Annotated in this window: 347 protein-coding genes and 14 pseudogenes (1 of these 361 running past the window's edge); 159 read left to right on the forward strand and 202 right to left on the reverse strand. The window is 72.1% G+C overall.

Annotated features, from left to right (window positions below):
- A protein-coding gene (locus tag D581_RS0106380) for a LysE/ArgO family amino acid transporter (RefSeq protein ID WP_018956393.1) crosses the window boundary here: on the reverse strand, positions 1-150 show its 5' end (the start). It extends 462 nt beyond the left edge of the window; only the first 150 of its 612 coding nucleotides appear in the window; the start codon lies at positions 148-150; its stop codon lies off the left edge, out of view.
- Between the two features lie 66 nt (positions 151-216).
- Here D581_RS0106380 and D581_RS0106385 point away from each other — a divergent pair, with 66 nt between their 5' ends.
- Together D581_RS0106385 and D581_RS0106390 are read left to right on the forward strand one after the other, a co-directional pair.
- Entirely contained in the window at positions 217-1,137 is a 921-nt protein-coding gene (locus tag D581_RS0106385) for a LysR family transcriptional regulator ArgP (protein WP_018956394.1), read from the forward strand.
- Positions 1,138-1,299: 162 nt separating this feature from the next.
- Positions 1,300-2,148, forward strand: coding sequence for an endo alpha-1,4 polygalactosaminidase (locus D581_RS0106390; protein ID WP_018956395.1), 849 nt, complete (start codon positions 1,300-1,302; stop codon positions 2,146-2,148).
- Positions 2,149-2,173: 25 nt separating this feature from the next.
- Here the strand turns inward: D581_RS0106390 and D581_RS0106395 are convergent, their stop codons facing one another.
- Entirely contained in the window at positions 2,174-2,971 is a 798-nt protein-coding gene (locus D581_RS0106395) for a VOC family protein (protein WP_018956396.1), read from the reverse strand.
- Between the two features lie 255 nt (positions 2,972-3,226).
- Here D581_RS0106395 and D581_RS0106400 point away from each other — a divergent pair, with 255 nt between their 5' ends.
- Positions 3,227-3,811, forward strand: a complete 585-nt coding sequence (locus D581_RS0106400; protein WP_018956397.1) for a DinB family protein — start codon at positions 3,227-3,229, stop codon at positions 3,809-3,811.
- 26 nt (positions 3,812-3,837) lie between these two features.
- Here D581_RS0106400 and D581_RS0106405 read toward each other — a convergent pair whose 3' ends face one another.
- From D581_RS0106405 to D581_RS0106445, 9 genes are all read right to left on the reverse strand, one after another.
- Positions 3,838-4,503 carry a lysophospholipid acyltransferase family protein gene (locus D581_RS0106405; protein ID WP_018956398.1) on the reverse strand — a complete coding sequence of 222 codons (666 nt, stop codon included), beginning with the start codon at positions 4,501-4,503 and terminating at the stop codon, positions 3,838-3,840.
- A 205-nt stretch (positions 4,504-4,708) separates the two neighbouring features.
- Positions 4,709-6,310, reverse strand: a complete 1,602-nt coding sequence (locus D581_RS0106410) for a glycoside hydrolase family 13 protein (protein ID WP_018956399.1) — start codon at positions 6,308-6,310, stop codon at positions 4,709-4,711.
- 163 nt (positions 6,311-6,473) lie between these two features.
- Positions 6,474-7,427: a carbohydrate ABC transporter permease gene (locus tag D581_RS0106415; protein WP_018956400.1), complete on the reverse strand. Its 954-nt coding sequence runs from the start codon at positions 7,425-7,427 to the stop codon at positions 6,474-6,476.
- A 17-nt stretch (positions 7,428-7,444) separates the two neighbouring features.
- The gene (locus tag D581_RS0106420; RefSeq protein ID WP_018956401.1) at positions 7,445-8,413 is read right to left on the reverse strand and encodes a carbohydrate ABC transporter permease; all 969 of its coding nucleotides are present in this window, start codon (positions 8,411-8,413) and stop codon (positions 7,445-7,447) included.
- A 7-nt stretch (positions 8,414-8,420) separates the two neighbouring features.
- Positions 8,421-9,773, reverse strand: a complete 1,353-nt coding sequence (locus D581_RS0106425) for an ABC transporter substrate-binding protein (RefSeq protein ID WP_018956402.1) — start codon at positions 9,771-9,773, stop codon at positions 8,421-8,423.
- Between the two features lie 764 nt (positions 9,774-10,537).
- Entirely contained in the window at positions 10,538-10,699 is a 162-nt protein-coding gene (locus tag D581_RS1000000141580) for a hypothetical protein (protein ID WP_018956403.1), read from the reverse strand.
- 172 nt (positions 10,700-10,871) lie between these two features.
- The gene (locus D581_RS0106435) at positions 10,872-11,411 is read right to left on the reverse strand and encodes a DUF6630 family protein (RefSeq protein ID WP_018956404.1); all 540 of its coding nucleotides are present in this window, start codon (positions 11,409-11,411) and stop codon (positions 10,872-10,874) included.
- Positions 11,412-11,502: 91 nt separating this feature from the next.
- Positions 11,503-11,718: a hypothetical protein gene (locus D581_RS0106440; RefSeq protein ID WP_018956405.1), complete on the reverse strand. Its 216-nt coding sequence runs from the start codon at positions 11,716-11,718 to the stop codon at positions 11,503-11,505.
- Entirely contained in the window at positions 11,715-12,425 is a 711-nt protein-coding gene (locus D581_RS0106445; RefSeq protein ID WP_018956406.1) for an alpha/beta fold hydrolase, read from the reverse strand. The genes D581_RS0106440 and D581_RS0106445 overlap by 4 nt, the downstream gene beginning before the upstream one ends.
- 245 nt (positions 12,426-12,670) lie before the next feature.
- On the opposite strand from D581_RS0106445, the gene D581_RS0106450 reads away from it, so the two are divergent.
- From D581_RS0106450 to D581_RS0106460, 3 genes are all read left to right on the forward strand, one after another.
- Positions 12,671-14,704, forward strand: a complete 2,034-nt coding sequence (locus D581_RS0106450; protein ID WP_018956407.1) for an NB-ARC domain-containing protein — start codon at positions 12,671-12,673, stop codon at positions 14,702-14,704.
- Between the two features lie 95 nt (positions 14,705-14,799).
- Positions 14,800-15,303, forward strand: a complete 504-nt coding sequence (locus D581_RS0106455) for a GNAT family N-acetyltransferase (RefSeq protein ID WP_018956408.1) — start codon at positions 14,800-14,802, stop codon at positions 15,301-15,303.
- A gap of 123 nt (positions 15,304-15,426) precedes the next feature.
- Positions 15,427-16,743, forward strand: coding sequence for a serine hydrolase domain-containing protein (locus D581_RS0106460; RefSeq protein ID WP_026290268.1), 1,317 nt, complete (start codon positions 15,427-15,429; stop codon positions 16,741-16,743).
- 61 nt (positions 16,744-16,804) lie between these two features.
- Here D581_RS0106460 and D581_RS0106465 read toward each other — a convergent pair whose 3' ends face one another.
- Positions 16,805-17,620, reverse strand: coding sequence for a PepSY domain-containing protein (locus tag D581_RS0106465; protein ID WP_018956410.1), 816 nt, complete (start codon positions 17,618-17,620; stop codon positions 16,805-16,807).
- 197 nt (positions 17,621-17,817) lie between these two features.
- Between D581_RS0106465 and D581_RS0106470 the strand changes: the two genes are divergently transcribed.
- The 6 genes from D581_RS0106470 to D581_RS0106495 all read left to right on the forward strand — a co-directional run bounded on the left by D581_RS0106470 (position 17,818) and on the right by D581_RS0106495 (position 22,935).
- Positions 17,818-18,066 (forward strand): DUF6296 family protein, encoded by a 249-nt coding sequence (locus D581_RS0106470; protein ID WP_026290269.1) that lies wholly within the window; start codon positions 17,818-17,820, stop codon positions 18,064-18,066.
- 184 nt (positions 18,067-18,250) lie between these two features.
- On the forward strand, positions 18,251-19,012 hold the full coding sequence (locus tag D581_RS0106475) for a DeoR/GlpR family DNA-binding transcription regulator (protein ID WP_018956412.1): 762 nt from the start codon (positions 18,251-18,253) through the stop codon (positions 19,010-19,012).
- The gene (gene pfkB / locus D581_RS0106480) at positions 19,009-19,956 is read left to right on the forward strand and encodes a 1-phosphofructokinase (protein WP_018956413.1); all 948 of its coding nucleotides are present in this window, start codon (positions 19,009-19,011) and stop codon (positions 19,954-19,956) included. The genes D581_RS0106475 and pfkB overlap by 4 nt, the downstream gene beginning before the upstream one ends.
- Before the next feature lie 141 nt (positions 19,957-20,097).
- Positions 20,098-22,119, forward strand: coding sequence for a fructose-specific PTS transporter subunit EIIC (locus D581_RS0106485; protein ID WP_018956414.1), 2,022 nt, complete (start codon positions 20,098-20,100; stop codon positions 22,117-22,119).
- A gap of 51 nt (positions 22,120-22,170) precedes the next feature.
- Positions 22,171-22,440, forward strand: a complete 270-nt coding sequence (locus tag D581_RS0106490; protein WP_018956415.1) for an HPr family phosphocarrier protein — start codon at positions 22,171-22,173, stop codon at positions 22,438-22,440.
- A 60-nt stretch (positions 22,441-22,500) separates the two neighbouring features.
- On the forward strand, positions 22,501-22,935 hold the full coding sequence (locus D581_RS0106495; protein WP_018956416.1) for a phosphatase domain-containing protein: 435 nt from the start codon (positions 22,501-22,503) through the stop codon (positions 22,933-22,935).
- A gap of 10 nt (positions 22,936-22,945) precedes the next feature.
- Here the strand turns inward: D581_RS0106495 and lepB are convergent, their stop codons facing one another.
- From lepB to D581_RS0106545, 10 genes are all read right to left on the reverse strand, one after another.
- Complete coding sequence (lepB, locus tag D581_RS0106500; protein ID WP_018956417.1) at positions 22,946-23,668, reverse strand: signal peptidase I; 723 nt, start codon at positions 23,666-23,668, stop codon at positions 22,946-22,948.
- A gap of 93 nt (positions 23,669-23,761) precedes the next feature.
- Positions 23,762-24,052, reverse strand: a complete 291-nt coding sequence (locus tag D581_RS0106505) for a hypothetical protein (protein WP_026290270.1) — start codon at positions 24,050-24,052, stop codon at positions 23,762-23,764.
- 123 nt (positions 24,053-24,175) lie between these two features.
- Positions 24,176-24,685: a mycothiol transferase gene (locus D581_RS0106510; RefSeq protein ID WP_018956419.1), complete on the reverse strand. Its 510-nt coding sequence runs from the start codon at positions 24,683-24,685 to the stop codon at positions 24,176-24,178.
- A 121-nt stretch (positions 24,686-24,806) separates the two neighbouring features.
- Complete coding sequence (locus D581_RS0106515) at positions 24,807-25,844, reverse strand: alpha/beta hydrolase (protein ID WP_018956420.1); 1,038 nt, start codon at positions 25,842-25,844, stop codon at positions 24,807-24,809.
- Positions 25,845-26,004: 160 nt separating this feature from the next.
- Complete coding sequence (locus tag D581_RS0106520) at positions 26,005-26,238, reverse strand: hypothetical protein (protein ID WP_018956421.1); 234 nt, start codon at positions 26,236-26,238, stop codon at positions 26,005-26,007.
- 6 nt (positions 26,239-26,244) lie between these two features.
- A complete protein-coding gene (locus D581_RS0106525) occupies positions 26,245-26,919 on the reverse strand; it encodes a TNT domain-containing protein (protein WP_018956422.1) in 675 nt (224 codons plus the stop codon).
- A gap of 187 nt (positions 26,920-27,106) precedes the next feature.
- On the reverse strand, positions 27,107-27,622 hold the full coding sequence (locus D581_RS0106530; RefSeq protein WP_018956423.1) for a lytic polysaccharide monooxygenase auxiliary activity family 9 protein: 516 nt from the start codon (positions 27,620-27,622) through the stop codon (positions 27,107-27,109).
- 270 nt (positions 27,623-27,892) lie between these two features.
- Positions 27,893-28,597 (reverse strand): DUF4230 domain-containing protein, encoded by a 705-nt coding sequence (locus D581_RS0106535; RefSeq protein ID WP_026290271.1) that lies wholly within the window; start codon positions 28,595-28,597, stop codon positions 27,893-27,895.
- A 133-nt stretch (positions 28,598-28,730) separates the two neighbouring features.
- On the reverse strand, positions 28,731-29,831 hold the full coding sequence (locus D581_RS0106540; RefSeq protein WP_018956425.1) for a winged helix DNA-binding domain-containing protein: 1,101 nt from the start codon (positions 29,829-29,831) through the stop codon (positions 28,731-28,733).
- Positions 29,832-29,898: 67 nt separating this feature from the next.
- On the reverse strand, positions 29,899-30,468 hold the full coding sequence (locus D581_RS0106545; RefSeq protein ID WP_018956426.1) for a DinB family protein: 570 nt from the start codon (positions 30,466-30,468) through the stop codon (positions 29,899-29,901).
- A gap of 100 nt (positions 30,469-30,568) precedes the next feature.
- Here D581_RS0106545 and D581_RS0106550 point away from each other — a divergent pair, with 100 nt between their 5' ends.
- The gene (locus D581_RS0106550; RefSeq protein WP_018956427.1) at positions 30,569-31,597 is read left to right on the forward strand and encodes a helix-turn-helix transcriptional regulator; all 1,029 of its coding nucleotides are present in this window, start codon (positions 30,569-30,571) and stop codon (positions 31,595-31,597) included.
- On the opposite strand, the gene D581_RS0106555 is transcribed toward D581_RS0106550, so the two are convergent.
- Both D581_RS0106555 and D581_RS0106560 read right to left on the reverse strand, forming a co-directional pair.
- Entirely contained in the window at positions 31,570-32,358 is a 789-nt protein-coding gene (locus D581_RS0106555; RefSeq protein ID WP_018956428.1) for a DUF4389 domain-containing protein, read from the reverse strand. The genes D581_RS0106550 and D581_RS0106555 overlap by 28 nt on opposite strands.
- A gap of 112 nt (positions 32,359-32,470) precedes the next feature.
- Positions 32,471-33,256, reverse strand: a complete 786-nt coding sequence (locus tag D581_RS0106560) for a VanZ family protein (protein ID WP_106434349.1) — start codon at positions 33,254-33,256, stop codon at positions 32,471-32,473.
- A gap of 99 nt (positions 33,257-33,355) precedes the next feature.
- On the opposite strand from D581_RS0106560, the gene D581_RS0106565 reads away from it, so the two are divergent.
- Entirely contained in the window at positions 33,356-33,856 is a 501-nt protein-coding gene (locus D581_RS0106565) for a tetratricopeptide repeat protein (RefSeq protein ID WP_018956430.1), read from the forward strand.
- Between the two features lie 403 nt (positions 33,857-34,259).
- Here the strand turns inward: D581_RS0106565 and D581_RS0106570 are convergent, their stop codons facing one another.
- Both D581_RS0106570 and rpmG read right to left on the reverse strand, forming a co-directional pair.
- Complete coding sequence (locus D581_RS0106570) at positions 34,260-34,520, reverse strand: type B 50S ribosomal protein L31 (RefSeq protein ID WP_018956431.1); 261 nt, start codon at positions 34,518-34,520, stop codon at positions 34,260-34,262.
- A 64-nt stretch (positions 34,521-34,584) separates the two neighbouring features.
- Positions 34,585-34,749 (reverse strand): 50S ribosomal protein L33, encoded by a 165-nt coding sequence (gene rpmG / locus D581_RS0106575; protein ID WP_018956432.1) that lies wholly within the window; start codon positions 34,747-34,749, stop codon positions 34,585-34,587.
- Positions 34,750-34,947: 198 nt separating this feature from the next.
- Here rpmG and D581_RS0106580 point away from each other — a divergent pair, with 198 nt between their 5' ends.
- Both D581_RS0106580 and D581_RS0106585 read left to right on the forward strand, forming a co-directional pair.
- The gene (locus D581_RS0106580) at positions 34,948-35,718 is read left to right on the forward strand and encodes a dienelactone hydrolase family protein (protein ID WP_018956433.1); all 771 of its coding nucleotides are present in this window, start codon (positions 34,948-34,950) and stop codon (positions 35,716-35,718) included.
- 265 nt (positions 35,719-35,983) lie between these two features.
- Positions 35,984-37,411 (forward strand): SpoIIE family protein phosphatase, encoded by a 1,428-nt coding sequence (locus tag D581_RS0106585; RefSeq protein WP_018956434.1) that lies wholly within the window; start codon positions 35,984-35,986, stop codon positions 37,409-37,411.
- A gap of 51 nt (positions 37,412-37,462) precedes the next feature.
- On the opposite strand, the gene D581_RS0106590 is transcribed toward D581_RS0106585, so the two are convergent.
- Positions 37,463-38,968: a DNA-binding protein NsdB gene (locus D581_RS0106590; RefSeq protein ID WP_018956435.1), complete on the reverse strand. Its 1,506-nt coding sequence runs from the start codon at positions 38,966-38,968 to the stop codon at positions 37,463-37,465.
- A gap of 231 nt (positions 38,969-39,199) precedes the next feature.
- Here D581_RS0106590 and D581_RS0106595 point away from each other — a divergent pair, with 231 nt between their 5' ends.
- The 3 genes from D581_RS0106595 to D581_RS0106605 all read left to right on the forward strand — a co-directional run bounded on the left by D581_RS0106595 (position 39,200) and on the right by D581_RS0106605 (position 44,019).
- Positions 39,200-40,336: an aminoglycoside phosphotransferase family protein gene (locus D581_RS0106595; RefSeq protein ID WP_026290272.1), complete on the forward strand. Its 1,137-nt coding sequence runs from the start codon at positions 39,200-39,202 to the stop codon at positions 40,334-40,336.
- Positions 40,337-40,937: 601 nt separating this feature from the next.
- A complete protein-coding gene (locus tag D581_RS0106600; protein WP_018956437.1) occupies positions 40,938-41,612 on the forward strand; it encodes a transglycosylase SLT domain-containing protein in 675 nt (224 codons plus the stop codon).
- Positions 41,613-41,805: 193 nt separating this feature from the next.
- Complete coding sequence (locus tag D581_RS0106605; protein ID WP_018956438.1) at positions 41,806-44,019, forward strand: terpene synthase family protein; 2,214 nt, start codon at positions 41,806-41,808, stop codon at positions 44,017-44,019.
- Between the two features lie 78 nt (positions 44,020-44,097).
- Here the strand turns inward: D581_RS0106605 and D581_RS0106610 are convergent, their stop codons facing one another.
- The 7 genes from D581_RS0106610 to D581_RS0106640 form a co-directional block, all read right to left on the reverse strand.
- Positions 44,098-44,655: a TetR/AcrR family transcriptional regulator gene (locus D581_RS0106610; protein WP_018956439.1), complete on the reverse strand. Its 558-nt coding sequence runs from the start codon at positions 44,653-44,655 to the stop codon at positions 44,098-44,100.
- Positions 44,656-44,711: 56 nt separating this feature from the next.
- Entirely contained in the window at positions 44,712-45,959 is a 1,248-nt protein-coding gene (locus tag D581_RS0106615) for an MFS transporter (protein ID WP_018956440.1), read from the reverse strand.
- Positions 45,960-46,172: 213 nt separating this feature from the next.
- The gene (locus D581_RS0106620) at positions 46,173-46,673 is read right to left on the reverse strand and encodes a hypothetical protein (protein ID WP_003971159.1); all 501 of its coding nucleotides are present in this window, start codon (positions 46,671-46,673) and stop codon (positions 46,173-46,175) included.
- A 76-nt stretch (positions 46,674-46,749) separates the two neighbouring features.
- Positions 46,750-47,916, reverse strand: coding sequence for a thiolase domain-containing protein (locus D581_RS0106625; RefSeq protein WP_018956441.1), 1,167 nt, complete (start codon positions 47,914-47,916; stop codon positions 46,750-46,752).
- On the reverse strand, positions 47,909-48,961 hold the full coding sequence (locus tag D581_RS0106630) for a thiolase domain-containing protein (RefSeq protein WP_018956442.1): 1,053 nt from the start codon (positions 48,959-48,961) through the stop codon (positions 47,909-47,911). Before D581_RS0106630 ends, D581_RS0106625 begins: the two co-directional genes overlap by 8 nt.
- Positions 48,962-49,918: an OB-fold nucleic acid binding domain-containing protein gene (locus D581_RS0106635; protein WP_018956443.1), complete on the reverse strand. Its 957-nt coding sequence runs from the start codon at positions 49,916-49,918 to the stop codon at positions 48,962-48,964.
- 56 nt (positions 49,919-49,974) lie between these two features.
- Complete coding sequence (locus D581_RS0106640) at positions 49,975-50,775, reverse strand: crotonase/enoyl-CoA hydratase family protein (protein ID WP_018956444.1); 801 nt, start codon at positions 50,773-50,775, stop codon at positions 49,975-49,977.
- A gap of 167 nt (positions 50,776-50,942) precedes the next feature.
- Here D581_RS0106640 and D581_RS0106645 point away from each other — a divergent pair, with 167 nt between their 5' ends.
- On the forward strand, positions 50,943-52,565 hold the full coding sequence (locus D581_RS0106645) for an acyl-CoA synthetase (protein ID WP_018956445.1): 1,623 nt from the start codon (positions 50,943-50,945) through the stop codon (positions 52,563-52,565).
- A gap of 202 nt (positions 52,566-52,767) precedes the next feature.
- Here the strand turns inward: D581_RS0106645 and D581_RS0106650 are convergent, their stop codons facing one another.
- A complete protein-coding gene (locus D581_RS0106650; protein ID WP_032752575.1) occupies positions 52,768-53,550 on the reverse strand; it encodes a phosphotransferase in 783 nt (260 codons plus the stop codon).
- 279 nt (positions 53,551-53,829) lie between these two features.
- A complete protein-coding gene (locus tag D581_RS0106655; protein WP_018956447.1) occupies positions 53,830-54,069 on the reverse strand; it encodes a hypothetical protein in 240 nt (79 codons plus the stop codon).
- A 482-nt stretch (positions 54,070-54,551) separates the two neighbouring features.
- Between D581_RS0106655 and D581_RS0106660 the strand changes: the two genes are divergently transcribed.
- The 4 genes from D581_RS0106660 to D581_RS0106675 are packed head-to-tail and all read left to right on the forward strand — an operon-like array spanning position 54,552 to position 59,387.
- Complete coding sequence (locus D581_RS0106660; RefSeq protein WP_026290274.1) at positions 54,552-55,829, forward strand: polyprenyl synthetase family protein; 1,278 nt, start codon at positions 54,552-54,554, stop codon at positions 55,827-55,829.
- Complete coding sequence (locus D581_RS0106665) at positions 55,826-57,349, forward strand: phytoene desaturase (RefSeq protein ID WP_018956449.1); 1,524 nt, start codon at positions 55,826-55,828, stop codon at positions 57,347-57,349. The genes D581_RS0106660 and D581_RS0106665 overlap by 4 nt, the downstream gene beginning before the upstream one ends.
- Positions 57,346-58,374: a phytoene/squalene synthase family protein gene (locus tag D581_RS0106670; RefSeq protein WP_018956450.1), complete on the forward strand. Its 1,029-nt coding sequence runs from the start codon at positions 57,346-57,348 to the stop codon at positions 58,372-58,374. Before D581_RS0106665 ends, D581_RS0106670 begins: the two co-directional genes overlap by 4 nt.
- Positions 58,371-59,387, forward strand: a complete 1,017-nt coding sequence (locus D581_RS0106675) for a DUF5914 domain-containing protein (protein ID WP_026290275.1) — start codon at positions 58,371-58,373, stop codon at positions 59,385-59,387. The genes D581_RS0106670 and D581_RS0106675 overlap by 4 nt, the downstream gene beginning before the upstream one ends.
- Before the next feature lie 40 nt (positions 59,388-59,427).
- Here the strand turns inward: D581_RS0106675 and D581_RS0106680 are convergent, their stop codons facing one another.
- From D581_RS0106680 to D581_RS0106705, 6 genes are all read right to left on the reverse strand, one after another.
- Positions 59,428-60,981: an FAD-dependent oxidoreductase gene (locus tag D581_RS0106680; RefSeq protein WP_018956452.1), complete on the reverse strand. Its 1,554-nt coding sequence runs from the start codon at positions 60,979-60,981 to the stop codon at positions 59,428-59,430.
- Positions 60,981-61,709: a class I SAM-dependent methyltransferase gene (locus D581_RS0106685; RefSeq protein ID WP_018956453.1), complete on the reverse strand. Its 729-nt coding sequence runs from the start codon at positions 61,707-61,709 to the stop codon at positions 60,981-60,983. Before D581_RS0106685 ends, D581_RS0106680 begins: the two co-directional genes overlap by 1 nt.
- On the reverse strand, positions 61,706-62,947 hold the full coding sequence (locus D581_RS0106690) for a lycopene cyclase family protein (protein ID WP_018956454.1): 1,242 nt from the start codon (positions 62,945-62,947) through the stop codon (positions 61,706-61,708). Before D581_RS0106690 ends, D581_RS0106685 begins: the two co-directional genes overlap by 4 nt.
- A 354-nt stretch (positions 62,948-63,301) precedes the next feature.
- Positions 63,302-65,452: a discoidin domain-containing protein gene (locus D581_RS0106695; RefSeq protein ID WP_026290277.1), complete on the reverse strand. Its 2,151-nt coding sequence runs from the start codon at positions 65,450-65,452 to the stop codon at positions 63,302-63,304.
- 169 nt (positions 65,453-65,621) lie between these two features.
- Positions 65,622-67,838 (reverse strand): discoidin domain-containing protein, encoded by a 2,217-nt coding sequence (locus D581_RS0106700; protein WP_026290278.1) that lies wholly within the window; start codon positions 67,836-67,838, stop codon positions 65,622-65,624.
- Positions 67,839-68,155: 317 nt separating this feature from the next.
- Positions 68,156-69,679: an alpha/beta fold hydrolase gene (locus D581_RS0106705; protein WP_018956456.1), complete on the reverse strand. Its 1,524-nt coding sequence runs from the start codon at positions 69,677-69,679 to the stop codon at positions 68,156-68,158.
- Positions 69,680-69,880: 201 nt separating this feature from the next.
- On the opposite strand from D581_RS0106705, the gene paaK reads away from it, so the two are divergent.
- From paaK to D581_RS01000000136940, 4 genes and pseudogenes are all read left to right on the forward strand, one after another.
- On the forward strand, positions 69,881-71,176 hold the full coding sequence (gene paaK / locus D581_RS0106710; RefSeq protein WP_018956457.1) for a phenylacetate--CoA ligase PaaK: 1,296 nt from the start codon (positions 69,881-69,883) through the stop codon (positions 71,174-71,176).
- Between the two features lie 4 nt (positions 71,177-71,180).
- A pseudogene (locus D581_RS1000000138520) lies at positions 71,181-71,628 on the forward strand (amino acid ABC transporter permease); the annotation flags it as partial.
- Positions 71,625-71,870: a hypothetical protein gene (locus tag D581_RS1000000141970; protein WP_469224718.1), complete on the forward strand. Its 246-nt coding sequence runs from the start codon at positions 71,625-71,627 to the stop codon at positions 71,868-71,870. The pseudogene D581_RS1000000138520 and the gene D581_RS1000000141970, both read left to right, overlap by 4 nt.
- Positions 71,756-72,046: pseudogene (locus D581_RS01000000136940) on the forward strand (ATP-binding cassette domain-containing protein); the annotation flags it as partial. The gene D581_RS1000000141970 and the pseudogene D581_RS01000000136940, both read left to right, overlap by 115 nt.
- 62 nt (positions 72,047-72,108) lie before the next feature.
- On the opposite strand, the gene D581_RS0106725 reads toward D581_RS01000000136940, so the two are convergent.
- A complete protein-coding gene (locus D581_RS0106725) occupies positions 72,109-73,623 on the reverse strand; it encodes an acyl-CoA synthetase (RefSeq protein WP_018956460.1) in 1,515 nt (504 codons plus the stop codon).
- A gap of 158 nt (positions 73,624-73,781) precedes the next feature.
- Between D581_RS0106725 and D581_RS0106730 the strand changes: the two genes are divergently transcribed.
- Positions 73,782-76,196: an acylase gene (locus D581_RS0106730; protein WP_018956461.1), complete on the forward strand. Its 2,415-nt coding sequence runs from the start codon at positions 73,782-73,784 to the stop codon at positions 76,194-76,196.
- Positions 76,197-76,439: 243 nt separating this feature from the next.
- On the opposite strand, the gene D581_RS0106735 is transcribed toward D581_RS0106730, so the two are convergent.
- Complete coding sequence (locus tag D581_RS0106735) at positions 76,440-77,990, reverse strand: acyl-CoA synthetase (RefSeq protein WP_018956462.1); 1,551 nt, start codon at positions 77,988-77,990, stop codon at positions 76,440-76,442.
- On the reverse strand, positions 77,987-79,096 hold the full coding sequence (locus tag D581_RS0106740; RefSeq protein WP_018956463.1) for an NAD(P)H-dependent flavin oxidoreductase: 1,110 nt from the start codon (positions 79,094-79,096) through the stop codon (positions 77,987-77,989). Before D581_RS0106740 ends, D581_RS0106735 begins: the two co-directional genes overlap by 4 nt.
- Before the next feature lie 225 nt (positions 79,097-79,321).
- Between D581_RS0106740 and D581_RS0106745 the strand changes: the two genes are divergently transcribed.
- The 4 genes and pseudogenes from D581_RS0106745 to D581_RS1000000139430 all read left to right on the forward strand — a co-directional run.
- The gene (locus D581_RS0106745; RefSeq protein WP_018956464.1) at positions 79,322-81,289 is read left to right on the forward strand and encodes a serine hydrolase; all 1,968 of its coding nucleotides are present in this window, start codon (positions 79,322-79,324) and stop codon (positions 81,287-81,289) included.
- Positions 81,290-81,410: 121 nt separating this feature from the next.
- Positions 81,411-82,055, forward strand: a complete 645-nt coding sequence (locus tag D581_RS0106750; protein WP_018956465.1) for a DUF1565 domain-containing protein — start codon at positions 81,411-81,413, stop codon at positions 82,053-82,055.
- Positions 82,052-83,203, forward strand: a complete 1,152-nt coding sequence (locus D581_RS0106755; protein ID WP_018956466.1) for an SGNH/GDSL hydrolase family protein — start codon at positions 82,052-82,054, stop codon at positions 83,201-83,203. The genes D581_RS0106750 and D581_RS0106755 overlap by 4 nt, the downstream gene beginning before the upstream one ends.
- A 61-nt stretch (positions 83,204-83,264) precedes the next feature.
- Positions 83,265-83,594, forward strand: a pseudogene (locus tag D581_RS1000000139430) (acetylxylan esterase); the annotation flags it as partial.
- 111 nt (positions 83,595-83,705) lie between these two features.
- Here D581_RS1000000139430 and D581_RS0106760 read toward each other — a convergent pair.
- Together D581_RS0106760 and D581_RS0106765 are read right to left on the reverse strand one after the other, a co-directional pair.
- Complete coding sequence (locus D581_RS0106760; RefSeq protein ID WP_018956467.1) at positions 83,706-85,919, reverse strand: serine/threonine-protein kinase; 2,214 nt, start codon at positions 85,917-85,919, stop codon at positions 83,706-83,708.
- A gap of 38 nt (positions 85,920-85,957) precedes the next feature.
- Complete coding sequence (locus D581_RS0106765) at positions 85,958-86,854, reverse strand: oxygenase MpaB family protein (RefSeq protein WP_018956468.1); 897 nt, start codon at positions 86,852-86,854, stop codon at positions 85,958-85,960.
- Positions 86,855-87,155: 301 nt separating this feature from the next.
- On the opposite strand from D581_RS0106765, the gene D581_RS0106770 reads away from it, so the two are divergent.
- The 4 genes from D581_RS0106770 (at position 87,156) to D581_RS0106785 (ending at position 91,582) form a co-directional block, all read left to right on the forward strand.
- Positions 87,156-87,986 carry a hypothetical protein gene (locus D581_RS0106770; RefSeq protein ID WP_018956469.1) on the forward strand — a complete coding sequence of 277 codons (831 nt, stop codon included), beginning with the start codon at positions 87,156-87,158 and terminating at the stop codon, positions 87,984-87,986.
- Positions 87,987-88,098: 112 nt separating this feature from the next.
- A complete protein-coding gene (locus D581_RS0106775) occupies positions 88,099-88,629 on the forward strand; it encodes a carboxymuconolactone decarboxylase family protein (protein WP_018956470.1) in 531 nt (176 codons plus the stop codon).
- Positions 88,630-88,710: 81 nt separating this feature from the next.
- A complete protein-coding gene (locus D581_RS0106780; RefSeq protein ID WP_018956471.1) occupies positions 88,711-89,985 on the forward strand; it encodes an MFS transporter in 1,275 nt (424 codons plus the stop codon).
- A gap of 163 nt (positions 89,986-90,148) precedes the next feature.
- Positions 90,149-91,582: an MFS transporter gene (locus D581_RS0106785; RefSeq protein WP_026290279.1), complete on the forward strand. Its 1,434-nt coding sequence runs from the start codon at positions 90,149-90,151 to the stop codon at positions 91,580-91,582.
- Between the two features lie 76 nt (positions 91,583-91,658).
- Here D581_RS0106785 and D581_RS0106790 read toward each other — a convergent pair whose 3' ends face one another.
- Entirely contained in the window at positions 91,659-92,414 is a 756-nt protein-coding gene (locus D581_RS0106790; protein ID WP_018956474.1) for an alpha/beta fold hydrolase, read from the reverse strand.
- Between the two features lie 175 nt (positions 92,415-92,589).
- Positions 92,590-94,080 carry a SulP family inorganic anion transporter gene (locus tag D581_RS0106795; protein ID WP_018956475.1) on the reverse strand — a complete coding sequence of 497 codons (1,491 nt, stop codon included), beginning with the start codon at positions 94,078-94,080 and terminating at the stop codon, positions 92,590-92,592.
- 462 nt (positions 94,081-94,542) lie between these two features.
- On the opposite strand from D581_RS0106795, the gene D581_RS0106800 reads away from it, so the two are divergent.
- The 3 genes from D581_RS0106800 (at position 94,543) to D581_RS0106810 (ending at position 97,008) form a co-directional block, all read left to right on the forward strand.
- Positions 94,543-94,947, forward strand: coding sequence for a MerR family transcriptional regulator (locus D581_RS0106800; protein WP_018956476.1), 405 nt, complete (start codon positions 94,543-94,545; stop codon positions 94,945-94,947).
- Positions 94,948-95,024: 77 nt separating this feature from the next.
- Positions 95,025-96,254: a hypothetical protein gene (locus D581_RS0106805; protein WP_018956477.1), complete on the forward strand. Its 1,230-nt coding sequence runs from the start codon at positions 95,025-95,027 to the stop codon at positions 96,252-96,254.
- Entirely contained in the window at positions 96,238-97,008 is a 771-nt protein-coding gene (locus tag D581_RS0106810; protein WP_018956478.1) for an alpha-ketoglutarate-dependent dioxygenase AlkB, read from the forward strand. The genes D581_RS0106805 and D581_RS0106810 overlap by 17 nt, the downstream gene beginning before the upstream one ends.
- 67 nt (positions 97,009-97,075) lie before the next feature.
- Here the strand turns inward: D581_RS0106810 and D581_RS1000000138920 are convergent, their stop codons facing one another.
- Positions 97,076-98,728, reverse strand: a complete 1,653-nt coding sequence (locus D581_RS1000000138920) for a hypothetical protein (RefSeq protein WP_158688581.1) — start codon at positions 98,726-98,728, stop codon at positions 97,076-97,078.
- Positions 98,729-98,947: 219 nt separating this feature from the next.
- On the opposite strand from D581_RS1000000138920, the gene D581_RS0106820 reads away from it, so the two are divergent.
- From D581_RS0106820 to D581_RS01000000136955, 3 genes are all read left to right on the forward strand, one after another.
- A complete protein-coding gene (locus D581_RS0106820; protein WP_018956480.1) occupies positions 98,948-100,033 on the forward strand; it encodes an NAD-dependent epimerase/dehydratase family protein in 1,086 nt (361 codons plus the stop codon).
- Between the two features lie 62 nt (positions 100,034-100,095).
- Positions 100,096-100,590, forward strand: a complete 495-nt coding sequence (locus D581_RS01000000136950) for an NUDIX domain-containing protein (RefSeq protein ID WP_018956481.1) — start codon at positions 100,096-100,098, stop codon at positions 100,588-100,590.
- Between the two features lie 5 nt (positions 100,591-100,595).
- A complete protein-coding gene (locus D581_RS01000000136955) occupies positions 100,596-101,591 on the forward strand; it encodes a mevalonate kinase family protein (protein WP_018956482.1) in 996 nt (331 codons plus the stop codon).
- A 110-nt stretch (positions 101,592-101,701) separates the two neighbouring features.
- Here the strand turns inward: D581_RS01000000136955 and D581_RS0106835 are convergent, their stop codons facing one another.
- From D581_RS0106835 to D581_RS0106850, 4 genes are all read right to left on the reverse strand, one after another.
- Positions 101,702-102,799, reverse strand: a complete 1,098-nt coding sequence (locus D581_RS0106835) for a radical SAM protein (protein ID WP_018956483.1) — start codon at positions 102,797-102,799, stop codon at positions 101,702-101,704.
- Positions 102,800-102,864: 65 nt separating this feature from the next.
- Positions 102,865-103,644, reverse strand: a complete 780-nt coding sequence (locus D581_RS0106840; RefSeq protein ID WP_018956484.1) for a carbohydrate ABC transporter permease — start codon at positions 103,642-103,644, stop codon at positions 102,865-102,867.
- A 65-nt stretch (positions 103,645-103,709) separates the two neighbouring features.
- Complete coding sequence (locus D581_RS0106845; protein ID WP_018956485.1) at positions 103,710-104,624, reverse strand: carbohydrate ABC transporter permease; 915 nt, start codon at positions 104,622-104,624, stop codon at positions 103,710-103,712.
- Entirely contained in the window at positions 104,614-105,912 is a 1,299-nt protein-coding gene (locus D581_RS0106850) for an extracellular solute-binding protein (RefSeq protein WP_051114550.1), read from the reverse strand. The genes D581_RS0106845 and D581_RS0106850 overlap by 11 nt, the downstream gene beginning before the upstream one ends.
- Before the next feature lie 314 nt (positions 105,913-106,226).
- Here D581_RS0106850 and D581_RS0106855 point away from each other — a divergent pair, with 314 nt between their 5' ends.
- Both D581_RS0106855 and D581_RS0106860 read left to right on the forward strand, forming a co-directional pair.
- On the forward strand, positions 106,227-107,390 hold the full coding sequence (locus tag D581_RS0106855) for a serine/threonine protein kinase (protein WP_078625689.1): 1,164 nt from the start codon (positions 106,227-106,229) through the stop codon (positions 107,388-107,390).
- Positions 107,391-107,399: 9 nt separating this feature from the next.
- Entirely contained in the window at positions 107,400-108,164 is a 765-nt protein-coding gene (locus D581_RS0106860) for an HAD family hydrolase (RefSeq protein ID WP_018956488.1), read from the forward strand.
- Here D581_RS0106860 and D581_RS01000000136960 read toward each other — a convergent pair.
- Positions 108,103-109,458, reverse strand: a complete 1,356-nt coding sequence (locus D581_RS01000000136960; RefSeq protein ID WP_486585811.1) for a N,N-dimethylformamidase beta subunit family domain-containing protein — start codon at positions 109,456-109,458, stop codon at positions 108,103-108,105. The two genes, D581_RS0106860 and D581_RS01000000136960, sit on opposite strands and share 62 nt — an antisense overlap.
- Positions 109,459-109,750: 292 nt before the next feature.
- Here D581_RS01000000136960 and D581_RS0106870 point away from each other — a divergent pair, with 292 nt between their 5' ends.
- Positions 109,751-110,626 (forward strand): class I SAM-dependent methyltransferase, encoded by an 876-nt coding sequence (locus D581_RS0106870; protein WP_051114551.1) that lies wholly within the window; start codon positions 109,751-109,753, stop codon positions 110,624-110,626.
- A 12-nt stretch (positions 110,627-110,638) separates the two neighbouring features.
- On the forward strand, positions 110,639-111,382 hold the full coding sequence (locus D581_RS0106875; RefSeq protein ID WP_018956492.1) for a GNAT family N-acetyltransferase: 744 nt from the start codon (positions 110,639-110,641) through the stop codon (positions 111,380-111,382).
- Here the strand turns inward: D581_RS0106875 and D581_RS0106880 are convergent.
- The 5 genes from D581_RS0106880 to D581_RS0106900 form a co-directional block, all read right to left on the reverse strand.
- Complete coding sequence (locus D581_RS0106880) at positions 111,366-112,472, reverse strand: hypothetical protein (protein ID WP_158688582.1); 1,107 nt, start codon at positions 112,470-112,472, stop codon at positions 111,366-111,368. The two genes, D581_RS0106875 and D581_RS0106880, sit on opposite strands and share 17 nt — an antisense overlap.
- A 93-nt stretch (positions 112,473-112,565) precedes the next feature.
- On the reverse strand, positions 112,566-112,868 hold the full coding sequence (locus tag D581_RS0106885; protein WP_018956494.1) for a hypothetical protein: 303 nt from the start codon (positions 112,866-112,868) through the stop codon (positions 112,566-112,568).
- Positions 112,869-113,050: 182 nt separating this feature from the next.
- Positions 113,051-114,229 (reverse strand): acyl-CoA dehydrogenase family protein, encoded by a 1,179-nt coding sequence (locus tag D581_RS0106890; RefSeq protein ID WP_018956495.1) that lies wholly within the window; start codon positions 114,227-114,229, stop codon positions 113,051-113,053.
- Between the two features lie 115 nt (positions 114,230-114,344).
- Positions 114,345-115,499, reverse strand: a complete 1,155-nt coding sequence (locus tag D581_RS0106895) for a methyltransferase (RefSeq protein ID WP_018956496.1) — start codon at positions 115,497-115,499, stop codon at positions 114,345-114,347.
- 127 nt (positions 115,500-115,626) lie between these two features.
- A complete protein-coding gene (locus D581_RS0106900; protein ID WP_018956497.1) occupies positions 115,627-115,839 on the reverse strand; it encodes a hypothetical protein in 213 nt (70 codons plus the stop codon).
- Positions 115,840-115,996: 157 nt separating this feature from the next.
- On the opposite strand from D581_RS0106900, the gene D581_RS0106905 reads away from it, so the two are divergent.
- A complete protein-coding gene (locus D581_RS0106905) occupies positions 115,997-116,551 on the forward strand; it encodes a GH25 family lysozyme (RefSeq protein ID WP_018956498.1) in 555 nt (184 codons plus the stop codon).
- Positions 116,552-116,815: 264 nt separating this feature from the next.
- Positions 116,816-117,634, forward strand: coding sequence for an endonuclease (locus D581_RS0106910; protein ID WP_018956499.1), 819 nt, complete (start codon positions 116,816-116,818; stop codon positions 117,632-117,634).
- A 23-nt stretch (positions 117,635-117,657) separates the two neighbouring features.
- Here D581_RS0106910 and glsA read toward each other — a convergent pair whose 3' ends face one another.
- Together glsA and D581_RS0106925 are read right to left on the reverse strand one after the other, a co-directional pair.
- The gene (gene glsA, locus D581_RS0106915) at positions 117,658-119,007 is read right to left on the reverse strand and encodes a glutaminase A (RefSeq protein WP_018956500.1); all 1,350 of its coding nucleotides are present in this window, start codon (positions 119,005-119,007) and stop codon (positions 117,658-117,660) included.
- Positions 119,008-119,180: 173 nt separating this feature from the next.
- The gene (locus tag D581_RS0106925; RefSeq protein WP_018956502.1) at positions 119,181-119,675 is read right to left on the reverse strand and encodes a DUF1269 domain-containing protein; all 495 of its coding nucleotides are present in this window, start codon (positions 119,673-119,675) and stop codon (positions 119,181-119,183) included.
- A gap of 119 nt (positions 119,676-119,794) precedes the next feature.
- On the opposite strand from D581_RS0106925, the gene D581_RS0106930 reads away from it, so the two are divergent.
- On the forward strand, positions 119,795-120,910 hold the full coding sequence (locus D581_RS0106930) for a baeRF3 domain-containing protein (protein ID WP_018956503.1): 1,116 nt from the start codon (positions 119,795-119,797) through the stop codon (positions 120,908-120,910).
- Positions 120,911-120,955: 45 nt separating this feature from the next.
- Here D581_RS0106930 and D581_RS0106935 read toward each other — a convergent pair whose 3' ends face one another.
- The 8 genes from D581_RS0106935 to D581_RS0106970 all read right to left on the reverse strand — a co-directional run bounded on the left by D581_RS0106935 (position 120,956) and on the right by D581_RS0106970 (position 130,845).
- Complete coding sequence (locus tag D581_RS0106935; protein WP_018956504.1) at positions 120,956-121,915, reverse strand: D-2-hydroxyacid dehydrogenase family protein; 960 nt, start codon at positions 121,913-121,915, stop codon at positions 120,956-120,958.
- A 100-nt stretch (positions 121,916-122,015) separates the two neighbouring features.
- On the reverse strand, positions 122,016-124,403 hold the full coding sequence (locus tag D581_RS0106940; RefSeq protein WP_018956505.1) for a phosphoketolase family protein: 2,388 nt from the start codon (positions 124,401-124,403) through the stop codon (positions 122,016-122,018).
- Positions 124,404-124,446: 43 nt separating this feature from the next.
- Complete coding sequence (locus D581_RS0106945; RefSeq protein WP_018956506.1) at positions 124,447-125,859, reverse strand: NADP-dependent succinic semialdehyde dehydrogenase; 1,413 nt, start codon at positions 125,857-125,859, stop codon at positions 124,447-124,449.
- A gap of 163 nt (positions 125,860-126,022) precedes the next feature.
- Positions 126,023-126,484, reverse strand: a complete 462-nt coding sequence (locus D581_RS0106950; RefSeq protein WP_018956507.1) for an ATP-binding protein — start codon at positions 126,482-126,484, stop codon at positions 126,023-126,025.
- A 174-nt stretch (positions 126,485-126,658) separates the two neighbouring features.
- Positions 126,659-128,758: a xanthine dehydrogenase family protein molybdopterin-binding subunit gene (locus D581_RS0106955; RefSeq protein ID WP_018956508.1), complete on the reverse strand. Its 2,100-nt coding sequence runs from the start codon at positions 128,756-128,758 to the stop codon at positions 126,659-126,661.
- A 68-nt stretch (positions 128,759-128,826) separates the two neighbouring features.
- Entirely contained in the window at positions 128,827-129,828 is a 1,002-nt protein-coding gene (locus D581_RS0106960; protein WP_018956509.1) for an FAD binding domain-containing protein, read from the reverse strand.
- Complete coding sequence (locus D581_RS0106965) at positions 129,825-130,394, reverse strand: 2Fe-2S iron-sulfur cluster-binding protein (protein WP_018956510.1); 570 nt, start codon at positions 130,392-130,394, stop codon at positions 129,825-129,827. The genes D581_RS0106960 and D581_RS0106965 overlap by 4 nt, the downstream gene beginning before the upstream one ends.
- A 61-nt stretch (positions 130,395-130,455) precedes the next feature.
- Positions 130,456-130,845 carry a hypothetical protein gene (locus tag D581_RS0106970; protein WP_018956511.1) on the reverse strand — a complete coding sequence of 130 codons (390 nt, stop codon included), beginning with the start codon at positions 130,843-130,845 and terminating at the stop codon, positions 130,456-130,458.
- A 229-nt stretch (positions 130,846-131,074) separates the two neighbouring features.
- Here D581_RS0106970 and D581_RS0106975 point away from each other — a divergent pair, with 229 nt between their 5' ends.
- The 3 genes and pseudogenes from D581_RS0106975 to D581_RS0106990 all read left to right on the forward strand — a co-directional run bounded on the left by D581_RS0106975 (position 131,075) and on the right by D581_RS0106990 (position 132,924).
- Entirely contained in the window at positions 131,075-131,416 is a 342-nt protein-coding gene (locus D581_RS0106975) for a DUF6479 family protein (RefSeq protein WP_018956512.1), read from the forward strand.
- 48 nt (positions 131,417-131,464) lie between these two features.
- Positions 131,465-132,016 (forward strand): annotated as a pseudogene (locus D581_RS1000000138525) (cation diffusion facilitator family transporter).
- A 98-nt stretch (positions 132,017-132,114) separates the two neighbouring features.
- Positions 132,115-132,924 carry a VOC family protein gene (locus D581_RS0106990; protein WP_018956515.1) on the forward strand — a complete coding sequence of 270 codons (810 nt, stop codon included), beginning with the start codon at positions 132,115-132,117 and terminating at the stop codon, positions 132,922-132,924.
- Between the two features lie 6 nt (positions 132,925-132,930).
- On the opposite strand, the gene D581_RS0106995 is transcribed toward D581_RS0106990, so the two are convergent.
- Entirely contained in the window at positions 132,931-133,491 is a 561-nt protein-coding gene (locus D581_RS0106995) for a DUF6328 family protein (protein WP_018956516.1), read from the reverse strand.
- A gap of 205 nt (positions 133,492-133,696) precedes the next feature.
- Here D581_RS0106995 and D581_RS0107000 point away from each other — a divergent pair, with 205 nt between their 5' ends.
- Positions 133,697-134,077, forward strand: coding sequence for a VOC family protein (locus D581_RS0107000; RefSeq protein WP_026290282.1), 381 nt, complete (start codon positions 133,697-133,699; stop codon positions 134,075-134,077).
- 79 nt (positions 134,078-134,156) lie between these two features.
- Here D581_RS0107000 and D581_RS0107005 read toward each other — a convergent pair whose 3' ends face one another.
- The gene (locus D581_RS0107005; RefSeq protein ID WP_018956518.1) at positions 134,157-134,654 is read right to left on the reverse strand and encodes a GNAT family N-acetyltransferase; all 498 of its coding nucleotides are present in this window, start codon (positions 134,652-134,654) and stop codon (positions 134,157-134,159) included.
- A 31-nt stretch (positions 134,655-134,685) separates the two neighbouring features.
- On the reverse strand, positions 134,686-135,090 hold the full coding sequence (locus tag D581_RS0107010; RefSeq protein ID WP_018956519.1) for a DnaJ family domain-containing protein: 405 nt from the start codon (positions 135,088-135,090) through the stop codon (positions 134,686-134,688).
- Between the two features lie 220 nt (positions 135,091-135,310).
- Here D581_RS0107010 and D581_RS0107015 point away from each other — a divergent pair, with 220 nt between their 5' ends.
- Positions 135,311-135,889, forward strand: coding sequence for a hypothetical protein (locus D581_RS0107015; RefSeq protein ID WP_018956520.1), 579 nt, complete (start codon positions 135,311-135,313; stop codon positions 135,887-135,889).
- A complete protein-coding gene (locus D581_RS0107020) occupies positions 135,886-136,422 on the forward strand; it encodes a hypothetical protein (RefSeq protein WP_018956521.1) in 537 nt (178 codons plus the stop codon). Before D581_RS0107015 ends, D581_RS0107020 begins: the two co-directional genes overlap by 4 nt.
- 100 nt (positions 136,423-136,522) lie before the next feature.
- Here the strand turns inward: D581_RS0107020 and D581_RS0107025 are convergent, their stop codons facing one another.
- Both D581_RS0107025 and D581_RS0107030 read right to left on the reverse strand, forming a co-directional pair.
- Entirely contained in the window at positions 136,523-137,320 is a 798-nt protein-coding gene (locus D581_RS0107025; protein WP_018956522.1) for a tyrosine-protein phosphatase, read from the reverse strand.
- A gap of 120 nt (positions 137,321-137,440) precedes the next feature.
- Entirely contained in the window at positions 137,441-137,959 is a 519-nt protein-coding gene (locus D581_RS0107030) for a DUF6325 family protein (RefSeq protein ID WP_018956523.1), read from the reverse strand.
- 267 nt (positions 137,960-138,226) lie between these two features.
- Between D581_RS0107030 and D581_RS0107035 the strand changes: the two genes are divergently transcribed.
- The 5 genes from D581_RS0107035 to D581_RS0107055 all read left to right on the forward strand — a co-directional run bounded on the left by D581_RS0107035 (position 138,227) and on the right by D581_RS0107055 (position 145,280).
- Complete coding sequence (locus D581_RS0107035) at positions 138,227-140,089, forward strand: methylmalonyl-CoA mutase subunit beta (protein ID WP_018956524.1); 1,863 nt, start codon at positions 138,227-138,229, stop codon at positions 140,087-140,089.
- Complete coding sequence (gene scpA / locus D581_RS0107040; RefSeq protein ID WP_018956525.1) at positions 140,089-142,314, forward strand: methylmalonyl-CoA mutase; 2,226 nt, start codon at positions 140,089-140,091, stop codon at positions 142,312-142,314. The genes D581_RS0107035 and scpA overlap by 1 nt, the downstream gene beginning before the upstream one ends.
- A gap of 12 nt (positions 142,315-142,326) precedes the next feature.
- Positions 142,327-143,364, forward strand: a complete 1,038-nt coding sequence (meaB, locus tag D581_RS0107045; protein WP_018956526.1) for a methylmalonyl Co-A mutase-associated GTPase MeaB — start codon at positions 142,327-142,329, stop codon at positions 143,362-143,364.
- Positions 143,365-143,475: 111 nt separating this feature from the next.
- Positions 143,476-143,964, forward strand: coding sequence for a MarR family winged helix-turn-helix transcriptional regulator (locus tag D581_RS0107050; RefSeq protein WP_032752576.1), 489 nt, complete (start codon positions 143,476-143,478; stop codon positions 143,962-143,964).
- A complete protein-coding gene (locus tag D581_RS0107055; RefSeq protein ID WP_018956528.1) occupies positions 143,961-145,280 on the forward strand; it encodes an MFS transporter in 1,320 nt (439 codons plus the stop codon). Before D581_RS0107050 ends, D581_RS0107055 begins: the two co-directional genes overlap by 4 nt.
- Positions 145,281-145,338: 58 nt before the next feature.
- Here D581_RS0107055 and D581_RS0107060 read toward each other — a convergent pair whose 3' ends face one another.
- Positions 145,339-146,130, reverse strand: a complete 792-nt coding sequence (locus D581_RS0107060; protein WP_018956529.1) for an ABC transporter ATP-binding protein — start codon at positions 146,128-146,130, stop codon at positions 145,339-145,341.
- A 148-nt stretch (positions 146,131-146,278) separates the two neighbouring features.
- On the opposite strand from D581_RS0107060, the gene D581_RS0107065 reads away from it, so the two are divergent.
- Complete coding sequence (locus D581_RS0107065; RefSeq protein ID WP_018956530.1) at positions 146,279-147,286, forward strand: ABC transporter substrate-binding protein; 1,008 nt, start codon at positions 146,279-146,281, stop codon at positions 147,284-147,286.
- A 107-nt stretch (positions 147,287-147,393) separates the two neighbouring features.
- On the opposite strand, the gene D581_RS0107070 is transcribed toward D581_RS0107065, so the two are convergent.
- Positions 147,394-148,629, reverse strand: a complete 1,236-nt coding sequence (locus tag D581_RS0107070; protein ID WP_018956531.1) for a M20 family metallopeptidase — start codon at positions 148,627-148,629, stop codon at positions 147,394-147,396.
- Positions 148,630-148,764: 135 nt separating this feature from the next.
- On the opposite strand from D581_RS0107070, the gene D581_RS0107075 reads away from it, so the two are divergent.
- From D581_RS0107075 to D581_RS0107085, 3 genes are read left to right on the forward strand one after another with little or no spacing between them, the layout of a single operon-like run.
- Positions 148,765-156,189: a non-ribosomal peptide synthetase gene (locus D581_RS0107075; protein ID WP_018956532.1), complete on the forward strand. Its 7,425-nt coding sequence runs from the start codon at positions 148,765-148,767 to the stop codon at positions 156,187-156,189.
- A gap of 5 nt (positions 156,190-156,194) precedes the next feature.
- Entirely contained in the window at positions 156,195-156,404 is a 210-nt protein-coding gene (locus D581_RS0107080) for an MbtH family protein (protein WP_018956533.1), read from the forward strand.
- The gene (locus D581_RS0107085) at positions 156,401-157,867 is read left to right on the forward strand and encodes a DHA2 family efflux MFS transporter permease subunit (RefSeq protein ID WP_018956534.1); all 1,467 of its coding nucleotides are present in this window, start codon (positions 156,401-156,403) and stop codon (positions 157,865-157,867) included. The genes D581_RS0107080 and D581_RS0107085 overlap by 4 nt, the downstream gene beginning before the upstream one ends.
- Positions 157,868-157,957: 90 nt before the next feature.
- Here the strand turns inward: D581_RS0107085 and fes are convergent, their stop codons facing one another.
- Both fes and fhuB read right to left on the reverse strand, forming a co-directional pair.
- The gene (fes, locus tag D581_RS0107090; RefSeq protein WP_018956535.1) at positions 157,958-159,241 is read right to left on the reverse strand and encodes an enterochelin esterase; all 1,284 of its coding nucleotides are present in this window, start codon (positions 159,239-159,241) and stop codon (positions 157,958-157,960) included.
- Positions 159,242-159,255: 14 nt separating this feature from the next.
- The gene (gene fhuB / locus D581_RS0107095) at positions 159,256-161,616 is read right to left on the reverse strand and encodes a Fe(3+)-hydroxamate ABC transporter permease FhuB (RefSeq protein ID WP_026290283.1); all 2,361 of its coding nucleotides are present in this window, start codon (positions 161,614-161,616) and stop codon (positions 159,256-159,258) included.
- A 99-nt stretch (positions 161,617-161,715) separates the two neighbouring features.
- Here fhuB and D581_RS0107100 point away from each other — a divergent pair, with 99 nt between their 5' ends.
- The 6 genes from D581_RS0107100 (at position 161,716) to rho (ending at position 167,937) form a co-directional block, all read left to right on the forward strand.
- On the forward strand, positions 161,716-162,546 hold the full coding sequence (locus D581_RS0107100) for a 2,3-dihydro-2,3-dihydroxybenzoate dehydrogenase (protein ID WP_018956537.1): 831 nt from the start codon (positions 161,716-161,718) through the stop codon (positions 162,544-162,546).
- 83 nt (positions 162,547-162,629) lie between these two features.
- The gene (dhbC, locus tag D581_RS0107105; RefSeq protein ID WP_018956538.1) at positions 162,630-163,835 is read left to right on the forward strand and encodes an isochorismate synthase DhbC; all 1,206 of its coding nucleotides are present in this window, start codon (positions 162,630-162,632) and stop codon (positions 163,833-163,835) included.
- Positions 163,832-165,469 (forward strand): (2,3-dihydroxybenzoyl)adenylate synthase, encoded by a 1,638-nt coding sequence (locus tag D581_RS0107110; protein WP_018956539.1) that lies wholly within the window; start codon positions 163,832-163,834, stop codon positions 165,467-165,469. The genes dhbC and D581_RS0107110 overlap by 4 nt, the downstream gene beginning before the upstream one ends.
- Before the next feature lie 29 nt (positions 165,470-165,498).
- The gene (locus D581_RS0107115; RefSeq protein ID WP_018956540.1) at positions 165,499-166,131 is read left to right on the forward strand and encodes an isochorismatase family protein; all 633 of its coding nucleotides are present in this window, start codon (positions 165,499-165,501) and stop codon (positions 166,129-166,131) included.
- On the forward strand, positions 166,128-166,367 hold the full coding sequence (locus D581_RS0107120) for a phosphopantetheine-binding protein (RefSeq protein WP_018956541.1): 240 nt from the start codon (positions 166,128-166,130) through the stop codon (positions 166,365-166,367). The genes D581_RS0107115 and D581_RS0107120 overlap by 4 nt, the downstream gene beginning before the upstream one ends.
- A gap of 430 nt (positions 166,368-166,797) precedes the next feature.
- Entirely contained in the window at positions 166,798-167,937 is a 1,140-nt protein-coding gene (gene rho / locus D581_RS0107125; RefSeq protein WP_018956542.1) for a transcription termination factor Rho, read from the forward strand.
- 43 nt (positions 167,938-167,980) lie between these two features.
- Here rho and pgm read toward each other — a convergent pair whose 3' ends face one another.
- Together pgm and D581_RS0107135 are read right to left on the reverse strand one after the other, a co-directional pair.
- Positions 167,981-169,624, reverse strand: coding sequence for a phosphoglucomutase (alpha-D-glucose-1,6-bisphosphate-dependent) (gene pgm / locus D581_RS0107130; RefSeq protein ID WP_018956543.1), 1,644 nt, complete (start codon positions 169,622-169,624; stop codon positions 167,981-167,983).
- Between the two features lie 216 nt (positions 169,625-169,840).
- Positions 169,841-170,908, reverse strand: a complete 1,068-nt coding sequence (locus D581_RS0107135; RefSeq protein WP_018956544.1) for a chitinase — start codon at positions 170,906-170,908, stop codon at positions 169,841-169,843.
- A gap of 127 nt (positions 170,909-171,035) precedes the next feature.
- Between D581_RS0107135 and D581_RS1000000139435 the strand changes: the two genes are divergently transcribed.
- Both D581_RS1000000139435 and D581_RS0107145 read left to right on the forward strand, forming a co-directional pair.
- Positions 171,036-171,197 (forward strand): hypothetical protein, encoded by a 162-nt coding sequence (locus tag D581_RS1000000139435; RefSeq protein ID WP_018956545.1) that lies wholly within the window; start codon positions 171,036-171,038, stop codon positions 171,195-171,197.
- 234 nt (positions 171,198-171,431) lie between these two features.
- Positions 171,432-173,168, forward strand: a complete 1,737-nt coding sequence (locus D581_RS0107145) for a hypothetical protein (RefSeq protein WP_032752577.1) — start codon at positions 171,432-171,434, stop codon at positions 173,166-173,168.
- A 34-nt stretch (positions 173,169-173,202) separates the two neighbouring features.
- Here D581_RS0107145 and D581_RS0107150 read toward each other — a convergent pair whose 3' ends face one another.
- Positions 173,203-175,395 carry an NB-ARC domain-containing protein gene (locus tag D581_RS0107150; protein ID WP_018956547.1) on the reverse strand — a complete coding sequence of 731 codons (2,193 nt, stop codon included), beginning with the start codon at positions 175,393-175,395 and terminating at the stop codon, positions 173,203-173,205.
- On the reverse strand, positions 175,392-175,850 hold the full coding sequence (locus D581_RS0107155) for a hypothetical protein (protein ID WP_018956548.1): 459 nt from the start codon (positions 175,848-175,850) through the stop codon (positions 175,392-175,394). The genes D581_RS0107150 and D581_RS0107155 overlap by 4 nt, the downstream gene beginning before the upstream one ends.
- Before the next feature lie 310 nt (positions 175,851-176,160).
- Here D581_RS0107155 and D581_RS0107160 point away from each other — a divergent pair, with 310 nt between their 5' ends.
- A complete protein-coding gene (locus D581_RS0107160) occupies positions 176,161-177,117 on the forward strand; it encodes a DUF3048 domain-containing protein (protein WP_026290286.1) in 957 nt (318 codons plus the stop codon).
- 79 nt (positions 177,118-177,196) lie between these two features.
- Here D581_RS0107160 and eno read toward each other — a convergent pair whose 3' ends face one another.
- Positions 177,197-178,501 (reverse strand): phosphopyruvate hydratase, encoded by a 1,305-nt coding sequence (gene eno / locus D581_RS0107165; protein ID WP_018956550.1) that lies wholly within the window; start codon positions 178,499-178,501, stop codon positions 177,197-177,199.
- A gap of 213 nt (positions 178,502-178,714) precedes the next feature.
- On the opposite strand from eno, the gene D581_RS0107170 reads away from it, so the two are divergent.
- From D581_RS0107170 to D581_RS1000000141975, 3 genes are all read left to right on the forward strand, one after another.
- Positions 178,715-179,137 (forward strand): MarR family winged helix-turn-helix transcriptional regulator, encoded by a 423-nt coding sequence (locus D581_RS0107170; protein WP_018956551.1) that lies wholly within the window; start codon positions 178,715-178,717, stop codon positions 179,135-179,137.
- 90 nt (positions 179,138-179,227) lie between these two features.
- Complete coding sequence (locus D581_RS0107175; protein ID WP_018956552.1) at positions 179,228-179,755, forward strand: DinB family protein; 528 nt, start codon at positions 179,228-179,230, stop codon at positions 179,753-179,755.
- Between the two features lie 204 nt (positions 179,756-179,959).
- The gene (locus D581_RS1000000141975) at positions 179,960-180,208 is read left to right on the forward strand and encodes a hypothetical protein (RefSeq protein ID WP_026290287.1); all 249 of its coding nucleotides are present in this window, start codon (positions 179,960-179,962) and stop codon (positions 180,206-180,208) included.
- 76 nt (positions 180,209-180,284) lie between these two features.
- Here the strand turns inward: D581_RS1000000141975 and D581_RS0107185 are convergent, their stop codons facing one another.
- The 9 genes and pseudogenes from D581_RS0107185 to D581_RS0107230 form a co-directional block, all read right to left on the reverse strand.
- Entirely contained in the window at positions 180,285-181,985 is a 1,701-nt protein-coding gene (locus D581_RS0107185; RefSeq protein ID WP_026290288.1) for an ABC transporter ATP-binding protein, read from the reverse strand.
- A gap of 5 nt (positions 181,986-181,990) precedes the next feature.
- Positions 181,991-182,551 (reverse strand): annotated as a pseudogene (locus tag D581_RS0107190) (phosphopantetheine-binding protein); the annotation flags it as partial.
- Positions 182,550-183,761 (reverse strand): annotated as a pseudogene (locus D581_RS1000000139445) (non-ribosomal peptide synthetase); the annotation flags it as partial. The pseudogenes D581_RS0107190 and D581_RS1000000139445, both read right to left, overlap by 2 nt.
- 2 nt (positions 183,762-183,763) lie before the next feature.
- Positions 183,764-185,479 carry an ABC transporter ATP-binding protein gene (locus tag D581_RS0107205; protein WP_469224760.1) on the reverse strand — a complete coding sequence of 572 codons (1,716 nt, stop codon included), beginning with the start codon at positions 185,477-185,479 and terminating at the stop codon, positions 183,764-183,766.
- A gap of 145 nt (positions 185,480-185,624) precedes the next feature.
- The gene (locus D581_RS0107210; protein ID WP_026290289.1) at positions 185,625-186,677 is read right to left on the reverse strand and encodes an iron-siderophore ABC transporter substrate-binding protein; all 1,053 of its coding nucleotides are present in this window, start codon (positions 186,675-186,677) and stop codon (positions 185,625-185,627) included.
- A gap of 136 nt (positions 186,678-186,813) precedes the next feature.
- The gene (locus tag D581_RS0107215) at positions 186,814-187,683 is read right to left on the reverse strand and encodes an ABC transporter ATP-binding protein (RefSeq protein WP_018956559.1); all 870 of its coding nucleotides are present in this window, start codon (positions 187,681-187,683) and stop codon (positions 186,814-186,816) included.
- A 37-nt stretch (positions 187,684-187,720) separates the two neighbouring features.
- Complete coding sequence (locus D581_RS0107220; RefSeq protein ID WP_026290290.1) at positions 187,721-188,782, reverse strand: iron ABC transporter permease; 1,062 nt, start codon at positions 188,780-188,782, stop codon at positions 187,721-187,723.
- A 38-nt stretch (positions 188,783-188,820) separates the two neighbouring features.
- Positions 188,821-189,879 (reverse strand): FecCD family ABC transporter permease, encoded by a 1,059-nt coding sequence (locus D581_RS0107225; RefSeq protein ID WP_018956561.1) that lies wholly within the window; start codon positions 189,877-189,879, stop codon positions 188,821-188,823.
- A 95-nt stretch (positions 189,880-189,974) separates the two neighbouring features.
- Entirely contained in the window at positions 189,975-191,339 is a 1,365-nt protein-coding gene (locus tag D581_RS0107230) for a lysine N(6)-hydroxylase/L-ornithine N(5)-oxygenase family protein (protein WP_018956562.1), read from the reverse strand.
- Between the two features lie 247 nt (positions 191,340-191,586).
- Between D581_RS0107230 and D581_RS0107235 the strand changes: the two genes are divergently transcribed.
- Positions 191,587-192,534: a methionyl-tRNA formyltransferase gene (locus tag D581_RS0107235; RefSeq protein ID WP_018956563.1), complete on the forward strand. Its 948-nt coding sequence runs from the start codon at positions 191,587-191,589 to the stop codon at positions 192,532-192,534.
- A gap of 30 nt (positions 192,535-192,564) precedes the next feature.
- On the opposite strand, the gene D581_RS0107240 is transcribed toward D581_RS0107235, so the two are convergent.
- A complete protein-coding gene (locus D581_RS0107240) occupies positions 192,565-193,164 on the reverse strand; it encodes a hypothetical protein (protein ID WP_018956564.1) in 600 nt (199 codons plus the stop codon).
- A gap of 129 nt (positions 193,165-193,293) precedes the next feature.
- Positions 193,294-193,824 (reverse strand): MarR family winged helix-turn-helix transcriptional regulator, encoded by a 531-nt coding sequence (locus tag D581_RS0107245; protein ID WP_026290291.1) that lies wholly within the window; start codon positions 193,822-193,824, stop codon positions 193,294-193,296.
- A gap of 156 nt (positions 193,825-193,980) precedes the next feature.
- On the opposite strand from D581_RS0107245, the gene D581_RS0107250 reads away from it, so the two are divergent.
- Positions 193,981-194,493 carry a nitroreductase family deazaflavin-dependent oxidoreductase gene (locus D581_RS0107250; RefSeq protein ID WP_018956566.1) on the forward strand — a complete coding sequence of 171 codons (513 nt, stop codon included), beginning with the start codon at positions 193,981-193,983 and terminating at the stop codon, positions 194,491-194,493.
- A gap of 87 nt (positions 194,494-194,580) precedes the next feature.
- The gene (locus D581_RS0107255) at positions 194,581-195,678 is read left to right on the forward strand and encodes an NAD-dependent epimerase/dehydratase family protein (RefSeq protein WP_018956567.1); all 1,098 of its coding nucleotides are present in this window, start codon (positions 194,581-194,583) and stop codon (positions 195,676-195,678) included.
- On the opposite strand, the pseudogene D581_RS1000000141980 reads toward D581_RS0107255, so the two are convergent.
- Positions 195,659-195,876 (reverse strand): annotated as a pseudogene (locus tag D581_RS1000000141980) (hypothetical protein); the annotation flags it as partial. The gene D581_RS0107255 and the pseudogene D581_RS1000000141980 sit on opposite strands and share 20 nt — an antisense overlap.
- Positions 195,877-195,901: 25 nt before the next feature.
- Complete coding sequence (locus tag D581_RS0107265) at positions 195,902-196,699, reverse strand: response regulator transcription factor (protein ID WP_018956568.1); 798 nt, start codon at positions 196,697-196,699, stop codon at positions 195,902-195,904.
- 118 nt (positions 196,700-196,817) lie between these two features.
- On the opposite strand from D581_RS0107265, the gene D581_RS01000000136975 reads away from it, so the two are divergent.
- The 3 genes from D581_RS01000000136975 to D581_RS0107280 are packed head-to-tail and all read left to right on the forward strand — an operon-like array spanning position 196,818 to position 199,107.
- Positions 196,818-197,585 (forward strand): glycosyltransferase family 2 protein, encoded by a 768-nt coding sequence (locus D581_RS01000000136975; protein ID WP_032752578.1) that lies wholly within the window; start codon positions 196,818-196,820, stop codon positions 197,583-197,585.
- Positions 197,582-198,229: a TIGR04282 family arsenosugar biosynthesis glycosyltransferase gene (locus D581_RS0107275; protein ID WP_018956570.1), complete on the forward strand. Its 648-nt coding sequence runs from the start codon at positions 197,582-197,584 to the stop codon at positions 198,227-198,229. The genes D581_RS01000000136975 and D581_RS0107275 overlap by 4 nt, the downstream gene beginning before the upstream one ends.
- Entirely contained in the window at positions 198,226-199,107 is an 882-nt protein-coding gene (locus tag D581_RS0107280; protein ID WP_018956571.1) for a class I SAM-dependent methyltransferase, read from the forward strand. The genes D581_RS0107275 and D581_RS0107280 overlap by 4 nt, the downstream gene beginning before the upstream one ends.
- Before the next feature lie 391 nt (positions 199,108-199,498).
- Here D581_RS0107280 and D581_RS0107290 read toward each other — a convergent pair whose 3' ends face one another.
- On the reverse strand, positions 199,499-200,770 hold the full coding sequence (locus tag D581_RS0107290) for a molybdopterin-dependent oxidoreductase (RefSeq protein ID WP_018956573.1): 1,272 nt from the start codon (positions 200,768-200,770) through the stop codon (positions 199,499-199,501).
- Positions 200,771-200,964: 194 nt separating this feature from the next.
- On the opposite strand from D581_RS0107290, the gene D581_RS0107295 reads away from it, so the two are divergent.
- On the forward strand, positions 200,965-202,398 hold the full coding sequence (locus tag D581_RS0107295; RefSeq protein WP_018956574.1) for a hypothetical protein: 1,434 nt from the start codon (positions 200,965-200,967) through the stop codon (positions 202,396-202,398).
- 28 nt (positions 202,399-202,426) lie between these two features.
- Here the strand turns inward: D581_RS0107295 and D581_RS0107300 are convergent, their stop codons facing one another.
- Positions 202,427-204,088: an ABC transporter permease gene (locus tag D581_RS0107300; RefSeq protein ID WP_018956575.1), complete on the reverse strand. Its 1,662-nt coding sequence runs from the start codon at positions 204,086-204,088 to the stop codon at positions 202,427-202,429.
- Complete coding sequence (locus D581_RS0107305) at positions 204,085-205,080, reverse strand: ABC transporter ATP-binding protein (RefSeq protein ID WP_018956576.1); 996 nt, start codon at positions 205,078-205,080, stop codon at positions 204,085-204,087. Before D581_RS0107305 ends, D581_RS0107300 begins: the two co-directional genes overlap by 4 nt.
- A 123-nt stretch (positions 205,081-205,203) precedes the next feature.
- On the opposite strand from D581_RS0107305, the gene D581_RS0107310 reads away from it, so the two are divergent.
- On the forward strand, positions 205,204-205,710 hold the full coding sequence (locus D581_RS0107310; RefSeq protein WP_026290292.1) for a GbsR/MarR family transcriptional regulator: 507 nt from the start codon (positions 205,204-205,206) through the stop codon (positions 205,708-205,710).
- Between the two features lie 34 nt (positions 205,711-205,744).
- Here the strand turns inward: D581_RS0107310 and D581_RS0107315 are convergent, their stop codons facing one another.
- From D581_RS0107315 to D581_RS0107330, 5 genes are all read right to left on the reverse strand, one after another.
- Complete coding sequence (locus D581_RS0107315; protein WP_486585812.1) at positions 205,745-206,623, reverse strand: aminoglycoside phosphotransferase family protein; 879 nt, start codon at positions 206,621-206,623, stop codon at positions 205,745-205,747.
- 131 nt (positions 206,624-206,754) lie between these two features.
- Positions 206,755-207,963, reverse strand: coding sequence for an alpha/beta hydrolase (locus D581_RS0107320; RefSeq protein WP_018956579.1), 1,209 nt, complete (start codon positions 207,961-207,963; stop codon positions 206,755-206,757).
- Between the two features lie 60 nt (positions 207,964-208,023).
- Positions 208,024-208,248: a hypothetical protein gene (locus tag D581_RS1000000141235; protein WP_158688583.1), complete on the reverse strand. Its 225-nt coding sequence runs from the start codon at positions 208,246-208,248 to the stop codon at positions 208,024-208,026.
- Positions 208,245-209,252: a DinB/UmuC family translesion DNA polymerase gene (locus D581_RS0107325; RefSeq protein ID WP_018956580.1), complete on the reverse strand. Its 1,008-nt coding sequence runs from the start codon at positions 209,250-209,252 to the stop codon at positions 208,245-208,247. Before D581_RS0107325 ends, D581_RS1000000141235 begins: the two co-directional genes overlap by 4 nt.
- Entirely contained in the window at positions 209,249-212,716 is a 3,468-nt protein-coding gene (locus D581_RS0107330) for a DNA polymerase III subunit alpha (RefSeq protein ID WP_018956581.1), read from the reverse strand. The genes D581_RS0107325 and D581_RS0107330 overlap by 4 nt, the downstream gene beginning before the upstream one ends.
- Positions 212,717-213,545: 829 nt before the next feature.
- Here D581_RS0107330 and D581_RS0107340 point away from each other — a divergent pair.
- The 7 genes from D581_RS0107340 (at position 213,546) to D581_RS0107370 (ending at position 223,510) form a co-directional block, all read left to right on the forward strand.
- Positions 213,546-214,394: a phytanoyl-CoA dioxygenase family protein gene (locus D581_RS0107340; protein ID WP_018956583.1), complete on the forward strand. Its 849-nt coding sequence runs from the start codon at positions 213,546-213,548 to the stop codon at positions 214,392-214,394.
- A gap of 20 nt (positions 214,395-214,414) precedes the next feature.
- Positions 214,415-214,975 carry a DUF6309 family protein gene (locus D581_RS0107345; RefSeq protein ID WP_486585813.1) on the forward strand — a complete coding sequence of 187 codons (561 nt, stop codon included), beginning with the start codon at positions 214,415-214,417 and terminating at the stop codon, positions 214,973-214,975.
- The gene (locus tag D581_RS01000000136985; RefSeq protein ID WP_018956585.1) at positions 214,972-219,567 is read left to right on the forward strand and encodes an AMP-binding protein; all 4,596 of its coding nucleotides are present in this window, start codon (positions 214,972-214,974) and stop codon (positions 219,565-219,567) included. Before D581_RS0107345 ends, D581_RS01000000136985 begins: the two co-directional genes overlap by 4 nt.
- 62 nt (positions 219,568-219,629) lie before the next feature.
- Entirely contained in the window at positions 219,630-220,898 is a 1,269-nt protein-coding gene (locus D581_RS0107355) for an aminotransferase class III-fold pyridoxal phosphate-dependent enzyme (protein ID WP_018956586.1), read from the forward strand.
- An 85-nt stretch (positions 220,899-220,983) separates the two neighbouring features.
- A complete protein-coding gene (locus D581_RS0107360; RefSeq protein WP_018956587.1) occupies positions 220,984-221,868 on the forward strand; it encodes a TauD/TfdA family dioxygenase in 885 nt (294 codons plus the stop codon).
- A complete protein-coding gene (locus D581_RS0107365; protein WP_018956588.1) occupies positions 221,865-222,623 on the forward strand; it encodes an SDR family oxidoreductase in 759 nt (252 codons plus the stop codon). The genes D581_RS0107360 and D581_RS0107365 overlap by 4 nt, the downstream gene beginning before the upstream one ends.
- A 116-nt stretch (positions 222,624-222,739) precedes the next feature.
- A complete protein-coding gene (locus tag D581_RS0107370) occupies positions 222,740-223,510 on the forward strand; it encodes a class I SAM-dependent methyltransferase (protein WP_018956589.1) in 771 nt (256 codons plus the stop codon).
- A gap of 205 nt (positions 223,511-223,715) precedes the next feature.
- On the opposite strand, the gene D581_RS0107375 is transcribed toward D581_RS0107370, so the two are convergent.
- The 11 genes from D581_RS0107375 to D581_RS0107425 form a co-directional block, all read right to left on the reverse strand.
- Positions 223,716-224,189 carry a hypothetical protein gene (locus D581_RS0107375; protein WP_018956590.1) on the reverse strand — a complete coding sequence of 158 codons (474 nt, stop codon included), beginning with the start codon at positions 224,187-224,189 and terminating at the stop codon, positions 223,716-223,718.
- Positions 224,190-224,238: 49 nt separating this feature from the next.
- Positions 224,239-224,685 carry a gas vesicle protein K gene (locus D581_RS0107380; protein WP_018956591.1) on the reverse strand — a complete coding sequence of 149 codons (447 nt, stop codon included), beginning with the start codon at positions 224,683-224,685 and terminating at the stop codon, positions 224,239-224,241.
- A gap of 28 nt (positions 224,686-224,713) precedes the next feature.
- Complete coding sequence (locus tag D581_RS0107385; RefSeq protein WP_018956592.1) at positions 224,714-224,926, reverse strand: gas vesicle protein; 213 nt, start codon at positions 224,924-224,926, stop codon at positions 224,714-224,716.
- Entirely contained in the window at positions 224,923-225,771 is an 849-nt protein-coding gene (locus D581_RS0107390) for a GvpL/GvpF family gas vesicle protein (RefSeq protein ID WP_018956593.1), read from the reverse strand. Before D581_RS0107390 ends, D581_RS0107385 begins: the two co-directional genes overlap by 4 nt.
- A complete protein-coding gene (locus D581_RS0107395; protein ID WP_018956594.1) occupies positions 225,768-226,199 on the reverse strand; it encodes a gas vesicle protein in 432 nt (143 codons plus the stop codon). Before D581_RS0107395 ends, D581_RS0107390 begins: the two co-directional genes overlap by 4 nt.
- A 53-nt stretch (positions 226,200-226,252) precedes the next feature.
- Positions 226,253-227,494 (reverse strand): SRPBCC family protein, encoded by a 1,242-nt coding sequence (locus tag D581_RS0107400; RefSeq protein ID WP_018956595.1) that lies wholly within the window; start codon positions 227,492-227,494, stop codon positions 226,253-226,255.
- On the reverse strand, positions 227,487-228,080 hold the full coding sequence (locus D581_RS0107405; protein ID WP_018956596.1) for a hypothetical protein: 594 nt from the start codon (positions 228,078-228,080) through the stop codon (positions 227,487-227,489). The genes D581_RS0107400 and D581_RS0107405 overlap by 8 nt, the downstream gene beginning before the upstream one ends.
- A 50-nt stretch (positions 228,081-228,130) precedes the next feature.
- A complete protein-coding gene (locus D581_RS0107410; protein ID WP_032752603.1) occupies positions 228,131-228,388 on the reverse strand; it encodes a gas vesicle protein GvpG in 258 nt (85 codons plus the stop codon).
- 53 nt (positions 228,389-228,441) lie between these two features.
- The gene (locus D581_RS0107415; protein ID WP_018956598.1) at positions 228,442-229,152 is read right to left on the reverse strand and encodes a GvpL/GvpF family gas vesicle protein; all 711 of its coding nucleotides are present in this window, start codon (positions 229,150-229,152) and stop codon (positions 228,442-228,444) included.
- Positions 229,153-229,154: 2 nt separating this feature from the next.
- Entirely contained in the window at positions 229,155-229,589 is a 435-nt protein-coding gene (locus D581_RS0107420) for a gas vesicle structural protein GvpA (RefSeq protein WP_018956599.1), read from the reverse strand.
- A 76-nt stretch (positions 229,590-229,665) separates the two neighbouring features.
- Complete coding sequence (locus D581_RS0107425) at positions 229,666-229,977, reverse strand: gas vesicle protein GvpO (protein ID WP_469224590.1); 312 nt, start codon at positions 229,975-229,977, stop codon at positions 229,666-229,668.
- Between the two features lie 278 nt (positions 229,978-230,255).
- On the opposite strand from D581_RS0107425, the gene D581_RS0107430 reads away from it, so the two are divergent.
- On the forward strand, positions 230,256-230,543 hold the full coding sequence (locus D581_RS0107430; protein ID WP_018956601.1) for a GlsB/YeaQ/YmgE family stress response membrane protein: 288 nt from the start codon (positions 230,256-230,258) through the stop codon (positions 230,541-230,543).
- Positions 230,544-230,652: 109 nt separating this feature from the next.
- Here the strand turns inward: D581_RS0107430 and D581_RS0107435 are convergent, their stop codons facing one another.
- The 4 genes from D581_RS0107435 to D581_RS0107450 all read right to left on the reverse strand — a co-directional run bounded on the left by D581_RS0107435 (position 230,653) and on the right by D581_RS0107450 (position 234,078).
- The gene (locus D581_RS0107435; protein WP_026290296.1) at positions 230,653-231,039 is read right to left on the reverse strand and encodes a VOC family protein; all 387 of its coding nucleotides are present in this window, start codon (positions 231,037-231,039) and stop codon (positions 230,653-230,655) included.
- A gap of 147 nt (positions 231,040-231,186) precedes the next feature.
- Entirely contained in the window at positions 231,187-232,149 is a 963-nt protein-coding gene (gene ligD / locus D581_RS0107440; RefSeq protein WP_018956603.1) for a non-homologous end-joining DNA ligase, read from the reverse strand.
- 20 nt (positions 232,150-232,169) lie between these two features.
- On the reverse strand, positions 232,170-233,162 hold the full coding sequence (gene ku, locus D581_RS0107445; protein WP_026290297.1) for a non-homologous end joining protein Ku: 993 nt from the start codon (positions 233,160-233,162) through the stop codon (positions 232,170-232,172).
- A 169-nt stretch (positions 233,163-233,331) separates the two neighbouring features.
- Positions 233,332-234,078, reverse strand: a complete 747-nt coding sequence (locus tag D581_RS0107450) for a phosphotransferase (protein ID WP_018956605.1) — start codon at positions 234,076-234,078, stop codon at positions 233,332-233,334.
- A 137-nt stretch (positions 234,079-234,215) separates the two neighbouring features.
- Between D581_RS0107450 and D581_RS0107455 the strand changes: the two genes are divergently transcribed.
- The 5 genes from D581_RS0107455 to D581_RS0107475 all read left to right on the forward strand — a co-directional run bounded on the left by D581_RS0107455 (position 234,216) and on the right by D581_RS0107475 (position 238,129).
- Positions 234,216-235,052, forward strand: a complete 837-nt coding sequence (locus tag D581_RS0107455; RefSeq protein WP_026290298.1) for a helix-turn-helix domain-containing protein — start codon at positions 234,216-234,218, stop codon at positions 235,050-235,052.
- 83 nt (positions 235,053-235,135) lie between these two features.
- Entirely contained in the window at positions 235,136-235,570 is a 435-nt protein-coding gene (locus tag D581_RS0107460; protein WP_032752604.1) for a cupin domain-containing protein, read from the forward strand.
- A 482-nt stretch (positions 235,571-236,052) separates the two neighbouring features.
- Positions 236,053-236,706, forward strand: coding sequence for a snapalysin (snpA, locus tag D581_RS0107465; protein ID WP_018956608.1), 654 nt, complete (start codon positions 236,053-236,055; stop codon positions 236,704-236,706).
- Between the two features lie 228 nt (positions 236,707-236,934).
- On the forward strand, positions 236,935-237,498 hold the full coding sequence (locus D581_RS0107470) for a hypothetical protein (RefSeq protein WP_486585814.1): 564 nt from the start codon (positions 236,935-236,937) through the stop codon (positions 237,496-237,498).
- A 325-nt stretch (positions 237,499-237,823) separates the two neighbouring features.
- A complete protein-coding gene (locus D581_RS0107475; protein ID WP_018956610.1) occupies positions 237,824-238,129 on the forward strand; it encodes an Rv3488 family transcriptional regulator in 306 nt (101 codons plus the stop codon).
- Between the two features lie 279 nt (positions 238,130-238,408).
- On the opposite strand, the gene D581_RS1000000141985 is transcribed toward D581_RS0107475, so the two are convergent.
- The 3 genes and pseudogenes from D581_RS1000000141985 to D581_RS1000000139455 all read right to left on the reverse strand — a co-directional run.
- Positions 238,409-238,633, reverse strand: a complete 225-nt coding sequence (locus tag D581_RS1000000141985) for a hypothetical protein (RefSeq protein ID WP_486585815.1) — start codon at positions 238,631-238,633, stop codon at positions 238,409-238,411.
- Between the two features lie 121 nt (positions 238,634-238,754).
- Complete coding sequence (locus tag D581_RS0107485) at positions 238,755-240,026, reverse strand: APC family permease (RefSeq protein WP_018956611.1); 1,272 nt, start codon at positions 240,024-240,026, stop codon at positions 238,755-238,757.
- Between the two features lie 281 nt (positions 240,027-240,307).
- A pseudogene (locus D581_RS1000000139455) lies at positions 240,308-240,541 on the reverse strand (transposase); the annotation flags it as partial.
- Positions 240,542-240,597: 56 nt separating this feature from the next.
- Here D581_RS1000000139455 and D581_RS0107490 point away from each other — a divergent pair.
- Positions 240,598-241,254 (forward strand): hypothetical protein, encoded by a 657-nt coding sequence (locus D581_RS0107490; protein ID WP_018956612.1) that lies wholly within the window; start codon positions 240,598-240,600, stop codon positions 241,252-241,254.
- Here the strand turns inward: D581_RS0107490 and D581_RS1000000139460 are convergent.
- Positions 241,163-241,522 (reverse strand): annotated as a pseudogene (locus tag D581_RS1000000139460) (transposase); the annotation flags it as partial. The gene D581_RS0107490 and the pseudogene D581_RS1000000139460 sit on opposite strands and share 92 nt — an antisense overlap.
- Positions 241,523-241,642: 120 nt before the next feature.
- On the opposite strand from D581_RS1000000139460, the gene D581_RS0107495 reads away from it, so the two are divergent.
- From D581_RS0107495 to D581_RS0107535, 9 genes are all read left to right on the forward strand, one after another.
- On the forward strand, positions 241,643-242,011 hold the full coding sequence (locus D581_RS0107495; RefSeq protein ID WP_018956613.1) for a BlaI/MecI/CopY family transcriptional regulator: 369 nt from the start codon (positions 241,643-241,645) through the stop codon (positions 242,009-242,011).
- Between the two features lie 464 nt (positions 242,012-242,475).
- The gene (locus D581_RS0107500; protein WP_018956614.1) at positions 242,476-242,832 is read left to right on the forward strand and encodes an NADH-quinone oxidoreductase subunit A; all 357 of its coding nucleotides are present in this window, start codon (positions 242,476-242,478) and stop codon (positions 242,830-242,832) included.
- Between the two features lie 155 nt (positions 242,833-242,987).
- The gene (locus D581_RS01000000136995; protein ID WP_486585816.1) at positions 242,988-244,193 is read left to right on the forward strand and encodes a hypothetical protein; all 1,206 of its coding nucleotides are present in this window, start codon (positions 242,988-242,990) and stop codon (positions 244,191-244,193) included.
- Positions 244,190-245,131: a complex I subunit 1 family protein gene (locus D581_RS0107510; protein WP_026290300.1), complete on the forward strand. Its 942-nt coding sequence runs from the start codon at positions 244,190-244,192 to the stop codon at positions 245,129-245,131. The genes D581_RS01000000136995 and D581_RS0107510 overlap by 4 nt, the downstream gene beginning before the upstream one ends.
- 19 nt (positions 245,132-245,150) lie before the next feature.
- Entirely contained in the window at positions 245,151-245,714 is a 564-nt protein-coding gene (locus D581_RS0107515; protein WP_020679183.1) for an NADH-quinone oxidoreductase subunit J, read from the forward strand.
- On the forward strand, positions 245,711-246,016 hold the full coding sequence (nuoK, locus tag D581_RS0107520; protein ID WP_018956618.1) for an NADH-quinone oxidoreductase subunit NuoK: 306 nt from the start codon (positions 245,711-245,713) through the stop codon (positions 246,014-246,016). The genes D581_RS0107515 and nuoK overlap by 4 nt, the downstream gene beginning before the upstream one ends.
- Entirely contained in the window at positions 246,013-247,887 is a 1,875-nt protein-coding gene (locus D581_RS0107525; protein WP_018956619.1) for a proton-conducting transporter transmembrane domain-containing protein, read from the forward strand. Before nuoK ends, D581_RS0107525 begins: the two co-directional genes overlap by 4 nt.
- Positions 247,888-247,891: 4 nt before the next feature.
- The gene (locus D581_RS0107530) at positions 247,892-249,397 is read left to right on the forward strand and encodes a complex I subunit 4 family protein (protein WP_018956620.1); all 1,506 of its coding nucleotides are present in this window, start codon (positions 247,892-247,894) and stop codon (positions 249,395-249,397) included.
- Positions 249,394-250,812 carry an NADH-quinone oxidoreductase subunit N gene (locus tag D581_RS0107535; protein WP_018956621.1) on the forward strand — a complete coding sequence of 473 codons (1,419 nt, stop codon included), beginning with the start codon at positions 249,394-249,396 and terminating at the stop codon, positions 250,810-250,812. Before D581_RS0107530 ends, D581_RS0107535 begins: the two co-directional genes overlap by 4 nt.
- Before the next feature lie 46 nt (positions 250,813-250,858).
- Here the strand turns inward: D581_RS0107535 and D581_RS1000000141990 are convergent.
- Positions 250,859-251,026, reverse strand: a pseudogene (locus D581_RS1000000141990) (C40 family peptidase); the annotation flags it as partial.
- Between the two features lie 252 nt (positions 251,027-251,278).
- Between D581_RS1000000141990 and dhaK the strand changes: the two are divergent.
- From dhaK to D581_RS0107555, 4 genes are all read left to right on the forward strand, one after another.
- Entirely contained in the window at positions 251,279-252,271 is a 993-nt protein-coding gene (gene dhaK, locus D581_RS0107540) for a dihydroxyacetone kinase subunit DhaK (protein ID WP_026290301.1), read from the forward strand.
- Between the two features lie 111 nt (positions 252,272-252,382).
- Positions 252,383-252,994 (forward strand): dihydroxyacetone kinase subunit DhaL, encoded by a 612-nt coding sequence (gene dhaL, locus D581_RS0107545; RefSeq protein WP_018956623.1) that lies wholly within the window; start codon positions 252,383-252,385, stop codon positions 252,992-252,994.
- On the forward strand, positions 252,991-253,401 hold the full coding sequence (locus tag D581_RS0107550) for a PTS sugar transporter subunit IIA domain-containing protein (RefSeq protein ID WP_018956624.1): 411 nt from the start codon (positions 252,991-252,993) through the stop codon (positions 253,399-253,401). Before dhaL ends, D581_RS0107550 begins: the two co-directional genes overlap by 4 nt.
- A 66-nt stretch (positions 253,402-253,467) precedes the next feature.
- Positions 253,468-253,971, forward strand: a complete 504-nt coding sequence (locus D581_RS0107555) for an NUDIX hydrolase (RefSeq protein WP_026290302.1) — start codon at positions 253,468-253,470, stop codon at positions 253,969-253,971.
- Here D581_RS0107555 and D581_RS0107560 read toward each other — a convergent pair.
- The 6 genes from D581_RS0107560 to D581_RS0107585 form a co-directional block, all read right to left on the reverse strand.
- Entirely contained in the window at positions 253,935-255,707 is a 1,773-nt protein-coding gene (locus D581_RS0107560; protein WP_018956626.1) for an ABC-F family ATP-binding cassette domain-containing protein, read from the reverse strand. The two genes, D581_RS0107555 and D581_RS0107560, sit on opposite strands and share 37 nt — an antisense overlap.
- Positions 255,708-256,192: 485 nt before the next feature.
- Complete coding sequence (locus D581_RS0107565; protein ID WP_018956627.1) at positions 256,193-257,233, reverse strand: NAD(P)-dependent alcohol dehydrogenase; 1,041 nt, start codon at positions 257,231-257,233, stop codon at positions 256,193-256,195.
- Between the two features lie 69 nt (positions 257,234-257,302).
- The gene (locus D581_RS0107570) at positions 257,303-258,103 is read right to left on the reverse strand and encodes a 3-oxoacyl-ACP reductase FabG (RefSeq protein ID WP_018956628.1); all 801 of its coding nucleotides are present in this window, start codon (positions 258,101-258,103) and stop codon (positions 257,303-257,305) included.
- A gap of 130 nt (positions 258,104-258,233) precedes the next feature.
- Positions 258,234-258,869 (reverse strand): TetR family transcriptional regulator, encoded by a 636-nt coding sequence (locus D581_RS0107575; protein ID WP_018956629.1) that lies wholly within the window; start codon positions 258,867-258,869, stop codon positions 258,234-258,236.
- Positions 258,870-258,957: 88 nt separating this feature from the next.
- The gene (locus D581_RS0107580) at positions 258,958-260,235 is read right to left on the reverse strand and encodes a PP2C family protein-serine/threonine phosphatase (RefSeq protein ID WP_018956630.1); all 1,278 of its coding nucleotides are present in this window, start codon (positions 260,233-260,235) and stop codon (positions 258,958-258,960) included.
- Positions 260,236-260,417: 182 nt separating this feature from the next.
- The gene (locus tag D581_RS0107585) at positions 260,418-261,179 is read right to left on the reverse strand and encodes a GNAT family N-acetyltransferase (protein ID WP_018956631.1); all 762 of its coding nucleotides are present in this window, start codon (positions 261,177-261,179) and stop codon (positions 260,418-260,420) included.
- Between the two features lie 628 nt (positions 261,180-261,807).
- Here D581_RS0107585 and D581_RS0107590 point away from each other — a divergent pair.
- The 5 genes from D581_RS0107590 to D581_RS0107610 all read left to right on the forward strand — a co-directional run bounded on the left by D581_RS0107590 (position 261,808) and on the right by D581_RS0107610 (position 266,421).
- A complete protein-coding gene (locus tag D581_RS0107590) occupies positions 261,808-262,689 on the forward strand; it encodes an RNA polymerase sigma factor SigF (protein WP_018956632.1) in 882 nt (293 codons plus the stop codon).
- A 163-nt stretch (positions 262,690-262,852) separates the two neighbouring features.
- Positions 262,853-263,779, forward strand: a complete 927-nt coding sequence (locus tag D581_RS0107595) for a TetR/AcrR family transcriptional regulator (protein ID WP_018956633.1) — start codon at positions 262,853-262,855, stop codon at positions 263,777-263,779.
- Positions 263,780-263,897: 118 nt separating this feature from the next.
- Entirely contained in the window at positions 263,898-264,791 is an 894-nt protein-coding gene (locus tag D581_RS0107600; RefSeq protein WP_018956634.1) for a beta-keto acid cleavage family enzyme, read from the forward strand.
- 92 nt (positions 264,792-264,883) lie between these two features.
- Positions 264,884-265,891 carry a 3-hydroxyacyl-CoA dehydrogenase NAD-binding domain-containing protein gene (locus D581_RS0107605; RefSeq protein WP_018956635.1) on the forward strand — a complete coding sequence of 336 codons (1,008 nt, stop codon included), beginning with the start codon at positions 264,884-264,886 and terminating at the stop codon, positions 265,889-265,891.
- The gene (locus D581_RS0107610; RefSeq protein ID WP_018956636.1) at positions 265,888-266,421 is read left to right on the forward strand and encodes a thioesterase family protein; all 534 of its coding nucleotides are present in this window, start codon (positions 265,888-265,890) and stop codon (positions 266,419-266,421) included. Before D581_RS0107605 ends, D581_RS0107610 begins: the two co-directional genes overlap by 4 nt.
- A 42-nt stretch (positions 266,422-266,463) precedes the next feature.
- Here D581_RS0107610 and D581_RS0107615 read toward each other — a convergent pair whose 3' ends face one another.
- On the reverse strand, positions 266,464-267,201 hold the full coding sequence (locus D581_RS0107615) for an adenosylcobinamide amidohydrolase (RefSeq protein WP_051114552.1): 738 nt from the start codon (positions 267,199-267,201) through the stop codon (positions 266,464-266,466).
- A 281-nt stretch (positions 267,202-267,482) separates the two neighbouring features.
- Between D581_RS0107615 and D581_RS0107620 the strand changes: the two genes are divergently transcribed.
- Positions 267,483-268,520, forward strand: coding sequence for a PRC and DUF2382 domain-containing protein (locus D581_RS0107620; RefSeq protein ID WP_018956638.1), 1,038 nt, complete (start codon positions 267,483-267,485; stop codon positions 268,518-268,520).
- A gap of 390 nt (positions 268,521-268,910) precedes the next feature.
- Here the strand turns inward: D581_RS0107620 and D581_RS0107625 are convergent, their stop codons facing one another.
- The 9 genes from D581_RS0107625 to D581_RS0107670 all read right to left on the reverse strand — a co-directional run bounded on the left by D581_RS0107625 (position 268,911) and on the right by D581_RS0107670 (position 279,263).
- Positions 268,911-270,134 (reverse strand): beta-ketoacyl-[acyl-carrier-protein] synthase family protein, encoded by a 1,224-nt coding sequence (locus D581_RS0107625; protein WP_018956639.1) that lies wholly within the window; start codon positions 270,132-270,134, stop codon positions 268,911-268,913.
- Positions 270,131-270,406, reverse strand: coding sequence for an acyl carrier protein (locus tag D581_RS0107630; protein WP_018956640.1), 276 nt, complete (start codon positions 270,404-270,406; stop codon positions 270,131-270,133). The genes D581_RS0107625 and D581_RS0107630 overlap by 4 nt, the downstream gene beginning before the upstream one ends.
- Positions 270,407-270,511: 105 nt before the next feature.
- Positions 270,512-272,521, reverse strand: coding sequence for an acyl-CoA dehydrogenase family protein (locus D581_RS0107635; RefSeq protein ID WP_018956641.1), 2,010 nt, complete (start codon positions 272,519-272,521; stop codon positions 270,512-270,514).
- Between the two features lie 73 nt (positions 272,522-272,594).
- Positions 272,595-273,851, reverse strand: a complete 1,257-nt coding sequence (locus D581_RS0107640; RefSeq protein WP_018956642.1) for a beta-ketoacyl-[acyl-carrier-protein] synthase family protein — start codon at positions 273,849-273,851, stop codon at positions 272,595-272,597.
- The gene (locus D581_RS0107645) at positions 273,835-274,944 is read right to left on the reverse strand and encodes a beta-ketoacyl-ACP synthase 3 (RefSeq protein WP_018956643.1); all 1,110 of its coding nucleotides are present in this window, start codon (positions 274,942-274,944) and stop codon (positions 273,835-273,837) included. The genes D581_RS0107640 and D581_RS0107645 overlap by 17 nt, the downstream gene beginning before the upstream one ends.
- Before the next feature lie 115 nt (positions 274,945-275,059).
- Positions 275,060-275,992, reverse strand: a complete 933-nt coding sequence (locus D581_RS0107650; protein WP_018956644.1) for a carbohydrate kinase family protein — start codon at positions 275,990-275,992, stop codon at positions 275,060-275,062.
- The gene (locus D581_RS0107655; protein WP_018956645.1) at positions 275,985-277,445 is read right to left on the reverse strand and encodes an MFS transporter; all 1,461 of its coding nucleotides are present in this window, start codon (positions 277,443-277,445) and stop codon (positions 275,985-275,987) included. The genes D581_RS0107650 and D581_RS0107655 overlap by 8 nt, the downstream gene beginning before the upstream one ends.
- On the reverse strand, positions 277,442-278,119 hold the full coding sequence (locus D581_RS0107660) for a winged helix-turn-helix domain-containing protein (protein WP_018956646.1): 678 nt from the start codon (positions 278,117-278,119) through the stop codon (positions 277,442-277,444). Before D581_RS0107660 ends, D581_RS0107655 begins: the two co-directional genes overlap by 4 nt.
- 271 nt (positions 278,120-278,390) lie before the next feature.
- Complete coding sequence (locus tag D581_RS0107670) at positions 278,391-279,263, reverse strand: ABC transporter substrate-binding protein (protein WP_018956648.1); 873 nt, start codon at positions 279,261-279,263, stop codon at positions 278,391-278,393.
- A gap of 225 nt (positions 279,264-279,488) precedes the next feature.
- Between D581_RS0107670 and D581_RS0107675 the strand changes: the two genes are divergently transcribed.
- Positions 279,489-280,337: a M12 family metallo-peptidase gene (locus D581_RS0107675; RefSeq protein ID WP_018956649.1), complete on the forward strand. Its 849-nt coding sequence runs from the start codon at positions 279,489-279,491 to the stop codon at positions 280,335-280,337.
- Positions 280,338-280,407: 70 nt separating this feature from the next.
- Here D581_RS0107675 and D581_RS0107680 read toward each other — a convergent pair whose 3' ends face one another.
- Positions 280,408-280,965 (reverse strand): TetR-like C-terminal domain-containing protein, encoded by a 558-nt coding sequence (locus D581_RS0107680; protein WP_032752608.1) that lies wholly within the window; start codon positions 280,963-280,965, stop codon positions 280,408-280,410.
- A 155-nt stretch (positions 280,966-281,120) separates the two neighbouring features.
- On the opposite strand from D581_RS0107680, the gene D581_RS0107685 reads away from it, so the two are divergent.
- On the forward strand, positions 281,121-282,131 hold the full coding sequence (locus D581_RS0107685) for a zinc-binding dehydrogenase (RefSeq protein ID WP_018956651.1): 1,011 nt from the start codon (positions 281,121-281,123) through the stop codon (positions 282,129-282,131).
- On the opposite strand, the gene D581_RS0107690 is transcribed toward D581_RS0107685, so the two are convergent.
- The 12 genes and pseudogenes from D581_RS0107690 to D581_RS0107750 all read right to left on the reverse strand — a co-directional run bounded on the left by D581_RS0107690 (position 282,109) and on the right by D581_RS0107750 (position 294,162).
- On the reverse strand, positions 282,109-283,038 hold the full coding sequence (locus D581_RS0107690) for a YihY/virulence factor BrkB family protein (protein ID WP_018956652.1): 930 nt from the start codon (positions 283,036-283,038) through the stop codon (positions 282,109-282,111). The two genes, D581_RS0107685 and D581_RS0107690, sit on opposite strands and share 23 nt — an antisense overlap.
- Positions 283,039-283,181: 143 nt before the next feature.
- Positions 283,182-283,499 carry a cupin domain-containing protein gene (locus D581_RS0107695; protein ID WP_018956653.1) on the reverse strand — a complete coding sequence of 106 codons (318 nt, stop codon included), beginning with the start codon at positions 283,497-283,499 and terminating at the stop codon, positions 283,182-283,184.
- A 44-nt stretch (positions 283,500-283,543) separates the two neighbouring features.
- A complete protein-coding gene (locus tag D581_RS0107700) occupies positions 283,544-284,551 on the reverse strand; it encodes a LacI family DNA-binding transcriptional regulator (RefSeq protein WP_026290308.1) in 1,008 nt (335 codons plus the stop codon).
- Positions 284,552-284,630: 79 nt separating this feature from the next.
- Positions 284,631-285,236 (reverse strand): annotated as a pseudogene (locus D581_RS1000000139465) (CARDB domain-containing protein); the annotation flags it as partial.
- A gap of 175 nt (positions 285,237-285,411) precedes the next feature.
- Positions 285,412-286,602: a S8 family peptidase gene (locus tag D581_RS0107715; RefSeq protein WP_018956657.1), complete on the reverse strand. Its 1,191-nt coding sequence runs from the start codon at positions 286,600-286,602 to the stop codon at positions 285,412-285,414.
- Positions 286,603-286,701: 99 nt separating this feature from the next.
- Positions 286,702-287,820: a type III polyketide synthase gene (locus D581_RS0107720; RefSeq protein WP_018956658.1), complete on the reverse strand. Its 1,119-nt coding sequence runs from the start codon at positions 287,818-287,820 to the stop codon at positions 286,702-286,704.
- Positions 287,821-287,854: 34 nt separating this feature from the next.
- A complete protein-coding gene (locus tag D581_RS0107725; protein ID WP_018956659.1) occupies positions 287,855-289,087 on the reverse strand; it encodes a cytochrome P450 in 1,233 nt (410 codons plus the stop codon).
- Positions 289,088-289,234: 147 nt separating this feature from the next.
- Positions 289,235-290,074 (reverse strand): ABC transporter ATP-binding protein, encoded by an 840-nt coding sequence (locus tag D581_RS0107730; protein WP_018956660.1) that lies wholly within the window; start codon positions 290,072-290,074, stop codon positions 289,235-289,237.
- Positions 290,071-291,123 carry an iron chelate uptake ABC transporter family permease subunit gene (locus D581_RS0107735; protein WP_018956661.1) on the reverse strand — a complete coding sequence of 351 codons (1,053 nt, stop codon included), beginning with the start codon at positions 291,121-291,123 and terminating at the stop codon, positions 290,071-290,073. The genes D581_RS0107730 and D581_RS0107735 overlap by 4 nt, the downstream gene beginning before the upstream one ends.
- Entirely contained in the window at positions 291,120-292,160 is a 1,041-nt protein-coding gene (locus D581_RS0107740; RefSeq protein ID WP_018956662.1) for a FecCD family ABC transporter permease, read from the reverse strand. Before D581_RS0107740 ends, D581_RS0107735 begins: the two co-directional genes overlap by 4 nt.
- Positions 292,157-293,188 (reverse strand): iron-siderophore ABC transporter substrate-binding protein, encoded by a 1,032-nt coding sequence (locus D581_RS0107745; protein ID WP_018956663.1) that lies wholly within the window; start codon positions 293,186-293,188, stop codon positions 292,157-292,159. The genes D581_RS0107740 and D581_RS0107745 overlap by 4 nt, the downstream gene beginning before the upstream one ends.
- Before the next feature lie 200 nt (positions 293,189-293,388).
- Positions 293,389-294,162 carry a helix-turn-helix transcriptional regulator gene (locus tag D581_RS0107750; RefSeq protein WP_018956664.1) on the reverse strand — a complete coding sequence of 258 codons (774 nt, stop codon included), beginning with the start codon at positions 294,160-294,162 and terminating at the stop codon, positions 293,389-293,391.
- 262 nt (positions 294,163-294,424) lie between these two features.
- On the opposite strand from D581_RS0107750, the gene D581_RS0107755 reads away from it, so the two are divergent.
- Together D581_RS0107755 and D581_RS0107760 are read left to right on the forward strand one after the other, a co-directional pair.
- The gene (locus tag D581_RS0107755; RefSeq protein WP_018956665.1) at positions 294,425-294,958 is read left to right on the forward strand and encodes an EF-hand domain-containing protein; all 534 of its coding nucleotides are present in this window, start codon (positions 294,425-294,427) and stop codon (positions 294,956-294,958) included.
- Between the two features lie 570 nt (positions 294,959-295,528).
- Positions 295,529-296,635, forward strand: coding sequence for a peptidoglycan DD-metalloendopeptidase family protein (locus D581_RS0107760; protein WP_018956666.1), 1,107 nt, complete (start codon positions 295,529-295,531; stop codon positions 296,633-296,635).
- A 217-nt stretch (positions 296,636-296,852) separates the two neighbouring features.
- On the opposite strand, the gene D581_RS1000000139470 is transcribed toward D581_RS0107760, so the two are convergent.
- A complete protein-coding gene (locus D581_RS1000000139470) occupies positions 296,853-297,509 on the reverse strand; it encodes an O-methyltransferase (RefSeq protein ID WP_469222335.1) in 657 nt (218 codons plus the stop codon).
- A gap of 391 nt (positions 297,510-297,900) precedes the next feature.
- Here D581_RS1000000139470 and D581_RS0107775 point away from each other — a divergent pair, with 391 nt between their 5' ends.
- Positions 297,901-298,428: a DinB family protein gene (locus D581_RS0107775; RefSeq protein ID WP_018956669.1), complete on the forward strand. Its 528-nt coding sequence runs from the start codon at positions 297,901-297,903 to the stop codon at positions 298,426-298,428.
- An 18-nt stretch (positions 298,429-298,446) separates the two neighbouring features.
- Positions 298,447-298,716, forward strand: a pseudogene (locus tag D581_RS1000000138925) (mycothiol transferase); the annotation flags it as partial.
- 97 nt (positions 298,717-298,813) lie between these two features.
- Here the strand turns inward: D581_RS1000000138925 and D581_RS0107785 are convergent.
- The 4 genes from D581_RS0107785 to D581_RS0107800 all read right to left on the reverse strand — a co-directional run bounded on the left by D581_RS0107785 (position 298,814) and on the right by D581_RS0107800 (position 302,341).
- The gene (locus D581_RS0107785; protein WP_026290310.1) at positions 298,814-299,506 is read right to left on the reverse strand and encodes a response regulator transcription factor; all 693 of its coding nucleotides are present in this window, start codon (positions 299,504-299,506) and stop codon (positions 298,814-298,816) included.
- Positions 299,503-300,729: a sensor histidine kinase gene (locus tag D581_RS0107790; RefSeq protein ID WP_018956672.1), complete on the reverse strand. Its 1,227-nt coding sequence runs from the start codon at positions 300,727-300,729 to the stop codon at positions 299,503-299,505. The genes D581_RS0107785 and D581_RS0107790 overlap by 4 nt, the downstream gene beginning before the upstream one ends.
- 28 nt (positions 300,730-300,757) lie before the next feature.
- Positions 300,758-301,636, reverse strand: a complete 879-nt coding sequence (locus tag D581_RS0107795) for a CPBP family intramembrane glutamic endopeptidase (RefSeq protein ID WP_018956673.1) — start codon at positions 301,634-301,636, stop codon at positions 300,758-300,760.
- A gap of 288 nt (positions 301,637-301,924) precedes the next feature.
- Positions 301,925-302,341 carry an acyl-CoA thioesterase gene (locus tag D581_RS0107800; protein ID WP_018956674.1) on the reverse strand — a complete coding sequence of 139 codons (417 nt, stop codon included), beginning with the start codon at positions 302,339-302,341 and terminating at the stop codon, positions 301,925-301,927.
- Between the two features lie 65 nt (positions 302,342-302,406).
- On the opposite strand from D581_RS0107800, the pseudogene D581_RS1000000139475 reads away from it, so the two are divergent.
- Positions 302,407-302,529, forward strand: a pseudogene (locus D581_RS1000000139475) (carbohydrate binding domain-containing protein); the annotation flags it as partial.
- A gap of 21 nt (positions 302,530-302,550) precedes the next feature.
- Here the strand turns inward: D581_RS1000000139475 and D581_RS0107810 are convergent.
- From D581_RS0107810 to D581_RS0107840, 7 genes are all read right to left on the reverse strand, one after another.
- Entirely contained in the window at positions 302,551-304,518 is a 1,968-nt protein-coding gene (locus D581_RS0107810; protein ID WP_018956676.1) for an elongation factor G, read from the reverse strand.
- Between the two features lie 136 nt (positions 304,519-304,654).
- Positions 304,655-305,722, reverse strand: a complete 1,068-nt coding sequence (locus tag D581_RS0107815; RefSeq protein WP_018956677.1) for an aldose epimerase family protein — start codon at positions 305,720-305,722, stop codon at positions 304,655-304,657.
- A 44-nt stretch (positions 305,723-305,766) separates the two neighbouring features.
- Positions 305,767-306,801, reverse strand: coding sequence for a LacI family DNA-binding transcriptional regulator (locus D581_RS0107820; RefSeq protein ID WP_018956678.1), 1,035 nt, complete (start codon positions 306,799-306,801; stop codon positions 305,767-305,769).
- A 124-nt stretch (positions 306,802-306,925) separates the two neighbouring features.
- A complete protein-coding gene (locus tag D581_RS0107825) occupies positions 306,926-307,975 on the reverse strand; it encodes an ABC transporter permease (protein WP_018956679.1) in 1,050 nt (349 codons plus the stop codon).
- Positions 307,972-308,949: an ABC transporter permease gene (locus tag D581_RS0107830; RefSeq protein WP_018956680.1), complete on the reverse strand. Its 978-nt coding sequence runs from the start codon at positions 308,947-308,949 to the stop codon at positions 307,972-307,974. Before D581_RS0107830 ends, D581_RS0107825 begins: the two co-directional genes overlap by 4 nt.
- On the reverse strand, positions 308,946-310,622 hold the full coding sequence (locus tag D581_RS0107835) for a sugar ABC transporter ATP-binding protein (RefSeq protein ID WP_026290311.1): 1,677 nt from the start codon (positions 310,620-310,622) through the stop codon (positions 308,946-308,948). Before D581_RS0107835 ends, D581_RS0107830 begins: the two co-directional genes overlap by 4 nt.
- A gap of 107 nt (positions 310,623-310,729) precedes the next feature.
- Complete coding sequence (locus tag D581_RS0107840; protein ID WP_018956682.1) at positions 310,730-311,812, reverse strand: ABC transporter substrate-binding protein; 1,083 nt, start codon at positions 311,810-311,812, stop codon at positions 310,730-310,732.
- Between the two features lie 636 nt (positions 311,813-312,448).
- On the opposite strand from D581_RS0107840, the gene D581_RS0107845 reads away from it, so the two are divergent.
- Entirely contained in the window at positions 312,449-314,893 is a 2,445-nt protein-coding gene (locus D581_RS0107845) for an RICIN domain-containing protein (protein WP_018956683.1), read from the forward strand.
- 133 nt (positions 314,894-315,026) lie between these two features.
- Entirely contained in the window at positions 315,027-315,200 is a 174-nt protein-coding gene (locus tag D581_RS1000000141245; protein ID WP_018956684.1) for a hypothetical protein, read from the forward strand.
- A gap of 142 nt (positions 315,201-315,342) precedes the next feature.
- Here D581_RS1000000141245 and D581_RS0107855 read toward each other — a convergent pair whose 3' ends face one another.
- The gene (locus tag D581_RS0107855) at positions 315,343-316,998 is read right to left on the reverse strand and encodes an alpha/beta hydrolase (protein ID WP_486585817.1); all 1,656 of its coding nucleotides are present in this window, start codon (positions 316,996-316,998) and stop codon (positions 315,343-315,345) included.
- Positions 316,999-317,216: 218 nt separating this feature from the next.
- Positions 317,217-320,585: a glycoside hydrolase family 2 gene (locus D581_RS0107860; RefSeq protein ID WP_018956686.1), complete on the reverse strand. Its 3,369-nt coding sequence runs from the start codon at positions 320,583-320,585 to the stop codon at positions 317,217-317,219.
- A 124-nt stretch (positions 320,586-320,709) separates the two neighbouring features.
- Between D581_RS0107860 and D581_RS0107865 the strand changes: the two genes are divergently transcribed.
- Both D581_RS0107865 and D581_RS0107870 read left to right on the forward strand, forming a co-directional pair.
- Positions 320,710-320,988, forward strand: coding sequence for a hypothetical protein (locus tag D581_RS0107865; protein ID WP_158688585.1), 279 nt, complete (start codon positions 320,710-320,712; stop codon positions 320,986-320,988).
- A 109-nt stretch (positions 320,989-321,097) separates the two neighbouring features.
- Positions 321,098-321,514 (forward strand): ATP-binding protein, encoded by a 417-nt coding sequence (locus D581_RS0107870; RefSeq protein WP_018956688.1) that lies wholly within the window; start codon positions 321,098-321,100, stop codon positions 321,512-321,514.
- 68 nt (positions 321,515-321,582) lie between these two features.
- On the opposite strand, the gene D581_RS0107875 is transcribed toward D581_RS0107870, so the two are convergent.
- The 7 genes from D581_RS0107875 to D581_RS0107905 all read right to left on the reverse strand — a co-directional run bounded on the left by D581_RS0107875 (position 321,583) and on the right by D581_RS0107905 (position 325,996).
- Positions 321,583-321,969, reverse strand: coding sequence for a YkvA family protein (locus tag D581_RS0107875; RefSeq protein ID WP_018956689.1), 387 nt, complete (start codon positions 321,967-321,969; stop codon positions 321,583-321,585).
- A gap of 84 nt (positions 321,970-322,053) precedes the next feature.
- Complete coding sequence (locus D581_RS0107880; protein ID WP_026290312.1) at positions 322,054-322,320, reverse strand: WhiB family transcriptional regulator; 267 nt, start codon at positions 322,318-322,320, stop codon at positions 322,054-322,056.
- A 96-nt stretch (positions 322,321-322,416) separates the two neighbouring features.
- Positions 322,417-322,953 carry a pyridoxamine 5'-phosphate oxidase family protein gene (locus tag D581_RS0107885; RefSeq protein ID WP_018956691.1) on the reverse strand — a complete coding sequence of 179 codons (537 nt, stop codon included), beginning with the start codon at positions 322,951-322,953 and terminating at the stop codon, positions 322,417-322,419.
- A 69-nt stretch (positions 322,954-323,022) separates the two neighbouring features.
- Positions 323,023-323,481, reverse strand: coding sequence for an SRPBCC family protein (locus D581_RS0107890; protein WP_018956692.1), 459 nt, complete (start codon positions 323,479-323,481; stop codon positions 323,023-323,025).
- On the reverse strand, positions 323,481-323,831 hold the full coding sequence (locus tag D581_RS0107895) for a metalloregulator ArsR/SmtB family transcription factor (protein WP_026290313.1): 351 nt from the start codon (positions 323,829-323,831) through the stop codon (positions 323,481-323,483). The genes D581_RS0107890 and D581_RS0107895 overlap by 1 nt, the downstream gene beginning before the upstream one ends.
- A gap of 169 nt (positions 323,832-324,000) precedes the next feature.
- Positions 324,001-325,104 (reverse strand): PP2C family protein-serine/threonine phosphatase, encoded by a 1,104-nt coding sequence (locus tag D581_RS0107900; protein ID WP_018956694.1) that lies wholly within the window; start codon positions 325,102-325,104, stop codon positions 324,001-324,003.
- 58 nt (positions 325,105-325,162) lie between these two features.
- Positions 325,163-325,996 carry a Scr1 family TA system antitoxin-like transcriptional regulator gene (locus D581_RS0107905; protein ID WP_026290314.1) on the reverse strand — a complete coding sequence of 278 codons (834 nt, stop codon included), beginning with the start codon at positions 325,994-325,996 and terminating at the stop codon, positions 325,163-325,165.
- 187 nt (positions 325,997-326,183) lie between these two features.
- Between D581_RS0107905 and D581_RS0107910 the strand changes: the two genes are divergently transcribed.
- Positions 326,184-326,594: an ATP-binding protein gene (locus tag D581_RS0107910; RefSeq protein ID WP_078625686.1), complete on the forward strand. Its 411-nt coding sequence runs from the start codon at positions 326,184-326,186 to the stop codon at positions 326,592-326,594.
- A 92-nt stretch (positions 326,595-326,686) separates the two neighbouring features.
- Here the strand turns inward: D581_RS0107910 and D581_RS0107915 are convergent, their stop codons facing one another.
- Positions 326,687-327,400 (reverse strand): ribonuclease H family protein, encoded by a 714-nt coding sequence (locus D581_RS0107915; protein WP_026290315.1) that lies wholly within the window; start codon positions 327,398-327,400, stop codon positions 326,687-326,689.
- Positions 327,401-327,606: 206 nt separating this feature from the next.
- Here D581_RS0107915 and D581_RS0107920 point away from each other — a divergent pair, with 206 nt between their 5' ends.
- Complete coding sequence (locus D581_RS0107920) at positions 327,607-329,505, forward strand: ABC transporter ATP-binding protein (protein WP_018956698.1); 1,899 nt, start codon at positions 327,607-327,609, stop codon at positions 329,503-329,505.
- Positions 329,506-329,556: 51 nt separating this feature from the next.
- Here the strand turns inward: D581_RS0107920 and D581_RS0107925 are convergent, their stop codons facing one another.
- Entirely contained in the window at positions 329,557-329,826 is a 270-nt protein-coding gene (locus tag D581_RS0107925) for a hypothetical protein (RefSeq protein ID WP_018956699.1), read from the reverse strand.
- Between the two features lie 150 nt (positions 329,827-329,976).
- On the opposite strand from D581_RS0107925, the gene D581_RS0107930 reads away from it, so the two are divergent.
- From D581_RS0107930 to D581_RS0107940, 3 genes are all read left to right on the forward strand, one after another.
- On the forward strand, positions 329,977-330,672 hold the full coding sequence (locus tag D581_RS0107930) for a class I SAM-dependent methyltransferase (protein ID WP_018956700.1): 696 nt from the start codon (positions 329,977-329,979) through the stop codon (positions 330,670-330,672).
- 316 nt (positions 330,673-330,988) lie between these two features.
- Positions 330,989-331,585 carry a carbonic anhydrase gene (locus D581_RS0107935; protein ID WP_018956701.1) on the forward strand — a complete coding sequence of 199 codons (597 nt, stop codon included), beginning with the start codon at positions 330,989-330,991 and terminating at the stop codon, positions 331,583-331,585.
- Positions 331,586-331,660: 75 nt separating this feature from the next.
- The gene (locus D581_RS0107940; RefSeq protein ID WP_018956702.1) at positions 331,661-333,130 is read left to right on the forward strand and encodes a SulP family inorganic anion transporter; all 1,470 of its coding nucleotides are present in this window, start codon (positions 331,661-331,663) and stop codon (positions 333,128-333,130) included.
- 87 nt (positions 333,131-333,217) lie between these two features.
- Here the strand turns inward: D581_RS0107940 and D581_RS0107945 are convergent, their stop codons facing one another.
- The 3 genes from D581_RS0107945 to D581_RS0107955 form a co-directional block, all read right to left on the reverse strand.
- Positions 333,218-333,655, reverse strand: a complete 438-nt coding sequence (locus D581_RS0107945; RefSeq protein WP_018956703.1) for a DUF2267 domain-containing protein — start codon at positions 333,653-333,655, stop codon at positions 333,218-333,220.
- Positions 333,656-333,758: 103 nt separating this feature from the next.
- Entirely contained in the window at positions 333,759-334,151 is a 393-nt protein-coding gene (locus tag D581_RS0107950) for a DUF2267 domain-containing protein (protein ID WP_026290316.1), read from the reverse strand.
- A gap of 103 nt (positions 334,152-334,254) precedes the next feature.
- The gene (locus tag D581_RS0107955) at positions 334,255-334,686 is read right to left on the reverse strand and encodes an Hsp20/alpha crystallin family protein (RefSeq protein ID WP_018956705.1); all 432 of its coding nucleotides are present in this window, start codon (positions 334,684-334,686) and stop codon (positions 334,255-334,257) included.
- Between the two features lie 139 nt (positions 334,687-334,825).
- Here D581_RS0107955 and D581_RS0107960 point away from each other — a divergent pair, with 139 nt between their 5' ends.
- Positions 334,826-335,509 (forward strand): hypothetical protein, encoded by a 684-nt coding sequence (locus tag D581_RS0107960; RefSeq protein WP_018956706.1) that lies wholly within the window; start codon positions 334,826-334,828, stop codon positions 335,507-335,509.
- Positions 335,510-335,599: 90 nt separating this feature from the next.
- Here the strand turns inward: D581_RS0107960 and D581_RS0107965 are convergent, their stop codons facing one another.
- Positions 335,600-336,385, reverse strand: a complete 786-nt coding sequence (locus D581_RS0107965; RefSeq protein ID WP_018956707.1) for an SAM-dependent methyltransferase — start codon at positions 336,383-336,385, stop codon at positions 335,600-335,602.
- Between the two features lie 434 nt (positions 336,386-336,819).
- Here D581_RS0107965 and D581_RS0107970 point away from each other — a divergent pair, with 434 nt between their 5' ends.
- Positions 336,820-338,880, forward strand: coding sequence for a neutral/alkaline ceramidase (locus tag D581_RS0107970; RefSeq protein ID WP_018956708.1), 2,061 nt, complete (start codon positions 336,820-336,822; stop codon positions 338,878-338,880).
- A 4-nt stretch (positions 338,881-338,884) separates the two neighbouring features.
- Here the strand turns inward: D581_RS0107970 and D581_RS0107975 are convergent, their stop codons facing one another.
- From D581_RS0107975 to D581_RS0107990, 4 genes are all read right to left on the reverse strand, one after another.
- On the reverse strand, positions 338,885-339,367 hold the full coding sequence (locus tag D581_RS0107975; protein WP_018956709.1) for an NUDIX hydrolase: 483 nt from the start codon (positions 339,365-339,367) through the stop codon (positions 338,885-338,887).
- 23 nt (positions 339,368-339,390) lie between these two features.
- The gene (gene lnt, locus D581_RS0107980; RefSeq protein ID WP_018956710.1) at positions 339,391-340,989 is read right to left on the reverse strand and encodes an apolipoprotein N-acyltransferase; all 1,599 of its coding nucleotides are present in this window, start codon (positions 340,987-340,989) and stop codon (positions 339,391-339,393) included.
- 195 nt (positions 340,990-341,184) lie between these two features.
- On the reverse strand, positions 341,185-341,748 hold the full coding sequence (locus tag D581_RS0107985; RefSeq protein ID WP_018956711.1) for a hypothetical protein: 564 nt from the start codon (positions 341,746-341,748) through the stop codon (positions 341,185-341,187).
- Positions 341,749-341,873: 125 nt separating this feature from the next.
- Positions 341,874-342,659, reverse strand: coding sequence for a glutamate racemase (locus D581_RS0107990; RefSeq protein ID WP_018956712.1), 786 nt, complete (start codon positions 342,657-342,659; stop codon positions 341,874-341,876).
- A 58-nt stretch (positions 342,660-342,717) separates the two neighbouring features.
- Here D581_RS0107990 and D581_RS0107995 point away from each other — a divergent pair, with 58 nt between their 5' ends.
- A complete protein-coding gene (locus tag D581_RS0107995) occupies positions 342,718-343,899 on the forward strand; it encodes a glycosyltransferase (protein WP_018956713.1) in 1,182 nt (393 codons plus the stop codon).
- Between the two features lie 43 nt (positions 343,900-343,942).
- On the opposite strand, the gene D581_RS0108000 is transcribed toward D581_RS0107995, so the two are convergent.
- From D581_RS0108000 to D581_RS0108025, 6 genes are all read right to left on the reverse strand, one after another.
- On the reverse strand, positions 343,943-345,298 hold the full coding sequence (locus D581_RS0108000) for a TerD domain-containing protein (RefSeq protein ID WP_051114553.1): 1,356 nt from the start codon (positions 345,296-345,298) through the stop codon (positions 343,943-343,945).
- 150 nt (positions 345,299-345,448) lie between these two features.
- The gene (locus tag D581_RS0108005; protein ID WP_018956715.1) at positions 345,449-346,984 is read right to left on the reverse strand and encodes a SulP family inorganic anion transporter; all 1,536 of its coding nucleotides are present in this window, start codon (positions 346,982-346,984) and stop codon (positions 345,449-345,451) included.
- 81 nt (positions 346,985-347,065) lie between these two features.
- Entirely contained in the window at positions 347,066-347,665 is a 600-nt protein-coding gene (locus D581_RS0108010; RefSeq protein WP_018956716.1) for a carbonic anhydrase, read from the reverse strand.
- A 369-nt stretch (positions 347,666-348,034) separates the two neighbouring features.
- Positions 348,035-348,694, reverse strand: coding sequence for a response regulator transcription factor (locus D581_RS0108015; RefSeq protein WP_026290318.1), 660 nt, complete (start codon positions 348,692-348,694; stop codon positions 348,035-348,037).
- Positions 348,624-350,123, reverse strand: coding sequence for a sensor histidine kinase (locus D581_RS0108020; protein WP_018956718.1), 1,500 nt, complete (start codon positions 350,121-350,123; stop codon positions 348,624-348,626). Before D581_RS0108020 ends, D581_RS0108015 begins: the two co-directional genes overlap by 71 nt.
- Entirely contained in the window at positions 350,123-350,566 is a 444-nt protein-coding gene (locus D581_RS0108025; protein ID WP_158688586.1) for a hypothetical protein, read from the reverse strand. Before D581_RS0108025 ends, D581_RS0108020 begins: the two co-directional genes overlap by 1 nt.
- Before the next feature lie 423 nt (positions 350,567-350,989).
- Here D581_RS0108025 and D581_RS1000000141590 point away from each other — a divergent pair, with 423 nt between their 5' ends.
- The 8 genes from D581_RS1000000141590 (at position 350,990) to D581_RS0108065 (ending at position 359,444) form a co-directional block, all read left to right on the forward strand.
- Positions 350,990-351,145, forward strand: a complete 156-nt coding sequence (locus D581_RS1000000141590) for a hypothetical protein (protein WP_018956719.1) — start codon at positions 350,990-350,992, stop codon at positions 351,143-351,145.
- Positions 351,146-351,275: 130 nt separating this feature from the next.
- Positions 351,276-352,517, forward strand: coding sequence for a hypothetical protein (locus D581_RS0108035; RefSeq protein ID WP_018956720.1), 1,242 nt, complete (start codon positions 351,276-351,278; stop codon positions 352,515-352,517).
- A 36-nt stretch (positions 352,518-352,553) separates the two neighbouring features.
- Positions 352,554-353,069 carry a hypothetical protein gene (locus D581_RS0108040; protein ID WP_018956721.1) on the forward strand — a complete coding sequence of 172 codons (516 nt, stop codon included), beginning with the start codon at positions 352,554-352,556 and terminating at the stop codon, positions 353,067-353,069.
- A 109-nt stretch (positions 353,070-353,178) separates the two neighbouring features.
- Positions 353,179-354,435 (forward strand): MFS transporter, encoded by a 1,257-nt coding sequence (locus D581_RS0108045; protein WP_020679184.1) that lies wholly within the window; start codon positions 353,179-353,181, stop codon positions 354,433-354,435.
- Positions 354,436-354,752: 317 nt separating this feature from the next.
- Positions 354,753-355,235, forward strand: coding sequence for a DUF6643 family protein (locus tag D581_RS0108050; protein ID WP_018956725.1), 483 nt, complete (start codon positions 354,753-354,755; stop codon positions 355,233-355,235).
- Positions 355,236-355,366: 131 nt separating this feature from the next.
- Positions 355,367-356,203 (forward strand): MOSC domain-containing protein, encoded by an 837-nt coding sequence (locus D581_RS0108055; protein WP_020679185.1) that lies wholly within the window; start codon positions 355,367-355,369, stop codon positions 356,201-356,203.
- A gap of 38 nt (positions 356,204-356,241) precedes the next feature.
- The gene (locus tag D581_RS0108060) at positions 356,242-356,847 is read left to right on the forward strand and encodes an Rv1733c family protein (protein WP_018956727.1); all 606 of its coding nucleotides are present in this window, start codon (positions 356,242-356,244) and stop codon (positions 356,845-356,847) included.
- A 167-nt stretch (positions 356,848-357,014) separates the two neighbouring features.
- Positions 357,015-359,444: a right-handed parallel beta-helix repeat-containing protein gene (locus D581_RS0108065; RefSeq protein WP_018956728.1), complete on the forward strand. Its 2,430-nt coding sequence runs from the start codon at positions 357,015-357,017 to the stop codon at positions 359,442-359,444.
- Here the strand turns inward: D581_RS0108065 and D581_RS0108070 are convergent.
- On the reverse strand, positions 359,411-361,903 hold the full coding sequence (locus D581_RS0108070; RefSeq protein WP_018956729.1) for a hypothetical protein: 2,493 nt from the start codon (positions 361,901-361,903) through the stop codon (positions 359,411-359,413). The genes D581_RS0108065 and D581_RS0108070 overlap by 34 nt on opposite strands.
- Before the next feature lie 264 nt (positions 361,904-362,167).
- Between D581_RS0108070 and D581_RS0108075 the strand changes: the two genes are divergently transcribed.
- The 4 genes from D581_RS0108075 to D581_RS0108090 all read left to right on the forward strand — a co-directional run bounded on the left by D581_RS0108075 (position 362,168) and on the right by D581_RS0108090 (position 365,838).
- Positions 362,168-363,028 carry a DeoR/GlpR family DNA-binding transcription regulator gene (locus D581_RS0108075; RefSeq protein ID WP_018956730.1) on the forward strand — a complete coding sequence of 287 codons (861 nt, stop codon included), beginning with the start codon at positions 362,168-362,170 and terminating at the stop codon, positions 363,026-363,028.
- Between the two features lie 63 nt (positions 363,029-363,091).
- Positions 363,092-363,538, forward strand: coding sequence for an SRPBCC family protein (locus D581_RS0108080; RefSeq protein WP_018956731.1), 447 nt, complete (start codon positions 363,092-363,094; stop codon positions 363,536-363,538).
- A 178-nt stretch (positions 363,539-363,716) separates the two neighbouring features.
- Complete coding sequence (locus D581_RS0108085) at positions 363,717-365,297, forward strand: SDR family oxidoreductase (RefSeq protein WP_026290321.1); 1,581 nt, start codon at positions 363,717-363,719, stop codon at positions 365,295-365,297.
- 61 nt (positions 365,298-365,358) lie between these two features.
- Positions 365,359-365,838: an SRPBCC family protein gene (locus D581_RS0108090; protein ID WP_018956733.1), complete on the forward strand. Its 480-nt coding sequence runs from the start codon at positions 365,359-365,361 to the stop codon at positions 365,836-365,838.
- 21 nt (positions 365,839-365,859) lie between these two features.
- On the opposite strand, the gene cds1 is transcribed toward D581_RS0108090, so the two are convergent.
- Positions 365,860-366,993 (reverse strand): L-cysteine desulfhydrase Cds1, encoded by a 1,134-nt coding sequence (cds1, locus tag D581_RS0108095; RefSeq protein WP_018956734.1) that lies wholly within the window; start codon positions 366,991-366,993, stop codon positions 365,860-365,862.
- Between the two features lie 235 nt (positions 366,994-367,228).
- Here cds1 and D581_RS0108100 point away from each other — a divergent pair, with 235 nt between their 5' ends.
- Both D581_RS0108100 and D581_RS0108105 read left to right on the forward strand, forming a co-directional pair.
- Positions 367,229-367,546 (forward strand): hypothetical protein, encoded by a 318-nt coding sequence (locus D581_RS0108100; RefSeq protein WP_026290322.1) that lies wholly within the window; start codon positions 367,229-367,231, stop codon positions 367,544-367,546.
- A gap of 255 nt (positions 367,547-367,801) precedes the next feature.
- Positions 367,802-368,320, forward strand: a complete 519-nt coding sequence (locus D581_RS0108105; protein ID WP_003970858.1) for an ATP-binding protein — start codon at positions 367,802-367,804, stop codon at positions 368,318-368,320.
- 86 nt (positions 368,321-368,406) lie between these two features.
- Here D581_RS0108105 and D581_RS0108110 read toward each other — a convergent pair whose 3' ends face one another.
- A complete protein-coding gene (locus D581_RS0108110) occupies positions 368,407-369,621 on the reverse strand; it encodes an ROK family protein (RefSeq protein ID WP_018956736.1) in 1,215 nt (404 codons plus the stop codon).
- Positions 369,622-369,860: 239 nt separating this feature from the next.
- On the opposite strand from D581_RS0108110, the gene D581_RS0108115 reads away from it, so the two are divergent.
- The 3 genes from D581_RS0108115 (at position 369,861) to D581_RS0108125 (ending at position 372,260) form a co-directional block, all read left to right on the forward strand.
- Positions 369,861-370,991, forward strand: coding sequence for an MFS transporter (locus D581_RS0108115; protein WP_018956737.1), 1,131 nt, complete (start codon positions 369,861-369,863; stop codon positions 370,989-370,991).
- Between the two features lie 114 nt (positions 370,992-371,105).
- A complete protein-coding gene (locus D581_RS0108120) occupies positions 371,106-371,471 on the forward strand; it encodes an SCO4225 family membrane protein (RefSeq protein ID WP_018956738.1) in 366 nt (121 codons plus the stop codon).
- Positions 371,472-371,504: 33 nt separating this feature from the next.
- Entirely contained in the window at positions 371,505-372,260 is a 756-nt protein-coding gene (locus D581_RS0108125; RefSeq protein ID WP_018956739.1) for a maleylpyruvate isomerase family mycothiol-dependent enzyme, read from the forward strand.
- A gap of 50 nt (positions 372,261-372,310) precedes the next feature.
- Here D581_RS0108125 and D581_RS1000000139480 read toward each other — a convergent pair.
- Together D581_RS1000000139480 and D581_RS0108135 are read right to left on the reverse strand one after the other, a co-directional pair.
- Positions 372,311-372,516: pseudogene (locus D581_RS1000000139480) on the reverse strand (response regulator transcription factor); the annotation flags it as partial.
- A gap of 51 nt (positions 372,517-372,567) precedes the next feature.
- The gene (locus tag D581_RS0108135) at positions 372,568-373,272 is read right to left on the reverse strand and encodes a TetR/AcrR family transcriptional regulator (protein ID WP_026290324.1); all 705 of its coding nucleotides are present in this window, start codon (positions 373,270-373,272) and stop codon (positions 372,568-372,570) included.
- A 128-nt stretch (positions 373,273-373,400) separates the two neighbouring features.
- On the opposite strand from D581_RS0108135, the gene D581_RS0108140 reads away from it, so the two are divergent.
- Entirely contained in the window at positions 373,401-373,859 is a 459-nt protein-coding gene (locus D581_RS0108140) for a nitroreductase family deazaflavin-dependent oxidoreductase (protein WP_018956742.1), read from the forward strand.
- A gap of 73 nt (positions 373,860-373,932) precedes the next feature.
- Here D581_RS0108140 and D581_RS0108145 read toward each other — a convergent pair whose 3' ends face one another.
- A complete protein-coding gene (locus tag D581_RS0108145) occupies positions 373,933-375,147 on the reverse strand; it encodes a geranylgeranyl reductase family protein (RefSeq protein ID WP_018956743.1) in 1,215 nt (404 codons plus the stop codon).
- A 195-nt stretch (positions 375,148-375,342) separates the two neighbouring features.
- On the opposite strand from D581_RS0108145, the gene D581_RS0108150 reads away from it, so the two are divergent.
- Positions 375,343-376,707 carry a dipeptidase gene (locus tag D581_RS0108150; RefSeq protein WP_018956744.1) on the forward strand — a complete coding sequence of 455 codons (1,365 nt, stop codon included), beginning with the start codon at positions 375,343-375,345 and terminating at the stop codon, positions 376,705-376,707.
- 108 nt (positions 376,708-376,815) lie between these two features.
- On the forward strand, positions 376,816-377,505 hold the full coding sequence (locus D581_RS0108155) for an MBL fold metallo-hydrolase (protein ID WP_018956745.1): 690 nt from the start codon (positions 376,816-376,818) through the stop codon (positions 377,503-377,505).
- Between the two features lie 18 nt (positions 377,506-377,523).
- On the opposite strand, the gene D581_RS0108160 is transcribed toward D581_RS0108155, so the two are convergent.
- The gene (locus D581_RS0108160) at positions 377,524-378,561 is read right to left on the reverse strand and encodes an NUDIX hydrolase (RefSeq protein WP_018956746.1); all 1,038 of its coding nucleotides are present in this window, start codon (positions 378,559-378,561) and stop codon (positions 377,524-377,526) included.
- A 228-nt stretch (positions 378,562-378,789) separates the two neighbouring features.
- A complete protein-coding gene (locus D581_RS0108165) occupies positions 378,790-379,797 on the reverse strand; it encodes an ROK family protein (protein WP_018956747.1) in 1,008 nt (335 codons plus the stop codon).
- 206 nt (positions 379,798-380,003) lie between these two features.
- Here D581_RS0108165 and D581_RS0108170 point away from each other — a divergent pair, with 206 nt between their 5' ends.
- Positions 380,004-381,032, forward strand: coding sequence for a LacI family DNA-binding transcriptional regulator (locus tag D581_RS0108170; protein ID WP_018956748.1), 1,029 nt, complete (start codon positions 380,004-380,006; stop codon positions 381,030-381,032).
- A 90-nt stretch (positions 381,033-381,122) separates the two neighbouring features.
- On the opposite strand, the gene D581_RS0108175 is transcribed toward D581_RS0108170, so the two are convergent.
- On the reverse strand, positions 381,123-381,956 hold the full coding sequence (locus tag D581_RS0108175; protein ID WP_018956749.1) for an alpha/beta fold hydrolase: 834 nt from the start codon (positions 381,954-381,956) through the stop codon (positions 381,123-381,125).
- Between the two features lie 99 nt (positions 381,957-382,055).
- On the opposite strand from D581_RS0108175, the gene D581_RS0108180 reads away from it, so the two are divergent.
- Complete coding sequence (locus tag D581_RS0108180) at positions 382,056-382,604, forward strand: CGNR zinc finger domain-containing protein (RefSeq protein ID WP_026290325.1); 549 nt, start codon at positions 382,056-382,058, stop codon at positions 382,602-382,604.
- Positions 382,605-382,801: 197 nt separating this feature from the next.
- Here the strand turns inward: D581_RS0108180 and D581_RS0108185 are convergent, their stop codons facing one another.
- Together D581_RS0108185 and D581_RS0108190 are read right to left on the reverse strand one after the other, a co-directional pair.
- Positions 382,802-384,100 carry a DUF6986 family protein gene (locus D581_RS0108185; protein WP_026290326.1) on the reverse strand — a complete coding sequence of 433 codons (1,299 nt, stop codon included), beginning with the start codon at positions 384,098-384,100 and terminating at the stop codon, positions 382,802-382,804.
- Positions 384,101-384,263: 163 nt separating this feature from the next.
- A partial coding sequence (locus D581_RS0108190) for an electron transfer flavoprotein subunit alpha/FixB family protein (protein WP_018956752.1) occupies positions 384,264-384,884 on the reverse strand: 621 nt, incomplete at its 5' end.

Genomic DNA, 384,884 nt, shown 5'->3' on the forward strand with positions numbered 1-384,884 from the left:
GTCGGACAGGGCGCAGATCCCGACCACCGCGAGCACGCCGTCACGGCGGACGCCCTGGCGCAGCACCAGCGCGTTCTGGGCTCCGATGGCGACGATGAGCGAGAGGCCGGTGCCGAAACCGGCGGCTGCGGTGGTCAGAGCGTTCGTCATGGGGCGACGCTACGGAGCGAGAAATCATGGTGTCCAGCTAAAGATTCTTACGTATCATTAGCATTCATGATGTCCGAGCTTCCTCTCGATCAGGTGCGGACCCTGCTGGCCGTGGTCGACGAGGGCACCTTCGACGCGGCGGCGAACGCCCTGCGCCTGACGCCGTCGGCGGTCAGCCAGCGGGTGAAGGCGCTGGAGCAGCGCACGGGCCGGGTACTGCTGATGCGTACGAAGCCGGTGCGGCCCACCGAGTCTGGTGAGGTGGTGGTGCGCTTCGCCCGCCAGCTCGCCCGGCTGGAGCACGACGCACAGGCGGCGCTCGGGTTGTCCGGGCCGGGCGAGCCGACGCTCCTGCCGATCGCGGTGAACTCCGATTCGCTGGCGACCTGGTTCCTGCCCGCCCTGCGGCGCGTGCCGGAGGAGCTGGGGCTCTGTTACGAGCTGCGCCGGGAGGACCAGGACCATACGGCCGCCCTGCTGCGGGAGGGGCTGGCGATGGCCGCGGTGACCTCGTCGCCGGAGGCGGTGACGGGCTGCTCGGTGCGCCGGCTGGGTCGCATGCGGTATCTGCCGGTGGCCAGTCCCGGTTTCGCCGACCGGTGGCTGGGGCGGCGGGAGGGCGCCGCGTTGCGCGAGCTGATCGGCGACGCCCCGGTGATCGGCTTCGACCGGCGCGACGATCTTCAGGACGCCTTCGTGCGCCGGCTCGTCCTCGACCCCCGGCCGAGCGCCCGGCGCCACCTGGTACCCACGTCGGAGGGGTTCGCGAACGCCGTGGCGTCGGGCATGGGCTGGGGCATGGTGCCCGAAGTCCAGGCGGAGCCGTTGCTGAGCGAGGGCCGGCTGGTGCGGCTCGCCCGGGACCACACCGTGGACGTCCCGCTGTACTGGCAGCAGTGGAAGCTCGAATCAGCTGCCCTGGCGGCCGTCGCCGAGGCGGTGGCGGCGGAAGCCGCCGAGGCACTCGACGGCGACTGGCCGGACTGAACGGCGCCCGGATCAGGGAGGTGCTGCTGTCGCTGAGCCCGAAGGAGTACGCGTCTCGCGCCCGTTCGGTCGCGGCGCGGCATCGGGCCGGCGCTCATTCGCTCATGACCGGCCGTCCATGATGTGAGGGCAGGTTCGAAAGCCCACGCAGGGGAGTCACGCATGTCCCAGCACGTCGTCCGTACGTTCCTCCGCCGCCGAAGCACGCTCGCCGGTCTGGCCGGCGGTGTCGCCGTCGCGACGGGAGCGGGACTGCTGCTGTCCAACGCCTTCGCCTCGGGAGCAGCGCCCGAGGTCGTGCCGCCCGGGGCCGACGTGACCTTCGACTACCAGATCGGCGGCGCGTACACCCCGCCGGCCGGGGTCGGGGCGGTCTCCCGCGACCGTGGCGACGAGCCGGCCGAGGGCCTGTACAACGTCTGTTACGTCAACGCCTTCCAGACCCAGCCCGACGCGCTGGACCGATGGGAGAAGGACAACCCCGATCTGCTGCTGCGCGACGGCGACGGCGGCCTGGTCAATGACGAGGAGTGGGGCGAGGCGCTGCTCGACACCTCGACCGCGGACAAGCGCACCCGGCTGGCGGACATCGTCGGGGGCTGGGTCGACGGCTGTGCGCAGTCCGGTTTCCAGGCGGTGGAGCCGGACAACCTGGACTCCTACGAACGGTCGGAAGGGCTGCTGACCCAGGCGCACAACGCGGCGTTCGCGAAGCTCCTGGCCGACCGGGCGCACGCCGCCGGGCTGGCGATCGGCCAGAAGAACACCACCGATCTGCTGGAGCAGCGGGAGACGATCGGGTTCGACTTCGCCGTCGCCGAGGAGTGCGGCCGGTACGACGAGTGCGACGCCTACGCCTCCGCGTACGACGACAGGGTGTTCGTCGTCGAGTACACCGACGACGACTACACGAAGGCCTGTTCGTCCGTGGGGGCGAAGGTCTCGGTGGTGCGCCGGGATCTCGACGTCCGGCCGGCCGGACAGCCGGGGTACGTGTTCCGCACCTGCTGAAGGGCGCTTTCGGGAACGGGCGGGCTCAGGGGGCGTCCGGCGGTTGGGCGCAGACGGTGAAGATGCCGCCGTGAGGGTCCCTGATCACCGCTTCGGTTCCGTCGGCGGGCGAGTCCACCATCGGTCCCACCGTGCCGCCCGCCGCGCGGGCCGCCGCGGTGGCCGCTTCCGGGTCCGCGACCGGGAACCGGACGTGCCAGCGCGGGCGCAGCCGGGGGTCGGGGGACGAGGCGTCACCGCCTCCGCGCAGCGTGGCCACGGTGCGGCCGCCCTGCCGTACGACGACCGCGTCCTGTTCGTACGCGTAGCCGACCTCGCAGCCGCCGGGTTCCTCGGAGGCCCAGCCGAACACCTCGGCATAGAAGATCGCGCAGTCGAAGGCGTGGCTCGTCCGCAGTTCGATGGAGGCGGGCGGATTGTCGCGGCCGAACGACCAGGGCGGGGTCCGGCCTTCCCAGAAGCCGAATCCGGCCCCTTCCCGGTCGGCGGCCACGGCCCCCCGCCCGGGGCCCAGCCGGATCGCGCCGACGGCGATGGTGCCGCCCCGTTCCCGGACCCGGGCCGCCGTGGCGTCCGCGTCATCGACGGCGAAGTACGGGGTCCAGGAGACGGCGTTGGGCAGACCAGGGGCGATCCGGGCGACCCCCGCGACCGGCAGGGCGTCGAGGTGGGCGACAGTGAAGCCCTCGCCGAGGGTGCCGGAGCGGAAGGTCCACCCGAGGACGGTCCCGTAGAAGTCCTGGGCGGCCCGCACGTCCGGGGTCATGAGACTGACCCAGCACGGGACGCCGTGCACCGGGGTGCTCTGCTCTGCCGCGGTCATCGGGATCCGTCTCCTCGTCCCCGGTGGTGAGCCGCCGGACGCGGACGCCGGTCCGGCGGGTGCGCCTGCTGGTCACCGGCCGCCGCAGGCCGGTGCGCTCCGTGGCGTCGGGCGTCCCTGGAACGGCACGCCTCCATACCTACGCCGCCGGGGTCGTCGCCGCCACCCGGGCCGCGTTCCGGAACGGTGCGGTGCGCACATCCGGACCGCCCTGGGCGGGGACCGCGTGTCAGTGCCCGGTGGCAGACTGCCCCCATGACCGACCCGCAGCCGAAGGCTGACCTCCAGCACTATCTGCAGTCCGCTCGCGACGCCCTGCTCTGGAAGCTCGAAGGGCTCTGCGAGTACGACGTCCGGCGCCCTCTGACGCCGACCGGCACCAATCTCCTCGGGCTGGTCAAGCACGCCGCCGGGGTGGAGCTGGGCTACTTCGGCGAGACGTTCCGCCGGCCGTTCGGCGAGACGCCGCCCGCCTTCGGGGACGGTGCCGAGGCGAACCAGGACATGTGGGCGGCCGCCGACGAGTCGCGCGAGGACATCCTCGCCCTCTACCGCCGGGTGGCGGAGCACGCGGACGCCACGATCGCCGAGCTGCCGCTCGACGCGGTCGGGCACGTCCGGTGGTGGCCCGGCGAGCGGAGCCGCGTGACGCTGCACCAGATCCTGATCCATGTGATCGCCGACCTCCAGCGGCACGTCGGCCACGCCGACATCGTCCGGGAGCTCGTCGACGGGACGGTCGGACTGCGGTCCGGCACCGACAACATGCCGCCGGGCGACCGCGCGTGGTGGGAGGAGTACCGGCAGCGCCTGGAGCAGGTGGCGCGGGAGGCCGGGTAGTCGCTCCTCCCCCGTTCCGTCGCCGTTCAGCGGCCGGCGAGCGCCGCGGGTTCGCCGAGGTGGTGCGCGGCGGTGCGCCAGGCCGCGGTGACGGCTTCGCGGGCCGTGGCGGTCGCCGCCTCGACATCCGGCGGGAGACACAGCGGGGCGCCGACGTGGACGTGGAGCCGGGGGCGGCGGGCCGGAGCGGTGAGGAGCCCGGAGATCTGCTTGACGCGGGGGCCCGAGGTCACCCGGCGGGCTCCCGCCTGGCCGAGCGGCACGACGGGCGCGCCGGACGCGTGCGCGAGACGGGCGAGGCCGCTGCGGAAGCTCTCCGGCGGAGCCTCCGCCGCGTCCGTGCGGCAGGGCAGCCGTCCTTCTCCGTAGATGAGCAGGTGACGGCCGTCCCCGAGCGCGACGGCCGCCGCGTCGAGGGCGGCCGCGGCCCGGTCGGTGTTCCGGTGCACGGGCACGTGGCCGCCGCGTTCCAGGAGCCGGCCGAGGACCGGTATGCGCCACAGCCCCGCGGTGGCCATGACGACGGGTTCGACGCCGAGGCGCAGCAGTGCGGCGAGGACGATGCCCGGGTCGGCCAGGGAGGTGTGGTTGGCGACGATGATGCTGCCGGCGGCCGGGGCCGTGGCGTGGTCGGACGTGACCGTGAGTCGTCCGAGCGAGGGGACGACGGCGGCGGCGATGCGGCTGAGCACGGTTCTCCCGGGGTTCGGCGGGCGGGGGCCGTCGTGGTGACGGCGGTGCGGGGTCCGCCTCTCCCGGCTTCGCCCGCCACACCCTCATCGTCCTGGCGGCCGGGGCGTGGGGCCTGAGTGCGGGTACTCAGGCCCCTGGTCGATCACCCCCACAATCGGGGCGTCCCGGGCTACCGGGACACCCCGGACCGTGTGCCGTACCGGTTCAGAGGGCCAGCCACACCGCCGTGTCCCGGGGGAGCCGGCCTCCGGCGTCCAGGGGGCCGCTGGTGAGGAGGACCTCGGTGTGGGTGGGGAGCCGGGCGGGTTCCTCGGCGAGGTTGACGGCGCAGACCAGGCCCTCGCCTCGGGTGAACATCAGGAGGCCGGGTTCCTCGTTCAGCCAGCGCAGCGGTTCGGTGTGCAGCGCGGTCAGGGTGCGCCGCAGCCGCAGGGCCTCGCGGTAGAGGGCCAGCATGGAGTGGGGGTCCTGTGCCTGGAGGTCGGCCGCGCGGCCCGGCCAGTCGGCGGGGAGCGGGAGCCAGGGTTCGACGGTGGAGCCGAAGCCGGCGAAGGGTTCGCCGGCCGCCCAGGGCAGCGGGGTGCGGCAGCCGTCGCGGCCGGGGGCCCGGCCCTGGGAGCGGAAGTACATGGGGTCCTGGATGCGGTCCAGCGGTACGTCGGCCTCGGGCAGGCCCAGTTCCTCGCCCTGGTAGAGGTAGACGGAGCCGGGCAGGGCGAGCGAGAGGAGGGCGGCGGCGCGGGCGCGGCGGGTGCCCAGATCCAGGTCGCTGGGGACGCCGAACGCCTTGGCCGTGAAGGCGAAGCCGCTGTCCTCGCGGCCGTAGCGGGTGACGGTGCGGGTGACGTCGTGGTTGCAGAGGACCCAGGTGGCGGGGGCTCCGACGGGGGCGTGTTCGGCGAGGGTCTCGTCGATGGCGCGGCGCAGCAGTGCGCCGTCCCAGGGACAGCTGAGGAAAGTGAAGTTGAAGGCGGTGTGCAGTTCGTCGGGGCGGAGGTAGCGGGCGAAGCGCTCGGAGTCGGGCAGCCACACCTCGCCGACGAAGATGCCGCCGAACGCGTCGGCGATGGCTCGCCAGCCCCGGTAGATGTCGTGCAGTTCGTCCCGGTCGATGTACGGGTGGGGCCCCGGGTGCCCGTCGAGGTCCGGGAGCGCCGGGTCCTTGGCGACGAGGGCGGCGGAGTCGATGCGCACCCCGGCGACGCCGCGTTCGAACCAGAAGCGCAGGACGTCCTCGTGCTCCTGGCGTACGGCCGGATGCGCCCAGTTGAGATCGGGCTGCTCGGTGGCGAAGAGGTGGAGGTACCACTCGCCGTCCTCGACACGGGTCCAGGGCACCCCGCCGAACTCGCTCTCCCAGTCGTTGGGGGGCAGTTCGCCGTGTTCGCCGCGGCCGGGCCGGAAGTGGAAGAGTTCCCGCTCCGCGCTGCCGGGGCCCGCCACCAGGGCGGCCCTGAACCAGACGTGCTGGTCGGAGACGTGGTTGGGAACGATGTCGATGATGGTCCTGATCCCCGCCTCGCGGGCTTCGGCGATGAGCTTCTCGGCTTCCGCGAGGTCTCCGAAGGAGGGGTCGATGGCCCGGTAGTCGGCCACGTCGTACCCGCCGTCCGCCATCGGGGAGAGATACCAGGGGGTGAACCACAGGGCGTCGACGCCGAGTTCGGCCAGGTAGGGCAGCCGGGACCGTACGCCCGTCAGATCGCCGGTGCCGTCGCCGTCGCCGTCGGCGAAGCTGCGGACGTAGACCTGGTAAATGACGGCCGAGCGCCACCAGTCGTCGGCGGCAAGCTGGCTGCCTTCCATAAGGCGGGTTCCTTTCGGGCGGGGCGCGGTGGCCGGCGGGGTGTGGGCCGGTCCGCGCGACAGGGGGCGGGAGGTTCTGACGCCGCCGCCCCGGAGCGGGGCGGGAAGGCCGGGGGCGGCGGCGGGTCCGGGTGGGCGGCACAGGCGGTGCCGTCCGGTGCGGTCAGCCTTTTGTGCTGCCGGCGCTGATTCCGGCGATGATGTGACGCTGGAAGACCAGGAACATGAGGACCATCGGGATGCTCGCGATGACCATGGCCCCGATCAGCACGGTCAGCGGGACGTTCTGCGAGAGCTGCACCAGTGCCACGCTGATCGGCTGCTTGTCGGTGTCGGAGAAGACCATCAGGGGCCAGAGGAAGTCCTGCCACACGGCGACCAGCGCGAAGATCGACACGACGCCGAGGACGGGTCTCGACAGGGGCAGGACGATGGACCACAGGGTGCGGAGCTTGCCCGCCCCGTCGATCTCGGCGGCTTCCAGGACGTCGCGCGGGATCTGGTCGAAGAACCGTTTGAGCAGGTAGAGGTTGAAGGCGTTCGCGACGGCCGGCAGCCAGATGGCCAGCGGGTCGTTCAGCAGGTTGACGTGGATCAGCGGCATGTCCGCGATGGTGAGGTACTTCGGTACGACGAGGGCCTGCACGGGGACCATGAGAGTGGCGAGGATTCCACCGAGGATGATGTTGCCGAAGGCGGGCTTGAGCTTGGACAGGGCGTAGGCGGCGGCCGTGCAGAAGACGATCTGGAGCACCCAGGCGCCGGTCGCCTGGACGACCGTGTTCCACAGGTGGGTCGGCAGCCGCATGAGGTCCCAGGCGTCGGTGTAGCCGCTCACCCGCCACTGCTCGGGGACGAGGGTGGGCGGGGTGCGCACCACTTCCTCGGGCGGTTTCATCGCGCCCGTGACCATCCAGTACACGGGGAAGAGGAACGCGAACGCGAAGAGCAGGACGACGAGGGTGAACACCGACCAGTAGGCGACCTTGCCGCGGCGTCCGGCGAGTGCCAGCGGCGAGATGACGGTACGTGAGGACCGCTCGGCCGGGGCATCGCCGGACTTCCTGGCGCGGACGGTGGGCGGTTTCTGTACCGGGGGCGGAGCTGTCTGTGTCATGGCGGGCGACGCTCCTCTCAGTCGGTGCGGGTGAGTCGCAGATACAGGGCGGAGAAGGCGCTGAGCACCAGCAGGAGCATCACGCTGAGGGCGGACGCGCCGCCGAAGTCGTTGTAGAGGAAGGCGTACTTGTAGATCAGGTAGAGCACCGTGACGGTGGAGTTCTCCGGGCCGCCGCCGGTGATGACGAAGGGTTCGGTGAACACCTGCATCGTCGCGATGACCTGGAGGAGCATCAGCATCAGGATGATGAAGCGGGTCTGCGGAATCGTGACGTGCCGGACGCGCTGCCAGACGGACGCGCCGTCCAGCTCGGCGGCCTCGTACAGCTCGCCGGGGATGCCCTGGAGGGCGGCGAGGTAGATGAGGACGGTGCCGCCCATGTTGGCCCAGGTGGCGACGGCGACGAGCGAGACGAGCGCGGTGTCGGCGCCGTTGGTCCAGTTCGACGTCGGCAGGTGGAGGAAGCCGAGCACCTCGTTGGCCAGGCCCGCGCCCGGATCGTAGAACCACTTCCACAGCAGGGCGCTGACCACCGGCGGGATCATCACGGGGAGGTAGACGACGACCCGGAAGAAGGCCTTGGCGTGCCGCAGTTCGTTGAGGACGAGGGCCATGACGAACGGGATGGCGAACCCGATGACCAGGGCGAGCACGGTGAAGGTGAGGGTGTTGCGCCAGGCGGCGGCGAACTCCGGGTCCTGGAAGACGCGGGAGAAGTTCGCGGTGCCGACCCATTCGGGGTCGGAGCCGGGGGTGTACTTCTGGAACGCGATGATCACCGACCGGACGGCCGGGTACCAGGAGAACAGGATGAAGCAGAGCAGGCCGCCGATCAGGAACCCGTAGGCGGTGGCCTGGTCGGCGATCTTCCTGCGCAGCGGGCCGAGGGGCCCGCGGCCCGCCCTGCTCGCGTCTCCCGGGGGAGGCGTCGTGCCTGCGGACCGCGGCCTCGCGGGCGGTGCGGGTCGGGACGTGGTCTTCATGGCTCTCTCAGCCCCGGGCCAGGATTCCGTCGATCTTGGACTGGGCGTCCTTCAGCAGGGCGTCGACGTCCGCGTCCTTCTTCGTCAGGACCGCCGAGACGGCGCCGTCGAGGACCGCGTAGATCTGCTGGCCGTGCTTGGGCTCCAGCTTCATGTCGAGCTGCTGGCCGCCGTCGATGAAGGCCTGGTAGTTCTCGACCGGGACGTTGGCGGACGCCTTCTTCAGCTCCTGGTCCTTGGCGTCGGTCGCGCCGGTGAACAGGCGCGGCTCGGGCAGACCGACCGGGGACTTGTCCTCGGCGGCGCGGGCGTAGTTGTTCATGTAGCCCTGGCCCGGGGTGAGGAAGGTCCACTCCAGCCACTTGAGGCCGGCCTTGATCTGCTCCGGGGTGGCCTTCTTGTTGAACATGTAGCCGTCGCCGCCCATGAGGGTGCCCTTGCCGCCGGGCATCGGGGCGAACGCGAGGTCCTCGTACGCGCCGCCGGCCTCCTTGACGATGCGCGGGACGTTGTCGGGGGCGGCCAGGTACATGCCGAGCTTGCCGGAGCCCATCATCTGGAGGGTGTCGTTGATGATGAGCAGCTGCTTGGCGCCCATGGAGTTGTCGCGCCAGCGCATGTCCTTGAGGTTCTGCAGGACGGCCTTGCCCTCGGGGGTGTCGACCGTGGCCTTCTTGCCGTCCTCGCTGACGACCGTGCCGCCCTGGGAGTAGATCGAGGCGGTGAAGTGCCAGCCGCCCTGGTTCTGGGCGCTGTACTCGGCGAAGCCGACGGTGCCGTCGCCGAGGGCGGCGATCCTCTTGGCCGCCGCCTGGACCTCTTCCCAGGTGGCCGGCGGCTTGTCCGGGTCGAGACCGGCCTTGACGAAGAGCGGCTTGCTGTAGAGCAGGCCCATGGAGTAGTTGGTGCGCGGGATGCCGTAGACCTTGCCGTCGACGGTGTAGGCGTCGCGCAGGGGCTGGGCTATGTCCTTGTACGCCTTGAGGTCCTTGACGTACTCGGTGATGTCCGCGGCCTGGTTGATGGAGACGACGCGCTCGGTGTCGGTGAAGTACGTGTAGAAGACGTCTTCCATCTGGCCGCCGGCCAGCTTCGCGTCGAAGGTCTTGGGGTCCTGGCAGGGGAAGGCGTCGTGCGCGGTGACGTCGATGCCGGGGTTCTGCTTCTCGAACGTCTTGACGTCCTCGTCGAACCGCTTGTGGTCGGTCTTCGCACTCGGCTGGGGCCAGCAGTTGACCGTGATGCGCGTCTTGCCGTCCGCGGCACTGTCGCTCTCGGAACTGCAGGCGGCCAGGCCGGTGATGGTCAGTGCGGTGGCGACGGCGGTGACGCAGGTACGACGAAGAACAGAGCTTCTCATCGGTGGACCCCTCTAGGGCAGGAGTGCGGGAAGCCCACAGCCCCGAGCTGTGCGGCGAGCCACACTCAACCACCGCCGACGAATGTCCGCAAGATGTCACGTTGATTTCGTAAATCTTTGACAGTCCTTGCCCGCTGCGGGCCCACCGACGGAAGAAACCATGGAGAACCATGGAGGCGGGACCCCGTGCGAGGGTCGAGCGGGGACCGCGGGCGCCGTGCGGGACCGAGGCAGGGGCGGCCGCCGCCCCCACGGAAGCGGCCGGGCGGCGGGAGCCTCGGGGCAAGGGAGGTGCGGCAGCCTGCGACGGGTGACGTACCGCGGGGCGCGCGACACCCGCAAGAGATACCCACGAGCGCGGACATCGGCGACAGAGCGTGGGCCACCATGGAAAACGGGCGAGAAACCGCCCGGTGGGCGGAGCCCGGCCGACGGCGCGCGCGGGGTCGGCGCTGCTGCCCGTCGCCCCTCGGCGGCCGGCTGGGAGCGCTCTCCACGCGCCTGCGTGGACCGCTCACCGAAGCACGGCCGCCGGGCGGTCGCGACGGGGTGGCCGGGGGCCGCGGCGGCATCGGGCGCGACGTCGGACGCCCGGCCTACCGCAGCCTCACCCGCTTTCACTGACGACGGCTGTTCAGCAAACCATCGCGTCACGAACGCAAGAATATGGCAATAGTTGCAGGACGTTTATCGTCCTGTGATGAACATGGCCGCCGCGAGGCGGCTGCGGCCGGGGGTGCCGGCCTGCGGAACCCGAGCGGCCCTCAACGTGCCGCGGCGGCCGTCCGCACCGTGCCGAAGTCGATGGCGCGGTCGGCCTCGCGCAGGACCTCCTCGGCCACTCTGCGTACTTCGGCGGGCACATCACCGTGCTCTTCCACGAGGCCGGCGTAGATCGGTGCTTCGGTGCTGTCTGCGGAACTCATACGATTTTTTTCCCGGTGGTCTGGTGCGAAAAGCCCCTGCCGGTCGGCGGAGGCGGGGGCGAGTGTACGTGGTGGGCGGCGGCGGCCGCGATTCCATTCCGGCGCGCGGACCCTGCGGCGTCTGCTGGACCAGCGCCCTGCCCGCGCCCCCGGGGGCGCGGGCGGAGCCCTGTCACCGTCTGCGGCGGTCGGCGCCGAGGTGCTGCACGGGAAAGCCCGCGCGGGCGGCGAGCGCGGTGAGCTCGTCGGCACGGGCCGCCCGCAGGCCCACCACCGGATAGCAGTCGGACTCGATGTCGAGGACGGCCAGCGCCGCACCGGTCTCCCGGTAGCGGCGTCCGCAGGCGTGCAGGAACTCCTCGGTCGGCAGGAGCGCCTCCTCGGCCTCGAAGAGCTCCCACGGATCCACGGATGGCCTCGATTCCAGCTTGCTCAGCTGGGCCCGGATCTCCTGCGTGTCCTCCTTCCAGTCGAACTCCGCGAGCAGACCGTGTGCGTCGAGCGCGTCGATGAGCGCGATCCAGGCGAGGGCGTCCACCGGCTCGTCGATGCCCCGCCCCTCCAGGCGGTCCCCGAAGGCGCGCACGTAGTCGCGCGGACTGTCGTGGGCGCGCAGCACCTCCTCGGCCACGGCGGGGCGCGCGGGGGCGAGCAGCCAGGCGATCTCGGCCAGGGCCGTGCGGATCGCGTCGGCGTCGTGCGGGTCGGACATGTCGTGCACTCCTCGAGGCGCAGGGCGGGCACCGGCAGGCAGGGCGCGGGCCGGGCCGGGGCGCGGGGCCGGGATGTGTTCTAGGCCAGTTCTAGGCCGTCTCCGCCGAGCGCCGCCGCCGGGCCTCGGGCAGGGGCCGGTGGCCCTCGGTCCACTCGTTGACCCAGCCGCAGCCCGAACAGGCGTACCGCCCGTCGAGACCCGCGATCAGGGTGCCGCAACGCGCGCATCCGATGTAGGTGATCTCCGGGTGCTCCGTGGCCGCTTCGTCCGGGGAGCGCCGCTCCGGGCGGGGTGAGGCCGTCATCGTCGGGCGTCCGTTCCCACGGTGTCCAGCAGGACGCGGGCGAGCTCGGCCGGCTGCGAGAACATCGGCCAGTGGCCGGTGTCCATCGTGACCAGCCGCCACCGCGCGCCCGCCAGCAGCTCCGTCACCCCAGGGCTCGGCTCGGGCCCGTCGAGCAGGCACTTGACGTACGTCGCGGGCAGCAGGCCCAGGGGACGGGCCAGAACGGCGGGATCGGTGAGCGTGGCGCCGGGGTGGGGGGTCGAGCCGTCGAGGAACCGGGCGAGCTGTTCCTCGGTGAGGCCCTGGCCCGCGCAGTCGGCGGCGGCCGGCGGCGGCCAGAAGCCCCCGTTGGCGGCGATGGCGGCCTCGACACCGGCCCGGCCGTCCGGCCAGCCGGAGACGAAGGACTCGCCGTCGGCCGGAACGCTGGAGTCGACGAACACGACGCGGGCGAGCCGGTCGCCGATCCGCTCGGCGGCCTGCCCGACCGGAATGCCCGCGTAGCTGTGGCCGACCAGCACCACGTCGCGCAGGTCCAGACGCTCGACCGCGTCGACGATGTCCTGGACGTGGGTCTGCTGACCGGCCGCCGCTTCCTGTCTGTCGGCGAGGCAGGAAAGGGTCAGCGGGTGGACCCCGTGACCGGCCGCGCGCAGGCCGGACTCCACGTCGCGCCACGCCCACGAGCCGAGCCAGGCCCCTGCCACCAGTACGAATTGCGTCATGCCAGCAACGTAGCGCAGGGGTACGACAGAGCCTCCCGGCCGCCGTTCCGTCCGCCGCCGTCCCGTCCGCCGCCGACGCTCCGCTGTCTTCGCAGCACCGGAACGGGGCGTCGGGGCACCGGCACACCATCCTCTTTTCGATCTAGGCCACTTACCGATCGAACAGGATTCATTGTCGGCCGTTTCTGACTGCTTTTCGCTATGAACGGAGGCGGTGGGCCGCGGCGAGGCAGGATGTCCCCGTGATGGGCAACCTCCCCGTCGTGACGACCAGCTTCGTCGGACGCGACAACGAACTGGTCAGCGTCGAACGGGCACTTCGAGAGCATCGGCTGGTCACACTCACCGGCCCCGGCGGGGTCGGCAAGAGCCGGCTCGCCCTGCGCACCGCCGAGCAAGCCCGGGAGCGCTACGCCGACGGTGTCTGGTGGGCCGGCCTCTCCCATCTGCATGACGAGCAACTGCTCGCCACCACGGTCTGCGACGGCGTCGGGCTGCTGGACCACAGCCCCCGCCGGCCCGTGGCCGCACTCGGTGAATGGCTGTCCGGTCGGCGGCTGCTCCTCGTTCTCGACTGCTGCGAGCGGATCGTCGGCCCCTGCGCGCGACTCGTGACCGAACTGCTCGCCTCGGCACCGGGGCTGACGGTCCTGACCACCAGCAGGGAGCCGTTGGGCGCGGCGGACGAGAAGTGCGTCGAGGTGCCCCCGCTCTCCGCGGGCGACGACGGTGACGAGGCCGTCCGGCTCTTCCACGATCGCGCGGCCGCCGTCGCCCCGGCCCTCTCGCTCGACGACCCCGGGAACGCGGCCGCCGTCGCCGAGATCTGCCGTCGGCTCGACGGCATACCGCTCGCCGTCGAACTCGCCTGCGCCCAGCTCCGCGAGAGCAGCGCGCAGGAGATCACCGGACGGCTGGCCTCCCGTATGGACGAGCTCACCGACGACACCGTCTGGCCCCGCCGCCACCGGGCCCTGCGCACCACCATCGGCTGGAGCCACGAGCTCTGCGCACCGCTGGAGCGGCTGTTGTGGGCACGGCTCTCCGTCTTCCGCGACGTCATCACCACCCCGGACGCGGAGGCGGTGTGCGCGGGCGGTCCGCTGGAGGCCGGGGCCATCGCCCCGGCCCTGGAACGTCTGGCCGACCAGTCCGTGCTCCGGCGGACCGGGGACGGCTACCGCATGCTGGACACGCTGCGTGAGTACGGGGCGATGTGGCTGGCCGAACTGGCGGAGGACGCGCTCCTCGCGGACCGGCACGCCCGGCACTTCGCCCATGTCGCCGTCCAGGCGTACGCGGGCTGGCTCGGGCCGTCGCAGGTCCTCTGGTACCATCGGATCGCCGCCACCCACGCGGACCTGTGCGCGGCCCTGGACCATCTGCTGGCCGAGGACCCGGAGATGGCGATGGAGATGGCCGGGTGCGCGGGACTCTTCTGGAGCTGCTGCGGCCATCTGCACCAGGCCCGTACGTATCTGGAGCGGGTGCTCGCCCTGCCGCTCTCCGCCGGCCCTCACCGGACCCGGGCGCTGTGGGCCCTGGGCATCACGCTGACCCTGCAGGGCGACCACGAGGCGGCACGCCGCACCGGCGAGGAGTGCCGGCACGCCGCACACCGCGACGGGGACCCGGAGGCGGTGCTGCTCGCGGCCCACTCCATGGGCTTCACGTACCTGATGATGGGGCGACCGCTCACCGCGTACGCCGTCAGCGACCGCGCGCTGAGCCACCACGACGGCGACCCCGCCGACGCCCCCTCCCAGCTGCGTTGCCGGGTGATACGGCTGTTCGCCCTGTCCGCGCTCGGCCGGCTCGACGAGGCGTACGAGGAAGCCATGCGGCTCCAGCGGATCAGCCTGCGGTTCGGCGAGCACTGGGCACGGGCGTACGCCGATCACCAACTCGCCCTCATCCACCTTCTCCAGGACCGCCCCCGTCATGCCGAGAGCCACGCGCGCGCGATGCTCGCGAGCAAACACGAACTGCACGACAGCCTCGGCATAGCGCTCGGCCTCGATCTGCTCGCCGGGTCCATCGCCGCCCAGGGGAACGGAGTGGCCGCGGCCCGTGCCTCCGGTACCGGACACACGTACTGGCGCATGATCGGCCACCCCCACCGGGGCACCCCGGAGCTCGGGGCGATCCGCGAGCAGTGGGAGCTCCGGGCCCGGCAGGCCGCGGGCGACTCGGCGTACGAGCGGGCCTACCGGCGCGCCTCGGCCGGCGACGCGGAACGCGGCCTGGCCCACGCCCTGGAGCGCGGACGTCCCGGATAGCCCGAGCCGCCCGGACGCCGGACACCGGATGCGGGATGCGGGATGCGGGTGCTGGGCACCGAACACCCCGACGGGACACCACTTAGCATCCCCGTATGACGTCCATCAACAGGCTCCGTCCCGACCACGCCGAGGCTCTGCTCTCCTTCGAGCGGGAGAACCGGGCCTACTTCGCTGCGTCCATTCCCGACCGGGGTGACGACTACTTCGCCGCGTTCGCCGAGCGGCACCGTGAGCTGCTCGCCGAGCAGGACGCGGGGCTGCTCCACTTCCACGTCATCGAGGACGACGACTGCGGCGTCCTGGGCCGGATCAACCTCGTCGAGGTGCGGGAGGGCTCGGCCGAGCTGGGCTATCGCATAGCGGAGAAGGCCGCGGGGCGCGGGCTGGCCACCTGGGCGGTCCAGCAGGTCTGCGTCCTGGCGGTCCGGGAGTACGGGCTCACCGCACTGCGCGCGGAGACGACGCTGGACAACACGGGATCGCGCGCGGTGCTGGCGCGCTCGGGGTTCGAGCCGCTGGAGGACGTCATGTTCGGCGACCGCCCCGGGCGGCGGTACGTCCTGGACCTGAGCGGGGGCGCTCCCCCGGCGCACTGAGCGGCACCGCTGAAGGAAGAGGGGGCCGGTAGCGGTCGGGTGACCGGCGCTGCCCGGCGTCGGCGGTGCGGCGGGGATCAGCCGGATGGTCCACCTCGGGGGCAAGCCTCGTCCGGCCGCCCGATGCTGGGGCTCGCGGGAGCGGACGCCTCCGCTCCGCCCGACGCCCACCGCCTTCAGGAGGCCCCCGTGCCCGTACCTCCTCGCCCTGATGCCCCGCTCCCCCGCCCCCGTAGTCGGTCCCGGCGGCGAAGAGCCGTCGTCGCGGCCCTGGCGGCCGCATCGCTCGCCGGCCTGATGCCGGGCCCGGCAGCCCACGCGGTCGGCGGTGACGGCGACGGCCCGCACGGGCCGGTCGACCCTGGACTGCGGCGGGGGCTCCAGGCGCTCGTGGACACTCCGGGAGGGCCGCCCGGGGCCATCGCCGTCCTCACGGCGGGCGGCCGGAGCGAGGTGTACCGGGCGGGTACGTCACAGCTCGGCACCGGGCGTCCGCCCAGGACCAACGACCACATGCGGATCGCCAGCACGGCGAAGGGCTTCAGCGGCTCGGTCGCCCTGCAACTGGCCGAGCGGGGTGCGCTCGGCCTGGACGACACGCTCGGCCGACGGCTGCCCCGGCTCCCCGCCGCCTGGCACCGGGTGACGCTCCGCCAGCTCCTCAACCACACCAGCGGGCTGCCCGACTACACCGAGGCCCCGGCCTTCATCGCCGAGCTGACGGCCGACCCACGCCGGCGCTTCGACTCGCGCCGCCTGCTGGACTACGTCGCCGGGGACCCGCTGAGGTTCGAGCCGGGCTCGGCGTACCACTATTCCAACTCCGACAACATCGCCGTGGCGCTGATGGCCGAGGCGGCTACGGGACAGCGGTACGAGAAGCTCCTCGCCGAGCTCGTGTACCGGCCGCTCGCCCTGCGAGACACCAGCCTCCCGCAGGGCTACCGGCTGCCCGAGCCCTATCTGCACGGCTACGCGGTGGACTCGCCGAACGCACCCGAGGACGTCAGCACGGTACTCGGCGCGTCGGGCGTGTGGGCGTCGGGCGGCATCGTCTCCACACCCCGGGACCTGGGAGCCTTCGTCCGCGGCTACGCCGGGGGGCTGGGCCTCGGCCCCGAGGTCCGCCGGCAGCAGCTTTCCTTCGTGGAAGGCAGCTCCGAACCGGCCGGCCCCGGGCGCAACAGGGCCGGTCTCGCGGTGTTCTCGTACACGACGCGCTGCGGCACCGTGTACGGCCACACCGGCAACTTCCCCGGCTACACGCAGTTCGCCGCGGGGACCAAGGACGGCAAGCGATCGCTGACCGTCTCCCTCACCTCCCAGGTGAACAGCTCGACGAACCCCCACCTGCTGGCCGGGCTCCGCGAGCTCCAGGAAGACTTCGTCTGCCGGCTGCTCGACCGCCGGAAGCCGGGAACCACGCACGAGAGGCCATAGAAAACGGAAGGGGTACGCCGGGCGTCCGGCGTACCCCTTCGCGGGTCAGGCGGGGCGGCGGTCAGTCGTTGTCGGTCTCCTCGCGGACGATCGTGTCGTTCTTGGCGTCCACGTCGAAGGTTGTCTTCTTCCAGTCCGAGCCGACCACGTCGACCTGCCAGACGACGCCGCCACCCTCGTTGTCGTCGAGGCCGACGGAGGTGACCGTCCCCTTCTTCTTCTCGGTGGCGACCTTGGCGGCCTGCTGCGGGGTCTGGGTGGCCTGGGCGAGCCGGTCGGCCGTCTGCTTCTTGTCGTCCGCGTCCTGATCGGCGTCGACCCGGGCCTCGATGACCTTGCCGTCGACCGCGTTGATCCGGACGGTGTGGACCGTGCCGTCCTTCTCCGCGACCTCCGCGACCCAGACCGGGCCCTCGGAGCCCGGGCTCGCGCTCGGGCTGGACGTGCCGGTTCCGCTCGGACTCGCGGTGCCGGTCGGGCTGGCCGAACCGGTCGGGCTGACCGAACCCGTGGGGCTGCCGGATCCCGTCGGGCTGGGGCTCTGGTCCTTGTCGTCGTCGTCCACACCCTCCAGGTCCAGATCGACCAGCTTGCCCCCGGCCACCTCGCCGGCGGCGGTGGTGGCGGCGTCGTCGAAGGTGACCTTCGTGGCGTCGAGCACCTTCTTCCGCTCCTGCTGGTCCTCGGTCAGCTGGGCACTGGCCGAGGGCGACGTCGTCTGCTTCTGCGGGACGACCTTCGCGGCTTCGGAGGTGGCCGCACTCGTCGCGCTGTCCGAGCTCTGACCGCATCCGGTCATCAGGACGGCCGTGGCGGCGGCCATGCCGAGGGCGCCGACCGTCTTGAGGGTGCGGGAACGGGAGGAGGCACTGTTCATTCGTCGAGGCTCAAGTCTCATGCACGCATGCCTAGCCCTTCGGGCCACGGGTCATGTTGTCCTACCGGGGAGTCACCCGATCGACCGGACGGGTCCGCCCGTTGGCCGTCGCTCCCCGGGCGGTGGGCGCCGGGGTGCGAAACAATGGCGGCAGGGCCGTATTCTCCGCGCCCGGCCCGGAGGCCGTCATGGATCACATGGTGCACACCGAGTGTTACGAACTCATCTTCCAGCTGTCCGGAGCCGCGGACGACGTGGTCCACGTGCGGCTCACCGACCGGCTGGGGGCCGGCGGGTTCCCGGTGTACGAGGACGAGACGGGGATCGTGCGCGCCGAGATCAGCGACCGGGGCGAAGTCCGCATGCTCGCCAGCGGTGGCCACCAGGTCCCCGGCACTCCCCTGCTGGCCCGCCCTCTGAACGAGGACGCACCCCGAACGCCGTGACCGAACCCGCAGGGCGGGGCGCACCGTGCACGGTGCGCCCCGCCCTGCGGTGCGCGCACGTCCGCGCGTGAGCTCACCCTTCCGTTCATGCCCGCCCATCGCCCGATTGTGTTTACATTCCCGCACCTCGGACGTAACCTGAGCTGAAACCACATACCCGGGCATGAAACGGAAAAGAAACCACATGTACGCACCGGAGCGTCAGCAGGAGATCCTCCGCCTCGCCCAGGAGAGCGGGCGGGTCGACGTGCTGTCCCTGGCCGAGGAGTTCCAGGTGACGGCCGAGACCGTCCGGCGCGACCTCAAGACCCTGGACCGGGCGGGGCTGCTGCGCCGGGTGCACGGCGGGGCGATCCCCGTCGGGCGGCTCGACTTCGAGCCCGACCTCGCCGAACGCGACGCCGTCGCCGCCGACGAGAAGGACCGCATCGCCCAGGCCGCCCTCGCCGAACTGCCCGCCGACGGCAATGTGATCGTGGACGCCGGGACGACGACCGCACGGCTCGCCGCCGCCGTACCGGTCGACGCGACGCTGACCGTGGTGACGCACGCCCTGTCGGTGGCCGCCCGTCTCGCCGACCACCCGGGCATCGCGCTGCATCTGGTGGGCGGCCGGGTCCGGCACCGCACCCGCGCGGCGGTCGACGCCTGGGCGCTGGGTTCGTACGCCGAGATCAACGCCGACGTGGTCTTCCTCGCCACCAACGGCTTCTCCCCCGACAGCGGCCTGACTACGCCCGACCTCGCCGAGGCCGCGGTGAAGCAGGCCGTGATCAAGGCGGCCCGCCGGGTCGTCCTGCTCGCCGACTCCGGCAAGTTCGGTCAGGAGCACTTCGCCCGCTTCGGCGATCTCACCGACGTGGACCTGCTCATCACCGACACGGGCCTCAGCCCCGACGACGCCCGCTCCATCGAGAGCCGGGGCACGGAAGTTGTACGCGCATGATCCTCACCGTCACCCCCAACCCCAGTCTGGACCGCACCTACGAGCTGCCCGGGCTGACCCGCGGCAGCGTGCTGCGTGCCACGGCGGACCGTGTCGATCCGGGCGGCAAGGGAGTCAACGTCTCCCGCGCGGTCGCGGCGGCGGGCCACCCCACCCTCGCCGTCGCCCCGATGGGCGGCCCGGAGGGCGCGCTGCTCACCCGGCTGCTCGGCGACCTGGGCATCGAGGCGGTCGGCGTGCCGATCGCCGGGAACACCCGGATCAACGTCACACTCGTCGAACCCGACGGCACCCTCACCAAAGTCAACGCGGCGGGCCCCGAGCTGAGTCCGGCCGAGGCGGAGGCAGTTCTGGAAGCGGTACGGGCCCACTCGGCCGCCGCCGACTGGGTCGCCTGCTGCGGAAGCCTGCCGCGCGGACTGCCGCCGCAGTGGTACGCGGAGCTGGTCGAGCGGAGCCACCGGGCCGGCGCGCGCATCGCGCTGGACACCTCCGGAGCGGCGCTGACCGCGGCCCTGGACCGGGGGCCGGACGTGATCAAGCCCAATGCCCAGGAGCTCGCCGAGGCCGTCGGCCGGACGCTCGCCACGGTGGGCGACGCGCTCAAGGCCGCCGAGGAGCTACGGGAGCGCGGGGCCGGGTCGGTGCTGGCGAGCCTGGGCGCCGACGGGCAGTTGCTCGTCGAGGCGTCGGGTGCGTACTTCGCCACCGCGCCGGTCGCCGCTGTGCGCAGCGATGTCGGCGCCGGGGACGCCTCCCTGGCCGGCTTCCTGGCAGCGGGCGGGCAGGGCCCGGAAGCGCTCGCCTCGGCCGTCGCCCACGGTGCCGCGGCCGTGCAGCTGGCCGGAAGCCTCATGCCCACCCCGGCCGACCTCGATCTGCCGTCGGTCGTGACGACCTCCGACGTGCCGCTGGACCGCGCGCTGACGGATCCCGCCCCATGACCCCCGTACCGCGATCACCGACCCCCGTACCGCCATCGCCGCCGCAGTACCCGCAACTCCCGTACGGACCCCACCCGTACGAGCCCGCCGCCCCGTCCCCCCGAGCCGCCGCACGGCGGTCCCCGAGCAAGGAGCACCGCGATGAGTGAGCTGATCACCGCGGAACTGGTCGACCTCGATCTGTCCGCCACGACGAAGGACGCCGCCGCGAGGTCGCTCGCCGAGCGAATGGTGGCCGCGCACCGCGTCACCGATCTCGAAGGCTTCCTGGCCGACGTCGCCGCCCGCGAGGCGCAGATGCCGACCGGCCTCGACGGCGGCATCGGCATCCCGCACTGCCGCAGCGAACACGTGAGCGCCCCGACGCTGGCCTTCGGACGCAGCGGGGCAGGCATCGACTTCGGGGCGGCCGACGGTCCGGCCGACCTGATCTTCCTCATCGCGGCCCCGGCCGGGGCCGACGACGACCACCTCACCATCCTGTCGGGCCTGGCCCGCAGGCTGATGGACGCGGAGTTCACCGCCGCCCTGCGCGCCGGAACGGATCCGCGGACGGTAGCCGCGCTGATCCGGGGCGAGGAGCCGCCGGAGGAGAACCAGGAGCAGGAACAGGAACAGGCGAAGACGGAGACGGAGACGAAAGCCTCAGTAGCCGCCGCGAGCGCCCCCTTCCGGATCGTCGCCGTCACCTCCTGCCCCACCGGCATCGCCCACACCTACATGGCGGCCGAGTCCCTGGCCGCGGCGGGCCGCGCCGAGGGGGTCGAGGTGAGCGTGGAGACCCAGGGTTCGGCCGGCTTCGAGAAACTGGACCCCGCCGTCGTCGCGGCGGCGGACGCCGTGATCTGGGCGCACGACGTGGAGGTCCGGGAGAAGTCGCGCTTCCGCGGCAAGCCGCTGGTCGACGTCGGGGTCAAGGCGGGCGTCAACCGGCCCGCCGAGCTGATCGCCGAGGCCCGCCGCAAGGCGGAGCGCGGGGAGATCGCCGCCGTGTCCGAGGACGGCGGAGGCGCGGACACCGGGGGCGTGAACGAATCCTCCGCGGACCACGCGCACTTCGGCGTCCGGCTCCGTACGTATCTGATGTCCGGCGTGAGCTACATGGTGCCGTTCGTCGCGGCGGGCGGTCTGCTGATCGCCCTGTCGTTCGCCATCGGCGGCTACGAGATAGCGAGCGCCAAGTCGGTCGCCGACCACTTCGTCTGGGGTGAGGCGGACAGCTGGGCCGCGCTGCTCAACCAGATCGGCTCGGCGGCCTTCGGGTTCCTGGTCCCGGTGCTGGCCGGGTACATCGCGTACGGGATGGCGGACCGGCCGGCGCTGGTGCCCGGGTTCGTCGGCGGGGCCATCGCGCTCACGGTGAACGCCGGATTCCTCGGAGGTCTGGTCGCCGGTCTGCTGGCCGGTGCAGTGGTGATGGCCATTCAGCGGGTCCCGGTCCACCCGACCCTGCGCGGCATCATGCCGGTCCTGGTGATCCCTCTGATCGCGTCGGCGACCGTCGGGTTCCTGATGTTCATCGTGGTCGGCAAGCCCATCGCCTCACTGCAGAACGCGCTCACGGACTGGCTGGACGGACTGTCGGGCTCCAACGCGGTGATCCTCGGCGTCGTCCTCGGGCTGATGATGTGCTTCGACATGGGCGGTCCGCTGAACAAGGTGGCGTACGCCTTCGCGGTCGGCGGTCTCGCCGACCCGACGCCGGGCAGCCTCAAGGTGATGGCCGCGGTCATGGCGGCCGGGATGGTGCCGCCGCTGGCGATGGCGCTGGCCACCACCGTACGCAAGCGGCTGTTCACGAGGACCGAGCAGGAGAACGGCCGGGCAGCCTGGGTGCTGGGCGCCTCGTTCATCACCGAGGGCGCGATCCCGTTCGCCGCCGCCGACCCGCTGCGGGTCATCCCGTCGGTGATGGCGGGCGGCGCGGTCACCGGCGCCCTGTCGATGGCCTTCGGCGCGACCCTGCGCGCTCCGCACGGCGGCGTCTTCGTCGTCCCGCTGATCGGCGAGCCGTTCCTCTATCTGCTCGCCATCGCCGCCGGGACGCTGGTGGCGACCGCGCTCGTCGTCCTGCTCAAGGGTGCGCGGAGGGCGGCGCCGGAGGCTGCCGGGGACGCGGGACCCGCGGGCCCCGACGGCTCCCGGGTCACCGTCGCCGCCTGAACTCCGCACACACACGCCCCTCCTGAACACCTCTTCCCTCAGGAGTGATCCATGCACCGGCAGACCGTCGCCATAGCCTCCCGCAGCGGGCTCCACGCCCGTCCGGCGTCCCTGTTCGTCCAGGCCGCCGCCCGTCAGCCGGTCAAGGTGACCATCGCCCGTGAGGGCCGCGACCCGGTCGATGCCCGCAGCATGCTGGCGGTGCTGGCCCTGGCCGCCCCGCACGGGGAGACCGTGGTGCTCAGCGCCGACGGCGACGGAGCGCGGGCGGCGGTCGAGGAACTGGCCGAGCTGCTCGCACGGGATCTCGACGCCACCTGATTCCCGGCCGACGGTGCGATCCGTACCACCGGCGACTGCCGGGTCGTTAGGTTGGGACACGTGATCGAGACGTGGAACGCCGCCGACCCGGCCGTCCTGGCCCTCCCCTCCGGACGGCTCGTACGCGGCCGGGGTCTGCGCAAGCCCTTGCCGGCAGGCCCCGAACCGGACTTCGCCGTCTATCTCCTCGGGCGTACCCCGCCTCCGGTCGCCTGGGAGTCCCGGTGGCTGCGGTGGCCGGACTTCCGGCTCCCGGCGGACCGGGCGGCGACCCGGGAACTCCTCCACGAGGTGTGGGAGCGGTCCGCCGGGACGCGGGTCGAGGTGGCGTGCGGCGGCGGAATGGGCCGCACTGGCACGGCGCTGGCCTGCCTCGCCGTCCTGGACGGGGTCCCCGCGGACGAGGCGGTGGCGTTCGTGCGCGCCGGCTATCACCCGCGGGCGGTGGAGACGCCCTGGCAGCGCCGCTACGTACGGAACTTCGCGCAGCGCTGAGGGACAGCCCTCAGCGAGTGGCGGAGCCTCGGGGCTTGTCGGGCACGTTGTCGAAGGTTCCCGGCACCGGCAGGATGCTCCAGCGGCCGACCGGCCAGGCGACGACCACGGCCCTGCCGACGACCTCGTCGACCGGGACCATCCCCTGGTTCGGGTCGTCCTGGTGGTAGCGGGAGTCCGCGGAGGCCTGGCGGTGGTCCCCCATCACCCAGACCTTACCTTCGGGCACGGTGACCTTGAACCGGCCGCCGTCCTCGTCGTCGCTGCAGGGGCTGTTGCCCGGGAAGACGTACGGCTCGTCCAGGGCGGCGCCGTTGACCTTCACCGGCCCGTCGCCCTCGCACTCCACGGTGTCGCCTCCGACGCCGATGACCCGCTTGATGAGGTCCTTCTCCTCGGCGGAGGGCATCACGCCGACGAAGCTCAGGACCTTCTGCACGGTGTTGGGCGGGTCCACGGGCACGCCCGCGAGCCAGTTGGACGGGTCGTGGAAGACGATCACCTCACCGCGCTCCGGCTCCGATCCGAACCAGGGCGTCAGCTTGTCCACGAGGACCCGGTCACCCCGCTGGAGGGTGCTCTGCATGGAGTCCGAGGGAATGGAGAAGGCCTGCACCAGAAACGTCTTGATGAGCAGCGCCAGCACCAGGGCGACACCGACGAGGAGCGGCAGCTCCACCCAGAACGGCCGGTTCTTCCGTGTCCTCGACCGCCGCGTGCCCGCCCGCCCCATGTGCACCGCTCCTCGCCCGTGTACCGCGTGCCCGTCCCTGGGGGAACGGATCCGGTGATCCACTCTATGGGGCGCGGAGAGCGGTGAGCGACGTCAGACGGGGCCCGCGCCGACCGGAGGGACCGTCGCGCCCTCGCCGGCGCGGACGGCTTCGACCACGCTCTGGTGGAAGGTGCGGCTCTCCTCCTCGGAGGGGCACGGCACGGGGCTGCCGGTGAGGGTGAACCAGTCCGAGGACCCGCTGTACTGCACGGCCACCGACGCCTGTCCGTCGGACCAGGTCGTATGCACCGTGAGGTCGCCGCTCAGGATGCCCGCTTCCTCGGTACGCACCCCACCGGTTCCCGCGAAGACACCACTGGTCGTCCAAGATGCCCAGCTCATGACGGTCACCTTTCGGACGATGGCAAGCCTGTCCAGCCGACTTCTTCCGAGTATGGCACCGCCCGTGGGACTACGCACGGGTGTGCGAGGGCCCGGTTCTGCCACTACTCCGGTCGCCGGTCCTCAGGCGCGTTCCAGCATCCCTCGGACAAAGGCGGCCTGGCCCGCGTGCTGGAGATCCTCGGCGATGACGCTGATCAGCCGGACACCGAGCGTCACCGGGGGCGACCAGCCCTCGTCGACGATCCGGTCGAGGGCGTGGCCCTCCAGCCCCGCGACGAAGTCCAGGGTCCGCTCGTGCACGGCGTCGAAGTAGCCGAGCAGGGAGTCGGCGGAGTCCACGCGGACGGCGGCGACCTCGTCGGTACTGTGCCCGTAGCCGGTCGCCGCCTCGTCGAACGGCAGTCCGAAGGTGTTCACCCAGCCTTCGGTGAGCCAGATCTGTCCGGTTCCGGCGGCGTCGGCGATGTGGTCGTCCTGGACGCGGGTGAGATGCCAGACCAGCCAGGAGATGGAGTTCGCCCCCGTGTCGACGCGGGCGTTGAGGTCGTCGGGCGTGAGTCCTTCGACCGCCGCGTGGACCGCTTCCCCGACCCGGTCGAACGCTTCGGCCAGCATGCCTGCGGTGTTCATGCGTCCACCTTCGCCGGAGGAGCCCGTTGCTCCCGGGTGCGACACACCGCCGGGTGGCGGTGTGTCGCCGCGCACTGCCCGCCGACGAGCGTGACGGGCACGGGCACGGGCCGGGCGTCGCTCAGCGCAGGCCGTGCAGCCAGTCGGTCAGCAGGCGGTTGACCTCGTCGGGGCGTTCCTGCTGGATCCAGTGGCCGCAGCCTTCGAGGATGTGGGCTGCGGACAGGCCGGGGAGGGTGCGCGGGTAGGCGTCGATGGCGTCGGACATCCAGGTGGTGGAGGCGTCGAGGGCGCCGCCGATGAAGATCGACGGCTGGGCGACGGGTGTTCCGTCCCAGGCGGCGAGGTCCTCCCAGTCCCGGTCGACGTTGCGGTAGCGGTTGAGGGCGCCGGTCAGACCGGTGCGTTCGAACTCCTCGGTGTAGACGTCGAGGTCCCGTTCGTCGAGCCAGCCGGGGAGCGGGCCGGCGGGGAAGCGGTCGGCCATCCGCGCGCCCGGAGGTACGAAGAAGAGGCCGGGGTGGTCCGCGGGGGCGGGGGTGTCTCCGGAGAGACCCGCGTAGAAGCCGGCGAGCCAGCCGCGTACGTCCGGTTCGATCTCCGCCTCGGCGCGGCCGGGGGTCTGGAAGTAGCTGACGTAGAACTCCTCCTCGCCTCCGATGCCCGCGAAGCCGTCGGTGGGGCGGGGGCCTCCCCGGGGCGTGTACGGGACGCTCAGCAGTGCGACCGCCGTGAAGACGTCCGGCCGGAGCAGGGCGCTGTTCGCTGCGATGGGCGAGCCCCAGTCGTGTCCGACGACCGTGGCGGTCTCCTCGCCGAGGGCGTGGACGACTGCGGTGTTGTCGGCGACATGGGCGAGCATGCGGTAGGCGTCGGTGGCGGCGGGTGCGGAGGAACGCCCGTAGCCGCGTACGTCGATGGCGACGGCCCGGTGCCCCGCCGCGGCCAGGGCGGGGAGCTGGTGGCGCCAGGAGTACCAGGACTCGGGGAAGCCGTGGACGAGGAGCACGAGGGGGCCCGTGCCCTGTTCGACGCAGTGGATCCGGCCGCCGGGGACGGCGACCGTCCGGTGCGTCGCGCCGGGCAGGAGGGCGGAGGGTCGGGCGGCACGGTCCGCGGAACGCGCGGACGGCGTGGGTACGGGGGTGGGCTCCGGCATGGCTCCTCCTCGGGCGCCCCGTGCGGGCGGGGCGGTCGTGTCGCTTCGGCGGGCGGCCGGGCCGGGGGCCCGGCCGCCCGGTCACGATCATTCGGCCGGTGCGACCGCCCGGACAAGGTTGTTTGCCGTTCCGGCAAAACAACGGCTGCGGGGGCCGGCTTCAGACGAGCAGGCTCAGCAGGTGCGCGCAGGCGGTGGCCTCGTCCGGGTGGCGGGCGACGACCTCGTATGTTCCATGCTCGAAGGCCCCGGTCTCCCAGCCTCCGCCCCCGCCCCGCCGGACGAAGAGGAAGTCCGGCGGGGTGGGAACGGGCTCGTGGACGCCTTCGATCCGGTAGTAGCCGCCGGGGATCCGTGCCTCGACGAGTGCGGCCTGCAAGGCCCGGCGGTCCATGGCGGGTTACGCGCCCGCGGGCGTCAGGTAGGCGTTGTCCAGCAGCCACTTCACATTGAGCCGCTGCCCCGCGCCCGGGTCGAGGAACACGGCGTCGAGCTTGATCTGCTGGCCGCCGCCGGGCTGCTCGAACCACGGGGCGATGCCGCCCTGCCAGACCCAGAAGGGCTTGGCGACCTTGTAGACCCGGTAGTCGCAAGGTGTGGCCGCGTCACGGGTGTTCAGGTTCTGCGGGGGCAGGGCACGCTCGGCGTAGGCGTCACCCGCCGGGGCGAGGTAGCCGCCGTACTCCGAGCCGAAGCGGTCCAGGCGCTGGCCGGCACGGAGCTTCACGGGCTCCTTGTCGATCTCGCCGTTCACCTCGGCGAAGCCGTCGTTGGGCGGGTACTTCCAGCTGCCGGTGTCCGCGGGCCCTTCCCAGTACTTCTTGAGGAAGTCCTTCGGCGTGAGGTCGCCGGTGCGCTGCCAGCCCTTCAGGAGCGGGCCGACCGGGGCGAGCCGCTTGTTCGGCAGCCACTTGGGACCGAGGCGGGCGTCGCCGCGGAACTCTCCGGTGCAGGGTTCGTGCCGCTCGGCGGCGGGCGCGGGCTGGGCGGGCCCCGGTGCGGCGCTCGCCGCCGGGGCGGAGATCAGTCCGGCGGTGATGCCGAGCGCGGCGAGTACGGTACGGATGCGGTTCATTCAGGAGTCCCCTCGAGCACTGATGATCAATCAGAACAGCTGACGTAGGGTAACCGCTCAACTACCCGATACTTCCGCGCCGTGCCGCTTTCCGGCCACCGCGAACAGCACCGCGCCCCGGCCGCGACGATGCGCGACCGGGGCGTGGACTGACGGAGGGGCGTGGAGCCCGACCGGTACGGCGCGCCTAGCTGACGTTGACGTCGATGCAGGCGTAGAAGGCGTTCGGGGTGTCCGCGACGTTCCAGACGGCGAGCACCTTCTGCTGGCCGGTCTTGTTGCCGAAGTCGACCCGGTGGGTCACGGTCGCGCCGGGCCGCGCGCCGCCGTCGTCGAATTCGGCGATCTTCTCGCCGCCCACGAAGTACTGCCAGGTGCTGGTCGAGTGGCGCGCGGTGAGCTTCCACTCGAACTGCTGGGAACGGTTCACCGGAGTGACCGACCAGCCCTTGGAGTCGTCGTCCAGCTCGGCGAAGCCGCTGTTTCCGCCACTGCAGCTGGCGAGCCCCTTGGGGCCCTCGACGCTCTGCGGCTCGTACTTGATCGCACCGCAGCTGACCGTGCCGGCGGCACACTGCGCCTGCCTGCTCGGCGGGTTGGAGATGTAACCGTGGGCACTGGCGGAGCTCGCCGGAAGGCTCAGGGCGAGGACCGGGGCGAGCATGGCGCCGACGGCGAGCGCTGTCTTCCTTTTCGCGTGCATGTTTCTCCTTCACAGGAGACCGCACCGCGCGGTGGCGGGCCGTGGGGGGCCCGGCTTCGGCGGCGAGGCCTCGCGAGTGTGGGGCCAAGAGGCGAAGGGCTGCAAGTCCCTTGCCGGACAAGCCTGATGAAGGTGTCCGGAAAGGCCTTGCACTTGGACTAGACCATACCCATCGACGCGTTCACGTCAAGGGTGGTGCGCGGTGGGCGGCCTCCCCTCCGAGCCGCGCGGGTGGCCGCGCTCGTCCCGCGCGGCCATCCGTTGACGCGATCACTCCTGGTCGTCGCCGTACCGGACCGTGACGCGGTCGAAGCCGAGGGAGCCGAGCAGCCCCTTCAGCATGTCGGCGGTGTTCTTCTCCGCGCGGACGGTCAGTTCGCTCTCCTTCGCCGCTTGTGAGATGTGGTGGACGGCGAGCTTGTTGACCGCCTGCTCACTGCCGGGATTGTCGGAGAAGAGGTCGCCCAGCCGGTCGAGGAGACCGCGCTGTTTGGACACCGCGTAGGAACGGTCGGGATCGAGGGCCGGCCTGCCCAGCACCGCGTGCGGCAGCCGGAGTTCGGCCGTGGTGCGGTCCTCGTTCACCACGACGCCGCTCCCGGTGACCTTGCCCAGGTCGACGGAGGCGCCGACGGTGCCCGCACCGACGAACAGGGTGCGGGTGCCGCGCAGGGCGTCGGGGACGAACTTCGCGTCCTTCTCCAGGTCGACGACGACCTGGAAGTTGCCCGAGGCGGCCTCGTACGCGCTCATGTCCTGGATCGACTTGAGCACGGCGGGGCCCGACCGGTCGTGGGTCTCCTCGCCGAAGAGGTCGTCGAGACCCGGCAGGAGGCTGAGCCGGCTGCCCGCGAACAGCAGGACCAGAACGGCCGCGGCGACGCCGAGGACCATCGGCCACCTGCGGGAGCGGCGGGTGTCGCGCTTTCTGTCGCCGTGCGGCGAGGGCTCTGTGGTTACGTCGCTGGACGTCATGCTCACCGTGTGACCCACGGCCGGTGCTTTCAGTCCGGCTGCTCCCGAATCCCGAGAGAACCACCGTACAAAATGGGCCTGTTCCGGTACGGCCGGGCAGACACGAGGGCGTCTGCCCGGCGGCCGGGCACGCTCAGCCCGGCGCGGGGGCCACCCGTACGCGATCGCTCCCGCCGTCGGTCAGGAAGGACGCCAGCTCCCTCCCCTGGTCGGCCACGGCATCGCGGTCGGCCCGGGAGAAGGCCCGCAGGGGTTCCACCGCGACCACCCCGTCGGTGACACGCCAGGTGGCCGCCACGCGGCCGTCGACCAGCACGACACGCTCGCCGGCGACCGAGAGGCCGCGGTGGGCGTCGTCGATGATCCGGCCGCGGTCCTGATAGCCGAGGATCGCGTTGTCGAAGGCCGGCAGGAACCGCACCGGAGCCGGAGTGTCCGGGTCCGGCCGCGGCGCGTCGGGCAGGTCGAGCAGCTCCCGTCCCCGCTCGTCGCGGAAGCGGACCAGCTCGTCGCGTACGGCGGCCACCGCGCCGGGCAGTCCGGCCAGGCCCGACCAGGCGCGCAGGTCGGCCGTCGCGGCGGGTCCGTGGGCGGCCAGATAGCGCCGGACCAGTACCTGGCCGACCGGGTCGGCGCCGTCGGGGGCGGGCGGGTCGACCGGGCGGCCCAGCCAGAAGGAGAGGGCGACGTTGCGCACCCCGCCCTTCGCTCGCCACAGCCCCCGGGGCGGCGCCTGCGCCATCGGGACGAGGGCGGCGACCACCATCTCGCCGAGGGGGCGGGAGCCCGGACCGGGCCAGCGCCCGGCGAGCGCCCGCACGATCTCCGCCGCGGTACGGGGTTCGCCGTCGGCCATCAACTCCCGGGCGTCCGCTGCGAGTGCGTCGAGGTCGACCCCTTTCAGCTCGTCGCGGTAGACCCCGAGCACGCGTTGGCGCAGCATCGCGTCGTGGCGGGCCCGCCAGGCGAGGACGTCGTCGGCGGTGACGAGGTGGACCGTGCGTCGCATCAGATGAGTGCGCACCACGCTCCGCCGGGTCAGCAGGTCCGAGAGAACCGCCGGATCGAAGGCGGTCAGCCGGGACCAGAGCCCGACGAAGGGCTCCTGCGGTTCCTGCGCCTGGAGGCCGCAGAGGTGGGCCACGGCGTCCACGACCGGCAGATCGGCCCGGTCGAGCAGCAACTGGCGGGCCAGCATGGCGCGGTTGAGCGCCCGGTTGTCGAGGACGGTCACCGTGTGGTCTCTCCTTCTCGGTCGCCCGACGCCGGTCTCCGCGCGCCCCCGCGCGGTGCGCCGGTGGTCAGGTCGCCTGCCGGCCGTCGAGCGTCTCGCGCAGGATATCCGCGTGCCCGGCGTGCTGGGCGGTCTCGGTGAGGACGTGGGTCAGCACCCGCCGTACGCTCCACTCGCCGCCGGGTTCGTTCCAGGGCGCCTCGGGGAGCGGCTGTGACGCCGAGAGGTCGGGCACCGCGAGGATGATCTCCTCGCTGCGGGCGGCGACCTGCTCGTAGGCGCCGAGGACCCCCGCCGTCGTCTCGCCGGGCAGCATCCGGAACTCCTTCTCCCGCTCGATCGCCCACTTCGGGTACTCAGCGGCGGTGCCGGCCGCCAGGTCGTCCCAGGTGACTCCTTCGGGCAGGGCGAAGGACATCGCCGACGGCCCCTCGGTCACGAAGTTCAGCCAGCTCTCCTCCATGGCCGTGACGTGCTTGACGAGGCCGCCCAGGCACAGCGCGCTGACGGTCGGGCGCTCACCGGCCTGCTCGTCGCCGAGGTCCTCCACCGTGCGGATCAGGGCGGCCCGCGCGGTGGCCAGGGCGGCGAGCAGGTCGGTGCGCTCGGGGTCGGGAGAGGTGGTGGCCGTGGTCATGGTGATCGGGTTCCTTCCGGTGTTCCTGTCGTGCGGTACGGGTCAACCCTCGCAAGGGAAGAGGCCAGGGTGTGGCCTCTTCTCGGGTCATACTGGCGTCATGCCGAAGACTTCAGCGCGACTGCTGGCGCTGCTCTCCCTGCTCCAGGCGCGCCGGGACTGGCCGGGTCCGTTGCTGGCCCAGCGGCTGGAGGTCAGCCCGCGCACGGTGCGGCGTGACGTCGACCGGCTGCGGGAGCTGGGCTATCCCATCGCGGCGTTCAAAGGCCCCGACGGCGGATACCGGCTGGACGCGGGCGCGCGGTTGCCGCCGTTGCTGTTCGACGACGACCAGGCCGTCGCGCTCGCCGTCGCGCTGCGGACGGCCGCCGCGACCGGTGCCGGGATCGGGGAGGCCGCGGCCCGCGCGCTCACCACCGTCCGGCAGGTCATGCCCGACCGGCTGCGCCACCGCGTCGACGCCCTGCGGGTCACCGCCGTCGAACGCACGGGAGGCCCGCCGCGACCGCAGGCCGATCCGCGGGTGCTCGTGGCGTTGAGCACCGCCGTGCACGCCCGCGAGGTGCTGCGCTTCGACCACTCCCCCGCGTACGCGCCGGCCGCCGCCGATGCCCCGCCCGCGGTGCGGCGGGTGGAGCCGCACCGGCTGGTCACCTGGGGCGGGCGCTGGTATCTCGTCGCCTGGGACCTGGATCGCGAGGACTGGCGGACCTTCCGCGCCGACCGGATCACCCCGCGCACTCCCACGGGTCCCCGGTTCACCCCGCGCGAGGTGCCCGGAGGCGATGTGGCGGCCTTCGTCGCCGCCCGGTTCCAGGGCTCCGACGCCCCGGGCGCGTGGCCCTGCCGCGGCGAGGTGATCCTCGACGCGCCGGCCTCCGCGGTGGCCGGCCACGTCCGCGACGGGATCGTCGAGGAGCACGGCCCGGACCGCTGTCGTGTGGTCCTGGGCGCCTGGTCGTGGGCGGGCCTCGCCGCCGGACTCGGCCGGTTCGACGTGGACATCGAGGTCGTCGGGCCCGACGCGCTCAGGGACGCCTTCGCTCGATTGGCCCGCCGCTATGCCGAGGCGGCGGAGGCCGGGGCGGGGCCCGCCGGCCCTCAGGAGCCGACGAGACGCGTGTCGTAGGTGTCGTCGGTCGTCGAGGCGGTCACGGACGAGGCGATGTGGCCCGCCAGGCCCAGCACCAGGAACAGCACCACGAGCCATTTCGCGGCGCTGCTCAGAACCAGCGGGCGGGTGGCGGAGCGCGACCGCTCCGGGGCCACCGCGAGGTCGTCGTCGCCGAACAGCCCCTTGGGGTAGGCGGGGGTGAGCATCATGACGTACGCGGAGAACCGCATCCGGTAGCGCAGGGTGGCCGCCGTCGCCTCGAACAGCGGCCGGGGCATCCGGCCGAGACACAGCGTGATCAGCCACCAGACGAAGGCCAGCGCCCACCACCCGTATACGGCGAAGCTCTGCACGATCGCCGCCGGGATCATCAGGAAGACACGGAACAGCACCGCGAGGCGGTTGAGCGAGGTGGGCCGCACCTCGATCCGCACCGGATAGCCGACCGGCGGGGTCAGGGCGAAGGGCGGGTAGCGGTCGATGAGAAGCATGTCGCTGGCCGAGACGCGCATGTCGTAGCCGAGGACGCCGGTCAGGAAGCGGAAGACGGGGTCCGGCAGCCGTCCCAGCACCAGTGCCGCGAACCAGCCCGCGATGACGGTGAAGAACGCCGCGATGTGCAGGACGAACAGCACGATGAAGTGCGGGACGAGCAGCAGCAGTCGCAGGAGGACGGTCAGCCGCCGCTGGCGGGCCGGTTCGACGATGTCCAGGACGGGCCGGAACTCGTCCGCGTCCGTTTCCTTGCGACCCGGGCTCCACCGGCCTTCGGCCATGGCGCTCCTCCTCGGCAGGGAATCCGTACGGCATCCGCGCGCAGGACGTGTCCTCACCGTGCGTCCGCCCCGGGCCGCCCGCAAACGGCCCGGCCCGAACGGGTGCCCGTGCTCAGCGGCCGCGGAGGCGGTCGAGCAGGGAGCGGACGGAGCGGGACCCGGTGGCGCTGCGGCCGGCGCCCGCCGGGCCGTCGGTCCTTCCGGCGCGGGAGTCGCGCTTCTTCGCCGGGGTCGCGGCCGCCGACTCCGGCCGGGCCCGTTGTCCGGTCTTGGTGGCCGCGGTCTTCGTGCCCGCGGTCTTCGTCGCCGCGGTCTTCGTCCGGCCCGCCCTGGTGCGCGTGGCGGGAGCCGGCGCGCGCACCGGCTCGGCCTCGGGCTTCTCCGCCGACGGGCCGCCGGGGGAGCCCAGGTCGTCGGTGTAGGTGTAGTAGCGGTGGCTGATCCGGCGGCCCAGCACGAAGTAGCCCAGCAGCGCGCCCGCCGTGTTGAGGATGACGTCGTCGATGTCGAAGGCGCGCCCCGCGACCAGGGCCCCCTGGATCAGTTCGACGAGGGCCATGGCGACGGCGGTCAGCAGCGTCGTCCGGATCATGCGCAGGCGGCGTGGCACGAAGAACGGCAGCAGGAGCCCGAACGGCACGCCGAGCAGCAGGTTTCCGCCCGCCTGTTTGACCGCGGCGAGGAAGGTGTAGTCCTCGGCGTACTGGCGCAGGGAGCGCCCGGGGCGGAGATTCGAGGTGACGAGGTCCGCAGAGGCCGGTGAGGGCGTGAGCGTCACCTTGGCCAGGAGGACGGAGAACGCCACCAGTCCCAGCAGCACCACCGTCAGGACCGCCCCGCGCACCAGCACACGTACCCATGTCCCCTGGCGTGTACGGGGATTCGCCTCTGCTGTCATGGCCGACGGGTGCCCCCGACCGGCCGGAACACACGCCGGACGGCCCCGTGGAGCGAAAATCTCACACGGCTGTCCATGCCCGCCTGCGACGATGTGCGCATGAGCGCACACAAGAAGAGGGACCTGCTGGAAGAGGCCGACCGGTTGCGTGCGGAGGGCCGGCCCGAGGAGGCGCGCGAACGGCTCCTCGCCCTGACCGCCGAGTACCCCGACGACGCGGAAGTGGCCTGCCGGACTGCGTGGATCCACGACGCGCTGGGGCTGGAGTCGGAGGCGGTGCCCTATTACGAGCGTGCTCTGGCCAATCCGGAGCTGGCCGCGGAGGATCGGAGGGGGTCGCTCCTGGGACTGGGCAGTACGTACCGGATCCTCGGGCGGTACGGACAGGCGGTGGAGACGCTGCGCCGGGGCGTCGAGGAGTTCCCGGACGACGGCTCGTTCCGGGCCTTCCTGGCGATGGCCCTGTACAACACCGACGAGCACCACGAGGCGATGCGGCTGTTGCTGGAGTTGACGGCCACGACCAGCAACGACCCGTACGTCCAGCAGTACCGGCGGGCGATCGAGCACTATGCGAAGGACCTCGACGAGACCGTGTGACCCGTACGGGGCCATGGCGGTCGTCCACGACGCGGAGACTCCTGGGGCCACGTCGGGCGCGGTGGTGATGGCCTCGGGTGTTCCGGTGCTGGAGACGGTCCCCGTACCGGGCGGGCCCGGCACGGGGAGGCAAAGGGGAAGCCCCGGCCGGATCGGGGGAATCCAGCCGGGGCGGCTTGAGTGCGGGCGTGAAGGACGGTCGCCTCTCGGCGGAGCGCTCCATGGGGCTCCGGCGGGACGATGTTCCCCATGGGCTACAGGTGAGGCCCGGGGATACGATCCCCCTCACTCCCACATATAGATGAACGATAAACCATCCTGGCCTGTTCCTGGGAACCCGCCCCCACGGATGTGATCCACGGCACGGATTCCCGGGCTTTCCCCCTGGTCAGAACGGTCTCGGTCAACTCGCGGACGTCTCGCCGGTGCCGTAGCGGCGCCGGAACTGTTCGACGCGGCCCGCCGTGTCGAGCTCCTGGCGGCCGCCGGTGTAGAACGGGTGGCTCGCCGACGAGGTCTCCACGTCGATGACGGGGTAGGTGTTGCCGTCCTCCCACGCCACGCGCTCGCCGGAGTCGGCGGTGGAGCGGGTCAGGAAGGCGACGTCGGCCGCGCGGTCGCGGAAGACCACCGGGCGGGACACGGGGTGGATGCGGGACTTCATGGATACGTTCCTTCCTCACCGTGGAAAGCGGTGACGTACAGCGGGACGGACTTCTTCCGGACGGTCAGCGGACCTCGCGGAACAGAACGTGCCGGCCGGCGGCGGAGTCGAACTTGCGGAGCTCCAGCCGGTCGGGGTTGTTACGGCGGCTCTTGCGCGTCACATAACTCCGGCCCGTTCCCACGGTGGACCGGAGGGTGACGACCGGCCTGGTCTCACTGCGTGCCATGGGCGCCTCCCTGTGCTTCCGCCGACCCCACACCCATACCGGGAATGGGATTCGTTTTCGTTCTGGTGGGGTAACGCGGGCCCCCCGCTCGGCATTCCCGACCCGCCGCGCACCGTGTTCCAGAGGGCTGCCCGCGCCGTTCTGCCAGCGGCAGAACACCAGCCGGACCGGGCCCGACGGTCGCTACAGTCCGGTCTCATGGAGACGGTGACGACGCGTACGGTCGAGTATCCGGCCGACGGTTTGACGATGATCGGGCACCTCGCGCTCCCGGCCGGTGTCGACCGCCGGCCCGCGGTGCTGCTCGGACCCGAGGGCACGGGGCTCAGCGACGTCGAGCGCCGCCGGGCCGACGCTCTCGCCGAACTGGGATATGTGGCGCTGGCCTTCGACCTTCACGGTGGGCGCTATCTGGGCGAGCCCGAGGAGATGCTGGCCCGTTGCCTGCCGCTGCTCGCCGATCCCGACCGGATGCGGGACATCGGCCATGCGGCGCTCGACGCGTTGCGCACCGAACCGCGGACCGACCCCGACCGGATCGCCGCCGTCGGCTACGGCACCGGGGGCGCCATAGGGCTGGAACTCGGGCGCGGCGGCGTCAGCCTGCGCGCGATCGGGACAGTCAACGCCACCACCACGGGCCGACCGGGCGAGTCGGCGCGCATTCGCTGCCCGGTGTGGGCCGGGGTCGGGTCGGAAGACCCCATCATGCCGCCCGCGCAACGGAGCGCGTTCACCGCCGAGATGCAGGCCGCGGGCGTCGACTGGCGGCTCACGGTCTACGGCGGCGCCTTGCACGCCTTCCACCACCCGCCGGTCGACCACCCCGTGGTCCCGGGCGTCGGCTTCCACCCGCAGCACGCGCAGCGAGCCTGGCGCGACATCGTCGAGCTGCTCGCCGAATGCCTGCCCGTGAGCTCTGGAGACGCGGGCGAGAGGGGTATTCGTTCAGCTCAGATGCCTCGCTGATCGCTGATCGCTGATCACTGATCGCCCGATCGTTGATCCTGTTGCCCTTGGCGCGCTCTTCAGCCACACCCGCCCCCACGGTCAACTCGCCTCAAACGCAAGCGTGTTCGGATTAGTCACCACCCCTGAGAGCCTCTGGCATATGCCAGAAGCAAGCACCCATCGAGTGTTGCCAAAGCTCTTACGGGCCGCCGCGGCCTGTGCGACAGTCGGTAGCGATCCACCCTTCAGAACCGGCTAGGCCGCGCCTGTATCGGAGTACGAGATGCCGTCCCCCCGCTCCGCGGACCGCCCCGCACCACAGCTTCCCGCGCATGACGCAGTCGAGGCCCTGATCCACCGCACGCGTCGGTTGCGCGGGGACGTGGACGCGGTACGGCGGGACGCCGTCCTGTTCGAAGAGGACGACCCCCAGCTGCGCTGGCAGCGTGCCCTGTGCGAGCTTGCCGTGCAGCACCTGGACAACCTCGACGAGCATCTGGGACAGCTCCGGGCGGGCCTGCCGGACCGGAGCCCCGACGACGCCCCCCGGCCTGTCGCGGTCCCGGACGACCCGGGCGCCGGTTCCCTGCTGAACCGGGTGGGCAGCGCCGAGTGGAACCTCCTCACCGACGAGTCCTGCTGGTCCGAGGAGCTGTACGAGATCTTCGGCAGGCCGCCCGGGTCCGCCCCCCTCTCCCTCGACGACCTGCCGTCCGTACTGCTGCCCGAGGACCAGCCGGTGCTGACCGCCATGGTGACGGGCTGTCTCGTCGACGGCCAGCCGATGGACGGCGAGTTCCGCATCGCGCGGCCCGACGGCCGCACACGCACTCTCCATATGACGGGCGAACCGATCCTGGACGCCGAGGGCTGCACCGCCTCCATGTGGGCGGTCCTGCGGGACGTGAGCGAGCTGCGGCGCAGCGAACAGGCCGTGAGCAGAAGCAGCGCGTCGGTGCGGCACGAGAACCACATCGAGCGCGCCGAGCACCGCATGGCCGTGGAGCTCCAGGAGGCCGTCCTCCCTCCGTGGCGCGGATCGCCGCAGCTCCCGACGCGGGGCCCCGGGGCGCTGGACGTCGCCGCGCACTACCTCCCTTCCGAGTCGAGCGACCTCATCGGCGGCGACTGGTACGACGCCATGGAGCTGCCGGACGGGCGCACCCTCCTCACCGTCGGCGACCTCACCGGGCACGGCATCCGCGCCACCTCGGCGATGGCGATGATGCTGGGAGCGCTGCGCGGCATGGCCGTCGCCGGCATCGAGCCGGGCGCGCTGATGAGGCACCTCAACCAGGTGATCGAAACGTCGATACAGCCCGCGCTGGGCAGCGCCCTGTGCTGCCGCTACGACCCCGACACCTCCGTTCTCTCCTGGGCGCAGGCCGGACACCCCGCACCGCTGCTCTTCCGCCACGGTTCGGGACGGCTCCTGCCCCCGCCGGACGGCATGCTGCTCGGCGCCGCGTCCAACGTCGTCTTCGAGCAGGACGAGGTACGGCTGTACCCCGGTGACGTGCTCGTACTGCACACCGACGGCCTGACGCGACGTGGCGACCGGGGTGCGGGCCCGGAGGCGTTACTCGCCCTCGCCCCCCGGTTCGCGGACGCCCGTACGGCACGGGAGTGCGTACGGAGCGTCGTCGAGGAGTTCGGCGGGGCCGAGCGTCTGGACGACGCGTGCGTGCTGGTCGCCCGCATCGGGGCCTGAGGGGGCGGGGGCGTATCAGGGCGTGACGGAGCGCGGAGTGGCGCCGCCGGCTCAGATCTGCGTGCCCTCGGCCTTGGCCTTCTTCTGGCTCGGCGGCATCGACAGCTCGATCTGCTCACGCAGATCCTGGATCCCCGCGTATCCGGCGAACTGCCCGGTGAGCCGGTACATTTCGCGGAGCCGGTCCCACGTGCGGTGCGAGGAGGTCTCCCCCATCGACACCAGCGCGAGCCGGGCGTACCGGTCGGCCTGTTCGGGGTCGTTGGCGATGAAACAGGCCGAGGCCAACGAGATGTAGTCGAAGATCTTCGACCTCTGGCGCCCGTTGACCCGCAGCTCCAGCGCCTGCTTGGCATGGCGCTGGGCGATGATCGCGGCCCCCTGGTCGTGCTCGGCCAGGGTGCGAAACGCCAGTGCCTGCATCCCGTGCATATCGGCCTCGTCGAACATCTGCATCCAACTGGGCGGCGGCACATCGCTCTTGTCCGAGGTGAAGAGCTCCTCGGCCTCGCCGAGGGTACGCCGCATGGCCTGCCCGCGGCCCATCGACGCCTGTGCCCAGGCCTCGATGGTGCGCAGCATCGCCTGCGTACGGGGCAGGGTCTCGTCGCCCGAGCCGGATTTGGCGAGCTTCATCAGGTCGAGCGCGTCGTCGGGGCGGCCCAGGTGCACCATCTGGCGTGCCGCCCGGGAGAGCGCCTCTCCGGCGCGCGGCCGGTCGCCGCCCTCGCGAGCCGCGTGGGCGGCGATGACGAAGTACTTCTGGGCGGTGGGTTCGAGGCCGACGTCGTGGGACATCCAGCCCGCCAGGACGGCGAGGTTGGCGGCGACGCCCCACAGGCGGCGCTGGAGGTGGTCGGGGTGGCGGTAGGCGAGCATGCCGCCCACCTCGTTGAGCTGACCCACGACCGCCTTGCGTTGGAGTCCGCCGCCCCGGGACGCGTCCCAGGCGCGGAACACCTCGACCGAATGCTCCAGGGCCTCGATCTCCTCGGAGCCGACCGGGGCGGCCTCGTACCGGTCGAGACCGGCGGGATCGGCGTGCAGGGGGTCGTTGGCGCGTGGCGCGTCGGCCGCCGAAGCGGGGGCGCTGTTCAGCCAGTCACGCATGGGGCCGGCGATGGTTGAGCCGGCGGTGAGCGCGGCACCCGCACCCGCACCCACCACCAAGCCACGTCGGTTGAGCATGAGGTCCATTCCCGTGAATTCGGTGAGGACCGCTGCCGTCCGTTCGGGCGCCCACGGCAGTTGATCGGGATCGTGTTCCGTCCCGGAGTCACGCCGCTTCCCCACACGCCCGCGTCGGCCGAACCCGAGGTCCTCGATGGTCACGACACGGCCGAGCCGCTCGGTGAACAGAGCCGCCAGCACTTCGGGCACGGGATCACGGGGGGACTCCCCCATGTCGATCCAGCGCCTGACCCGCGAGGTGTCGGTGGCCAGCTGCGGGTGGCCCATGGCCGCCGCCTGCCGGTTCACCATTCTCGCGAGTTCGCCCTTGGACCAGCCGGCCAGGCCGAACAGGTCAGAAAGGCGGGTGTTGGGTTCTCCGGTCACTTCAAGCCCCCAGGTTCTCGGCTGACTTGACACTAACCCCCTGTCAGATGCGCTGTGACTATTCGCCAGGGTTCGCCAGGGTCCGCCAGATGGTCTGCCACCCGCGCTCCGGTGTCAGGTAGGAAAGCGCCACCCCGCCCGGCAGCCCTAGGTACTCCCCAGGGTGCCGAACGGCCGTCGGCCGGGTTGGCGCACGTAACTTGTCGGCGCACGAAGGGATCTGTCTCGCCCATGTACACAGCATCGTCCTCCGTGTCCGCCCCGCCCCGTCCGCTCCGCCCGATGGGCGCGGGCGGCGGGCCCTATCTCGCTCCTCACGCCGGCGCACCGGCGCAGGGTCCGGGCCGGGCCCGACGGGCCGCGGGACCGGGCACCGGACCGCTCAGCGGAAGGATCGACCTGTCCGGGCCCCAGGGCGCGCAGGTAAGGATGGCCATCGCCTCCGTGCAGCGCATCTGCCCCGAGTTCAACCCGGTCCAGGTGCTGCGCCGCAGCGGCCGCTCGGTCCTGATCGTCGGAACGACCGGGCGGGCCACCGCCGTCGCGAAGTGTTTACTGGACCACTCGCCGGCGTGGACCGAGCGGTTCCGGCACGAAATAGCGGCATACCGCGCGTTCGTCCGGCACCGCCCCCCGGTTCGGGTGCCCCGGCTGATCGCGGCGGATCCGGAGAACTGCACGCTGGTGATCGAGCGGATGCCCGGTCGGGTCGCCGCCCTCACCCGGCACCCGGCGGAGGCTCCGCCGAGGGCCGACATCCGGGCCGCGCTCGGGGCGATCGCCCGGGTGAACGCCTGGCGGCCGCCGCCCGGACTGTTCGAGGCGCCGCTCGACTACGCGTCGCGGATCGCGCGCTACCACGAGCTCGGTCTGTTCACCGACCGTGACCTCGGCGATCTGCAGAAGCTGCTGCACGGTCTGGCCCACGCGGGCGGCAAGCAGGGCGTGGGGCAGTTCTGCCACGGGGACGCCCTGCTCTCCAACATTCTGCTGTCGCCGACCGGGCCGGTGCTCGTCGACTGGGAGCACGCCGGCTGGTATCTCCCGGGGTACGACCTGGCGACGCTGTGGGCGGTGCTGGGCGACGCCCCGGTGGCTCGACGTCAGATCAGCCAGCTGGCCCAGGCCAGGGGGCCGGCCGCGCGGGACGCGTTCCTGGTGAACCTGATGCTGGTGCTGACCCGCGAGATCCGCAACTACGAGACGGCGGTTCAGCGCACCATGCGCGAGGCGCCCGCGGCGGGGACCGGGGCCGACCGGCCCGGCGCGCTCTCCTCGGGCGAGGAGCAGCGGCTGCTGCTGCGCAGGCTGCACGACGACTGCGCCCTGGCGCGGCGGGCGGTGCGGGCCGCGGTCGGCACACGCTGAGGAGCAGACGGCGAAGCGGGGATACGGCCCGCCTCGCCGAGAACCGCGGTGACCTGACCACCGTGAAGAAGAAGCGCGCTGCGGGACCGGTGCCGACACACCGGTCCCGCAGCGCGCTGTCGTGCGTTTCCGGGCCCTTTTTCCGTCGCCCGACCTCGCCAGGTCTCGCCCTCTCCCGCCCGGTCGAGCTGACGCCGCCGCTCCCGGGTCGGCATCGGCCGAGGCCCCGTACGGCGGCGACGCGACCCCTTCCGTGCCGTATCTCCCCGTGACCGGGCGTTGACCCTGTGCCGCCCCGAGGCGCCCCCCGGGTGAGGCCCGCCACGAGACCCACGTCACCTACGGCCTCCAGTAGTAGGCGCGGGCCCTCGCGGACGGCGTAACGAACCGCCCATATGGCTCATAAATTGGCATCTCACGATGAAGAGTAGTAAAGGCGGTCATTGCTTCCTATGTCGGCGAGCGCTAACCATGGATCCCGGCAAGCACCGAGTTCGAGCCGGCGTCGATCGCCCTCCGGCGAACGCGGCCCGGACATCCCGGTTCCTGCCGACGCGGCGCGAAGGCCGCGAAGCCCGTCCCCCATAGGAAGAGCTCACGCATGCCCCGCATCTCCACCCTGCGCATCACCCGCTCGCACAAGATCGCCACCGCCGTGCTCGTCGCGGCCGGTTCCGTCAGCGCCATAGCCGCCACCGGCGGCCCGAGCGAAGCGCAGACCACGGCGGCCCGGTCCTCCATCTCCGTGGAGCCGGTCGCCGCCGCAGGTATCCCCACGGCGAAGGACGCGGCGGCCGAGAAGGCCGCTCAGGAGACCGCCGCCAAGGAAGCCGCCGCGAAGAAGGCAGCGGCCGCCCGCAAGGCGACCGCGGAGAAGGACGCCGCGGAGGCGCGCTCCGAGAAGCAGGCCGCCAACCGCTCCACCGAGCGCAAGGCCGTCGCGCCCAAGACGTTCGCGAACAACCTCGACGGCTGGATCCGCGAGTCGCTCGACATCATGAAGAAGAAGAACATCCCCGGCTCCTACGAGGGGCTGCACCGCAACATCATGCGCGAGTCCAGCGGCAACCCGAACGCCGTCAACGACTGGGACATCAACGCGCGGAACGGCATTCCCTCCAAGGGTCTCCTCCAGGTGATCCAGCCCACCTTCGACGCCTACCACGTCAAGGGCACCCCGAAGAAGCTCACCGACCCGGTCGCCAACATCACCGCCGCCGCCAACTACGCCGCGGACCGGTACGGCTCGATCGACAACGTCGACTCCGCCTACTGAGCGACAGACTCCCGAACGCCAGACTGGCGAACGTCCGACTGGCGAACGACCGCCTTCCGAGCACGCACCGGCGCCGCGATTATGTGACTATTCGCCGTCGTGCGTGCTCCGTATGGCCGAAGGGTAGTGCTGCGCGGACACCACCGGTCCGCGCGTTTCCCCGCGTGGAGGCTTCTGGAAAGGCCTGACGCACATGGCACAGCCCTTCTCACTGCCGGACTTCTATGTTCCGTATCCGGCGCGGCTCAACCCTCACGTGGAGGCCGCACGCACGCACACCCGGGCGTGGGCCCGCTCCATGGGGATGCTGGAGGGATCCGGCATCTGGGAGGAGAGGGACCTGGAGGCGCACGACTACGCCCTCCTGTGCGCCTACACCCACCCCGACTGCTCGACCGAGGCGCTCTCCCTGGTCACCGACTGGTACGTGTGGGTCTTCTTCTTCGACGACCACTTCCTGGAACTCTTCAAGCGCACGCCCGACCGGGAGGGCGGCAAGCGGTATCTGGACCGCCTGCCCGCCTTCATGCCGATGGAGCGCGGCGCCCCGACGCCGGATCCGGAGAATCCCGTCGAGGCGGGGCTGGCGGATCTGTGGGCGCGTACGGTGCCCTCGATGTCGGACGCCTGGCGGGCCCGGTTCGCGGAGGCGACGGAGAACCTCCTCAACGAGTCCCTGTGGGAGCTCGCCAACATCCACGAGGGCCGCATCGCGAACCCCGTCGAGTACATCGAGATGCGCCGCAAAGTGGGCGGCGCGCCCTGGTCGGCGGGTCTGGTGGAGTACGCGGCCAACGCCGAGGTGCCCGCTCCGGTCGCCGACGCCCGCCCGCTGCGGGTGCTGCGGGACGCGTTCTCCGACGGGGTGCATCTGCGCAACGACCTCTTCTCCTATCAGCGTGAGGTGGAGGACGAGGGGGAGAACAGCAACGGCGTGCTGGTGCTGGAGAAGTTCCTCGGCTGCTCCACGCAGGAGGCCGCCGACGCGGTCAACGATCTGCTGACCTCACGGCTCCAGCAGTTCGAGAACACCACGCTGACCGAACTCGGCCCGCTCTGCGCCGAGAAGGGCCTGGACCCGGCGCAGACCGCGGCCGTGCTGGCGTACGTCAAGGGGCTCCAGGACTGGCAGTCCGGCGGCCACGAGTGGCACATGCGCTCCAGCCGCTACATGAACGGCGGCGGCGCGGGCGAGGCCGTGGCCGGCTTCGGCATGTCCGCCGCCTCCATCAGGTTCACGCTCCGCTCGGAGACCGCGCGGGCCCGTAGCCAGAGCCATGTGCCATACCAGCACGTGGGCCCCTCGCTGCTGCCGGACTTCGACCTGCCGTTCGGGACGACGCTGAGCCCGCATCTGGAGGGGGCCCGGGTCCGGATCGTCGACTGGGCGCGGCGCATGGGCATCCTGGAGGCCCAGCCGGGCGTGCCGGGTTCGCACATCTGGGACGAGCGGCGGCTCGTCGCGATCGACCTGCCGCTGTGCGCGGCGGGGCTGGATCCGGACGCGACCCCGGACGAACTGGACCTGTCCTCGGGGTGGCTGGCCTGGGGTACGTACGGCGACGACTGGTTCCCCGTCGTGCACGGGCGGGCCCGGGACCTGGCGGGGGCGCGGCTGGCCAACGAGCGGCTGTCGCTGTTCATGCCGCTGGACGGCGGGGGAACGCCGGAACCGGTGAACGCCCTGGAGCGGAGTCTGGGCGACCTGTGGCGCAGGACTGCCGCTCCGATGGACCTGAGCGGGCGGCGCACCTTCCGGACGGCGATCGAGTCGATGACCGAGAGCTGGCTGTGGGAGCTGGCGAACCAGGCGCAGAACCGTATCCCCGATCCGGTGGACTACATCGAGATGCGGCGCGCCACGTTCGGCTCGGACCTGACGATGAGCCTGTGCCGGCTCGGGCACGGCAGGAAGGTCCCGGAGGAGGTCTACCGCAGTGGTCCGATGCGTTCCCTGGAGAACGCGGCGGCGGACTACGCGTGCCTGATGAACGACCTCTTCTCGTACCAGAAGGAGATCGAGTACGAGGGCGAGGTGCACAACGGCGTCCTGGTCGTGCAGAACTTCTTCGGCGTGGACTATCCGACGGGCGTGGCGATCGTGCACGACCTGATGAACTCCCGGCTGCGGCAGTTCCTGCATGTCGCCGAGGTCGAACTCCCGGTGCTGTACGACGACTTCGGCCTCGACGCCGAGGCCCGGGAGGTCCTCGCGGGCTATGTGCAGGAGCTCAAGCACTGGATCGCCGGGATCCTGATCTGGCACCGGGGCTGCCGCCGCTACCGTGAGGAGGACCTGCGGCAGGGCAACGACACACCCTGGCATCTGAGCGGCCCCACGGGTCTGGGCACCTCGGCAGCGCAGGTGACCCGGATGATGGCCCAACTCGCGGGCAGCCCGGCGTAGTTCTCCGGGACGCGGCCCGCCGTACGGAGGAACGGACGGCGGGCCGCGACCGGTGGCGGACGCGGACGGGGCGGGGGCTCAGAGCAGGACGTGCCGGAGCACCGCCTCGAACTCCGCCGCCGTCGGCGGGGTGTCGGTCAGCAGGCCCTGGAGCAGCAGGCCGTCGATGACGCCCTTGAGCGCCCGTACCCGGACCGGGTCGTCGGTGTAGCGGCGGCCGTACGCGGCGATGGCCTCCAGCCAGTGCCGGGTGGGGCCGCGGAGCTCCGGGCGGCGGGCCGCGAGCAGGTACAGCTCGTACTCCGCGAGTAGCCGTCCGGGGCCGTTGACGACCTTTGCCAGCAGCTCCGCGAGCGCGGTGATGCCCTCGGAGCCGCCGTCGGTCTCCTCGGCCAGCCGGAGCATGCGGTCCGCGTCCTGGTCCATGCAGCGGGTGAGCGCGCCGGTGAGCAGGTCGTCGATGCTCGTGAAGTGGTAGGCCGCGGCGGTGGCGGGCAGGCCCGCCTCGCGCGCGACCGCCCGGTGGCTGACGCCCGCGACTCCTTCGCGGGCGACCACCTGGAGTGTGGCCTCGATGAGTTCCTCCTTCCGTCGCTCGCCTTTCAGCAGGCGTCCGTCGGTCTGCGGTGCGTGCACGGTGTCTCCGGGCGTCGTGGTGGATGGGACGGCGGGTGTGCGGCGGCACGGGCCCGTCAGTGCGCGGGCCCGCCGGGGGCCCCGGCCGGTTCCCCGGCGTCGCGGTCGTGACGCTCCTCAAGGCTCCGCTCCAGCGGACGCCGGGCGCACAACGCCGTCAGCAGGGCGGCCGCGCCCGCGGCGACGGCGACGACGAATCCGCCGCCGGGACCGAAGCGGTCGACGATCGCTCCCGACACGGCGGCGCCGGACGCGACGCCCACACTGAGCCCGGTGATGGCCCAGGTCATGCCCTCGGTGAGTGCGGCGGGCGGCACCGTCCTCTCCACCAGCCCCATCACCACGATCATGGTAGGCGCGAAGAAGAGGCCCGGGAGGAAGACCGCGGCGGACAGCGAGACGATGTCCCCGACGAGCAGCAGGGGAAGGGTGGTGAGCGCCGTCCCGGCGGTGCCGATGACGAGCAGCCGTGGCAGCGGCGTCGTGAGCTTGAGCGTCCCGAAGACCAGCCCGGCGACGGCGGATCCCGCCGCGTAGACCGAGAGGACGATTCCCGCGCCGGCGGGTGAGCCCTGCTGTTCGGCGAACGAGACGCTCACGACGTCGACGGTGCCGACGATGGCGCCGCCGGCCGCGAGGGTGAGGGCCAGCAGGCGGAGCGCTCCGCCGCGGATCGCCGAGCCGCTTCGCGTCTGGCCGTCGGCCGGCCGGACCACGGGGGGCTCGGTGCGCTTCTGCGGGACGAACGTGAGGACGCCGAGTATCAGCAGGACCCCGGCGACCAGCGGCCCGGCCTCGGGGAACAGCGCGGTGCACAGGGCCACGGAGAGCGCGGGGCCCACGACGAAGGTGAGTTCGTCGACGACCGATTCGAGCGAGTAGGCGGCGTGCAGCCGGTCGGAGCCCTTGAGGGCATGGGTCCAGCGGGCACGCACCATCGCCGCCATGTTGGGCATCGCGCCGGCCACCGCCGCGCAGCCGAACAGGGTCCAGGCGGGGGCGTCGTACCGGGCGCAGAGCAGCAGCGCGCCGAGCGCGATCACGCTCAGTCCGGCGACGGGCGGCAGCACCCGGCTCTGGCCCCGTCGGTCGACCGCCCGGGAGACCCGCGGACCGCACAGGGCCATGGACAGGGTGAAGGTGGCGGAGACGGCTCCGGCGAGGCCGTAGTCACCGCGCATCTGCGACACCATCGCGATGATGCCGATGCCCGCCATGGACAGGGGCATACGGGCGACGAACCCGGCGGCGGAGAAGGCCCTCGATCCGGGCGTACGGAACAGGACGCCGTAGGGGTTGGCCATGCGCGGACCTCCGTGGGCAGACGTAGGGGCGACCCTTCGCGGTGAACGATCCATCAACTTGAACGATCGCTACAACTTGAACAATCGTTTCGTTTTCTACCCTAGCCCGCGCCCGGGCCGCCACCCACCCGGGCACGCGGAAGGGCCGGATACCCGCCCGGACAACGGAAAAGGCCGCCCGGACGCATCCGGGCGGCCTTTCGCAGGGACGTTTCAGCCCTGCTGGAACAGCTCTGCGGGCAGGGGCTTGAGCAGGGTGTACAGATCGTCGGTGATCGGCCGGTCCCAGCTGGCGATGGTCACGAGGACACCGTCGCTGCGGTCGAACTGGACACAGGCGATACGGCTCTCGGAGAGCTTGACGCGGCGGACGATGAGCAGGTTGTCGCCCTGCATGACGGGGACGTCCTCGGAGCTGACGACTTCGATCGGCTCGTCGTTCTCCAGGGCGAGGAGCAGTTGGGCCACCTCGAAGGGGACCTGGCCCTCCTCGGTCTCGCGGGCGGGCGAGCCTTCCGGCAGATTGCCGATGATCATCGCCGGGCCACGGCCGCCGTACAGGTCGTAGCGGAGGAAGACGCCCTGACAGCTGCCGTCGGGGGCGGGGAGCAGACCGGCGCCGAGGTTGCCGGGCCAGTCCCCGGGGTCCATGGCCAGGACGTCGAAGTCCGGGCCCGCGGGTGTTGCGGCGCTACGGCGGCGGAGGAAGGACATGCTGCCATGTTACGTGTCCCGGCTCACGTTGCGGAGCCGGGCCCGGGCCGCGCGGGACCGGGCCCGCCGCTCCCCCTCAGCCGGGCGGGGGCTCCGCTCCGACCAGCCACATGGCGAAGAACTGCGCCCCTCCGCCGTAGGCGTGGCCGAGCGCCCTGGTGGCCCCGTCGATCTGGTGCTCCCCGGCTCTCCCCCGCACCTGGAGGGCCGCCTCGGCGAAGCGGATCATGCCGGACGCGCCGATGGGATTGGTGGACAGCACACCGCCCGAAGGGTTGACCGGGAGGCCGCCGTCGAGTTCGGTGACGCCCGCCTCGGTGAGCTTCCACCCCTCGCCCTCCTCGGCGAAGCCGAGGTTCTCCAGCCACATCGGCTCGTACCAGGAGAACGGCACGTACATCTCGACGGCGTCGATCTCGCGGCGCGGGTCGGTGATCCGGGCCTGCCGGTAGACGTCGGCGGCACAGTCCTTGCCGGCCTGCGGGGAGACGAAGTCCTTGCCCGCGAAGAGGGTCGGTTCGCTGCGCATCGCCCCGCCGTGGATCCACGCGGGCGGGTGGGGCGAGCGGGCCGCGCCGTCGCGGTCGGTGAGGACCATGGCGCAGGCCCCGTCGGAGGAGGGGCAGGTCTCGGAGTAGCGGATGGGGTCCCAGAGCATGGGGGCGGCCCGGACCTTCTCCAGGGTGATGCCGTGGTCGTGGAGGTGCGCGTAGGGGTTCTTCAGCGCGTTGCGCCGGTCCTTGTAGGCGACGAGCGATCCGACCTCGTCGGGTGCTCCGGTGCGCCGCATGTAGGCCCGCACGTGCGGGGCGAAGAAACCGCCCGCGCCGGCCAGCAGCGGCTGTTGGAAGGGGACGGGCAGGGAGAGGCCCCACATGGCGTTGGACTCGGACTGCTTCTCGAAGGCGAGGGTGAGGACGGTGCGGTGCACGCGGGCGGCGACGAGGCCCGCGGCGACCAGGGCGGTGGAGCCGCCGACCGAGCCCGCCGTGTGGACACGGAGCATGGGCTTGCCGACGGCTCCGAGGGCGTCGGCGAGGTAGAGCTCCGGCATCATGACGCCCTCGAAGAAGTCGGGGGCCTTGCCGATCACGACGGCGTCGATGTCGCTCCAGGTGAGCCCGGCGTCCTCCAGCGCCCGGACGGCGGCCTCGCGGACCAGCCCGGCGATGGACACGTCGTGCCGGGCGGCGACGTGTTTGGTCTGGCCGATACCGACGACGGCGACGGGCTCCTTAGGCATGGGTGCTCTCCCCTTCCAGGACGGCGACCAGGTTCTGTTGCAGGCAGGGGCCGGAGGTGGCGTGCGCGAGCGCCCGGTCGGACTCGCCCCGGTGGATGCGGGCGGCGGCCTCGCCGAGGCGGATCAGTCCGGCGGCCATCACGGGGTTGGCGGCGAGCGCGCCGCCGGAGGGGTTGACGCGGACGTCGTCGCCGAGTCCCAGCGCCTTGCGCAGGACGACCTCCTGGGAGGTGAACGGGGCGTGCAACTCCGCGGTGTCGACGGGCCGTTCGAACGCTCCGGCGCGCTCTGCGGCGAGCCGGGCGGAGGGGGAGTCGGTGAGGTCGCGGACGCCGAGGCCGTGCGCCTCGATGCGGTGGTCGATGCCCCGGATCCAGGCGGGCCGCGCGCACAGGGCGCGGGCGGTGTCCCCGGCGGCGAGGACCACGGCGGCGGCCCCGTCGCCGATGGGCGGGCAGTCGCCGGTGCGCAGCGGCCGTACGAGGTAGTCGCCCGCGGGAACGTCGCCGGTGAGCTGGGCGTGCGGGTTGCCGACGGCGGCGGTGCGGTTGCGGGCGGCGACCTCGGCGAGGGCGGGTTCGTCGGTGGCGCCCGCGTCGATGAGGGCCTGCGCCTGGAGGGCGGCGAGCGCGACGGAGTCGGGCCAGAGCGGGGCGAGGTAGTAGGGGTCGAGCTGGCGGGTGAGGACGTCGCGGACCCGGCCGGGCGAGGACTTTCCGTAGGAGTAGACGAGCGCGGTGTCCGCCTCGCCGGTCTGGATCTTCACCCAGGCCTCGTACAGCGCCCAGGCCCCGTCCATCTCGACGTGGGACTCGGAGATGGGCGGATGCGCGCCGACGCCGTCGAGCGCCATCGTGAAGGAGAAGGCCCGCCCGGCGAGGTAGTCGGCGGAACCGGAGCAGGTGAACCCGATCTCGTTCGCCTTGAGGCCGGTCGCGCCGAGCACCTCGTGGAGGACGGGCATCAGCAACTCGACCTCGGAGAGCTCGTCGGTGCGCCGCCGGTGTGCGGTCTGGGCGAAGGCGACGATGGCGACGTCCCGCATCTACACCAGCTCCTTGTACGTGTCGTAGTCGGCGTCGGGCTCCCCGGTGGGCCGGTAGTGGTCCGGGTGACGGGCGCCCTCCTTCCAGACGGGCTCTACGCGCAGCCCCATGCGCACCTGGTCGTACGGGATTCCGGCGATGCGCCCGTGCAGGGCCAGGTCGGCGCCGTCGAGGGCGATGTGGGCGTAGACGTACGGGACTTCGAGATCGAGATTCGCCGTATGAGCGGCTTTGATGTTGACGACGCAGAACGTGGTGACCGTGCCGCGCGGGCCGACCTCGACCTGTTCGGCGGTGGCGACCCCGCAGGTGGGACAGGCTCCGCGCGGCGGGACGTACACCTTGCGGCAGGCGGGGCAGCGTTCGCCGACGGTGCGGTGGTCTTCGAGGGCGGCGAGGTAGGCGCTCTGGGCGCGGCCCGGGGTGTGGACGTAGTCGAGGCGGGCCGGGGTGACGATGCGGGTGACGGGGTCGGTGAACTCCCCGGTGTGCGGTACGGGTTCAAAGCCTCCGGGCTCGCTGTCGTACGGCTCGAAGCAGGCGATGTCGGTGATGGCTCCGGAGCGCGTCACGGCCCAGCGGATGCGGACGCGCATCCCGGTGCGCACGGCGTCCGGGCCCGGAGCATCGAGGGCGTGCAGGAGCGCGGTGCCGGCTCCGTCGAGGCGGACGAGCACCCAGGCGAAGGGCGCGCCGAGCGGCTGGCCGCGGCGTGGGTCCGGGTTCCAGGCCCAGGTGGTGACGGTGCCGGTGGGGGCGACCTCGACGAGGTCGCTGATCTCGTTGGCGGTGACGGGGTCGTACTCCACGGGCGGCACGAGCACCGTGCCGTCCTCCGTGCGGACGCCGAGGACGGTGCGTTCGCGCAGTCCGGTGAGGAAGGCGCTCTGGACGGGCCCGAGCGATCGGGTGAAGGGGAATTCGACCACCAGCGGGGCGCTGAGGACGTCGGACATGGCTGCTGCCTCCTTGCTGAGAGGGCTGAGGGCTTGTTGAGGAGCCGCGTCAGCGCTCAGGCGCGCCGGTAGACGGGCGGCCGCTTCTCGGCGAATGCGCGCGCACCCTCTTTGGCGTCCTCGGTGGCGAACACGGGCCAGCCGCGCTTGAGTTCGGCGGCCAGCGCCTCGGTCTCGGTCAACTCCGCGCCCTCGTAGACCGAGGCCTTGACGGCCTCGACGGCGAGCGGCCCGCAGGCGTTGACCTGTTCGGCGACGGCGAGGGCCTCCTCCAGCGCCGTTCCGTCGGGCACGACCCTGCCGATGAGCCCGATGGCGGCGGCCTCGTCGGCGGTGTACGCGCGGCCGGTGAGAAGCATTTCGAGGGCGTGGGTGCGGGGGATCTGACGGGGCAGCCGGACCGTGGAGCCGCCGATCGGGAAGAGGCCGCGGCGGACCTCGAAGAGCCCGAAGGTGGCTCCCGCTCCGGCGATGCGGATGTCGGTGCCCTGGAGGATCTCGGTACCGCCCGCGACGCAGGGGCCCTCCACTGCGGCGATCACCGGTTTGCGCGGGCGGTGGTGGCGCAGCATCGCCTTCCAGTGGAGATCCGGGTCGGCCGTCATCCGCTCCCGGTACTCCTCCCCCTCCATTCCGCCGCCCGCCAGGGCCTTGAGGTCCATGCCGGCGCAGAAGGCGCCGCCCGCCCCGGTCAGGACGACGGAGCGGACCGTGTCGTCCGCGTCGGCGGCGAGCCAGCCGTCGTACAGACCGACGAGCATCGGCAACGAGAGCGCGTTCCTGGCCTGTGGTCTGTTCAAGGTGAGCACCAGCGTGGCGCCGTCGCGCCGCACGGTGAGGTGTTCCGTACCGCCCATGACCGACTCCTGTTCTCGAGACCTGGAACAGGTTGCAGGAGGAGGGGACGCAGTTCAATAGATTCCTGACAGCTCGTCAGATTGTTTCCACGCCGCCCCTTCCCAGTTGTGCCGACCGGCGCTCTAATGACGGCCGAACCGCCAGTCACCCGGGGTCAGGAGGAACGGTGGAGTACAACCTTGCCGACCTGTTCGAATCGGTCGTCGACGCGGTGCCCGACCGCGAGGCGCTCCTGTACGTCGACCATCCCGGTACGGGCTCGGAGCGGCGGCTCACGTACGCGGAGCTGGACGCCGCCGCCAACCGGATCGCCCATCACCTGATCGACACGGGGATCCGGCCGGGCGAGCACCTGGGGCTGCACCTCTACAACGGGGTCGAATACCTTCAGACGGTCCTGGGAGCCCTCAAGGCGAGGATCGTTCCGGTGAACGTCAACTACCGTTACGTCGCAGATGAGCTGGTCTACCTTTACCGGGACGCGGACCTGGCGGCACTGGTCTTCGACGGCGAGTTCGACGAGCGGGTCGCGGCGGCCGCCCCGCAGGCCCCTGGCCTTCGCCACCTCGTCAGGGTGGGGCCCGCCCCCGCCGCTCCCCCGGCCGTGCCGGTCGTGCCGTTCGCCGAGGCGGAGGCGTCGGGCGCGGCCGGGCGCGGCTTCGCACCCCGCTCGGCCGACGACCAGTTCATCATCTACACGGGCGGCACGACCGGGATGCCGAAGGGCGTGATGTGGCGTCAGGAGGATCTGTTCTTCTCGGGCCTGGGCGGCGGCGCCCCGACCGGCGACCCGGTGAAGAGGCCGCAGGAGCTGGCGGAACGGGTCGCCGTGGGCGGCGGGGGGATCACCTTCTTCCCCACCCCGCCACTGATGCACGGGACCTCCACGCTGACCGCCTTCATCGGCTTCAATTTCGGCCAACGCGTCGTCGTGCACCGTAGGTTCTCTCCCGCCGAGGTGCTGCGGACGATCGAGAAGGAGAAGGTCACCAGTGTCTCGCTGGTCGGTGACGCGATGCTGCGACCGCTGATCGACTGCCTGAAGGGGCAGTCGCGCGGAACGGACTGCTCGTCGCTGTTCTCCGTCTCCAGCTCCGGGGCGATCATGTCGGACTCGGTACGGGCGGAGTTCCAGGCGCTCGTGCCGACCGTGATGCTGCTGAACAACTTCGGTTCCTCGGAGTCCGGTTTCAACGGCACGGCCACCGCCGACTCAGGACCGGAGAAGGGTTTCCGGGTGCAAGTCAACGCCCGTACGGCCGTGGTCGATCCGGTCACGTACGAGCCGGTGCCGCCGGGCGAGCCGGGCCGCATCGCCCAGTGCGGGCATGTGCCGCTCGGCTACTACAACGACCCGGCCAAGACCGCCGACACGTTCTTCCGCAGAGGCGAGGAGCGGTGGGTGCTGCTGGGCGACATGGCGACCGTGGACGCGGACGGCATCGTCACCGTGCTCGGCCGGGGCTCCCAGTGCATCAACACCGGGGGCGAGAAGGTCTATCCGGAGGAGGTCGAGCAGGCGCTCAAGTCCCATCCGGGCGTGTACGACGCGCTCGTCGCGGGCGTACCCGACGAACGCTGGGGCAACCGGGTCGCCGCCGTGGTCCAACTACGCGAGGAAGCACACACCTTGACCCTGGCCGAGATACAGGCGCACTGCCGGACCCGGCTCGCCGGCTACAAGATCCCCCGCGCGCTGGTGCTCGCCGACCGGATCCAGCGCTCGCCCAGCGGCAAGGCGGACTACCGCTGGGCGAAGGCGGTGGCGGCGGGGGCCGGCCAGGACTGAGGGTCACCCGGAGCCGAGGGGCCGCACCGCGGAGCGGGGGTGATCCGCTGGCCGGCGAGCTTCGGGGCGGCGCCGTGCCTGCCCCCGTCCTTTCGGTGCGGGACGGCGCCCGTGAGTCTGTGCTGGAGGCTGGTCCGGTGAACGCCCAGGTGAGCGGACGAGTTCGAGGCCCGGTCTCGACCTCAGACCATGAAGAACAAGCTCACCCTGCGAGCAGGGCGTGCAGCCACTGGTCTTCGCGTTGCTCGATGTATTCGGCGTCGTTTCGCCAGGCCTCACCGTGGCCTTCGGCCCACAGCCTTTCCCAGGGCTGGACACCTTGGGCTGCCTGGTCTCGCAGGAAGTCGTGCATGGAACGCGTACGGCGCCCCAACATAGGGACCAACCGACGACGTTCGGACTCATCGAGACCGTAGGTGTCGGCGAAGACTCGCAGTCGGCCGGCCGCGTCCGGGCGCTCCCAGTCCGGATGCGCGGACAGCGGAATGAACCCGTGCATGGCGTAGGCGACATCCCACAGGCGCGAGCCGGGACCTGCACCGTCCCAGTCGATGAAGGCCCACCGCGTCTCGTCCGCGACCACGAGGTTCCAGGGCGCCAGGTCGTTATGGGCGATAATGTCACTGCCCTCAGCAGAGATCGACGTCTGCCACCGCGCATCGGACGGCGGCGTGAAGTCCTGCACGGCATCGTGGAAGTCCCGGATCAGCCGTGCAACGCGAGCCAGTTGTCGAGCGGGGTCGACCAACGCGAACCGGTCGGGCCAGACCACGTCTCCCGGCATGAAGGTCAGGATCTCGCGCCCCTGATCGTCAATGCCCAGCGGACGAGGCGCCGCGCCGAATCCCACTTCGTGCAGGTGGGCAAGCAGGCCATGCACAGCGGGGGTCCATGGTCCGGCCGGACGGCGAACGGTGTCCCCGACGCGAACGACACCCTCGCTGACATTGCCACCGGACAAAGGCTGTTCATCATCGTGCCGCATCGAACCAGTGTGTCGGACCAGCTCGCCATGGTCACCCCGATAAGTAGGGCGCGCCGGAGTGGGGGGAGGTTCAGGAACAAGCTCAGCGGGAAGGTCTCCCGGCTCCGCCGGTTGCATCGACATCGGCACCCACCCCCTACGACAACGTCGGCCTTCAAGACCACAACCAGGTCTTGAAGGCCGACGTCACGCCGAGCCCCGAATTGACCAACAGCGTCCCCGTGGGCGGGCCCCCGCCCGTTCCGGAACAGCCGCGGCCGGGTGCGCCCGGCTGCCGGGTCAGCGGACGAAGTAGCCGCGCTCCGCGTCGAAGTAGGCCTTCTCGCCCTTGATGTAGGTGATCCCGTACGGGCCGCCGAGGTTACGGTACTCGCCGCTGGCCCAGCCACCCTCGATCTTCTCGTGACCGCCGCCGGCCGGGCCGTCCCAGCCGTTCGTTCCCTGCGCGGAAGCCGGTCCCGCGGCGACGAGCCCGGCCGCGGCGACGGCCGCCAGCGTGATCGCGATACGACGAATCATGGCATTCTCCTTCGTGTCATCGGTAGGTGCGGTGCGACCAACCTGGCCGATGAAACAACCGTTGGCATATGCGGCACGCGGGCGTCCCGACAAGGAGAACCTGTTCGGCCCCATCCGCGTGTCCCCCGTCGTGGGCGTTCTCCTCCCGGGCCCACAGGACACTCGCCCACATCGTCGAACGCCGCGGTCGCACCACCACAGGCTGAGAGGTCTGCTGACTGACGGGACGGGCCGGTGTGCGCCCGTCCCCGTGGGCCATTCGGGCGCGGTGGCCGCCGTCATGACGTGTCCGGGGTGTTTCTCCACCGGGAGTGCGCGGCCGACGTGATCGTCTCTGCATCAGTGCCTGCCTTCGCGCGGCGCGAACCTTCGACCGGCCGTGCACGAAGGCATGCGATCGGGGTACGCGCCTGGGCGGAGTGTCGAGTCGTTCGTCACCACCACTGATCTCGGAATCACCACTGATCTCGGAAAGGCGTGAGATGGACCGTCGCCAGCCTGCGAAACACTCGTTCGGCGATTCTTCGCGCCCGGCCCACAAGGTGGGCGGAGGCCGCCACCTCACCCCGTCGTGCGAGGACGCCCGGGTCGTGGATTCGGACGTGGTCGACGCGGTCCTGCGCACCGCACGGGCCGTGCTGGCGGACCGGATCGACGAGGCGGCGCGGAGCGACGCCTCCTTCTGCGAGGAATTGGCACGCCGGGTCGCCGACTTCACGCTGGAAGGCGGCAAGCGGATGCGGCCCCGCCTTCTGTGGTGGGGGATGCGCTCCTGCGGTGCGGCGGAGACCGCGGCCGCGCTGCGGCTCGGGGTGGCCTTGGAGCTGATCCAGAGCTGCGCGCTGATCCATGACGATGTGATGGACCGCTCGCGGCTCCGCCGGGGGAAGCCTGCCGTGCACATCGGGCTGGCGGAGCGCGCGGGTCTCTCGCCGGATTCCGGGCGGGGTTCCGTCTTCGGCACCTCGGCCGCCGTGCTGGCGGGTGATCTGGCCCTGGTCTGGGCCGACGACACGGTGGCGGAGACCGTACTGTCCGCCGTCCAGCGTCGTCGGATCGGAGCCCTGTGGCGGGCCATGCGGACCGAGATGGTCGCCGGGCAGTACCTGGATCTGCGGGGCCAGGTCAGCGGTGGGTCATCAGTGTCGCAGGCTCTGCGGACCGCCCGTCTCAAGAGTGCTTCGTACTCCGTCGAGCGGCCTCTGGCGATCGGTGCCGCCCTGGCGGGCGCCGATGACCGGACCACCGACGCTCTCCGCTCCGCCGGCCGGTGTGCCGGTATCGCCTTTCAGCTGCGGGACGATCTGCTCGGGGTCTTCGGCGACCCGGCACTGACCGGGAAGCCGTCCGGCGACGATATCCGCGAGGGCAAATCGACCTATCTGCTGGCTGTCGGCCGGAGGTGGGCCGAAGCGGCGGGCGACGAACAAGCGCTGGCGGTACTCGGCCGCGTCACCGGTCATGCCGCTCTCACCGAGGAGGATCTCGCGGACGTACGCGGCGTGCTCGAGGTGACGGGGGCGCGCGCCCATGTGGAGCGGAAGGCGGAGCGCCTCCGCGACCAAGCCGTACGTCGTCTGGGACAGGCCGTCGACGTGGACGCACACGGCGGCCGCCAGCTGCTCGGTCTGCTGCGCACCGTCTCCGGAGAGCGGGCCGCCCACTCCCCCACCACCGCCGGTGGGACGCACGGCGGCGCTACCGGGGCGGCAGGCGCCTCCCCGGTCCTGATCACGACCGAAGGAGGTCATGCCGGGTGATCACGGTCAAGGGGCCCGTCGACCATGTGGTGGTGGTCGGCGCCGGTCTGGCAGGACTGGCCGCCGCGCTGCACCTGCTGGGCGCGGGCCGTCGCGTGACGGTCGTCGAGCGGGAGGGCGTGCCCGGGGGCCGGGCCGGGCTCCTGGAGTCGGGAGGCTTCCGTATCGACACCGGGCCGACGGTGCTGACGATGCCGGATCTGGTGGAGGAGGCTTTCGCCGCGGTCGGGGAGCGGATGGCCGACCGGCTGGAGCTGGTCAGGCTGGCCCCCGCCTACCGGGCGCGGTTCGCCGACGGGTCCCAGCTCGACGTGCACACCGACGGTGCCGCGATGGAGGCCGCCGTCGAGGAGTTCGCGGGGGCCCGGCAGGCGGTCGGCTACCGGCGGCTGCGGATCTGGCTGGAGCGCCTCTACCGGGTGCAGATGCGCCGCTTCATCGACACCAACTTCGACTCACCGCTCCAGCTCGCCCATCCCGACCTGGCCCGCCTCGCGGCGCTCGGGGGTTTCGGCCGGCTCGACGCGCGGATCGGGCACTTCGTATCGGACGAACGGCTGCGCAGGGTGTTCTCCTTCCAGGCGCTGTACGCGGGCGTGCCGCCGGCACGGGCGCTGGCCGCGTACGCGGTGATCGCCTACATGGACACGGTGGCCGGTGTGTACTTTCCCCGGGGCGGCATGCACGCGTTGCCCCGGGCGATGGCGGACGCGGCCGCCGAAGCCGGGGCTTCCCTCCGTTACGGGCAGAGGGTGGCCCGGCTGGAGCGCTCGGGTGACCGGGTCACCGCTGTCGTCACCGACCAGGAGCGCATTCCGTGCGACGCGGTCGTCCTGACCCCCGATCTGCCCGTCAGCTACCGGCTGCTCGGCCGCAGCCCGCACCGGCCCCTGCCGCTGCGGCACTCGCCGTCCGCGGTGATCCTGCACGCGGGCACGGATCGCACCTGGCCGGACCTGGCGCACCACACCATCTCTTTCGGCGCGGCCTGGAAGAGCACCTTCCACGAACTCACCCGCACCGGGAAACTGATGTCGGACCCCTCGCTCCTCATCACCCGGCCCACCGCGACCGATGCCTCTCTAGCACCGCCGGGCAAGCACCTCCACTACGTGCTGGCTCCCTGCCCGAACACCGAGGTCGGGCCCGGCGTACGGGAGTGGGGGGAGCTGGGGCCGCGCTACCGGGACGAGTTGCTGGCGGAGCTGGAGCGCCGCGAGATGCCCGGTCTCGGCGCGGCGATCGAGGAGGAGGGGCTGGTCACGCCGGTCGACTGGACCGCGCGGGGGCATGCGGCGGGCACTCCCTTCTCCGTGGCCCACACCTTCCCCCAGACCGGCCCCTTCCGGCCGCGCAACCTGGTGCGGGGCACGGTCAACGCCGTCCTCGCCGGCTGCGGCACCACGCCCGGCGTCGGCGTGCCGACCGTCCTGATCTCCGGGAAGCTGGCGGCGGAGAGGATTACCGGCCCCCGCATCGCCCGGGCCCCTCGTTCTGCCCCGAGAGGTGCCAGCGCATGACCGACCACGAACTCGACGCAGCAGGCGTCCATGACCCCGCGCTGCGGGCCGCGTACGCCCGCTGCCGCGGCCTCAACGCACGGCACGGCAGGACCTACTTCCTCGCGACGCGGCTCCTTCCCGTCGGCCGGCGGCCGGCCGTCCACGCCCTGTACGGCTTCGCCCGCCGGGCCGACGACATCGTCGATGATCTCGACACCACAGCCACGCCGGGGGAGCGCGCCCGCGCCCTGCTCGACCTGGAAGCCCAGCTGGGGGCGGGGTTGCGGGGGGCCCGGGCCGCCGAGCCGGTGATCCGTGCCCTGGCCGACACGGCGGCCCGGTACGGCATCGACCATCGGCACTTCACCGACTTCCTGTCCTCCATGCGCAGCGACCTGACGGTCGGCGGGTACGCCTCGTACGAGGAACTCGGCAGGTACATGCACGGTTCGGCCGCGGTGATCGGCCTTCAGATGCTGCCGGTGCTCGGGACGGTGGTGGCGCGCGAGGAGGCGGCACCGCACGCGGCCGCGCTCGGTGTCGCCTTCCAGCTGACCAACTTCCTGCGGGACGTGGGCGAGGACCTGGACCGGGGCCGGCTCTATCTGCCGGCCGAGCTGCTGGCCGCGCACGGGGTGGACCGGGAACGCTTCGAGTGGAGCCGGAGCACGGGATTGCCGGACAGCCGGATCACCGAGGTACTGCGGGCCGCCGCGGCCCACAACCGGGCCGTCTACCGGACCGCCCTGCCCGGCATCGCGATGCTCGCCCCGGTGTCGCGGCCCTGCATCCGTACGGCGTTCGTGCTGTACAGCGGCATCCTCGACGCGATCGAGGCGGACGGGTACGCGGTCCTGCACCGCCGGGCGGTCGTCCCGCGCCGGCGACGGGCCGTCGTGGCGCTGGACGGGCTGGTGCGGGCGGTCGCCGTACGCACGGTGCGCCGGCGCCGAGCAGAGACGGTCGAGGCGGTCCGGTCCGACGGAGTGTCCCGGCTGCGGGCGGCCGGCGCCCCGGCCCCGGTGCGGGAGGAGGCCGTATGAGCCCGGCGGCAGGACGCCCACGACCCGGGCGCGTTCCCTTGCGGATGCGGCGCGCGCCCGTCCCGTGGGAGCGTCAGGCGCCCACGTGGCGCGAGGCGAAACCCTGGCTCGTCGCGGAGGCCCTGGAGCGTGCGCAGAGCAGGCCTTCCGGCAACTGGTACGTCATCGGCGCCTCGCGCGCCCTTCCCCCCGGGAAGGCCATCGGGGTCACGGTCGGCTCCACCGAAGTGGTGGCGTGGCGCGACGACGGGGGAAAGCTGCGCACCGGTCCGGGTGCGTGCCCCCATCTGGGGGCGCCCCTGCGCGACAGCCCCGTCCGCTGCGGCACGCTGGTCTGCCACTGGCACGGCCTCGTACTGGACGGCGAGCCGTTCGCCGGATGGGAGCCCTATCCCGCCTTCGACGACGGGGTCCTTCTCTGGGTGCGGCTCGACCGCATGGGGGGCGAGCCCCCTTCGGAACGTCCGTACCTACCGGGCCGGCCGAGGACGCGGGACGCCGTGGAGGCGGTCTACTCCGGCGTAGGGCGCTGCGAGCCGGAAGACGTGGTGGCCAACCGCCTCGATCCGTGGCACGGCGCGTGGTTCCACCCGTACTCCTTCGTGGACCTGACGGTGACGGGAACCCCCGCCGACGGCCCGGCGGACGACAACGGGTTCACCGTCGACGTGTCCTTCAAGGTGGCCGGGCGACTGGTGGTGCCGGTCCGGGCCCGGTTCACGGCGCCCGAGCCCCGTACGGTCGTCATGCACATCGTCGAGGGCGAGGGCGCGGGGTCCGTCGTGGAGACCCACGCCACACCCCTCGCTCCGGACGAGCAGGGCAAGCCCCGCACCGCCGTGACGGAGGCACTGGTCGCGGCGTCGGACCGTCGTGGATTCGCCGTGGCCCGGGCGGCCGCTCCGCTGCTGCGCCCCTTGATGCGTACCTCGGCCGGCCGGTTGTGGCGGGACGACCTGGCGTACGCGGAGAGGCGCTGGGAACTCCGCGAGAGAGGGATGTTCCCGGCCTGACCAGCGGCCTCCTTCAGTGGAGCTCCGCCCGGCCGCTCCGTCAGTCGGCCAGCGCGGCGAGCCGACGCAGAACGGCCGACCGCCCGGCGCGCGGGACGGTCCAGAGCGTCTGCCCCCGTACGCCCCAGCGTTCCAGCAGGGCGTTCGCGGCGAGGAATCCGCTGGTGGCCGCGCGTTCCATCAGGGCCACGGGCAGCTCGGTGCGGACCATGTCCCCGGCCACGGTGACCGTGGGGTCGGGGCTGCGCACGCCGGGCCGGTCCCAGTAGCCGCCCACGGGGAACATCGGGCAGTCCGCCCGCCATTCGTGGCGGGCGTCCAGGAGGCGGGCGCTCCGGGTCTCCGGATAGACGCGGTGCAGTTGTCTCAGCGCCTCGTCCTGTACGGCGGAACGGTCGGCGTCCGGTGCGACGGCGTACGCGTGCAGCTCGACGACCGAGCCCCTCGTGCGCCGGGCCCAGCGGGCGGCTTCTCCCTCCCAGCGGTCGAGGACGCTCACGTTGTCCAGCGGACCGTAGCCGCTGGTGCCCAGGAACCCGGGCCGGTCGTGCGCCACGGGCCGGTCGAGCCAGAGCCGTGAGACCAGGAACGGCGGGGCGGTGCGCAACCGTGCGATCCGTGCGCGCCAGTCGGTGTCGCCCAGTTCGGGGGACGCGGCGACGAGGCGGCGCAGGCCGCCGCTGTCCAGAGCCAGGACGAGGGCGTCGTACCGGGTGGTGCGGTCGTCCGTGGTGAGGTCGAGCCCGCCGCCGGGCAGGGGGCGGACCCGCCGGAGCGGTGTCCGTGTCCGTACGTCGACGCCGTGGATCTCCAGGTAGCGGTGCAGCGGTTCCCACAGGGCCCTGGGGAAGGGTTCGCCGGGCACGTCGAAGAGCAGGCCCTCGCTGGAGCCGAGGAAGTAGATGTGGAACATCAGAGCCAGTTCGGCGGCCGACAGTTCACGCGGGTCGGCGAAGAAGCTGCGGGAGAAGACCTCGAACGCCAGGTGGTGGGCGGCTTCCGGGAAGCGGATGCGGTGGAGGAAGTCGGTGGCGCTGGTCCCGTCGAGCCGTTCGTAGACCTCGGGCACCCGCACGTCCAGCAGCCCGACAGCCGCCCTCGGGTTGATCCGGACCAGGTCCCGCAGACCGAAGGTGGGGCTGAGGGCGACGAACCCCATGGCGCTGAGCGGAGGCGTGCGCGGCACCCGGGCGAAGCTGTCCCGCAGGCCGGAGCTGTGCCACAGCGGGTAGTCGGGCAGCCGGGTCAGGGAACCGAGCTCCGGGTCGACCCGACGCAGAAGTCCGCGCAGGTTGTAGTACTGCCGGAAGAACGCGTGGAACCCGCGGCTCATCGTCACCGCGGTGCCGTCGGTGAGCTCGGTGGGCCACCCCGACAGCCTCCCGCCCAGGCCTGGTTCGCGCTCGTAGAGGGTGACGCGTACGCCGCGTTCCGCGAGAAGGGTGGCCGCCGCGATCCCTGCGATGCCGCCTCCGACGACCGCCACCGCGGGAGCGTCCCCCGTGAACCGGGCGCGGCCGGCCGGTGCCGGCACGACTGCCGCCTGCCGGTCCCTGCCGTGCCGGTGTCCCCTGCCGCTGTCCCGCGCGAACATCACGCCCGTACCCCCGGGACGGCCGCGGTGCGACCGACGAAGGTGTGGGTGATGCCGGTCTGCCAGCCGGGCAGCGGGAGGACGCGTACGTCGGCGAAGCCGGCCCGGCGCAACCGCCGGGCGAACGCGGGAGCCGTGTCGAACCGGGTGACACTGTCCCGGAGGTGTCGGTACAGGTCGGCGTCCCCGGCGAGCCGGCCGGCGGGCTGGATGATCAGCGAGCAGACCGCGCTCCACACCGCACGGTGGACGGGGAACCCGCCGAGCATGTACTCGTGGACGGCGAGGCGGCCGCCCGGTACGAGCAGACCGCGCACCGTGTCGAGGGCCCCGTCGGGGTCGGTGACGTTGCGGAAGAGGTAGCCGGCGAACACCGCGTCGAAGGAACCGGCTTCCAGCCGTCCGGCCAGTTCCTCGACCGGGAGGTGCGCGAAGTCGACGCCCTGCGGCCAGCTCTTGGCCGTCGCGCGGTCCAGCATGCCCGTGGACGCGTCGACTCCGGTGATCCGGGCGCGCGGGGCGGCAGCGAGAAGCGCGGCCGTGGAAGCGCCCGTTCCGCACCCCAGGTCGAGCACGCGCAGTCCGCGTCCCTCCTCCGGCAGGCCCAGTCGGCGTGCGGAGCGGCGCAGATGCGCGTGGTAGCCGGGGCTGGCCGAGACGAGGCGGTCGTAGGCGGTGGAGCCGTGGTCGAAGGCCTCGGACAGCGCGTCACCGCGCAACAGGGTCATGGGGTGCTCCCTTCGGGGGCGGTCGGTGCGGGGGAAAACGGCGCCGCTGAGCGTTCACGCCGGGTCCTGAAGGGGAGTTCGAAGACGGTCCGCAGCATGGGGACCATCGGTGTCCGCAGGCCGATGAGCAGGTCCTCGTGCAGCTGCGACCGGCCGTCCATGAAGTTCAGCAGCCGCTCGCCTGGAACGCCGCGGAAGAGGCGGGTGAAGAAGTCCGCGCCGTCCACCCTGCCGCTGTCCAGGGCCCGCAGCAGCACGGCGTCCATCAGCCGCGCCCGGCGCCCGTACGGGGCGGGCATGTGCAGGGGGCGTCCGGAGCGCAACTGATCGGCGATGGCCCGGCTCTGTCGCTGCACGGCCGCGAAGGTGTAGCCGGTCGACGGGCGGGTCGCGCCTCCGGCGGTGCCGATGCGATACACCGAACGCCCCGGCTTGTGCGGGAAGCGGCCGTCCGTCATGGGGATGACACCGTGCTCCTGCGACGTGACCTGGAGCGGCCCGAGCCGCAGCACGTCGTGGGTGTAGTGGCGCAGGGCTCGCCGGTAGCCGTCGGTGTCCAGCGGGGCGGGGGAGAACTCGGTGTACTCGACCAGCGCGGTGTGCGGGTCCAGCGGCAGGACATAGCCGAACGAGAGGCCGCGAGCGGGCTGCGGCGTACGGAAGTCCATCAGGTCCGCGGTCCCGGGATCGAACGCGGGACGCTCGGTGCGGACGAACCAGCCGGTGAAATGCTGGAGCAGCGTCGTGCGAGCGGGGGGCAGGGGGTGGGACGGCCGGGAGTCGAAGACGAGACGGCCGCGGACAAGGACCCGTTCGCCGCGCGCGGTTCGGGTCAGGACCTCGCCGCCGGCACCGGACGGGTCGTCGCGTACGGCACTCGCGGTCGCCTCCATCCGGCACAGGTCCGGTGCACGGGACAACCGTTCCTCGACCAGTGCCTCGAAGGCGTCCGAGCGCAGCATCTTGTAGCGCAGCCGCGGGAGCCGGACCACGGTGGAGGCCCCGTCGGCCGCCCGGACCCGCAGCCGGGGCCAGGAAGCGGCCAGGACCGGATCGTAGGGCCCGCCCGGCGGCTCCCAGAAGCACCAGGTCCGCGGGGGCGCTCGCAGAGGCCCCGGCGGGGCGTCTACGAGGGCGACCGACAGAGGTACGTCGCTGCCCGGGGCGCAGAGGTGGTACGCCAGGCTCATACCGGCCGCGCCCGCGCCCACGATCACGACGTCGAAGTCAGCGGGCACGGCATTCCTCTCGGTCGGACGGGTGCGAACCTTCGCGGGGCGCGAGCGAAGCCGACGTCCTTCCCATCGAAACGCCGGGCGGGCCGGGTGCCAGGCGACCGTATCCCGCGGTGCCCTCCCTCACCCGGCACGCCCGGCCGCGCCCACCTGAGTGGCGGTAGGGCCTGGCCGGGGACGGCGGGCTTCGCTGCCCCCGGCCAGGTCTTCCACGGGCGATCGCGAGCACCTTGCCGTGCTGCGCCCGACACCCCGGCCCCGCACCACCCGCCTGACCGCCGACGCCGTGCTGAAACCTGCGTGGAATGAGTGGATGGGGGCCGCTCCACGCCGGAACGGCCCCCTGGACGGCCCCGATCAGCTGTAGACGCCGAACTCGTGCAGTGAGTAGCCCCAGCCCGTGCCGCGGGCGGTGAGCTGGAGCCGCACGTGGCGGGCCGTTTCGGTCAGGGCGATGGTGTCGATGTCACCGTTGCCGGTCGTCGTGGTGTGGACCGTGCGCCAAGCGTTGCCGTCGTCCGAGACCTGAACCTCGTAGGACTTGGCGTAGGCCGGGTCCCACACCAGTTGCAGGGTGCGGACGGGCACCCGTGCGCCGAGGTCGACCGCTATCCACTGGGGGTCGCTCCAGTCGCTGGCCCAGCGGGTGTCGGTCCTGCCGTCCGTGGCGCGCTCCGGCGGGCAGGGGCAGTCACCGTACGAGGCCTGGGAGCTGGAGGCCGTGGTGGCCTTGCCCAGGGCGACATTGGTGCCGGTCACCGGCGGGGCGACGACCTTGACCGACTTCGTTTCGATGCCGGCGTTGCCCTTTCCGTCCTCGGACTGGATGTAGACCTTCCACACGCCGAGCTTCTCGGGAGCGGTGACCGCGAACGTGCCGTCGCCCGTGGACCTGAACTGCGCCGGGACGAGCCGCTTGTCGCCGTTGGCGTAGTTGCCGCTGAGGAAGATCTTGTTGGTGAGCTGGTCGCCCTCGGGGTCGCGGATGCCCGCGCGGACGGTGAACTCCTTGCCCGCCGGGGCGGACCCGGCCGGCGTCACCGTCATGTCGGTGATGACCGGCGGCAGGTTGTCACCGGCGTTGGAGCCCGTGTAGGCCTTCTTCACCGAGTAGTACGACAGCCGCTTGAGGCCGTCGGGGATCAGGTTGAACCACACCCCGCCGAAGTCGTGCTCCAGGCCGTAGTGGAAGAGGGTCGCGCCCAGGGCCACTCCCCGGTGGCCGGTGACGCAGTCCCAGGACTTGGTGTAACCGTCGCGCTTCTGCACGTCGGTCGGCTCGTCGGGAGCGCCGTTGGCGTCGTCGGGCACCTCCCACTCACCCGCGGGGCCGCTCTCGGTGATGATGTAGGGCTTGGTGTAGCCCCCCTCCTCCCAGTCCTGCTGGACCCCGCACGTGTCGCCGTAGGCGTTCATCGAGTACAGGTCGAGGTCGGGTGCGTTGCGCTTGTAGTACGGCCAGGCGCCGGTCCACGCGTCGGTGGAGGTCACCGGGTGGTCGGCGTCGATGGAGTGGATCTTCTTGGCCGCGTCGTTGACGAACGTCGTGTAGGCGTTGCGCTGGGCTTCCAGCTCTGCGCCGCTGTAGCAGTTCTGGAGGCCGAGGACGGACTCGTTGCCGACGTTCCACATGAGGGTCGCGGGGTGGTTCTTGTAGGTCTCGACCCACTTGGCGATCTCGGTGAGCATGGTCGACTTGTACGCGGTGTCGGTGACGTAGTCGGCGCAGCCGCCGCTGCCGGGGCCGCCGCCGGGCTGGAGCCAGAAGCCGTTCATGACCCGCAGGCCGTTCGCGGCGGCCGCGTCGAGGAGCGGCTTGGTACTGGCGTCCGTGCCCCAGGTGCGGACGGTGTTGACACCCATCGACTTCAGGTCGGGCATGTACTTCGGAGCGTCCGCCATGGACGGGCCCCAGGTGAGGCCCTTGACGGTGTACGGCTGTCCGCCGACGGTGAGCTGCCACGCGCCCTGGGAGCCGGTGACCTTGACGGCCCCGCCGGGCGGGGGGCCGGTGGTGCCCTGGGAGCCGTAGACCTGGAACTCCCAGAGGGAGTAGCCGTATCCACCGGGGCGCGCGGTGCCGAGCATTCGGACGTAGCGGCCGGAGCCGGCGAGCGCGAGGTCGTCGGTGCCGCCGTCGCCGTCGGTGACCTTCTTCAGGGTGGTCCAGTCGGTGCCGTTGTCGCTGGCCTGGATCTCGTAGGCCTTGCCGTAGGCGCCCTCCCAGGTCAGTACGGCCCGGCTCAGGTCGGACCTCCTGCCGAGGTCGATCTGGATCCACTGGGGGTCGGACCACTGGCTGGACCAGCGGGTGCCGGTGAGGTCGCCGTCGACGGCCTGTGCGGCGGAGAGGCCGTCGCCCTCGTTCGAGGAGGCGGTGGCGGTCTTGCCCTGGGAGATCAGGGGATCGGCGGCGCGCGCCTCGGTCGGCGCGGCGATGAGCGTGAGGGAGGAGGCGAACAGCGCGCCGAGGGTCAGGGTGAGAGCGGGTCTGCGCAGGGACAGCATGGCGGCTCCTGAGAGGAGGACGGGGGGACGCGGACGGCCGCCGTCGGGGAGGACGGCGGCCGTCCGTGGGAGAGAGGGTCGCCGGGTGAACCCTCACCGTGGGCCCCGGGCCGGGGTCAGGCCCGGTCCGGGGGTCGTCCACTGCGGGTGGTTCACCGCGGGGGACGGGTCAGGGGAAGGAGACCAGGGTGGACGGCACGGTCGTGGTGCCGGCCGGGACCGTGGAGGCTCCGGTGTTGTTGATGACGTGGTTGTAGTGGCCCATTCCGCCGAGCGACACCACCAGCAGGCTGTGGAACCTCACGCCCGGCTTCACCGGGGCCTTGAAGCCGTGGTCCTGGCGGATGGTCGAATCGACGTTGTAGTTGCAGTAGCTGCCCATCGCCCAGCCCTCGTGGACGTCGACGGAGTCGTCGACTCGGTAGGCGGCGTAGCCCTTCGTGTCGCCGTTCTGGATGGCTGCCTGGTCGGGTGCGTCGTACGCCTTCTCGTTCTGGTAGAAGATCGTCCGGCCGCGCTCGCCGTACCACTCGACGTCGTACTTGTTGAAGTGTTCGACGAACAGGCCGGTGGCGAGCACGTCGTCGCCGTACACCCGGACCCCGTAGTCGGCGCGGTTGGTCTCCCAGCCGACGCCCTCGCCGTGGTCGGCGCGCCACACCCAGGTGTGGTCGATGATCACGTCGTCGCTGTGGACGGCGATGGAGATGGTGGCCTTGCCGGCGCCCGCGCCGCCGATGCGGACGTAGACGTCCTGGACGGTGGTGGGGTTGGCTGCGTGGTCCGCGGAGGAGTTCTGCGGACCGACCTCCAGCAGGGTCGGGGAGTTGACCGTGCCGGCGTCGATCAGGAAGCCGGCGAGCTTGACTCCGTCGACGTCGGCGACCTTCATCGCGGTGACGCCGCCGTCGGGGATGATCGTCGCGAGGCCGAGGCCGAGGACGACCGTGTCCGCGCGGTTGACGTTGATGGGCTGGTCTACGTGGTAGATGCCGGGGGTGAAGAGGAGGTTGAGGCCCTGGGACAGCGCCTGGTTGATGGTGGCCGCGGTCGCGCCCTCCTTGACGACGTAGAACTTGTCCAGGCCGATCGAGGTGCCCTGCGGGGTGCCGTTCCAGGAGACACCGCGGGCGTTGGTGCGCTTCTCGGGAACGAAGACCTTGTACGTGTTGCCGTCCAGGTAGAGGAACGGCTTCTCACGGGAGATCGGGGTGTTCTGCAGCGTGGTGTAGCGGGGCTCGGGGAACGAGTTGGCGGGTGCGCCTTCGACGCCCGAGAACGTCTGGTTCCAGACGGAGTTGGACCAGCCGCCGATCGAGCTGTCGCGGGTGTACCACTGCTGCTGCGAGTAGTTGCCGACCTGGCCGTCCACCTGGGAGTCGGCGATGTAGCCGCCGCTGGCCCAGCCGTAGCCGTTCGGGGCCAGGTTGAGCCCGCCCTTGACGTGCATGCGGCGGAAGGAGGCGGCCTGGGAGACGGCCCAGCGGTTGGTGCCGCTGACCGGGTTCACCGCCAGGTTCTCGGCCGAGCGCCAGAAGTTCTGCGTCGCGTTGCCGTTGAACCAGCCCGCGTCGACGGTCACGTCACCGTTGATGGTGGTGTCGTCGGGCTTGAGGCCGAGGCCGGAGATCGAGGTGTAGAAGCCGATCTCGGCGTTCAGGTTGTTGTACGTGCCGGGCTTGAAGAGGAACTGGTGCCGGCCGTTGCCGAAGTGCGCCGCCTCCTGCTCGTCGAAGACCTGGTCCAGTCTGGCCTGGATGTCGGGCGTGGAGGGGTCGAAGACGTGCACGTTCGGGCCGAGGTCGCCGCCGCCGGGAAGCTGCGGGCCGTCGGTGCCGCCGGACTCGCCGTAGACCTTGAACTCCCAGAGGGAGAACCCGTACTGGGTGCCGCGTTCGGTACCGTTCACGCGGACGTAGCGGGCTTCACCACTGATGTTCAGTTTGTCGGTGCCGCCGTCGCCGTTGGCGGTCTGGTAGGCGGTCGACCAGTCGGAGCCGTTGGCCGACAGCTCGACGCGGTAACCCTTGCCGTAGGCCGCTTCCCAGTCCAGGACGACCTGGCTCAGCTTCGTTCTCGCGCCGAGGTCGACGCGTATCCACTGCGGATCGGAGGCGGCGCTGGACCAACGGGTGGTGGCGTTCCCGTCGACGGCCGCCGTGGCCGGGGTGCCGTAGTTCTCCTCACTGGAGGCGGTGACCGGCTTGCCCTGGGACAGCAGGACGGGTGCGGCCTCGGCCCTCGCGGCGGGAACGATGGAAAGAAGGGTGGCGGCCAAGACGGTGACCATCCCGGCGACCACGCCGCGGGAGGCCGCTCTTGGGGTACGACGGTGGCCGGTGCTATGGGGCACCGTGACCGCTGGGGGTATGCCAACTCCGGGCATGCGGGGGCTCCTAGAGATCGAACAGAGAGATGAGAGAGCGCTCTCCCGGAACCTTGCCCGTCACGTCAGTCGCGGTCAAGAATCCTGACGCGACTTTCCTTTCGGCTTGTATTAAGTCCTTGTCTCTGCGGAGCCCCTGACGCCCGATCAGGCCGCGCACCAAGGAGGCGACCGGCCACCTGCGGAGTCGGACCGACAGGGAGGCGCCTGCCGGAACCGGAGACCAGTTCGTCGCATGGACCGAGGGTCGGCCGCACATTCGTGGGAAGCCGCTCAACGACCGCCGTCGCCGGTGGACTTGACCGCGGCCGACCGGGTCAGGCGAGCCCGAACGACCGGATCGCCGCGAGGAACTCCTCGGGCCGTTCCGTGTGGATCAGGTGCCCGGCGTCGATGGTGACCAGCCCGGCGCCCGGTATCGCCCGGACCACCTGCGCGAGATGCCCCTGGTCGATGTGGCTGGTGGGGCCGCCCCCGATGACGAGGGTGGGCGCGGTGATCTCCGGGAACCGTCTCCGGACGACCGGGTCGGGGTCGTTCAGCTGGACGTCGATGTCGGGGACGACGGGCCAGTCGAAGTCGAGCGCGCCCTCCGGGCGGACGGACGGCGGCCGGGGCGGGTCGAGCGGGTGGAGGGGCGGTGCGTCCTCGATGACCAGCCGCCCGATCAGGCCCGGTTCCCGCTGGGCCAGGAGGTAGGCGGCCACCCCGCCCATGGAGTGCCCGACGACGGTCGCGCCGGCCAGGTTGCGGGCCTCCAGGAAGGTGTGCAGGTCGTCGCGGAACATCTCGAAGGAGTAGCGGCCGGGCCAGTCGCTCAGCCCGTGGCCCCGGAAATCGAGGGCGTACACACGGTGGTCGGCGGCCAGGTCCTCCGCGATCCTGGTCCAGGTCACGCTGGAGCCCGCCCGGCCGTGCAGGAGGACGACGGGCGGGGACGGCTCCTCGCCCCACGCCCGGTACGCCAGCCGGACCCCGCCCGCCTGCACCGTACGGATGCCGGGGTCGAGGAAGGCTTCCACCGTACGGGCGAAGGCTCCCGGGTCGTCCAGCCACGGGAAGTGGCCGGCGCCCCGCTGGACGACGAACGCGGCGCCCGGGAAGAGCGCGGCGAGCTCCGTGGCCCGGTCCGGGCTCGGGTGGCCGTCGTACTCCCCGGCGAGAACGAGAACCGGCACGGTCAGGGCGCGCAGGGCGGCGGCGGTGGCGGCGGGGTCGTGAACCCCTTCAGCGCTGTAGTGGCCGCGCGCCGCCGCGTTGGTCTGCCCGGCGGAGGCCTCGGCGTGGGCGCGGGCCGTCGCGTCCCAGCGGCCGTAGGTGAGGGGCCGGACGGCGGGCCACAGCTCCGCGAACGGTCCGCCGGCGAGCAGCGCCTCCTGGGCGGCCCTGGCCTCGGCGTACCAGGGCTCGTCGCGCCGCAGCTCGGCGGCCTCGCGCAGGTCCTGGTCGCTGATCTCGATGCCCACGGCCCGGGTGCTGGGCGTGACGAGGGTCAGGGTGCGCAGCCGGTCCGGGTGGCGGGCCGCGTACAGCAGGGTCAGGTCGGCCCCGGCGGAATGCGCCAGTACGTCCATCCGGTCGAGGCCCAGGTGTTCGCGCAGCGCCTCCACGTCGTCCACGAGGCGGTCGCAGCGGTACGTCGACGGGTCCTCGGGCACACCGGAGTCGCCGCTGCCGCGGAGGTCCAGCAGGACGAGCTGCCGCCGGGCGGCGAGCCCGCCGAGGTCACCGAGATACGCGCTCGCCCGCATCGGCCCGCCGGGCAGGCAGATCAGCGGCGCTCCCTCCCCCACCAGGTGATAGGCGAGCGGGGTCGTGTCGTACGCGGAGAGGATCGGCATGCTCCCCATCCAAACAGGAAGCCGTGAGCGGGCGCGCCGGACTTCGCCGCGGGCTGATCGGGCGCGAACGCCGCGTACCTCTTGCCAGCACCCCCGGCCGCCTGAATTACTGCTCCCAGGAAGATCGACCGAATGATCGGTCGTCCCCTTGCGGCCCGTTTGTCAACGTGCTGGCCGCCCGTTTCGGAGGGAAGGGCCCTGATGACGGCCATGCTGGACGCGGCGGAACGGCTCGGCCGTGCCGAACTGGAGGCCCTGCAACTGGAGCGGCTCCGGTCCACGCTGCGCCACGCGTACGACAACGTCCCCTTCTACCGGAACGCCTTCGACAGCGCGGGGCTTCGGCCCGACGACTGCCGGGCGCTCGCCGATCTGGCCCGGTTCCCGTTCACCGTGAAGGCGGATCTGCGGGACAACTACCCGTTCGGGATGTTCGCGGTGCCGGAGCACGAGGTGCGCAGGATCCACGCCTCCAGCGGCACGACGGGGCGTCCGACGGTCGTCGGTTACACCGAACGGGACCTGGACACCTGGGCGGCCGTGGTGGCCCGTTCGATCCGGGCGGCGGGCGGGCGGCCCGGCCATAAGGTGCATGTGGCGTACGGATACGGGCTGTTCACCGGCGGGCTCGGGGCGCACTACGGAGCGGAGCGGCTCGGCTGCACGGTGATCCCCGCGTCCGGGGGCATGACCGCGCGCCAGGTCCGGTTGATCCAGGACTTCCGGCCCGAGATCATCATGATCACGCCGTCGTACATGCTGACGCTGCTCGACGAGTTCGAGCGGCAGGGCGTCGATCCGCGATCCACGTCGCTCAAGGTCGGGATCTTCGGCGCGGAGCCGTGGACCGAGGGGATGCGGCGGGAGATCGAGGACCGGTTCGCCATCGACGCGGTCGACATATACGGGCTCTCCGAGGTGATGGGCCCGGGGGTCGCGCAGGAGTGCGTGGAGACGAAGGACGGGCTGCACATCTGGGAGGACCACTTCTATCCGGAGGTCGTGGACCCGTTCACCGGTGAGCTGTTGCCGGACGGCGAGGAAGGGGAGCTGGTCTTCACCTCGCTGACCAAGGAGGCGATGCCGGTGATCCGCTATCGCACCCGGGATCTGACGCGACTGCTGCCGGGGACGGCGCGGACGTTCCGCCGGATGGAGAAGGTCACCGGCCGCAGCGACGACATGGTGATCCTGCGCGGGGTGAACCTCTTCCCCACCCAGATCGAGGAGATCGTGCTGCGTACGCCGGCCGTCGCCCCGCACTTCCAGCTGCGGCTGACCCGGCACGGGCGGCTGGACGCGCTGACAGTCTTCGCGGAGGCGCGGGCGGACGCGACGACCGACGAACGGGAGAAGGCTGCGCGAGCCATCGCGGCGGCGGTGAAGGACGGCATCGGGGTGTCGGTGAGCGTCGAGATCGTGGATCCGGAGACGCTGGAACGCTCGGTGGGCAAGATCCGGCGGATCGTGGATCTGCGGCAGTCCGGCACGGGCTGAGACAGTGCCCGCCCTGCGGCTGGAGGGGGTGACCACCGATCCGGTGCTGCTGGGCGGCGGCGCGCTGGTGCTGACTATTCGGCGTACGTCGCCGAGGTCTTCCGGGCCGGCATCGAATCCGTGCATCCCTCGCAGCGGGCGGCGGCGCGTTCTCTGGGGCTGAGCGGCGGGCAGACGCTCCGCTTCGTGGTGCTGCCGCAGGCGTGCGGCGGGTGGTGCCGCCGCTGCTGAACGACCTCGTGTCGCTCCAGAAGGACACCGGGCTCGTCTCCATCGCCGGGGCGGTGGACGCCGTGTACGCGGCGCAGATCATCGCGAGCAAGGACTTCAACTACACCCCGTACGTCGTCGCGGGTCTGGTCTTCGTGGCGTTGACCATCCCGATGACCCGGCTCACCGACTGGGTGACGGCCCGGATGGACCGGCGGCGGGCCCAGGGAGGGATCGTATGAGCGTGACACCGGCCCCGGAAGCAGCCTCTCCGGTACTGCGGGTGGAGGCGGTCCGCAAGTCGTTCGGGGCGTCGCCGGTGCTGCGGGACATCGACCTGGAGGTAGCCCCGCACACGGTGACCGCCCTGCGCTGGCGGTACGCCCCCGTCTGCTGCTCCTGGACGAGGTCACCGCCGCCCTGGATCCGGAACTGGTGGGCGAGGTGCTGGGTCTCGTACGGGAGGTGGAGGAGGACGGCATGACGATGGTCATCGCCACCCACGAGATGGCGTTCGCGCGCGAGGTCGCCGACCAGGTGTGCTTCCTGGACGCCGGGGTGGTGCTGGAACGCGGCACACCCGAGGAGGTGTTCGGCGCGCCCCGCCAGGAGCGTACCCAGCGGTTCCTGCGGCGGATCGTGGAGGCGGGGCGGCGGTAGCGGCCGGTTCGGGGATCGGATCGCCGGCTTCAGGAAGCGGCCGGTTCGGGAGAGCGCCGGTCTCAGGAAGGCCGGTCTTGGCCCAGCTCGTCCCGCAGTCGCCTCTTGAGGATCTTTCCGCTGGCGTTGCGCGGGAGCGACTCCACGAACACGACGCGCTTGGGCGCCTTGAAGGCGGTGAGCTTCTCGCGGGCGTGAGCGATGAGTTCGCTCTCGCCCGCCTCGCCGCGCAGGACGACGACGGCGGTGACGGCCTCGATCCAGCGGTCGTCGGGGAGGCCGATGACCGCGGTCTCGGCGACGGCGGGGTGCGTGTAGAGGGCGTCCTCCACCTGGCGGGAGGCGACCAGGACGCCGCCGGAGTTGATGACGTCCTTGACCCGGTCGACGACGGTGAGGAAGCCCTCGGCGTCGCGGACGGCGAGGTCGCCGGAGTGGAACCAGCCGTCGCGGAAGGCGTCCGCCGTCTCCTCGGGCTTGTCCCAGTAGCCGGAGCACAGTTGGGGCGAGCGGTAGACCACCTCGCCCGCGGTGCCGTCGGGGACGTCCTCGCCCTTCTCGTCGACGACCCGGGCCTCCACGAAGAGAACCGGCCGGCCGCAGGACTCCATCCGGCCCTCGTGCTCGTCGGGGCCCAGCACGGTGGCCAGGGGGCCGATCTCGCTCTGGCCGAAGCAGTTGAAGAAGGCCAGGTGCGGAAGGCGTCTCCGCAGTCGCTCAAGGACGGGCACGGGCATGATCGAGGCCCCGTAGAACGCCTTGCGCAGACCGGCGAGGTCGCGGGCGGCGAACTCCGGGTGATGGGCGAGGCCGATCCAGACCGTGGGCGGGGCGAACAGGCTGTCGGCCTCCCCCGCTTCCACGAGGTCGAAGATCGTGGCGGCGTCCGGCGTGTCCAGGATGGTGTTCTCCGCGCCGACCGCCAGATACGGCAGCAGGAACACGTGCATCTGGGCCGAGTGGTAGAGCGGCAGGGAGTGCACGGGCCGGTCTGCGGCGTCGAGGCCGAGCGCGGTGATCGCGCTGACGTACTCGTGGACCAGGGCCCCGTGCGTCATCATCGCCCCCTTGGGCAGGGCGGTGGTCCCGGAGGTGTACAGCAGCTGCACCAGGTCGTCGGAGGCGGGCGGGCGCTGCGGGGTGAAGACCCGTTCCGTCTCCAGGGCGTGGAGCAGGGAGCCGGGGGCGTCGCGCAGCGCGCGCACCGGGAGTCCGGCGGGGAGCCGCGCGGCGAGGTCCGGGTCGGTCAGGACGAGGGAGGAGCCGGACTGGTCGAGGAGGTAGGTCAGGTCGTCGCCGGTGAGGTTCTGGTTGACCGGTACGTGGACGAGACCTGCCCGTGCGCAGGCGAGGAAGCCGATCAGATAGGCGTCGGAGTTGTGCGCGTAGGCGGCCACCCGGTCGCCGGGGGCGAGAGCGTGCTCCTCGGTGAGGACGGCGGCGGCCGTGGAGACGGCGGAGTCCAGGGAGCGGTAGGTCCAGGCCCGGCCGGCGTACCGCACGGCGGTCCGGTCGGGGGTGCGCCGGGCGCTGCGGGTGAGGACGCCGTCGACTGTGCTGCTGCGTACACCTGTCATGGCGTGATCCTGTGCGTCCCGGCCCCCGGGGGTCAAGAGGCTGGATACCGACCAGACGGTTGACAGCTTCCGGGGCTCCCTGGCTGAGTGACGCTTGGCCGTCCGGGCGTTCCGGACCGGCCGCGCCCGTGCCGCCCGCACCGCTGGGAGGAAACACCTTGACGTTACGCAACCGTCTGAGACTGCTCGGGGTCGCCGGTCTCGCTCTGTTCACCGTGTCGGCGTCGCTGCCGCCGGCCGCCGCGTCCGGGGCGCAGGAGACGCGGCGCCCGTCCGGGGGCGGTCTCTCCGCCCTCATCCGGTACACGGAGTACGGCATTCCGCACATCGTGGCGAAGGACTACGCGCAGCTCGGCTTCGGCACCGGCTGGGCGCAGGCCGCCGACCAGGTGTGCACGCTGGCGGACGGCTTCCTCACGGTGCGCGGGGAGCGGTCGAGGTTCTTCGGCCCGGACGCCGCCACGGACTACTCCCTCTCCTCGGCGGCGACGAATCTCTCCAGCGACCTGTACTTCCGGGGCGTCCGGGGCAGCGGCACGGTGGAGAAGCTGCTCAAGGAGCCCACGCCCGCCGGTCCGAGCCGGGACGTCAAGGAGACGATGCGCGGGTTCGCCGCCGGGTACAACGCGTGGATCGCGCAGAACCGGATCACCGACCCGGCCTGCCGGGGCGCGTCCTGGGTGCGCCCCGTGACGGCGCTGGACGTGGCGGCGCGCGGCTACGCGCTGGCGGTGCTCGGCGGCCAGGGGCGCGTGATCGACGGCATCACGGCCGCGCGGCCGCCGACGGCCGCTCCCCCGGCGGCCGGGGTCACGCCCGAGGAGGCGGCGAGGGCGGCGGAACGGCTGCTGTCGACGCAGAACGCGGACATGGGGTCCAACGCGGTGGCCTTCGACGGCTCCACCACGGTGAACGGGCGCGGGCTGCTGCTCGGCAACCCGCACTACCCGTGGCAGGGGGGACGCCGCTTCTGGCAGGCGCAGCAGACGATCCCCGGCGAGCTGAACGTGTCGGGCGCGTCCCTGCTGGGCTCGACGACGATCTCGATCGGGCACAACGCCGATGTGGCGTGGAGCCATACGGTCGCCACGGGCGTCACCTTGAACCTGCATCAGCTCGAACTCGATCCGGCCGACCCGACCGCCTATCTGGTGGACGGCAGGCGGGAGCGGATGACGAAGCGGACGGTGAGCGTCCCGGTGAAGGGCGCGGCCGACGTGACCCGCACCCAGTGGTGGACCCGCTACGGGCCGGTGGTCACCTCGTTGGACGGGGAGCTGCCACTGCCGTGGACGGCGAGCACGGCGTACGCGCTGAACGATCCGAACGCGACGAACATGCGGATGGCGGACACCGGGCTGGGCTTCGGCAAGGCCCGTTCCACAGGTGATGTCGAGCGTGCGCTGCACCGGTCGCAGGGCATGCCGTGGGTGAACACGATCGCGGCGGATCGAGCGGGGCACTCGTTCTTCGCCCAGTCGCAGGTGCTGCCGAGGATCACGGACGAGCTGGCCGAGCGCTGCTCCACCCCGCTGGGCCGGGCGACCTATCCCGCCTCCGGTCTCGCGGTGCTGGACGGTTCGCGGACGGACTGCGCGCTGGGCAGCGACCCGGACGCGGTGCGGCCGGGGATCTTCGGCCCGGGCCGGATGCCGGTGCTCAAGGACCAGCCGTACGTGGAGAACTCCAACGACAGCGCGTGGCTGACGAACGCGGAGCGGCCGCTGACCGGGTACGAGCGGGTCTTCGGCACGATCGCCAAGCCCCGGTCGATGCGGACGCGCGGCGCGGTCGAGGACGTCGCGTCGATGGCGGACCGGGGCCGGCTCCGGGTCGGCGACCTTCAGCGGCAGCAGTTCGCCAACCGTGCGCCCGCCGGGGATCTGGCCGCCTCCGAGGCGGCCGAGTGGTGTGCGGCGCTGCCGGGCGGCACGGCCGTGGGCTCCGACGGGACTCCGGTCGACGTGTCGGCGGCCTGCCGGGTGTTGCGGCGCTGGGACCGGACCGTGGACAGCGACAGCCGGGGCGCGCTGCTCTTCGACCGGTTCTGGCGCAAGGCGTCGGCGGCGCGCGCCGCCGAACTGTGGAGGACGCCGTTCGATCCGGCCGACCCGGTGCGCACTCCGCGCGACCTGAACACGGCCGCGCCCGCCCTGGGCAGGGCCCTGGCGGACGCCGTGGCGGAGCTGCGGGCGGCGGACATCGCACTGGACGCGCCGCTGGGCGAGCACCAGTTCGTCGTACGGAACGGCAAGCGGCTCCCGATCGGCGGCGGGACGGAGTCGCTGGGCGTCTGGAACAAGACCGAGCCGCGGTGGAACGCGGCGGGAGGCGGCTACACGGAGGTGTCGTCGGGCTCCAGCTACATCCAGGCGGTCGGGTGGGACGACAGTCGCTGCCCGGTGGCCCCGACGCTGCTGACGTACTCCCAGTCGGAGAACCCGAAGTCACCGCATTTCAGCGACCAGACCCGGCTGTACGCGGGTGAGCGCTGGGTGACGTCCCGGTTCTGCGAGAAGGACATCGCCCGCTCGCCGGCTCTGCGGGTGGTGCGGGTGCACGAGCGGCGGTAGCGCGGTGGGCGGGTGGTGCGCCCGGCCGCCGTGCGAGGGGTGTCCGCCTCGGTCGCGGGCGCCCCTTCTCACCGACGTGTCGTGACCGTGCGCGCGACGCGTCACGCTCCGCTGAGCCGTCTGCCGCGAAGGCGGCGCTCGCTCATCGTCATCCGCCCGTACTGCCGTCCGGCGGGTGGGATGCGCTCGGTGCATACGGCACCGGGCCCGCGAGGGCGGGCGGGCCCTCGCGGACCCGTTGCTCTACAGGGGGCGTCGGCGCCCCTCCCAGTACGGTTCGCGCAGCCGCCGTTTGTAGAGCTTGCCGTTGGGGTCGCGGGGCATGGCGGCGATGAAGTCGAGGCTCCGGGGCCGTTTGTACCCGGCGAGCCGCTCCTCGCAGTGGGCGAGGATCGCGGCGGCGAGCGCCGGTGACGGCTCGTGGCCCTCGGCCGGTTCGACGACGGCCTTGACCTCCTCCCCGCGGTCGGCGTGGGGGATGCCGAAGGCGGCGGCGTCCGCGACGGCGGGGTGGGTGAGCAGGGCCGACTCGATCTCGGCGGGGTAGATGTTGACCCCGCCGGCGATGACCATGTCGATCTTGCGGTCGCGGAGGAAGAGGTAGCCGTCCGCGTCGAGCACGCCGAGGTCGCCGACGGTGAAGAAGTCGCCGATACGGTTCGTGCGGGTCTTCGTCTCGTCCTTGTGGTAGCTGAAGCCGCCGGTGCTCATCTTCATGTAGACGGTGCCCAGTTCGCCCGGCCCGAGCCGGTTGCCGTCGTCGTCGAAGACGGCCAGCTCGCTGATCGGCCAGGCCTTGCCGACGGTGCCCGGCTTCTTCAGCCAGTCCTCGGCGGTGGCGAACGCTCCCCCGCCCTCGCTCGCCGCGTAGTACTCCTCGACGCAGTGTCCCCACCAGTCGATCATGGCGCGTTTGACGTGGTCGGGGCAGGGGGCTGCCCCGTGGATGGCGTGCCGCATGGAGGAGACGTCGTAGCGGGCCCTCACCTCGTCGGGCAGCGCGAGCAGCCGGTGGAACTGGGTGGGGACCATGTGGGTGTGCGTGCAGCGGTGGGCGTCGACGAGGCGCAGCATCTCCTCGGGCGACCAGCCGTCCATCAGGACCAGCGGGTGGCCGATGTGGAGTGCCGCGCCCGCGAACTGGAGCACGGCGGTGTGGTACAGCGGTGAGCAGACCAGGTGCACGTTGTCGTCGAACGGGCGGATGCCGAAGATGCCGAGGAACCCGCCGAGATAGGTCTCCTCGGGGCGTTTGCCGGGCAGGGGGCGCCTGATGCCGCGCGGGCGGCCCGTGGTGCCCGAGGTGTAGTTCATGACCCAGCCGAGGGTGCGGTCCTCCGGCGGGGCCGCCGGGTGGCCTTCGAGGAGTTCGGCGTAGGGGCGGCAGCCGGGGACCGTGCCGACGCCGTAGCGGTGGGTCGCGGGCAGTTCCGCCTCGTCGGCGGCGGCCGTCGCGGTGGCCGCGAAGCGTTCATGGGCGATCAGGACACGGGCCCCCGAGTCGGCGACGATCCAGGCGATCTCGGGGCCGACGAGGTGGTGGTTGACCGGGACGAGGTAGAAGCCGGCCTGCGAGGCGGCGAGGTGGGCGGTGAGGAGTTCGACGCCGTTGGGCAGCACGACGGCGAAGGCGTCGCCCTCGCGCAGTCCGGCCGCGCGCAGTCCGTGGACCATGCGGTTGACGTCGGCGTGGAGCCGGCCCGCGCTCCACTCCTCGCCGTCGGGGGCGATCAGGACGGTGCGGTCGGGGTCGGCGGCGGCCTGGGCCCAGAAGCCGTTGGGCGGCTGGTTCACGTGGCACTCCTTCCGGCGATGCGGTTCATGCGGGTGACGGCCCGTTCGAAGCCACGGGTCAGGTCGTCGACGACGGCCCGAACACTGCGTTCGCTGGTCATCCGTCCGACGATCTGCCCGACGGGCGTGCCCAGCAGCTCGCCGACCTCGTACTTCTGGATCCGGGAGACGGCGTCGGCGACCAACAGCCCCTGGAGCGGCATGGGCAGGGTGCCGGGTCCGGCCGCGTCGTCCCAGGCGTCGGTCCACGCGGTACGGAGTTGGCGCGCGGGTTTCCCCGTGAGGGCGCGCGAGCGGACCGTGTCGCCGGAGCCGGCGGCCAGGAGCTTGGCGGTCAGGGCCGGGGAGTGCAGGTCGGCCTCCTCGGTGGTGAGCCAGAGGGAGCCGAGCCAGACGCCCTGCGCGCCGAGGGCGATCCCGGCGGCGGCCTGTTCGCCGCTGCCGATGCCTCCTGCGGCGAGCACGGCCAGGGGGGCGACGGCCTCGACGACTTCGGGGACCAGCACCATGGAGCCGATCTCGCCGGTGTGGCCGCCCGCTTCGTACCCCTGGGCGACGACGACGTCGATGCCCGCCTCCGCGTGCCGCCGGGCGTGCCGGGCGCTGCCGGCCAGGGCGGCGACGAGGACCCCGTGGTCGTGGGCCCGTTCGACGACGTCGGCGGGCGGGGAGCCGAGGGCGTTGGCGAGCAGTTTGATCGGGTAGTCGAAGGCCACGTCGAGCTGGTTCCGGGCGACCTCCTCCATCCAGCCGGTGATGCGCCAGCCGGACGCCTCCCCCGCCGCCAGTTCGGGCACGTCGTGGCGGGCCAGGAGCTCCCGCACGAACCCGCGGTGCTCGGCCGGGATCATCGCCTCGACGTCAGCCTCGGTGACGCCCTCGACCTTCTTGGCCGGCATGACGACGTCGAGGCCGTAGGGCTTGCCGTCTGCGAGGTCGTGCAGGCGGTCCAGGTCACGCGCGAGATCCTCGGGAGCGGTGTAACGCACCGCTCCGAGCACACCGAAGCCACCGGCTCTGGTGATGGCCGCGGCGACCTCGGGGAACGGCGTGAAGCCGAAGATGGCGTGCTCGATTCCCAGTTGGCGGCTCAGTTCCGTCTCCATGGGCGGCAGGATGCCGCAGCGGGGCGGCCGAGGGAAGACCTTTTCTGATGCAGCGTCAGATTCTTTGCGGACCGGGACGCACCCGGGAGGGCGGGGGTGACAGTAATCTCTGCGGCGGCAGGAACTTTCACTGCTCGGCGAGATTTCGGAAGTTACTTTCGCGTGGGCTCCGGCGCGGCGGGCACGGCCCGCCGACCGGACGCCGGACGCGGGAAGGAGTCGCGGATGACCGGGGACATGCGGGGCGAGGGACGGGCGGCGGACGGCCGGGACGCGCGAGGAGGCCCGGATTCGGCCGGGGGCCACGGCTCCACGACCGGCCCGCGTCCGGCCGGGGGCCGGGCCGCCGGCGCCCGCGCGGCCGGACGTGGCATCGCCCGGCGGCGGCTGGGCGGCGGGATACTGGCGCTGAGCGGCGCCCTCGCGCTGACGCCGATTCCGCTCGCGGGCGCGGCCGGCCGGAGCGGGCCGCGCGCGGGCACGGCGGACGCAGCTGCGGACACGGGAGCGGGCATGGAGTCAGGGGCGCACCGGCCCACCCTGCGGCGCGGGAGCGCCGCGCGCGCCGGGCTGCTCCAGGAGCCGCTGGACCAGCTCGTCCGGGACGCCGAGGCCTACCTCGCCGACTCCCCCGCCCACCCCTGGTACGCGGGCGCGGTCCTGCTCGCCGGGCGGGGCGGGACGGTGGCGCTGCACCGGCCGATCGGGAAGGCGGTGCGCTATGCCGCGTACGACGAGAAGACCGACACCGGGGTGGAGTTCCCGGCGGACCAGCAGATCGCGATGGCCGAGGACACCGTCTTCGACCTGGCCTCGATCTCCAAGCTGTTCACCTCGCTCCTGGCGGTCCAGCAGATCGAACGCGGGGCGCTGGAGCTGGAGGCGACGGTCGCCTCGTACCTCCCGGACTTCGCGGGCGGCGGCAAGCAGGACATCACCGTCCGTCAAGTGCTCACCCACACCTCGGGGTTCCGGTCCTGGATCCCGCTGTACGAGGAGCCGACCCGGGAGGGGAAGCTCCGGATGCTGTGGGCGGAGGTCCCGGCGAGCACCCCGGGCAGCGCGTACCTCTACTCCGACCTCAACCTGATCTCGCTGCAACTCATCCTGGAGAAGATCACCGGCCGCCCGCTCGACGCCCTGCTCCGCGAGGAGATCACCGCCCCGCTCGGGATGCACCGCACCCGCTACAACCCGCCCGCCTCCTGGAGGCCGAAGATCGCGGCGACCGAGGACGCCCGGCCCCCGTGGTCTGGGCTCGATCGCGGGCTGGTCTGGGGCGAGGTGCACGACGAGAACGCCTACAGCCTGGACGGGGTGGCGGGCCACGCCGGGGTGTTCTCCTGCGCCTGGGACCTCGCGATCCTCGCCCGGACCCTCCTCAACGGCGGGGTGTACGGTCGCTCCCGCGTCCTGTCCGAGGAGTCGGTCGACCTGCTGTTCACCGACTTCAACACCGCGTTCCCGGGCGACGAGCACGGCCTCGGCTTCGAGCTCTACCAGCACTGGTACATGGGGGCGATGGCGACCCCGCGCAGTGCGGGACACACCGGGTTCACCGGGACCAGCCTGGTGCTCGACCCGTCGACCGACGCCTTCCTCATCGTGCTGGGCAACTCCGTCCACCCAGTGCGGAGTTGGCGCTCGGGCAGTGCACCCCGGGTGGCGGCCGCCAACCAGCTGGCGCGGGCCGTTCCGGTCCGGCCCGAACGGGGGCGCACCGCCTGGTTCTCCGGGATGGCGAGCGCGTCCACCGCCACCCTCACGCTGCCCGCCCTGCGTCTGGCCTCCACACGGGCCCGGCTGGAGTGCGCGCTGTGGTGGGACACCGAACCGGCCGCCGACCATCTCTTCCTGGAAGCGTCGGCGGGTGGCCAGGACTGGCAGCCGGTGCCGTTCGCCACCGTACGTCCGGGACCGGGCCGCCGGCCGGACGCGCAGCCCCACCCGGCCGGCTCGGTCACCGGCTGGTCGGGGCGCGTCTGGCACCGTCTTGAGGCGGACCTGACGCCCTGGCGCGGCCGGGAGGTACGCCTGCGCTGGCGTTACACCACCGACCAGCGGTACGTGGGACGCGGCGCGTACGTGGACGGGCTGCGGGTCCGCGACGGCTTCCGCACGGTCTTCGACGCGGAACGGCCCCGGGACGCCGGCCGGATCGAGGCGACCGGCTGGGTGCCATCGGCGGACTGAGCCCACGCCCGGACGGGGAGGGGCGTCGGCGGCCGGCGCCCCTCGCAGCGCCGGGGCGGCCACGCCCTCACGTTCCGGTCCTGCTCGCCCTGTCCTTCGCCGATTACAGGAGGCCCACCCCATGACCCGACTTCCGCGCACCGCCCTGGCCGCCGCACTCGTCGGCGGCCTCGCCCCGCTCGTCGTGACCGCGCCGTCGGCCGCGGCCGAGGCGGCGACCGCGTACTACGTGTCGCCGTCCGGGAGCGACGCGAACTCCGGTACGTCTGCGGGCGCTCCGCTGGCCACGATCCAGAAGGCGGTGGATCTGGCCCCGTCGGGCGCGGTGGTGAACCTGGCCCCGGGCGCCTACCGGCAGCACGTGGTGACCGCTCGGGCCGGGGTCACCATCACCGGTCCGTCGAACGCCGTGGTGAAGGGCGCGGGCGACGCCCGGGTCATCCTCGGCACGGCCCCCGAGCAGCAGGGCTCCAACGGGGCTCCGGACGCGGGGGCGGACATCAGCTGGAACAACCGCATCCACCACAACACCACCGTCCACGACAACGTGGGCGCGGGCGTCCGGCTCGGCGGAGACACCGCGACGGACGGCACCGCGACCTCCGTCTACGGCAACACCATCACCGGCAACGCGGGCGGCGGCATCAAGTTCATGCGCACCCCGCAGGGCCCCGTCTGCTCCAACACCATGAGCGGCAACACCGGCGGCGACGCCGTGGGCACGTACGGCAGCTCCTACGACCCGACCGGTGTGTGCCCGAAGTGAGCGGCCGGGGGCCCGCGAGACGCGGGGTTCTGTACGCGGCGGCGGCAGCTGGGGCCGCGGCGGTCGCCGCCACGGCGACGGACGCGCGCGCGGCGGGGACGACCGGCCCCGCGCGTTCACGCTGGACGGCCTCCTGGGCCACCGCCCAGACCGCGCCGACCGCCGCCGACCCGGTGGCGTACGCCGGGCTGACCGACGGGGACTGCACGGCCGTGCTGCGGCTGTCGGCGGGCGGAGCGGTCCGGCTGCGGTACGCGAACACCTTCGGGACCGCGCCTGTGCTGGTCGGACCGGTGACCGCGGACGGCCGCCCGGTGACCTTCGCCGGGCGGAGCCAGGAGTGGCTGGCGGCGGGCGCGAGTCTGACCAGTGACCCCGTCGCGGGGCTGCGGGTGGCGGACGGGGCGCGGCTGGAGGTGCGGACCCGGGTCCCCGGCCCGACCGGTCCGCTCTCCTTCCACCGCAACACCCATGCCTGGCACACCGTCGACTGGGTGCGCACCCGGTCGGTCCTTCTGCTGACCGGGGTGGAGACCACCGGGGCGCGCGGCCCGGTGATCGCGGTGCTCGGCGACTCCATCGCGGAGGGCGTCGGCACGCCCGACGACGCCGATCTGCGGTGGCCCGACCAGTTGGCGCGGCGGCTGCCCGGTGCGGCCGTCGCCAACCTCGGCATCAGCGGCAACCGGCTGCTGCTCGACGACGTCCGCTTCGGGCCCGGCGGCCAGGCCCGCTTCGACCGCGACGTGCTCGGGCTGCCGGGACTGCGGACGGTCCTCGTCCACCTGGGCGTCAACGACCTCCAGCAGCCGCCGGGCCAGAGCGGTCCGGACCAGGTCCTGGCCGGCTACCGGCAGGTGGCGCTGCGCGCCCGGGGCGCCGGGCTGCGGGTCGTGGGCGCCACCATCACCCCGTTCGAGGGGTGGACCCGCTGGTCGCCCGAGCTGGACGCGGTCCGCGGGCACATCAACCGGGCCGTGCGCACCGGGCGGATCTTCGACGGTGTGGCCGACTTCGACGCCGCGCTGCGCGACCCGGCCCGCCCGTCCCGGATGCTCCCCGCCCACGACAGCGGCGACGGTCTGCATCCGGGCCCTTCCGGTCACGCGGCGATCGCCGCCGCCGTCGACCGCCGACACCTTCTGTGAGCCGACGTGAGCGCGACCCTCGACCTCACCCTGAAGTGGAGCTAGAGCCTTGCTGTTCGACATGCACAACGGCGGCCGGGGCATCCCGTACGCGTGGCCGACCTGGAGCGCGCTCGGCTACGCGCACCTGGTGATGGACAGCGGCGGCGGCAGGAACACCGCCGACACCCCGGACATCGGGCCCGAGGGCCACGGTTCGTCCTCGCCCGGTTTCCTGACCCGGGGCATCGAGGACCCCCACCGGCACTACTACCGGCGGCTCATCACCGACGCGGTCCGGGCCGTCGACGCGGCGAAGGCCCATGACGCGGTGGACGCCGGGCGGGTCGCCGTCCTGGGCGGCAGCCAGGGCGGTGGGCTCGCGCCGGCCGTCGCCGGGCTGCGGGACGACGTTGCGGGCGTCACCGGCCCGGGGCGGCCGTCGCCGCGCTGTGGCCGGGCCCCGCTGACGCCGGGCGGCGCCGCTGCCGGCGTCCCGGGCGATCTTGGGCGGGCGTGCGGGTCAGGTGCGGTGCGGTCCGGCGGCCTCCGCCGACCGTCCGAGCCGCTCCAGGCAGTGCGCCTCGTCGTCGCGGGCCGCCAGCGTCTGGGGATGGTCGGGGCCCAGCACCCGGGCGCGCGCCGCGGCGACCTCCCGGTACGCCGTCAGCGCCTCGCTCCACCGGCCGAGCCAGCCGAGCCCCGCGGCGACCTCCCGGCGGCTGATCACGGTGTCCGGGTGATCGGGTCCCAGGGTGCGTTCCCGGAGCGCGCAGACCTCACGCGCCTCGGCGAGCGCCTCCTCCCAACGGCCCGTCCGCCCCAGGTTGACCCCGAGGCCGTGGCGGGCGCGCAGCGTCTCGGGGTCGGCGGCGCCCGCGGTCCGCGTGCGGTCGGCGACCAGGGAGCGGTACAACTCCAGGGCCTCCGCGTCGCGGCCGAGCCGGCCGAGGCTGATGCCGGCCTCGTAGCGGGCGGCGAACGTGTCGGGGTGATCGGGCCCCAGGGTGCTCGCGCGGGCCCTGGCGACGTCCTGGAAGGTGTCCAGCGCCTCGGCCCAGCGGCCCAGCCTGCCCAGCGTGTACGCCACTTCGTAGCGGGTGGTGAGGGTGTCGGGGTGCGTCGGGCCGAGCAGCCGGGCGCGGGCGTCGGCGACCTCCCGGGCCAGCTGCCAGGACTCCTCGGGCCGCCCCAGCCTGCTGAGGTTGAACGCCATGTTGTGGCGGCAGCGCAGGGTGTCGGGGTGGTCGGGGCCCATGACGCGTTCGCGGACGGCGAGGACCTCTCCGTACACCTGGTGGGCCTCGGCGTGCCGGCCGAGCCGGCCCAGGGCGTGGGCGGTCGCCTGGCGGGCGGCGAGCGTCTGCGGGTGGTCGGCGCCCAGGGCGCGTTCGCGGCCCTCGGCGACCCGGGCGAACTCGCGCAGCCCCTCCTCGGCCCGGCCCGTGCGGCTGAGGGTGAGGCCGAGTTCGTAACGGCTGGCGAGGGTGTCGGGGTGGTCGGGGCCGAGGACGCGGCCACGCTGGGCGGCGACCTCCCGGTGCACCTCGCCCGCCTCCTCCCAGCGGCCCAGGCGGCCGAGGTCGATGCCAGCGCCGTGACGGCCGTCGAGCGTGGCGAGGAGATCGGGAACGGGGGGCCCGGCCGGCCCTGGGGCGGCGGGGCCGGAGTGCGGGGCGGTGGCGGAATGCGGGGTGCCGGTGGTCCACCGGCCCGTCAGCCCGGCGGCCGGGTCGGGTTGTTGGACGCCGGGGCCCGTCGCGCCGGTCGCCCGGTGTCCGGCGGTCATGGAGCGGGTCCAGGCGGGCAGGGCCCTCGTGCGCGGGGCCGGCGGCCGCCCGGCGCCGGACAGGGCGAGGGGTCCCGGTCCGAGCGCGGGCTGTTCCCCGGTCCGGCCGAGGACGATGCGGCGGCGCAGGTCGCCCGCGTCGACGGGCCGCTCCTCGGGGGCCTTGGCGAGCAGGTCGAGGACGACGCGGTCGAGGAAGCCCGGCAGGTCGGCACGGTGGGTGCGCAGCGGTTCCGGCGGGGTGTCGCGGTGTCCGACGAGCACGGCCCAGGCGTCGTCCTGGTCGAACGGCGGTACGCCGGTGGCGATTTCGTACAGGACGCAGCCCAGTGAGTAGAGGTCGCTGCGGTGGTCGACCTCCTTGCCGCTGATCTGCTCGGGCGACATGTAGTGCGGGGTGCCCATGGCGAGGCCGGTGGTGGTGAGGCGGGACGTCATGCCGATGTCGTGGCCGAGGCGCGCTATGCCGAAGTCGCAGATCTTCACCGTGCCGTCGGTCAGCCGCATGATGTTGGCGGGCTTGAGGTCGCGGTGGACGATGCCCTGCCGGTGGGTGTAGCCCAGGGCGTCGGCGACCTGTTCCGCGATGTCGACGACATGGTCGACGGGCAGCGGGTGCTGCTGGTTCTCCTCCAGCAGCTGGCTCAGGTTGTGCCCGTCGAGCAGCTCCATGACGAGGTAGAGCACGCCCTCGTGCTCGCCGAAGTCGTGCACGACGGTGACCCCCCGGTGCTGGAGGGAGGCGGCCACCCGGGCCTCGCGCCGGAAGCGTTCACGCAGGATGCGGGTGAACGCCCGGTCGTGCTGGGGGCCCATGGGTTTGAGGCATTTGACGGCGACCTGACGGCCCAGCGACTCGTCGCGGGCGCGCCACACCTCGCCCATGCCGCCGCGCCCGATCAGTTCGAGCAGTCGGTACCGGCTCTGGATCAGCCTGGTGTCCGCCATGTGCCGCTTCCCGCCCCCGTTGTTCCCCGCTGCTGGCGCTATGCCCTCCCCGGCCCGTCCAGTATGGCGGCCGGTCCGCGGAGTCGGTACGCGGCGGGGCGGCTGTCGGGCCCCAGCCGTGCCATCGCCCCGAGAATATGACCGGGCGGCAGCTGCCAGCGCACCCGGTCCGGGATCGCCCGCAGGACGGCGCCGGTGGCGCGCAGCCGCCGGTCGACGGTGGCCGGCGGCGGGGCGGGCCGGCCGTACAGCTCGTGGGCGTACGGGGGCAGGGACTGGTAGGCCAGCGCCGCCACCCGCCGCCACACCAGGGCGCGCGCCGGAACGAGCCAGGGGCGCACGGGCGGGCTGCGGAGGAAGTCGTCGACGTCGGCGGCCTCGGCTCCGGCGGCGAGTTCGGGGCGTACGCGGTCGAAGTAGGCGGCGAGCGCGGCGGTGGTGGCGGGCACCCGGTCCGGGTCGAGGCCGACGAGGCGGGCGCCGGTGCGGTGTTCGTCGATGTACCGGTCCGCCTGGGCGTCGGTGAGGGGGTAGCCGGAGCGGCGCTGGACCTGGAGGTAGGAGTCGGCCTCGGCGCAGTGCACCCAGAGCAGCAGTTCCGGTTCGTCGACGCCGTACGTCTCCCCGGTGTCCGGGTCGGTGGCCTCGATCATGCGGTGGATCCGGCGGACCCGGGCGCCCGCCCGTTCGGCGGCGTCGGTGGTGCCGTAGGTGATGGTGCCGACGAAGGACGCCGTACGCATGAGCCGGCCCCAGGCGTCCCGGCGGAAGTCGGAGTTCTGGGTGACACCGCGCACGGCGCGCGGGTGGAGTGCCTGGAGGTAGAGGGCGCGGATGCCCGCGATCCACATCATCGGGTCGCCGTGCAGCTGCCAGGTGACCGACCGGGGCCCGAAGAGGCCGGGGTCGGGTCGCGGCGGGGAGACCTCGTTCATCCGCGGGTACCTCCGGCTCGGCGGTGCACGGGGCGGCGCCGGTCCGCGCACGGACCGGGGCCGGGGCCGGGATCGATGGTACGTCGGGGAGGGGCGTCTCCGGCAGGGCGGGGCGGACGGTGGCTCGGCCCCGTGCTCGGTGGCCGAGCGGTTCGCGGTCCGTGCGGGGTCATGTTCAGCGCGCCCACGAGGTCATGTTCAGCGCGCCCACTGGAATACCCCCCAGGGGTATGCTGTTATGGCGGATGTCCCCAGGACGGAAAAGAAGACCCCGAAGGCACATCACACACGTGGAGTCACGATGAACAACCATTCCGGCCACGACATGACCGCCCACGGCGGTGCCCGTCCCGGTGGGCTGTCGGTCTCCGAGAACGGGTACACCCTCGAACTCGACTCGACGGTCTTTTCGGCCGGGGTACGGACGGTCGCCTTCCGGGTGACCGGTCCGGACGGACGGCCGGTGACCGAATTCACGCCCAAGCACGAGAAGAAGCTGCACTTCATCGCCGTCCGGCGCGACACGACCGGCTTCCAGCACGTGCACCCGGTGATGGACGGGAAGGGCACCTGGAGCGTCGACCTGACCCTGGAGCCGGGAGACTGGAGGTTCTTCGCCGACATCCACCCGGTCGGCCACGGCGGAACCATGACGCTGGGCATCGACGCCTCGGTCGCCGGGCCGTACGCCCCACAGCCGATTCCCGGGGGCTCGCGCAGCGCCCACGTCGGCGAGTACACCGTCACCCTCGACGGCGAGCTCCTGCCCGGCACGGCGAGCGACCTGACGCTCACCGTCAGCCGGAACGGCCGGCCGGTCACCGATCTGCAGCCCTACCTGGGGGCGTACGGGCACCTGGTGGCGCTGCGGGTCGGCGACCTGGGCTATCTCCACGTCCATCCGGACGGCGAGCCCGGTGACGGCGTCACCGAGCCGGGGCCCGGGATCACCTTCATGGCCGCGGCGCCGACGGGCGGCGTCTACCGCCTCTACCTGGACTTCCAGCACGAGGACGTCGTCCGGACGGCCGAGTTCACGGTACGGACCACCGCGACCGCCCCCGGCCCGGACGCGGCGCCCCGGGCGGCGTCCGAGCAGTCGGGCCAGCACGGCGGCCACGCACACCACTGACCGGCCGCGGGAACGTCACCGGCCGGCCGGGCCGCACAGCCCGCCGAGGGGCGCTCGATCCGTCGAGCGCCCCGCCACCCTCCACCACAGCCTCCCCTTCGGAAGGACCACCATGCCCCGCCTGACCCGACTCACCCCCGACACAGCGGTCGGCGCCTCGCGCGACCTCCTCGCCGAGCTGGTCTCCCGGCACGGCGAGGTCGGTGACATGGTCTCCACGATGGCGCACTCCCCCGCCGTCCTGGGCGGCTATCTGCAGCTCAGCCGGGCCATGGGTCGAGCCAAGCTCGACCGTGGGATCAGCGAACGGATCTCGATCGCCGTCCAGACCCTCCAGGGCTGCCGGCTCTGTCTGGACGCCCATGTCGGCGCCGCTCGCAGGACGGGAGTGGACGAGGGCGAGATCGAGCGTGCCCGCGCGGGCACCTCGGACGACCCCGGGATCGCGGCGATCATCGCCCTCGCCCTCCAGGTCCACCGCGAGCCGACGTCGATCACCGACGCCCAGGTCACCGCGCTCCGCGAGCACGGCTACAGCGACCGCGCGATAGCCGACGTCGTCGGCGTCGTCGCACTCAACGTCCTCACCGGCGCCTTCAACCTGCTGGCCGGACTCACTCCGGAGAGCGGCGCCGATGCGTAGGGACATCCCCGCCTCCCCCCGCGGGGCGCGGCCTCCGGCGCGAGGCCGCGCCCCGCCGCACGGACCCGGAAGGAACACGCCATGCGCCTGTTCGCCAACCGCGACTACCGCCGTCTGTTCGGCGCGCAGATCATCGCCCTCTTCGGCACCGGGCTGGCCACCGTGGCCCTCGGGCTGCTCGCCTACGACCTCGCCGGTCCGAGCGCCGGTGCGGTCCTCGGCACCGCCCTGACCATCAAGATGGTCATGTACGTGGTCATCGCCCCGGTCGCCGCCGCGTACGTCGACCGCCTCCCCAGAAGAATCCTTCTGACCCTCCTCGACGCGGTGCGCGCCCTGGTGGTCCTGGCGCTGCCGTTCGTCACGGAGATCTGGCACATCTACCTCCTGGTCGGCCTGCTCCAGGCCGCTTCCGCGGCGTTCACCCCGACGTTCCAGGCGGTCATCCCCGACATCGTCACCGAGGAGTCCGACTACGTACGCGCCCTGTCCGCCTCGCAGGTCGCCTCCACGATGGAGAGCCTCCTCTCCCCCGTCCTCGCAGCGGTCGCCCTGGCGTTCCTGAGCTTCGACCGGCTGTTCCTCGGCACCTCCGCCGGATTCCTCCTCTCCGGCCTGCTCGTGCTGTCGACGCGCATCCCCGAGGCCCGTCCCAGCTCCCACACCCGGGCGTGGGACAGGGCGACGGCGGGGATCAGGACCTTCCTCGGGACACCGCGGCTGCGCGGCGTCATGGCACTCAATCTCGCGGTCGCGGCGGCGGGCTCGATCGTCGTCGTCAACACCGTCAACTACGTCCGTGACGAGCTCGGGGGCTCGCAGTCGGCCGTCGCGTGGATGCTCGCCGCCTCCGGCGGCGGGACCCTGCTGGCCGCCCTCGTCCTGCCGTGGGTACTCGACCGGGTCGCCGCCCGGACGGTCATGGTGACCGGCGCGGGAGTCCTCGTCGGCGGCACGGCCGCCGCCGTGACGCTCGCCGCGGCCGGACTGACCACCTGGACCGGTACGGCGATCGTCTGGGCCCTGATCGGCATCGGCATGGCGCTGGTCATCACCCCGACCGGCAAGATCCTGCGCGCCTCGGTCGAACCGAACGCGATCCCCGGGGTCTTCGCCGCCCAGTTCTCCCTCTCCCACCTCGCCTGGCTGATCACCTACCCCATCGCCGGATGGCTCGGCACGAGCACCGGCTTCGCCGCCGCCTGGTCCGTCCTCGCGGCGCTCGCCGCCGCGGGCGCGATCGGCGCTCTCCTCCTGTGGCCGCGCCACGACGGGCGAGGAGCCGCGCCCGCGCCCCTGACCCCCGTCCCGGCCGAACGCCCGTCGGACCGGTCCACCCTCTCCAAGGCCGCGTAGGTCCTGTCGGTCGCCGACGTCGCACGGGCCCGGACGGAGGCCGGCCAAGGGCGCCATCCCCCGACAGCCGTATCCGATCGGCCCCGACAGCAGCTCGCCATACCCCTAGGGGGTATATTGCTCACGCGAAGCGAGATACCCCCCTCCCGTATTGGAGTAAGTCATGTCAACCTCGTCCGCCCCTCCCAGTCCACGCCGCTGGACGGCACTCGTCCTCATAGCCCTGGCCCAGTTCACGGTCATCATGGACACGTCGATCATTGGGGTGGCCCTCCCCAAGATGCAGACGGACCTGGGCTTCTCCCCCGAGGGCCTCTCCTGGGTGTTCAACGCCTACGTCGTCGCCTTCGGCGGGCTTCTCCTGCTCGGCGGGCGGCTCTCCGACCTGTTCGGCGCCAAGCGGATCTTCGTCGCCGGGTGGATCGTGATGGCTGGGGGATCCCTGGTCGCCGGCCTCGCCTCCGAGATCTGGGTCGAGCTGACCGGGCGCGCCCTGCAAGGCGTCGGCGCCGCGCTGATCGCCCCGTCCGCCCTCACCCTGCTGATGATGCTCTTCGGCTCCCGCCCCAAGGAACTGACCAAGGCGCTGGCGCTGTACGGCGCGGCGGCCCCGGCGGGCGGCACCGCCGGCGTCTTCCTCGGCGGTGTGATCACCGAGTACGCCAGCTGGCCCTGGGTGTTCTACATCAACATCCCGATCGCCCTGATCGTGCTGGCCCTCACCCCGGGGGTCATGCCCTCCTCCCCCGTCCGCCGCGGATCCGTCGACTTCGGCGGAGCGGCCACCGTCACCGTGGGACTGGCCACCGCCGTCTACGCCATCGTCCGCGCCCCGGAAACCGGCTGGGGCTCGGCCGAGACCTGGCTCGTCCTGCTGGCCGGCCTGGCGCTGATCGCCGCGTTCGTCGCCATCCAGTCGAAGCGCCGCGAGCCGCTGATGCGGCTGGGCATCTGGAAGGCCCCCAACCTCGCCGGCGCGAACATCGCGCAGCTGCTGATGGCCGCCGCGTGGATCCCCATGTGGTTCTTCCTCAACCTGTACCTCCAGCAGGTCCTGGGGCTGGGAGCGTTCGCCTCGGGCGCGGCCCTCCTGCCGATGACGGTCGCCATCATGATCATGATGATCGTCCTGGCGCCCCGTCTGATGGCCCGTTTCGGGAGCAAGCCGCTGATCGTCACCGGCCTGCTGGCCCTCGCGGCAGGCATGCTGTGGCTGTCGTTCGCCCGGGCGGACGGCACCTTCTGGGTCGACGTCCTGCCCGCGTCCCTGCTGGCCGCGGCCGGCATGTCGCTGGCGTTCATCCCCTCCCTCGGCACCGCGCTGTCCAGTGCGCGCCCCGAGGAGGGCGGTCTCGCCTCCGGCATCGTCAACACCAGCTACCAGGTCGGCTCCGCACTCGGACTGGCCGCGATGACGGCCGTGTCCGCGGCGTACGGCGCCCGTGAGCTCGGCAACCCGGAAGCACTCACCAACGGGTTCTCCGCCGCCTTCATCGGAGCGGCGGCCCTCGCCGCCGTCGGCGCGGCCGCGTCACTGCTCACCCTGCGCGGGACACCCGCCCAGGACTCCGCCCCCGGCGAGAAGCAGCCCGTCTAGGCGGGCGACGCTCGAACCCGTAGGGGCCGGCCCGCCGGGCCGGCCCCTACGGGGCGGTCGCGTTCGGGCGGTCGGCTCAGGCGCGCAGGAACGTCTCGACGCTGGTCGCCAGGGCCAGCGGAGTCTCGTACATCGGGTAATGGCCGCTGTTCGGGATCTCCTCCAGTTCGGCGTTCGGATAGTGGCTGAGCCACGTGGCGCGCATGGCGTCGGCCGTCAGGGCGAGATCGTGCTCGCCGACGACGACCTTGACCGGAACGGGGTTGCCGGTGATCCGCTCCGTGAGGTCGGCGGTGACCCAGTCCTTCACGTAACCGCCGAACGCCTCGCGGGTCGACCACTCCAGCGAGCGGTCGACCATCAGGTCGAGCCATACCCGGGGCGCGCGTCGACCGGTGACCAGGTCCACGATGGCCCGTCGCTTGTCACGGTCGTGCGCGGCACCGTAGAACAGTGCCTCCCCGTCGCGGTCCAGCGGATAGACGCCGGCGGGGACGGGCGCCAGGCCGACCAGCTTGCGCACCCTCCCCGGAGCCTGTGCCAGCACCTGCTGGGCCGCCTTGCCGCCCATGGAGTGGCCGATGAGGGAGAAGCTCTCCCAGCCGAGTTCACCGGCCAGGGCGAGGGCGTCGTCGGCGATCTCGGCGAGCGTGTACGCGCCCCCGACGGCTTTGCGATCGCCGTAGCCCCGGTAGTCGAGGAAGGCGTAGCCGAAGGTGTCGCCGTCCAGGCAGTCCAGGAAGGGGCCCCAGCCGGAGCTGGTCCCGAACCAGTCGTGGAGCACCAGCACCTTGTGGTCGCCGGAACCGGTCAGACGGTGCGGCATGCTCATACGGGGTTCCTCCCGGGTCGTGGACGTTCGGGCGCGCGGGGCGAGGCGCGCACCGGATCCCTTCCCCGGGCCGGGACCGCGAACCGGATCCACGGGGAGGGCCACCGTTCGTGCGGCGGAGTCCGGTCCGGCCGCAGCGCGCTCGCCGGCAGCCGGCTCCCCCGGGGGCGTCCGCTCAGTGGCCGGCGACCAGTTCTCCGGTGAGCCTGTCGTGGAGGCGCGCGCTCGGGTCGTTGAGGCCGGTGATCTCGACGGTCTTGCCGCGCTGGGCGTACTTGGTCTCGATGGCGTCGAGAGCGGCGACGGAGGAGGCGTCCCAGATGTGGGCCGAGCTCAGGTCGATGACGACCCGGTCGGGGTCGTTCGCGTAGTCGAACCGCCCGACGATGTCGTTGGAGGAGGCGAAGAAGAGTTCACCGGTGACCCGGTAGACGACGGTGGTGCGGTCGGGGTCGGTGACGGCGGTGACGTCGGCGAGGTGGGCGACGCGCCTGGCGAAGATGACCATGGCGGTGACGGAGCCGACGACCACGCCGATGGCGAGGTTGTGCGTGATCACGACGCAGGCGACGGTGATCACCATGACGGCGATCTCGCCGACGGGCATCCGCCGGAGGGTCCTGGGCGCGATGGAGTGCCAGTCGAAGGTCGCGAAGGAGACCATGACCATGACGGCCACCAGCGCGGCCATGGGAATGTCGGAGACGACCGGGCCGAAGACGATGCACAGCACCATCAGGAACGCGCCCGCCAGGAACGTGGAGAGGCGGGTGCGGGCGCCGGACACCTTTACGTTGATCATGGTCTGGCCGATCATGGCGCAGCCGCCCATGCCGCCGAAGAAGCCGGTGACGATGTTCGCGACGCCCTGCCCGAGGGATTCACGGGTCTTGTTCGAGTGGGTGTCGGTGATGTCGTCCACCAGCTTCGCGGTCATCAGCGATTCCATCAGGCCGACCAGCGCCATCGCGAACGCGTAGGGGGCGATCGTCGTGAGTGTGTCGAGAGTGAACGGCACATCGGGCAGGCCCGGCACCGGCAGGGAGGTCGGCAGGGCGCCCCGGTCGCCGACGGTCGGCACCGCGATGGCGGCGCCGACCGTGATCACGGTGAGGATGACGATGGAGACGAGCGGGGCCGGGACGACCGTGGTGATCTTCGGGAAGAACACCATGAGCGCGAGGCCGCCGATGATCAGGGGGTAGACGGGCCAGGGCACGTCGGTCATCTCGGGAATCTGGGCCATGAAGATCAGGACGGCCAGGGAGTTGACGAAGCCGACCATCACCGAGCGCGGAATGAACCGCATCAGTTTCGCCACGCCCAGCGCCCCCAGGACGATCTGGAAGACGCCCGCGAGGATGACGGCCGCGATGAGGTAGCCGAGGCCGTGGTCACGGTTCAACGGTGCGATCACCAGGGCGACGGCACCGGTGGCGGCGGAGATCATGGCCCGCCGCCCGCCGACGACGGAGATCACCACGGCCATCGTGAAGGAGGCGAACAGACCGATCGCGGGATCGACTCCGGCGATGATCGAGAACGAGATCGCCTCGGGGATCAGCGCCAGCGCGACGACCAGTCCCGCCAGCACCTCGGTACGCCACACCTTCGGGTCGGACAGCCAGTCGGGCTTCAGGTCGCGCAGGCGGGTGGCCGGGGACACAGCGGATTCAGCGGAAGACAAGGGAGAGGGACCTGTCCTGCTCGGGCGCGCCCGGTCGACGGGCGAGTGCGCGGAGATGACGGGGCGCCGGGCGGCCCCCGCGGGCGGCTCCGTGAGCGCGGAGCCGGAAGACCGGGGGTGGGGACGGACGCGGATCCGCGCTGCGGTGCGGCCGCGGTCACGCCCGGGATCGGGGCGTCACGGCGGGCAGAGCGCGGCGCCGGGCGTCATGGGCTCGCGCACGCTGTTCTCCTGAGACAATCGGACCTTCGCCGGAGGCTTCATCGGCCCCGACACGGCGGTACGGGCAGCGGAACGCGGCCTCACCTCCGGCAACTCTACCCTGACGTTAGGGTAGAGATCGACTGAGGAGCGCCCGGACGGAGGGCGCTGCCCCAGGGGCGGCATCGGTGGGGACGATCCGGGAACGTACCGGGGACGAGAGAGGCCAGGGGCACCGGCGTGGACGGCAAGCACATGCAGATCGGCGAGGTCGCCGCACGGACCGAGCTCTCCCTGCGCACCATCCGTCATTACGAGGAGACCGGCCTCGTCGTCCCCTCCGCCCGGTCCCAGGGCGGGTTCCGCCTCTACACCGAGACCGATGTCGCCCGCCTCATGGTCATCCGGAGGATGAAGCCGCTCGGCTTCACCCTGGACCAGATGCGCGAACTGCTCGACGCCACCGACCGGCTCGACGGGGACGACCTGCTCGACACCGGCCGGCGCGAGGAGTTGCTGGCCCGGGTGCGCGGCTATCAGCAGGCCGCCGCCGAGCAGGTCGAGAAGCTCCGCGTCCAGCTCGCCCGGGCCGAGGACTTCGAAGCCACCCTCCGCGCCCGCTGGGACGGCGACGCCGCACCGTAGGAGGAGGCGGGGACCGTTGCCGTGTCTCCCGCTTCGAGCAGACCATCAAGTCCCGCGAAGAGGACAGGTACCGGTTGATGCGCACACCAGAGCTGACGGAAGCCCCCATCGAGGACGCGAGCAACATCCTGGTCGCACCTTCGGTGTCGCACGACGACGACGCGATCAGGAATTTCTTCGGTTCCGTCATCACGCCCGAGGAGCTCGCCTCCGGGGCGACCGACCTCGCCGGGAGGACCGTCTACCTGTGCGGTGACATATCCGCGCTCGGCGGCCGCCGCCTGCGCTCCGCCGCCCGGGTGTTCGTCGTCCGGGAGCTGTCGCACGGGTACCACGAGGACGTCGACGGGCCCTGGCCCCTCATCGGCATCGGCCGGGTCCCCCTCCGCGTCCATGGAGTCGGCGTGTACTACCGCCGCTTCTTCGGGCTCGACGCCGGTCATTTCGAAGGGATCCAAGCGGAACACGCGTTCCAGTCCCTGACGGAGTCCACCAAGCCCGGCACAGCGCATCGCAGCGGAATCTACCTGACGCCCGTCACACGGAACGGCGACGAACTGCGTTTCCGCCTGCTCCGGTGCTCCACGAACCTCTCGGGGCCGACGGAGGGCTTCCGCCCGACCGACACACGCATCGTCGAGGCGCTGAACCGCGAGGCGGCCACCGTCTTCCGGGACCATGCTCCGCTGAATCACGTCCTCGCCCAGATCTACCACAACACCCTTGCCACGGCGGAGCGCAAGCAGTCCAAGGCCAAGATCTCGGCCCACGCCGACAAGACCAAGGACATGCCCGTCAACGGCATCATGGCGTTCTGCACTTTCTACGACCGGCTCGACAGCCTGCGCCCGCTGGCCGATGACGCCTTCGACCACGGCGTGAGAGGCGTCAGCGGGCTGACCCGGCTCCGCTTCCGTCTCAAGGAGACGGCCGAAGAACGCGACGGGACCCCGCTCCCCTCGCGGTTCGACGTGACCCTCTATCCCGGCTCCGTGTTCTTCATGCCGCTGTCCACCAACCGCCTGTACACGCACGAGATCCGGCCCTCGGCGCTGGACGCCGGGTTGCTCCCGACCCGCCTGGGGTACGTGGTGCGCTGTTCGAGCACCGAAGCCGTGCACAGGGACGGCCACACGTTCCTCGAAGTGGACGGGGATCTGGTGAGGATGGAACCGCCCACACCGGCCGGGCTGGACGATCTGCGCAAGCTGTACGCCGAGGAGAACAGGACCTCGTCCTTCATCGACTACGGCGACGAACTCCTCTTCAGCATGAACACGGGAGACTACGTTGCCCCCCGGGTCTAGTTTTTCGGATGACATCCTCACGTACGATCTGCCGATCGAGACGAGTCCCTTCACGGAGCTGTCCGCATCGGCCCAGCTGGAAGAGCTGGGCAAGGGCCGGCGAGGCGCCGTGCTCACGAGGACGGACGAGGCGGGCGGTGTTCCGCTCGTCCGCACGACCACGCGGTACAGCAGCCCGACGCAGCGCTTCCGGGCCGTGCACGAACGGCTGGCGCGGCACATCCAGGAACGCGCGGCGCTTCCGGTCGGCTTCAACAACGCTCTCATCGAGAGCTACACGAACGCCTATACGAAAATGGGCAGCCATTCGGACCAGGCGCTCGATCTGGCCGACGATTCGTTCATCGCCGTCTTCTCCTGCTATCTGCGTCCCGAAGCGGGCCCTCCGAGAAAGCTGATCTTCGAATCGAAGGACTCCGGTGACGAGAAGTTCGAGATCCCGCTGAGCCACCACGGTGTCGTCGTGTTCTCCGTCGCCGCGAACAGACGGCTCAGGCACAGAATCGTGCTGGAGAATCCCTCCGGGGCGGCTGACAACCTCTGGCTGGGCGTGACGTTTCGGACGTCGAAGACCTTCGTCCTCCATCGCGACGGTCAGGCGCACCTCCCGCAGGGTGTGCGCCTCACGTCGGCCGACGAGGAGCAGAGGGGCGAGTTCTACCGGCTGCGACGCCGCGAGAACAGGGAAACGGACTTCGTCTACCCCTCGCTGACGTACACCGTCAGCGAGAGCGACCTGATGCCGCCCGTCTGACGCTTCGGCCCCGGCAGCCGGGACCTTCCCGCGGGCGTACAGGCTCCGGGTCATGGCGGCAGACGGGTCAGAGGGCGTTGGCGGAGTCGAGCAGGACGCCCTCGTAGGCGAGCCACTGGGCGAAGGCGTGCAGCCCGTGGCCCAGCGCCGTCGCCGGAGTCCAGGCGGGGACCCGAACGGCCTCGACCGGGTTACGCCACGGCGATGCGCCGTCCGACGCCGCCCGTACCGGCACAGGGCGCACGGAGTCGTGCACGGCTTGGGCCAACTCCACGGCCGTGCAGGGCTTCTCGGGCACGACCACGAGGTCGCGCCGGGCCGGCCGGGTGCGCAGGACGGCCTCGATCGCGTCCGCCAGGTCGTGGACGTAGACGGGGTGGACCTCGGCGTCGGGGTCGCCTTCGACGGTGACGGGGCGGCTGCGCAGCGCGTCCCACACCATGCGCCCGATCGGGGTGCGGTGCGAGCAGCCGGGGCCGTAGACCTCGCCGACGTCCAGCAGGTACGGGGCAGGAGCGTTCCGCGGACGGACGGTCACCTTCGCTTCGGCGGAGTGGAGCCGCGTCAGGTCGATCACGGCGTCGGAGCGCACGCCTCGGTCGGCCAGCCTGCGTACGAGATGCTCGCCGAGCGGGGTCGCCGCCCCGCGCCAGATCAGGCCGCCCTGCCGTCGGGCACGTGGGCGGCGCTCGGAAGCGGCCTCGCGCCCGGCCATGAGCGCCTGTCGCGCCACGTCGGCCAGCGGTGCGCGGCGCTCCGCGATGTGCTCCTCCGTGCTGGTGTTGCTGATGCCGCCGGGGCCGATCGTCGCGATCGCCTCCGCGTACGCCTCCGATGTCACGGGCGGTTCGGGCAGTCCCGCGCGGGCCGCCTCGAACCCCGTGGCGAGGGCCGTGAGCCAGGTGCCCCGGACGTCCGGGGCGACCTGGCTGTGGCCGGGCGGGCGCAGGAGAGCGGTCGGTAGTCCCACCCCTCGGAGGTACTGCTCCGCGTCCAGGTGCAGCCAGCGTTCGGGGCCCGGGCCCGTGACCCGGACCGCGCAGCGTGCGGCACCGTACTTGAAGAACGGGAGCACCGTCAGGCCGTCGAGGGTCCGGCCTTCCTCCCCGGCGCGGTCGCCCGGCAGGAAGCAGACCGAGCGGCGCGGGCCGCGGAAGGCGTTGCCGGAGATCGAGCCGCGGTCCTCGTGCTCCGTGAGGTTGGGGGCGGCGACGTAGCGCGGTACTCCCTCGGCCCGCAGGTAGCGGTGCATCAGGATGTCGTCGGGCCAGCCGCCGAGCCGTTCCCTGCCGTACCCGACGAAACCCTCGGCGACCGGGCGCGGCAGTACGATGGCCACGCACGGGAAGTACTCGTTGACGGCGCCGACCCAGCGGGCGCCCGCCAGTGTGCCGAACCGCACGGCCGCCCCGTTGCGGGAGTCCCAGAGCGCGAACAGGGCGAGCGCCGCGTCGGGGTGCTCCTCGATCGCGCCCCGGACCCGCTCGAAGAAGGATTCGGACAACCTCATGTCGTCCTGTACCACTAGTTGATGTGTGGCCCCTTCCTCGATCGCGGACCATGCGGCGAGCGCGGTGCGCAGGACTGAGGGGGTCCCGGTGGGATCGGGGTCCATGACGACCCTCATCAGCCCTGAAGGCGCGCTCAGGGCCAGTTCCTCGGCTGCCTCACGGCGCCTGGGATGCGTCATGACCACCGCGCTGAGTCGTTGACGTGCCATACGTCCTCCCTCGATCCGATCCGCCGGTCCCCGTCGGGCGTCCGTCCGGAACCCTCGCCCGGCGGCCGGATCCGGACAGTACGGAGGGTGTCGGCAGCCCGCAAGAGTGCCGAAATGGCCCCCTGGCAGACGGACGACGTGCCCGTGGATGCTTACCTGGCCCGCCGTGGTCCCCGACCGGTCGGCATGCCTCTCCCCCGATGCCCGAAAGGGGCTTTCATGCCCGCGTTACCCCGCTCGACCGCCACCACCACCGCTGCCACGGAGGAGACCGTCCGGTCCCGGCTCGACAAGCTCCGCGACGCCCGCGTCGTCGTGACCGGCGGGGGCGGCCTCGTCGGAAGCAGGCTGACCCGGCTCCTGCACGGGGCGGGGGCGGCCGTCACCGTCCTGGACCGTATGGACGCCTACCCCGAGTCCGGGCACGAGACCTTCGGGGTGGCGCGCGGTGGTGCCCGGCTCGTCGTCGGCGACGTGCGCGACGCCGACACCGTGGGCCGGCTGCTGCGCGAGGCCGACTTCGTGGTCCACGCGGCCGCCTACGCGGATGTGGCGGCCTGCACCCGCCGCCCGGACATCGCCTTCCGGGCCAATGTGGAAGGGACGCAGGTCGTCCTGGAGCAGGTGGCCCGGCACCCGGTCCGCCGGCTGGTCATGGTCTCCTCGGCCTCCGTATACGGGGATGGCGTGCCCTCCGCCGGGGGGCCGCAGGTGTTTCACGAGGACCAGCCGCTCCACCCGGTGTCCGTGTACGCCAACTCGAAGCTCTGGGCCGAGCACCAGACCCGGCTGATGCTCGGCGCCTCCAGCGGCTCCGAGTACGCGGTGGTGCGCTACTTCTCGGTGTACGGCGAGCCCCAGATCCCCAAGCCGGGCAGCCACTCCTGGATGGTGCCCTGGCTCTCCCTCCAGGCGCACCTGGGCCGTCCCATGAGGCTCAACGGAGGAGGGGACCAGGTCCGCGACCTCATCCACGTCGACGACGTCGCCGAGGCCACGGCGCTGGCCCTGATCGAGGAGGGGATGGCCGAGCAGACCGTCAACGTCGGTACGGGCCGGCCCACATCGGTCCGTGAGGTCGCCGACCTGATCGCCCCGTACTTCCCCGGCGCCCGGCAGATCGTCACCCCGCGGCCCGACGGGGACCCGCTCGGCGGCTACGCGTCGACCGAACGATCCCGCGAACTGCTGCGCTGGCAGGCGGGCATCGAGGTCCGGGAGGGTGTGGAACGGTATGTGCGGTGGCTGCTCGCCACGCCGGAGGCCATGCCGCGCTGGCTCGCCGACGCGGCCGGTGACGAGTGACGCGCACCGGCGGAACCGCGACGCGCGGAACGCGCGGAACGACGAGGAGGACCCGTACGAACATGAGTTACACCGGTTCATACATCTGGTCGTTGCGCCAGAAGGTCGGCTCCAGGACGCTGCTGGTGCCCGGCGCGCAGGTGCTGCTCCTCGACGCCGAGGGGCGGGGGCTGTTCCAGCAGCGGGCGGACAACGGGGTCTGGGAGCTCCCGGCCGGCGCGTGCGAGGAGGGCGGTGACTTCGCTGACGCCGCCGTGCGAGAGGTCGCCGAGGAGACCGGTCTGCGCGTGGAGAGGGAGGACCTGGTGGCGTTCGGGTCGCTCTCCGATCCCCGCGTGCACACCCTGACCTACCCGAACGGCGACGTGACCCACTGCTTCGCCCTCTGCTTCGTCACCCGACACTGGTCGGGAACACTGGCGCCCGGTGCCGACGAGGTGCGGCAGGCCCGGTTCCAGCCGCTCGACGCCCCGCTCCAGCCACTGCATCCGCCGACCGCGGTGGTGCTCTCCATGTACGAGAGGTTCCGCACCGAGGGGAGGTTCCAGGCCCGGTGAATGCCATGCACGCGATACGAGCGACGGTGCCGTGCCGGGCCTGCCTGTCCGGCGAGGACCTGGACTGGCTCGGCGGGGGCCGCTCGGTCAGCCTCGCGCTCGCCCTGATGACGACCGTGGAGGCGGGTCCCGGTCCCGCGCCGGAGGGCGAGGCCGCGGAGGGCTGGCCGCGGGAGGTGTGGGCGTTCCTGCGCGAACGGCTGCCCGGACTGCCCCTGCGGCCGCCGGCCGTCATCGTCCGCAGCCAGGCTCCGGCGGCGAGCGGACTTTCGTCCTCCACAGCTCAGATCGTGGCCCTGTTCCGGGCGTTCACCGACCGGGCGTTCACCGGTCGGCGCGTCGGTGACCACACGATCGCCCAGTGGGCGTACGAGTTCGAGTTCGCCGTGTTCCACGGCGGCGGCATGGACCATCTCGCCGTCGTCGAGGGCGGTGCCCTCCTCCTCGACGGCCGCGAGCGCGGGCTCCCGGCCGTGCGCGAGCGGCTGGAGTTCCCGGCCGAGTGGCGGGTCGTCGTCGTGGACTCCGGCACCCGTAAGGACACCCGGCACCACATTCGGGACGTACGGGCGCAGCTCGCGGCCGGCGATCCCTCGCTCGCCGCCTACCGGGCGGTGGCCGACGAGGCGTCGGAGCGCGTGTGGGGCGCGCTGCGAGACAGGGACCTGGTGGCGCTCGGGGCCGCGATGGTCCGCGCCCACGAGGCCATGCGGGACCACCAGCGGATGTCGACGCCCCTGCTGGAGGAGGTGCGGGCGGTCTCGCAGCGCGCTGCCGGCCTGCCGCTGAAGCTCAGTGGCGCCGGTGGAGGCGGTGCGCTGGTGGGCGTCTGCACGGCCGACGCGGCGGAGGAGACGGCGGCGCGGCTCGCACGGGCGCTGCGCGTCTCCCACCCGCAGGCCCGGGTGATTCCCGCGCCGGCGGCCCCGGGCACCGTCGGGGAACCGGTACCGGCCGGGAGCGGCCGAGGGGCGTCCGGCGGGTCAGGGCCGCACGCCTAGGAAGGCTCGTCATCGCCCTGCCGCCTGCCTGCCGGGCGGCAGGGCGATGGAGATTCCTGGGCCCTGCCGTCAAACTACCGTCTGCCGCGCGGCGCCATGCACGACAGGACCTAGAGGAACGGGTCGTAGTCCTCCGCGAGCGGGAGCTCGCCGGCTCCTCGGTCGATGCGCTCCAGCTCCAGGTTGGAGCGGTGGCGCGCGCAGTGGAACCGGCAGTCCCGGCTCGGGTCGATCATCCCGCGGTCCGAGTCCCGCCAGATGTCGGCGAGGTTGTCGGTGACGGCGTCGCCGATCCGGGCGAGCGGATTGCCCCGGTGGTAGGCGCAGACGTACACCCCGGAGGGGGTGACGAGGGTGCGGAGTTCGGAGACCCGGCAGCGGTCGTACTCCTTGGGCTGGACAGGACCCACGTGGTTGCGCAGGGCGGTGAGGGTGGAGGAGTTGACGAGCTGGAAGGTCTCGCTCTCCAGGCGGGCGGCCTCGGCAAGCTGCCGGTCGACGGATTCCACCACCGCCTCGGGGACCTGGACGATGTGGTGGTCGTCGTCGAACATGGCCTTGGTCTCGAAGTAGTCGCAGCCGATGTCGTGAGCGAGTTCGGCGGCGCGCAGCACCTCGTGGTGGTTGGTGACGGTCCGCCCGTCGGGTCCCCGCCGAGACATCACCAGGAAAGAGTAGCCCAGCGACCCGGTCTTCTCGGAAGCGAGCAGCCGCATGTTCTCCACGACCTTGTCGAAGACGCTGCGGCCCTTGCGGTCGGGCCGGAACAGACCGTAGGTCTCTGCGGTGCCGGCGTCCATGGAGACGCGGACCCAGGTGGCGTACCGGGCGAGTTCGGTGAGGTTCTGCCGGATCATGGTGCCGTTGGTGACGACTCCTATGGACAGGCCCGCTTCGCCGAGTATGCGTAAGACGCCACGCGTACCGCGATGGGCCAGGGGCTCCCCGCCGCCGATGAGGACCACGCCCCGTACGGACATGGCGACGAGTTCCTCGGCGAGGTCGGCGAGCCGTTCGGGGGTGAACCGGCCCTGGTTGAGGAGCTTTCCACTGATGCACTCCGGGCAGGCCAGGTCGCAGAACGTGGTCGGGTCGAGGTCCACGACAAGCGGAGCGCTGGAGGGCTTGCCGGTGGCGGCCTCAAGCACCCGGGGCCAGTCCGTGGGCTGGTACAGCTTGGAGACGAGGTCGAGGCGGTTGTGGGTCACAGGGTTCTCCTCTGTGGTGAACAGGGTTGTGCCGACAGGTCGTTCCGGTACCGGGCAGGCGTGCTTCAACCCTTGACCGCTCCGGAGGCGATTCCTGCGGCGATCTTGCGATGAACGGCCAGAAAGAACACGACGACGGGCAGGGCGGTGAGCGTGGCACCCGCCATCAGCCCTCCGTAGTCGGTGCCGAAACTGGTCTGGAAGGAGACCAGCCAGATGCTGAGGGTCTGCTTCTCCGGGGTGGAGAGCAGCACGTAGACGAGGACGTACTCGTTCCATGCCTGGACCATCGCGAAGACGGAGGTGGCGACGAGCCCGGGGGCCAGGAGCGGCAGGACGACGCGGACGAACGCGCTGATCCGGCCGCAGCCGTCGACCATCGCGGCCTCTTCGAGCTCCACCGGGATCGTGGCGATGAAGCCGTGCAGCATCCACACGGTGAACGGCAGGGTGAAGACGAGGTAGACGAGGATCACGCCGCCGAGGCTGTCGGTGAGACCGGCCTCGTTGAGAAGGAGGTAGACGGGGATCACCAAGGCGGCGAGGGGGATCATCTGAACGGTGAGGATCACGACGATGAACGCCTTGCGTCCGGCGAAGCGGAAGCGGGCGAGGGCGAACGCGGCGAGGGAACCCACCACCAAGGAGACGAGGACGGTTCCGAGACCGATGACCGCACTGGAGCGGACGTTGGCCCAGAAGGTCTCGGTGCTCATCGCGCGGGTGAAGTTGGCGAGGGTGGGGCTGCTCGGCCAGAACTCGGGCGGAAGGCCGAGGATCTCGCTCGCCGGCCGGAACGCGGTGAGGACCATCCAGTAGACGGGGAAGCCGAGGACCGCGGCCACGAGGAGCGTGAGGAGATCGTAGCGGCGACGGTGCCGAGGGCTTTTCCTGTGCCTGCGTCCCGGGCTCACTCGGTCTCTCCCAGTTTCATCATCTGTCGCAGGTAGACCACGGCGCCGGCGAGCATCAGGACGACGGTGACCAGGGCGATGGCGGCACCGACGCTGTAGCGGTTGACGGCGAAGGACTCGATGAAGGCGTGCACGCCGAGCAGGTAGTACTCGCGCTCGGGCTGACCGCCGCGCATCAGCCAGATCTGGTTGAAGACGCCGAAGTCCCAGATCGCCATGAGGGTCGTGACCATCACGAAGAGCGGCTTGACCACGGGGAAGGTGACGTAGCGGAAGACCTGGAACGGGCGGGCTCCGTCGATGAGGGCGGACTCCTCCAACTCCGGCGGAACCTGGGCGAGCGCCGCGTGCAGACTGATCGCGGCGAAGGGCAGCGCGCCCCAGACGACCACCCCGGTGATCACGGCGAACCCCTGCCACGGGTCGGTGAACCAGTTGTGCCGGGCGAGGTCGATCCCGGGCAGGGCCGAGAGCGACCAGTTCACGACGCCGTAGTCGGCGTCGAAGAGCCAGCGGAACACGGCTGCCGCGACCATCACGGGCATCGCCCACACGGCGACGAGCACCCCGGCGAGGACCGCCCGGGCCCACGGCGCTGCCCGCCGCATCAGCAGGGCGATGAGGAGGGCGCACCCCATGGTGAGGGTCACGCAGACGACGGTGAACAGTGCCGTGCGGCCTGCCACGGTCCAGAAGAACCGGTCGCCGAGGATCGTGCGGAACTGGTCGAGACCGGCCCAGGGCGGGGTCTCGCCGCTGAACAGTTCCTTGCGCGTCATGTCCTGGAAGGCCAGCGTGACCATGTCGACCAACGGGTAGCCGAGAACGACGACGAGCGCGAGCAGGGCGGGGGCGATCAGGAGGTAGGGAAGGACGGGGCGCGGTGAGCGCCGGACCGGATCAGCGCTCATTGATCACGGCGTCGATCCTGCGGTCGGCCTCGCGCGCGGCGTCCTGGACGGACGCTTTTCCGGTGGCGATGCGTTCCAGCATCTCGGGCAGGATGTTGGATTTCTCCACCGAGGTCCAGCCGGGAGCGAGGGGCGTGACCCAGCCGCGGGCGGCGGCCTGGGCGGCCGGGCCGTTGATGCCTCCGGCGGCCACTTCGCCGAGTTGGACGGTGTTGTTGGGCAGCGTGTTGGCGGCGATGAGCTGCTGCTGCGACTCCCGGTCGGTGAAGAGGCGGATCCAGTCGGCGGCCAGTTCCTGGTTCCGCGACTTGGCGGGTACGGCCAAGGTGGAGCCGCCGAGGAACGGCGGAAGCAGCTCTCCGGACGGGCCGGGGAAGGGGAAGGTGGCGAACTTGCCCTTGAGGTGCGGATCGCCGCCGGAGCGGGCGTCGGCGGCGGCCTCCGCCTCCCAGGTGTTGCCGTAGAAGACGCCGACCTTGCCCTGACCGACGACCGCCGGCTGGTCGCCGTTGTCCTTCGCCCGGTCGCCGACGTAGTAGTCGTCCAGGAGCTTCTTCCAGGCGGTGAGCCCCTTGACGGATTTCGGTGAGGAGAGGTCGCCGTGCCACTGTCCGTCCTTCTCGACCGCCATCTCACCGCCGACGTCCTTGACGAATCCCATGGCCGCGTACCAGTAGCGGCCGGGCATGTAGAGGGCGGAGAAGCTGGGGTCCTTGGTGCCGTACTCCTTCTTGAGCCGGTCGAGGGCGGCGATCAGCTCGGGGTACGTGCGCGGGGCGGCGGTCACACCGGCGCGCTGGAAGTAGTCGGTGCGGTAGACGCCGACGCGCGCTCCCACGTAGTACGGCACGCAGTACGTCTTGCCGTCGAGCCGACAGGCGTCGGCGAGCGCCGGAAGCCACTGTCCGGACTGGTCGAAGGTCTTCGGGTCCACCGTGGTGAAGGTGTCGTTGACGATGTAGTTGGTGGTCTCGCTGTTCCCCATCTCCACCACGTCGGGCGCGTCGCGGCCCGCGAGGACGGCGTCGAGCTTCTGGTTCTTCGTCGTCCACTGCTGGTACTGGACATCGACCTCCACACCGGGGTGCTTCTCCGTGAACCGGGTGTTGGCGGAGGCGACCAGCTCCGGCCAGCTCTCGCGCGCGTCCACCATCAGCCACACCGTCAGCCTGCCGTCGTCCTCGGCCCGTTCACCCGACCTGTCCTGTCCGCCGGAGCCGCATCCCATCGCCGTGACGAGCAGCATGGCCCCCAGGGCCACGGATCGGCGAGATCGGGTCAGTGCCATGAATTCCTCCGGACGTGGTGCGTCAGGGCGTACCGGGCTTCGGCGACGGTCTTCTCACTACCCCGTTGATCGCGTTGCTCAGCGGCGGCACGGAGTTTCGGCCGGAAGGCGACGGTGGGCGTCCGCCTGGAGAGTGCGGCACATACCCGCTGCGCTGCGCGGATGCCGTTCGCGGCCGGAACGGCGGCGGACGCACTCAGGCCACGCTGACGCGAACGACACGGTAGGTAGCGGGGGGACTCTTGACGGTCATGGCTCCGTACCCGCAGTTTGGGCCACTGCGGCACCCATGATCCCGATCGAAGGGCTTGTACGTGACCGAGCAGAGGACGACCACCCCCGCCGAATCCCCCAGCCCCGTGCGGGTCAACTCCTGGAACGGCTGGGACCCGCTGCGCCATGTGATCGTCGGCCGCGCGGAGGGCACGGTGGTGCAGGCCCCCGAACACGCGGTGCGCCGCTCCTACCCGGACGACGGCTTTCCCCTGGGGACGTACGGGCCCATGCCGGCGGACATGGTCGCCGAGGCCGAGCAGCAACTCGACGACTTCTCCGACATGCTGCGGCGGCGGGGCATCCGCGTGGATCGCCCCACCCCCATCGACTTCTCCCGTGAGGTGTCCACGCCGGAGTGGGCGCACGAGTCGATGTTCGGCTGCATGCCGCCCCGGGACCTGCTGCTGACGGTCGGCAACGAGGTCCTCGAAGCGACCATGTCGTACCGCAGCCGCTGGTTCGAGTACCTCTGCTACCGGCCGGTGCTCCAGGAGCTCTTCGATCACGACCAGCGGATGCGCTGGGAGGCGGCGCCCAAGCCGCGGCTCACGGACGCCTCGTACAACACCGGTTTCTGGGACACGTACAACGACCTCCCGACGGAGGAACAGCTGGCCCGGGTCCGCGACTACGACCTGGTTCTCACCGAGGCCGAGCCGCTCTTCGACGCCGCCGACGTGGCGCGTTTCGGCAAGGACCTCTTCGTGCAGCTGTCGTTCGTCACCAACAGGAGCGGTTACGACTGGCTGCGCCGTCACTTCCCCGACCACCGGGTGCACGCGGTGACCTCGACCAACACCCACCCGCTGCACATCGACGCGACCTGGGTGCCGCTGCGTCCCGGGCTGGTGCTGCACTGCGGTGAGCGGCTCGCGGACGCCGAGCTGATGGAGTTCTTCAAGCTCAACGACTGGGAGATCGTCGAGGCCGTCCAGCCGGCCAGCTGGGACCATCCGCCGAAGCTGTCGTTCTGCAGCCCGTGGCTCGCCGGGAACATGCTGAACCTCGACGAGAACACGCTGTGCGTCGAGGAGAACGAGGTGCGTCTCGCCGAGCAGCTGTCCTCGTACGGCTTCGAGATCGTGCAGGTGCCCTTCCGGGCGGTCGGGCCGTTCGGCGGCGGTCTGCACTGTGCGACCGTCGACATCGAACGGGACGGCGACCTTCAGGACTACTTCCCCCGCCGGTACGGCCGGTTCTAGGGGGCTCGCGTGACGGTGGTACCGGACGGGATCGAAGCGGTCGTCTTCGACTTCTACGGGACGCTCGTTCGGATGGTCCAGCCGCTGCCGCCCGATCATCGCGGCATCTTCGTACGCCGCGGCCTCGCCGCCCAGGGCGAACTCTGGGGAGACCAGTGGTCGGTGGGCCCGGGAGAGGGCGTGGAGCACGCGGCGCAGTCGGCCGACGAGGTCGCGTACGTGACGTGGGAACGCGACCGGCTGAGCCGCCGCGCACGGGCCTGTGGCGTGCCGGAGTCGGAGCTCGACGGCCTGGTCACCGAGCTGGACCAAGCGATGAAGGCGGTCAGGCTCGACCTGTACGCGGACGTGCCCGGAGCGCTCGCCGCGCTCCGGGCACGGGGCCTGCTCGTCGGGGTGTGCTCCAACTGGTTCTGGAACCTGGAGGAGTGCGTCGCGGAGGTCGGGCTCGCCGGGGCCGTCGACGTGGTGGTGGGCTCCGCGCGCACGGGCGCCCGCAAGCCGCATCCGCTGATCTACCGGGCGCTGCTCGACCGGTGCGCGCTGCCGGCGGAGCGGGTGCTGTTCGTCGGGGACATGTGGGCGCCCGACGTGCTCGGTCCGCTGGCGGCGGGCATGCGGGCGGTGCATCTGCACCGTCCCGACCGGGCGGTCGAGGGTGCCGCGCCGCCCCTGCCGGAGCGGGCGGCGCGGATCTCCGGCCTGCGGGAGCTCATCGCGACGGGCGAGCCCGGGCATCTCGATGGCGGAGTCGGTCGAGGAGGTTTCGGGTGACGCGGACGACGGCCGGATCCTGTTCGTGCCCGCAGACCACGGGCCAGTCCGTGGTGCCCGCGGTGAAGACGGTGCCGCCCGCGGTGTAGATGCCCATGGTGGCGGCCCGCGGGCTGGAGATGGCCTTCTCCCGCACAACGGCGTTCCAGTGCCCCCACTTGAAATGATGGAAATCCTCGTGCACCGGTTCGAGGACGTGAATTCCGAGAATGAGGAAGGATTCCGGAGTTCCGTCCTCCCCGGTCGCGTGGGCTGTTCCGTCCGCGTCGTAGGAGAACGCGGCGCCGTCGCATTCATATCCGATGAGGGGTGTTCCGGCCCCCAGGCGGTCCGCTTCTCCGCCGCCGGATCCGTCGCGCAGGCCGGTACCTTCGTAGATCCAGTGGTCGGCGTGCTGCACGGTGTACCCAACTCGGGGCCGGTCTCCGGGCCACTCGGTGGCGGGCCACATTCCACCGTTGCGGAAACTCACACCGGTGAGCGCGTTCTCCGGAATTCCGACACCGTCGGGCGCCGGCGCCCACCATTGGTCGGTCGCGGGAAGGTGGGGGTACTCCTCACCCACATGATGGTCGGTGTCGGACACAAAAGCCGTGTTGTCGTCCGTCGGATGCACGCGCCACCAGCAGGTGTTGGCGCTGAGGAAGGCGATGTTTCCGCCGTCGCGGACGAATCGTTCCGCCTGGTCACGCATCGCGGTGCTCCAGTACTCGTCGTGCCCGACGCTGAGGAGGAGGTCGTACGAGGAGAGCAGTCCGGGGTCCTCGTGCAGATCCAGGTCGGTGCAGTACTCGACGGGATACCCGTGGCGGTCGAGCCAGGCGATGAAGGGGGCGTCCCAGTACGCGAGATCGATGACGCCGCCGGGGCGGTGGAAGCTGACCTGGTGGCCTCGGGGCGCGTCACCGGAGCCCGCGCGGTGGACGGGGTGGTCGTAGAGGCTGATGGCGCGTTCCAGGCCGGGCCGGTCGGAGCGGTTGTAGGCGTGCCGCGTGAAGGTGGACTTCTTGTAGAGGACGCGGGAGTGGCCGCCGGCTATGCGGGGGCGCACGATGAAGAACTCCCGCCCGTGCCCTTCGAGGTGTTCCGCGTCGAGCGGGGGCGGATTTCCTGCGCGGCCCGGGCCGCATTCGACGAATTCGACCAGGTGGATTCCCGGCTGCCAGCCCTCCGGTACGGCATGGGAGAGCGGCGGCCAGTTCCAGTCCTCGGCGGGCGAGGCGCGGCCGGTCAGCCCATCGGGGTGGTCGGGCGGGGCGTGTTCGGCACCCGGGTGCTCCCCGGTTTCTCCCACGAGTACGAGCTCCCTGCCGAGCCGGTAGAAACGGAGACGGAATCGGGGGGCATCGGTCGAGACATGGACCGTTAACGCGTCGCCGACAGTGATGCTTTCACGTCCGAGATAGCCTTCTATCATGGCGCTCATGCTAGGCAGCCGTCAGACGGCCGACAACGGCACCTTCAACCAGCCATTCATGCTCGGTTTTCGGACACCGAGGGTGGGCCCGGAATTCCCGTCCCGACTTCCGGGTAGTGCGGCATCCGATATGGACGCAGGACCGTCCACCGATCGGTGAGGGGCTCGCATGAGCGGTGCATTCCGCGGTGAATTCCGCGTACGGGAACTGGTATTGGGGATCGAGGGACTCGCGCTGCTGCGCCATGCGGTCGACGGGGACGAGGCGTTCCTGAAGGAGCGGGTGGCGGAGATACGCCGCTTCGCCCAGGCGGACCTCACGGAGTCGGGGGAGGGAGAACTGCCGGACGGCGGGGCCCTGGTCAGCGAGCTCGACGCGGCGGCGGGCTACGCGTCCTGGTCAGCGGTGTACGACTCGCTTCCCAGCTCCTACATCGAGGTGGAGGAGCCGGCCGTCCACGCGATCCTCGACGGTCTCGCGCCGGGAGTGGCACTCGACGCCGCCTGCGGTACCGGCAGACAGACCCGCGCCCTGGCCGCGCGCGGCCACCGGGTCATCGGCGTGGACCAGTCACCGGAGATGCTGGCGAAGGCACGCGAGCACACTCCGGAGGCCGACTTCCGGGTGGGGCGCCTGGAGCGGCTGCCGCTGGAGGACGACTCCGTCGACCTCGCGGTCTGCTCGCTGGCCATGACGCACCTTGCGGACCTTGCCCCGGGCGTGGCGGAGCTGGCACGGGTGGTCCGGCCGGGCGGCCGGATCGTCGTCACGGACATGCATCCGTTCGTGATCGCCCTCCAGGGACAGTGCCTCTTCGTCCGCGACTCCGAGGAGCTCGCGTTCGTACGCAACCACGTCCATCTGCCCGGCACCTACCTGGAGGCGTTCGGACGGGCCGGGCTCCGGGTGCTCGGCTGCCGGGAGCCCCTGTTCAACGGGCGGCTGGCACCCGGAGGTTACGAGGAGTTCATCGCGGACGCGGCCCGCGCCGCCTGGACCGGTCTGCCGATCGTCGTCGTCTGGGACGTCGAGGTCCCCGCCTAGAGAGAAGTCCCGATGACCCTGGCACTGGTACGTCACTCGGAGCGGCCCGAGCTGTGGGACCGCATCCCCGAGCGGTTCGCGGGTGTGGTGCCCGAGTACAACCTGCACGGAGACATCAACGGCGACTACTGGAACCGGCTGTTCGAGGACTTCCCGGAGTTCCAGTTCGTCCTGTACGACGACGAGCGCGACGTGATCGCGGGCGCGGGCCGTTCGCTGCCCCGCACCTGGGACGGCACCACGGCCGACCTGGGACCGGGCCTCGACGACTCGATCGCGCGGGCCTTCGCCGACCGCGACGCCGGACGCGCCCCGGGGGCGCTCTGCGCGCTCGGCATCGAGGTCGCCGAGGACCACCAGGGCCGCGGCCTGTCCAAGGTGCTGCTCGACGCGATGGCGGAGACCGCGCGGAACGCCGGGCTCCCGACGGTCCTCGTGCCGGTGCGGCCCACGTGGAAGGACCGCTATCCGCTGGTCCCGATCGAGCGGTACGCGGCGTGGACCCGGGACGACGGCACCCCGTTCGACCCATGGATCCGGACCCAGGTGAGCGCGGGCGGCACGGTCGCGGCGGCGTCCGCGCAATCCTCCCGGATCACGGGAACCGTCGTCGAGTGGGAGGGCTGGACGGGTCTCGCCTTCCCCGAGGACGGCGAGTACGTCTTCCCCGGCGGACTCGCCCCGCTCCGCGTGGACCGGGCGCGGGACGTGGCCGCCTACTGGGAGCCGGGGGTGTGGATCACGCACCGGGCCTGAGGGCTGCCCCCGCGTGGATCGCGGTCCACGCGAACGCGGCCATGGTGCGGACCTCGTCCGGACCCGCCTCCGGGCGGCGTTCCGGCGGGAGTCCGGCGAGCCCGGCGGTGGCGACGGCGGAACGCCGCAGCCGGTCGCGCACGTCGACGGGTATCTCGCCCCGTGCCGGGCCGAGGCGCCGGGAGACGTGGGCCGCCTGCCGGCCGAGCAGCAGGCAGTGGGTCCACAGCTCCTCCGCGAACCCGCCGCCGAAGGTTCGGGCCACCTCCGCCGCGAGATCCGGCGGCAGGTGCGCCTGTCGTGCGGCGAGCACAGCCCCCTCCGTGAGTCCGGTCGCGGGCAGGGCATCGCGCCAGCGGTGGTGGCCGCGGCCACCGTCGGGGCCGTGCTCCTGCCCGACCAGCCGGATATAGCCCTCTCCGTACCGCATGTACGGGATCCAGCCCGGCTCCTCCAGGACGCTGCCCCTGCTCAGCAGGAGGTCGGCGTCGGCGGCGGGGGTGGGGCAGGCCGCACGGCGAATTCCCTGGGCGGCGTGGCCGTTGATACTGCTGGTGCCGATGTGCTCGACGATGTTCGGTACGGCGAGCAGGCTCATGCGGCCGCGCCCGCGGAAGAAGACGGAGAGCAGCTCGTCGTCGTGGCGTTCGGCGCTCTCGCGGGCGTCCGCCCGGAAGTCGGCGGCCGTCCGGGCCGGAAGGCAGACGCCCAGGGACGGCGTGAACTCGTCCGGCACCGCCCGGACCCAGGAGGCGCCCGCGAGGGCGGCCAGCCGGGCGGCGGAGCCGTTGCGTGCGTGCCAGTTGGTGTAGAACACCAGTGCCTCGTCGGGGAACCGGGCGGCGGCCCGTGCGACGATCTCCAGGAGCTCGACGGGGGCGTCGACGTCGTCCTGGACGACGAGGTGGTGGCTGGCCTCGGGGGCCACGGCCGACCACGCGACCAGGGCGGTGCGCAGCGCGGAAGGCGGGCCGTTCGGGTCCGGGTCGATCGCCAGGCCGTCGAGGCGTAGCCGGGCTGCGAGGTGCTGGGCTTGGGCGAGACGTACGGGATGCGTCATGACGGACGAACTCACGAGAATGTTGCTCACGTCGGGCACGCTGCGCTCCTCAGCAGAGGTGGTCGCCGGACATCGTCGCAAAGCCTGGGCGAACAGGCGGGACGCACCGCGAGTTTGGCCGGATCAGTGACGGTGGCCGGTGCCCCAGTGGGAACGGGCGCGAGGTTCGCCGTCGGTGGAGTACCGCACGGCGTGATGACCGCGGGGGCCGGGAGCGTCTTCGCTGTCCGCGTCCGCACCGGTGTCCGGAACCCGGCGGCCGCGAAGGAGCAGCGTCGCGGCGACGAGCCAGCACAGCCCGAGGACGACATCGGCGTAGACGGCGAGAGCGAGCGGCACCGTGGCGGCGCCATGCACGGTGGTCGCCGCGAGGGCTGAGAGGCCGGCTCCGATCGCGAGCAGCGGGTACCGCAGCCTTCGACGCACTGTGAGCACCTCTCGTCGGTTGTTCCGCTTCCGAGAAGTGAACGGCAGACGACCGCGTTCTGTGACGGGCGGTTCCGGTCACATTGGCAGGGCAACGATGGGGCCTCCACCGGGCCCGGAGAGATTTCCCCCCATGTGCACCGAACGGAGACATCCGGCTCCCCGGTCGCGCACCCGTCGCCTCACCGCCGCACGCGCGGCATCCCCAGCCCGATCCACGAGATGATCTCCCGCTGGATCTCGTTGTTGCCGCCGCCGAAGGTGAAGATCACGGCCGACCGGTAGCCGCGTTCCAGTTCGCCGTGGAGCACGGCGCCGGCCGAGCCCTCCTTCAGCGCGCCCGCGGAGCCGACGATCTCCATCAGCCAGGCGTAGGCGTCCCGGCGGGCCTCGGAGCCGTAGACCTTGACCGCCGAGGCGTCCTGGGGGGTGAGGGTGCCGTCCTGGAGGGCCGCGACCATCTGCCAGTTGAGCAGTTTCATCGCGTCGAGGCGGGTGTGGGTGCGGGCGAGCAGGGCGCGCACCCAGCCGAGGTCGATGACCCTGCGGCCGTCGGCGAGCTCGGTGCCGGCGGCCCAGCGCTGGACGTTGTGCAGGGCGCGGACCGCCATCGTGCCGTGGGCGGCGAGGGTGACGCGTTCGTGGTTGAGCTGGTTGGTGATGAGCCGCCAGCCCTCGTTCTCCTCGCCGACGCGGCGGGACACCGGGACCCGGATGTTCTCGTAGTAGCTCGCGGTCGTGTCGTGCGAGGCGAGGGTGGTGATCAGGGTGCAGGAGTAGCCCGGGTCGCTCGTGGGGACGAGGAGCATGGTGATGCCCTTGTGGGGCGGGGCGTCGGCGTCGGTGCGCACGGCGAGCCAGACCCAGTCGGCGGTGTCGCCGTTGGTGGTCCAGATCTTCTGTCCGTCGACGACGTACTCGTCCCCGTCGCGGACGGCGCGGGTCTTGAGAGCCGCGAGGTCGGTGCCGGCGTCCGGTTCGCTGTAGCCGATCGCGAAGTCGATCTCCCCGGCCAGGATGCCGGGCAGGAAGTGGGCCTTCTGCTCGTCGGTGCCGAACCGCATGATCGTGGGGCCGACGGTGTTCAGGGCCATCAGCGGCAGCGGTACGCCGGCCTGGGCGGCCTCGTCGAAGAAGATGAACTGTTCCATCGGACTGAGTCCCCGGCCCCCGTACTCCTTCGGCCAGCCGACCCCCAGCCAGCCGTCGGCGCCGAGTCTGCGGACCGTGTCGCGGTAGAAGCGCTTCTGGGCGGCGGGCTCCGCGTAGCGGGCGTAGGCGTTGTCGGGCACCAGGGCCGTGAAGTAGGTGCGCAGTTCGGTACGCAGCCGCTGCTGCTCAGGCCTGTATGCGAGGTGCACGGCCCCTCCAGAGTCTCGCTTCGGCGTCGTGGCGTGTGCGGCGGCGCACACAGTAGAACGTGTTGCAAGAATCCGGAAGGGCCGGCGGGCGTCCGGCGGGCGAAAGGCCCGGCGGTCAGCGCTTGACGGCGCGCAGCACCACGAATTTCGGGTCGCCCGCGAACGTGGTGCAGTTCCCGAAGATCCGGCGCAGATGGGTGTGGTACGAGAGGTGCCGGTTTCCCACGACCCAGAGCTCGCCGCCCTGGCGCAGGGCGGTGCGGGCCCCGGCGAACATCGTGCGGGCCGTCGCGTCGGTCGTGGCCATGTGCGAGTGGAAGGGCGGGTTGTTCAGCACCAGGTCCACGCTGCCCGGGTCGAGGTCGCCGAGACCGTCGCCGACCAGGAAGTCGGCCTTCGCACCGTCGGGCGCGCCGGCCCGGAAGGTCTCCTCGGCGGAGGCGACCGCCCCGTAGGACTCGTCGACGAAGGTGAGGTGCGCGTCGGGGTTGGCGAGGGCGGCGGAGAGCCCGAGGACCCCGTTGCCGCAGCCCAGGTCGACGACCCGGACCGCCCCGGACCGGGTGGGCAGGTGCTTCAGGAAGAAGCGGGTGCCGATGTCGAGGCGCTCCGCGCAGAAGATCCCCGCGTGGTTGACGGCGGTCAGGCCGGCGACCGGGCCCACGTCGGCGGGCAGCTCGTAGCGGTAAGGCCACGGGCTCGGCGTACGCGGCAGAGCGGGGTCCGGAGTGCAGAAGATGAGCCGTGCCTTGCGCACCGCGAGGGAGGTGCGGGTCGGGCCGATGATCCGCTCGAAGAGCTTGAGCGTGGAGGTGTGGATCTCCTTGACCATGCCGGTGCCGATGATCACGGTGCCGGAGTGGACGGAGGGGGCGATCCGGTGGAGCTGGTCCTCCAGGAACGCCAGGGACTTGGGCACCCGGACGATCAGGACGTCGATCCGGTCCGGCGGGGTGTCGCGCGAGGACAGCAGCCGGACCGCGTCCTGGTCGATGCCGTTCCTGGCGAGGTTGGCGAGGGTCGCGCGCCGGGCCAGGTAGGAGTCGCTGACCTGGACCGGCCGGTGCCCGGCCAGCGCGGTGGCGAGCGCCCCCCACCGGTCCCCCACGACCGCGACCGTCCCCGAGAGGTCGACCGGGCCCGTCTCGGGGTCCGTCAGCTGCCGGAGCAGGTATTCGTCGGCGGCGTCCCACGCGCGGAAGGGGTCGCGCGGGTGCTCGGGGAAGCGGGCGAGCTCGAAAGCGCCCTGTGAGGTCGTCAAACGGTTCATATGTCACTCAGGCTAACCGAGGGAACCGAGGCGCGCCCCACACGCTCCCCGGCGCCCCGGCCGCATCCACCTCGGCGTACGGCTCCGCGCACCCGCCCCCGGGCGTCCCCAGGGGCCCGCCGGGCCGTCAGGGCAGTTGTTTGTCGATGGCCGACCGCCCCTCGGCGGCCAGCTTGCGCCGCGCCCATTCCAAGGTCTCCGGCGTCAGGTCCCGCCCCGAGGCGAGCACCAGATCCTCCGCGCTCGGCCGGTCGCTCGCGCCTGTGTGCAGAAGCCGGTCGGGCGTGATGCCCTCCGGCCCGGACACGGCCGCGGATACGGTTTCGGGCTCTTCGCTCATGCCGCCTCCTCGTCCTTGCGGCAATTCTCGCCCCGCGCCGACGCGGCCGCATCCGAGGAGCGCGCGCCCGTTACCCGGGAGGGTGAATCAGCCCTTGGGGGGCCCGGGGAGTGGGCAGGAGAAGGAGGTCGTTGCCCCATTCTCCGAGGCGGTGCCCATGCTCCACGGTGTCGACGTCAGCGCCTATCAGCCCTCCTACGACACGGACGGACTCGACTTCGTCATCATCAAGTCCACCGAAGGCCGCACCTACGTCAATCCGCGCCTGAACGCGCAGGTGAAGCGGGCCAGGGACGCCGAGTGCGTCGTCGGCTTCTACCACTTCCTCTGGCCGGGGGACGTGGCGGACCAGGTGACGTACTTCCTGAGCAAGACCCCGGAGAAGGCGGGCGATCTGCTCGCGGTCGACTGGGAACAGACCGGCGGCGGGACGCGGGCGAGCAACGCGGACAAGGACCGGTTCATCCGCGCGGTGAAGCGGGAACGGCCCGACCACCGGGTCCTGTTGTACTGCAACCGCTCCTTCTGGCTCAACCACGACACCACCGGCTACGCGGGCGACGGGCTGTGGATCGCCGACTACGGCACCGCGGGCAAGCCCCGCATCGAGGCGGAGTGGCGCATTCACCAGTACACCGACGACCCCCTCGACCGGAACGTGGCCGACTTCGGCTCGGTCCGCGCCCTGCGCGACTGGGCGGCCGGCCGGTAGGGCCCGGCCGGGGAGGGCGGACACCCCGCTCGCCCCGCGCACCCCGTACGCCCCCGGTGGCCCTGGGCCACCGGGGGCGTACGGCGTTCCGACGGCTTCCGGCAGATCAATTCTTGACCTGCACATGATAGGTACACGCTGTTCACACGTGGGGCACGGTGCGTGTGCGAGGCTCCCGCCTGACCACCTACCGCACGGCCGTCACGCGGGCACCCCACCCCGGGTCCTCGTCGCGACGCCCGCGTTCCGGAGAGGACACCCCACATGTCCCGTCGTCACTCGTTCTACGCGCGTCCACTGCTCGCCGCGGTGGCGGCCGTCACCGTGCTCGCCGGCACTGCTGCGGCGGCCCCGTCGGACGCCGCGCCCGGCCGTTCCACCGCCACCGCCGCGACCCTCGACGACACCTACTACCAGGACGCGCTCGGCAAGACCGGAGCCGAGCTGAAGTCCGCCCTGCACACGATCATCAGCGACCAGACCAAACTCTCCTACAGCCAGGTGTGGAACGCGCTCAAGGCCACCGACGAGGATCCCGCCGACTCCTCCAACGTCGTCCTGCTGTACACCGGGCGCTCCCAGTCCAAGAACGACAACGGCGGCAACGTGGGCCAGTGGAACCGGGAGCACGTCTGGGCCAAGTCGCACGGCGACTTCGGCACCGCGACGGGCCCGGGCACCGACGTCCACCACCTGCGTCCCACCGACGTCCAGGTCAACTCCACGCGCGGGAACAAGGACTTCGACAACGGCGGGAGCGAACTGGGCGACGCGCCGGGCAACTTCACCGACGGCGACTCCTTCGAACCGCGCGACGAGGTCAAGGGCGACGTCGCCCGCATGATCCTCTACATGGCGGTGCGCTACGAGGGCGACGACTCCTTCGCCGACCTCGAACCCAACGACCAGGTGAACAACGGGTCCGCGCCGAAGATGGGCAAGCTGTCCGTCCTGAAGCAGTGGAGCCAGGAGGACCCGCCGGACACCTTCGAGAAGCGCCGCAACGACGTCATATTCGACCAGTTCCAGCACAACCGGAACCCGTTCATAGACCACCCGGAGTGGGTCGGCGCCATCTGGTAGTCCGGCCCACCGGGCGGTACGGCTCAGTCCTCCCCGGCCAGGGCCCGCGCGCAGCCTTCGACGGCGCCCTCACGGGTGGCGTAGCGCGGCAGGTCCTGGCCGGTCCGTTCCCGCACGAGGTCGGGCGGGCCCAGCAGATCGTTCGGGTCGACGACCGCCGCGCGGCGCCCGTCGCCCGCGAGCCGGGCGAGCCCGGTGTGCAGCATCGCCAGGGCCACGGAGTCGACGGACGTGACGTCGTGCAGGTCGAGGACGACCGAGCCCCCGTCCGGCCCGGACTCGTCCAGGGCGTACAGCACCCGCTCCGCGGCCGTGAAGTCGATGGACCCCTGGGCGACGACGACGCCGACCTGTTCGTGGAGGACCCGTTCACGCCCGGCGGAGGGCGCCGACGGCAGGTCGTCCGCGGTGGTGACGAGGGTGACGGTGGAGCCGGGGAGCGCGGGGTTGAGCATGAGGTGGAGCCCGTAGCGGTCCGACATCGCCTCCAGTGCGGCGTGGCCGCGCACCGATCCGCCGGTGGCGTCCAGTGGCGGGCTGTAGGTCGCCACGCCGAAGCGGGCGGGTCCCACCGCGATGAGGCCGCCGGACACCCCGCTCTTGGCGGGAAGGCCGACGCGCAGCAGCCATTCGCCCGAGCCGTCGTACATGCCGCAGGTCGCCATGACGGCGAGGACCCGGGCGGCGACCTCGGCGGGGACGACCCGCTCACGGGTCACCGGGTTCACGCCGCCGTAGGCGAGGGTCGCGGCCATCGTGGCCAGGTCTACGGCGGTGACCCGGACCGCGCACTGACGGAAGTAGCGGTCGACCGCCAGGACCGGGTCGACGGGCATGGTGCCGGTGGAACGGATCAGGTAGGCCAGCGCCCGGTTGCGGTCCCCGGTCACCGACTCGGAGCTGAACACCTCTTCGTCGACGTCCAGTTCGCGCCCGGCGAAGCGGCCGAGGCAGTGCAGGATCCGGTCGAAGGCGGGGTCGTCCCCGGTGTCGGGGATCAGCGCGGTGGTGACGATCGCACCGGCGTTGACCATGGCGTTGGCGGGCCGGCCCGTACCGGGTTCGAGGCTGATGGCGTTGAACGCCTCGCCGCTCGGCTCGGCGCCGACCCAGCGGCTCACCTCGTCGAGGCCGAGCAGGGAGAGCGCGAGGGCGTAGACGAACGGTTTGGAGACCGACTGGAGGGTGAAGGGGACCTCGGCCTCGCCCGCGACATAGCGGTGTCCGTCCATGCTCACCAGCGAGAGACCGAAGGCGTCCGGGTCGGCGAGGGCCAGCTGCGGGATGTAGTCGGCCGGCTTCCCCTCCCGTACGCCGACGAACCGGTCGCGCAGGTTCTGGAGGGAGTCGGTCACCGCGTCGGCGGCGCTCATGGCCCGCGCCTCCTCAGCCGCGCTCGGCCTGGGCGACCCGGGGGAAGGTCTTCACCCCGGCGGAGACGGGGGCCAGGGCGCGTACGGCTCGGCGCGCGGGGAGTTTCGGCTTCACGGACGGTCCGTCCAATCCAGGAGAGGGGGTGCGGGAGGAGGGAAGCGCTGTGCGCGGGTCACACCGTCTCGTCGCCGAAGATGTCGCGGAGCTTCGCCTCGCGCTCGGCGTCGAGGTTGCTGTGGAGGAGCTCGGCGCCGTCGCCGGGCAGTTGTGCGCCGATCCGCTCGGGCACCTCGTTCATGGTCAGCAGGAACAGCGCCGAGGTTCCGGGCGTCACCTTCTCCTTGACCTCGGCGATGAAGTCGTCGTCGATGCCGACGTCCGCGAGCCTCCCGCCGGGCGCCCCGGCGGCCGCCCCGATGGCCGCACCCAGCAGCGGCATGAGGAAGATCAGGCCGAAGAGCATGCCCCAGAAGGTCCCGCTGAGGGCCCCGGCGCCGACGAGGTTCAGCAGCTGTTTCGTGCGCGGCTTGGCCCGGTCGGCAGGCCAGCTGACCACCGCCGCGTCGAGGATCTTGATCAGCCCTTCCTTCTGAAGGGATTTCAGCGCCTCCTCGACGCTCTCCGCGCCTTCGGCCGTCCCGAACTTCCACACCGTGAGCGTGGACATCGCGCAACCTCCCGTACTCCAAGGGCAACAACTCGCTCATATTAGGATCAAAAGGTATGAATTGACTCGTCGAAGCATCCGCTTCATACGGGAGCGGGTTCGAGCCCTGGGAGGGAACGATGGATACGGACGCCCTGACCGCCGACCTGTTGCGGGAGCTGCGGGCGACCCGGCCCTATCCGGCCCTGTCCCTGACCATGCCGACCCACCGCAAGGCCCCGGACAACGCCCAGGACCCGGTCCGCCTGCGGAACCTGGTGGCCGACGCCGCACACCGCCTCGACGCCGATCCTCAGGTCAGCCGCGAGGTCCGGGCCGCCCTCGTGCACCAGCTGGAGCGGGCGGCGGGCGAGGTGGACCCCCGTGCGGCGTTGGAATCCCTGGTGCTCCTCGCCACCACCGACGAGTACTGGATCTGGCAGTTGCCGCGCACCGCACCCGAACGGGTGGTGCTCAGCGACACCTACCTCACCCGCAACCTCGTCGCCGCCAAGGCCCAGACCCGGGCCTTCCGGGCGCTGACGGTCGCCGCCGACCACGCGACGCTGTGGATCGGCACGGACGAGGGCATCCGACAGGAGGAGGTGGGCGGCTTCCCGCTGACCGCGCCGAAGGAGCCGCCGAACCCGCAGCGCGAGGAGCGGATCGGGGACACCCCGAGCCTCTTCACCGACGAGGAGACGCGGAACTTCTTCCGCGAGGTCGACGAGAAGCTGCGCGCGGTGCTCGCCGATGACCCGCGCCCGCTGTATCTGGTGGGCCTCGCCCCCGCCCTCGCCCTGCTGGACGAGGTCGGCGAGAGCTCCGGGTCCGCCGTCGGCCGGGTCACCAGGGGCGCACCGGCCGACCTGTCGCCCGCCGAGGTCCTCAAGGAGCTGCGGCCCGCCCTCGACGAGGGCGCTCGCCGGGCGGCAGAGGAGGTGGAGATCCGGCTCGACAACGCCCGCAGCGCCCACTCCTTCGCCGGCGGGCTCGACGAGGTGTGGGCCGCCGTCCGTGAGGGCCGGGCGGGGCTGGTCGCGGTGGAGGAGCGCTTCCAGGCGGCCGTCCAGGTGACCGCCGGGCACCTGGAGCCGGTGCCCGAGGGAACCACGCAGAGCGCGGACGGCACGATCCGCGAGGACATCGTCGACGAACTGGTCGAAGCCGCGCTCGACAGCGGCGCCAATGTGGTCTTCGTCGAGGACGGTTCGCTGGCGGACCACGGCCGGATCGCGGCGGCGCTGCGCTACTGACCGGAGCCTCTGAACTGACCGAGGCCTCTGAGAGGGCCTGTGCCGTCAGCCCAGGCGGCGGAGCGGCTGACCGTCGAGGAAGGCCCTGATGTTCTCCACGGCCTGGCCGTAGTAGGTCTCGTAGTTGGCGCGCGACACATAGCCCAGGTGCGGGGTGGCCAGCAGCCGCGGAGCCGTGCGGACCGGGTGGCCGGCCGGGAGCGGCTCGGTGTCGAACACATCGGTCGCGGCCCCGGCGATGCCGCCGGCGTGCAGGGCGGCGAGCAGGGCGTCCGTGTCGACGACGGCCGCCCGGGAGGTGTTGATCAGATACGCGGTCGGGCGCATCAGGGCGAGCTCGGCCGCGCCGATCAGGCCCCGGGTCCGGTCACCGAGTGCCAGGTGGACGGAGACGAAGTCGCTGGAGGACAGCAGTTCCTCCTTGGAGGCCGCCAGCTCCGCCCCGACCTCGTCGGTACGTTCCTTCGTGAGATTCTGGCTCCACGCGAGGACCTCCATGCCGAAGGCCAGGCCCACGCGCGCCACTCGGCCGCCGATCTTCCCGAGTCCCAGCAGTCCGAGCCTCCGCCCGTGCAGATCGGCGCCGAGGGTGGACTGCCAGGGGCCGTCCGAGCGCAGCGACTCGACCTCGGGGACGATCCCGCGCGCCAGGCCGAGGAGCAGCGCCCAGGTCAGCTCGACGGGCGGGGTGGAGGAGCTGGCGGTGCCGCAGACGGTGACGCCGTGCCGCTTCGCGGCGTCGAAGTCGATGGCGGAGTTGCGCATGCCGGAGGCGACGAGCAGCCGCAGCCGGGGCAGCCGGGCGAACAGCTCCGCCGGGAAGGGCACCCTTTCGCGCAGGGTGACCACCACGTCGAAGTCGGCGAGAGCCGCAGCCGCTTCGTCCTCGGTGGCGAGGTGCTCGGTGAAGGTCACGACCTCGACGTCCGCGGTCACGGGCGACCAGTCGACGACGGTGGTGGCGACGGACTGGAAGTCCTCGATCACGGCACAGCGCAGCTTCATGGCGGCCTCTCCGGTGGGTCTCGGGTCGCCGCCCATGATCGCTCACCGCCCCGTCGGCGAGAACGCCGGCCGGTGGGAACGGATCCGGTGACCGACGCCGTCAGCCGCCCCACGTCCAGTCCACGACCTCCGGCAGATCCGTGCCGTGCTCGCGGATATAGGCGTGGTGGCGGGTGCGGACGTCCGCCATCTCCTGGCGTACGGCGACGGCCCGGACGCCGAGCCCCGGTACCCGGTCGATGACGTCCATGACCAGCCGGTAGCGGTCGAGGTCGTTGCGGACGACCATGTCGAACGGCGTGGTCGTGGTGCCTTCCTCCTTGTAACCGCGCACATGGAGGTGGGCGTGGCCGTTGCGGCGGTAGGCCAGCCGGTGGATCAGCCACGGGTAGCCGTGGTAAGCGAAGATCACCGGCCTGTCGCGGGTGAACAGGGCGTCGTACTCGGAGTCCGGCATGCCGTGGGGGTGTTCCGTGTCGGGCATCATGCGGGCGATGTCGACGACGTTGACCACGCGCACGGCCAGCTCCGGCAGATGGCGGCGGATCAGGCCGGCGGCGGCCAGCGTCTCCTGGGTGGGTACGTCCCCGGCGCAGGCGAGGACCACGTCCGGTTCTCGGCTCCCGTCCTCGGTCCCGGCCCACTCCCAGGCTCCGGCCCCGCGCGCGCAGTGGGCGCGGGCCTCGTCCGGGGTGAGCCAGTCGAAGGTCGGCTGCTTCCCGGCGACGATCACGTTGACGTGGTCCCGGCTGCGCAGCGCGTGGTCGGCGACGGAGAGCAGGGTGTTGGCGTCCGGTGGGAAGTAGACGCGCACGACCTCGGGGCTCTTGTTGAGGATGTGGTCGACGAAGCCGGGGTCCTGGTGCGAGAAGCCGTTGTGGTCCTGGCGCCAGACGTGCGAGGTGAGGAGGTAGTTGAGTGAGGCGATGGGCCGCCGCCAGGGCAGCCGGCGTGAGGTGCGCAGCCATTTGATGTGCTGGTTGACCATGGAGTCGACGATGTGGGCGAACGCCTCGTAACTGGAGAAGAGCCCGTGCCGCCCGGTGAGGAGATAGCCCTCCAGCCAGCCCTGGCAGAGGTGTTCGGAGAGCACCTCCATCACGCGGCCGTCGTGGGCGAGGTGTTCGTCGGTGGGCAGGGTGCCGGCCTGCCAGGCCTTGCCGGTGGCCCGGTAGAGGGCGTCCAGCCGGTTGGAGGCGGTCTCGTCGGGGCCGACGACGCGGAAGTCCCTGCGGTCCTCGGTGGCGGCCATCAGGCTCTCCAGGAAGCCGCCGAGCACCTTGGTCGGCTCGTGGAGGGCGGTGCCGGACCGGTCGACCCGTACGGCGTGGTCCGCCGGGTCGGGCAGCGGGAGGTCGCGCAGGAGCAGCCCGCCGTTGGCGTACGGGGTGGAGCCGAGCCGGGCCGCTCCCTCGGGCACACACGCGAGGACCTGTCCGGTGGGGCGGCCGTCGGCGTCGAAGAGTTCGGCCGGCCGGTAGGAGCGCAGCCAGGCTTCCAGCTGCCGCAGGTGTTCCGGGTTGTCACGGACGCCGGAGAGCGGGACCTGGTGGGAGCGCCAGGTGTTCTCGACGGGCAGTCCGTCGACCTCTTCGGGTCCGGTCCAGCCCTTGGGAGTGCGCAGCACGATCATGGGCCAGCGGGGGCGCTCGGTCGCGCCGTCCTCGCGGGCGGCCCGCTGGTACGCGCCGATGCGGTCCAGAGCGGTGTCCATGGCGGCGGCCAGTGCCCGGTGGACGGCGGCCGGGTCGTCACCACTGACGAACAGGGGGTCGTGGCCGTAGCCGCGCAGCAGTTGATCGAGCTCCTCCTCGGGGATGCGGGCCAGGACCGTCGGGTTGGCGATCTTGTAGCCGTTGAGGTGGAGGACGGGCAGGACGGCTCCGTCGTGGACCGGGTCGAGGAATTTGCCGGCATGCCAGGAGGCGGCGAGCGGGCCCGTCTCGGCCTCGCCGTCGCCGACCACGCAGGCCACCGTCAGGTCCGGGTGGTCGAAGGCGGCTCCGTAGGCGTGGGCGAGGGCGTAGCCGAGTTCGCCGCCCTCGTGGATGGAGCCGGGCGTCTCGGGGGCGACGTGGCTGGGTACGCCGCCGGGGAACGAGAACTGCTTGAAGAGCCGCCCCATGCCCTCGGCGTCCCGGCCGACGTCCGGGTAGGTCTCGGAGTAGCTGCCTTCCAGCCAGCAGTTGGCGAGGACGGCCGGCCCCCCGTGGCCGGGCCCCCACACGCACAGGGCGCTCAGGTTCCGGGACCTGATCACCCGGTTGAGGTGGGTGTGGACGAGGTTGAGCCCCGGTGAGGTGCCCCAGTGGCCGAGCAGCCGCGGCTTGATGTCCTCGGGGACGAGCGGCCGGGTCAGCAGCGGGTTGGCCATCAGGTAGATCTGGCCGACGGCGAGGTAGTTGGCCGCGCGCCAGTGCGCGTCGAGCGCGGCGAGTTCGTCGTCGGAGAGGGCGGAGGGCGCGGAGGGCGTACGGGGGTCGCTCACGGAACAGGTCTCCTCGTCGGGTGACGGCACACGGGCGGGGGTGTCAGGACGCCTCGGGTCCGTACCAGAGCGTGGTGGCGTTGCAGAACTCGCGGATGCCGTGTCCGGCCAGCTCACGGCCGTAACCGGAGCGCTTGACGCCACCGAAGGGCAGGGCCGGGTGCGAGGCGGTCATCCCGTTGAAGAAGACCCCGCCGGCCTCCAGGTCGCGGGCGCAGCGCTCCTGCTCGCCGGGGTCGCGGGTCCAGACGTTGGAGCTGAGGCCGAAGGGGGTGTCGTTGGCCAGGTGGATCGCCTCGTCGAGGTCGGCGACCCGGTAGAGGGTGGCGACCGGGCCGAAGGTCTCCTCGCGGTGGACGCGCATGGCGGTGGTGATGGAGGCGAGCACGGTGGGCTCGTAGAACCAGCCGTTCTCCAGGCCGCCGCCGAGCTTGTCGGGACGCCGTCCGCCGCACAGCGCCTCGGCTCCCCGCTCGACGGCGTCGTCAACGAGTTCCTCCAGGTCGGTGCGGCCCTGTTCGGTGGAGAGCGGTCCGATGTCCGTGCCCTCCTCCAGCGGGTCGCCGACGGTCAGGGCGCGCATGCCCGCGGTGAACCGCTCGGCGAACGCGTCGTAGACGTCGGCGTGCACGATGAAGCGCTTGGCGGCGATGCAGGACTGGCCGTTGTTCTGGACGCGGGCGGTGACGGCGGTGGCGGCGGCCTTCTCCACATCCGCCGAGGGCAGGACCAGGTAGGGGTCGCTGCCGCCGAGTTCCAGCACGGTCTTCTTCACCTCGTCGCCCGCGGTGGAGGCGACGGCGCGCCCCGCCGGTTCGCTGCCGGTGAGGGTGGCGGCGGCGACGCGCGGGTCGCGCAGGACCGCCTCGACGGCGCCCGAGCCGATCAGGAGCGTACGGAAGCAGCCGGCGGGGAAGCCCGCGCGGTGGAAGAGGTCCTCCAGGTAGAGGGCGGTCTGGGGCACGTTCGACGCGTGCTTGAGAAGTCCGACGTTGCCCGCCATCAGCGCGGGGGCGGCGAAGCGCACCACCTGCCAGAGCGGGAAGTTCCACGGCATCACGGCGAGGACCACGCCCAGGGGGCGGTAGCGGACCAGCGCGCCGGAGGCGCCGGAGTCCTTCACGTCGTCGGGGTCCGGGTGTTCGTCGGCGAGCAGCCCCTCGGCACGGTCGGCGTACCAGCGCATCGCCTTCGCGCACTTGGCCGCCTCCGCGCGGGCCGCCGTGACGGGCTTGCCCATCTCGACGGTCATCGTGCGGGCGATGGTGTCACGGTCCTCGTCGAGGAGGTCGGCGGCCCGGTTCAGCCAGCCGGCCCGCTGCTCGAAGGGGGTGGTGCGGTACTGGCGGAAGGTCTCCGCGGCGGCGGCGATCCTGCGTTCGGTCTCCTCCTCGCCGAGGGCGTCGAATGACCTGATCAGTTCGCCGTTCGCGGGGTTGACCGTCGCGATGGGCATGGCAGTGGCCTCCTTTGCATCGGTACTCCGACCGTGCCGCGCCGCACCGGTCCGCGCAACGCGGCCCTCCCCTCCCCCGCACGTACCCGGCCGACGCGGATCATGCGTGCCGGTGCAGCGCGTTCCGCGTCGGCCGGGTGAGGGGGGCCGCTCCTCCGGGCGGTTACACGAGCGCCGCCAGGGGAACGTGGCGGGCGGTGCGGACGCCGGGCAGCGGGGAGTGCGGGAGCAGACCCGCGGGCTGCGGCGCCTCGGCGTAGCGGGTGAACCAGACCACTTTGCCGTCCGTGGTCCGGCAGGTGCCCCAGCTGTCGCTCAGGGCCATGACCCGGCTCAGCCCGCCGCCGCCGGCCGGCAGCAGCCGGGGCATCCGGGCACTGTCGTCCGCGACGGACACGGTCACGTGCCGCCCGGTCCAGCGGAGTTCGAGGACGCAGGTGGTGCCGTCGCCGACATGCCGGTGGACGTTGGTCAGGAGCTCGTCCAGGGCCCGGCACACCGGCCGGACGTGCAGGTCGAGACTCCAGTGACGAAGGTGTGCGGCGACGATCCGCCGCACCTGGGAAACGCGCTCTGCCGACACCTGCGTTTCGACCGAGTAGTGCCGGTCGAGTGGAACGGTCATCGTCGAGGCTCCTCACCACGAGGCCCACGTCCTTCACCCCGTCGTACGAACGCCCCCCGAACACGAAGCGTGAGCACAGATCACTTCTGGGTCACTCATCAGGGTGCGTCGTGTAGGCCGGACGCGCAACAGGTGAGCCGTCCGTGCTGGTGGGGGGTGTCGGTGGCAGGACGGTCACAGCAGATAGGGCAGCAGGGTGTCCGGGGTGAGGGGCAGTTCGCGCAGCCGGGCGCCGGTGGCGTGGCGGACCGCGTTCCCGATGGCGGCGGCGGTGCCGACGATCCCGATCTCGCCGATGCCCTTGGAGCCCATCGGGTTGAGGTGGCGGTCGTCCTCCTCGATCCAGTGCGCCTGGATGTCGGCCGTGTCGGCGCAGACGGGCACGTGGTAGGCGGCGAGGTCCTTGGCGGTGAAGTCGCCGAAGTCCGGGTCGATGCCGCAGCCCTCGGTGAGGGCCATGCCGATGCCCATCACCATGGCGCCGGTGAACTGGGAGCGAGCGGTGCGCGCGTTGAGGATCCGCCCGGCGGCGAACACGCCGAGGAGGCGCCGTACCCGGACCTCGCCGGTCACGCCGTCGACGGCCGTCTCGGCGAAGTGCGCGCCGAAGGCGTGCCGGGCGTACGGGGACTCCTCGCCGGTCTCCTGTTCGGTGTCGGCGGTGATGGTGATCCCCTCGGCGGGCAGCGGGCCCGGGTGCTCCGCCAGGCGGGCGGCGAGGCCGGTCGCCGCCTTGTGCACGGCCCAGCCCCAGGAGGCGGTGCCGGAGGAGCCGCCGGCCAGCGGGGCGGCGGGCAGGCCGGTGGAGCCGATGTCGACGCGTACGGCCTCCGGGGCGACGCCGAGCACGTCGGCGGCGATCTGGGCCAGGACGGTGCGGGCCCCGGTGCCGATGTCGGTGGCGTTGACGCCGACGCGCAGGGCGCCGTCCCGCGCCGCGTGGGCGGTCGCGGTGGACCGGGAGACGAGGACGGGGTACGTCGCCGAGGCCACGCCCGTACCGATGAGCCAGCGGCCTTCCTGACGGGCGGCGGGCCGGGGGTCGCGGTCGTGCCAGCCGAACCGGGCCGCGCCGTCGCGCAGACAGGCGGCGAGACCGCGGCTGCTGAAGGGGCGGCCGCTGTCCGGTTCGGTCTCCGGCTCGTTGCGCAGCCGCAGCTCCACGGGGTCCAGGCCGAGCGCGCAGGCCAGCTCGTCCATGGCGGACTCCAGGGCGTACATCCCCGAGGCCTCCCCCGGGGCGCGCATCCAGGAGGGGCTGGGAACGTCGAGGGCGGTCACCCGGTGGGCGGTCCGGCTGTGCGGCGAGGCGTACATGACGCGGGCGGGCACGGCGGCCTGTTCGACGAACTCCTTGACGGTGGAGGTCTGGGTGACGACCTCGTGGCTGACGGCGGTGAGCACCCCGTCCAGCTCCGCGCCGAGCCGGACCCGCTGGATCGTGGGGGCCCGGTGGCCGACGACCTCCGCGAGCTGGGCCCGGGGGAAGGCGAGTTTGACCGGGCGGCCGGTGTGCAGGGCGGCCATCGCGGCCAGGACCCCCTGCGGGCGAGTGGTGCCCTTCGAGCCGAAGCCGCCGCCGACGTGCTCGGAGACCACGGTGATCCGGTCCGGATCCAGGCCGAACGCCTGGGCCAGGCTCTCGCGGACCTTGGTGGAGCCCTGGCTGGAGTCGTGGACGGTGAGGTGTCCGTCGGCCCACACGGCGGTGGCGGCGTGCGGCTCCATGGGGTGGTTGTGCAGCGCGACCATCCGGTAGGTGGCGTCGACCTGGACGGGCGAGGCGGCCAGGGCCCGTTCCACGTCACCGCGCAACCGGACGGCGGGTTCACCGCCGTTGGCCTCGTCGGGCGTGTAGAGGCCGGAGTGGTCCTCGGTGAGGACGACGTCGTGCGGATCGCGTTCGTACTCGACGAGGAGTTCCCCGGCACCTGTCCGGGCGGCCTCCGGGGACTCCGCGATCACGAGGGCGATCGGCCAGCCGTGGTGCGGGACCCGGTCGTTCTGGAGCACGGCGAGGATCGGGTCGTCGGGCTCCTGGAGCTCGGGCGCGTTGTCGTGGGTGAGAACGGAGTGGACGCCGGGTACGGCGAGGGCGTCGACGGCCCGTACGGCGGTGACGCGCCCGGCCGCGACGGTGGCCGGGACGGTCCAGGCGTACAGGCAGTCGGCGGGCGTGCGGTCCAGCGCGTAGCGGGCGGTACCGGTGACCTTGTCCCGGGCCTCTCTGCGGACGACGGGCGCACCGGGGAACTGCGGGGCTTGCGTGGTCATGGCGGTGGGTCCTCGGGGGTCGGTGGTGCGGGCGGGCGGTGGGCGCGCGGGCGGAGGCCCCGGGGGGTTCAGCCGGTCCTCGCGGGCTGCCGGGCGGCGAGTTCGCCGAGCACGTCGAGGGCGATCCGGCGGGCCAGGTCCACCTTGAACGCGTTGTCGCGCAGGGGCCGCGCCTCGGCCAGTTCGGCGATCAGGGCGTGCTGGAACGCGGCGGGCGTGGCCGGAGCGCCGCGCAGCTCTGCCTCGGCCCGGTGGGCCCGCCACGGCCGGTGGGCGACGCCGCCGAACGCGAGCGTGGCGTGTTCCACCCGGCCGGCGTCCACCCGGAGCGTGGCGGCGACGGAGACGAGTGCGAAGGCGAAGCTGGCGCGGTCGCGGGCCTTGCGGTAGCGGGAGGCCGCCCCGGGCGCCGGCGGCGGGAGCACGACCTCGGTGATCAGCTCGCCGGGCCTGATCACGGTGTCCTGGTCGGGGTTGTCCCCCGGCAGGCGGTGGAACTCGGTGAGGGGGACGGTCCGTTCGCCCTCGGGCCCCAGGAGCACCACGGTCGCGTCGAGCGCGGCGAGGGCCACGGCCATGTCAGACGGGTTGGTGGCCACGCACTCCGGGGAGTGCCCGAGGATCGCGAGGTCGCGGTGGGTGCCCTCGCGTGCGGGGCAGCCGGAGCCGGGGAGCCGTTTGTTGCAGGGCTTGGCGACGTCCTGGAAGTAGCGGCAGCGGGTGCGCTGGAGCAGGTTGCCGCCGGTGGTGGCGGAGTTGCGGAGCTGGCCGGAGGCCCCGGCCAGCAGCGCCTGGGACAGCACGGGGTAGCTCCCCGTCACGTCGGGGTGGGCGGCGAGGTCGCTGTTGCGCACGGTGGCGCCGATGCTCAGGCCGCCGTCGGCCGTCCGGGTCACCCGGTCCAGTGGGAGGCCGGCGACGTCGATGAGGACCCGGGGCGTCTCCACACCGAGCTTCATCAGGTCCACCAGATTGGTGCCGCCGCCGAGGAAGCGGGCGCCGGCGCCTTCCGCGCAGAGCCGGACGGCCTCGTCGGTGGAGGCGGGGCGCACATAGCCGAACGGTTTCACTCGATCACGTCCTCGATGGCTTCGACGATCCGGGGGTAGGCCCCGCACCGGCACAGGTTGCCGCTCATCCGTTCCCGGATCTCGTCGGCGTCGAGTGCGACGGGTCCGGCCGGTCCGGTGGCGGTGTCCGGTTCGGTGACGTGCGAGGGGTGGCCGTCCGCGGCCTCGCGGAGCATGCCCACGGCCGAGCAGATCTGGCCCGGGGTGCAGAAACCGCACTGGAGGGCGTCCCGCTCGACGAACGCCCGCTGCACCGGGTGCAGGCTCTCGCCGTCGGCGAGCCCTTCCACGGTGGTGATCGTGGCGCCGTCCTGGGCGACGGCGAGCAGCAGGCAGCTGTTGACCCGCCGCCCGTCGACGAGGACCGTGCAGGCCCCGCACTGGCCGTGGTCGCAGCCCTTCTTGGCCCCGGTGAGCCCGAAGCTCTCCCGCAGCGTCTCCAGGACCGTGGTGCGGTGGTCGACGGTCAGTGTCGTCGGGTCACCGTTGACGTGGAGAGTCACGGTGGAGTGTTCGTCGACGACCGGTTCCGGTTCGAGGTCGGCCCCCAGAGCGAGGGAATCCATGCGCGCGCCTTTCGCTTCGCCGCGGGGCTCGGTCACCCCGGTCGGGTTCTCGTACCGGCCGTCAGCGGCTCTCCAGCCGCAGCCTGACCTCCTGCTCCTGGTCGCCGGCTGCCGTGCCGACGACGCTCACGGCGAAGGCGCCGGTGAGGTGGGTACGCAGCCGGTCGACGGCCCAGTAGCCGCCCTGGGCGTCCACCATGACCGGTTCGGTGAGGCGGGCGGGGGTGGCGGCGGCCCTCGGTTCGGACACGTCCACGGTGGTGACCCAGACGGTCGGGCGGGGGCCCGAGGCCGACGTGGGGGTCTCGCCCATCGGGTGGTCGGACGCGAAGGCGGTGGCGAGCACGTCGAACACGGTCCGCGCGTCCTGCGTGTCGCAGCGGCTGAGCGAGACCACCACCTCCCGGTCCGCCGGGTGATCCTGGCCGCTCTGCTCGGGGGTGCTGTTCACCGTGATTCCTTCCGCTGGGGTGCCGGCCGTCGGGACCACTCCAGGCTGACCCCGCATCCGGCCGACGGCGACACGGGAAGCGTCCGGAAGAGGGCTTGGGCTCCCGGAGAGCGGGCAGGAGGGCGGTCCTGGCCCACGGTCTTGAAACGCGTTTCCCCTGAGATACCCATAAAACATGAATTGCTGTGAATAGCTGACTGATGCCCTTCTCCCGGGGTATGCGCACTACATGGATGTTCTGAATGCAGTAAACGCGGTCGAGACGTCGGCCGAGGTCCCGCTCGCGGCGAGCACGGGGGCCCTCGGGCTCGTGCTGCCCATCGTGGGTCTGGCCGTCGTCGCCCTGCTGATCGGCGGCTTCATCCTCACCAAGCGCAAGCACGACGCCGAGCCGCCGCCGCCCCAGCCCCACGAGCAGCCGGAGAAGCCGGATCAGCGCACCCACATCGAGCAGCACGACCCGCACTCCTCCGACCGGTTCCCCGCGGACGGCCACGCCCTGTCCCCGTACGAGCTGAAGGACCACGGCAACGGTCCGCTGCCGCCCGACGAGGAGCAGCCGCGCGGCTGACGGCCCGTCCCGCGGAGGCACCCGGCCGCCCCCTGCGCACAGGAGGGGGTGGTGGCGGGCTCGGCGGCCGACCGGCGTACGCGCGTCACGGTCCTGGTGGCACTCGCGGCCAACCTGGTGATCGCCGCGGGCAAGACCGCGGGCGGTCTGGCCGCCGGCTCCCCGGCCCTGTTGTCGGAGGCCGCCCATTCGGTCGCCGACAGCCTCAACTAGGTCTTCCTCCTCGCCGCGCTCCGGCGCAGCCGCCGCCCCGCCGATGCCCGTCATCCGTTCGGATACGGCAAGGAGCGCTTCTTCTGGGCGCTGCTGGCCGCGGTCGGCATCTTCGTGATGGGCGGTTGTTTCTCGTTCTACCAGGGGCTTTCCGCGCTCCGCCGGGACGGTCACGAGTCCCCCGAGGGATACACGGCGGGTCTCGTCGTCCTCGGCGTCGCCCTGGTCGCCGAGGCCATGTCCCGTATCGACCTCGCCCCCGGCATCGACAGCGAGCGGGTGGAGGAGGTCTCGATGCGCGTCAGGGAGGCGGTGGCCGACCGGTGGCCGCAGGCCGACCAGGTCTTCCTCGACATCACGCATGCCCCGCCGCGCGCAGCGCGGTGACCGGGGCCCGCGTTGCGGGACCGGGCGGGCCGGTCGAGGCTGGTTGCTGGACCGCAGCGGCGGGGCAGGACGCCGCTCCCCGACGAAGGCAGTGGACCATGACCGGAAGCGATCCCCGTACGGCCTCGGCAGCACCGCTCACGGGGCCGGCCGCACCGTGCTGGGTCACTCTCATGACCCGGAACCTGGAGACCGCCGAGCGGTTCTACGCGCAGGTCCTGGGCTGGTCGTTCCGCCCCGGGCGGCTCGGGGCCGACTACTCCGTGGCCTACCGCGGCGAGGTGCCGGTGGCCGGCGTCTTCGCCGTCTCCTCGGCGTACCAGGTCGCGGTGGCCTGGACGCCGTACTTCGCGGTGGAGGACGCGGACGTGGCCGCCGCCCGGGTCCGCGAGCGCAGCGGGACCGTGGCGGTGGGACCCCTGACGCTCGGCAAGGGGCGCGGGGTGCTGGCGTCGGACCGGGACGGAGCGTCCTTCGGCCTCTGGGAGCGCACCGAGGACTCCGCCTCGCCGCCGGCCCCGGCCGACCACGCCCACGCCTGGCTGCGGCTGCGGACCCGTGACGCCTTCGACGCGGCGATCTTCTACGGCGAGGTGCTCGACTGGGCGAGCGGGCGGCCCGGGTGCTGCGATGTCGCCTACGAGGGCGACGAGGTCATCGTGCGGTGCGAGGGACATCCGCTGGCCCGGATCAGCTCCGGTGCCGTGGAGGCGGACGTCGACCCGATGGTGCGCCCGCACTGGCAGGTCCAGTTCCCGGCGGCGGACCTCGCGGCGACGGTCTCCGCGGCCGAGCGGCACGGCGGCGCCCTCGTCGAGGAGCGCACCGGCTTCGGCGGCACCGAGGTCACCCTGCGGGATCCGGACGGCGCGCTGTTCGCGGTGACCGATGTGCGCAGCCCGGCCTGACCCGCCTCAGGTGGCGTCGCTCCCCCGGCCGGACGGCTCGTCCCCGCCCCCGCCCTTCTCCTCGTCCTCGTCCTCGTCCTCCGGATCCCGTCGGCCGGAGCGCCCCCGGGCCAGGGCCCATACCGGGAAGACGAACCAGCAGGCGACGAACCAGAGGGCCATGGCTCCCACGAGCCACAGGGCCAGCTGGTTGTGCAGGGCGACGCGCAGGATCAGCAGGAGCACCGAGCACATCGTGCAGAACAGCAGCACCAGGCCGAGCACGGTCATCCGGGAGGCCCAGATGACCGTCTCGGGCTTCATCCGGCGGCCGGTGAGGAGCCGGTGGTACGACACGGGGCCGATGAGCGCCGCCGCGGTCGCCGAGCCGAGCATCACCGTGACGACGTAGATGTTCCGGTCGGTGTCGCCCAGGTCCGCGAACCGCGACTGGAAGACCACCGCGAGCAGGAAACCGAAGAGGATCTGCACCCCGGTCTGGGCGACACGCAGCTCCTGGAGCAGTTCGGACCACTGCCGGTCCGCCCGCTCCTCCTGGGTCTCCTGACGGCCTCTGCTGGATGTCACGTGGCCTCCCTTTCTCCTTGAGGGCCCCGGCGGGGACGGCGGCGTGCCGATGGCCGGATCTCACAGGTTCCCCGCGCACACGGGCGCAACCCCGTGGACCGGTGTGCGCGGGCCGCCTATGATCACGGCAGGGCATCGCGCGTCGGTCACCGGCCGGGTGAGGCGTGGAGGTAGCCCGTGAGATGCCCGTTGGAGGCATTCCACCGTGTCAGTCGAGTTGAACCACACCATCGTCCATTGCCGGGACAACCGCGAGTCCGCCGAATTCCTGGCGGATCTGCTGGGCCTGACGGTCGGAGAGGAGTGGGGTCCGTTCGTTCCGGTCGTCCTCGCGAACAGCGTCACGCTGGATTTCGCGACGGTTCCCGCCGCTTCGATCACCCCGCAGCACTACGCCTTCCTCCTCTCGGAGGCGGAGTTCGACAGCGCGTTCGCGAAGATCCAGGCTCTGGGGATCGATTTCTTCGCCGATCCCCATCAGAAGAATCCCGGCGAGATCAACCACAACGACGGCGGACGGGGCGTGTACTTCCCCGATCCGAGCGGTCATGGTATGGAGTTGATCACCCGCCCGTACGGCGGCTGATCGGCGTCCGCAGCGCCCCGTTCCGGAGCCCGGCCCGCGCACTGCGGCCGGGCTTCGGTCGTTCCCGGCGGGGGGCGTTTCAGCCGATGCGGAGCAGGAGTTCGGGGCGGTCCCACATGACCGCCGGCGGGTCGGCCCGCACCGTGCCGACAAGCTCGGCGCCGATGCTCCGGTAGAAGCCCTCGGCGGGCGGGTGGGAGACGATCCGGACGCCCGTGAGCCCGGCGCTCCGGGCCTCCTCGCGCAGATGGGCGGCGAGCTGTCGGCCGACGCCGAGCCCCTGGGCGGAGTCGGCGACGAACATCAGGTCGAGTTCCGGCGGGTCGAGGAGCAGCGCGTAGAAGCCGAGGATTCGGCCCGTACCGCCGTCCGCGGCGACGAAGACCCGGTGCGCCTCGATGTAGTCCGGCCCGACCCGGTAGCCCTCGACCATCGGGGCGTAGGGGCCCTCGTAGGCGCCCGAGGTGCGGACGAGCCGGGTCAGCTGGCCGGCGTCGCCCGCCGAGGCCCGGCGGACCGTCACGTCGGCACGCCGCGGTGCGCGCCCGCGCCGCCGCCCCGCCCTGCCCGATTCCATACGGCGAGTATGCGGCACCGTGGCGGCGGCTTCAGGCCGGGTCGCGTTCCTCGCGCCAGCGGCGGACGGTCCCGTCCACGTCGAAGGGGACCAGCCGCAGCGGCGGGCCTTCGGGAGGCATGCGGATCGCCCGCTCGATCTTCTCGTTCACCTCGGTCAGGATGCGCCGCACCTCGGCCTCGGTGCGGGCCGCGGCCACCGCGCGGGGTACGTCCTCCGCCTCTTTGCGCAGGGCCAGCGCGGGCGGCAGCATCGACACGCCCTCCCGCTGCATCTTCTGCTTGATCCACCAGGCCTCGTCGTACGGGCGTTCCAGGCCGGCGATCGGCTTTCCGAAGCCCGGGAGCGCGGAGAAGTCGCCGCGTTGCTCCGCCTCGTGGATCTGCCGGTCGACCCAGGACTCGAAGTCGACTCCCGGTGGTTTGCGCTCCGTCATCGCGTGTCCTTCCGACCTGCCGCCGATCCGACGCTTTCACCCTACACAGGGCGTTGGCCGGAGCCCTCCCGGCGGAGGCCGCTGCCTCGAACGGGGATCCGGGGGTACACGAACCCCTGTACATCGCCCGGCGGTTGCCGCCGGGCTCGGACCGAAAGGGGTTGACCACTGTGCGACAGCAGAGCTACGTACCGGCCGATGAACGTCGGGGGCGGTAGCCATGACGACAGCGATCATCATCATCGCCGTGGTCGCCGTGGCGGCCATCGCCGCGTTTCTCCTTCTCCGTGCACGTCCGGTCGGCGGCAGGGGGCTGCGTGGCCGCTTCGGGCCGGAGTACGACCGTGTGGTCGCCCGGCACGGCGGGGACACCGCGGCGGCCGAGCAGGAGCTCGGCGACCGGGTGAGGCGGCACGGGCACCTCGACGAGCGCCCGCTGACCAACGAGGCGCGCGCACGGTACGCCGCCCGCTGGGCGAGCGCCCAGGAGCTGTTCGTGGAATCGCCGGAGCGGTCGCTCACCGAAGCCGACGCGCTGCTGGCCGATCTGTCGCGTGAGCGCGGCTTCCCGGACGGCGAGGACTTCGAGGACCGTACGGACGCACTCTCCGTCCACCACGCCGCGCACGTCGACGGCTACCGCCGGGTGCACGCCGCTCGTCGCGGGAACGTGAACACCGAGGAGATGCGTGAAGCCCTGATCGAGGCCCGCGGGCTCTTCGACGGCCTGCTCGCGGACGGTCCGTCGGGGCGTGAACACGGCAGCAGGCATCTGGTGAAGGGACGCGGTGCATCATGACGCGGACACCGAACGGAGAGACGGGTCTGCCCGAGGGCGCGGGCCCCATCGACATGGGCAGGCCCGTGACGGCTCCGAGGACGGTCACGGGCGAGGAGCCGGCCGGCCGTATCGGGGCGGACCCCCGTACCGCCGCCCCCGGGCCCACGGTCTCCGAAACCCCGGGTCACTCGGTCTCCGGAACCCCGGGTCACACGGTCCCCCAAGCCGGACCGGAGGCCGCCCTGGGGCGTGCCGAGGGCGGCCTCCACCCGGGCGGGCCGTTGTTCGCCCCCGAGGAGCGGGAGGCTTTCGCCGCCCGGATCCAGCAGGCGGTGACCGGCTTCGTGGAGGACCCGCACCGGGCGGTGCGGGAGGCCGACGCCGCCTTCATCGAGGTCGTCGCGAGCCTCGGGGCCGCTCTGGAGGAGCGCGGGCGGCGCCTGCGCGCGGGGAAGGACGGGAGCGACCCTGCCACCGGGGCGGAGACGGAGGATCTGCGGATCGCCCTTCAGCACTACCGCGACCTGACGGAACGCCTCGTACGCCTTTAGCCGGGGCCGCTCCAGCACGCGGAAAGGTGGCCGGTCCGGCCGGACCGGCCACCTTTCCGCGTCCCCCCCGCCCTTGCACAGGCGGCACGCCACGGCCGGTTCAGCCCCGGATCACCAGGCCGTCGCGCAGCCGCTCCAGTGCGGCGTCGGGTACGCGCAGCCCGTTGCGCACGTAACCGTCGAGGCCGCCCCAGCGTTCGTCCATGGCGTCGAGCGCCACATCCAGGTAGCGGGGGCGGACCTCGATGATCGCCGCGGCGACGGCGGGGTCACCGCCACCGTCCAGGAACTTCGCCACGTACGGGGCGTAGGCAGCACGTACGGCGGGATTGACCGCGAGGAAGTCCGACCGCACCGTCGCGCGGGCCGCCCCCAGGAGCATCAGCAGTACGGCTGCCGCCCAGCCGGTACGGTCCTTGCCCGCCGTGCAGTGGAAGAGCACCGGTCGCGCACCGGGGTCGGCGGCCGTCTCCAGAAAGGCCCGGTAGGCGGCCGCGGCACCCGCCGAGAGGACCATCTTCCGGTAGGTCTCGGCGAACAGTTCCTCTGCCCTGCCGCCCCCCAGCGTCCGTTCCGCCTCCACCGGGTCGGCGAGCAGAGACCGCAGCCGGGCGGGCGCCACACCCGGGTGGTCGCCCAGCACATCGGCGACGAAGAGCCTGGCCCGGTCCGGCAGCCGGTCCGGGGCCCACTGGCGTTCGTCGGCGGTACGCAGGTCCACGACGGTGCGGATGCCGAGCGCGGACACCGCCCGGTCGCTCGCCGGGTCGAGCTCGCTCAGCTGACCCGAGCGGAACAGGACGCCCTGCCGCACCCGGCGGTCACGGCCCAGGGCGATTCCGCCCAGGTCGCGCAGATTGACAACGGTGGCGGCCGGAACGGTCCGGGCGGTCTGCACGATGAACTGCCTCTTTCCCCGATGAATTCCAGGAATTCCACATATCAGGATCAACGTCGTACGCAGCAGGAAAGCACCACCGGCGAACTCCGGGCGGCACCCCGGGGCGTCGGCCGGTCTTCAGTCCGACAGGAGCTTCGTCTTCTGCTCCACGAACTCGGCGTCGGTGAGGACGTCCCGCCTCCACAGTTCGGCGAGCCGCTCCAGCCGGGTGATGATGTCGTCCCCCGCGGCCTCCTGGTCACCAAAATCACCGCCCCCGAGGCGCTCGTGCGCGACGAACGCGCCCCCGGCCTCGCGGGCCGCGCGGGCGAGCGGCGTGGTCCACAGGTCCTCCCGGACGACGATCGCCACCACATCGCCCGCGGGCAGCCCCCGGTCGAGCCTTTCGACGTCCTCCGCTCCCAGGACCGCCGCCGCCCCGCCCTCCGCCGTATCGGCGGGAACCACTCCCTCGGGGTCCAGCTCCCGCAGCTCCACCTGGGCCGGCGCGCCGCCCTCGACCCTGCGCACGAAGGCCAGGTCGCCCGCCCGTACGGCTCCGGACGACACGGCGTCGGCGAGCGCGGAGGCGACCGCCCCGGTGAGACGACTGCCGGGGAAGGCGATGACGAGGTACTCCACAGGTCCGACGGCCACGGTCGCGTCCTCTCCGTGTCCCGGCGGCCACAAGGGCGCCGGGGTGGATACGGCATTCCAGGGATGGCATAAAGAATAAGGAAACTTCGCACATAATATGCATCTCTGTCCTGATTCATCCCGATGTCGAGGACCGTCGTGTTGCCGCCGCCCGCTCGCCCGACCGGTTACGCGACCGTATGTAAAGGATCAAGTACATCTCCGCGAGGGCAAGGTCACAGCCTGTGCCCCTGCTCCTCATTCGGCGCACTGGCCTAGCATCTGAGCATGACGGTCCAGCCTGCTGACGGGCTCTCTCCGGCCGCCGCGTTCCCCGACCCTTCCCATGACCAGTGGCAGACCCTCGTAGAGGGCGTACTGCGCAAGTCGGGCAAGGAAGTCTCGGGCTCGGCCGCCGAGGAAGCGCTGTCCACCACACTGGAGGACGGGCTCACCACCCGCCCCCTCTACACCGCGCGAGACGAGTCGCCGGACACCGGCTTTCCCGGCTTCGCCCCCTTCACGCGGGGCGGCAGGGCCGAGGGGAACGCGGCAGGCGGCTGGGGCGTGCGCCAACGTCATACCCTGACCGACCCCGTCCGGCTCAACGAAGCCGTGCTCGGCGATCTGGAGAACGGCGTCACCTCCCTCTGGCTCACCGTGGGCGGCCCGGTGGGCGTCCCCGTCGACGGGCTCGCCCGGGCACTGGAAGGCGTCTACCTCGACCTCGCGCCCATCGCCCTCGACGCCCCGGCCGACCTGGACGCCGCGGCGACGGAGCTGCTGCGGCTGTACGGGGAACGCGGCGTCGCCAAGGGCGAGGCGCGCGGCACGCTGGGCGCCGACCCGCTCGGCCACGAGGCCCGGACGGGCGTCGAGGCGGACCTCACCGCCGCCGTGCGCTGGGCGCGGGTGTGCGACGCGGAGTACCCGGGAATCCGGGCCATCACCGTGGACGCGCTCCCCTACCACGAGGCCGGCGGTTCGGCCGGCGAGGAGCTGGGGCTCTCCCTGGCCGCCGGCGTCGCGTATCTGCGGGCCCTGACCGGTGCCGGGATGAGCGTGGAAGCGGCCTGCGGGCAGCTGGAGTTCCGCTACGCGGCCACCGCCGACCAGTTCCTGACCATCGCCAAGCTGCGCGCGGCACGCCGGCTGTGGGCGCGGGTCGCCGAGGCCTCCGGAGTCCCTGGGGCCGGATCCCAGCGGCAGCACGCCGTCAGCTCGCCGGTGATGATGACGCGCCGCGATCCGTGGGTGAACATGCTGCGCACCACGCTGGCCACGCTGGGCGCGGGGGTGGGCGGCGCGGACTCCGTGACCGTGCTGCCGTTCGATCACGCACTGGGCCTGCCCGACGCGTTCGCGCGGCGGATCGCCCGTAACACCTCGACGATCCTCATGGAGGAGTCGCACCTGGCACGGGTCATCGACCCGGCGGGCGGCTCCTGGTACGTGGAGCGGCTGACCGACGAACTCGCCTCGGCCGCCTGGGCGTTCTTCCAGGAGACCGAGCGGGCGGGCGGTCTGCCCGCCGCCCTGCGCTCCGGGACGGTCGCGGAGCGCCTCGCCGCCACCTGGGCGGCGCGCAGCGCGAAGCTGGCCCGTCGCAAGGAGCCGATCACCGGGGTGAGCGAGTTCCCGCAGCCGGGCGAGCGCCCGGTGGAGCGTGAGCCCGCGCCCGACGCGTACGCGGGTACTCCGGGCGGGTTGCCCCGGGTCCGGCGCGACGAGGCGTTCGAGGCGCTGCGCGCCCGCTCCGACGCGCACCTCGCGGCGACCGGAAGCCGCCCGAAGGTGTTCGTGGCCGCGCTCGGTCCGGCCGCCGCGCACACCGCGCGGGTCTCCTTCGCCGTCAACCTCTTCGGGGCGGGCGGGATCGAGGCGGTCCACGATCCGGTGTCCGTGGATGCGGACACCGCCGCGGGCGCGCTGACCGCCTCCGGGGCGACGGTCGCCGTTCTGTGTTCGTCGGACGCGCTGTACGCCGAGCGGGCGGAGCAGGTGGCCGGTGCGCTGAAGTCGGCGGGAGCGGTACGGGTGTTCCTCGCGGGACGCCCCGGCGAGTACGCCGATGTCGACGCCCATGTCTTCGCCGGCTGCGACGCGGTCGCCGTTCTCACCTCCGTACTCGACCGCATGGGAGTGGCGTGATGCCGACATCGCCCACGGATCGCAAATCCTCCGTTCCCGACTTCTCCGACGTGCCGCTCACGGCGGCCGCGCCGCCGGCCGGTTCCGCCGAGGAGTGGCGGGCGGCCGTGACGAAGGCCGCCGGCGGTTCCGATGCCCCGCTGTGGGAGACGCCCGAGGGCATCACGGTCAAGCCGCTCTACACCGGTGAGGACCTGGAGGGCCTGGACGCGCTGCACTCGTATCCGGGGATCGCCCCGTATCTGCGCGGGCCCTACCCGACGATGTACGTCAACCAGCCCTGGACGATCCGTCAGTACGCCGGTTTCTCCACGGCCGAGGAGTCCAACGCCTTCTACCGGCGCAATCTCGCGGCCGGCCAGAAGGGTCTGTCGGTCGCCTTCGACCTGCCCACCCACCGGGGCTACGACAGCGACCACCCGCGGGTCACCGGCGACGTCGGCATGGCCGGGGTCGCGATCGACTCGATCTACGACATGCGCCAGTTGTTCGACGGCATCCCGCTGGACCGGATGTCGGTGTCGATGACGATGAACGGCGCGGTGCTCCCCGTGCTGGCGCTGTACATCGTGGCCGCCGAGGAACAGGGCGTGCCGCCCGAGAAGCTGGCCGGGACCATTCAGAACGACATTCTGAAGGAGTTCATGGTCCGCAACACCTACATCTATCCGCCGTCGCCCTCGATGCGGATCATCTCCGACATCTTCGCGTTCACCTCACGGAAGATGCCGCGCTACAACTCCATCTCGATCTCCGGCTATCACATCCAGGAGGCCGGGGCGACAGCCGATCTGGAGCTGGCATACACGCTGGCCGACGGGGTGGAGTATCTGCGGGCGGGACGTGAGGCCGGGCTGGACGTCGACGCGTTCGCGCCGCGACTGTCGTTCTTCTGGGCGATCGGCATGAACTTCTTCATGGAGGTCGCGAAGCTGCGGGCGGCCCGGCTCCTGTGGGCGCGTCTGGTGCGGCAGTTCGACCCGAAGAACCCCAAGTCGCTTTCCCTGCGCACCCATTCGCAGACGTCCGGCTGGTCGCTGACCGCGCAGGACGTGTTCAACAATGTGACGCGCACCTGCGTGGAGGCGATGGCCGCGACGCAGGGGCACACCCAGTCGCTGCACACCAACGCGCTGGACGAGGCGTTGGCGCTGCCCACCGACTTCTCCGCCCGCATCGCCCGTAACACGCAGCTCCTGCTCCAGCAGGAGTCCGGCACCTGCCGGGTCATCGACCCGTGGGGCGGCAGCGCGTACGTGGAGAAGCTGACGCGGGACCTGGCGGACCGGGCCTGGCAGCACATCGAGGAGGTCGAGGCGGCCGGCGGCATGGCGAAGGCCATCGACGCGGGCATCCCCAAGCTCCGGGTGGAGGAGGCCGCCGCGCGCACGCAGGCGCGGATCGACTCCGGGCGGCAGCCGGTGATCGGGGTGAACAAGTACCGGGTGGAGACCGACGAGAAGATCGACGTCCTCAAGGTCGACAACTCCTCGGTGCGCACCCAGCAGATCGAGAAGCTGCGCCGGCTGCGCGCGGAGCGCGACGAGGTGGCGTGCCAGGAAGCGCTGCGTGCGCTGACGGCCGCCGCCGAGCGTGACCCGGGCCCGGGCCTGGAGGGCAATCTGCTGGCGCTGGCGGTCGACGCGGCGCGGGCGATGGCCACGGTCGGGGAGATCTCGGACGCGCTGGAGAAGGTGTACGGGCGGCACGCCGGGCAGATCCGTACGATCTCCGGTGTGTACCGCAAAGAGGCAGGAGAGTCCCCTTCGGTGGACCGCACCCGCGCACTGGTCGAGGCCTTCGAGGAGGCCGAGGGCCGCCGTCCGCGCATCCTCGTCGCCAAGATGGGGCAGGACGGGCACGACCGGGGCCAGAAGGTGATCGCCACGGCCTTCGCCGACCTGGGCTTCGACGTGGACGTCGGCCCGCTGTTCCAGACCCCCGGCGAGGTGGCGCGGCAGGCCGTCGAAGCCGACGTGCACATCGTGGGCGTCTCCTCGCTGGCGGCCGGGCACCTCACGCTCGTGCCCGCGCTGCGCGAGGAGCTGGCCGCCGAAGGGCGTGAGGACATCATGATCGTGGTGGGCGGGGTGATTCCGCCGCAGGACATCGAGGCGCTGCACGAGGCGGGCGCCGCCTCCGTCTTCCCGCCGGGGACGGTGATCCCGGACGCGGCCCACGACCTGGTCACGCGGCTCGGCGTCGCGCTCGGCCACGAGCTGTGAGCCGCTGACCGGATGGCTGCGAAGATCGACATCGACGGTTACGCGCGGGGAGTCCTCGACGGGAAGCGGGCGTTCGTCGCGCGCGCGATCACGCTCGTCGAGTCGACGCGAGCCGAACACCGGGTGCTGGCCCAGCAGTTGCTGAGCCGGCTGCTGCCGCACGCGGGGGCGGCCCGGCGGATCGGGATCAGCGGGGTGCCCGGCGTGGGCAAGTCCACGTTCATCGACGCGCTCGGCACGATGCTCACGGGGCTCGGGCACCGGGTGGCGGTCCTGGCGGTCGACCCGTCCTCCAGCCGTACGGGCGGCTCCATCCTGGGCGACAAGACCCGGATGGAGCGCCTCGCGGTGGACCCGGCCGCCTTCGTCCGCCCCTCCCCCACGGCGGGCACGCTGGGCGGGGTGGCCAAGGCGACCCGGGAGTCCATCGTGGTGATGGAGGCGGCGGGTTACGACGTGGTGCTGGTGGAGACGGTGGGCGTCGGGCAGTCGGAGACGGCGGTGGCCAACATGGTCGACACCTTCCTGCTGCTGACGCTGGCCCGTACCGGCGACCAGTTGCAGGGCATCAAGAAGGGCGTCCTGGAGCTGGCGGACGCCATCGCGGTCAACAAGGCCGACGGGCCGCACGAACGTGACGCCCGCTCGGCCGCACGCGAACTGGCGGGCGCACTGAGGCTGATGCATCCGGCGGACGCGGCCTGGACACCTCCGGTGCTCACGTGCAGCGCTCGTGAGTCGAGCGGTCTCGACACCCTGTGGGAGCGACTGGAGCAGCACCGGACGCTTCTGGAGTCGACCGGCCGGCTGGCGGCCAAGCGCCGCGACCAGCAGGTGGACTGGACGTGGACGATGGTCCGCGACGCGTTGCTGGACGGTCTGCACAGCCACCCGGCGGTGCGGAAGCTCGCGCCGGAGCTGGAACAGCGGGTCCGGGAGGGCACGTTGACGGCGACGCTGGCCGCCGAGGAGATCCTCGCGGTGTTCCGCGGGGGCGAGTCCCGGGAGGCCGGAGCGCGCCGAGAGGGCGGCGCGGGAGAGTCCGGCTGAAGGCGTCGCCGTCGCCCGCCGGGGCCGGTGCGCGCCGAGGGCCCCCGCGATCGCTCCAGGCCGGTGGACAGGAGGGCGCGAACATTGTCACAGCGCTGTTATATTAGCGCTGTGACACATCCCGATCCCACCACGCGCCCCGACCCCTGGCACTCCCTCCACGAACTTCTGGCAGCCATGGACGCCGAGATCGAGCAGGTCTACATCGAGCGGGGCATCGAGGGCGTACGGCCCCGATTCGTCTATCCGCTGATCCGGCTCGCGCACACCGGACCGTTGACCATCCGCGAGCTCGCGACGTCCCTGGGGCGCTCGCACTCCGCGATCAGCCAGACCGTCGCCGCCATGCGCGACGCGGGGCTCGTCTCCTCCGAGCCCGGACCCGACGCCCGCACCCGGCGCATCGACCTCACCGACCACGGCCGGTCGCTGGTGCCGTTCCTGGAGGCGGAGTGGCGCGCCACCCACAGCGCGGTCGCCGAGCTGGACGGCGAGGTCCCGTACGCGATGACCGCCGTCGTCGAGGATGTGCGGCGGGCCCTGGAGCGCAGGTCGATGCGGCAGCGGATCCTCCACCACCTGACCGAGCCACCCCGATGAAACGGCGTGTCGGCGGCCCGTTCCTCGACACCCGCCCGCTCCGGGGCAATCAGCCGTTCCGCGACCTGTGGATCGGCACCTCCGCCTCCCAACTCGGCGGCCAGACAGCCAACGTGGCGGTGCTGGCCCAGGTCTGGGAGTTGACGGGCAGCCCGGTGGGCACGGGTGCCATCGGGCTCGCCACCGGTCTGCCGATGGTGCTGTTCGGCCTGGTCGGCGGATCCCTGGCCGACGCCCATGACCGCCGTACGGTCGTACGGGCCGCCACCGCGGGACAGGTCCTGGCCGCCGCGGGGCTCTGCGCCCAGGCCCTGGCGGACAACCGCAGCGTACTGCTGCTGCTCGCCCTGGTCGCCGTGGGAACGAGTTGCGGCGCTCTCGGCGCACCCGCCCGGCGCACCCTCCCGGTCCGGCTCCTGCCGGGCGACCAGGTGGCGGCCGGGCTCGCGTTGACCAACGTCTCCTTCCAGACGGCGATGCTGGCCGGTCCCGCGCTGGCGGGGCTGATCATCGCCGGCTGGGGCTTCTCCGCCGCGTACGCGGCCCAGGCCGTGGCCGTGACGGTCGCGCTGCTCGCGGTGGTCCGCCTGCCCGCCATGCGCCCCGAGGGCACCGACGCGGCAGACGGCAATCCCAGGACGGAGCGCGGCGGCTGGCTGATCGTGCTGCGCCGCCCGACTCTGTGGGGCTCGATGGCCACCGACCTGTCCGCGACGCTGCTGGCCATGCCCATCGCGCTCTTCCCCCTGGTCAACGAGATCCGCTTCGGCGGAGACCCGCGGACCCTCGGCCTGTTCCTCTCCGCCGTCGCGGTCGGAGGGGTCACGGCCGGCCTGCTCTCCGGCACGGTGACGCGTCGGCGCCGCGCCGGTCGCGTGCAGCTGTACGCGGCAGGGATCTGGGGGCTGGCGCTGGCCTGTTTCGGTCTGGCGGGGCCCCTGTGGCTGGCGCTCGCCTGTCTGGCGGTGGCGGGTGCCGCCGACACCGTCTCCGTCGTCACGCGCAGTGCGCTGATCCAGTTGGAGACCCCGGACGCCTGCCGGGGGCGGGTCTCCTCGGTGGAGCACGTCATCGGCGTCGCGGGCCCCGAACTCGGCAACTTCCGCGGCGGCCTGGTGGCGTCGGCCACCTCGGCCTCCTTCTCGCTGATCTCCGGAGGGCTGTCCGCCGTCCTCGCGATCGCCGTTGTGTACGCGACCAACAAGCCCCTTCGCGCCTACCGGACACCGACCGCCCCCGAGAAGCCGTCCGCCCCCAAGGCCCTCGCCCCGGCGGAAGCGACAACCGACCAGGCCTGTCGTCGGACTCCCGCCTGACCCCGCGGGGCCGCCCTCCAGGCGACGACGGGAGTGTGACGACAGGGCCTGGGCCGGCTCAGACGCCGACCGCCGGCACGCGGACGGTCGGTACGACGACGGGCGCCCCGTCGGAGGTCGCGGTCAGGATCTCCGCCTCGATGCCGTAGAGCTCCTGGACCAGTGCGGCGTCCACGGTCTCGCGGGGCGGCCCCGAGGCGACGATCCGCCCGTCGCGCATGGCGACCAGGAGGTCGGCGTACCGCGCGGCGGCGGCGAGGTCGTGGAGCACCATGACGATGGTGCGGCCCTCCGCGGCGACTTCGCGGACCAGGTCCAGGACCTCCACGGCGTGACCGATGTCGAGGGCACTGGTGGGCTCGTCGAGCAGGACGACGGGGGTCTCCTGGGCGAGGGACATGGCGAGCCAGCAGCGCTGGCGCTGGCCGCCGGAGAGCTGGTCGAGCCTGCGGCCGGCCAGGGCGGCCGTACCGGTGGCCTCCAGGGCATGGACGACCGCGTTCTCGTCCTCCCGCGACCACTGGCGGAACAGCCCCTGGTGCGGGTGGCGTCCGTACCGCACGAGTCCGGCGACGGTGACCGCCTCCGGTGCCTGCGGGGCCTGGGGCAGCAGGGCGATGCGGTGGGCGGCGTCGCGCTGACGCAGCTGCCAGACGTCGGCGTCGCCGACGAACACCCGGCCGGAACGGGGCTGGTGGAGCCGGGCCATGGAGCGCAGGAGGGTCGATTTGCCACAGCCGTTGGGGCCGACGATCGCCACGACCTGCCCGGAGGGCACCGTCAGGTCGACCTGGTCCACGGCCGTACGACCGGCGTATCCAGCGATGAGCTGTTCGACACGGATGTCCACGAGGACCGGCCTTTCCGAAGGACAGGGCATCACCTTGCCCGATGCCGCTAAAGTAAGGCTAACCTTAGCTCGCTCACGAGCCGACGGCCGCATCCGTGTGACCGTGCGGCCGTCGCCGCTTCATGTCCCGTTGAACCCGGAGCCCTTGATGATCCTGCACCACCGCCCCACCCGCACCGCCGCCCGAAGAGCGGCGCGCGCCGTCGCCACGCTCGGCGCCGCCGCCCTGCTCCTGACGGCCTGTGGAACGGACTCCGACTCGGGCAAGTCCTCCGGGGGCAAGGGCGGCAAGGCGGACTCCGCCTCCTCCGCGACCCGTACGGTCAAGGACGCCACCGGGAAGGCGGTCGAGATACCGGCGGAGCCGAAGCGCGTCGTCACCCTGACCCAGGAAGACCTGGACGCGGTACTGGCGTTGGACATCAAGCCGGTCGGCATCACCAACGGGCAGGGCCTCGACAAGCCGCCGGCCTACCTCGCCGACCGGGTCGAGGGCATCGACGTCGTGGGCAACCTGCTCCAGCCGGTCATGGACAAGGTCGTCGCCGCGAAGCCCGACCTGATCCTCGCCGGTGACATGCAGGACGAACAGGTGCTCAAGCAGCTGCGGGAGATCACCCCGGCCACGCTGGTGACGATGGCGCCGGCCGACGACTGGAAGCTGTTCTTCCGGGGTGTCGGCAACGCCGTCAACAAGCTGGACGACGCCAACAAGTTCATCTCCGGCCACGAGGCCGCCGCCAAGGCCGCCGGGGAGAAGCTGGGCGCGAACAAGGGCGCCGAGGTCTCCATCGTCCGCTGGAACCCGGACGGGCCGAGCTGGATGGAGAACAAGCAGTTCGCCAGTGGCGTCGCCCTGGAGATGGGGCTGAAGCGGCCCGCGTCCCAGAACAAGGACGGCAACGCGCACACGCCCTCGCTGAGCCTGGAGAAGATCAACGAAATCGACGGTGACTGGCTGTTCCTGTCGACGCTGACCTCGGACGGCGAGAAGGCGCTCAAGGACGTCCAGTCCAAGCCCGCCTACAAGGAGCTGGGCGCCGTCAGAGACGGCCACGCGGTGACCGTCGACGGCTCGGTGTGGTCCACCCGGGGTGGCCCGCTCGCGGCGGACGCCGTCCTGAACGACTACGTCAAGGCGCTCTCGGCCAAGTGACCTCCGGGTGACTTTCACATGACCTCGGGGTGACGTCCGCGCCGTGCGGCCCGGGCCGGTAACTGCCGGTCCGGGCCGCATGCCCGCCAGGGCCCCCGCCCGCCCCGTCAGGCGGACGGCCGGCCCGCGGCCCTGGAGGCCGCGAAGTCGGCGGCGGTCCATGCCATGGCCACCGCTCCGTCGAGCAGGGCCTGTTCGGCCGCCGGGGAGACCGCCGCCTCGGCGAACGCCGCCTCGTGCGGACCACAGGCTCCCCCGCTGATGTCGAGCACCGGATGGATGGACGGCACCACGTGCGAGACGTTACCCATGTCGGTGCAGGCGAACGGCGGGCGCTCGACCGGTTCGGCGCGGCCCAGCTCCCGGGCGTTGGCGGTCCAGAGCCGGATCAGCTCCGGGTCGCCCCGGAAGTCGAGATAGTCGGGCTCGGGCCGCTCCAGGGCCACTTCGCAGCCGGTGGCGAGCGCCCCGGCACGGAAGCAGTCCTCGACCCGCTGCCGTAGTTCGCGCAGGTCCTCGGCGGCCAGGGCCCGTATCTCGTACGTGGCGGTGGCCCGGTCGGGTATCGCGTTCGGCGCGGTCCCGGCGGCGGTGGTGATGCCGTGCACCCGCCACTGCGGGGGCAGTTGCTGGCGCAGGAGGCCCAGGGCGACCTGGGCGACGGTCAGCGCGTCGGCGGCGTTGCGGCCCTCGTGAGGATTGAGGCTGGGGTGCGCGGCGCGGCCGGTGTAGACGACGTCGAGGGTGCCGAGCGCGAAGGAGCGGAAGTCGGCCATCTCGAAGGGGCAGGGATGCACCATCATCGCGGCGTCGACCCCCTCGAACGCGCCGGCCTCCAGCAGCAGCGCCTTGCCCGCGCCCCGCTCCTCGGCGGGAGTGCCGATGACCCGGACGGTCAGGCCGAGTTCGTCCGCGTACGGAGCGAGGCCGAGGGCCGCGCCGACTCCGGCCGCGGCGATGAGGTTGTGCCCGCAGGCATGTCCCAGTCCCGGCAGGGCGTCGTACTCGCAGGCGATGGCCACGGTGACGGGACCGGAGCCGATCGTGGCGCGGAACGCCGTGTCCAGACCGTGGGCGGGTGCGGTGACCTCGAAGCCGTGCGAGGCGAGGAGTTCATGGCAGAGGGCGGCGGCCCTGTGCTCCTCGAACGCGGTCTCGGGTTCGGCGTGCAGACGCCGGCTCAGGTCGATCAGGGCCGGGGCGCTGCCGCCGACCGTCTCCCGCACGGCGGCCCTGAGGGTGCGGATCCGCTCGTCGGCCGACTCATCGGCCCGTGTCCCTGGGCGCGTCTCGGGGCTCGTCCGGGGGCGCGTCTCGGGGCGTGGGGCTGCGGGGACGGTCATGGACTCTCCTTGCGTTCCGGACCGCCCCGGGGCGGTCGCCTGCACAGTCGGAGATAGGTTAACTTAGCCTTACCTAAGTGTGCGCCGAGCCCGTTGGCCCGGTGTCCGTTGTCCTTCAGGGGAGTCGTCACACACATGCATGAGCGTCCGAACCGCCCGACCAGCTCTTCGGCAGCGCACTCCGGCGGCGCGCCCTCCCCCGGACTCCCCCTCCTGACCGCCCAGTCGGGCATCTACTACGCGCACCAGCTGGCCCCTCTCGGCACCGAGCTGAACACGGCGGACTGTGTGGAGATCGACGGGCCGCTGGACGGGGACCTGTTCGTGGAGGCGCTGAGACGGACGGTCGGTGAGGCGGAGACCCTTGCCCTGCGGGTGTCCGAGGCCGACGGCGTACCGGTGCAGCGGATCGCGCCCGCCGCCCGGCCCGTGGTGCGGCGACTGGAGTTGACGGAGGACCGGGCCGAGGCATGGATGCGGGAGGACCTGGCGCGGCCGGTGGATCTCGCCGCCGACGGCGCGCTGACGACGCAGGCCCTCATCCGGATCGGCGAGGGGCGCCACCGGTGGTACCAGCGCGTGCACCACATAGCCGTCGACGCCTACGCGCTGTCCCTCATCGGGCAGCGCGTCGCCGAGCTCTACCGGGCTCTGGTGGCCGGACAGCCGCTGCCGGAGGGCCGGTTCGCGCCGCTGAGCGAGCTGACCGGGCAGGAGGCCGTGTATCTGGCCGGGGAGGAGTACGCGGCGGACCGGGCCTTCTGGGCCGCGCGCACGGCGGGCTCCTCCGTCACCGCGCTCCCCCGCTCCCCCGCCCCCTCGGACACACCGGGTGACGGTCCGCTCCATCGGACCACCGACCTCCCCGCCGAGACCCTTCGGCGGCTGTCCGGGGCGGCGCGCGTAGCGAAGGCGACATGGGCCGAGCTGGTGGTGGCCGCGACCGCCGGTCATCTGCACCGGCTCACCGGCGCCGAGGACGTCGTGCTGGGCCTGCCGTTGACCAACCGGCGGGGGCCCGCGGCGCTGCGGACCCCGGCCATGACCGTGAACGTGCTGCCGCTGCGGATCGGCGTGCGCCCGGGCGACACCGGAGCCGAACTGCTGCGCCGAGTGGTGCTGGAGATCCGCGAGGTCCGCCGTCATCAGCGCTATCCGCAGGCCGACCTGCGCCGCGACCTGGCCCTGGAGTCGGCCGACACCCCGCTGACCGGTCCCATGGTCAACGTCAGGCCGTTCGACGGCGCCCTGGACTTCGCCGGGGCCACGGGCACGGTGCGCAACCTCGCGGCCGGACCGGTGGAAGGCCTCGCGGTCGGCGCCGCCCCCGGCCCGGACGGGGGCCTGCGGCTCACCCTCGACGCCAACCCCGCCGCCTACGGGCCGGAGGACCTCGCCGCCCACGAGGACACCTGGCTGCGCTATCTGGACGGCCTGACCGAGCTGCTGCTGACCGACCCCGAACGCCCGATCGGCACCCTGGACCTGCTCAGCGGCGATCAGGTGCACGAGGCCGTGACGTACGGCCGCTCCGAGCCCGCCGCCCGGCTCACCCTGCCCCAGTCGTTCACCGCGCAGGCGGCCCGGACACCGGACGCCGTCGCCGTGCGCTCCACCATGGCGGGCACCTTCCGGGGGGCGACCTCCGATACGGACACGCGTGCGGGCACGGACGCGGATGCGGCCGCCGCCGAGCCCGGGGCCCGGCTCACCTTCGCCGAGCTGGACGCCGCCTCCGACCGACTGGCCCGCCTGCTGGCCGGCGTCGGCGCTCGCGCCGCGGACGAAGGGAGGCGCGGCACGGTGGCGCTGGCGCTGCCCCGGACCGCCGACATGGTCGTCGCGCTGCTGGCCGTGCTCAAGGCGGGCCTGGTCTGCCAGCCGTTGGACCTCGGCCACCCCGCCGCCCGGACCCTGGCCGTCCTGGAGGACGCGCGGCCGCTGTGCGTGATCGGCACGGCCGCGACGCTCGTCTCGCTGCCCGGCCACGGGCTGCCGACCGTCGCGCTCGACGCTTCCGCCACGGCCGACGCTCTCGCCTCCTGCCCCGACGGACCGCTGCCCACCGGGCCGTCGCTCGCGGACCCCGCCTACCTCATCCACACCTCCGGTTCCACGGGCCGCCCCAAGGGCGTCCTCGTCGGTCACGCCTCGCTCGCCAACCTCTGCGCCGGGCACGGCACGGACCACATCGCCCCGGCCGTCGCCCGGACCGGCCGGGAACGCCTCCGGGTCGCGCACAGCGCCTCGTTCGCCTTCGACGCGTCCTGGGACCCGCTGCTGTGGATGGTCCACGGGCACGAGCTGCACCTGCTGGACGACGCCGCCTACCGGGACCCGGCGGCGCTCACCGCGTACGTCGGCACCCACCTGGTCGATTACCTCGACGTCACCCCCTCCTACGCCGAAGCGCTCATCGCCGAGGGCCTGCTGGACGAGGGGCACCACCACCCGGCCCATCTGGTGGTCGGCGGCGAGGCCGTACCCGCGCCGCTGTGGGAGCGGCTGACCGAGGCCACAGCCGTGCACCCGGTCAACCTCTACGGGCCGACCGAGACGACGGTCGACGCCTACTACTGGGTGCCCGGGACCTCGGCCGCCCGGCCCGACGGCCGCCCCGTGCGCGGCTCACGCGTCTACGTCCTGGACTCCTCCCTGCGTCCGGTGCCCGCCGGTGCGACGGGCGAGCTGTACGTCGCGGGGGCCTGCCTGGCCCTCGGCTATCTGGGCCGCCCTGACCTGAGCGCCGAGCGGTTCGTCGCCGACCCGTTCGGCGCGTTGAACGGCGCTCCCGGCGGCCGGATGTACCGCACCGGGGACCTGGTGCGCCGCCGCGAGGACCACACGCTGGAGTTCCTGGGTCGCAGCGACGACCAGGTCAAGATCCGGGGCTTCCGGATCGAACTCGGTGAGATCCAGGCCCGGCTGGCCGCGCACCCACGGGTCGCGGCGGCCGCGGTCATCGCCCGCGACACCGGCCACGGCAAGCGGCTGCTGGCCTACGCGGTCCCGGTGAAGGAGGGGAACGCCCTCCCGGCACGGCCCGAGGGCGCCGCCCCGACCGCCGACTCCGCGCCGCCCACCCCCGCCGAGCTCCGCGACCACCTGGCCGGAGCCCTGCCCGAGCACATGGTCCCCGCGACCGTGACGCTCCTGGACGCGCTGCCCCGTACCGCCAACGACAAGCTCGACCACCGCGCCCTGCCCGACCCCGAACCGCTTCCGCCCGTAGCGGGCGGCCCGGACGGCACCGTCGGCGGGCCGCACACCGAGATCGTGCGCGGGCTCTTCGCCGACGTGCTCGGTATCGCCGAACCCCCTGCCGCCGACGCGGGCTTCCTCGATCTCGGCGGGCATTCGCTGCTCGCCGCCCGGCTGGCCGCCCGCGTCCGGGAGCACTTCGGCGTGCCGATGGGCATCGCCGACGTCTTCCGCCGCACCACGCCCGCCGCCCTGGCGGCACTGATCCGCACCCGTGGCGGCGCGGCCACCGCGTCCGTCCCGCTCTCCCCCGTACCACGCACCGGTCCCCTCCCCTTGTCCCCGGCCCAGCAGCGGCTGTGGTTCCTCCACCGCCTCGAAGGCCCCAGCCCCACCTACAACATCCCACTCGTCCTGAGCGTCAACGGTCCGCTCGACCGCGACGCGCTCCAGCTCGCCCTGTACGACCTGGCGGAGCGTCACGAGACACTACGGACGGTATACCCGCCCACTGACAACGCCCCCGCCAACGCCCCCGACGGCACCACTGAGGGCGAGGGCGCGGGCGCCTCGGACGACATCCCCCACCAGCGGATCCTCGCCCCCGACGACCCGGCCGCCCGCCCGGTGCTGCACCTGGCGGAGCCGGGCAGCGATCTCACCGAGGCCGTGCGCCACTGCTTCGACCTCGCCACGGAACCCCCGCTGCGCACGGTCTTGTTCAGCGAGTCGCCCGGCCACCACACCCTGCTTCTCCTGCTGCACCACATCGCGGGCGACGGAGCCTCCACCACTCCCCTCGCGCAGGACCTGGCCGCCGCCTACACCGCCCGCGCCGGGGGCCGCGCACCGGACTTCACCCCGTTGAGCGGCCAGTACGTGGACCACGCGGCCCGGCTCCAGCGGCTCCTGGGCACCCCCGCCGAGCCGACCCCCCTCGCCGAGGCCCAGCTCGCGCACTGGCGCGACGTGCTCGCCGGGCTGCCGGACCAGCTGGAGCTGCCCGCCGACCGGCCCCGGCCGCCCGTGGCCACCTCGGCGGGCGACACCGTGCCCTTCGCCCTGGACGCCACCGCGCACGAGGCGCTGCGCCGGCTCGCACGGGCGCACGGGGCGACCGTGTTCATGACCGTGCAGGCCGGACTCGCGGCCCTGCTGACCCGGCACGGGTGCGGCACCGACATCCCCGTCGGCACCCCCGTCGCGGGCCGCGACGACGATGCCACGGCCGGGTTGGTCGGCTTCTTCACCAACACCGTGGTCCTGCGCACCGACACCTCCGGCGACCCCTCCTTCGGCGATCTGCTGGACCGGGTGCGGACGGCCACGCTCGCCGCGTACGAGCACGACGCGCTGCCCTTCGACCACCTCGTCGAAGCGCTGAACCCGCCGCGTTCGCTGGCCCGGCATCCGCTGTTCCAGACCATGCTGGCCTGGCAGTCACTCGCGGACGGGCCCGTCTCCCTCGGCCCCGGCACCACCGCCAGGCTGACCGCCGTCCCGTCCGGCACCGCCAAGTTCGACCTGACCCTGAACGCGGGCGAACTGCCCGGCGGCGGGATCGGGGGGTTCCTGGAGTTCCGCACCGACCTCTTCGACCGGTCGACCGCCCAGGCCCTCGCGGACCGGCTGTCCCGGCTCCTCACCGCGGCGGCCCGGCGGCCCGGGACCCCGGTCGGCCTGCTGCCGATCCTGGACGAGGCCGAGGTCCGCCGTGCCGTGGTCGAGGCCAACGGCGTCAACGACGACCGACCGGTGCCGCTCACGCTCGCCGAGGTCTACGAGGTGGCGGCACGCCGCCACCCGGAGCGGACGGCGGTCAGCTGCGGGGGCGCGTCGTTGACGTACGCCGAACTGTCCTCCCGGTCCCGGTCTCTGGCCCGGCTGCTGGCGGCCCGGGGGATCGGTCCCGGTTCGATCGTGGCGCTCGCGCTGCCGCGCTCCACGGACCTGGTGGCCGGGCTGCTCGCGGTGTCGCTGGCGGGGGCCGCGTATCTGCCGATGGACCCGGACTACCCGGCGGACCGGCTCGCGTACATGCTGGACGACGCCCGTCCGTCGGCGCTGATCACCGACGCCGCGACGGCCGGACTGCTGCCCGCGCACGACCTGCCGCTGATCACGGTCGACGAGGCCGCCGGTCTCCCGGACGGGCCCCTCGGCCAGGCGGACCGCACCCGGCCGCTGAGCCCCGGGGACCCGGCGTACGTCATCTACACCTCGGGGTCCACCGGCCGCCCGAAGGGGGTCGTGGTCACCCAGCACAACGTGACGCGGCTGCTCACGGCGACCGAGCACTGGTTCTCGTTCGGGCCGGACGACGTGTGGACGCTGTTCCACTCCTACGCGTTCGACTTCTCGGTGTGGGAGCTGTGGGGCGCGCTGCTGTACGGCGGCCGGGTCGTCGTCGTCCCGTACGCGACCAGCCGTGACCCGCACGCGTTCCTGCGGCTGCTGGCGGACGAGCGAGTGACCGTCCTCAACCAGACGCCGTCCGCCTTCTACCAGCTGGCCGCCGCCGACCGGGAGGCTCCGGGACGCGATCTGGCTCTGCGGTACGTGGTGTTCGGCGGCGAGGCGCTGGAGCTGGGGCGGCTCGCGGACTGGTACGCACGCCACCCGGAGAACGCGCCGACGCTCGTCAACATGTACGGCATCACCGAGACGACCGTCCATGTCTCCCATCTGGCGCTGGACCGGGCGACCGCCGCCTCCGCGGTCTCCAGCACCATCGGGGTGAACATTCCCGACCTGCGCGTCTATGTGCTGGACGACCGGCTCCAGCCGGCGCCGCCGGGTGTGACCGGCGAGATGTACGTCGCCGGTGAGGGGGTGGCGCTCGGATATCTGGGCCGCCCGGACCTGACGGCCGGGCGCTTCGTCGCCGACCCGTTCGCGCATCTCTTCGGGGAGCGCGGCAGGCGGATGTACCGCTCGGGCGACCTGGCCCGGCGGCGCGTGGACGGCACCCTGGAGTATGTCGGCCGCGGCGACCAGCAGGTGAAGATCCGCGGGTTCCGCATCGAACTCGGCGAGATCGAGGCGGTGTTGGCCTCGCATCCGGAGGTCGCGGATGTGGCGGTCGTGGTTCGCGAGGACATGCCCGGCGACAAGCGGCTGGTCGGCTACGTCGTCCCCGCGCCCGGCTCCGGCCCGGCACCGGCGGCCCTGCGCGAGCACGCCGCCGCCACGCTGCCGGTGCACATGGCGCCCTCGGCGGTGGTGGTGCTGGAGCGGCTGCCGCTGACCGGCAACGGCAAGCTGGACCGCAGGGCGCTGCCCGCGCCGGGTGCTGCGGTGAGCGCCGGCGGGCGCGCGCCGCGCACGGTCCGCGAGGAGCAGCTCTGCGCGGTCTTCGCGGAGGTGCTGGGGCTGCCGTCCGCCGGGGTGGAGGACAACTTCTTCGACCTGGGCGGCCATTCGCTGCTCGCGGTGCGCCTCGCAGGCCGGATCAGGTCGGCGTTCGGCATCGAGGTGTCGATCGGCACGGTGTTCCAGGCCCCGACGCCCGCCGCGCTGGACGCGGCGCTGGACGTCTCGCGCGAGGAGGACCCGCTCGATGTGCTGCTGCCGCTGCGGCCCGCCGGTCCCGGCGACCGCGCCCCGGTCCACTGTGTGCACCCGGCGGGCGGTCTGAGCTGGTGCTATGCGGGGCTGATCCGCCACCTGCCGGCCGATGTGCCGATCTACGGGCTCCAGGCGCAGGGTGTCGGCGGGGCGACGGCGGACGAGCCGCTGCCGACCACGCTGGAGGAGCTGGCCGGGCACTACGTCTCCCGGATCCGCGAGGTCCAGCCGGAGGGGCCGTACCGGCTGCTCGGCTGGTCGACCGGCGGCATCATCGCGCACGCGGTCGCGGCGGTCCTCCAAGAAGCGGGCCAGGGGGTGGAGTTGCTGGCGATCCTGGACGCTTACCCGGCCGAGGGCTTCCGCGGCCTGCCGGTGCCCGACCGGGCCGAGGCCCTCGAATCGCTCCTCACCATGGGCGGTCACGGCCCCGACAGTCTCGGCGACAAGGAGCTGAACACGGCGAACGTCGTGGAGGTGCTGCGTCGCGAGGGCTCCCCGCTGGCGGCGCTGTCCGCCGCGAGGATCGAGGCGCTCGGCGAGGTGTACCTCAACACCAACGATCTCGTACGGGCCTACGACCACCGGGTGTTCCGTGGCGATGTGCTGTTCTTCCGGGCCACCGTGGACACCATCGACGACACCCTGACGCCGGACACCTGGTCCCCGTACGTGAGCGGGCGCATCGACAACACGAACGTCGCCTGCTCCCACAAGGACATGACCCTGCCCGAGCCGATCGCGCACATCGCGCGCGTGGTCGCCGACCGACTGACCGAGCTGGAGAAGTGACACCGATGAGCGACGCATCCGCCAACCCCTTCGACGCGGACGGGGAGTTCCTCGTCCTGACCAACGCGGAGGGGCAGCACTCGCTGTGGCCGCTGTTCGCCGCGGTGCCCGAAGGCTGGTCGACGGCTCACGGCCCGTGCGCCCGCCAGGACGCGCTGGACTGGATCACCGCGCACTGGGCCGGTCCCGTCCCCGTCCCCGTCCCCGCCCGGTGAGCGGGCTGCTGATCCGGCCCCGGATACGTCCCCGGGTCGCGGTCGTCCTCGTCTACACGGCCGCGATGTGCATGAACGGCCTGGACTCGACGATCGTGAACCCGGCGCTCTACACGATCGCGGGTGACTTCGGGCGTCCGCTGTCGGCGGCGAACACCGTGGAGACGGCCTTTCTGGTGGCGCTCGCGGTGGGGCTGCCGGTGGCGGGGTGGCTGGGTGACCGGTTCGGGACGAAGCGGGTGTTCCTCGGTGCGCTGACCGCGTTCACGATCGCCTCCGCGGTCTGCGGTCTGGCTGCGGACCTCCCCACGCTCGTGGTCGCCCGTGCCGTACAGGGCCTGGCGGGCGGGTTGTTGACGCCGGTCGGGATGACGCTGCTGTTCCGGGCGTTCCCGCCGCACGAGCGGATGAAGCTGGCCAAGGTGCTGATCGTGCCGACGGCGCTGATGCCGGCGCTCGGTCCGCCGCTGGGCGGCCTGCTCACCGAACACCTCTCCTGGCACTGGCTGTTCTTCGTGAACGTGCCGATCGGGGCGGCCGCCGTACTGCTGGGCGTCTTCGGTCTGCGGGAGCATGTCGAGGGACCGGAGGGGAGGTTCGACACGGTCGGCTTCTGGCTGGCCACTCCGGCGCTGGGGCTGCTGACGTACGCGCTCGGCTTCGGCCCCTCGCAGGGCTGGACCCGGCCGGCCGTCGCCGTGAGCGCGGCCCTGGGGTCCGTCCTGCTGGTGGCCGCCGTCCTGCACCAGGTGCGTGCGGGGACGCCGTTGCTGAGACTGCGGCTGCTCGCCGACCGGGTGTACGGGTCGGCCTCCGCGCTGGCCGGGGTGACGGCTGCCGGGCTGATGGGCGTGCTGTTCGTCTTCCCGCTGCTCTATCAGGCGAGCCTGGGAGCGTCGGCGCTGGATGCCGGGCTGAGCGTGTTCCCGGAGGCGGTCGGGCTGATGCTCGCCTCGCAGGTGGTGGACCGGCTGCTGCCGCGGCTCGGCCCCCGGCTGCTGACCGTGCCGGCGCTGCTGGTGGCCGCCGCGGTCTTCGCGACGCTCGCCGTGCCCGGGGTGGCGGAGAACGCGTGGAGCGTGCGCGGGCTGATGTTCCTGATCGGCCTGGTACTCGGCACGGCGGTGCTGACCGTGCAGATCTCCGGGTTCGAGTCGATCGCGCCGTCCGACCTGGCGCAGGCGATGGGCCTGTTCCAGATCGTCCGCACGCTGGGCGGCGCGGTGGGCATCGCCGCGTGTGCGGCGGTGATCGGCGGCGGTCATGTGACGGAGGCCGCTGATCCCGGCCCCTACCGCACCGCGGTCTGGGTGACGGCGGCGCTCGTCGCGGCGGGGGCGCTGATCGCGCTACGGCTGCCGCGCGAGGCCCCGCAGCCGCCGCCGTTCGACGACGAGGAGGACGGGCGGCCCGGCCCCGGCGAGGGCCTGGCGGCGGACGAGGCTCCGGCCGTCAGAAGCTGAGCGCGCGAAGAGAAGAAGGGGCGGGGCGGCATCCGAAGGGGATGCCGCCCCGCCCTCCTCTCCTGTCGGGGCAGTGGCGCGGTGGAACGGTCAGCTTCCGCCGAGCAGCTCCGCCAGGCCGTCCGCGAGGCCGCCGCGCCAGCAGGCGTAGTCGTGGCCACCGTTGAACTCCCGGTAGCGGACGTCGTATCCGCGGGCGCGCAGCACGTTGCGGAGTCTGCGGTTCTCCGCGAGGAGCATCCATTCCTGGAGGCCGACCTCCAGGTGGAGCGTCACCGGCCTGCGTTCCGCCCGGGCGTACTCCCCGGTGAGCCATTCGCAGCCGCGTTCGTCGTCGGGCCACCAGAAGGAGCCGGACTGGGAGAGGGCGAGGCCGAAGCGGTCGGGTCGTCGGAAGGCGGCGAAAGCGGCGGTCAGGCCGCCCGCGCTCTGTCCGGCGACGACGGTCCGTGCGGCGTCGGCCCCGGCCCCGTACTCCCGTCCGGCCCAGGGCAGCAGGGTGTCAGCCAGCCAGTCGACGAACGGCGCGCTGCAGGCCAGGTCCTCCATGCGCCGGCCCATGGTGTCGACCAGGACCGCCACGGTGGGCGGCAGGTCCCCGTCGGCGCGCAGGTTGTCGAGGATGTCGCCGACGCCGAGGACCGGACCCCACATCTCGCCGTCGAGGAGGACGGCGAGGGCGTAGGGGCCGCCGTCCGGGCGGTGGCCGGGCGGCAGGTGGACCGTGATCCGGCGGCCGTCCACCTCGGCGTCGAGCATCCGCCCCCGGTCCACGTCGTCACGCCGCCGGGTGCGTGACTGGGCCGGGGCTTCGGGGAGTTCGAGTACGGAGGCGGGGTTGCGGCCGTCCCGGGAGGGCAGCGGGGCGCGGTCGTTGAGCGGGTCGGGTTCGGCGTGGTCGAGGACCTGGAGCCAGGCGGTCCGGTCCGCGCGCAGGGCGTCCTCGCGGGTTCCGTCGGTGGCGTGGAACTGGTAGGAGGCACGGTGGTCGGCCCGCAGCCGGTGGCTGATCGCCCAGACGCCGGTGCCTTCGACGCGTTCCATCAGGTGGGGGGCGAGGTCGCCCGCGTGCCGGTCCTTGTCGGTGACCGTGTGGACGAGGGCCAGGACATGGGCGGCGGGGCGCTCGGGGTCCTCACGGCGGACGAAGGTGACGAGCCGGTGGCCGGGGTCGCCCTCGGGGTCGGGCTCGACGAGCGGGGTGCCGGTGGTGCTCACGTGGTTCCAGAACGCCTCCTCGGCGTCGGGGCTGCCCGTGGTCACGTCGTCGAGGAGTCTGCGCAGGAGGGGGCTTCGCACGGTGTGCGCCTCGGTTCCGGTCGGTCCCGTGGGTGCGGGAGGCGTGGGCTGGTCGCGGTGGTGTGGGCTGGTCATGTGCGGGCCGTCTTTCAGACGCGGGTGGCGGCGGAGCGGCCGAGCAGCACCCACAGCAGGAACGGGCCGCCGAGGACGGTGGTGACGATGCCGACGGGGAGTTCGACGCCGTCGAAGGCGATGCGGCCGAGGGTGTCGGCGGCGACCACGAGGACGGCTCCGGTGAGCATCGAGCCGACGAGCGGTACGCGCAGGGGGCCGGCGAGCCGGGAGGCGATGACCGGGGAGGCCAGCGCCACGAAGCCGACGGGGCCGCAGATGCCGACCGCGAGGCCCGCCAGGGCGACGGCCAGGAGCAGGGAGAGGGCCCGGACCCGGCCGGGCGCGGAGCCGAGCGAGGAGGCGGTCGCGTCGTCGAAGCGCAGGACGCCCAGGTGTCGGGCGACGACGAGGGCGGCCGGGACCAGGATCGCGAGGCCTATGAGGACGGGGACGGCGACGGAGTAGCTGCGTCCGTTGAGGCTGCCGGAGGTCCATACGTACAGCGAACTCGCGGAGGAGAGGGACCTGCGGGACAGGACGACCTGGGTGATCGCGGAGGCCAGCGCGGACATGGCGAGGCCGACGACGAGGACGCGGTAGCCGCGTTGGCCGAGGCCGCCGGAGACGGTGGTGACGACGATGACGGCGGCGAGCGCGCCGAGCGGTCCGGCCCACCAGGCGCCGAAGGAGCCGGTGGCACTGAGGGTGACGGAGAGCAGGACGGCGGCGGTGGCCCCGTCGTTGACGCCGAGGAGTTCGGGGGTGGCCAGGCGGTTGCGGGCCAGGGTCTGGGTGAGGCAGCCCGCGAGGCCGAGGGCGGCGCCCGCGGTGAGTCCGGCGACGATCCGGCCGAGCCGGAACTTCTGCACGAGCAGGACGTCGAAGCGGTCGCCCTGGCCGAGCACCGCGCGGAAGGTGCGGCCGACGCCCATGTCGCTCTGGCCGGCGTACGCGGAGAGGACGACGGCGAGGACCAGGGCCCCGGCGAGGGCGAGGGCGGCGAGCGCGGCACGCCGGGTGACGAGCAGGGACAGCGGGCCGCGCCGCAGGACGAGGGTGTCGGCCGGGCGGACCCGGAGCTTCTTGGTCTTCGGTGTGCGGAGGGCGGGGCGGGGCAGGGCGATCCGGAAACGGCCGGGGCGGTCGGGGGCGCGCTCCTCGGTGGCCGGTTCCGTCATGCCCATCGAGGCCAGTTGCCTGGAGCGGACGATGGCGATGAGGACGGGGGCGCCGATGAGGGCGACGATGACGGAGACGGGCGCCTCGAAGGGCCGGGAGACCACGCGGGCGGCGATGTCGGAGACCGTGAGGACGCAGGCGCCGATGAGCCCGGCGATCAGCAGCCGGGCCGCGAGCCGGGTGCCGGCCAGGGCGCGGGCGAGGAATCCGGCGAGCAGGCCGAGGAAGGAGATGGGACCCGCGAGCGCCACGGCGGCGGCGGTCAGGAGGGTGACGCCGACGGCGACGACCGTACGGATCACGGGTGGCCGGTGGCCGAGGCTGCGGGCCAGGTCGTCGCCGAGGGCGAGGGCGGAGAGCGGGCGGGCGACCAGGAGGGCGACGAAGAAGCCGAGGGCGAGCACCGGGGCGAGGCGGCCGAGTTCGCCGAAGCCCTCGACCCCGGCGAGGGAGCCGAGGACCCAGAAGCGGAATCTGTCGTAGGTCTCCGCGGAGTTGACGACGATGACGCTGGTGAGCCCGCCGAAGGTCGCGCCGAGCGCCGCCCCGGCGAGGACCAGGCGCATGGGAGAGCCGCCGCCGCGCCTTCCGGAGATGAGGAGGACGAGGCCGCTGGCGACCACCGCGCCGACGAACGCGCAGACGAGGTAGGCGTAACCGGAATCGAAGCCGAGGAGCGCGATGCCGGCGACGACGCCGAGTGAGGCGCCCGCGTTGACGCCGAGCAGTCCGGTCTCGGCCAGCGGGTTGCGGGTGACCGCCTGGAGGAGGCACCCGGCGACGCCCAGGGCGGCTCCGACGAGCAGCGCGGTGAAGGTACGCGGGAGGCGCAGATCGCCGACGACGAGGGAGAGCCGGGCGTTGTCGCGTGCGCCGTCCCGGCCCAGCAGATAGTCCAGGACGCCGTCGGGGCCGACCTCGCCCGCGCCGATCGAGAGGGAGAGCGCCGTCAGCAGCAGGACGGCGAGGACCAGTCCGCCGACGGCCGCCGCCACGGTCCGCCCTCGCGGGTCGGCTGTGGACCGGGGATCCCCGGTCACGGCGGTGGGCTGTCCGGTGGCCGAGGCTGTTCCGTTCTCGGCTCCCTGGGATGCCTCCTCGCGTCCGGCGGGCACGGCCTCCACCGTCCGGTCGGTTTCGCCTCCATCCAACTGAACGGTCGAGGAGTCATGTTCGGGAGCCGAGGCCGTGGTCCCCGTGTGCGGCGTATGCATAAGGTGAGGCTAGCCTAAGTATGTGGCGACGGCCCGACATCTTCTGGGCGGTCGCTTCAATTTAGGTTACCCTTACCTAACATCCGGAGGAGGTTGCTCATGCCTGAGCACATACCGGGCAGAAGCAGCGAGTTCATCGGCCGCACTGCTCTGGTCACCGGTGCCGCACAAGGCATCGGCGCGGCAGTCGCCGACCTGCTCGCCACCCTCGGCGCCCGGGTGGCCGCCACCGATCGCGCCCGGCCGGGCGTCGAGGCGCTGGCCGCCGAGTGGGCCCTGACGCAGGAGAAACTGCCCGACGGCGCACGCTCGGGAGGCAGCCTGACCCCGTACGTGATGGACGTCACCGACCGCGGTTCGGTGGAGAGCACCGTGGCCCGGGTCGAGCGCCAACTCGGCCCGGTCGACGTCCTGGTGAACGTGGCGGGCATCCTGCGTACCGGCCCGGCGGCGGTGCTCCCCGCGCAGGACTGGGCGGAGACGTTCGCGGTGAACGCCACCGGCGTCTTCCACGTCTCCCAGGCCGTCGCCCCGCTCATGGCGGCCCGCGGATCCGGCGCGGTCGTCACCGTCGGCTCCAACGCCGCCGGCGTCCCCCGCACCGGCATGGCCGCGTACGCCGCTTCCAAGGCGGCCGCCGCCATGTTCACCAAGTGCCTGGGGCTCGAACTCGCCCGCAGCGGCGTCCGTTGCAACGTCGTCGCACCCGGCTCCACCGATACGCCGATGCAACGTGCGCTGTGGACCGGTCCGGGCGCCGAGCAGCGCGTCATCGACGGGGACCTTTCGACCTACCGCACCGGCATCCCGCTCGGCCGGATCGCCGACCCCGGGGACATCGCGGAGACGGTGGCGTTCCTCGCCTCGGACCGTGCCCGCCACATCACCATGCAGGAGCTGTACGTCGACGGCGGCGCGACCCTGCGCTGACCGGCCCGACCACCCTCCCCCTTTCCCTCACCTCCCATCCAGCCCCCGCACCCGCTGACGGGACCATCGAGAATGGAGTCCCCGTGTCGACGGCATCCCAGGTCGCCACGCACACCGCCCCGGCCGATCCGGCCCATCCGGCCGTAGGAGCGGCCACTGCACTGCTGGACGCCTACACACCGGGCGCCCACTTTCTCGCCACCCCCGGACGCACCCTGCTCGCACGGGGCCCCGGACGCCAAGTCCCCCACGACGGGAGACCGTTGACCGCGCGGGTGGGCACCACGCTCGCCGCGGCGGTCGCCGCCGGTCAGGAAGCGCCGGTGGTCATGGGCGCCATCCCCTTCGACCACGCCGCCCCGGCCGCCCTGAGCGTCCCGGAGTCGGTGCGCTGCGCGCCGCCGCTCACCTCCGACCCGCTCATCGCCCTGCCCGCGAGCGCGCCCGCCGCGGGCGACTGGCGGATACGCCCGGTGCCCGAACCGGAGATCTACGGCAAGGGCGTCGCAGCGGCCGTGGAGCGCATGTGGCGAGGCGAGTTCAGCAAGGTCGTGCTGGCCCGCACCCTCGAACTCACCTCCGAGGCCCCGCTCGACCTGCCCGCGATGCTCCAGCGCCTCGCCCGACGCGACCCCTCCGGCTACACCTTCGCGCTGCCGACCGGCCCCGGGCGCACCCTCATCGGCGCCAGCCCCGAACTGCTCGTCTCCCGCCGCGGGAAGCAGGTCATCGCCAATCCGCTCGCCGGGTCGACCCCCCGCAGCGCCGACCTCGCCGAGGACGTGCGCCGGGCAGCCACCCTGCTGGAATCCGCCAAGGACCTCCACGAGCACGCCGTCGTCGTCGACGCCGTCCACCAGGCGCTCGCCCCGCACTGCACGGACCTCACCGTCCCGGCCCGCCCTACGCTCATCCGCACCGCCACCATGTGGCACCTGTCCACCACGGTCACCGGCACCCTCGCCTCCCCTGACGCCTCGGCACTGGAGCTGGCGTGCGCGCTGCACCCGACGCCCGCCGTCTGCGGCACACCGACGCCGACGGCCCGTCAGGTCATCGCGGAGACCGAACCGTTCGACCGCGGCTTCTTCACCGGCGTGGTCGGCTGGGGCAACGCCGAGGGCGACGGCGAATGGGTCGTCACGATCCGCTGCGCCGACGCCGAGGAGCGCACGCTGCGGCTGTACGCGGGAGCGGGCATCGTCGCCGCCTCCGAGCCCGAGGCGGAGGCCGCCGAGACCGCGGCCAAGTTCCGCACCTTCCTGAGCGCCGTGGGAGCCGAGCTGTGAGAACGGACGTGGCGCCCACCTGGCCCGCCGAGTTCGCGGAGAAGTACCGGGCGGCCGGCTGGTGGCGCGGGGAGACCTTCGGGGAGCTGCTGCGGCAGCGCGCCGAGGACCACCCGGACCGGGTCGCCATCGTCGATCCGACGGCGGGAAGCCGGTGGACGTACGCCGATCTCGACCGGCGCGCCGACCGGCTGGCGGCGGGGTTCCTCGCCCGCGACATCGCCAAGGGCGACAAGGTGGTGGTGCAACTCCCCAACATCGCCGAGTTCTTCGAGGTGATCTTCGCGCTGTTCCGGATCGGCGCGCTGCCCGTCTTCGCGCTGCCCGCGCACCGCGAGTCCGAGATCGCCTACTTCTGCGAGTTCACCGAGGCGGTCGCGTACGTCATCGCGGCCGAGCACGGCGGCTACGACTACCGTGAGCTGGCGTCGAAGACGCGCGCCCAAGTGGGCACCCTGCGCCATGTCTTCGTCGCCCAGGGGGACCCCGGCGAGTTCGAGGCGCTGTCCGAGGTCGCCGAGGAGCCGGTCGGCTACGGCGCCCCGCTCCCGGACGACCTGGCCTTCCTTCAGCTCTCCGGCGGCAGCACCGGCGTACCGAAGCTGATCCCGCGCACCCACGACGACTACATCTACTCGCTGCGGGGATCCAACGAGATCTGCGCCGTCGACGAGAGGAGCGTGTACCTGTGCGTCCTGCCGGCGGCTCACAACTTCCCCCTGTCATCCCCCGGTTCGCTCGGCACGCTGTATGCCGGCGGCCGTGTGGTGCTGTGCCCGGGGCCCTCGCCCGAGGTGGCGTTCCCGCTGATCGAGCGTGAGGGCGTCACCATCACCGGGCTCGTGCCACCGCTGGCCCTGCTGTGGACGGAGGCCGCGCCGGGCACCGCGCACGATCTCGGCAGCCTGGACGTCCTGCTCGTCGGGGGTGCCAAGTTCAGCGAGGAGGCGGCCCGCCGGGTGCGCCCCGCTCTCGGCTGCACGCTCCAGCAGGTCTTCGGCATGGCCGAGGGGCTGGTCAACTACACCCGGCTGGACGACCCCGTCGAGACCGTCGTCACCACGCAGGGGCGGCCCATCTCGCCCGACGACGAGATTCTCGTCGTCGACGACGACGGCCAGGAGGTGGCCCCGGGCGGGACCGGTCATCTGCTGACCCGGGGGCCGTACACCATCCGCGGCTACTGGAACGCCCCCGAGCACAACGCCCGTTCCTTCACCGAGGACGGCTTCTACCGCACCGGCGACATCGTGCGGGTCACCGACACCGGGCACATCGTCGTCGAGGGACGGGCCAAGGACCAGATCAACCGGGGCGGCGAGAAGATCGCCGCCGAGGAGGTCGAGAACCACATCCTCGCCCACCCGGCCGTCCACGACGCCAACGTGGTGGCCGAGCCCGACCCGTATCTGGGCGAACGCGTCTGCGCCTACGTGATCCTGCGCTCGGGCGCGGGTCCGCTCAAGGCGGTGGCCGTCAAGCGGTTCGTACGCGAACGGGGCCTGGCCTCCTACAAGGTTCCGGACAGGGTCGAGTTCGTCGACGCCTTCCCGCAGACCGGCGTGGGCAAGGTCTCCAAGAAGGACCTGCGCCACGCCGCGGCCCGTACCGCTTCTCCCTCCCCGTCCCGCTGAACGACTCCCCGAACGGAACCCTCTCCACCATGGCTCTGCCCGCCATCGCCCCCTATCCCATGCCGGCCGCCGGCGAACTGCCCGCCAACCGGGTCGACTGGACCGTCGACCCCGCGCGTGCGGTGCTCCTCGTCCACGACCTGCAGAACCATTTCCTGTCGGCGTACGACCGCCGGGCCGCCCCCGTGCCCGAACTCCTGTCCCATGTCGCCGAGTTGAAGAAGGACGCCACGCGGCTCGGCGTGCCGGTCCTCTACACCGCGCAGCCCGGCGGCCAGAGCCCGAAGGAGCGCGGTCTCCAGCAGGACTTCTGGGGCCCCGGGCTCCCGGCCGACGAGCACCTGGCGGCCATCGCGGACGAGGTCGCACCCGACGCGGGCGACACCGTGCTCACCAAGTGGAAGTACAGCGGGTTCGTCCGCACCGATCTGCTGGAGCGCCTGCGCGAGCAGGGTCGCGACCAGATCGTCATCACCGGCGTCTACGCCCACATCGGTGTGCTCATGACCGCGTGCGACGCCTGGATGCAGGACATCCAGGCGTTCGTGGTGGCCGACGCGGTGGCAGACTTCTCTGCCGAGGACCATGCGATGGCGCTGCGCTGGGCCGCGGGCAGGTGCGCCGTCGTCACGACCGCCCGGGCCGTCTTCGAAGGGAAGTGACCGCGGTGGCGCTCACGCTCGAACAGCTCCGTGCCGATGTCGCCGACGTCCTGGGCGAGGACCCGGAGGAGATCCCCCTCGACGAGAACCTCGTCGACTACGGCCTCGACTCCGTACGCCTGATGTCACTGGCCGCCGCCTGGCGCCGCGACCACGGCATCGAGGTGGCCTACACCGACCTCGCCGAGCAGCCCGCGCTGGAGTCCTGGGTCCCGCTGCTGGGTGTGACCGGCTGACGCTGCGGCCCCCGCGGCCACCGAGGGTGGTGGGAACCCGAGCATCGGAGTTCCCACCACCCTCGACGCGTGTCGGGCGCCCGCCACGACACGCGTCCGACGGACGACCCGAACGATGTACCGACGGATGTACCGACAGATGTGTCGACGGATGTGTCGACGGATGTGTCGACGGATGTTCTGTCGCGCTCCCGGCGCACAGTGGTACAGTGCGATGAGCACATGTGCATGCCCCTTCTCATCGGGCACCGGTGCTGATTCCTCTCCATCGCTGTCGCGCCCGTCCTTTCCGACCGGCGATCCAGCTTCTTCCCAGCGTTTTCGCTGTCTCTCCGGCCCGGGCATCCGTGCCTCCGGTGCGTGGCGTGATTCCCGCCGCCCCTCCGTATGCCGGTCCCCTCATTCGCCTGTCCGCGAAAGGACCCCTCCCATGACCGCCACACTCGAACGCCCCGTGACCGGGGAGCGGCGCCCCGTCCGGGTCGCCGGCCTCCTCGACACCGCCGACGACGGGCACGGCATGCTCCGTGTCCACGGCGGCCATCCCTCCCCCGACGACATCCAGGTGTCCTCCGCCCTGATCCGCCGCCTCGGGCTGCGCAAGGGCGACGTCGTCGAGGGCGGCTGCGACCGGCCCCGTGTCCTGTCCTCGGTGGACCAGGTGAACGGACTCGCCCCGGAGGAGCTGCGGGGCCGTGCCCGCTTCCGCGACCTGACGCCGGTCCACCCCCGCGAGCGGCTGCGCCTGGAAACGCCGCGCGGCGGGCCCGCACCGCGCATCGTCGATCTCGTCTCCCCCGTCGGCAAGGGCCAGCGCGGCCTCGTCGTCGCACCGCCCCGGACGGGCAAGACGGTGCTGCTGCAGCAGGTGGCCGCCGCCGTCGCCACCAACCACCCCGAGGCGCACCTGATGGTGGTGCTGCTCGACGAGCGGCCCGAGGAGGTCACGGACATGCGCCGCGCCGTACGCGGCGAGGTGTACGCGTCGACCTTCGACCGGCCCGCGCGGGAGCACATCGCCCTGGCCGAACTCGCCGTCGAGCGCGGCCGCCGCCTCGTCGAGCAGGGCCGGGACGTGGTGATCCTGCTGGACTCCCTCACCCGGCTGTGCCGGGCCCACAACAACGCGGCCCGCGCGGGCGGCCGGACCCTCAGCGGCGGCGTCGACGCGGCGGCCCTGACCGGCCCCAAGAAACTGTTCGGCGCGGCCCGTTGCGCCGAGGAGGGCGGTTCGCTGACCATCCTGGCGACAGCCCTCGTGGAGACGGGTTCGCGGGCCGACGACTTCTTCTTCGAGGAACTGAAGGGCACCGGCAACATGGAGCTGCACCTGGACCGCTCCGCCGCCCAAGCGCGGATCTTCCCGGCCGTCGACGTCACCCGCTCCGGCACCCGCCGCGAGGAACTCCTCTTTGGTCAGGGCGAGTTGGCTGCCGTCAGGGCCCTGCGCCGCGCCCTGAGCACGCGGGACGGCCAGGGCGCCCTTCAGGTGCTGCTCGACAGGGTCCGGCGCACCCCGGACAACGCGGCCTTCCTACGGCAGGTGCAGCCGACGGTGCCGGGCGCCTGAGCGCGCCCGGCACCGGTCGGCGTGCGGATCCGAACGAAGGGGCTCAGGCGTCGCCCAGCGCCTCGGAGACCAGCGCCCGGGCCTCTTCCTGGACCTGGGCGAGGTGGCCGGGGCCCTGGAAGCTCTCCGCGTACACCTTGTAGACGTCCTCGGTGCCCGAGGGGCGGGCGGCGAACCAGGCGCTGTCGGTGCAGACCTTGAGGCCGCCGATGGCCGCGCCGTTGCCGGGGGCCTCGGTGAGCACGGCGGTGACGGGTTCTCCGGCCAAGGTGTCGGCCTTGACCTGCTGCGGGGAGAGCCGGGCCAGGACGGCCTTCTCCTCGCGGGTGGCGGGTGCGTCGACGCGGGCGTACGCCGGGTCGCCGAAGCGGCCGGTGAGCCGCGCGTAGTGCTGGGAGGGGGTGGAGCCGGTGACGGCGGTGATCTCGGAGGCGAGGAGGGCCAGCAGGATGCCGTCCTTGTCCGTGGTCCAGACCCGGCCGTCGCGGCGCAGGAAGGAAGCCCCGGCGGACTCCTCGCCGCCGAAGCCGAGGCTGCCGTCGTAGAGGCCGTCGACGAACCACTTGAAGCCGACCGGGACCTCCACCAGGGTGCGGCCGAGGTCGTGGGCGACCCGGTCGATCATGGACGAGGAGACCAGCGTCTTGCCGATGCCCGTCCCGGCCGCCCAGCCGTCGCGGTGGGTGTAGAGATAGTCGATGGCGACGGCCAGGTAGTGGTTGGGGTTCATCAGGCCGCCGTCGGGGGTGACGATGCCGTGCCGGTCGGCGTCGGCGTCGTTCCCGGTGGCGATGGCGTACGCGTCGCGCTGGGCGATCAGCGAGGCCATGGCGTGCGGGGACGAGCAGTCCATGCGGATCCTGCCGTCCCAGTCGAGCGTCATGAACCGCCAGGTGGGGTCGGCGAGCGGGTTGACGACGGTGAGGTCGATCCGGTGGCGTTCCGCGATCCGCCCCCAGTAGGCGACGGACGCGCCGCCGAGGGGGTCGGCGCCGATGCGGATGCCCGCGTCCCGTACGGCGTCGAGGTCGAGGGCGGAGGGCAGGTCGTCGACGTACGCGGTCAGGAAGTCGTACCGGTGGGTGGTGTCGGCGGCCAGGGCCTGGGCGTACGGCATCCGGCGGACCGCTCCGAGTCCGGCCTCGATCAGGGCGTTGGCCCGGTCCTGGATCCACGACGTGGCGTCGGAGGCGGCCGGCCCCCCGTTCGGCGGGTTGTACTTGAAGCCGCCGTCGGCGGGCGGGTTGTGCGAGGGGGTGACCACGATGCCGTCGGCCAGGTGCTCGGTGCGGCCGTGGTTGTGCGTGAGGATGGCGTGCGAGACGGCGGGGGTCGGGGTGTAGCCGTCCTCGCTGTCGATCAGGACGGTCACCCCGTTGGCGGCGAGCACCTCCACGGCGGTGACCCGGGCGGGCTCGGACAGCGCGTGGGTGTCCGCGCCGAGGAACAGGGGGCCGTCGGTGCCCTGCCGGGCGCGGTAGTCGCAGATCGCCTGGGTGGTCGCGGCGATGTGGTCCTCGTTGAACGCGGCGGCGAACGCGGAGCCGCGGTGGCCGGAGGTCCCGAAGGCCACCCGCTGGGCGGGGTCTGCGGGATCGGGGTGGAGGGCGTAATAGGCCGTCACCAGCCGTGCCACGTCGACCAGGTCTGCGGACTGCGCCGGGTGACCGGCCCGTTCGTGCACCATCGGGGCTCCTCGTACGTCTTCGTCGTCGGCCGGCCCGTGGGGAGACGGGCCCGGCGCACCGGGGAAACGATCACCCCGGTCCGTACCCGATTCTGCTCTCCCGGCCGCCCCGGTGCGCGACCGGTTCACGCCTTCCTCGTGTCACTCCCCGGCCGGAGCAGCGCCGCGCCCCCGGTCCGGGGCGGACCGGGGGCGCGGCGACGTACGGGTGGGGGCTCAACGGCCCTGGAGGGACCTCACGTTGTCACCGAAGGTCCAGCCCCGGGAACCGTCCCAGTTCAGGGACCAGGTCATCAGCCCCTTGAGGGAGCCGTTGTAGTGGTTCCAGGCCTGCGAGACGAGTCCGGTGGACATGTAGCCGCCGCCGGCGCCGGGCTGGGCGGGGAGGCCGGGGACCTGCTTGTCGTAGGGCACCTTGATGGTGGTGCCCTGGATGACCAGCCCCTTGTTCAGGCAGTCGGTCTGGGCGGTGAAGCCCGCGACGGTGCCGGCGGAGTAGGAGTCGCCGGAGCAGCCGTACATGCTGCCGTTGTAGTACTGCATGTTCAGCCACCACAGGCGGCCGTTGTCGGCGTACTTCTTGATGATGGGCAGGTACGAGCCCCAGATCGAGCCGTAGACGACGCTGCCGCCGGTGACGTACGCCGTCTCGGGGGCCATGGTGAGGCCGAAGTTCGGCGGCATCGCGGCGAGGACGCCGTCGATGATGCGGATGAGGTTGGACTGCGACGCGGACAGCTGGTTGATGTTGCCGCTGCCGACGAGGCCGGTCTCGATGTCGATGTCGATGCCGTCGAAGTTGTACTTCTTCAGGATCGGGACGATCGTCTCGACGAACCGGTCGGCCACCCTGCTGGAGCTGAGATCGATCCCTGCCGCGGCTCCGCCGATCGACATGAGGGTGGTGAGCCCGGAGGCCTTGGCCTGGCACATCTCGGCGGGGGTGGCGACCTTGACGGTGCGGTCCATGCCGTCCTCCCAGAGGACGGTGCCGTCGGAGCGGATGACGGGGAAGGCCGCGTTGATGACGTTGTAGCCGTGCTGGGTGATACGGGAGTCGGTGATCGGGATCCAGCCGAGCGGCGGGTGCACGCCGTTGGCCGCCCCGTCCCAGTTCTCCCAGTACCCCTGGAGCACCTTGCCCGTGGGCTTCGACTTGACCGCGCAGGTCTCGGCGGCCGCGCTGCTCGTCTCCGCGGCCCTCGGCGGCGCGGCTCCGACCAGCATCGGTACAACGAGCGCCGCGGCCAGGCCGAGGCCCAGCAGTCGTGAGGTACGACCCATGATCCGTACGTCCTTCCAGCCCGGGTCCGCCGCCGACGCGGCGAAAGGTTCGCCCCGCCCCGCCCTATGTCGTGACCCTGCCAAACCGTAGAATGGTCCAGACCTTCGGTCAAGAGCGCCCGCCGGGGTGAACGCGCTCGTCTCGGCGGCCAGGACGTCGGCCTACCGGGTGGCGGTGCGCGGGGAGCTGAAGGACCGGACGTTCTCGCCCGCGTCCTTCGGGTGGGACGCCTGGGACGGCAGGGAACGGTGCCCGGTGTGCCGTGGGGAGCTCACCACGGGAGCGTGAGGGAGATCGGGGCGGGGTGGCCGTCCGATCTCCCTGACCCACGACCTGGCCAGGGATGATTCCCGTACCATATGACCGTCAGGTGCCCCGGTACGAACCCTGAGAGGGTTGCAGCACCGCTTGAGATGCGATACATCGACGATGGCCGCGAGCCGCGAGCCGCGAGCCGCGAGCCGCGAGCCGCGAGCCGCGAGCCGCGTCAGGGCCGTGTACCCGTAGCCTTTCGGGGTGGCCATGCGCGCTAGCCAGCCCCTCCGCGTCCCTGTCGGTGCCGACGCCGGACGGTGGAGCACCTTTCACGGTGAGAAGACTCTGGTCGTAGCGGCCCGTACGGTGACCTCGACCGTGCGGGTCCTCGAATGCCTGCCCGCCCTGCTGCGCGGGGACGCACGGGTGACCGTGGTCTTCGCCCATGATCCCACCTCCGCGTTCAGCGACGGAGTGCTGGAACTGCTGCACGACGCGGGCTGCAGGATCATCCCCTGGGCCCAGGTGCGGCAGGCCGAGCCCGATCTGATCCTCACGGCCAGCGAGAACATCGATGTGCCCGAGGGACACTGCCCGGTCCTCGTGCTGCCGCACGGCATCGGCTTCCAGAAGCAGGTACCGGACTCCCGCGGCCCGCGTGACCGGCTGTCCGGAGTGGTGCCGGACAGCCTCCTGGAGTCCGGGCGCGCCTGGCTGGCGATCTCGCATCCGAGCCAGGAGGAGCAGTTGCTCTCCTCCCATCCGAAGGCCGCCGGTCGCACGCTGCTCGTGGGTGACCCCTGCTACGACGAGTTGCTCCTCAGCGCCGGGCGGGCGGACGCGTACCGGCAGGCTCTCGGAGTTCCCGCCGGTCACCGGCTCGTGGTGCTCAGCTCCACCTGGGGGCGCACCTCACTGATCGGCCAGGACCCGGACCTGGCGGCCCGGATCCTGGACGCACTCCCGTACGACGAGTTCCGGGTCGCGGCGATCGTTCACCCCAACGTCTGGTCGGGCCACGGTTCCTGGCAGATCCGCACCGTCCTGGCCCCGGCCCTGGAGGCCGGGCTGATGCTCATCCCGCACATTCACGCCTGGCGGCCCGCGCTGGTCGCGGCGGACGTCGTGGTGGGCGATCACGGCTCGGTGACGCTGTACGGGGCGGCGCTCGGCAAGCCTGTCCTGCTGGGGGCCTTCGGCAGCGAGGCCGTCGACGGCACCGCCGCGGCCGACCTCGGGCGGGCCGCGCCCCGTCTGAACGCCCTCGGTGACGTACGTGAACAGATCACGTTGGCCCTGGCAGAGCAGGCCCCGGACCGGTTCGCCGCAGTCGCCGCCGGAGCGTTCGACCGGCCGGGGCAGGCCCTGGCCCGGCTGCGCACCGCGCTCTATCACCTGCTGGACCTCACGGAACCCATGCCCGCTCCCCCGCCCGCGCTGTATCTGGGCGAGCCCGAGGCGACCGGAGCGGAAGTGACCGCCTGGACGGTCATCAGCACCGTCTCCCCGAGTGCGGAACCTGACACCGTCACCGTACGCCGACGGCCTGCGGCGGTGACACCGTACGCAGGCATGATCAGGAACGCGGACGAGGACGAGGACGAGACCGTCGGACGCTTCCGTCATCTCGCCTGCGACGAGCGCGAGCGGGAGCGGAGACTGGTGGAGAGCGCTTCGGTACTGCTGCGCGGGGCTCCGGCTCCTTCCTCCACGGCTGCGCTCCGGTGGATCGAGGATGCCTTGGCGCGTCTGCCGGGATGCCGTCTCGCGGCGACCGCCCTGAGCGGTGGGGGCTGTCTGGTGGGGCTGCGCGACGGCAGGATCGTGGAGGCGTCCACGACCGGGCCGCCGGCGGCCCCGGGCCCGGCCGCCGCGGTCGTCTACTCACTGCTGCGCGCGGCCGCTCCCCTGGACGGCGTGCTCGTGACCCTGCGCATCGGCACGCGCGACGAGGACGTGGCCCTGCGACTGCGCGCACCGTCACCGGGCTTCGGCGCGGACTGAGCGAAACTGTGCGTGAGTACCCGCCCGCCGTACGTCAACCGGCCGTCGGCTCTTCCCCCGGTCCTTGTTCCCGCCCTTCCTCCAGGCGCTCCCGAAGCACTTCCGCCTGAGGACTGCCACCGGCCTCGTAGATCTCCAGGGCGCGCTCGCGACGGGCTCGCACCTCGCGGGGGTCGCCCTGGGAGCGTTCCTGAATGTCCGCCAGAGCGACGAGTGCCTGCGCCTCGTAGTGCGTCGCCTCCTGCGCACGAAGGACCTCGGCGGCTTCACTGAGTGCGGCGATCGCCTCCTGTGTCTCGTCGAGGTGGTCGTGGGCCAGGCCGATGGCCATCCGCACCCGCGCCGCCATCCTCAGGTCCTCGCGTGCGGTGAGCTGTTCGTGGGCGCCGCGCAGGGTGTCCAGAGCCTCACGGGAGTTTCCCGCGGCGTCCTGGGCACAGCCGAGGAAGTAGGAGGCTATGGCAGCGCCGCGGCCCTCCTTCGCCGCCGTGTTGAGCTCGAGCGCGCTCCTGTAGGCCGCCATGGCCTTGGAGGGGTCGATGCGGTCCCAGTAGCGTCCGGAGAACTCCTGTACGGAGGCGCGGACGACCAGATGATCCGATACCTCGGCGCAGGCCTGGGCGGTGTCGAGCTCACGCCGGGCCGCCTCGTACTCACCGAGGTCCATCAGCGGGCGCGACAACAGGCTGCGCAGTCGTGCCTCGGCGGCCGGGACCATGGCCTCCGCTGCGGCCCTCGCGCCGAGTTCGAGCGATTCCCGCCAGTCGCCGAGGTGCCGGTGGTGGAGGAACAGGGCGGTGAAGGCCTCGGCGAGCTGCCAGACCTTCGTGTGCAGCGTCTCCTCGCGCGAGGCGGCCCGCAGCACGCCGAGGATGTTGTGGCGCTCGGCCTCCAGCCACTCCAACGGCTCCGGGCCGCCCTCGGACGCGAAGGGGTCGGGAACGTCGGTGAGCAGGCGCGTGAGGTCGGTGATCCGCAGCCGGTCCAGCCGGACAGCCCGGTCGGCCAGTGCGGTGAGGGCCAGGTAATGCAGCGTCACGCGTCGTACGAGAGCGGGGCGCTCGTCCGGCGCCTCTTCCTCCGCCGCGCGTTCACCGGCGTGCAGTCGTACGAGGTCGTGGAAGCGGAAGCGCCCGTCCGGCGTCTCCTCCAGCAGACTGGCCCGGGTCAGCGCGTCCAGCGCGTCCGCGGTACGTCGCGGGTCCAGGCCCGCCGCCACCGCGGCGACTCCCGCGTCGAAGGTGGCTCCCGGGTACCAGCCCATCAGGCGGTAGAGCCGGGCCGGCTCCGGAGCGAGTTCACGGTAGGCGAGGTCGAACGCGGCGGCCACGGACCGCTCCCTTCCCAAAGACATTCCCGCCAGTCGGCGCGACTCGTCGGTCAACTCCACCGCCAGCCCCGCGAGGGTGAGACGTGTCTCCGTCGTCAGCCGGGCGGCGGCCACGTGCAACGCCACCGGCAGCCCGCCACAGTGCCGCACCACCTCGTCCGCCGCGTCCGGGTCCGCCGCGACGGTCTCGGCTCCGCACCGGTCGGCGAGCACCTGCAGGCTGCTCTCGCGGTCGAGCGGCTCCACCGGCATCATCCGCGCGCCGTCCATGGCGAGTTCCCCCAGCCGCGAGCCGCTCGCCACCAGCAGCACGCTGCCCCTGCCCTTCGGCAGGAGCGCGACCGCGTGGGCGGGGTCGGAGATGTTGTCCAGGAAGACCAGCAGCCGTTTGCCCGCCGTCCGGGTCCGCAGGAGACGGGTCCGGTCGGCGAGCGTGGTGGGGATGTACGCCGCGTCGACGCCCAAGGACTTCAGGCAGCCCCACAGGGCCTCGGAGACGTCGGCGCCGGCCGTCCCTCCCCGCAGGGTGGCGAAATCCACGTAGATCTGCCCGTCGGGAAACCACTCCCGCCCCCGTTCGGCCCAGCGGGAGACCAAGGTGGTCTTGCCGACGCCCGGCAGTCCGTACAGCGCGGCGAATCCGACGCTCGCGCCTTCGGGGTCGGGAACGAACCAGCCGTCGAGCAGGTCGAGCATCCCGTCCCGGTTCCGGAACCGCACGGTCAGTGGCGGGATCTCGTCGGGGGCGGTCCGCTCCCCGGCCGGGGCGGCCGGCTCGACGTGGAAAGTGATGCCGCCGTGGATCGTGCCGGCCTGCACGACGGGGCCGTTGACGATGCCGGACAGCTCGTTGCAGGCGGCCGGACGATCGGGGTCGCCCGCGTCCCCGGTCGTCACGCCGTGCCTGGCCGCTGCTCCGGGGCCTCTGCGCTGCGACCGCTGTTGAACGTCGGGGCGAAAAAAGTCTGCCCTTGCAACACCGGGGCGTTCTGGGTTCCTCCGCTGATGATGTTAGTGACGGACACCGCGGGTCCTGCGGGCGCGAGGGGGGACAGTTCATCGAGCAGGGTCCGCAGCTCGTCCGCCGCCTCGGGGTTGGCGCGCAGGGCGCGGCGAAGCCTGATGCGCCACTCCTCCTCGACATCGGCGACCGCTTCGTCGTCGGCGGCGGCGCGTGCGGCCGTCAGTTCCTCACGGGACTCCTCCAGCTCCGCGTCGATCGCGTCGACGTCCTCGCCCCGCGCCAGGAACCGGGCCACCCGCCCGCGCGCCTGCGTCCAGGCCTCCGTCACCATCAGGCCCACGACGGCCGTCGCCCCCGATGCCGCCAGTGCCGTCAACTCGGCTTCCACCGAACCCCCTCCGCTTCACTTGTCGTGCCGGCGCGGGTGCACAACCCGTCGCTGGTGCAACCGTAGAGAGCGATCCGCCCCCACGGAAGCGGAATCAGGGGCGCGGCGCAGAGCAGTTCCGGCCAAGTCGGCCGGTCGTGCGGGGGCGCCTGTGCGCTGCGCCGCCGCTCGGGGCCGTTCGGGCCGCATCCGCTCGGGAGCGGCGGTCGCGCAACCATGCCGACGCCGGATGCGTGATGATGGATGAGGGGCCGCGACACGACGGCGTTGCGCCGACGCCGCCGGCCGGCGCCCCGGAAGGGCGGTCGCCATGTCCGCAGCCGGAATCAGGACCTCGGCCGCAGTGCTGTTCACCGCGCTCGTGCTGCTCGTCGCGGCCGCGTGCACGGGCGGGGACGGGTCGTCGCCCTCCCCCCGCAGCAGTTCTCCCTCCGGCACGGGCCGGGCCGACGTACTCGCCGTGAAGATCGACAATGTGGCGCCCGCACGCCCCCACACCGGTCTGGAGCGGGCCGACATCGTCTACGTCGAGCAGGTGGAGGCCGGCCTGACCCGGATCCTCGCCGTGTACTCCTCCGCTCTGCCGCCGGTCATCGGGCCGGTGCGCAGTGCGCGGGAGACCGATCTGGAGCTGCTGCGGCAGTTCGACCGGCCGGCGCTTGCCTTCTCGGGGGCCCAGAGCAGGCTGCTGCCGGTCATCGACCGTGCGCCGCTGGACCCCGTGCCGCCCTCGAAGGCGCCGGGAGCGTACTTCCGGGGTCCGGACCGGCCCGCGCCGCACAATCTCTATCTGCGGCCGGAGCGGATCCCGTTCGAGGCCTCCGGTGTGAACGCCGTCGCAGAGCTGGGGCTCGAGGTCGGCGCGCCGCCTCCCGGCGGGGAGCCGGAGGACAGCCGCACGGTTCGCTATCCGTCGGCGTCCGTGACCTTCACCTGGTCCGCGGAACACGAGCGGTGGCTCGTCTCCCTGGACGGCTCCCCCGCCCGCACCGCCGAGGGCGGGCGGCTCGGAGCCGGTACGGTCCTCGTCCAGGACGTGACCGTACGGCCGTCGGACCTCCGCGACCGGTCCGGGAGCACCAGCCCGTTCACCGAGACCGTGGGTTCGGGAAGCGCGGTCGTCCTGCGGGACGGCCGGGCGTACGAGGCCCGGTGGGCACGGAGCGCGGCCGGCGCGGACACGGTGTACACCACCCCTGACGGACAGCGCGTAGATCTCGCCGAAGGGCCGCTGTGGATCCTGTACGCGCCGCGCGGGGGCGCCTGAGCGGCGGCTCGCGGAAGCGCCCACAGGGGCATCCCGGGCGGCGGGGCCGGCCCCACGACGCGGGATTCCCCCCGCCCGCCTATCGGGTGCGGGACAGCAGCGCCCCGCCCGCGTACTGCGCCGACTCGCCCAACTCCTCCTCGATCCGGATCAGCTGGTTGTACTTGGCGGTGCGGTCGGAGCGGGACAGCGAGCCGGTCTTGATCTGGCCGCAGCCCGTCGCGACCGCCAGGTCCGCGATCGTGGTGTCCTCCGTCTCACCGGAGCGGTGGGACATCACGGCGCTCCAGCCCGCACGGCGGGCGGTGGCGACCGTGGCGAGGGCTTCGGTCAGGGTGCCGATCTGGTTGACCTTCACCAGGACCGAGTTGCCGACACCGGTCCGGATCCCCTCGCGCACCTGCGCCTCGTCCGTGCAGAACACGTCGTCGCCGGTGAGCTGGCAGCGGTCGCCGACGCGGGTGGTCAGCTCGCGCCAGCCGTCCATGTCGTCCTCGGCCATCGGGTCCTCGATGGAGACGACCGGGTAGGAGTCGATCAGCTTGACCAGGTAGTCGACCTGTTCGGAGGGCGTGCGGCGCACACCCTCGCCCTCGTACACGTACGCGCCGTCGCGGAAGAACTCCGACGAGGCCGGGTCCATGATGAGGCCGATGTCCTCGCCGGGGCGGTACCCGGTGCGTTCGACGGCGCTCATGACGAAGTCGAGCGCCTCCTCGGCCGTGCGCAGCGCGGGCGCGAAGCCTCCTTCGTCGCCGACGCCGGTGGCGTGTCCGGCGGCGAGCAGGTCGCGTCGCAGGGTGTGGAAGATCTCGGAGCCCATGCGGACGGCTTCCGCGAAGGTCTTCGCGCCCACCGGCGCGATCATGAACTCCTGGAAGTCCAGCGGATTGTCGGCGTGTGCGCCGCCGTTGATGATGTTCATCATCGGCAGCGGGAGAAGGCGGGCGTCGGCGCCGCCGAGATAGCGGTAGAGCGGCTGGCGGTGGGCCGCCGCGGCGGCTTTCGCGGCGGCGAGGGAGACCCCGAGGATCGCGTTCGCACCGAGCCGGGACTTGCCGGGCGTGCCGTCGAGCGCGACGAGCGCGGCGTCCAGGCCGGCCTGGTCGTCCGCGTCGCGTCCCACGACCGCGGCGGCGATCTCGTCGTTGACGTGGGCGACCGCACGGTCGACCCCCTTGCCGTGCCACTGCCCGGCGTCGCCGTCGCGCAGTTCCACGGCCTCCCGCGCACCGGTGGACGCGCCGGACGGGACCGCGGCGCGGCCGAGGGAGCCGTCGGCGAGGCGGACGTCGGCCTCGACGGTGGGGTTGCCACGGCTGTCGATGATCCGGCGAGCGGTGACGGACTGGATGACGGTGGGCTCAACTGCCTTGGGGGCCATGCGAGGTCCTTCCGAAGTCACACGTCGCGGCACTCTTTGCGACAACGCCGGCGCGAGCCGCGACGACGCAACTCTACAGCAAAGCTGTTCAGATGTGCTGTTCAGAATGGCTGCTTAGTCTTGCTGTTCAGTTGTGCTGTCCAGTTACGCTGGTCAGTCGCGCTCCGCGGGCCACCCGCGCGGACCCCTGCCGATCACGGGTTAAAGTGCCCTATGCCCACCCCGGAACCCGCCACCGTCGCCGCCGATCTGCGCGTCGCCATGGGCAAACTCGCGCGGCGCGTGAAGCAGGAGGACCGGATCCCGCACGGTCAGGTCGCCGTTCTGGGCGTCCTCGACCGGGACGGGGCCATGACCACCAGCGACCTCGCGGCGGACCAGCGCGTGCGCCCCCAGTCGATGGCCCGCGCGGTCGGGCTCCTCATGGACCAGGGCCTCGTCGTCCGCCGGGCGCACCCGACGGACGGCCGCAAGTCCCTCGTCGACCTCTCCGAGGTGGGCCGGGCGGCGCTGGAGGCGGAGCGCGACCGCCGTGCCGACTGGCTCGCCCGGGCCATCGACCTCGAACTCGACGAGGACGAGCAGGAGACGCTCGCGCGCGGCGCCGCCCTGATGGAACGGCTCGCCGCGTACTAGAAGCCGGTCTCGTCGGCCGGGCCCGCCGACCGGCCCGGACGGCGGGGAAAGCGCGTTGCCGGGGGCGTGCGGGTGTGTCAGGGTCGCCCGGTGAACGCTTCGCGATGTGACCTGCTGCGCCGCCAGTTCGATCTGACCTGGTCGCTGTTCGAGTACCACTTGGAGCGGCTCGACACCGAGGACTTCCTCTGGCAGCCGACGCCGTTGTGCTGGACGGTGCACCTGCGGGCCGACGGCCGGTGGACGCCGGACTGGGCGGAGACGGAGCCCGACCCCGTTCCGGTGCCGACGATCGGCTGGCTCAGCTGGCACATCGGCTGGTGGTGGAACACGACGATCGAGCACTCCCTGGGCCGCGAGCCCCGGGACCGCGAGGACGTCGCGTGGCCGGGCGACGCCGAGGCGGCGATCGGCTGGCTGCGTGAGCTCCGGGAGGCATGGCTGGGAGTGCTGGACGGCCTTGACGACGCGGCTCTCGACGCCGCCGCCCCGTCTCCCTGGGGGCAGGGGCCGGACCACACCATGGCGCACATGGCCGCGTGGGTGAACGCCGAGCTGATGAAGAACGTCGCGGAGATCGGGCAGCTCCGGATGGTGCGCGCGGCATCCTCCGGCTGACCGACGGCTTTCGGGGGCCGGATCGCCAACACCCCTTAGAGGCCGCTGGGTTAGGCTCACCTCATCCAGGGGAAGCCCAGTCTCGCCTCTTCCGCTCTCACGAGGAGACGCGCATGCGTCCGGTGATCGACGAGAATCCGTTCGCCGCCTTCGGTCCCGGGCCGCCCCGGCGGCGACGTGTTCTGGGCGGCGGGTCGCACGCCCGTGTCGATCCCCGCCGACGACGGTCGGCGGACCTTCTTCCTGTGGCGCGGTTCCGAGGCCGTGCTCGCCTTCGAGAGCTGGTCGTCGCCCGTCCCGTTGCACCGCTGGGGCGGTACGGACTGCTGGTACGCCGAGAAGCTGACCGAGCGGGCCGGCGCCACGGTCCGGGTGTCGCGTTCGGCGTCCGGGCATGACCGGGCGGGCTGGCGGCACGCCCTGCTCAGGGATGTCGCCTGGGCTCTCGGCTGAGATGATCCCGGGACGTGCGCGGGCGCACCCCGGGAACCGCCCTGCGGTTCACCTGGTCACGTGAACCGCCTGTGGTTCACCTGGCCACGGCCCGGCAGTAGGCCTCGTCCCCGGCGAGCAGGTTGCGGTGGGTGTCCTCCGCGGTGATGACGCCCTCGTCGAGGACGAGCACCCGGTCCGCGGCGTCCAGGAGCGCCGGACTGCTGGTGAGCACGAGCGTGGTCCGGCCCCTGCGCAGCTTCGCGACGTTGCGCGCGATGAGCTGTTCCGTCACCGCGTCGACGGCCGTCGTCGGATCGTGCAGGACCAGCACGTCGGTGTCGGCGGCCAACGCGCGGGCCAGGGACAGCCGTTGACGCTGCCCTCCGGAGAGGTTCGCGCCCCGGTCGCGGATCGCGTAGTCGAGCCCTTCGCGGTGGAGGGCGACGACATCGGTGAGCATGGAGGCTTCGACGGCCGCCTCGATCGTCCGACCGGTGCCCGACGGGTCGATGTTCGTCCGGAGCGTGCCGGCGAAGACCTCTCCGTCGTAGGGATTCACCAGCAGGTGTTCGCGGACCGACTCGATCGACAGGTCCGCGATCTCCCGGCCTCCGACCCGCACAACTCCCCCGTACGCGTGGGGGGCGGCGTTCACCGAGAGGACGGCGGCCAGGTCGGCCGCCGCGCGCGGCTGGTACGCGGCGATCGCCACGAACTCTCCTGCCGAGACGGTGAATTCGACCCCCCGGAGGGTTCCGTGGCGCAGGCCGTCGACCTCCAGGTCTCCGCCGGGCTCCGGGCGCTCGGGACCCGGTGTCGTCACGGGTGGCGCGGTCAGCACCAGAGCCATGCGCTCGGCCGAAGCGCGGGCGATCATCACGTACTTGGGCATCTCGGAGAACATCTTGAGCGGTTCCATGATGAACTGCGCGAGGCCCACAGCCATGACGAGTTCCCCGATGGTGATCCGGCCCTCGAAGGCCAGCCAGCCCGCCGTCAGCGAGACGGCCGCGGCGAGGACCGCGTTGAGGGCGAGCGCGGTGCCGGCGTAGACGCCGTTCACCCGGGCGACGGTGATCGCCTGGCGCTTCGCGTCCGTGCTGACCCTGCGGTAGGAGCCGAAGGCGGCGTGGTTGCCGCCGAAGCCGTGGAGCGGGCGGAGCCCGATGATGAGGTCGGCGACCTTGGCGCCCGCCCGGGCCACCCGGGCCTGCTGTTCCTGCGTACTGGCTCCGATCCGCCTGGACATCACGGCGAGGACCGACAGGATCGTGACCGTCCCCACGATTACCAGCAGCCCCAACCGGAGGTCCGCCAGGCTCAGGGCGACCGCCGCGACCGCGACGGCGACCAGGGAGCTGATCAGCAGGGGCACCACCTCGATGATGTCGGCGGTCTGGTCGGCGTCCTCGGTGGCGATGGTCAGGATCTCGCCGGATTTGAGGTCCACGTCCCTGGCCACCGGCTGGAGTCCGCAGGCGGCCACCCGCACCCGCCAGCGGTGCGCCTCGGTGGTGTTGGCCTTCTGCAGCACGCGCATGCCGAACCGCCACGACAGGGACACCGTCGTGATGATCACGGCCAGCGAGCCGATCGAGACGCCGAGCGAGCCGAGGCTGCGGTCCTGCATCGTGTGCTCGACGATCAGTCCGAGCGCGATGGGGAACGCGGTCTCGGCGGCCTGGTACAGGCCCATGAGGACGGTGCCCGCGACCATGGCGCCGATGTTGCGGCGCAGCGCCATACGCAGGATGGCGGCCCCCGGGCGGGGGTGCTCGGTGTCAGGAGTTTTCATCAGGTTCAGGAGTTCTCATCGAGGTGGCGGGCGATCGCTTCCGGGGTTCGCAGGGTGAACAGGTCGCGGATGGTGATGACAGGACCGTACTCGCGGCGGAGGAGCCCGATCAGCCGCACCGCCAGCATGGAGTGTCCGCCGAGGGAGACGAAGTCGCTCACCGCGCTGGCCTCGTCGTCGTCGAGGTCGAGCGCCTCGGGGAAGAACGCGCAGACGGCGCTCTCCGTCCCCGTCTCCGGGCCGCGCTCCCCCGCCGTGGTCAGCGCGCCCAGCGGCCTGGCCTCCGGCAGCACCTTGGTGTCGGCCTTCCCGTTCACGGTCAGCGGGATGCTGTCCACCTGGGCGTAGTGCGTGGGGCGCAGGACGTCCGGCAGGCCGGCACCCGCCTCGCCGGCGACCCGCGCCAGGTCCGCGGAGTCGGCGAGGACCAGATAGGCGGCCAGCCGGTGGGCTCCGTCCACCTGCGGGTCGGGCTGGGCGAGGGCCGCGACGAAGCGGACCGCCGGGTGGGCCGCGAACACGGCGTCGACCTCGCCGAGTTCGACCCGGTGGCCGCGGATCTTGACCGACGACGGGGCCGGTCGCGACGTCAGCGTGGTCGACGGCGGCGACGGACGCGGCGCTCGCCACCGCCGCCAGCGCCCCGACGACGGTGTGGGTGAAGATCTGCCGGGCGCTCACGTGGAGACCGGCCTCGCGCAGAGTGCTGAGGAGGGAGATCGCCAGGATGCTGTCTCCGCCGAGCTGGAAGAAGTCGTCGTGCGCGCCGACGCTGTCCATCCGCAGCACCCTCGCGACCGCCTCGCAGACCAGGCGCTCGTTCTCGGTGGCGGGCGCCACGGGGGCTCCGGCGCCCACGGCGGGTTCCGGCAGCGCCTTCCGGTCGGTCTTGCCGTTCGCGGTGAGCGGGAACTCCGTCAGTACGACGAGGTGGGCGGGCACCATGTACTCGACCATGTTGGCCGTGGCCCACTCCTTGACATCGTCCGCGCTCAGGTCCTGGTGGCCGCCGGACGGGATGACGTATCCGATCAGGTAGGTGCGGCCCGCCGTGTTCTTCCTCGCGACGACACAGGTGTGCCGTACGCCGGGGTGTTCGGCGAGGGAGGCCTCGACGTCCTCGATCTCCAGCCGCATGCCGCGGATCTTGACCTGGTTGTCGGCGCGGCCCAGGAAGTCCAGCGAACCGTCCGGGGCGTACCGCGCCAGGTCGCCCGTCCGGTAGAGCCGGGAACCGTCCGAGGCGAAGGGGTTGGCGACGAAACGGGAGGCGGTGAGGCCCGGCGCGCCCACATATCCGCGCCCCAGGAGGAGTCCTCCGACGTACAGCTCGCCGCCGACGCCGACCGGCACGGGCCGCAGCTCGTCGTCGAGCACGTAGAGCTGGGTGTTGGGGTTGGCCCTGCCGATGGAGGTCGACAGCCGTTCCGCGGCTCCCCGGTAGATGACGTGGGAGACGCCGGTGGTCGTCTCGGCGGGGCCGTAGCCGTGGTAGAGGGGGATGTCGAGGCGGTCGCGGAACCTCTCGTACAGCTCCGGGGTGAGGACCTCTCCGCCGCACCAGACGTGCCGCGGGCAGTCGAGGCGGCCGGAGTCGCCCGCGATCTCCAGGAGGACGTCCAGCATGGACGAGACCAGGTAGGTGAAGGTGACGCGCTGCTCGGCGATGACGGCGAGCAGGTGGTGCGGGTCGCGTTCGCCGCCGGGCCGCAGGATCACGAGACGGCCGCCGGTGACCAGCGGCAGGAAGATCTCGTCGACGGAGATGTCGAAGGAGCTCAACTGCCCTCGCGCCAAGCACGCCACAACCGGGCGTACTGGCCGCCCAGCTCGACCAGTTCGCTGTGCGTTCCCTCCTCCACCACGCGCCCCGCGTCCAGCACGGCGATCCGGTCCGCCGCCATCGCCTGGGTCAGCCGGTGGGCCACGAACAGCGTGGTCCGGCCGGAACAGGCGGCCAGCACGGCGCGTTCCAGCTCGGCCGCGCCCTCACTGCCCGTCTCCGCGGTCGACTCGTCGAGTACGACCACGGGTGACCGGCTGAGCACCAGCCGGGCCAGGGCGATCTGGGCGACCTTGGTGACGTCCAGGCGTTCGCCGCCCTCGCCGACCGGGGTGTCCAGACCGTCGGGGAGCAGGTCGAGCCATCCCCCGGCGCCGACCGTGCGCAGCGCCTCCCTCAGCTCGTCGTCGCTCGCGTCGGGTGCGGCGAGCCGCAGGTCGCCGGCGAGCGGGCCGGAGAACACATGGGTCTCCTGGGTCAGGATGCTCACCAGGGCGCGCGCGCCGGCCTCGTCCGTCCCCGCGAGGTCGTGCGTCCCGATGCGCACCGACCCGGCCTGTGGTCTCCCGATGCCGGCGACCAGCGCGGCCAGGGTCGACTTGCCGGCGCCCGTCGCCCCGACCAGGGCGAGGGAGCCCCCGGCCGGGATGGACAGGGACACGCCCCGCAGGACCGGGTCCTCGGCCCCGGGATAGGTGAACGTCAGGTCCCGTACGGTGACGGGGTGGGGCGCGTTGTCGGCCGCGGCCACCGAGCCGTCGCCCACCAGCCGTTCCTCGGAGGGCTCCGAGAACACGCCCACCAGCCGGGTGAGGCTCGCGCCGGACTTCTGCGCCTCGTCGAAGGTGAACATGATGGCGCCGAGCGGGGTGAACAGGCGGTGGAACATCAGGGGGGCGGCCGACACCTCGCCCAGGGTGGCGGCGTCCGCCTCCAGCAGGGCGTACCCGACGACCAGGATCAGGACGAGGCCGATGAACTCGGCCCGGTTCTCCCGGCCGACGAACCGGCCGAAGAAGCGGAAGACCTCGACGCCGAGGTTCCGCACCCGCCACGACTCGCTGGTGACCTTCTCCCGAACGGAGTCCTCCATCCGGTAGGCGCGGACCGTGTCGATGCCGTTCAGCCCGCTGATCAGGGCCTGGGCGCGATCGGCCTGGGCCACCCGCTGCTCGCGGTAGAGCGGCGCGGAGCGGGGCAGGTACCAGCGGAGCGCCAGGGCGTAGGCGGGCAGGGCGCCGGCTCCCGCCAGGCCGAGCCGCCAGTCGAGACCGAACATGCCGATCGTCGCGATGGCCACCAGGACTCCGGCCGAGAACACGGTGGGGATGGCCGTACGGATGCCCTTGGAGAGCACGGCCACGTCGTCGCCGACGCGGGACAGCACGTCCCCCCGCCCCACCTGCTCCACGCGCGCGCTCGGCATCCCCAGAACTGCTCGCACGGCTTCCTCGCGGAGCCGTGCGAGCAGTTCGGCGCCGAGTCTGCCGATCAGGTACGTGGAGGCCGCGGAAGCCGCCGCGCCGAGGAGCGCCGCACCCACCATCAGCACCCCGACGGTGAGCAGTATCGAGCGTGACTCGCCCCCGACCACCCCGTCGACGACCCGGCCGAGGAGCAGCACCGGGAGCACCTGCAACGCGGCCCCGACGACCGTGGTGAGCACGGTGGAGACGGTCAGCCACCGTGCCCGCCGGCAGTGTTCGGCCATCCAGCGGGTGGCCTCGCGTCCGGTGGCCGTGCGCAGGGTCGTCCCGGCGAGGGGGGCTTGGGTGGTAGTCACACGGAGACCGGTTCTCGCCGAAAAAGCCGAGGAAGCCGAGGAAGCCGAGGGAGGGGGCGTCCGATCGTCATCGTCACTTGACCGAGGCGACGAGCTCGTCGATCGCGTACGGCAGGGAGAGCAGGGTGCCCTGGGACATCGCCGCGCCGATCGCCGGTCCCTCGCTGTCCAGCAGGTAGGAGACCTTGCCGTTCTTGACGGCCGGGAGGTTGTTGAACAGCTCGAACTTCTTCAGCGCTTCCGTGTCGGCCTTGTCGTTGATGACGAAGATCCGGTCGACGTCGATGAGGTCGATGCGCTCGGGCGAGAGTTCGGTGGAGAATCCGCCGTCCGCGATCTTGTCGATCTCGGTCTGGTAGCTGAATCCGGTGCCCGTGATGAGCCGGCCCCGCACGTCCGTGGAGGTGAACGCGGAGATCGAGTCCTTGTACCAGGACAGGGCGACGGCCTTCTGTCCGCCGAACTCGGGGTGCGCCTTCTTGGCCGCGTCCAGCTTGGTCTGGATGCCCTTGACCAGTTCGGCGCCCTCCTTCTCCTTGCCGAGCGCCTTGGCGATGTGCACCGCGTTGTCCTGCCACGGGGCGCTGAAGAGCTCCTTCTCGCCCTTGGTGCGGCCCACGGTCGGGGCGATCTTGGAGAGCTTCTCGTAGGCCGCCTTGTCGACCTCGGAGTAGACCGCGATGATCAGGTCCGGCCGCAGGGAGGCGATCTTCTCGAAGTTGGGGCCCGCGTCACCGTTCTTCATGACGACCTCGGGGCGGGTGTCGCCCCACTGGTCCTTCACCCAGGGCCACTGCGTGTTGATGTCGGGCGTCTGCCCGGCCGGGTTCGGGTACTGGTCGACCATGCCGACCGGCTTGACGCCGAACGCCAGGACGGCCTGGTCGTCGGTGTAGCCGACGGTGACGACCCGCTGGGGAGCCTTGGTGACCTCGGTGGACCCGAACGCGTGCTCCACCGTGACGGGGAACGCGCCCCCGGCGGCGGCAGGGGCGTCGTCGGTCTTCTTCTCGTCCGCCGAATCGGTACCGCATCCCGCGAGGAGACCGACGCCGAGGGTCGCGGCGGACACGGCCGCGGCCAGCCGCTGCCACGGCTTCACAAGCGTCGTTCGATGGAGAGGCATCCAAAATCCCTTGCTTTCGCACTGTCCACTGCGCCCCGGTACGAGGGCAGCCAGACTGCACCCCGAGCAAGTGAGGTCAGCCTAGCCTAACTGAATAACTTCCCACCGTTCACGCTCAGTTGCTCCCGCCAGGTGGTCAGCGGCCCTGCGGTGCGGGCCCGTTCCACGGTCCGCGCCGGACGTGTGTGCGGCCGATCGGCACGATGAGCGGCCGGTCGCCCACCGGATCGTCGATCACCTCGGCCCGCAGCCCGAACGCCTCGTGGAGCAGTTCGGCGGTGATCACGTCCCGGGGGTGTCCCTGTGCCAGGACGGCTCCCGCCCGCATGACGACGAGGTTGTCGCTGTAGCGCGTGGCCAGATTCAGGTCGTGCAGGACCATGACCACGGTGCGGCCCGACTCGTGCAGATCGTCGACCAGGTCGAGTACGTCGATCGCGTGGGCCAGGTCCAGGTAGGTGGTCGGCTCGTCCAGCAGCAGCAGGTCGGTGCCCTGAGCCAGGGTCATCGATATCCACACGCGCTGGCGCTGGCCGCCGGAGAGCGAGTCGACGGGCCGGTCGGCCAGGTCCGCCACCCCGGTCATGGCCAGCGCCCGCCGCACGACGTCCGCGTCGTCGGAGGACCACTGCCGCAGCCAGCTCTGGTGCGGGTGGCGTCCACGGGCGACGAGGTCGGCGACGGTCAGCCCTTCCGGCGCCACCGGCGCCTGCGGCAGCAGTCCGAGCTTCTTCGCCACGTCCCTGGTACGGAGCCCGCCGATGTCCTCGCCGTCCAGCACGACAGAGCCGCCGGCCGGTTTGAGCAGCCGGCTCAGGGTCCGCAGCAGGGTGGACTTCCCGCACCCGTTGGGGCCGATGATCGTGGTGATCACCCCTGGTGGAACGGTTACGTCGAGCTTGTCGATGACCGTACGGTCGCCATATCCGACGGTGATGCCCCTGGCTGCCAGCCGGGGGACGTCCTCGACGCCCGCTTCGGACCTGGCGGTGAACTGAGCGGCCACAAGCCCCCCTTGTTGAGGTCAGCCTAACTTCTACCATCTACCGGAGGTTCGCCCGTACCAACAGGTAGACGAGGAACGGTCCCCCGATCGCCGCGGTGACCACCCCGACCGGCAGACCGATCGGCAGCGCCGCGCGGGCGAGAAGGTCCGAGCCGATCAGCAGCAGCGCGCCCACCAGCCCCGAGGCGATCAACGGCGGCGTGGGCCGGCGCGCCAGACGCATCGCCACCTGTGGTGCCACCAGGGCGACGAACGGCACCGGGCCCGCCGCGCTCACCCCCACCGCGGCCAGCAGGACGGCGCAGAGCAGCAGGACGGCCCGAACCCGTGTGAACCGTACGCCCAGCCCGGCGGCGACGTCGTCGCCGAGGTGCATGGGCTTGAACGGGAAGGCCGCCGCGGCCACGACGACGAGCAGGACGAGCGTGCACCAGAACGCCACCCGGACCTCGTCCCAGCTCCGGTTGTCCAGCGAGCCGATCAGCCACACCTGGGCGCGCGCCACGTCCCGAATGTCGGCGGAGGCCAGCAGCCACACCGTGACGGCCTGCATGGCCGCGGTGACGGAGATGCCGATGAGGATGAGCCGGAAGACGTCGATCCCGCGTCGCCAGGCGAGGAAGTACACCAGCAGCCCCGTGCCGAGGCCGCCCAGGAGGGCCGCCGAGGACAGCCCGACCGAACCGGCGATCGCCGCGGCGGCGCCTCCCGTCGTCGTCACCAGGAACACCGCGACGGCGCCGGCTCCGGTGGTGATCCCCAGGATGTCCGGGCTGGCGAGCGGGTTGCGCGCCACGGACTGGGTGATGGCCCCGGAGAGGCCCAGGGCGATGCCCACGATGAGACCGGCCAGCGCCCGGGGCATCCGGAGGTCCATGACCACGAACGCGTCGACCTGTTCGCCCCGGCCGAAGAGGGTGGCGATGACCCGGGAGAGGCCGATGGGGAAGTCACCGACGGCGATGGAGAGGCAGAAGACCAGAAAGGCCGCCGTTGCGAGGACCAGCGTGACCAGGACGAGCCAGGGACGCCAGACGAACGACACCTGGCCGAGCCGCACGCCCGACGGCATCGACGCTCGCACTTCGGTTCCGCTCATGGGCTCCTGGACTTCCCTCATGTGCTCGTGGACCCGCCTCATGCGCTCCTGAACTTTCCTCGCCACACCAGGAGCGCGAAGAACGGGGCCCCGAGGAGGGCGACGACGACGCCCGACTCCAGCTCTCCCGGCCGCACGACCAGGCGGCCCACGATGTCGCAGACCAGCAGTACGCCGGCACCGAGCAGCCCCGCGTACGGCACCAGCCAGCGGTAGTCGGGGCCGGTCAGATAGCGGGCCACGTGGGCCACCATGAGCCCGAGGAAGGCGATGGGGCCACACGCCGCCGTGGCGGCCCCCGCCAGCAGCGTGACGGCGACGATGCCGATGGTCCGGCTCACCGCGAGGTTCACGCCCAGACCGCGCGCCACGTCGTCGCCCAGGTTGAGCAGGTTGAGGGCGGGCAGCGTGATCAGCGCCAGGACCAGCCCGACGGCGATGAACCCCGTCACCGGGCGGATGACGTCGAAGCCGACGCCGGCGACAGAACCCGCGTTCCAGAATCGCAGCGCGTTCAGCGACTTCTGGTCGGACAGCGCCACCGCCGTGGTCATCGCCGCGAGGAACACCGTGACGCCCTGTCCGGCCAGAGCGAGGGTCAGGGGGTTGCCCGCGCCCCTGCCGATGCTGGCCAGGCCGAAGACGACGACGCCGGCGACCCCCGCGCCCACGAAGGCGAACCAGACGTACTGGAACGGGTCGGTGAACCCGAACAGGGCGATGACCGACACCACGGCGAAGGAGGCTCCGGCGTTCACGCCCAGCAGTCCCGTGTCGGCGATCGGGTTGCGCGTGTACCCCTGGATCAGCGCGCCGCCCACGCCCAGGGCCAGGCCCGCCACGATCGCGAGGACCGTGCGGGGCACGCGCACGGTCTGCACGATGAGCCGGATCTCGGTGAGCTTCTGGTCGGGCCCGGGGTCCGCGAACAGCCCGTGCCAGACCTCGGTGGGGCTCAACGCGCGCGCCCCGACGGCCAAGGACACCGCTGCCGCGATCACCAGGGCCACCGCGAGGAAGCCCAGCCCCACGACCCGCCGTCGGTGGGTGTCGGTCGTCCCCCCGGGCACGGGGCGCTCCACCTCAGTCGTGAACATGTCGAGGAACGATATCCCTTTGATCGGAGCGGTCCCGCGGGGCCCACCCGGCAGGTCACCGGGCGGGCGACGACGGCAGTTTGACGGGACAGCGCTTAGCGCGGGGTGGCGCCGCCGGTCCCCTCCACCACGGGCCGGGACTCGTCGGAGGTGGACTTGACCCGGCGGTCGAGCAGGGAGTCCAGGATCTCGCCGACCCGTATCGCGGTGTTGGAGAGCAGCGAGGTGGTGATGCCGTGCGTGTGCTCCGTACCGCCCTGGAGGTAGATGCCGCAGCGCAGGCCGGGGTCGGTCACGATCCGGTAGTCGCGCTCGACCCGTACGCGGCCGGCGTCGTCACGTGCGCAGCGCTCTGCGACCTCGCCGAGAACGCCGAGCGGGTCGGCGGGGCTGTATCCGGTGGCGAACACCACGACGTCGGCGTCCAGTTCCGACTCCTCGTCGGTCACCAGGGATTTGACGGTCGCCCTGACCCCGTCGGCGTTCTCCTCGACTCCGGTGACCCGGGACACGTTGAGGAAGCGCAGCCGTTCGGCGCCCAGCACCTTCTCGCGGTACATCTGGCGGTAGAGGTCGTCGATCAGGTCGATGTCCACCACGGAGTAGTTGGTGTTGCCGTGGTAGGCCATCAGTCGGCTCTTGACCTCCTCGGGGGCGGCGAAGTAGTCGTCGACCGCGTCGGGGTCGAAGATCCGGTTGGCGAAGCTGCTGTCGTCGGCGGGGCTGTAGCCGTAGCGGGAGAAGACCGCGCAGACCTCGGCGTCCGGGAAACGGCGGTGCAGGTAGGCGACGTTCTCGGCGGCGCTCTGACCGGCGCCGACGACGACGAACCGCGCGGGCGAGGGCGAGTCGTTCTCCAGGCCGTCGACCTTCCGCAGCAGGTCGGAGTTGTGCCAGACGCGCTCGCCGCGTTCCACGCCTTCCGGCATGAGGGGGCGCAGCCCGGTGCCGATGACGAGGTTGCGGGCCCGGTGGACAGCCAGTCCCTCTTTGGACCGGACGGTCACGTCGAGGTACTCCACGGTCCCGTCGTGCACGAACGGTGTGACGGCGACGACCTCGTGGCCGTAGGAGACCAGGTCCTCGACCTTGGCCGCGGCCCACTCGAAGTAGTCGTGGAACTCCACCCGCAGGGGGAAGAGGTTCTTGTGGTTGATGAAGTCGATCAGCCGGCCCTTGCTCTGCAGGTAGCAGAGGAAGCTGAATTCGCTGGCCGGGTTCCGGAGCGTCACCAGGTCCTTGAGGAAGGACACCTGCATGGTGGCGTCGTCGATGAGCATGCCGCGGTGCCAGCCGAAGCTCGACTGCTGCTCGAAGAAGTGGGCGGTGACCGAATCCTGCCTGCCGACCTTGCTGTTGTGCTCGCTGAGCGCGATCGCCATGGCCACATTCGACGGGCCGAAGCCGATGCCGATGAGGTCGTGGACCAGTGGTGTGTCGCCAGGAAGAACCTGTGACATGTCACTCCCATTCGTCTGGGAAAGTCGCCTGTCAGGCGTGGGGGTTGGTGGCGAAAGGCGGGCAGGCCGACGGAACCGCCCACCTCGACTTAGGTGAGCCTAAGCTGACCGGCAGGCCTTGTCGATAGTGCGACTGGGGCGACAGCCTACTGACGAGCCGTCACGCCTGGTCCACGGCATGGCCTGTTGCCGACTCAGGTGAGGCTTGCTTTACTTGCCCGGCCCATCCCTGCCCGAGGAGGAACCCATGCGGGTCGTCATGTTCGGTTACCAGACCTGGGGGCACCGCACCCTGCAGGCTCTCCTCGAATCCGAGCACACGGTGGTGCTGGTCGTGACGCACCCCAGGAGTGAGCACGCGTACGAGAAGATCTGGAGCGACTCCGTCGCCGATCTCGCCGAGGAGCACGGGGTCCCCGTCCTGATCCGTGAACGCCCCGACGACGAGGAGCTGTTCGAGCGCCTCAAGGAGGCGGACGCGGACATCATCGTGGCCAACAACTGGCGGACCTGGATACCGCCGCGCATCTTCGGCCTCCCCCGCCACGGCACGCTGAACGTGCACGACTCGATGCTGCCGAAGTACGCCGGATTCTCGCCGCTGATCTGGGCGCTGATCAACGGCGAGAGCGAAGTCGGCGTCACCGCGCACCTGATGGACGACGAACTCGACGCCGGCGACATCGTCCGCCAGGAGGCGATAGCGGTCGGCCCGACGGACACCGCCACCGACCTCTTCCACCGCACCGTCGACCTCATCGCCCCGGTCACCATCGGCGCACTCGCCCTCATCGCCTCCGGACAGACCGAGTTCACCCCGCAGGACCGGTCGAAGGCGACCTTCTTCCACAAGCGGGCCGCCGAGGACATCCGTATCGACTGGAGCTGGCCCGCCGAGGATCTCGAACGGCTGATCCGCGCCCAGTCCGCCCCTTACCCCAGCGCCTTCACCTTCCACCGGGGCCGGCGGCTGGAGGTCCTCTCCGCCGTCGTGTCCCAGAACCGCTACGGCGGCACGCCCGGCCGGGTGTTCTACCGGGAGGGCGAAGGCGTGGTGATCGTCGCCGGGGCCGACGCCCGCACCGGTCGCAACCACGGCCTCGCGATCACGCGCGTACGGACCGAGGACGGCCGCGAGCTGCCCGCGACCGAGTACTTCACCTCGATGGGCGGCTACCTCACCGGCCGTCCCTGATCCGGCGGGCGGCCGCCGCCCGGCGCCCGCTCAGCGGGCCGGGTCGGCGCCCGGGGCCGTCGAGGCATCGATGCGGACCAGCCGATACCCCTTGAGCTCCGCCTTCTTCCTCCGGCCCGGCGGCATGATCCGGCGGCGCGCGCTCTGCGCGGCGCCGAAGAGCGCGCCGAGCCGGAGGTCGCCTCGCCTCAGGCGGTAGAAGGCATCCCGCTTCGCCCCCACCAGAGCACCCACCGCGACGAACGGCACGCCGTCCAGGATGGCGTCCAGCGCCACCCTGAGCACAGCCGGGTTGGTGGCGACGTCCGGTACCACGTCATGCACATGCGCCAGGGACCTGGCCGCCGACAGGGCGGCGTCGAAGACCGGGTCCTCGGCCCGCCAGGACGCGAGCAGACGCTCGGAGATTCCCGCGGCGGAAGCACAGCCTTCGGCTCCGAGCCCCATGGCCGCCGCCCGGACCGCCTCGGCCCGCCGTTGCGCCTTCTCCTCCTTCAGGGACATGGCCGGCCGCAGGGCCTCCGTCAGAGCGCGCTCCGCGGCCCTCGCGGCGCCCAGCCCGGCCACCACGGCCTCGGCCCAGGCATCCGGCCGCTCACCCGCCACGTCGCCCACCGGCCGCTCGCTCAAGGGAGCGCTCCTCTCTCACGACATGAATTGTTCAAGGTGCAACCATATGCGTGATGTCCCTGGCGAGCGCGTCCAGGAGGACCGCCCGCCCGCGGAGCCGGGCGCCGGAGGACGTCCCCGGCCGGCCGGTCAGCCCGCCGTCGTCGCGTCGCCCCAGCCCAGGGGGTGCGGTCCGGCTCCTCCGTCCGGCAGCGGCGCCGACGGCTCGCCGCCCGCCCGGTTGAAGTCGGTGAGCGCTTCGATGAGCGCCGTCCGCTGGTGCGGAGCCAGGCGCTCGACGATCGACGCGATCTCCTGACGTCGACGCGCGGTGACGTTCCCGACCGTGCGACGGCCCTCCTCCGTGAGCCGGAGCAGCGTCTCCCGGCGGTTGTCCGGGTTGGTCTGCCGGTCCGCGAGGCCCGCCGCGATCAGCCGGTCGACCATGCGCATCGCCGTCGACGGCGCCACACCCAGCAACTCCGCCAGGGCCACGAGCTTGGTGTCCCCCCGCGAGGACAGCACCACCAGCATCCGGAACTGCGGCAGTGTCACCCGCTCCTCCACGTCCGCCAGCGAGCGCGCCGACACCGCGACCAGCAACCGGGATGCCGTCAGCACCGCCCCGGTCACGGCGTCCACATCGTCCATCCGCTCCGCAGGAGCCGGGTTCCTGACCATGGCACCTTTCTACCCTGCTCCCGGCAGGGCGTGCCCCACCCCCTCGGTCTGCCACGTCTCCTGGATTTAGGCTGTGCAAAGATTGCACAGGCTAAGAGTCGAGCCGGGGCCCGCTGTGCCGCCGACTCCCGTTTCGCGTCCAGAGGAGGCGTTGTGATGACGCCACGACAAGACACCGGCCCGAGCCGTCCACCCCTGCCGCGCGGCTGGCGGCGACGCCTCGCCCGCCTGCCCATCGCCTTCTACCGCGTGGGCCTCGGCCCGGTCTTCGGCCGGCGCCTGCTGCTCCTGCACCACACCGGCCGGAACAGCGGCCTGGACCGACGGGTGGCCCTGGAGGTCGTCGCGCACGACCGCGGGGAGGGAACCTGGTTTCTGGCCTCCGGTTTCGGCCCCGAGGCCGCCTGGTACCGCAACCTGCGTGCCTCGCCGAAGACCACGATCCAGGTCGGCAACCGCCACTACGCCGTCACCGCCCGTTTCCCGAGCGCGGACGAGGGCGGCGAGATCATGGCCCGCTACGCCCCCGCCCACCCCCGTACCGCCCGCCGGCTGTGCGCCTTCATGGGGTTCGACGTCGCCGACGGCAGTACGGAGGCCTACCGGCGGGCGGGCCGCGCCATCCCCTTCGTGCGCCTCGACGCGGCCCCCGGCCAGCGGGTGCGCTGACCGGGACGTCGGACAGGTCCTTACGGACCCGTGACGAGCGCGCGCCGCGCCCGGCCCGAGCCCCCGCCGGGCCCTAGCGTGGCCGTCATGCGCGTACTGGTCACCGGCGGAGCCGGGTTCATCGGGTCACATGTCGTCGCCGCACTCGCCGCGGCCGGGCACGAGAGCGTGGTGCTGGACGCCCTGCTGCCCTCGGCCCACGCCGGCGACACGCCTCCGGAGCCGCCGGGAGACCGCGTGCTCGTCGGGGACGTCCGGGACCGGGAGGCGGTGGCGGACGCGCTGGCCGGGGTGGACGCCGTGTGCCACCAGGCGGCCATGGTCGGCCTCGGCAAGGACTTCGCGGACGCCCCGCTGTACGTGGGGTGCAACGACCTCGGTACGGCGGTGCTGCTGGCGGAGATGGCCGCTGCCGGGGTCCGGGACCTGGTGCTGGCCGGGTCGATGGTGGTCTACGGCGAGGGCCGCTACGCCTGCCCCCGGCACGGCACGGTCCGCCCCGGACCGCGCGCGGAGGCCGATCTGCGGGCGGGGCACTTCGAGCCTCGCTGCCCGGACTGCGGGGCCGAGCTGACGCCCGGACTGGTGGCCGAGGACGCGCCCGCGGACCCGCGCAACGTGTACGCGTCGACCAAGCTGGCCCAGGAGCACCTCGCCGCCGCGTGGGCACGGGCGACGGGCGGCCGGGCGGTGTCGCTGCGCTACCACAACGTGTACGGGCCGGGCATGCCGCGCGACACCCCGTACGCCGGCGTCGCCTCGTTCTTCCGCTCGGCCCTGGCACGCGGCGAGGCCCCCCGGGTCTACGAGGACGGGGGCCAGCGGCGCGACTTCGTCCACGTCCATGACGTGGCGGCGGCGAACACGGTGGCCCTGGAGGCCGTACGGGAGCGGCTGCCCGCGTCCTTCGCCGCGTACAACACCGGCAGCGGCGAGCCGCACACCATCGGGGAGATGGCCGCCGCGCTGGCCGGCACGCACGGCGGGCCGGACCCGGTGGTGACCGGGGAGTACCGCCTCGGGGACGTCCGCCATGTCACGGCGGACTCGTGGGCGCTGCGCGAGGAGCTGGGCTGGCGGCCCCGGGTCTCCTTCGCCGAGGGGATGCGGGACTTCGCGGCGGCCCCGCTGCGTGGTTCAACGGGCAGTCGGCCGGAGAGCGCCGTCACGCTGTCGGGAGCGTGACGGAGAAGCAGCAGCCGCCCTGTACGTCGCGCACCTCGGCGCGCCCGGGGTGCGCCTCGACGGCCGCGGTGCGTCGGGCGGGGGGGCGGATGGCGTCGATCAGGGATTGCTCAGGACCCGGCCCCTCTCCTCGCCGTCCGCCTCCACCGGCGCCTCGTCGGACCGGTCGCCGGTCAGCCGCACTCCGTGCTCACGGGCCGGTCCGCGACGAGCAGGACGTCCTTCACCGCGAACGGCCCCCGGTCGGCGGCACGGGGGCGGTGGCCGCGTCCTCCGCCGTACGGTCCGCTTCGGCGTCCAGGCGGTAGCCCACGCCCCACACGGTGCGGATCAGCCGGGGGCGGGCGGGATCCGCCTCGACCTTGCCGCGCAGCCTGCGGATGTGGACGGTGACCGTCGACAGATCGCCGAAGTCCCACCCCCAGACCTCCCGCATCAGCTCCTCGCGCCCGAACGCCTTCCCGGGGTGCCGGAGGAGGAAGGCGAGCAGGTCGAACTCCCGCAGCGTCAGGGCCAGTCCGTGGCCGTCGCGGTAGGCCTGCCGGGCCGCCGGGTCGAGGCTCAGCCCGCCCGCGGACAGCGGACCGACCCCGTCCGCCGGCACGGCGGCCCCGGCGCGGCGCAGCACGGAGTCGACCCGCAGGACCAGTTCGCGCGGGCTGAACGGCTTGGTGACGTAGTCGTCGGCGCCGGTCTCCAGCCCGAGGATGCGGTCCTCCTCGTCGCCCCGGGCGGTGAGCATGATGACGGGGACCGGCCCGTGCTCACGCATCCGGCGGCAGACCTCGAACCCGTCCATGGCGGGGAGCATCAGGTCCAGGACGACGAGGTCGGGGCGGTGCGTCGCGAACCGTGCCAGCGCGGCGGGGCCGTCGCCGGCCTGCTCGACGGTGTAGCCGGCGCGGTGCAGATATCCGACGACGACCTCGGCGACGGTGGGGTCGTCGTCCACGACGAGGACCCGGCCGCGCGCCCCCTGCGGGACGGGCGCCGGATGCCTGGCGGGCGGGGTGTTCTCCATGGCCTCCACTGTGGCACCCCGGCCCCGGGACACCCGGGGCCGACCACCCCCATCCGGCCGATGTCCATGTTTCGTAAGAACCTGATGCCCTGAATGTCCCAGTTGTCTCCGTAGGGTGATGCGGGTGACTGATTCTTCTGCCGCTCTTCCCTTCCCGCCCGCCCCGCACACCGGCCTCCCCAGAGCCGACCTCGTGCTGCCCTGCCTCGACGAGGCGGCCGCGCTGCCCTGGGTGCTCGATCGCGTCCCCGACGGCTGGCGAGCGATCGTGGTCGACAACGGCTCGACCGACGGTTCGGCCGAGCTCGCCCGCTCCCTCGGCGCGCACGTCGTCACGGAGGAACGGCGCGGGTTCGGCGCGGCCTGCCACGCCGGGCTGCTCGCCGCCGAGGCCGAGTTCGTCTGCTTCTGCGACTGCGACGGCTCGCTGGACCCCGCGCTGCTGACCGGCTTCGTGCGGCGGATCGCGGACGGCGAGTGCGATCTGCTGCTCGGCCGCCGTCGCCCCGAGGGCCGGGGCGCCTGGCCGCCGCACGCGCGCGCCGGCAATCTGGCACTGGCCCGGATGCTGCGCCGCCGCACGGGTCTGCGCCTGCACGACCTCGGTCCGCTGCGGGCGGCCCGCCGGAGCGATCTGCTCGCCCTGGACCTCACCGACCGGCGCAGCGGCTATCCGCTCCAGATGGTGGTCCGGGCCTCGGACGCCGGGCTGCGGGTCGCCGAGAGCGACGTCCCCTACCGGCCGCGCACCGGGAAGTCGAAGGTGACCGGCACCTGGCGCGGGACCTGGCAGGCGGTCCGCGACATGCGGGGCGTGCTGCGGGAGCCACCGGCGGACCGGGCACCGGACCGGGCCGGGCGCGCGGGGGCGGAGGCCGTCCGATGAGCGCGTACGGGCCCACGGAGCTCCTGGTCATCGCCAAGGAGCCGGTGGCGGGGCGGGTCAAGACCCGGCTCTGCCCGCCCTTCTCCCCCGCCGAGGCCGCCGAGCTCGCCGCCGCGGCCCTCGCGGACACCCTGGACGCCGTGCTCGCCCTGCCCGCCCGGCGGCGCGTCCTGGTCCTCGACGGGCGGCCGGGCCCCTGGGTGCCCCCGGGCTTCGAGGTGGTGCCGCAGAGCGCGGGCGGTCTCGACGAACGTCTCGCCGCGGCCTTCGGCGGGTGTACGGGGCCGGCCCTCCTGGTCGGCATGGACACCCCGCAGATCACGTCCGATCTGCTCGCCCCCGCTCTCGCCCCGGCCGCCTGGGACGGCGTCGGGGCCTGGTTCGGTCCGGCCGAGGACGGCGGCTTCTGGGCCCTGGGCCTGGCGGATCCCGATCCGGCCCTGTTGCGCGGGGTGCCGATGTCCGTCCCGGAGACGGGTGCGGTGCAGCGGCGCAGACTGGTGGAGGCGGGGCTCGCCGTGCGCGATCTGCCGGTACTGGTCGACGTGGACACCTCGGCCGACGCCCACCGGGTCGCGTCGGCGGCGCCGGGCGGCCGGTTCGCCGCGGCGCTCGGCCGGCTCACCGGAGCGGGGGTGCGATGAGTACGACCGTGCCCTCGTCCGGGCTCGTCTCCCCGGCCCCGGCCGACCGCGTCGAGGCCCCGGACGCCCACGCTCACGGAGCGGCCGTCGGCTCCACGGACGCCCCCGGCGCCGCGCCGATCCGCACCGCTCCGTGGGGCGCCGACCCGTACGCCAACGCCCTGCGCACCGGCCGCGGTCCGCTGTTCCTGCGCCGCAACGACGGCTGGCTGCTGCCGCTGGACGTCGAACGCTGGTGCTCCGACGCGGGCTCCGCCGATCTGTCCGCGCTGCACCGGTGCGAGGGCCCCGTGCTGGACGTCGGCTGCGGACCGGGGCGGCTGGTCGCGGAGCTGGCCTCGCTCGGACACCGGGCGCTGGGCATCGATGTCAGCGAGGCGGCGGTGGCCCGTACGCGCGGGCTCGGCGGCGCCGCGCTGCTCCGCAGCGTGTTCGACCCGCTGCCCGGCGAGGGCCGTTGGGGCACCCTTCTGCTCCTCGACGGCAACATCGGCATCGGGGGCGACCCGGCCGCCCTGCTGGACCGGGCGGCCGATCTGCTCGGCGTCGGCGGGCTGCTGATCGCCGAGACCGCCCCCGTCGACGTGGACGAACGGGTCCGGGTCCGTCTCGACGACGGCCGGGACGGAACGGACGGAAGGGCCGCCCCCGCCTCCGCACGCGACGCCGAGCCGTTCCCGTGGGCGCGGATCGGCACCCCGGCCCTGCTGCGGCACGCCCGCGCGGGCGGCTGGCTCACGGCCGGTCAGTGGGGCGCGGAGGGGCGGACCTTCGTCTCGCTGCGCCGGCCCGTACGGGAGCGGACCGCCCGGACCAGCAGCCAGAGCGCGGAGAGCGCGAACAGCGCGCCGGTGATCAGCAGCCAGTTGCCGAAGTAGACGTCCGGGGAGGTGCCGGCGGCGGCCTCGTACCGCCGTTCGGTGCGCCGGGCGATCAGCGGGAACCAGATCAGCAGGAGCAGTCCGGAGAGGAACGCCGGCACCCGGACGAAGTTCACCAGGGACGGCCGGGGGCCGAGCGCGGCGCGCAGCGCCCGGTCGGCCCCCGCGTACACCGGCAGCAGCACCAGGTCGTGCAGGACGGCCGACCCCGCGAACCAGAGCAGCACGCCGACGGTGTCCCCGTCCAGCAGCCGCACGCCCGCGTAGCCGGCCAGGCAGAACGTGGCGGCGAGCAGCAGCGGGTGGAGCGGGCCCTCGCCGTACAGGCGGCGCGGCGAGAAACGCGGGCGGCGGGCGGCGGAGGCGGGCGGTACGGCGCGGGTGGACATCACAGCTCTCCGAACGTCAGGGTCTCGACCCACTTGGTGTTCAGCACCCCGGGCGCGGCGGGGACGATGATCCTGGCCGGGTAGCCGTGGTCGGACGACAGCGGTGCGCCGTTCACCTCCAGCGCGAGCAGCGAGCGGCCGTCGCGGACCTGGTTGTCGCGGAGCGCGGCCTTGCGGAACGAGCCGCTGCGCTGGAGCGACTCGACGAACACGCCCGGCGGCCGGTCCGGGTATCCGGCGAGCGCCGCCAGGTCGGAGAGCCTCACTCCGCGCCACCGCTGGTCCGAGGTCGACCAGCCCTCCACGCAGGCGATCGGGAGCGCGGCGCCGTGCTGTTCCATGGCCAGCAGTTCGGCCCGGGAGAAGCGGAACTCCCCGGCCGGCCCTCGTACCGTCAGCCGCCAGCGCTCACCGGTGTCGGCGGGCCTGATCCGTACGGCGGCGGCGGTCTTGTTGATCTGGAAGGCGTTCGGGCCCGGCCCCGGGTCGGTGCCGCCGCGAGGGGTGAGGAGCGCGATGCGGCGCAGCGGCCCGTCGAAGCTGCGACCGGCCGAGGTGACCAGCAGAAGGAGCGAACCGGCCCCCACGAGGGCCAGCGCGCCGCGCCGGGACAGGGTGGCGGGCAGCGGGTCGGGGGCGGCGAGGGTGTCCGGTCCGCCGCGCGGGATGCCGCCCCGCAACACCCGTACGGCCTGGGGCGTCTTGAGCGCCACATGGGTGACGAACCCGGCGAGGAAGACCCAGGCCCCGTAGAAGTGCAGGGTGTAGAACGACCCGGGGAAGAGGTAGTCCAGCTGGATGTTGAGCAGTCCGGTGAGGAACTCGAACAGCGCCCCGCCCACGAGCAGCAGCAGCGAGATCCGCTCCAGGGCGTGGCCCACGGAGCGGGCGGGCGGCAGCGCGAAGAGCCGGGGGACCACGGACCAGAGCTTGGCGAGCAGGACGGGCACGAGCACGATGCCGACGGTGACGTGCAGGCCCTGGGTCAGCCGGTAGAGCCAGTGCGGGCCGGTCGGCCAGGAGAACAGGTAGAAGCCGAGCCATCCCTTGCCCGGGGTCTTGTCGTTGACCCGGTTCAGGTCGGGGTTGTAGGCCGCGTACGAGAGCAGACCGGTGACGAACAGCAGGGTGAGTCCGGCGAGCAGGATGACGCCGAGCACGGCGGTGAAGCGCGCTCCGCGCACGGGGCTGCGCCAGAATGCCGGGTCGGCAGGGGTGCGCGGGGCGCGGAGGGAGTCGGCCAGGGAGCGGATGCGACGGCGATCGGGCATGGGCCCGACGCTAAGCGGGGAACAGCTCCGACGGGCGGACGCGACTCCTGACGGAATTCTGACGTCGTGGCGCCAGGGCGGGGAGGCGGGCATCGCCGCAACGGTCGCCGCTGCTGGAAGAGCGGATCTGACGGTTCGGTGACGCGGCCCTGCCGTACCGCCCGATCGCGCCCCGGTGTGCATAGCGTGCCAGCGTGAAGACCGAGAACGCCACCCCCACGAACACCGCCGGCGGCACGGGGCACGGCCCGCCCGCACCACCGGACCACGACCGCGCCCGGCACGCGGGGCGGGCCGACCTGGTCGCCGCCGCGGCGGGCGCGCTGCTGGTCACGGCCGCCGTGGTCGTCGGGCATGTCATCCAGAACCGGGACGGGAGTCTGCGCGCCCAGTGGCCGCCGCTGCTGGCCTCCTGGGACCCGCACCTGGGGCCGGGCACTCCGGCCGCTCTGATCATGGCGTTCCTGGTGGTCGTCCACGGCCCGGCGCTCGCCGCCCGGCTGCCGTGGCGCGGGCTGCTGGCCGCGGCCTGGGCCGGGTCGATGGCCTGGGTCTTCTCGCTGGCGCTGATCGACGGCTGGTACCGGGGCGTCGCGAAGCGGCTCACCACGAAGCACGAGTACCTGCGGGTCATCGACCGCTTCGAGGACATTCCCGCCACCCTGCGGGACTTCACGAACCACATCGTGATCGGCGAACCGGGCAACTGGCCGGCGCATATCGCCGGGCACCCGCCGGGCGCGACGCTGACCTTCGTGTGGCTGGACCGCATCGGTCTCGGTGGCGGCGCCTGGGCGGCCGTCTTCTGCGTCGTGGTGGGCGCCTCGGGGGTGCTGGCCGCCCTGATCACGGTGCGCGTGCTGGCCGAGGAGCGCCTGGCCAGGCGTGCCGCGCCCTTCCTCGTCCTCGCCCCGGCCGCCGTCTGGGCGGGCGTCTCCGCCGACGGCTACTTCACGGCCGTGGCCGCCTGGTCGGTGGCGCTGCTCGCGCTGGCCGCCACCCGCCGGGTCCGAGTCCCGGCCGTGGCGGCGGTCGGCGGGGGTCTGCTGTTCGGGTGGACCTGCTACCTCAGTTACGGGCTGGGGCTGATGGCGGCCGTCCTGCTGGCGGTGCTGGTGCTCGCCCGGACCGCCCGTCCGGTGCCGCTGTTCCTGCTCGGCGCCCTCGTGGTCCCGGTGGCCTTCACGCTCGCCGGGTTCAACTGGTGGACCGCCTACCACCTGTTGGTCGAGCGCTACTACCAGGGCGCGGGCGGCGTCCGCCCGTACGGCTACTGGGTCTGGGCCAACCTGGCCTGCGCGACCCTGGCGGCCGGGCTCGCCGCCGTCGCCGGGCTGCGCCGGAGCGCGGCGGCCGCGCCCGGCGCCGTACGGGCACTGCGGGGCGGCCCCGCGGCGGCCTCCCCGGAGGCGAGGCTCGCGCTGCTCGTCCTGGCGGCGCTGGCGGCGCTGCTCGCCGCCGACCTCTCCGGCATGAGCAAGGCGGAGACCGAGCGCATCTGGCAGCCGTTCCTGCTGTGGCTGCTGCCGGCGACGGCGCTGCTCCCCCGCCGGAGTGTGCGGTGGTGGCTGGCCGCGTCGGCGCTTCCGGCTCTGCTGATCAACCACCTGCTGTGGACCGGATGGTGATGAGACGTCAGCACGACATTCGTGTGCGTCACTTGGTCTCCAGGTCCCGGCGGCCAAAGCCCGTCAGCCCCAGCAGGATTAGTCCGGCGGCGACGGTGGTCAGGGCGAGCAGCGGGGTCCAGTCCATCCCGGCGGCCGGGAGTCGCGGCACATGGCCGAAGGGCGACAGGTTCTCCATCCAGTCCGGGAGCTGGAGGATCGGCCCCAGGTACCCGACGAGGAACGCGTACACGGGCACGATCCACGCCACCGCTCCCGCACGCGGGAACCAGCCGAAGAGCAGGACGGCCACGCCGACGGTCACCCACAGGGCGGGGGCGTACGCGGCGGCCGCTCCGACCAGGGCGAGGACCAGGCCCCCGTCCCCCGCCGACGCCGCGCCCGAGAGGCCGAAGCACAGCCCGGCGATGACCAGCAGCGCGGTGCCGCCGGCCAGGGCGACGGCGACATGGCTGCCGAGCCAGCGGTTCCGGGAGAGGCCGGTGGCCAGGAGCGGTTCGGCGCGGCCCGCGCTCTCCTCGGCGCGCGGGCGCAGCGCGGCCATCACCACGTACACGGCGGCGACCACCGCGACGACCACCATCACCATGGACGCGAACGACTCGGCCACGGTGCTGCCGCCGATCTTCGCCAGCGCCTCCTGGACCTGTTCGATGTCCTTCACCATGTCGGCCGCCTCGCCGAGGATCGAGCCGTACATGACGCCCATCAGGCACAGCCCGGCGCCGAAGCCCAGCAGGGTCGCCCGGTGCAGCCGCAGGGCGAAGCCGAAGGGCCTGGTGAGGGCGTCGGACGCCGTACGCCGGCCGAGCCGCGCGGCGCGCAGGCCCGCGCCGACATCGCGTCGGGTGCTCAGGACGAATCCGTACGCCGCGGTCAGCGCGGCGAGGGCGAGGCAGAGCGCCAACGGCCACCACCGGTCGTCGACGAAGACGTAGGTGCGCTGGATCCAGCCGATCGGGCTCAGCCAGGACAGGGCGTCGTTGCCCACGTCGCCGGAGGCCCGCAGCACGTAGGCGGCGCCGATCGCCGCGAGCGCCATGCCCGAGGCGCCCCGGGTGTGCGCCGTGATCTGTGCGGTGATCGCGGCGATCCCGGCGAAGACGAGCCCGATCGCGGCATAGGTGAGGCCGTACAGCAGCGCCCCGCCTGCGCCGATTCCGTCGATGCCCGACGCGGTGAGGCCCAGAGCCAGCAGCAGGGCGAGCGCGAGGTTGGCCACGACGGCGAGCGCCAGTGCGGAGGCGAGGTGGGCGTGGTGCCCGACGACGGTGGAGCGGACCAGTTCGGCGCGGCCGGTCTCCTCCTCGTCGCGGGTGTGGCGGGTGACGATCAGGATGCTCATCAGCCCCACCAGAACGGCCATGAAGCCGAGCATCTGGTGACCGAGCATCGCTCCGGCGGTGTAGTCGGAGAGATAGTGACGAGGGCCGGTCATGGCGAGCGCGGCCGGGCTGTCCATGGAGCCGACGGCGGTGGCGCGTTCTTCGGGAGTGGAGTACAGCGTCTTGTACTGGGCCGCCGTGGTCAGCGTGCCCAGGGTGAGGGCGAGCAGCCATACGGACACGCGGACGCGGTCACGGCGCAGTCCGAACCGGACCAGGGTCCAGGTACCGGTGAAGGCGACGGAGGCGGTCTTGGCGGGCGCGGGCCTTCCGGAGGCGTCGAGCGGCGCGACGGTGCTGGTCATCGGGGAACGCCGCCCTTCCCGCCGGTGGAGGTGGAGGGGGTCCCGTCGGAGTGCGTCGGCGCCTCGGAGGGCGCGGGGTCGCCGTTGCCCGTACGGCCGTTGGACGCGAGCTCGTCGCCGTAGTGGCGCAGCATCAGCTCTTCGAGCGTCGGCGGGTGGCTGGTCAGGCTCCGGATGCCGAACTCTCCGAGCCTGCGGAGCGCGGCGTCGAGGTGTGCTCCGTCCACGGCGAAGTTCACTCTCCGGTCCAGCACTTTCAGTCCGTGCACACCGGGCAGGGCGTCGAGTCCGGTGGCCGGGCGCTCGGTCTCGGCCTCGACGGTCGTACGCGTGAGGTGGCGCATCTCGCCGAGCGTGCCCGACTGCACGGTGCGGCCCCGGCGGACGATGCTGACGCGGTCGCAGAGCTTCTCCACCTGGGCCAGGATGTGGCTGGAGAGCAGCACGGTCTTCCCCGCCGCCTTGGCCTGAAGGATGACGTCCTGGAAGACGGCCTCCATCAGGGGGTCGAGGCCCGCCGTGGGCTCGTCGAGGAGGAGCAGTTCGGCGTCGGAGGCGAGCGCGGCGACGATGGCGACCTTCTGCCGGTTGCCCTTGGAGTAGGCGCGGCCCTTCTTGACCGGATCGAGGTCGAACCGTTCGATGAGTTCGTCGCGCCTTCGCCGGTCGAGGCCGCCGCGCAGCTTCGCCAGCAGGTCGATGGCCTCTCCTCCGGTGAGGCCCGGCCACAGCTCCACGTCCCCGGGGACGTAGGCGAGCCGCCGGTGCAGCTCGACCGCGTCTTTCCACGGGTCCTTGCCGAGGAGTTGAGCCCCGCCGGAGTCGGCGCGCAGCAGCCCCAGCAGGATGCGGATCGTCGTGGACTTGCCGGCCCCGTTGGGGCCGAGGAAGCCGTGGACCTCACCCGCTTCGACGGCGAGGTCGAGGCCCGTGAGGGCGTGCGTCCGACCGAACGACTTGTGCAGTCCGGCGACGGTGATTGCCTTCTTCATATTCCGAAAGTACGCTTCTTTCAGAAGAGTGTGAAGTTAAGAAACCGTATGAATCGCTGGATAGAGTGGCCGGGCACGCGGGCGCACACGGGCGTCAGGAACCACAGGGACCGGGGTCGGAGCATGGATGAGCGGCGGAAAGAGAGCCGCGTGGACGGCGACGACGAGACGGCGGTCTCCCGGTTCGTGGAGCACTTCGCCGCCCAGCTGGTCCAGGCGGGCATGGCGCGCATGCCGGCCAGGGTCTTCGCCGCCCTGCTCTCGTCGGAGCGGGGAGTGCTCACCTCCGCGGAGCTGAGCGAGCAGCTGAGGATCAGCCCGGCGGCCGTGTCGGGAGCCGTCCGCTATCTCGCCCAGGTCAACATGGTCAGCCGCGAGCGGGAGCCCGGGTCCCGGCGTGAGCGCTATCGCGTGCAGGGCGACCAGTGGTACGTGGCGTTGCTGAATCGGGACACCATCCTGAAGAACTGGCAGGCCACGATGCAGGAGGGCGTGGACCGGTTCGGCCTCGACACCCCGCAGGGAAGCCGGATCAACGACACCCTGGAGTTCTTCCGGTTCCTGGAGAAGGAACTCGGGTCGATGATGGAACGTTGGGCCGCGCATCGGGCCGAACACCTGGGCGGCTGAGGAAGACCCGCCCCGGGCACGTCCTCAGCGCCCGTCAGCTCACGCGCTGTTCGGCGAGGTCGAGCCAGTGCTCCACGTCGGACGGGGCGAAATGCCTGATGGCCCAGTCGACCATGCGGAGGCTCATGTGGGCCCATGCCGGCCGCAGAACGTCCTCGGGGACCGCGTCGAGGACGGCGTCGAGGTGTCGTGCCACCCCTGGGTCGGCTCCCCCGCCGTGGATGCCGAAACGCAGGGTGACCAGGTCGAAGCGGTGATCTCCGCGAGCGGCTCCGTCCCAGTCGACGACGCCGGTGATCGAGCCGCCGGTCGCCAGGAGGTTCCCGGGGTGGAAGTCCATGTGCACGGCGTCGTCGCCCGCCAGCCGGTCGGGGTGGTCCGCGCCGATCGCGGCGACCCGGTGCTCCAGCGCGGCGCTGCGGCGTCCGTGCCGACGCAGGGGTTCGTGCAGGCAGTAGCCCGGCCCGTCCTGACGAAGGAACAGCTCCGTGGCGGGGACGCCGGGGTGGTCGGTGAGCCGGCCCGCCTGCAACCGGTTGAGTTCGAGGGCCTGGACGAGGACATCGTGGTCGAGGTGGTCGATCTTCGTACCGGGCAGGAGCTCCTGGACCATGACGACCGCGTGGCCGACCTGGGCCGCCAGTTCGGTGGCCGGGGCCGGACAGCCTGCGTGTCGCAGCACCCGGCTGACGGTGAGCGGCCCTGCCTCCAGGTCCGCCACGCGGCTGTGCGGTCGCCACTTGAGCACGGAACGACGATGGTCGGGCCAGCGCACATAGGCGGTGCCGACCTGACCGCCCGGGCAGGGGCCGTCGAGAGTCAGACGGACACCGGTCCGCTCCCGAAGGGCGTCGAGCGTCCTGGCGGCGTCGAGGCGCTCGGCCCGCGCCCAGCGTTGCGGCGGAGAAGTCATGGATCCCATGATGGCCGCACGGTACGGGCACGGGCTGCGGCGACCGTGCCCCCGGGCCGACCCGTGGGCGCGGTCGAAGGCTGCCGCCCGGGTGCGGTCGGACGGCAGCTCCGCCGGACGCGGGACGTGGATCAGCTGGGGAGCCGGTCCATGATCCAGGTGCACAGCTCCTCGGTGATGCCCGTGTGCGCGGTGGTCGTGGACGAGCAGAGGAAGTCGTCGAGTTCGCTCTCCTGCGGGTCCAGGTCACCGACGTTCGCGTACAGGTCGTCCTGCTTCTCGATGTCGCGGATCGCGACCGCGCTGACCGTGGGGACGAAGCAGACGTCCTCGTGGCGCAGGTCGATCTTGCCGCCGAGCTTCTCCATCGCCCCGGAGAGAATCTTGTACGTGTGCAGGGTTCCGCCCGGCGCGCCGTCCAGTTCCGGGAAGCCGTCGGTCGTGACGGTCTGCTCGGCCTTGGGGAACCTGCGGTTCAGGTACGCGGCCGTCACGTCGTCGCCCTGGGCCTGGGTGTAGAAGGTGGTGCCGGGGTAGATCCGGTCGATCCGCAGAGCGACCTCGCCGGGCTTCACGTCCGGCAGACCGATGCCGTCGGCGCGGCCGTTGGTCACGGCGATCTTCATCGGGATCTGCGGCCAGGAGCCGACCCGGTCCAGGGCGTCGAGGAACTCCGTGCGCTCCGGGGCGACCGTGATCTTCTCGGTGTCCTTGTCGTAGTGCTGCCACAGCATCTGCCGCGCGGCCGGGCTGTTCATCTGCTTGGCGAAGTCGTTCGGGAAGGGGATGAAGTGGGAGAACGCCTGCACGCCGACGGGGATGGAAGCGCCGCGGTGCGGGCTGTCGTAGGAGAAGTACAGCGCGGTCCTGTGGTCCATCCGCTGTGTTTCGAGCTTGGCGAGTGCATAGCGGGTGACGATGCCTCCCATGCTGAAGCCGCCGACGACCAGAGGGGTGTCGCCCACCTGTTCGGCGGTCGCCCGCAGGATGGCGGCCACCGCCGCCTCGGCGTTGTCCAGGATCGAGGCGCTGCGCTCATCGAAGCCGAGGAGGATCACGTCCCTGCCGCGCCGGCGCAGCTCGCTGATGAACGGGAAGCCGCCGCTCTCCAGCCCGTGGTAGAGCACGTCGAGCTTGCTCCGGCCGAGGCTGAAGCCGTCGGCCATGATCACGGGCCGGACGAGGTTGCCGTCGTTGCCCTCGCCGGGGAAGACCCACGCGAAGCCGTTCGGCAGGGGCCACTCCTCGTGCTCCGGCACCTCGACGGTCCGGGCCGGCTCAGCGGTGAGCGGGCCGCCGAGGGTGAAGGCGCCGACATTGGGTTCGGACGTCTCTGACATCGTCGTACTCCTGGGGGAGGTGGGCGGGACGACCTCATCATGGTGGGCGGTATGGGCGTATCACTCCTGGGAGCCGGGGAGTTCACCACATCTGGTGATCATGAGCGAAAAAGCGTGTTCCGTGCGTCCGGGAGATGCTCCAGCAGCGCCGGATGCTTTGACGCCGGTCGACGTGGCGCCGGGGAACGGCCGGGGCCCGGTGATCGTCTCCACCCGGCCGTCGTCCAGGTGGGCGGCCGGTTCCTCTTCGGCCCACCACATCAGGTGGAGGGCCGCGGCGGTCACCGCCGCGGCTGGGCGAGGGTGCCCGGGCGGATCGCCTGATCGCCGAAGCGGGCCCGCGCCCGGTCGGCGGCTTGCTCGATGCGGCGCCGTTTGCCGTCCGCCGGGTCCAGGAGCAACTGCTGGACGGCGTGCTGGGCATCGGTGACGTCCGCGCGAACGGTGATCGTGCGGACACGGGCGCGCTGCAGCCCGAAGCGGGAGTACAGGTCGTACGCGGCGGCGCCGAGTGCCGGCGTGTGAGCGGTGTACTCCTCCAGCGTGCGCGAGCGCTGTGTCGTGGCGCCGTCGGCGTACGAGATGCTCAGCGCGAGCCGCGCGGCGACCTGGCCGGTGGTCCGCAGCCGCAGCCCGAGACGTTCACAGAGGTCGAGCAGGGCCCGGCGGTGTGCGGCGGGGTCGAGCTCGTCATGGCTGAACTCGTGGGAGAAACCGGTGGACTTGGGCGCCGTCTCGGAGGTGACCGGGCGCGGGTCCAGGCCGCGGGCCCGTTGCGACAGCGTCACGGCGGTGGCCTTGCCGAGGATGCGCTGCAGCGTCAGCAGCGGAACGTCGAGAAGGTCGCCGATGCGGTGGAGGCCGTACTCCCCGAGCGTACGGACGGTGGCCGGGCCGACCCCGTGGAGGGCGCCGACAGGCTTGGGACGGAGAAACGCGGCGACTGCCCCGGAGGTTGGGGCGACGACGGTGACCTGGCCGGGAGCGGTCGTGTCGGCCGCCATCGCGGCCAGCATCCGGTTCGGGCCGGCGCCGATCGTCGCGCGTAGCCCGAGGTGTGCGGCCAGGCGGAGTGCGGCCATGGTCGCCAGGCCGCCCGTGTCCCGGTCGAAGAACCGCAGGGCACCGGTGACGTCGAGGTCGGCGGCGTCCGGCGGGAGGGCCTGCACCAGCGGGGTGAGATCACGCAGCAGCGCGAGGGCCCGCTCGTACGTCTCCTGGCCGGCCGGGCCGAGGTCGTGGAGCTGAACGCGCAGGATGCTTCGGGCTCGGGTGGTCATGGCGCTCACCCCGCCGATCCGGGAGAGCGATGTCCCAGGCGCCGCAGGTCGGCGGAGGGGGAACCGGCGGGCCGCAGATCGCTCCAGGCGTTGAGCTTCGCCCCGGCCGTTCCGTCTTCGAGTGTCCGGCCCGCACCCGGCGTGCTGTCATCGCGGGCGGGTGTGGGGGCGGGTGTGGTGCGGCCGAGCAGGCCGAGAGCGGCTTCGGGGCCCAGGTCGCGGCGGGTGGTGGCGACTTCCTCAAGGTCCCAGGCCGCCTGCCCGACCACGGTGCGCCGGGGGCCGCGTTCCTCGACGACTCCGCGGACCAGGAGCAGGCCGGAGTGGAACACCGTGTGCGCGCAGGTGGCGTGGGAGTCCTCGAAGAACGCGAGGTCCACGAGGCCGGAGCCGTCCTCCAGGGTCACGAAGATGACCCTCTTGCCGGACGGGATCGGCGGCGTCTGGGTCGATGCCCGCACGCCGGCGACCAGCACCTGCTGTCCGCGGTGCATCGCCTGCACGTGGTGGGCGTCGGTCGCGCCGAGCTCGGCGAGCAGGCGGTGGTGGTGTTCGAGCAGATGACGGCTGACGTCGATGGAGAGCACGTCGATCTCGGCGCTCATCACGTCGCGGCCGGTCATCTCGGGCAGCCCGGCCGGCTCGCCCGCGTGCGTCTCGTCGCCGAGCGGCAGTTGGCCGTCGATCGCGGTCCGGTTGCGTGCGGAGCGGTGCAGCTCGGTGGCCTGCAACAGCAGATCCCGCCGGGTCAGCCCGCCTTGCAGTGGAGCGAGAGCTCCGATCTTGATGAGGCGCTGGGCGAGAGGCAGGGACGGGCGGGCCCGCAGCCACAGATCCTGCAGCCCGGCGTAGGGCTGCCCGGCTTCGATGCGGGCGCTCTCCGCCTCGGTGATCCCGCGCACCGTGGACAACGCGAGCCGAACGCCCCAGCCGTTCGCGGTCGGCTCGACGCTGTGTGCGTTGCGGGAGGTGTTGACGTCGACCGGCAGGATCGCCACTCCGAACTGCTTCGCGTCCTGGACCAGGACGCGGGGCGCCCACATGCCGGGATCGTGCTGGAGCAGCCCGGCGAAGAAGGCGGCGGGGTAGTGCGCTTTGAGCCACGCCGACTGGACGGCCGGGACCGCGAAGGCCACGGCGTGCGCGCGGCAGAATCCGTACGCCCCGAACTCCTTCACGATGCCCCAGACTTCGCCGATCACGTCCGGGGTGTAGCCGAGCTCGCCGGCGCAGCGGCGAAACCACGCCTCCACCTTCGGCAGCCGCCCGGCGTCGGCGAGGGCGCGGCGTGCGACGTCCGCGGCGGCACGGTCGCAGCCGGTCATCGTGGCCAGGATCATCATGATCTGCTCGTGCCAGATCACTACCCCGTACGTGTCGTCCATGATCGGCACAAGATCGGGGTGGGGATAACGCGGCTCCTCGACCCCGTGCCGGGCGGCGATGAACTTCGCGGGCATGCCCCCGGCGACCGGGCCGGGCCTGAAGAGGCTGATGTCGGCGATCACGTCCTGCATGTGCCGTGGCTGGAGTCTCGCGATGAGATCCTGCTGTCCTGGGCTTTCGAGCTGGAAGCAGCCCAGCACCTTGGTACTGCGGATCAGTTCGAAGGTGGACTCGTCGGCGAGGTCGACGTGGTCGGGACTGTCGAGGTCGATGTGCCGGCCTGTGGTGCGACGGATCTCGGCGACCGAGTGAGCCATCGCCGACTGCATGCGCACGCCGAGGACGTCGAGCTTCAGCAGGCCGAGGTCTTCGACATCGTGCTTGTCGGCCTGCACCGTCGGATACGCGCCTCCCGGAGCGGGCTGCACCGGGAGGCGGCCGAGCAGGCTCGCGTCGGAGAGGATCACGCCGCACGGGTGCATGGCGAAGCCGCGCGGCAGGGCGTCCAGGCCCTCGGCTAGCTCCCACAGCGGACCGTACTGGCCGGCCTCGGCCGCGAGCTGCCGCAGTTCGGGCAGCTCGGACAGGGCGGAGCCGATGTCGCACGCGCGGATGTGCGGAAAGCTCTTGGCGATCCTGTCGACGGTCTGCGGGCGGATGCCGAGCGCGAGCCCCGTATCGCGCAGGGCGTGACGGGCGCGGTAGGTCTCCGGCATCCCGGTGACCGCCACGCGCTCGGAGCCGAACCGTTCGAAGATCCGGTCGTACACCTCCAGGCGCCGGTCGGACTCGACATCGAGGTCGATGTCCGGCAGGGCGGTGCGGCGCTCGCTGAGAAAGCGCTCGAACAGGAGCCGGTGCGAGAGCGGGTTGGCCGTGGCGATGAAAAGGCTGTGGTTGACCATGGACCCGGCACCGGAGCCGCGGGCGGCGACCCGGATCCCCATGGACCGCACGTCCGCGACGACCTGGGCCACCGCGAGGAAGTACGCCTCGTATCCGCGGCGTTCGATCACCCCGAGCTCGTAGCCGAGCCGATCCATCGCCCGTACGTCCCGGTCCAGGCCGCGGGCGGTCATCCCGGCCTCGCTGCGCTGCCGCAGCAACCGCATCCCGTCCCCCGGCCGGGTGCCGGCTCCCACCACGTGCGGCTCGGGGAAGTGTGCCCGTCCCAGGCCGAGGTCGCGCACCGGGTCCACCGTGCACCGCTCGGCGGTAGCCGCCGTCTCCTCGATCAGACGCCGCCCCCGACCGGCCGGGGCGCTCGTGGCCGCGGCCACCCGCTCCGCCACCTCGGCCATCTCGGCCCCGGACTTCAGATACCGCTCGCCCGGGTCGAGCGGTCCACGCTGCGGGATCGGACGCAGCAGCCGGGCGGCGTCCAGCACGTCGGCCAGGCGGTGCTGCTCGCGCCGCTCGTACCGCACCGCGTTGGTGAGCACCGTCGGGATGCCGAGCCGGTCGCCCAGAGCAAGGGTGTGCGCGGCCAGCCGCACCGATCCCGCGCCCAGTCCGGACAGGCCGTAGGCGACCGCCTCCAGCCGGAGAAGTCCCCGGCCCGCGATCTCCCGCCATGGGACGAGCAGCCTTTCCGCGACGTCCGGGCGCCCGGCGGCCAGCGCACGTACAGGCTCGGAGGCCGGCCCGAGGATCGTCACCACGTCCTCGCCCAAGCCCTCCCGCAGCGCCTCCCACGAGGCGACCGGAAAGCCGTCGACCGGATGCGCGTGGGCCGCGGAGACGAGACGGCAGATACGCGCCCACCCGCTCACGGAACCTGCCAGCAGCGTGATCCTCAGGCGCGGCTCCGCCACGTGCCCGCCACCGCGGACCGGTGTGCGCGAGCGGCGAGGAGTCCTGGCCGTGTCGAACGCGGGGACGGCGAGGTCCACCCCGAAGATCGGGCGCACCCCGGTGCCCATGCACGCCTTCGCGTGCCGCACGGCGCCGGTGACACTGTCCCGGTCAGTCAGCGCGAGCGCACCCATGCCGAGCTCCGCCGCCCCGCGCACCAGGTCCTGCGGATGCGAGGCACCGTAGCGGGCGGAGAACCCGGAAGCCACGTGGAGATGCGTGAAAACAGCCATCGCGCACCTCCGAATCTGCTCTGGCACCCCCTGCTCGTCTGGCGTCCCGCTGTCAGAACGTTGCATCCGATCCATTCGCACAATAGTTCGATAGAACGGTTTCAGCCAACCGATCTTGGCGTGGCGAGAAGTCACCCTCCCGCGAGAGCGCACCCCGAACGCACGGAACCGACACGGCGGGACACCGGCACCGACTTCAGCGGCACGGCGAGCACGCGGGCCGCGCGCGGCCCCGGGTCGCTCACCACCAAGTCGGTGGCCAGATCCAGACCCGTCTGCACCGCCGCCGACCCGGCCCAATCCCCGCCTACCTGCCGAACCATGCCCACACTCTTCAATATTCGCTCGAACGTTCGAATAGTTCAAGCCAGACACCCCTCGGCGGGAGCACACCGGGCAGGGGCCGGGGCAGGGGAGGCGCCCGGGCGGCGAAGCAGCCACCGAGGCCGAGCCCGGGCCGGGATCCGGGGGCCGGAGCCGGGAGCCCGGACCGGGAGCCGAGGGGTGGGGTCGGAAGTAGGAGCCGGCGGCCGGAATTCCTTGATATCCGCTCGAACCGCGCAACAGATGGGCAGCAGATGACCAGCACCCGCGATGATCGAATTCGGTGACCGAAAATCATTGCTTGTGGTCCGGGTCACCTCGGGATAGCGTCGCATCCCGTTCCACGCTCTGGGCCGTCCGGCCCGAACTCCGACGCCGAATCGAGCGGTTCTCAGCGAAAGTCGAGCAATCCTCGGCGAAGAACGCGAAGCGCACCGAGCACGCCAGACATGCCAGGCACGCGAAGAGAAATGTACTCAACCTCTGGAGCGGAGGACTGTACATCTTGCGATCTTCCTTCAGCCCCGCCGAAAAGGAATTCGGCGGAAATACGGACTCCCGGGCCAGGTCCCGCGTCGACCCCACCGAAGAGCGGAAGAACTTCGAGGAACGCGGCTATCTGGTCCTCCCCGCGCTTCTGCCCCCTCCGCTCCTGGCGCGTCTGGTGCCCGAGGTGGACCGGTGGATGGACGAGGGGCTGCGCGACCGTTCCATCGCCTGCAGTACCGGTCCGGAGGCGGGAGCCCGCCCCCCGGTGCTGGAGCTGGAGCTTCCCGCCCACGGCGAACTGCTGGCGCATCCGCCCCTGATGGCCGTCCTGGCCGATGTCATGGGCGGCGCGTTCGCCCACCATCACCTGCACAGCCAGCGGCAGGGGGCCGGGGACTCCGGCAAACCCTGGCATCACGACCATGAACCCAACGACCTCGGGGACAGGTCGTTGCCGATGGTGCACGCACTGCACTACCTGGGCGGGCTGGACGAGGCGGTGGGCAGCCTCGCCGTGCTGCCCGGATCGCACCGCGAGGACGTGCCCAAGGACTTCCGCGCCGCACTCGGCACGACCGCACTGCCCGGGGAGGTGGTGATCGACCGGCTGCCGCCCGGTTCGACGGTTCTGATCAACTCGGCGGTCTTCCATGCCCGCCGCCCCGCGCTGTCCCCCGTGGCCGGACGCAACCGGTACTTCGTCGACGCCTCCTACTGCCGTACCGGTGCGCGGTGGCGGCCGGTGAAGCCGTATTGGCAGTACATGCTCGCCCGGGCCAGGGAACTGGACCTCGACCGCGGCCAATGGCCGGAACTTTTCGATGCGCGGCACTTCACGGAGTTTCCGGGAGCGGGGGGCCGATGACGACTGTGGGAAGATCTTCCATGAGCGCTGTGGAAGCCGTCGCATTCTCCGAAGTTCTGCATGTTTATGGGCGGGACCATCCGGCAGCCCGCCCGCACCGGGCGAACACCAACGAGGACGGCGAGGAGAATCTGCGCCGCGCGCATTCCCTGTTCGGGTCCTGGTATCGGATCGAACTCGGCCGGGCCGATATTCTCCGCGTGGTCCTCCCCTGGCACACCGGTGAAGGCGGTGCGCGTGAACTGGTGCCGAGAGAGGGTTTGACGGTCGGTCGCACCGCGGATCTGATCCGTGCCGATGCGGCCGGATACGCCGAGGCCAATCCGGTCTGCGCGGCGAAGCTCGACCGGTTCTCCCGTGTCCCGTTCACGGCGGTCTACCTCAGCGCCCGCCCGGTGGACCACCCGGACTACTCCGACGTACGGGCCCGGGAGGGACTCATCCACCTCGACGGGCTGCACCGCATGGTCGGGTGGGAGGTCGCGGGGCGGCTGGGCGGTGGGGCCGCCGTGACGGCCTACCTGGCGGCCGAGAGCCTTCCCGCCTGCCTGGGGACCCCCCGCGAAGGGAAACCGGTATGACGACGTCCGCCACCAGCCCCCGGTCCTTGACGCCGATACCCGCCGACGCGCCACCGGGCCGCACGACGGTACCGGCCACGGACGCCTCCACCCTGTGCGGGCTCCTGCACCGGGCCGAGCGGCTCCACCCGCACCGGCCGGCCTTCACGGACCACACCCGGGTGATCACGTACGCGGAGCTGGGGGCCGGGGCCGACCGGGTCGCCGCCGGACTCCGGCGGGCGGGCATCGGACCGGGCGACCGGGTGGCGGTCCTGGGCCGCCGGGACAGCCGGCTGTTCGTGCTGCTGCACGGAGTGCTCCGCGCGGGTGCGGCCGTGGTGACGCTCGACACGGCCTGGAGCGCGGAGGACCGGCTGCGCAGGCTGGCGGCCGTGCGCGCCGCCGGCGTGCTCACCACCACCGCGCTGTCGGACGAGGAGGTCCGGGCCGTGTCGGCCGCCGGGGTCCGGTACGTCGAACGCGCCGACCCCGACGTCCTCCTCGCCGCACCGTTCGAACCGCCTGCGCCGGACCGTCCCGTTCCTCGCGTCGGAAGCGACGATCCCGCCTATCTCTCCTTCACCTCGGGCTCGGGCGGCGAGCCCAAGGCCGTCGTCGTCACCCACGGCAACGCGGTGCACTACGCGCTGGCGCTGCGCGACAGGCTGGAGCTCACCGAGGCGGACGCGCCGTGCGTCGCCCACCTCACCACGCTCGCCGCCGACCTGGGGCACACCAGCTGGCTGCTGGCCCTCGCCACCGCCGGGCGCACCCATGTGGTCGGCGACGAGCACGCCAGGGACGCCCCCGCCTGCTGGGCGGCGCTGCGCGAAGCGGGGTGTTCGGTCGTGAAGACGACCCCCTCCCACATGGCGGAGCTCTGGAGGGACCGCCCGGACCCGCCGCGCGGGACGGCTCCCTACCGCCCGGGGACGCTGATCCTCGGCGGTGAGGCCCTCCCCCGGTCCCTGGGGGCCTCGCTGCTGCACGACGAGGGGGTCCACCGGCTCCTCAACCACTACGGACCGACCGAGACGACGGTCGGGGCGGCCTGTTTCCTCGCCACATCGGCCGGGGAACTGCCGGAGGACGAGGAGACGGTCCCGATCGGCACGCCGCTGGGCGAGGCGACCCTCGACCTGCTCGACAGCGCCGGGTCCCCCGTCGCCGACGGCGAGTCCGGCCACCTCCACATCGGGGGACGCGGCGTCAGCGCCGGATATTTCGGCCGCCCCGAGCAGACCGCACGGCGCTTCGTCCCGCACGGAGGGGTCCGTACGTACCGCACCGGCGACCTCTGCCGACGGCGTCCCGACGGGCAGCTCGTCTTCCTCGGCCGGCTGGACCGGCAGACCAAGATCCGGGGCTATCTGGTCGACCCCGCCGAGGTCGAGCACCTCGTCCGGCAGGTCCCCGGCGTCGAGCGCTGCGCCGTCGTCGTGCGGGCCACCGCCACCGGCAACCGGCTGCTGGCCGCCGTCCTGCCCGCCGACGGCGCGGTGGAGGAGCACCGGCTGCTCGACGCCGTGCGTGCGCACCTCGGCGGCCGCCTGCCCGCGTACTCCGTGCCCCGGCCGCTCATCGTGCTCAGGGAGTTCCCCCTCGGCCCCAACGGGAAGCTGGACACCGTACGGCTGGCGGCCGCCCTCGACGCCGTGCTGGCCGCACGGGCCGGGAACCCGCCGTCTCCCGGGCCCGAAGTGGCCCCCCTGGCACAGGAGATAGCGGAGCTCTGGGCCGAGGCCCTGGGCCTGCCCGCGGTGGATCCGGACGCCGACGTCCTGAAGCTGGGCGGCGACTCCATACTCGCCATGCGCACGGTCTCCCAGCTCCGCCGCCAGGGGCACCACGCCGCCTACGCGGACTTCTACCGCCACCCCACTTCCCGGCGTCTGGCGGCCGCCGTACGCGCGACGGCGCCGCGGGCCGCTGCCGAAGAGCCCGGCACGGACCTGCCCGGTGGGCCCGGCGCGCTCGCCCCCGCCCAGCGGTGGTTCTTCGGCCAGGGCGTCGACAACCCCCGCCACTGGAACCAGTCGGTGCTGCTCCGCTGCGCGAGGAACGTCGACCCGGCCGCCCTCGTCACCGCGGCGGCGGCCGTGGTGGAGCGTCACCCTGCGCTGCGCCGCCCCGTCGGCCCGCACGGGCCGGGGGCCGCCCGGCCGTTGGACGAGCTGGATCTCGTCAGCTTCTCCCGCGTCCGGCGCCCCGGGAACGTCGCGGAGGAGATCGCGGCCCTGGGGACCGAACTGCAGCGGAGCCTCGACCCCGAGGCCGGCCGTCTCATCCGCTTCCATCTCTTCTCAGGCGGTCCGGGCACCGACGACCGGCTGGCGCTGATCGCCCATCACCTCGTCGTCGACGGGTTGTCGTGGCGCGTCATCCTCGACGACCTGGCGCACGCCTACCGCGCCGCGCTGTCGGGCCGGCCGCCCGGTCTGCCGCCCGCGGCCGACTTCTACCGGTGGGCCGCGAGCAGGCCCGGGCAGGCGCGGCCGGTGAACCCCTTCCCCGGCGGTGGCCCGGACACCCGGCCGCCCGGGGGCCGCTCCGGCTCCGACTCCCCTCCCCCGCCGGGGACGGTGAGCTGGGGCCTCGACGAGGAGGCCACCGCCCGTCTCGTCGAACGGTACGGAGGTTCCCGGCGGCTGGAGGCGCTGCTGTTCACCGCGTTCGCGGACGCGGTCACCCGCGACGTGGACCGGGGCGGAGCCGGGGGCCCCGGCCGGCTCCCCGCCGCACGGACGCTCGTCGAGGTGGAGACGCACGGCCGGGACACCGGCGGCGAACACCTCGACACCGTCGGCTGGTTCACCGCGATCACCCGGGTGAGCGCCGGCCCCCCGGCCACGGCGGCCGGCGCGGAGCCCGGCACCGGAACCGCGGAGCCCGACGCCGGAACCGCTGGACCCGACACCGGAACCGCGGAGCGCCACGCCGGAACCGCTGGACCCGACACCGGAACCGCGGAGCGCAACGCCGGAACCGCTGGACCCGACACCGGAACCGCGGAGCCCGACACCGGAAGCACGGAGCCCGACACCGGGATCGCGGAGCCCGACACCGGAAGCACGGAGCCCGACACCGGGATCGCGGCGCGTGTCTCCGGGGCGGAGCGCCGGCTGCGCCGTGCGCGCCTGCTCCCGATGGACATCGGCGGACCGCGTCCCGAGGCCGCCTTCAACTTCCTGGGCACGTTCCGGCTGCCGGCCGAGCCGGCTCTGGGCTGGTACCCCGCCGCGGAGCAGGTGGGCACCGCACGGTGTCCCAGCGGCGATCCGGTGTACCGGCTGCGGCTGACGGCCCGCATCGTCGAGGGCAGGCTGGTGACCGACCTCGTACACGCCCGGCCGGATGTCCCCGACACCGAGGCCGACGGGGTCATGGCCCGGTTCGCCCAGGTGGTCGCGGCCGCGGCCGCCGCCACGGCGCCCCGCCCGGTCCGGCTCGCCCGCTCCACCTCCGGTCAGCCCCTCCACCCGGGGGCGCCCACCTCCACGCCCTCGTCCCCCGCGGTCCGCGTGGTACGCGAACCGGCCCGCGTACTGCTCACCGGGGCGACGGGCTATGTGGGCGGGCACCTCCTCGACGCCCTGCTGGAGCGCGGCGCGCAGGTCACCTGTCTGGTACGCGGAGAGCGCGACCAGGACGCCGCCGGCCGGCTGCGCCGCGTCTCGCCCGGTCTGCGGGTGGTGGCCGGGGACATCGGCCGCGAAGGGCTGGGCCTCTCCGCGGCCGGGCGCGCCCGCGCCCGGGACGCGCAGGTCGTGGTCCACGCCGCCGCCGACGTCCGCCTGGTCGCCCCGCCCGAGGAACTGGAACGCGTCAACCACGACGGGGTGCGGCGGCTGCTGGCCTGGATCGACGCCGAGGCCATGGGCGGGGTCCGGTTCCACCACATCTCGACGCTCGCCGTGGCCGGCGGGATCGACCCGGCGGCCCCCAACCGCCGGTTCAGCGAGGCCGATCTGCGCATCGGCCAGCACTTCCGCACCCCGTACGAGCGGTCCAAGTTCCTCGCCGAGGAGGCGGTCCGCGCCTGGGCCGCCTCCGGCCGCCGTTGCCATATCCACCGGAGCGGCCACGTCGCCGCCCACAGCCGCACCGGCGCGTTCCACGGGGGCATCGCCACCAACCGCGTCTACCAGACCCTGCGCGGCTATCTGCTGGCCGGAGCCGCCCCGCGCCTGGAGGGGGCGACGTTCGCCTTCAGTCACGTGGACACGGTGGCCGCCGGGATCGCGGCTCTGGCCCTGTACGCGGACGCGGCCCCGGGGGCCCACCATGTCGAGACCCCGCACCAGGTCGGCCACGACGAACTGGTGGGCTGGATGAGGCGGTCCGGCCACCGGATCGAGCTGCGCGACGCGAAGGACTTCGCAGCCGCGCTGGAGCGGGCGGAAGGCGACCACCCCGAGGAGATCCGGCTGGCCGCGGCCTGGAGTCTGCTGGAGGACCGCAACGTCCGGACCGACTCCTCGCACACCCTTGCCGTACTCGACCGGCTGGGGGTCCGGTTCACCGCCCCGACGCCCCGGTGGTGGGCCATGGCGCTGGCCTGGGCCACCGAGTCCGGCTTCCTGCCCCGGCCCGACCCCGCCGGCCACTGAGCACGTACTCCCGTCACGGGCCGCAGGCTCCCGCCGCAGGCCCCCGAACCGTGAGGTGAACCATGCCCCGGCTGTCACCCGTACTGAAGCAGGCCACTCCCGTCACCGCCGTCCGAGGGGAAGGGCTGTACCTCTACGACGCGGAGGGGCGACGCCACCTCGACTTCACCGCGGGCGTCGGCGTGACCAGCACCGGCCACTGCCATCCGCGGGTCGTCGAGGCGGTCCGCGAACAGGCCGGCCGGCTGATCCACGGCCAGTACACGACCGTCCTGCACGAACCGCTGCTCACCCTGACCGAACGCCTGGGCGAGGTCCTGCCCGAGGGCCTGGACACCCTCTTCTACGCCAACTCCGGGAGCGAGGCCGTGGAGGCGGCGCTGCGGCTCGCCCGGCAGGCCACCGGGCGCCCCAACGCAGTCGTCTTCGACGGGGGTTTCCACGGCCGGACCATGGGGGCCGCTTCCCTGACCACGGCCGGCTCCCGTTTCCGGGCGCGCACCGGCCCGTTGATGCCGGGCGTCGCGGTCGCGCCCTTCCCGCACGCCTTCGACCTCGGCCTGGACGAATCCGCCGCGGTGGAGTACGCCCTGCGGGGCCTCGACCGGGTCCTGGCCACCACCAGCGCCCCGGAGGAGACGGCCGCGTTCGTCGTGGAGCCCGTACTGGGCGAAGGCGGTTACGTTCCCGCCCCCGACGGCTTCCTCGCCGGACTGCGCGAACGCGCCGACCGGTACGGCATCGTCCTCGTCCTCGACGAGGTGCAGTGCGGGTTCGGCCGCACCGGGCGGTTCTGGGCGCACGAGTACGAGACGGGGGCCGCGACCCCCGACATCCTGGTGACGGCCAAGGGCCTGGCGAGCGGTTTTCCCCTCTCGGCGATCGCCGCGCGCGCCGATCTCATGAGCCTCGCCCGCCCCGGCTCCCACGGCGGTACGTACGGCGGGAACGCCGTCGCCTGCTCTGCCGCCCTCGCGACCCTCGACGTCATCCGCGACGAGAAGCTGGTCGCCAACGCGGCCGAGCAGGGCATACGGCTCGCCCGCGGCCTGCACGCCGTCGCGGCGCGGACCCCGGCCGTCGCCGACGTCCGCGGGCGCGGGCTGATGCTGGGCAGCGAGTTCCGCCGGCCCGACGGGTCACCCGACCCGGACACCGCGGGCAGGGCCCAGCAAGCCGCCGCCGAACTCGGCCTGTTGCTGCTGACCTGCGGGGTCTGGGGGAACACCGTCCGGATGATCCCCGCCCTGACCGTCACCGGCGAGCAGGTCGACGAGGCACTCACCCTCTGGTCGAAGGCCGTGGCGGCCGCCGTACGGGAAGAGGACTGAACAGCACGCGCCGCGGCACCGGACCGGTCCCCCACCCGGCGCGGGGCGGACCGGCACGACGTACAGGACAGCGGAAGGGACCCCGATGGAGAACGCTTCACGCGTCAACGCACCCAATCCCTCCGGAGCTTGGGACACCAGCAGGCTCAAGGCCGGGCACGAGGTGTGGCGCCTGGCACCGACCGAGCGGGACCGCGCCCGGCTGTGGTCGGCCGCCGGCGGCCCGGGAAGGGAGCCCGACCCGGTCTGGGAAGACCTGCGCTCCCGCATCCGCACGGGGCTCGACGCCTTCGGGTTCGCCCTCGTGCGGCAGCTCTTCCCCGCCGGCCCTGTCGCGGACGTCCGCCAGGAGGCGGACGTCACCGAGCGGCTCTCCCGGCTCGTCCGGGACTTCGGCGAGATCGTGCCGCAGAACGGTGCGGGCGACGTGACGCAGGTGCTGCGGCACCGGGAGGGGGACCCGGACGAGATCGCCTTCCACTGCGACACCTGCGACCTCCTCGTCCTGCTCTGTCTGCGGCCGGCCGCCCGGGGCGGCGCGACACGTGTGGCCGGAGCGCCGTACATCCATGACGTCCTCGCCGCCGAACGCCCGGACGTGCTGGAACTCCTCGGCCAGGATTGGTACTTCGACCGCACCGGCCGCGCGGGCAGTCAGCTCGTCCTCACCCCGATCCTCACCACCGGACCGGACTCCGCCGTCACCTGCTACTACCAGTCCCGTACGGTGCGGGCCTCCGCCGGACGCGACGGGCGCCCCCCGCTCGACGCCGCACGTGCCGAGGCGCTGGACGTCCTGGACGAGGTCCTCAACCGCCCGGAGACCGCCTACCCGGTCACCCTGGGCTCAGGAGACCTGTTGATCATCCGCAACAGCCGCGTCATGCACGGTCGTTCCCCGTTCACCGACGGCCCCGAACCGCACCACCGGCGGGTCCTGCGTCTGTGGCTGGACGAGGTGGCCGCGTGAGTGGCGCCGTGAGTGGTACGGCAGTCGTCACCGGCGCGGGAAGCGGGCTGGGCCGTGCCGCCGCCCTGGCGCTGCTCGGCCGGGGCTGGAACGTGGTGCTGGCCGGCCGGCGCCCCGATGCCCTGGACGGGACCGCGGCCCTCTCCCCCGCCGGGGACGAGCACGCTCTCGCCGTCCCCACCGACATCACCCGCCCCGACGAGGTCACGGCGCTGTTCCGTACCGCCCGCGACCGGTACGGAAGGGTCGATCTGCTCTTCAACAACGCCGGAGCCCCCGCGCCCCGCGTCCCTGTGGCCGAGGTGGCCCTCGACGACTGGAACCGGGTGCTGGGCACGATCGTCACCGGCACGTTCCTCTGTTCGCGGGAAGCGTTCCGCGTCATGTGCGAGCAGAACCCCTCCGGCGGACGGATCATCAACAACGGTGCGCCGTCCGCGTACGCACCCCGCCCGCACTCCGCCGCCTACACCGCGGCGAAGCACGCGGTCCTCGGCCTGACCCGCTCGCTCTCCCTGGACGGCCGCGCCCACAACATCGCCTGCGGTCAGCTCGACGTGGGGAACGTGGAGCCCCCGGACGGCGCCCCGCAGCCCCCCGCGCGTCAGGCCGACGGCAGCAAGGCGGTGGAGGCGACGCTGCCGGTGTCCCACTTCACCGACGCCCTCCTGCTGATGGCCTCCCTGCCCCTCTCCGCCAATGTGCAGTCCCTCACCGTCCTCCCCACCACGATGCCCTTCGTCGGCCGGGGCTGAGCACCCCGCGACAGGCGGACGAACCCGGCCACGCCGGGTTCCACCCCGCACCCCGTTCATCTCGCCGTACGACGTACTCCCCGGTACTCCCCGCCCCTCGACCGAAAGAGGCGAACATGCTCGGTGAGACCGCACGCACCTGGCTGCAACGCTGGGACCAGCAGCAGGAGCGCTACAGCCCGGACCGGGAGGAACGCTTCCAGGTCGTCATCGACATCGTCGGCCGGTCCCTCGACCGGAGCGGGGCGGCCGCCCGGCCGCTCCTGGTGGACCTGGGCTGCGGCACCGGCTCGCTGACCACCCGGCTGGCCCACGCCTTCCCGCGGGCCGACACCGTCGGCGTCGACGCGGACCCGCTTCTCCTGGGCCTCGCGGAGGAGGCTGTCACGGGCACGGACATCCGCCTCCTGGCGCGCGATCTCACCGCACCCGGCTGGGCCGACGAGACCGGACCGGCGCCCTGGGACGCCGTCGTCTCGTCCACCGCGCTCCACTGGCTCACCCCCGACGAACTCACCGTGCTCTACCGCACCCTGGCCGCCCGGCTGCGTCCCGGCGGCGTCTTCGTCGACGCCGACAACCGCAGTCCCTCCGACGACCCGGAGCTGATCGACATCGCCCGTCACGTCCGGACCCGCCGCGCCCACCGGACGGGCCGTCAAGGCAGCGAGGCCTGGGCGGGCTGGTGGAAGACGTTCCTCTCCGCCCCGGAACTCGCCCCGCTCGCCGAGGCCCGGGCCCGCTCGCCCATCGCGCACCGCACCTTCAGGGAACCCCACGGCCTGACGACCGCCGCCCAGATGACGCTCCTCCGCGAAGCCGGTTTCAGCGATGCCGCCACCGTCTGGCAGTGCGGCGACGACAGCGTCCTGGTGGCCGTCCGCTGAGCCGGTGAGCCGGTGAGCCGCTGAGCCGCTGCCGGTAAGCCGCTGAGCCGGTGAACGGCCACCGGGCCGGCCGGGCGGGGTCACGGGTGTGTCAGTACGGGACAGGGTTCACCGCGATCCGGACGTGGGGCGGGGCCGGAGAGGATTCTCCGGCCCCGCCCCACGTCCTGGCCCGCGCCGGGCCGGGCGTTCTCCTGCTCCCCGGTCAGATCCGCCCGCGCGCCAGCCGGGTCAGCGGGCCCGTCGGAGGCCTGGCCGTCGAACGGCCGATGGCGAACGCCGCTCCGGCGACCCCGGCCATCCCCGCCGCGGCTCCGGCGGCGACCGCCTTGCGGTGTTTGACGACGGTCCAGGCCGTGGTCGCCGCGCCGGCCGCCTTCGCCACGTTGGCGGTCACGGCGTGCTGCCCGCTCTGGAGACCGGCGGCAGCGGCGCGGCCGACGCGGCGGGTGGTCTCACCGGCCGCCCGGGCGCTGTCCGAGGCCGCGTCCTTCGCGCCCCCTGCCGCGTCCTTGGCGCTCCCTGCCGCGGACAGCGCCTCGTCGGCGGTCGCGTCGGCCCGCTTGCCGGCCCTCTCGGCCGTGGCATCGACCGACTTCCGGGCCGATGCCGTCTTGCGGGCGGCCGTGGTCCTGCCCTTGTCCGGAGTCGAGTTCTTCGCGTCCTTGTCGTCAGTCATGGGCTCCTCCTTGCCTTGGGTGCTGCGATGAAACCTGGGCTCTGCCCGCTCACGCGCCGTCGTGCGGCAGCAGTGTGCCGAGCGGTCCGAGGTCGAGATTGAGGTCGTCCATCGTCAGGTCGTAGCGGTCGCACAGTTCCGTCATGCGTTCGTGCAGGATCATCAGCGTCATGCCGATCCGCTCCTCCTGGGGCTCGCTCAGGTCGCCCCGGTCGACGCGGTGGATCGCGGTGCGCTCCATGAGCTGACGGAGCAGTTCGACGATGGTGAGCACCAGCTTGATGAGATCCCGCTCCACGGTGTCCGGGTCGGTGTGCAGCCGCTGGGCCGCCGTCGAGGGACCGCTGTCGTCCGGCTGCGCGGGGCCGAGCCCGAACGCCCGGGCCGCCGCGCGTGCCACCTCTTCGGCCGCCGCGGAGGGCACACCGCCCACACCTCGCGCGCGGTCGTCCTCGGTCATCGTGTCCACCTCCTCCGCCTCCTCGCTCGCCGGCATGTTTCCCCGTACGCCACCGGGGACGGGCTCACCACGGCCCCGGCTCCTCACCGGTGATCGACCGGATCACCGCTCGCAGATTGATGTGCACGAGATCCACGTCGGCGATGGACAGGACGAGGTCCCCGGTGAGCACGGCCCCGCCGTTCAACAGCCGGTCCAGGAGATCGATCAGCGCGACGGGCGGGCCGCCCCGGGGCCCGGTCTCGCCGAGAACGCCGCCGATGATGTCCGTGCTCACCGTGGGCCACCACCGTCCGCGCCCTCCGCCACCAGGGCCGTGGCGAACGAGTAGGGCGCCCACGGCCCGGTCACCTCGATCGACACCCCGGGGGCGCCTTCGGCCAGCGCGGAGAGATCCCGGTGGAGCTGCGCCGTGTGTTCCCGGGGCACGAGGTAGGCCTCGTTGGCCACGTTCACCCCGGCCCGGGCGGCGAGCTGCCCCTGCTGCGGGCGGTGCACCGCCCGTGAGGCCGCCACTCCCTCGGCCAGCCGCGCGGCCCGGGCGGCCAGGTCGGACGCCGCCCGGTAGACGTCCTGGCTGTCGCGCTGCTGCGCCTGACGCTGCCGCAGATAGGCGCGGCCCGCTCCGCCGCCCGACGGCGTCGCCGTGGCCGGTGCCGTCGCGGTGGCCGTACGGGGATCGGCGTAGACCTTCACGCCCAGCTCGACATGGCCCTCCAGTCGGCCCAACAGCTCCTGGAACTCGCTGCGTTGCCGGACCAGCATGTCGGCCACCCGGGTGTCGTCCAGATAGACCGTGGCCAGCCGCATCGGCAGGACGGAGGTCTCCGCGAACGCGGCGTCCACCACGGCGTGGTGGGCCCGGGCCACGGCTTCGAGCCGGTCCAGGTCCTCCATCTGCGCGGTGAGTCCCCGCTCGCTGAACGTGTCCGCCGGCACGGGGGAGACGAGTGCGCACAGCCCGCCTCCGCCGACGGGGCGCAGCGGCCGGCCGTCCACGCCCGGCAGCCGGGCGGCGAGCCCGTCCAGGGCGGGGCCCGCGCGGCCGACGGCGTAGACGTAACTCATCTCTCCGGCGCCTTCGCCCGGAACACGGACGGTCGCGCTCGGTCCGGTGTTCATCGTTCCTCCTCCTGTTCCGCCGGGGCGGCCCGGTCTCCGGCCGCCCCCGCACCCGGGATCCCGGCCGTCGACCGCAGGTGGGCCAGTTCGGCGCGCAGCCGCTCGTTCTCGTCGGCCAGCGCGTCGTGGCCGGGACCGGCCTCGGTCCCACGCGTGGGGCGGGCCCGTGAGGAGAGCGAGGGATCGTGCTCCCACCAGTCGATGCCCATCTCCTTGGCCTTGTCGACGGAGGCGACGAGCAGGCGGAGCTTGATGGTGAGCAGCTCGATGTCGAGCAGGTTGATCTGGATGTCACCGGCGATGACGATGCCCTTGTCCAGCACCCTTTCCAGGATGTCGGCGAGGTTGGCCGACGAGCCCTGCTGCCCGTATGCCGGGCCGGCCCCTCGGGGCGAGGCCGGCAGCCGGCCGGCGAGTGAATCGGACACGGTGTCTCACGCCTTTCCGTACGGTGTCGGTGCGGCTCTGTGCGCGGGCCCGGTCACCGGTCGGCGGTGGCCTGACGGCGTCGGGAGCGCCGGGCCGGCCGCGGCTCCTCCTCCGTCTCCTCTTCCGTCTCCTCGGCCGCGGCTTCGTCGCCCTGCTCCCCGGCGTCCTCGTCGTCCTCGTCGTCCTCGTCGTCCTCGTCGTCCGCGGCCTCTTCCGCCGGTTCGTCCAGCTCGTCCGCCGGCTCTACGTCCTCGTCTTCCTCCTCCTCGTCGCTCTCCTCTTGGTCTTCCTCGTCGCCGAACTCCTCGTCCCGCGGCTCTTCATCCTGCGGCTCTTCGTCCTGCGGCTCTTCCTCCTCGTACGCGATGTCGTCATCCTCGTCAGAGGGCTGCTCGTCCTCGGACGGTTCGTCGGGGGCGCCCTCGTCGGATGCGGAGCCCTCGTCGTTCCGGGACTCCTCCTCGTCCAGCGCCTCGTCATGGCTGAGAACGACCTCCCCGTCACGGATCTCGCCGCGCCAGCTGTCGGTCGCCTCGCCGCGCATCATGATGAACTTGCGGTAGAGCTTGAGGTCGAGCCGGGCGCGGCGGCCCTGGGCGCGCCAGATGTTGCCGGTCTTCTCGAACAGCCCCTTGGGAAAGTATTCGAGGACCAGCAGGACACGGGTGAGATCGTCGGTGATCGCGTGGAAGGTGACCACGCCCTTGACGGTGCCCTTGGCTCCCTCGGTGGTCCAGGTGATGCGTTCGTCGGGCACCTGCTCGGTGACGTTCGCCTTCCAGCTGCGGGTCGACTTGGCGACCTTCACCTTCCAGTTGCTGGTGGTGTCGTCCGCCTTCTCCACGCTCACGACGCCCTTGGCGAACGAGCTGAACTCCTGGAACTGGGTCCACTGGTCGTACGCCTCACGGACCGGCACGCCGACGTCGATGTCCTCGACGATGGTGACGCTCTTGGACTTGCCCCCACCGGACTTGCGCCCCTTGCCGAACAATCCCTTGACCTTCTCCTTGACGGTGTCCTTGAGATGGGAGGCGCCCGCGCTCAGGGCGGCCTGACCGGGTGATTTGCCTTCCCCGAGGGCTTGGCCGCCCTTGGCCAGACTCTTGAGCGCTCCGCCCCCGCCGCCCGGCTCCGCGAGCTTGGACACCGAGTCGCCGAGACGGTGTCCCAGCTGGGTCACCGCGTGTTCGGCACGGGCCCGGAGGTAGTTCTGCAGTTCGTCCTTGAGGCGGTCGGTGGCCGGACTGTTGACCACGTCGTCCTTGATCCCGCCGAGCGTGGAGTCAGGCATCGTCGCCTCCCCGGGCCTTGCGGGCGCCGGAGGCGGCGGTCTTCCGGGCGGTTCCGCCGCGCTTGCGGGCGGGGGCGGACTTGCCCCCGCTCCCGGACCGGCCGCCGCCGCCGGACGAGGATCGGTTCCTCGACGCGGGCTTGGAGTCGGACGCGGCGGCGGTCTTCCGGGGGGTGCGCTTACGTCCCCCGCCCGTGTCCTCGTCCCCACCCGCCTCGACCTCGTCGTCGACGGCGGCTGTCCCGGTCTCGTCGTCCTCCGCGTCCGGCTCCTTTTCGTCGGTCCCGGAACCGGCACCCAGTGCTTGGCTGCGCTGCTGCAGGGAGTCGGCCAGGCTGCCGGCCCGCTGCGTGACGGCCTTGGTCGCCGCCGTTTTGGTGGCGTCGACCAGTTCCTTGCGCACCTGGTCGTTGAGGGAGCTCAGGGCAGGCGAGTCGGCCAGCATCCTGCCGAGCTGCCGCGGGTCGAGGTCGATCTTCTTGCCGAGGAGGAACATCCCGAACCCCAGGGCGAGTTTGGCCTTCTTGGTACGCCCCAGCAGGTATCCCCCCACCAGAGCGGCGCCTATCTTGGCGTTCTTCGTCATGTGCGATGCACCTCTGCTCTCCCCCCGGTCACGTGTGTCGTGGTTGGTGGTCACGGCGCGCGCCGTGTGCTGTCGCGGTACTCCTCGATCTCGTCGAGCAGGTCGAGGAGTTCGTCCTCGCGCCGGTCGAACTCGTCCTCGTCGACAAGGCCGTTGATCAGGTCCTGTTCCAACTGGGCAAGCCGGGCACGTACCGGCTCGGGGTCGTAGTACTCCTCCTCGGCGGCCTGGACGACCTGGTCGAGGACCCAGGACGTCCCCCGTACGGGAGCCAGCGGCAGGGTCAGGATGCTGCTGATGAGGCCCATGGCGAACACCTCCGCTCCTGGGGAGGGCCGGGCGGGCCCGGGCCGCCCGGCGGTCAGACGAAGCTGTACGGGGGCAGCGGACCGGTCAGGGTGAACGCGTACGCGTCGCCCCGCTGCTCCGCCTCCTGTCGGACCGCTGCCACGAAGGCGTCGGTCTCCGCCCGGGGCACGAGGAAGGACTGGTTGAGGAACTGCTGCGGGGCCGGCTCCGCGTGCGAGCTGCGGGTGGCGACGTCCGCCAGCCGGGCGGCGATGTCCTCCGCCTCCCGCTGGTGGCGGGCGGTCACCTCGCGGGCCACCAGCTCTCCCAGGGCGACCCGGTCGTCGTGGCCGCCCTGGGCACGCGTCCGTTCGTTGAGTTCCCGGATGTCGTCGGACTCGGTCATGATCTCCCGCAGGAGGTCGTCCTCGTCGCGGCCGGCCTTGAGGTTGTACTCCACCCGGCCGTCCAGCTCCGCCAGCCGCTCCCGGTACGCGTCGGCCTCCCGGTCCAGAGCCGCGGTGACCTCGTCGTCGCCGGGACCCACCAGTCCGAACCTCATCGGCAGGGTCGCGCCACCGGCCATCAGCGCCTCCAGGACACCCTGATGCGCCATCACATCGCGGCGCTTGGCGCGGAGTCCGGGAGGCGCGTCGCTGACCACGGCGGCCAGCAGGTCGGTGTGCAGGGTGCGCAGCGCGGAGGGCGGGTCGCCCACGCCCCGCAGGCCGTCGAGGGGCAGCGGGTGGTCGGCGCCGGTGATGGCGTAGATGTAGGTGGGCACCGTTACTCCCCGCTTCGCTGGGTCTGGCGGCTGGACGTCGACTTACGGGCCGGGCGCTTGCGCGGCTCTTCCTCGGGCTCCTCGCGCTTGCCCTGCAACGACTCGGTCACCGCCTCCACGGCACCGCTGAGCGCGCCCTTGGACTTGCCCTTGGCGCCGTTCTCCGTCATGTCGCCGACCAGGTCCGTGAGCTGGCTCGGCGCCTTGCGTCCGGACTCCAGATCGAGTCGGTTGCAGGCTTCGGCGAACCGCAGATAGGTGTCGACACTCGCGACCACCACCCGGACGTCGATTTTGAGAATTTCGATCCCGACCAGGGAGACGCGTACGAATGCGTCGATAACCAGCCCGCGGTCGAGTATGAGTTCAAGAACGTCGTAGAGATTTCCCGAGCCGCTCCCACCGGACGTCGCATTGCTCTGCTGAACGAGTGCCATGGGGAACTCCTTTCGGTGATCTTGTTACGTCTGATCTTGTTACGTCTGAGACTTGGTACGTCTGACGACGGAATTTTCAGCGACGGTCGATCTGGCCCCTGGCGTAGCGGCGCAGTCGCTCGTAGGACAGCAGCGTTCCCCGCGGGTCGAGTTCAACTCGGTAGGAGGCCATCACACTCATGGTGTCCGGCACTCTTTCCAGCTCGACCACTTCCACGTCCGCCGACCAACCGTCCTCGGTGGCCTTCACCGCGGAAACAGAACCCGGCTCGCACTGGAGCAATTCCGTGAGCTGCGCAGAGGCCTGCCTCATGGCGGTAGGAACGTCGACGCGCTTTCCGTCACGCTCTTCATCGGACTTCTCATCGTTCTTCTTCTCGGTGCTCATCATTCACCTGTCGCCGGGGATGACCGCTTGCGATCGGCCTCCGTCGTCCATGGCTGACATTCGCCTGCCCCTGCGCTCCGGACGTATGCATGAACGAATGAGCCGATGGCACGAACGAACGGGCCGATGGTGGCGAGCCGCCCCCGATGACGCCGGATGCCCCTGCGCGGCGGCGACTTCGGCGGTGTCGTGACGTGTCGGCGCGTCTCGTGTGCCGAGAGTTCTCAGCGCCCCTCGGGGTACGTGAAGCGGACACGTCGACCACGAAGGAGCCGGCCATGCACATCTCCGGACTCGTCAGCGCTCTGGTCATCGGTGCGGCGGTCGGCCTGCTGGGGCGCCTCGTCCTGCCCGGCCGTCAGCACATCGGCGTCCTGTGGACGCTCGTCGTCGGCATGGCCGCCGCGCTCCTCGGCCCGCTGCTGGCGTCCGTGCTGGGTGTGGGCGACACGCGGGGCGTCGACTGGTCGGAGTGGCTCATCCAGATCGTGCTGGCCGGCCTGGGCGTGGCCGCACTCGACCGCGCCCTCGCCGGAACCGAACGGCGGCCGCGGAAGCGCGCGTGACGTCTGCCGTCAGTACGGGTACGCGCGCCCCGCGGCCCGCCGGTCAGGCCGTCCTCCGACGGATGCGGTCAGGTCGCCCCGCGGGTCCGGGGCCAGATCGTCGCGCCGTTCAGCTCGCGCCGCTGGGTGCGTGGCTCAGGTCCACGACGCAGAAGATGTTGCCGTCCGGGTCGGCCAGGACAACGAAGTCCGGATCGGCCGGGTAGAGGTCCCAGTCGACGCTCTGCGCACCGAGACCGAGCAGTCGCCGGACCTCACTTTGCTGCTCCTCGACCGAATCCGTGAACAGGTCCAGATGGATACGGGGGCGTGGCTCGGGCGGGGAGTCGCTGCGCATCAGGGCGAGCGCCCGGCCGGAGCCGTCGGCGTGGTCGAGCGTTCGCCACGTTTCGCTCGCCCACTCCTGACTGGCGACCAGGTTCAACGCCGCGCTCCAGAAGGCAACCGCCCGGGGGATGTCAGTGACACCGACGACAGGCATTCCGAGTCTCAGCATGGGGCGAGCGTAACAAGGTGCTCCCGGGCGAACGGTGAACGGCCCTGATGGGCGGGGAACGGATGGCAGAGGTCGCTGATCTCCCCGGAGTCGAGGCCCGAGGCCGTACGGCGGATGCTCGACGGAGGACCGGCGGCCCTGCGCGACTCAGCGGAGGTCATCGGGTGTGAGGTCGGGGCGCAGGCGGTGCCAGGAGGGCTGGCGCAGCCGCCCGGCTCTGGTGCGGGTCGTGTAGCGGACCTCTCCGACCAGCCGGGGCTGCACCCACCGGGCCCCGGTCACCGTCGGCCGCTCGGTGAACGGGCAGGTGTCGGTCGCCGCGGCGTGGAGGAGGGCTGCGAGGGTGGTGCGTTCGGCGTCGCTCCAGCCGGTGCCGACGCCGCCGACGTAACGGAGTCCCCCACCAGGGTCCGGCCGGCCCATGAGGAGGGCGCCGGGCAGAGACGTCAGGCGGCCGTGGCCGGGCAGCCAGCCGCCGACGACGATGTCCTCGGTCCGCACGTGCCGGATCTTGATCCACGCCCGGGAGCGGACACCCGGCTCGTAGAGGGAGGTGCGCCGCTTGGCGACGATCCCTTCGAAGCCGGCGGTCCGCGTCATCTCCAGCGCCCGCTGCCCGTGCCCGACGACCGCCGCCGGGGTCGACCACGCGGGCCCGCCCAGGCCCAGGGAGTCCAGGACGGCGCGGCGCTCGGAGTACGGGGTGCGGGTGAGCCGGCTCGTGCCGAGGAACACGACGTCGAAGAGCATCAGGTGCACGGGCGTCTTCGCGGCCATGCGGGCCGCCCTGGCCCCGGAGCCGGCCAGCCCCATCCGGGGCTGCAGCCGCTGGAAGTCGCCGCGCCCCTCGTCGTCCAGGGCGACGATCTCCCCGTCCAGCACGGCGGGGCGGGGGCCCAGCACCGTCCCCAGGCCCGCGAGCTCGGGATAGGCGGGGGTGATGTCGGCGCCGGACCGGGAGCGCAGCCGTACCGAACCGTCGCCGGGCAGGTAGACCATGCACCGCTGCCCGTCCTGCTTCACCTCGTACGCGTACGAGGTGTCCTCCGAGGACGGGGGCAGCCGCCCGGGGGTCGCGAGCATCGGTGCGATGCGGGGCAGACGCGTCACGGAACCCTCTCGGTCCTCGGTCAGGAGGCGCTCCGCTTCCTCGCCGTGCGTTTGGCGCCGGTCGTCTTCTTCGCCGCGGTCGTCTTCTTGGCGCCCGTCTTCTGACCGGTTGCCTTCCTGGACGCCGCCGTCTTCCGGCCGGCGGCCGGTTTCCCGGAGGCCGTCTTCGTCGATGCGGTCTTCTTCCGGGGCCGCATCTCGTGCACCGTGGCCTCCCCGCCCCCGTCCTCCCCGCGGCTCTCCTTCGCTGCCTCGACCGACGCGTTCAGCGCGGCCATCAGGTCCACGACCTTGCCCTCCTCCTGCTCCTCGCCCTCGGCGGGCTCCGGAAGCTCCTTGCCCTCCGACTTCGCCGTGAGCAGCTCCTCCAGGGCGTCCCGGTAGGTGTCCCGGAACCCGGCGATGCTGTCCAGAGCCATGGAGTCGGTCAGCTGGACGGCCCGCTCGATCTCGTCGTCGTCCAGCTCCACCTCTCGCGGGGCCAGGGACTCGGGGCTGCGGATCTCGTCCGGCCAGCGCATCGAGTGCAGCACGATCGCCCCCTCCCTGACCCGCAGCAGCCCCAGCCGCTCACGGTTGTGCCAGGCGAACTTCGCGACGGCCACCTTGTCCGAGCGCTCCAGCGCCCGGCGCAGCAGGGTGTAGGGCTTCTCGGCGACCTTGCCGTCGATCGCGAGGTAGTAGGAGTCGCTGATCCGGATCGGGTCGACGCTGTCGGCGTCCACGAAAGCGACGATCTCGATGGCTTTCGCGGTGGGCAGTGGAATTTGGTCCAGTTCCTCATCGGTGATCGGCACCGTCTGCTCCTTGGAGAGCTCGTAGCCCTTGCCGATCTCGTCCTGCGACAGTGCTTCGCCGTCCAGCTCGCAGACCTTCCGGGTGCGCACCCGCCCGAGATCCTCCAGGTGGACCTGGCGGAAGTGGATCGAGTGGTCCTGGGTCGCGGAGACGACCTTCACCGGGATGGTGACCAGGCCGAAGCTGATCGCACCGGTCCACAAAGGCCTCGGCATACCTACCTCCATCCCCGCCACGGCTGAGTCTCCGTGCGGGCTCTCACGACCCCCACCACATTCTCGGCACCATTCGTATTCCGGCGCCATTCGTGGTGCTGCGTCGGGAGCCGTAACGGCGTAGGCGGCGGCCTTGTCGTTCCCCTCCGCGGCGAGGAAGTCGATCGCATCACATCCGGGATCTCAGCACGTCGACCTCACAGCCCGGAGCGAACGGGTCGAAGCCGTGCTCGATCAGCCAGCGAACTGCCAGCAGGCTTCGCAACGACCACCACGCGTGGATCACGCCGAGGTCGATGTCGGCGCCGTAGCCGGCGAGGACGTCGTCGAGGTGCTTCTCGTGCCCGAGCGTGAAGGTGGCGAGGTCGTACAGGGCATCACCCCGACCCGCCTCGGACCAGTCGATGATGCCCGTGACCTCGTCGCCGTCGAGGAAGACGTGCGCGATCTGCAGGTCGCCGTGCGTGAACGCCGGGGTCCACGGCCGGAGCGCGGCCTCGGCGACCCGGCGGTTGTGGGTGACCAGGTCAGTGGGCAGGAGGCCGCTCGTCACGAGCGACGCGCACTCCTCGTCGAGTTCCGCCGCCAGCGCGACGGCGCTCCGCCCGGCCCGACCGGGCCAGGGCGGCGGCGGCGCGTCGTGCAGCTTCCGGATGGCGGCGCCCGCGGCGGCCCACGCCGACGACGACCCGGCCGACGGCCCGCCGAGACGCCCGATCGTTGCTCCCGGGAGTGCGGCGATCGCGAGCACGGGCGGCTTGCGCCACAGGACCTCCGGGGTCGGAACCGGCGCGAGGGACATCGCCTCGACCTCGACGTCGATACGCGCCTGATCGGCGTCCACCTTCAAGAACACGTCGCCGACGCGCAGAGTCGCGCGCTCGGAATGGGCGACGACGACTTCGACCTCTTCCATGGGCGACCAGTATCCCGGGGATGGTCGCCGATGTCGCCCGGATATGCGTTCCAACGGGCGTGATCAGTCTCCGGAGAACCCGCGACAGTCGAACATGAGAGCCCGCCGGCAGACCGCCGGTGCCTACACTGACGAGGGTGGAGGACGACAGGGCTACGAGGGTCAATGCGCGTCCGGCGCCCGCCTTGCGGCGGTACGTCAGCTCGTATGTCGGTTTCGACCTTCGTGGGTTCCCGGCGGGGGTGCACTGTGGTCCGCCGGGCCGCGTGCTCACCGCGGTGATCAGCCTGTCCGACCCTCTGGAGGTGGCGAAGGGCGTCGACGACGCGTCACCGGTGACTCGATTCGGCAGCGTGGCCGGCGGCCTGATGTGCCGGTCCGTCGCGATCCACCACGACGGACGCCAGCAAGGTGTGCAGGTGTCGCTGACACCTCTCGGGGCTCGGGCCGTCTACGGCATGCCCGCCGCCGCGCTCGCCCACCAGCTGGTTCCCCTCGAAGAGCTTCTCGGAGCGCTCGGCGTCGAGCTGGTCGACCGACTTCGAACGGCAAGGACCTGGGCCGCGCGGTTCGCCGCGCTGGACGAACTGCTCCTGCGAGCCGTCGGCCGCAGCTCCGGCGGCGAACGCGTCTTCCGGGCACGCCCCGAGGTGGCCGAGGCCTGGCGCCGCCTCGTCGCCGCGCGGGGCCGTGTCCAGGTCGGGGCCGTCGCCGCGGAACTGGGCTGGAGCCGTCGGTATCTCACCGAGCGGTTTCACAGCGAGGTGGGCCTGCTACCGAAGACCTTCGCCCGTGTTCTGCGCTTCGAGCACGCGCACGAACTGGCGACAGCGCACGATCCGCTCCCGTGGGCCGAGGTGGCGGCCCTCTCCGGCTACGCCGACCAGGCCCATCTCGTTCGGGACTGGAGGGAGTTCACGGGCCGGTCGCCGACAGCCTGGCGTCGCGGGGAAGTCCTCCTCAAAACCGGGTAGTCGTCGGCCGGCTGCCCGTCGCGTCGGCTCCCGTTCCCTTTCCTTCAAGACCACCCGATGGCCGTCCTGTGACGATCGCCGGCATGAGACTCATCAACGACGAACGCAACGCCATCGACCTGCGGACCACCCCCGTGCACCTCGGGCTGGGCTCAAGTGCCAAACCCGTCGAGGGCTTCGCCTGGGACCCGGAGGTGCTCCAGGCCTACAGCGCCGCGGTCGCGGCGGACGGCGCCGAGGGCCGGACAGTGGCGATCTTCGACGGCGACGGCCCCGGCGACCACTGGGAGCGCCACCCCGCCGGCGACGAACTGGTCGTCTGCCTCAGCGGGTCGGTGACGGTCACCCGCGACGTGGACGGGGTGCCCGACCGCGTCACGCTCCGGCCGGGTGAGGCCACCGTCAACCCGGCCGGGGCGTGGCACGCGGTCGACATGGCGGGGCCGGCGTCCATCCTGACCATCACCGCCGGCCTCGGCACCGACCACCGTCCCCGGTCCGGCGCCCGCCCGGCCTAGACCCTGTCGTCAGACTCCCGCCTCCCCCGCGGCGCCCTGCACGCCCGGCCCGCAAGCGCCGTGACGAAGGCCGCACTCCTCGAACCCGCCGAGCCCACTCCCCGCGCCCGCCGTGATCGTTGCCCCGGTCACCGGCACGGCGTCGGGGCGTGGGCTCGGCCGGTCGCACCGCCGGGGCCACTCACCGAGACATACCTCGGCGCGGCAGCGGTTCGAGTCCGGAGCGAGGCGGTCAGTGGGCGAGGAAGCCCCAGGGCGGCGGAGAGCCCGGTACTTCCTCGCGCACATGGCGGCCTTGAGCCGATGTCATGGTGGCGCGCCCCGGGCCGGAGGACGGGGGGATAGGGCGGTGTCATCGCGAGTTGGCATCATTCCCGGCAGGTGTCCGCTCCCCCACACTCTCCCCGTACCGTCCCGCGCCCCGTCCGGTCAGCGGACAAACTCCAAGGCGCGGCTTCATCGGACAGTAGGAGAAATCCCCCATGAGACACGTCCCGACCGCCATCGCCTCCGCCCTTGTCGGCCTCGGCCTGGTTGCCGCGCTGGGTTCAGCTCCCGCGGCCTCCGCCGCTCCTGCTCCTGCCACCTCCACCCCAGCCGGCATCGCCGCGTACAACGGGTCGGGCGAGAACGCCGCCGCGAACCGGGCCTTCTTCGACGCGGTCATGAAGTCGGTCGCCGAGAAGCGGGCCGCCAACCCGGGAACCCAGGCCGTCACGGTCACGTACAGCGCGGCCTACGCCCCGAGCTTCCGCACCCAGATAGCCAACAGCACCCGGATCTGGAACAGCTCGGTCTCCAACGTCCGGCTTCAGGAAGGCTCCAGGGCTGACTTCACGTACCGCGAAGGAAACGATCCGCGCGGGTCGTACGCCTCGACCAACGGGCACGGCCGTGGCTTCATCTTCCTGGACTACCGGCAGAACCAGCAGTACAACTCGACCCGCGTCACCACGCACGAGACCGGACATGTGCTCGGCCTGCCGGACAACTACTCCGGGCCGTGCAGCCAGTTGATGTCCGGCGGCGGCCCCGGCCCGTCCTGCACCAACGCCCAGCCGGACGCCAACGAGCGGGCCCGGGTGAACCAGCTCTGGCAGAACGGCCTGGCCGCGCTCGCCCGCTCCGCCTCCTGACGGGAACTGATCGCCGCACCATGAGTGGAGGGCCGCTCCGGACGGGCGGACGGGGAGCGGCCCTCCACGCCGAGCCCGCGGCAGGGGCTGCCGGTTCAGCTTCGGTGCTGCGCCCGGTGAGGGTGAGCAGCGCTGCCGTGAGCGCGGTGGTGATGGTGGTGCGGGTGCGCCATGGTCCCCCCGGGGGCCCGGCAGCGCCGCGTAGGCCTGCGGCAGTACGGTCCATCCATGAACTGGGGATACGCGCGGTCGTGGACCGCAACGCTGGGTTGGGGGGACTGGCCCGCCTGGTTGGCTTGGCTGGTCGCCGTGGTCGCGCTGGTCATCAGCCTCAGGGCGCAGCGGGACGGTCGACGTTCCGCGAACGCGGCCGAGAAGTCGGTCACCGCCGCCGAAGCTTCGGTGGAGGAGGCGCGGTTGTCGCGCCTCGCTTCGGAACGGTCGGCCACGGTGGCCGAGGAGACGCTGGCCGATCAGCGACGCGAGGCGGCGGAGCGGCGTGCGGCGGAGGAAGAGGCGTCCCGCCCGCGGGTGGACCTCCGCGTCGAGTACAGCGGTGGCAGCATGTTTCTGCTGTTCAACCAAGGCGCTGCCCGCGCTGAGAACATCCGCGCGGTAGGAGAGTACCCGGCGATGAGGCCCTGGCCGGCCGGACTGTCGCTGGGCGAGAACGAGCCGCACACGTTCATGATGGCGGGCGACTACGCAGATCCCGTCCCAGCCGTGATCAAGGTGGTGTGGGACGGCCAGGACGAACCGGTGTCCCTCCGGGTACCGCAGAACGACGCCTGATGACCCCAGGTCCTGTCGTCGGACTGCCGCCGTCGCCCGGAGGGCGGATCGCCGTTCGGCCCTTCGCGTGCCGGCGTGGGCGTGGACGCAGGGGGCGCAGGGGACGCAGGGGAACGCACCAGGCTGGTCACCGACGGCCTATTGGTGCACGTCCGCAATCCCGTGTTCACGGCCATGACCGTCGCCCCAGAAGTGGCCGCCTCACCGCCTGACCGGCCGCACCGCACGGCCGAGCCCGGCGCACACCGAGGTCCGCCGTGCGGTGCCTGAACGGCTAGGATCGGAAGCCGATATCGGTTTCGTCACTGCCGGAGGTGCGGTAAGGGTGCGGGAGTTCCAGCGGGGCGCGGTGCGGCTGCACATCCTTCATCACGCGGCCGAGGAGGAGATCCACGGCGCGTGGATGACCGAGGAGCTCGCCTCCCACGGCTACCGGATCAGCCCCGGCACCCTGTATCCGACGCTGCACCGGCTGGAGGCCGATGGCCTGCTGACCTCGCAGCAGCGCGTGGTCGACGGCCGCACCCGCCGCGTCTACAAGGCGACCGAGGCCGGCAGGAAGGCTCTGGCCGAGGACCGCAAGGCCCTGGCGGAACTGGCCCGCGAGGTCCTGGGCAACGACGCGACCTGATCAGCCGCGTACCGTCGCCTCGGCCGGGACGGCGGAGGCGGCGTGGGCAAGGCGGGCGTCGAGGGAGTGGACGCCGGCACCGACGATGAGCAGGAACAGGCTGCCGCACAGCTGCGCGAGGTCGGTGCGCGATTCGTGAGCCGGATCCCACCAGCCGGACTTCCCGTCGAACAGCGGAGCGTCGCCCCCACAGGATCGGCAGCTTCGTGAGCAGCAGCGCGCCGAGTATGTTCACGATCATCGGCGCGGCGGCGAGCCGGGGCAGGAGACCGGCGAGGATCAGCAGGCCGCACACGATCTCGAAGAGGCCGTCGAGGGGTGCGAGGAAGCCGGGGCGGGTATGCCGGCCTTGTCGAAGCGGCCGGTGCCGAGCTGGTCGGGGCGCAGGAACTCCAAGACGCCCTCGGACAGGAAGATGCCGCCGACGTAGAGACGGATGAGGACGACGGCGCCCGGCGCGCTCGTGCCGGTCAGCCGGGCCCGCCACTGTGGGATCTGGGTCACGGAACACGCACCTCGCCTCGGCCGGGTAGCGCGTGCGGATATCCCCCGGCGGTTCCGGGATCGGGCACAACAGGCAGTCCGGCCGTTCCCCCCGGTCGGGGGAACGGCCGGAGTGACGGGGTCAGTTCCGCGCGGTGAGGGTGCGGCGTACGGCGTAGACGGCGGCGCCCAGCGCGATCACCGCGGCCCCGGAGACGACCGAGGAGACGGGCAGGGCGAAGGCCAGGACGAGGCAGCCGGCCAGCCCGACGGCGGGGATGAGGCGGTTCGGGCGGCCCTCGCCGGGGGTGAGGGTCCAGGCGGAGGCGTTGGCGACGGCGTAGTAGACCAGGACCCCGAAGGAGGAGAACCCGATCGCCCCGCGCAGGTCCCCGGTCGCGGCGGCCACGGCCACGACGGCGCCGACGAGGAGCTCGGCGCGGTGCGGGACCTGGAACTTGGGGTGGACGGCGGCCAAGGCGTGCGGCAGGTGCCGGTCGCGGGCCATGGCCAGGGTGGTGCGCGAGACGCCGAGGATCAGGGCGAGCAGGGAGCCGAGCGCGGCGACGGCCGCACCGACGCGGATGACGGGGACGAGCCAGTCGGCGCCCGCGGCCCGTGCGGCGTCCGACAGCGGCGCGGTCGCCCCGGCCAGCCCGTCCGGGCCCAGCACCATCAGGACCGAGACCGCGACGAGGACGTAGACGACGAGGGTGACGCCCAGCGCGATCGGAATCGCCCGAGGGATCGTGCGGGCCGGATCGCGGACCTCCTCGCCCAACGTGGCGATGCGCGCATACCCGGCGAACGCGAAGAACAGCAGCCCCGCCGCCTGGAGCACCCCGCCCACGGTCGCGTCATCGCCGACGTCCAGCCGGGCCGCGTCCGTCGCACCGGAGGTGAGGGCGACGACCACCACGGCAGCGAGGGCCGCCAAGACCACGGCCACGATCGCGCGAGTCAGCAGCGCGGACTTCCGCACCCCGGCATAGTTCACCGCCGTCAGCGCCACCACGGCGGCGACCGCGACCGCGCGCTCCTGACCGGGCCAGACGTACGAGCCGACGGTGAGCGCCATGGCCGCGCAGGAGGCCGTCTTGCCGACGATGAAGCCCCAGCCTGCCAAGTAGCCCCAGAATTCACCGAGCCGCTCGCGCCCGTAGACGTAAGTGCCGCCCGACGCCGGATACCGAGCCGCGAGCCGCGCGGAGGAGGTGGCGTTGCAGTAGGCGACCACAGCCGCCAGCGCCAGACCGATCAACAGCCCGGAACCGGCGGCGCGTGCGGCAGGGGCGAGCGCGGCGAAGATTCCTGCGCCGATCATCGACCCCAGACCGATCATGACGGCGTCGGGCACACCGAGCGTCCGCTGCAACTCCTCGGGGACACTGCCGGCGGTCGATGGCTTGCTCATGAGCACACTCCTCAGTGACACAACGCCGCACACTTTACGACTTCCGATATCGGCAGACGATATATCAGTGCGGAGTGATACCCGGGGCCGGAGTCCGACGCTGCGCAACTCGGGCCCGCCGTACGAGAGCGGGGCCGCGGCGCGTTACGGGTCGCCGGGCCGCAACCATGCCGGGGACCATGGCGGCATGCCGTCCGCGGGTCTCCTGGAAGGCCTGTTTCTCCCCGTGACAAGTGGGTCCGTGGCCCCCGGCCCGCCGGCTCGGGTTTCCGGAAGGGACGCCAGGCGACGAAGTCGTGGGTGCCGCCCGCGGAGTCGGTGCGGATCAGGGTCCGGTGCCCGCGCCGGTACTTCTTGGGCAGCTGGGCCAGGGCCAGTTGGGTTGCGGTGATATGGTCGGCCGCCGTGTTCGAGCCCGCGTTGCCTGGTCTGAGCAGGGCCGCAACCGGTTCGCCCGTGCCACCCGGTCCATGGTCAACGAACCCCATCAGCGGGTGGTGACCGTAGGCCCGCTTCATGAAAGCGCGAGGTTTAAGCTCGACCCCACCCCCCAGCGAACGGACGCCCCTCCATGACCAACGGCCTCACCTGGATAGGCGCCCACGCCCACACCGCCACGCCCGTCCCCGGAATGCGCGGCGGCATCTCCCTCACCCTCGCCCGAGGCATCGACCCTGACGAGTTCCTCATCAACCTCGGGGCCGACCTCGATCAGCTCGCCGCCGGCACCCCGCTGGCCGAACTGCGCAGCCGGCCCACCCCGCCCGGCCACGACCTCACCCGCTACGCCTACGCGATGTACGGCAGCCAGGGTGAGTGGACATACGTGCTGGAGAACGACCACGCCGCGACCTGGGCAACCGGCTTCCGCCGTGTCCCCTCGATGAGGCCCGACCCGGGTGAGGAGATCCTGTGCGCCAGCCGGAACCTGTACAGCCCGCCCGCCGCGATCCTGCACGTCGAAGGCGACGAGGTGATACGCCGCGCAGAGTTCGGCACCACCACCGGCCACGAGTCGGCGTTGGACGCGGCGCTCACCGCCGCCGGCGCCGTCTTCCCCTCCATCCCCGACGCCACCGCCGACGAGGTAACCGCCTACTACGAACAGCACGGCGCGCGCCTGCCCACCCTGGTGTTCACCGCGCTGGGCGCGTACACGGGGCTGAGCATCGACCAGGATGCCGCACAGGCCGGGAATCTCCCCGCCGTCCACCTCCCCACTCCTTGAGCGATCTGTCGGAGATCTTGTGCGCGCGGCTCATTCGCCTCGCCGCCACCAGCATTCCCAGGTCAGGCCGCGGGCATCGAGGTACTGCTGGAAGGTCGTGGGGCGTCGGGGGCGGTTGGGGATGGCGAGTTGCGCGCGAGGCGAGGCGTTCGATGTTGATGGCGATGCCGGTCAGGACGTGCTGCACGTGTGTCCTGCGGTGGCCGTGGCAGCGCCTGCGGCGGGCCCGGTGTCCGTTGACGAACTCGCAGATGGCGCCTTCGACTCCGGACCGGGTGGCGCGCTACGCGTCAAGCTGGTCAGACTTGCCACGCATCCGTCTCGCCTCGACCGATCGAACTGCCGTCTACCATGGCTTACGTACATCGGCAGTGGAAAGGGCGGGCTCATGCGACGGCTGGGGGAGCTCGAGGCGGAGATCATGGACTGCCTCTGGCGATGGAATCGACCCGCGACGGTGCGTGAAGTCGTCGATGACATCAATGAACGCCGACCTGTCGCCTACACCACGGTGATGACCGTCGCCACCATTCTCTTCAACAAGGGCTGGCTGCTCCGTGGCAAGCAGGGCCGGGCCTGGCTCTACACGCCGGTTCGCAGCCGAGAGGCGTACTCGGCCGCTCTCATGGAGGACGCTCTGGGTGCGAGCGAGGATCGTCCGGTCGCCTTGGCCCACTTCGTGGAGCGGATGTCCGAAGAAGAGGTCGCCGCTCTGCGGAAGGCGCTGCGGACCAGTGGACGGCAGACCAAGGCGTGAACGCCGCGCCCGCGCTCATCGGCTATGCGGCGGCCATCTGCTATGTCGCCCCGCAGGCGATGCTACGCAGCAGCTGGCCCCACCGAGCCCCCGCGCCTGCCGCATCCGTCTGACAGGCACTCGCCGTGTCCTTCGCGATGTCAGTCGCTCTGGGCGCGTACCAACTTCTATCGCCCACCGAACACCTTCACGCAGGGCTGGTGGGGATACTGCACGGGCGCCACTGTGGCCGGCTGCATGCCGCCATGATCGGGCACGCCTCCCCCGCCGCGTACTGCCTGCCTGGACACGGGAAATAGGCAGCCCTCGTACAGTCGTCTGCTCCCTGGGCTCAACCAGCCGAACGAATATAACCCGACATATTCCGCTTCTAGGCGTTTCGCGCACCGAGTGGAAGACACCACTGGCAGTCTGCGTCACGACGGCGGTCAGGGATGGTCCGGGGGCAGGACGCAGGGGGCTGAGTGAGCGGCTACGAGTGGCAGCCGGTGCTGATCCTCCTCGGTGTGACTGCGACGAGCCTCGCCCTTCTCTACGGCGTCGGCGCCTCACTGAGGGTGACGCGTGAGCTGCTGAACACGAGACCGTTCAGCGGGGGCCTCGATCCGGACGAGCATCCGTTCTCCCGGTTCCACGTGCGCTGGTACCCGGTGACCATGATCTTCCTGGCCTTCGACATGGAGATGTTGTTCATGTACCCGTGGACGAAGGTGGTGAGTACGGTCGGCGTCAGCGCCGTCATGGAGATGTTCCTCTTCCTCGGCGTACTTCTCGCAGGCGTGGCATACGCATGGCGGGAGGGGGCGTTCCGATGGAGTTGAGGTCCACGGCCGCACGCCTGGCGGTGGCCCACCCCGGGGTCCTGCTGGCAGCCTGTCCAGGTGCTACCCGGGCGCGTCTCGCCGTCGAGGAGGAGCTACTGCGCAGGAGCTGGCCCCTTGTCGCCGGCCCCGCATCCGCGAACCTGCTCGTCGTCGTGGGCGACCCCGACCCCGCCCGAGCAGATTGGGCCGAGAACCTGTGGAACGGCATTCCGGAACCGAAGTCCCGGGCCGTGGTCCGGGAAGCGGACCAGGCGGCCGCCGCGCTCGATGACGGCCACCTGGCACTCCTCGGTCCTCGTCAGGTCTCGGTCTCTCCGAGGGAGGAAAGCCGGATGAACAGCGTCCTTCCCTCGGCGCGCACCGGTTCCCGACGCCGGGCGGATCACGCCCCTGACGGCCCCGCACATGCCGTTCGAGACGGCGCTGCCCATCACGACTACGCGGACCACGAGACGGAGAGCCACCACGGCGGTCACTCAGGTGAGGGGCGGGACGGAGCGCATGGCACACACGGCGGGGGGCACGGGCATGACATGCACGCCATGTCGGTCGTGGCCGGTCTGCCCATGGCGGACCGTGCGGACGATCGGGACGGGTTGAGGCTGGATCGGCTGCACGTACCTCTGGGCCCGGCCTTGCTCGACTGGCCGGCCGGACTGGTGCTGCGGCTGGCGTTGCAGGGCGATGTGGTGCAGCACGTGGAGGTCGATCAGATCTCCGTGCGCGCCTCCTCCAGGCACCCCTTCTGGAACGAGCCGTGGTTGCGCGTGATCGCGGGGGAACGGGTCGAGCGTGGGCTCGCTGCCCGCCGGTTGTGTGCGGCTCATCTGGACAGCGTCGGCCGATTCCTGGCCGTGTCCGGATGGGACGACGCGGCGAAGCGCGCGCGTTCCGTACGCCGCCGGGTCCTGGCGGGAGCATCGGTGGAGGAACTGGGCGTACTGCTCAGGCCGTGGGCCCGTCAGCTCCGCCGATCGCGCACCCTGCGCTGGCTGACGCGAGGGCTGGGCGAGATGTCCTCCGAGCGAGCGGCAGCGGCGGGCGTGACGGGTCCGGCGCTGGTCGCGGGCGGGGATGCGTACTGCCGCTTGCTTCTCTGGCTGGACGAGATCGAGCGGGCCGCGGCTGTGTGCGCGGATACCCGCGTGCTTGATGCCACGGATTCGAACGGTCCGCGCGGTCGGCTCGACGGGCCAGTGCCGCCTTCCCAGGCGCTGCTGGACGTGCTGCCGGGGCTCCTGGGCGGTGCCGAGTTCGCGGGCGCTCGCATCATCGTCGCGAGCCTGGATCCTGATCTCGACGAGCTCGTCCCCGTGGTGGATTCGCGGGCCCGTGGTGGATTCGCGGGTGGCCCATGAGTGAGGCCCCTCTCTGGGCAACCGTTCTGCTGCCAACGGTGCTGGCCGTAGCCGCGCTTGGAGCGGCCTCCTTCGACGCCGTGCTTTCGTCCGCAGCAGCGAGGCCGCGGCCCCGGTCACCTCTTGAGGCTGCTGCGGCTGCGGGCACTCCTGGTCGGGAAGTGCTGCGGCTGCTGGTGCAGCAACAACGTCGTACGACCGCGGCCGATGTGTCTCTGACTCGGCTGGGCGTGGTCCTCCTGCCGGTCGCGGCAGTGCTCGCCGCCGCCGTCATCCCTCTCGGCTTCCGGTCCGTCAGCGATCTCGCTGACGGAATCGTGTGGTTCAACGCGATGGAGGCCCTCGCGTGGGCGGCTGTGTGGCTCGCCGGGTGGGGGCCGAATTCGACGCTCGCACTGATCGGCGGCTACCGCTTCCTTGCACAGGGGCTTGCGTACGAACTCCCCCACATGCTCGCGATCACCACCGCCGCGCTGGGTGCGGAGTCCTTGCGGGTGGGCGAGATCGTCGATGCCCAGGCGGGCCTGTGGTTCGTCGTATGGATGCCTGTCGCCTTCGCCATCTATCTTCTGAGTGCAATGGCCATGGCCTTCTGGGGCCCGTTCGATCAGCCTGCCGGACGCGACGTGGCCGGCGGTGCGGCCGCCGAACTCTCGGGAGTTGATCGGATCGTCTTTCTGGGCGGCCGTTGGCTGCTCCTCACTGTCGCTGCCGCTTTCAGCGTCCCGCTCTTCCTCGGCGGGGGCAACGGACCGCTACTTCCCCCGTGGCTCTGGACGGTCCTCAAGACAGTGGCCGTACTGGCCTTCCTTGTCTGGATCCGGCGCAAGGTCCCGACCTTGCGCATGGATCGCTACATGGAGGTGGCCTGGGTCGTGCTGACACCGCTAGCGGTCGTGCAGGCGTTGGTGGTCGCTCTGGTGGTGCTGGACCGGTGACGGGAAGAGGGCGCCGTACGTGGTGAGCGATGTTCTCTTCTGGATCCTGTCCGCCCTTGCGGTGGCCGGCGGCGTCATGGTCTTCCGTTTCGACTCCATGGCCCGCGCGACCTTCGCCCTGCTCACCTCCCTGCTGTGCGTGGCGGGCGAGGTGCTGCTGCTGGGTCTGGACTATCTGGGGATCGTCATCGTGCTGATGATGACGATCGAGATGGTCATCATGGCCGTCTTCATGATCATGTACATGATGAATCCGGCGGGTCTCATGCCGATGACGATGACGCACAACAAGCCGGGTGCCACCGCCATCTGTGCCGCCGCCTTCGTCCTGCTGGCCGCCGGAATCCTCACCACGCCGTGGCCCGCCCGACGGGGCAGACCGCCGACCGACGCCACCATGGACCTCGGGATGTCACTGATGGGCCCGCAGATGCTCACCATGATGACCTTGGGCATGGCTCTGTTCGCGACCATCGTCGCCACGGTGGTACTGGCCACGCGGCGTGGACGGTACGACCGGCTCGGCGACAACATGCGGGCACCGAGCGCCGACGACCCGATCCGCGGAGGTGTCGGCCGGTGAATCTGGAGCTCTTCCTGCTCCTGGCCGCGGCTCTCTTCTGCATCGGGCTGTTCGGGGCCCTCACCCAACAGTCCGTCGTCATGCTGATGATGGGCCTGGAACTGATGCTGGGCGGGGTGATCGTCGCCGCAGCGGCAGCCTGGCACTACATCGCGCCGGCCGCCGCCGAGGGACAGGTTCTGGTGGTTCTGGCCGTCACAGCCATGGCCCTGGAGATGGCGATCGGGTTCGCGGTGGTCACCGCCCTGTTCCGGTCTCGCGAGATCGACATGACCGACATGGCGGCGGAGCTGAAGGAGTGAGCACCCTCCTGTGGGCCCTCGTCGGACTCCCTCTGGTCACCGGGACGCTGCTGCTTGCCTGCGGCCGGACTGTCGACCGGTTCGCGCCTGCCGTGGCGCTCGGCGCCGGCTTCGCCGACCTGGGTCTCGCGGTCACTGCCGCGTACCAGCACCCCTCCGCGTCGGCGCCACTCCTCGATCAGTTGCCGGTCCAGCTAGCGGTCGACGGACTGTCGGGGCTGATGGCCGTCACCGTCACGTCGATCACCCTCCTCGTCCTGGCCTTCAGCGCAGCGGAGTTCGGAGCCGACGAGGCACGTGCCCGGTTCTTCGGGCTGATGCTGCTCTTCGTCGCAGGCATGCTGGTGACGGTCACCGCCGTCACGCTGCCTGTTCTGCTCATGAGCTGGGAGATCATGGGTGCCACTTCCTGGGCCCTGATCGGCTTCTGGTGGCGGGAGCCGGTACGCGTCGACGCCGCCAACACCGCCTTCCTGACCACCCGCACAGCTGATCTCGGCCTGTACTTGGCAGCGGGAGCCGCACTCGCAAGCGGCCAGGCCGGGACACTCCGGCTCGATGACCTGGGGCGTGCTGGGGAGCCCTGGCTGTCCGTCATCACGGTGGGCGTCGTGACCGCCGCCTTCGGCAAGTCCGCTCAGCTCCCCTTCAGCTTCTGGCTGTCCCGCGCCATGCAGGGCCCGAGCCCGGTCTCCGCCCTGCTGCACTCCGCGACGATGGTCGTGGCAGGCGCGTACCTGCTTCTCAGGACCGGACCGCTGCTGGACGCGTCCGGCTGGGGCAGCGAGGCGGTGGCCTGGACAGGAGCCGTGACCGCCGTCGCTCTCGGCCTCGTCGCCGTCGCGCAGACGGATCTCAAACAGCTGCTGGCCGCGTCCACCTGTGCCCAGATCGGGTTCGTGGTGCTGGCGGCCGGCTCCGGCGCCATCACGGGCGGCTCCCTCCAACTGGTGGCCCACGCGGCTGCGAAGAGCCTGCTGTTCCTGGTGGCGGGCGCGTGGCTGACCGCACTGGGAACGAAGGCGCTGCCCGCGCTGCGTGGCGCGGCCCGCCGCTACCGTACGGCCGGCGCCACCTTCACCGTGGCCGCCCTCACCCTGGCCGGGGTGCCGCCGCTCTCGTTGTGGGCGGCCAAGGACGTCCTGCTCTCCGCAGCACTCGGCACCAGCCCATGGCTGTACGTCAGCGGCCTGGCAGCCGCTGTGCTGTCCGCCGTCTACGGCGCCAAAGCCCTGTGGTTCGCCTGGCGCCCGGAGCCGACGGCGGAGCGGCAGACATACGACACCGAGCAGCACGGCACCCGGCGTGTACCACGCTCGGCCGGACCACCTCTGGTTCTGCTCGCCCTGGGATGCCTCGCTCTGACCCCTCTCGCCCTTCAGCCACTGCGCGGCCATGTGGACCTCGTACTCGACAGCACCTCGCAACCCCAGCCGCACGGATGGGAACTCGCCCTCTCCGGCGCACTCGCCCTCTTGGCAGCTGGAGCCGCCTGGGCATGGGGAGATCGCACGCCGGCCCTGCCCGGCCCGGTGAAGCACTGGTGCCGGGACTGGCTGGCTCTGGAGCGCGTCGCGCAGAGGCTGGTGGTGCGGCCCGTGTTCCGGCTCGCCCGTACCGCAGCGGCCTTCGACGACCGCATCCTCGACCGGGGCGTCGACGAAGCCGCGTACTCGGCCCTCCGCTTCGCCCGCTGGACGGACCGCACGGTGGAACGCGCCGTCGACGGCGCGGTGGCCGCGACCGCAGCCGCGACCGGGGCACTCGGTCGGCTCGCCCGGCGTCCGCAGACCGGCCAGCTGCACCAGTATCTCGCCCAGGCCGTCGCGGGCCTCACCGTCCTCGCCGTCGTATTCGCCTTCGTGAGGTGACCTGTTGCTCACTGCCCTCGTCTTCGCGCCGACCGCCGTCGCACTCCTCCTGCTGGGCCTGCCGCGCCACACCCCGAGTGCGGCCTTCCGCGCCATCTGGACAGCGGTCGCGGCCTGCGAACTCGTGCTCGTCATCGCGCTCTGGTCCGGGTACCGGAACGGTGCGGGCGTGCAGTTCGAGGTCAAGGCACGCTGGATCCCCAGCGCCGGTGTGGGATACCACGTCGGCGTGGACGGACTCTCGCTTCCTCTACTCGCTCTGACCTGCGTGTTGTTCCTCGCGTGCGCTGTCCACTCGCTGCGCGGGACCCGCCGGGTCCGCGAGTTCGCCGCGCTCTTCCTCTTCCTCCAGACCACGTGCCTCGGGCTGTTCGTCTCTCTCGACCTGATCCTCTTCTTCGTCTTCTTCGACCTGTCCATCGTGGCGATGTACTTCGTCATCGCGGGATGGGGCCACAAGAACGCCGCCCACGCGGCACTGAAGTTCTTCCTCTACACCTTCCTCGGGTCGCTCGCCCTGCTGCTGGGATTCATCGGCCTCTATCTCGCCGCCTCGCCGCACACCTTCGACATGGTCGAACTGACCGAACAGAATCCTCTCGCAGGCCGCTCCGTCTACGCGGCTCTGGTCCTGCTCGCCCTGGGAATCGGTCTGGCTGTCAAGACACCCACCGTGCCCTTCCACACCTGGCTGCCGCCCGCCCACACCGAGGCACCCGCGGCAGGCTCCGCGATCCTCGCCGGCGTACTGCTGAAGATGGGGACGTACGGTTTCCTGCGGATCGCGATGCCCATGCTCCCCGACGTGTGGCGGCGCTACGCGCTCGTCATCGTGGTCATCGGGGTCGTCTCCGTGGTCTACGGCGCGCTGGTCGCTCTCGCCCAGACGGACTTCAAGCGCATGATCGCCTATACCTCTGTGAACCACATGGGCTACATCCTTCTCGCGGTCGGTGCGGCCGCCGCCGTGAGCGAGGGGTCCGAGCAGGCGCGCACCCTCGCCGTCACCGGGGCAGTGACACAGATGGTGAGCCACGGTCTGCTCACCGGCGCGCTGTTCCTGCTCGCTGGAGTGCTGTACGAGCGGGGGCGGACGTACGACATGGGCGCGTACTCGGGCATCGCCGCCAAGGCGCCCGCGTTCGCCGGCATGACCGCCGTGGCCGCTTTCGCCTCACTGGGGCTTCCCGGCTTCTCCGGATTCATCGCCGAGTTCCAGATCTTCACGGGCAGTCTCGGCCCACGCCCGCTGGCCACCGCCGTCTCACTGCTCGGCATCCTGCTCACCGCCGGCCTTTTCCTGCGCGCGTTCCAGCAGATCTTCCTCGGCCCACTCAGGCTGCCGGACGCCCCGGGCACCCCCCGCGCGTTTTCTGACATCCGCCTCCATGAGAGCGCAGCCGTCGTCCCGCTGCTGGCCCTGGCCGTAGTCCTCGGGGTGGCCCCGCGCTTTCTCCTCGACGTCATCGAGCCCGCCTCCCAGGCCGTCCTGGAGCTGCTCGCGCGATGACCGGCATGGACGAGAACCCCCTCGACATCCTTCCCGAAATCCTCCTGGCAGCTGCCGCGGTCCTCGGACTCCTGCTCGGTTCGTGGCTGCCACGCAGCCGGCAGTGGGTCGTTGCCGTCCTGGCCGCAGCGGGAGCCGTCGGAGGCATCACCGCAGCCGCCGTGGCGGCAACCGCTCCCGCCACGACCGCCTTCGGTGCGGCCTTCGCCGTAGACCCCGTGACCACCACCTCCAGGATCGTGATCCTCGGAGGCACTCTGACCGTCCTGGGACTGGCCGTCGGCCCGTTGCACGGCGATCCGAGGGAGAGCGAGTTCTACGTCCTGGTCCAGCTCGCTTCCCTCGGTGCCCTGATGCTCGCCGGGGCACAGGACCTGCTGCTGCTCGCAGCCGGATATCTGCTGGCCGCCATCCCCGCCTACACGCTCGCGGGCTTCCGCAAGGACGGGCCGGGAACGGAAGCCGCACTGAAGTACTACGTGGTCGGAGCGCTCCTCGGCGTGCTCATGCTGACTGGTATCACGCTGCTGTACGCCGCAGGGCGAGGAACCGCGTATCCGATACTGAGCACGGAACTGCGCACCGCCCCCGGGGCCCTTCTCACCGTCGGCACGATCGGGCTTCTCGCCGGGATCGCGTTCAAAGCAGGGGCGGTCCCGGCCCACTTCTGGGTCCCCGACGCCGTCCAGGGGAGCACTCCCCCAGTGGCCGCGCTTCTCACGACCCTGCCGAAGATCGGGGCGCTCGCGGCCCTCTACCGTCTCGGAGCCGTCCTTCTCTCCGGCAGCATGCCCAGCTGGCCCGCGCTCATCACCGTACTGGCGGCAGCCTCCATGACGCTGGGAAACCTCGCAGCGTTCTTCCAGCAGGACGTCAAGCGGCTGCTCGCCTACTCCACGGTCAGCCAGGTCGGCTACCTTCTGATGCCCGTCGCCGTAGCCGGCCGATCGGACCTGGCGCAACAGGCGCTGCTCTACTATCTCGCCGCGTACGCCGTCACCAACCTCGGTGCCTTCGCGGTGGTCGCCGCGCTTCCCCAGGCACGTAACCTCGCGGATTACAGGGGGCTCTCACGACAGCGGCCACTTCTTGCCGCGAGCCTCGTCATCTGCCTGCTGGGCCTGGTCGGGACACCGCCCACCGCGGTTTTCGTCGGCAAACTGCAGGCGTTCAGCTCTGTCTTCGACGCCGGCTACGCCTGGCTGGCCGTGCTGGCTGCCGTCAACACCGTCGCCTCGCTCTTCTACTACCTGCGCTGGATCGTTCCCACCATGTCCCGAGCCGATGGCCCAAGGAGCTACGGCGGTGACCGACCGTCGCGGATCGTCGCCTACACCACGACCGCGGCCTCTCTCGTGCTCGGTCCGGCCGCAGGACCTGTTCTGGCGGTGCTCGACGGCCCGCTCGCTCGCTGAGGCATCCGGTCCGAAGTGGGGTTGAGGCTGCTCAGCTGATGCGGACGCCAGGTTGGAGAGCACTGAGGGGATTGATCCGCGTGCCGACGTTCGCCTGGGTCTGTGATGTGCGAGGGATGGAGACACCGCCTGCTGGAATGCCCAGGAGGTCGGACCGGAGCAGTCGGCAGTCGAAGGAGTTCGGCCCGGCCGCTCCCCACACGTACGGTGGGCCCCGGCCCGACCACGTGCGCGCGCTGACCATCGTGACGCTTGCGGGCGGACTGGCGTCGCAAGCTCCGACGTTTCGAGCATGGGACTTTGCAGACAACCTCTGCGGTGGCATCGAACACGCCGCGTTGACATCATCACATCGGAGGACCCGGAAGCCGCCATGGACCGCCAAGATCCACAACTGGCTGCACCCTCGCTCACCTGGAACGACTAAGGTCCCGAAGCCCTCCGCTACGCTCACCAGGAGACTGGCATGAAAATGCTCATCAACGTTCCCGAGACCGTTGTCGCCGATGCCCTGCGGGGCATCGCGGCCGCACATCCCGAGCTGACCGTCGATGTGGAGAACCGGGTCGTCATGCGGCGGGACGCGCCCGTGGCGGGAAAGGTCGGCCTCGTCTCCGGGGGCGGTTCGGGGCACGAGCCGCTGCACGCCGGGTTCGTCGGACCCGGAATGCTGTCGGCCGCCTGTCCCGGGGAGGTCTTCACCTCCCCCGTGCCCGACCAGATGCTGCGGGCGGCGGCAGCCGTCGACAGCGGGGCGGGGGTGCTGTTCGTCGTCAAGAACTACACCGGCGACGTGCTCAACTTCGAGATGGCCGCCGAGCTCGCCGACGACGAGGGAATCCAGGTCGCCCAGGTGGTGGTGGACGACGACGTGGCCGTGAGCGACAGTACGTTCACCGCCGGGCGGCGCGGTACGGGAGCGACGCTGTTCGTCGAGAAGATCGCCGGCGCCCTGGCGGACGAGGGCGCTCCGCTGGACCGGGTGGCCGCCGTCGCGCGGCGGGTGAACGGGGCCTCGCGCAGCTTCGGGGTGGCGCTGGGCGCCGTCACCACTCCGGCCAAGGGCAGCCCCACCTTCGATCTACCCACCGGGGAGCTGGAGTTGGGCATCGGCATCCATGGGGAGCCGGGGCGTGAGCGGCGGCCGATGATGACGTCCGGCGAGATCGCCGACTTCGCCGTGAACGCGGTACTGGAGGATCTGCGCCCCACCGGACCGGTGCTGGCACTGGTGAACGGCATGGGGGCGACACCGCTGCTGGAGCTGTACGGGTTCAACGCCGAGGTCCACCGGGTCCTGTCCGAGCGGGGTGTCCCGGTGGCTCGTACGCTCGTGGGGAACTACGTGACATCGCTCGACATGGCAGGCTGTTCGGTGACGCTGTGCCAGGTCGACGAGGAGCTGCTGCGACTGTGGGACGCGCCCGTGCGGACGGCCGCGCTCCGCTGGGGCAGCTGAGCGCCGACGGGATCCCGTGACCGTGTGCGACGCCGGTGCGGGGTTGGCCGTACCGCCCGTGCCACCGCCGGGACGATCCGTTCCGGGTGGGACCGAGGAACAGGAGATCATGTGCTCGACACCGACTTCTTCCGCCGTTGGATGACCGCTGTCGCGGCGTCCGTGGAGCGTGAGGCGGACCATCTGACCGAGCTGGACTCGGCGATCGGGGACGCCGATCACGGCAGCAATCTCCAGCGCGGCTTCACAGCGGTGACGGCGGTGCTGGAGAAGGATGCCCCCGCCACTCCCGGTGCTGTGCTCACCCTGGCGGGACGGCAGCTCATCTCCACCGTCGGCGGGGCGTCCGGCCCGCTGTACGGGACGCTGCTGCGCCGTACGGGCAAGGCGCTCGGGGACGACGACGAGGTGACCCAGGACCAGCTGGCCCAAGCGTTCGCGGCCGGGGTCGCCGCGGTGGGGCAGCTGGGCGGCGCGCAGGCCGGGGACAAGACGATGCTCGACGCGCTGCTGCCCGCGGCGGAGGCCCTCGCCACCTCGTTCGACGGCGCCGCGAACGCGGCTCGTGCGGGCGCCGAGGCGACGGTGCCGTTGCAGGCGCGCAAGGGGCGGGCCAGCTACCTCGGCGAACGCAGCATCGGGCATCAGGACCCGGGTGCGACCTCGTCGGCGCTGCTGGTCGAGGCCCTGGCGGCGACGGCGGCGGACGGAGCGGGCGCGTGAGCGGCGATCGGCAGGTGGGCATCGTGCTGGTCTCCCACAGCGGTCCGGTCGCCGAGTCGGTCGCTGAGCTGGCCCGGGGCCTCGCCGCCGGAGGGGTGACCGCGCCGGTCGCCCCGGCCGGCGGGCTGCCCGGCGGCGGGCTCGGGACGAGCGCGGAGCTGATCGGCCGGGCCGCCGCCTCGGTGGACCGGGGTGCGGGTGTGGCGGTCCTGGTGGACCTGGGAAGCGCGGTCCTCACGGTGAAGGCCATGCTCGCCGAGGGCGACGAGCTGCCCGAGGGCACGCGGCTCGTGGACGCGCCGTTCGTGGAGGGCGCTGTGGCGGCCGTGGTGACCGCGTCGGCGGGTGGCGACCTCGCGGCGGTGGAGGCCGCGGCCTCGGAGGCGTACGGCTACCGCAAGACGTAGCGCTTCCCTCCGGGTCGTGCCGGGCCCGCGTGGCGCCCCGCACCGTGCCGCAGCAGACTCGACGGCATGTCGACAGGCAGGCGCAGTGCGGGGCTTCTTCTCTTCCGGGTCACGGAGGGCGCGGGCGAGCGGGATGTCGAGGTGCTGATCGGGCACATGGGCGGGCCGTTCTGGGCGGGGCGGGAGGCGGCCGCCTGGTCGGTGCCGAAGGGCGAGTACGGACCCGAGGAGGACGCGGAGGCCGCCGCCCGCCGGGAGTTCGTGGAGGAGCTGGGCGTGCCGGTCCCGCCGGGTGAGTGGATCGCGCTGGGCGAGTCACGGCAGCGCAGCGGCAAGACGGTGACCGCCTGGGCCCTGGAGGCGGAGCTGGACGTGGCGTCCGTCGTGCCCGGGACGTTCACGATGGAGTGGCCGCGCGGGTCCGGCGTGCGGCAGGAGTTCCCGGAGATGGACCGGTTCGCCTGGTGCACGCCGGAGCAGGCCGCCGAACGGCTGATCGTCGGCCAGCGGGTGTTCGTCGACCGGCTGCGCGCTCAGGTGCGCGGGACGGCCGCCTCCTCCGACGCGTAGGCCGGCGCCGCGCCCGCCGGGCGGCCTGCCCGCAGTTCCAGTACGTCGCCGGTGAAGCGGGCCCGGAAGCTGCGGTCGTGCGAGACGACGACGACCGCGCCCCGGTACTGGTCGAGGGCCTGTTCCAGCTCCTCCACCAGGCTCAGCGCGATGTGGTTCGTCGGCTCGTCCAGTACCAGCAGATCGGCCGGCCGGGTCACCAGGCGGGCCAGGGCCAGCCTGCGTTGCTGGCCGACGGAGAGGGACGCGACGGGCACGTCGAGGTCCTCGGGGCGGAACAGGCCGAGGGCCAGGAGCTCGTCGGCGTACTCGTCGGGGAAGCCGGGGCGGCCCGCCGCGAAGGTGGCGAGCAGGGTACGCCGGGTCGGGCGCGCGGGCAGTTCCTGCGGGAGGTAGCCGATGCGGGCCCGGCGGGTGACGGTGCCCGTGTCGGGGGTCAGGTCACCCGCGAGGACCCGCAGCAGGGTGGTCTTCCCGGCCCCGTTCTCACCGGTCACCAGGAGGCGGGCGCCCGATGCCACGCGCAGGGAGGGGAGGCGGAGGCGGTTCCCGACGGAGACGGCGTCCAGCTCCACGAGGGGCTTCGTGCGGTCCGCGGTGCCGGTCACGGTGCTGGTTCCGTCGCGGCCCGCCGTGCTGGTCACGTCGGCGGTTCCGTCGCGGCCCGACGGGCCGGTCACGTCGGTGACGGTCGGGCGGCCGGTGAAGGCGAGCGGGCGGGGCGGGGGCGGCACGGGAGACCGGCGCAGCGCGTCCAGCCGGGTCCGGGCGGCCCTGACCTGGCCGGACAGCTTCGCCTCGTGCGAGCGGCGGTGCTTGCCGAAGCCCTGCTTCGGGTCCCCTCCGCCGGCCGCGAGCCGCGCCCCGGCCGCTACGACGAGCTCCTCGGTGCGGGCCAGGTCCGTCAGGTACTCCTCGTGTTCCTGGGTCCAGCGGCGGCGGGCGGCGGCCTTGGCGGTGCGGTACCCGTCCCAGCCGTCCCCGTACCGGGTGACCGTGCGCAGGTCCCGGTCGACCTCCAGGATCACCGAGGTGACGCGCTCCAGGAACGCCCGGTCGTGGGTGATCGCCACGACGGTGCCCGGGTGGGCGCGCAGGTGGTCCTCCAGCCAGCCGACGGCGCGGGCGTCGAGGTGGTTGGTCGGCTCGTCGAGCAGCAGCAGGTCGGGGGCGGCTGCCAGGACGCAGGCGAGGGCGAGCCGGGACTGCTCGCCGCCGGAGAGCGTGGCGAGAGCGCGGTCGCGGGTGAGGTGGGCGAGACCGAGGCCGTGCAGAGCCGTTTCGGTGCGGGCGTCCGCCCGGTAGCCGTCGCGGTCCTCGTAGGCGGTGAGGAGGTCTCCGTACGCGGCGAGCTCCGCGTCGGTGGGCCCCGGGTCGCCGGGCTTCCGCTCCGAGAGGCCGGTCTCCGCCTCGCGGATACGGTGTTCGAGGTCGCGCAGTTCGGCGAGGGCCGCGTCGACGGCGTCCTGCACGGTGTCGGCCGGGTCGAGGTCGAGGGTCTGGGCGAGATAACCGGTGCCGCCGGGGAAGCGGACGGTGATCTCACCGGTGTCCGGTTGCTCCACTCCGGCCAGCAGCCGGAGCAGCGTGGACTTTCCGGAGCCGTTCTCGCCGATGACGGCGGCTTTCTCACCGGGCCGGACGGTGAGGGTCACCTGGTCGAGTACGGAGCGGTCCCCGTACGCCTTGGAGACGTCCTTCATGGCCAGTTGAGCGCGGTCGCGCTGGGGGTGCATGGGTGCCTTTTCCCTGGGTGACGGCCCGCGAAGGCGCGCGCGGAGGCGCGGCGGCGGGGCGTGGATGCCGGACGGCGGAGGGGACGGCGGCGTGCGCGCGCGGTGACGTCGACGTCACCGGGGCGTCTCAGAGGGACGCGCGGTGACGTCGACGTCACCGGGGCGTCTCAGAGGGACGCGCGGTGCGGCGCGCTGCGGCCGTCCGGGCCGGGAATCAGCGGAAGAAGTAGTAGCTGTACGAACCCATGTCGGCCATTCTAACGGCGGCCGGCCTCCCGGCGCCGGGAATTTCTCGCCGGCCCGGACGACGGCCGCCGGGCAGGAGCCGGAGGCCGCCGCCGGGGCGGTCGGGCGGACGTTCGACGCCTCGGGGGATCGGGAGGTTCAGCCGACGCGCGGGGACGCAGGCGCCCGCCGGGGTGCCGGAGGGCGTCAGGCAGCTGCCCGGGGGCCGGAGGGGCCCGGCCGCCCGGATGCCAGAGGGCTCAGCCGCCCGGGAGGATGACGGCCCGGCCGTTGATCCTGCCGTCGTGGAGGCGCTCGTAGGCGAGCGGGGCCTCGTCGATGGAGTACGTCTCCACGTGGACGTCGACCGCTCCGGCATGGGCCAGGTCGAGGACCTCGGCGAGCTCCTTGCGCGAGCCCCAGTAGGGCGCGCTGACGTTGGCGCCGTACGGAAGCGTGCCGAAGCCGACCGGGAGCGCGCCGCCGCCGATGCCGACGATGGTGACGTCGCCGTCGACGCGGGCGACGGCGCCCGCGGTCGCCACGGTGGGCGGCGCTCCGACGAAGTCGAGGACCACGTGGGCGCCGAGTCCGCCGGTCAGTTCCATGACGCGGGCGGCCGCCTTCTCGTCGGAGAGGACGGCTTCGTGCGCGCCGACGGTCCTGGCCAGGGCGAGCTTGTCCTCGGTGACGTCGAGGGCGATCACCCGCGCGGCCGTCATGGCGCGCAGCAGCTGGATCGCGACGTGGCCGAGGCCGCCGGTACCGATGACGACGGCGGTGGAGCCGGGCACCAGCTTCGCCCGGGAGCGCACGATCGCGTGGTACGGGGTCAGTCCGGCGTCCGTGAGGGGCGCGGTCTTCACCGGGTCGAGGTCACCGATCGCGATCAGGTGGCGGGGGTCGTCGACGATCATGTACTCGGCCATCGCGCCGGGTGCGCCGAGTCCGGGCGGCATGATGCCGAGCTCCTGGGCGCGCAGGCAGTAGTTCTCCCTGCCTTCGGCGCAGTTCACACAGGTGCCGCAGCCCCAGGGGCCGTAGACCGCGACGGAGTCGCCGAGGGCGAAGCCGTCGACTCCGTCACCGAGGGCGGCGACCGTGCCGACGCCCTCGTGCCCCAGGGTCAGGGGCAGCGGGAACGGGATCTGGTCGGCGGGCCAGCTCATCACGGCGATGTCGGAGTGGCAGACACCGGCGGCGGTGACCTTCAGCAGGACCTGGCCGGGGCCGGGCTCGGGGTCCGGAACGGTGACCACCTCGGGGGCGGCGCCGACGGCTCGGTACTGGACGGCTTTCATGAGGTCTCCTCGCTTCTCTCTTGACTCTCTTTGTCGCCCCCGTGTCCCCCGCGCGCCACTCGGGCTCCGTCACGGGGCGGAGTAGCCGCCGTCCACCAGGTGGTAGCTGCCGTGGATGAAGGAGGCCTTGTCGGAGAGCAGGAAGGCCGCGAGTTCGGCGACCTCCTCGGCGGTGCCGAGCCGTCCCGCCGGGTGCAGGGAGATCAGGTGCTCGCGGGCCTCCGGGGCGGTGTTCCGCAGGAGCGGGGTGTCGATGAAGCCGGGGCCGACCGCGTTGATCCGGACGTTCTGTCCGGCGTATTCGAGCGCGGCGGTCTTGGTGAGACCGACGACGCCGTGCTTGGCCGCGACGTAGGCGGGCGACCCGGCGAAGCCGTTGGTGCCGAGGATGGAGGACATGTTGACGATCGCGCCGCCGCCCGCCGCGACGATGGCGGGCAGTTCGTAGCGCATCGAGAGGAAGACGCCGCTGAGGTTGGTGGCGAGGACGCGGTTCCAGTCCTCGACCGGGTATTCGCCGGTGGGACTGCTGGGGCCCGCGATGCCGGCGTTGTTGACGGCCAGGTGGAGGGCGCCGAAGGTGTCCACCGCGAACCGCACGCCGGCTTCGGCGGAGGCCGGGTCGGTGACGTCCATCGCGACGGCGGCGGCCCTGGCCCCGGTGCTCTCCAGGTCGGCCGCGGCCTTGCGCGCGTTCTCCTCGTCGTAGTCGGCCACGACGACCGCCGCGCCGCCGGCGGCGAGCCGCCGGGCCAGGGCGAGGCCGATGCCGGAGGCGCCGCCGGTGATGAGGGCGGTGCGGCCCGCGAACTCGGTGCGGGCTTCGGCCTTCGCCTCGGCCGCGGGGGTGGAGCTGTGCTCGGTGCTCATGGTGTTGCCTCGATTCCTTCTGCTGCTTCGGTGGTGCTGGTGGTGCTGGTGGTGCTGGTGGTGCTGGTGGTGCTGGTGGTGCTGGGGTGCTGGTGGTGCCGGGGTGCTGTTCGGGGGCACCCCGGTGCTGTTACGGAGCGGGGCGCGGCTCGCCGAGCAGGTCGGCGGAGAGCGCGTCGAACGCCTCGGCGACCAGTCCGGGCAGAGCGTCCGGCCGGCCTCCGCGCACCCAGGCGGCCTGGGCGGCGAGCAGCGCGCCCGCTCCTGCGGCGACGGTCACGGCGGGCCGGATGTCCTGCCGGGGATCGACGCCGAGCCGGTCCGCGACGATGGCGACCGAGTCCTCCTGGGCGTCCACCCGGATGTGGTGGAAGACGGCGTAGAGGGTCGGCTCCTCCTCGGCGACGACCAGCAGGTCGAAGATCCGGGGGCGGCGGTGCCAGGGCTCCGACGCGGGATCGGCGAGCCAGTCGAGGACGGCCCGCCGGTAGGCGAGGAGCGGGGGTTCAGGGGCCGGGCGGGCTCGCAGGGCCGCGTTGATGCGGTCGCCGTCGCCCCGCAGGGAGTCGAGGGCGGCGGCCTCCTTGCTCGGGAAATACCTGCTGAACGTACGACGGTCGACGTCCGCGGCTTCCGCGATCTCCTCGACCGTCACGTTCCGCAGCCCCCGGTCGAGCACCAGCTCGAACGCGGCCTGCGCCAGGGTGTCGCGGGTGCGGCGCGCCTTGCGGCCGCGCCGATCCGGGATCTTCCGTTCCGGAGTCATACATGCACCGTACACCTGAAAATGTCCCCACGCGACATTCGTCTCGTGGGGACATCAGGGATGCCTGCCGCAGTCTCGCGGCGCGCGTTCAGACCGCGGCGGTCCGCTGCTGGGCCTCGCCCGCTTCGGCGGGATCGCCCAGGGCCCCGGCGCCGGAACCGGCGTCGCCGGGAATGGCGTCGCCGGGGATCGCGGCGCCCGGAACCGCGGGCCGCCGCCCGTCGTCGGCAGAGGTGCGCGACAGGGCGAGCGCGGCGATGTCGTCGCGCCGGACGCCTCCGGAGAACTCCCCCAGATCGACGTGGAGCGCGTCGAGAAGTTCGCGCGGCCCATGCCCGGCCCAGGCTCTGATCCGCTCGTCCAGCGGGTAGAAGGCGCCGCCGAGGTCGCGGGCCTCGGTCACCCCGTCGGTGACGACGAGGAGTGTCGCGCCCGGCGGGAAATCGAAGGACTCGGTCGTACGGGTCTCCTGGCTGAGTCCGGCGAGGCCGAGGGGGACGTACGTCCGGTGGAGCGTGACGGCCGAGGACCGGCCGTCGTGCAGCAGGCGCGGCGGCAGGTGCCCGCAGTTCACGGCCTCCACCCGGCCGCCCTCGTCGAACCCGAGGACGAGCGCGGTCACGAAGCGTTCGGCCTCACCCGTCTGGGCGGAGAACACGTTGTGCCGGACGACGGCGGCCTCCAGTGCCTCCACCACTCCCGTGAGCGTGGGTTCGCGGATGGCCGCCTCACGGAACGCGGCGATGGCCGCGAATCCGGCGCCGATGGCCGCGAGCCCCTTGCCCTGGACGTCTCCGATGATCACGCGGGTCCCGTAGGGCGACTCGACGACCTCGTAGATGTCTCCGCCGACGAAGCGGTCCTCCTCGATCGGCTCGTAGAGCCCGTGCGCGACGACGTGGTCGGTGCCGACCGGCAGCGGCCGCAGGATCTGGCGCTGCAGGGCGACGGCGGCGGACCGCAGCCGCGCCATCTCGGTGGCGTGCCGGATGCGCGCCGCGCAGGCGGCGACCCCGAGCGCACAGGCCAGTACGGCGAATCCGATGCCGAAGACGAAGTCCCAGAAGGTGCCGTCCGCCCCGACCCGGAACCCGACGACGACGGTGGTGATCCACACCGCGATCCAGATGGTCTGGCGGAGGCTGCAGTAGACGGAGGCCAGTGCGGGGACGACCACGAGCAGCGGCACGACCCGCAGGTCGTTGCCTGTGCTGGCGTCGAGGAACACGACGAGTACGGTCAGCAGCGCGAGACCGCTGAGCAGTGCCCAGTTGCCGATCCGGCTCTGGGACACCGCCCCGACGCCCGCGTCCGCTCCGGGCGCGGTACCACCCCGGGGCCGTACGCCGCTCCGCTTCTGTGCCATGTCCAGCAACCTCATGGGCACGGCCTGTCCTCCCGCTGATCTCCAGGTGCCGCCCGCGGTTTCGGTCGGTCCCTTCCAGTTGACCGGGTGGCGGGCGTGCGCGCAGGAGGGCTTAGGGCCCCGAGCGGCTGCCGAAGGTCCTGCCCGGGGCCCTGGTCCCGTACCGGGGGTACCTGTACAAGTCAGCGCAGCGAGGGCCTGCGGCTCCCGTCGGCGGACGGGAGCGTGACGGGGACGAGCGCGGAGATGAATTCCGTACGCCGGCGAAGCCGGAACCCCAGGGACTCGTAGAGCCGGACGGCCCCGGTGTTGGAGGCGGAGGCATGCAGGAACGGCGTCTCGCCGCGCTCTCGGATCCCGTGCGCGACCGCCAGGACCAGTCGGCTCGCCAGCCCCTGCCCCCGTACGGACTCGTCCGTGCAGACACCGCTGATCTCCGTGAAGCCGGGCGGGTGCAGCCGCTCCCCCGCCATCGCCACCAGCGCGCCGCCCCGACGGATGCCCAGATACGTGCCCAGCTCGACCGTACGCGGCAGGAAGGGACCGGGGCGGGTGCGCGCCACCAGGTCCAGCATCTCCGGCACGTCCCGGGGGCCCAGCGGGACCGCCTCCGGATCGGGAGCGGCGTCCACCGACGCGTCGACCAGCTGGACGCCCTCGGCCCGGAAGACTGTCTCCCAGTCCTGCGGCGGTGGCTCCTGGAACGCGGACAGGGCGACGGAGCCGCCCGGCCCGGCGAGCGCCGCGACATCGGCCCAGTCCCGGGCGTCCGGGGCGTCGGGGAGCCCGATCCAGGTACTGACGTCGGCGGGATAGCGCAGGACGCGCCCGCGGCTCTCGGCGAAGTGGGCGTGCGGGCCGGTCAGCGAGGACCGGGCGGGGTTGTCCAGGGGGTGGAGCCTGGAAGGATCATCGGTCCGGGGCCGGGTGCTGTCCTGGGTCATGGTCTTCCTCGTTCTCGTTCCGTTCATCGCACGGTTCTCGGCACGGGTGCCCGGGGTCGGGAGCGGCGTACCCGCCAGGCAGAAGCCGGTGGGTACGGCAGGTATTCCGCGAGGCGGATCTGTTCACGGCGCCGCCATCATCGGGGCACGGGCTGTCCGCCCCGCGCCATGCCCGCGCCACCGGAGCCGACGGCCCTGCGACACTCCGATGCCCCGGCGCACGCCCGAACCGGCGAGCGGCGAAATCGACTCATCCGTAGGCCGATACGCGCCGGTCCGGTCCCAACGACCCCCCGGCTGTGGCACTCTGGTGGCGACCGCCCCACCGGGCTCCCCCGTACCGGTGGGGCGGTTGTTTGCGCATTCATTGCCCGCGCCGTTCACGTGCGACCTCTACCTGCGCCCTTGGGCTCGCGGCTTTCGACCCGCATCTCGCGGTCCGTGCCACTCGGCTCGCTCCTCCGGTCTCATGCCTCTCGGATGACCGCGCCTCAGAGCCGAACTGCGCCTGTTTCAAGTCAACTCACTCCGGTTGGCCGGATCAACTCCGTCTTCGACGTATGAGAGCCGTGCCTCTGGGAAGGCGAACAGACCTCAGGGCCTACGAACCAGGGAGCGTGAAGCCGACATGACCGCGCAGACCGCACAGACCGCGCAGACGGCCGGTACGAAGCAGGCGGGCGCCACCGAGGAACTTCCGTGGATCGAGGATGCCGGGAAGGTCGCCCCGATGGACGCGCGCCGGCTCTCGCGCCTCTTCTTCGACCGCCTCCAGACGCTGGAGGAGGGCACGCACGAGTACCAGTACGCGCGCAACACCCTTATCGAGATGAATTTGTCCCTCGTCCGCTTCGCCGCCAACCGCTTCCGCAACCGGGGCAGCGGCGACATGGAGGACATCGTCCAGGTCGGCACCATCGGGCTGATCAAGGCGATCGACCGCTTCGACCTCTCGCGGGAAGTCGAGTTCACCTCGTTCGCGGTGCCGTACATCGTCGGGGAGATCAAGCGGTTCTTCCGTGACACGAGCTGGGCCGTGCACGTGCCGCGGCGCCTCCAGGAACTGCGGGTCGACCTCGCCAAGGCGAAGGAGTCCCTGGCGGGCGACCTCGACCGGGACCCCACCGTGCGGGAGCTGGCAGAGGACCTGGGGATCGAGGAGTCCGAGGTCACGGAGGGGATCGTCGCTTCCAACGGCTATACGGCCGGCTCCCTGGACATGCCGACCGACACCGGTGAGGCCGGGCCCCGCCAGAACGCCGGGCGGACCTTCGCCGATGTGCTGGGCGAGCCGGACCCCGCCATGGAGACCGTGGAGAACCTCCACGCCCTCGCCCCCCTGCTGGACGAACTGGACGATCGGGAGCGCCGGATCATCGACATGCGCTTCGGCCAGGAGATGACCCAGGCACAGATCGGCACGGAGCTCGGGATATCGCAGATGCACGTGTCCCGGCTGCTGAGCCGAATGCTGGGCAAGCTGCGGTGCGGGATGCTCGTCCAGGAGTGATCATCGCGAGCCACCCCGTCGGGCGTTGGCCGGGCGAACCGCGGGCGAGCAGGTGTTGCGGTTCTGACTGATGCATCAGTCAGAACCGCAACACCGTGTCACCTCAGGGACCACATCTCGCTGATGTTGAGGTTTTCTCAACACAGGGCTACGGTGGCTGACCATGCAGCAGGACGAGGTGGCCGCACGGGTCCGGCAGGTGATCGACGCGACGGGCGTCAGCGCGCGCGAGTTCGCGCGGCGGATCGTCATCGATCCGTCGAAGTTGTCCCGTTCCCTGAACGGCACACGGCGCTTCACCGCCGCCGAGCTGGCCCGGATCGCGGACATCGGCGGCGTGGACGTCGGTCGGCTGATCAGTACGACGACCGGTGCCGGTGACGATGCGACAGCCGGTGCGGCGGGCGGTGCGACAGTCGGCACGACGGTCGGCAGCGCGACGCCGTCGACCGTGCGCGCCCCGTCGCCCCCTCGCACGCCGTCGCCCTCGCCGGAGGGCGGCAGACCCTTGCAGATCGTGCGGGAGACCGTCCGGCTCATCGCCGAACGCGGATTCCACGCCGTCCGGGTCGCCGACATCGCCGCGGCCTGCCACACCAGCACGGCGGCGATCCACTACCACTTCCCCGGCCGGGACGAACTGCTCGAGGCGGCGGTCCGCTGGTGCATGGACGAGGACACCCGTCGCCGTGCCGACGCCACGGCCGGCACCCGTCACGCCGGGGACGAGCTGCGCCTGCTGATCGAGCTCCAGACGCCCCGCACCGAACAGCAACGGCGGCAGTGGTGCGTCTGGCTCGACCTGTGGGCCGAGGCCGCCCGGTCCACCACGGTCGGACGGCTCCACGTGGAGTACTACCGCCAGTGGCGGGGAACGGTCGCCGACGTGATCCGTCGCGGCGTCGAACAAGGCGTGTTCCGTCCGGTCGACCCGGACAGCACGGCGCTCGCCCTCACCGCTCTGATCGACGGACTGGCCTCCCAGGTCCTGGCCACCGAGCCCGGCCTCCCCGGCACCGGCGCAGGGACCATGCACGACGCGCTCATCGCCCACGTGGACGCCTGCCTGACGTCGCCCCTGGCCGGCTGACGCCCGCACCCGCCCGTACACCTCCTGTACCCCCAACCCCTGAACGCGAACTCCCGATCTTCCCGAACTCCCCGAACTCCCCGAACTCCCCGAACTCCCCGAGAGGAGACGTTCCCGCATGCCCGTGAACCAGGACGTCATCATCACCTGCGCGCTCACCGGAGCCGGCGACACCGTCGGACGCAGCCCCCATGTCCCGGTGGCGCCCGAGCAGATCGCCGCCTCCGCCGTCGAGGCAGCCGGGGCCGGGGCCGCCGTAGTGCACATCCATGTCCGCGAGCCGGAGACCGGCGCGCCCTCCCGCGATCCGCGGCTCTACCGCGAGGTCGTCGAGCGGATCCGGGAGACCGGCACCGATGTGGTCATCAACCTGACCGCCGGCATGGGCGGAGACCTCGTCATCGACCCGGAGGCCCCGCTCCGTCAGCTGCCGGGCACCGATCTGGTCGGCGGTCTCGAACGGCTGCCGCACGTCGAGGACCTGCTGCCGGACATCTGCACCCTGGACTGCGGTTCGCTCAACTTCGGTGACGGCAGCAACCTCTACGTCTCGACCCCCGACATGCTCCGCACCGGCGCGAAGCGCATCCAGGAGCTCGGGGTCCGGCCCGAGCTGGAGATCTTCGACACCGGGCAGCTGTGGTTCGCCAAACAGCTCCTCGCCGAGGGGTTGCTCGACGACCCCACGGTCTTCCAGCTCTGCATGGGCATTCCGTGGGGCGCGCCCGCCGACCCGGGCGTCCTCCAGGCGATGGTCAACATGCTTCCGACGGGTGCCCAGTGGGCGAGCTTCGCGCTCGGCCGGATGCAGATGCCCTGGGCCGCCCAGTCGATCCTGCTCGGCGGACACGTCCGGGTCGGCCTAGAGGACAACCTCTATCTGGGCCGGGGCGTCAAGGCCACCAACGGCCAGTTGGTGGAGCGCGCCGTGCGGATCACCGAATCCCTGGGCTCCCGGGTCGCCACGCCCGACGAGGCACGCGTGAAGCTCGGCCTGCGCCCGCGCGCCTGACCACGCACACCTCCCTCTCCCTCCCGTACGCCCTACCCTCTTCGCGCTTCTTCCCTCTCTCCCTCCCCCACCGTCTTTCTGGAGTGCCGCCCGTGACTGTCACCCCCTCCGCCGCCACGACCGACGGCCCCGCCGCCCCCTGCGCCCCGGAGGACGTACGCCGTGTCGCGTGCGTCGGGGCCGGGGTGATCGGCGGTGGCTGGGCGGCCCACTTCCTCGCCCGCGGATACGACGTCACCGCCTGGGACCCGGCCCCCGACGCGGCCGTCCGGCTGCGCCGGCTCATCGCCGCGGCCTGGCCCGCGCTGGAGCAGCTCGGGCTGGCCCCCGGAGCGTCGCAGGACCGGCTGACCGTCACCACGACCCTCGAAGAGGCCGTGGCCGACGCCCAGTTCGTCCAGGAGAGCGCCCCCGAGAAGCTGGACCTCAAGCGCGATCTACTGGCCCGGCTGGACGCCGCGGCGCCCGTCGGCACGGTGATCGCCTCGTCGACCTCCGGCTACCCGATGACGGACATGCAGACCGAGGCCGCCGACCCCGGGCGGCTCGTCGTCGGGCACCCCTTCAACCCGCCCTACCTCATCCCCCTGGTCGAGGTCGTCGGCGGTGAACGGACCGCGCCCGCCGCGGTCGACTGGGCCTCGCGCTTCTACGCCGTCGCGGGCAAGTCCGTGATCACCATGGAGCGCGAGGTGCCCGGCTTCATAGCCAACCGGCTCCAGGAGGCCCTCTGGCGCGAGGCCCTGCACATGGTCGCCAACGGCGAGGCCACGGTGGCGGAGATCGACGCGTCGATCACCGAGGGCCCGGGGCTCCGCTGGGCCGTCATGGGACCGATGCTGACCTTCGCGCTCGCGGGCGGCGAGGGCGGAATGGCCCATATGCTCGACCACTTCGGCCCGTCGCTCAAGTCGCCCTGGACCAGGCTCGAAGCACCCGAACTGGACCGGGCGCTGTACGAGGCGGTGGTGGCCGGCTGTGAGGAGGCGGCGGACGGCCGGAGCATCGCCGACCTGGTCGCCGAGCGGGACCGGGGCGTCATCGACGTCCTGCGGGCCACGGGCCGGCTGCCCCGGTCCGCCGAGGAGGCCGCCCGATGAGCGAGCACGCGACCCCCGAGGAGACGACCGTGACCGACGACGCCACGCAACTCCCCCTGTTCCACCGGACCGTTCGACCCGAGTGGATCGACTACAACGGCCACATGAGCGAGGCGTTCTACGTCCTCGTCTTCGGGTACGCCACCGACGCGATGATGATCGAGACCGGTCTGCACGCCGGGTACCGGGAGAGCACCGGCTGCTCGCTCTACACCGTCGAGTCGCATCTGCGCTATCTCCGCGACGTGGCCGAGGGCGCCCATCTCGCTGTCCGCACCCGCCTGTTGGGCGTGGACGCGAAGAAGGCGCGCTTCAGCCACGAGCTGTACGTGGTCGGCGCGCCGGACGGCGTACCGGAGCCGGAGGCCGCCCCGGTGGCGACGAGCGAGCTGCTGGCGCTCCACGTGGACCAGCGGGCGGGCCGCACCGTCCCGTTCCCGGATTCCGTACGGGAGCGGCTGGCCGCGCTCGTCGAGCCGACGCCGGCGTGGGCGGGCCGCTCGATCGCCGAGGTCCCGGCGGCCCGCTGAGCCGCGGCATCCGGTGACCGTGGGTGCGCCGGCCCGGGCCCGTCACGGTGCTGTGCGGGCCCCCGCCAGGACGGCGGTGTGCACGGCGCGGGCGATCCTCGCGCCCCAGGTGGACCGGGGTCCGGCGAAGGGTTCGCCGCCGTCGGGTCCCGGTTCGGGAGCGGCGACGCACACGGCGTCCGTGGGAGTGCCCGAGCAGTCGAGTCCGGCGTCCAGGAGTGCCTGCACCTTGGCCTCGGTGGCGGTGGCGACGGCGTTGACCAGGGCAGCGTCGGAGAGCGCGACGGGCAGCGTGACGACGATGTTGACCGTGCCCGGCCGGAACGGGGCCGCCGGAACCTCCGCGGGCCCCTGCGGGAACGGCACCGCCGAGGCCTCCGCCTCCGGCAGACCCGGCGCCCGGGTGGCGGTGTCGGGGGCCGCCGCCCAGCCCCGTACGCCGAGGCCGGCGGTGACGGTCGCGGTGACTCCACCGTCCTGACCGGTCGTGTACGCGGTGACGTCGGCGGCGGTCATCAGCCCCGCGCCCGGCCCGGTGAGCCCCTCCGCGGCGGCGATCTCGGCGAGGTGCCGGTCCGGGTCGAGGCGCGGGTAGCCACCGGGGACCTGGGCGTTGAGGATCCAGGCCCGGGCGCCGATGCCGCCGCCGAGAATCGCGCTGCTGCAGACCCGGACGCCGGGCCCCAGCCGCCAGAGGAGGTGGTGGAGGCGGTGCCCGCCCTCGTGCCGGTCGCGCAGTTCGCCGCGGAGCGCGGGCGGCCGGAGGCGTACGGAAGAGATGGCGCACCCCTGGTGGCTCGGCGGGTCGGCGGCGGTCCGTCCTTCGGCCGCACGGTCCGCCGATCATATGCGGGACCCGGGGTCTCACCCGATTGGCCTAATGGGTTCGGGGGCGGCCCGGTGCCGCCGCACGGGCCCGGGGCCCCGCACCGGGCTTCCGGGAGCCCTGATCCGGGCAAGCGGGCGGTTGCAGCGTCCATGCGGGTGAGGCGCGATGGAATCCGGACGCGCCACCTCTGGTGGAGCCACCCACAGGGCGTGCCCGAGAGGAGGAATCGGTTATGGGAGCCGCTGACGGTTTCACGGATTCCGGAGAACTCGACGGTCTGACCGTGTACGACAACGACGGCGAGAAGGTCGGCAGTGTGGGCCGGGTGTACGTCGACGACGACACCGGCAAGCCCGACTGGGTCACGGTCAAGACCGGTCTGTTCGGCATGAAGGAGAGCTTCGTCCCGCTCGCCGGAGCCCGTCGGGTGGGCTCCGACCTGCACGTCGCGCATCCGAAGGACAGCGTCAAGGACGCGCCGCGCGTGGACGCCGACGCGCACCTCTCCGTGGCCGAGGAGGAGGAGCTGTACCGGCACTACGGCCTGACCAGGAAGTCGGGCCGGTCGGCGGGCATGGACGCGCCGACCGTGGCCGGGACCGGTGCGATGGGTGCGGCGGGCGCCGCCGGTGCGGCGGGCACGGCCCGTGGGACCGGAACGGCCCCCGGCGCCAAGGCGACCGGGAAGGCGACCACGGCGGGCACGAGCGCCGGGACGGCCGGCGCGGGAACGACGGGAGCGGGCATGGCAGGAGCAGGCAGCGGTACGGGCAGGCACCGCGACACGGACGCCTCCAGCACGGCGCGCCCGATGGCGGGCGCCGGCGCGGGCACGTCCCGGTCGGCCGACATGAGCGGCCGCGAGGAGATGATCCGCTCCGAGGAGCAGTTGCACGTCGGCAAGGAGGAGTACGAGAGCGGCAGGGCACGGCTGCACAAGTACGTGGTGACCGAGGAGGTCACCCGGACCGTGCCGGTGTCCCACGAAGAGGTCCGCGTGGTCCGCGAACCGCTGCAGCCCGGTGAGAAGACCACCGGGACCACGGACTTCGGCGAGCAGGACGTCGAGGTGACGCTGCACGCGGAGCGCGCCACCGTGCGCAAGGAGGCCGTGCCGGTGGAGCGGGTCCGGCTGGAGACCAACCGGGTCACCGAGCAGAAGGAGGTCTCCGCCGAGGTCCGCAAGGAGAAGATCGACTACGCGGACGGCACGGAGATGGGCAAGGGCAAGGACGCCGGTGGCGAGTTCGGCCAGGGGCGACGCCGCTGACCGGCACTTCCTCAGGTGGCCGCACGGCCGCTCCCACGTCCTCGGCCGCCGGGCGGACTCGTTCCACGGGTCCGCCCGGCGGGCTGTCCGGCGCCGTCCGCGCTCGGCGGCGCGGCGGGAACCGTACCGAGGGGCGCCCGCCGGGCCCGTCCGGGGCGGCGACCGCCCTGGCCTCGGTGTGCCAGGACCGCCCGGCGTGGTCGTCGAGCCCGGCGGCAAGCTGTCACGCGTCTTCGGGCAGGTCGGAGGCGGCGCGGCGGGCGGCTGCGCGCGGGGCCGGTGCGGCGCGGGATCGACCCGCCGCACCGGCCCGGTGAAGTCCGCCCGGGAGTCGATCAGCCCTGGGGTCGATCAGCCCTTGGCTTACGGAGCCCGGGTTGCGGGGCCTGGTCACGGAGCCTGGAGGGCGATCACCGCGTTCTGGCCGCCGAAGCCGAAGGAGTGGCTGACGGCCCGCCGTACGGGCACCTCGCGCGGGGCCTTGGTGACGCAGTCGATGTCGAACCCGGGCTCGGGGGCGTCCAGGTTCGCGATCGGGGGGACCACTCCGTGCTGGAGCGTGAGGATCGTCAGGCCCGCTTCGATGGCGCCGGCCGCCCCCATGCAGTGGCCCAGCACGCCCTTGGGGGCGGTGACGGGCGGCCGGTGCGGGTAGGACCGGCCGATGAGGGCGGCTTCGGTGGCGTCGTTGAGGGGGGTCGACGTCCCGTGCGCGTTGACGTGGTCGACGTCCTCGGCACGCCAGCCCGCGTCGAGCAGCGCGGCGTCGACCGCCGCCCCCGCGACCTCCCCGGACGGGTGGGGGCTGGTGGGGTGATGGGCGTCGGTGGTGGCGCCCGCGCCCGCGATCAGCGCCCGGGGAACGGCTCCTCTCGCACGGGCGTCCGCCGCCCGCTCCAGGACCATGATGGCCGCGCCCTCGCCCATGACGATGCCGGCCCGGTCCGCAGCGAAGGGGCGGCAGAGGCGGGCGGGGTCGCCGTCCCGCAGCGCTGCCGCGCCGGAGCGGGCGAAGCCGGTCATGGCGACCGGGAACACGATCGACTCGGTGGCCCCGGCGATGGCGATGTCGCACTGGCCCAGCGTCAGCATGTCCCGGGCCACCGACAGCGCGGTCACCCCGGACGAACAGGCCGTGCACGGGGCCAGGCTGGGGCCGGTGGCCCTCATCCGGATGGCGATCTCGGCCGCCGGCATGCTCGGGATGGTCAGCAGGATGCCCGAGGGCGAGGTGGCCCCGGGGCCCCGCCGCTCCAGGGCGACGGTCTGCTCGGTGAGTCCGGCGGATCCTCCGCTGCTCGTGCCGACGACGACGGCGACCCGGGCGCCGTCCCAGCGCTCGGGGTCGAGCCCGGCGTCGGCGACCGCCTCCCGGGCGGCCAGGAGGGCGAACTTGACGTACCGGCCCATCCGGAAAGCGGTCCGGCCGCCGACCGCGTCGTCGAGGTCGATGCCGGTGACCGTACAGGCGAAGTCGACTACGCAGCCCAGCAGTTCGGGGACGGTGCGGGCGGGCGACACGCCCGCGCAGACTCCGTCCCAGGTGGTGTCGGTGGTGTGGCCGACCGGGGTGATCATCCCCAGCCCGGTGACGGCGATGGCGGGTCGCTTCATCGGGTGTTGCTCACCGGCACCGTCGCCTCGGCCGCCGCGCTGCCGACGGCCGCGTCGATGTACGCGGAGATGTCGGCCAGCGTGGCGTCCTTGTACAGCTTCTCCGAGTCCGCGTCGACGCCCAGGGTCTCCTTGATGACGACGGCGAACTCGGCGACCGCGAGGGAGTCCATCTCCAGGCTGTCCATCGTGGACTCCGGCAGGATCTCGGCGGCGGGCACCTTGAACGTCGCGGTCAGCACCTCGGTGATCTTGGGGTGGATGGTCTTCATGGTGATTCCTCTCATCGGCGTCTCATCGGCTTGGCTTCGTCCCGCGCGGCGGGTGCGTGAACGCGACGGCCCGCCGCCCGATGTAACTGGATGACGATCTTCCGGTTACGCCTTCGGGCGAACCGATTCGTCTACGCCCACCTGCGGCTTCTCGAACCATCGGGAGAGCATGGAGGTGGTCCCCCAGTACGCCAGCAGGACCCCGCGCGTACCGAGTGCCGCCACTTTCTCGCGCAGCGGGCGCCGCCTGCTGCCGCAGACGGGCCGCCGGAACTCCGCCGCGCGGCCCCGGATTCCCGCCCTGCGGCCCCGGTGCCAGGGCCCCTCGGGGTCGTCGTACACGTCCGCGTAGCCGGGTCCGGCGATCGGCCAGTCCGACATCAGGCGCTCGGGGAGCGCGAAGGACTCCACCAGGGCGGGCGTGTGTTCGGCCACGACGGCGACCGCGTCCTCCACCGCGTCGGGCAGAGAAGTGACCTGATCGGCGGTCAGCCGTCCGGACGCGAGCAGGGCGCCGCTGTTGCGGGCGATCCACCGGAGCGCGAAGAGCCTGCGCAGCTCGGACAGCCGTTCGCGCGCCGGGCCCTCGGGCAGGGCGGCGACGGCCTCGGCGTACGCTTCGTCCGCCTGCCGGTAGGCGTGCGCCTCGACGCCGCGCAGCGCGGCCGACGAGGCGGCGTTCCAGCGGCCGAGCGGATCGCCGGGCGGGGCGGCGGCCATCCGCTCGCGGGCGCGGGCGAACCAGAGGTCCTCCACCGCCGCGAACAGCCTGCCGAGGAAGGCGGGGTCGTCCGTGTCACCGGGGCCGTCCGGGGCCGGTTCCGGGCCGGTGGCGCTGAACAGCATCTCGGCGGCGGCCTTGGCGTGCACGGCGAGGTTGTCGCCCTCGGCGGTGATCACACCCTCGATGCCGGTGAACAGCTCGGTCATGCCGTTGTTCTCCAGGAGCCCCTGGGCGCCGCACCGTTCGCGGCACTCGACGATGACGGCGCGTGCCTGCCAGGTGATCCACCCCTTGGCGACGGCCACCAGGCGCTCCGCCTCGTCCCGGTCGGTCTCCGGCGCCGACTCCCAGCGGTCCAGGGCCCTGCGGTGGAGCAGGCTCATCGCGTAGACGGTCGCCATCGCTCCGGCCAGCGGCCCGTGATGGGTGCGGTGCGCGTACACCGGGATCCGTCGCGCGGCGCGTGATCCGGAGATCATCCGGTGGCCGGCGTACCGGACGGCGATGGCCAGGGTGACCCGGGCGGAGCCGACCGCGCAGGCGCTCATGGAGAGCTTGCCGGGGGTGACCCGGCCGATGGAGACCAGGAACCGCCTTCTGCGGTTGGGGACTTCGCTGCGGAAGTGCCCGTCGTCGTCGATCCGTCCCTGCTGTCCGGCGAGCAGTGCGTCGCGCGCCACGAAACGGCGGTCGAAAGAGGTCAGGCAGTGGTCGACCGGGGAACCCATCCGGGCGGGCAGCCGCCGCACCCGGACACCGGGCAGGGCGCGATGGGCGTCGGTGAGCGGGACGAGGAAGAGGAAGACCCCGTGGTCGGCGCCGTCGACGAGCAGCCGGGCCGCGACCACACCGGACTTGGGGCCTCCGGCGGGGCTGGTGTTGGGCATGAACTTCTGCGCCCCGGCGTGCGGGGTGTGCAGCACGAAACCGTCGCGTTCCCGGTCGTACGTCGCGGTCGTCTCGATGGCCGCCGCGTCGTTGCCGTGCACCACCTCCGTACAGAGGAAGGTGCCCACGCGCCGCAGGGCGAGGAAGTCCGACAAGTCGCGGAGTGTGCCCGCGTCGTGGTCGAGGAGGCTGCCGAGGAAGAGGTTGTAGTGGACGCCCGCCACGGTGGTCAGCGCCGGGTCGACCGGGCCGAGCCACTCGTGCAGGGCGGCCAGCGCCCGGGGGTCGGCGGCCAGTCTCGCGCCGCTGTCGAGCGCGTTGTTGAGGATCCGCAGCCGGTGGTAGGAGAGAGCGAGTCGTTCGTCGGGGGTGCCACCATCAGCGCGGCGAAACGACTCCGTTGTGAGCAGTCGGCGCCAGAACCCGTGCTCCTGACGGAAGTTCGGTCCGAAGAGCACCGCGGTGAGCAGGTCGTTCGTGGACGGCGGGGCCGCGTCGTTCATGATTACGGTCACAACAAAGTAACGATCAAGGAACGGCGAGGACACCCTCGCCGTCCCGAAATGCCCCTGTGGATCACGCGCGTTGGAAGGCGAGGGCGACGTTGTGGCCGCCGAAGCCGAAGGAGTGGCTCAGGGCCGTCTCGACCCGCTGCCGACGTGGCTCCTTCGTCACGCAGTCGAGCGGGAAGGCGTCGGGGAGCGCGTCGAGGTTGGCGATCGGCGGGATGGCGCCACGTTCCAGCGTCAGGACGGTGGCCACCGCCTCGATCGCGCCCGCCGCCGCCAGGGTGTGCCCGACGACCCCCTTGGGCGCGGTCACCGGCGGGCGGTGCGGGAAGAGCCGGGAGATGAGGGTGGTCTCCATGGCGTCGTTGAGGGGTGTGGAGGTGCCGTGGGCGTTGATGTGGTCGACGTCGCACGCGGCCCAGCCCGCCTGGGCCAGCGCCGCCTGGACCGCCCGCTGGGCGCCGTACCCGTCGGGGGCCGGGGCGGTGGGGTGGTGGGCGTCCGTGCTGGACCCGGCCCCGGTGAGCAGGGCACGCGGGCGGCCACCCCGGGCGCGGGCCCCCGTCTCGCGCTCCAGGACGAGCATGGCGGCGCCCTCGCCGATGACGAAGCCGTCCCGGTCGGCGGCGAACGGGCGGGACGCGCCGGCCGGGTCGTCGGTGCGGGTGGAGAGCGCGCCCATCCGGGCGAAGGCGGTGACCACCAGCGGGGTCAGCACCGACTCCGCGCCGCCCGCCACCACGACGTCGCAGCTGCCGCCGAGCAGCAGGTCGCGGGCGACGGCGACGGCGGTGGCCCCGGAGGCGCAGGCGGTGGCGGGGGCGAGGCTGGGGCCGCCCGCCTTCAGGGCGATGGCGACCTCGCCCGCCGCCGCGTTGGGAATCATCATCGGTACGAGCAGCGGCGAGACCGCCTCGGGGCCCGAGGCCGCCAGCTTGGCCGCGTTGTCCACCAGGACGGAGACGCCGCCGACGCCGACGCCGAGGACCACCCCGACTCGGCTGCCGTCCCACCGTGCCGGGTCGAGGCCGGCGTCGGCGACGGCCTGCCGGGCGGCCACCAGTGCCAGCTTCACGAACCGGGCCATCCGCCACACCGACCGGCCGCCCACCGCCGCGTCCAGGTCGATGCCGTCGACCGGGCAGGCGAAGTCGACCGGCAGACCGGCCAGTTCCTCGCACCGCCGGGCGGTGGAGTGCCCGGAGCACAGCCTCTCCCAGAAGCTGTGCTCGTCCGCCCCTGCGGGTGTCACCAGGCCGACCCCCGTCACCGCGATGGCGGTGCCGGCTCCGGCCTCGGTGCCCTGATCAGCGGGGAGCGACATGCTGTGTTCCTTCCGTAGAATCCGTGGAAATGGTCCCCGGGGTCCCCGGGGACCCCGGCCAGCGAAGTGCCGCCGAACCCCAGGTCAGTCCGCCCCCGAAGGCGGTGAGCAGCACCCGGTCGCCGGAGCGGAGGCGGCCTCGGCCCGCCGCGTCGGCCAGGGCCAGCGGGATGGAGGCGGCGCCGGTGTTGCCGACCCGCTCCACATGGGTGACGCAGCGCTGCGGCGCGATGCCGACCCGCTCCGCGACGGCGTGCAGGATCCGGGCGTTGGCCTGGTGCGGCACGAAGCGGTCGACCTCGGCCGGGTCCCAGCCGACCCGGTCCAGGAGCGTCCGGCAGGAGCCGGTCATCCGCTCGACGGCGTGCTGGTAGACGGTGCCGCCCTGCATGCGGAAGAACCCGTCGTCCGGGGCCGGCGGCTTTGCGCTCGCCCGTGCGCGGGCCCCGCCGCCGGGGACGGTGATCAGGTCGTAGCCCGTGCCGTCGCTGCCCAGGTCGAACGCGAGCAGTTCCCCGGGATCGCCCCAGCGCCCCGCCGCCACCAGGGCCGCGCCCGCCCCGTCGCCGAAGACGACGCCCGCCGAGCGGTCGGCGGGGTCCAGCCAGGTCGAGTAGACGTCGGCGCCGACCAGCAGGACCCGGTCGTAGAGGCCCGAGGCGACCAGCCCGTGGCAGACGGCGAGTCCGTAGACGAAGCCGCTGCACACGGCGGCGATGTCCAGGGCCGGTACGGTGCCGAGCCCGAGCCGGGCCGCCAGCGCGGGGGCGGTGCCCGGACAGAGGTGGTCGGGGGTGGCGGTGGCGAGGACCACCGCGTCCACCTCCCCCGCCGCCGGGTCGCGGGCCAGCAGCCGGGAGGCCGCCTCGTAGGCGAGGTCCCCGGTGGCGACGCCCGGTCCGGCGCGGTGCCGGCTGCCGATGCCGGTACGGCGGCGGACCCAGGCGTCGTCGACCTCCCACTCCGCGGGGAGCCGGTCGTTGCCGACCGGCTCCCCCGGCACCCAGCCCGCCACGCTCTCCAGCACCGCCGTGCGCGCCCCGGCGCCTAAGACACCCGCCTGCTTCCCCGGCTCCGTACCGCTGTCGGCCACCCGTCGCCTCGCCACCCGTCGCCCCGATCCCGTTGTCGTACTGCATCCGGTTGACGAACGGCGGAACGTCTCACGAGGATGCGTTCGACTGCGCCGAACGGGTCATGACGTGGCGTCAGTTGCTGACGAGCGCCTCGCGGAGCTCGTTCGCGCCGGGCGGGTTGGCCCCGGCCCGGGAGACGGTCACGGCGGCGGAGGCGACCGCGTGGCGCAGGACGTCGGTGACGGTGCCCCGGTCCACGGCGTGCAGCCGGTCGCGGGCGCCGGGGCCGAGGAGGCCGTGCGCGGCGAGGGCGTGGAGCGTCCCCGACATGAACGCGTCGCCCGCGCCGACGGTGTCGACGACGTCGACCGGCAGGGCTTCGGCCACGGCACCGCCGCCGGCGAACAGGGCGAAAGCGCCGGCCCCGCCCCGGGTGACGAGGACGAGTGCGGGGCCGGCGGCGAGCCACCGCTCGGCCACCTGCTCCGCGTGCTCGTCCGGGTACAGCCACCGCAGGTCCTCGTCGCTGGCCTTCACCACGTCGCTCAGCGCGACGCAGCGCTCGACGCGAGCCAGGGCCCGGGCGCGCTCGCCCATCAACTCGGGCCGCACGTTGGGGTCGTAGCTGACGGTGGCGCCGGCCCGCAGGGACTCCACGGTGGCCAGGACCGTCGCGGCCCCGGGCTCGACGACGGCCGCGATCGAGCCCGTGTGGACATGGATCGGCACCCGGTCGAGCACGACCGGGCCCAGGGTCCAGCCCACCTCGAAGGCGTACGTGGCGTGCCCGTGGTCGTCGAGGGTGACGGCCGCCGACGGGGTGGGGCCGGTGGCGTCGTCGGTGCGGACCTCGACCCCGGCTGCGGTCAGGTGGTCCCGGATGAGCCGCCCATGAGCGTCCGGTCCCAGCTGGGTGAGGAGGGTGGTGTCGTGGCCGAGGCGGGCCAGGCCGTACGCGACGTTCGCGGGGCTGCCGCCCGGGTGGACCCGGTCGGGCTCCTCAGGCAGCCGGACGATGTCGGCGACGCATTCGCCGATGACCAGCGGATCACATCGGTCAGGCATGGGGGCGGGTCTCCTGGGTTGCCGTGTCGGGGAGTTGTCCGGCGGTGCCGCCGCCCGCCGGGGCGGCGGCCGGCGTCGAAGGGGGCGTGTTCTCCGGGGGAAGCTCGTCATGGCCGTGCTGATCCGGCCGGAGGAGCGGCTTCGCGGGGGCGGCCCGGCGGAGCCAGAGGAGGGCTCCGGCCAGCACGGCCGCGGCGGCCAGCAGCCAGGGCAGCGGGCCCGGCGGCAGGGTGCCGGCGGCCAGTCCGGCGCCGGCGGCGACCAGTTGCAGGGAGAGCGACTGGACGGAGAGGGCGGTGGCACGGCCCGAGGCGTCGACCCGGCGGTGCAGCAGGTCGTTCTCGTTGGGGCCCGCGGCTCCGAGGCCCAGGTACACCAGCCCGTAGCCGGTGACGGCGGTCGCCGTCGCGAGGGGGCTCATCGAGTGCGCGGTGAGGCCGAGCAGGGTCAGGCCCAGCGTCACCAGGCCGAGGCTCACGAGCACCGCGCGCTCACTGCCACCGGCGAACCGGGCGACGAGCGGGGCGAGTTGACTGCCCAGGGCGTGGCAGAGGAATCCGGCACAGGCGAGCCCCGCGAAGACCAGGGCCCCGGACTCCGCCGTTCCCATGAGCGCGGCGGCCCGGCCGGGGGTGAGCAGTTCGAGGGCCGCGAGCGCGGCGCCCGCGGCGCTCGCGGTCAGCAGGATGCGCCGGATCAGGGCGTCCCGGGCGCCGAGCCGGAGCCCGGCGGCGATGGCGGCGGGCACCCCGCCCACGACTCCTCGCACACCCGCCCGGGGGCGGGGCGGCTCGGTCAGGGCGCTCAGCACGTAGAGCACGAAGACGACCTCGACCAGCGCGCCGAGCAGGGCGGGCACGGAGAGCAGGATCACGAGCCCGCCGGTCGCGTCGGCCAGCCACTCCGCCAGGCCGGGGACGAGGCCGAGCAGCCAGGGCAGCCCGCCGCCGAGCAGGGTGCCGAGCGCGAGGGCGGCCGAGGTGGCGGAGCCGCCGCGCGCCAGCCCCGTACGCAGATCGGCGCCGGGTCCCGCGTGGGCGTGGACGGTGTCGACGTACCAGGCCTCGGCGGGCCCGCTGGACAGGGCGCGGGCCAGGCCCATCAGCCCCATGCCGAGAGCGATGGCCCAGCCCGCCGCACCCAGGCCGATGAGGGTGAAGGCGGTCAGGTTGAGCAGCCCGGCGATGGCCAGGACGGGGCGCCGTCCGATGACGTCGGAGAGGCCGCCGGTGGGCAGTTCCATCGCGGCGGCCGTGAGGGAGTGCACGGCGTAGAAGCCGGCGATGGCGGCGAGGCCCATGCCCCGTTCGGTGAAGAGGAGCACTCCTGTCGCGATGGACATGCCGATGGGAAGCCAGAAGAGGAAGGAGGCCGTGACGAACCGGCGGCGCGCGGTCGTCTCGTCCGGGCCGCGCCCCGGCGCGGGGAGGGCGACGACCGGCGCGCCGGTCATGAGGCGTCTCCGGCAGCGGGGGCGTCCGGGGCACCGGCGTCCGGGGCACCGGGTCCGGCTGGGGCGTCCGCCTGTTTCTGACCGCCCACCGGCTCCGGGGCCAGCGGCAGCCCGACGGCGAACAGGACGACCTGCTCGGCTCGGGGGTTCCCGGCGTCACGGGCGGTCAGCTCGTCGGCCTTCGCCCAGACCACCTCCCACAGCTCGGCGAGGGACTCCGGGGTCAGCCGGGACATCCGGTCGTCGAGAGTCGACGGCTCCTGCCATTCCCGTCCCAGCCGGCCGCTCTCCAGGTCCGCCTCGTGGCGGTCCAGCGACCGCTGGAGGTGCTCGACCTGCCGACGGCGCAGAACGCTGAGGATCGTGCTGCCACCGGGGCTGCGGTGCATCGCCTCGTTGCTCACCGAGGTGATGTCGTGCACGGACTTCCAGCGCCGTTCCCGGCTGTCGCGGTGTTCGGCCTCGGTGACGAAAGCGTATTTGGCGAGCACCCTCAGGTGGTAGCTGGTGGAGGCCGAGGACTCCCCCGTCCTGGCCGCGAGCTCGCTGGCGGTGGCCGGGCCGTGCTGCCGCAGCAGGCCGAGCAGGGTGAGGCGCAGGGGGTGGGTGAGCGCCTTCAGGGCGGCCCCGTCCTGCGCCGGATCGAGTACGCGACGACCGTCTTCGCTGTCCATGACCTCAGCGTAGGACGACAGGAGCGCTTTCCCAAAGGATTTTTGCAGAATGTTTTTTGGAAATCTGCGAGGTCCCGGAGCGACGCCCGTCAGGACCCGGGGGCGCGGCCCCGCCCCCGTCGACAGTTGAGGTACGGGCCGACCCGTGCGCCCATCCAGGCACTGGGCGAGGCCGTGCTGACCGGCCTGGTCGCCGACGGCCTCGTCCCCGCCCGGTAACGAGGCCCTGGAGCCGCACCCCGCGTCCGCCGCCCGGTGACAGCGCTCCGGCTCAGCTCGCCCGCGCCGCCTCCAGAGCGTCCGCGACCAGGCCCAGGAACCGGGCGTGGTCACGGGGCCCGTAGAGGGGCTCGGGGTTCCACGGGACGACGGGCGTCGGCGCACCCCCGCTCCCTCTCAGCTCTTCCAACGGGGCCGCGTGGGCGCGGATGTCGGTCAGGATCACCTCGGGGCGCAGCGCGAAGGTGTCGGAGCGGTCGAGCGTGGACCAGTTGGCCCCCGAGCCCTCGGCCGGCTCCGTGACCTGGACGCCCAGTTCGGTGAGCACGCGCAGCTCGGGCCACATCCCGGGGCGCGCGACATGCGCCTGGTCCGGGCCGGCCGGGGAGAGGGCGAGCACGCGCGGCGCTTCGGCGGACGTGGCGGCGACCACGGAGCGCAGCCGCTCCCGGGCGGCGTCCAGGTCCCGGTCGGCGTCCGGTCGGGCCGTGGCGCCGAGCGAGCGGGCCAGTTCGGCGAACCGCCCGCCGATCTCACCGAACGTACGGGCCTGGCTGACGTCGAGGACGACCACCGGAACCCTCTCCTCCAGGGGCTTGGCCGTCTCGGGGGTCAGGCCGTAGACGTGGCCGCCGCCGTAGCTGACGGCCACGACGAGGTCCGGTCCGGTGCTCAGCAGCCGTTCGACGTCCAGGGCCGCTCCCGCCCCGACGTACGCGACCTCGCCCAGCGGCAGGGTCCCGGTCTTCGCCGTGTCGGGCTCAGGCCCGTCGTGGTCGGAGCCGAATATGCCCACCGGGCGGATTCCCAGATCCCACAGGGTGGCGCCGGCCTGGACGTAGGCCAGCACCCGCCCGGGCGGCCGGGGTGCCGTCGACTGCTGACCCCGGTCGTCGGAGAACCGCCATTCGCTCTGCTCCGTCACGTCACACACGCCCTTCTACCGCCGACTGCCGTTCCATTCGTACGAGTTCGTACACGTGTACCTGCCCACCTCCTCGCTGCCACACCCCTCCGGCCAGGGAACAAACGGTCGTCAACCGGATTCGGGCAGGGTGGGCGACCGCCATCACGGAGTGTTAGAAATGAGAACCCTCAGTCATCGGGCGGCGCCCCCGGCCGGCCCCCTTCCGGACGGAGTCAACTCCTCATGCGCGCGACCCTTTTGAAGGCAGCCCTGGCCGTCGGCGTCGGCGTATCGCTCTGTGCGGCCTCGGCGGACGCCCCGGCCGCGACCGTGGCCGCGACACGTCCGGCGGCGGGAGCGGTGAGGGCGGCGACGTGTCCCGTGGTCGACGTGCTGGCAGTCTTCACACCCAAGGCGGCGAAACGGGCCGGCGGCGAGCACCGGGTCTCCTCATCGGCCCAGGAGATCGCGACGCGGATGAACCGGTCCCTGGCGGCGGGCGGGCTCTGCGGCGCCATCCGGGTCGTCCACCCGTACACGGCGAACGGTTACGAGGGCTCGGAGGAGTTCCACGCCGCGCACGCCGTCCTCAAGGACCACTCGGTGGGGCTCGGACGCCAGGTGCACGAGCGGCGGGCGCGGTACGGCGCCGATCTGGTCACGCTCGTCGTGGACCGGGAGGAGCGGGGTGGCGGCACCGCGGACTACACGCCCGTGCTCGACGGCTCCACGGACGAGTACGCCTACGCGGTCGTCGAGGTCGACGGCATCCGCCTGGATTCGGCGAGCCACGAGATCGGCCACAATCTGGGCCTGGCCCACGACCGCACGACACTGGCGGGCGACACGGACGGCTCGATGAGCGTGAGCCGCAACCGTCCGTACAACACCGGCTGGATCACCGAGGACGGCAATCACTACACGATCATGGCGTACCGCTCCGCGTGCGGGGACCACTGCCGGCGGATCAGCCGGTTCTCCAGCGCGACGGAGACATGGAAGGGCCACCGACTGGGTGACGCGGTCAACGACGGCGTACGGGTGCTGCGCGAGACGATGCCGATCGTCGCCGGATACCGCGACAAGCGCTGACCCGGCGGCCTCTCGCGGCGTCACGGCGCACCCGGGCACGGCCGGGTCCGTAACGCCTCACGGGGAGCCGTCAGCCGTTGGCGCCGCGCCCGTCGCGGGGGCGCGCGCCGTCGAGCGTCAGGTCCACGATCCGGCGCGCGAGCCCCCTGTCCAGCGGCGCCCCGGTCAGCAGGACCCGGGCGAACAACGGCCCCACCAGGGTCTCCGCCACCAGCCGGGCGTCGGTGTCCGGGGCCAGTTCGCCACGCTCGACACCGCGCCGCACGATGTCCTCGCCCCGCTCCAGCCGGGCGTCCCAGTACGGCAGACGTCCCGCCTCGACGGGTCCCGCGTCCGGGGCGGCGCCGAGGTGGAGCAGGGCAGCGCCCTGCGGCGAGGCGAGATAGTCCGAGACCGCCGACATCAACTGGGTCAGGTCCTGGCGCACGTCCCCCGTGTCGGGCTCGGGCAGCGCCTCGTCGGCATGCGAGCCGAGGGCGTCGAGCAGCAGGTTCTCGCGCGTCTTCCATCGCCGGTACACGGAGGTCTCGTGCACTCCCGCCGCCCTGGCCACCGCGGCGACCGTGGTGCCGGTGAGTCCTTCCGACGCGAGCAGGTCGACGGTGGCCGCCAGGACGGCCTGCCGCATGCGTTCGCCCCGCCGGCGCAGCGGGGCGGAGCTCTTCTCGGTGGTCACCCCCGAACCGTATCGCAAGGCTACTTGCTTTACCGGGCAGGCCGGGCCTACGTTTCCCAGCAAGGCGGCTTGCGACAGGCCGCCGATCCGAACCGTGAGGACCCGTCATGGAACGCATGCGCGCAGCGCGTCTGCACCTGCCCAGCCGCACCCTCGCCCTGGAGGAGGTGGACAGGCCCGTGCCCGGTCCCGGCGAAGTGCTGGTGAAGGTCGAGGCGGCGGGGGTCTGCCTCTCCGACGTGCACCTCGTCGACGGCACGCTGAGCCCGCTGTACCTGGAGGGGGACACGGTCACCCTGGGCCACGAGGTGGCCGGGACGGTGGCGGAGCCGGGTCCGGACGTCACCGGATGGGCGCCCGGCACCAGGGTGGTGCTCCAGGCGGGCGAGCAGCGCCGGGGCCGGACGCACACGCGCGGCGTCGACTACGACGGCGGATGGGCCGAGTACGCCCTCGCCTCCGCGTCGACCCTCGTCGCCCTGCCCGACGCCCTCCCCTTCGAGCAGGCCGCGATCATCCCGGACGCGGTCTCGACGCCCTGGGCGGCGGTGACCGCCACCGGCGACGTCCGGGCGGCGGAGGCCGTGGGTGTCTGGGGCGCGGGCGGGCTCGGCGCGCACGCCGTGCAGTTGCTGCGGGCGGTGGGCGCGCATCCGGTCGTCGCGGTGGACCCCGCTCCGGCGGCCCGGCGGCGGGCCCTGGAGTTCGGGGCCGACCTGGCACTGGACCCCGCCGATCCGCTGTTCCGCGAGAAGGTTCTCGGGGCGACGGGCGGCGTGGGCCTGGAGGCGGCGTTCGACTTCGCCGGGGTCCCCGCGGCCCGCGAACAAGCGCTGACCACGCTGGCCCCGAAGGGACGGCTGGTGCTGGTGGGGTTGACCGACCAGCCGCTGACCGTCGCCCGCCCCACCCTGTTCAGCTACCTCCAGCACCGCGTCCTGGGCCACTACGGATCGGAGGAACACCATGTGACGCAGCTCGTCCGGCTCACCGAGGGCGGCCGGCTGGACTTCTCCCGGTCGATCACCGACGTCGTGCCCCTGGAGGACGCGGTGGCAGCCGTGCGACGGATGGAGACCAAGGAGGGCGACCCGGTCAGGATCGTTCTGCGGCCGTGACGGGCTCCCCGGCGTGGGCGCCGGCCTCCCGCTCCGGCTCGGGCCGCCGCAGCTCCACGTTGAACTGGGCGCCGGCCAGCAGCGAGAGGTTGGCGAACCAGACCCAGATGAGGAAGACGACGAGCCCGGCGAGCGATCCGTACAGCCTGCTGTAGCCGCCGACCTGGGTCGCGTAGAGAGCGAACAGCGCCGACGCCGTGAGCCAGCAGAACGCGGCGAGGATCCCGCCGGGCAGGCCCCGGCGGACACCGCGCGCGGAGCGGGGCCCGGTACTGAAGAGGACCATGATCAGACAGGCCACGAGAAAGACCAGCAGCGGCCACTTCAGCGCCGCCCACAGGGTCTCCCCCTCGTGCGGCAGGCCGATGCGGCGGCCCAGCCAGCGGGCCAGCGGACCCGTCATGACGATGGCGAAGGCGCTGGTCATCAGCAGGAGGAGCAGGCCGATCGCGGAGACGACGATGATGTGCGCCTGGCGCAGGGGCGGGCGCGTGTCCCGGACGCCGTGCATGGCGTGCATCGCCCGGCGGAAGACCGCGAGGTAGCTGCACGCGGACCACACGGCGCTGACGGACCCGGTGGCGACGAGCAGCCAGACGGCGGAGCGCTGTTCGGTCGCCGCCTCCAACGGCCTGCGCAGCGCCTCGCCGGACTCGGCCGGCGCGAACGCGGTGATGTCGGCGATCAGGGCGCCGGTCGCGTCGGGGTTGGCCAGCCCGATCACGGAGACGGTGACCAGGAGCGCCGGGAGCAGGGCGAGGATGGCGTAGTACGTCAGGGCGGCGGCCCAGTCGGTGACGTCGTCGTTCCACAGCGAGACCGGTGTACGCCGCAGGGCGGCGCCCCAGCGTCGGGGCAGGGCTGCGGGGGCGGTGCTTTCCGCGGCGGAGGCGGTCTGGGTGGACAAGCTGGTACTCCGGGGACGTGGGCGGACGCGGTGGGCGGCGTGACCTGTCCGTCTCCGGACACGGTTGCTCCGCTCGATCCTCTCCTGCCACGTCGCGGCCGAAGCACACCCTGCCCCGGCCGGTAGCGCGCGCCCCGGGCGGGTCAGTCGTTGACGGCCGTGAGCAGGACCACCGCGTCCTGGAGCGCCAGCAGTCCGTGCCGTTCCTGCGGGATCGGGTGCAGGCTCCCGGACGGCAGTTCGGCGTCCCCGGAGGCCGCGGTAAGGCGGACGCTGCCGCGCAGGACGAGGAGCGAGGCGGCGGGCGGCGCGTTGTGCTCGTCGAGCGCCGTCCCCTCGGTGAGGGCTATCACCGTCTGCCGCAAGGGGTGCTGCTGGAGCAGGAGGTGGGCGCTGCGGCCGTGCGCGGAGGCGCGGGCCGCGGTCAGGTGTTCCTCGGCGAGTGCGTTGAGGTCGTCCATGTGCCCACTGTGCCGCAGCCGCGACGGCGCCGCGATCCGCGGGATCAGCGGGGCGCCTTCGCGGTCGAGCCCCGTACCACCAGCTCCGGCTCGAACAGCAGCTCGTCCGGGGGGACCGACCCGCCCTGGATACCCGCGCAGAGCAGTTCGACGGCGGCCCGGCCCATGGCCTCGATGGGCTGGCGGATCGTGGTGAGCGGGGGGGCGGTGCAGTTCATGAACGCCGAGTCGTCGTAGCCGACGACCGAGATCTCCGACGGCACCCCGAGGCCGCGCCTGCGGGCCGCCCGCACCGCGCCGAGGGCCAGGGGATCGCTGGCGCAGATGATGCCGGTGACTCCGCGCTCCAGCAGCCGGGAGGCCGCGGCCTGCCCGCCCTCCAGGGAGAACATCGCCCGCTCGACGTACTCCTCGGCCAGCTCCCCGCCGGTGGCCGCCGCGACGGACCGGGCGGCAGCGAGCTTGCGGCGGGAGGGCACGTGGTCGGAGGGGCCCATCACCACGCCGATGCGTTCGTGGCCGAGGGAGGCCAGGTGGCGCCAGGCGCGCTCGATCGCGACGGCGTCGTCGCACGAGACGCAGGGGAAGTCCAGCCCTTCTATGGGGGCGTTGATCAGCACGACGGGGATGCGGCGCTCGGCGAGCCGGTGGTAGTGCTCATGGGCCTCGTCGGCCTGTGCGAACAGACCGCCGGCGAAGACCACCCCGGAGACCTGCTGCTGGAGCAGGAGGTCCACGTACTCCGCTTCGGAGACTCCGCCCTTGGTCTGGGTGCAGAGCACGGGGGTGAGTCCCTGCTGGGCGAGGGCGCCGCCGATCACCTCGGCTAAGGCGGGGAAGATCGGGTTCTGCAGTTCGGGCAGGACCAGGCCGACGAGCCGGGCGCGCTCGCCCCGCAGTTGGGTGGGCCGCTCGTAGCCGAGGACGTCCAGGGCGGTCAGCACGGACTGCCGGGTGGTCCGGGACACCCCGGGCTTGCCGTTGAGCACGCGGCTCACCGTGGCCTCGCTGACCCCAACCTTCTTGGCAACCTGTGCAAGTCGTCGCGTCATGCCGCAAGACTAGCGTAAGAAGCGCAAACAATTGACTTATCAATGCAAGGATTGCATACACAAGGGGTGCTTCCCTGTCATCGGGAAGCGCCCCCCGGACGTAACTGCTCGCGTCCCGGGCCCCGATGGAGGCGTCGACCTGGGTGGAGGCGCCCGCCGCCAGTGCGCCGACGGAGGCGGTGGCGACCTTGGTGCCGCCAAGGCGCAGCTCGACCTCGCTCGCCGGGGCGGCGAGTGCGCCGGCGTTGCGGACGGTCGCGGTCACGGTGACCTCGTCCGTCTCGACCGGTGCGGCGGGTGCGGCGGCGATGCCGGTGACCTGGAGGTCCGGGTTGGCCGCCGGAGCGCCCAGGACCTGGAACTCCGCGACCTGCCGGGCTCCGGAGCCGCTGTTGGCGGTGAACCTCAGCTGGACGTCCGCGACGCGCGCGGCGACCGGGATGGCCACCGTGTTGCCGGACGCCGGACTGAAGGCGTAATCCTTGGCGGCCGCAAGGGAGTTGAAGGACGAGGAGCTCTGCTCCCGGCCGAGGACCTCGATGCGCTGGGTACGCGGCCCCCAGCTGGGGTCGGGGCTGAGCTTGACGACGACGTTCGCGGTGTCGGCGGTGGAGCCGAGCTTCACGGTGAGGGTGTTCGGGTAACTGCCGCCCGCGCCCTCCCAGTAGGTGGAGGTGCTACGAGTTTCTGCATGTACTGCGGCCTGTTTGCGTTGTGCCGTCAGAGAGTTGCAGAGAAATGAGAGACCGTCCACCGTTCCGACAACAGCCGGGCGGCCGGGCCGGGCAGCGGATTCCGTCGCGCGGTCGCCGCTCCCCCGCCCCGCGGACGAGCCGTACCTCCGGCCGTCCGACGGATCGTCAGAGGCCGCCGGTGTACAGCAGCAGGTCGGGCGAGCCCTGACCGAGAGCGGAGAGCACGTCCGGGGTGGCCGTGTCCGTCAGCCACCGCGAGACGGCGGCGGGAGACGCCGAGGGATTGCCCTCCTTGTAGAGCGCCGCGACGCCCGCGACGTGCGGGCTGGCCATGGAGGTGCCGTTCAGCGAGACGGTGCCGCCGCCGAGGCGGGCGGAGACGATGTCGGCGCCGGGGGCGTAGATCGAGAGGCAGGAGCCCCAGTTACTGAAGGAGGTCTCCCGGTCCTGCCGGTCGCTCGCCCCGACGGTGAACACACCGTCAGCGGCGGCCGGGGAGACGTCACAGGCGTCCCGGTTGTCGTTGCCCGCGGCCACGACGGGCAGCACGCCCGCGTCGGCGACGGCCTCGACCGCCGCGTCGACGGCCGTGGAGCGGTCGCCGCCGAGCGAGGCGTTCAGCACGGCGGGGACACCGCTGCGCTCGGCGTCCTTGGCGACCCAGTCGAACCCGGCGAGGATGCCAGCCCAGGTGCCCCGGCCCTCGCAGTCGAGGACACGTACGTTGACCAGGGAGGCGTCCTTCGCCACGCCGGACACCGCGCCGCCGACCGTGCCCGCCACGTGCGTGCCGTGTCCGTTGCAGTCCATGCCGGCGCGGCCGTCCCCGACGGCGTCGTACCCGCTCGCGACCCGGCCGCCGAATTCGCTGTGCGCGGCGTCGATCCCGGTGTCGACGACGTACGCCTTCACTCCCTTGCCGGTGGCCTTGGTGGTGAAGGTGTCGTCCAGCGGCAGGGCGCGCTGGTCGATGCGGTCGGTACCCCAGCCGGCCGCGGGGGCGCGCAGCAGGTTCGCGGCGGTGGGCGCGGGGACGGTCACCTCGGCGTTCTCCTCGACGGCGAGGACGCCGGGAACGGCCCGGACCGCTTGGAGTTCGGTGGCGGTGAGCGTGGCGGCGAAGCCGTGCAGAGCGTTTCCGTAACGGAACAACGGATCGAGCCCGAACTCCCGCAGGACGGTGTCCGGCGAGAGTTCGGGCTTCAGGGTGACGATGTACTGCCCGGGTACGGCCCGGGTGGACTGCTCCACCAGGACCCCTTCCGGTCCGCTGTCGGCCGAGGCCGTGGCGGGTGCGCCGATCAGCGGTGCGATCAGCAGCAGGGCGGCCGTGGCCCATCGGGCGGGCAGGCGCATGCGTTCTCCTAGAGGTGGGGATCCGGTCACGGAACAAGTGCGTCCGCGAAGCGCGAACACCCGTTCCTTCGTCCCCGCCCGTCGGTCGCCTTAGCGGGTTCAGCCGGACAGCGCAACGCCCGCGGTCAGCTCCAGCCCGTCGAGGTCGTGTCCGACCTCCGCCCGGAGGTCGTCCTTGGCCCAACTGCCCACGGCCACTTCGGCGGTGATGCCGGGCCCGAAGCCGGCGATGAGCCCCTGCGCGGACTCGGCGGCTCCGCCGTCGTCGAAGAGCCTCGCCAGTGCGTCGAAGACGACGGAGCTGGCGATGTTGCCGCGTTCGGTGAGGGTGGCCCGGCTGTAGCGGAACATCTCGGGCGGTAGGTCCAGGAAGTGGCAGAGGTCGTCCAGGATGCGCGGTCCGCCCGCGTGGACGATGAAGAAGTCCATGTTCGGGACGGACCAGCCGTGCAGGTCGACCAGGTCCAGGAGCACCGGGGCGAGCATCTCCATGGTGCCCGGGACCCGCTTGTCCAGCTGGAAGTGGAACCCGGTGTCGCGGACGGCGTAGGAGATCCAGTCCTCGGTGTCGGGCACCAGGTGGGAGCCGTTGCGCTCCAGGCGCATGCCGGTGCCGCCCTGTCCCCGTACGACGGCCGCGGAGACGGCGTCGCCGAAGAGCCCGTTGGAGAGCAGTGAGCCGACCCCGATGTCGGTGGGCTGGTAGCACAGCGAGCAGAACTCGCAGGAGACGATGAGGACGTTGGACTCGGGGTAGGCCAGGCAGAAGTCGTGCGCGCGGTTGATCGCCGCGCCGCCCGCCGCGCAGCCGAGCTGGGCGATGGGCAGTTGGCGGGTCTCGGGTCTGAAGCCCATGCTGTTGATGATCCACGCGGTCAGCGAGGGCATCATGAAGCCCGTGCAGGAGACGTAGACGATCAGATCGATCTCGGACGGGTCGGTCTCGGCGTTGACGAGCGCCTGCCGGACGACTTCGGGGACCCGGGTCCTGGCCTCGGCCTCGTACACCTGGTTGCGCGCCTCGAATCCGGGATGCCGCAGGGTCTTCTCGATGGGCTGCACGAGGTGCCGGGTCTGGACGCCGGTATTCTGGATGAGCCTCAGGACGAGCTCGCGCTGCGGGTGCCCGGCGTGGGTCTCCCGGGCCAGGTCCAGGGTCTGCTGCATCGTGATGACGTGCTCGGGCACAGCGATGGCCGGTCGGCACAGGGTCGCCATGGGTTCTCCTCGTTCTCTGGAGCGGAGGCTCTCGTCACCATGTGACGGGCAGGGCGAGCGGGTAACGCCAGATGGACGTCGTGTTCCACGAGACGTCCGCGGGCGGCACGTCCAGACGCAGGGCCGGGAAGCGGGTCAGCAGCGTGGAGAAGGCCACTTCCAGTTCCATGGTGGCCAGCGGTGCGCCCAGGCAGTGGTGGGCGCCCCAGCCGAACGTCATGTGCGGGATGGTCGGCCGGTCGGGATCCAGCTCGTCGGGACGGTCGAACTTGGCGGAGTCCCGGTTGGCCGTCAGATAGGACACGTGCACCACGTCGCCGGCCTTGATGAGGACTCCGGAGAGCTCCACGTCCTCCAGCGCGATGCGCGGGATGCCGACGCCCTTGCGGAAGGGGATGTGGCGCAGCAGCTCCTCCAGGGTGCGGGGCAGCCGCTGCGGTTCGGCCCGGAGGGACCGCAGGAGGTCCGGGCGGGTGAGCAGGGTGTAGGCGATGTTGCCGAGCTGGTAGGTCGTGGTGTCCTGGCCGGTGATGAGCAGCACCATCGCCATGACGGCCAGCTCGTCGTCGTCCAGCAGTTCGTCGCCGTCCCGGGCGGTGGCCAGGGTGCTGATGAGGTCCTCGCCCGGGGAGCGGCGCCGCTCGGCGGTCAGCTCCTGGAAGTAGCCGCGCAGCTCCGCCTTGGCGCGTACCGCGTCCTCCTTGCCCGCGGCCCCGACGTTCATCATGGTCATGGCGTGAGCCCGGAGCCAGGGGCGGTCGGCCTCGGGGATGTCGAGTGCCTCGCAGATGGTGATCAGCGGCAGCGGCGCGGAGACCCGGGCGACGAGGTCGGCCGGCGCGCCCTCCTCCTCCATCTCGTCCAGCAGCCGGTCCACCACGCGCTGGGTCCCGCCGCGCATCTGCTCGACACGACGCGGGGTGAAGCTCTTGGCCACCAGGCCCCGCAGCCGGCTGCTGGCGGGCGGGTCCATGAGGTTGATGGACTCCGCCTGCACGATGGGCTCCGGCGTCATCCGGGGGAAGTCACGGCCGAGGACGGCGCTGCGGCTGAACCGCCGGTCGGTGGTGACCGTCCGGACGTCCTCGTAGCGGGTGACCAGCCAGGCCTCACCCTCTCCGTAGGCCATACGGATACGGGACACCGGCTCCTCGGTCAGCAATTGCCTGAGCTGGGGGTCGAACTCCAGCTGCTGCGCGTAGTCGAACGGACAGTTCCGGACGGTTTCCTTGTTCTGCACCGAGTTCTGCACCGAGGTGTTCTCCACCGAGGTTCTCCCCATGACCGCTTCGACGAAAAGGGCGAGTGCCGGACCGGAGCCCGGCACCCGACCTACCCTGTGTGCCCCGTCACTCTTCGAAACATGTCAGTGACACACGGCAGTCAGCCGATCAGGGGGCGTACGCCCCCGCGTTCACGCGGTCGCCTCCCCGGCGGTCAGTGCCTCGGCCCGGTCGAGGACGTGATGACGGCCGATCGGGAGCATCAGGGGCCGGCCCGACACGGGGTCCTCGATGATGCGGCTGCCGAGGTCGAACACCACCCGTACGGTCTCCTCCGTCAGCACCTCGGCCGGGGTGCCGGACGCGTGGAGCCCGCCGTCGGCCAGGGCGATCAGGTGGTCCGCGTACCGGGCGGCGAGGTTGAGGTCATGCAGGACCATCACGATGGTGGTGCCGCGCGAGCGGTTCAGGTCGGTCAGAAGGTCGAGGACCTCGATCTGGTGGCTGGCGTCGAGGAAGGTGGTCGGCTCGTCGAGCAGCAGCAGATCGGTCTGCTGGGCGAGGGCCATCGCGATCCAGACACGCTGGCGCTGGCCGCCGGAGAGTTCGTCCACCGCGCGCTCGGCGAGCGGTTCGGTGTGGGTGGCCTCCAGGGCGGCGGCCACGGCGGCGTCGTCCTTCTCGTTCCAGCGTGAGAAGACGGACTGGTGCGGGTGGCGGCCGCGGCCGACGAGGTCGGAGACGGTGATGCCCTCGGGGGCGACGGGCGACTGCGGCAGCAGGCCGAGGGTGCGGGCCAGCTCCTTGGCGGGCAGCCGGTGCACCTCCTTGCCGTCCAGGACGACGCGGCCGGCCCGGGGGGCGAGCAGCCGGGACATGGAACGCAGCAGCGTCGACTTGCCGCAGGCGTTGGCGCCGACGATCACGGTGATCCGGCCTGGCGGTACGGCCAGGTCGAGGGAGTCGACGACGGTGCGGTCGCCGTAGCCGAGGGTGAGTCCTTCGGCGGTCAGTCGGTGGTGCGTGGTCATAGCGAGCCTCCCGCCCGGTTGGTGCGGATGATCAGGTAGACGAGGTAGGGAGCTCCGAGGACGCCGGTGACGACGCCGACCGGGTAGCGCTCGCCGAAGGCGAACTGGCCGGTGAAGTCGGCGACGAGGACGAGCAACGAGCCGACGAGTCCGGCGGGCACCAGCAGGGAGCCGCCCGCCCCGGTGATCCGGGCCGCGATGGGTCCGGAGAGGAACGCCACGAACGCGATGGGGCCGGCTGCCGCCGTGGCGAAGGCGATCAGCCCGACGGCGGCGACGATCACCGTGATCCGGGTGCGCTCCACGCGTACGCCGAGCGCGGAGGCGGTGTCGTCGCCGAGCTGGAGCGCGGAGAGGTTACGGGCCTGGCCCAGCAGCAGCGGGGTGAGGGCGGCCGCCGCGACGAGGGCGGGGACGACCTGGTCCCAGGTGGCTCCGTTGAGGCTGCCGGTCAGCCAGCGCATCGCCTCCTGGAGGTCCCATTCGGCGGCCCGGGACAGGACGTAGGAGGTGATGCTGTCGAGCATCGCGGAGATCCCGATGCCGATCAGGATGAGCCGGGTGCCGACGACGCCGCCCCTGAACGCCAGGGAGTACACCAGCAGGGCGACCCCGAGGCCGGCGGCGATGGCGAGGACGGAGACCTGGATCTCGCCGAGCGAGAGGGTCACGATGGCGATGGCCGCGGCGGCGCTCGCCCCGGAGCTGATGCCGATGATGTCGGGGCTGGCGAGCGGGTTGCGGAGCATCGTCTGGAAGGTGACCCCGGCCAGGCCGAAGCTGAATCCGGCCACCAGCGCGAGGACCGCGCGGGGCAGCCGCAGCCGGCCCACCGTGAACGACGCGCCCGGCACCTGCTCCCCGAGGATCACCCGGAACACGTCTCCGGGCGGGTAGAAGGTCCGGCCCGCCATGAGCGTCACGGCGAACGCGGCGAGGACGAGGAGCAGCAGCGCCAGGACGACCCGGCGGCGGCGCGAGGCGCCGCGCAGGCGACGGCGGGTGGCGGCCTCGACGGACGACGGCCGGGTGAGGACGGGGGCGCTCACAGGGCACGTACCTTCTGTCGGCGGACGATGTAGATGAAGAAGGGGGCCCCGATCAGTGCGGTCACGATGCCGACGTCGATCTCCGAGGGGCGGGCCACGATCCGGCCGACGACGTCGGCGGCGGTGAGCAGGACCGCGCCGAGCACAGCCGACAGCGGCAGGAGCCAGCGGTGGTCGACGCCGACGAGCAGCCGGCAGGTGTGCGGGACGACGAGGCCGACGAAGCCGATCGGCCCGGCGACGGCGGTGGCCGCTCCGCAGAGCAGCACGGCGCCGAGGGCGGCCACGGCCCGTGCCACGGCGACCCGTTCACCGAGGCCTGCCGCCAACTCGTCGCCTAGCGCCAGCGAGTTGAGGGCGCGGGCCGAGAGCAGGCAGACGGCGAAGCCGACCGCGAGGAACGGCATGACCTGGCCGATGCGTTCGAAGGACGCGCCGCCGACGCCGCCGATCTGCCAGAGCTTGAAGCTTCCGGCGATGTCGTTGCGCGGCAGGATGACCGCACTGACGAGCGAGGCGAAGGCCGCGGACGTGGCGGCTCCGGCGAGTGCCAGTTTGAGGGGGGTCGCCCCTCCTCTGCCGAGGGTTCCCACGGTGTAGACGAACAGCGCGGCGAGGGCCGCGCCCAGGACGGCGGTCCAGACGTATCCGGTCGGCGAGGTGAGCCCGAAGAACGCGACCGCTGTGACGACGGCGAGGGAAGCCCCCATGTTGACGCCGAGGATGCCCGGGTCGGCCAGCGGGTTACGCGTGACGCCCTGCATCACGCCGCCCGCGAGGCCGAGTGCGGCGCCGATGACGACGGCGAGGACGGTACGGGGGATGCGCTTCGTCGCCGCCGCCCGGCCCAGGGTGTCGTCCGCGCCGCCGAGCGCCGCGACGACGTCGGACCAGGGGACGTCGCGGGAGCCGATGGCGACGGACGCGACCATGACGGCGGCCAGGGCGAGCACGGAGAGGAGGACCCACAGCAGGCGCACGCCCGCCGGACGCCTGGTGACGGCGTCCGGCGGGGTACGGGTGTCGGGCTCGGTCACTTGACCTTGTCCGCGGCCTTGGCGAGCGCGGCGGCGTAGTCGTCCAGCACATAGCTGATCGACAGCGGCGTCGGGTTGGCGGCGGTGGCCAGCGGGCTGGTGCCGGGCAGGAGGTAGACGGAGCCGCGCTCGACGGCGGGGATCTTCGAGAGCAGCGGGTCCTTGGTGACCGTCTTCAGCAGCTCGCCGGTGTCGTCGCCGTAGCCGGTGATGATGTCGACGTCGTCGAACGCGTCGACCTGCTCGGCGCTCTTGGTGAGGGCGAACTTCTTCGTTCCCTCGGACGCCTTCGCGATGGAGCCGGGGATCTTCATGCCGAGGTCCTGGAAGAACTGTGTGCGGGTGTCGTGGGCGGTGTAGAAGCCGACCTGACTGACGTCGTTGGGGTCGACGTGCGTCATGAACATCGCCGACTTGCCCTTGAGCTGCGGGTACTTCGCGGCGGTCTTCGCTATGTCTCCGTCGAGCTTCTTGATCAGCTTCTCGCCCTGGTCGGCCAGCCCGATCGCCGCGCTGTTCGTCCGGATGATCTCGCGCCACGGCGTCGCCCAGGCGGCGTCCGGGTAGGCGACGACGGGGGCGATCTCGCTGAGGGTCTCGTAGTCCTTCTTGGTCAGACCCGAGTACGCGGCCAGGATGACGTCCGGCTTCGTGTCCGCCACGGCCTCGAAGTCGATGCCGTCGGTCTCGTCGAAGAGCACCGGCGTCTTCGCCTTCAGCTCGTCGAGCTTCTCCTCGACCCAGGGCAGCACGCCGTCGTCGTTGTCGTCGCCGAAGTTGGCCGCGGCCATGCCGACGGGCACGACGCCGAGCGCGAGCGGCACTTCGTGGTTGGCCCAGTTGACGGTCGCGACGCGCTTCGGCTTCGCCGGGATGGTCGTCTTGCCCAGGGCGTGCTCGACGGTCAGGGGGAACCCGCCGGAACGGCTTTCGTCGTCCTTGTTCCCGGCGTCGGTGGTCCCGCCGCAGGCGGAGACGGAGACGAGGGCGGCCGCCACGACGAGCAGGCGGAGGCGGTGTGAAGACATGGGTGTGTACCCGGCTTTCCGGATGTCGGGGTGCCGCTTCTCGCACGTCCGGGGGTGCGCAGCAGTCAGGGATCGGTGCGCGGCACGTGCGTCATCGGCTTAGGTAAGGCTTGCCTTCGCACCCTATGAGAATCGACCCGGCTGTCGCAATCAACCGTTTAGGACATGCGCTGTAGCGATACGGACACACGATCCGGTGGTCATTCCGGCCGGAAGGTCCCCGGGGTGAGTCCCGTCGTACGCCGGAAGGCGGCGCCGAACGCGCTCGCCGAGCGGTAGCCGACCTGTTCGGCCACGGCCTCCACGTCCCATCCCCGGGCCAGCAGGCCGATGGCGTGCTGGGCGCGGACCGCGGCCACCCAGCGCACGAAGCTCGTGCCCGTCTCGGCGGTGAACGCCCGGGTGACCGTGCGGGCGCTGACGCCGAGGACGGACGCCCAGTCCGCCAGGGTCCGCCGGTCGGCCGGATCCTCGCGCACCGCTTCGGCGATCGGGCGCAGCAGACCGGAGGCCGGGACCCGCACGAGCAGTTCACGGGGCGACGGTACGAGGACGTCGAGCACCAGCGCCTCGGTCGCGGCGCGCGAGGCGGCCGTGAGTCCGGGTTCGCCGAGCCGCTCCAGCAGCAGGCGCAGCAGCGGGGTGATCTCGACGGCGACCGGCGTGGCGGAGATCGACGCGGTGGTGCGGAAGCCGAAGAAGCTCGCCCGGAACCAGGTTCCGGCGGTCGCCGATCCGGCGTGCAGGGTCCCCGCGGGCATCCACAGGCCCAGGGTCGGGGTGATCGTCCAGATCCGGCTGCCGACCACCGCTGTGGAGGCGCCGCGCTCGTTCCAGAGCAGTTCGTGGAAGGGGTGGGAGTGCGCGTCCCAGAGCGTGTCGTGGGTGACGACCTCGTCGTAGCCGGCGATGACGAAGGGGGTGTCCACCGAACCGGGAGCGAACGCGGGCAGCGTCCGGGTCTCCCTGGTCATGGATGGTGGACCTGTCTCGTGCGGGGGCCGCTCGCGGCGGACGGGGTGCGCATCGGCTCAGCCTAGAGGCCGGGGGCGCGCGGATCCAACGAGCCCCGGCTTCTGCCTCAACTTGACGTTTACGCAGGTCAGTTACGTCCTTCAGGTGAAAGAACCACGGCTTTCGGCGCGTACACCGCTTCTCGGCGGACAGTGGGTGGGCCGACCGGGCACCGGGCCGCGGCCGGAGGGAACGTGACATGCGGAGAAAGGTGACGGATTCATGGGCATTGAGGCCACCAGGCGGGCCACGCTCGTCTTCTCCCTGTTCGACGCCAACGCCAACGGCGTCCTGGAGGCGGACGACTTCGATCTCATGGCCGACCGCGTCGTCCGCGAGGCGCACGCGTCGGACCGGGCGGCCCAGGACGCGATGCGCGCGGCGTTCCGGCGGTACTGGACGACGCTGCGCACCGAGCTCGACGCCGATGGCGACGGCGAGGTCAGCTTCGAGGAGTTCACCGCCTGCGTGCTGTCGCCGGAGCGGTTCGACGCGACCGTCGGGGTGTTCGCCGAGGCACTGGCCGCCCTCGGCGACCCGGACGGCGACGGTCTGATCGAGCGCCCACTGTTCATGGCGCTGATGACGGCCATCGGGTTCGAGCCCGCGAACATCAACGCGCTTTTCGACGCCTTCGAGCCGAACGACGGGGACCGGATCCGGGTGGAGACGTGGGTCGCCGGGATCAAGGACTACTACGCGCCGGGCAAGGCCGGCATCCCCGGCGACCATCTGGTCGTGGGCACCGCCGCCTGACCGGGCGCGCACGCATACGGCCGACGACGGTGGACGCCCTCCCGGGCGTCCACCGTCCCGCCGTCCCGATGTGATCCGCCCGGTCCGGCACCTCCTCGGCCGCCTGCGGACGGGGCGCCGGGCGCGCAGCGGCTCCCGGGCGGCGGACGTCGGCCTCAGCTGATGTGGTGCGGTTGGACGACGGTAAGGAGCCGGCGGGAACGTGGCAGCGGGCGGCGCGCTCTCACCGCAACGCATCCGTCCCTGGCCCTCGACGGCGTCACCCGCCCCGTCGACACGGTGCCGCCCGGGGTGTGCGCCCGGCTCCGGCACTCGTGGCGGCTTCTCCTGAGACAGCCCCGCCCAGGCCGTCACCACCTCCATCGTTCGGCGCGGTATCTGACCGGATTCCATGGCCACTTCATCTGTTCCGGGAGACCGACAGACCCGTATGCTACGCGCATAGAACTTGGTGCGGACATGCCATTTCAGTAGGGTCCATCCTCTCCCATGGCGTTACCGCGCGCGTCCCACCCCGCCCTCGTCCCCGTCGACCTGTCAGGCCCCTCTCGTCCAGAAGGGACACCACCCGTGCTCTCCAAGCTGTCCGTGAGAACCACCGTCGCCGCCCTCGCCGCCATCGGTCTGCTCGCCACCGCGCCCTCGGCTACGGCGGCCTTCCGCGACTCGGCCGCAACACCTGCCGGGGCTGCGGCAACCGCCGCCCAGTCGCCTTCCCCCGATGTCACCGTGAAGATGCCGCCCGCGGTGGCCAACCGCCTCGGCACCGGTCGGCAGGCGCTGATAGACGCCGTCTCCACAGACGTCCTCTCCCGGTCCCACGACGCCAAGGGCCTCCCCCCGAAAGCCGCCGTCACCAAACTCGCCGATGAGGGCCGCAAGGTGGTCGTCGATGTCCGTACCGTCTCGGCCGACTGGGCCCGTGGCGTCGCGTACGTCGAAGCACCCCGCACCCACCACGGCGAGCCGGAGGGCTGGCTCTACATCGCTCACCGCAAGGACGGGCGATGGGTCTCGGGCCTGGAGGGCGACCGCGAGTTCGCCGATCACGTGGCCACGTCTCCGCTGGTCGGCAAGGCGGAGCGGCGGACCATGACGGCGTACGCCCAGCGCAAGACGGCTCCGCGGCAGGAGACGCCGTCGGTGGGGACCACCGCTGCCAACACCAACGGACTGCTGCTTCCCTGGATGCCCGACTACTACATGACCCTCACCGGCGGGGCACACTCCCACACCGGCTCGACGGGCTACTGGAGCAGCCTCGACTTCGCGGGAGGCAACGCCAGCGGGCGGGTCCGCTCGTCCCGGGAGGGGACGGCGACCTCGATGTGCGGTGCCGGAGGCGGCTGGACCAGAGTGATCCACCCCGGCGGCTTCTCGACGGACTACTACCACATGTGGAACACCACCTACTACAACGGAACATCGATCGCCCGCAGCGCCCTGCTCGGCACCATCGGCACCGACACCTGCGCCGGCGGGGCCGCGACCGGAGCCCACGTGCACTGGAGCCTGCGCACGTACGACGCCAACTACAACGGCCAGTACACCTGGCTCAACGGCCGCACCATCGGCGGCTGGGCCTGGTGGAACGGCTCCAGCCAGTACACCGGGTGCGCGACCCGCTCGGGCGTGACCGCCTGCCCCGGTACAGCGATCTACAACCGCACCAGCTGACCACCGCCGGCGCCTGACCGGTGGGTGGAGCCGTCGACCGCGTCGCGCATCCAGAAGATGCAGGCAGAGTCGCGGTCAGAGCAGACGGCGGTCGCCGCGTACAAGAACGCGCAACACTCCACGGGTTCCTCCTGCCCCGGCCGCACCGGGGCAGGAGGAGAAGGCAGGCGGCTGGTACGGCCGCGCGGTACGCATCCCATGGCCCCGGGGCGGCCGGTCACCCATCTCGCCGCACGCCTACCTGCTTTGGGGCGGCAGACCAACCCTCGCGGCGTGGGCAGGGACGGTTCAAACCTTTTGGCTGTAGATGGCGTGCCGCAACAACCGCCGAACTGTCGGGAGTTGTGAGCACTTCAGTCGCGTCCAGGGCTGGATGAGTGAGGTAGAACAGTCGGAGCTCATCCACTTCACCCCCGAAACGAGGTGGCCAATGGGGCGACGGGGTGAAGTCGTCCAGGATGAGAAGACCACCCGGAGCAAGCAGCTCGACGACCCCCTCGGGGTCCTCACGCTTGCCTCCGCCGTCGCAGAAGAAGACATCGAAGGGAGCGTGCTGCTCAAGCAGCCGCCAGTCCCCAGTGAGGACACTGACGCGGTCGTCGTCCGCGAAGACACCAGCGGCTCGACGGGCCAGCTCCTCGTCACGCTCCGCGGTAACCAGGCGGGCACCGGCACCAAGCCCACTGTGCAGCCAGGCGGTACCCACGCCCGAGCCGGTGCCGCTCTCCGCAATGACTCCGTGGGGTTTCGCAGCAGCGGCCAGCCTGAGCAACCTGCCCACCTCAGGGACGCAACTCTTCTTGAAACCCGCCTCGGAGGCGACACACTCCGCGGCCACCACGCGAGGCGGAACCGCACGCTCTGCCATGATCACGAACCCCCTTCACCGTGTGCATGACGCTATCCGCCAGCAGAGGCGTCCGTACGGAGTTTCGCCTGTCCGGACCCGGCAAACCCTCCCGGTCAAAGCACTGGAACGTGCCGCTCCACGCCCGGCGGTTCTCCCGTCGAGTCCGGTGTTGCCGGCGGCGATCCCCCAGGCGACCAGCAGCACCCAGAGCGTGGCGAGTACGGACGCCCCGGCGCTCCTTCCCGTGCGCCGCCCACCTGGAGCGGGCACTCCGGCTCCGGCCGCGTCCCCGAAGCCGCCCGCCACGGGCGAGTTCAGCCTCTGATCGCTCATCCGCGCAGCATACGAGGCGGCCGGAACGCCGTGCCCACGTGGCCGGGGACCGGTGTCAGTGGCGTGTGCCAAGGTGGCGTGTATGACGACCACACTCGACGGGCGCCCGGTCCCGCCCGCGCACGCCGACGAACGCACCATGCTGACGGTCTGGCTGGACTTCCACCGGTCCACTTTGGCGCTGAAGTGCGCGGGCCTCGACGACACGCAGGCGCGCAGGGCGGCCGTAGCGCCCTCGTCCATGACGATGATCGGCCTGGTCCAGCACCTGGCGGAGATCGAGCGGAACTGGTTCAGCCGCGTGTTCGCCGGCGAGGACGTGGCGCTGCTGTTCGGGGACCACGCCGGGTTCGGATTCACCCTCGACCCGGACCGTACTCTCGAGGAGGCGCTGGCGACCTGGCGGACGGAGGTGGAACGCAGCCGTGAGCTGATCGCCGACGCTCCGCTCGACGCCCCCGGCAGGCTGTCGGAGGAGAACGCCGCCGTCCTCGGCGAGGACAGTGTGTCCCTGCGGTGGATCCTGATCCACATGATCGAGGAGTACGCCCGTCACAACGGTCACGCGGACCTGATACGCGAAGCCGTGGACGGCGTCACCGGCGCTTAGGGACAGAAGGCGGTTCCGACCTCGCGTCTGTCCCTTCCCGGTCTCGTACGGCATGTGGCCGAGGTTGAGCGGAGCTGGTTCCGGATGGTGCTGAACGGCGAGGACCGCAAGGCACTCTGGCCCAGGATCAACGGCGGGTTCGCCGATTTCCCTGGGGACGACGCCGACGTGGGCGAGGCGTTCGCGTTCTGGCACGAGGCTTGCGAAGGCTCCCGTACGGCCGCGGAGGCCGTCGAGTCCCTTGACGACTCGGTGGACTTCCGGGGCGAGGCCGTCTCGCTCCGGTAGGTCCTCACCCACATGATCGAGGAGTATGCGCGCCACAACGGCCACGCCGGCCTCTACGTGACGCGGACCCGCAGCACCAGAGCACACGCGCCGGCGGTCACGGTGTGCCGGGCACCAGTCCGACCCGGTGGGCGAGGACGACGGCCTGCACGCGGTCGCGCAGGCCGAGTTTGGCCAGGATGCGCGACACGTAGGTCTTGACGGTCTCGGGCGTGATGTACATCGACACGGCGATTTCCGCGTTCGACAGCCCCTCGGCGATCAGTTGGAGCACTTCCAGCTCGCGGGGGGCCAGCGCACGCACGACGTCCTGTCTGGCCGGCCGGGAGGCGTCGGCCGGTCTCAGATGCTGGGCGAAGTGGCCGATGAGGTGGCGGGTGACGGCGGGGGCCAGCAGGGCCTCGCCCCGGGCGACGGTCCGGATTCCGTTGACCAGCTCCGCCGGAGGCGCGTCCTTGAGAAGGAACCCGCTCGCTCCGGCACGCAACGCGTCGTAGACGTGGGCGTCGACGTTGAACGTGGTGACGACGAGTACCTTCGGTGCGTCTTCGGTACCGAGACCTGCCAGTTGTCGCGTCGCCTCGATGCCGTCGAGCAGGGGCATCCGGATGTCCATCACGACCACGTCGGGACGCAGAAGCCGCGCGGCCCGGACCGCCTCATGGCCGTTCTCGGCCTCCCCGACGACCTGCATGTCGGGCTGCGCGGAGAAGATGGTGACGTAGCCGGTCCGCACCAGCGCCTGGTCGTCGCAGACGAGCACACGGGTCGGTGGCGGCGTATCGCTCACGAGGTCACTCCTGGAGGGGGCTTGGACGGAAGCGTGGCACGGACCTCGAACCCGCCTCCGGGCCGGGGACCGGCCACCAGTTCACCATCCAGCATCCGCACCCGGGCACGCAGCCCGGCCAGCCCTCGTCCGCCCGTGGGGCCCGGCTTCCCCGCGACCGGTGCGGCGGCGGGTCCGTCGGTGGTCACCACGATCGCGATCTGCTCGTCGCCGTGCCGGAGCAGGACCCGTGTCGGCTTTCCGGCCGCGTGCTTCAAGGCGTTGGTGAGCGCCTCCTGCACCACCCGGTAGGCGGCCAGCTCCACGTCCACGCCCTGCGGCCGTCGCTCACCCTCCTCGCGGAGCTCGACCGGCTGACCCGACCTGCGGGTCTCCTCGACCAGGTCCCCCACCCGTCCCAGGGCGGGTGTCCGGCCCACGCCCGCCGGGTCCGCGGATGCGGCCTCGCCGGTCGCCTCCAGGACACCGAGCAGGTACCGCAGTTCCGTCAGCGCCCGACGGCCGGTGTCGCTCACGGCCGTCAGTCCCTGGCCGACGCGTTCCGGTGCGGAAGTGAGCAGGAACTGCGCCGCGTCGGCCTGGACCACCATGGCCGTCACGTGGTGGGTGACCACGTCGTGCAGTTCGCGGGCGATCCGTGCCCGCTCGGCGGCCGTGGCCACCACGACGGCCAGCCGCCGCCGCTTCGCCTCTTCCGTCCGCCGCATGCGCACCGTGCTCCCCACCAGCCAGGCCGTGGCCAGAGCCAGGGAGAACGCGAGGTAGTCCGGTAGCGCATTCGGGGAGCCGAGACGGTTCAGGACGACGGCCAGCACGGCGTAACCCGCACTCGCCACGGCGACCAGGCCGTGACGGAAGCGGGCCTGGTGGGCCCCGGCGGAGTACAGGGCCAGATACAGCCCCATGCTCGCGAACGTCGTCGCGAAGCCCAGCGCCTGGTGCACGGCGAACGCGCCCGCGATGACGGCCAGACAGGCTGCGGGCCACCTGCGGCGGACCGCCAGCGGCACGGTCTGGGCCAGGACCAGCCCGACGCTCAGTACGTCCGTCGGCCTCTGGGGCAGATCGCCGATCTGCGCACCGATCGGGGACAGCGGCGGCACGAAGGCCAGCAGGGTGAGCGCCAGGGCGAGGACACCGTCCTTGACGAGAGCATCCCGCCCCCGCCACCGGTCGAGCGGTACCCGGAGCAGCGGCGGACTCCAGATCGCCTGACGGGACATCACCTCGGTTTCCTCCAACCGGCCCGGCTCAACGGGGCCCGCTTCGAAGGGACTTGATGCCACCGCCCCGGTGGGCGCGGACGAGCATCGGAGCGGCGATGGCCACCCCCATGAGGACGGGCACGATCGACGCCTCCAGACCGAAGCCGCCCCCGGTCAGAAGGGCGGAGCCATGGACGTCCACGGTGAACAGGCCCTCGGGAGGGTGTCCGGAGACCGGGATGCCGAGCAGCTGCTCCGTGGTGTTCCAGGCGAAGTGAAGCCCCACGACGAACCAGATGTTACGCCGCCACAAGAACGCGGCTCCGAGCAGGACTCCCGCCTCCAGGGCGATGGCCAGTCCGCTCCACGCGTTCGCTCCCGGGGCGCCCAGGTGGGCGACACCGAAGAACAGCGAGGTGACCACGATGGCGGCCCGACTACCCCAAAGCTGCTCAAGGGCCTGCAGGGCAAGACCGCGGAACAACAACTCCTCGGTGACCGCAGCGCCGATCTGCACCACGACCGCGGTCCGGAGGACCGACGCGAAGCCGTCACCGGCCCAGGTGAACGAGTAGCCTCCGAACGCCGTGATCAGGAGGGCGGAGACCAGGATGAAACCCAGGCCGATCCCGCCGCCCAGCAGCACCTCACGGGCAGCCCCGGACCGGGCGATCTCCGGCGTGGAGCGTCGTGCCACACGGCGCATGACATAGCAGTACACGGCCACCGCGGCAACCGCGCCCAGCAGCGGCACGGGGCCGGGTCCGGTCGCCGTCAGCCCCGACACCAGGCCGACGCCGACCATTCCTGCCGCCATCCAGCCGAGCGGAGACCGCATGATCCGACCGAAGCGGCCGCCGCTCCCGTCGCGGTCCTCGCCCGGGCCGGAGCCCGCGCTGTGCCGTATCGCGGATGTCGTGTCCATGGAGGCCTCCCCCGGTAGTGGGCCACCCCCTGCGGCGACCTGATGACCACACTAGGAATCCGCGGACTCCCGCGGATCACCCGTGCGAGGACGGCTCCTGTAGCTCTCACGGGGGATGCGCCACCTCGCCCTCGCCCGTTCCGCCGTGGGGTGCGGCGTTCGCGTGCACGGATCACTCGGGTGTGGGCCCGCGCGGGCTCCTCCGGCGCGTTCCCGGAGGCAGGCCGTCAAGATGGTCGCGCAGTCCGGCTCGTCGAGGCCGGTGAGGAGAACAGCCGGGCCAATCGGTCAGCCGGTCAGCAGATCCGGGTTGCCGGCCAGGGCGGCGAGACGGCCCCGCGGGTCCGGGACGAGCCGGCGTTCGGTCAGGTCGAGGACGCCGGCCACTCCGGTGATCTCGGCGGCCACCGTGCCGTCCTCCTTGATGATGTGCTGTTCCAGGGTGAACGTCTTGCCCGTGCCGTAGTCGAACCGGCAGGTGACGCGCACCCGCTCGCCGCCGCGCAGTTCGCGGTGGTACTTGACCGTCACCTCAAGCTGCACCGGGCCGATCCCGTCGGCCAGCAGCTTCTCCTGGGGCAGCCCGGCGGCCCGAAGCAGCTCCCAGCGCGCGTGCTCCGCGTACTGGAGGTAGACGGCCTGGTTCAGGTGGCCCTGGGTGTCGAGCTCATAGCCGCGCACGGTCACATCAACGGAGAAGGTCATGACCGTGCGAACGCCCGCACCAGCCCTTCCATTCCGGTGAGACGGTGCTGCCGGATCCCTTTACGGGAAACGCGGGCGGGCTCAAGGCGACCTTCACCGACGGCTCGGGCACCTGGGACAACAACGCGGGCAAGAACTACGACCTGGGCACCGGGAGCATCACCGTCCAGGACGGGGTCGTGGCGCACAGATACCTCAAGTAGCGGGGCTCACTCGGCGACCCGCCGCACCGTGCGCAACAGGTAGTCCTTGCGGTGCAGCGGGTCGTGGTCGGTGCGCGGGCGGTCCGGAACCGGGCCGGTCACCGGGCGGTAGCCGGCGAAGGCGGACTCCAGCACCCCCTCGCCCCGGGTCGACCCCGGCAGCAGCCGCTGGAGCTCGTGGACCCGGGCCGCCGGGATCTCGCCCTCCACGGTGCAGAGAGCACCGTGCGCCTCGGGCGGTCCCGGCTCCGCCCGGAGCCGGGCGAGGACCGGGACCAGTGCGCCGAAGGCGTCCGCGGGCACCTCCAGACGGAAGCGGTGCATCGGCTCGTACACCCGCGTGCCGGCCCGGCGCAGCGCGTCCATCAGGACCAGTGGCGTCAGACCGCGGAAATCGCCCGCCGTGCTCGACACGCTGTCGTAGCCGGAATGCGTCTGGGTGACCACGCAATCGGTGACCTGCCAGCCGTGCGTTCCCTGACCCAGAGTGGCGCGCGCGGTCTCCTCGACCGCCCGCATCAAGGAAGGCGGCATGGAGCCGAGTTCCACGGTTCGGCGGAATTCCACCCCGCTGCCGTACGGTGCCGGGTCGACACGCAGTCCGACGGTGGCGAGGAAGGGGTTGGGGTCCATTCCGATGAACTCGGCGGCCGCCCCCGGGCCGGCCGGCCGTTCCAGGCAGATGGTCGTGGTCTCCCGGAAGATCACGTCCACGCCGAACTCCTCGGCCAGGGTCGTCTGGATGACCTCCTTCTGCACCTCCCCGTAGAGCGAGAGGGACACCTCCCCGCGGAGGTCGTCGCGGCGGACGGCGATCAGCGGGTCCTGTTCGGCGAGGCGGCCGAGCGCGGCGTGCAGGGCGCCCCGGTCCTCGGGGCGTCGCGGTACGACGACGGTCTCCAGCGTCGGCGGGGCGAAGTGGCGGTGCCTGGCCTCCGCCCGGTCCGCGCCGACGCTGTCGCCGATCCGGATGCCGGTCAGCCCCTTCAGCCTGCCGATCCGCCCGGCGCGGACGGCCGGCACCGGCACCTCACCACCGTCCTCGAAGACGCTGACCGCCGAGACCTTGCCTTCGCCCTCCTGACCGTCCGGGCTGCGGAAGCGCAGCACCTCGCGGGCGTGCACGGCCCCCTCCACCATGCGGACGTACGCGGTCCGCTCGCCGTTCGCGGTCCGGTCGATCTTGAACACCGTGCCCCGGGCCGGCGCCCCCGGGTCCCCCGTCGCGGCGGGCAGCAGTCCGGTGATGCCGCCGACCAGGGCGTCGATGCCCGCGCCGGTGGCGGCGGAGCCGAAGAAGACCGGGTGGACGAGGCACCGGGCGGTCTGTTCGGCCAGTGCTCCGAGGAGCCGGGTGTGGGTAAGCCCCGCCGGATCGTCGACGTACACGCTCAGCAGCTCGTCGTCGTGCCGGGTGAGCAGGTCGGTGAGCACATCGGTGAATCCGGGATCGGCCCCGGTGAACGGGGTGCTCGTCGCGGAGCGGGTGCCGAGGCCCTGGGCGGAGCCCATCGCGACGATGTCCGGGGAGAGCCGTTCGGTGATGCTCGTCAGCAGCGAGTCGTAGCGGGCGCCGGGCCGGTCGGTCTTGTTGGCGAACAGCAGGGTCGGGATGCGCAGCCGGCGCAGGGTGCGGAGCAGGACGCGGGTCTGCGCCTGGACGCCCTCCACCGAGGACACGACCAGGACGGCGCCGTCGAGCACGCCGAGGACCCGCTCCACCTCGGCGATGAAGTCCGGGTGGCCGGGGGTGTCGATCAGGTTGACCGTGGTGGCGCCGAGGGTGAAGGAGACGACGGCGGACTTGATGGTGATGCCGCGCCGGCGCTCCAGGGCGAGGGAGTCGGTCCGTGTGCTGCCGTCGTCGACGCTGCCGAGGGCGTCGATGGCTCCGGCGGTGTGGAGGAGCCGCTCGGTCAGGCTTGTCTTACCGGCGTCGACATGCGCCAGGATTCCCAGGTTCAACGTGTGCACGGAGCTTCATGTCCTTGAGAGAAAGGTCAGTTTCTGTCGGGAGGAACACGAAAGCTCGGCGCATGTCAGGACTCCTGGGTCGTCGTACCGGCGGACTGCCGGAGTAGATCAGGGGGCCGCCGGGGGCCGCAACCGGTTATCCGCGGCGCCGCAGGTGCGGGAAGCGCCATTCGGTGCGGCTGCGCAGGGTCTCGCCGGGGCGCAGCACGGTGGTGGGGTGGCCGGGGCGGTTGGGCGAGTCCGGCAGGTGCTGGGTCTCCAGGCAGAGCGATCCGTGGCGGTGGTGGCGGCGGCCGGTGCCGTCGGTGAACGTGCCGTCGAGCTGGTTGGCGGTGTAGACCTGGAGTCCGGGTTCGGTGGTCCAGAGCTCCATGGTCCGCAGGTCGCCGGGGGCGGTGAGGCGGGCGCCCCGGCGCAGGGCCCCGGGGGCGGCGGGGCGCAGGACCCAGCAGTGGTCGAAGCCGCCGGCCAGGGCGAGTTGGGGGTGTGCCAGGGCGAGTTGTCCGCCCAGCGGCTGCGGGGTGGTGAGGTCGAACGGGGTGCCGGCCACCGGGGCGGGCGGGCCTTCGGGGATGGAGCCGGGGTCGATGGGGAGGTAGGCGTCCGCGTCGACCTGGAGGGTGTGGCCGAGGATGTCGTCGTCGCCGAGGTTGAGATAGGAGTGGTTGGTGAGGTTGACGACGGTGGGCCGGTCGGTGACGGCCCGGTAGTCGACGGCGAGGGTCCCGGTGGTGTCCAGGGTGTAGGTGGCGGTGACGTCGAGCGCTCCGGGGAAGCCCATGTCGCCGTCGGGGCTGTGCAGGGTGAGCCGGAGGACGGCGGTGGTGTCGGTACGGTCCCCGGTGGCCTTCCAGATCTTGGTGTGGAAGCCGTCAAAGCCCCCGTGCAGGGCGTGGCCCCGGTCGTTGGCGGGGATGTGGTACGTGGTCCCGTCGAGGGTGAAGCGGCCGTGGGCGATGCGGTTGGCGTACCGGCCGACGACGGCCCCGAAGTAGGGGTTCTCGTCGGTGTAGTCGTCGAGCGCGGGCAGCGAGCGGACGACCGGGCCGGGGCTGCCCGCGGTGTCCGGCACGGTGAGGCTGTGCAGGACACCGCCGTAGGTGAGGATCTCGGCCCGGACGCCGGTGCCGGAGTCGAGGGTCCAGAGGTCGATCTCGCTCTGCCCGTGGGCGCGGCCGAACGGTTTGCGGTGCACGGTGGGCATGAGGAGTTCCTTGGGGGGTGCGGAAAGGGGCCCCGAAACACGCCCTAGCGGGGCGGTCCGGGGGCCTCCTCGCGGGGCGTGGTGGATTCGCGGACGACGAGCCGGTAGCCGGGGCGGGGCCGCCGGGGTTCGGCGACGGGGGCGCCCGCGAGGCGTTCGACGAGGCTGTCGACGGCGAGCCGGGCGATGGCCGCTTTGTCGGGCGCGATGGTGGTGAGGGTGGTGGCCCCGTACCGGCTCTCCTCGATGTCGTCGAAGCCGACGACGGCGATGTCGTCCGGGATGGCTAGGCCGCGTTCGGTGATGGTGCGCATGGCGCCGGTCGCGATCATGTCGTTGTACGCGAACACGGCGTCGGGCCGCCGGCCCCGGTCGAGGAGGGAGGCCATCGCCGCCGCGCCGTCCTCGCGCCCGTAACCATCGGTGACGACGACCAGGGACTCGTCGGGTTCGATGCCGGAGGCGGCCAGTTCCTCGCGCCAGCCGCGCAGCCGGAGGTGGGCGGGCTGGCGTTCCTGGCCGGTGCGGGAGCCGAGGAAGGCGATCCTGCGGTGGCCGAGGGCGACGAGGTGGGCGACGGCCTCGCGGGCGGCGGCCACGTTGTCGATGGCGATGTGGTCGTAGGGGGCCTCGTACTCGCGCTCGCCCAGCAGCACCAGCGGTGCCGTCTCGGTGCGGGCCATCAGGTCCTCGGTCTCCAGGTGGATGGGGCTGAGGATGAGGCCGTCGATGACGTGGGAGCGGAACCCCCGGCAGACCAGCAGCTCCTTCTCCCGCAGGCCCGCCGTGTGGTCGACCAGGACGGTGTAGTCGTGCCGGGCCGCCGCGTCGACGACCTCGCCGGCCAGCTCCGCGAAGTACGGGTTGCCGAATTCGGGGACGGCGAGGGCGATGATGCCGGTGCGGCCCTTACGGAGGTGGCGGGCGGTGAGGTTCGGCCGGTAGCCGAGCTCGTCGATCGCCTGCTGGACCTTGGCCCGCATCTTCGGGGTGACGTGCTGATAGTTGTTGACCACGTTCGACACGGTCTTGATGGACACGCCCGCCCGTTGAGCTACGTCCTTGAGGCTGACGCCCACGGCACTCCTTGTTGCTTGGTTCGACGCGGCCCGATCCGTACGGTTCAGGTGGTCTCCGGATACGTACGGTTCAGGCGGTTCTGCGGATACGTACGGTTCAGGCGGTTCTCCGGCTACGTACGGTTCAAATGTTTCTCCGGCTGCGCGCGAGGTAACGCTGCGCCACCACGACAACGATAAGGAACCCGCCGCTGACCACGGACTGGTACGAGGAGTTGAGCGAGCCGATCTGGTTGATGAGGTTCTGGATCACGGCGAGGAGCAGGACGCCCCAGAGGGTGCCGCTGATGGATCCCGCGCCGCCGATGAGGAGGGTGCCGCCGATGACGACGGCGGAGATCGCGTCGAGTTCCATGCCGACGCCGACGATGGTGACGCCGGAGGAGAGACGGGCGGCGTTGAGCGCTCCGGCGAGTCCGGCGAGCAGTCCGCTGAGGGTGTAGACGAGGATCTTCGTCCGGGCGACGGGCAGGCCCATGAGGGTGGCGGCGTCGCTGCTGCCGCCGACGGCGAACAGCGTCTGTCCGAACGAGGTCCGCTGGAGCAGGAGTCCGCCCGCCCCGAAGAGGGCGAGTGCGACGAGGATCGGGTAGCCGAAGCCCCAGACGCTGCCCTGGCCGAGCTCGGCGAAGGCGGAGTCCTTGGGCACCAGGTAGGTGGTGGCGCCCTCGTCGGTGAAGGCGAGCAGCATGCCGCGCGCCGCGAGGAGGGTGGCGAGCGTGACGATGAAGGGCGCCATGTTCCCGCGGGCGATGAGCAGGCCGTTGACCAGTCCGATCGCGCCGCAGACCACCAGGGGTACGAGCAGGGCGGCGAAGATGCCCCATTGCGAGGCCCAGGCTGCCAGCACGCCGCCGAGGGCGAAGACGGAGCCGACGGAGAGGTCAATGCCGCCGGTGATGATGACCAGGGTCATGCCGAGCGCGACGATCGCGAGGAACGAGGCCTGGACGGTGACGCCCCGGGCGTTGTCGAGGCTCGCGAACGTCGGATAGACGAACGAGGCGATGAGGATCACGGTCAGCAGGACCGCGAGGACGCCCTGGCGCTGGAGCAGTTCGCCGATCCGGGAGCCGGTGGAGCGTCCGGGGCGGGGTTCGGGGCGCGAGGGGGCGCTCTTGAACGGCGCCGGGGCCTCGGCCGCGGGCACGGTGGCCGGTGGGGTGTTGTTCATCGGGACCTACGCTCCCGGGCGACGTAGACGGCGGCGATGATGATGGCCGCCTGGGCGATCTGTGCGGTGGAGTCGGGCAGGTCGTGCTTGACGAGGGTGGCGCGCAGCAGCTGCATGAGCAGGGCGCCCGCGACGGTGCCGAGCACCCGGATGGAGCCGCCGTTCAACGGGGTGCCGCCGACGACGACGGCCGTGATGGCGGACAGCTCCATGAGGGTGCCGAGCGAGGACGGGTCGCTGGCGGTGAGCCGGGCGGTGGCGAGGATGCCGGCGAGGGCCGCCATCACCCCGCACAGGATGTAGACGCCGATCAGGACGCGCTTGACGGGCAGCCCGGAGAGCGCGGAGGCCGAGCGGTTGCCGCCGATGGCGACGATCTGGCGGCCGAAGGTGGTTCGCTGCACCAGGAACGCGACGGCCAGCGCGAGGACGCCCGCGATGAGGACGACCGTCGGGATGCCGCGGAAGGAGCCGGTGCCCAGCGCGAGGATGTCCGGGTTGACGATCTGCTTGAGCTGACCGTCCGCCATGACGAGGGCGAGGCCCCGGCCGCCGACGAACAGGGCGAGCGTGGCGACGATGGGTTGCAGCCCCACGAGCGAGACGAGCGTCCCGTTGATCGCGCCGACCACCGCCCCTGCGAGCAGGGCGATCAGCAGCGCGGGGACCAGCCCGTAGCCGAGGTAGAGCGGCAGCAGGGCGGCGGCGAGCGCCATGGTGGAGCCGACGGAGAGGTCGATGCCCTCGGTGCCGATGACCAGGGCCATGCCGAGGGCGACGATCACGATGGGCGCGACCTGGACGAGCTGGGTGCGCAGGTTGTCGGCCGTCATGAAGTGCTCGGTGAACAGAGCGTTGAACAGCAGCACGACGGCGACGGCCGCGTACACCCCGTACTCCTGGTACCAGGCGGGGTCGCGCAGCCGGGCCCGTGGTTTCGCGGCGGGGCGTGGCAGGGTGGCCTGGGTGGTCATCGGGGGTCCTCCTGGGCGACCGGGGCCTTCCCACCGGAATCGGGCGTGTGGTCGGCGAGCACGGCGTCGGGCATGTGGTCGGCGAGCACGGTTTCGTCGGGCGTGTGGTCGGCGAGCACTTCGAGCAGGCGGCTCTCGTCCACCTCGTCGCCGGCGAGTTCACCGGCGACCGCGCCGCCGCGCAGGACGACGATGCGGTCGGCGCCCTCGATCAGCTCCTCGATGTCGGAGGAGATCAACAGCACGGCGAGCCCCTCGCGGGCGAGTTCGTCGATGAGGGACTGCACCTCGGCCTTGGCGCCGACGTCGATGCCCCGGGTGGGCTCGTCGAGCAGCAGCACCTTGGGCTCAAGGCAGAGCCAGCGGGCGAGCAGCACCTTCTGCTGGTTGCCACCGGAGAGTTCGCCGACCTTCTGCTCGGGGCTGGAGGCCTTGATCCGCAGCCGCTTCATGAAGAGGTCGACGACGCGGTCCTGTTTGGCGCGGGAGACGATGCCGCCCCTGGAGAGCCGGGGCATCGCGGCGAGCACGATGTTCTCGCGGACGGAGAGGCCGGGGACGATGCCCTCGGCCTTGCGGTCCTCGGGGAGCATGCTGATGCCCGCGCGGATGGCGGCGGCCGGGGTGGGGCGGCCGAGCCGCTTGCCGTCGACGGTGATCTCCCCGCCGTCCAGCGGCAGCGCGCCGGTGAGCGCCTTGGCGGTCTCGCTGCGTCCGGAGCCCAGCAGTCCGCCGAGTCCCAGCACCTCACCGGCGTACAACTCCACGGATATGTCGTGTAGTTGGTGGCGGCGGTCGAGGCCCTTGGCGGTGAGGACGGGGGTGCGGGCCGCGTCGTGTCCTTCGGCGGCGAAGCCGGTGAGGCCGTCGCGCCGGACCTCGGCCATGTCGCGGCCGAGCATCATGGACACCAGCTGCATGCGGTCCAGCGGGGCCAGTTCGCCGGTGTGGATGTGGCGGCCGTCGCGCAGGACGGTGACCCGGTCGCAGATGCGGTAGAGCTCGTCCATGCGGTGGCTGACGTAGAGGACGGCGATGCCCTGGCCTCGCAGGTTCTCGATGACCCGGAAGAGGGTTTCGACCTCGCGGGGCTCCAGCGAGGAGGTGGGTTCGTCCATGATGACGACCTGGGCCCGGACGTAGACGGCGCGGGCGAGCGCGACCATCTGCTGGGTGCCGATGCCGAGCGTGTGCAGAGGCCGCTTGGGGTCGACGCGGACGCCGAAGCCGTCGAGGAGTTCGGTGGTCTCGCTGTTCATCCGGGCGAAGTCGATGAGCCCGAGGCGGTTCTTCGGCTCCCGGCCCAGCAAGATGTTGCGCGCCACGCTCATCAGCGGGACGAGGTTCACCTCCTGGTAGATGGTGGAGATCCCGGCCTGCTGCGCCTCGAACGGGCGGGCGAAGCGGACCGGTTCGCCGCTCACGCGCACGTCGCCCTCGTCGCTCCGGTAGACGCCGGTGAGCACCTTGATGAGGGTGGACTTGCCGGCCCCGTTCTCGCCGACGAGCGCGTGGACCTCGCCCGCGCGCAGAGCGAAGGAGACGCCGTCCAGGGCGACGACGCCCGGGAACCGCTTGCTCACCGAGCGGGCTTCGAGGACGGGGTCCGCCACGGCGGCGGCACCGGCCCCGGAGGTCTCCGGACGCTGGGGTGTCGCTGGGGTTGGTGCCATGAATCCTGGCCTTCCGGTGTTACGGGAATGGGGCCGGGCCGCCGCTCGCGCGGGGTGCCCCGGGCGTCGCGGCGGCCGGCCGTCGAGGGGGTCGGCCGTCGAGGGGGTCAGTACGCTCCGCCGAGCGATTCCTCGGCGTTGGCCTCGTCGTACTCGCGGTCGGTGATGATCACGTTCTCGGGGATCTCCTCACCGGCGTAGAACTTCTGCGCGGTGGCGAAGGCGAGCGGACCGAAGCGCGGGTTGGACTCGATGACGGCGTTGTACTCGCCGTTGACGAGGGCCTGGACGGCGTTGCGGGTGCCGTCGACGGAGACGATCTTGACGTCCTTGCCGGGCTTCTTGCCGGCGGCCTTCAGCGCGGTGACGGCTCCGAGGCCCATCTCGTCGTTCTCGGCGTAGACGGCGGTGATGTCGGGCTTGGACTGGATGAGCTGCTCCATGACCTGCTGGCCCTTGTCGCGGGCGAACTCGCCGGTCTGCTGGGCGACGATCTCCAGGCCGGGGGCCTTGGCCTTCACCTGGTCGACGAAGCCCTTGGTGCGGTCGGTGGTGACGTTGTTGCCGGACGCGCCGAGCAGGATGGCGACCTTGCCCTTGCCGCCGGTGACCTTGATCATCGCGTCGGCTGCGCGCTTGCCCTGCTCGACGAAGTCGGAGCCGAGGAAGGCCACGTAGTCCTTGCAGGCAGTGGAGTTGACCTTGCGGTCGATGGTGAGGACGGGGACCTTCTTGGCGGCCGCCGCCTTCAACGCGGGCTCCAGACCGTCGGAGTTGAGCGGGGCGACGATGAGGAACTGGGCGCCCTGGGAGAGCATGTCCTGGATGTCGCTGATCTGCTTGGACAGCTGGGACTGGGCGTTGGTGGTGAGGAGCTTCTTGACGCCGACCTTCTTCGCCTCGTCCTTGATGGACTGGGTCTCGGCGATCCGGAACGGGTTGGCCTCCTTCTCCGACTGGGAGAAGCCGACCACGGCGTCCTTGAGGTCCAGTTCCGGCGCGCCGTAGGTGGACAGCTTGCAGCCCGACCCGGAGGTGGAATCCGGGGTCTTGGCTTCCTGCGCTCCCTGACTTCTGTCGCCGCCCGCGTTGTTGGAGGTCTCCGACTTGGCGCAGCCGGCGGCGGCCAGCGTGGTGGCGGCGAGGACGCAGGCCACGGCGAGGGTACGGGATCGACGCTGGATCATCATGCGCGGAACGCTCCTTGGCGGGTTGACGGCACGCTGATCGGCGTGCGGTCGGGCATGCGGGACGAGGCATCGGCTGCTCTGCGGCCGCTGCCGCCGCATTCCTCACACCCCTGCTCCGTACTGCGGGAAAAGTGGTCGTGAGAGTCTGCGCGGCCTGTCGGCGGCTCGGTTTACAACGTTATATATGCGGTGCGGCACGGGCGGCAAGGGTGATGTCGATGCGTTTCCAATATGTGTCGGCGCACTGCCGGAGCACATCCTCGGCCGACGCCTCACCCTTCGGCGAAGGCGCCGCGCGAAGCCTGGACACCCGTCCGACGCCGTGCTGTCATACCGCCGGGCGCCTGTTTTCCAACGTTGGAAGAACGATCGACGTCCGACCGCCCCGCCACGCGACGGCGGCCTGCGGCGTGCGCCGACCGCCGCTGCCCCGCGCCCCGGTCCGTCCGGGCCCCACCACACGCCCGGCAGCATGCCGCTCACCGCTCCGCCGCACGTCAGCCGCGCCTCAACCGCACCTCAGCCGCACAGCGCACCGCCCAGCAGCCCCGCCCGCACGGCCACGGCGCCGTGCGGCCACCCCCACCGAGCCGGCCGCGGCACAGGCGGCCGGGCCCAAGAGCAGGAGCCGCACCGATGCCCCTGAACCGCAGGCAACTCATCACCACCGCGGTGGCCACCGCCATCACCACCGGCGCGACGAGCCGGTGGGCGACCGCCGCGACCCCCGACCGCCACCGGGCCCCGGCCGCCCGGGGCGGCCACTACTCCCCCAACGCGGCCCCGCTGCGCCCCACCGCATTCCTGAGACTGCCGCCCGGCAAGGTGACCGCGCACGGCTGGCTGGCCGGGCAGCTCACGCTGCAACTGGAGGGCCTGTGCGGCCGGTACGAGGAGTTCTCGCACTTCCTCGACTTCACGGCCACCGGCTGGGTGCGCCCGGACCGGGGCGGCTGGGAGGAAGTCCCGTACTGGCTGCGCGGATACACCGATCTCGCGATCGTCACCGGGGACGCGACGGCGCTCACCGCCACCCGCCGCTGGCTGGACGCGATCCTCGCCACCGGGCAGTCCGACGGCTTCTTCGGCCCGAAGGCCCTGCGCACCTCGCTGAACGGCGGGCCCGACTTCTGGCCGTTCCTCCCCCTGATCCAGGCCCTGCGCTCCTGGCAGGAGTACAGCGGCGACACCCGGATCATCCCGTTCCTCAGCCGCTTCTTCCGCTACATGAACGCCCAGGGCCCGGGGGCCTTCGACACCAGCTGGATCGCCCTGCGCTGGGGCGACGGCCTGGACAGCGTCATGTGGCTCTACAACCGCACCGGCGACGCCTTCCTCCTGGACCTCGTCGACAAGATCCACCGGTACGGGGCCGACTGGGGCGACAACCTGGTCAACCCGCGCAACGTCAACATCGCGCAGGGCTTCAGGGAGCCCGCCCAGTTCGCGCTGCGCAGCGGCTCGGCCACCGACACGCTTAACACCTACGGCACCTACGCGAAGGCCATGGACGCCTACGGGCAGTTTCCCGGAGGCGGCTTCGCGGGGGACGAGAACGCCCGCCCGGGCCACGGCGACCCCCGCCAGGGCTTCGAGACCTGCGGCATCGTCGAGTTCATGGCCAGCCACCAGCTGCTCACCCGGATCACCGGGGACCCGCTGTGGGCGGACCGCTGCGAGGAGCTGGCGTTCAACTCGCTTCCGGCGTCGCTCGATCCGTCGGGCAGGGCGGTGCACTACATCACCTGCGCCAACAGCGTGGACCTGGACAACGCGCCCAAGCGGGACCGCCAGTTCCAGAACGGCTTCGCGATGCTCGCGTATCTGCCGGGCGTCGACCAGTACCGCTGCTGCCCGCACAACTACGGCATGGGCTGGCCGTACTTCACCGAGGAGTTGTGGCTCGCCACCCCGGACGGCGGCCTCGCGGCGGCCATGTACGCGCCGAGCGAGGTGACGGCGAAGGTCGCGGACGGCACCGAGGTGACGTTCACCGAGGAGACCGGTTACCCCTTCACCGACACGGTCAGGCTCTCCCTCACCTCGCCGAAGCCCCTGCGCTTCCCGCTGGTCCTGCGCGTCCCGGCCTGGTGCGCGGACCCGGACATCCGGGTCAACGGGCGGCAGGTCACCGCACCCGCCGGGCCCGCCTTCACCCGGGTCGAGCGGACCTGGTCGAGCGGTGACGAGGTCACCCTGCGGCTGCCGCAGCGGACCGCGTTACGCACCTGGGCGGACAACCACGGCTCGGTCAGCGTGGACCACGGGCCGCTCACGTACTCCCTGCGGATCGGGGAGCGGTACGAGCGGATCGGCGGCAGCGACGTGTTCCCGGAGTACGCGGTCCACGCCACGAGCCCCTGGAACTACGGCCTCGTCCTGGACACCGCCCGCCCCGCCGCGTCCCTGCGCCACCGCTCCACCCGCCGGGCGCCCGGCGACAACCCGTTCACCCTGGAGGGCACCCCGCTCACCATGACCGCCCGCGCCCGCCGCATCCCGGAGTGGACGGCGGACGACGAGCGGGTGGTCTCTCCGCTCCAGGCGAGTCCGGCGCGCTCGACCGAGCCGGTCGAGGAGGTCACCCTGGTGCCGATGGGCGCGGCCCGGCTGCGGATCACGTCGTTCCCGACGGCCGCCCCGGACGCGGAACCGTGGCTGGCGGACCGCTGGTACCGGATCGCGAACCGGCACTCCGGCAAGGTGCTCGGCGTGGACGGTATGTCGACCGCGAACAGCGCGCACGTGGTCCAGTTCGGCGACACGGGCACGGCCGATCACCTGTGGCGGCTGGTGGCCAACGGGGACGGCTGGTACCGGATCCGCAACCGGCACTCCGCCAAGGTGCTAGGCGTGGACCTGATGTCCACCGCGAACAGCGCGCACGTCGTGCAGTTCGACGACAACGACACCGCCGACCACCTCTGGCAGCTCGTCCCGGACGGCGACGGCTGGTACCGCGTCCGCAACCGGCACTCCGCCAGGGTGCTGGGCGTGGACGGGATGTCCACGGCCGACAGCGCCCACGTCGTCCAGTACGACGACAACGGAACGGCCGATCACCTGTGGCGGCTCTTGTGAGGCCCTCCCTGATTGCCCCCGCTCCTCCCCGTACAACCATGAAAGGGATGTTCAAACCATGCGACCAGCACCCGCACGCCGCCATCGCACCTGATGGCGGAGGTTAACGGCCACCACCGGCCTCCTCGCCCTGTTGGCCACCGCCCTCGTGGCAACCGGCACCTCGCCGGCGGCCGCCGCGCCCACGGCCTGGGAGCCGAAGCCGGCGCCCATGACGACGCCGTGGTCCGAGGTGGTGAAGAGCGGGAGCCCGGCGGTGCTGAAGGCGGACGCCGCCTGGGCGGTCGACGCGCCCTGGACCCCGTGATCCCCGGGGGCCGATGACGACGATCGGGTGAACGACCGGCCGGTCCGGCCGCGACGGAGAGAGTCCTCCGTCCCGGCCGGGCCGACTGTGTGCGGGGTGAGATGTGCGGGGTGAGATGTGCGGGGTGAGATGTGCGGTCGGGTCAGAAACGGTCAGGGGCGCGGTCCGGGAGCGGAGCCCCGGGGAGCACGTCCTCCTTCTGGTTCTGCCGTGCCTTCGCGTTCGACTCGGCGGTCGCCCGGCAGGTCACGTCCTTGGCCGGAAGCCTGCCGGTGAGCAGGTAGCGGTTGACCGCGCCGTCCGCGCACGCGTTGCCGCTGGGGTAGACGCCGTGCCCCTCGCCGCCGAGGACGGTGACCATCTTCGACCCCTTCAGCTGCCGGTGCAGGGCCTGACCGCTGGGGAGCGGCGTCTGCGAGTCCCACTCGTTCTGGACCACCAGGGACCTGACCTTGTTGTTCACCTCGGTCGCCCGCTCCTCGGAACTGTCCCAGAACGCGCAGGGCTTGATGCTGGAAGCGAAGTCGCCGAAGAGCGGATAGCGGCCCTTGTCCGCGATGGCGTCGCGCCGGTAACTCTCGGGGTCGCGGGACCACGCGGCGGAGTTGTCGCCGCACACCACGGCCCAGAAGCTCGCCGACATGTTGTCGGCAGGCGTCTCGACGGCCGCGCCGGCCGTTCCCCGCTCCTCGGCTCCGGTGAACGCCTTGAGCTTCTCCGGCGCGACGGGCTTGCCATCGGCCGCCTTCTTCAGCTCCACGAACGCCTCGGTGGCGGACAGCGGGCTGAAGACCGCCGCTCGCATGCCGCTGCGGAGGTCGTCGCCGGTGACCAGTTGCCCGTCCAGGTCGACGGGCTCCTCGTCGGCCCGCGCGACCAGGTTCCAGAAGGTCCCCTCGACCTTCTTCGGGGTGTCGCCCAGGCCGTACCGCTCCGAACGCTCGGCGGCCCACGCGGTCCAGCGGTCGAACGCGGGCTCCGCGCCCTCCGCCCACCACTGGATCATCCCCCGCCAGGCGCGTTCCGGGTCGACCGCGCTGTCCAGCACGAACCGGTCGGCGCGTCGCGGGAACAGCTGGGTGTAGACGGCCCCCAGGTAGGTGCCGTACGAGTAACCCACGTAGCTGATCTTCCTCTCGCCGAGGACCGCGCGGAGCAGGTCCATGTCGCGTGCGGTGTTGCGCGTGGTGAGGTGCGGGAGCACGTCGCCGGCCTTCTCCTCGCACTTGTCCGCGAACGTCCGCGCCCAGGCGACGTCGTCGTCGAACGTCTCCTCCTTGTACGGCCGCAGCCAGCTCTCCTCCTCCGGCTCCATGCCGCAGGAGACCGGGCTGCTCCGTCCCACACCACGCGGGTCGAAGCCGACGAGGTCGTACTTCTGCCGCACGGACGCGGGGAGCGACTCGGCCATCGACAGCGGCATGTACAGGCCTTCGCCGCCCGGGCCGCCGGGGTTGGAGAGCAGGGCGCCGTGCCGCTCGCCGGGTGCGGTGGCCTTGATCCGGGATATGGCCAGGTCGATCCGCTCGCCCCCGGGTTTCCGGTAGTCCAGCGGGACCTTGATCGTGGCGCACTGGAACTCCCCGGGCGCGGCGGCCTCGCACCGCTTCCAGCGCGGCCTCTGCTTCGCGTACCGGTCCAGCGCGCCCTTGCCTGCTGACGTGGACACGCTGGAGGGGGAGGACGCCGACGGGGAGGCGGCCGGAGCGGCGGTGGCCGTGGAGGTGACCAGTGCGGGGGCGAGCGTTGCCGTGAGGCTTACCGCTAACAGCGGCACGAGACGTCGACTGTTGCGCACGATATCGATCCTTCCGGTCAGAAGTTCGGACAGGAAAGATCATTCAGGAATCGGCCGTGCACGCGGATCCCCCGCCGGGCTGCACCTCGCCTCCCCCCTGGGAATGACGCAACCGGCTGGAGTGGTCCGCGAGTTGTAGAAACGGAGTACGGGGTCGGGGCCCGCTCCCCTGGGCCGGGAAGCCCGGCGCAGGGAAAGCGGACCCCGCTCTTTCCCCGTTACGGCTGCTGGCGCCCGTGGAGTGCGGACACCTCCTCGGCGGTCAGGGCCCTGTCGTACACCCCGACCTGATCGACGGAGCCGTTCCAGAAGTCGCCCCTGGCACCGTCGTACCGGGCCCGCCCGACGGAGAGCGGGCCGGTGCTCACATCGGCCGGCCCGGCCTCGGCGGTGGCGGCGGGCTTCCCGTCGACGTACAGCGTGATCGTGTCGCCCTTGCGGACCCCGACCAGGTGGTACCACTTACCGGCCTCCGGGGTGATCTCCAGGCGGGCGCGCTTGCCGCCGGGGGTGGAGAAGGCGAACGCGCCCTGCCCGTACTGGAGGTAGAACGGGTTCTCGGTGCGGCGGCCGTCCTGGCTGACGACGGTGGCGTAATTGCCCGGTACCGCGTCCAGCGAGGCCCACGCGGAGACCGTGTAGTCCTTCGTGGTGTCCACGACCGGGCCGGCGCTCTGCGCGTACTGCCCCTCACCGTCGAAGTTCAGCGCCGAGCCCGTGACGCCCGGCGCCCAGGACGTGCCGCCCTCCAGGGCGAGGTGGGCCTTGTTGGGTCCGCTGTCGCGGGCGGTGACGCCCTTGTTCTCGTCGAGCGACCAGGAGCCGCCGCCCTTCAGCTCGTCGCGCTCACCGGCGTTGGCCCCGGCGGCGATGACCTGGCGGTTGATCTCCCGGACCTTCTTCGGGTCGACCTTGATCTCCCGGCGGTCGTACGTCCACAGACCGTTCAGCTCGTTCTCCAGGTCGCTGACCTGGGTGTAGACGGAACCGGACAGCTCGGCGCCGGCGGCGGCGAGGTAGTACGTACGGGTGTTGTCGACGTACTTCGCGGTGAGGGCGGCCTTGTCCGCGACCCCGCTGTAGATGTTGGCGGGCGCGCCGGGCCACATGCGCCCCGGCGTCCGGAGCGTGAAGCCGCCGTGCTCGCCGTCCATCGCGGCGCGACGGTCGTCCGGGAAGGCCGGGTCGTTGTTCACGTAGTCGTGGTGGTCGATGATCTCGCCCTTGCCGGAATCGCCCTTGGAGGCGCAGCAGTTGACGCCACTGTGCGCGTTGACGACGCGGGACGGGTCCAGTGCCTTGACGTCCTCGGCGATCTTGCCGGTCTCGGTGCGGTCCCACTCGCCCCAGCCCTCGTTGAAGACGATCCAGCCGCTGATCGAGGGGTAGTTGTGGAACTGCTTCATCATCTCCTTCCCCTGGGTGAGGAAGGCGTTCTTGCCGGTGTCGTTGTCGATGTCGGCGTTGACGAAGTCCTGCCACACGAGCAGTCCGAGCCGGTCGGCGTGGTAGTACCAGCGCGGCGACTCCACCTTGATGTGCTTGCGCACGGCGTTGAAGCCGAGGTCCTTCTGGGCCTTCAGGTCGAAGGTGAGGGCGTCGTCGCTGGGCTGGGTGTACAGCCCGTCGGGCCAGAAGCCCTGGTCGAGCATGGCGAGGGAGAAGAAGGGCTTCCCGTTGAGGACGAGTTTCTGGTAGCCGCCCACCTTGTCGATCTTCAGCTGGCGCATCCCGAAGTAGCTCTCGACGCTGTCCTTGGAGCGCCCGTCGGCGAGGGAGACGTCGAGGTCGTACAGGTAGGGATCGTCCGGCGACCAGAGGTGCTGGTTCTTGACCGGCAGGCTCAGCTTGCGATTGGCCGGTCCGGTGACCGTGCCGACGACCTTGCCCCTGCGGTCACGGGCGACGGCGGTGATCCGGGCGTCGGCGGAGGCCTTCGCGGAGTTGACGGTGACCGCGAGGCGGCCGGTGTCGATGTCCGGTGTGGTGGTCAGGGAGTCGATGGCGGCGGGGGCGACCGGCTCCATCCACACGGTCTGCCAGATGCCGGAGGTCGGGGTGTAGACGATGCCGCCGGGGTTGGTGGACTGCTTGCCCTTGGGCTGGTTCGCACCGGTCTCGTCGGTGACGGCGACGACGATCTCCTGGGGGCCGTTGCCCTTCAGCGCGTCGGTGATGTCGGCGGTGAACCCGGTGTAGCCGCCGGTGTGTTCGGCGACCTTGGTGCCGTTGACCCAGACGGTGGACTGATAGTCGACGGCGTCGAAGTTCAGCTTCAGCCGCTTGCCCTTGCCGTTCTTGCCCTTGCCGTTCTTGTCCGTGCCGACCGACCAGTTCTTCGGCACGGTGACGAGCTTGCGGTAGAACATGTGGTCCTCGTCGCGCTCCAGGCCGGAGAGCTGGGACTCGACCGGGAACGGCACGATGATCTTCTCGTCGAGCTTCTTGCCGAAGACCGGCTGCTCCCCCTCGGTGGCCCCGGCGAACTCCCAGGGGCCGTTGAGGTTCTTCCACTGGTCGCGGACCTGCTGCGGCCGGGGGTACTCCGGGAGCGGGTGGTTCTTGTCCAGCTTGTCGCCCCAGGTGGTGGTGAGGCGGTGCGTGGAGAGGTTCTTGGCGGTGCGGCCGATCTCGGGGACGGTCTCGGTCCCCGACTTCAGACCGCCCTGGCCGTCGTAGACGACCTTGACACGCTGGTCCTTCTGGACCGGCGCGGCGAGATCGACGATCAGCGTCCTCGGGTCGTCCGAGGCCCGGTTCACCGTCTTCACCGGCATCGGGGAGGTGTCGACCTCGATCTTGAGGTGCTCCTTCACCTTCCGGTATTCCGAGACGCGGTCACGGAAGGTGGCCTGGAGGCGCTTGCCGTTCTTCGCGACGCTCAGGGCGACCGGGTAGACCTCGAAGTCGGCGGGCGGGGTGAACGCGGACTCGGGCACGATCTGCTTCTCGAGGGTGTCGCTCCCCCAGCGCAGGAACATGCTGGCGCCGCCGATGTCCTGGAACATCTCCAGCTTGAAGTCGCGCTTCTCCCCGGCCTTCAGGGAGATCGGAGCGCTGTGCTGCTCCTTGTCCCAGTCCGGCTCCCAGTGGTCGATGACAACGTTTCCGTCGAGGTAGAGGCGGAAGCCGTTGTCTCCGATGGCGGAGAAGGTGTACTCCCCGGTCTCGGGTGCTTCCAGCTGTCCCGTCCAACGGGCCGTCGTGTGCTCGGTCTTGCCGGTGGCAGACTCGAACGTGCCGGTGAGCCCGGGGAAGTTGATCTCGGGCTCCAGGGAGGTGGCGCCGAGTTCCGCGAAGTCCCGGGCGCCCGGGGCGGACATGCTGAAGTACTCGCCCTTCAGCCCGTGGACATCGGTGACCGGGTCGTCGGCCGTGAAGGCCTTCGCGGTGGCTTCGGACGGTACGGCGGGTGCGGCGGCCGCCGTCGGGACCAGGGTGGCACCGACCGGTATGAGAAGCGCCGCAGCGCAGGTCAGAGCCCTGAACAGGGCACGGGGGCGCGGGTGTTGTCGTCTCAAGGCGTCGTCCTCGTCGAAGAGCCGGGGGTGCCTCGAACCAGCGAGGCACTGCACATAGTCGAACATTGAGCCACAACATCAAACACTGCACAACGGTCGTGCACGCGGAATTTTCAACGATAGAAATCTGGCCTGTGCCCCTCGGTGGCCGACGGGCGGGCTGTCGTGCATCGCGCTCGGGGGCCTGCTGATGGTGATTGCCTCGATGATCGCGTTCGGCACCGGACTCGACGAATGGACCGCACCGGAGCGCGAGGCGGCTGCGGTGGTGACCGATTTCGTGCGGATCCGGTCCGGTGGAGGGCCGATCGGCAGCCAGTCCGCTCCCCGGGTGACCTATGAGGTCGAGGGCCTCCGCTACACCTCCCGGCTGCGCGGCACACCGGAAGGGCGCACGCTGCGCGTGGGCGACACCCTCCGGGTCGTCCACCGGGCCGACGAGCCCGGCCGCCCCTTTCCCCGGCACTAATCAGGGGTGGCACATGAGCGGTGGCGTTTACCGGCAGCCGGCTTCCATGAAATGCCGGTTCGGGGGTATCCGGAACCCACCAGAAGGCACACGCGACGGGGTGGAAAGCATGAACGACCGCATTCTGATGACGTTTTCACCGGACGGTGCGACCCGCACGGACTTCGTCTGCCGACCGGAGAAGGCCGCCGACGCACGGGACGCGGTCAGCACCTTCGTCGCACGGCTGCACCCGGCGCCGACCACGCACACCGTCCAGAACCTTCTGATCCTCGTGTCGGAGCTGGTCACCAACGCCGTCCTCCACGCGGGGGCCGTCACCGCGCTGTGGCTGACCGCGGACCGCCGGGGCGTCCACGTCCGCGTCACCGACCCGAGCCCGGCGTACCCGCAGGACCGGACGCCCGATCTCACCGGCCGGACCGGCGGATTCGGCTGGCCCATGGTCCAGCGGCTGGCTCACGATGTACGGGTCCGCGATGCGGCGAACGGCGGGAAGGTCATCCTCGCCACCGTCCCGCGCTGAGCCCATTGCCTCCGGTTACCCGGTGCCCGACCCGGCACCGGGGGCAGCCTCCCACAGGACTCCCGTGTTCAGCCGAAGAGGCCGGGGTCCGCGGGGCGTGGATCGGCTTCGCGGGCCCGTCCTCGGCCCACGGCGTCGGGGCGGCTCTCCGCCGGAGTGCTCTTCCCCCGCGCACCCGCGCGCACTCCGGCGGCCGACGCCGCCGAGTGGAGGGAACGGAGGGCGACCAGCAGGAAGCCGATGTCGTCCAGATAGACGGGGTCGGGCAGGAGGTCGACCGGCGACACGGTGTAGATGACGGCCGCCCAGACGAGCGCCTTGCTGCGCAGCGGGATCCCGGCGTCGACCAGCAGCTTCCTGGCCTTGAAGACGCGCACCAGAAGCACGACGGCCGAGGCCAGCATGATCAGCACGGCCAGGGCGCCGAGAACGAGCCAAATGGTGGTGGTGTCCATGGGGCATGGTGTACCCATTCCTCCCCGTACGACGAACCTGTGGCGGTGGTGTCACCGTTCGGGCCGGGGAGTACCGCGGTACGGTCAGGCCGCGCCGCGCCCCCGGGCCTCCGCCCGCCTGCGGCCGCGGCGCTTCAGGGAGCGCCGCTCGTTCTCGGAGAGGCCGCCCCAGACACCGGAGTCCTGCTTGTGCTCCAGGGCCCATTCCAGGCAGGCTGCCTGTACCGGACAGGTCCGGCAGACGGCCTTGGCCTCCTCGGTCTGGACGACGGCGGGGCCTGTGCTCCCGATGGGGAAGAAGAGGTCCGGGTCCTCCTCACGGCAGGCGGCGTGCAGGCGCCAGTTCTCGATGCTGTTCAACTCCGCTCACTCCCGATGTCGATACGTCGTACGTCGCTCGCCGTACGTGTCTTCCGTGCGGGTGACCGACGATCGGCGCCTCAAACATCACCGCCGTTCGGAAGGCCGGCGGTGGAAGCGGTAACGGGTCTGGCTGTACTCCTTGCCCTTCCCGAAGGCGAATCCGACCTCCGGGTCGAGGCGGTACAGCTGGACCGTGCCCGCGCGGATGGTGTCACCGAGGCCGTGCCAGGTGCCGTCCGGGCTGGTCAGCAGGGAGCCGTACTTGCCCTCGTAGGCGTCGGCGGTGGTGCCGCGTTCTGCCGGGTCGCGCACCAACTCGGCGCGGCCTTCCATGGTGATGTCGAGACCGTCCAGGACGTTCGTGCCGGTTGTCATGACGCAGTGCTGGTTGCCGTGGAGGTTACGCGCCTTGCGCTCCTGGTCGCCGGTGGCGAAGTACAGGGCGCCGCCGGTCCAGACGGCCAGCAACGGAGTCACGTGGGGCCGGCCGTCGGGGCGGACGGTGGACAGCCAGAACAATCGCGCCCGCTGGAGTTCACGCAGTGCTGTCGGCCAAGGGGTGGCGTCGGCGCCGGAATCACCGAAGGGGCCGAGCTCGGTGATCGGGTCACGGTCGGACATGGAAGCTCCTCAACGGGTCGGGCGGGAATGCGGTCGGCCACGTTCTCGTCGACGGGAGGCGCCGCGGGCTCACTCGTGCCCTCCCGCACCCAGCTCGACGCCCAACGCGTCGAGCCAGTCGCCGGTGCCGTGGCTCCGCCAGGAGGGCTCCTCCCGGCCGTCGAGGAAGGTGCCCTGCTCGGTGAGGACCAGCCGGGTGCCCCCATCGGCCGGGCCGAACGCCACGGTCGTCAGCGACGCCGCCGCGAGATCGTCTCCCACGTGCAGCACAGAGGTGTAGACAATGCGCTCGTTCGGAACGATGTCGCGGTACAAGGACTCGAACGTCAGCGATGGGCCGCCGCCCGGGCGGCTGCGGTTGGCCTCCCGGCCGCCGATCCGGAAGTCCAGTTCATGGTCGGCGTCGGGCGTGGAGAACCAGCGGGCCTTCGTCTTCGGGTCGGCCCATGCGGCGAACACCCGGACCGCCGTGGCGGGGTAGAGGCGTTCGAGGGTGAACGTGGCGTGCGTGACAGAACGGTCGATCATCACAGGTTTCCTCGCTCCGGTGTGCCGGGATCATCGAGCAGGTGGTCGCCGAGCCGGTCCAGGCGCCGTTCCCAGGGAGTGCGCTGCTCGGCAAGCCAGCCCTCGGCCGTCCGCAGCACGTCCGGCTCGATGCGGCAGGTGCGGACCCGGCCGATCTTCTCGGAGCTGACCAGCCCGCAGGCTTCCAGCACCTGAATGTGCTGCATGACCGCCGACAGCGACATCTCCAGCGGCCTGGCCAGTTCGCTCACCGATATCGGTCCGCGGACCAGGCGCTCCACCATCGCCCGGCGCGTTCCGTCCGCCAGCGCCTGGAACACCCGGTCGAGCGATCCTCCATAGTTAGGCATGTCCTTAACTATGGACCGGCACATCTTCTATGGTCAAGCACTTCCTTGACCAATGTCCTGATCGCGGCGGCCTCAGATGCTCTCAGGTGCTCCCCTGCCAGGGAGATCCGCCCTTCTCCCGGCAGACGACGCGGGCTGTCCCACGGGGCGAGGCGACGCGGGGCGGCCGTTACGGGTAGGGGCGGACCCGGGGTCGGTGCAGGGCGAGGAGCGCCTGATCGTCCTGGATCCGGCCGCCGGTGTGCCGCCCCACGTCCTCGATCAGCAGGTGGAGGATCTGCGCCGGGGTCGCCGGGTCGCCGGTCAGCGCGCGGTGGTGGACGAGGGAGGGCAGCCGGACGGACGCGTCGTAGAAGGCCCCGGACTCGTCGCGGGCCTCGGTGACGCCGTCGGTGTAACAGACGAGGGTGGCGCCGGGCGGGAACGGGAAGGTGTCGACCGGGCAGGACCAGGGCCCCAGGGCGCTCATGCCGAGCGGGGGCGCCTCCTCGGAGGGTCCGAGGACGGTGGCCCTGCCCTCGGCGTCCAGCAGCACCGGCGGGGGGTGCCCCCGGTTGACGACGCGTACGGCGTCGAGGTCTTCTGCGAACTCGGCGATCAGGGCGGTGGTGAACCCCTCGTCCTGCTCCTGGCCGCCACGTCGGCCACCCTCACGCAGGAGGGCCCGCTCCAGCGCGGTCACGAGGCCGGGCAGGTCCTCCGCCTCGTCCGCCGCGTACCGGAAGGCCCCCAGGTCCGCGCAGACCGCGCTGACCGCCCCCAGACCCTTCCCGCGGACGTCCCCGACCATCACGCGCACCCCGTGCGGGGTGTCCTGGACGACGTAGAGGTCACCGCCGATCATGGCCTCGTCCTCGGCGGGCACGTACCGGGCGGCGATCCTGAGCTCGCCGAGGCGCGAGGGGGGCCTGGGCAGGACCGCGCTCTGGGCCACGGCGGCGATATGGCGCGCGCGGCGGGTCCGGGCGTCCCGGCCCTCCAGGGCGCGGTTGATGAAGACGGCCAGCATGGTTACGGCCAGAAGGGTGAGCTGGTTGGCGACGCCCCGCTGCCAGCCGAAGGTGCCGTCGTACCAGGCGAGGCCCGCGTGGACCGCCATCGAGAGGGCGCCGATCGCGATGATGCCGCGTAGGGTCAGCAGCGGTGCGGCGGCGACGGGGGCCGCCATCAGCAGGGGCGCGGAAGTGACGCCCGCCGGGGTCACCAGGTCCAGCGCGACGGCCAGCACGACGACCCCCAACGGGATCCACTTGGCCCTGCGCGGCTGCACCACTCCCCCACGCTGTACGGCGCCGGAGCCCGCCGCATCCCGGGCGTGCCGGACCCGCGGGTCACTCCGGCAGCGGGGTCCCGGGGCGGGGTGCGGCGGCGCACGCCGCGTCCAGCCGGATGCGGTGGGCCATCACGGCTTCGGGATCGTCGATGACGTCGACCCGGACGCCCGGGGTCTCCAGCACCGCCTGGTCCCCGATCTCGGGAGCGGGCACCCGGAGGATGTGCAGGGGCGGTACGCCGGTCAGGGGGTGCGGCGGGTGGTCCATGGGCACGACCTGGACGGTGACGTGCTGTTCCTTCATCGCCTCGGCCAGCGCGGCCCGCTGCCCGTCCATCGTCTCCCGGTCGCCGACCCGCGTATGGAGGGCCGCTGCCGGGAACAGGGCCCACAGGGCGGCCCCGCGCTCGCACATGCGGCGGCGGCGCTCCCGCAGCAGCTCGACACGGCGCTCCCGACGCCCGGGGGTGTCCTCGGGGTACTGCGTACGGTAGAGCGCGGCGGCGTACGCGGGGGTGCGCAGCAGTTCGGGCACCAGTGCCGGGTGCCAGGTCCGTACAAGGCTCGCCGAGGACTCCACTCCGATGACGTCCTGCTGCCAGCCGTCCATCGCGTCCCGCCACCGATGCCACCAGCCGGGCAGGTTCGCGGCTCCGAGCCCGGCCATGATGGGCTCGGCCACGGCGGGCGGAACGCCGTAACAGCGGAGCAGTTCGCCGACCTGCCGGGCGTCGAGTCCGGTCTCGGCGCGTTCGATGCGCCGGACGGTGGCGGGGTGGGCGTCCAGCGCGTCGGCGGCGGCCCGAAGGCTGATTCCCGCGCGTTCCCGCAGCATACGGAGGCGGACCGCGAGAACGCGGTGCTCCACGGTGGGACCTGAACGGGCTCGCATGCGCGGAACCTTCCTCGTCGAGCCCCGGGGCGGAGCACTCCACACTCTGTCGCTTGCAAAGTATGCGTTTTGCGTCGAGAGTGCATACATGTCGGAAATAGTCAGTTGCGCGGAGCGTGCTCCCGATGACGGAGGTGTCCGAGGTGCCGGAGGTGACCGAGGTGCGCACAGCTGGTGGGTTCCCCGATTGCCCGGGGGCGTTCCGGAGGCCCGGCACCGGGTCCAGGAGGCCATGCGGGCCTGGGGCGAACCGGCCGAACGGACCGAGGCGGCGGCCCTGATAGTGACCGAGCTGGTCACCAACGCCGTGCAGCACACCAGCACCCGGCGGATCCGCTGCCGGCTCCTGCGCTCCGCGGACGGCGTGCGCATCTGCGTGTGGAACCGCGGCCGGGCCCGGATCCCGGCACCGGCTTCCCCGGGCGACTCGGCGGGCCTTCCGGTCACCGGATCCCCGGCGACGGGCGGCCCCGCGGACGACGACATGCTCGACCACCTGGCCGAGGACGGCAGGGGCCTCCTGCTCGTCGACGCGCTGGCGGCCCGCTGGGGCACCCGCGCCGCACTGGCGGGCCGCCTCGTCTGGGCCGACGTCTGAGCCTGCCCACCCAGCAGCCGCGACATCTCCACGACGCCTGTGCGACCGACCGGACGGCCCTCCGGGCCTCTCCTCCCGATGTCCTCGCGTGATCAGGCGGGAGCGGTGCGGCACTCCGGGTGGCCCCAGCCGTTCGGGTTCTTCGCGATCGGCTCCTTGGCCGCGTACGGCTTTCCGCAGTGGCACCGGCCCGCGAAGCGCGCCGCGATCGTGCCGGTGGACCGCCCGCCCCGGGACGCGCCCGCCGCACTCCGCCCCTTCGCGCCGCCCGACGCCCCGTACGCCTCCGATCGCCCCTTCGTGGACCGCGCGGGCGCGGGCACCGGCAGAGCCGTGGCGCCGTGCGCCGTACCGGCCGGGCTCTGGGCCACAGCCGCCTCACTGGCGGCCTGGTCGGCGATCGCGTTGAGCGGGTCGCCGTTCACCTGGTGCGCGGGCACGTAGCGGAACGTCACGGAGCGGTCGGCGAGCAGGGCGTCGATGCGGGTGACCAGCTCACGGTTGGCGACGGGCTTGCCACCGGAGGTCTTCCAGCCGTTGCGCTTCCACCCCGGAAGCCACTTCGTCACGGCGTTCATGGCGTACTGCGAGTCCATCCGCACCTCGACGCGCGCCGCCGGGCCGGTGGACTCCAGCAGCTCCGCCAGCGCCGTGAGCTCGGCGACGTTGTTCGTCGCGGTGCCGAGCGGACCGGCCTCCCAGCGCACGGGGTTCCCCTGCGCGTCGGCGACGACCCACGCCCAGGCGGCCGGACCCGGATTTCCCTTCGACGCCCCGTCACACGCGGCGATCACGCACTCGTTCATCCCCTGATCATGCCAGTCCCGCATGACCGTCCCGACCGCCCGCACGACCGCCGCGCGCAGGGCGCGCTCCGGCGCCTCCACTCCGCCACCCTTGACCTCAATCAAACTTGAGGTCCTAACGTTCCGAGTGAACCCGGGCCGCACGGCCCACGGGATCCGCAGGCCGTCGGGGGAAACCGGGGGCCGTCAGACTTCGGAGGCGCCCCATGGACATGGAAGTCACCGCGTGGCATTCGCTGCACAGTGCGATGAACGCCCAGCAGGACCGCCGGCCCTTCTCCCGGAAGGCGTTGCGCCGCATCATGGTCTTCGCCCGGCCCCATCGGCGGCGGATCTACCGCTTCCTGGTGCTGAGCGTCCTGACGGCGCTGCTCGCGGTGGCCACTCCGCTGCTGGCCGGGAGAGTCGTCGACGCGATCGTGAACGGTGCGGAGACCGGGACCGTCACCCGGCTCGCCCTGCTCATCGCGCTCATCGCCGTCGCCGAGGCCGGTCTCGGCCTGCTCACCCGCTGGCTGTCGTCGACCCTGGGCGAGAGCCTGATCCTGGACCTGCGCACCGCCGTCTTCGACCACGTGCAGAAGATGCCGGTCGCCTTCTTCACCCGGACCCGGACCGGCGCCCTGGTCAGCCGGCTCAACAACGATGTGATCGGCGCGCAGCGGGCGTTCAGCAACACGCTCTCCGGCGTCGTCTCCAACGTCGTCACCCTGATGCTGACGCTCGCCGTGATGCTCACGATCTCCTGGCAGATCACGCTGCTCTCGCTGGTGCTGCTCCCGGTGTTCGTCGTGCCGGCCCGCCGGATGGGGGCCCGGATGGCGGGACTCCAGCGGGAGGCCGCCGACCACAACGCCGCGATGGGCACCCAGATGACCGAGCGGTTCTCCGCCCCCGGCGCCACGCTGGTCAAGCTCTTCGGGCGCCCTTCCGACGAGTCGGCCGAGTTCGCCGCCCGCGCCGACCGGGTGCGTGACATCGGCATCCGTACGGCGATGGCCCAGTCGGCGTTCATCACCGCCCTCACCCTGGTCTCCGCCCTGGCCCTGGCCCTGGTCTACGGGCTCGGCGGCTACTACGCCCTGCGCGGCAGCCTGGAGCCGGGTGCGGTCGTGGCGCTGGCGCTGCTGCTGACCCGGCTGTACGCGCCGCTCACCGCGCTGGCCGGGGCCCGGGTCGAGGTGATGAGCGCGCTCGTCAGCTTCGAGCGGGTCTTCGAGATCCTGGACCTGAAGCCGCTGATCGAACAGAAGCCGGACGCCCGCCGGGTGCCGGAGGGCCCGGTCTCCGTGGAGTTCGACAAGGTGTCCTTCGGCTACCCCTCCGCCGACAAGGTCTCCCTCGCCTCGCTGGAGGAGGTCGCCACGCTCGACGACCGGGGCGGCACGACGGTCCTGCACGACGTCTCCTTCCGCGCCGAACCCGGCCAGATGATCGCGCTGGTGGGCTCGTCCGGAGCGGGCAAGTCGACGATCGCGCAGCTGCTGCCCCGGCTGTACGACACGGACACCGGCGCCGTGCGGCTGAACGGTGTCGACGTACGCGATCTGAGCGCGGACTCGATCCGGGACACGCTCGGCATGGTCACCCAGGACGGGCACCTCTTCCACGAGTCGGTGCGGGCCAACCTGCTGATCGCCCGGCCCGACGCCTCCGAGGACGATGTCTGGGACGCCCTGCGCCGCTCCCGGCTCGACGGCCTGATCGCCTCGCTGCCGGACGGGCTCGACACGGTGGTGGGCGAGCGCGGTTACCGGCTCTCCGGCGGGGAGCGCCAGCGCCTGACCATCGCCCGGCTGCTGCTGGCCCGTCAGCGGGTCGTGATCCTCGACGAGGCGACCGCGCACCTCGACTCCACGTCGGAGGCCGCCGTCCAGGAGGCGCTGGCCGAAGCGCTGGCCGGCCGGACCGCCCTGGTTATCGCCCACCGGCTCTCGACCGTACGGGCCGCCGACCGGATCCTGGTGGTGGAGGCGGGCCGGGTCGTCGAGAACGGCACGCACACCGAGCTGCTGGCGGCCGGCGGCAGGTACGCGGAGCTGTACCGCACCCAGTTCGAGCGGCCGTCGTCGGAGGAGAGGAGGCGGGTCCAGCCGGTCCGCTGATCCGGCGCCCGTCCCCACGCCGTCCGGCCGGACCTCACCGGCCGGACGGCGTCAGCGCATGCCGCCGCGGGCGAGTGGCGCCCGGTCGGCGGTCCGCAGCCGCCGCAGCGCGTGGCCGCCGCACCGGCGCCACTCCTTGGGCGACACCCGCGGACGGTGACCGCCACTGGTGACGAGCGCGTTCACCGACGTCATCGGGTCCGCCGCCATGGTCTTGGCCAGCAGGGCGCCGACCACGAGCGGGAGCAGCGTGACGGCCAGGGCGGAGCCGGCGGTGGTGACGTGCTGGATACGGGGGCGGCGCGGCGCTTCGGAGGTCATGCGCCCATCGAACAGCGACCCGGGAACCGGAACATCGGAGAACGTACTCAGGGGCGCGGGACCGGCATACTCAGGCGCTCCCCGGGGGACGCTCACAGCGGCCGGGCGCGCGGACCCCCGCCGGCCGCCGACCACGGAAGGATCGCCTCGATGGGTGGGCGCCAGGGACTCGGTGACAGCGGGGAACCCCGTGGCGGCCAGGGGCTTCCGGACGCGGACGGCGGCCCCGGACATCCGGCGGCTGCGGTCTTCGACGCGCTGGGCGCGGAGTACGAACGGGCCTTCGCCGCTTCGGCCGCCCACCGCGAGTCGCTGGAGCGGCTGCTGGCGGACCTGGCCCCGGGGAGCCGGGTGCTGGACGTGGGCAGCGGGACGGGTCGGCCCACGGCGCGGACTCTGGCGGACGCGGGGCACCGGGTGCTGGGCGTCGATGTGTCGCCGGTGATGACCGCGCTCGCGGCCCGGCAGGTGCCGGAGGCGGAGTTCCGGTGTGCGGACGTCTGCGATCTCCCCCTAGCCGAGGGCGAGTTCGACGCGGTCTGCGTGTACTTCTCGCTGTTGCAGCTGGAGCGGGGTGACCAGCGCGAGCTGCTGGAGCGGCTCGCGCGGTCGCTGCGGCCCGGCGGACTGCTGGTCGCCGCGACGGTGCCGGTGGACGCCGCGGGCGTCGACGCGGTCTTCATGGGGCAGCCGGTCCGGGTCTCCAGCTTCGGCGCCGAGGAGTTCACGGCCCTGGTCACGCGGGCGGGCATCACCGTGGAGTGGGAGCACAGTGCGCTCTTCACCCCGGACCATCCGGTCGGCGCACCCGAGCCGCACCTTTTTCTGCACGGCCGCCGCACCTGACGGCGCTGCCTTCTCCCGCACCACTCCCCACTCATTGGCTATCACAAAGAACAAGCCGAATGAATGACACGGGTGGCGCATTTACGTTCCTTCACGAGAAGGTAATGCGATAGCAAAGTTCTGGTCGTTATGCTCTGCTGCAGTCGTATCCGCAAGGAGCGACCGGAGTGGGCTTCACCGCGACCGCCATCCGGCATACCGCAAGGTGAGGCACCCTCACCATTCCGAACATTCATCCGGTTACAAACAGAGCATTCGTCAATATGACCCGACCACACCGCTCCCCGGCACCGCCGGATGCAGGAGGCAGGCCACCATGCAGTCCCTCGTAGAACACGCCCGGACATTCACCGAGCACGTCGCCGCGAACGCAAAGCACTTCGAACATCTCGCGGACGGCCAGACCCCCGAAGCACTCTTCGTCACGTGCTCGGACTCGCGTGTCGTCCCCTCGCTGATCACCGGCGCCCGCCCGGGTCAGCTCTTCGAACTCCGCACCGCGGGCAACATCGTCCCCTCCTATCCGGCGCAGGACCGGCCCACGGGGGAGGCCGCGACCATCGAGTACGCCCTGCGCGCCCTCCAGGTGCGCGACATCATCGTGTGCGGGCACTCCCACTGCGGCGCCGTGGGCGCGGTGTTCCGCGGCGACGACCTCTCCGCCATGCCCGCCGTCCGCCACTGGCTGGAGCACTCCACGGACGGCCGGGACCCGGCCGCCGACCCCGACGACCTCCCCCTCGCGATCCAGGCCCACGCCCTCGCCCAGCTCAACACCCTGCGGGGCTACCCCGCGGTGCGCGAGCGGCTCGCCGAGGGCACCCTCGGCCTGCACGCCTGGTACTACGAAGTGCACACCGGCTCCGTCAGCGTTCACCGGCCGGAGCGCGGGACCGAGTTCGCCCGCCTTTGACGGTTTTCCCTCCCCCCACGCTCACGCGCTCGGCCTCCTGCCGGGCGCGACCGTACCCACAAGGGAAAACCCACCGTGATTTCCGCGAAGGAACTCAAGAACCCCCACGTCGTACGACGTGACCTGCTGGCGTCACTCGTCGTCTTCCTGGTCGCGCTGCCGCTGTGCGTCGGCGTCGCCGTCGCCTCCGGAGTGCCGGCCGAACTGGGCCTGGTCACCGGCATCGTCGGCGGGCTCGTCGTCGGCTTCCTGCCGGGCAGCAAGCTCCAGGTCAGCGGACCGGCCGCAGGACTCACCGTGCTCGTCTACGAGGCGGTCAAGGAATTCGGCCTCGGCACGCTCGGCCCGATCGTGCTGGCCGCCGGACTGCTCCAGGTGGTGCTGGGCCTGGCGCGCTTCGGCCGCTGGTTCCGCGCCATCTCCGTCTCCGTGGTGCAGGGCATGCTCGGCGGCATCGGCCTGATCATCGTGCTGGGCCAGGTGTACGCCATGGCCGACACCGAACAGCCGGGCAGCGGTCTCGCCAAGCTGGCCGGACTCCCCGGTCTCGCCGTCGAGATCATCACGAACCAGGAGGCCCTCACCGCCTTCGGCCTCGGCGCCGGAACCGTCGCCGTGCTGCTGCTGTGGCCGAAGCTCCCGGCGACCGTGCGCCTCGTCCCGGCGCCCCTCGCCGCGGTCGCCCTGGCCACCGCCATCGCCCACCTGGCCGGTCTGCGGCCGGCCGTGGCCGATGTGAACGGGCTGCTGCAGGCCATCGATCCGCCCGGCGGAGTGGATTTCGCCCGGCTCGCCGATGTGGCGGTCATCGGCACCGTCCTGGCCTTCGCCCTCATCGCCTCGGCCGAGAGTCTGTTCAGCGCGGCGGCCGTCGACCGGATGCACGACGGGCCCCGCACCGACTACGACAAGGAGTTGGTGGCCCAGGGCGTCGGCAACACCATCTGCGGGGCGCTCGGCGCGCTGCCCATGACCGCGGTCATCGTCCGCAGCGCCACCAACGTCCAGGCCGGGGCGACCACCGCGCTCTCCCGGATCGCCCACGGTCTGTGGCTGCTGCTCTTCGCCGCGCTGCTGCCCGCCGCCGTCGGGATCATCCCGCTGGCCGCGCTGGCCGGGATCCTCGTCCACGCCGGATGCAAGCTCGTGCCCGCCAAGGAGTTCGGCCCGCTGTGGCGCGAACACCGCGGGGAGGCCGTGCTGCTGGCGGTCACCGCGATCGCCATCGTGGTGACCAACCTGTTTGAAGGGGTCGTGTTCGGCCTGCTGCTGGCAGTGGTCAAGTCGGCCTGGGAGACCTCGCACGTCCAGCTGACAACCCGTCGGCTCACCGGCGGCCGGGTCGTGGTGACCCTGACCGGGAACGCCACCTTCCTGCGACTGCCCCGCATCCTGGAGCAGTTGGAGAAGCTCCCGCAGGACCAGCCCATAGAGCTGGACCTGACGGGTCTGCGCCACCTCGACCACGCCTGCCGGGTGGCCCTGGAGAACTGGGCGCGCCGGCACAACAACGCGGAGATCGAGCCGGTGACGATCCGCCGGTAGCCAGGAACCGGGGCGGTGGCCCCGGGGCGGCGATGCCTGCCGACCTGCTTCGCGGCGGCCCGGACCGGGCCGCCGCGAAGCCTCGGATCAGGCGGCCTGGGCGAGAAGTTCGGCGCGACCGAAGAGGAGCGCGTAGCCGGGCGGCAGGCTGCTCACCACCCGGGCGACGAGAGCGTCCTCCATCAGAGCGGCGATCTGGCTCAGGACGACGCCGGCGTCCCAACGGGCGGTCGCCGGGGTACCACCGGTGCGCACGGCGAGATCGCGGACGAAGGCGCCACCGGGAAGCTGCTTCACAGCGGGCACTTCGGAAGTGAACACCAGGGCGGCCTCCCTGGGCAGGGCCGCGGCGAGCGCGACGCGCTCATCACCGGTGACCTGTCGGCCGAGCGCACCCAACACAGCGCGGAGGCTCTCCTCGGCGCGTTCGCGCGTCGGGTAGGCGCCCTCGTAACGGATCTTCTCCAGCAGCTGGTCGACCGTCGTGCCCGCCGGTGCGCCGGCGTTGCGAGGCTCATGGATCATCGTGTCAGCAGCCTTTCTCATCAGTACGGCTCGGATCGGGGCGCTGCCCGCTCCGACGGCTCGCCGCACGGCGGCACGGGAGGGGCGGCGGGGTGGATCTGGATCATGCGTTCCGCGTGTGCCCACCGAAGAGCACGTCATACCCGGGCGGCAGCTGGAGCAGAATGCGGCGGGTGAGTTCCTCGCCCGCCGCCTCCGCCGCGACGCTCAGAACAGCTCCGACGTCCCATCGGGCGGTCTGTTCGCCGGCCCCCTCGATCCAGGCCGCGGTGGCACGCACGAAACGCTCCGGGGAGAGCGGTTCGGCGGCCTGAAGCGGGTTCAGCAGGATCAGGGCCATGGTCTCCGGCAGCCGGGCAGCCAGTTCGGCCCGTTCTCCGCCGACCAGGTGAGCGCCGAGGAGGGCCAGGACGACGCGCGCGGCGCGTTCGGCCTCCGTTCGCGTCCCGTACTCGCCGCGCTCCCGGATCCGATCCAGGAACGCCTCCCATCGCAGGGTAACCGCAGCTACCCCCTCGGGTGGTTGCCGGGCGAGGGCCGGGAGCGGGAAAGAAGGGGAGCCCGTCCCCGCCCTCGCCGCTGTGGTAGGCCGAGCCGGGTCAGCCCTTGATCTGCTGGCGCCGGGGCTCCCCGCCAATGGCGATCTTGCGGGGCTTGGCGCGCTCGGCGATCGGGATGCGCAGGGTCAGCACCCCCGCATCATAATGCGCGTCGATCTGTTCGGTGTCGAGCGAATCGGCGAGCACGATCTGCCGGGAGAAGACGCCCAGCGGACGCTCGGAGAGCTCCATCTGCACATGGTCGTCGTTCACCGCCGGCCGACGCTCGGCCTTGACGGTCAGCATGTTCCGCTCGACGTCGATGTCGATCGCGTCCGGCGGGACACCGGGAAGATCGAACGCCACCACGTACTCGTCGCCCTCGCGATACGCGTCCATCGGCATCGCCGAGGGCCGCGACCAGGTGCCGGGGCGGAGAAGCTGCTCGGTGATCCGGTCGAGTTCACGGAAGGGGTCAGTACGCATCAGCATGACGGAAACACCTCCAGTCGTTCGGGCGGACGGCCCGTGCTTTTCACCTGAGACCGTTGTAGCATGTCATCCATTCGATGACAACTGATCGCGTCACCGAAAGGATGACAGAGATTTCGGGCGAGCAAGGGAGCTCCCGTTGTCCACACGAGCCCGGCGCGAGCCGTTCCGGCACCCAGCCGCTGACGCCGCCTCCCTCCTCGCGGCGTCAGCGGCTCTGAAGAACATCGACGAGGCACTCCGCGGGGCCCACGTCGGCTCCGAGGACACCGGCTCCGGACCGGCGGTTGCCTCCGACCGGGCTCAGGCCCTGGAGTCGCTGCACCTGTTGCGTGAGGTGCGGGAGCGGCTGGCGGGCTGGGAGCCCGGGCTGATCGAGACGGCCCGCGCGGCCGGCGCGAGCTGGGCCGATCTGGCAGATCCGTTGGGCGTCGCCAGCCGCCAGGCGGCCGAGCGGCGCTATCTGCGACTGCGCCCCGGCTCCGCGGGCAGCACCGGGGAACAGCGGGTCCAGGCGACCCGGGACCTCCGGGCGGGCGACCGTTCGATCACCGCATGGGCCCGGCAGAACGCGGCCGACCTGCGGTCCCTCGCCGGCCAGATCACCGCGCTGGCCGACCTCCCCGCCTCGGCCGACGCTTCTCTGGGCCTGCTCCGGCAGGCGCTCGGTGCGGACGACGCCGCCGCGCTGGTCGCCCCGCTGACCGCGCTCGGACCGCATCTCGCCGCGGAACACCGGACGTTGGCGGACCGTGTGGGTTCACTCGCCCGCCATACCAGCCGACTGCGTGAGGACACGGCCATGAAACGGCGGGGCGACTGAACGAGACCCCTGCAGGCCAGGGTGTAGGTCCGGGCGCCCTTCCCGGACCTACACCCTGGCCTGCCGCGCGGCTCCCCGCCCGCCGTGCGGCTACGGCTTGCGGGCGACGAGCCCCCACTGGTCGACCGGCACCGCGTCGTCCTCCTCGGGCCGCCAGCGGTCGATCGAGACGAATCCCGGCTCGACCAGCTCCAGCCCCTTGGCGCAGTCGGTGATCTCCTCAGGCTTCCGGACGAGGTAGGGCGGGTTGTCGCCCGACGCGTACGCCTCCTGGGCGGCCAGCGTCTGAGGCGTCGCCACCGTGTCGCAGAGCACCAGGTGGCTTCCCGCCGGCATCCGGGCCAGGTACCGCTGGACGACCTCGATGCCCTCGGCCGGAACGAGGTGCCCCAGGGTGGAGAGCAGGAGTACGGCGACGGGCTCGGACAGGTCGAGCGTCTTGGCCGCCTCGTCCACGACCGCGTCCGCATCGGACAGATCGGCGTCCACGTAGGCCGTGCGGCCCTGCGGGGAGCTGGTCAGGAGCGCCTCGGCGTGGGCCAGGACGATCGGGTCGTTGTCCACGTAGACGATCCGCGACTCGGGTGCGATGCTCTGCGCCACCTCGTGCGTGCTGTTCGCCACCGGAAGCCCGGTCCCGACGTCCAGGAACTGGCGCACCCCCGCCGAGGCGAGGTAGTGGATCGCCCTGATCTGGAAGGCGCGTGACGCACGGGCGATGTCGACCATCTGCGGGTAGGCCGCGCTCACCACGTCGGCCAGCTCCCGGTCCACCGGATAGTGGTCCTTGCCGCCCAGCCACGCGTTCCAGACGCGCGCGGAGTGGGGAATGTCGGACCGGATCCGGCGGCGGAAATCGTCGTTGTCGACGCTCATGTCTCTCCTCTACTCACTTTTCGTACAAGGCCGTTGACCGAATTCCCGCTGGCCGGGGCCCTGGGGGTGACCGTACCCCGCCACCCGGCGGGGCGCAGCGGGGCGGGCCCCCTTGCTCGCGAGCCCGGCTCACCGGCCGCAGCGCGGCGCACCCCGGCGGCACCAACCGCCCACCGGCAGTCACTCTGCGTATCTCGGTGACCAGGTTCTTCCGGCGCTCCCGCCCTCCTGGCACACCTGCTCCGACGCGTCCGTGGCCAGGACCTCGTCGAAGCCGAAGGAGATCCGCAGGCCGGCGCACCGCTTTACTGGCCGGTAGGCATCTATGCGACGCAGGTCACACTCCTCTACGGTCGGGACACCGCCCAGGCCCCTCCCGTCAGCGAGCCGCCGACCGGGTCCGGGCATCCCCGTCTCCCGCCCCAGGAGGTTCCATGCCGCCCCCCACCGCCCGCCGCTCCCGGCGCAGGCTCCCCGTCGCGGTGCTCGCCGCCACCCTCGGCGCGGTCACCCTCGGCGCCCCCTCCCCCGCGTCGGCGTCGAGCACCGCCGACGGAGGGGACTACCTCGTCGGGCGAGGCATCTCCGACGTCACGGGCGAGGCCGCCGAAACCGGGATGATGGGCTACTCCAGCTTCGACCAGAAGACGTCGGGCATCCATCAGCGACAGCGGTCACGGGCCTTCGTCGTCGTCGACCGGTCGAGCGGCAAGCGCGTGGTGTACGTCAACGCCGACCTCGCGATGATCTTCCAGTCCGTCCAGCAGGGGGTCATCGCCCGTCTGAAGGAGCGTTACGGGGACCTGTACGGCGAGGAGAACGTCCTGCTGTCGGCCACGCACACCCACTCGGGGCCCGGCGGCTACTCCCACCACGTCGCCTACAACCTCTCCGTCCTCGGCTTCCAGAAGGAGACCTACCGGGCGATCGTCGACGGCGTGACGGACTCCGTCGCCAAGGCCCACGAGGATCTGAAGCCCGGCACGATGAGCCTGGGCACGGGCACCCTCGCCACCGCCAGCGTGAACCGCTCCCGCGAGGCCTTCGACCGCAACCCGGCGGCCGACCGGGCGGCTTTCCCGGACGCGATCGACCCGGCGATGACCGTGCTGCGCTTCAAGCAGGGCGGCAGGGACGCGGGCGCGATCAGCTGGTTCGCCACCCACAACACCTCGATCACCAACAAGAACACGCTCATCAGCCCCGACAACAAGGGCTACGCCGCCTACGCCTGGGAGCACGACCACGAGGGCGTGCGCTACCTCGACGACGCCCCCGGGTTCGTCGCCGCCTTCCCCAACACCAACGCCGGCGACATGTCGCCGAACCTCAACCTGAAGCCGGGATCCGGGCCCACCGAGGACGAGTTCGAGAACACCCGGATCATCGGCGAGCGCCAACTCGACAAGGCCCGCGAGATCTACGACGACACGCGGCCCGTCTCCGGAGGCGTCGACTCCCGGCTCGCCTACGTCGACATGGAGAACGTGACCGTACGCCCGGAGTACACCCCGGACGGCAAGGAGCACCGCACCTGCCCCGCCGTCGTGGGCGCGTCCACGCTCGCGGGCAGCGTCGAGGACGGTCCCGCGATCCCCGGCTTCGAGGAGGGCACGCGCACCCCGGTCGCGTCCATCCTCGACGCGTTGCGCGTCGACACCCCCTCCTGGCTCGCGACCTGCCAGTACCCCAAGGCGAGCCTGATCCCCACGGGGCTGCTGAGCAACGTCCACCCGGTCACCCCGAAGCGCCTCCCGCTCCAGATCATGAAGCTCGGCGAACTGCACCTGGTGGCTGCCCCGGGCGAGTTCACGATCACCTCCGGCCTCCGCGTACGCCGCACGGTGGCCGAGCGGCTGGGCGTCCCGCTGGACCGCGTCCTGCTCCAGGGGTACGCCAACGCCTACAGCCAGTACGTGACGACGCCGGAGGAGTACGACACCCAGAACTACGAGGGCGGCTCCACGCTGCACGGCCGCTACACCCTGCCCGCCTACCAGCAGGAGTACGCCCGGATCGCGGACTCCCTGCGTGAGGGCACCACGCTGGAGCGGGGCGCGACGCCTCCTGACGAGTCGGGCCGGCAGTTCACCTTCCAGACGGGGGTCGTGTACGACAACCCGCCCGCCGGCAAGGCGTTCGGCGGCGTCCTGAAGGCCCCGGAGAACGCCTACGCGCGCGGCTCCACCGCGACCGTAGAGTTCGCCACCGGGCACCCGAAGAACAACGTCCGCCGGGGCTCCACCTTCCTTGAGGTGCAGCGGTTGGAGAACGGCACCTGGCAGCGGGTGCTGGACGACGGCGACTGGGAGACCGCCTACCGCTGGACACGGCTCAACGGTCTGACCGGCACCTCGAAGGCCACGATCACCTGGGACATCGCGGCGGACACGGCACCCGGCGCGTACCGGATCGTGCACCACGGGGACTCCAGGAGCCTGCTCGGGAAGATCACGCCGTTCACCGGGACGACGGCTTCCTTCACGGTGAAGTAGGGAGTTACGGAGTCCGCGGGGTGGGTTGGAACCAGGCGGGGCCCTCGGTGAGGGCCTGCTTGATCCGGAACAGGGCGAACTCGCCGAGGGGCGGGAGCCCGTCCAGCGGGAACCAGCCCACCTCCAGCGACTCGTCGTCGTTGACCCGCGCCTCGCCGCCGGTCGCCCGGCAGCGGAAGGTGACGTCGAGGTACTGGCAGATGTCGCCGTTCGCGTACTGCACGGGGTCCAGCGCCTGCGTGAGCACCACCCGCTCGGCCACGCAGTGCACACCGGTCTCCTCCAGCACCTCGCGCTCCGCCGTCGCCGCAGGCTCCTCCCCCGGCTCGGAGATCCCGCCGATGACCGACCACTTCCCGGTGTCCGCGCGCCGCCCGAGCAGCACGCGGCCCTCGTCGTCGAGGACGATGGCCGTCACCCCGGGCAGCAGGAGGAGCTGGTGCCCGGCGGTGGCGCGGATGTCACGGATGAAGTCGGGAGTAGCCATGGATCCGAGCCTACGTGGCCGGGTCAGGCGCTACTGGCCGGTCCCCCGCTCCGGCGGGCCCGGAACGCCGAGCCGCTCACCCAGGCCAGGCCCGCCAGGGCCAGCAGCGCGATGACGCCCTCGGGCAGGGGGCCCATCCGGGTGGCGGGGGTGAGCGAGGAGCGCAGCGGGACCTCGTCGACGAGGGCGGCGGGGGTGAACATGCCGCTCTTCTCGACGATCGTGCCGTCCGGGCGGATCACCGCGCTGACCCCGCTGGTGACGGGGACGACGACGGCCCGACCGTGCTCGACGGCCCGCACCTGGGACATGGCCAGCTGCTGGTAGGTCATCTCGCTGCGGCCGAACGTCGCGTTGTTGCTCGGCACGGCGATCATCTGGCCGCCGTGGGTGACGGTGTCGCGTACGGCGTCGTCGAAGGCGGCCTCGTAACAGGTCACGAGCCCCACCTTCGTCCCCGCGAGGTCGAAGACGCCGACCTCCGTGCCGGCGATGAACTCGCGCTGCACCCGGTCGACGTCCTCGCTGAAGAAGCGGGCGACGGCGCGCATCGGCATGTACTCGCCGAACGGCTGGATGTGCCGCTTGTCGTACGTGTCGACGGGGCCCTGTTCCGGGTCCCACTCGATCAGGGTGTTGCGGAGGCTGTCGGAGCCCTTCTCGACCACCGAGCCGACGACCGTGGGGGCGCCGATCGCCTTGACGGCGTCGTCGATGACCTGGCGGGCGTCCGCGTTGAGGTAGGGATCGAGGTCGGAGGAGTTCTCCGGCCACAGCACGAAGTCGGGCTGCTTCTCCTTGCCCGACTTCACGTCCTCGGCCAGCTGCGCGGTGCGCCGGGCGTGGTTGTCGAGGACGGCGCGGCGTTGGGCGTTGAAGTCGAGTCCCAGGCGCGGCACGTTGCCCTGGATCGCGGCGACGGTGGCCGTGCCGTTCTCCGCCGAGTCGTCGACCAGGGGCAGCGCGGCGAGGGCTCCGGCGACCGGCACGAGGACGCTCACGGCGGCGCCGACGACGGCCGCGCGCGGGACCTTTCCGGTCCTGCGGTACGCGACGAGCTGTCGCACGGCCTCGTAGAGCCCGAAGCCGCACAGGACGACGGCGCAGGAGAGCAGCGGGGTGCCGCCGAGCGCGGCCAGCGGCAGGAAGGCGCTCTCGGACTGGCCGAAGGCGATCTTGCCCCAGGGGAAGCCGCCGAACGGGATCCGGGCGCGGACCGCCTCGTCCAGCGTCCAGACAGCGGCCGCCCACACGGGCCAGTACGCGAGCCGGGTCACCGCGGCGATGCCGACGCACCCCACCGCGATGATCAGCGCCTCCAAGACGGCCAGGGCCAGCCACGGCACCGGGCCGACGTCCGTGCCGGTCCAGTGCAGCAGCGGAAGCATGAAACCGAGGCCCGAGAGGAGGCCGAGGCCGAAGGCTGACCGGAGCCAGCGCCCGTGCAGCACCCATCCCAGCAGGGCGAATCCGGGCAGCACGAGCCACCACAGGGGCCGGGGCGGGAAGCTCGCGTAGAGCAGCAGTCCGGAGAGCACGGCGGCGGCCGGGCGGAGGAGCCGCGGCAGCAGTCCGGCGGCCGGGGAGGCTGTGGCGGGCGGCGGGGCATCGACGGGAGTCATGGTGGCGCTCACCCGGCGGAGTCTACGGTGGGCGGTCGGGGGCGGCGGCGTTGACCCGCATGGGGCCGGGACGCCGGCGGCCCGGGGTGTCTCTCGGCCGGCGGTGGGCGGCCCGGTCGGACGCCGGGACGGTGGCCGGTGCGGCCCGGCCGGTGACGCGAACGGTCGCCGGGACGGTGGCCGGTGCGGCCCGAGTCAGTCGCCCGGTCGTTTGCCGGAGGCCGGCAGGTGCAGGCGTTGCCGGATGAACCGTACGGCCGTCTCCGCGTCGTCGACCGTGACGGTGAAGGTGCGGCCGTCGCCGAGGTGCAGGGCCACGCCCTCGCCCTTGCGGACCACGACGGCCGTGCCCTGCTCGGGACGCCAGCGGTAGCCCCAGCCGCCCCACTGGCGCGGGTTGATCCGGGGGACGAATTCCGCGCCCGTCACATGGCTGAGCAGGATCCGGCGGCGCGGCAGGCCGGCGTGGCCGCAGCGCACCTCCAGGCTGTCCCCGTCGACCTTGACAGCGACATGGACGAAGGCGAGCGTTCCGAAGAGGATCAGCAGACCGGCGGCGAGGCAGCCGATCACCGACATGAGCAGCGGGGCGATGCCCGAGGTCCAGGCGCCGTCGACGGCCAGCTCGATGCCGAGGGCCACACAGCCCGCGCCCGCGAGGGCCAGCAGCCACTGGATGCGGTTGGTGGCTCGGCCGTTCCACTCCGTGGGCGGCGCCTGGCTCGACCCGTGCGTCGCACTCTCGGGGAGGTCCGTCATATGCGGCAGCGTAGCCGCGTTCCGGGTTCCCGGCCGGGGCCGCTGGGGCCGATCGGGTTACCCGGCCCTGCTCCGCCGGAGGCTGCCCGGCGGCTGGTCTTTCGTCTGGATCAGGTCGGATGAGGTCAGTGGGCGGGCACCGCGGCGGCCAGCATCCGGCCCTCGGCATAGGTCAGAGCTGCCTGCGGGAGGGCGGCGGGGCGGCCGGCCTGGAGCACGGTGAGCTTGGCGGAGGGCTCGGCCGTCGGGGCGGGGTCCGCTCCGATCCGGCGCAGCGCCTGGGCGGCGACCGCTCCGGCGGACCCGTGCAGGGCGAGCGGCGGGCGGCCGGGCCGCTGCACGGCGTCGCGGATCCGGGCCGCGACCAGCTCGTAGTGGGTGCAGCCGAGGACGACGGCCCGGACGTCGGGCGGGGTGAGGGCGGCGGCGGCCGCTACGGCCCGGTCGATCGCGGTCTCGTCGCCGTGCTCCAACGCGTCGGCGAGCCCGGGGCACGGGACCTCGGTGACGTCCGCGGTCCCGCCGAAGTCACCGATCAGCCCGCGCTGATAGGGGCTGCCGGTGGTGGCCGGGGTGGCCCAGATGGCGACGGAGCCGCCGCCCGCCGCGGCAGGCTTGATCGCGGGGACCGTGCCGATGACCGGCAGCGCGGGCTCCAGTTCGGCGCGGAGCGCCGGCAGGGCGTGGACGGAGGCGGTGTTGCAGGCGACGATCAGCGCGTCCGGCCGGTGGGCCGCGGCGGCGCGGGCGACGGCCAGGGCGAGCGCGGTGATGTCCTCGGGGGTGCGGGGACCCCAGGGCATGGAGCCGGGGTCCGAGGAGAGGACGAGTTCGGCGTCGGGCCGCAGGCGGCGCACTGCGGCCGCTGCCGCCAGCAGGCCGATTCCGGAGTCCATGAGCGCGATCTTCACCCGGTCACCCTAGCCGACGGCCCTTGCGGACCGGGCTCAGTGGGGCAGACTTCGGCGGATGAGCGCCGTTGCCTGGATCGCCGTGGGTTCACTGATCGCGTGGGTGTGGCTGCTGCTGGGGCAGGGCTTCTACTGGCGGACGGACCAGCGGCTCCCCCGGCGCACCGACCCGGCGCGCTGGCCGTCGGTCGCGGTGGTGGTGCCGGCCCGCGACGAGGCGGAGATGCTGCCAGTGAGCCTGCCGTCGCTGCTGGTCCAGGACTATCCCGGGGACGTCCGGGTCATCCTCGTCGACGACTGCAGCAGCGACGGCACCGGGCAGCTGGCCCGGGAGCTGGCCGCCCGGTACGGCGGGTTCCCGCTGACCGTGGTGGAGCCCGGGGAGCCGGAGCGGGGCTGGACGGGCAAGCTCTGGGCCCTGCGGCACGGGATCGCGGTGGCCCGGCGGGACAAACCGGACTTCCTGCTGCTGACCGACGCGGACATCGCGCACGAGCCGGACAGTCTGCGCGATCTGGTGGCCGCGGCCTGCTCCGGGGGCGAGGGAGGCTTCGACCTGGTGTCGCAGATGGCGCGGCTGCGGGTGGAGAGCGTCTGGGAACGTCTGGTGGTGCCGGCGTTCGTCTACTTCTTCGGGCAGCTCTACCCGTTCCGCCGGGTGAACAGGGCCCGGTCACGGACGGCGGCGGCCGCGGGCGGCTGCGTCCTGCTGCGCACCGAGGCGGCCGAGCGGGCGCGGATCCCGGACTCGATCCGGCAGGCGGTGATCGACGACGTGTCGCTGGCGCGGGAGGTGCGGCGCAGCGGCGGCCGGATCTGGCTGGGGCTCGCGGACCGGGTGGACAGCGTGCGGCCGTATCCGCGGCTGGCGGATCTGTGGCGGATGGTCTCGCGCAGCGCGTACGCGCAACTGCGCCACAGTCCGCTGCTGCTGGCGGGGACGGTCCCGGGGCTGCTGCTCGTCTATGTGGCACCGCCCGCGACGCTGGCGGCGGGGCTGCTGACGGGTGACGGGGTGGCGGCCTGGGCGGGCGGCGCGTCGTGGGCGGTGATGACGACGACGTATCTGCCGATGCTGGCCTACTACCGTCAGTCGCTGTGGCTGGGGCCGCTGCTGCCGCTGACGGCGGTGCTCTACCTGCTGATGACGGTGGACTCGGCGGTGCGGCACTACCGGGGGCGGGGCGCGGCCTGGAAGGGCCGCACCTACGCGCGCCCGGAGGCCGCGCCCGACCGGTGACGTCGCGGGAAGGCGTGCGGCCGGTCCGGGCGGGCGCGGCGGATCACTTGCGGCCGGGCGTCCAGTTCATGCCCCAGCCGTAGGCGGCGTCGATGGTGCGCTGCGGGCTCACGCCCCGGTCCGGGACCAGGTAGCGGGCCTCGCGCTGCACGGTGAGGTCGCCGCCGTCGTTGGTGATCAGTGCCAGGGCGCAGACGGTGGAGGGCACGGTGCACTCGTCGAGGGAGAAGTCGATGGCCGCGCCGTTCTGCGGCTGGAGGGTGACCGTGGCGTGGAGATCGACGAAGCTCCGGGCGCCTTCGTAGATGGTGACGAAGATCAGTACGCGCCGCAGCAGGTCCTTGTGGTCGAGGTTGATGGTCATGTTCTCGCCGCTGGAGAGGGCGCCGGTGCGGTCGTCGCCGTCGAGATGGATGAAGGGCGGCCTGTTCAGTGAACCGAACGCGTTCCCGAGCGACTGCACGACCCCCTTCCGGCCGTCGGCGAGTTCGTACAGTGCGCAGAGGTCGAGATCGAGATCGGCGTGCATGGCGACGGCCCGGCCGAGCTTCGCTCCCCAGCCCTTGAACTGTTTGCGCACTTCCCAGTTGAGGTTGACGCGCAGCGCGCCGGAGGTGCCGCCCTGTTTGGCGAGCGAGACGGACGGCGCGCTCTTCGTCAGCGTGACCTTGGTCAGCCGTACGGGGGTCGCGGCGGGCGGAGCCACGGGGGCGGCGGGCGCGGGGGCCACGGGCGGGACGGGGGCCACGGGCGGGACGGGGGCCACGGGCGGGGCGACCGGGGCCGGGGTCGGGGCGGCCGGGCGAGGTGGCGACGGGGTGACAGGGGCCGCCGGGGTCTGCGGGACGGGCGGGGCCTGTTGCGGTTCGTCCACGGAGATGCCGAAGTCCGTCGCCAGGCCTTCGAGGCCGGTGCTGTAGCCCTGTCCGACCGCGCGGAACTTCCAGGCGCCCTGTCGCAGGTACAGCTCGCCGAGGATGAAGGCGGTCTCGACCGTGGCGTCCGTACTGTCGAAGCGGGCCAGCTCCGCGCCGCTCGCCGCGTCGGTGACCCGCACATACAGTCCGCTCACCCGGCCGAAGGTCCCGCCGTCCGCCGAGGCGGCGACGACGATGCGGTCGATCGCGGGCTCGACCTTGCCGAAGTCGACGACGAGGGTGTCGGTGACGTGGTCGGGAGCGGTCCGCCTGCCCTCGTGCCGGACCGCGCCGGACGCGTGGGCCGGCTGGTTGTAGAAGACGAAGTCCGCGTCGCCGCGGACCTTGCCCGCCACCAGCAGGAGAGCGGAGGCGTCGACGTCCGGGGCGCCCGCTGCGGCGTGCCGGCCCAGTTCGACGCGCACCGTGTCGGCCGGCACCGCGACGTTGCTTCCTTTTTGCATGGTCATGCTCGCCCCCATCACGAATCCGGCTGCCCGCAGGCTTTCCCCCACAACCTAACGGCCTGTGGCGGGAAAGCCTGCGGGCGCCTGGACCGTGGCGGACGAGAGCGTGTCCGGCGGACCCGGTCAGGATCCGCCGGACACACTCCTCGGTCCCGGCCTACGGAGCTAGGGCCTCTCGTTGCGCGGAGGGCCTTCACCGTCCGGAGCGGCGCCCGCGAGGGCGGCCTCGCGCGGTGGGTCGTCCGTCGTCGCTCCGGCGCCCTGGACGGCGCCGCTGTGCGCGGTCCACGCCTCCAGGGCGGTGCGGCAGGCGTGGTCCAGGTGGCGGAGCCGCGAGAGGTCGAGCTCCACCGGCCTGTCCTTCGGCAGGGCCTCCAGGGTGTCGAGGATCAGCGGCAGGCGCAGGAAGGTGGCGCTGCCGCTGAGGGAGACCCTGGTGCGGTCGTCCTGCTCGTCGATGTCGAGGCGGACGGCGGAGGTCTCCCAGGCCGTCTTGATCACGGCCAGCCCGATGCCGAGCAGCACGCCCATGAACATGTCCGTGAGGACGATCGCCAGCGCGGTCACCACCAGGACCACGGCCTCGCCCCGGTGTTCACGCCAGAGCGGCCGGAAGGTCGCGACGGGGATGAGCTTCGCGCCGGCGTGGACGAGGATCCCGGCGAGGGCGGCCACGGGGATCAGACCGAGTACGGCGGGGAACAGGGCGGCGAACAGCAGCAGCCACGCTCCGTGCATGATCCGGGAGGCCTTGGTGCGCGCACCTGCCTGCACGTTGGCTGCACTGCGCACGATGACGGCGGTCATGGGCAGCGCGCCGACGAGGCCGCAGATGGTGTTGCCCGTCCCCTGGGCGATGAGTTCCTTGTTGTACTGCGTGCGCGGACCGTCGTGCATCCGGTCCACGGCGGCGGCGCTGAAGAGGGATTCGGCCGAGGCGATGAGCGTGAAGGCGAGGATGACGCCCAGGAGACTGACGTCGGCCAGGAGGCCGAAGTCGTCCAGGCTCGTCAGCCGCAGTGAGTCGATCAGCCCCTGCACCTTGATGGGGGCGACGGGCAGGTTGAACACCGCCACCGCGGCGGTGGCCAGCCCCACGGCCACCAGCGGCCCGGGAAGCACCTGGGGCAGGCGTCCGGGAAGCCGCTTCCAGAGGATCAGGACGACGATGGTGCCGACGCCGATCGCGGTGGAGGAGATCGCCTCGGCTCCCGTGATCCGCGTGAACAGTTCCGGCAGCCCGGCCAGGTTGTCGAGACCGTTCCCCGGGGCGCTGGCCCCGGCCATGGCGTAGAGCTGGCTGCCGATCAGGACGAGGCCGATGCCCGCGAGCATGCCGTGCACGACGGCGGTCGATATGGCGCGGAACCACCGGCCGAAGCCGACGAGGCCGAGCCCGACCTGGAGGAGCCCCGTGGACAGGACGAGGACGCCGAGCGCCGCGACGCCGTGGGTGGTGACCGCCTCGTACACCAGGACGGTGAGCCCGGCGGCCGGGCCGCTGACCTGGAGCGAGCTGCCCGGCATCGCGCCGGCGATCAGCCCGCCGACGATGCCGGTGACCAGGCCCAGTTCGGCGGGGACACCGGAGGCGACCGCGATGCCGACACACAGGGGCACGGCGACGAGGAACACCACGATCGAGGCGAGGAAGTCGCGGGACAGGGCGTCCGGGCGTAACCGGAGTTGTGGAGACGACATGAGAGCTTCAGCTCCTAGAGGAGTGGGGGGAGACAGCAGGTGGCGGCGGGAGCGGCCCGCGTGTTCACCGGTGGGTCGCTGTCACAGGGAGGAGAAGGTTCCGGTGGAGGGGCGGTGGGCCTGCACCGCGCCGGTGTGGACCTCGTAGTACCAGGCGTGCAGCCCGAGCCGGCCTTCGCGCACGGCGCGGCTCACGCACGGGTAGTCGCGCAACGCGTCCAGTTGCGCCACCGCGTGGCGCTGTACCGGCTGTTCGCAGTCGGGGCCGAACTCGTCGGGGTGCTGAGGACCGGCCGTCTGGGCGCATCTGCCGAGCCAGCCGCGTACCGCCGGCAGGGTCCGCAGATCGTCGCCCCTGGCCAGGGCTCCGACGGCGCCGCAGTGGGAGTGCCCGCAGAGGATGATGTCGGACACCTCCAGCACGCAGACGGCGTACTCGATCGTCGCCATCTCGCTGGTGGGCGCGTCCGGATCGTAGGGCGGGACGATGTTTCCGGCCGTGCGCATCTCGAAGAGCTCGCCGGGGCCGGAGTCGGTCAGCAGGGTGGGGACCACCCGGGAGTCGGAGCAGGTGATGAACATCGTGGAGGGCCGCTGGCCGGCCTCGAACTCCTTGAGTTCACGGCCTGCTCCGCCACAGCGGGCAGAGAAGGTGCGGGCGTGTTCGATGAGTTGTCGCACAGGAGTGTCCTCCATACGGAAGTGGCGTGTGGCTCTTCACGCGGGGCGGGATCTCATCCCGCCCACAACCGGGCCTTCGTGGCACACGGGTGGCCCGGGTACCACGGGGGATCAGGTGCGGGTGCTCGCGTCGCAGGGCAGGCGGGGGGTTCGCCTCCGTGTCTGCTGGTCCGGTGTGGCGGCGGCGCCCTGTTTCCGGGCGGGGCCGCGGCGACCGTCTGCGCCGCTCACGGGCCTCGCGTCACCGATGACCCGTAACGAGGAGTCTCGGGGCGGGCGATGAGGTGGCGGTGAGACAGCGGTGAGACTGTTCTCATGGGGTCCGGCGGGGTGCGTCCGCCGCCGGACGAAGGCCGCCCGCCCCGGTGGTCAGGCCCGGAGCCGGTAGCCGACGCCCCGCACGGTCTGGACCCGGTCGGCGCCGATCTTGCGCCGGAGATAGCGGATGTAGACGTCGACGATGTTCGAACCGGGGTCGTAGTCGAACCCCCATACCTGGCTCAGCAGTTGCTCGCGGGACAGCACCCGGTCGGGGTTGCGCATGAGGATCTCGGCGAGGGCGAACTCCCGGGCGGACAGGTCGGAGACGCGCTCGCCCACCTGGGCCCGGCGGGTGCGGAGGTCGAGGATCAGATCGCCCACCCGCAGCAGAAAGTTCTCCGCCGGCTCCTCGCGGCGCAGGCGCAGTCGTACGCGGGCCAGTAACTCGTCGAAGGCGAAGGGTTTGACCATGTAGTCGTCGGCGCCGCTCTCCAGTCCGGCCACGATGTCGCTCACGCTGTCGCGGGCGGTGAGGATGACGACGGGCAGGGAGATGCGCGCCTTCCGCAGCTTGCGCAGCACCGTCAGCCCGTCGTCGCCGGGCAGTCCGAGGTCGAGGATCAGGAGGTCGAAGTCCCGGCCGCGGGCGTGCTCGTAGGCGGAGACTCCGTCGGTGACGACCCGGGTGACGTACCCGCTACGGCGCAGGCCTTTTTCGACGAAGGCGGCGATTCTTTCCTCGTCCTCGGCTATCAAGATCCTGCTCACCATGGGTTCCTTCCGTCGTGGGCTGCAGTGCGGGAAGGTCGATGACGAATCTCGCGCCGCCCCCGGGCGCCTCCTCGACGTGGGCGACGCCGTCGTGTGCCTGGGCGATCTCGCGGACCAGCGCGAGGCCCAGTCCGATGCCGGGAGCGGCCCGGCCGGGAACCGCGTTGCCTCCCTGATAGAAGCACTGGAAGATCCGTTCGCGGTCCTCCGGGGCCACACCTGGCCCGGTGTCCGCGATCCACAGCAGTACCCTGCCACGCCACAGGCGTGACCCGATCTCGATGGCGTCTCCTTCCCCGGTGTGGCTGACCGCGTTGGCCGCGAGCTGCATCAGGGCCTGGGTGACCCGCTGCTCGTCCAGGTGCACGCTGACGTCGGCGACCTCGGCCACCGTCCAGTGTCTGCGCCCCAGTGCCTGGGCCTTGGCGGCCGTGTCGACCACCAGGTCGGTCAGACTGGTCTGGCCGAGGCTGAGGAAGTCGGGGCGCTCGGCCCGGGCCAGGAGCAGCAGGTCCTCCACGATCCGCCGCATCCGGTCCAGTTCGTCGAAGAGCAGGGCGCGGGTCTGGCCGCGCTGGCTGTCGGGGTCCTCGTCCATCAGCTCCAGATGTCCGCGCAGGACCGTGATGGGGGTCCGCAGTTCGTGCGCCACCTCGTCCAGGAACTGGCGTTGCGCGGTGAATGCGCCCGACAGGCGGTCGAGCATGTGGTTGAACGTCTCGGCCAACTCCGCCACGTCGTCGTTGCCCCGCACCGGCAGCCGCTGGGTCAGGTCCGTCTCGCTGATCCGCTCGGCGGTCTGCCTGACCAGCCGGATCGGAGCCAGCACCCGGCCCGCGACCAGCCAGCTGGCCAGTCCCGCGACCACCAGGGCGAAGCTTCCCGATGCCAGCAGCAGTCGTGCCATGTGGCGTTCCTGCCGCAGTTCCCGGTCCCGGAAGGTGACCAGGACGAGCCGGGTGTCGGTGTGGTCGCCCGCCATCTGTACCGGGACGACACCGTAACGGACCGTGCCGGCCGAGGTGTCCAGCGACCGGATACGAGTGTCGGCCGTCCGCGCCATCAGGGCCACGACCTCCGGGTCTCGGTCCAGGCGGGCCGGGGGCATGCCGGGGCTGCGGTAGTCCGCCCGTCCGTCCACGACGCTGAAGAAGGCGCCGTTGCGCTCGGGCCGGTGGACCGCCATGAACGCCGTCAGCAGCGAGGCGCCCGTGGTGAAGCGCTCACCGGGGTACGCGTCGCGTGAACGGCGGGCGAACGCGCGTAGCTTGTCGGCCTCGGACAGGAGTTGCGCGTCGACCTGCCGGTCCAGCTCCGCCTGCCAGACGATCGTGATCCCGAAGGTGGGCACGGCCAGGGCGGCGCTGAGAAGCAGGAGCATCCAGCCGACGATCCGGGACCGGGCGCTGGTCGGGCGCCTGAGCATCAGTCGTCCCACTCGTCGTCCGCATCCCCCCGATTGCCGTGTACCGCTTCCTCGTTCTCGTCGTCGGGCTCGTCCTCTTCGTCCTCCTCGTCGCCCACAGCGTCGGTGTCGCCCACGTCGCCCCTGGGAACACGTGAGGCCTTCTCGTCGTCACCGGTGGTCCGTGACGCTCCCTCGGCCCCGCCGACTCGGGGGAGTCCAGGGGAGTCGGTGCTCCTGTCGTCGGACTGGGGCGGCGGCGGGGGCGACACGGCCCGGCCGCCCGGGCAGGAGCCGGACGGGGCGGGCGTGGCAGGGGACGGTGTCGGTGACCCGGCGGGGCGGCCGGGGACGGTCGGTGCGGTGGCCGGAGGCGTGGGGACGTGCAGGAAGGGCACGACGACCACGGGCCCCATGGAGGGCGGCACCTTCTGCCCGGGCCATATCCATACGACCAGTAACACCAGTGTTCCTGCTCCACATCCTGCCAATACCGACCCCACCCCACGCCACAGCATCGGACCAGTCTGCCTTCGCGGGGTCCCGGGGACGGACATGAGGAAAACATTCTCATCTTCGGTGGCCGTCGACACGTCCGGCACCGCGTCGGCGCCCCCGGGCAAGCCGGGCGACCCGCTTCCATCAGGGGCTCTGCGGATGACGCGGCCACGTGCACGCGCCGCGACCCGAGCCGGCGCCGACGCGACACCCGCAGAGCGGAATCACGCCAAACCGGTCCTGAATGGGGCTGCTTCCATGGTTCGACATTGCCATTCATTGACAGTTGCGCAACCACGCTTTTACATTCAGCGGGCAGGCCGAGGAGAAATCCATTCACCGTCGGCCCGTCTCAGGGAGTACCTTCCGCACTATCACCGGAGGACCTCATGGAACACCTGATCAAGAAGATGGCCCAGGACAACGTCTGGCAGAATTGGCTCGCCGTCAACTCGGCCCAGCAGGCCGCGAAGAACGGCTGCATCAGCGCTGCACCCAAGAACGGGTGTATCAGCGCCGCGCCGAAGGCCGGCTGTATCTCCTGATCGGCCGGGGGCGCCCGGGATCAGCCCTGTGAGAGATTCCTCCCCCACCACAGCATGCTCCCGGGCGTCTCGACTCCGTCTCCCTCATAGCCCGTATTTCTTCAGCTATGCGAAACATGAGAAGGAATTAATGAAGGGCCAGCCGACCAGCGATGTCATCGAGCAGATTCGTGACATACCGATCTATCAGGACTCCCTGGCGAAGGGTCACTTCCCCCTGCTCGACAAACCGGAGATCGCCCGCGGGTTCCCCGACAACTGGATGACGCCGCGGCTGGCGGCGGCGCTGGAGGACGGCGAGGCGGAGTTCGTCCTGTCCACGGGCACCAACCACGCCCGGATGCAGATCATCCGGCCTCCGTACTTCCTGCTCCGTTCCTACTACGAGTTGTGGCGCAGCCACCCCGACATCGGCGAGACGTGGGAGTCGGGCTGCCGCCGGGTCTCCCTCACCACGGTGCTCGCGACGGAACACGTGGCGCGGGTCAACGCCGCCCGCCGCGGCGTGGAGCACAAGGGAATACCCATCCTGGCCGACCGCTGGCTCGACGAGCGCACCTGCTACCTCAACCTGCGGCTGGATCCGGCGCAGTGGGTCCGCAAGGACGTACTGCGGATGCTCCGCGAGATCGACCTGGCACGGAGCACACACCCTCAGGGCCGGTACCACCTCGACTGCTCCGGCTACCACTTGGCGCACCTGGTGCGCAAGGCGGAGGCCTGGGGCCTGCTGGACGCGTTCCCCGCGCCGGCCAGCGTCATCACCGCCTACGAGTACACCCCGGTGAACGTACGGCGGTTCCTGCACCGGCGCTTCGACTGCCCGGTCATCGACCTGTTCGGCAGTACGGAGTTGGGCTACCTCTACTACAGCGACCGGGAGGGCCGGTACTGGCCCCACCTGGCCGGGATGAGCGTCGAGCTCCTGCCGGTGGCCCCCGGAAGCACGATCCACCAGCTCATCGTCACCAGTGTGCGCAATCCCTACATGCCGCTCGTCCGCTACCGGTCGGGCGATTGTGTGCGCACCCTGGACGGCTCGCCGGACCCCGCGGCGATCACCCAGTTCTGTGGCCGTCAGAAGGAATTGCTGAGCACACCGAACGGCCCGGTCGCCCAGGGCGACCTCGACCGGCATGTCGCAGACGCTTCCCCCCGGATCTTCCTGCACCAACTGCACCTCCACGGCGACGCCGACGCCACCCTGTCGTACACGACGTTCACGGACGAACCCCTCGGAGCCACCGAGGCCGCCGCGTTACGGCAGGCCGTCGCCGAACTGACCGGACGGAACTGCCGGATCGAACACCGCACCCATATCCCCATCGGGCGCTCCGGCAAGTACGCCTGGCTCGTCAGCGCCGGCGCCTGACGCGCCGCCACCTCTCCCCCTCAGAAACGGAGTGGCATGACCAGCGGACAGACACTCTCCGCCGACGACCTGAAGCGTCTTCTCGGGGACGCGCTGCACACCGAGGTGGTACGGCATTTCTGCGACAAGGCACCGGACATACCCCAGGACTTCGTGGAACGTCAGGTCACCGAATGCCTGCGGTACCTCTACCTCGTCTCCCGGTACCGGGACCGGCTCGCCGGGCTTTTCCTGCCCGTGGAACAGGACATCGACGAGATATGGCACTACCTCATCCTGCAGACCCGCGAATATCGTGCACTGTGCGAAGAACGACTTCCCGGGCGGTTCTTCATCAACCACCGCAGCATCGCCTACGAGGACTACCAGGAAGAGCCGGGACGCGAACAGGCATTGGAAGAGGCATTGCGCTGGATCCCCCTCTACTGCCAGGAATTCGGGCCGTTCGACGAAGGCGCGCTGCCGCACTGGACCATGGTCCGGTTTCTCCATGAACAGCTGGACGTTTCCCTCACGGACATCGCGGAGCTGAAACCCATGACCGTTGCCTGAGTGAGACAATCCCCTCGCCCGCATGACGATCGGAAGCTCTTCCTTGTCGACTCGCAGCGGACATCCGGTTGCCACGGGTGAGATTCCGGAACAGCGGCGCATTCTGGCCGTGCTGGTGCTGGCCCAGATCATGAGCGGCGCGGGTCTCACCGCGGGGATAACCGTCGGAGCCCTGCTCGCCGAGGAGATGCTCGGCTCCACCGGCCTCGCGGGAGTACCGAGCGCGCTCTTCACCGCGGGGGCCGCACTCGGCGCGCTCGGCATCGGCCGGCTCTGCGCCCGCTGGGGCCGCCGCCCCGGACTGGCGCTGGGCTACGCGACCGGGGCGCTCGGCAGCGTCGGTGTCGTGGTGGCCGCCGCCACCGACAGCGTGGCGCTGCTCTTCCCGGCCCTCGTGGTGTACGGGATGGGTACGGCGACCGGCCTCATGGCGCGCTACGCCGGCGCGGACCTGGCCTCCCCGGCCCGGCGTGGACGGGCCGTGAGCGCGGTGCTCTTCGCCACCACCCTGGGCGCGGTGACCGGGCCCATGCTGGTGACGCCGGCCGGCGAGGTCGCGGGCGCCTGGGGCGTGCCGCGTCTCGCCGGGCCCTTCCTGCTGGCGGCCGCGGCGTTCGCCGCCACCGCGGTCGTCCTCGCCTGCCTGTTGCGGCCCGATCCGCTCCGGCTCGCCCAGGAGCTGGCCGTCCGGGCTGCGGGCGCCCCGGACGAGGGCGCGGACACCGGCGAGGAGGGTGACGCGCGTACGGACGGGCCCCGCGCCGGGACCGCGGGTCCCGCCGGGCGTCACGACGTCGCCGTCGGCACCACCGTGATGATCCTGGCCCAGGTCGTGATGATCGGGATCATGACGATGACGCCGGTGCACATGCTGGCGCACGGTCATACCGCCCAGGCGGCTGGGCTCGTGATCTCCCTGCACGTCGGAGCGATGTTCCTGCCTTCCCCGCTCACCGGGCTGCTCGTCGACCGGATCGGCGGACGACGGGTCGCCTGCGCGTCCGGACCGCTGCTGCTGGCGGCCGGGGCACTGGCCTCCCTGTCGCCCGCGGGCTCGGCGCCCGCGCTCGGCGCCGCTCTCGTACTCCTCGGCCTGGGCTGGAACTTCGGGCTGATCAGCGGCACCGCGATCGTCACCGAGGCCCTGCCCCCGGACCGGCGCGCCTCGACCCAGGGGCTGGTGGACGTGGGGCTCGCGGTCGCCGGAGCAGCCGGAAGTCTGGCGTCCGGCCTGGTCGTTGCCTGGGACGGGTACTCGGCACTGGCCCTGATGGGCGGGCTGGCCGCCCTGTTGGTGCTGCCGGTGGCCGGCTGGTCCCCGCGCCGCGCACCGCGCACAGCCGGTACCAGCGGGCCGAGCGGGTGAGGGCGGTGCCAAAAGCCTTACGAGGGCTGACGGAAGGCGGGGCCTTTCGGGGCGGCGGACGATCTCCGAGGCGTCGAACCGTACGCATCGCGCTTTGGCCAAACGCTATTCGCCTGCCTCCCGGATGCTTCGACACCGCTCCCCTTCACGGTCGGGAGCGCGGGGCCGAAGCCCTCGCCCACCAGCGGAAAGGTCCCTCCCGTTAACGAAATCTTTAACGATGCTTTGGCGGGCCGGCCGCACAGAACCAGCGTAAAACGGATAACCCAAAGATTGGGGCTCCCCATACGGCACATTGTGGGCTTAACTTAGGTGGCATGACGTCCCCCCGCTCCACCTTCGGCGGCGGCTACTACGCCGCGTCGTTCCCCGACACTCCGATCTACGACTCCTTGGTCGCGGAGCGGGGAACCCCTCAGATCGCCCCCATCCGGGTTCCGGCCGCCTATGACACCGGCAACAGTTACCTGCCGGCCCTGCCGTCGGCGCTGCCCGCCCTGCCCGCGGCCCCGTCGCAGCAGACCGGTTACGGCTACCCGCAGCAGCAGCCGGCGCCGCAGTACCAGCAGGCTCCGGCGCAGCACGCGCCGATGCAGCCCGCCCAACTGCAGCACGCGCCCGCGCCGTACATCCCGCAGCAGCCCGCGGCGGTCCGCGGCTACCCGCAGCAGCCGCAGCAGCCGCGGCCCGCGCCCGGCACCGGGTACGAGTCGATGCGCCCGGCCTCGCCTCGGCCCGCGCCGGCGCAGTCGCCGTACGAGGACCCGTACAACCGCCCGTACCAGAGTCGGGGGTACTGAACCCGCGACTCCGTGCGACGAGGTGCGCCGGGGGACGCACCGGGCACCAACCCCATTCAGAACATATGGGTGTCAGTCGGTGCCCGGGAATCCACGCGTACGGGGTCAGAGGTTGCTGGCAGGATGGGTGCATGAGCTTTCCCGTGCTCCGTTCAGCCCACGTCTATCCGGTCAAGTCGCTCGCCGCCCGCGCCCGCGACCTGGTCGCCGTCGAGCCATGGGGACTCGACGGCGACCGGCGCTGGATGCTGGTCGACAAGGCGGCCAGGGCCGTCACACAGCGTCAGCAGCCGTCCATGGCGCGGATCTCGGCCGAGCCGCTGCCGGGCGGCGGCGTGCTCCTGTCCGCGCCGGGCTTTCCACCCCAGCGCGTCGAGGGGCCGGACCCCGGACGCATGATCACCGTGGAGCTGCACCGGGACACCGTGGTGGTGGAGGAGGCGCCGGGCGACGCCCATGACTGGCTGAGCGCGGTCCTCGGCGCGGAGGTCCGGCTCGTGCATCTCGACGATCCGTCGCACCGCAGGCCCGTCGACCCGCTCTTCGCCCGGCCCGGGGACATGGTCTCCCTCGCCGACGGCTACCCGCTGCTGGCGACCACCACTGCGTCGCTCGACGCGCTCAACACCCTGATCGCCGCGGGCGGCCGGCCCGGTGAGGGTCCGCTGCCGATGGACCGTTTCCGGCCCAACGTGGTGATCGGGGAGACCGAGGCGTGGGCGGAGGACCGCTGGCGACGGATCGCCATCGGCGAGGTCGCCTTCACGGTGGCCAAGCCGTGCGGCCGCTGTGTGATCACGACGACCGACCAGCGCACCGCCGAGCGGGGCAGGGAGCCGCTGCTCACGCTGGCCCGCCACCGGCGGTTCGGCAAGCAGTTGGTCTTCGGCCAGAATCTGATTCCCGAGGGGACGGGCGTGATCAGGGTCGGGGACCCCGTCCGGATCCTCGACGTCCTCGACGGATAGATCGACCGGATCGGCAGAAGGGGCAGGGGGGGACCGGCGTGTGGGTGCTGTGGGCACTGCTGCGCGGGCGGGGCAGTCCGCTGCGCCGTGCCACCGACCGCCGCGAGGCCTGGGTGGCGCTCGGAGCGCTGCTGCTCCTCGTGGTCGGCGCCCCGGCCGCGGGCTGGGCGGGCGGGGCGGTGGCCGACGCCGCCCTCCAGCGGTCGGTGCGGGCCCAGCACGAGGAGCGTCACCCCGTCGACGCGGTGGTGGTGGGCCCGGCGGGGAGGGGACGGTTCGCCGGTGATCCCGAGGGCGGCGCCGAACGGGCCGCGCGCACCTGGGTGGTGGCGTCCTGGGAGGCCCCGGACGGCAGTCCGCGCACCGGAAAGGTGGCCACCGCTTCGCGGCCGGGCGGCCCGGGGTCCCCGGTGCGGATCTGGACGGACGCGGAGGGCCACCCGGTGCCGCCGCCGATGGACGGGCGCACCGCCCGGACCCACGCCGTGCTGGGCGGCATCGGCACGTTCCTGCTCGCCGGCGCATGCGTCGAGGCGGGCCGCCGACTGACCGTGCGACGCATGGTTCGGCGGCGGTACGCACGGCTGGACCGGGAGTGGGCCGCGGCCGGTCCGGACTGGGGCAGGGCCGGAAAGGGCGGCTGACCACGGCCTCCCCCGGCCGGGAGCGGGCGGGGGAGACATCGCCCCGCGGGGCGGACTCGTCAACTCCCGCCCCTCCCGCGCGCTACGGTGGTCCGACCCCGTCCGCCTCCCCGGCAACGGACGGACCCGAGGCATCGCACAGCACGAGGTGGGGGCAGAGCAACGCCATGGCACAGGGCACGGTCCAGGTGACGCACACCGGCACATCGCGATGGCGCCGCCGCACGGGCGAGTACGCCTCCCTCTCCGCGGCCCTGGAGGCGGCAGCCGACGGCGACGTCCTCACCGTCGCGCCCGGGACCTACCGGGAGAACCTCGTCGTCCACCGCGCGGTGACGCTGCGCGGGCCGGAGGGCTCGGTCGGTTCCGTGCGGATCGCACCGATCGACGGCGTACCGCTGACCGTGCGCGCCTCCGCGGTCATCCAGGACCTCCATGTCGAGGGCCAGGACTCGGCGGCCCCGGCGCTGCTGGTCGAGGACGGCACGGCGGAGCTGACGGACCTGCGGATCGTGACGCGGTCGGCCGCGGGCATCGAGGTACGCGGCGCGGCCCGGCCCACCGTGCGACGGTGCACGGTCGACAATCCGGCCGGGGTCGGCATCGCCGTGCTGGACGGTGCGGGCGGTGTGTTCGAGGAGTGCGAGGTCGTCTCCGCGGGCCAGTCCGGGGTGTCGGTCCGCGACGGAGGGCATCCGCGCCTGGACCGCTGCCGGATCCACCACGCGTCCGGGGCGGGGATCGGCGTCACCGGCGAGGGCAGCGGCCTGGAGGCGTTCGGCTGCGAGGTGTACGAGATCAAGGGCAGCGGCATCCAGGTCACCGCCCGCGCCTCGGCCCACCTGACCGACTGCACCGTGCACCGCACCTCCGCGGACGGCGTCACGCTGGACACCGACGCGGTGCTCACCCTCGCCGACTGCGACATCCACGACATCCCGGAGAACGCGATCGACCTGCGGTCGCGTTCGGTGCTCACGCTGACCCGCTCCACCGTCCGCCGCTTCGGCCGCAACGGGCTCTCGGTCTGGGATCCGGGCACCCGGGTCGACGCCAACCAGTGCGAGATCCACGACAGTACCGGCGACTATCCGGCGGTCTGGGTCAGCGACGGCGCGACGGTGATACTGGACGCCTGCCGGGTGCACGACGTGCCCGACGCCCTCTTCGTCCTCGACCGGGGGTCGCGCGCCGACGTCGTGGACAGCGACCTCTCCCAGATCCGCAACACCGCCGTCTCCGTGAGCGACGGGGCCACCGCCCAGCTGGACGACTGCCGGATCCGGGAGGCGTCCACGGGCGCCTGGTTCCGCGACCACGGCAGCGGCGGCACGCTGAACAACTGCACCATCGACGCGGCGCAGACCGGGGTCATCGTCACCAAGGGCGCGGACCCCACCATCGAGCGCTGCACGGTCACCTCGCCGGCCGAGGCGGGGTTCTACGTCTCGGCCGAGGGCCGGGGCACCTTCGACAGTTGCCGGGTGACGGGCAGCGCGGGCTACGGCTTCCACATCATGGACGGCTGTCGCACCACGCTCACCCGCTGCCGCACCGAGCGGTGCGCGCGGGGCGGTTACGAGTTCCCCGAGGGCGACGCCGGCGCGGCCGGCCCGGTGGCCGAGGACTGCACGAGCGACGAGAGCGGTCTGCGTACGGCTTCGGCCCCGCCGCTCCCCGCGGTGCTGACGGAGACCCGGTCGACGCCCGGTCTGCTGGGCGCGCTGCCCGGGCAGCGCGCGGTCGAGCCCGCTCCGGAGCCGGTCGTCCCGGTGGAGCCGGCCCGGGACTCCTCGGCGGTCCTCGGCGAGCTGGACGCGCTGGTGGGCCTGGACAGCGTCAAGCGCGAGGTGCGGGCGCTGACCGACATGATCGAGGTGGGCCGCCGCCGTCAGGAGGCCGGGCTCAAGGCCGCGTCCGTCCGCCGGCACCTCGTCTTCACCGGGTCCCCCGGTACCGGCAAGACCACGGTCGCCCGGCTGTACGGGGAGATCCTGGCCTCGCTCGGGGTGCTGGAGCGCGGTCATCTGGTCGAGGTGTCCCGGGTGGACCTGGTGGGCGAGCACATCGGCTCGACGGCGATCCGGACCCAGGAGGCGTTCGACCGGGCGCGCGGCGGGGTGCTGTTCGTCGACGAGGCGTACGCCCTCTCGCCCGAGGACTCCGGCCGGGACTTCGGGCGGGAGGCCATCGACACCCTGGTGAAGCTGATGGAGGACCACCGGGACGCGGTGGTCGTGATCGTCGCGGGGTACACCCACGAGATGGAGCGGTTCCTCACCGTCAACCCCGGGGTGGCCTCGCGGTTCTCGCGGACTATCACCTTCAGCGACTATCTCCCCGAGGAGCTGCTGCGGATCGTCGAGCAGCAGGCCGAGGAGCATGAGTACAGCCTGGCGGAGGGCACCGGGGAGGCGTTGCTGAAGTACTTCACGGAGCTGCCCAAGGGCCCCGCCTTCGGCAACGGCCGCACCGCCCGCCAGACCTTCGAGTCGATGGTGGAGCGGCACGCGGGCCGGGTCGCCCAGCTCGCCGAGACGAGCACGGACGACCTGACCCTGCTCTACCCGGAGGATCTCCCCGAGCTGCCCTTCTGAAGGCCCGCCTCCGCCTGCCGGGGAACGAGCGGGCCCAACTCGGCGAGGAGTTCGGCCCGCTCCTCGGCGAAGACGGGGTCGGCCTGGTAGTCGGAGTGCCCGAGGATCGGTTCGGGCAGCGGGAGCTTCGTGGTCCGCCCGTAGGCCAGTGGGTCCTTCAAGGGGCCCCGGTCGACGCCCGGGTCGGGGTCGGCACAGATGCGGACGGGTCCGCCGATCGGGTCGGTGTCCCGCCACAGATTGCGCCAGCAGTGCACCGAGCGGTGCAGCCCGAGCAGCGGCCCGGGGCCGAAGTAGGCCGGGAACCACCGTCCGTACAGCCGCTCCAGGGGCGATCCGTAGGTGAGCAGCGCGACCCGGCGGCGGGTCGCGTCGGGCAGTTGCCAGACGGCGGACGCGGCGAGCACGCTGCCCTGTGAGTGGCCCGAGATGACGAGCCGGCCCCGGGGCGTGGTCGTCGTCCAGGCGGACATCCGGGAGGCGAGGTCGGGAACCGCGCGCTCGGCGTAGCACGGGGGTGCGAAGGGGTGGGCGGCGCGAGGCCAGAAGGTGCCCACGTCCCAGAGGATGCCGATGGTGCGGCGGGCCGAGGCGTCCTTGTAGGCGCGGCGGCCACCGGCGACGAACAGGACGAAGCCGAAGCCGATCAGCCAGGAGCCGGTCGACTGCGCGGCCTCGGCGAACGATTCGACGGGCGGCCAGCTCCCGTCGGCGGCCCGGCCCGGCACCTCGTCGCTGCGCCAGGAGCCGACGATCGCGCCCGCCCCCAGCAGCAGGGTTGCCCCGGAGACGACGCCGACGATCCAGGGCGCCGAGTCGGTGAGGGCGGCGGTCGCGCGGATCCGGGCGATGCGGCGGGTACGGCCCTCGTCGGGCGGTTCGGGGGCGTACTCCGCCTCGATGACCGGGCCCAGCCGGCGGGCGGTGCGCGTGGTGCGGACGATCAGCACCAGGACCGGGACGAGCAGGAGCAGCAGGAGCACCGGGATGACGGAGGCCTGCCAGCTCAGCAGGACGGGCGGTCCGGCGATGTCGGTGCCGTGACCCATGCCCGGGCTCCCCGGGCCGTCGAGCCAGTCGGCGACGCGCTGGGCCACTCCCCCGGTCATCACGCCGCCGAGGGCGCAGGCGAGCATCGCGACCGCGGGGCCGCCGAGTCCGTGCAGGACGGTGCGCGGTTCGGGGTTACGCCGGAAGATGCCCCGGGCGACCAGGGCGAGGCCGACGACGAGGACACCCTGGCCGAGGGTGAGGAGCCGGAAAGCGGTCTCGCCGGGCAGGCTGCCCGAGGACTCCCAGTCCGGGCGCGACCAGGAGGCGTACACGACGGCGAGGGCGAGCAGGGCGAGCGCGGAGCCGGGCAGATAGGTGATCAGGGCGGCGTCCAGCTTGGTGTCGCGGGTCCGTTCGCTGCGGCCCCGGCTGCAGACGACCCGGACGACGACGAGCGCGCACAGGACGATCCCGCCCTCGACGGCCGCGCCGAGGAGCGGGGGCACCGGTCCTTCGGCGCTCCGGTCGTGCCGGGCGGCGGCGCCGGCGACGGCCGCGGCGACGGTCAGGAACCCGGCCGCCGTGTGGGCGGCGCGGAGCCGGGCGACGATGCGGCGGCCGTACCAGAAGCCGGGCCGGCCGAGCGCGGGGCGGATCGGGGCGGGCGGGCGCGGGGCCCCGTCGGTGTCCGGGTCGGGGGTGTCGGGGCCGTGGGTGTCGTGCCCCCCTTCGGAGCCGCGGGCGTCGTGCCCCCCTTCGGAGCCGTGGACATCGTGCCCCCCTTCGGGGCCGTGGGCGTCGATGTCCCCTTCGTCCAGCGGTCGTTGGGATTCGTAAGCGCTCCAGGTCCGGTTGGACAGGTACCACAGGAGCCCCACCAGGGCCGCGGGCACGACGGCGGCCAGGGCGAGACGGCGGCCGGGCTGCGACCACCAGCCGCCCTGCTGGGCCGACAGGAAACCGAGCCAGGAACGGCGTTCGGCGCAGGCCTCGGCGCCCGCGCACTGCCAGGCCAGCAGGTCCAGGGCGACTTCGCAGGCGGCCGCCGTGAGCAGCACGGTGAGGCTGAGCGCGACGAGCCGCACCAGTACGCCGTACAGCCGGACCGCGCGGGTGCGGCCGGTGGCGGTGGGGCGCATCCAGTGCGCGAGGTTGACCACCATGAACGGCAGGAGCAGCAGCCACAGGGCGCGGGAGCCGTTGCCGGAGGTGAGGCCGGACCAGCAGTACGCCTCGGCGACGGGCTCGTCCCGGTAGCGCTCGGGGTGCTTCTCGCCGTGGGCGTCCTCGGTGCGCCGGTACACGGCCGCGGTCTCGTCTCCGGTGACGCGGACGGTACGGGGATCGCCCAGCATCTCCTGCGGGGTGGCGCCGCCGACGCCGTGGACGAGGAGTTCCAGGGCGGCCCCGGTGTGCTGCGCGGACGGGGAGTCGGGCGGGGACGGGGGCAGGGCGGCAGGGGCCAAGGGGGAACTCTCTCTCGGGCGCGTCGGCCTCGCGGCCGACGGGGACGTGCGCAGGAGCGGATGGTGCGGGGCCGGGACGTCGTGGGGGCCGGCGTGGTGACCCGCCGGTCGCGAAGTCCCGAGGATTCCGGGCGCGGGGCGGGCGTGTGAAGCGGTCTCACGGAATCTCCCCAGGTGATACGCCGGACATGCCTGCGTGGCAGGATGAGCGTGTCGCGCAGGCCGCTGCGGACCGTACGGCAGAGGGAAGGACCGGGCCCGGCGTTGAGCGAGAATCAGAACCTGCTCGCGGAGCAGCGACGTGCGCTGATCCTCGACGAGGTGCGCAGGCGTGGTGGGGTCCGGGTCAACGAGCTGACCCGGAAGCTGAACGTCTCCGACATGACGATCCGCCGGGATCTGGACGCGCTGGACCGCCAGGGCGTGATCGAGAAGGTCCACGGCGGCGCGGTCCCGATCGTCGAGGCGAGTACGCACGAGCCCGGGTTCGAGGCGAAGTCGGCGCTGGAGCTGAGCGCCAAGGAGGACATCGCGCGGGCGGCGGCGGCGCTGGCGGTGCCCGGCAGCGCGATCGCGCTCTCGGGCGGGACGACGACCTTCGCGCTGGCCCGGCATCTGCTGGACGTGCCGGATCTGACGGTGGTGACCAACTCGGTGCGGGTGGCCGACGTGTTCCACGACGCGCAGCGTCCGGCCGGGGGGCGCGGCGCGCGGCCCGGGGCGGCGACGGTGGTGCTGACGGGCGGGGTGCGCACTCCCTCGGACTCGTTGGTCGGGCCGGTCGCGGACCGGGCCATCGGCTCCCTCCACTTCGATGTGCTGTTCCTCGGTGTGCACGGGATCTCGGCGGAGGCGGGGCTCTCGACGCCCAACCTCGCGGAGGCGGAGACCAACCGCCGTTTCGTCCGGGCGGCGCGCCGGATCGTGGTCGTGGCCGATCACACCAAGTGGGGCACGGTGGGGCTGAGTTCCTTCGCGGCGCTGGAGGAGGTCGACACGTTCGTCACGGACGCCGGTCTGGCTCCTCGGACGCGCGCGGAGATCGAGGAACATCTGCCGGGTCTGCTGGTGGCGGGCGACGCTCCCGCCGGGGCCGCCGGCGCTTCGCCCGCCACCGAGGGCTGAGGCGGGGCGTTCCGGATTCCGTTCGGATCGGCGGGTCCGCCGGACACCCCATAGGATCGTGGTGTGGCCGTCTTCCGGATCGAGCGCTTCTCCCCTCTCCCCGCAGCCGAGGCCTGGCGCCGGGTGACCGACTGGGAACGGCACGGCGCGCAGGTGCCGTTGACCGCGGTCTCGGTCCCGACCGGACTTCCCTCGCAGCTCGGGACGGTCTTCGTGGCCCGTACGGGGCTGGGCCCGCTGGCGTTCGACGATCCGATGGAAGTGGTGCGGTGGACGCCTCCCGCCGGGGGCCGGGCCGGGGTCTGCCGACTGGAGAAGCGGGGGTCGGTGGTGCTGGGCCGGGCCTCGATCGACGTGCTTCCCACGGATTCCGGTTCCCATGTGGTCTGGGTCGAGGAACTGCGGGTGCGGCTGGTGCCCCGGTGGGGTGATCCGCTGCTCGCCTCCACCGGACGGCGGATGTTCGGCAAGGTCCTGGACGCCCTGCTCGCCTCCCCCGGCGACCGGTAGGACCGCGGGGCCGGAGCAGGCGTACCTCAGCTTCTCCGTGAAGGTCACCGGCGACCGGGTGGCCGATGCGGTACGGGTGAAGCGACCGTCACACGATCGCGCCGTATCCATGGCATCGATGCCGCCGTACGGAGCCCCCGACCGGTCGTACCGCCCGTTCGGTGCCAGACTCGGCCAGATGACGGATCTGGGCGATACCTCTGCCGACCTGAGTCTCCCCGATGGCCCGGACGGCCCCGACAGCTCGCGTCCGCGCGCTCTGGTGACCGGGGCGACCGGCTACATCGGCGGCCGGCTGGTGCCCGCTCTGCTCGATGCGGGGCACCGGGTGCGCGCCCTCGCCAGAACGCCGCAGAAGCTGCGCGACTATCCCTGGGCGGACCGGGTCGAGGTGGTGCGCGGCGATGTCACCGACGGCGCGTCCCTGGCGGAGGCGATGCGGGACGTCGATGTGGCGTACTACCTGGTACACGCGCTCGGTTCCGGTGCGGACTTCGAGGAGACCGACCGCAGGGCGGCCCGGACCTTCGGCGAACAGGCGCGGGCGGCCGGGGTGCGCCGGATCGTGTACCTGGGCGGGCTGACCCCGGCCGGGGTGCCGGAGCGGGACCTGTCGCCGCATCTGCGCTCGCGGGCCGAGGTGGGGCGCATCCTGCTGGACTCCGGGGTGCCGACGGCGGTACTGCGCGCGGCGATCGTGATCGGCTCGGGGTCCGCCTCGTTCGAGATGCTGCGGTATCTCACCGAGCGGCTGCCGCTGATGATCACCCCGAGCTGGGTGCGGACCCGGATCCAGCCGGTGGCCGTACGGGACGTCGTCCGGTATCTGGTGGGGAGCGCGAAGCTGCCCGAGGACGTGAACCGGGCCTTCGACATCGGAGGCCCGGACGTCATGACGTACCGGGACATGATGCAGCGCTACGCCCGGGTGGCGGGGCTGCCGCGACGGCTGATCCTGCCGGTGCCGGTGCTCACCCCGACGCTCTCCAGCCGCTGGGTCGGTCTGGTCACCCCGGTGCCCAGCTCCATCGCCCGGCCGCTCACGGAATCGCTGCGTCACGAGGTGGTGTGCCGGGAGGACGACATCAAGGAGTACGTCCCCGATCCGCCGGACGGGCCCATCGGCTTCGACCGGGCGTTGCGTCTGGCCCTGAAGCGGATCCAGGAGGCGCGGGTCGACACCCGCTGGTCCAACGCCTCGGTGCCCGGCGCGCCGAGCGACCCGCTGCCCACCGACCCGGAGTGGGCGGGCGGCAGCCTCTACCGCGACGAGCGGGAGCTGACCGTGCCGGTCGGGCCGGACGCGCTGTGGCGGGTGATCGAGGGCATCGGCGGGGAGAACGGCTGGTACTCCTTCCCCCTGGCCTGGGCGGTACGCGGCTGGCTCGACCGGCTCGTCGGCGGGGTGGGGCTGCGGCGCGGCCGGCGGGATGCCCAGCGGCTGCGGGTGGGCGACTCGCTGGACTTCTGGCGGGTGGAGGAGATCCTGCCGGGCGAACTGCTGCGGCTGCGGGCCGAGATGCGGGTGCCGGGCCTGGCCTGGCTGGAGCTGTCGGTGCGCCGCGACGACCGGGGCGGGACGGTGTACGGGCAGCGCGCCCTGTTCCATCCGCGCGGGCTGTTCGGCCACGCCTACTGGTGGAGCGTGTGGCCCTTCCACTCGGTGGTGTTCGGCGGGATGGCTCGCAACATCGCCGAGGCCGCCGCGGCCGAGGAGAGACGCCGTGCGTCGATGACCGGCAGTGGTACAGACAACTGACGGCCCTGCCGCTAGGGTGTGCCCGGCCCAACACGTCGCAGACCGCCGGGAGGTGCACGCGATGGCACGCCTGCTCCGTACCGTGGGACGGGAGTTCGTCGACTCCGCGCCGATGCGTCTGGTGTTCGCCGCCGAGGTGTCCGCGCCGGTGGGCGTGGTGTACCGCGCGCTCGCCGAGGATGTCGCGTCGTGGCCGTCCTGGTTCACCGCCGTCACCCTGGCCACGCCCACTCATGAGGGGGCGGGCCGCGAGGTGCGGCTGCGGGGCGGGGTCCGGTTCCGCGAGACGATCGTGGCCGCCGAACCGGACACGTGCTACGCCTACCGGGCCGACGAGTCCAACGCACCGGGTCTCCGTGCCCTGGTGGAGGAGTGGCGGCTCACTCCGGAGGGGTCCGGCACCCGGGTGCAGTGGACCTTCGCCGCCGACGGGACGGGACTGTTCCGCCTGGTGCTGAGCCTCGCACGGGCGGGGGTGGGCCGGTCCTTCCGGGACGCCGTGCGCCGCCTGGACGCGCGGCTGGCGACGACGGCGCCCTGAGCTGTGCGGCCGTAGCCGGCCTCAGCAGGGCCAGGTTCCGGTGGTGAGGAAGTCGTCGATGGCGGTGGTGTACGGGACGATGTCCAGGCCCTGTTCCTCCAGCCACGAGTCGGAGTAGTACTTGTCCAGGTAGCGGTCGCCCGGGTCGCACAGCAGCGTGACGACGCTCCCGCGCTCGCCTCGCTCCACCATCTCGGCGATGAGCTTGAACGCGCTCCACAGTCCGGTGCCCGTCGACCCGCCCGCCTTCCGGCCGATGGCGCGCTCCAGGGCGCGGACGGCGGCGACGCTGGCGGCGTCGGGCACCTTCATCATGCGGTCGATGGCGCCGGGCACGAAGCTGGGCTCCATGCGCGGGCGGCCGATGCCCTCGATGCGCGAGCCGCGGTCGCTCGTGGCGAGCGGGTCGTGGTTGGTCCAGCCGTCGAAGAAACAGGAGTTCTCCGGGTCGGGCACACAGATACGGGTGTCGTGCTGGAGGTAGTGGACGTAGCGGGCGATGGTCGCCGAGGTGCCGCCGGTCCCGGCGGTGGCGACGATCCAGGCGGGCTGTGGGTAGCGCTCCAGGCGCAGCTGCTGGTAGATCGACTCCGCGATGTTGTTGTTGCCGCGCCAGTCGGTGGCGCGCTCCGCGTAGGTGAACTGGTCCATATAGTGCCCGCCGGTCTCGGCGGCGAGGGCCGCGGACTGTTCGTACATGGTGCGCGAGTCGTCCACGAAGTGGCACCGCCCGCCGTGGAATTCGATGAGCCTGGTCTTCTCCGGGCTGGTGGTGCGCGGCATCACGGCGATGAACGGGACGCCGATCAGTTTGGCGAAGTACGCCTCCGACACGGCCGTCGAACCGCTGGATGCCTCGATGACCGGCCTGTCGGGCCGGATCCAGCCGTTGCAGAGCCCGTACAGGAAGAGCGAGCGGGCGAGACGGTGCTTGAGGCTGCCGGTGGGGTGCGTCGACTCGTCCTTGAGGTAGAGGTCGATGCCCCACGCCTCGGGCAGCGGGAAGCGCAGCAGGTGGGTGTCGGCGGAACGGTTCGCGTCGGCCTGGACCTTGCGTACGGCCTCCTTCAGCCAGGCCCGGTACTCCGGGTCGCTGCGGTCGACGTCCACGGTCGCCCTGGCCCCGTGCCCGGCTGCGTGCTCACTGGTGTCCATGGGCCTGCTCCTGTTGGTCGTCGATCCGATACCGGCGCCTCCACGATATGCACCCCACCTGCGCAAACGGTCACTTTGATGGTCCATAGCGCTGCCTTTGAGCACCGCCCGCGGGGGCGGCGGCGACGGGCGGTGCGGCCGAGGACCCGTCGTACTTATGGGCCCTCTGGCGGTCCGGCCCGCGCCGGGGCACACTGCACAGCAGGAAGTGGTGTCGAAGGGGGGCGAATCCGCCATGACGGACGTCGAGTTCAGTGCTTCGGGGGTCAGGATCGAGCGGTTCACCAGGTCGCTGACCAGGGCTGGTCAGGTGGTGGTGAAGGACGGGCGGCTGTCGCTGCTCACGAGCAACGGGCGGGAGATCGACAGCGCCCCGGTGGGCTCGGTCAGCGCCCGCAAGTGGTGGTTCATCGCGGCGGATTCCGTCATCGCCCGGGTGAACGGGGTGCGCTACCGGTTGACGATGGGGCAGCGCAGCCGCAGACGCGACGGGGCGGCTCCGCTGCGGCGCTTCCTGGAGGCTCTGCGCCACGCGCGCGGCCGCCGGGACTGACCACCGGCACAGGTCCGGCGGGCCGGTTCGCCGGCCGCCGGGCTCCGCCGCGAGTTGCGGAGCCGTATCCCCTGGGCCACGCTGGTCCCATGTCACTGAAGGTGCACCCTCGGTGACAGAGCGATCCGCTCCACGGACCGGATCGCGCGACACGAGCAGACACGACAAGAGCAGAGCGGATTCGGCAGTCAGTCGGCCGCCGGCTCCGTTCGTTTCTCTTCTCTTCTTCCGGACCTATTTCGGGGAGTCGCAGCCGTGATCAGCGAGCCAAGCAGGCACTGCACGGTGGAGCTCCAGGCCCTGCCGTCGCGGATCGGTCAGGTCCGCAGAATCATTTCGGCGCAACTGCGCTACTGGCATCTCGATCCTCTGATCGACCAGGCGGCCCTGGGCGTCACCGAGCTTCTCACCAATGTTCACCGGCACGCACAGCCGGACAAGTCATGCACCGTCGACATCGAGCTGCTGCTCGACCGTCTGACGGTCTCCGTCCACGACCACGACCCGCGCCTGCCCACGGTGAACGAGGCGGACTCGTTCGCCACGTCGGGCCGGGGTCTGGCCCTGATCGCCGCCGTCAGCGAGAGCTGGGGCGTCCGGCCGATCGGCTCGGCGGGGAAGGCCGTCTGGTTCACCCTGCCCGCGGCCACCGGCGCCTCGACCCTGCCACCGCTCGCGGTCTACGGGTCGATGACCGACGGGCCGTTCGGGGCCGTGACCATCACCCCCGACGACATCGTGGCCGTGCCCGCCCGGTCGGCCGTGGTCGGCTGAAACGGAGCGGGCGGGGCGGGAAGGGGTCACGCCCTGGCGCCGCCCGCTGCCGTGAACGGTGCGCTGACAGCGGGGACCTGCGGGCGTCAGGCCAGCGCCGCGAGCGGGTCGTCGAGGACCGGCTGCCAGGCCAGCTCGGCGGCGCCCACCAGGCTGTTGTGGGCCAGGGTGCACGGCAGGATCGGCACGCTGCCGCTGCGCCCCCACAGGCTCCGGTCGGCGACGACGGCGCGCAGCCGCTCCGGGTCCGCCTCCAGCAGGTCGCGGTGGAGCCCGCCGAGGATGATCCGGTCCGGGTTGAGGATGTTGACCAGTCCGGCCAGCCCCAGCCCCAGGCGGTCGATCAGCGCTTCGGCGGCGTGCCGCACGGCGGGGTCGTCGTACTCCGTACGGAGCAGGTTTCCGGCCTGCTTGAGGAGGGACTCCTCGGGACCCGGTGCGCGGCGGGCGGTGGTGAGGAAGGCCAGCGGGTCGGTCTCCACGTCGAGGCAGCCGCGCCCGCCGCAGTGGCAGGGCCGCCCCTCGGGGTTCACCGTGAGATGTCCCACCTCCAGCGCGAGACCCGAACTCCCGCTGTGCAGGCGGCCGTCGAGGACGAGGGCCCCGCCGACGCCCCGGTGGCCGGTGGCCACGCACAGGAGGTGCTGGGCGCCGCGGCCCGCGCCGTGCCGGTGCTCGGCCAGCGCGGTGAGGTTGACGTCATTGCCGGTGAACGCGGGCCCGGTGATGCCCGCTTCGCGTACGCAGGCGGCGAAGATGTCGCGGACCGGGGAGCCGGCGGGCCAGGCGATGTGCAGCGGGTTGAGGGCGGTGCCCTCCGGCTCGGCGACCGCGGAGGGCACCGCGAGCCCGGCCCCGACGCAGCGCAGCCCGCTCTCGCGCAGCAGCCCCGCCCCCGCTTCCACTACCTCGCCGAGCACCTGTGCCGGGTCGGCCATCACCGCGACGCAGCCCGGCGAGGTGGCGACGATCCGGCCGCCGAGCCCGACGAGCGCCGCCCGGAAACCGTCGGCGTGCACCTGGGCGGCGAGGACGACGGGGCCGGTCTCCAGGACGGACAGCCGATGCGAGGGGCGGCCCTGGGATCCGGCCGCCGACCCGGGGCTGGAGTCGACCCGGATCAGCCCGAGTGCCTCCAGTTCCGCGGCGACCGCCCCGGCGGTGGCGCGGGTGACGCCGAGTTCGGAGGTGAGCACGGCCCGGGTGGGGGCGCGTCCGGTGTGGACCAGTTCCAGTGCGGGCCCGAGCGCACTGCGGCCCCTCTCCAGCTTCGTCCGGGTGGTGGTCGCCTTGCCGTTCATGGGGGCGAGTCTCCCATGATCCGAAGGCTCCCCGGACGCCCAGGTCCCGCCCGGGGATCCCGTTCCGGCCCCGGCCGGGACCCCTCGACGTACGGCGTGCAGCGGTGTTGCGTCCGTCGCCCGAGCGCCCCTATGCTGAGTTTGTGCCGCAACTAAACAAACTGCGGACGGCCCTACCCGGGGGACCTGGCGGAGACACCGCCCCACCCTCCTCGGCCCGCCTCCGTACCGCGCTGACCGTGTTCTTCGCCCTCGACGGGTTCCTGTTCGCCGGCTGGGTGGTCCGTATCCCGGCCATCAAGCAGCAGACCGGAGCCTCCGCCTCCACCCTCGGCCTCGCCCTGCTCGGCGTCTCCGCCGGCGCGGTCATCACCATGATGCTCACCGGCCGGCTGTGCCGCCGTTACGGCAGCCATGCCGTCACCGTGGTCTGCGGCGTCCTGCTTCCCCTGAGCATCGCCCTGCCCGCCCAGACCCACTCGGCGCTCTCCCTCGGCCTCGTGCTGCTGGTGTTCGGAGCGGCGTACGGCGGGATGAACGTGGCGATGAACAGCGCCGCCGTCGACCTGGTCGCCGAACGGCGCCGGCCCGTGATGCCGACCTTCCACGCGGCGTTCAGCCTGGGCGGCATGGTCGGCGCCGGGCTCGGCGGGCTGGTCGCGGGGGGCCTGACCGCGTCCACGCACCTCTTCCTGCTGGCCGGGACAGGCCTGCTCGTCACCGCGTTCGCCGGGCCCGCCCTGCTGCGCCACCGCCCGGTCCCCGCCGCTCCTCGGCCCGTCGACCGGGAAGCGCCGAAGCAGCGGCTGTCGCCCCGGGCCCGCCGCGTCGTCGCGCTCTTCGGCGTGATCGCCCTGTGCACGGCGTACGGGGAAGGGGCGCTGGCCGACTGGGGCGCGCTGCACCTGGAACAGGACCTGGGCGCGCGCCCCGGGCTCGCCGCCGCCGGCTACGCGCTGTTCGCCCTGACGATGACGGCGGGCCGGCTGACCGGGACCGTCCTGCTCGAACGGCTCGGCCAGACCCGCACCCTCGTCCTCGGCGGCGTAACGGCCTCGGCCGGAATGCTGCTGGGCTCGCTGGCGCCGACCACCTGGCTGGCGCTGGCCGGGTTCGCGGTCACCGGCCTCGGGCTCGCCAACATCTTCCCCGTCGCGGTGGGGCGTGCGGGCGAACTCGCGGGACCGAGCGGAGTCGCCGCGGCGTCGACGCTCGGCTACGGCGGGATGCTGCTCGGCCCGCCCGCGATCGGCTTCCTCGCCGACTGGTTCTCGCTGCCGCTGGCCCTGACGACGGTCGCCCTGCTGGCCGCGGCGGCCGCCGCCCTGGGCTACGGAGCGCGCAACGCGACGACGGACGCGCACACCTGATCACCCGCACACATGGTCGATTGAGTAGCCGTACTCAGGCAGGACCCGCTCCCCCCGCGCACGATGGAAGCCTCGACCGAGCAAGAGGCAGAGCGAGCAGCAGGGGAGCACACCATGAAGCGCCTGACCGACCACCCGCACCTGAACACCCTGGTCCGGCTGACCTTCCGCAACCCCGCTTCCCTGATCTACCTCGGGCTGGTCCTCGCGGCGACGCTGTTCGTCGCCGTGGACACCCTGTTCGTCGCCCACGAGGACGCCTCGTTCTCCGGCGTCTGGCTGTTCCTCCTCGCGGCCCCGACCGTTTTCCTGTTCTTCCTCGGCGGCTCCCTGGCGGGCGCCGAGGCCGGCGGGCCCGCGTGGTTCCTGGTGCTCGGCCTGGTGGTCTCGGTCCTCGTCCAGTCGCTGGCCCTGGGCTGGTTCGTCCGCCTGGTGCGCCGGGCCGGGTCGGCCGGTTCCGCGCACCCTCAGGGCGTCTGAGGGCCGAACAGGAGCCCTGGCACAATCGCCGCCATGCAGATCGCCGAGCACATCGCGTCGTTGTCCGAGGAAGGGCGACTGCTCGCGGCCGCCGCCGAGCGGGCCGGATCAGGGACATCGGTCCCGACCTGTCCCGGCTGGCAGATACGTCATCTCCTACGGCACACCGGCATGGTGCACCGTTGGGCGGCGGCGTTCATCACCGAGGCCCACACCACCTACCGGCCGGACGGCGGCGAACCCGCCCTCGACGGCGCCGAACTCCTGGACTGGTTCCGCCAGGGGCACCGCCATCTGGTCAGGTCCCTGGAGGAAGCCCCCGCCGACCTGGACTGCTGGACCTTCATGCCGGCCCCCTCGCCCCTGGCGTTCTGGTCCCGCCGCCAGCTCAACGAGACGACCGTGCACCGCGTGGACGCCGAGTCGGCGCTCGGCGGTCCGCTGACCGCGGTGTCCGCGGACCGGGCGGTCGACGGCATCGACGAGCTCCTCACCGGGTTCCACACCCGGCCCAAGAGCAAGGTGCGTTCCAAGAAGCCCCGGACGCTGCGGGTGCGTGCCGTGGACACGGAGGCGACCTGGACGGTACGGATCTCCCAGGATCCGCCCCGGGCCGTGCGGTCGGAGGCCGGGGCCCAGCCAGGCGACGGGTTCGACTGCGAGCTGAGCGGTACGGCGGAGGGGCTCTACCTCACCCTCTGGAACCGGCTGCCGCTCACCGCCGTCACGCTGCGCGGCGACCGCTCGGTGGCCCGGATCTGGACGGACAACTCCGCGGTCACCTGGTGAGTGCCGCCGGAGCACCGGGCAGAGAGACCGGGTGCGCCTCGGCTCAGCCGGAGCCAGCCGGGGCGCACCAGGCCCGATTCGTGTGCGAGGACGACGAGTTGGGCCCGGTGGCGGGCTCCGAGCTTGACCATGGTGCGGCTGACGTGGGTCTTCGCGGTGAGCGGGCTGACGACCAGTCTGCGGGCATCTCCTCGTTCGACAGGCCGATGCCGACCAGCGCCATCACCTCCCGCTCCCGTTCGGTGAGCCGGGCGAGCGAGGCGGCGGCCGTCGGGGAGTACGCCACCGGGAAAGCGGCGCTCCGCAGTCAGGTCGTAGGGACGCCGGGCAGGCCCACCGAGCGGGCCAGCTGACCGGCGGCCTGTCGGAACAGTGCCTCGCGCGCCTCGACGACCCGGTTGAACTGGCCGAACAGCTCGAAGGAGATCAGGCCGAACAGCTGGGCCCAGGCGGCGACCAGGGCCGCCACGGCGGCCGGAGGCACGTCCGGGGCGAACTCGGCGGCCATCCGCTCCGCGTCGGAACGCAAGCCCGGGGCGAGGGCGGGCACGGCGAGGTCCTCGGCCCGGAACGCGGCACGGACGATGTCGATGAAGACCAGGCCCACGCGGGACGCGGGCCCCACCGTGTCCATCGGGGCGATGTAGCCGGGTACGGGCGAACCGTAGATCAGGGCGTACTCATGGGGGTGGGCGAGCCCCCACTCCCGTACGGCACAGGCCACCGCGATCCAGCGTTCGGCGGGCGGGAGCGTCCCCGCCCGCTCCCCCGCCGCCCCTTCCGCGACCGCGCCGATGGCGTCGAACGCGTCGACGATCAGCGCGGTGAGCAGGTCGTCACGGCTGGGGAAGTAGCGGTAGAGCGCGGAGGAGACCATGCCCAGCTCGCGGGCCACGGCCCGCAGCGAGAGCTTCGCCGCGCCCTCCTCCGCGAGCTGCTTCCTGGCCTCGTCCTTGATGGCCGCGGTCACTTCGATGCGGGCGCGTTCCCTGGCCCCTCGGATGGTGCTCATGCGGTCAGTCTGCCACGGACAGGGAGCACCGACCAATAACGAGAGCAGTGCTCTTGCTTTGGGGTCTCGTCCCGTGCACACTGATCTCAAGCGAGAGCACTGCTCTCCCAGCATCTCGGGAGTCACCCATGTCGCAGCAGCAGCCCTACTACCTCCGGGCGAGCACCTCCGCCGCCCGCCTCAACAAGATCGTCGGATGGCTGGCCCGGCACGGCATCAGCCTGATGGGCTCCGCCGAGCTGTCGGTGCGCGGGCGAAAGAGCGGGCAGCTTCAGCGCATCCCGGTCAACGCCCACGCCTTCGAGGGCGAGCGGTACGTCGTCTCGGCCCGGGGCCACTCGCAGTGGGTGCGCAACATGCGCGTCGCGGGCGGCGGAGAGCTGCGGCTGGGACGCAAGGTGAGCAGCTTCACCGCCGTGGAGATCGCCGACGACGCGCAGAAGGCCCGGATCATCCGGGCCTATCTGGAGCGGTGGGGCTGGGAGGTCAACCAGTACTTCCAGGGGATCACAGCCAAGTCTACCGACGCCGAGCTGCTGGCGGCCTGCCCGGACCACCCGGTCTTCCGCATCACGGTCGAGCGCTGACCCGCCCCGTACGACGTCGGGGCGCCGCCGCCCCGGCAGGGCGGAGCGGCACCCCGAGAAGCACGGTGGGACCTCAGCGGTCCATCGCGGACAGCGCCCGCTGCGCCAGCGGGTGCGTACGGACCAGCTCGGCCAGCGACGTCGTCCCCCGGGTGACCCCGGCGAACGCCTTCCACGCCGGGCGGACGCCGGTCAGCACCGCGTGCAGCATCCCCGGGCGGCGCTCGAACAGCTTGAGCATGCGACGGCCGACGCCCATCTCGACGCCGAGACCGGCCTTGATGGCGAAGGCGTAGTTGAGGGCCTGACGGCGAGCGTCCACCGCGTCGTGCGACTCGGCGATCCTGACCGCCCACTCCCCCGCGAGCCGGCCCGAGCGCAGCGCGAAGGAGATGCCCTCGCGGGTCCACGGCTCCAGCAGTCCGGCCGCGTCCCCGCAGACCACGACCCGGCCGCGGGAGAGCGGCGAGTCGTCGCTGCGGCAGCGGGTGAGATGGCCCGAGGAGACGGCCGGCTCGAACCCGGCGAGGCCGAGGCGGGCGATGAAGTCCTCCAGATACCGCTTGGTGCCCGCGCCGTCGCCGCGCGCCGAGATGACGCCCACGGTGAGCGTGTCCCCCTTGGGGAACACCCAGCCGTAACTGCCGGGCATCGGGCCCCAGTCGATGAGCACCCGGCCCGCCCAGTCCTCCGCGACGGTGGCCGGGACCGGGATCTCCGCCTCCAGGCCGAGGTCGACCTGGTCGAGCTTCACCCCGACATGGGCTCCTATCCGGCCCGCGCTGCCGTCCGCGCCGACGACCGCCCGCGCGAGCACCGTCTCGCCACCGGCCAGCACCACGGCGACCGTCCGCCGGTCGGGCACGGCCGGACCGTGCTGCTCGACCCGCACCACCGATGCCCCGGTGCGCAGTTCGGCCCCGGCCTTCTGCGCCTCCTCGACCAGACCGGCGTCGAACTCCGAGCGGTTGATGAGCCCGAAGAGCATGCGCCGGGAACGGCGGGTGCGCGTCAGTTTGCCGTTGAGCGAGAAGGTGACCGCGTGGATGCGGTCCTTCAGGGGCAGTTCGAACCCCGGCGGCAGGGAGTCCCGCGAGAACCCGATGATCCCCCCGCCGCAGGTCTTGTAGCGCGGCAGTTCCGCTTTCTCCAGCAGCAGGACTCTTCGGCCCGCCACGGCTGCCGCGTACGCCGCCGATGCGCCGGCCGGTCCGGCGCCGACCACGACGACATCCCACACGGACGACTCTTCCGGCTCACGTCCGGCGTCTGCGTTCTCGCTGCTCACGATGTGCTTCTGCTCCTGATCCGACCAGTGGCCCCAAGCTGCTCACGGCATCCTACGGCGCGTTCCGGCCCAGCCCTCCTGTGGGAGGATCGGCCATGATTTCGTCGTACACGCGTCGCCTCACCGACGGCGTCGCACACGGTCGCGTACACACCGCGCCCTACCCATAACGTCGCACCCACGAGGAGCGTGCCCATGACCGCCCGTCCGATTCCCGAGACCGTCGCCTCGCTGATGCCCCGCGCCCGGGAGGAGCTGGCCGAGCTGGTGGCGTTCCAGTCGGTGGCGGACCCGGCGGTATTCCCGAGGAGCGAGTGCGAGGGCGCGGCGCAGTGGGTCGCCGACGCGCTGCGCGCCGAGGAGTTCACGGACGTCGCCCTGCTGGACACCCCTGACGGGACGCAGTCCGTCTACGGGTTCCTGCCCGGTCCGGCCGACGCGCCGACCGTGCTGCTCTACGCGCACTACGACGTGCAGCCGCCGTTGGACGAGTCGGCGTGGGTCTCCCCGCCGTTCGAACTGACCGAGCGCGACGGCCGCTGGTTCGGCCGGGGCGCGGCCGACTGCAAGGGCGGGTTCATCATGCACCTGCTCGCGTTGCGCGCCCTCAAGGCGGACGGCGGCGTCCCGGTCTCGGTGAAGGTGATCGCCGAGGGATCCGAGGAGCAGGGCACCGGCGGTCTGGAGCGGTACGCGGAAGCGCACCCGGAGCTGCTGGCGGCCGACACGATCGTCATCGGCGACACCGGGAACTTCCGGGTCGGGCTGCCGACGGTCACCGCGACGCTGCGCGGGATGACGATGCTGCGGGTGCGGTTGGACACCCTTGAGGGGAACCTGCACTCGGGGCAGTTCGGCGGCGCGGCCCCGGACGCGCTGGCCGCGATGATCCAGCTGCTGGCCTCGCTGCGCGCCGAGGACGGGACGACCACGGTCGACGGCCTGACCGGCGACGCCGACTGGGACGGGCTCCAGTACCCGGAGGCGGAGTTCCGGCAGGACGCCAAGGTGCTGGACGGGGTGGAGCTGATCGGCACCGGCACGGTCGCCGACCGGATCTGGGCCCGCCCCGCCGTCACCGTCATCGGCATCGACTGCCCGCCGGTCGTCGGCGCGACGCCGTCCGTGCAGGCGAGCGCGCGGGCGCAGATCAGCCTGCGGGTGCCGCCGGGCCAGGACGCCGCCGAGGCGACGAAGCTGCTCACCGCCCACCTGGAGTCCCGCGCCCCCTGGGGTGCGCGGGTGCGGGTGGAACAGGTGGGCCAGGGCCAGCCGTTCCGCGCGGACATGACCAGCCCGGCGTACACGGCGATGGCGGACGCGATGCGGGACGCGTACCCGGGCCAGGAGATGCAGTCCTCCGGGATGGGCGGCTCCATCCCGCTGTGCAACACGCTGGCGGGCCTCTACCCGGAGGCGGAGATCCTGCTGATCGGGCTGAGCGAGCCCGAGGCGCAGATCCACGCGGTGAACGAGAGCGTGTCGCCGGAGGAGCTGGAGCGGATGTCGGTCGCCGAGGCGCTGTTCCTGCGGAACTACGCGGCGTCGAAGAAGGTCTGACCTCCTGAGGCGCCCCCGGGGCGGCCCGGGGCGCCGCTACGCCCTCGGCGAAGTCGCCCGGAGCGTAGATCCGTGCGGCGGACGTCCGCCACTGCGTACGTTCGCCGCATGGATCTCGTCGAGGTACTCCCCCAGTTGCACATGTTCCGTTTCCGGATCGGTCAGGCCTATCTCTGGCACGACGGGACGGGGCTGACTTTGATCGACGCGGGTGACGTCGAGTCGGCCGCCTCGATCGAGGACGCGATCCGCACGCTCGGCCTCGCCCCTGCCGGGATCCGGCGCATCGTCATCACCCATGGCCACCGCGACCACTACGGGGCCGCGCGGGAGCTGGCGGACCGGCACGGCGCCGAGATCATCGCCCACGCGCTGGACGCCCCGGTGGTGCGGGGCGAGCGTCCCGTACCGGAGCCGGACCTGCTGGACTGGGAACTGCCGCTGTGGGAGCACGGGCTGACCTGCCCCGAGGCTCCGCCCACCCGGGTCGACCGCGAGGTGACCGGCGGCGAGGTGCTGCCGTTCGGGGACGGGGCACGGGTGGTCCACGCCCCCGGTCACACGGCGGGCTCCATCGCGCTCCATCTGCCGCGCCACGGTGTGCTGTTCACCGGGGACACCGTCGCCTCCGTGGAGCGGCGGGTGATGCTCGGCGTGTTCAACGTGGACCGGGCCGGGGCCGCGGCCACGTTCCGGCGACTGGCCGCGCTCGCGCCCCGTACCGTCTGCTTCGGTCACGGCGACCCGCTCACCGAGAACGCGGCCGCGGCGATGGACGCGGCGGCGAACGGCGCGTGAGCGGCGAACGGGCGCCGCTCAGCCCACCGGCACCCCCGCCTCCAGGTTCAGCACCGTCGACCGCTCGCGCGCCCGCAGGGCCCAGCGCAGCCGCTCGTACCGGGTGGGCGGCAGCATCCCCGCGGCCTCCCCCTCGGTGACGAAGCGCCAGCCGCGCAGCTCGGAGCCGGGCAGCAGCAGCCGGCCCGCGTCCTCGGAGCGCACCAGGCCGCCGTCGAAGAGGAAGCGCAGCCCGCCGTAGCCGGGCGGGCAGGGCGACTCCCAGTCGACGAGCAGCAGGGTGGGAACCCGGTCGAGGCGGAGGCCTATCTCCTCGGCGACCTCACGTATCCCGGCCTGCGCGGGAGCCTCGCCCGCCTCCACCACCCCGCCGGGGAACTCCCACCCCGGTTTGTACGTCGGGTCGACGAGCAGCACCCGGTCTTGCTCGTCGAAGAGCAGTACCCCGGCGGCCACCGTCTCGGCGGTCGGCTCCGGACTCTGGACGATCGGGCACGGCGCGGCGTTCCCCGTGCGCACGGCGTCCGCGATCAGCTCGGCGGTCTGACGGGGCGTGAGGGCGCTGTTGTCGACCACATGCGCGTCCTCGGTGATCCAGTCGAGGGCGTCGCGGTACGGGCCGATGTGCTCGTACGCCCACCGGCGCACGCGCTCGCTCTGCTCCTCGTCGCCGGGAAACTCCTCCCGGCCCGTGATCCGGCTACGCAGGATCGTTTCCTCAGGTGAGAGCGCCACATGCCGCACGGGAATGCGCCGGGAGGCGAGCCCTCCGAAGATCTCGTCGCGGTACTCCTGCCGCAGCAGGGTCATCGGCACCACCAGCACCCCGGGCACCTCGGCGAGCAGCGCCGCCGCCGTGTCCACCACGAGCCGCCGCCAGATCGGCAGGTCCTGGAAGTCGTCGACCTCGGCGAGCCTCTTCTGCGGCAGCAGACCGCGCAGCCCCGCGCCGGTGACCTCCGGGTCGTACAGCGTGCTGTTCGGGATCAGATCGATCAGTTCGACCGCGGCGCTGGTCTTGCCCGCACTGAACGCACCGTTGATCCAGACGATCACGGTTCCCCCTCTTCCGTAGCCCCCTGTGGCTTGCCCGCAACACCCTGCCGCGGAAACCCCGCGGCGGCGACGGCGTTGACCGGATGCGGTCGTCCGGAGCTACTGGAGGCCGGGCAGGGCGCTCGGAATGTGACCCGGGGGCGCCCGGCCTGACGAACCGGGCGCCCCCCGGAAGCTGTTGCCGGGGGCGCTGGAAGACTCGTGAAGATCTTGCTCCGGTCGACCGATTCACCCCAGATTGTCAGTAAATGTCAATCGGGTTGAATCGGTGCAAGCCGGGCGCGTTTTCACATCTTCATCAGACTCCTGGCGAAGCGCGATGGCCGCCGCCGCGGCCCCGACCAGACCCGCGTCGGTGCCCATCACCGCGGGCGCCACGGTCAGCCGCCGGAGGTAGGAGAGCGTGGCGTAGTCGCGCAGGCTGCGGCGCAGCGGTACGAAGAGCACGTCGCCGGCCCCGGCCACTCCCCCGCCGACCACCGCGATGTCGAGGTCCGCCAGGGTGGCGGTGGCGGCGATGCCGGCCGCCAGCGCCTGGGCGGCACGCTCGTAGGAGGCGATGGCGACCGGATCTCCGGCACGGGCGGAGACGGCCACCGCGGCGGCCGTCGCGTCGCCGTCGAGGCCGGGCCGCCAGCCGTTCTCCAGCGCGCGGCGGGCGATGTTGGGGCCGCTGGCGATGCCCTCGACGCAGCCGCGCGCACCGCAGGGGCACGGGTCTCCGTCCAGGTCGACGCTGATGTGGCCGATGTGCCCGGCGTTGCCCGAGGGGCCGGACCGCGGGGTGCCGCCGAGGACGAGGCCGCCGCCGACGCCCGTCGACACGACGAGGCACAGCGCGTTGTCGTAGCCCCGGGCCGCGCCGAGCCAGTGTTCGGCGGCCGTCATCGCGACCCCGTCGCCGACCAGGGCGACCGGCAGTCCGCCCGCCGTCTTGTGCACGCGCTCCACCAGCGGGAAGTCCCGCCAGCCGGGGATGTTGACCGGGCTGACCGTGCCGGCGGCGGCATCCACCGGACCGGCGCTGCCGATGCCGACGGAGCCGGCGCGACCCCACAGCGGCGAGGCCATCAGCTCGCCCAGCACCTGGTCCACGGCGCCCATGACCACCTCGGCGCCCTCCCGGGCGGGCGTCGGCCGCTGCGCCCGTACGAGGAGGGATCCGTCACCGTCCACCAGCGCGCCGGCGATCTTGGTGCCGCCGATGTCGAGCGCGGCGACGAGGTCGGTATGCATCGGTGTGGGCTCTCCGGATCGGTGAAGGGGCGGGACCTGCGGGTTCCGTCCACAGTCTGCACAGTCTCCATTCTGTTGACAACGTTGTCCAGGGCCTATGCTCGACGCCACAGCCTCCGATCACCCCCGCGGCGCCGCACCGGACCCCGCTCGGCGCCGGCCGGAGCACCGCAGCCCGCCCGTAATCCGACGACAGGACAGCGCACGTGGACCGGACCGCCCGTCATTCCGAGACCCGCTACGGCAACCGGCCGACCATGAAGGACGTGGCGGCCCGCGCCGGAGTCGGCCTGAAGACGGTCTCCCGGGTGGTGAACAGCGAGCCCGGCGTCACACCGGACACCGAGCGCCGCGTGCAGGAGGCGATCGACGCGCTCGGCTTCCGCCGCAACGACAGCGCCCGCGTGCTGCGCAAGGGCCGTACGGCATCCATCGGACTGGTCCTGGAGGATCTGGCGGACCCGTTCTACGGTCCGCTGAGCCGCGCGGTGGAGGAGGTCGCCCGCGCACACGGCGCGCTGCTGATCAACGGTTCCAGCGCCGAGGACCCGGAGCGGGAGCAGGAGTTGGTGCTGGCGCTGTGCGCCCGCCGGGTGGACGGCCTGATCGTGATCCCGGCGGGCGACGACCACCGTTATCTGGAGCCGGAGATCAAGGCGGGCATCGCCACGGTCTTCGTGGACCGCCCGGCGGGCCACGTGGACGTCGACATGGTGCTCTCCGACAGCTTCGGCGGGGCCAGGGAGGGCGTGGCCCACCTCATCGCGCACGGCCACCGCAGGATCGGGTTCATCGGCGACCAGCCGCGGATCCACACGGCCACCGAGCGACTGCGCGGCTATCACGTCGCCATGCGGGACGCGGGCATCACCGTCGAGGACGGCTGGGTCTCCCTCGGCTCCACCGAGCCGGAGCGCGTGCGGGCCGCCGCCGAGGAGATGCTCTCCGGCCCCGAGCCGGTCACCGCGCTGTTCGCGGGCAACAACCGGGTGACGGTGACGGCGGTCCGGGTGATCGCGGAGCGGGAGCGGCCGGTGGCGCTCGTCGGGTTCGACGACATCGAGCTGGCCGACCTGCTCGGCATCACCGTGATCTCGCAGGACGCCGCGGCGGTCGGCAGGACCGCCGCCGAGCACCTCTTCCGCCGCCTCGACGGGGCGGACCACGCCACGGCACGGGTGGAACTGCCGACGACGCTGATCCCTCGCGGCTCGGGCGAACTGCCCCCCGCCTGAGGCCCGTCGGGCGCGGCCGCCCCGAGGGCGCCGCACCGCCTCACGGGGGTGTGAGGACCGCACGCCGGGACGGCGCCCGCCGGAGCGTGGTCAGACCCCGGCGCCGGCCTGCCGGAATTCCCTGGTCAGCAGGGCCAGCAGCTGTGCGGGGGCGTCCTCCTGCACCGTATGGCCCGCGCCCTCGATCCAGTGCAGTTCGGAGTGCGGGATCAGCGCGTGCAGCTGCTCGGCGAAGGGCGCCGGCAGGAACCGGTCCTCACGCCCCCAGATGATCCGGGTCGGCACCAGAACGTCCCCCAGCAGGTGCTGGAACTCGTCGGTCGCGGCCTGTTCGGCCTGCCGGTACTGGCGGTAGTACGCGGCCCGGCCGCGCTCACCGCGCCACGGATCGACATGGGCGGACAGGACGTCCGCCCGGTAGCCGGTGTGCGTCGCGTGGCGCAGATGGCTCTCGACCAGCGCCTCGTGGGCGTAGCCGGGGAGTTGCTCGAAGAGGTGCGCGTTCCCCCTGATGAGCCGGAAGAGCCCGGTGCCCCACTCCCCGCAGGCCACCGCGTCCACCAGGGTGAGGTCCGCGTACCGCGCGCCGTGCAGGAGCAGCGCCCGCAGGGCCACGGCTCCGCCGATGTCGTGGGCGATCACGCGCGGGCGCTCCAGCCCCCAGTGCTCCAGGAGCCGGGTGAAGACCTTCGCCTGCGCCGCCGGGCCGATGTCCTGCCCGTCACGCTGCTCCGACTGTCCGAACCCGAGCAGGTCCCAGAGGTGGACGCGGTGATCGCGGGCGAGGGCCGGGGCGATGTCGCGCCAGATGAGCGAGGAGAACGGGGTGCCGTGCAGCAGGACGACCGGCTCCCCCTCCCCCAGCACGTCCCAGCGGACCGCCCCGTCCGGAGTCTCGAACGTCCTGGTCAGCTTGCCGTTCATGGTGCGCCTCCTGGCGTGCGGTTGGGAGGGAGACCCCTGCCGGACCATCGACGTTACCAGCTAAGGCGCATTGTCAGTAACCTTGATAAAGTGGTGATCATGCGACGGAACCCTGCGCCCGCGGAGCTCGAACTGGTCGAGGACTTCTGCAACACGGCCACTCATCTCCACGACGAGGACGGTCTCGCCCGGCCGGAGACGGCTGCCCGGTGGCTCGGCGCGCGCGGCTTCCCGGCACCGGCCGATCAAGGAGAGCTGACCTCACTAACGGAGGCGCGGGAGACCGTGCGGGCCTTTCTGGTCGAGCGGACCTCACCGGAGGCGGTCGACGCTCTCAACCGGCTCATCGCCGCGGTGGCGGGCGCTCCCGCCGTGCGCCCCGACGGCACGCTCGCCCTGCGGCCGACCTCGGGCGGGGCGGTGGCGGAGGTGGTACGCCCAGTGCTCGAAGCCCTCTTGGCGCACGGCCTGACCGGGCGTCACGCCACCCGCCTCAAGGCCTGCGCGGCCCCGGAGTGCCGCTGGGTCTTCTACGACCGGGCCCCGTCGTCGAACGGTCTCTGGTGCGACATGGACGTGTGCGGCGCACGGCACAAGATGCGCGCCTACCGCGCCCGCGGCGGGGCGGCCGCACGCCGGGACGCCTGAGGACGGGCCGGGCCCCGGCCCCCCGGGTCCTGTCGTCAGACTCCCGTCGCCGGAAGGGCGACGACGGCAGTTCGACGACGGCAGTCTGACGACAGGACCCAGGACACGTCCCGGAGGATCGTTCACGGCGACCGGGCACACCGGAGCGCCCCGGCGGGAGGGACCGTCCCGCCGGGGCGCGAAACCCGCTGACGCCCTTACGGAGCCGTGACCGTCAGGTCGCCCCGGCGCGGCGAGGCGAAGGCTTCCAGGTCCGTGCGGGTCAGGCCGGTCAGCCGGGCCACCTCTGCGGTGTCGAGCGCGCCGCAGTCGATGCCGCGCAGCAGGTAGCCGCCGAGGGCCTTGGCGGTGGCGGGCTCGTCCATGACGTCGCCGCCGGCCTTGGCCACATAGGCGGCGAGCCGGGCGGCGGCCGGCTCCAGGCCCTCCCGGTAGAAGGCGTAGACCGCGGCGTAGCGCGTCGGCAGGTGGCCGGGGTGCATGTCCCAGCCCTGGTAGTACGCACGGGCCAGAGCGCGGCGGGTGAGGCCGTAGTGGAGCCGCCAGGCCTCGTGGACCCGGTCGGCCGGGCCCACGGGCAGGACGTTGGTCGAGCCGTCGGAGACGCGTACGCCGGTGCCCGCGGCGGCGACCTGCATGACGGCCTTGGCGTGGTCGGCCGCCGGGTGGTCGCTGGCCTGGTAGGCGGCGCTGACCCCGACACAGGCGCTGTAGTCGAAGGTGCCGTAGTGCAGCCCGGTCGCCCGGCCCCGCGCGGCGTCGATCATGCGGGCCACCGCGGCGGTCCCGTCGGCGGCGAGGATCGACTGGCTGGTCTCGATCTGGATCTCGAAGCCGATGCGTCCGGCGTCGAGGCCGTGCGCCTTCTCGAAGGCTTCCAGGAGCTGGACGAAGGCGGTGACCTGCTCGGGGTACGTCACCTTCGGGAGGGTCAGCACGAGCCCTTCGGGCAGGCCGCCGGCCGCCATCAGACCGCTGAGGAAGACGTCCGTGGTGCGGATGCCCCGGTCACGGACGCCGGCCTCCATGCACTTCATCCGGATGCCCATGTAGGGGGCCGCCGTGCCGTTCGCGTACGCCGCGGAGACCAGGCGGGCGGCGCGGGCGGCGGCCTCGTCCTCCTCGGCGTCCGGGCGGGGGCCGTAGCCGTCCTCGAAGTCGATGCGCAGATCCTCGACGGGCTCGCGCTCCAGCTTGGCGCGTACCCGGTCGTGGACGGGCCCCGCCAGTTCCTCGGGGATGCCGAGGACGGCGGCGAACGAAGCGGCGTCGGGGGCGTGTTCGTCGAGGGCGGCCAGCGCCTGGTCGCCCCAGGAGCGCAGAGTGCCGGGCTCGAAGACGTCGCCGGGTACGTAGACGGTGTGCACGGGCTGGCGGGTGCCGGGGTCACCCGGGTAACGGCGGGCGAGTTCCGCGTCGACCGCCGTGAGGGAGGCGCTGATCTTCTCGCTGACCGCACCGGCGAGGCTCGTTGCCACCTTCTCCTGCTGACCCATGACCATACCCTCCACACTCTCGCTGTTTCCGCTTACCGGAATCAACAATCCGTATAGTGAAGTTATAAGGCCACTCGACCTGCGTCAATGGTCGCCCGGAACGGCCGCGGGCCGCGCGGTGGGGTTCACCGTGCGGCCCGGGGCGGGGTGTTCCGAGGAGGGGTCAGCCCTTGCGGGTGTTGATCTCTTCGGTGAGCTGGGGCACGACCGTGAAGAGGTCGCCGACGACGCCGTAGTCGACGAGTTCGAAGATCGGGGCCTCGGCGTCCTTGTTGACCGCGACGATCGTCTTCGAGGTCTGCATCCCCGCCCGGTGCTGGATCGCCCCGGAGATACCCGAAGCGATGTACAGCTGCGGCGAGACCGACTTGCCCGTCTGCCCGACCTGGGAGGTGTGCGGGTACCAGCCCGCGTCGACCGCCGCACGCGACGCACCCACCGCCGCACCCAGACTGTCGGCCAGCGCCTCGATCAGCGAGAAGTTCTCCGCACCGTTGACCCCACGGCCACCGGAGACCACGATCGCCGCCTCCGTCAGCTCCGGGCGGCCCGTCGACTCACGCGCCGTCCGCGACGTCACCCTCGTACCCGTCGCCGCCTCACCGAACGACACCGACAGGGCCTCGACCGTACCCGCCGCAGCACCCGGCTCCACGGGCGCCGAGTTCGGCTTCACCGTGATCACCGGAACACCCCGGGACACCCGGGACTTCGTCGTGAACGACGCGGCGAACGCCGCCTGCGTCGCCACCGGCCCCTGGTCACCGGCCTCCACATCGGTCGC

This window comes from Streptomyces sp. CNB091, from assembly GCF_000377965.1.

Coding starts and splice junctions, on each gene's coding strand:
- D581_RS0106385 (WP_018956394.1), top strand. CDS start 217: ATGATGTCCGAGCTTCCTCTCGATCAGGTGCGGACCCTGCTGGCCGTG.
- D581_RS0106390 (WP_018956395.1), top strand. CDS start 1,300: ATGTCCCAGCACGTCGTCCGTACGTTCCTCCGCCGCCGAAGCACGCTC.
- D581_RS0106395 (WP_018956396.1), bottom strand. CDS start 2,971: ATGACCGCGGCAGAGCAGAGCACCCCGGTGCACGGCGTCCCGTGCTGG.
- D581_RS0106400 (WP_018956397.1), top strand. CDS start 3,227: ATGACCGACCCGCAGCCGAAGGCTGACCTCCAGCACTATCTGCAGTCC.
- D581_RS0106410 (WP_018956399.1), bottom strand. CDS start 6,310: ATGGAAGGCAGCCAGCTTGCCGCCGACGACTGGTGGCGCTCGGCCGTC.
- D581_RS0106415 (WP_018956400.1), bottom strand. CDS start 7,427: ATGACACAGACAGCTCCGCCCCCGGTACAGAAACCGCCCACCGTCCGC.
- D581_RS0106420 (WP_018956401.1), bottom strand. CDS start 8,413: ATGAAGACCACGTCCCGACCCGCACCGCCCGCGAGGCCGCGGTCCGCA.
- D581_RS0106425 (WP_018956402.1), bottom strand. CDS start 9,773: ATGAGAAGCTCTGTTCTTCGTCGTACCTGCGTCACCGCCGTCGCCACC.
- D581_RS1000000141580 (WP_018956403.1), bottom strand. CDS start 10,699: ATGAGTTCCGCAGACAGCACCGAAGCACCGATCTACGCCGGCCTCGTG.
- D581_RS0106435 (WP_018956404.1), bottom strand. CDS start 11,411: ATGTCCGACCCGCACGACGCCGACGCGATCCGCACGGCCCTGGCCGAG.
- D581_RS0106440 (WP_018956405.1), bottom strand. CDS start 11,718: ATGACGGCCTCACCCCGCCCGGAGCGGCGCTCCCCGGACGAAGCGGCC.
- D581_RS0106445 (WP_018956406.1), bottom strand. CDS start 12,425: ATGACGCAATTCGTACTGGTGGCAGGGGCCTGGCTCGGCTCGTGGGCG.
- D581_RS0106450 (WP_018956407.1), top strand. CDS start 12,671: ATGGGCAACCTCCCCGTCGTGACGACCAGCTTCGTCGGACGCGACAAC.
- D581_RS0106455 (WP_018956408.1), top strand. CDS start 14,800: ATGACGTCCATCAACAGGCTCCGTCCCGACCACGCCGAGGCTCTGCTC.
- D581_RS0106460 (WP_026290268.1), top strand. CDS start 15,427: ATGCTGGGGCTCGCGGGAGCGGACGCCTCCGCTCCGCCCGACGCCCAC.
- D581_RS0106465 (WP_018956410.1), bottom strand. CDS start 17,620: ATGAACAGTGCCTCCTCCCGTTCCCGCACCCTCAAGACGGTCGGCGCC.
- D581_RS0106470 (WP_026290269.1), top strand. CDS start 17,818: ATGGTGCACACCGAGTGTTACGAACTCATCTTCCAGCTGTCCGGAGCC.
- D581_RS0106475 (WP_018956412.1), top strand. CDS start 18,251: ATGTACGCACCGGAGCGTCAGCAGGAGATCCTCCGCCTCGCCCAGGAG.
- pfkB (WP_018956413.1), top strand. CDS start 19,009: ATGATCCTCACCGTCACCCCCAACCCCAGTCTGGACCGCACCTACGAG.
- D581_RS0106485 (WP_018956414.1), top strand. CDS start 20,098: ATGAGTGAGCTGATCACCGCGGAACTGGTCGACCTCGATCTGTCCGCC.
- D581_RS0106490 (WP_018956415.1), top strand. CDS start 22,171: ATGCACCGGCAGACCGTCGCCATAGCCTCCCGCAGCGGGCTCCACGCC.
- lepB (WP_018956417.1), bottom strand. CDS start 23,668: ATGGGGCGGGCGGGCACGCGGCGGTCGAGGACACGGAAGAACCGGCCG.
- D581_RS0106505 (WP_026290270.1), bottom strand. CDS start 24,052: ATGAGCTGGGCATCTTGGACGACCAGTGGTGTCTTCGCGGGAACCGGT.
- D581_RS0106510 (WP_018956419.1), bottom strand. CDS start 24,685: ATGAACACCGCAGGCATGCTGGCCGAAGCGTTCGACCGGGTCGGGGAA.
- D581_RS0106515 (WP_018956420.1), bottom strand. CDS start 25,844: ATGCCGGAGCCCACCCCCGTACCCACGCCGTCCGCGCGTTCCGCGGAC.
- D581_RS0106520 (WP_018956421.1), bottom strand. CDS start 26,238: ATGGACCGCCGGGCCTTGCAGGCCGCACTCGTCGAGGCACGGATCCCC.
- D581_RS0106525 (WP_018956422.1), bottom strand. CDS start 26,919: ATGAACCGCATCCGTACCGTACTCGCCGCGCTCGGCATCACCGCCGGA.
- D581_RS0106530 (WP_018956423.1), bottom strand. CDS start 27,622: ATGCACGCGAAAAGGAAGACAGCGCTCGCCGTCGGCGCCATGCTCGCC.
- D581_RS0106535 (WP_026290271.1), bottom strand. CDS start 28,597: ATGACGTCCAGCGACGTAACCACAGAGCCCTCGCCGCACGGCGACAGA.
- D581_RS0106545 (WP_018956426.1), bottom strand. CDS start 30,468: ATGACCACGGCCACCACCTCTCCCGACCCCGAGCGCACCGACCTGCTC.
- D581_RS0106550 (WP_018956427.1), top strand. CDS start 30,569: ATGCCGAAGACTTCAGCGCGACTGCTGGCGCTGCTCTCCCTGCTCCAG.
- D581_RS0106555 (WP_018956428.1), bottom strand. CDS start 32,358: ATGGCCGAAGGCCGGTGGAGCCCGGGTCGCAAGGAAACGGACGCGGAC.
- D581_RS0106560 (WP_106434349.1), bottom strand. CDS start 33,256: ATGACAGCAGAGGCGAATCCCCGTACACGCCAGGGGACATGGGTACGT.
- D581_RS0106565 (WP_018956430.1), top strand. CDS start 33,356: ATGAGCGCACACAAGAAGAGGGACCTGCTGGAAGAGGCCGACCGGTTG.
- D581_RS0106570 (WP_018956431.1), bottom strand. CDS start 34,520: ATGAAGTCCCGCATCCACCCCGTGTCCCGCCCGGTGGTCTTCCGCGAC.
- rpmG (WP_018956432.1), bottom strand. CDS start 34,749: ATGGCACGCAGTGAGACCAGGCCGGTCGTCACCCTCCGGTCCACCGTG.
- D581_RS0106580 (WP_018956433.1), top strand. CDS start 34,948: ATGGAGACGGTGACGACGCGTACGGTCGAGTATCCGGCCGACGGTTTG.
- D581_RS0106585 (WP_018956434.1), top strand. CDS start 35,984: ATGCCGTCCCCCCGCTCCGCGGACCGCCCCGCACCACAGCTTCCCGCG.
- D581_RS0106595 (WP_026290272.1), top strand. CDS start 39,200: ATGTACACAGCATCGTCCTCCGTGTCCGCCCCGCCCCGTCCGCTCCGC.
- D581_RS0106600 (WP_018956437.1), top strand. CDS start 40,938: ATGCCCCGCATCTCCACCCTGCGCATCACCCGCTCGCACAAGATCGCC.
- D581_RS0106605 (WP_018956438.1), top strand. CDS start 41,806: ATGGCACAGCCCTTCTCACTGCCGGACTTCTATGTTCCGTATCCGGCG.
- D581_RS0106615 (WP_018956440.1), bottom strand. CDS start 45,959: ATGGCCAACCCCTACGGCGTCCTGTTCCGTACGCCCGGATCGAGGGCC.
- D581_RS0106620 (WP_003971159.1), bottom strand. CDS start 46,673: ATGTCCTTCCTCCGCCGCCGTAGCGCCGCAACACCCGCGGGCCCGGAC.
- D581_RS0106625 (WP_018956441.1), bottom strand. CDS start 47,916: ATGCCTAAGGAGCCCGTCGCCGTCGTCGGTATCGGCCAGACCAAACAC.
- D581_RS0106630 (WP_018956442.1), bottom strand. CDS start 48,961: ATGCGGGACGTCGCCATCGTCGCCTTCGCCCAGACCGCACACCGGCGG.
- D581_RS0106635 (WP_018956443.1), bottom strand. CDS start 49,918: ATGTCCGACGTCCTCAGCGCCCCGCTGGTGGTCGAATTCCCCTTCACC.
- D581_RS0106640 (WP_018956444.1), bottom strand. CDS start 50,775: ATGGGCGGTACGGAACACCTCACCGTGCGGCGCGACGGCGCCACGCTG.
- D581_RS0106650 (WP_032752575.1), bottom strand. CDS start 53,550: ATGCGGCACGATGATGAACAGCCTTTGTCCGGTGGCAATGTCAGCGAG.
- D581_RS0106655 (WP_018956447.1), bottom strand. CDS start 54,069: ATGATTCGTCGTATCGCGATCACGCTGGCGGCCGTCGCCGCGGCCGGG.
- D581_RS0106660 (WP_026290274.1), top strand. CDS start 54,552: ATGGACCGTCGCCAGCCTGCGAAACACTCGTTCGGCGATTCTTCGCGC.
- D581_RS0106670 (WP_018956450.1), top strand. CDS start 57,346: ATGACCGACCACGAACTCGACGCAGCAGGCGTCCATGACCCCGCGCTG.
- D581_RS0106675 (WP_026290275.1), top strand. CDS start 58,371: ATGAGCCCGGCGGCAGGACGCCCACGACCCGGGCGCGTTCCCTTGCGG.
- D581_RS0106680 (WP_018956452.1), bottom strand. CDS start 60,981: ATGTTCGCGCGGGACAGCGGCAGGGGACACCGGCACGGCAGGGACCGG.
- D581_RS0106685 (WP_018956453.1), bottom strand. CDS start 61,709: ATGACCCTGTTGCGCGGTGACGCGCTGTCCGAGGCCTTCGACCACGGC.
- D581_RS0106695 (WP_026290277.1), bottom strand. CDS start 65,452: ATGCTGTCCCTGCGCAGACCCGCTCTCACCCTGACCCTCGGCGCGCTG.
- D581_RS0106700 (WP_026290278.1), bottom strand. CDS start 67,838: ATGCCCGGAGTTGGCATACCCCCAGCGGTCACGGTGCCCCATAGCACC.
- D581_RS0106705 (WP_018956456.1), bottom strand. CDS start 69,679: ATGCCGATCCTCTCCGCGTACGACACGACCCCGCTCGCCTATCACCTG.
- paaK (WP_018956457.1), top strand. CDS start 69,881: ATGACGGCCATGCTGGACGCGGCGGAACGGCTCGGCCGTGCCGAACTG.
- D581_RS1000000141970 (WP_469224718.1), top strand. CDS start 71,625: ATGAGCGTGACACCGGCCCCGGAAGCAGCCTCTCCGGTACTGCGGGTG.
- D581_RS0106725 (WP_018956460.1), bottom strand. CDS start 73,623: ATGACAGGTGTACGCAGCAGCACAGTCGACGGCGTCCTCACCCGCAGC.
- D581_RS0106740 (WP_018956463.1), bottom strand. CDS start 79,096: ATGGAGACGGAACTGAGCCGCCAACTGGGAATCGAGCACGCCATCTTC.
- D581_RS0106745 (WP_018956464.1), top strand. CDS start 79,322: ATGACCGGGGACATGCGGGGCGAGGGACGGGCGGCGGACGGCCGGGAC.
- D581_RS0106750 (WP_018956465.1), top strand. CDS start 81,411: ATGACCCGACTTCCGCGCACCGCCCTGGCCGCCGCACTCGTCGGCGGC.
- D581_RS0106760 (WP_018956467.1), bottom strand. CDS start 85,919: ATGGCGGACACCAGGCTGATCCAGAGCCGGTACCGACTGCTCGAACTG.
- D581_RS0106765 (WP_018956468.1), bottom strand. CDS start 86,854: ATGAACGAGGTCTCCCCGCCGCGACCCGACCCCGGCCTCTTCGGGCCC.
- D581_RS0106770 (WP_018956469.1), top strand. CDS start 87,156: ATGAACAACCATTCCGGCCACGACATGACCGCCCACGGCGGTGCCCGT.
- D581_RS0106775 (WP_018956470.1), top strand. CDS start 88,099: ATGCCCCGCCTGACCCGACTCACCCCCGACACAGCGGTCGGCGCCTCG.
- D581_RS0106780 (WP_018956471.1), top strand. CDS start 88,711: ATGCGCCTGTTCGCCAACCGCGACTACCGCCGTCTGTTCGGCGCGCAG.
- D581_RS0106785 (WP_026290279.1), top strand. CDS start 90,149: ATGTCAACCTCGTCCGCCCCTCCCAGTCCACGCCGCTGGACGGCACTC.
- D581_RS0106790 (WP_018956474.1), bottom strand. CDS start 92,414: ATGAGCATGCCGCACCGTCTGACCGGTTCCGGCGACCACAAGGTGCTG.
- D581_RS0106805 (WP_018956477.1), top strand. CDS start 95,025: ATGCGCACACCAGAGCTGACGGAAGCCCCCATCGAGGACGCGAGCAAC.
- D581_RS1000000138920 (WP_158688581.1), bottom strand. CDS start 98,728: ATGGCACGTCAACGACTCAGCGCGGTGGTCATGACGCATCCCAGGCGC.
- D581_RS0106820 (WP_018956480.1), top strand. CDS start 98,948: ATGCCCGCGTTACCCCGCTCGACCGCCACCACCACCGCTGCCACGGAG.
- D581_RS01000000136950 (WP_018956481.1), top strand. CDS start 100,096: ATGAGTTACACCGGTTCATACATCTGGTCGTTGCGCCAGAAGGTCGGC.
- D581_RS01000000136955 (WP_018956482.1), top strand. CDS start 100,596: ATGCACGCGATACGAGCGACGGTGCCGTGCCGGGCCTGCCTGTCCGGC.
- D581_RS0106845 (WP_018956485.1), bottom strand. CDS start 104,624: ATGAGCGCTGATCCGGTCCGGCGCTCACCGCGCCCCGTCCTTCCCTAC.
- D581_RS0106850 (WP_051114550.1), bottom strand. CDS start 105,912: ATGGCACTGACCCGATCTCGCCGATCCGTGGCCCTGGGGGCCATGCTG.
- D581_RS0106870 (WP_051114551.1), top strand. CDS start 109,751: ATGAGCGGTGCATTCCGCGGTGAATTCCGCGTACGGGAACTGGTATTG.
- D581_RS0106875 (WP_018956492.1), top strand. CDS start 110,639: ATGACCCTGGCACTGGTACGTCACTCGGAGCGGCCCGAGCTGTGGGAC.
- D581_RS0106895 (WP_018956496.1), bottom strand. CDS start 115,499: ATGAACCGTTTGACGACCTCACAGGGCGCTTTCGAGCTCGCCCGCTTC.
- D581_RS0106900 (WP_018956497.1), bottom strand. CDS start 115,839: ATGAGCGAAGAGCCCGAAACCGTATCCGCGGCCGTGTCCGGGCCGGAG.
- D581_RS0106905 (WP_018956498.1), top strand. CDS start 115,997: ATGCTCCACGGTGTCGACGTCAGCGCCTATCAGCCCTCCTACGACACG.
- D581_RS0106910 (WP_018956499.1), top strand. CDS start 116,816: ATGTCCCGTCGTCACTCGTTCTACGCGCGTCCACTGCTCGCCGCGGTG.
- glsA (WP_018956500.1), bottom strand. CDS start 119,007: ATGAGCGCCGCCGACGCGGTGACCGACTCCCTCCAGAACCTGCGCGAC.
- D581_RS0106925 (WP_018956502.1), bottom strand. CDS start 119,675: ATGTCCACGCTCACGGTGTGGAAGTTCGGGACGGCCGAAGGCGCGGAG.
- D581_RS0106930 (WP_018956503.1), top strand. CDS start 119,795: ATGGATACGGACGCCCTGACCGCCGACCTGTTGCGGGAGCTGCGGGCG.
- D581_RS0106935 (WP_018956504.1), bottom strand. CDS start 121,915: ATGAAGCTGCGCTGTGCCGTGATCGAGGACTTCCAGTCCGTCGCCACC.
- D581_RS0106945 (WP_018956506.1), bottom strand. CDS start 125,859: ATGCCCATCGCGACGGTCAACCCCGCGAACGGCGAACTGATCAGGTCA.
- D581_RS0106950 (WP_018956507.1), bottom strand. CDS start 126,484: ATGACCGTTCCACTCGACCGGCACTACTCGGTCGAAACGCAGGTGTCG.
- D581_RS0106955 (WP_018956508.1), bottom strand. CDS start 128,758: ATGACCACGCAAGCCCCGCAGTTCCCCGGTGCGCCCGTCGTCCGCAGA.
- D581_RS0106965 (WP_018956510.1), bottom strand. CDS start 130,394: ATGGATTCCCTCGCTCTGGGGGCCGACCTCGAACCGGAACCGGTCGTC.
- D581_RS0106975 (WP_018956512.1), top strand. CDS start 131,075: ATGGATGTTCTGAATGCAGTAAACGCGGTCGAGACGTCGGCCGAGGTC.
- D581_RS0106990 (WP_018956515.1), top strand. CDS start 132,115: ATGACCGGAAGCGATCCCCGTACGGCCTCGGCAGCACCGCTCACGGGG.
- D581_RS0107005 (WP_018956518.1), bottom strand. CDS start 134,654: ATGGAATCGGGCAGGGCGGGGCGGCGGCGCGGGCGCGCACCGCGGCGT.
- D581_RS0107010 (WP_018956519.1), bottom strand. CDS start 135,090: ATGACGGAGCGCAAACCACCGGGAGTCGACTTCGAGTCCTGGGTCGAC.
- D581_RS0107015 (WP_018956520.1), top strand. CDS start 135,311: ATGACGACAGCGATCATCATCATCGCCGTGGTCGCCGTGGCGGCCATC.
- D581_RS0107020 (WP_018956521.1), top strand. CDS start 135,886: ATGACGCGGACACCGAACGGAGAGACGGGTCTGCCCGAGGGCGCGGGC.
- D581_RS0107035 (WP_018956524.1), top strand. CDS start 138,227: ATGACGGTCCAGCCTGCTGACGGGCTCTCTCCGGCCGCCGCGTTCCCC.
- scpA (WP_018956525.1), top strand. CDS start 140,089: ATGCCGACATCGCCCACGGATCGCAAATCCTCCGTTCCCGACTTCTCC.
- meaB (WP_018956526.1), top strand. CDS start 142,327: ATGGCTGCGAAGATCGACATCGACGGTTACGCGCGGGGAGTCCTCGAC.
- D581_RS0107055 (WP_018956528.1), top strand. CDS start 143,961: ATGAAACGGCGTGTCGGCGGCCCGTTCCTCGACACCCGCCCGCTCCGG.
- D581_RS0107065 (WP_018956530.1), top strand. CDS start 146,279: ATGATCCTGCACCACCGCCCCACCCGCACCGCCGCCCGAAGAGCGGCG.
- D581_RS0107070 (WP_018956531.1), bottom strand. CDS start 148,629: ATGACCGTCCCCGCAGCCCCACGCCCCGAGACGCGCCCCCGGACGAGC.
- D581_RS0107075 (WP_018956532.1), top strand. CDS start 148,765: ATGCATGAGCGTCCGAACCGCCCGACCAGCTCTTCGGCAGCGCACTCC.
- D581_RS0107080 (WP_018956533.1), top strand. CDS start 156,195: ATGAGCGACGCATCCGCCAACCCCTTCGACGCGGACGGGGAGTTCCTC.
- fes (WP_018956535.1), bottom strand. CDS start 159,241: ATGACCAGCCCACACCACCGCGACCAGCCCACGCCTCCCGCACCCACG.
- fhuB (WP_026290283.1), bottom strand. CDS start 161,616: ATGCATACGCCGCACACGGGGACCACGGCCTCGGCTCCCGAACATGAC.
- D581_RS0107100 (WP_018956537.1), top strand. CDS start 161,716: ATGCCTGAGCACATACCGGGCAGAAGCAGCGAGTTCATCGGCCGCACT.
- D581_RS0107115 (WP_018956540.1), top strand. CDS start 165,499: ATGGCTCTGCCCGCCATCGCCCCCTATCCCATGCCGGCCGCCGGCGAA.
- rho (WP_018956542.1), top strand. CDS start 166,798: ATGACCGCCACACTCGAACGCCCCGTGACCGGGGAGCGGCGCCCCGTC.
- pgm (WP_018956543.1), bottom strand. CDS start 169,624: ATGGTGCACGAACGGGCCGGTCACCCGGCGCAGTCCGCAGACCTGGTC.
- D581_RS0107135 (WP_018956544.1), bottom strand. CDS start 170,908: ATGGGTCGTACCTCACGACTGCTGGGCCTCGGCCTGGCCGCGGCGCTC.
- D581_RS0107145 (WP_032752577.1), top strand. CDS start 171,432: ATGCGCGCTAGCCAGCCCCTCCGCGTCCCTGTCGGTGCCGACGCCGGA.
- D581_RS0107160 (WP_026290286.1), top strand. CDS start 176,161: ATGTCCGCAGCCGGAATCAGGACCTCGGCCGCAGTGCTGTTCACCGCG.
- eno (WP_018956550.1), bottom strand. CDS start 178,501: ATGGCCCCCAAGGCAGTTGAGCCCACCGTCATCCAGTCCGTCACCGCT.
- D581_RS0107170 (WP_018956551.1), top strand. CDS start 178,715: ATGCCCACCCCGGAACCCGCCACCGTCGCCGCCGATCTGCGCGTCGCC.
- D581_RS0107185 (WP_026290288.1), bottom strand. CDS start 181,985: ATGAAAACTCCTGACACCGAGCACCCCCGCCCGGGGGCCGCCATCCTG.
- D581_RS0107205 (WP_469224760.1), bottom strand. CDS start 185,479: ATGGCCGAACACTGCCGGCGGGCACGGTGGCTGACCGTCTCCACCGTG.
- D581_RS0107210 (WP_026290289.1), bottom strand. CDS start 186,677: ATGCCTCTCCATCGAACGACGCTTGTGAAGCCGTGGCAGCGGCTGGCC.
- D581_RS0107220 (WP_026290290.1), bottom strand. CDS start 188,782: ATGAGCGGAACCGAAGTGCGAGCGTCGATGCCGTCGGGCGTGCGGCTC.
- D581_RS0107225 (WP_018956561.1), bottom strand. CDS start 189,879: ATGTTCACGACTGAGGTGGAGCGCCCCGTGCCCGGGGGGACGACCGAC.
- D581_RS0107230 (WP_018956562.1), bottom strand. CDS start 191,339: ATGTCACAGGTTCTTCCTGGCGACACACCACTGGTCCACGACCTCATC.
- D581_RS0107235 (WP_018956563.1), top strand. CDS start 191,587: ATGCGGGTCGTCATGTTCGGTTACCAGACCTGGGGGCACCGCACCCTG.
- D581_RS0107245 (WP_026290291.1), bottom strand. CDS start 193,824: ATGGTCAGGAACCCGGCTCCTGCGGAGCGGATGGACGATGTGGACGCC.
- D581_RS0107250 (WP_018956566.1), top strand. CDS start 193,981: ATGACGCCACGACAAGACACCGGCCCGAGCCGTCCACCCCTGCCGCGC.
- D581_RS0107255 (WP_018956567.1), top strand. CDS start 194,581: ATGCGCGTACTGGTCACCGGCGGAGCCGGGTTCATCGGGTCACATGTC.
- D581_RS0107265 (WP_018956568.1), bottom strand. CDS start 196,699: ATGGAGAACACCCCGCCCGCCAGGCATCCGGCGCCCGTCCCGCAGGGG.
- D581_RS01000000136975 (WP_032752578.1), top strand. CDS start 196,818: ATGCGGGTGACTGATTCTTCTGCCGCTCTTCCCTTCCCGCCCGCCCCG.
- D581_RS0107275 (WP_018956570.1), top strand. CDS start 197,582: ATGAGCGCGTACGGGCCCACGGAGCTCCTGGTCATCGCCAAGGAGCCG.
- D581_RS0107280 (WP_018956571.1), top strand. CDS start 198,226: ATGAGTACGACCGTGCCCTCGTCCGGGCTCGTCTCCCCGGCCCCGGCC.
- D581_RS0107290 (WP_018956573.1), bottom strand. CDS start 200,770: ATGCCCGATCGCCGTCGCATCCGCTCCCTGGCCGACTCCCTCCGCGCC.
- D581_RS0107300 (WP_018956575.1), bottom strand. CDS start 204,088: ATGACCAGCACCGTCGCGCCGCTCGACGCCTCCGGAAGGCCCGCGCCC.
- D581_RS0107305 (WP_018956576.1), bottom strand. CDS start 205,080: ATGAAGAAGGCAATCACCGTCGCCGGACTGCACAAGTCGTTCGGTCGG.
- D581_RS0107310 (WP_026290292.1), top strand. CDS start 205,204: ATGGATGAGCGGCGGAAAGAGAGCCGCGTGGACGGCGACGACGAGACG.
- D581_RS0107315 (WP_486585812.1), bottom strand. CDS start 206,623: ATGACTTCTCCGCCGCAACGCTGGGCGCGGGCCGAGCGCCTCGACGCC.
- D581_RS0107320 (WP_018956579.1), bottom strand. CDS start 207,963: ATGTCAGAGACGTCCGAACCCAATGTCGGCGCCTTCACCCTCGGCGGC.
- D581_RS0107330 (WP_018956581.1), bottom strand. CDS start 212,716: ATGGCTGTTTTCACGCATCTCCACGTGGCTTCCGGGTTCTCCGCCCGC.
- D581_RS0107345 (WP_486585813.1), top strand. CDS start 214,415: ATGAGCGCTGTGGAAGCCGTCGCATTCTCCGAAGTTCTGCATGTTTAT.
- D581_RS01000000136985 (WP_018956585.1), top strand. CDS start 214,972: ATGACGACGTCCGCCACCAGCCCCCGGTCCTTGACGCCGATACCCGCC.
- D581_RS0107355 (WP_018956586.1), top strand. CDS start 219,630: ATGCCCCGGCTGTCACCCGTACTGAAGCAGGCCACTCCCGTCACCGCC.
- D581_RS0107360 (WP_018956587.1), top strand. CDS start 220,984: ATGGAGAACGCTTCACGCGTCAACGCACCCAATCCCTCCGGAGCTTGG.
- D581_RS0107370 (WP_018956589.1), top strand. CDS start 222,740: ATGCTCGGTGAGACCGCACGCACCTGGCTGCAACGCTGGGACCAGCAG.
- D581_RS0107375 (WP_018956590.1), bottom strand. CDS start 224,189: ATGACTGACGACAAGGACGCGAAGAACTCGACTCCGGACAAGGGCAGG.
- D581_RS0107380 (WP_018956591.1), bottom strand. CDS start 224,685: ATGCCGGCGAGCGAGGAGGCGGAGGAGGTGGACACGATGACCGAGGAC.
- D581_RS0107390 (WP_018956593.1), bottom strand. CDS start 225,771: ATGAACACCGGACCGAGCGCGACCGTCCGTGTTCCGGGCGAAGGCGCC.
- D581_RS0107400 (WP_018956595.1), bottom strand. CDS start 227,494: ATGCCTGACTCCACGCTCGGCGGGATCAAGGACGACGTGGTCAACAGT.
- D581_RS0107405 (WP_018956596.1), bottom strand. CDS start 228,080: ATGACGAAGAACGCCAAGATAGGCGCCGCTCTGGTGGGGGGATACCTG.
- D581_RS0107410 (WP_032752603.1), bottom strand. CDS start 228,388: ATGGGCCTCATCAGCAGCATCCTGACCCTGCCGCTGGCTCCCGTACGG.
- D581_RS0107420 (WP_018956599.1), bottom strand. CDS start 229,589: ATGGCACTCGTTCAGCAGAGCAATGCGACGTCCGGTGGGAGCGGCTCG.
- D581_RS0107425 (WP_469224590.1), bottom strand. CDS start 229,977: ATGAGCACCGAGAAGAAGAACGATGAGAAGTCCGATGAAGAGCGTGAC.
- D581_RS0107430 (WP_018956601.1), top strand. CDS start 230,256: ATGCACATCTCCGGACTCGTCAGCGCTCTGGTCATCGGTGCGGCGGTC.
- D581_RS0107435 (WP_026290296.1), bottom strand. CDS start 231,039: ATGCTGAGACTCGGAATGCCTGTCGTCGGTGTCACTGACATCCCCCGG.
- ku (WP_026290297.1), bottom strand. CDS start 233,162: ATGCCGAGGCCTTTGTGGACCGGTGCGATCAGCTTCGGCCTGGTCACC.
- D581_RS0107450 (WP_018956605.1), bottom strand. CDS start 234,078: ATGGAAGAGGTCGAAGTCGTCGTCGCCCATTCCGAGCGCGCGACTCTG.
- D581_RS0107460 (WP_032752604.1), top strand. CDS start 235,136: ATGAGACTCATCAACGACGAACGCAACGCCATCGACCTGCGGACCACC.
- snpA (WP_018956608.1), top strand. CDS start 236,053: ATGAGACACGTCCCGACCGCCATCGCCTCCGCCCTTGTCGGCCTCGGC.
- D581_RS0107470 (WP_486585814.1), top strand. CDS start 236,935: ATGAACTGGGGATACGCGCGGTCGTGGACCGCAACGCTGGGTTGGGGG.
- D581_RS0107485 (WP_018956611.1), bottom strand. CDS start 240,026: ATGAGCAAGCCATCGACCGCCGGCAGTGTCCCCGAGGAGTTGCAGCGG.
- D581_RS0107490 (WP_018956612.1), top strand. CDS start 240,598: ATGACCAACGGCCTCACCTGGATAGGCGCCCACGCCCACACCGCCACG.
- D581_RS0107495 (WP_018956613.1), top strand. CDS start 241,643: ATGCGACGGCTGGGGGAGCTCGAGGCGGAGATCATGGACTGCCTCTGG.
- D581_RS0107510 (WP_026290300.1), top strand. CDS start 244,190: ATGAGTGAGGCCCCTCTCTGGGCAACCGTTCTGCTGCCAACGGTGCTG.
- D581_RS0107535 (WP_018956621.1), top strand. CDS start 249,394: ATGACCGGCATGGACGAGAACCCCCTCGACATCCTTCCCGAAATCCTC.
- dhaK (WP_026290301.1), top strand. CDS start 251,279: ATGAAAATGCTCATCAACGTTCCCGAGACCGTTGTCGCCGATGCCCTG.
- D581_RS0107555 (WP_026290302.1), top strand. CDS start 253,468: ATGTCGACAGGCAGGCGCAGTGCGGGGCTTCTTCTCTTCCGGGTCACG.
- D581_RS0107560 (WP_018956626.1), bottom strand. CDS start 255,707: ATGCACCCCCAGCGCGACCGCGCTCAACTGGCCATGAAGGACGTCTCC.
- D581_RS0107565 (WP_018956627.1), bottom strand. CDS start 257,233: ATGAAAGCCGTCCAGTACCGAGCCGTCGGCGCCGCCCCCGAGGTGGTC.
- D581_RS0107570 (WP_018956628.1), bottom strand. CDS start 258,103: ATGAGCACCGAGCACAGCTCCACCCCCGCGGCCGAGGCGAAGGCCGAA.
- D581_RS0107575 (WP_018956629.1), bottom strand. CDS start 258,869: ATGACTCCGGAACGGAAGATCCCGGATCGGCGCGGCCGCAAGGCGCGC.
- D581_RS0107580 (WP_018956630.1), bottom strand. CDS start 260,235: ATGGCACAGAAGCGGAGCGGCGTACGGCCCCGGGGTGGTACCGCGCCC.
- D581_RS0107585 (WP_018956631.1), bottom strand. CDS start 261,179: ATGACCCAGGACAGCACCCGGCCCCGGACCGATGATCCTTCCAGGCTC.
- D581_RS0107590 (WP_018956632.1), top strand. CDS start 261,808: ATGACCGCGCAGACCGCACAGACCGCGCAGACGGCCGGTACGAAGCAG.
- D581_RS0107595 (WP_018956633.1), top strand. CDS start 262,853: ATGCAGCAGGACGAGGTGGCCGCACGGGTCCGGCAGGTGATCGACGCG.
- D581_RS0107600 (WP_018956634.1), top strand. CDS start 263,898: ATGCCCGTGAACCAGGACGTCATCATCACCTGCGCGCTCACCGGAGCC.
- D581_RS0107610 (WP_018956636.1), top strand. CDS start 265,888: ATGAGCGAGCACGCGACCCCCGAGGAGACGACCGTGACCGACGACGCC.
- D581_RS0107620 (WP_018956638.1), top strand. CDS start 267,483: ATGGGAGCCGCTGACGGTTTCACGGATTCCGGAGAACTCGACGGTCTG.
- D581_RS0107625 (WP_018956639.1), bottom strand. CDS start 270,134: ATGAAGCGACCCGCCATCGCCGTCACCGGGCTGGGGATGATCACCCCG.
- D581_RS0107630 (WP_018956640.1), bottom strand. CDS start 270,406: ATGAAGACCATCCACCCCAAGATCACCGAGGTGCTGACCGCGACGTTC.
- D581_RS0107635 (WP_018956641.1), bottom strand. CDS start 272,521: ATGAACGACGCGGCCCCGCCGTCCACGAACGACCTGCTCACCGCGGTG.
- D581_RS0107640 (WP_018956642.1), bottom strand. CDS start 273,851: ATGTCGCTCCCCGCTGATCAGGGCACCGAGGCCGGAGCCGGCACCGCC.
- D581_RS0107650 (WP_018956644.1), bottom strand. CDS start 275,992: ATGCCTGACCGATGTGATCCGCTGGTCATCGGCGAATGCGTCGCCGAC.
- D581_RS0107655 (WP_018956645.1), bottom strand. CDS start 277,445: ATGACCGGCGCGCCGGTCGTCGCCCTCCCCGCGCCGGGGCGCGGCCCG.
- D581_RS0107660 (WP_018956646.1), bottom strand. CDS start 278,119: ATGGACAGCGAAGACGGTCGTCGCGTACTCGATCCGGCGCAGGACGGG.
- D581_RS0107675 (WP_018956649.1), top strand. CDS start 279,489: ATGCGCGCGACCCTTTTGAAGGCAGCCCTGGCCGTCGGCGTCGGCGTA.
- D581_RS0107680 (WP_032752608.1), bottom strand. CDS start 280,965: ATGCGGCAGGCCGTCCTGGCGGCCACCGTCGACCTGCTCGCGTCGGAA.
- D581_RS0107685 (WP_018956651.1), top strand. CDS start 281,121: ATGGAACGCATGCGCGCAGCGCGTCTGCACCTGCCCAGCCGCACCCTC.
- D581_RS0107695 (WP_018956653.1), bottom strand. CDS start 283,499: ATGGACGACCTCAACGCACTCGCCGAGGAACACCTGACCGCGGCCCGC.
- D581_RS0107700 (WP_026290308.1), bottom strand. CDS start 284,551: ATGACGCGACGACTTGCACAGGTTGCCAAGAAGGTTGGGGTCAGCGAG.
- D581_RS0107715 (WP_018956657.1), bottom strand. CDS start 286,602: ATGCGCCTGCCCGCCCGATGGGCCACGGCCGCCCTGCTGCTGATCGCA.
- D581_RS0107720 (WP_018956658.1), bottom strand. CDS start 287,820: ATGGCGACCCTGTGCCGACCGGCCATCGCTGTGCCCGAGCACGTCATC.
- D581_RS0107730 (WP_018956660.1), bottom strand. CDS start 290,074: ATGACCACGCACCACCGACTGACCGCCGAAGGACTCACCCTCGGCTAC.
- D581_RS0107745 (WP_018956663.1), bottom strand. CDS start 293,188: ATGTCTTCACACCGCCTCCGCCTGCTCGTCGTGGCGGCCGCCCTCGTC.
- D581_RS0107750 (WP_018956664.1), bottom strand. CDS start 294,162: ATGACCAGGGAGACCCGGACGCTGCCCGCGTTCGCTCCCGGTTCGGTG.
- D581_RS0107755 (WP_018956665.1), top strand. CDS start 294,425: ATGGGCATTGAGGCCACCAGGCGGGCCACGCTCGTCTTCTCCCTGTTC.
- D581_RS0107775 (WP_018956669.1), top strand. CDS start 297,901: ATGACGACCACACTCGACGGGCGCCCGGTCCCGCCCGCGCACGCCGAC.
- D581_RS0107790 (WP_018956672.1), bottom strand. CDS start 300,729: ATGTCCCGTCAGGCGATCTGGAGTCCGCCGCTGCTCCGGGTACCGCTC.
- D581_RS0107795 (WP_018956673.1), bottom strand. CDS start 301,636: ATGGACACGACATCCGCGATACGGCACAGCGCGGGCTCCGGCCCGGGC.
- D581_RS0107800 (WP_018956674.1), bottom strand. CDS start 302,341: ATGACCTTCTCCGTTGATGTGACCGTGCGCGGCTATGAGCTCGACACC.
- D581_RS0107815 (WP_018956677.1), bottom strand. CDS start 305,722: ATGCCCACCGTGCACCGCAAACCGTTCGGCCGCGCCCACGGGCAGAGC.
- D581_RS0107825 (WP_018956679.1), bottom strand. CDS start 307,975: ATGAACAACACCCCACCGGCCACCGTGCCCGCGGCCGAGGCCCCGGCG.
- D581_RS0107830 (WP_018956680.1), bottom strand. CDS start 308,949: ATGACCACCCAGGCCACCCTGCCACGCCCCGCCGCGAAACCACGGGCC.
- D581_RS0107835 (WP_026290311.1), bottom strand. CDS start 310,622: ATGGCACCAACCCCAGCGACACCCCAGCGTCCGGAGACCTCCGGGGCC.
- D581_RS0107840 (WP_018956682.1), bottom strand. CDS start 311,812: ATGATGATCCAGCGTCGATCCCGTACCCTCGCCGTGGCCTGCGTCCTC.
- D581_RS0107845 (WP_018956683.1), top strand. CDS start 312,449: ATGCCCCTGAACCGCAGGCAACTCATCACCACCGCGGTGGCCACCGCC.
- D581_RS0107860 (WP_018956686.1), bottom strand. CDS start 320,585: ATGTTCGACTATGTGCAGTGCCTCGCTGGTTCGAGGCACCCCCGGCTC.
- D581_RS0107865 (WP_158688585.1), top strand. CDS start 320,710: ATGGTGATTGCCTCGATGATCGCGTTCGGCACCGGACTCGACGAATGG.
- D581_RS0107870 (WP_018956688.1), top strand. CDS start 321,098: ATGAACGACCGCATTCTGATGACGTTTTCACCGGACGGTGCGACCCGC.
- D581_RS0107875 (WP_018956689.1), bottom strand. CDS start 321,969: ATGGACACCACCACCATTTGGCTCGTTCTCGGCGCCCTGGCCGTGCTG.
- D581_RS0107885 (WP_018956691.1), bottom strand. CDS start 322,953: ATGTCCGACCGTGACCCGATCACCGAGCTCGGCCCCTTCGGTGATTCC.
- D581_RS0107890 (WP_018956692.1), bottom strand. CDS start 323,481: ATGATCGACCGTTCTGTCACGCACGCCACGTTCACCCTCGAACGCCTC.
- D581_RS0107895 (WP_026290313.1), bottom strand. CDS start 323,831: ATGCCTAACTATGGAGGATCGCTCGACCGGGTGTTCCAGGCGCTGGCG.
- D581_RS0107905 (WP_026290314.1), bottom strand. CDS start 325,996: ATGCGAGCCCGTTCAGGTCCCACCGTGGAGCACCGCGTTCTCGCGGTC.
- D581_RS0107915 (WP_026290315.1), bottom strand. CDS start 327,400: ATGAACGAGTGCGTGATCGCCGCGTGTGACGGGGCGTCGAAGGGAAAT.
- D581_RS0107920 (WP_018956698.1), top strand. CDS start 327,607: ATGGACATGGAAGTCACCGCGTGGCATTCGCTGCACAGTGCGATGAAC.
- D581_RS0107925 (WP_018956699.1), bottom strand. CDS start 329,826: ATGACCTCCGAAGCGCCGCGCCGCCCCCGTATCCAGCACGTCACCACC.
- D581_RS0107930 (WP_018956700.1), top strand. CDS start 329,977: ATGGGTGGGCGCCAGGGACTCGGTGACAGCGGGGAACCCCGTGGCGGC.
- D581_RS0107935 (WP_018956701.1), top strand. CDS start 330,989: ATGCAGTCCCTCGTAGAACACGCCCGGACATTCACCGAGCACGTCGCC.
- D581_RS0107945 (WP_018956703.1), bottom strand. CDS start 333,655: ATGATCCATGAGCCTCGCAACGCCGGCGCACCGGCGGGCACGACGGTC.
- D581_RS0107955 (WP_018956705.1), bottom strand. CDS start 334,686: ATGCTGATGCGTACTGACCCCTTCCGTGAACTCGACCGGATCACCGAG.
- D581_RS0107965 (WP_018956707.1), bottom strand. CDS start 336,385: ATGAGCGTCGACAACGACGATTTCCGCCGCCGGATCCGGTCCGACATT.
- D581_RS0107970 (WP_018956708.1), top strand. CDS start 336,820: ATGCCGCCCCCCACCGCCCGCCGCTCCCGGCGCAGGCTCCCCGTCGCG.
- D581_RS0107975 (WP_018956709.1), bottom strand. CDS start 339,367: ATGGCTACTCCCGACTTCATCCGTGACATCCGCGCCACCGCCGGGCAC.
- lnt (WP_018956710.1), bottom strand. CDS start 340,989: ATGACTCCCGTCGATGCCCCGCCGCCCGCCACAGCCTCCCCGGCCGCC.
- D581_RS0107985 (WP_018956711.1), bottom strand. CDS start 341,748: ATGACGGACCTCCCCGAGAGTGCGACGCACGGGTCGAGCCAGGCGCCG.
- D581_RS0107995 (WP_018956713.1), top strand. CDS start 342,718: ATGAGCGCCGTTGCCTGGATCGCCGTGGGTTCACTGATCGCGTGGGTG.
- D581_RS0108000 (WP_051114553.1), bottom strand. CDS start 345,298: ATGGGGGCGAGCATGACCATGCAAAAAGGAAGCAACGTCGCGGTGCCG.
- D581_RS0108005 (WP_018956715.1), bottom strand. CDS start 346,984: ATGTCGTCTCCACAACTCCGGTTACGCCCGGACGCCCTGTCCCGCGAC.
- D581_RS0108020 (WP_018956718.1), bottom strand. CDS start 350,123: ATGCTCAGGCGCCCGACCAGCGCCCGGTCCCGGATCGTCGGCTGGATG.
- D581_RS1000000141590 (WP_018956719.1), top strand. CDS start 350,990: ATGGAACACCTGATCAAGAAGATGGCCCAGGACAACGTCTGGCAGAAT.
- D581_RS0108035 (WP_018956720.1), top strand. CDS start 351,276: ATGAAGGGCCAGCCGACCAGCGATGTCATCGAGCAGATTCGTGACATA.
- D581_RS0108040 (WP_018956721.1), top strand. CDS start 352,554: ATGACCAGCGGACAGACACTCTCCGCCGACGACCTGAAGCGTCTTCTC.
- D581_RS0108050 (WP_018956725.1), top strand. CDS start 354,753: ATGACGTCCCCCCGCTCCACCTTCGGCGGCGGCTACTACGCCGCGTCG.
- D581_RS0108055 (WP_020679185.1), top strand. CDS start 355,367: ATGAGCTTTCCCGTGCTCCGTTCAGCCCACGTCTATCCGGTCAAGTCG.
- D581_RS0108065 (WP_018956728.1), top strand. CDS start 357,015: ATGGCACAGGGCACGGTCCAGGTGACGCACACCGGCACATCGCGATGG.
- D581_RS0108085 (WP_026290321.1), top strand. CDS start 363,717: ATGACGGATCTGGGCGATACCTCTGCCGACCTGAGTCTCCCCGATGGC.
- D581_RS0108090 (WP_018956733.1), top strand. CDS start 365,359: ATGGCACGCCTGCTCCGTACCGTGGGACGGGAGTTCGTCGACTCCGCG.
- cds1 (WP_018956734.1), bottom strand. CDS start 366,993: ATGGACACCAGTGAGCACGCAGCCGGGCACGGGGCCAGGGCGACCGTG.
- D581_RS0108100 (WP_026290322.1), top strand. CDS start 367,229: ATGACGGACGTCGAGTTCAGTGCTTCGGGGGTCAGGATCGAGCGGTTC.
- D581_RS0108110 (WP_018956736.1), bottom strand. CDS start 369,621: ATGAACGGCAAGGCGACCACCACCCGGACGAAGCTGGAGAGGGGCCGC.
- D581_RS0108120 (WP_018956738.1), top strand. CDS start 371,106: ATGAAGCGCCTGACCGACCACCCGCACCTGAACACCCTGGTCCGGCTG.
- D581_RS0108125 (WP_018956739.1), top strand. CDS start 371,505: ATGCAGATCGCCGAGCACATCGCGTCGTTGTCCGAGGAAGGGCGACTG.
- D581_RS0108135 (WP_026290324.1), bottom strand. CDS start 373,272: ATGAGCACCATCCGAGGGGCCAGGGAACGCGCCCGCATCGAAGTGACC.
- D581_RS0108140 (WP_018956742.1), top strand. CDS start 373,401: ATGTCGCAGCAGCAGCCCTACTACCTCCGGGCGAGCACCTCCGCCGCC.
- D581_RS0108150 (WP_018956744.1), top strand. CDS start 375,343: ATGACCGCCCGTCCGATTCCCGAGACCGTCGCCTCGCTGATGCCCCGC.
- D581_RS0108155 (WP_018956745.1), top strand. CDS start 376,816: ATGGATCTCGTCGAGGTACTCCCCCAGTTGCACATGTTCCGTTTCCGG.
- D581_RS0108165 (WP_018956747.1), bottom strand. CDS start 379,797: ATGCATACCGACCTCGTCGCCGCGCTCGACATCGGCGGCACCAAGATC.
- D581_RS0108175 (WP_018956749.1), bottom strand. CDS start 381,956: ATGAACGGCAAGCTGACCAGGACGTTCGAGACTCCGGACGGGGCGGTC.
- D581_RS0108180 (WP_026290325.1), top strand. CDS start 382,056: ATGCGACGGAACCCTGCGCCCGCGGAGCTCGAACTGGTCGAGGACTTC.
- D581_RS0108185 (WP_026290326.1), bottom strand. CDS start 384,100: ATGGGTCAGCAGGAGAAGGTGGCAACGAGCCTCGCCGGTGCGGTCAGC.